Annotated in this window: 438 protein-coding genes, 14 tRNA genes, 2 other RNA genes and 1 pseudogene (2 of these 455 running past the window's edge); 270 read left to right on the plus strand and 185 right to left on the minus strand. The window is 69.6% G+C overall.

The window, feature by feature from the left end:
- On the plus strand, positions 1–605 hold the 3' portion of the coding sequence (gene hflX, locus KYX17_RS03040; protein ID WP_243225062.1) for a GTPase HflX. 907 nt of this gene lie to the left of the window's left edge; only the last 605 of its 1,512 coding nucleotides appear in the window; its start codon lies off the left edge, out of view; it ends in the stop codon at positions 603–605.
- Positions 606–718: 113 nt separating this feature from the next.
- Here hflX and KYX17_RS03045 read toward each other — a convergent pair whose 3' ends face one another.
- Positions 719–1,384 (minus strand): SIMPL domain-containing protein, encoded by a 666-nt coding sequence (locus tag KYX17_RS03045; RefSeq protein WP_243225063.1) that lies wholly within the window; start codon positions 1,382–1,384, stop codon positions 719–721.
- Between the two features lie 163 nt (positions 1,385–1,547).
- Here KYX17_RS03045 and ssrA point away from each other — a divergent pair.
- Positions 1,548–1,917, plus strand: a transfer-messenger RNA (tmRNA) gene (ssrA, locus tag KYX17_RS03050).
- A gap of 71 nt (positions 1,918–1,988) precedes the next feature.
- Here ssrA and KYX17_RS03055 read toward each other — a convergent pair.
- Together KYX17_RS03055 and KYX17_RS03060 are read right to left on the minus strand one after the other, a co-directional pair.
- A complete protein-coding gene (locus tag KYX17_RS03055; protein WP_243225064.1) occupies positions 1,989–2,555 on the minus strand; it encodes a hypothetical protein in 567 nt (188 codons plus the stop codon).
- Positions 2,556–2,578: 23 nt separating this feature from the next.
- Positions 2,579–3,379 carry an inositol monophosphatase family protein gene (locus tag KYX17_RS03060; RefSeq protein ID WP_243225065.1) on the minus strand — a complete coding sequence of 267 codons (801 nt, stop codon included), beginning with the start codon at positions 3,377–3,379 and terminating at the stop codon, positions 2,579–2,581.
- A gap of 140 nt (positions 3,380–3,519) precedes the next feature.
- Here KYX17_RS03060 and KYX17_RS03065 point away from each other — a divergent pair.
- The 3 genes from KYX17_RS03065 (at position 3,520) to KYX17_RS03075 (ending at position 5,364) form a co-directional block, all read left to right on the plus strand.
- Positions 3,520–3,595 (plus strand) — tRNA-Lys (locus KYX17_RS03065).
- Between the two features lie 347 nt (positions 3,596–3,942).
- On the plus strand, positions 3,943–4,257 hold the full coding sequence (locus KYX17_RS03070) for a hypothetical protein (RefSeq protein ID WP_243225066.1): 315 nt from the start codon (positions 3,943–3,945) through the stop codon (positions 4,255–4,257).
- A gap of 18 nt (positions 4,258–4,275) precedes the next feature.
- Positions 4,276–5,364: a sorbosone dehydrogenase family protein gene (locus tag KYX17_RS03075; RefSeq protein WP_243225067.1), complete on the plus strand. Its 1,089-nt coding sequence runs from the start codon at positions 4,276–4,278 to the stop codon at positions 5,362–5,364.
- A 33-nt stretch (positions 5,365–5,397) separates the two neighbouring features.
- Here KYX17_RS03075 and KYX17_RS03080 read toward each other — a convergent pair whose 3' ends face one another.
- The 7 genes from KYX17_RS03080 to KYX17_RS03110 all read right to left on the minus strand — a co-directional run bounded on the left by KYX17_RS03080 (position 5,398) and on the right by KYX17_RS03110 (position 11,181).
- Positions 5,398–5,760: a VOC family protein gene (locus KYX17_RS03080; protein WP_243225068.1), complete on the minus strand. Its 363-nt coding sequence runs from the start codon at positions 5,758–5,760 to the stop codon at positions 5,398–5,400.
- Between the two features lie 66 nt (positions 5,761–5,826).
- The gene (locus KYX17_RS03085; RefSeq protein ID WP_243225069.1) at positions 5,827–7,494 is read right to left on the minus strand and encodes an MDR family MFS transporter; all 1,668 of its coding nucleotides are present in this window, start codon (positions 7,492–7,494) and stop codon (positions 5,827–5,829) included.
- Positions 7,494–8,108, minus strand: coding sequence for a TetR/AcrR family transcriptional regulator (locus tag KYX17_RS03090; protein WP_243225074.1), 615 nt, complete (start codon positions 8,106–8,108; stop codon positions 7,494–7,496). The genes KYX17_RS03085 and KYX17_RS03090 overlap by 1 nt, the downstream gene beginning before the upstream one ends.
- Positions 8,109–8,159: 51 nt before the next feature.
- Positions 8,160–8,648: a YbaK/EbsC family protein gene (locus tag KYX17_RS03095; RefSeq protein ID WP_243225076.1), complete on the minus strand. Its 489-nt coding sequence runs from the start codon at positions 8,646–8,648 to the stop codon at positions 8,160–8,162.
- Between the two features lie 29 nt (positions 8,649–8,677).
- Positions 8,678–9,910: an MFS transporter gene (locus KYX17_RS03100; RefSeq protein WP_243225085.1), complete on the minus strand. Its 1,233-nt coding sequence runs from the start codon at positions 9,908–9,910 to the stop codon at positions 8,678–8,680.
- Positions 9,907–10,353: a MarR family winged helix-turn-helix transcriptional regulator gene (locus KYX17_RS03105; RefSeq protein ID WP_243225096.1), complete on the minus strand. Its 447-nt coding sequence runs from the start codon at positions 10,351–10,353 to the stop codon at positions 9,907–9,909. Before KYX17_RS03105 ends, KYX17_RS03100 begins: the two co-directional genes overlap by 4 nt.
- 39 nt (positions 10,354–10,392) lie before the next feature.
- Positions 10,393–11,181, minus strand: coding sequence for an IclR family transcriptional regulator (locus tag KYX17_RS03110; RefSeq protein ID WP_243225098.1), 789 nt, complete (start codon positions 11,179–11,181; stop codon positions 10,393–10,395).
- A 104-nt stretch (positions 11,182–11,285) separates the two neighbouring features.
- On the opposite strand from KYX17_RS03110, the gene KYX17_RS03115 reads away from it, so the two are divergent.
- Genes KYX17_RS03115 through KYX17_RS03125 form a run of 3 tightly spaced genes read left to right on the plus strand, consistent with a single transcriptional unit; the run spans position 11,286 to position 13,902 of the window.
- Positions 11,286–12,071 (plus strand): CoA transferase subunit A, encoded by a 786-nt coding sequence (locus tag KYX17_RS03115; protein WP_243225100.1) that lies wholly within the window; start codon positions 11,286–11,288, stop codon positions 12,069–12,071.
- Positions 12,072–12,073: 2 nt separating this feature from the next.
- Positions 12,074–12,727 carry a CoA transferase subunit B gene (locus KYX17_RS03120; RefSeq protein ID WP_243225102.1) on the plus strand — a complete coding sequence of 218 codons (654 nt, stop codon included), beginning with the start codon at positions 12,074–12,076 and terminating at the stop codon, positions 12,725–12,727.
- Entirely contained in the window at positions 12,724–13,902 is a 1,179-nt protein-coding gene (locus KYX17_RS03125; RefSeq protein ID WP_243225104.1) for an acetyl-CoA C-acetyltransferase, read from the plus strand. The genes KYX17_RS03120 and KYX17_RS03125 overlap by 4 nt, the downstream gene beginning before the upstream one ends.
- Positions 13,903–13,925: 23 nt before the next feature.
- On the opposite strand, the gene KYX17_RS03130 is transcribed toward KYX17_RS03125, so the two are convergent.
- Positions 13,926–14,222 (minus strand): hypothetical protein, encoded by a 297-nt coding sequence (locus KYX17_RS03130; RefSeq protein ID WP_243225106.1) that lies wholly within the window; start codon positions 14,220–14,222, stop codon positions 13,926–13,928.
- A 172-nt stretch (positions 14,223–14,394) separates the two neighbouring features.
- Between KYX17_RS03130 and KYX17_RS03135 the strand changes: the two genes are divergently transcribed.
- The 7 genes from KYX17_RS03135 to ilvC all read left to right on the plus strand — a co-directional run bounded on the left by KYX17_RS03135 (position 14,395) and on the right by ilvC (position 23,205).
- Entirely contained in the window at positions 14,395–15,651 is a 1,257-nt protein-coding gene (locus KYX17_RS03135; protein WP_243225117.1) for an MFS transporter, read from the plus strand.
- Between the two features lie 68 nt (positions 15,652–15,719).
- Entirely contained in the window at positions 15,720–17,129 is a 1,410-nt protein-coding gene (locus KYX17_RS03140) for a trehalose-6-phosphate synthase (protein ID WP_243225123.1), read from the plus strand.
- A 71-nt stretch (positions 17,130–17,200) separates the two neighbouring features.
- A complete protein-coding gene (gene otsB, locus KYX17_RS03145) occupies positions 17,201–17,998 on the plus strand; it encodes a trehalose-phosphatase (protein ID WP_243225133.1) in 798 nt (265 codons plus the stop codon).
- Between the two features lie 9 nt (positions 17,999–18,007).
- On the plus strand, positions 18,008–19,723 hold the full coding sequence (gene ilvD / locus KYX17_RS03150) for a dihydroxy-acid dehydratase (protein ID WP_243225137.1): 1,716 nt from the start codon (positions 18,008–18,010) through the stop codon (positions 19,721–19,723).
- A gap of 59 nt (positions 19,724–19,782) precedes the next feature.
- Complete coding sequence (locus KYX17_RS03155) at positions 19,783–21,585, plus strand: acetolactate synthase large subunit (protein ID WP_243225149.1); 1,803 nt, start codon at positions 19,783–19,785, stop codon at positions 21,583–21,585.
- A 4-nt stretch (positions 21,586–21,589) separates the two neighbouring features.
- Positions 21,590–22,099, plus strand: coding sequence for an acetolactate synthase small subunit (gene ilvN / locus KYX17_RS03160; RefSeq protein WP_243225157.1), 510 nt, complete (start codon positions 21,590–21,592; stop codon positions 22,097–22,099).
- 77 nt (positions 22,100–22,176) lie between these two features.
- A complete protein-coding gene (gene ilvC, locus KYX17_RS03165; RefSeq protein WP_243225166.1) occupies positions 22,177–23,205 on the plus strand; it encodes a ketol-acid reductoisomerase in 1,029 nt (342 codons plus the stop codon).
- Between the two features lie 52 nt (positions 23,206–23,257).
- Here ilvC and KYX17_RS03170 read toward each other — a convergent pair whose 3' ends face one another.
- On the minus strand, positions 23,258–26,086 hold the full coding sequence (locus KYX17_RS03170) for an FAD-binding and (Fe-S)-binding domain-containing protein (protein WP_243225168.1): 2,829 nt from the start codon (positions 26,084–26,086) through the stop codon (positions 23,258–23,260).
- A 68-nt stretch (positions 26,087–26,154) separates the two neighbouring features.
- On the opposite strand from KYX17_RS03170, the gene KYX17_RS03175 reads away from it, so the two are divergent.
- Positions 26,155–26,814, plus strand: coding sequence for a GntR family transcriptional regulator (locus tag KYX17_RS03175; protein ID WP_243225170.1), 660 nt, complete (start codon positions 26,155–26,157; stop codon positions 26,812–26,814).
- A 74-nt stretch (positions 26,815–26,888) separates the two neighbouring features.
- Here KYX17_RS03175 and KYX17_RS03180 read toward each other — a convergent pair whose 3' ends face one another.
- Positions 26,889–27,833: a hypothetical protein gene (locus tag KYX17_RS03180; RefSeq protein ID WP_243225172.1), complete on the minus strand. Its 945-nt coding sequence runs from the start codon at positions 27,831–27,833 to the stop codon at positions 26,889–26,891.
- A 72-nt stretch (positions 27,834–27,905) separates the two neighbouring features.
- On the opposite strand from KYX17_RS03180, the gene KYX17_RS03185 reads away from it, so the two are divergent.
- The 3 genes from KYX17_RS03185 to serA all read left to right on the plus strand — a co-directional run bounded on the left by KYX17_RS03185 (position 27,906) and on the right by serA (position 30,473).
- The gene (locus tag KYX17_RS03185) at positions 27,906–28,385 is read left to right on the plus strand and encodes a hypothetical protein (protein ID WP_243225174.1); all 480 of its coding nucleotides are present in this window, start codon (positions 27,906–27,908) and stop codon (positions 28,383–28,385) included.
- Positions 28,382–28,744 carry a hypothetical protein gene (locus KYX17_RS03190; RefSeq protein ID WP_243225178.1) on the plus strand — a complete coding sequence of 121 codons (363 nt, stop codon included), beginning with the start codon at positions 28,382–28,384 and terminating at the stop codon, positions 28,742–28,744. Before KYX17_RS03185 ends, KYX17_RS03190 begins: the two co-directional genes overlap by 4 nt.
- Positions 28,745–28,868: 124 nt before the next feature.
- Positions 28,869–30,473, plus strand: coding sequence for a phosphoglycerate dehydrogenase (serA, locus tag KYX17_RS03195; RefSeq protein WP_243225181.1), 1,605 nt, complete (start codon positions 28,869–28,871; stop codon positions 30,471–30,473).
- Here serA and KYX17_RS03200 read toward each other — a convergent pair.
- Entirely contained in the window at positions 30,445–31,014 is a 570-nt protein-coding gene (locus KYX17_RS03200) for a TetR/AcrR family transcriptional regulator (RefSeq protein WP_243225183.1), read from the minus strand. The genes serA and KYX17_RS03200 overlap by 29 nt on opposite strands.
- A gap of 93 nt (positions 31,015–31,107) precedes the next feature.
- Here KYX17_RS03200 and KYX17_RS03205 point away from each other — a divergent pair, with 93 nt between their 5' ends.
- From KYX17_RS03205 to KYX17_RS03255, 11 genes are all read left to right on the plus strand, one after another.
- Positions 31,108–32,643 (plus strand): MFS transporter, encoded by a 1,536-nt coding sequence (locus KYX17_RS03205; RefSeq protein WP_243225184.1) that lies wholly within the window; start codon positions 31,108–31,110, stop codon positions 32,641–32,643.
- A gap of 39 nt (positions 32,644–32,682) precedes the next feature.
- Positions 32,683–33,732: a 3-isopropylmalate dehydrogenase gene (locus tag KYX17_RS03210; RefSeq protein ID WP_243225195.1), complete on the plus strand. Its 1,050-nt coding sequence runs from the start codon at positions 32,683–32,685 to the stop codon at positions 33,730–33,732.
- A gap of 38 nt (positions 33,733–33,770) precedes the next feature.
- Entirely contained in the window at positions 33,771–34,865 is a 1,095-nt protein-coding gene (locus KYX17_RS03215) for a branched-chain amino acid aminotransferase (RefSeq protein ID WP_243225201.1), read from the plus strand.
- 345 nt (positions 34,866–35,210) lie between these two features.
- Complete coding sequence (locus tag KYX17_RS03220) at positions 35,211–36,185, plus strand: hypothetical protein (protein WP_243225203.1); 975 nt, start codon at positions 35,211–35,213, stop codon at positions 36,183–36,185.
- Positions 36,186–36,354: 169 nt separating this feature from the next.
- Positions 36,355–37,134 carry a fumarylacetoacetate hydrolase family protein gene (locus KYX17_RS03225; protein ID WP_243225204.1) on the plus strand — a complete coding sequence of 260 codons (780 nt, stop codon included), beginning with the start codon at positions 36,355–36,357 and terminating at the stop codon, positions 37,132–37,134.
- A complete protein-coding gene (locus tag KYX17_RS03230; protein WP_243225211.1) occupies positions 37,131–38,399 on the plus strand; it encodes an MFS transporter in 1,269 nt (422 codons plus the stop codon). Before KYX17_RS03225 ends, KYX17_RS03230 begins: the two co-directional genes overlap by 4 nt.
- Positions 38,396–39,079 (plus strand): class I SAM-dependent methyltransferase, encoded by a 684-nt coding sequence (locus tag KYX17_RS03235; RefSeq protein WP_243225214.1) that lies wholly within the window; start codon positions 38,396–38,398, stop codon positions 39,077–39,079. Before KYX17_RS03230 ends, KYX17_RS03235 begins: the two co-directional genes overlap by 4 nt.
- 12 nt (positions 39,080–39,091) lie before the next feature.
- Positions 39,092–40,597 (plus strand): glutamate--tRNA ligase, encoded by a 1,506-nt coding sequence (gene gltX, locus KYX17_RS03240; protein WP_243225220.1) that lies wholly within the window; start codon positions 39,092–39,094, stop codon positions 40,595–40,597.
- A 67-nt stretch (positions 40,598–40,664) separates the two neighbouring features.
- Positions 40,665–41,159, plus strand: coding sequence for a lipocalin family protein (locus KYX17_RS03245; RefSeq protein ID WP_243225222.1), 495 nt, complete (start codon positions 40,665–40,667; stop codon positions 41,157–41,159).
- Positions 41,160–41,249: 90 nt separating this feature from the next.
- Positions 41,250–41,321: transfer RNA gene (locus KYX17_RS03250), tRNA-Gln, on the plus strand.
- A gap of 74 nt (positions 41,322–41,395) precedes the next feature.
- On the plus strand, positions 41,396–41,833 hold the full coding sequence (locus KYX17_RS03255) for a VOC family protein (RefSeq protein ID WP_243225224.1): 438 nt from the start codon (positions 41,396–41,398) through the stop codon (positions 41,831–41,833).
- Between the two features lies 1 nt (position 41,834).
- On the opposite strand, the gene KYX17_RS03260 is transcribed toward KYX17_RS03255, so the two are convergent.
- The 4 genes from KYX17_RS03260 to KYX17_RS03275 all read right to left on the minus strand — a co-directional run bounded on the left by KYX17_RS03260 (position 41,835) and on the right by KYX17_RS03275 (position 44,070).
- Positions 41,835–42,038: a hypothetical protein gene (locus KYX17_RS03260; protein WP_243225226.1), complete on the minus strand. Its 204-nt coding sequence runs from the start codon at positions 42,036–42,038 to the stop codon at positions 41,835–41,837.
- 68 nt (positions 42,039–42,106) lie between these two features.
- Positions 42,107–43,111 carry a hypothetical protein gene (locus KYX17_RS03265; protein ID WP_243225227.1) on the minus strand — a complete coding sequence of 335 codons (1,005 nt, stop codon included), beginning with the start codon at positions 43,109–43,111 and terminating at the stop codon, positions 42,107–42,109.
- Between the two features lie 3 nt (positions 43,112–43,114).
- The gene (locus KYX17_RS03270; RefSeq protein WP_243225229.1) at positions 43,115–43,612 is read right to left on the minus strand and encodes a hypothetical protein; all 498 of its coding nucleotides are present in this window, start codon (positions 43,610–43,612) and stop codon (positions 43,115–43,117) included.
- A 254-nt stretch (positions 43,613–43,866) separates the two neighbouring features.
- The gene (locus tag KYX17_RS03275; RefSeq protein ID WP_120228863.1) at positions 43,867–44,070 is read right to left on the minus strand and encodes a cold-shock protein; all 204 of its coding nucleotides are present in this window, start codon (positions 44,068–44,070) and stop codon (positions 43,867–43,869) included.
- A 290-nt stretch (positions 44,071–44,360) separates the two neighbouring features.
- On the opposite strand from KYX17_RS03275, the gene pepN (KYX17_RS03280) reads away from it, so the two are divergent.
- The gene (gene pepN / locus KYX17_RS03280; RefSeq protein ID WP_243225247.1) at positions 44,361–46,844 is read left to right on the plus strand and encodes an aminopeptidase N; all 2,484 of its coding nucleotides are present in this window, start codon (positions 44,361–44,363) and stop codon (positions 46,842–46,844) included.
- Here pepN (KYX17_RS03280) and KYX17_RS03285 read toward each other — a convergent pair whose 3' ends face one another.
- Together KYX17_RS03285 and KYX17_RS03290 are read right to left on the minus strand one after the other, a co-directional pair.
- The gene (locus tag KYX17_RS03285; protein ID WP_243225250.1) at positions 46,845–47,723 is read right to left on the minus strand and encodes an aminoglycoside phosphotransferase family protein; all 879 of its coding nucleotides are present in this window, start codon (positions 47,721–47,723) and stop codon (positions 46,845–46,847) included.
- A 2-nt stretch (positions 47,724–47,725) separates the two neighbouring features.
- A complete protein-coding gene (locus KYX17_RS03290; protein WP_243225252.1) occupies positions 47,726–48,364 on the minus strand; it encodes an MBL fold metallo-hydrolase in 639 nt (212 codons plus the stop codon).
- A gap of 152 nt (positions 48,365–48,516) precedes the next feature.
- Between KYX17_RS03290 and KYX17_RS03295 the strand changes: the two genes are divergently transcribed.
- Positions 48,517–48,589 (plus strand) — tRNA-Glu (locus tag KYX17_RS03295).
- 55 nt (positions 48,590–48,644) lie between these two features.
- On the opposite strand, the gene KYX17_RS03300 is transcribed toward KYX17_RS03295, so the two are convergent.
- The 5 genes from KYX17_RS03300 to KYX17_RS03320 form a co-directional block, all read right to left on the minus strand.
- The gene (locus tag KYX17_RS03300) at positions 48,645–49,937 is read right to left on the minus strand and encodes an MFS transporter (protein ID WP_243225255.1); all 1,293 of its coding nucleotides are present in this window, start codon (positions 49,935–49,937) and stop codon (positions 48,645–48,647) included.
- A gap of 1 nt (position 49,938) precedes the next feature.
- Positions 49,939–50,475 carry a winged helix-turn-helix domain-containing protein gene (locus tag KYX17_RS03305; protein WP_243225258.1) on the minus strand — a complete coding sequence of 179 codons (537 nt, stop codon included), beginning with the start codon at positions 50,473–50,475 and terminating at the stop codon, positions 49,939–49,941.
- 59 nt (positions 50,476–50,534) lie between these two features.
- The gene (locus tag KYX17_RS03310; protein WP_243225260.1) at positions 50,535–51,608 is read right to left on the minus strand and encodes a DUF4349 domain-containing protein; all 1,074 of its coding nucleotides are present in this window, start codon (positions 51,606–51,608) and stop codon (positions 50,535–50,537) included.
- Positions 51,605–52,162 (minus strand): RNA polymerase sigma factor, encoded by a 558-nt coding sequence (locus KYX17_RS03315; protein WP_243225262.1) that lies wholly within the window; start codon positions 52,160–52,162, stop codon positions 51,605–51,607. Before KYX17_RS03315 ends, KYX17_RS03310 begins: the two co-directional genes overlap by 4 nt.
- 72 nt (positions 52,163–52,234) lie before the next feature.
- Complete coding sequence (locus KYX17_RS03320) at positions 52,235–52,876, minus strand: TIGR00645 family protein (protein ID WP_243225264.1); 642 nt, start codon at positions 52,874–52,876, stop codon at positions 52,235–52,237.
- Between the two features lie 193 nt (positions 52,877–53,069).
- On the opposite strand from KYX17_RS03320, the gene KYX17_RS03325 reads away from it, so the two are divergent.
- From KYX17_RS03325 to KYX17_RS03355, 7 genes are all read left to right on the plus strand, one after another.
- Positions 53,070–54,086 carry a TerC family protein gene (locus KYX17_RS03325; RefSeq protein WP_243225266.1) on the plus strand — a complete coding sequence of 339 codons (1,017 nt, stop codon included), beginning with the start codon at positions 53,070–53,072 and terminating at the stop codon, positions 54,084–54,086.
- Between the two features lie 163 nt (positions 54,087–54,249).
- A complete protein-coding gene (gene leuC / locus KYX17_RS03330) occupies positions 54,250–55,707 on the plus strand; it encodes a 3-isopropylmalate dehydratase large subunit (RefSeq protein ID WP_243225281.1) in 1,458 nt (485 codons plus the stop codon).
- Positions 55,708–55,710: 3 nt separating this feature from the next.
- Positions 55,711–56,307 carry a 3-isopropylmalate dehydratase small subunit gene (leuD, locus tag KYX17_RS03335; RefSeq protein ID WP_243225303.1) on the plus strand — a complete coding sequence of 199 codons (597 nt, stop codon included), beginning with the start codon at positions 55,711–55,713 and terminating at the stop codon, positions 56,305–56,307.
- A gap of 74 nt (positions 56,308–56,381) precedes the next feature.
- The gene (gene murA / locus KYX17_RS03340; RefSeq protein ID WP_243225312.1) at positions 56,382–57,746 is read left to right on the plus strand and encodes a UDP-N-acetylglucosamine 1-carboxyvinyltransferase; all 1,365 of its coding nucleotides are present in this window, start codon (positions 56,382–56,384) and stop codon (positions 57,744–57,746) included.
- Between the two features lie 5 nt (positions 57,747–57,751).
- A complete protein-coding gene (locus tag KYX17_RS03345; protein ID WP_243226165.1) occupies positions 57,752–58,507 on the plus strand; it encodes a 1-acyl-sn-glycerol-3-phosphate acyltransferase in 756 nt (251 codons plus the stop codon).
- Complete coding sequence (locus KYX17_RS03350; protein ID WP_243225314.1) at positions 58,497–59,636, plus strand: NAD(P)H-dependent glycerol-3-phosphate dehydrogenase; 1,140 nt, start codon at positions 58,497–58,499, stop codon at positions 59,634–59,636. Before KYX17_RS03345 ends, KYX17_RS03350 begins: the two co-directional genes overlap by 11 nt.
- Entirely contained in the window at positions 59,536–60,618 is a 1,083-nt protein-coding gene (locus KYX17_RS03355) for a D-alanine--D-alanine ligase family protein (protein WP_243225318.1), read from the plus strand. The genes KYX17_RS03350 and KYX17_RS03355 overlap by 101 nt, the downstream gene beginning before the upstream one ends.
- A 6-nt stretch (positions 60,619–60,624) precedes the next feature.
- Here KYX17_RS03355 and KYX17_RS03360 read toward each other — a convergent pair whose 3' ends face one another.
- Complete coding sequence (locus KYX17_RS03360; RefSeq protein ID WP_243225322.1) at positions 60,625–61,134, minus strand: DUF3515 family protein; 510 nt, start codon at positions 61,132–61,134, stop codon at positions 60,625–60,627.
- Between the two features lie 23 nt (positions 61,135–61,157).
- Between KYX17_RS03360 and thiL the strand changes: the two genes are divergently transcribed.
- Positions 61,158–62,153: a thiamine-phosphate kinase gene (gene thiL / locus KYX17_RS03365; RefSeq protein WP_243225325.1), complete on the plus strand. Its 996-nt coding sequence runs from the start codon at positions 61,158–61,160 to the stop codon at positions 62,151–62,153.
- Here the strand turns inward: thiL and rsmD are convergent.
- A complete protein-coding gene (gene rsmD, locus KYX17_RS03370) occupies positions 62,123–62,698 on the minus strand; it encodes a 16S rRNA (guanine(966)-N(2))-methyltransferase RsmD (protein WP_243225328.1) in 576 nt (191 codons plus the stop codon). The two genes, thiL and rsmD, sit on opposite strands and share 31 nt — an antisense overlap.
- Positions 62,699–62,777: 79 nt before the next feature.
- Between rsmD and KYX17_RS03375 the strand changes: the two genes are divergently transcribed.
- The 6 genes from KYX17_RS03375 (at position 62,778) to mutM (ending at position 67,861) form a co-directional block, all read left to right on the plus strand.
- The gene (locus tag KYX17_RS03375) at positions 62,778–64,946 is read left to right on the plus strand and encodes an ATP-dependent DNA helicase RecG (RefSeq protein WP_243225332.1); all 2,169 of its coding nucleotides are present in this window, start codon (positions 62,778–62,780) and stop codon (positions 64,944–64,946) included.
- Positions 64,947–65,004: 58 nt separating this feature from the next.
- Positions 65,005–65,502: a pantetheine-phosphate adenylyltransferase gene (gene coaD / locus KYX17_RS03380; protein ID WP_243225336.1), complete on the plus strand. Its 498-nt coding sequence runs from the start codon at positions 65,005–65,007 to the stop codon at positions 65,500–65,502.
- 83 nt (positions 65,503–65,585) lie between these two features.
- A complete protein-coding gene (locus KYX17_RS03385; RefSeq protein ID WP_243226166.1) occupies positions 65,586–66,083 on the plus strand; it encodes a DUF177 domain-containing protein in 498 nt (165 codons plus the stop codon).
- A 2-nt stretch (positions 66,084–66,085) separates the two neighbouring features.
- Entirely contained in the window at positions 66,086–66,295 is a 210-nt protein-coding gene (rpmF, locus tag KYX17_RS03390) for a 50S ribosomal protein L32 (RefSeq protein WP_243225340.1), read from the plus strand.
- A gap of 17 nt (positions 66,296–66,312) precedes the next feature.
- A complete protein-coding gene (rnc, locus tag KYX17_RS03395; protein WP_243225341.1) occupies positions 66,313–67,005 on the plus strand; it encodes a ribonuclease III in 693 nt (230 codons plus the stop codon).
- On the plus strand, positions 66,998–67,861 hold the full coding sequence (gene mutM, locus KYX17_RS03400) for a bifunctional DNA-formamidopyrimidine glycosylase/DNA-(apurinic or apyrimidinic site) lyase (protein ID WP_243225343.1): 864 nt from the start codon (positions 66,998–67,000) through the stop codon (positions 67,859–67,861). The genes rnc and mutM overlap by 8 nt, the downstream gene beginning before the upstream one ends.
- A 260-nt stretch (positions 67,862–68,121) precedes the next feature.
- Here mutM and KYX17_RS03405 read toward each other — a convergent pair whose 3' ends face one another.
- The 5 genes from KYX17_RS03405 to KYX17_RS03425 all read right to left on the minus strand — a co-directional run bounded on the left by KYX17_RS03405 (position 68,122) and on the right by KYX17_RS03425 (position 72,681).
- Complete coding sequence (locus KYX17_RS03405; RefSeq protein ID WP_243225345.1) at positions 68,122–69,441, minus strand: permease; 1,320 nt, start codon at positions 69,439–69,441, stop codon at positions 68,122–68,124.
- Positions 69,438–70,133, minus strand: a complete 696-nt coding sequence (locus KYX17_RS03410) for an ABC transporter ATP-binding protein (protein WP_243225346.1) — start codon at positions 70,131–70,133, stop codon at positions 69,438–69,440. Before KYX17_RS03410 ends, KYX17_RS03405 begins: the two co-directional genes overlap by 4 nt.
- Positions 70,134–70,223: 90 nt before the next feature.
- On the minus strand, positions 70,224–71,300 hold the full coding sequence (locus tag KYX17_RS03415; RefSeq protein WP_243225347.1) for a GNAT family N-acetyltransferase: 1,077 nt from the start codon (positions 71,298–71,300) through the stop codon (positions 70,224–70,226).
- The gene (locus tag KYX17_RS03420) at positions 71,297–72,391 is read right to left on the minus strand and encodes a GNAT family N-acetyltransferase (RefSeq protein ID WP_243225348.1); all 1,095 of its coding nucleotides are present in this window, start codon (positions 72,389–72,391) and stop codon (positions 71,297–71,299) included. Before KYX17_RS03420 ends, KYX17_RS03415 begins: the two co-directional genes overlap by 4 nt.
- Positions 72,392–72,405: 14 nt before the next feature.
- The gene (locus KYX17_RS03425; protein WP_243225349.1) at positions 72,406–72,681 is read right to left on the minus strand and encodes a hypothetical protein; all 276 of its coding nucleotides are present in this window, start codon (positions 72,679–72,681) and stop codon (positions 72,406–72,408) included.
- 544 nt (positions 72,682–73,225) lie between these two features.
- Here KYX17_RS03425 and smc point away from each other — a divergent pair.
- Entirely contained in the window at positions 73,226–76,792 is a 3,567-nt protein-coding gene (gene smc / locus KYX17_RS03430) for a chromosome segregation protein SMC (RefSeq protein WP_243225351.1), read from the plus strand.
- 36 nt (positions 76,793–76,828) lie between these two features.
- Here the strand turns inward: smc and KYX17_RS03435 are convergent, their stop codons facing one another.
- Complete coding sequence (locus KYX17_RS03435; RefSeq protein ID WP_243225353.1) at positions 76,829–77,476, minus strand: hypothetical protein; 648 nt, start codon at positions 77,474–77,476, stop codon at positions 76,829–76,831.
- Positions 77,477–77,508: 32 nt separating this feature from the next.
- Here KYX17_RS03435 and ftsY point away from each other — a divergent pair, with 32 nt between their 5' ends.
- Positions 77,509–78,384, plus strand: coding sequence for a signal recognition particle-docking protein FtsY (gene ftsY / locus KYX17_RS03440; RefSeq protein ID WP_243225354.1), 876 nt, complete (start codon positions 77,509–77,511; stop codon positions 78,382–78,384).
- A 42-nt stretch (positions 78,385–78,426) separates the two neighbouring features.
- Entirely contained in the window at positions 78,427–78,927 is a 501-nt protein-coding gene (locus tag KYX17_RS03445; protein WP_243225355.1) for a DUF2004 domain-containing protein, read from the plus strand.
- Positions 78,928–79,024: 97 nt separating this feature from the next.
- On the opposite strand, the gene lipA is transcribed toward KYX17_RS03445, so the two are convergent.
- Positions 79,025–80,014 (minus strand): lipoyl synthase, encoded by a 990-nt coding sequence (gene lipA / locus KYX17_RS03450; protein WP_243225357.1) that lies wholly within the window; start codon positions 80,012–80,014, stop codon positions 79,025–79,027.
- Positions 80,011–80,649: a lipoyl(octanoyl) transferase LipB gene (lipB, locus tag KYX17_RS03455; RefSeq protein WP_243225359.1), complete on the minus strand. Its 639-nt coding sequence runs from the start codon at positions 80,647–80,649 to the stop codon at positions 80,011–80,013. Before lipB ends, lipA begins: the two co-directional genes overlap by 4 nt.
- 76 nt (positions 80,650–80,725) lie before the next feature.
- On the opposite strand from lipB, the gene KYX17_RS03460 reads away from it, so the two are divergent.
- Both KYX17_RS03460 and ffh read left to right on the plus strand, forming a co-directional pair.
- A complete protein-coding gene (locus KYX17_RS03460) occupies positions 80,726–81,313 on the plus strand; it encodes a TetR/AcrR family transcriptional regulator (protein WP_243225361.1) in 588 nt (195 codons plus the stop codon).
- Positions 81,314–81,382: 69 nt separating this feature from the next.
- A complete protein-coding gene (ffh, locus tag KYX17_RS03465) occupies positions 81,383–82,939 on the plus strand; it encodes a signal recognition particle protein (protein WP_243225363.1) in 1,557 nt (518 codons plus the stop codon).
- Between the two features lie 183 nt (positions 82,940–83,122).
- Here the strand turns inward: ffh and KYX17_RS03470 are convergent, their stop codons facing one another.
- Positions 83,123–84,823 carry a glycerol-3-phosphate dehydrogenase/oxidase gene (locus tag KYX17_RS03470; RefSeq protein WP_243225364.1) on the minus strand — a complete coding sequence of 567 codons (1,701 nt, stop codon included), beginning with the start codon at positions 84,821–84,823 and terminating at the stop codon, positions 83,123–83,125.
- A gap of 148 nt (positions 84,824–84,971) precedes the next feature.
- Between KYX17_RS03470 and KYX17_RS03475 the strand changes: the two genes are divergently transcribed.
- Both KYX17_RS03475 and glpK read left to right on the plus strand, forming a co-directional pair.
- Entirely contained in the window at positions 84,972–85,880 is a 909-nt protein-coding gene (locus KYX17_RS03475; protein WP_243226167.1) for a sugar-binding transcriptional regulator, read from the plus strand.
- A gap of 96 nt (positions 85,881–85,976) precedes the next feature.
- On the plus strand, positions 85,977–87,473 hold the full coding sequence (gene glpK, locus KYX17_RS03480; protein ID WP_243225366.1) for a glycerol kinase GlpK: 1,497 nt from the start codon (positions 85,977–85,979) through the stop codon (positions 87,471–87,473).
- Positions 87,474–87,477: 4 nt separating this feature from the next.
- On the opposite strand, the gene KYX17_RS03485 is transcribed toward glpK, so the two are convergent.
- Positions 87,478–88,623 carry a glutamate--cysteine ligase gene (locus KYX17_RS03485; protein WP_243225368.1) on the minus strand — a complete coding sequence of 382 codons (1,146 nt, stop codon included), beginning with the start codon at positions 88,621–88,623 and terminating at the stop codon, positions 87,478–87,480.
- A 212-nt stretch (positions 88,624–88,835) separates the two neighbouring features.
- Between KYX17_RS03485 and rpsP the strand changes: the two genes are divergently transcribed.
- The 4 genes from rpsP to trmD are packed head-to-tail and all read left to right on the plus strand — an operon-like array spanning position 88,836 to position 90,873.
- Positions 88,836–89,276: a 30S ribosomal protein S16 gene (rpsP, locus tag KYX17_RS03490; protein WP_243225371.1), complete on the plus strand. Its 441-nt coding sequence runs from the start codon at positions 88,836–88,838 to the stop codon at positions 89,274–89,276.
- 6 nt (positions 89,277–89,282) lie between these two features.
- Positions 89,283–89,513, plus strand: coding sequence for an RNA-binding protein (locus KYX17_RS03495; protein ID WP_243225374.1), 231 nt, complete (start codon positions 89,283–89,285; stop codon positions 89,511–89,513).
- 1 nt (position 89,514) lies between these two features.
- Positions 89,515–90,117 (plus strand): ribosome maturation factor RimM, encoded by a 603-nt coding sequence (gene rimM / locus KYX17_RS03500; RefSeq protein ID WP_243225376.1) that lies wholly within the window; start codon positions 89,515–89,517, stop codon positions 90,115–90,117.
- A gap of 18 nt (positions 90,118–90,135) precedes the next feature.
- Positions 90,136–90,873 carry a tRNA (guanosine(37)-N1)-methyltransferase TrmD gene (gene trmD / locus KYX17_RS03505; RefSeq protein WP_243225379.1) on the plus strand — a complete coding sequence of 246 codons (738 nt, stop codon included), beginning with the start codon at positions 90,136–90,138 and terminating at the stop codon, positions 90,871–90,873.
- 21 nt (positions 90,874–90,894) lie between these two features.
- On the opposite strand, the gene KYX17_RS03510 is transcribed toward trmD, so the two are convergent.
- Positions 90,895–91,488 (minus strand): histidine phosphatase family protein, encoded by a 594-nt coding sequence (locus KYX17_RS03510; RefSeq protein WP_243225381.1) that lies wholly within the window; start codon positions 91,486–91,488, stop codon positions 90,895–90,897.
- A 60-nt stretch (positions 91,489–91,548) separates the two neighbouring features.
- On the opposite strand from KYX17_RS03510, the gene KYX17_RS03515 reads away from it, so the two are divergent.
- Complete coding sequence (locus KYX17_RS03515) at positions 91,549–91,992, plus strand: pyrimidine dimer DNA glycosylase/endonuclease V (RefSeq protein ID WP_243225383.1); 444 nt, start codon at positions 91,549–91,551, stop codon at positions 91,990–91,992.
- A gap of 6 nt (positions 91,993–91,998) precedes the next feature.
- On the opposite strand, the gene map is transcribed toward KYX17_RS03515, so the two are convergent.
- On the minus strand, positions 91,999–92,781 hold the full coding sequence (map, locus tag KYX17_RS03520; protein ID WP_243225387.1) for a type I methionyl aminopeptidase: 783 nt from the start codon (positions 92,779–92,781) through the stop codon (positions 91,999–92,001).
- 109 nt (positions 92,782–92,890) lie between these two features.
- Here map and KYX17_RS03525 point away from each other — a divergent pair, with 109 nt between their 5' ends.
- The 8 genes from KYX17_RS03525 (at position 92,891) to dprA (ending at position 98,975) form a co-directional block, all read left to right on the plus strand.
- Positions 92,891–93,379: an MFS transporter permease gene (locus tag KYX17_RS03525; RefSeq protein WP_243225388.1), complete on the plus strand. Its 489-nt coding sequence runs from the start codon at positions 92,891–92,893 to the stop codon at positions 93,377–93,379.
- A gap of 163 nt (positions 93,380–93,542) precedes the next feature.
- Positions 93,543–93,890: a 50S ribosomal protein L19 gene (gene rplS / locus KYX17_RS03530; protein WP_243225389.1), complete on the plus strand. Its 348-nt coding sequence runs from the start codon at positions 93,543–93,545 to the stop codon at positions 93,888–93,890.
- A 120-nt stretch (positions 93,891–94,010) separates the two neighbouring features.
- Complete coding sequence (gene lepB, locus KYX17_RS03535) at positions 94,011–94,742, plus strand: signal peptidase I (protein ID WP_243225390.1); 732 nt, start codon at positions 94,011–94,013, stop codon at positions 94,740–94,742.
- The gene (locus tag KYX17_RS03540) at positions 94,739–95,398 is read left to right on the plus strand and encodes a ribonuclease HII (RefSeq protein WP_243225391.1); all 660 of its coding nucleotides are present in this window, start codon (positions 94,739–94,741) and stop codon (positions 95,396–95,398) included. Before lepB ends, KYX17_RS03540 begins: the two co-directional genes overlap by 4 nt.
- Positions 95,399–95,447: 49 nt before the next feature.
- Entirely contained in the window at positions 95,448–95,774 is a 327-nt protein-coding gene (locus KYX17_RS03545; RefSeq protein ID WP_243225393.1) for a DUF2469 family protein, read from the plus strand.
- Between the two features lie 104 nt (positions 95,775–95,878).
- Positions 95,879–96,241 (plus strand): YraN family protein, encoded by a 363-nt coding sequence (locus KYX17_RS03550; protein WP_243225398.1) that lies wholly within the window; start codon positions 95,879–95,881, stop codon positions 96,239–96,241.
- The gene (locus KYX17_RS03555) at positions 96,238–97,770 is read left to right on the plus strand and encodes a YifB family Mg chelatase-like AAA ATPase (protein ID WP_243225409.1); all 1,533 of its coding nucleotides are present in this window, start codon (positions 96,238–96,240) and stop codon (positions 97,768–97,770) included. Before KYX17_RS03550 ends, KYX17_RS03555 begins: the two co-directional genes overlap by 4 nt.
- Complete coding sequence (dprA, locus tag KYX17_RS03560) at positions 97,767–98,975, plus strand: DNA-processing protein DprA (protein WP_243225411.1); 1,209 nt, start codon at positions 97,767–97,769, stop codon at positions 98,973–98,975. Before KYX17_RS03555 ends, dprA begins: the two co-directional genes overlap by 4 nt.
- Here the strand turns inward: dprA and KYX17_RS03565 are convergent.
- Both KYX17_RS03565 and KYX17_RS03570 read right to left on the minus strand, forming a co-directional pair.
- Positions 98,960–99,616 (minus strand): response regulator transcription factor, encoded by a 657-nt coding sequence (locus KYX17_RS03565; RefSeq protein ID WP_243225413.1) that lies wholly within the window; start codon positions 99,614–99,616, stop codon positions 98,960–98,962. The genes dprA and KYX17_RS03565 overlap by 16 nt on opposite strands.
- Before the next feature lie 3 nt (positions 99,617–99,619).
- Positions 99,620–101,134: a cell wall metabolism sensor histidine kinase WalK gene (locus KYX17_RS03570; protein WP_243225416.1), complete on the minus strand. Its 1,515-nt coding sequence runs from the start codon at positions 101,132–101,134 to the stop codon at positions 99,620–99,622.
- A 90-nt stretch (positions 101,135–101,224) separates the two neighbouring features.
- Between KYX17_RS03570 and KYX17_RS03575 the strand changes: the two genes are divergently transcribed.
- The 3 genes from KYX17_RS03575 to KYX17_RS03585 all read left to right on the plus strand — a co-directional run bounded on the left by KYX17_RS03575 (position 101,225) and on the right by KYX17_RS03585 (position 103,855).
- On the plus strand, positions 101,225–102,454 hold the full coding sequence (locus KYX17_RS03575; RefSeq protein WP_283818071.1) for a phosphotransferase: 1,230 nt from the start codon (positions 101,225–101,227) through the stop codon (positions 102,452–102,454).
- Positions 102,451–102,849, plus strand: coding sequence for a hypothetical protein (locus KYX17_RS03580; protein WP_243225421.1), 399 nt, complete (start codon positions 102,451–102,453; stop codon positions 102,847–102,849). The genes KYX17_RS03575 and KYX17_RS03580 overlap by 4 nt, the downstream gene beginning before the upstream one ends.
- 103 nt (positions 102,850–102,952) lie before the next feature.
- Positions 102,953–103,855: a tyrosine-type recombinase/integrase gene (locus KYX17_RS03585; protein ID WP_243225422.1), complete on the plus strand. Its 903-nt coding sequence runs from the start codon at positions 102,953–102,955 to the stop codon at positions 103,853–103,855.
- Positions 103,856–103,876: 21 nt separating this feature from the next.
- Here the strand turns inward: KYX17_RS03585 and KYX17_RS03590 are convergent, their stop codons facing one another.
- Positions 103,877–104,470: a murein hydrolase activator EnvC gene (locus tag KYX17_RS03590; protein ID WP_243225423.1), complete on the minus strand. Its 594-nt coding sequence runs from the start codon at positions 104,468–104,470 to the stop codon at positions 103,877–103,879.
- 298 nt (positions 104,471–104,768) lie between these two features.
- On the opposite strand from KYX17_RS03590, the gene rpsB reads away from it, so the two are divergent.
- The 8 genes from rpsB to KYX17_RS03630 all read left to right on the plus strand — a co-directional run bounded on the left by rpsB (position 104,769) and on the right by KYX17_RS03630 (position 110,740).
- On the plus strand, positions 104,769–105,641 hold the full coding sequence (rpsB, locus tag KYX17_RS03595; protein ID WP_243225426.1) for a 30S ribosomal protein S2: 873 nt from the start codon (positions 104,769–104,771) through the stop codon (positions 105,639–105,641).
- 41 nt (positions 105,642–105,682) lie between these two features.
- Positions 105,683–106,510: a translation elongation factor Ts gene (gene tsf / locus KYX17_RS03600; RefSeq protein ID WP_243225429.1), complete on the plus strand. Its 828-nt coding sequence runs from the start codon at positions 105,683–105,685 to the stop codon at positions 106,508–106,510.
- Positions 106,511–106,603: 93 nt separating this feature from the next.
- Complete coding sequence (gene pyrH, locus KYX17_RS03605; protein WP_243225431.1) at positions 106,604–107,320, plus strand: UMP kinase; 717 nt, start codon at positions 106,604–106,606, stop codon at positions 107,318–107,320.
- A gap of 71 nt (positions 107,321–107,391) precedes the next feature.
- Positions 107,392–107,946 (plus strand): ribosome recycling factor, encoded by a 555-nt coding sequence (gene frr / locus KYX17_RS03610; protein ID WP_243225432.1) that lies wholly within the window; start codon positions 107,392–107,394, stop codon positions 107,944–107,946.
- Between the two features lie 6 nt (positions 107,947–107,952).
- Positions 107,953–109,098: a phosphatidate cytidylyltransferase gene (locus tag KYX17_RS03615; RefSeq protein ID WP_243225433.1), complete on the plus strand. Its 1,146-nt coding sequence runs from the start codon at positions 107,953–107,955 to the stop codon at positions 109,096–109,098.
- A 28-nt stretch (positions 109,099–109,126) separates the two neighbouring features.
- Entirely contained in the window at positions 109,127–109,684 is a 558-nt protein-coding gene (locus KYX17_RS03620) for a DivIVA domain-containing protein (RefSeq protein WP_243226168.1), read from the plus strand.
- 48 nt (positions 109,685–109,732) lie between these two features.
- The gene (locus tag KYX17_RS03625; protein ID WP_243225434.1) at positions 109,733–110,440 is read left to right on the plus strand and encodes a transglycosylase SLT domain-containing protein; all 708 of its coding nucleotides are present in this window, start codon (positions 109,733–109,735) and stop codon (positions 110,438–110,440) included.
- A gap of 12 nt (positions 110,441–110,452) precedes the next feature.
- Complete coding sequence (locus KYX17_RS03630; RefSeq protein ID WP_243225435.1) at positions 110,453–110,740, plus strand: hypothetical protein; 288 nt, start codon at positions 110,453–110,455, stop codon at positions 110,738–110,740.
- Positions 110,741–110,796: 56 nt separating this feature from the next.
- Here the strand turns inward: KYX17_RS03630 and KYX17_RS03635 are convergent, their stop codons facing one another.
- Complete coding sequence (locus KYX17_RS03635; protein ID WP_243225438.1) at positions 110,797–111,849, minus strand: AI-2E family transporter; 1,053 nt, start codon at positions 111,847–111,849, stop codon at positions 110,797–110,799.
- 175 nt (positions 111,850–112,024) lie between these two features.
- Here KYX17_RS03635 and KYX17_RS03640 point away from each other — a divergent pair, with 175 nt between their 5' ends.
- Both KYX17_RS03640 and KYX17_RS03645 read left to right on the plus strand, forming a co-directional pair.
- Complete coding sequence (locus tag KYX17_RS03640; RefSeq protein ID WP_243225440.1) at positions 112,025–113,938, plus strand: glycosyl transferase; 1,914 nt, start codon at positions 112,025–112,027, stop codon at positions 113,936–113,938.
- Positions 113,935–114,867 (plus strand): tetratricopeptide repeat protein, encoded by a 933-nt coding sequence (locus KYX17_RS03645; RefSeq protein WP_243225442.1) that lies wholly within the window; start codon positions 113,935–113,937, stop codon positions 114,865–114,867. Before KYX17_RS03640 ends, KYX17_RS03645 begins: the two co-directional genes overlap by 4 nt.
- Before the next feature lie 21 nt (positions 114,868–114,888).
- On the opposite strand, the gene glgB is transcribed toward KYX17_RS03645, so the two are convergent.
- From glgB to glgX, 3 genes are all read right to left on the minus strand, one after another.
- Positions 114,889–117,096: a 1,4-alpha-glucan branching protein GlgB gene (gene glgB / locus KYX17_RS03650; RefSeq protein ID WP_243225445.1), complete on the minus strand. Its 2,208-nt coding sequence runs from the start codon at positions 117,094–117,096 to the stop codon at positions 114,889–114,891.
- Complete coding sequence (locus KYX17_RS03655; protein ID WP_243225454.1) at positions 117,093–119,165, minus strand: maltotransferase domain-containing protein; 2,073 nt, start codon at positions 119,163–119,165, stop codon at positions 117,093–117,095. The genes glgB and KYX17_RS03655 overlap by 4 nt, the downstream gene beginning before the upstream one ends.
- 64 nt (positions 119,166–119,229) lie before the next feature.
- Positions 119,230–121,302 (minus strand): glycogen debranching protein GlgX, encoded by a 2,073-nt coding sequence (gene glgX, locus KYX17_RS03660; RefSeq protein WP_243225458.1) that lies wholly within the window; start codon positions 121,300–121,302, stop codon positions 119,230–119,232.
- 93 nt (positions 121,303–121,395) lie between these two features.
- Here glgX and KYX17_RS03665 point away from each other — a divergent pair, with 93 nt between their 5' ends.
- From KYX17_RS03665 to KYX17_RS03680, 4 genes are all read left to right on the plus strand, one after another.
- The gene (locus KYX17_RS03665; RefSeq protein ID WP_243225459.1) at positions 121,396–122,571 is read left to right on the plus strand and encodes a cysteine desulfurase family protein; all 1,176 of its coding nucleotides are present in this window, start codon (positions 121,396–121,398) and stop codon (positions 122,569–122,571) included.
- A 9-nt stretch (positions 122,572–122,580) separates the two neighbouring features.
- The gene (gene mnmA, locus KYX17_RS03670) at positions 122,581–123,678 is read left to right on the plus strand and encodes a tRNA 2-thiouridine(34) synthase MnmA (protein WP_283818072.1); all 1,098 of its coding nucleotides are present in this window, start codon (positions 122,581–122,583) and stop codon (positions 123,676–123,678) included.
- A 100-nt stretch (positions 123,679–123,778) separates the two neighbouring features.
- Positions 123,779–126,145: an NAD-dependent DNA ligase LigA gene (gene ligA / locus KYX17_RS03675; RefSeq protein ID WP_243225461.1), complete on the plus strand. Its 2,367-nt coding sequence runs from the start codon at positions 123,779–123,781 to the stop codon at positions 126,143–126,145.
- Positions 126,142–126,621 carry a hypothetical protein gene (locus KYX17_RS03680; RefSeq protein WP_243225462.1) on the plus strand — a complete coding sequence of 160 codons (480 nt, stop codon included), beginning with the start codon at positions 126,142–126,144 and terminating at the stop codon, positions 126,619–126,621. Before ligA ends, KYX17_RS03680 begins: the two co-directional genes overlap by 4 nt.
- 39 nt (positions 126,622–126,660) lie before the next feature.
- Here KYX17_RS03680 and KYX17_RS03685 read toward each other — a convergent pair whose 3' ends face one another.
- The 3 genes from KYX17_RS03685 to KYX17_RS03695 all read right to left on the minus strand — a co-directional run bounded on the left by KYX17_RS03685 (position 126,661) and on the right by KYX17_RS03695 (position 130,699).
- Positions 126,661–126,939 carry an acylphosphatase gene (locus KYX17_RS03685; protein WP_243225464.1) on the minus strand — a complete coding sequence of 93 codons (279 nt, stop codon included), beginning with the start codon at positions 126,937–126,939 and terminating at the stop codon, positions 126,661–126,663.
- Between the two features lie 187 nt (positions 126,940–127,126).
- A complete protein-coding gene (locus KYX17_RS03690; RefSeq protein ID WP_374208918.1) occupies positions 127,127–128,950 on the minus strand; it encodes a DEAD/DEAH box helicase in 1,824 nt (607 codons plus the stop codon).
- Positions 128,951–128,998: 48 nt separating this feature from the next.
- The gene (locus tag KYX17_RS03695) at positions 128,999–130,699 is read right to left on the minus strand and encodes a long-chain-fatty-acid--CoA ligase (protein WP_243225467.1); all 1,701 of its coding nucleotides are present in this window, start codon (positions 130,697–130,699) and stop codon (positions 128,999–129,001) included.
- Positions 130,700–130,764: 65 nt separating this feature from the next.
- On the opposite strand from KYX17_RS03695, the gene gatC reads away from it, so the two are divergent.
- The 6 genes from gatC to KYX17_RS03725 all read left to right on the plus strand — a co-directional run bounded on the left by gatC (position 130,765) and on the right by KYX17_RS03725 (position 136,375).
- Entirely contained in the window at positions 130,765–131,064 is a 300-nt protein-coding gene (gene gatC / locus KYX17_RS03700; RefSeq protein WP_243225469.1) for an Asp-tRNA(Asn)/Glu-tRNA(Gln) amidotransferase subunit GatC, read from the plus strand.
- On the plus strand, positions 131,061–132,578 hold the full coding sequence (gatA, locus tag KYX17_RS03705) for an Asp-tRNA(Asn)/Glu-tRNA(Gln) amidotransferase subunit GatA (protein WP_243225471.1): 1,518 nt from the start codon (positions 131,061–131,063) through the stop codon (positions 132,576–132,578). Before gatC ends, gatA begins: the two co-directional genes overlap by 4 nt.
- Positions 132,578–134,092 carry an Asp-tRNA(Asn)/Glu-tRNA(Gln) amidotransferase subunit GatB gene (gene gatB, locus KYX17_RS03710; RefSeq protein WP_243225474.1) on the plus strand — a complete coding sequence of 505 codons (1,515 nt, stop codon included), beginning with the start codon at positions 132,578–132,580 and terminating at the stop codon, positions 134,090–134,092. The genes gatA and gatB overlap by 1 nt, the downstream gene beginning before the upstream one ends.
- A gap of 103 nt (positions 134,093–134,195) precedes the next feature.
- Positions 134,196–135,452, plus strand: a complete 1,257-nt coding sequence (locus KYX17_RS03715; protein WP_243225477.1) for a DNA polymerase IV — start codon at positions 134,196–134,198, stop codon at positions 135,450–135,452.
- A gap of 37 nt (positions 135,453–135,489) precedes the next feature.
- Positions 135,490–135,807, plus strand: a complete 318-nt coding sequence (locus KYX17_RS03720) for a hypothetical protein (RefSeq protein WP_243225478.1) — start codon at positions 135,490–135,492, stop codon at positions 135,805–135,807.
- Positions 135,791–136,375 carry a hypothetical protein gene (locus KYX17_RS03725; protein WP_243225479.1) on the plus strand — a complete coding sequence of 195 codons (585 nt, stop codon included), beginning with the start codon at positions 135,791–135,793 and terminating at the stop codon, positions 136,373–136,375. The genes KYX17_RS03720 and KYX17_RS03725 overlap by 17 nt, the downstream gene beginning before the upstream one ends.
- A gap of 21 nt (positions 136,376–136,396) precedes the next feature.
- On the opposite strand, the gene KYX17_RS03730 is transcribed toward KYX17_RS03725, so the two are convergent.
- From KYX17_RS03730 to orn, 7 genes are all read right to left on the minus strand, one after another.
- Positions 136,397–136,882 (minus strand): DUF2017 family protein, encoded by a 486-nt coding sequence (locus KYX17_RS03730; protein WP_243225480.1) that lies wholly within the window; start codon positions 136,880–136,882, stop codon positions 136,397–136,399.
- Positions 136,879–137,175, minus strand: a complete 297-nt coding sequence (clpS, locus tag KYX17_RS03735) for an ATP-dependent Clp protease adapter ClpS (protein WP_374208919.1) — start codon at positions 137,173–137,175, stop codon at positions 136,879–136,881. Before clpS ends, KYX17_RS03730 begins: the two co-directional genes overlap by 4 nt.
- On the minus strand, positions 137,172–137,519 hold the full coding sequence (locus KYX17_RS03740) for a metallopeptidase family protein (protein ID WP_243225483.1): 348 nt from the start codon (positions 137,517–137,519) through the stop codon (positions 137,172–137,174). The genes clpS and KYX17_RS03740 overlap by 4 nt, the downstream gene beginning before the upstream one ends.
- 29 nt (positions 137,520–137,548) lie before the next feature.
- On the minus strand, positions 137,549–138,175 hold the full coding sequence (locus KYX17_RS03745) for a LysE family transporter (protein WP_243225486.1): 627 nt from the start codon (positions 138,173–138,175) through the stop codon (positions 137,549–137,551).
- Positions 138,176–138,235: 60 nt separating this feature from the next.
- Positions 138,236–139,279: an NAD(P)-dependent alcohol dehydrogenase gene (locus KYX17_RS03750; protein WP_243225487.1), complete on the minus strand. Its 1,044-nt coding sequence runs from the start codon at positions 139,277–139,279 to the stop codon at positions 138,236–138,238.
- A 147-nt stretch (positions 139,280–139,426) separates the two neighbouring features.
- A tRNA-His gene (locus KYX17_RS03755) sits at positions 139,427–139,502 on the minus strand.
- Between the two features lie 36 nt (positions 139,503–139,538).
- Positions 139,539–140,165, minus strand: a complete 627-nt coding sequence (orn, locus tag KYX17_RS03760) for an oligoribonuclease (protein ID WP_243225491.1) — start codon at positions 140,163–140,165, stop codon at positions 139,539–139,541.
- 59 nt (positions 140,166–140,224) lie between these two features.
- Between orn and KYX17_RS03765 the strand changes: the two genes are divergently transcribed.
- Positions 140,225–140,296: transfer RNA gene (locus tag KYX17_RS03765), tRNA-Arg, on the plus strand.
- 12 nt (positions 140,297–140,308) lie between these two features.
- On the opposite strand, the gene KYX17_RS03770 is transcribed toward KYX17_RS03765, so the two are convergent.
- Positions 140,309–140,581, minus strand: a complete 273-nt coding sequence (locus KYX17_RS03770; protein WP_243225493.1) for a hypothetical protein — start codon at positions 140,579–140,581, stop codon at positions 140,309–140,311.
- 205 nt (positions 140,582–140,786) lie between these two features.
- On the opposite strand from KYX17_RS03770, the gene KYX17_RS03775 reads away from it, so the two are divergent.
- From KYX17_RS03775 to KYX17_RS03790, 4 genes are all read left to right on the plus strand, one after another.
- Positions 140,787–141,305, plus strand: coding sequence for a single-stranded DNA-binding protein (locus tag KYX17_RS03775; protein WP_243225494.1), 519 nt, complete (start codon positions 140,787–140,789; stop codon positions 141,303–141,305).
- A 41-nt stretch (positions 141,306–141,346) separates the two neighbouring features.
- Positions 141,347–141,844, plus strand: coding sequence for a hypothetical protein (locus KYX17_RS03780; RefSeq protein WP_243225495.1), 498 nt, complete (start codon positions 141,347–141,349; stop codon positions 141,842–141,844).
- A gap of 73 nt (positions 141,845–141,917) precedes the next feature.
- On the plus strand, positions 141,918–143,597 hold the full coding sequence (gene ettA, locus KYX17_RS03785) for an energy-dependent translational throttle protein EttA (protein WP_243225500.1): 1,680 nt from the start codon (positions 141,918–141,920) through the stop codon (positions 143,595–143,597).
- Positions 143,590–144,069, plus strand: coding sequence for a thioesterase family protein (locus KYX17_RS03790; protein WP_243225501.1), 480 nt, complete (start codon positions 143,590–143,592; stop codon positions 144,067–144,069). The genes ettA and KYX17_RS03790 overlap by 8 nt, the downstream gene beginning before the upstream one ends.
- 12 nt (positions 144,070–144,081) lie before the next feature.
- On the opposite strand, the gene KYX17_RS03795 is transcribed toward KYX17_RS03790, so the two are convergent.
- Positions 144,082–144,978: an acyl-CoA thioesterase II gene (locus tag KYX17_RS03795; protein ID WP_243225502.1), complete on the minus strand. Its 897-nt coding sequence runs from the start codon at positions 144,976–144,978 to the stop codon at positions 144,082–144,084.
- 48 nt (positions 144,979–145,026) lie between these two features.
- On the opposite strand from KYX17_RS03795, the gene KYX17_RS03800 reads away from it, so the two are divergent.
- Positions 145,027–145,692 (plus strand): hypothetical protein, encoded by a 666-nt coding sequence (locus tag KYX17_RS03800; protein ID WP_243225503.1) that lies wholly within the window; start codon positions 145,027–145,029, stop codon positions 145,690–145,692.
- Between the two features lie 15 nt (positions 145,693–145,707).
- Here the strand turns inward: KYX17_RS03800 and KYX17_RS03805 are convergent, their stop codons facing one another.
- From KYX17_RS03805 to pepN (KYX17_RS03820), 4 genes are all read right to left on the minus strand, one after another.
- Positions 145,708–147,366 (minus strand): FAD-binding dehydrogenase, encoded by a 1,659-nt coding sequence (locus tag KYX17_RS03805; protein WP_243225504.1) that lies wholly within the window; start codon positions 147,364–147,366, stop codon positions 145,708–145,710.
- Entirely contained in the window at positions 147,363–147,809 is a 447-nt protein-coding gene (locus KYX17_RS03810) for a globin (protein ID WP_243225506.1), read from the minus strand. Before KYX17_RS03810 ends, KYX17_RS03805 begins: the two co-directional genes overlap by 4 nt.
- The gene (locus KYX17_RS03815; RefSeq protein WP_243225508.1) at positions 147,806–148,891 is read right to left on the minus strand and encodes a mechanosensitive ion channel family protein; all 1,086 of its coding nucleotides are present in this window, start codon (positions 148,889–148,891) and stop codon (positions 147,806–147,808) included. The genes KYX17_RS03810 and KYX17_RS03815 overlap by 4 nt, the downstream gene beginning before the upstream one ends.
- Positions 148,892–148,966: 75 nt before the next feature.
- Positions 148,967–151,519: an aminopeptidase N gene (gene pepN, locus KYX17_RS03820; RefSeq protein WP_243225510.1), complete on the minus strand. Its 2,553-nt coding sequence runs from the start codon at positions 151,517–151,519 to the stop codon at positions 148,967–148,969.
- A 123-nt stretch (positions 151,520–151,642) separates the two neighbouring features.
- Here pepN (KYX17_RS03820) and KYX17_RS03825 point away from each other — a divergent pair, with 123 nt between their 5' ends.
- The 6 genes from KYX17_RS03825 to KYX17_RS03850 all read left to right on the plus strand — a co-directional run bounded on the left by KYX17_RS03825 (position 151,643) and on the right by KYX17_RS03850 (position 158,080).
- Positions 151,643–152,827: a ferrochelatase gene (locus tag KYX17_RS03825; RefSeq protein WP_243225511.1), complete on the plus strand. Its 1,185-nt coding sequence runs from the start codon at positions 151,643–151,645 to the stop codon at positions 152,825–152,827.
- Between the two features lie 40 nt (positions 152,828–152,867).
- Positions 152,868–153,353 carry a ribose-5-phosphate isomerase gene (locus tag KYX17_RS03830; protein WP_243225513.1) on the plus strand — a complete coding sequence of 162 codons (486 nt, stop codon included), beginning with the start codon at positions 152,868–152,870 and terminating at the stop codon, positions 153,351–153,353.
- A gap of 1 nt (position 153,354) precedes the next feature.
- Entirely contained in the window at positions 153,355–154,353 is a 999-nt protein-coding gene (locus tag KYX17_RS03835; RefSeq protein WP_243225514.1) for an Fpg/Nei family DNA glycosylase, read from the plus strand.
- A gap of 93 nt (positions 154,354–154,446) precedes the next feature.
- Positions 154,447–155,925: a sodium:alanine symporter family protein gene (locus KYX17_RS03840; RefSeq protein ID WP_243225515.1), complete on the plus strand. Its 1,479-nt coding sequence runs from the start codon at positions 154,447–154,449 to the stop codon at positions 155,923–155,925.
- 53 nt (positions 155,926–155,978) lie between these two features.
- On the plus strand, positions 155,979–156,623 hold the full coding sequence (locus tag KYX17_RS03845) for an FMN-binding negative transcriptional regulator (protein ID WP_243225517.1): 645 nt from the start codon (positions 155,979–155,981) through the stop codon (positions 156,621–156,623).
- A complete protein-coding gene (locus KYX17_RS03850; protein WP_243225519.1) occupies positions 156,620–158,080 on the plus strand; it encodes an amidohydrolase in 1,461 nt (486 codons plus the stop codon). The genes KYX17_RS03845 and KYX17_RS03850 overlap by 4 nt, the downstream gene beginning before the upstream one ends.
- Positions 158,081–158,139: 59 nt before the next feature.
- On the opposite strand, the gene KYX17_RS03855 is transcribed toward KYX17_RS03850, so the two are convergent.
- Positions 158,140–158,625: a Dps family protein gene (locus KYX17_RS03855; RefSeq protein WP_243225521.1), complete on the minus strand. Its 486-nt coding sequence runs from the start codon at positions 158,623–158,625 to the stop codon at positions 158,140–158,142.
- 142 nt (positions 158,626–158,767) lie between these two features.
- On the opposite strand from KYX17_RS03855, the gene KYX17_RS03860 reads away from it, so the two are divergent.
- From KYX17_RS03860 to KYX17_RS03870, 3 genes are all read left to right on the plus strand, one after another.
- The gene (locus KYX17_RS03860) at positions 158,768–159,304 is read left to right on the plus strand and encodes a gamma carbonic anhydrase family protein (RefSeq protein ID WP_243225523.1); all 537 of its coding nucleotides are present in this window, start codon (positions 158,768–158,770) and stop codon (positions 159,302–159,304) included.
- A 32-nt stretch (positions 159,305–159,336) separates the two neighbouring features.
- A tRNA-Ile gene (locus tag KYX17_RS03865) sits at positions 159,337–159,413 on the plus strand.
- Between the two features lie 36 nt (positions 159,414–159,449).
- A complete protein-coding gene (locus tag KYX17_RS03870; RefSeq protein ID WP_243225525.1) occupies positions 159,450–160,400 on the plus strand; it encodes an L-lactate dehydrogenase in 951 nt (316 codons plus the stop codon).
- Positions 160,401–160,404: 4 nt separating this feature from the next.
- On the opposite strand, the gene KYX17_RS03875 is transcribed toward KYX17_RS03870, so the two are convergent.
- The 3 genes from KYX17_RS03875 to KYX17_RS03885 all read right to left on the minus strand — a co-directional run bounded on the left by KYX17_RS03875 (position 160,405) and on the right by KYX17_RS03885 (position 162,859).
- Entirely contained in the window at positions 160,405–160,599 is a 195-nt protein-coding gene (locus tag KYX17_RS03875; RefSeq protein WP_243226171.1) for a hypothetical protein, read from the minus strand.
- A 2-nt stretch (positions 160,600–160,601) separates the two neighbouring features.
- A complete protein-coding gene (locus KYX17_RS03880; protein WP_243225527.1) occupies positions 160,602–160,781 on the minus strand; it encodes a hypothetical protein in 180 nt (59 codons plus the stop codon).
- A gap of 80 nt (positions 160,782–160,861) precedes the next feature.
- Positions 160,862–162,859 (minus strand): DUF262 domain-containing protein, encoded by a 1,998-nt coding sequence (locus KYX17_RS03885; RefSeq protein ID WP_243225529.1) that lies wholly within the window; start codon positions 162,857–162,859, stop codon positions 160,862–160,864.
- Between the two features lie 173 nt (positions 162,860–163,032).
- On the opposite strand from KYX17_RS03885, the gene KYX17_RS03890 reads away from it, so the two are divergent.
- Together KYX17_RS03890 and KYX17_RS03895 are read left to right on the plus strand one after the other, a co-directional pair.
- Positions 163,033–163,806, plus strand: coding sequence for a hypothetical protein (locus KYX17_RS03890; protein WP_308220846.1), 774 nt, complete (start codon positions 163,033–163,035; stop codon positions 163,804–163,806).
- A gap of 146 nt (positions 163,807–163,952) precedes the next feature.
- Positions 163,953–164,456, plus strand: a complete 504-nt coding sequence (locus KYX17_RS03895) for a DUF3145 domain-containing protein (protein WP_243225532.1) — start codon at positions 163,953–163,955, stop codon at positions 164,454–164,456.
- A gap of 123 nt (positions 164,457–164,579) precedes the next feature.
- Here KYX17_RS03895 and KYX17_RS03900 read toward each other — a convergent pair whose 3' ends face one another.
- From KYX17_RS03900 to KYX17_RS03935, 8 genes are all read right to left on the minus strand, one after another.
- Positions 164,580–165,821, minus strand: a complete 1,242-nt coding sequence (locus tag KYX17_RS03900) for a beta-ketoacyl synthase (protein ID WP_243225534.1) — start codon at positions 165,819–165,821, stop codon at positions 164,580–164,582.
- 93 nt (positions 165,822–165,914) lie between these two features.
- A complete protein-coding gene (locus KYX17_RS03905; RefSeq protein ID WP_243225536.1) occupies positions 165,915–166,163 on the minus strand; it encodes an acyl carrier protein in 249 nt (82 codons plus the stop codon).
- A 68-nt stretch (positions 166,164–166,231) separates the two neighbouring features.
- Entirely contained in the window at positions 166,232–167,233 is a 1,002-nt protein-coding gene (locus KYX17_RS03910) for a beta-ketoacyl-ACP synthase III (RefSeq protein WP_243225538.1), read from the minus strand.
- Positions 167,230–168,153, minus strand: a complete 924-nt coding sequence (locus tag KYX17_RS03915; RefSeq protein WP_243225539.1) for an ACP S-malonyltransferase — start codon at positions 168,151–168,153, stop codon at positions 167,230–167,232. The genes KYX17_RS03910 and KYX17_RS03915 overlap by 4 nt, the downstream gene beginning before the upstream one ends.
- A gap of 85 nt (positions 168,154–168,238) precedes the next feature.
- Positions 168,239–169,432 carry a CdaR family transcriptional regulator gene (locus KYX17_RS03920; RefSeq protein ID WP_243226172.1) on the minus strand — a complete coding sequence of 398 codons (1,194 nt, stop codon included), beginning with the start codon at positions 169,430–169,432 and terminating at the stop codon, positions 168,239–168,241.
- 31 nt (positions 169,433–169,463) lie between these two features.
- Entirely contained in the window at positions 169,464–172,190 is a 2,727-nt protein-coding gene (gene aceE / locus KYX17_RS03925; protein ID WP_243225540.1) for a pyruvate dehydrogenase (acetyl-transferring), homodimeric type, read from the minus strand.
- A 165-nt stretch (positions 172,191–172,355) separates the two neighbouring features.
- A tRNA-Val gene (locus KYX17_RS03930) sits at positions 172,356–172,428 on the minus strand.
- Between the two features lie 33 nt (positions 172,429–172,461).
- A complete protein-coding gene (locus tag KYX17_RS03935) occupies positions 172,462–173,301 on the minus strand; it encodes an aldo/keto reductase (protein WP_243225541.1) in 840 nt (279 codons plus the stop codon).
- Positions 173,302–173,387: 86 nt separating this feature from the next.
- Here KYX17_RS03935 and KYX17_RS03940 point away from each other — a divergent pair, with 86 nt between their 5' ends.
- From KYX17_RS03940 to rnpB, 4 genes are all read left to right on the plus strand, one after another.
- Complete coding sequence (locus KYX17_RS03940) at positions 173,388–173,759, plus strand: YchJ family protein (RefSeq protein ID WP_243225542.1); 372 nt, start codon at positions 173,388–173,390, stop codon at positions 173,757–173,759.
- Between the two features lie 43 nt (positions 173,760–173,802).
- Positions 173,803–174,534 (plus strand): zinc ribbon domain-containing protein, encoded by a 732-nt coding sequence (locus tag KYX17_RS03945; RefSeq protein ID WP_243225543.1) that lies wholly within the window; start codon positions 173,803–173,805, stop codon positions 174,532–174,534.
- 21 nt (positions 174,535–174,555) lie between these two features.
- The gene (locus KYX17_RS03950) at positions 174,556–176,241 is read left to right on the plus strand and encodes a bifunctional 3'-5' exonuclease/DNA polymerase (protein WP_243225544.1); all 1,686 of its coding nucleotides are present in this window, start codon (positions 174,556–174,558) and stop codon (positions 176,239–176,241) included.
- Positions 176,242–176,255: 14 nt separating this feature from the next.
- Positions 176,256–176,616, plus strand: an RNA gene (gene rnpB, locus KYX17_RS03955) — RNase P RNA component class A.
- A 64-nt stretch (positions 176,617–176,680) separates the two neighbouring features.
- Here rnpB and ppgK read toward each other — a convergent pair.
- Positions 176,681–177,427: a polyphosphate--glucose phosphotransferase gene (gene ppgK, locus KYX17_RS03960; RefSeq protein ID WP_243225545.1), complete on the minus strand. Its 747-nt coding sequence runs from the start codon at positions 177,425–177,427 to the stop codon at positions 176,681–176,683.
- Positions 177,428–177,495: 68 nt separating this feature from the next.
- Here ppgK and KYX17_RS03965 point away from each other — a divergent pair, with 68 nt between their 5' ends.
- Genes KYX17_RS03965 through KYX17_RS03980 form a run of 4 tightly spaced genes read left to right on the plus strand, consistent with a single transcriptional unit; the run spans position 177,496 to position 182,965 of the window.
- Positions 177,496–177,687 (plus strand): SPOR domain-containing protein, encoded by a 192-nt coding sequence (locus KYX17_RS03965; protein ID WP_243225546.1) that lies wholly within the window; start codon positions 177,496–177,498, stop codon positions 177,685–177,687.
- An 11-nt stretch (positions 177,688–177,698) separates the two neighbouring features.
- On the plus strand, positions 177,699–179,036 hold the full coding sequence (locus KYX17_RS03970; RefSeq protein WP_243225547.1) for a glutamine synthetase family protein: 1,338 nt from the start codon (positions 177,699–177,701) through the stop codon (positions 179,034–179,036).
- Between the two features lie 3 nt (positions 179,037–179,039).
- Positions 179,040–182,018: a bifunctional [glutamine synthetase] adenylyltransferase/[glutamine synthetase]-adenylyl-L-tyrosine phosphorylase gene (locus tag KYX17_RS03975; RefSeq protein WP_243225549.1), complete on the plus strand. Its 2,979-nt coding sequence runs from the start codon at positions 179,040–179,042 to the stop codon at positions 182,016–182,018.
- 35 nt (positions 182,019–182,053) lie between these two features.
- Complete coding sequence (locus tag KYX17_RS03980) at positions 182,054–182,965, plus strand: diacylglycerol kinase family protein (protein ID WP_243225550.1); 912 nt, start codon at positions 182,054–182,056, stop codon at positions 182,963–182,965.
- Between the two features lie 63 nt (positions 182,966–183,028).
- On the opposite strand, the gene glnA is transcribed toward KYX17_RS03980, so the two are convergent.
- Positions 183,029–184,453 (minus strand): type I glutamate--ammonia ligase, encoded by a 1,425-nt coding sequence (gene glnA, locus KYX17_RS03985; RefSeq protein ID WP_243225551.1) that lies wholly within the window; start codon positions 184,451–184,453, stop codon positions 183,029–183,031.
- A 203-nt stretch (positions 184,454–184,656) separates the two neighbouring features.
- Between glnA and KYX17_RS03990 the strand changes: the two genes are divergently transcribed.
- Positions 184,657–185,019: an RDD family protein gene (locus KYX17_RS03990; protein ID WP_249223261.1), complete on the plus strand. Its 363-nt coding sequence runs from the start codon at positions 184,657–184,659 to the stop codon at positions 185,017–185,019.
- A 4-nt stretch (positions 185,020–185,023) separates the two neighbouring features.
- On the opposite strand, the gene KYX17_RS03995 is transcribed toward KYX17_RS03990, so the two are convergent.
- Positions 185,024–185,503: an ATP-dependent zinc protease gene (locus tag KYX17_RS03995; protein ID WP_243225553.1), complete on the minus strand. Its 480-nt coding sequence runs from the start codon at positions 185,501–185,503 to the stop codon at positions 185,024–185,026.
- 26 nt (positions 185,504–185,529) lie between these two features.
- On the opposite strand from KYX17_RS03995, the gene KYX17_RS04000 reads away from it, so the two are divergent.
- Positions 185,530–186,714, plus strand: a complete 1,185-nt coding sequence (locus KYX17_RS04000; protein ID WP_243225554.1) for a RimK family alpha-L-glutamate ligase — start codon at positions 185,530–185,532, stop codon at positions 186,712–186,714.
- Positions 186,715–186,772: 58 nt separating this feature from the next.
- Here KYX17_RS04000 and KYX17_RS04005 read toward each other — a convergent pair whose 3' ends face one another.
- The gene (locus tag KYX17_RS04005) at positions 186,773–187,483 is read right to left on the minus strand and encodes a DUF4191 domain-containing protein (RefSeq protein ID WP_243225555.1); all 711 of its coding nucleotides are present in this window, start codon (positions 187,481–187,483) and stop codon (positions 186,773–186,775) included.
- A gap of 160 nt (positions 187,484–187,643) precedes the next feature.
- Between KYX17_RS04005 and KYX17_RS04010 the strand changes: the two genes are divergently transcribed.
- A complete protein-coding gene (locus tag KYX17_RS04010; protein WP_243225556.1) occupies positions 187,644–189,059 on the plus strand; it encodes a hypothetical protein in 1,416 nt (471 codons plus the stop codon).
- 3 nt (positions 189,060–189,062) lie between these two features.
- Here KYX17_RS04010 and sucB read toward each other — a convergent pair whose 3' ends face one another.
- The 3 genes from sucB to KYX17_RS04025 form a co-directional block, all read right to left on the minus strand.
- Positions 189,063–190,823, minus strand: coding sequence for a 2-oxoglutarate dehydrogenase, E2 component, dihydrolipoamide succinyltransferase (gene sucB, locus KYX17_RS04015; protein ID WP_243225557.1), 1,761 nt, complete (start codon positions 190,821–190,823; stop codon positions 189,063–189,065).
- Positions 190,824–190,887: 64 nt separating this feature from the next.
- Positions 190,888–192,261, minus strand: coding sequence for a dihydrolipoyl dehydrogenase (gene lpdA, locus KYX17_RS04020; RefSeq protein ID WP_243225558.1), 1,374 nt, complete (start codon positions 192,259–192,261; stop codon positions 190,888–190,890).
- Entirely contained in the window at positions 192,258–193,736 is a 1,479-nt protein-coding gene (locus KYX17_RS04025; protein WP_243225560.1) for a leucyl aminopeptidase, read from the minus strand. The genes lpdA and KYX17_RS04025 overlap by 4 nt, the downstream gene beginning before the upstream one ends.
- A 107-nt stretch (positions 193,737–193,843) precedes the next feature.
- Between KYX17_RS04025 and KYX17_RS04030 the strand changes: the two genes are divergently transcribed.
- The 6 genes from KYX17_RS04030 (at position 193,844) to KYX17_RS04055 (ending at position 200,017) form a co-directional block, all read left to right on the plus strand.
- Positions 193,844–194,788, plus strand: coding sequence for a proteasome assembly chaperone family protein (locus KYX17_RS04030; protein WP_243225561.1), 945 nt, complete (start codon positions 193,844–193,846; stop codon positions 194,786–194,788).
- Between the two features lie 144 nt (positions 194,789–194,932).
- Positions 194,933–196,198 carry an RNA polymerase sigma factor gene (locus KYX17_RS04035; protein ID WP_243225562.1) on the plus strand — a complete coding sequence of 422 codons (1,266 nt, stop codon included), beginning with the start codon at positions 194,933–194,935 and terminating at the stop codon, positions 196,196–196,198.
- Complete coding sequence (locus KYX17_RS04040; RefSeq protein ID WP_243225563.1) at positions 196,198–197,511, plus strand: MurT ligase domain-containing protein; 1,314 nt, start codon at positions 196,198–196,200, stop codon at positions 197,509–197,511. The genes KYX17_RS04035 and KYX17_RS04040 overlap by 1 nt, the downstream gene beginning before the upstream one ends.
- Positions 197,508–198,263 (plus strand): type 1 glutamine amidotransferase, encoded by a 756-nt coding sequence (locus tag KYX17_RS04045; protein ID WP_243225564.1) that lies wholly within the window; start codon positions 197,508–197,510, stop codon positions 198,261–198,263. The genes KYX17_RS04040 and KYX17_RS04045 overlap by 4 nt, the downstream gene beginning before the upstream one ends.
- A 13-nt stretch (positions 198,264–198,276) precedes the next feature.
- The gene (locus tag KYX17_RS04050; protein ID WP_243225565.1) at positions 198,277–198,978 is read left to right on the plus strand and encodes an alanine racemase C-terminal domain-containing protein; all 702 of its coding nucleotides are present in this window, start codon (positions 198,277–198,279) and stop codon (positions 198,976–198,978) included.
- 1 nt (position 198,979) lies between these two features.
- The gene (locus tag KYX17_RS04055; protein WP_243225566.1) at positions 198,980–200,017 is read left to right on the plus strand and encodes an alanine racemase; all 1,038 of its coding nucleotides are present in this window, start codon (positions 198,980–198,982) and stop codon (positions 200,015–200,017) included.
- On the opposite strand, the gene KYX17_RS04060 is transcribed toward KYX17_RS04055, so the two are convergent.
- The gene (locus KYX17_RS04060; RefSeq protein WP_243225567.1) at positions 200,018–200,233 is read right to left on the minus strand and encodes a hypothetical protein; all 216 of its coding nucleotides are present in this window, start codon (positions 200,231–200,233) and stop codon (positions 200,018–200,020) included.
- A 180-nt stretch (positions 200,234–200,413) separates the two neighbouring features.
- Between KYX17_RS04060 and KYX17_RS04065 the strand changes: the two genes are divergently transcribed.
- A complete protein-coding gene (locus KYX17_RS04065) occupies positions 200,414–202,492 on the plus strand; it encodes a type IIA DNA topoisomerase subunit B (RefSeq protein WP_243225568.1) in 2,079 nt (692 codons plus the stop codon).
- A gap of 74 nt (positions 202,493–202,566) precedes the next feature.
- On the opposite strand, the gene KYX17_RS04070 is transcribed toward KYX17_RS04065, so the two are convergent.
- Positions 202,567–205,011, minus strand: a complete 2,445-nt coding sequence (locus KYX17_RS04070; protein WP_243225569.1) for a DNA topoisomerase (ATP-hydrolyzing) subunit A — start codon at positions 205,009–205,011, stop codon at positions 202,567–202,569.
- Between the two features lie 47 nt (positions 205,012–205,058).
- Here KYX17_RS04070 and KYX17_RS04075 point away from each other — a divergent pair, with 47 nt between their 5' ends.
- Positions 205,059–206,180 (plus strand): alkaline phosphatase family protein, encoded by a 1,122-nt coding sequence (locus KYX17_RS04075; protein WP_243225570.1) that lies wholly within the window; start codon positions 205,059–205,061, stop codon positions 206,178–206,180.
- A 152-nt stretch (positions 206,181–206,332) separates the two neighbouring features.
- Here the strand turns inward: KYX17_RS04075 and sepH are convergent, their stop codons facing one another.
- Entirely contained in the window at positions 206,333–207,370 is a 1,038-nt protein-coding gene (gene sepH, locus KYX17_RS04080; RefSeq protein WP_243225571.1) for a septation protein SepH, read from the minus strand.
- A 198-nt stretch (positions 207,371–207,568) separates the two neighbouring features.
- On the opposite strand from sepH, the gene KYX17_RS04085 reads away from it, so the two are divergent.
- Positions 207,569–207,862, plus strand: coding sequence for a DUF4193 domain-containing protein (locus KYX17_RS04085; protein WP_120230320.1), 294 nt, complete (start codon positions 207,569–207,571; stop codon positions 207,860–207,862).
- A 52-nt stretch (positions 207,863–207,914) separates the two neighbouring features.
- Here KYX17_RS04085 and KYX17_RS04090 read toward each other — a convergent pair whose 3' ends face one another.
- On the minus strand, positions 207,915–208,448 hold the full coding sequence (locus KYX17_RS04090; RefSeq protein WP_374208920.1) for a DUF3093 family protein: 534 nt from the start codon (positions 208,446–208,448) through the stop codon (positions 207,915–207,917).
- Here KYX17_RS04090 and dut point away from each other — a divergent pair.
- The 4 genes from dut (at position 208,392) to acnA (ending at position 213,192) form a co-directional block, all read left to right on the plus strand.
- On the plus strand, positions 208,392–208,862 hold the full coding sequence (gene dut, locus KYX17_RS04095) for a dUTP diphosphatase (protein ID WP_243225574.1): 471 nt from the start codon (positions 208,392–208,394) through the stop codon (positions 208,860–208,862). The two genes, KYX17_RS04090 and dut, sit on opposite strands and share 57 nt — an antisense overlap.
- On the plus strand, positions 208,859–209,446 hold the full coding sequence (locus tag KYX17_RS04100; protein WP_243225575.1) for a DUF3710 domain-containing protein: 588 nt from the start codon (positions 208,859–208,861) through the stop codon (positions 209,444–209,446). The genes dut and KYX17_RS04100 overlap by 4 nt, the downstream gene beginning before the upstream one ends.
- Positions 209,443–210,207 carry a DUF3159 domain-containing protein gene (locus KYX17_RS04105; RefSeq protein WP_374208921.1) on the plus strand — a complete coding sequence of 255 codons (765 nt, stop codon included), beginning with the start codon at positions 209,443–209,445 and terminating at the stop codon, positions 210,205–210,207. The genes KYX17_RS04100 and KYX17_RS04105 overlap by 4 nt, the downstream gene beginning before the upstream one ends.
- A gap of 108 nt (positions 210,208–210,315) precedes the next feature.
- Complete coding sequence (gene acnA / locus KYX17_RS04110) at positions 210,316–213,192, plus strand: aconitate hydratase AcnA (protein ID WP_243225576.1); 2,877 nt, start codon at positions 210,316–210,318, stop codon at positions 213,190–213,192.
- A gap of 60 nt (positions 213,193–213,252) precedes the next feature.
- Here acnA and KYX17_RS04115 read toward each other — a convergent pair whose 3' ends face one another.
- Positions 213,253–213,849, minus strand: a complete 597-nt coding sequence (locus KYX17_RS04115; RefSeq protein WP_243225577.1) for a GNAT family N-acetyltransferase — start codon at positions 213,847–213,849, stop codon at positions 213,253–213,255.
- A gap of 195 nt (positions 213,850–214,044) precedes the next feature.
- Here KYX17_RS04115 and dxs point away from each other — a divergent pair, with 195 nt between their 5' ends.
- Positions 214,045–215,985, plus strand: a complete 1,941-nt coding sequence (dxs, locus tag KYX17_RS04120) for a 1-deoxy-D-xylulose-5-phosphate synthase (protein WP_243225578.1) — start codon at positions 214,045–214,047, stop codon at positions 215,983–215,985.
- A 6-nt stretch (positions 215,986–215,991) separates the two neighbouring features.
- Here dxs and KYX17_RS04125 read toward each other — a convergent pair whose 3' ends face one another.
- From KYX17_RS04125 to KYX17_RS04150, 6 genes are all read right to left on the minus strand, one after another.
- On the minus strand, positions 215,992–216,555 hold the full coding sequence (locus tag KYX17_RS04125) for a hypothetical protein (RefSeq protein ID WP_243225579.1): 564 nt from the start codon (positions 216,553–216,555) through the stop codon (positions 215,992–215,994).
- Positions 216,556–216,611: 56 nt separating this feature from the next.
- Complete coding sequence (locus KYX17_RS04130) at positions 216,612–217,295, minus strand: SPFH domain-containing protein (RefSeq protein WP_243225580.1); 684 nt, start codon at positions 217,293–217,295, stop codon at positions 216,612–216,614.
- Between the two features lie 154 nt (positions 217,296–217,449).
- Positions 217,450–219,597 (minus strand): 3-hydroxyacyl-CoA dehydrogenase NAD-binding domain-containing protein, encoded by a 2,148-nt coding sequence (locus KYX17_RS04135; protein WP_243226174.1) that lies wholly within the window; start codon positions 219,595–219,597, stop codon positions 217,450–217,452.
- An 8-nt stretch (positions 219,598–219,605) separates the two neighbouring features.
- Complete coding sequence (locus KYX17_RS04140) at positions 219,606–220,811, minus strand: thiolase family protein (RefSeq protein ID WP_243225581.1); 1,206 nt, start codon at positions 220,809–220,811, stop codon at positions 219,606–219,608.
- Positions 220,812–220,883: 72 nt separating this feature from the next.
- Positions 220,884–222,077 (minus strand): HRDC domain-containing protein, encoded by a 1,194-nt coding sequence (locus KYX17_RS04145; protein WP_243225582.1) that lies wholly within the window; start codon positions 222,075–222,077, stop codon positions 220,884–220,886.
- Positions 222,070–222,651 (minus strand): DUF3000 domain-containing protein, encoded by a 582-nt coding sequence (locus KYX17_RS04150; protein ID WP_243225583.1) that lies wholly within the window; start codon positions 222,649–222,651, stop codon positions 222,070–222,072. Before KYX17_RS04150 ends, KYX17_RS04145 begins: the two co-directional genes overlap by 8 nt.
- Positions 222,652–222,676: 25 nt before the next feature.
- Here KYX17_RS04150 and KYX17_RS04155 point away from each other — a divergent pair, with 25 nt between their 5' ends.
- Positions 222,677–223,846 (plus strand): S9 family peptidase, encoded by a 1,170-nt coding sequence (locus tag KYX17_RS04155; protein ID WP_243225584.1) that lies wholly within the window; start codon positions 222,677–222,679, stop codon positions 223,844–223,846.
- Here KYX17_RS04155 and KYX17_RS04160 read toward each other — a convergent pair.
- Both KYX17_RS04160 and KYX17_RS04165 read right to left on the minus strand, forming a co-directional pair.
- Positions 223,830–224,261 carry a SufE family protein gene (locus tag KYX17_RS04160; protein WP_243225586.1) on the minus strand — a complete coding sequence of 144 codons (432 nt, stop codon included), beginning with the start codon at positions 224,259–224,261 and terminating at the stop codon, positions 223,830–223,832. The genes KYX17_RS04155 and KYX17_RS04160 overlap by 17 nt on opposite strands.
- A gap of 18 nt (positions 224,262–224,279) precedes the next feature.
- The gene (locus tag KYX17_RS04165; RefSeq protein WP_243225588.1) at positions 224,280–225,173 is read right to left on the minus strand and encodes a sulfurtransferase; all 894 of its coding nucleotides are present in this window, start codon (positions 225,171–225,173) and stop codon (positions 224,280–224,282) included.
- A 126-nt stretch (positions 225,174–225,299) separates the two neighbouring features.
- Between KYX17_RS04165 and zapE the strand changes: the two genes are divergently transcribed.
- The 5 genes from zapE (at position 225,300) to KYX17_RS04190 (ending at position 230,469) form a co-directional block, all read left to right on the plus strand.
- Complete coding sequence (zapE, locus tag KYX17_RS04170; protein ID WP_243225589.1) at positions 225,300–226,337, plus strand: cell division protein ZapE; 1,038 nt, start codon at positions 225,300–225,302, stop codon at positions 226,335–226,337.
- Positions 226,338–226,471: 134 nt separating this feature from the next.
- On the plus strand, positions 226,472–227,710 hold the full coding sequence (locus tag KYX17_RS04175) for an ammonium transporter (RefSeq protein ID WP_243225591.1): 1,239 nt from the start codon (positions 226,472–226,474) through the stop codon (positions 227,708–227,710).
- 20 nt (positions 227,711–227,730) lie between these two features.
- Positions 227,731–228,309, plus strand: a complete 579-nt coding sequence (locus KYX17_RS04180) for a type II toxin-antitoxin system PemK/MazF family toxin (protein ID WP_243225592.1) — start codon at positions 227,731–227,733, stop codon at positions 228,307–228,309.
- Positions 228,310–228,397: 88 nt separating this feature from the next.
- Positions 228,398–229,120 (plus strand): SRPBCC family protein, encoded by a 723-nt coding sequence (locus tag KYX17_RS32200; RefSeq protein ID WP_308220835.1) that lies wholly within the window; start codon positions 228,398–228,400, stop codon positions 229,118–229,120.
- Positions 229,117–230,469, plus strand: coding sequence for an APC family permease (locus KYX17_RS04190; protein WP_243225593.1), 1,353 nt, complete (start codon positions 229,117–229,119; stop codon positions 230,467–230,469). Before KYX17_RS32200 ends, KYX17_RS04190 begins: the two co-directional genes overlap by 4 nt.
- A 6-nt stretch (positions 230,470–230,475) precedes the next feature.
- On the opposite strand, the gene KYX17_RS04195 is transcribed toward KYX17_RS04190, so the two are convergent.
- Together KYX17_RS04195 and KYX17_RS32205 are read right to left on the minus strand one after the other, a co-directional pair.
- A complete protein-coding gene (locus KYX17_RS04195; RefSeq protein WP_243225594.1) occupies positions 230,476–231,768 on the minus strand; it encodes a cytochrome P450 in 1,293 nt (430 codons plus the stop codon).
- Positions 231,769–231,869: 101 nt separating this feature from the next.
- Complete coding sequence (locus tag KYX17_RS32205; protein ID WP_243225595.1) at positions 231,870–232,355, minus strand: DUF1269 domain-containing protein; 486 nt, start codon at positions 232,353–232,355, stop codon at positions 231,870–231,872.
- 174 nt (positions 232,356–232,529) lie between these two features.
- On the opposite strand from KYX17_RS32205, the gene KYX17_RS04205 reads away from it, so the two are divergent.
- Both KYX17_RS04205 and KYX17_RS04210 read left to right on the plus strand, forming a co-directional pair.
- Positions 232,530–233,390: a MerR family transcriptional regulator gene (locus KYX17_RS04205; protein WP_243225596.1), complete on the plus strand. Its 861-nt coding sequence runs from the start codon at positions 232,530–232,532 to the stop codon at positions 233,388–233,390.
- A 54-nt stretch (positions 233,391–233,444) separates the two neighbouring features.
- Positions 233,445–234,293, plus strand: a complete 849-nt coding sequence (locus KYX17_RS04210; protein ID WP_243225597.1) for a TrmH family RNA methyltransferase — start codon at positions 233,445–233,447, stop codon at positions 234,291–234,293.
- A 55-nt stretch (positions 234,294–234,348) separates the two neighbouring features.
- On the opposite strand, the gene KYX17_RS04215 is transcribed toward KYX17_RS04210, so the two are convergent.
- A tRNA-Val gene (locus tag KYX17_RS04215) sits at positions 234,349–234,424 on the minus strand.
- Positions 234,425–234,573: 149 nt separating this feature from the next.
- On the opposite strand from KYX17_RS04215, the gene KYX17_RS04220 reads away from it, so the two are divergent.
- The 3 genes from KYX17_RS04220 to KYX17_RS04230 all read left to right on the plus strand — a co-directional run bounded on the left by KYX17_RS04220 (position 234,574) and on the right by KYX17_RS04230 (position 234,873).
- Positions 234,574–234,646: transfer RNA gene (locus KYX17_RS04220), tRNA-Gly, on the plus strand.
- A gap of 54 nt (positions 234,647–234,700) precedes the next feature.
- Positions 234,701–234,771 (plus strand) — tRNA-Cys (locus KYX17_RS04225).
- 27 nt (positions 234,772–234,798) lie between these two features.
- Positions 234,799–234,873 (plus strand) — tRNA-Val (locus KYX17_RS04230).
- 63 nt (positions 234,874–234,936) lie between these two features.
- Here KYX17_RS04230 and KYX17_RS04235 read toward each other — a convergent pair.
- Positions 234,937–235,734, minus strand: a complete 798-nt coding sequence (locus KYX17_RS04235; protein ID WP_243225598.1) for an aminoglycoside N(3)-acetyltransferase — start codon at positions 235,732–235,734, stop codon at positions 234,937–234,939.
- An 87-nt stretch (positions 235,735–235,821) separates the two neighbouring features.
- Between KYX17_RS04235 and KYX17_RS04240 the strand changes: the two genes are divergently transcribed.
- The 3 genes from KYX17_RS04240 (at position 235,822) to KYX17_RS04250 (ending at position 239,310) form a co-directional block, all read left to right on the plus strand.
- The gene (locus KYX17_RS04240; RefSeq protein WP_243225600.1) at positions 235,822–236,652 is read left to right on the plus strand and encodes a transposase; all 831 of its coding nucleotides are present in this window, start codon (positions 235,822–235,824) and stop codon (positions 236,650–236,652) included.
- A gap of 82 nt (positions 236,653–236,734) precedes the next feature.
- Positions 236,735–238,747, plus strand: coding sequence for a threonine--tRNA ligase (thrS, locus tag KYX17_RS04245; protein WP_243226175.1), 2,013 nt, complete (start codon positions 236,735–236,737; stop codon positions 238,745–238,747).
- The gene (locus KYX17_RS04250) at positions 238,744–239,310 is read left to right on the plus strand and encodes an HIT domain-containing protein (protein WP_243225601.1); all 567 of its coding nucleotides are present in this window, start codon (positions 238,744–238,746) and stop codon (positions 239,308–239,310) included. The genes thrS and KYX17_RS04250 overlap by 4 nt, the downstream gene beginning before the upstream one ends.
- 9 nt (positions 239,311–239,319) lie before the next feature.
- Here KYX17_RS04250 and pdxY read toward each other — a convergent pair whose 3' ends face one another.
- Together pdxY and KYX17_RS04260 are read right to left on the minus strand one after the other, a co-directional pair.
- Positions 239,320–240,171, minus strand: coding sequence for a pyridoxal kinase PdxY (pdxY, locus tag KYX17_RS04255; RefSeq protein WP_243225602.1), 852 nt, complete (start codon positions 240,169–240,171; stop codon positions 239,320–239,322).
- 29 nt (positions 240,172–240,200) lie between these two features.
- The gene (locus KYX17_RS04260) at positions 240,201–241,517 is read right to left on the minus strand and encodes an aminotransferase class I/II-fold pyridoxal phosphate-dependent enzyme (RefSeq protein WP_243225603.1); all 1,317 of its coding nucleotides are present in this window, start codon (positions 241,515–241,517) and stop codon (positions 240,201–240,203) included.
- 86 nt (positions 241,518–241,603) lie between these two features.
- Between KYX17_RS04260 and pdxS the strand changes: the two genes are divergently transcribed.
- Positions 241,604–242,497 carry a pyridoxal 5'-phosphate synthase lyase subunit PdxS gene (pdxS, locus tag KYX17_RS04265; RefSeq protein WP_243225604.1) on the plus strand — a complete coding sequence of 298 codons (894 nt, stop codon included), beginning with the start codon at positions 241,604–241,606 and terminating at the stop codon, positions 242,495–242,497.
- A complete protein-coding gene (gene pdxT / locus KYX17_RS04270) occupies positions 242,487–243,077 on the plus strand; it encodes a pyridoxal 5'-phosphate synthase glutaminase subunit PdxT (RefSeq protein ID WP_243225605.1) in 591 nt (196 codons plus the stop codon). The genes pdxS and pdxT overlap by 11 nt, the downstream gene beginning before the upstream one ends.
- Positions 243,078–243,111: 34 nt before the next feature.
- On the opposite strand, the gene KYX17_RS04275 is transcribed toward pdxT, so the two are convergent.
- Positions 243,112–244,035 carry a phosphotransferase gene (locus KYX17_RS04275; RefSeq protein WP_243225606.1) on the minus strand — a complete coding sequence of 308 codons (924 nt, stop codon included), beginning with the start codon at positions 244,033–244,035 and terminating at the stop codon, positions 243,112–243,114.
- Between the two features lie 161 nt (positions 244,036–244,196).
- On the opposite strand from KYX17_RS04275, the gene KYX17_RS04280 reads away from it, so the two are divergent.
- The 8 genes from KYX17_RS04280 to KYX17_RS04315 all read left to right on the plus strand — a co-directional run bounded on the left by KYX17_RS04280 (position 244,197) and on the right by KYX17_RS04315 (position 252,863).
- Positions 244,197–244,955, plus strand: coding sequence for a YebC/PmpR family DNA-binding transcriptional regulator (locus KYX17_RS04280; RefSeq protein WP_243225607.1), 759 nt, complete (start codon positions 244,197–244,199; stop codon positions 244,953–244,955).
- A gap of 98 nt (positions 244,956–245,053) precedes the next feature.
- Positions 245,054–245,620, plus strand: coding sequence for a crossover junction endodeoxyribonuclease RuvC (gene ruvC / locus KYX17_RS04285; protein ID WP_243225608.1), 567 nt, complete (start codon positions 245,054–245,056; stop codon positions 245,618–245,620).
- Positions 245,621–245,647: 27 nt separating this feature from the next.
- Positions 245,648–246,262 (plus strand): Holliday junction branch migration protein RuvA, encoded by a 615-nt coding sequence (gene ruvA, locus KYX17_RS04290; RefSeq protein ID WP_243225609.1) that lies wholly within the window; start codon positions 245,648–245,650, stop codon positions 246,260–246,262.
- A complete protein-coding gene (ruvB, locus tag KYX17_RS04295) occupies positions 246,255–247,283 on the plus strand; it encodes a Holliday junction branch migration DNA helicase RuvB (protein WP_243225611.1) in 1,029 nt (342 codons plus the stop codon). Before ruvA ends, ruvB begins: the two co-directional genes overlap by 8 nt.
- Before the next feature lie 67 nt (positions 247,284–247,350).
- Positions 247,351–247,776 (plus strand): preprotein translocase subunit YajC, encoded by a 426-nt coding sequence (gene yajC, locus KYX17_RS04300; protein WP_243225614.1) that lies wholly within the window; start codon positions 247,351–247,353, stop codon positions 247,774–247,776.
- 56 nt (positions 247,777–247,832) lie between these two features.
- Positions 247,833–249,563, plus strand: coding sequence for a protein translocase subunit SecD (gene secD / locus KYX17_RS04305; RefSeq protein WP_243225616.1), 1,731 nt, complete (start codon positions 247,833–247,835; stop codon positions 249,561–249,563).
- Positions 249,563–250,552: a protein translocase subunit SecF gene (gene secF / locus KYX17_RS04310; protein WP_243225618.1), complete on the plus strand. Its 990-nt coding sequence runs from the start codon at positions 249,563–249,565 to the stop codon at positions 250,550–250,552. The genes secD and secF overlap by 1 nt, the downstream gene beginning before the upstream one ends.
- A gap of 64 nt (positions 250,553–250,616) precedes the next feature.
- Entirely contained in the window at positions 250,617–252,863 is a 2,247-nt protein-coding gene (locus KYX17_RS04315; protein WP_243225620.1) for a bifunctional (p)ppGpp synthetase/guanosine-3',5'-bis(diphosphate) 3'-pyrophosphohydrolase, read from the plus strand.
- On the opposite strand, the gene KYX17_RS04320 is transcribed toward KYX17_RS04315, so the two are convergent.
- A complete protein-coding gene (locus KYX17_RS04320) occupies positions 252,833–253,393 on the minus strand; it encodes a type IV toxin-antitoxin system AbiEi family antitoxin (protein WP_243225621.1) in 561 nt (186 codons plus the stop codon). The two genes, KYX17_RS04315 and KYX17_RS04320, sit on opposite strands and share 31 nt — an antisense overlap.
- Before the next feature lie 70 nt (positions 253,394–253,463).
- Complete coding sequence (locus KYX17_RS04325; protein WP_243225622.1) at positions 253,464–254,804, minus strand: DUF349 domain-containing protein; 1,341 nt, start codon at positions 254,802–254,804, stop codon at positions 253,464–253,466.
- Positions 254,805–255,029: 225 nt separating this feature from the next.
- Here KYX17_RS04325 and nirB point away from each other — a divergent pair, with 225 nt between their 5' ends.
- Genes nirB through KYX17_RS04350 form a run of 5 tightly spaced genes read left to right on the plus strand, consistent with a single transcriptional unit; the run spans position 255,030 to position 260,990 of the window.
- The gene (gene nirB, locus KYX17_RS04330) at positions 255,030–257,597 is read left to right on the plus strand and encodes a nitrite reductase large subunit NirB (RefSeq protein ID WP_243225623.1); all 2,568 of its coding nucleotides are present in this window, start codon (positions 255,030–255,032) and stop codon (positions 257,595–257,597) included.
- A complete protein-coding gene (nirD, locus tag KYX17_RS04335) occupies positions 257,594–257,956 on the plus strand; it encodes a nitrite reductase small subunit NirD (RefSeq protein WP_243225624.1) in 363 nt (120 codons plus the stop codon). Before nirB ends, nirD begins: the two co-directional genes overlap by 4 nt.
- Positions 257,953–259,188 (plus strand): uroporphyrinogen-III C-methyltransferase, encoded by a 1,236-nt coding sequence (gene cobA, locus KYX17_RS04340; RefSeq protein WP_243225625.1) that lies wholly within the window; start codon positions 257,953–257,955, stop codon positions 259,186–259,188. Before nirD ends, cobA begins: the two co-directional genes overlap by 4 nt.
- On the plus strand, positions 259,185–260,309 hold the full coding sequence (locus tag KYX17_RS04345) for a uroporphyrinogen-III synthase (RefSeq protein ID WP_243225626.1): 1,125 nt from the start codon (positions 259,185–259,187) through the stop codon (positions 260,307–260,309). The genes cobA and KYX17_RS04345 overlap by 4 nt, the downstream gene beginning before the upstream one ends.
- Before the next feature lie 3 nt (positions 260,310–260,312).
- Positions 260,313–260,990: a sirohydrochlorin chelatase gene (locus tag KYX17_RS04350; protein ID WP_243225627.1), complete on the plus strand. Its 678-nt coding sequence runs from the start codon at positions 260,313–260,315 to the stop codon at positions 260,988–260,990.
- Between the two features lie 93 nt (positions 260,991–261,083).
- Here the strand turns inward: KYX17_RS04350 and KYX17_RS04355 are convergent, their stop codons facing one another.
- Both KYX17_RS04355 and KYX17_RS04360 read right to left on the minus strand, forming a co-directional pair.
- Entirely contained in the window at positions 261,084–261,995 is a 912-nt protein-coding gene (locus tag KYX17_RS04355) for a formate/nitrite transporter family protein (RefSeq protein ID WP_243225628.1), read from the minus strand.
- 134 nt (positions 261,996–262,129) lie between these two features.
- A complete protein-coding gene (locus KYX17_RS04360; RefSeq protein ID WP_243225629.1) occupies positions 262,130–262,417 on the minus strand; it encodes a hypothetical protein in 288 nt (95 codons plus the stop codon).
- 109 nt (positions 262,418–262,526) lie between these two features.
- Here KYX17_RS04360 and KYX17_RS04365 point away from each other — a divergent pair, with 109 nt between their 5' ends.
- From KYX17_RS04365 to KYX17_RS04605, 49 genes are all read left to right on the plus strand, one after another.
- Positions 262,527–263,876, plus strand: a complete 1,350-nt coding sequence (locus tag KYX17_RS04365) for a replication-associated recombination protein A (RefSeq protein ID WP_243225631.1) — start codon at positions 262,527–262,529, stop codon at positions 263,874–263,876.
- Between the two features lie 168 nt (positions 263,877–264,044).
- Positions 264,045–264,674: a 30S ribosomal protein S4 gene (gene rpsD, locus KYX17_RS04370; RefSeq protein WP_243225632.1), complete on the plus strand. Its 630-nt coding sequence runs from the start codon at positions 264,045–264,047 to the stop codon at positions 264,672–264,674.
- 125 nt (positions 264,675–264,799) lie between these two features.
- Complete coding sequence (locus KYX17_RS04375) at positions 264,800–264,988, plus strand: hypothetical protein (protein ID WP_243225633.1); 189 nt, start codon at positions 264,800–264,802, stop codon at positions 264,986–264,988.
- Positions 264,989–265,052: 64 nt separating this feature from the next.
- Entirely contained in the window at positions 265,053–267,713 is a 2,661-nt protein-coding gene (gene alaS, locus KYX17_RS04380) for an alanine--tRNA ligase (RefSeq protein ID WP_243225634.1), read from the plus strand.
- Positions 267,710–268,183 carry a Holliday junction resolvase RuvX gene (gene ruvX, locus KYX17_RS04385; protein ID WP_243225635.1) on the plus strand — a complete coding sequence of 158 codons (474 nt, stop codon included), beginning with the start codon at positions 267,710–267,712 and terminating at the stop codon, positions 268,181–268,183. The genes alaS and ruvX overlap by 4 nt, the downstream gene beginning before the upstream one ends.
- 1 nt (position 268,184) lies before the next feature.
- Positions 268,185–269,603, plus strand: a complete 1,419-nt coding sequence (mltG, locus tag KYX17_RS04390) for an endolytic transglycosylase MltG (RefSeq protein ID WP_243225636.1) — start codon at positions 268,185–268,187, stop codon at positions 269,601–269,603.
- 51 nt (positions 269,604–269,654) lie between these two features.
- Positions 269,655–270,470 (plus strand): shikimate dehydrogenase, encoded by an 816-nt coding sequence (locus KYX17_RS04395; RefSeq protein ID WP_243225637.1) that lies wholly within the window; start codon positions 269,655–269,657, stop codon positions 270,468–270,470.
- 53 nt (positions 270,471–270,523) lie between these two features.
- Positions 270,524–271,747 (plus strand): chorismate synthase, encoded by a 1,224-nt coding sequence (aroC, locus tag KYX17_RS04400; RefSeq protein WP_243225638.1) that lies wholly within the window; start codon positions 270,524–270,526, stop codon positions 271,745–271,747.
- Positions 271,740–272,258 (plus strand): shikimate kinase, encoded by a 519-nt coding sequence (locus tag KYX17_RS04405; RefSeq protein ID WP_243225639.1) that lies wholly within the window; start codon positions 271,740–271,742, stop codon positions 272,256–272,258. The genes aroC and KYX17_RS04405 overlap by 8 nt, the downstream gene beginning before the upstream one ends.
- Positions 272,255–273,343: a 3-dehydroquinate synthase gene (gene aroB, locus KYX17_RS04410; protein ID WP_243225640.1), complete on the plus strand. Its 1,089-nt coding sequence runs from the start codon at positions 272,255–272,257 to the stop codon at positions 273,341–273,343. The genes KYX17_RS04405 and aroB overlap by 4 nt, the downstream gene beginning before the upstream one ends.
- Entirely contained in the window at positions 273,340–273,888 is a 549-nt protein-coding gene (locus KYX17_RS04415; protein ID WP_243225641.1) for a GNAT family N-acetyltransferase, read from the plus strand. Before aroB ends, KYX17_RS04415 begins: the two co-directional genes overlap by 4 nt.
- The gene (locus KYX17_RS04420) at positions 273,885–274,328 is read left to right on the plus strand and encodes a type II 3-dehydroquinate dehydratase (RefSeq protein WP_243225642.1); all 444 of its coding nucleotides are present in this window, start codon (positions 273,885–273,887) and stop codon (positions 274,326–274,328) included. Before KYX17_RS04415 ends, KYX17_RS04420 begins: the two co-directional genes overlap by 4 nt.
- Positions 274,329–274,392: 64 nt before the next feature.
- Positions 274,393–274,953, plus strand: a complete 561-nt coding sequence (gene efp / locus KYX17_RS04425; protein WP_243225643.1) for an elongation factor P — start codon at positions 274,393–274,395, stop codon at positions 274,951–274,953.
- A gap of 3 nt (positions 274,954–274,956) precedes the next feature.
- Entirely contained in the window at positions 274,957–275,367 is a 411-nt protein-coding gene (gene nusB, locus KYX17_RS04430) for a transcription antitermination factor NusB (protein ID WP_243225644.1), read from the plus strand.
- 55 nt (positions 275,368–275,422) lie between these two features.
- Entirely contained in the window at positions 275,423–278,674 is a 3,252-nt protein-coding gene (locus KYX17_RS04435; protein WP_243225645.1) for an SNF2-related protein, read from the plus strand.
- A gap of 170 nt (positions 278,675–278,844) precedes the next feature.
- Positions 278,845–280,230, plus strand: coding sequence for an MFS transporter (locus KYX17_RS04440; protein WP_243225646.1), 1,386 nt, complete (start codon positions 278,845–278,847; stop codon positions 280,228–280,230).
- Between the two features lies 1 nt (position 280,231).
- On the plus strand, positions 280,232–281,836 hold the full coding sequence (locus KYX17_RS04445; RefSeq protein ID WP_243225647.1) for an FAD-dependent oxidoreductase: 1,605 nt from the start codon (positions 280,232–280,234) through the stop codon (positions 281,834–281,836).
- Between the two features lie 2 nt (positions 281,837–281,838).
- Positions 281,839–283,941: a molybdopterin oxidoreductase family protein gene (locus tag KYX17_RS04450; RefSeq protein ID WP_374208925.1), complete on the plus strand. Its 2,103-nt coding sequence runs from the start codon at positions 281,839–281,841 to the stop codon at positions 283,939–283,941.
- A gap of 84 nt (positions 283,942–284,025) precedes the next feature.
- On the plus strand, positions 284,026–285,603 hold the full coding sequence (locus KYX17_RS04455; RefSeq protein WP_243225651.1) for a Rieske 2Fe-2S domain-containing protein: 1,578 nt from the start codon (positions 284,026–284,028) through the stop codon (positions 285,601–285,603).
- Positions 285,604–285,681: 78 nt separating this feature from the next.
- On the plus strand, positions 285,682–286,212 hold the full coding sequence (pyrR, locus tag KYX17_RS04460; protein WP_243225653.1) for a bifunctional pyr operon transcriptional regulator/uracil phosphoribosyltransferase PyrR: 531 nt from the start codon (positions 285,682–285,684) through the stop codon (positions 286,210–286,212).
- Positions 286,209–287,174, plus strand: coding sequence for an aspartate carbamoyltransferase catalytic subunit (locus tag KYX17_RS04465; protein ID WP_243225655.1), 966 nt, complete (start codon positions 286,209–286,211; stop codon positions 287,172–287,174). Before pyrR ends, KYX17_RS04465 begins: the two co-directional genes overlap by 4 nt.
- A 14-nt stretch (positions 287,175–287,188) precedes the next feature.
- The gene (locus KYX17_RS04470; RefSeq protein ID WP_374208926.1) at positions 287,189–288,472 is read left to right on the plus strand and encodes a dihydroorotase; all 1,284 of its coding nucleotides are present in this window, start codon (positions 287,189–287,191) and stop codon (positions 288,470–288,472) included.
- The gene (locus KYX17_RS04475) at positions 288,469–288,975 is read left to right on the plus strand and encodes a hypothetical protein (RefSeq protein WP_243225657.1); all 507 of its coding nucleotides are present in this window, start codon (positions 288,469–288,471) and stop codon (positions 288,973–288,975) included. Before KYX17_RS04470 ends, KYX17_RS04475 begins: the two co-directional genes overlap by 4 nt.
- Complete coding sequence (carA, locus tag KYX17_RS04480) at positions 288,972–290,117, plus strand: glutamine-hydrolyzing carbamoyl-phosphate synthase small subunit (RefSeq protein WP_243225658.1); 1,146 nt, start codon at positions 288,972–288,974, stop codon at positions 290,115–290,117. Before KYX17_RS04475 ends, carA begins: the two co-directional genes overlap by 4 nt.
- Positions 290,117–293,404: a carbamoyl-phosphate synthase large subunit gene (gene carB, locus KYX17_RS04485; protein WP_243225659.1), complete on the plus strand. Its 3,288-nt coding sequence runs from the start codon at positions 290,117–290,119 to the stop codon at positions 293,402–293,404. The genes carA and carB overlap by 1 nt, the downstream gene beginning before the upstream one ends.
- Entirely contained in the window at positions 293,404–294,246 is an 843-nt protein-coding gene (gene pyrF, locus KYX17_RS04490; RefSeq protein WP_374208927.1) for an orotidine-5'-phosphate decarboxylase, read from the plus strand. Before carB ends, pyrF begins: the two co-directional genes overlap by 1 nt.
- Positions 294,239–295,147, plus strand: coding sequence for a guanylate kinase (gene gmk / locus KYX17_RS04495; RefSeq protein WP_243225661.1), 909 nt, complete (start codon positions 294,239–294,241; stop codon positions 295,145–295,147). The genes pyrF and gmk overlap by 8 nt, the downstream gene beginning before the upstream one ends.
- A 65-nt stretch (positions 295,148–295,212) precedes the next feature.
- The gene (rpoZ, locus tag KYX17_RS04500) at positions 295,213–295,470 is read left to right on the plus strand and encodes a DNA-directed RNA polymerase subunit omega (protein WP_243225662.1); all 258 of its coding nucleotides are present in this window, start codon (positions 295,213–295,215) and stop codon (positions 295,468–295,470) included.
- Between the two features lie 16 nt (positions 295,471–295,486).
- A complete protein-coding gene (metK, locus tag KYX17_RS04505; RefSeq protein WP_243225663.1) occupies positions 295,487–296,683 on the plus strand; it encodes a methionine adenosyltransferase in 1,197 nt (398 codons plus the stop codon).
- Positions 296,683–298,632, plus strand: coding sequence for a primosomal protein N' (locus KYX17_RS04510; RefSeq protein WP_243225664.1), 1,950 nt, complete (start codon positions 296,683–296,685; stop codon positions 298,630–298,632). The genes metK and KYX17_RS04510 overlap by 1 nt, the downstream gene beginning before the upstream one ends.
- Positions 298,633–298,650: 18 nt before the next feature.
- Complete coding sequence (locus KYX17_RS04515; RefSeq protein WP_243225665.1) at positions 298,651–299,571, plus strand: methionyl-tRNA formyltransferase; 921 nt, start codon at positions 298,651–298,653, stop codon at positions 299,569–299,571.
- Positions 299,568–300,992: an RsmB/NOP family class I SAM-dependent RNA methyltransferase gene (locus tag KYX17_RS04520; protein ID WP_243225666.1), complete on the plus strand. Its 1,425-nt coding sequence runs from the start codon at positions 299,568–299,570 to the stop codon at positions 300,990–300,992. The genes KYX17_RS04515 and KYX17_RS04520 overlap by 4 nt, the downstream gene beginning before the upstream one ends.
- Entirely contained in the window at positions 300,989–301,672 is a 684-nt protein-coding gene (gene rpe, locus KYX17_RS04525; protein ID WP_243225667.1) for a ribulose-phosphate 3-epimerase, read from the plus strand. The genes KYX17_RS04520 and rpe overlap by 4 nt, the downstream gene beginning before the upstream one ends.
- A complete protein-coding gene (locus KYX17_RS04530; RefSeq protein ID WP_243225668.1) occupies positions 301,669–301,932 on the plus strand; it encodes a phosphoribosyl-ATP diphosphatase in 264 nt (87 codons plus the stop codon). Before rpe ends, KYX17_RS04530 begins: the two co-directional genes overlap by 4 nt.
- 40 nt (positions 301,933–301,972) lie before the next feature.
- A complete protein-coding gene (gene hisG, locus KYX17_RS04535; RefSeq protein WP_243225669.1) occupies positions 301,973–302,812 on the plus strand; it encodes an ATP phosphoribosyltransferase in 840 nt (279 codons plus the stop codon).
- Positions 302,812–303,603: an imidazole glycerol phosphate synthase subunit HisF gene (gene hisF / locus KYX17_RS04540; protein ID WP_243225670.1), complete on the plus strand. Its 792-nt coding sequence runs from the start codon at positions 302,812–302,814 to the stop codon at positions 303,601–303,603. The genes hisG and hisF overlap by 1 nt, the downstream gene beginning before the upstream one ends.
- Positions 303,600–303,956 carry a phosphoribosyl-AMP cyclohydrolase gene (hisI, locus tag KYX17_RS04545; RefSeq protein ID WP_243225671.1) on the plus strand — a complete coding sequence of 119 codons (357 nt, stop codon included), beginning with the start codon at positions 303,600–303,602 and terminating at the stop codon, positions 303,954–303,956. The genes hisF and hisI overlap by 4 nt, the downstream gene beginning before the upstream one ends.
- The gene (locus tag KYX17_RS04550) at positions 303,953–304,540 is read left to right on the plus strand and encodes a Trp biosynthesis-associated membrane protein (protein ID WP_243225673.1); all 588 of its coding nucleotides are present in this window, start codon (positions 303,953–303,955) and stop codon (positions 304,538–304,540) included. Before hisI ends, KYX17_RS04550 begins: the two co-directional genes overlap by 4 nt.
- Positions 304,541–304,585: 45 nt before the next feature.
- Positions 304,586–304,816, plus strand: a complete 231-nt coding sequence (locus tag KYX17_RS04555) for an HGxxPAAW family protein (RefSeq protein WP_243225676.1) — start codon at positions 304,586–304,588, stop codon at positions 304,814–304,816.
- Positions 304,816–305,592: an indole-3-glycerol phosphate synthase TrpC gene (gene trpC / locus KYX17_RS04560; protein WP_243225679.1), complete on the plus strand. Its 777-nt coding sequence runs from the start codon at positions 304,816–304,818 to the stop codon at positions 305,590–305,592. Before KYX17_RS04555 ends, trpC begins: the two co-directional genes overlap by 1 nt.
- A 1-nt stretch (position 305,593) precedes the next feature.
- On the plus strand, positions 305,594–306,832 hold the full coding sequence (gene trpB / locus KYX17_RS04565; protein WP_243225680.1) for a tryptophan synthase subunit beta: 1,239 nt from the start codon (positions 305,594–305,596) through the stop codon (positions 306,830–306,832).
- Positions 306,829–307,635, plus strand: coding sequence for a tryptophan synthase subunit alpha (gene trpA / locus KYX17_RS04570; protein WP_243225682.1), 807 nt, complete (start codon positions 306,829–306,831; stop codon positions 307,633–307,635). Before trpB ends, trpA begins: the two co-directional genes overlap by 4 nt.
- Before the next feature lie 10 nt (positions 307,636–307,645).
- Positions 307,646–308,671: a prolipoprotein diacylglyceryl transferase gene (gene lgt, locus KYX17_RS04575; RefSeq protein ID WP_243225683.1), complete on the plus strand. Its 1,026-nt coding sequence runs from the start codon at positions 307,646–307,648 to the stop codon at positions 308,669–308,671.
- 143 nt (positions 308,672–308,814) lie between these two features.
- The gene (gene gltB, locus KYX17_RS04580) at positions 308,815–313,335 is read left to right on the plus strand and encodes a glutamate synthase large subunit (RefSeq protein ID WP_243226176.1); all 4,521 of its coding nucleotides are present in this window, start codon (positions 308,815–308,817) and stop codon (positions 313,333–313,335) included.
- Positions 313,328–314,794, plus strand: a complete 1,467-nt coding sequence (locus KYX17_RS04585; RefSeq protein WP_243225684.1) for a glutamate synthase subunit beta — start codon at positions 313,328–313,330, stop codon at positions 314,792–314,794. Before gltB ends, KYX17_RS04585 begins: the two co-directional genes overlap by 8 nt.
- Before the next feature lie 53 nt (positions 314,795–314,847).
- The gene (pyk, locus tag KYX17_RS04590) at positions 314,848–316,296 is read left to right on the plus strand and encodes a pyruvate kinase (protein WP_243225685.1); all 1,449 of its coding nucleotides are present in this window, start codon (positions 314,848–314,850) and stop codon (positions 316,294–316,296) included.
- A 107-nt stretch (positions 316,297–316,403) separates the two neighbouring features.
- A tRNA-Leu gene (locus tag KYX17_RS04595) sits at positions 316,404–316,486 on the plus strand.
- 19 nt (positions 316,487–316,505) lie between these two features.
- Positions 316,506–317,132: an ANTAR domain-containing response regulator gene (locus KYX17_RS04600; protein ID WP_243225686.1), complete on the plus strand. Its 627-nt coding sequence runs from the start codon at positions 316,506–316,508 to the stop codon at positions 317,130–317,132.
- Positions 317,129–317,668: a GNAT family N-acetyltransferase gene (locus tag KYX17_RS04605; RefSeq protein ID WP_243226177.1), complete on the plus strand. Its 540-nt coding sequence runs from the start codon at positions 317,129–317,131 to the stop codon at positions 317,666–317,668. The genes KYX17_RS04600 and KYX17_RS04605 overlap by 4 nt, the downstream gene beginning before the upstream one ends.
- Positions 317,669–317,676: 8 nt before the next feature.
- Here the strand turns inward: KYX17_RS04605 and KYX17_RS04610 are convergent, their stop codons facing one another.
- Complete coding sequence (locus KYX17_RS04610) at positions 317,677–318,048, minus strand: hotdog fold thioesterase (RefSeq protein WP_243226178.1); 372 nt, start codon at positions 318,046–318,048, stop codon at positions 317,677–317,679.
- Between the two features lie 96 nt (positions 318,049–318,144).
- Between KYX17_RS04610 and polA the strand changes: the two genes are divergently transcribed.
- The 8 genes from polA (at position 318,145) to KYX17_RS04650 (ending at position 327,480) form a co-directional block, all read left to right on the plus strand.
- Positions 318,145–320,778, plus strand: a complete 2,634-nt coding sequence (gene polA / locus KYX17_RS04615) for a DNA polymerase I (RefSeq protein WP_243225687.1) — start codon at positions 318,145–318,147, stop codon at positions 320,776–320,778.
- Between the two features lie 31 nt (positions 320,779–320,809).
- Positions 320,810–322,483: a DUF885 domain-containing protein gene (locus tag KYX17_RS04620; protein WP_243225689.1), complete on the plus strand. Its 1,674-nt coding sequence runs from the start codon at positions 320,810–320,812 to the stop codon at positions 322,481–322,483.
- A gap of 66 nt (positions 322,484–322,549) precedes the next feature.
- A complete protein-coding gene (locus tag KYX17_RS04625) occupies positions 322,550–323,581 on the plus strand; it encodes an LLM class flavin-dependent oxidoreductase (protein WP_243225691.1) in 1,032 nt (343 codons plus the stop codon).
- Between the two features lie 39 nt (positions 323,582–323,620).
- Complete coding sequence (locus tag KYX17_RS04630) at positions 323,621–324,970, plus strand: MFS transporter (protein ID WP_243225693.1); 1,350 nt, start codon at positions 323,621–323,623, stop codon at positions 324,968–324,970.
- Between the two features lie 34 nt (positions 324,971–325,004).
- Positions 325,005–325,760, plus strand: coding sequence for an SGNH/GDSL hydrolase family protein (locus KYX17_RS04635; RefSeq protein ID WP_243225694.1), 756 nt, complete (start codon positions 325,005–325,007; stop codon positions 325,758–325,760).
- Positions 325,757–326,380 carry a YitT family protein gene (locus KYX17_RS04640; protein WP_243225696.1) on the plus strand — a complete coding sequence of 208 codons (624 nt, stop codon included), beginning with the start codon at positions 325,757–325,759 and terminating at the stop codon, positions 326,378–326,380. Before KYX17_RS04635 ends, KYX17_RS04640 begins: the two co-directional genes overlap by 4 nt.
- On the plus strand, positions 326,377–327,120 hold the full coding sequence (locus tag KYX17_RS04645) for an SUMF1/EgtB/PvdO family nonheme iron enzyme (RefSeq protein ID WP_243225697.1): 744 nt from the start codon (positions 326,377–326,379) through the stop codon (positions 327,118–327,120). The genes KYX17_RS04640 and KYX17_RS04645 overlap by 4 nt, the downstream gene beginning before the upstream one ends.
- Before the next feature lie 99 nt (positions 327,121–327,219).
- Entirely contained in the window at positions 327,220–327,480 is a 261-nt protein-coding gene (locus tag KYX17_RS04650) for a DUF6458 family protein (protein WP_243225698.1), read from the plus strand.
- A 19-nt stretch (positions 327,481–327,499) separates the two neighbouring features.
- Here the strand turns inward: KYX17_RS04650 and KYX17_RS04655 are convergent, their stop codons facing one another.
- From KYX17_RS04655 to KYX17_RS04670, 4 genes are read right to left on the minus strand one after another with little or no spacing between them, the layout of a single operon-like run.
- Positions 327,500–327,913, minus strand: coding sequence for a GNAT family N-acetyltransferase (locus KYX17_RS04655; protein ID WP_243225699.1), 414 nt, complete (start codon positions 327,911–327,913; stop codon positions 327,500–327,502).
- A complete protein-coding gene (locus KYX17_RS04660) occupies positions 327,910–329,238 on the minus strand; it encodes a nitrate/nitrite transporter (protein ID WP_243225700.1) in 1,329 nt (442 codons plus the stop codon). The genes KYX17_RS04655 and KYX17_RS04660 overlap by 4 nt, the downstream gene beginning before the upstream one ends.
- A gap of 20 nt (positions 329,239–329,258) precedes the next feature.
- Entirely contained in the window at positions 329,259–329,807 is a 549-nt protein-coding gene (locus KYX17_RS04665; RefSeq protein WP_243225701.1) for a GNAT family N-acetyltransferase, read from the minus strand.
- A complete protein-coding gene (locus tag KYX17_RS04670; RefSeq protein WP_243225703.1) occupies positions 329,804–330,379 on the minus strand; it encodes a GNAT family N-acetyltransferase in 576 nt (191 codons plus the stop codon). The genes KYX17_RS04665 and KYX17_RS04670 overlap by 4 nt, the downstream gene beginning before the upstream one ends.
- A 47-nt stretch (positions 330,380–330,426) precedes the next feature.
- On the opposite strand from KYX17_RS04670, the gene KYX17_RS04675 reads away from it, so the two are divergent.
- Positions 330,427–331,203, plus strand: a complete 777-nt coding sequence (locus tag KYX17_RS04675) for a trans-aconitate 2-methyltransferase (RefSeq protein WP_243225704.1) — start codon at positions 330,427–330,429, stop codon at positions 331,201–331,203.
- A gap of 8 nt (positions 331,204–331,211) precedes the next feature.
- Here the strand turns inward: KYX17_RS04675 and KYX17_RS04680 are convergent, their stop codons facing one another.
- Genes KYX17_RS04680 through KYX17_RS04690 form a run of 3 tightly spaced genes read right to left on the minus strand, consistent with a single transcriptional unit; the run spans position 331,212 to position 332,539 of the window.
- Entirely contained in the window at positions 331,212–331,814 is a 603-nt protein-coding gene (locus tag KYX17_RS04680; protein WP_243225706.1) for an AAA family ATPase, read from the minus strand.
- Between the two features lie 36 nt (positions 331,815–331,850).
- Entirely contained in the window at positions 331,851–332,135 is a 285-nt protein-coding gene (locus tag KYX17_RS04685; RefSeq protein WP_243225708.1) for a DUF1905 domain-containing protein, read from the minus strand.
- 23 nt (positions 332,136–332,158) lie between these two features.
- Complete coding sequence (locus KYX17_RS04690; protein ID WP_243225710.1) at positions 332,159–332,539, minus strand: DUF1761 family protein; 381 nt, start codon at positions 332,537–332,539, stop codon at positions 332,159–332,161.
- A 78-nt stretch (positions 332,540–332,617) separates the two neighbouring features.
- Between KYX17_RS04690 and KYX17_RS04695 the strand changes: the two genes are divergently transcribed.
- The 6 genes from KYX17_RS04695 to KYX17_RS04720 all read left to right on the plus strand — a co-directional run bounded on the left by KYX17_RS04695 (position 332,618) and on the right by KYX17_RS04720 (position 336,670).
- On the plus strand, positions 332,618–333,241 hold the full coding sequence (locus KYX17_RS04695; protein ID WP_243225711.1) for a TetR/AcrR family transcriptional regulator: 624 nt from the start codon (positions 332,618–332,620) through the stop codon (positions 333,239–333,241).
- 88 nt (positions 333,242–333,329) lie between these two features.
- Entirely contained in the window at positions 333,330–333,707 is a 378-nt protein-coding gene (locus tag KYX17_RS04700; RefSeq protein WP_243225712.1) for a YciI family protein, read from the plus strand.
- A 58-nt stretch (positions 333,708–333,765) separates the two neighbouring features.
- Positions 333,766–334,296 (plus strand): GNAT family N-acetyltransferase, encoded by a 531-nt coding sequence (locus KYX17_RS04705; RefSeq protein WP_243225714.1) that lies wholly within the window; start codon positions 333,766–333,768, stop codon positions 334,294–334,296.
- 56 nt (positions 334,297–334,352) lie between these two features.
- On the plus strand, positions 334,353–334,613 hold the full coding sequence (locus KYX17_RS04710) for a hypothetical protein (RefSeq protein WP_243225715.1): 261 nt from the start codon (positions 334,353–334,355) through the stop codon (positions 334,611–334,613).
- A gap of 306 nt (positions 334,614–334,919) precedes the next feature.
- Complete coding sequence (locus tag KYX17_RS04715) at positions 334,920–336,014, plus strand: bifunctional 2-polyprenyl-6-hydroxyphenol methylase/3-demethylubiquinol 3-O-methyltransferase UbiG (RefSeq protein WP_243225716.1); 1,095 nt, start codon at positions 334,920–334,922, stop codon at positions 336,012–336,014.
- A gap of 14 nt (positions 336,015–336,028) precedes the next feature.
- Positions 336,029–336,670 carry an HAD family phosphatase gene (locus KYX17_RS04720; protein WP_243225717.1) on the plus strand — a complete coding sequence of 214 codons (642 nt, stop codon included), beginning with the start codon at positions 336,029–336,031 and terminating at the stop codon, positions 336,668–336,670.
- On the opposite strand, the gene KYX17_RS04725 is transcribed toward KYX17_RS04720, so the two are convergent.
- From KYX17_RS04725 to KYX17_RS04735, 3 genes are read right to left on the minus strand one after another with little or no spacing between them, the layout of a single operon-like run.
- On the minus strand, positions 336,671–339,025 hold the full coding sequence (locus KYX17_RS04725) for an excinuclease ABC subunit UvrA (protein WP_243225718.1): 2,355 nt from the start codon (positions 339,023–339,025) through the stop codon (positions 336,671–336,673).
- Positions 339,026–339,039: 14 nt separating this feature from the next.
- A complete protein-coding gene (locus KYX17_RS04730; protein ID WP_243225719.1) occupies positions 339,040–339,450 on the minus strand; it encodes a VOC family protein in 411 nt (136 codons plus the stop codon).
- 4 nt (positions 339,451–339,454) lie between these two features.
- Positions 339,455–339,853 (minus strand): helix-turn-helix transcriptional regulator, encoded by a 399-nt coding sequence (locus KYX17_RS04735; RefSeq protein WP_243226179.1) that lies wholly within the window; start codon positions 339,851–339,853, stop codon positions 339,455–339,457.
- 191 nt (positions 339,854–340,044) lie between these two features.
- On the opposite strand from KYX17_RS04735, the gene KYX17_RS04740 reads away from it, so the two are divergent.
- On the plus strand, positions 340,045–340,638 hold the full coding sequence (locus tag KYX17_RS04740) for an HdeD family acid-resistance protein (protein WP_243225720.1): 594 nt from the start codon (positions 340,045–340,047) through the stop codon (positions 340,636–340,638).
- A 58-nt stretch (positions 340,639–340,696) separates the two neighbouring features.
- On the opposite strand, the gene KYX17_RS04745 is transcribed toward KYX17_RS04740, so the two are convergent.
- A complete protein-coding gene (locus KYX17_RS04745) occupies positions 340,697–341,461 on the minus strand; it encodes an SDR family oxidoreductase (protein WP_243225721.1) in 765 nt (254 codons plus the stop codon).
- Positions 341,462–341,579: 118 nt separating this feature from the next.
- Between KYX17_RS04745 and KYX17_RS04750 the strand changes: the two genes are divergently transcribed.
- The 4 genes from KYX17_RS04750 (at position 341,580) to KYX17_RS04765 (ending at position 344,249) form a co-directional block, all read left to right on the plus strand.
- Positions 341,580–342,056, plus strand: a complete 477-nt coding sequence (locus KYX17_RS04750) for an NfeD family protein (protein ID WP_243225722.1) — start codon at positions 341,580–341,582, stop codon at positions 342,054–342,056.
- An 8-nt stretch (positions 342,057–342,064) separates the two neighbouring features.
- Positions 342,065–342,988, plus strand: coding sequence for an SPFH domain-containing protein (locus KYX17_RS04755; protein WP_243225723.1), 924 nt, complete (start codon positions 342,065–342,067; stop codon positions 342,986–342,988).
- A complete protein-coding gene (locus KYX17_RS04760) occupies positions 342,985–343,758 on the plus strand; it encodes a glycerophosphodiester phosphodiesterase family protein (RefSeq protein WP_243225724.1) in 774 nt (257 codons plus the stop codon). The genes KYX17_RS04755 and KYX17_RS04760 overlap by 4 nt, the downstream gene beginning before the upstream one ends.
- Before the next feature lie 107 nt (positions 343,759–343,865).
- Positions 343,866–344,249, plus strand: coding sequence for an RNA polymerase-binding protein RbpA (locus KYX17_RS04765; RefSeq protein WP_243225725.1), 384 nt, complete (start codon positions 343,866–343,868; stop codon positions 344,247–344,249).
- Here the strand turns inward: KYX17_RS04765 and lnt are convergent.
- From lnt to KYX17_RS04810, 9 genes are all read right to left on the minus strand, one after another.
- Positions 344,246–345,778 (minus strand): apolipoprotein N-acyltransferase, encoded by a 1,533-nt coding sequence (gene lnt, locus KYX17_RS04770; RefSeq protein WP_243225726.1) that lies wholly within the window; start codon positions 345,776–345,778, stop codon positions 344,246–344,248. The genes KYX17_RS04765 and lnt overlap by 4 nt on opposite strands.
- Positions 345,779–345,783: 5 nt before the next feature.
- Complete coding sequence (locus KYX17_RS04775) at positions 345,784–348,258, minus strand: RNA helicase (protein ID WP_243225727.1); 2,475 nt, start codon at positions 348,256–348,258, stop codon at positions 345,784–345,786.
- A complete protein-coding gene (gene tatC / locus KYX17_RS04780) occupies positions 348,255–349,019 on the minus strand; it encodes a twin-arginine translocase subunit TatC (protein WP_243225728.1) in 765 nt (254 codons plus the stop codon). The genes KYX17_RS04775 and tatC overlap by 4 nt, the downstream gene beginning before the upstream one ends.
- Before the next feature lie 62 nt (positions 349,020–349,081).
- Positions 349,082–349,333 (minus strand): twin-arginine translocase TatA/TatE family subunit, encoded by a 252-nt coding sequence (gene tatA, locus KYX17_RS04785; protein WP_243225729.1) that lies wholly within the window; start codon positions 349,331–349,333, stop codon positions 349,082–349,084.
- A 32-nt stretch (positions 349,334–349,365) separates the two neighbouring features.
- Positions 349,366–350,358, minus strand: coding sequence for a YafY family protein (locus tag KYX17_RS04790; RefSeq protein ID WP_243225730.1), 993 nt, complete (start codon positions 350,356–350,358; stop codon positions 349,366–349,368).
- The gene (locus KYX17_RS04795) at positions 350,355–351,341 is read right to left on the minus strand and encodes a YafY family protein (RefSeq protein ID WP_243225731.1); all 987 of its coding nucleotides are present in this window, start codon (positions 351,339–351,341) and stop codon (positions 350,355–350,357) included. Before KYX17_RS04795 ends, KYX17_RS04790 begins: the two co-directional genes overlap by 4 nt.
- Positions 351,341–352,273 (minus strand): hypothetical protein, encoded by a 933-nt coding sequence (locus tag KYX17_RS04800; protein ID WP_243225733.1) that lies wholly within the window; start codon positions 352,271–352,273, stop codon positions 351,341–351,343. The genes KYX17_RS04795 and KYX17_RS04800 overlap by 1 nt, the downstream gene beginning before the upstream one ends.
- A gap of 10 nt (positions 352,274–352,283) precedes the next feature.
- Complete coding sequence (locus tag KYX17_RS04805; protein ID WP_243225734.1) at positions 352,284–353,303, minus strand: tRNA (adenine-N1)-methyltransferase; 1,020 nt, start codon at positions 353,301–353,303, stop codon at positions 352,284–352,286.
- Positions 353,300–353,986: an HAD family phosphatase gene (locus KYX17_RS04810; RefSeq protein WP_308220836.1), complete on the minus strand. Its 687-nt coding sequence runs from the start codon at positions 353,984–353,986 to the stop codon at positions 353,300–353,302. The genes KYX17_RS04805 and KYX17_RS04810 overlap by 4 nt, the downstream gene beginning before the upstream one ends.
- Before the next feature lie 122 nt (positions 353,987–354,108).
- On the opposite strand from KYX17_RS04810, the gene KYX17_RS04815 reads away from it, so the two are divergent.
- Positions 354,109–354,960, plus strand: a complete 852-nt coding sequence (locus tag KYX17_RS04815) for a PAC2 family protein (RefSeq protein WP_243225736.1) — start codon at positions 354,109–354,111, stop codon at positions 354,958–354,960.
- A 10-nt stretch (positions 354,961–354,970) separates the two neighbouring features.
- On the opposite strand, the gene KYX17_RS04820 is transcribed toward KYX17_RS04815, so the two are convergent.
- Positions 354,971–355,798 (minus strand): undecaprenyl-diphosphate phosphatase, encoded by an 828-nt coding sequence (locus tag KYX17_RS04820; protein ID WP_243225737.1) that lies wholly within the window; start codon positions 355,796–355,798, stop codon positions 354,971–354,973.
- 42 nt (positions 355,799–355,840) lie between these two features.
- Positions 355,841–357,136 (minus strand): M20/M25/M40 family metallo-hydrolase, encoded by a 1,296-nt coding sequence (locus KYX17_RS04825; protein ID WP_243225738.1) that lies wholly within the window; start codon positions 357,134–357,136, stop codon positions 355,841–355,843.
- A gap of 111 nt (positions 357,137–357,247) precedes the next feature.
- Between KYX17_RS04825 and KYX17_RS04830 the strand changes: the two genes are divergently transcribed.
- Positions 357,248–357,332, plus strand: a tRNA-Leu gene (locus tag KYX17_RS04830).
- Positions 357,333–357,443: 111 nt separating this feature from the next.
- The gene (locus tag KYX17_RS04835) at positions 357,444–357,608 is read left to right on the plus strand and encodes a hypothetical protein (RefSeq protein ID WP_243225739.1); all 165 of its coding nucleotides are present in this window, start codon (positions 357,444–357,446) and stop codon (positions 357,606–357,608) included.
- On the opposite strand, the gene KYX17_RS04840 is transcribed toward KYX17_RS04835, so the two are convergent.
- From KYX17_RS04840 to KYX17_RS04855, 4 genes are all read right to left on the minus strand, one after another.
- Positions 357,602–358,423 (minus strand): shikimate 5-dehydrogenase, encoded by an 822-nt coding sequence (locus tag KYX17_RS04840; RefSeq protein ID WP_308220837.1) that lies wholly within the window; start codon positions 358,421–358,423, stop codon positions 357,602–357,604. The genes KYX17_RS04835 and KYX17_RS04840 overlap by 7 nt on opposite strands.
- A gap of 32 nt (positions 358,424–358,455) precedes the next feature.
- Complete coding sequence (locus KYX17_RS04845) at positions 358,456–359,550, minus strand: VIT1/CCC1 family protein (protein ID WP_243225740.1); 1,095 nt, start codon at positions 359,548–359,550, stop codon at positions 358,456–358,458.
- 180 nt (positions 359,551–359,730) lie between these two features.
- Positions 359,731–361,590, minus strand: coding sequence for an HNH endonuclease signature motif containing protein (locus KYX17_RS04850; protein ID WP_243225741.1), 1,860 nt, complete (start codon positions 361,588–361,590; stop codon positions 359,731–359,733).
- Between the two features lie 234 nt (positions 361,591–361,824).
- Positions 361,825–363,570: a DEAD/DEAH box helicase gene (locus tag KYX17_RS04855; RefSeq protein ID WP_243225743.1), complete on the minus strand. Its 1,746-nt coding sequence runs from the start codon at positions 363,568–363,570 to the stop codon at positions 361,825–361,827.
- 125 nt (positions 363,571–363,695) lie between these two features.
- Here KYX17_RS04855 and KYX17_RS04860 point away from each other — a divergent pair, with 125 nt between their 5' ends.
- Positions 363,696–364,523: an SGNH/GDSL hydrolase family protein gene (locus KYX17_RS04860; RefSeq protein ID WP_243225744.1), complete on the plus strand. Its 828-nt coding sequence runs from the start codon at positions 363,696–363,698 to the stop codon at positions 364,521–364,523.
- A gap of 11 nt (positions 364,524–364,534) precedes the next feature.
- On the opposite strand, the pseudogene KYX17_RS04865 reads toward KYX17_RS04860, so the two are convergent.
- Positions 364,535–364,978: pseudogene (locus KYX17_RS04865) on the minus strand (TrmH family RNA methyltransferase); the annotation flags it as partial.
- Positions 364,979–365,132: 154 nt separating this feature from the next.
- Here KYX17_RS04865 and KYX17_RS04870 point away from each other — a divergent pair.
- The 3 genes from KYX17_RS04870 to KYX17_RS04880 all read left to right on the plus strand — a co-directional run bounded on the left by KYX17_RS04870 (position 365,133) and on the right by KYX17_RS04880 (position 367,480).
- Positions 365,133–365,699 carry a recombinase family protein gene (locus KYX17_RS04870; RefSeq protein ID WP_243225745.1) on the plus strand — a complete coding sequence of 189 codons (567 nt, stop codon included), beginning with the start codon at positions 365,133–365,135 and terminating at the stop codon, positions 365,697–365,699.
- A gap of 387 nt (positions 365,700–366,086) precedes the next feature.
- Positions 366,087–366,578 (plus strand): TIR domain-containing protein, encoded by a 492-nt coding sequence (locus tag KYX17_RS04875; RefSeq protein WP_243225746.1) that lies wholly within the window; start codon positions 366,087–366,089, stop codon positions 366,576–366,578.
- A complete protein-coding gene (locus tag KYX17_RS04880; RefSeq protein WP_243225747.1) occupies positions 366,572–367,480 on the plus strand; it encodes an HIT family protein in 909 nt (302 codons plus the stop codon). Before KYX17_RS04875 ends, KYX17_RS04880 begins: the two co-directional genes overlap by 7 nt.
- 574 nt (positions 367,481–368,054) lie before the next feature.
- Here the strand turns inward: KYX17_RS04880 and KYX17_RS04885 are convergent.
- Together KYX17_RS04885 and KYX17_RS04890 are read right to left on the minus strand one after the other, a co-directional pair.
- On the minus strand, positions 368,055–369,179 hold the full coding sequence (locus KYX17_RS04885) for an ImmA/IrrE family metallo-endopeptidase (protein ID WP_243225748.1): 1,125 nt from the start codon (positions 369,177–369,179) through the stop codon (positions 368,055–368,057).
- Positions 369,172–369,783: a hypothetical protein gene (locus KYX17_RS04890; protein ID WP_243225749.1), complete on the minus strand. Its 612-nt coding sequence runs from the start codon at positions 369,781–369,783 to the stop codon at positions 369,172–369,174. The genes KYX17_RS04885 and KYX17_RS04890 overlap by 8 nt, the downstream gene beginning before the upstream one ends.
- Between KYX17_RS04890 and KYX17_RS04895 the strand changes: the two genes are divergently transcribed.
- Positions 369,769–369,999 (plus strand): hypothetical protein, encoded by a 231-nt coding sequence (locus KYX17_RS04895; protein ID WP_243225750.1) that lies wholly within the window; start codon positions 369,769–369,771, stop codon positions 369,997–369,999. The two genes, KYX17_RS04890 and KYX17_RS04895, sit on opposite strands and share 15 nt — an antisense overlap.
- Here the strand turns inward: KYX17_RS04895 and KYX17_RS04900 are convergent.
- From KYX17_RS04900 to KYX17_RS04910, 3 genes are all read right to left on the minus strand, one after another.
- Positions 369,996–370,703 (minus strand): HNH endonuclease, encoded by a 708-nt coding sequence (locus KYX17_RS04900; RefSeq protein WP_243225751.1) that lies wholly within the window; start codon positions 370,701–370,703, stop codon positions 369,996–369,998. The two genes, KYX17_RS04895 and KYX17_RS04900, sit on opposite strands and share 4 nt — an antisense overlap.
- A gap of 113 nt (positions 370,704–370,816) precedes the next feature.
- Positions 370,817–372,346 (minus strand): AAA family ATPase, encoded by a 1,530-nt coding sequence (locus KYX17_RS32210; RefSeq protein WP_243225752.1) that lies wholly within the window; start codon positions 372,344–372,346, stop codon positions 370,817–370,819.
- Between the two features lie 90 nt (positions 372,347–372,436).
- Entirely contained in the window at positions 372,437–373,312 is an 876-nt protein-coding gene (locus tag KYX17_RS04910; RefSeq protein ID WP_243225754.1) for an RNA methyltransferase, read from the minus strand.
- Positions 373,313–373,382: 70 nt separating this feature from the next.
- Between KYX17_RS04910 and KYX17_RS04915 the strand changes: the two genes are divergently transcribed.
- Genes KYX17_RS04915 through KYX17_RS04925 form a run of 3 tightly spaced genes read left to right on the plus strand, consistent with a single transcriptional unit; the run spans position 373,383 to position 375,455 of the window.
- Positions 373,383–373,958, plus strand: a complete 576-nt coding sequence (locus KYX17_RS04915; protein WP_243225755.1) for a hypothetical protein — start codon at positions 373,383–373,385, stop codon at positions 373,956–373,958.
- Positions 373,959–374,013: 55 nt separating this feature from the next.
- Positions 374,014–374,874: a Sir2 family NAD-dependent protein deacetylase gene (locus KYX17_RS04920; RefSeq protein WP_243226182.1), complete on the plus strand. Its 861-nt coding sequence runs from the start codon at positions 374,014–374,016 to the stop codon at positions 374,872–374,874.
- The gene (locus KYX17_RS04925; RefSeq protein WP_243225756.1) at positions 374,871–375,455 is read left to right on the plus strand and encodes a histidine phosphatase family protein; all 585 of its coding nucleotides are present in this window, start codon (positions 374,871–374,873) and stop codon (positions 375,453–375,455) included. Before KYX17_RS04920 ends, KYX17_RS04925 begins: the two co-directional genes overlap by 4 nt.
- Before the next feature lie 8 nt (positions 375,456–375,463).
- Here the strand turns inward: KYX17_RS04925 and KYX17_RS04930 are convergent, their stop codons facing one another.
- The 5 genes from KYX17_RS04930 to KYX17_RS04950 are packed head-to-tail and all read right to left on the minus strand — an operon-like array spanning position 375,464 to position 381,429.
- On the minus strand, positions 375,464–376,282 hold the full coding sequence (locus tag KYX17_RS04930) for a CoA ester lyase (protein WP_243225757.1): 819 nt from the start codon (positions 376,280–376,282) through the stop codon (positions 375,464–375,466).
- The gene (locus KYX17_RS04935; protein WP_243225758.1) at positions 376,279–376,755 is read right to left on the minus strand and encodes a MaoC family dehydratase; all 477 of its coding nucleotides are present in this window, start codon (positions 376,753–376,755) and stop codon (positions 376,279–376,281) included. The genes KYX17_RS04930 and KYX17_RS04935 overlap by 4 nt, the downstream gene beginning before the upstream one ends.
- A 9-nt stretch (positions 376,756–376,764) precedes the next feature.
- Complete coding sequence (locus KYX17_RS04940; RefSeq protein WP_243225759.1) at positions 376,765–377,913, minus strand: acyl-CoA dehydrogenase family protein; 1,149 nt, start codon at positions 377,911–377,913, stop codon at positions 376,765–376,767.
- Positions 377,906–379,876, minus strand: coding sequence for a biotin carboxylase N-terminal domain-containing protein (locus KYX17_RS04945; RefSeq protein ID WP_243225760.1), 1,971 nt, complete (start codon positions 379,874–379,876; stop codon positions 377,906–377,908). Before KYX17_RS04945 ends, KYX17_RS04940 begins: the two co-directional genes overlap by 8 nt.
- On the minus strand, positions 379,876–381,429 hold the full coding sequence (locus KYX17_RS04950) for a carboxyl transferase domain-containing protein (RefSeq protein WP_243225761.1): 1,554 nt from the start codon (positions 381,427–381,429) through the stop codon (positions 379,876–379,878). The genes KYX17_RS04945 and KYX17_RS04950 overlap by 1 nt, the downstream gene beginning before the upstream one ends.
- Before the next feature lie 96 nt (positions 381,430–381,525).
- On the opposite strand from KYX17_RS04950, the gene KYX17_RS04955 reads away from it, so the two are divergent.
- Complete coding sequence (locus KYX17_RS04955) at positions 381,526–382,113, plus strand: TetR/AcrR family transcriptional regulator (protein ID WP_243225763.1); 588 nt, start codon at positions 381,526–381,528, stop codon at positions 382,111–382,113.
- Positions 382,114–382,146: 33 nt separating this feature from the next.
- Here the strand turns inward: KYX17_RS04955 and KYX17_RS04960 are convergent, their stop codons facing one another.
- The 3 genes from KYX17_RS04960 to pdhA are packed head-to-tail and all read right to left on the minus strand — an operon-like array spanning position 382,147 to position 385,638.
- A complete protein-coding gene (locus KYX17_RS04960) occupies positions 382,147–383,514 on the minus strand; it encodes a dihydrolipoamide acetyltransferase family protein (protein WP_243225765.1) in 1,368 nt (455 codons plus the stop codon).
- Complete coding sequence (locus tag KYX17_RS04965; protein ID WP_243225767.1) at positions 383,511–384,521, minus strand: alpha-ketoacid dehydrogenase subunit beta; 1,011 nt, start codon at positions 384,519–384,521, stop codon at positions 383,511–383,513. Before KYX17_RS04965 ends, KYX17_RS04960 begins: the two co-directional genes overlap by 4 nt.
- A 1-nt stretch (position 384,522) precedes the next feature.
- Positions 384,523–385,638 (minus strand): pyruvate dehydrogenase (acetyl-transferring) E1 component subunit alpha, encoded by a 1,116-nt coding sequence (gene pdhA, locus KYX17_RS04970; protein WP_243225768.1) that lies wholly within the window; start codon positions 385,636–385,638, stop codon positions 384,523–384,525.
- A gap of 170 nt (positions 385,639–385,808) precedes the next feature.
- Here pdhA and KYX17_RS04975 point away from each other — a divergent pair, with 170 nt between their 5' ends.
- Positions 385,809–386,282, plus strand: a complete 474-nt coding sequence (locus KYX17_RS04975) for an Lrp/AsnC family transcriptional regulator (RefSeq protein WP_243225769.1) — start codon at positions 385,809–385,811, stop codon at positions 386,280–386,282.
- On the opposite strand, the gene KYX17_RS04980 is transcribed toward KYX17_RS04975, so the two are convergent.
- Positions 386,254–387,159, minus strand: a complete 906-nt coding sequence (locus tag KYX17_RS04980; protein ID WP_243225770.1) for an alpha/beta fold hydrolase — start codon at positions 387,157–387,159, stop codon at positions 386,254–386,256. The two genes, KYX17_RS04975 and KYX17_RS04980, sit on opposite strands and share 29 nt — an antisense overlap.
- A gap of 76 nt (positions 387,160–387,235) precedes the next feature.
- Between KYX17_RS04980 and KYX17_RS04985 the strand changes: the two genes are divergently transcribed.
- Both KYX17_RS04985 and KYX17_RS04990 read left to right on the plus strand, forming a co-directional pair.
- The gene (locus tag KYX17_RS04985) at positions 387,236–387,961 is read left to right on the plus strand and encodes a 3'-5' exonuclease (RefSeq protein WP_243225771.1); all 726 of its coding nucleotides are present in this window, start codon (positions 387,236–387,238) and stop codon (positions 387,959–387,961) included.
- A gap of 37 nt (positions 387,962–387,998) precedes the next feature.
- The gene (locus KYX17_RS04990; RefSeq protein ID WP_243225772.1) at positions 387,999–388,295 is read left to right on the plus strand and encodes a hypothetical protein; all 297 of its coding nucleotides are present in this window, start codon (positions 387,999–388,001) and stop codon (positions 388,293–388,295) included.
- A 60-nt stretch (positions 388,296–388,355) separates the two neighbouring features.
- On the opposite strand, the gene KYX17_RS04995 is transcribed toward KYX17_RS04990, so the two are convergent.
- The 3 genes from KYX17_RS04995 to glgA all read right to left on the minus strand — a co-directional run bounded on the left by KYX17_RS04995 (position 388,356) and on the right by glgA (position 390,679).
- Complete coding sequence (locus KYX17_RS04995) at positions 388,356–388,610, minus strand: type B 50S ribosomal protein L31 (protein WP_045258427.1); 255 nt, start codon at positions 388,608–388,610, stop codon at positions 388,356–388,358.
- A gap of 84 nt (positions 388,611–388,694) precedes the next feature.
- Positions 388,695–389,477 (minus strand): ABC transporter ATP-binding protein, encoded by a 783-nt coding sequence (locus tag KYX17_RS05000; RefSeq protein WP_243225773.1) that lies wholly within the window; start codon positions 389,475–389,477, stop codon positions 388,695–388,697.
- 17 nt (positions 389,478–389,494) lie between these two features.
- Complete coding sequence (gene glgA, locus KYX17_RS05005; RefSeq protein ID WP_243225774.1) at positions 389,495–390,679, minus strand: glycogen synthase; 1,185 nt, start codon at positions 390,677–390,679, stop codon at positions 389,495–389,497.
- Positions 390,680–390,725: 46 nt separating this feature from the next.
- Between glgA and KYX17_RS05010 the strand changes: the two genes are divergently transcribed.
- From KYX17_RS05010 to KYX17_RS05020, 3 genes are read left to right on the plus strand one after another with little or no spacing between them, the layout of a single operon-like run.
- Positions 390,726–391,970 (plus strand): glucose-1-phosphate adenylyltransferase, encoded by a 1,245-nt coding sequence (locus KYX17_RS05010; RefSeq protein ID WP_243225775.1) that lies wholly within the window; start codon positions 390,726–390,728, stop codon positions 391,968–391,970.
- Between the two features lie 53 nt (positions 391,971–392,023).
- On the plus strand, positions 392,024–392,659 hold the full coding sequence (gene serB, locus KYX17_RS05015; RefSeq protein ID WP_243225777.1) for a phosphoserine phosphatase SerB: 636 nt from the start codon (positions 392,024–392,026) through the stop codon (positions 392,657–392,659).
- Between the two features lie 47 nt (positions 392,660–392,706).
- Complete coding sequence (locus KYX17_RS05020; protein ID WP_243225778.1) at positions 392,707–393,405, plus strand: alpha/beta fold hydrolase; 699 nt, start codon at positions 392,707–392,709, stop codon at positions 393,403–393,405.
- 46 nt (positions 393,406–393,451) lie between these two features.
- On the opposite strand, the gene fabG is transcribed toward KYX17_RS05020, so the two are convergent.
- On the minus strand, positions 393,452–394,162 hold the full coding sequence (fabG, locus tag KYX17_RS05025; protein WP_243225779.1) for a 3-oxoacyl-ACP reductase FabG: 711 nt from the start codon (positions 394,160–394,162) through the stop codon (positions 393,452–393,454).
- A gap of 143 nt (positions 394,163–394,305) precedes the next feature.
- Between fabG and KYX17_RS32215 the strand changes: the two genes are divergently transcribed.
- The 4 genes from KYX17_RS32215 (at position 394,306) to KYX17_RS05045 (ending at position 396,439) form a co-directional block, all read left to right on the plus strand.
- Positions 394,306–395,022 carry a DUF4190 domain-containing protein gene (locus KYX17_RS32215; RefSeq protein WP_243225780.1) on the plus strand — a complete coding sequence of 239 codons (717 nt, stop codon included), beginning with the start codon at positions 394,306–394,308 and terminating at the stop codon, positions 395,020–395,022.
- 63 nt (positions 395,023–395,085) lie between these two features.
- Complete coding sequence (locus tag KYX17_RS05035) at positions 395,086–395,436, plus strand: DUF3099 domain-containing protein (RefSeq protein WP_243225781.1); 351 nt, start codon at positions 395,086–395,088, stop codon at positions 395,434–395,436.
- Entirely contained in the window at positions 395,433–395,627 is a 195-nt protein-coding gene (locus KYX17_RS05040) for a hypothetical protein (protein ID WP_243225782.1), read from the plus strand. Before KYX17_RS05035 ends, KYX17_RS05040 begins: the two co-directional genes overlap by 4 nt.
- Complete coding sequence (locus KYX17_RS05045) at positions 395,624–396,439, plus strand: SURF1 family protein (protein ID WP_243225783.1); 816 nt, start codon at positions 395,624–395,626, stop codon at positions 396,437–396,439. Before KYX17_RS05040 ends, KYX17_RS05045 begins: the two co-directional genes overlap by 4 nt.
- A gap of 26 nt (positions 396,440–396,465) precedes the next feature.
- On the opposite strand, the gene KYX17_RS31720 is transcribed toward KYX17_RS05045, so the two are convergent.
- From KYX17_RS31720 to KYX17_RS05075, 6 genes are all read right to left on the minus strand, one after another.
- Positions 396,466–396,699, minus strand: a complete 234-nt coding sequence (locus tag KYX17_RS31720) for an HAD hydrolase-like protein (protein WP_243225784.1) — start codon at positions 396,697–396,699, stop codon at positions 396,466–396,468.
- Positions 396,696–397,097 carry an HAD family hydrolase gene (locus KYX17_RS05055; protein WP_243225785.1) on the minus strand — a complete coding sequence of 134 codons (402 nt, stop codon included), beginning with the start codon at positions 397,095–397,097 and terminating at the stop codon, positions 396,696–396,698. The genes KYX17_RS31720 and KYX17_RS05055 overlap by 4 nt, the downstream gene beginning before the upstream one ends.
- 67 nt (positions 397,098–397,164) lie before the next feature.
- Positions 397,165–398,763, minus strand: a complete 1,599-nt coding sequence (locus KYX17_RS05060; RefSeq protein WP_243226183.1) for an ABC-F family ATP-binding cassette domain-containing protein — start codon at positions 398,761–398,763, stop codon at positions 397,165–397,167.
- Between the two features lie 91 nt (positions 398,764–398,854).
- Positions 398,855–399,448 carry an energy-coupling factor transporter transmembrane protein EcfT gene (locus KYX17_RS05065; RefSeq protein ID WP_243225786.1) on the minus strand — a complete coding sequence of 198 codons (594 nt, stop codon included), beginning with the start codon at positions 399,446–399,448 and terminating at the stop codon, positions 398,855–398,857.
- Positions 399,445–400,137: an energy-coupling factor ABC transporter ATP-binding protein gene (locus KYX17_RS05070; protein WP_243225787.1), complete on the minus strand. Its 693-nt coding sequence runs from the start codon at positions 400,135–400,137 to the stop codon at positions 399,445–399,447. Before KYX17_RS05070 ends, KYX17_RS05065 begins: the two co-directional genes overlap by 4 nt.
- Positions 400,127–400,699, minus strand: a complete 573-nt coding sequence (locus KYX17_RS05075; RefSeq protein WP_243225788.1) for a biotin transporter BioY — start codon at positions 400,697–400,699, stop codon at positions 400,127–400,129. The genes KYX17_RS05070 and KYX17_RS05075 overlap by 11 nt, the downstream gene beginning before the upstream one ends.
- Positions 400,700–400,758: 59 nt before the next feature.
- Between KYX17_RS05075 and KYX17_RS05080 the strand changes: the two genes are divergently transcribed.
- The 5 genes from KYX17_RS05080 (at position 400,759) to KYX17_RS05100 (ending at position 405,547) form a co-directional block, all read left to right on the plus strand.
- Positions 400,759–401,394 (plus strand): TetR family transcriptional regulator, encoded by a 636-nt coding sequence (locus tag KYX17_RS05080; protein ID WP_243225789.1) that lies wholly within the window; start codon positions 400,759–400,761, stop codon positions 401,392–401,394.
- A gap of 35 nt (positions 401,395–401,429) precedes the next feature.
- Positions 401,430–402,125, plus strand: a complete 696-nt coding sequence (locus tag KYX17_RS05085) for a DedA family protein (protein WP_243225790.1) — start codon at positions 401,430–401,432, stop codon at positions 402,123–402,125.
- 5 nt (positions 402,126–402,130) lie between these two features.
- A complete protein-coding gene (locus KYX17_RS32220; protein ID WP_243225791.1) occupies positions 402,131–403,465 on the plus strand; it encodes a sensor histidine kinase in 1,335 nt (444 codons plus the stop codon).
- Complete coding sequence (locus KYX17_RS05095) at positions 403,462–404,130, plus strand: response regulator transcription factor (RefSeq protein WP_243225792.1); 669 nt, start codon at positions 403,462–403,464, stop codon at positions 404,128–404,130. The genes KYX17_RS32220 and KYX17_RS05095 overlap by 4 nt, the downstream gene beginning before the upstream one ends.
- A 100-nt stretch (positions 404,131–404,230) precedes the next feature.
- Complete coding sequence (locus tag KYX17_RS05100; RefSeq protein WP_243225793.1) at positions 404,231–405,547, plus strand: acyltransferase; 1,317 nt, start codon at positions 404,231–404,233, stop codon at positions 405,545–405,547.
- Here the strand turns inward: KYX17_RS05100 and KYX17_RS05105 are convergent.
- From KYX17_RS05105 to sufB, 8 genes are all read right to left on the minus strand, one after another.
- Entirely contained in the window at positions 405,501–405,821 is a 321-nt protein-coding gene (locus KYX17_RS05105) for a CHY zinc finger protein (RefSeq protein ID WP_243225794.1), read from the minus strand. The two genes, KYX17_RS05100 and KYX17_RS05105, sit on opposite strands and share 47 nt — an antisense overlap.
- Complete coding sequence (locus tag KYX17_RS05110) at positions 405,818–407,188, minus strand: MFS transporter (RefSeq protein WP_243225795.1); 1,371 nt, start codon at positions 407,186–407,188, stop codon at positions 405,818–405,820. The genes KYX17_RS05105 and KYX17_RS05110 overlap by 4 nt, the downstream gene beginning before the upstream one ends.
- Positions 407,185–408,309: a MalY/PatB family protein gene (locus KYX17_RS05115; RefSeq protein WP_243226185.1), complete on the minus strand. Its 1,125-nt coding sequence runs from the start codon at positions 408,307–408,309 to the stop codon at positions 407,185–407,187. The genes KYX17_RS05110 and KYX17_RS05115 overlap by 4 nt, the downstream gene beginning before the upstream one ends.
- A gap of 103 nt (positions 408,310–408,412) precedes the next feature.
- Positions 408,413–408,742 (minus strand): metal-sulfur cluster assembly factor, encoded by a 330-nt coding sequence (locus KYX17_RS05120; RefSeq protein WP_243225796.1) that lies wholly within the window; start codon positions 408,740–408,742, stop codon positions 408,413–408,415.
- Between the two features lie 9 nt (positions 408,743–408,751).
- The gene (gene sufC, locus KYX17_RS05125; protein ID WP_243225797.1) at positions 408,752–409,522 is read right to left on the minus strand and encodes a Fe-S cluster assembly ATPase SufC; all 771 of its coding nucleotides are present in this window, start codon (positions 409,520–409,522) and stop codon (positions 408,752–408,754) included.
- Entirely contained in the window at positions 409,523–409,849 is a 327-nt protein-coding gene (locus KYX17_RS05130; protein ID WP_243225798.1) for a non-heme iron oxygenase ferredoxin subunit, read from the minus strand.
- Positions 409,846–411,051, minus strand: coding sequence for a Fe-S cluster assembly protein SufD (gene sufD / locus KYX17_RS05135; protein ID WP_243225799.1), 1,206 nt, complete (start codon positions 411,049–411,051; stop codon positions 409,846–409,848). Before sufD ends, KYX17_RS05130 begins: the two co-directional genes overlap by 4 nt.
- Entirely contained in the window at positions 411,052–412,470 is a 1,419-nt protein-coding gene (sufB, locus tag KYX17_RS05140; protein WP_243225801.1) for a Fe-S cluster assembly protein SufB, read from the minus strand.
- Between the two features lie 233 nt (positions 412,471–412,703).
- On the opposite strand from sufB, the gene KYX17_RS05145 reads away from it, so the two are divergent.
- Positions 412,704–413,789: a heme A synthase gene (locus tag KYX17_RS05145; protein ID WP_243225802.1), complete on the plus strand. Its 1,086-nt coding sequence runs from the start codon at positions 412,704–412,706 to the stop codon at positions 413,787–413,789.
- Between the two features lie 70 nt (positions 413,790–413,859).
- A complete protein-coding gene (locus tag KYX17_RS05150; RefSeq protein ID WP_243225803.1) occupies positions 413,860–414,273 on the plus strand; it encodes a hypothetical protein in 414 nt (137 codons plus the stop codon).
- Between the two features lie 128 nt (positions 414,274–414,401).
- Here KYX17_RS05150 and KYX17_RS05155 read toward each other — a convergent pair whose 3' ends face one another.
- Entirely contained in the window at positions 414,402–415,322 is a 921-nt protein-coding gene (locus KYX17_RS05155) for a heme o synthase (RefSeq protein WP_243226186.1), read from the minus strand.
- 220 nt (positions 415,323–415,542) lie between these two features.
- On the opposite strand from KYX17_RS05155, the gene tkt reads away from it, so the two are divergent.
- The 6 genes from tkt to pgl are packed head-to-tail and all read left to right on the plus strand — an operon-like array spanning position 415,543 to position 423,645.
- Positions 415,543–417,645: a transketolase gene (gene tkt / locus KYX17_RS05160; protein ID WP_249223118.1), complete on the plus strand. Its 2,103-nt coding sequence runs from the start codon at positions 415,543–415,545 to the stop codon at positions 417,643–417,645.
- Entirely contained in the window at positions 417,642–418,754 is a 1,113-nt protein-coding gene (tal, locus tag KYX17_RS05165; protein WP_243225804.1) for a transaldolase, read from the plus strand. Before tkt ends, tal begins: the two co-directional genes overlap by 4 nt.
- A complete protein-coding gene (locus tag KYX17_RS05170) occupies positions 418,751–420,358 on the plus strand; it encodes a glucose-6-phosphate isomerase (protein ID WP_243225805.1) in 1,608 nt (535 codons plus the stop codon). The genes tal and KYX17_RS05170 overlap by 4 nt, the downstream gene beginning before the upstream one ends.
- Positions 420,359–420,380: 22 nt before the next feature.
- Complete coding sequence (gene zwf / locus KYX17_RS05175; RefSeq protein ID WP_243225806.1) at positions 420,381–421,928, plus strand: glucose-6-phosphate dehydrogenase; 1,548 nt, start codon at positions 420,381–420,383, stop codon at positions 421,926–421,928.
- Positions 421,925–422,860, plus strand: a complete 936-nt coding sequence (locus KYX17_RS05180) for a glucose-6-phosphate dehydrogenase assembly protein OpcA (protein WP_243225807.1) — start codon at positions 421,925–421,927, stop codon at positions 422,858–422,860. Before zwf ends, KYX17_RS05180 begins: the two co-directional genes overlap by 4 nt.
- On the plus strand, positions 422,857–423,645 hold the full coding sequence (gene pgl, locus KYX17_RS05185) for a 6-phosphogluconolactonase (RefSeq protein ID WP_243225808.1): 789 nt from the start codon (positions 422,857–422,859) through the stop codon (positions 423,643–423,645). The genes KYX17_RS05180 and pgl overlap by 4 nt, the downstream gene beginning before the upstream one ends.
- On the opposite strand, the gene KYX17_RS05190 is transcribed toward pgl, so the two are convergent.
- Entirely contained in the window at positions 423,639–424,736 is a 1,098-nt protein-coding gene (locus KYX17_RS05190; protein ID WP_243226188.1) for a DMT family transporter, read from the minus strand. The two genes, pgl and KYX17_RS05190, sit on opposite strands and share 7 nt — an antisense overlap.
- A gap of 62 nt (positions 424,737–424,798) precedes the next feature.
- On the opposite strand from KYX17_RS05190, the gene def reads away from it, so the two are divergent.
- Both def and KYX17_RS05200 read left to right on the plus strand, forming a co-directional pair.
- On the plus strand, positions 424,799–425,365 hold the full coding sequence (def, locus tag KYX17_RS05195) for a peptide deformylase (RefSeq protein WP_243225809.1): 567 nt from the start codon (positions 424,799–424,801) through the stop codon (positions 425,363–425,365).
- Positions 425,366–425,488: 123 nt separating this feature from the next.
- Entirely contained in the window at positions 425,489–426,004 is a 516-nt protein-coding gene (locus tag KYX17_RS05200; RefSeq protein WP_243225810.1) for a septum formation family protein, read from the plus strand.
- Positions 426,005–426,068: 64 nt separating this feature from the next.
- On the opposite strand, the gene KYX17_RS05205 is transcribed toward KYX17_RS05200, so the two are convergent.
- The 4 genes from KYX17_RS05205 to KYX17_RS05220 all read right to left on the minus strand — a co-directional run bounded on the left by KYX17_RS05205 (position 426,069) and on the right by KYX17_RS05220 (position 436,545).
- Entirely contained in the window at positions 426,069–426,425 is a 357-nt protein-coding gene (locus tag KYX17_RS05205; protein ID WP_243225811.1) for an SHOCT domain-containing protein, read from the minus strand.
- Between the two features lies 1 nt (position 426,426).
- Positions 426,427–426,867 (minus strand): DUF6325 family protein, encoded by a 441-nt coding sequence (locus KYX17_RS05210; RefSeq protein WP_243225812.1) that lies wholly within the window; start codon positions 426,865–426,867, stop codon positions 426,427–426,429.
- A gap of 32 nt (positions 426,868–426,899) precedes the next feature.
- Positions 426,900–428,033 (minus strand): AI-2E family transporter, encoded by a 1,134-nt coding sequence (locus KYX17_RS05215; protein ID WP_243225813.1) that lies wholly within the window; start codon positions 428,031–428,033, stop codon positions 426,900–426,902.
- 88 nt (positions 428,034–428,121) lie between these two features.
- Positions 428,122–436,545: a DUF5979 domain-containing protein gene (locus tag KYX17_RS05220; RefSeq protein WP_243225815.1), complete on the minus strand. Its 8,424-nt coding sequence runs from the start codon at positions 436,543–436,545 to the stop codon at positions 428,122–428,124.
- A 210-nt stretch (positions 436,546–436,755) separates the two neighbouring features.
- Between KYX17_RS05220 and KYX17_RS05225 the strand changes: the two genes are divergently transcribed.
- Positions 436,756–437,589 carry a mechanosensitive ion channel family protein gene (locus KYX17_RS05225; protein ID WP_243225816.1) on the plus strand — a complete coding sequence of 278 codons (834 nt, stop codon included), beginning with the start codon at positions 436,756–436,758 and terminating at the stop codon, positions 437,587–437,589.
- Positions 437,590–437,642: 53 nt separating this feature from the next.
- Here KYX17_RS05225 and KYX17_RS05230 read toward each other — a convergent pair.
- The 5 genes from KYX17_RS05230 to dusB form a co-directional block, all read right to left on the minus strand.
- Positions 437,643–437,715, minus strand: a tRNA-Asn gene (locus KYX17_RS05230).
- Between the two features lie 96 nt (positions 437,716–437,811).
- Positions 437,812–438,585, minus strand: a complete 774-nt coding sequence (locus KYX17_RS05235; RefSeq protein ID WP_243225818.1) for an ATP-binding cassette domain-containing protein — start codon at positions 438,583–438,585, stop codon at positions 437,812–437,814.
- A 36-nt stretch (positions 438,586–438,621) separates the two neighbouring features.
- A complete protein-coding gene (gene dnaG / locus KYX17_RS05240; protein ID WP_243225819.1) occupies positions 438,622–440,478 on the minus strand; it encodes a DNA primase in 1,857 nt (618 codons plus the stop codon).
- Entirely contained in the window at positions 440,478–441,881 is a 1,404-nt protein-coding gene (locus KYX17_RS05245) for a deoxyguanosinetriphosphate triphosphohydrolase (RefSeq protein WP_243225821.1), read from the minus strand. Before KYX17_RS05245 ends, dnaG begins: the two co-directional genes overlap by 1 nt.
- Positions 441,871–443,025: a tRNA dihydrouridine synthase DusB gene (gene dusB, locus KYX17_RS05250; RefSeq protein WP_243225823.1), complete on the minus strand. Its 1,155-nt coding sequence runs from the start codon at positions 443,023–443,025 to the stop codon at positions 441,871–441,873. The genes KYX17_RS05245 and dusB overlap by 11 nt, the downstream gene beginning before the upstream one ends.
- Before the next feature lie 61 nt (positions 443,026–443,086).
- On the opposite strand from dusB, the gene KYX17_RS05255 reads away from it, so the two are divergent.
- Positions 443,087–443,581 carry a glutathione peroxidase gene (locus KYX17_RS05255; protein WP_243225825.1) on the plus strand — a complete coding sequence of 165 codons (495 nt, stop codon included), beginning with the start codon at positions 443,087–443,089 and terminating at the stop codon, positions 443,579–443,581.
- A gap of 2 nt (positions 443,582–443,583) precedes the next feature.
- Here the strand turns inward: KYX17_RS05255 and KYX17_RS05260 are convergent, their stop codons facing one another.
- Complete coding sequence (locus KYX17_RS05260; protein ID WP_243225826.1) at positions 443,584–444,273, minus strand: DsbA family protein; 690 nt, start codon at positions 444,271–444,273, stop codon at positions 443,584–443,586.
- An 86-nt stretch (positions 444,274–444,359) separates the two neighbouring features.
- On the opposite strand from KYX17_RS05260, the gene KYX17_RS05265 reads away from it, so the two are divergent.
- Complete coding sequence (locus KYX17_RS05265) at positions 444,360–444,938, plus strand: AAA family ATPase (protein ID WP_243225827.1); 579 nt, start codon at positions 444,360–444,362, stop codon at positions 444,936–444,938.
- A 78-nt stretch (positions 444,939–445,016) separates the two neighbouring features.
- Here KYX17_RS05265 and KYX17_RS05270 read toward each other — a convergent pair whose 3' ends face one another.
- Together KYX17_RS05270 and recO are read right to left on the minus strand one after the other, a co-directional pair.
- On the minus strand, positions 445,017–445,820 hold the full coding sequence (locus KYX17_RS05270) for an isoprenyl transferase (protein ID WP_243225829.1): 804 nt from the start codon (positions 445,818–445,820) through the stop codon (positions 445,017–445,019).
- Positions 445,817–446,560: a DNA repair protein RecO gene (recO, locus tag KYX17_RS05275; RefSeq protein WP_243225830.1), complete on the minus strand. Its 744-nt coding sequence runs from the start codon at positions 446,558–446,560 to the stop codon at positions 445,817–445,819. The genes KYX17_RS05270 and recO overlap by 4 nt, the downstream gene beginning before the upstream one ends.
- A 36-nt stretch (positions 446,561–446,596) precedes the next feature.
- Between recO and KYX17_RS05280 the strand changes: the two genes are divergently transcribed.
- Positions 446,597–447,283: a trimeric intracellular cation channel family protein gene (locus KYX17_RS05280; protein WP_243225831.1), complete on the plus strand. Its 687-nt coding sequence runs from the start codon at positions 446,597–446,599 to the stop codon at positions 447,281–447,283.
- 6 nt (positions 447,284–447,289) lie between these two features.
- Here KYX17_RS05280 and leuA read toward each other — a convergent pair whose 3' ends face one another.
- From leuA to KYX17_RS05310, 6 genes are all read right to left on the minus strand, one after another.
- On the minus strand, positions 447,290–449,050 hold the full coding sequence (gene leuA, locus KYX17_RS05285; protein WP_243225832.1) for a 2-isopropylmalate synthase: 1,761 nt from the start codon (positions 449,048–449,050) through the stop codon (positions 447,290–447,292).
- Between the two features lie 155 nt (positions 449,051–449,205).
- The gene (locus KYX17_RS05290; protein ID WP_243225833.1) at positions 449,206–449,709 is read right to left on the minus strand and encodes a hypothetical protein; all 504 of its coding nucleotides are present in this window, start codon (positions 449,707–449,709) and stop codon (positions 449,206–449,208) included.
- Positions 449,710–449,726: 17 nt separating this feature from the next.
- Complete coding sequence (locus KYX17_RS05295) at positions 449,727–450,698, minus strand: hypothetical protein (RefSeq protein ID WP_243225834.1); 972 nt, start codon at positions 450,696–450,698, stop codon at positions 449,727–449,729.
- Entirely contained in the window at positions 450,695–451,249 is a 555-nt protein-coding gene (locus KYX17_RS05300; RefSeq protein ID WP_308220838.1) for a sigma-70 family RNA polymerase sigma factor, read from the minus strand. The genes KYX17_RS05295 and KYX17_RS05300 overlap by 4 nt, the downstream gene beginning before the upstream one ends.
- The gene (era, locus tag KYX17_RS05305; RefSeq protein WP_243225836.1) at positions 451,207–452,103 is read right to left on the minus strand and encodes a GTPase Era; all 897 of its coding nucleotides are present in this window, start codon (positions 452,101–452,103) and stop codon (positions 451,207–451,209) included. The genes KYX17_RS05300 and era overlap by 43 nt, the downstream gene beginning before the upstream one ends.
- A protein-coding gene (locus KYX17_RS05310; protein WP_243225837.1) for a hemolysin family protein crosses the window boundary here: on the minus strand, positions 452,096–452,312 show its end. The gene runs 1,061 nt beyond the window's last position; the window shows 217 of its 1,278 coding nt (coding positions 1,062–1,278); the start codon falls outside the window, past its right edge — the gene reads right to left on this strand; the stop codon is at positions 452,096–452,098. The genes era and KYX17_RS05310 overlap by 8 nt, the downstream gene beginning before the upstream one ends.

The following is a 452,312-nucleotide window of genomic DNA, read 5'->3' on the forward strand; positions in this document are numbered from 1 at the left end:
CCAGCGCCGGTGTGCTCGTCGAGAACGCGCTGTTCGCCACCCTGGACGCGACCGTGCGCCGCACCGAAACGGCGGACGGACGCGTGTTCACGCTCACCGACACGGTCGGGTTCGTGCGCAACCTGCCGCATCAGCTCGTCGAGGCGTTCCGGTCCACGCTGGAGGAGGTCGGGGACGCGGACGTCGTGCTGCACGTCGTCGACGGATCGCATCCCGACCCGGCCGGGCAGCTGCAGACCGTCCGCGACGTCCTGGGCGACGTGGGCGTGCGCGACCTGCCGGAGATCGTCGTCTTCAACAAGGCCGATCTGATCGACGAGGACGAGCGGCTCGTGCTGCGGGGCCTCGAGCCGGGCGCGCACTTCGTCTCCTCGCGATCGGGCGAGGGCATCCCGGAGCTGCGGCAGGCCGTCGAGGAGGCGCTGCCGAAGCCCGCGGTCGAGATCCATGCGCTCGTGCCGTACGACCGGGGCGACCTGGTTGCGGCGATCCACGAGACCGGCATGCTGCTGTCCGCGGAGCACACCGAGCACGGCACGGCGGTGCACGCCCGGGTGTCCGAGCGTCTCGCGGCCGACCTCGCGCCGTTCGCGACGGTCGCCTGACCCCGCCGTCCCGAGATCCGGAGCAACGCCCGGGATCCGGACGGATGGCGTTCACGCATCCGGATCTCGGGAGGATCTCCGGATCCGAGCGGCATTGCCGCCCGCGCGACGCGTCAACGCGCCGTGAAGCGCGCCTCGACGGTGGCTGAGACCACGATCTCCTCCGGCTCGTACTCCATCGCCGGGGCGGAGTCGGCTGCGGCGAACGCCGCCTCGCGCGCCTTGAAGGCCGGAGCCGCCGGTCCGGGCTGCCCGGGGGAGATGAGTCCGACGTCGGCGATCTCGCGTGGTCTGATGTCGGCGAGTCCCAGCGCTCCGGCGTACGCCTCGGCGCGGGTGACGGCGACGCCGACGGCGGCGGTCGCGACGTTGCGTTCGATGCGGGCCCGGGTCTGCTCGGTGAGATGCCAGTTCACCCAGCCGATCTCCACGCCGTCCCACGCGGAGACATCGGAGACCCACAGCGACAACTCGGACGCCTCGCCGAACGTGGCCGTGAAATCCACCGTCGCGTAGTACACCGGGGCGAGACGCTTGCCCTCGCTGTTCCAGGGACGTTCGGCCCGCACCGCTAGGCGCTTGCTCGTCCACTCCAGGACCGTTCCGGCATCCTCTCGTTCGGCGAGTCCGGTGCGCACGGGCTCTGCCAGGGCGAGCGCGCGCTCGACCACGGCGGCGCGATCGGGTCCGTCGGTGCGGACGGATGCGTGGATCGTGGCGCGCTCGGGCGCGATCCGCGCCTCGCTCTCGCCGCGGACGGTGATCGTGACCTCGCTCATGAGCTGACTCTACGCGAGCGATGGGCGTAGAGTCCGGAAACATCGCAGCTCCAGCGGAATGGCGGATGGCGCCGAGACGTTGTAAGCTGTAACGCTCGGGTGCTTCGGCATCCGGCCTGGCAATTCCACAGAGTGACAGCGGTCCCTTCGCAAGAAGGAACACGGGGCTGATCGGTTTCGACAGCGCCTGTGAATCCACGAGAAGCGGGCCGAGGATGCAGGGTTATCTCGTGAACGCTCCCTGCAAAACAATAAGTGCCGATGCAAAGCGCACTGACTTCGCCCTCGCTGCCTAAGCGAGCCCGATAGTCCGTCAGACCGTATGTGATTCCGATACGGATCCTGGCGTCATCTAGGAATCTCGCTGTGTGACGGCGTCTGGACGTCACATGGGACTCTTCCCAGACTGGGCCTGTCGACTTGGGTGTCTGTGACAAAGGTCGGGGCCGAGCAGAACGTCTGCACAGACTGCGCCCGGAGAAGGCGTGGAGACTCAGCGTTGGACGGGGGTTCGATTCCCCCCAGCTCCACCGAACCGCTGTCACGGAAGAAGCCCCGCCTTCCCTGCGACGTCAGGGAAGGCGGGGCTTCTTCGTGCCTGTGATCAGGTCCAGGTGATCAGCAGCAGGCTCTGCTTGGTGTCGGCGAACCGCACCCAGCCGTCGCCGAAGAGGTAGGTCATGCCGTAGCCGTTCTCATCGGTCTGGAAGGCGGACTCGGCGGGCTCGGTGAAGTACACCGCGCCGTCCTCGTTCTCCCGGACCCATCCCTGGGACAGCAGGGCGCTCTGCGCCGCCGCGGCCTGGTCCGTCGTCAGCTCGCCCCACGCGAAGAACTGCCCGTGATCGGATGCCTCTTCCCAGTTCGCCCAGGAGCAGTAGATGCCGTCCTCGACGACCAGTTCGCCGATGCGGAACTCGGATTCCTTCGCCGACCACCCGAGGTCCGCGAGACTGCTGACGTACCCGGGCGTGATGATCGTCTCGCAGGTGGGCTCGGCCTCCGGTTCCGGCGTCGTCGTCGGCTCGTCCACCACGGGCACTTCGGTCTCCACGGGGGCGGGCGGCGCCGCGGTCTCCGTCTCGACGGGTTCCGGTGTCTGGGCGCACGAAACGAGCGTCAGGGCGAGCGCGAGTGCGGCGGCTGCGGCGAGGGGGATGCGGGGGATCATCTCGGGCCTTGTCGGGTTCGGCGTCAGTCGGAGGAATGCAGGAGGTCGAGGAATGCGTCGTGCAGCACTCCATTGGTGGCGAGCGTCGACAGAGCCGAGAGCGTCTCGATCCCGTCGAAGGAGGTCATGCGCCCGCCCGCCTCGCGGACGATCGGGACGGCAGCGGCGATGTCGTACTCCTTGACACCGAACTCGGCGACCATGTCGATGCGCCCCTCGGCCAGCAGCATGTACGAATAGATGTCGCCGTAGGCGCGGTCGCGCCACACGCGCGCCGCGAGCGCGACGAGGGCATCGAGCTTCCCGGCATCCGCCCACTGCGCGATGCTCTGGAAGCTGACGCTGGCGTCGTCGAGGTCGGCGACGGCGGACACAGCGAGCCGACGCGGAGCCTCGGCGGTCCCGGTCCAGGCTCCGAGTCCGGTCGCGGCCCACCAGCGGCGGCCCAGGGCAGGCATGCTCACGACGCCCACCTGAGGGACGCCGTCGACCGCGAGGGCGATCATCGTCCCCCACAGCGGCACGCCGCGCAGGAAGTTCGCGGTGCCGTCGATCGGGTCGATGATCCACTGGCGGTGCGTGTCTCCCTCGGTGCCGTATTCCTCGCCGAGGATGCCGTCGGCCGGCCGCTCCTCGGCCAGGATCTCGCGGATCGCGCGTTCGGTGGCCAGGTCGGCATCGGTCACGTGCGATCGGTCCGCCTTGCGGGAGATCTCGAGGTCGGCGGCATCGAACCGGGGCAGCGACTGCGCGTCGGCTGCTTCGGCGAGGCGGAGGGCGAGGTCGAGGTCACCCCGGAAGTCGGCAGCGGGGGAGTCGGTCACCCGTCCAGGATAGCCGCCGGAGCGGGGCGGCCCCGGGCGCGGAGGCCGTCTTCACAGGCGCTCCCCGGCGGAGCCGCCCCGATTTCGTTTGCGGGCCACAAGCTGGTAACGTAATTCCTCGGCCGGGAAGCCCCGGTCATGCGCCTCTAGCTCAATCGGCAGAGCAACTGACTCTTAATCAGTGGGTTCAGGGTTCAAGTCCCTGGGGGCGCACCACAACGAATGAGGGCGGGATCCATCCGGATCCCGCCCTCATTCGTCTTCCGCCGCCTCAGACGGTCGGCAGCCCCCTCGTGGCACGGCGCTCGTCCATGGCACGGTAGCCCTCCGCGGCGTCCTCCAGGGGCAGCTACCGCATTCCCGTGGCAAAGAGCAAGGCCCTCGTCGCTTCGAGCGGAGTCGTCGTACCGTGAACGCGGAGCTGCTCAGACGCCCCCGTTCGGGCGGGAGCACATCTGTCTGAACCTCCGCGCGCCGGTGGCTCATCCGTCGCTCTTGACGGGTGGGCTGCCGGTCACCAGGCTCAGCGGTCGGCAGGGAGCGAAATGGTATACCGTCAGCTCATGGGCACTCTTCACTATGGCGCCTCCAGTGACGCCATCCATATCGAGGACCGTGCCTTGGCGCACCTCAAGGTCGTCATCGCCACCAAACTGCGCCGGCAGGAGTCCTTCACCCTCTCGTGGCAGCATCCGGACGGCGATCCCGTCGGGCGGTCCACGATCTGGATCCACCCTTCGATACCGTTGCGCTTCACCTTCGAATCCCCGGATCCGCCAGATCTGAATCCACGCTGGATCGAGGCTCTGATGCACTCAGCGAACTCGACGGGCGGGATATCGCTCGTCGATGAGGTGCTCGACTCGCCGGAGGACTGACACGGGACGGAGCGCATCATGAACGGGCATCACCGACGTCTCAGCATCCTCGGGGCGGTCGTCGCGGCGATCGTCCTGACGGCGTGCACCACGCAGCCGTCGCCGTCGGTCACACCCTCGCCTCTGGCGACCTCCGGTACCGCCACGCCGGAGAGCCAGGAGGCCGTGACCGTCATCGCAGACGGCCTGGACGCGCCGTGGTCGGTGACCTTCCACGAAGGTGCGGCGCTCGTCAGCGAACGAGACTCGGCGCGCATCCTCGAGATCGGCGATGACGGGGCCGTGCGGGAGGCGGGGATCGTCCCCGGTGTGGTCTCCGGAGGCGAGGGTGGACTGCTCGGCATCGCTGCGCACGACGAGCATCTGTACGTCTACCTCACGGCGGCGGACGAGAACCGAATCGATCGCTATGCGCTGACCGGAGCGCCCGGCTCGCTCGGTCTCGGCGAGGCAGAGACGATCCACGCGGGGATGCCGGCGGCGCGGAACCACAACGGCGGTCGCATCGCCTTCGGCCCGGACGGGATGCTGTATGCGACCGTGGGGGATGCCGGGGACCGCGCCGCCGCGCAGAACCTCGATTCGCTGTCCGGCAAGATTCTGAGGCTGACACCGGAGGGCGACATCCCGCCGGACAACCCGATCCCCGGGTCGCCCGTCTACAGCTACGGGCATCGCAACCCGCAGGGCATCGCGTGGGACGAGGACGGTGTCCTGTACGCGAGCGAGTTCGGGCAGGACACCTGGGATGAGCTCAACGTCGTCGAACCGGGCGGGAATCACGGCTGGCCGGAGGTCGAGGGAGCCGGTGGCGAGCCCGCGATGGTCGACCCGGTGCAGCAGTGGCCGCCGGCCGAAGCGAGCCCGAGTGGCATCGCGATCGCGGGCGGATCGATCTTCATCGCCAATCTGCGCGGCGAGCGGCTGCGCGTGGTGCCTCTGGGGGACCTGGCCGCGTGGACCGAGCTGTTCGTCGGCGAGTACGGGCGTCTCCGAGACGTGGTCGTCGCACCCGACGGTGCACTCTGGCTCCTCACCAACAACACCGACGGCCGCGGCCGGCCGCGCGACGGCGACGATCGCATCATCCGCGTTCCGGCGCCGTGACGCGTCGGTCGCCCCTGCGTCCGCGCGCTGGGCTTACGGGTTGCGTACGCAGGCCATCAGCAGGCTGCCGTCGGGATCGCGGAATTGCACGAACGAGACGCTGCCGATGTTCACGGGGCCCGCGGCGATCGTCACCTCCAGATCCTCGAGATGCTGCACGACCTGTTCGAGATCCTCGGTCCACCAGAAGAATCGCGGCGGTCCATCGGCGGTGAACGGCGCCGTCGCGTCGAGCGCCAGTCGCGGTCCCGACGGCGTCGGGAGGTCGACGATGGTGTCCTCATGCGAGGGCGGGGAGGCCTCGACACCCAGCAGCCGCGCGTACCAAGCGGCGGACACCACGATGTCGCTCACGGGGATGAAGACCTGACCGATGTCCTGAAGAGGATTCCGCATGCGTCGACGATAGCGAACGCACCCGGTCCGCCGCCCGAGGACGGCGGACCGGGTGCGTTCGGCGGATCAGCGCGCGACCGGCATGCTCCCGGTGTCATCGCTCACGGCATCTTGCGGCGAGGAAACCGCGGATGAGCCGTGACGCTGCTCGTGCTCCAGGCGTTCTGCCTCGTCACCACTGATCGCCTCACCGCGGGCGACGAGGCCCGCCTGATCCGACAAGGGGATCTGCTTCAGGAACAGGGAGAGCACGAGCGCGAGCACGACGAACGGAATGAGATACCAGAAGACCGGGGCCAGGGCATCGGCGTAGGCGGTCACGATGCCGTCGCGCACTTCGTCGGGCAGGGCGCTGAGCGTCGCGGGATCGATCGTCGCGGCGGCCTGTGACGCGGCATCCGGAGTCGCCCCCGCGTCGGCGAACACGCCGAGCAGATTCTCTGTGAGTCTAGTGGTGAAGATCGTGCCGAACACCGCCGTGCCCAGCGACGCTCCGACCTCGCGGAAGTAGTTGTTCGTGCTGGTCGCCGTGCCGATCTCGGAGGCCGGAACCGCGTTCTGCACCACGAGCACCACAACCTGCATGATGAGACCGAGGCCCGCGCCGAACACGAACAGGAACACGCAGATCAGCCAGATCGGGGTCGCCGCTGACAGCGTCGTGAACGCGGCCATCGCGAATCCGGTGATGATGGTGCCCAGGATCGGATAGATCTTGTAGGCCCCTGTCTTCGAGATCGCGATGCCCGAGCCGATCGAGGTGCCCATCAGACCCACCATCATCGGGATCATGAGCAGACCGGATGCCGCGGCCGACGTGCCGGAGGACATCTGCAGGAACGTGGGGACGAAGCCGATCGCTGCGAACATCCCGATGCCGAGGACCAGGCCGATCGCCGTGGCGTTCACGAAGATCGGGTTGCGGAACAGGCTGAGCGGGATGATCGGGTCCTGCACACGCGACTCGGTGATGACGAACGCCGTGGCGGCGACCACGAGCCCTGCGCCCCACGCCCACGTCGCGAGCGAGTCCCACCCGAACTCGGCGTCCCCGCCGAAGTCGGTGAAGAAGATCAGACAGGTCGTCGCGATCGACAGGAAGATCACGCCGAAGATGTCGATCGGCTTCTCAGCCTTCTTGCTCGGGAGCTTCAGAGCTACGAGCGCGATGAGGAAGGCGGCGATGCCGACGGGGATGTTGATGTAGAAGGCCCACTGCCAGGTCATGTGGTCGACGAAGAATCCGCCGAGCAGCGGACCGGCGACGGCCGAGAGCCCGAAGACGGCGCCGAGCGGACCCATGTACTTTCCGCGTTCGTTGGCCGGCACGATGTCGGCGATGATCGCCTGGGACAGGATCATGAGACCGCCGCCACCCAGACCCTGCATCGCACGGAACACGACGAACATCCAGAAGTCCGTCGCGAACGCGCAGCCGACGGAGGCCAGGGTGAACAGCGCGATCGCGACGAGGAACAGGTTGCGCCGCCCCAGCACGTCGCCGAACTTGCCGTAGATCGGCATGACGATCGTGGTGGCGAGCAGGTAGGCGGTGGTGATCCAGACCTGGTGGTCGACCCCGCCGAGCTGGCCGACGATGGTCGGCATGGCGGTGGAGACGATCGTCTGGTCGAGGCTGGACAGGAGCATCCCTGCGATCAGGGCGCTGAAGATGATCCAGATGCGGCGTTTGGTGAGCAGGAAGGGCGCATCCGTGGTTGCGGTGGCGGACATCAATCGGCTTTCTGTGACAGGCCCAGCGTGGAGCGGGCGATCTCGAGGCGTCCGAGGAGGAGAGCGTCGAAGGGTTCGGGGGAGTGGTGATGGAGCAGCTCATCCATGCACAGGCGCATGAGCGCACCGAAGACATGGACGACGACCTCGGCCCGGACGCCCGATTCGGCGTCGTCGGCGCCGGCGCGGCGCTGGACGAGCTCGATGTCCCGGCGCTCGTTGTCGGCCAGGTGCTCGAACGCCGCCTTCAGCAGGCGGGGCTCCTGCTCGACGACGGCCAGCACCGCCGGCGCGTCGGCGATCGGGTCGAACAGCGCCCAGCGCCGGATGAGCAGGGCAGCGAAATCGTCGACGATGTCGCCGGAGGACGCGGCGAACTCCTCGGCCAGGGCACGTTCGGCGTCATCGACGAGCGTGAAACCGAAGATCGCGTTCTCTTTGCTCTCGAAGTAGTTGAAGAAGGTGCGGCGGGACACGCCCACCTCTGCGCACAGCTCTTCGATCGTGAAGCCGGAGAACCCGTGGTCCGCTGTCAAACGCCGCGCGGCGTCGGTCAGTGCCCGCGCGGTCTCGCGCTTGCGCTGGTCCCGCAGAGAATCTGCACTCTCGTTCATAGAGTGCAAGTTTGCACTTCTTACCTAAGAGTGCACTGAGAGTGCGAGAAGTCAGTCCCGGGTGACGGCGATGACCTGCGCCGCGGTCACGTCCTTCAGCAGGTCGAAGGTCAGCGGCATCACGGTGTGCGGGTGGCCGGCGGCCGCCCAGATCTCGTGGTGCTCGGCGAGCGCCTCGTCGACGAAGGTGCGCAGCCGGCTCGGGTGCCCGACCGGCGCCACTCCGCCGATCGCTTGACCGGTGGCCTGGCGGACGACGGATGCCGGGGCCATCGCCACCTCCTCGGCTCCGATCTGCTCGGCGAGGACGACGGGATCGGCGCGATGGCCGCCGCTCGTCATCACCAGCACGGGCTCGCCGTCGGCGACGAACACGAGGCTGTTCGCGATCGCTGCCACCGCGCACCCGATGGCCGCCGCCGCCTCGGGCGCGGTGCGGGCGGAGTCCGGAAGGACACGGATGGCGGCCTCGATGCCGGCATCCGCGAGGTGCTGGTGGACGAGGCGCGAGCGTTCTGGCAGGGAATCCGGGGCGGTCATGACGACACCGTAGCGCGTGCGCCGACGCTTCAGGCCGCGTCGCCGATCAGGATCGCCTCGGCGTCCTCCCGGGTCGCGTCCTCCGCCTCGTCGTCGATGTGAGCGAGGATGCGGCGCCCCAGGAACACCGTGAGCGCGGCGATCAGCACCGATGCTGCGGCGAACAGATAGGGCACGGTGGCGTTGAAGTGATGCCAGAGGAGAGCGGCGACCGGCGGGGCGATGGCGCCGCCGATGAAGCGGACCGCCGAGTAGGCGGACGAGGCGACCGACCGCGGCAGATCCGTGGCCTCCATCACGGCCTCGGTCAGCACGGTGTTCATCACGCCGAGCAGCAGACCGCCGACGATGATGCAGGCGACCAGGGCGGGGGCGCTCTCGGCGAGGAACCCGGCGACGGCCAGATCGACGGCGAGGAGCGGCAGGATCGTGAGGATGATCGTCGTTCGGCGCATCCGGCGCATCATCCACGGGGCCACCCACACGCTCGTGATCGCCAGGGCCACGCCCCAGCCGAAGAACGTGAAGCCGATCCCCATGGCGCCGAAGCCGAGGGGGAACGGCGAGAACGCCAGCAGGACGAAGAACCCGATGTTGTAGAACAGGGCCGTCACGGCGAGGACCGCCAGAGCCGGACGTCCCAGAGCGCGGAACGGGGCCGAGAACGGCACGGGCTCGCGCTTCTCGGCTGCCGGGCGCAGCAGCGTGAGCACGGCGATGAACCCGATCGCCATGAGAGCGACCACACCGAAGAACGGGCCGCGCCAGCTCACCTCGCCGAGCAGGCCGCCCAGCAGCGGGCCGATCGCGATGCCGAGTCCCAGCGCCGCCTCGTACAGCACGATGGCCGCGGCGCTGCCGCCGGCGGCCGAGCCGACGATCGTGGCGAGCGCGGTGGAGATGAACAGCGCGTTGCCCAGGCCCCATCCGGCACGGAAGCCGATGATGGCGTCGACGCTGCCGCTCAGTGCGCACGCGAGTGCGAACGCGACGATGAGACCCAGGCCGATGAGCAGGGTCGCCTTCGTACCGATGCGGCTGGAGATCCAGCTGGTGACGAGCATCGCCAACCCGGTGATGAGCAGGTAGCTGGTGAACAGCAGCTCCGTCTCGGTGGGCGTCGCCTTCAGGGACTCGGCGATGGCCGGGAGGATCGGATCCACCAGACCGATGCCCATGAAGGCCACGACGCTCGCGAACGCCACGGCCCAGACCTGTGCCGGCTGCCTCCACACTGATCCGGTCGCTGTCGCGCTGCTCATTCCCTGTCTCCTGTCTCCGTGAGGGGCCTTTCGGCCGAGTGGATCGCGAGGATCTCGGCGGCGCGGGACAGTGCTGCCCAGTCGTCCTCGTCGAGGGCGGCGAACCGCGGCTCGAGGGTGGCGCGGAACTCGGCGCGCCAGGCGTGAAGGGCGTCGACGCCTTCGGCGGTGATGGTCACGACGGTCGCTCGGGAGTCGGCCGGGTCAGCGGAGCGCCGGACGAGGCCGGTCCGCTCGAGGTCGCCGATGAGCCGGGTCATCCCGGGCTGGGTCGTCCTCGCGGCGGTCGCGAGGGCTCCGACGCGGACCCCGCCGTCTCGCTCGAGGATGCTGAGGACGCGCCACTGCGCCGAGGGCGCCTCGTTCCGGGCATCCTGGGCGGCGATACGGGCGAGCGCGTGCGCGGAGAGCACGATCGACGGGACGATGTCGGCTCGATTCATACCGAAGAGTATATATCACTCGGTATACATGGGGCCGGGTCAGCGCCGAGCGCTTGCGATACGCGCCGACAGCTGATGCGCGTGCGCCAGGAGCGTGCGCCCGAGATCCGCGATCCGGTCCGGGCCGAACCGGAACTCGACGCCGGTGAGGCTCAGCGCCCATTCCGGGCGACCCTGCCGATCGAAGACCGCAGCGCCGATTCCCCAGCTGCCCTCCACGATGAGCCCTGGATTGATGGCGAAGCCGCGCTCCTTGGTCTCCGCGAGCCGCGAGCGCAGCGGCTTCTCGGCGTGCGACCGCCCCCAGCGTTCGGGCAGCTCGGGATGCCGCTCGAGATAAGCATCCACATCGTGGGCAGGCAGGAACGACAGGATCGCGAGTCCCGCGCTGGCGACCCCGAGCGGGAACCGCACGCCTTCACTGAGGACGAACGAGCGAATCGGGAAGGATCCCTCCTCGCGCAGCAGGCACACCGTCTCGTCCGCTCGCCGGACGGACAGGAACGCGCTCTCCTCGGTCTTCACCGCCAGGGAGCGCACGATGTCGCGGCCCAGGGCCGTCACGTCGTAGCGCGCCGCGGCGACGGTCCCCATGAGGAACAGCTCGGGACCCGGCATCCAGCGCGCCGTGGCCTCGTCGCGGTCGACGAGTCCTTCCGCGCGCAGTGCCGACAGCAGCCGGTGCGCCGTCGAACGGGACAGATCGGCGGCACGCGCGAGCTCCTGCAGTCCCGCCCCGTCCCCGCCACCGGCGGTCACCAGGCGCAACAGGTGCGCCGCGCGGGCGACGGCCTGCGCTCCGGGCACGCTCGTCGGTGACCGTTCCATATGGTGGACACTAATCGGCCATCCGACCACATGGCAAGATCCGGCTTCGGCTCTGACTGCCACGGGCGGATGCTGGAGGGAGGACTCACACGAAGGAGTGATGCGTGATCGACAAGCAATGGGGCTCTGCGGCCGAGGCCGTGGCCGACATCCCGGACGGCGCCTCCCTCGCCGTGGGCGGCTTCGGGCTCGCCGGAAACCCGATCGCCCTCATCGAGGCGCTGCTCGCACAGGGGACCACGCAGCTCAGCATCGTCAGCAACAACTGCGGCGTGGACGACTGGGGCCTCGGCATCCTGCTCGCCGCCCAGCGCATCCGCAAGATGACGTCGTCGTACGTCGGCGAGAACAAGGAGTTCGAACGGCAGTTCCTCTCCGGCGAACTGGAACTGGAGCTCACCCCGCAGGGGACGCTCGCCGAGAAGCTGCGCGCCGGCGGATCGGGCATCGCCGCGTTCTACACGCAGACCGGGGTCGGCACGCAGGTCGCCGAGGGCGGTCTGCCTCGGCGCTACAACTCCGACGGGACGATCGCCGTCGCCTCGCCGCCGAAGGACGTGCGCTCCTTCGGCGAAGCTGGATCCGAGCGGGAGTACGTCCTGGAGGAGGCGATCACCACGGACTACGCACTGGTCCACGCCGCCGTGGGCGACCGGCACGGGAACCTTGTGTTCAACAAGGCGGCGCGCAACTTCAACCCGCTCGCGGCGATGGCGGGCCGGGTGTGCATCGCCCAGGTCGAGCGGCTCGTCGAGCCGGGCGAGATCGACCCTGACCGGGTGCATCTGCCCGGAGTCTTCGTGCATCGCATCATCGAGGTGGGCGAGGACGCGCCCAAGCGCATCGAGCGCCGCACGGTCTCCGCACCGGCTGCGAAGGAAGGAGCCTGACAATGCCGCTCACCCGCGAGCAGATGGCCGCCAGAGCCGCAGCCGAGCTGCGGGACGGCTCGTACGTCAACCTCGGCATCGGCCTGCCTACCCTCGTGCCGAACTACGTGCCCGAGGGCGTCACGGTCGTGCTGCAGTCCGAGAACGGCATCCTGGGTGTAGGCCCCTACCCGGCGGAGGACGCCGTCGACCCCGACCTCATCAACGCCGGCAAGGAGACGGTCACGGTGCTGGCCGGCTCCGCGTTCTTCGACTCCGCCACGAGCTTCGGCATGATCCGCGGAGGCAAGATCGACGCCGCGATCCTGGGGGCCATGCAGGTGTCGGCATCCGGGGACCTCGCGAACTGGATGATCCCCGGCAAGATGGTCAAGGGTCCGGGCGGTGCCATGGATCTGGTGCACGGCGCGGCGCGCGTCATCGTGCTGATGGAGCACGTCGCCAAGGACGGGTCGCCCAAGATCGTGGACGACTGCTCGCTGCCGTTGACCGGCCGCGGCGTCGTGCACCGCATCATCACGGACCTGGCCGTGATCGACGTCACCGAGGAGGGCCTCGTGCTCGTGGAGACCGCGCCCGGGGTGAGCGTGCAGGATGTGCTCGACGCGACCGAGCCCGAACTGTCCGTCTCCGAGGAGTTGAAGGAGCTCTCATGACCGACATCGTCATCGTCGCAGCCGCCCGCACGCCGCAGGGACGCCTCAAAGGTCAGCTGGCGTCGTTCACAGCCCCGCAACTGGGATCGTTCGCGATCCGCGGCGCGCTCGAGCAGGCCTCGATCGCTCCGGACGCGATCGATGCGGTGATCGTGGGCCAGGTGCTGGCCGCCGGCTCCGGCCAGAACGCCGCACGCCAGGCCGCGATCGGCGCGGGCATCGGCTGGGACGTCCCCTCCCATTCCGTGAACAAGGTCTGCCTCTCCGGGCTCACCGCCGTGATCGACGCGGCACGCATCATCCGCACCGGCGACGCCACCACCGTGGTCGCCGCGGGCATGGAGTCGATGACGCGCGCACCGCACCTTCTCATGGGGTCGCGCGACGGCTGGACCTACGGCACCGTCGAGGTGCTCGACCACATGGCCTACGACGGACTCACGGATGCGTACGACCGGGAGAGCATGGGCGCCTCCACCGAGCGGCACAACGCACGGTACGAGCTCACCCGCGAGGCGCAGGATGTCGTGGCCGCACAGTCCCATCAGCGCGCCGCGGCCGCGCAGGCCTCCGGCGTGTTCGACGAGGAGATCGTGCCCGTCGAGGTGCCGCAGCGCAAGGGCGATCCCGTGCGCGTGACGGCCGACGAGGGCGTGCGGCCGGGGACGACCGTGCAGACGCTGGCGGGGCTGCGCCCCGCCTTCGCCGAGGGCGGGTCCATCACCGCCGGAAACTCGTCGCAGATCTCGGACGGGGCCTCAGCGGTCGTCGTGACGACGCGGGAGAATGCCGACACACAGGGTTGGCCGGTGCTCGCGGTGATCGGGGCGAGCGGGCAGACCGCGGGCCCGGACAACTCACTGCAGGCGCAACCGGCGCGGGCGATCGAGCGCGCCTGCGAGAAGCAGGGGATCACGCCGGCGGATCTGGACCTCGTCGAGATCAACGAGGCGTTCGGAGCGGTCGTGGCGCGCTCGCAGTCCGAGCTCGGGCTGTCCGCCGACATCGTGAACGTGCACGGCGGCGGCATCGCGATCGGCCACCCGATCGGGGCCAGCGGCAATCGGCTCGTCGTGCACATGGCTCACGAGCTGGCCCGGCGGGGGAGCGGCACGGTGGCGGTCGGCCTGTGCGGCGGGGGTGGTCAGGGCGAAGCGCTGATCCTCACGCGCTGAGAGCTGTGCTGCGCGCGTCTGGGTCAGCGCCGCTCTTTGGCGTGGTCCTGCGCGTCGGCGAGCGCCTTCTGGGACCGGAACTGCAGACGCTGCGCCTTCTTCGCCTTCTTGACGGACTGCGGAGAGTCGGCATCGACCGCGATGCCGCGCCGCTCGCGACTCAGATCCACCACCGCGCCGATGGCGAGGGCCATCGTGATGCCCCAGCTGACCCACGAGAGCACCGCGCGCCAGGTCACCGGTTCCGAACGCGTGCCACGCAGCAGTGAGACGCCCGCCGAGATCGCCGCGACAAGTCCGGTGCTGAAAAGGTAACGCATGGCTCAAACGTAGTCGACGCGGTGCGATGGGAGGGGGCCCTGGTTTCGTCCAGGTGGCCGCGGCTAGAATGTGGGCGGCGCTTCGGCGCCCCAGCTGTGTATCTACCGGCCGTCGGCATCCCGGCGGACAGCGGCGGCACCCGATCCCCGCGTCCACGGGCGCGCGAGAGCCATGACCCAGACACACATCCCTGCGGCGGACAGCGCCGCACAGCCCAGCCTGCTGCGCCTGGCGGGACTGCCCTACTTCCTCATCGCCTTCGTCGCGCGGCTCCCGTTCGCGATGATGGTCGTCGGCGTGCTGACCGTGGTGGTCTCGGCCCGCGGTTCGCTGGCGCTCGGCGGACTCACCTCGGCCGCCGTCGGGTTGGGGACGGCCGTCGTCGGACCACTGCTCGGCGCGGCCGCCGATCGGTACGGCCAGCGCATCGTTCTGCTCGTCTCAGCGCTCGTCAACGGCACGATGCTGGCCGTGTTCGCCGCGGTCGTCTACAGCCCCGCCGTCGATGCGGTCGTCCTCCTGACGGCCTTGGCGATCGGTGCCTCCGCGCCCCAGGTGTCACCCATGTCGCGTTCGCGCCTGGTCGCGATCATCACCGAGCGGATGCCGGAGAGGGAACGCACCCGGATCATCTCCGGCACGTTCTCCTATGAGTCGGCGGCCGATGAGACGGTGTTCGTGTTCGGCCCGTTCCTCGTGGGCATCCTGGCGTCGGCGATCGCGCCGTGGGCTCCGCTCGTCGGAGCCGCCGCCCTCACCTTCGTGTTCGTGGTCGCCTTCGCCCTGCACCGCACCGGCCGCCACATCTCGGCCGAGCGCCATGCCGACGGCTCGGCGCCCTCACGCGCCTCCGAACTGTTCCGGCCGGCGCTGCTCGTGGTCGTCGTCGGGATCTTCGGCGTGGGGCTCTTCTTCGGCTCCATGCTCACCTCGCTCACCTCGTTCATGGCCGATCGCGGGGACTCCGAGCAGGCGGGTCTGTTGTACGGGGTCATGGGCATCGGGTCGGCGGCGCTCGCGCTGGGCGTCGCCTGGCTGCCCGCGCGTTTCACGCTGCGGGCGCGGTGGCTCGTGTTCTCCGCCGTCCTGTTCGCCGGGACGCTTGTCGTGGCGACGGCGTCCTCGGTCGGTGCGATGATCCTGGCTCTCGCCGTCATGGGGATCGGCATCGGGCCCACGCTCGTGACCCAGTACAGCTTCGGAGCCGCGCGCAGTCCGCTGGGCCGCTCCGCGACCGTGATGACCATGCTCGGATCCGGCGTCGTGGTCGGCCAGGCGGCGGCCTCGGCGATCACCGGGGAGGTGGCCGAGAGACTCGGCACCCCCGCGGCGCTGCTGCTGCCGGCGGCCGCGGCCGCGATCGTGCTGCTCAGCGGTGTCGTCAACTGGTTCCTCAGCGGCCGGGGCGGCGCTCGCCGCGCTGTGTGACGCCGCGCGGCGGGGCGCCGAGGTCATCGCGGCTACGCTGGAGTCACCGATCCGGGTGAGGAGTCTCCATGGCCGTTGCGGAATTCGTCGTCGTCGCCAACCGTCTGCCGGTGGACAGGGTCCAGGGTCCGGACGGCGAGGAGACGTGGCGGACCTCCCCCGGAGGACTGGTCGCCGCCCTGGAGCCGGTCATGCACTCGGTCGACGGTGCGTGGGTCGGCTGGCCGGGCCAGGCCGACCTCGAGCTCGCACCGTTCGAGGCGAACGGCATCCGGCTCATCCCCATCGCGCTGAGCGAGCAGGAGGTCGAGGAGTACTACGAGGGCTTCGCGAACGACACCATCTGGCCTCTCTACCACGATGTGATCGCGCCGCCGCAGTACCACCGCGAGTGGTGGGAGGCGTACGTCACGGTGAACCGCCGCTTCGCGGAGGCCGCGGCGGACGCCGTGGCACCGGGTGGGACCGTCTGGGTGCACGACTATCAGCTCCAGCTCGTGCCGGAGATGGTGCGGGCTCTGCGGCCGGACGTCACGATCGGCTATTTCCACCACATCCCGTTCCCCGCCCACGGGCTGTACGCGCAGCTGCCGTGGCGCGACCAGGTCCTGCGCGGGCTCCTGGGGGCCGACGTGATCGGCTTCCAGCGCGCACAGGACGCCTCGTACTTCCTCTCGGCCGTGCGGCGCCGGCTGCGCTACGAGGTCAAGGGTGCGTTCGTCACCGTCCCGGAGGAGGACGGGACCCGCACCGTCGTGGCGAAGGCGTTCCCGATCTCGATCGACACCACGCCCTATCGCGAGCTCGCCGGGCGCGCGGACATCCAGGCCAGGGCGGCGGAGATCCGGGAGAGCCTGGGCAACCCGAAGAAGATCCTGCTGGGCGTCGATCGGCTGGACTACACCAAGGGCATCCGGCACCGCATCAAGGCGTACGGAGAGCTCATCGCGCAGGGGACCCTGAGCGTCGAGGACGTGACCCTCGTGCAGGTCGCGAGCCCCAGCCGCGAACGCGTCGACAGCTACGTGCACCTGCGCGACGAGATCGAGCTGTCCGTGGGCCGCCTCAACGGCGACTACGACACCATGGGGCACACGGCCATCCGCTACCTCCACCAGGGATTCCCCCGGGAGGAGATGGTCGCACTGTACCTCGCCGCGGACGTCATGCTCGTCACCGCCCTGCGCGACGGGATGAACCTCGTCGCCAAGGAGTACATCGCCACGCGGCAGGACAACCGCGGCGTGCTCGTGCTGAGCGAGTTCACCGGCGCCGCCGACGAACTGCGTCAGGCCGTGCGCGTCAACCCGCACGACATCGAGGGCCTCAAGGACGCCATCATGACCGCGGTGCAGATGCCCCCCGCCGAGCAGGGCAAGCGGATGCGGGCGCTGCGCAAACGCGTGCTGGAGAACGACGTGAGCGCGTGGTCCTCGTCGTTCCTCGCCGCGCTGGACGGCGCCCGCCGCGACGGTTGACGCGATTCCGGGCGGAGTCGCCGGGCGTGAGAGGCTAGCGGAGAAGCCCGCCTGCTGAAGGAGACACCGCTGTGACCCGCACCTGGACGCCCGGAACCGAGGATGCCGACCTGACCGCCATCGCGACCACGCCGCGCCTCGTGATCGCGCTGGACTTCGACGGGACGGCCTCGCCGCTCGTCGCCGAGCCCATGGCCGCTCGGGCCCTTCCGACGGTCAAGACGCAACTGGATCGACTGGTCGAGCTCCCGGACACGCTGATCGCCTACGTGTCCGGACGCAGCATGCACGACCTGCGCATCATCACGGAGCACGAGGACGACTCCGCCGTCGCGCTCGCCGGATCGCACGGGGCGCAGTACTGGTTCCCGGGCACCGGGCACGCCGAGCCCACCGGCGAGGCCACGGCTGAGGGAGCCCGCGAGGAGCTGTGGGCCGCGGCGCGACCGATCATAGAGCGCTACGAGGGCGCCGAGTTCGAACCCAAGACGTTCGGCATGGGCGTCCACACGCGCCGCGCCACGCCCGAGGTCGAGCGGGCCGTGTTCGCCGAGATCGACGCGCTCGTCGCCGAGCGGTTCCCGCACTGGCGCCGCCGTTCCGGCCATCGCGTGCTGGAGTTCTCCTCGCGGGACGAGGGGAAGGATGCCGCGATGAGCGCGCTGCGCGAGCACTTCGACGCCACCGGCATCCTGTTCGCGGGCGACGACGTGACCGACGAGGACGCCATGCGCGTGCTCCAGCCGGGCGATCTGGGGGTGCGCGTCGGCCCGGGGGAGACCGCCGCGACGCTGCGTGTGGAGAACCCACAGCAGATCGCCGAACTTCTGGCGCAGGTGGCCACCGAGCGGGCCGCCGGACGGGAATAGACTGCCGTCATGGCCCCGCAGGATTCCACGGACGCGTCCGTCGACATCAAGCCCCGAAGCCGCGTCGTCACCGACGGCATCGAAGCCACCACCTCGCGAGGCATGCTGCGCGCCGTCGGCATGGGGGACGCGGACTGGGACAAGCCGCAGATCGGCATCGCATCCAGCTGGAACGAGATCACCCCGTGCAACCTGAGCCTGGATCGCCTCGCGCAGGGCGCCAAGGAGGGCGTGCACTCCGGCGGGGGCTACCCTCTGCAGTTCGGCACGATCTCCGTCTCGGACGGCATCTCGATGGGTCACGAGGGCATGCACTTCTCCCTCGTCTCGCGTGAGGTGATCGCCGACTCCGTCGAGACGGTCATCATGGCGGAGCGCCTGGACGGCACGGTCCTGCTGGCCGGCTGCGACAAGTCCATCCCCGGCATGCTCATGGCGAGCGCCCGTCTCGGGCTCTCGAGCGTCTTCCTCTACGCCGGGTCCATTGCGCCGGGATGGGTCAAGCTGTCCGACGGCACCGAGAAGGACATCACGATCATCGACTCCTTCGAGGGGGTCGGAGCCTGCCGCGCCGGCCGCATGAGCGAGGAGGACCTCAAGCGGATCGAGTGCGCTTTCGCCCCAGGGGAGGGCGCGTGCGGCGGCATGTACACGGCGAACACCATGGCATCCGTCGCCGAGGCGCTCGGACTCAGCCTCCCCGGCTCGGCCGCGCCGCCGTCCGCCGATCGCCGTCGCGACCAGTTCGCGCACCGGTCCGGCGAGGCGGTCGTGAACCTCCTCCGCCAGGGCATCACGACCAAGGACATCCTGACGAAGGAGTCCTTCGAGAACGCGATCGCACTGGCGATGGCACTCGGTGGTTCGACCAACGTCGTGCTCCACCTGCTGGCGATCGCGCGCGAGGCCCAGGTCGAGCTGAACCTGCACGACTTCAACCGCATCGGCGACCGCACGCCGCACATCGCGGACATGAAGCCGTTCGGCCGCTATGTCATGAACGACGTCGACCGCCAGGGCGGCATACCGGTCATCATGAAGGCGATGCTCGACGAGGGTCTGCTGCACGGCGACGCGCTCACCGTCACCGGGAAGACGATCGCGGAGAATCTGCGCGAGCTGGATCCGGACCCCATCGACGGCGACGTCATCCACACCTTCGACGACCCGATCCACGCCTCGGGCGGGATCACCATCCTGCACGGATCGATGGCGCCGGAGGGCGCCGTCGTGAAGTCCGCCGGTTTCGACGCCGACGTCTTCGAGGGCCCTGCGCGCGTGTTCGAGCGCGAGCGCGCCGCCATGGACGCCCTCGCCGAGGGCGGGATCAGGGCCGGCGACGTGGTCGTCATCCGCTACGAGGGTCCGAAGGGCGGACCGGGCATGCGGGAGATGCTCGCGATCACCGGAGCCATCAAGGGCGCGGGACTCGGAAAAGATGTACTACTCTTGACAGACGGACGATTCTCAGGCGGCACAACCGGCCTGTGCATCGGCCACATAGCACCCGAAGCGGTGGACGCCGGTCCCATCGCCTTCGTGCGCGATGGTGATCTGATACGGGTCGATATCGCAGCTCGTTCTCTCGACCTACTCGTCGACGAGGCGGAGCTCGCCTCCCGCCGCTCTGGCTGGGAGCCGCTTCCCCCGCGCTATACCCGTGGCGTTCTTGCCAAGTACGCAGCCCTTGTGCGCTCTGCCGCCGAGGGTGCGACCACCGGTTGAGCCCCGGGCGCCCGAGCCCGCGGCCCCGACGACCGCTCATCAGATCCAAGGAAAGACACATGACTGCTGATTCCGTGTCGGCCGTGCCTCGGCCGCCCGCCCGTCAGACCGCAGCGCCGGAGCTCACCGGCGCCCAGGCGCTGGTGCGTTCGCTCGAGCTGCTCGGCGTCACCGACGTGTTCGGGATCCCCGGCGGCGCGATCATGGAGGTCTACGACCCGCTGCTGGACTCCACCGAGGTGCGTCACATCCTGGTGCGGCACGAGCAGGGCGGCGGCCACGCGGCCGAAGGCTACGCCGCGGCCTCGAACAAGGTGGGCGTCACGATCGCGACATCCGGACCGGGGGCGACGAACCTCGTGACGGCCATCGCGGACGCCTACATGGACTCCGTCCCGATCGTGGCCATCACCGGGCAGGTGTTCTCCACGCTGATGGGCACGGACGCCTTCCAGGAGGCCGACATCGTCGGCATCACGATGCCGGTGACGAAGCACTCGATCCTGGTCAAGGACGTGCACGAGATCCCCGGAGCGGTCGCCGCGGCCTTCGAGATCGCCTCCACCGGCCGTCCCGGGCCCGTGCTCGTGGACATCACGAAGGACGCGCAGCAGGCCAAGGCGCCGTTCATCTGGCCGCCCAAGGTCGACCTGCCGGGATACCGTCCCGTCACGAAGGCGCACGGCAAGCAGATCCAGGCCGCGGCCGCCCTGCTGGCCGAGTCGAAGAAGCCGGTGCTCTACGTCGGCGGCGGCGTGATCCGCGGACGCGCCTCCGAGGAGCTGAAGAGTCTCGCCGAGGCGACCGGGGCGCCGGTCGTGACCACGCTGATGGCGCGGGGCGCCTTCCCGGACTCCCACCCGCAGCACCTCGGCATGCCCGGCATGCACGGCACGGTTCCGGCAGTGCTGGCGCTCCAGGAGTCCGACCTCATCGTCGCCCTCGGCGCGCGGTTCGACGATCGGGTCACGGGGAAGGCGGCGCTGTTCGCCCCGAACGCGAAGGTCGTTCACGTGGACATCGACCCGGCCGAGATCTCCAAGATCCGCACCGCCGACGTCCCGATCGTGGGCGACGTGCGCGACGTGCTGGTGGACCTGGAGACCGCGTTCCGCAGCACGACCAGCAACGCCAAGCCCGACATCGACGAGTGGTGGTCCTACCTGGACGGGCTGCGTGACGAGTTCCCGCTCGGATTCCAGCCCACCAGCGACGGGCTGCTCTCCCCGCAGTACGTCATCCAGCGCATCGGCGAGCTGACCGGCCCCGAGGCCGTGTACGCGGCCGGCGTGGGGCAGCACCAGATGTGGGCCGCGCAGTTCATCAAGTACGAGCGACCGAACAGCTGGCTGAACTCGGGCGGCGCCGGCACCATGGGCTACTCGGTTCCGGCGGCCATGGGTGCCAAGGTCGCCGAGCCCGATCGCGTCGTGTGGGCGATCGACGGAGACGGATGCTTCCAGATGACCAATCAGGAGCTCGCGACGTGCGCGATCAACGGCATCCCGATCAAGGTCGCGATCATCAACAACTCGTCCCTGGGCATGGTGCGCCAGTGGCAGACCCTCTTCTACGACGGCCGCCACTCCAACACCGACCTGAACACCGGGCACGGCACCGTGCGTGTCCCCGACTTCGTCAAGCTCGCCGAGGCCTACGGCTGCCTCGCGATCCGCGTGGAGAAGGAGGAGGACGTGGATGCCGCGATCCAGCAGGCGCTGGAGACGAACGACCGTCCCGTCGTGATCGACTTCGTGGTGTCCGCCGACGCGATGGTGTGGCCGATGGTGCCCCAGGGGGTCAGCAACAGCTACGTCCAGTACGCCATCGACCATGCGCCGTCGTTCGAAGGGGAGGAGTGAGACCATGTCGACTCATGTGCTGAGCCTGCTCGTCGAGGACACCCCCGGCCTGCTGACCCGCGTCGCCGGGCTGTTCGCCCGCCGCGGCTTCAACATCGAATCCCTCGCCGTCGGGGTGACCGAGGTGCCGGGCATCTCCCGGATCACCGTCGTGGTCGACGTCGAGGACCTGCCGCTCGAGCAGGTGACGAAGCAGCTGAACAAGCTCATCAACGTCATCAAGATCGTCGAGCTCGACTTCGCGACCTCCGTCCAGCGCCATCACGTGCTCGTGAAGGTGCGCACCGACAACGCCACCCGCTCGAACGTGCTCGAGATCGTGAACCTGTTCCGCGCCTCGGTCGTCGACTACGCGGCCGACGCGGTCGTGATCGAGGTGACGGGGGACAAGGGCAAGATCGATGCGATCCTCCGCGCGCTGGAGCCCTTCGGCATCAAGGAGCTCGCGCAGTCGGGGCTGCTCGCCATCGGCCGCGGCGGCAAGAGCATCACCGAACGCGTCCTTCGCGGCTGACTCCGTTCCGCTCGTCGAGCGAGCGGAACGAGTCGGAACGCACTCATGACCAGACCACCATCAAGGAGAAACACAAAGTGAGTACTGAGATCTTCTACGACGCCGACGCCGACCTGTCGCTCATCCAGGGCAAGAAGGTCGCGATCGTGGGCTACGGCTCGCAGGGCCACGCCCACGCGATGAACCTGCGCGACTCGGGCGTCGAGGTCGCCATCGCCCTGAAGGACGGCTCGAAGTCCATCGTCAAGGCGGAGGAAGCGGGCTTCCCGGTCAAGAACGTCGCGGACGCGACCGCCTGGGCCGACCTCATCATGATCCTCGCGCCGGACCAGCACCAGCGCACGATCTACTCCGAGTCGATCGCCCCGAACCTGGCAGCGGGCAAGACGCTCGCCTTCGCGCACGGCTTCAACATCCGCTTCGGCTACATCGACGCGCCGGAGGGCGTGGACGTCATCCTGATCGCCCCGAAGGCCCCCGGCCACACGGTGCGGCGCGAGTTCGTCGCCGGCCGCGGCATCCCCGACATCATCGCGGTCGAGCGCGACGCGTCCGGCCAGGCCTGGGACGTCGCCCTCTCGTACGCCAAGGCGATCGGCGGCACCCGTGCGGGCGTCATCAAGACGACCTTCACCGAGGAGACCGAGACCGACCTGTTCGGCGAGCAGGCCGTCCTGTGCGGTGGTATGAGCCACCTCGTCCAGGCCGGGTTCGAGACGCTCGTCGAAGCGGGTTACCAGCCGCAGATCGCCTACTTCGAGGTGCTGCACGAGCTGAAGCTCATCGTCGACCTCATGTGGGAGGGCGGCATCGCCAAGCAGCGCTGGTCGATCTCCGACACGGCCGAGTTCGGCGACTACGTGTCGGGACCGCGCGTGGTCGATGCCCGCGTCAAGGAGAACATGAAGGGCGTGCTCGCCGACATCCAGTCCGGCGCGTTCGCCAAGCGCTTCATCGAGGACCAGGACAACGGTGCGACCGAGTTCCTCGCCCTCCGCGAGAAGGAGCAGGGTCACCCGATCGAGGTCACCGGTCGGGAGCTGCGCTCGCTGTTCTCCTGGAAGCAGACCGACGAGGACTACACGGAGGGCAGCGCCGCGCGCTGATCACCTCCACGACGAGGAACGGGCGTCTCTTTCGGGACGCCCGTTCCTCGTTTCAGCGGGTGAGTTCCTCGAGCACCTCGACGACGTGGCGGTAGGGCTTTCCGGTGGCCCGGGTCATCCCGATCTCGCACGTCCGGTTCGCCGAGACGAACGCGTCGAAGCCGCGTTCCGCGTCGGCGGCCGCGATCTCCGCGGACTCCACGGCCGTCGCACTGGCCGTGAGCTCCGGATGCAGCATGCCCCGGTCCCCGGCGAAGGCGCAGCATCCCCATCCGTCCGGGACGTACACCTCCTCGGCGACCGCTGCCGCCAGCTGCGTCAGGGCGCCGGTGGCTCCGAGAGCGGTCGTGGAGCACGTGGGGTGCACGGCGACGCGGTCGAGCCGGCGCGTGACCTCCAGCCGGGGGAGCGCCTCCCTGGCGAGGTAGGTGGTGGCGTCCTCGATCACCAGTCCCGAGAACTCCGGATGCTTCGCGGCGGCCTTCGCGAGCATCACGTGCAGCCCCTCCGTGCAGGATGCGGCATCGCATACCACCGGGATCTCTCCCTGCCGGCTGGCCTCCCACAGCGAGGCGAGCACGCGGTCGGTCATGCGGTCGTAGCCGGTCAGATGCCCCTTGGACTTCCAGGGGGTTCCGCAGCACAGCCCGCCCGCTTCGTCGGGGATCGCGATCGTGAGCCCGGCCCGCTCGAGCAGGGCCAGCACCGCGTCGCGCGAACCCTCGCCGTGGCCTTCGGCACCGAACATCGTCCCGATGCATGCGCCGAAGAAGACCACCTGTGCGTCGGCCGGCGAGACCGGGCGCGGCGGCGCCGAACCTCCACGCGGCAGGCCGCCGTCGTACAGCGGTACGGTGTCCGTCCCCAGCAGCGCGCGCCCGAGCCGTGTCACGCCGGTCACGAGCGGGGCCGGAAGCGCGTCGGCGACGGTGAGGGCGACGCCGCCGGCCCTCGTGACGACGCCCCAGCTCCGTGCCGCGGCATCCCACAGGCCGTCCTCGACCTTCGACGCCTCTTCGGCCCGCAGCCGGCGCACGAGGTCACCGGTGTTGATGTCGACCGGGCAGGCCACGCCGCACATCCCGTCGACGGCGCACGTCTGGACGCCTTCGTAGTCGTAGTCCGCCCGCAGCTCCGCGAGCAGTTCGTCATCGCCCTGCTCCTCGGCCCAGGCCATGTCGCGCCGCAGCACGATCCTCTGACGGGGCGTGAGGGTGATGCTCTTGCTCGGGCAGGTCGGCTCGCAGTACCCGCACTCGACGCAGCGGTCCACCTCGGCCTCGACCGTGGGAACGCGCTTGAGATCGCGCAGGTAGGACTCCGGGTCCTCGGACAGCACGACCCCGGGGTTCAGGATGCCCGAGGGGTCGATCAGGCGCTTGATCTCCCACATCATGTCGGTCAGCTCGTCGCCGTACTGCCGGCGCACGAAGGGCGCCATGATCCGCCCCGTGCCGTGCTCGGCCTTGAGCGAGCCGCCCTGCCCGAGCACCAGGTCGACGAGGTCGGCGGTGAAGCGGCGATAGCGCGCCAGACTCTCGGCATCGTCGAAGCGTTCGTTGAGCAGGAAGTGCACGTTGCCGTCCTTGGCGTGCCCGAAGATGACCGACCCGTCGTAGTCGTGCTCGGCGAACAGGTCGATCAGGCGCTCGCAGGTGACCAGCAGTCGGTCGACCGGCACGACGATGTCCTCCAGCAGGGCGGTGGTGCCCGAGGGGCGGGCGCCGGCGACCGCTGTGTACAGTCCCTTGCGGACGTGCCACAGGGATGCGCGCTCGGCGGCATCCGTGGTCAGCCTCGGGGCGACGGCGAGTGGCAGTTCAGCGAACCGTGCAAGGGCCGCCTCCGACGCGGTGACCAGTTCGGCGGCATCCGATGCGTGCACCTCGACGAGCAGCGCCGCGTGACCGTCGACGGCGATCTCGGCGATGGATGCCGGAACGTCGCTGAGCCCCTGGGCGACGCGCAGCGACGCGGCGTCCATGAGCTCGATCGTGGCGAGCCCCTGCGCCGCGAGAGCGGGGAGTGCCGCCATGGCGTCCGCCAGCGTCGTGAAGACGAGAAGCCCCGTCGCGATCTGCGGCCGGACGCGGATCGTGCGGAAGCGCGCCTCTGCGACGAAAGCGAGAGTTCCCTCGGAGCCGATCACGAGGTGCTCGAGGATCTTCACCGGATCCTCGAAGTCGAGGAGGGAGTTGAGCCCGTAGCCCATGGTGTTCTTCATCGAGAACTGCTGACGCACGAAGGCGGCGGCCTCGGGGGAGTCGATCAGCCGCCGTCGCAGGGCGAGGAGACCGTCCGCGATCTCCGGCTCGGCGGCGCGCAGCTGCTCCAGGGCATCCGGGGCCCCCGTGTCGAGCACGGTGCCGCTGGGCAGCACGAGAAGGAGCGACTCGATCGTGCGGTACGAGTTCTCCGTGATGCCGCAGGCCATGCCGCTGGAGTTGTTCGCCACGACGCCGCCGATCGTGCACGCGATCTCGCTCGCCGGGTCGGGACCGAGCTTGCGGCCGTACCGTGCGAGGCGGGTGTTGACCTGGCGGACCGTCGCACCGGGGCCGACGCGCACCAGAGCGCCGTCCTCCTCGATGACGATGTGGCGGAACGCCGAGCGGGTGTCGACCAGGATGTCGCCCGTCACTCCCTGTCCGGAGAGGCTCGTGCCGCCCGATCGGAAGGTGAGCGTCCGCCCGGCCGCGCGCACCGCGTCGAACGCGCGCGCGACGCCCTCGGCATCCTGCGGGCAGAGCACGGCGTCGGGCACCAGCAGGTAGTGCGATGCGTCATGGGCGCGGGCGAACCGATCGATCGAGCGCGCCGTCACCGCCGTGCAGGGGCCGAGCAGGTCGACGTCGAGGGGAGTGGCGAGCGCAGTGGACACGGAGCTTCCTCGCTTCAGATTGTCTGACAAGAATACTGAAGCAGTCTAGCGTCGCCTAGGCTGGCGACATGACGATCGCACCGGAACAGGCTCTCGGCGTGGTGGGCGTCGTGGAGGCCGTGACGCGACGGCTCCGTGCCCGCATCCTGGACGGAAGCCTCCGCCCCGGAGAGGCGGTCACCGAGGCGCGGGTCTCCGCGCTCTACGACGTCGCGCGCCCGAGTGCGAAGGCGGCCATCGAACAGCTCGTCGCGTCGGGTCTGCTCGCGCGCACCGCGCATCGCAGCGCCCGCGTGGTCGCGATCGACGCCGGCATGGTGCGCGACGTCTATCGCACCCGCACCCGGCTCGAGAGCGCGGCTCTGCGGGAACTGGCTGCGGTGAGGGAGTCGCCGGCGGCGGCGTCCGAGGCCAACGCCGAGATCCTCGCCCTGCCGGCGGGGCCGGACCCGGCGACCGTGGACCCGGATCTGCGCTTCCACACCGCGATCATCGACGCGCTCGGCAGCGACCGCACGTCGCGCATGTACCGCAGCGTCCTGGACGAGGTGCGGCTGTGCATGGCGCAGGTGCAGGGCCGACGCCTGCTGGACGCGGCCGTGATCGGTGCGCAGCACGCCGCGATCCTGGATGCCGTGGCCGCCGGGGACGGCGACGTCGCCGCAGCACTGCTCGCCGAGCACCTGGCTGCGGCCGAGGACCGACTGGTCGACGCGCTGACCGACTGATACCGTCCGACGCACTGACCGACTGATACCGTCCGACGCGCTGGCCGACCGAGTCCCCGTCGAACGCTGCTCGGCTACTGCTCTGCGGGCGCGTCCTCCACCATGATCGGCGGAGTGACATCGTTCGCCCACACCGGCGCCGGAAGCGGCGTGTCGACCTGACCGGCCTGGATCGCGCGCAGCGCCTCGGTGATCTCGTCGGCGTTCTCCGGCACGGGAAGACCGCAGGTGCGCATCTCGGACTCGAACTTCAGCGTCAGCCGGATCTTCCCCGCCTCGATGGCCTCCGCCGTGGTCCCGGACATGATCTCGCTGCCGGTCTGGATGTCGGACACCTCGTCGCACACGTGGTAGACCTGCCCGCCCTCGACCCAGTACACCTGGTCCTCACCGAGCAGCTGGATGACGGCGGACTGATCCGCGGTGTACTGCTCGACAGAGGGCGGATCGAAGTCGATCCCGAAGAAGACGGCGATCCCCGCCAGGACGATGCCGATGACGCCGGCTGTCGCCTTCTGGCCCTTGTCCATGTCCTTGTTCAGGAAGATCAGGATGATCAGCGGGACGAACGCGATGATGGCGATGATCACGCCCAGCTGGTTCTGGACGAAGAACTTCACCGTCTCCGACTTCTTCGCCGGGTCGAGGCGGTTCGCCTTCTTCCACAGCAGCGAGCCGCCGATCGAGAGCGCGGCGATCACGACGAGCAGCACGATCAGCGCGATGAAGGCCCACTGCGGGAACTGCGCTTCGACGCCCTGTTCCTCGAGCAGTCCGGTGTCCGGATCGCGCACGAGGGTGCCGTCCTCGCCGACGAACACCCGCTGGCGAAGCAGCCAGAAGATCCCGACGGCTTCGGCGGCGATCGCGAGCACCCACAGCCCCACGGCGATCCAGCGGAACGTCAAGGACTTCTGCTTGGCCGCCGGCGTCGGCTTCCACTCGGCGCCGCCGGTCGGTGCGGCTGCCTCTGTCGGATCGCCGGTCCTGTCGACGGCCTCGTTCTTGCCCTCAGCCACGGTGTGCTTCCCCTCGTCGATAGCTGGCCCCGAGCCTACTGGGACGGCTCCCGGCATCGCTACGCTGGAGTCATGACATCGGATGCCGAAGATGCGCTCTCCTGGGAGGGCGACGACGATCGACCTCCCAGGAGAGCCTCGCTGCCGCCCGGCTGGAACGCGGTCGGCAAGGGAAGCGACGGCGTCATCACGGAAGGCGAGTCCGCGGAGGCGGACTCCGACGAGCCGCCTGCGGAATCCGACGTCGAGCCTGCGGGGATGAGCACGGCCATGCTGCTGCTCGTCGGCGTCTTCGGGGGGATCTACCTGCTCTACACGGTGGGCTGGGTGATCGGCGGCATCAATATCAAGCCCCTCGCCAACCTCATCGTCTCCGATGCCATGTATCTGCCGTGGTTCGTGCTGGCGATCGCGGCTCCCGCGCTCTGGATGCTCGTGGCGTGGGTGCTGACGCGGGGCCGAGCGGCCTGGGTGCGCGTGCTCCTTCTGCTCGCCGGGGCCGTGCTGCTCGTGCCGTGGCCCTTCGTGATGATGGGAGCGATCGGATCATGACGGAGAACACCTCGTCCGCCTCCGCCGCCGAGACGCGTGGAGGCCCGCGCTGGCTCACCGCGCTCGTGGTCGGCGTGAGCGGTCTCTTCTACGCGTACGCGGTCTGGAACGCGATCGCGCACCTCATCGCGATGGCTCAGCCGGCGGGCCTCACTCCGACCGGCTGGATCACGCTGGTGTTCGGCGCCGTGTTCCCGGCGATCGTCTTCGCGCTGGCCTACGCGATCGGTCGGCGCCGCAACGTCGGCGAACTGGCGCTGGTGATGCTCGCGGGGCTCTCGGTCGTGGCCGTGTTCTGGCTGAGTCTCGTCGGCTACAGCATCCTGAACATGGACGCACTGGTCGTCCTCGACGCCTGAGTCCGAGCTGTCACACGGCGCGGGGCGGCATCCCTGCTCCGGTACAGTGGAACCGATCGCGCCCCGAAGGCGTGCGGCGCATCGATCCCATCCGCGTCGTGACGCCCACCCCGAAGGATCCGCTGTGCCGAAGCCCGTCGTGCTCATCGCCGAAGTTCTCTCGCCCGCCACGATCGAGGCCCTCGGCCCCGACTTCGACATCCGCCATGTCGACGGGACGGACCGGGAGGCGCTGTTCTCGGCCCTGGCCGATGCGGACGCGGTGCTGATCCGTTCGGCGACGAAGGTCGACGCCGAGGCCCTCGCGCACGCGCCCCGGCTGAAGGTCGTCGCCCGCGCCGGCGTCGGCCTCGACAACGTCGACATCAAGGCCGCGACCGCGGCGGGCGTCATGGTCGTCAACGCGCCCACGTCCAACATCATCTCCGCGGCCGAGTTGACCTGCGCGCACATCCTGAGCCTCGCCCGTCACGTTCCGGCGGCGAAGGCGTCGCTGGCGGCGGGGGAGTGGAAGCGCAGCTCCTACACCGGAACCGAGCTGTTCGAGAAGACGCTCGGGGTGATCGGCCTCGGCCGCATCGGCGCCCTCGTCGCAGCGCGCATGCAGAGCTTCGGGATGAAGGTCGTCGCCTACGACCCGTACGTGACGAGCGCACGCGCACAGCAGCTCGGCGTCGAGCTGCGCACGCTCGACGAGCTCGTGGCCGAGAGCGACTTCATCACCATCCACATGCCCAAGACCCCGGAGACCACCGGGATGATCGGGGCGGCCCAGTTCGCCGCCATGAAGAAGACCGGTTACGTGATCAACGTCGCCCGCGGCGGACTCATCGACGAGGAGGCGCTGCACGACGCGCTCGTCGCCGGTGAGATCGCCGGGGCGGGACTCGATGTGTTCACGTCCGAGCCACCGGTCGAGGGCGGATCCGCCCGTGCCCTGCTGGAGCTGCCGAACGTCGTCGTCACGCCGCATCTCGGGGCCTCCACCGACGAAGCCCAGGAGAAGGCCGGTGTGTCCGTGGCCCGCTCCGTGAAGCTCGCTCTCGAGGGCGACCTGGTTCCGGACGCCGTGAACGTGGCGGGGGGCGTCATCGACCCGTTCGTGCGCCCCGGCATCGACCTCGTCGAGAAGCTGGGCCAGGTGTTCAGCGGGCTGGCGTCCTCGGCGCTGACGAGCCTCGACATCGAGGTGCGCGGAGAGCTGGCCGACTACGACGTGAGCGTCTACAAGCTCGCGGCGCTCAAGGGCATCCTGTCGAACGTCGTGAGCGAGAACGTCTCCTACGTGAACGCCCCCCTGTTCGCCGAGCAGCGCGGCATCGAGGCGCGCCTCGTGGTCGAGAAGGAGAGCCCCGAGTACCGCAACCTCACCACGCTCCGCGGCGCCCTCGCCGACGGGACCGTGCTCACGGTGGCCGGCACGCTGGCCGGCACGCGGATGGTGCAGAAGATCGTGGGGGTCAACGGATACGACATCGAGGTCCCGCTCGAGAAGCACCACATCGTGATGCTCTACACGGACCGTCCCGGGATCGTCGCCGTGTACGGCCAGCGATTCGGCGATGCGGGCATCAACATCGCCGGGATGCAGATCGCACGTCGCGAGGCCGGCGGTCAGGCGCTCTCCATCCTCACGGTCGACTCGCGCGTTCCTGACGAGCTGCTGGCCGAGGTCGGCAAGGACATCGACGCCACCGTGATCAAGCAGATCGAGATCGTCGAGGAGTGATCGCGCTCGCTCTGAGCACGAGGTCGATGAGCGCCTGGAGCTCCGGCCCGTGCGGGACGAGGCGTTCCGGCCCGTTCACGTCGAGCGAGTTGTTGAAGTAGAGACCGTCGCTGACCAGCATCACGAGGTCGAGAGCCGTCTCGTCGCGGACGTGAGGGCGGATCGTCTCCGACCAGCGACGGCGCACCTCGCGCAGGGCATCGGATGCCGCGGCATGGCCGCCCTGGGCCAGCCGGGACACGGCGATCAGGGCGCGGTCGAGGGCGTCGTCCTCCATCACGGAAGTGCGGATGTAGTACGCCACCGGACCCTCCGGCGCCTCGGCCATGCGGGCGAGGTCCAGATCGGTCAGATGCTCGAGGCGCTCCACGAGCCCGGCGGACAGATCGTCCTTGGAGCCGAAGTGGTAGAGCAGTCCGCCCTTGGACACCCCGGCGGCCTTGGCCGTCGCCTCGAGCGTCGCGGTGCGCTCCCCGTCGTCGATGAGGATCGCCTCGAAGGCATCGAGCACGCGTTCGCGGGCCAGGGGAGGACGGGGCATCGGGCACCTCTGCTCAGGGCGTGATCAGGTCGACATCTGTTACTATACCAGCCGGACGGTTAAGTAACGTCCCAGAGAGTGCAGAGGTGGAAGATGACCGCGTCGATCCCGGCGACGGAGACAGAGCTGAACGCGCCCCGAGTCGGCGCTCGTGGATGGTGGGCGCTCATCGTGCTCATGCTCCCCGTGCTGCTGGTGTCGGTCGACAACACCGTGCTCAGCTTCGCTCTGCCGGAGATCGCGATCGCGCTGTCGCCCTCCGGCACGGAGCAGCTGTGGATCATCGATGTCTACCCGCTCGTGCTGGCCGGACTCCTCGTGACCATGGGGACCCTCGGCGACCGATTCGGCCGCCGGCGGATGCTGCTGATCGGTGCCACCGGTTTCGCCGCCGTGTCGGCGCTGGCCGCCTTCGCGCCCACCGCGGGCCTGCTGATCGCGGCCCGCGCACTGCTCGGCTTCTTCGGGGCGATGCTGATGCCGTCGACGCTGTCGCTGCTGCGCTCCATCTTCCGCAATCGTGACCAGCGACGCTTCGCGATCGCGGTGTGGGCGTCCGCGTTCTCGGCCGGATCCGCGCTCGGCCCGATCGTCGGCGGGTTCCTGCTCGAACACTTCTCGTGGGGCTCGGTCTTCCTCATCGCCGTGCCCGTGCTCATCCCGCTGCTCATCGCGGCGCCCCTCCTGGTGCCCGAGAGCCGCGACCCGCACCCTGGCCGGATCGATCCGATCAGCATCCTGCTGTCGATGGCGACGATGATCCCCGTCGTGTACGCGATCAAGTCGCTCGCGGTCGACGGTCCGACGTTCGCCGCCGGGGCCTGGGCGCTGCTCGGCGCGCTGATGGGAACCCTGTTCGTGCGCCGCCAGCTGCGCGCGGAGATCCCGATGCTGGACATGCAGCTGTTCCGCCGCGGCTCGTTCTCCGGTGCGATCCTCGTGAACCTGCTGAGCGTCGTCGCGCTCGTGGGCTTCCTGTACTTCGTGTCGCAGCATGTGCAGCTCGTGCTGGGTCTGTCGCCGATGCAGGCGGGGCTCGCACTGGTCCCCGGAATGGCGGCCATGATCGTGGCAGGGCTCACCGTGGTGCCGATCTCGCGCCGCGTCCCGTCCCACATCGTCGTCCCGTCGGCGCTGGTGTTCTCCGTCGTCGGGTATCTGCTCGTGGCCTTCAGCACGCAGGATCACGGGGTGCTGCCGCTGATCCTCGCGTTCGTGGTCCTGGGCATCGGCATCGGTGCGGCGGAGACGATCTCCAACGAGCTCATCCTCTCCAGCGCGCCGGCGGAGAAGGCGGGCGCAGCGAGCGCCGTGTCCGAGACCGCGTACGAGCTGGGGGCTGTGCTGGGCACCGCCGTTCTGGGAGGTCTCATCACGGCCTTCTACCGCGGAGCGCTCGTGATCCCGGAAGGCATCCCCGCCGGTGCCGCGGAGGCCGCCAGGGAGACCCTCGCCGGCGCGTACACCGAGGCTCACCAGCTGCCCGCGGAACTCGGGGACGCGCTGTGGTCGGCCGCGGCATCCGCCTTCGGCTCGGGGGTGACCGTGACCTCCCTGATCGGAGCCGGCCTCGTCATCGTCGCCGGCGTCATCGCGGCCGTCACACTGCGCACGTCGCGCACGCGCTGACCAGTACGCTGGGGAGGAATCCCCGATGCAAGGAGTGTCATGTCGCGTGTCGTGAAGCTGGCCGTCATCCCCGGTGACGGCATCGGCCCGGAGGTCATCGCCGAGGCGGAGCGCGTGCTCGAGGCCGTGACGGCGTCCAGCGACGTGGTGTTCGAGAGGACGCGCTTCTCGCTCGGCGCCGGCCGCTACCTCGAGACCGGCGACACGCTCACGGATGAGGACCTCGCCGCGATCTCGGCGCACGACGCCATTCTTCTCGGCGCCGTCGGGGGACAGCCGGGCGACGAGCGTCTGAAGGGCGCGAACATCGAGCGCGGCCTGCTGCTGAAGCTCCGTTTCAGCCTCGACCACTACGTGAACCTGCGGCCCTCGAAGCTGTACGCCGGAGCACCGGGACCGCTCGCGGATCCGGGGGAGATCGACTTCGTCGTCGTCCGTGAGGGAACCGAAGGCCCGTACGTCGGAAACGGCGGCGCGATCCGCAAGGGGACGCCGCACGAGGTCGCGAACGAGACAAGCGTGAACACGGCGTTCGGCGTCGAGCGGGTCGTGCGATACGCCTTCGAGCTCGCCGAGCGCCGCAACCGCAGGCTGACGCTCGTGCACAAGACGAACGTGCTCGTGCACGCCGGTTCCATCTGGCAGCGGGTCGTGGACGAGGTGGCGCAGGAGCACCCGGAGGTGGCCGTAGACTATCTGCACGTCGACGCGGCAACCATCTTCCTGGTCACGAACCCGTCCCGCTTCGACGTCATCGTCACCGACAACCTCTTCGGCGACATCCTCACAGACCTGGCCGGCGCCGTCACCGGTGGCATCGGCCTCGCCGCCTCGGGGAACATCAACCCGCGAGGAGACTTCCCCTCGATGTTCGAGCCCGTCCACGGTTCGGCGCCGGACATCGCGGGTCAGCAGAAGGCCGATCCCACCGCCGCGATCCTCTCCGTCTCGCTCCTGCTCGACCACCTCGGGCTGCGCGACGAATCCGCCCGCATCAGCCGCGCGGTCGAGGAGGACATCGCCGCACGCCAGGGATCGCGCACCACCGGCCAGACGGGCGACGCGATCATCGCACGGCTTCAGGCGTAGTCTGAGGGCATCGCCCGCATCGAACGCAGGATGTGAACATGACACTGACCGATACCGGACTCGCCCCGCTCGAGTTCTCCGTGACACGCAATCTCGCCGCCAAGTCCGCGGCTGAGCGTGAAGAGCTGCTCAAGGACCCGGGCTTCGGCACGGTCTTCACCGATCACATGGTCGACATCTGCTGGTCGGCCAAGGGCGGCTGGCATCGCCCGCGCGTCCAGCCGTACGGCCCGATCCCGCTGGACCCTGCCGCGGCCGTCCTGCACTACGGGCAGGAGATCTTCGAAGGGATCAAGGCCTACCGGCACGCGGACGGGTCGGTCTGGACCTTCCGGCCGGAGAAGAACGCCGAGCGCCTGCAGCGCAGTGCCCGCCGCATGGCGCTGCCGGAGCTGCCGACCGAGTACTTCCTGCAGTCGCTGCGCGAGCTGATCGCCGTCGACGGCGCCTGGACGCCGTCCGGGGCCGACCAGAGCCTCTACCTGCGGCCGTTCGAGTTCGCCAAGGAGGCGTTCCTCGGCGTGCGCCCCGCGCAGAAGGTGGCCTATTACCTGATCGCCAGCCCCGCCGGATCGTACTTCAAGGGCGGCGTCAAGCCCGTCCGGATCTGGCTGTCCGAGACGTACGCGCGCGCCGGCAAGGGCGGGACCGGGGCGGCGAAGACCGGTGGCAACTACGCATCGAGCCTCCTTCCGCAGGCCGAAGCGTACGACAAGGGATGCGACCAGGTCGTCTTCCTCGATCAGGACGGCAACGTCGAGGAGCTCGGCGGCATGAACGTCGTGTTCGTGTTCAAGGACGGGCGCGTCGTGACGCCGGAGTCGGACAGCATCCTCGAGGGCATCACGCGGGACTCGATCCTGCAGCTCGCGGAGGACCGCGGTCACACGGTCGAGCGCCGGCCCGTCTCCCTGCAGGAGTGGCGCGACGGCGTGGCGTCCGGCGAGATCGTCGAGGTCTTCGCGTGCGGCACGGCGGCGGTCGTGACGCCGATCGGTGCGCTGGTGACGGCGGAGTTCGAGGAGAGCCAGCCGACCGGCGACCTCGCCCTGTCGCTGCGCGAGGAGCTCACCGACATCCAGTACGGTCGCCGCGAGGACAAGCACGGCTGGCTGCTCCGCCTGGACGCCTGACCGCTCGACACGTCCTCGCGCACGACCCTGGACGCGCGCGCCCGGACGCCCCGGTCTCGGACGTCCCCGTCCGGACCGTGCCCCGGACGCCCCGATCCCGGACGCCGCGATCCCGGACCCACTCCATCCTCCAGACCTCTCCCCATTTCCGGGAGACCTCTCGTTATTGACGAAACCCCGTCGTATTCACGTGACTACGACGGGGTTTCGTTGCTGAGGAGAGGTCTGTCGCGGGTGCGGGACTCGCCCTGCACAGATCGGCGATTCGGATGACTTCGGGATCCGAGCGTGCCGGACCTGTGGATGAGAAACGATCGGCTCTCCCGTTTCACGCACCATGAGGGCATGGGCAAGCGGATCACCGTCGAGGACGCGGGCAACCTGCTGCGCGGTCGCTCCCAGCTGCTGGACACCGGGTTGACCGATCGGATGCTGGAAGGACTCGTGCGCGAGGGGAGGTTGATCCGCGTTCATCGAGGACAGTACGTCGACGGGGCGACCTGGCGGTCGCTCTGGGAGGAGGGAAGGCATCTCCTCCGCGTCTTCGCCTTCGCACGTTCGAGTCCGAGCGCGGTGTTCACCCATGCATCGGCTGCCGCGCTCTGGGGTCTGCCGCTCTACGGAATGCGGGACGACTTCGTGCACGTCCTCATCGCCGGGTCCCGTCACTCACGGCGAGCGCCAGGGGTCATGCGTCACGCGCTCGTCGTCCATGAGGACGACATCACGATCCGGCACGGACTCCGCTGCACATCACTGGTCCGGACAACGTTCGACCTGGCCCGCACCCTTCCGCGCGAGGGCGCACTCGCCGTCGGTGACGCCGCCCTCGGTGCGGCCGCGGTCTCACACCATGTGCAGGATGCCGAGCGGGCCGCGCTCTGGCGGGACGATCTTCTCGCTCGATGCGGCACCGGTGCTCGGGGCGTGCGCCAGGCGCGCTGGGTCGCGCGATTCGCGGATGGACGCGCGGAACTGCCGGGAGAGAGCGTGAGCCGCCTCCGTCTGCATCAGCTCGGCTTCCGCGACGTCGCGCTTCAGGTGCCCGTGACGGGACCCGCGGGTGACGAGTACTTCGTCGATTTCGGGTTTCCGGGTGCGCAGAAGTTCGGCGAGTTCGACGGGGAGGCCAAGTACCTGGAGCCCGACCTGCGCGCTGCGTCGACGACCGCCGAGGCGGTTCTGGCCGAGAAACGTCGCGAGGACGACGTGCGCGGCGTGACCGGCTGGGGTTTCGCGCGATGGGGGCACGCGCACATCCGGACCGTGGAGTCGCTCGGTTCTCGGCTCGCCGCCTTCGGCATCCATCCCTCCCGCTGAACGCTGCCCCGATTGCCCCGACCGCATCCCGACCGCACACAGACCTCTCATTGCCGACGAAACCCCGTCTTGTCGACGTGGATATCGAGAGGTCTCGTGAACCAGGAGAGGTCTCGGAGATGGGGGAGGGGGCCACCACCGGGCGTCGCGGGCTGAGTAGGCTGGTCGGGTGAAGATCGCTCGGTTCAGCCACAACGACGCCATCCGCTACGGCATCCTGGACGAGGGGGAGCTCGTCGTCCTGGCCGGCGACCCCCTGTTCGCCGGCTTCGACACGACGGGTGAGCGTGTTCCGCTCGCCGATGCGGCGCTTCTCGCGCCGGTCATCCCGCGGTCCAAGGTCGTCTGCGTGGGCAAGAACTACCACGATCACGCCAAGGAGATGGGCGGTGAGGCGCCCGAGGAGCCTCTGCTCTTCCTCAAGCCGAACACGTCCGTGATCGGTCCCGGCGACGCCATCGTCCGTCCCGTCGCGCTCTCGGAGCAGACGGACTTCGAGGGCGAGCTCGCTGTCGTGATCGGCCGCATCGCCAAGAACGTGTCCGCTGAGCACGCGCTGGAGTACGTCTTCGGCTACACCGTGGCCAACGACGTCACGGCCCGCGATCTGCAGCGCCGCGACGGGCAGTGGACACGCGGCAAGGGCTTCGACACCTTCTGCCCGCTCGGCCCCGTGATCGAGACCGAGTTCGAGGCGGATGCCGCGACCATCGCCACGCGCGTGAACGGCGAGGTGCGCCAGCAGGCGCCCCTGACGGACATGATCCACTCGGTCTCCGACATCATCGCGTACGCCTCGGCGGTGTTCACGCTGCTTCCCGGCGACGTCATCCTCACCGGAACGCCCGCCGGCGTCGGCCCATTCGCCGCGGGGGACACCGTCGAGGTCGAGGTCTCCGGCATCGGCGTCCTGCGCAATCCCGCGCGCGACGCGGCACCCGCGGCATGACCGTCCTGACGGCGGCCGAGCAGGCGGTCGTCCAGCGCCGCACCGTCCTCATCCTGTCCTTCGGTCAGGTGCTCGGCGGCATCGCCTTCGGTGCGACGGTGTCCCTCGGCGCCCTGCTGGCCGCCGACATCTCCGGAGACGATGCGCTGTCCGGACTCGCGACGGCATCCGTGACGCTGGGAGCGGCACTGTGCGCCATCCCGCTCGCCCGGATGGCCAGCCGCGTGGGCCGTCGACGGGCGCTCACGCTGGGGAACCTCTTCGCGCTCGTCGGGATCGGCATCGTGATCCTGGCAGCGGCCCTGCGGATCTTCCCGCTCCTGCTGGCCGGAATCCTCCTCATCGGCGCGGGCAACGCGGGCAACCTGCAGTCCCGCTTCGCCGCGACGGACCTCGCCGCCCCGCGGCATCGCGGCCGTGACCTGTCGATCGTCGTCTGGGCGACGACCATCGGCGGCGTGGCGGGCCCGCTCCTGCTCGGCCCCGGCGAGATCGTCGGGCAGGCCATCGGGATGCCGCCGCAGACGGGCTCCTATCTGTTCTCGCTCATCGCCCAGTCCGCGGCGTTCGTGCTGTATCTCGTGGCGCTGCGCCCGGACCCGCTGCTCGCAGCGCAGAGGTTGAGCCGGGATGCCGCGGCCACCGCATCCGCGCTCGCGGCCGTCGACCGGCCCGTCGTCGCGCGCTACGCGGTCTTCGCGATCGCGGGGTCGCACGTGGTCATGGCGTCGGTGATGGCGATGACGCCGATCCATCTGTCCCACATGGCCCACGGCATGCACGGCGGTCATGCGACGAGTGCCGACGTCTCGCTGCTGGTGGGCGTGACGATCGCGCTGCACGTCGCCGGGATGTACGCGCTCTCGCCGGTGTTCGGCATCCTGGCCGACCGCTGGGGGCGACTGCGCGTCGTGCTGCTGGGCCAGGCGCTGCTCGCGGCATCCCTCGTCTTCGCGATCGCGTGGAACGACCAGGCCTGGGGCGTCATGACCGCGCTGATCCTCCTCGGGCTCGGCTGGAGCGCCGCGACCGTGGCCGGCGCAGCGCTGCTCACCGAGGCATCCGCTCCGGAGCTGCGCACCCGCCGGCAGGGACGCAGCGATTCCCTGATGAGCCTGTCCGCCGCTGCCGGTGCCGTACTGGCGGGCGTCGTGCTGTCGAACTTCCAGTACGCGGGCCTCGGTGTCGCGGCGTTCGCGCTGGTGATCGCGATCACCGCGCTGTCGCCGTACGGCCGAATGCCCCGCGTGGCCGAGACCCGATGAAGCCGTGGTCCGGCACAGGTGAGGCGTACGCCGCATCCTACGCGGCACTGTGCGCTGGGACGGAGGACTCCGTCCTCGCCGCGGTCGAACCCGAGCCCACGATGCGCGCTGTCGCGGCGCGCATCCATCCCGGCATCCGGATCGTGGACGCCGCCCTGCCGCACCTGCCGTACCCGGACGGCGTCTTCCATGCGGTGACGGCGAACTTCGTGCTCAACCACGTCGCCGATCCGCGCGCGTCGGCGGCGGAGCTCGCGAGGATCGCGGTGCCGGGCGGCATGCTCGTGGCGACCACGTGGGTGCGTTCGCCGTCGTGGTTCTGGCTGGACGTGTGCGAGCGTGCCGGGCTCGAGCCGCCGACGGGGAAGAAGCTGCCTGCCGAGAAGGACTTCGACCGATCCACGACCGGGTTCGCGGCCATGCTGGGAGAGGGGCGCTGGCGCGACGTCTCGACCACCGAGATCACCTGGATCTGGCGGGTGGCGCCCGAGATCCTGTGGGCGTCTGCGGAAGGGGGCGTGGCCTCCGCCGGCGCGTTCTACAGGGCGCTGGACGCAGAAGGCCGTCGCGCCTTCCGCCGGGGATTCGATCTCGTCGCCGCTGAACGCTCCGAGGGCGACACCGTTCCGCTCGAGCACACCGCCGTCGTCGCCGTCGGCGCGGCACCCCCGTCCCCGTAGAATCGAAGGGCTATGGCTACTCCGCACCCCCTCACCACGACCGCCAGTGGTGCCGACGTCCGTGTCCGCTTCTGCCCCTCTCCGACCGGCCTGCCGCACGTCGGCATGGTGCGCACCGCGCTGTACAACTGGGCGTACGCCCGGCACAACGGCGGCAAGCTCGTGTTCCGGATCGAGGACACGGATGCCGCGCGGGACAGCGAGGAGAGCTTCCGCCAGCTCGTCGACGCGCTGACGTGGCTGAAGATCGACTGGGACGAGGGCGTCGAGGTCGGCGGCCCGCACGCGCCGTACCGCCAGTCGCAGCGCCACGAGATCTACCGCGAGGTCATCGACAAGCTGCTCGCCACCGGGGCCCTCTACGAGAGCTACTCGAACGCCGAGGAGATCGACGCCCGCAACGAGGCCAACGGCCGCGCCAAGCAGTTGGGCTACGACAACTTCGACCGCGACCTCACCGAGGAGCAGAAGGCGGCGTTCCGCGCCGAGGGGCGTCAGCCGGCCCTCCGGCTCCGCGTGCCGGACGAGGACCTCACCTACGTGGACCTGATCCGCGGTGAGGTGACGTTCCCGGCGGGCTCGTTCCCGGACTTCGTCGTCGTGCGCCCCAACGGCGTGCCGCTGTACACGTTCGTGAATCCGGTGGACGACGCGCTGATGGGCATCACGCACGTCCTGCGCGGCGAGGATCTCATGCCCTCGACCGCTCGTCAGCTGTCGCTGTACGCGGCGCTCATCGAGGCCGGCGTGACGTCGTTCGTTCCCCGCTTCGCGCACATGCCGCTGGTGCTGGGGGAGACCGGCAACAAGAAGCTCTCCAAGCGCGACCCGCAGGCCGACCTCTTCCTGCACCGCGAGCGCGGGTTCATCCACGAAGGGCTCCTGAACTACCTCGCGCTGCTGGGCTGGTCCATCGGTCCTGACCGCGACGTGTTCTCCCTCGAGGAGTTCATCGCGGCGTTCGACATCGAGAACGTCAACCCGAACCCGGCGCGCTTCGACCAGAAGAAGGCCGAGTCCATCAACGGCGACCACATCCGGATGCTGGACGAGAAGGACTTCGCCGAGCGGATCGTGCCGTATCTCGCCGCTGCGGGCCTCTTCGACGAGCCGACACATGAGCAGCTCGTACTGGCGTTCCGTGCGGCGCCGCTCGTGCAGGAGCGCGTCCAGCTGCTGGGGGACGTGCCCGGAATGCTCGGCTTCCTGTTCGCGGACGAGGTGTCGTACGACGCGGATGCCCTGAAGGGCCTGCCGGCGAACGCGGTCGAGGTGCTGCAGGCGTGCGTCGCGGCGCTCGAACCGCTGACCGAGTTCACGCCCTCGGCGATCCAGGATGCCCTGGCGAAGGCCCTGGTCGAGGATCTCGGGCTGAAGCCGCGTGTCGCGTACGGTCCGCCGCGAGTGGCGATCACCGGTCGCCGGGTGTCGCCCCCGCTGTTCGAGTCGATGGAGCTGCTCGGCAAGGACGCGACGCTCGCACGTCTGCGCGCCTTGTCGCAGATCCTCGCCGCCTGAGCAACCCCCTCGGCGACGCGGTCGCCTCGTCGTAGCCTGATCCTCCCGTCCGAAGGAGGAGATGACCATGGCTGAAGAAGTCCGCTCGGTGGCGACCGTCGAGCTGGGCCGGTATCTCGGACTCTGGTACGAGATCGGCCGGTTGCCGTTGCGGTTCGAGGATGACGAGGCCAGCGACGTGACCGCGGAGTACTCGCTGAACGACGACGGCACGGTGCGTGTCGACAACCGCTGCCTCGACGCGAAGGGCGAGCCGACTCAGGCGGTCGGCGAGGCGGTTCCGGACGGGGAGCATCCGGGAAGGCTGCGGGTGTCGTTCCTCCCGGACGCCCTGCGGTGGATCCCGTTCACCCGTGCGGACTACTGGATCCTGCGGCTGGACGAGGACTACCGCCACGCCCTCGTCGGCACCCCGGATCGGAAGTACCTGTGGTTCCTGTCCCGCCGCCCGGCTGTAGAGCAGAGCGTCGAGGAGGAGTTCCTGCAGGCCGCCAGGGACCAGGGGTTCGACCTCGACGGATGGATCAGGGCGGAGCAGTCCGGGAACGTCGTGCAGATGTGACCGCGCCACGCGCGGCGGATCGGCTCCATTTGGAACCTGTCTCGGCGTCGGGTAAGCTTGAACCTCGGTGCGAGGCTCCGGTTTCGCCCTTGGGGTATGGTGTAATTGGCAACACGGCTGATTCTGGTTCAGTTGTTCTTGGTTCGAGTCCAGGTACCCCAGCACAGTGAGGATCCCCGTTTCGGCGGGGATTTCGTGCTTTCAGATCCCGTCGGCGCAGGCGTAGCATCGCGCGCATGAGCATCAGACTGGAGAACGTCGGCATCGCGGTCCGCGACATCGAGGCAGCGATCGCCTTCTTCACCGACCTCGGTCTCACGGTCCTCGGCCGGGACACGGTCAGCGGAGAGTGGGCGGACACCGCTGTCGGACTCGACGGCAACCATGCCTCGATCGCGATGCTGCAGACTCCGGACGGCAGCGGGCGGCTCGAACTGTTCGAGTACATCCACCCGGAGGCGATCGAGACCGAGCCCACGCGTCCGAACGAGATCGGCATGCACCGCGTCGCCTTCGCGGTGGACGACCTGGATGCGTCTCTCGAGATCGCCGCGCGCCACGGTTGTCATCCGCTGCGCGGCGTCGCGGACTACGAAGGCGTCTACCGGCTCACGTATCTCCGGGGACCCAGCGGCATCCTCGTCATGCTGGCGCAGGATCTGCGGGGCGGGTGACTCAGCGGCCGGATCCGTCTCCGTGCTCGGCGCGCCTGCTCCCGACCCCGGGGATGTCGTTCTGGGGCGAGATGTCGGGGACTTCGCCCTGCTCGTCATCGTCGACCTCGACCGCGTCGACCGCCCCGCTGTCGGCGCCCTCGCCGCCCGGCGGCACGGCCGCGATCCGCTCGTCATCGTCCTCGTGGCGCTGGGTGTCGGTCATCGGCCACCTCCTTCGATGACGAACACGCTACGGATCTCCGGGCGTCGCGCCGAGAGCCTTGACAGCGCCTAATCGGTGAGCCAGACCCAGCCGAGTCCGAGCAGCAGCGGGACCAGTGGTGCGAGCACCGCCGCGACGACCGGGCCGAGGCGTGCCCGCGTGTCGAGCGATCGCGCCGCCGCGGACAGCGAGTCGCCCGCGGTGCGGTGAGCCCCGGCATCCACCACAGGGGCGGCCTCGTCGCGATACAGGGCCGTGCGGCGGCCGAAACGGTCGTGCAGTACGCCGACGACCGTCAGGAAGGCCCGCAACTGTGCCGGGTCGGTCAGATCGACCGGATCCAGGTACACGTGCAGCGTGCCGTCCACGATCTCCAGATCGCAGTCGGCGGCGTGATCGAGCAGGATCGCCATGAGGTCGGGTGTGAGCAGATAGAGCGCGTCGACCTCGTAACCGGTCGGGACCGACACGGCGAACACGTCGCTGAAGCCGCCCTCGAGGGTGAGCTCGTGCCGGCCGCGCGGGACGCGCGGCAACGCGCTCAGAGCACCCCGTGCGTTCCGCGAACGCAGCACGATCCGAGGCGCCTCGGCGGTCAGCGGGATGCGCACCATCTGGGTGGTGTGCACGCTCGCTCCCTCGCCGTCGCCGACGCTGAACACCCGCCGCGCCGTGTCGAAGGGCACGGGGGACGAGGCATCCAGATAGTCCATAGTGGTGCGGGCCGAGCGGTCGATCTGCTCGTCGATCGAACCTCCCCAGATCCGATCGCTCACGTCGGCGACGTACGCCCAGCCTGCATCGTCGGCCAATGACCACAGCAGCGCCCGCTGACGGATGCCGCGGCGCACCGCCGTCGCGACGTACGCGACGGCGGCGGCGCCGACGAACGCGACGACCACCTGCGCCAGCAGCAGCTCCGCGCCCCCCAGGGCGAAGCCGACGGGCAGGAGGTAGAACATCACGGCAGCGGCGACAGCGAGATACGCCACCGCCGTCCCCGTGACGATCACGGCCCACCGCTGCCGAAGCGGTGTCGACTGCGCGCGTTCGTAGGCGTGTATCAGCGACATCGGTCAGGGCTTGTAGACGATGGCGATGTACAGCTGCCCCGCCTCGCGAACCCAGGCGAGCCAACGGGGTTCGCCGAGGCCGCTCAATCGCTGGATCGGGATGACGTAGACGCCCTGTTCGGGGCGGCTGAGAGCACGGAACTGCGGCTTCTTCGAGATCCAGATCTTCCCGCCGCCATCCCACGGCTCGAGGTTCGAGTAGACGTAGCCGTGCTCGCGCAGGTTGGCCGAGTCAGCGAGTGCCTCGGCGCGAGGACGGAGCTCGGCGAGCACGTCCTCCGGCACGGTGCCGTCGAGCGTGAACGCCGCGACATCGTAGACGTTGTCGTCCCCGTAGTCGCGCGTCGCCACGAGGGCGAGCTCGGTGACGCCCTTGTCGGAACTGCCGGTCCACAGGGCGTGCGATTCCTTGGCCCGCTTGTTCATGAGGAATCCGCCGAAGTTCACCTTCTGGAAGGCGAAGTCGTCGAGCTTGGCGGCGATCTCTGCACGTGAGGTCATGGGTTTCCTGTCGTTCGTCTGCCGGGGTCGTCGCCCCGCTTCCTTGTCGAAGCTACGTGACCGTCCGCCATACCGATCACGACTTCGAACGATCCCGAACGGCGCGTGCTGGTCAGGCGGGGATGCCGCTCCCGACCTCGCTCGACGAGCCCTCCGTCGCGCGCCGGGGCTCCGTGCGCACCGCCGGACCCCCTCGTACGCCGAGACGCCGATGGGCCCGGCCGCGCGATGCGACCGGGCCCATCGGGTTCAGATCAGAGGGGGCGGATGTTCGTCGCCTGGGGACCCTTGGGGCCCTGCTCCGTGTCGAACTCGACCTTCTGCGCTTCCTCGAGGTTGCGGTGCCCGGAGCCCTGGATCGCGCTGAAGTGCGCGAAGAGGTCGGCGGAACCGTCATCGGGAGCGATGAAGCCGTAGCCCTTGTCGGAGTTGAACCATTTGACAGTGCCAGTGGCCATGCTGCGTGTTTCCTTTGTGTTCGTGGGCCGATGTTCGGCCCGTCGTGCACTGGCGAACGATTCGACAGTGCAGTCTGTGCGCCCCTCGAATGCGGCGGCGACGATGCCGGGGATGGTGAGGGGGTGAGGCGGAGGATTCGGAGGAAAGCGGCCACCCTGCCGCAGCGCGGCATTCGGGCTGATGCACGGTCGGAGAGCCCGGCCGCCATCGTGAAGGTGTCGGCCCAGCCTAGCCCATCCCGGGCCGTGGTGCGCCCGAGCGCCGGTCACGGTCGTGAAACGATGGACGCATGACCTCAGCGAACCTGACCCGCCAGGAGACCGCCGGGCGATCCGCGTCCGTCACCGTGCGAAGCATCCGAGTCGACCTCGATCTGCGGGAGGCGCAGGATGCCGGCAGGAGCGGCTTCGGGACGACCACGACGCTGGAGTTCGGCGCCACGACGACGCAGACCTGGATCGACTTCATCGGCGAGTCCGTCGACGAGGTCGTCGTGAACGGAGCGGCGCAGGAGGTGGACTACGACGGCGCGCGCATCCGGATCACCGGCCTCGCGGCATCCAACACGGTCGTCGTGCGGGCTCGCGGGGCCTACAGTCGGTCCGGCGAGGGGCTGCATCGGTTCGTGGATCCGGTCGACGGCGCGACGTACCTGTACACGCAGTACGAGCCCGCCGACTCCCGGCGCGTCATGGCGTGCTTCGAGCAGCCGGACATGAAGGCGGAATACACATTCGTGGTGCAGGCACCGGCCGGATGGCAGGTGCTCTCCAACCAGTCCGCCGTGTCGTCGATCGAGGACGGCTCCGCGCAGACCGTCGAATTCGCACCCACCTTGCCGATCTCCAGTTACATCACCGCTGTCGCGGCAGGGCCCTACCATCGGGTCGAGGGGACGTGGCGGCGAGGTGAGCAGGTCGTCGATCTCGGCGTCCTCTGCCGCGCCTCCCTCGCGGAGCACCTCGAGGCCGATGAGATCCTCACCGTCACGCGACAGGGGCTGGACTTCTTCACCGAGGCGTTCGACTCTCCCTACCCGTGGGGCAAGTACGACCAGATCTTCGTCCCCGAGTACAACCTCGGCGCCATGGAGAACCCCGGACTGGTGACCTTCACCGAGGCGTACATCCCGCGTGGCGCGGCGACGGACGCCCAGCGCGCAGGGCGCGCGAACACGATCCTGCACGAGATGGCGCACATGTGGTTCGGCGACCTCGTCACGATGCGGTGGTGGGACGACCTGTGGTTGAAGGAGTCCTTCGCCGACTACATGGGCTCGCACGCCTCGGCGGCCGCGACCCGGTTCACGGACGCGTGGGTGACCTTCGCGAACCGCCGCAAGGCCTGGGCGTATCAGCAGGATCAGCTGCCGACCACGCATCCGATCGTCGCTGACATCCCCGACCTCGAGGCGGCCAAGCTCAACTTCGACGGCATCACCTATGCCAAGGGCGCATCCGTGCTCAAGCAGCTCGTCGCCTTCGTCGGCGAGGAGGCGTTCTTCGAAGGTGCGCGGCGCTACTTCGCCGCGCACGCGTTCGGCAATACGACCCTCGAGGACCTTCTCGCGCAGCTCGAGGAGGTGTCCGGCCGCGATGTGCGCGCCTGGTCGCGCGCCTGGCTCGAGACGACCGGTGTGTCGACGCTCTGGCTGGAGACGGATGCCCGAGGCGAGCGGATGCTGGTGCAGAGCGCGACTCGACCGCATCGTCTGCGCGTCGGGCTGTACGACCTCGTGGACGGGCGTCTCGCGCTGCGCGAGAAGGTGGAGCTCGACATCGCCGACGAGCGCACGCCGGTGGGCTTCGGCGACGCGGATCTCGTGCTGCTCAATGACGACGACCTCACGTACGCCAAGGCGCGGCTGGACGAGCGCTCACTGGTGACCGTGACGGCGGCGCTGTCGAGCCTGGAGGATGCGCTGGCGCGAGGTCTCGTCTGGTCGGCGCTGTGGAACGCGACGCGGGACGGGGAGCTTCCTGCCGCCCGCTACCTGGAGATCGTGCGCGCCCACGCCGCCGCCGAGAGGAACATCTCTCTGCTGGCGGGGGTGCTCGGCAACGCCGCATACACGCTCAGCCACTACGTCCCCGAGGCGGCGCAGGCCGGAGAGCGCTCCGCCTGGCTGTCCGCGGCGCAGCAGGCGCTGTATGCCGCCGAACCGGCCAGTGACTCCCAGCTGTCGTGGGCGAGGGCGTTCGCCACAGCCTCCGCCTATGACGCGGGTGCGGCAGCAGAGGTGCGCAGGATCCTCGCGGGAGAAGGCCCGATCGGGCTCCCCGTCGACCCGGAGCTGCGGTGGCAGTTCGTGACCGCGCTGGCGACCACGGGAAGCATCATGCCTTCCGAGATCGAGGCGGAGCGGCAGCGCGACGACACCGCCGACGGCCGGACGGCGGCGATGAGGGCGCTGGCCGCCCAACCCGATCGGTCGGTGCGGGATGCCGCCTGGCAGTCGGCCTGGACCGATGCCGGTCTGTCCAATGACCATCTCGACGCGACGATCGGAGGATTCCGCGCCGGTGGGCGCCGCGACCTGACCGCTCATCACGATCCGGACTACTTCACCCGGATCCGCCCGGCGTGGGCCGAACGGAGCATCGAGATCGCGAAGCGGCTCGTGACGGGGATGTTCCCGGTGTCCGACTCGATCGCACTCGTCGACGCCTGGCTGGCGGAGAACGAGGACGCCCCCGGCGCGCTGCGCCGGCTCCTGATCGAGCAGCGCGATCATCTGGCGCGGGATCTCCGGGTGCGGTCGTCGCAGTCGTAGTCAGTCCGCGCTGAGTTCGGCGACGGTCTCCTCCCCGATCGCCCGATGATCGGGGCGGTCGTCGCTGAGCGTGAGGAAGACCAGAGCCAGGAAAGCCGCCCACGCTCGCGCGCGCGTCCAGGTCGCCTGGTCGTACCGCCCGTCGGTCGCCTCCTGAAACCTCCGACGGCCGTCCCGATCGAACACCAGCCAGGCCGAAGCGAGATCGTAGGCGGGGTCGCCCGCGGTGACGTCCCCGAAGTCGATGAGCGCGGCGAGGTCCCCGTCGTCCACGAGGATGTTCCCGGGATGCAGGTCGCCGTGGATCCAGACGCGCTCTGCGGCGGCGGGCGCGGCGAGTCCGGCATCCCACGCTTCGCGCAACGCGGGCAGATCGGCGAACTGTTCGAGCCGCGGACGGATGGCCCCGTCGCGCGCGGACAGGGGCACGCCGCGGAACGGATTCTGCGGCGCGTCTTCGCCGGCCGGGCGGTGCAGCGCGACGAGTGCCGTGGCGAGCTGCGGTGCCCACCGACCGTTGTGTGCGCGAGGCCGGCTCATCGCGGCTGTCCCCTCGATCCACGGGACGACGGACCACGGCCAGGGGAAGGCATCACCGGGGGTCCCGGCGACGAGGGGCACCGGGGTGCGGATTCCGAGTGCGGCCAGCCGACGGGCGATGACGGGCAGGACCCGTTGCTCGTGGAGGATGAGCGAGACGGCGAGCTCGCGTCGGGGGATGCGCACGGCGAGATCGTCGCCCAGGCGCCAGATGGCGTTGTCCCACCCCTCGGCGACCAGGACGAGCGGTCGAGCGGCGAGTTCGGGCGCGGCGGAGAGCAGAAGGGTGCGCACTTGGTCCTCGCCGAGGGAGCGCTCGGCGGCGGGCGAGTCGGCCATCCTCAGAGGTCGAGCGAATCGCCGGGATCCAGCCGGAAGAACTCGCCGCCGTTCTGCGCCGTCGCCCATTCCAGCCGGCCGCGGTGCATGTCGCGTCCGATCACGGACAGCGTCATGTCGTGCACGCCGAACGCCCGCCGTGGTGCGACGGCGAGGACGAAGTCCATCGCCTCTCCGATCTTCAGCCAAGGCGCCCCCAGCGGGGCGGCGAGCGTGTCCACCGCGACGCCGTCGGGAACGGCGTAGGAGTCGCCCGGATAGTAGAGCTCCTCGTTCACCAGGACGCCGACGTTCTGGATCGCGGGCAGCGAGGCGTGGATCACGGCGTGCTCGCCGCCGAAGAACCGGAGGGTGAAGTGCCCGGCGGTCACGGTGTCGCCGGGGGAGACGACGGTGATCTCGTGGTCAGGCGCGGCTGCGGCCACCCCTGCCGGCGCGAACACCGGAGTCCCCGGCGCCTCGCGCAGGATCCGGTCCAGCTGCTCGGGCGTCCAATGATCCGGATGCTCGTGGGTGATGACGACCGCCACGGTGCCGCTGAGGTCGTCCAGCGGAGTGGTGAAGCTGCCGGGGTCGATGACGAGGGTGTCCCCGGCCTCGTCGATGCGGAGTGTGGCATGTTCGTACTTCGTGACGCGCATGTGAAGAGTCAACTCCCATCCGACGGTGTCGGCAAACCCCGTACGCGCGCGCCACGCCCGGGATGCGGCAGGCTGCGGCCTCGATTTGGCGGAGCTCGAATGCCCGTGGCATACTTGAACGGTTGTCGCGGGACGGAAACGCTCCGCAAGACGGCCCCATCGTATAGCGGCCTAGTACGCCGCCCTCTCACGGCGGTAACGCGGGTTCGAATCCCGCTGGGGTCACCGCAACACAGAAAACCCCCGGTTCGTCCGGGGGTTTTCGCGTCTCCGCATCCGATCAGGGATTCACCGGCTGCGCGTCCTCGGATTCGGCATCCGAAGTCTCGGCGTCCTCGCGGCGCAACGACATCGTCCGGAACGCGCGGTTGCTGAGCGGCACGGTCATCAGCAGCGCCATGGCCCCGCCGTAGAGCGCGAACGGCACCCACAGCGGCAGCAGTCCCGCGATCGCGCCGAATGCCGCCATGGCCACCGGCATCAGGCAGTCGTCGCCGAGTCTCAGGATCGATCCGAGTCTCCCCAGGAAGTCGGGAGCAGCGGTCGCCGCGAACGTCGCGCCGAGCAGGGCCGAGGCGAAGCCCGCGGTGACGCCGATCACGAAGCTCCCCGCGCCGACGACGAACGGCGATCCGATACCGAGCGCCACGATGCCCGCACCCTGCACGATCAGAGCGAGGAAGGCGCCGCGGGCCTCGTGCCGCGGCCGCCACCGGACGACGATCAGCGCGCCGATCATCGCCCCGCCGCCGACGAGAGCCTCGAAGATGCCGACGGCTCCGGCCCCCCAGCCGCGTTGCGTGGCCTGCAGCGGGATGCCGATCGAGATCGCGGGCCCGACGGCGAGGTTCAGTCCCGACAGCGCGATGACGAGGGTGCGAGTGGCGCGCTCGGTCCGCAGGTGCCGGAATCCGTCCGCGACGCCGCGCAGGACGCTCTGCTCGGACGAGGCGCGAGGAAGCGAGAATCGCGGTCGCAGCCAGAGCACGATGAACACGATCACGACCGTGTAGGTCAGCGTGTTCACGCCGGCGCTGCCGACGATGCCGAACAGGGCGACGAGGAAGCCTCCGGCCGCGGAGCCCGCCATCGTGCCGAGACGGGACAGCGTCTGGCTCAACGCCGAATACGCGGGCAGGTCGGATGGGGCGACGAGCTGACGGGGCATCGTCCCGGCGGCCGGCTCGAAGAACGCGTCGCAGAGTCCGAAGGCGATGCTGGCGATGAGCAGCAGCGCCACGGTCGGTGGCGTCGCGAGGCACCAGATCGCGACGGTCACGAGGACGCCGACGCGGATCGCATTGAAGACGATCATGAGACGCCGGGCGTCGCCGCGATCGGCATAGGCACCCCCGATCAGCAGCACGATCGCGCGGGGGAGCGTGCCGGCGGCGATCACGAGTCCCGCGATCGCCGGGGAGGCGATCTGCACCGCCGTCCAGGCGAAGGCGATCGTGAAGATCGCATCCCCGGCATCGGAGAGAGCTTTCACCAGCAGCCACGCCTGCACCATGCGGTCCCGCGAGAAGGCGGGGGGCCGGTGCAGCATCCGGGGTTCGGCCGTCGTGGTCACGTCACACCTCCGTCGGGAAGCCGTGGGCGAAGAAGAACACCGGAAGCCGGTCCTGTCCGTCCGAGCGGTCGATGTCGGCGCGCCACTCATCCAGCAGAGCGTTCAGGCGCTGTCCGAGGTCGCGCAGCTCATCGGGCGTCGCCCAGCTCAGCGTGTCGGTCGCGAATCCCTCGATCTCGCTGTCGCGCGAGACACGATGCCAGCGCTGCAGCAGCTCGAGCTGATGGCGGACGTTGGCCCGTTGCGCCTCCCGCGCGAGCAGGGCGTCGGCGGGGGAGGAGAAGTCCGCCTCGGACCAGCTGAACTTGCGCCGGGCGAGGCGCCACCAGCTCGTTCGCCGGTCCCCGGTCGGGTCGTCGGCCTGTTCGACGACGCCGGCCTTCTGCAGCATCCGCAGATGATGGCTGATGCTGCCCACCTGCGCGTCCAGTGCATGCGCGAGCGTTCCCACCTGGGTCGCGTCGTGCAGCACGAGGTGATCGATGATGCGCCGGCGCAGCGGATGGTGCACGGCGGTGATGACGGAGATCGGTTCCACGCAGGCAACGCTAAGCGCGGAGACCCATTCTCACAAGACTTCTTGTATATCCCGGAAAATCAGGCTTCTGAGGAGTCAAGACCCGCTCGCCGCCGCCGGCGCGACCGTCGGATCAGCCAGACGATCAGGAGCACGACTGCGGCGACCGCGAGCCAGGGCAGCAGGAAGCCGATGGCGATCACCAGAGCGTTGAGCGAGACGATCAGTCCGTTCCAGCCGGCGAGCAGGCCGTCCGAGAATCCGGCCGGATCGGCCTTCGTCGTGGTCGCCTCGGGCACGAGCTCGATCTGCAGCGACGACATGGCCACCTGATCCTCGAGCGCCGTCAACTGCTGCTGGTAGGACTCCAGCTCCGCTTGCCGATCGGTCAGCGCGACCTCGGCCTCGATCAGCTCCGAGACCGAGCCGGACTGGGACATCAGCTCGGTGAGCCGGGCGACGGACGCCTCGAGGGCGTCGACCCGTGCGCGAAGATCGATGGCCGTCGAGGTGACGTCCTGCTTGGTGATCGACGACGACAGCACCTGGCCCGTATCGCCCAGTTCCGCGATGACGGCTGTGAGCTCGGCGGACGGGACGCGGATGCTGATCCAGCCGTATCCCGGAGCAGGCTGGACGGGCAGGCTCGTGTCCGTCGTCGACGTGTTGCGCGAGACGCTCGTGCTCTCGACGTATCCGCCGTGCTGATCGGCGAGGTCGCCGATCTCGCTCACGGCATCGGACACGTCCTCGACCTCGACGCTCGCGTTCGCGGTGGCGATGATCTCGCGATCCGTCTCGGCGACGGCCGTGTCGGCCCCGGCCGCGTTCTCCTGGGCGACGCCATCCGACTGTCCGGCGCTCTCCGGCACGGCGGCGATCTCCGGCGCAGCGCCGCCCTCATCCGAGCTCGACAGCCCGACGATCGACGTGGCGGTGACCGAGTTCAGGATCGGGGGAGTGACAAGGATGCCGAGGGCGAACGCCGCCGCGATGCCGGCGCCGGTCAGCAAGCGCCGCCGGCGCCTGCCGCGCACGGCCGACGACGGGAGAACTCTCGCCGGCTCGTCTGCGATGCGGTCGAACACGGCGTCCTCGATGCGGGCCACGGCCTCATCGGACAGCTCGGGGAGAGCAGTGCTCTGCTCGTTCATGCGTCTCTCACTTCCTGGACGGTGCCGCGCAATTGCGTGCGCACACGGGAGAGACGATTGCGGACGACGGCGTGGCTGACGCCGAGCTCGTCGGCCGCTGCCTGGTAGGCGTAGCCCTCGGAGGCGCACAGCCGGAAGATCTCGCGGTCCAGTTCGCCGAGCGTTCCGATCTCGGCCGTGATGCGGGCGGCGAGCTCGGCCGAAATGACCTGCTCCTCGACGCTCACCGTGGCCGGGATCGCCTCGTCCGCAGCATCCGTCGTGTTCTCACGGTCGCGGATCCGGCGCCGCAGACGGTTCGCCGCCTGGAACCGGCAGATGGTCGCCAGCCACGGCAGCAGCGAGTCGCCCGCGAGCTCCAGCTTCGGCAGCTTCCGCCAGGCGACGACGAACGTCTCCTGCGTCACGTCCTCCGCATCCGCGGCCGAGCCGAGGATGCCGTGCGCGATCCAGTAGACCGGCCGGACGTGCGCACGGTAGATCGCGCGGAAGGCGCTCTCATCACCCGCCGCGGCCCTGGCCGCCCGTTCCTGGTCTTCCGATCGTTCCGGCATCCTGCCTCCGTTCGGTGTCTCTCACCCGGGAAGTGTCGGAGGATGCCTCATCGTCTCAGAATCGACGCGTGATCAGTGAGTGGCCTCGTGATGCGCCGCGATGGCCGTCTTCTGAGACATCCGGTCGATCAACGCCAGCGCGAGGGCGGAGATGATGAACACCATGTGGATCACGACCTGCCAGAGGACGCCGGTGGGGGTGTAGTTGCCCAGTCCGTCCACCTCGCTCTCCTTGACGCCGTCCGCATCCATGTTCCCGACAGCGATGAAGGTCTTGAGCAGGTGGATCGACGAGATCCCGATGATCGCCATTGCGAGCTTGACCTTGAGCACGTTCGCGTTGACGTGCGAGAGCCACTCCGGCTGGTCCGGGTGACCCTCCGTGTTGATCCGTGACACGAAGGTCTCGTACCCGCCGATGATCACCATGATGAGCAGGTTCGCGATCATGACCACGTCGATGAGCCCGAGCACGCTCAGCATGATGGTTGCTTCGTTGATATGGGTGATGTCGCCGAACACGTCATCGACGATGAGGTGCCACAGCTCGACCATGAAGACGACGACGTACACGACCTGAGCGATGATCAGGCCCAGATACAGGGGCGCCTGCAGCCACCGGCTGACGAAGATCAGGGAGGCGATCGCACGCGCCCAGCCGTTGCGGGGTGTGGTCTCGAGCGGGTCGGCAGAGGTGTCGATCTGAGAAGTCACGGCGACTATTCCATCATGGCCGATCGGGCCCGGGAACCTCCGCTACGATGAATACCTGCGAGAGGGAGTATCCCGTCCTCGCGCCCTCGTCATCACGAGCACCGACAGCGTTGCTCCGGGGGTGCGGCGCACTCGGTGCGTGGGAGAGACTTTCGGTTCTTTCCCGTCCCCTCTCGAAAGGTGCCGTGCGCCCTTGGTAATCCCCGTCTGGTTCGAAGTCACCTCGCTGGTGGTCCTCACCCTCATCCTCATCGGCGACCTGCTTCTCGTGCGCCTGCGGCCGCACATCCCCTCGACCAAGGAGTCCTCCCTGTGGGTGGCCTTCTACGTCGGCCTCGCCCTGGTCTTCGCGGGTCTTCTCTACTTCATCGCCGGAGGCCAGTACGCCGGCGAGTTCCTCACCGGCTGGGCGCTCGAGTACAGCCTGTCGATCGACAACCTGTTCGTGTTCGTGCTGATCATGGCGCAGTTCGCCGTGCCGCGGCGTCTGCAGCAGCAGGTGCTGATGGTCGGCATCATCATCGCGCTCGTGCTGCGCGGCATCTTCATCCTGCTGGGCGTCGCGATCATCGAGAACTTCTCGCCGATCTTCTACATCTTCGGCGCCTTCCTCATCTGGACGGCGATCCGTCAGGCCATGCCCGAGGGCGACCATGAGGGCGAGGCCAAGCGCGAGAACTTCATCGTCCGGATGCTGCGCCGCCGGATCGACATCAGCGACGAGTACGACGAGGGCAAGCTCCGCACGGTCGTCGACGGCAAGCGCATGTGGACGCCGATGATCATGGTGTTCGTCGCGATCGGGGTCACCGACCTGATGTTCGCGATCGACTCGATCCCCGCGATCTTCAGCATCACGCACAACAGCTTCCTGGTCTTCACCGCGAACATCTTCGCGCTCATGGGCCTGCGTCAGCTGTACTTCCTGCTCGGCGATCTGCTGGACCGCCTGCGCTACCTCCACTACGGCATCGCCGTCATTCTCGGCTTCATCGGCGTGAAGCTCATCCTGCACGCGATGCACGTCAACGAGCTGCCGTTCATCAACGGCGGACAGCACATCGAGTGGGCGCCGGACATCCCGATCTGGCTGTCGCTCACCGTCATCCTCGTCTCGATGGGCGTCGCCACGATCGCCAGCCTCATCGCCTCGGCGAAGGACAAGCGTCGCGCTCCGCAGGAGCTGCACCCGGAGCCGCCGACCCACTGACCGTGGTCATGATGGCGAGGACCACCCGTCGCAGCGGTGTAAACTGACCGGCATGCGGCGGGTGGTTCTCCTTCTTAGCAGCCGCGACGAGACCTCGATCTAGGCCTTTCTCGTCGCGGAGTCCCGCGTGGGCCGCCCTGCGATTCCAGGAGACGAAAGACGCATGACCATCGACCCGACCGACATTCCCGCCCGCCCGCGCACCCTCGCCGAGAAGGTGTGGCACGACCATCTCGTCGTGAGAGGCGAGAACGGCGAACCCGACCTCATCTACATCGACCTGCACCTGGTGCACGAGGTCACCAGCCCCCAGGCGTTCGACGGCCTGCGCACCGAGGGCCGTCCGCTGCGCCGGCTCGACCTCACGATCGCGACCGAGGATCACAACACCCCGACCCTCGACATCGACAAGCCGATCGCGGACCTCACCAGTCGAACCCAGATCGACACCCTGCGCCGCAACGCCGAGGAGTTCGGCGTGCGCATCCACTCGCTGGGTGATGCCGAGCAGGGGATCGTGCACGTCGTCGGTCCGCAGCTCGGCCTGACGATGCCCGGGATCACGGTCGTGTGCGGCGACTCGCACACGTCGACGCACGGTGCGTTCGGCGCCATGGCCTTCGGCATCGGCACCAGTGAGGTCGAGCACGTCATGGCGACGCAGACGCTGCCTCTGAAGCCCTTCAAGACCATGGCCATCACGGTCGAGGGCGAGCTGAAGCCCGGCGTCAGCGCCAAGGACATCATCCTCGCAGTGATCGCGAAGATCGGCACCGGCGGCGGCCAGGGCTACGTCCTGGAGTTCCGAGGCAGTGCGATCCGCGCGCTCTCCATGGAAGGGCGCATGACGATCTGCAACATGTCGATCGAAGCCGGTGCCCGGGCCGGCATGGTCGCACCCGACGAGACCACCTTCGCCTACGTCAAGGACAAGCCGCACGCGCCTCAAGGGCAGGACTGGGAGGATGCCGTCGCCTACTGGCGGACGCTGCCCACCGACGAGGGGGCGGTGTTCGACGCCGAGGTGTTCATCGACGCCGATGAACTCGAGCCCTTCGTCACCTGGGGCACCAACCCCGGGCAGGGCAGTTCGCTGTCGGCATCCGTTCCCGACCCGGCGCAGATCTCGGACCCGAACGAGCGCGCCGCGGCGGAGCGCGCGCTGGAGTACATGGACCTGACGCCGGGCACTCCGCTCAAGGACGTCCCGGTGGACGCCGTGTTCATGGGCTCCTGCACGAACAGCCGGATCGAGGACCTGAGGGCCTTCGCGTCGATCGTGAAGGGGCGGAAGAAGGCCGACGGCGTGCGCGTCATGGTCGTCCCCGGCTCCGCTCGCGTGCGCCTGGAGGCCGAGGCCGAGGGCCTGGACAGGATCTTCACCGACTTCGGTGCGGAGTGGCGCTTCGCGGGATGCTCGATGTGCCTGGGCATGAACCCGGATCAGCTCGCACCGGGCGAGCGCTGCGCCTCCACCTCGAACCGCAACTTCGAGGGCCGGCAGGGCAAGGGCGGACGGACGCACCTCGTCTCGCCGCTCGTCGCGGCGGCGACCGCGGTGCGCGGCACGCTGTCCAGCCCGAGCGATCTCGCACCGATCGAAGAGATGGCGGGAGTCTGAGCCATGGAGAAGTTCACCACGCACACCGGCGTCGCAGCCCCGCTGAAGCGATCGAACGTCGACACCGACCAGATCATCCCCGCGGTCTTCCTCAAAAGGGTCACCAAGACCGGATTCGACGATGCGCTGTTCCACGCGTGGCGCCAGGATCCGGACTTCGTGCTCAACCGGGACGCGTTCCAGGGGGCATCCGTCCTCGTCGCCGGACCCGACTTCGGAACCGGATCCAGCCGCGAGCACGCCGTCTGGGCGCTGCGCGACTACGGCTTCAAGGTGGTGCTGAGCCCGCGGTTCGCCGACATCTTCCGCGGCAATTCCGGCAAGCAGGGACTGCTCGCCGCCACGATCTCCGAGCAGGACCTGGAGACGATCTGGACGCTGATCGACGAGGAGCCCGGCCGCTCCATCACGGTCGATCTCGAGGCGCGCACCGCCACGATCGGTCGCTTCCAGGCCACCATCGGGGTGGACGATTACACTAGATGGCGGCTCCTCGAAGGGCTCGATGACATCGGGCTCACGCTGCGCAATGAAGACAAGATCGCGCAGTTCGAGGCCCGCCGCGAATCGTGGCGGCCACGGACCCTTCCCGTTCGCTGAGCGGGGACCGTGAGCCTGGGGCATCCGCCCCGGCGGCTGACGCCGTGATCCGTGGAAGTGAAGTGAGGCCCCGAATGACGACACCCCTGCGCGACGTACTCCAGGACGGCCTTCCCTCGTTGAGCGGGGATGTCATCGCCATCCGCGGAGGGCACCCGCTGCGGGGACGCGTCGATGTGAAGGGCGCGAAGAACCTCGCCACCAAGGCGATGGTCGCCACTCTCCTCGGCGAGACCTCCAGCACGCTGCGCGACGTGCCCGACCTCAGCGACGTCGCCGTGGTGCGCTCGCTCCTCGAGGTCCACGGCGTCCGGGTGGAGGAGGGCGATGAGCCAGGCTCCCTCGTCTTCGACCCCAGCGGCGTCGAATCCGCCCACATGGAGGAGATCGACGCGCACGCCGGCGCATCCCGCATCCCGATCCTGTTCTGCGGCCCGCTGCTGCACCGGCTCGGCCAGGCGTTCATCCCCGACCTCGGCGGCTGCCGCATCGGCGACCGCCCGATCGACTTCCACCTCGACGCGCTGCGCAAGTTCGGTGCGATCGTCGAGAAGCTGCCCAGCGGCATCCGCCTGTCGGCCCCGCAGCGCCTGCACGGTGCCAGCATCCACCTGCCGTATCCGAGCGTCGGGGCGACCGAGCAGGTGCTGCTGACGGCCGTCCGCGCCCAGGGGACCACGGAGCTGCGCAACGCGGCGATCGAGCCCGAGATCATGGACCTGATCGCCGTGCTGCAGAAGATGGGCGCGATCATCTCCTACGAGCCGAACCGCGTGATTCTCATCGAGGGCGTCGACAGCCTGCGCGGCTACGACCACCGCTCGATCTTCGACCGCAACGAGGCAGCCTCCTGGGCGTCCGCCGCACTCGCGACAGATGGCGAGATCTTCGTCGGCGGAGCGAAGCAGCAGGAGATGCTCACGTTCCTCAACGTCTTCCGCAAGGCGGGCGGCTGGTTCGACATCCAGGAGGACGGCATCCTGTTCCGCCGAGGCGGAGATCTCCAGCCCGTGATCGTCGAGACCGACGTGCACCCGGGCTTCATGACCGACTGGCAGCAGCCGCTCATCGTGGCTCTCACGCAGGCCGACGGGCGCTCGATCGTCCACGAGACGGTGTACGAGAACCGGTTCGGATTCACGCAGGCTCTCGTCAAGATGGGCGCCGACATCGTCGTGCACCCGCACGGTCTGCAGGACGGACCGCGCCGCGTGCCGCGTCGTGAGCTCGAGCAGGCCGCCGTCATCACAGGCCCCACGCCGCTGCACGGCGCCGACATCGTCGTTCCGGATCTGCGCGGCGGGTACAGCCACGTGATCGCAGCGCTGACCGCTCAGGGCCAGTCGCAGGTCTCGGGCGTCGACATCCTCAGCCGCGGATACGAGAAGTTCCTGGCCAAGCTCGACGCCCTGGGCGCCGACTTCGACGTCGTCCGGTGAGCGACATGGGCTCCCGGTCACCCGAGAAGTCCCGTCCGAGTCTGTTCTGGCTGCTCGCGATCGTGGTCATCCCGATGGTGTCCTACCTGTCGAAGATGACCTTCATCGGGCGGGAGAAGCTGCCCCGCGAGGGCGCCTACGTGCTCGCCCCGAACCACTACTCGGAGTTCGACCCGCTCATCGTGGCGGCCGCGGTGTGGCGCCTGGGGCGTGCGCCGCGCTTCATGGCGAAGGAGAGCCTGTTCCGGGTTCCGGTCGTCGGGGCGGCGCTGCGGGCGACCGGCATGATCCCGGTTGCGCGCGCCTCGTCCGCGTCGGCGGCGAAGCAGACGATGGCACAGTCCACCGAGCTCGTGGAGCACGGCCGGGGCGTGATCGTGTACCCGGAGGGGACGCTGACGCGCGATCCCGCCCTGTGGCCGATGCGCGGCAAGTCCGGTGCGGTCCGGCTGGCGCTGGCGGGCGACATCCCGCTCATCCCGATGGCGCAGTGGGGCACGCAGGACATCATGGGTCGTTACGAGAAGGGCCTGAAGCTGTGGCCGCCGCGCAAGCCCGTCCGGATCATCATCGGCGACCCGATCGACCTGTCCGATCTGAGGGGGCGCGCCGGCGACGCCACGGCGCTCAACGAGGCCACCGCCCGTCTGATGGACGCGATCACCGCCCTGCTCGAGCAGATCCGCAACGAGAAGGCTCCCGCCGAACGGTGGAACCCGGCCGATCACGGCCAGAAGGAGACCGGACGCCTTGACTCCTAGACGAATCCCCGCCACGGGCCCCAGAGTGGTCGTCGTCGGCGCCGGAAGCTGGGGCACGACTTTCGGAAAGATCCTCGCCGACGGCGGCGCCCGGGTGACGATGTGGGCGCGCCGGCCCGAGCTCGCGCAGGAGATCGCGGAGGCGAAGCGCAACTCGCGATACCTGCCGGGGATCAACCTGCCCCGCTCGATCGATGCGACGCACGACCTCGCGGCTGCGCTCGACGGCGCAGAGCAGATCTACCTCTCGGTGCCCAGCCAGACCTTGCGCGAGAATCTCAAGACGCTGCGCCCCCTGATCGCGGAGGGACCCGCGCCGATCGTCAGCCTGATGAAGGGCGTCGAGCGAGGCACCGGGCAGCGGATGAGTCAGGTCATCGAGCACGAGCTCGACTGCGATCCCGCGCGCATCGCAGTGGCGTCCGGACCCAATCTGGCGCTCGAGATCGCCCGCGAGCAGCCCACGGCAGCGGTGATCTCCTCGCGCAGTCAGGACACCGCCGACACGGTGGCCAGGGCAGCGCGCAACTCCTACTTCCGCACGTTCGTGAACACGGACGTGATCGGGACCGAGTTCGGCGGCGTGCTGAAGAACCTCATCGCCGTGGCGATCGGGATCGTGGACGGCGTCGGATACGGCGAGAACACGAAGGCGTCGATCATCACCCGCGGTCTCGTGGAGATGACGGACTTCGCGGTCGCCTACGGCGCTCAGCCCGGGACCCTGCAGGGACTCGCCGGCCTCGGAGACCTGATCGCCACGTGCCAGTCGCCGCTGAGCCGCAACAACACGGCCGGACGGCTGCTCGGACAGGGATACGGATTCCAGGACGTGGTCGCGCAGATGCAGCAGACCGCCGAGGGGCTCGCCTCGGTGGCGCCCATCCTGCAGCTCGCGCACGAGGCCGACGTGGACATGCCCATCGTGCAGCAGGTGAAGATGGTGCTCGACGGCACCATGAACCCGCGCGACATCGCGCCGCACCTGACGACAGACGACGACACCCCGCAGGGGGAGAGGACCAATCATGGCAAAGCAGACGGTGGTGGTGCTCTTCGGCGGGCGTTCCAGCGAGCACTCGATCAGCTCCGCGACGGCGGGCGGGGTGCTGCAGGCGATCGATCGTGACCGGTACGAGGTGATCCCGGTCGGGATCACCCGCGAGGGCGCGTTCGTCCTCGAAGCGGACGACCCGGAGAAGTTCGCCCTGGACGCGGCGCATCTGCCCGAGGTGGCGGACAACGGCACGCGGATCCTCTGGCCAGAGCCCGGAGGGGACCGCACGCTGCGCGTCGTGGCGCCGGACGGCTCGATCACGGGCCATGGCGAGATCGACGTGGTGCTGCCGATCCTGCACGGCCCGCACGGCGAGGACGGCACGATCCAGGGGTTCTTCGACACGCTGGAGGTGCCGTACGCCGGAGGCGGCGTGCTGGATTCCGCGCTGTGCATGGACAAGCACTTCATGAAGATCGCGCTGCAGGCGGCGGGCATCCAGGTCGCCCCCTGGATGACGATCCGTCGCCGCGACTGGGCGGCGGACACCGAGCTCGTGCGCGCCACCGCCACAGCCTTCGGCCTGCCGCTGTTCGTCAAGCCGGCCAGGGCCGGCTCCAGCGTCGGAGTCTCGAAGGTGTCCGATCCCTCCGAGCTCGATGCCGCGCTGGAGGTTGCCTTCGCCGAGGACGACAAGGTCCTCATCGAGTCGGGTGTCTCCGGCCGCGAGATCGAGGTCGCGATCCTCGACCGCGCCGACGGTCCCCGTGCCTCGGTGCCGGGGGAGATCGTCCTCACCTCGCGCGGCTTCTACGACTTCGAGGGCAAGTACCTGGGCGGCGACGGCGTGGACGTCATCTGCCCGGCGACCCTGACGGATGCTGAGACCGCCGCGATCCAGGAGGTCGGCGTCCGCGCCTTCGAGGCGGTCGACGGCCGCGGCCTCGCCCGCGTCGACATGTTCCTGACACCGGCGGGGGAGCTCGTGGTGAACGAGCTGAACACCATGCCCGGCTTCACGCCGATCTCGATGTTCCCGAAGTGCTGGATCGCGTCCGGGCTGACCTACACCGAGCTCATCACCGAGCTCATCGAAGCCGGGCTGCGCGACTGAGGGGCGTCAGCTCTCGGCATCCGGGTCGTAGTCCTCGGGCAGTTCATCCGGGGCGGTGCACTTGCCGTCCGCGGGGATGGAGGTGACCGCACCCACGATGCCGCGGTTGCTGATCACGTCGTTGGAGCTCACGACGCCGGTGTCGATGTACATCTGCACCGCGGGCTCGCGGCCGTAGGTCGTGAGCCGCACCATCGGCGTCTCGGAGGCGTCGACCAGCCAGTCCACGCCCTCGAGCGTCACGCACTGCAACTCGCTGGTCGGCGCAGGCTTCTCCAGGCCGCAGGTCAGCAGGATGGCGGAGGAAGGTGCGCCCCAGGCCGCGGTCGCCTGGGCATCCGTCCAGCGCCGGTCCTGGCCCGCCAGCGTGTTCGTGTTCTGCAGGCTGACGATCACCTCGGCGCAGAGCGGGTCGTTGGCGGCGGGCGCGGGCTCGAGATGCACGGTGCTCGCGCACCCGCCGAGCAGGGCCGTTCCGAGCAGCAGAACGGCGGCGGCGGCGAGACGGGAACGCATGCTTCCAGGCTACCTTTGACTGCATGCCCTCCCGTTCAGCCGACGATGATCCGCGCCTGTCCGAGCTCTCCGAGGGGCGGATCCTGCAGGCGATCCTGACCAGGACGCCGCCCGCGAGTCACACCCTGCTCGGGCCCGGCGACGACGCGGCCGTCATCGCCGCGCCGAGCGGCTCCGTCGTCGCCACCACCGACACGCTCGTGCACGGGCCGGACTTCCGCCTCGCCTGGTCCAGCGGCCATGACCTCGGATGGAAGGCCGCCGCCGTGAACCTCGCCGACATCGCGGCGATGGGGGCGCGGCCCACGGCGCTGCTCGTCGCGCTGGCTGTTCCCCGCGACATGCGCCTGTCCTTCGTCGAGCGGCTCGCCGACGGCGTCCGAGACGCCTGCGACGCGCTCGCTCCCGGGTGCGCGGTCGTGGGAGGGGACCTGACCACGTCGGACGTGCTGACGATCGCCGTCACGGCGCTCGGCGATCTGGAAGGACGCGCACCGGTCACCCGCTCCGGTGCCAGGCCCGGCGATGTCGTCGCCATCGCCGGCGAGGTCGGCCACGCCGCACGCGGTCTCGCTGTACTGTTCGGACGCTTCCGCGACGGGGATCGTCCCGTCCCCGTGGACCCCGCGCTGCTCGCGGAGGGAGAAGCGGATGCCGTGGCGGCGCAATTGCGCCCGCGCCCGCCGATCGGGCTGGGCGCCGCCGCCGCGACAGCCGGTGCGACCGCCCTGATGGATGTCTCGGACGGGCTGGCGCTGGACGCCGGTCGGTTGGCGGACGCTTCGGAGGTGACGCTGGAACTCCACGGCGACCGACTGGGGGCGGCCCCTCGGCGCGCCCTGGCCGGAGGCGAGGACCACGCGCTGCTGGCGACGTTCCCCCCGGACCGGCTGGCTCCGGGATTCCGAGAGATCGGGATCGTGCGCGAGCGCGGTTCCGCCGCCGTCCTGTGCGACGGCGCTCCGGTCGACGTCTCGGGCTGGGATCCCTACCGTGACTGGGACGCGACCGCGGGCTGAGCCCACCACAGCGCCGTGTCGCCGTAGACCTTTGCACGCACCTGCTCGAGCCCGGCGGCGGCGAGATCCGGCGGCGTGGAGCGCTTCGCGCGTTCGATGACGACCAGGGCGTCGTCGGCCAGCAGAGGAGCGAGCGCAAGGAGGTCAGCGGTCATCGCCGCGTCGTCGAGGTCGTAGGGCGGGTCGGAGAACACCAGGTCGAAGGGTCCGGAAGCACGCAGCAGAAACGCGTGCACGCCGAGATGGTGCACCCGGGCGGGCCTGCCCGTAGCGCGCGAGACCGCGTCCGCGTTGCGCCGGACGATGCCTGCCGCGGCCTTGGACAGTTCGACGAGGTCGGCGGAGGCAGCCCCCCGGCTGAGAGCCTCGAGTCCGAGCGCACCCGAACCCGCGTAGAGGTCCAGCGTCCGCGCGCCGGTCACGGCATCAGCCGACTCCAGCGCACCGAAGAGCGACTCGCGCACGCGGTCGCTCGTGGGACGCGTGCCCGCCGAGGGAACCGCGAGGCGCAGTCCTCCGGCGTCTCCCGCGATGATCCTGGTCACCCGTTCACCCTAAGGCACCGGGGTGACGGCGGCCTCGACGCTGCCGGCGACGTCCCCGGTCCCTTCTAGACTCGAAGCCATGTCCTTGAGTCTCGACGCGCCGCTGACCGTCGCGCTCGGCGACAAGGCGGCGAAGCCGCTCGAGCGCGCCTTCGGCATGACGACGGTGTCCGACCTCGTGACGCACTACCCGCGCCGCTACGCCGACCCGGGTGAGCTCACGCCCATCCTCCAGCTCCCGGTGGGGGAGATGGTCACCATCGTCGCCGAGATCCTCTCCACCAGCGTGCGCGTCATGCGCAACCGACCCGGAGCCATGGTCGAGGTCCGGATCGGTGACGGCATGGGCACGCTGTCGCTGACGTTCTTCGCGAAGAACAAGGGGCAGGCCGACTGGCGTGCGCAGCAGATGACGGCCGGCCGCCGGGGGATCTTCTCGGGCAAGGTCGGCGAGTATCACGGCCAGCAGCAGCTGGCGCATCCGCAGGTCGAGCTCTTCGACGACGAGGAGGAGGCCCGCAAGCGCGCCGACGCCCGCTCCGCCCGCCCGATCCCGATCTACCCGGCGACGGCCGCGGTGGCGAGCATGACGGTGCAGCGGCACATCGAGCGGGTGCTGCCCGAGCTCGGAGCCATCCCGGACCCGCTGCCCGAGGAGGTCCGCCGGAGTGAGGGGCTGCTGGACGCCAGGACGGCGCTCATCCAGATCCACCGGCCCGAGACGCGCAACGACATCGACCCGGCCGTGCGGACTCTGCGGATGCACGAGGCGATCGTCCTGCAGGCGGCGCTGCTGCAGCAGCGCGCGTTCGTGCGGATGCTGAGCGCGACCCGCCGGCCCGCGGAGCCCGGTGGGCTGCTCGAGAGGTTCGATGCGGCGCTGCCCTATGAGCTCACTGCGGATCAGAAGACCGTGGGCGCCGAGGTCGCGGAGGATCTGGTCGGGAACTGGCCGATGAACAGGCTGGTGCAGGGCGAGGTCGGTTCGGGGAAGACACTCGTCGCGCTGCGCGCCATGCTCCAAGTGGCCGAATCCGGCGGGCAGTCCGCCCTGATCGCCCCGACCGAGGTACTCGCAGGACAGCATCTGCGCTCGATCACGAAGATGCTCGGTCCCGAGCTCGCACCGCAGCTGATGCCGACGCTGCTCACGGGGCAGATGTCCGCTCCGGAACGGCGCAGGGCCGCGCTGCGCGTGGCGTCCGGTCAGGCTCTGATCGTGGTGGGCACGCACGCGCTGCTGGGGGAGAAGACGACCTTCGCCGATCTCGGTCTCGTCGTCGTCGACGAGCAGCACCGCTTCGGCGTCGAGCAGCGCGAGGCCCTGCGCGCCAAGGGATCGAGTCCGCACGCGCTGGTGCTCACGGCGACGCCGATTCCGCGGACGGTCGCGATGACGGTCTTCGGCGATCTCGACACGTCCGTCATCCGCACCATGCCGTCCGGTCGCGCCGGAATCGAGAGCTTCGTCGCCCCGCTCGCCGAGCATCCGGGCTGGTTCGCCCGCGTCTTCGAGCGCGCGGCGGAAGAGGTCGATCAGGGGCGCCAGGTCTTCGTCGTGTGCGCCGCGATCGACACCGCCGCGAAGACCGGCGAGGTCGGGGATCAGCCGCCGCCGGAAGGAGCGTCGGGTCCGCGCTGGGGTGTCGTCCAGCTGGACGAGGCGCTCGCAACGCACCCGAGGATCGCGAAGCTGCGCCGCGCGGTGCTCCACGGCCGGATGCCCGCGGAGGAGAAGGATGCCGTGATGCAGGCGTTCGCGCGCGGGGAGATCGACGTGCTCATCGCGACGACGGTGATCGAAGTGGGAGTCGACGTGCCGAACGCTTCCACCATGATCATCCTCGACGCGGATCGCTTCGGGGTCTCCCAGCTGCATCAGCTGCGCGGGCGCGTCGGCCGCGGAGGCGTTCCCGGCCTGTGCCTGCTGGTGACCGAGGCGGAGGAGGGCACGCTCGCCCGGGATCGGGTGGAAGCGGTCGCTGCGACGCTGGACGGGTTCGCCCTCGCCGAGGTCGACCTTGAGCTGCGCGGCGAGGGGGACGTGCTGGGGGCGACCCAGTCCGGCGTGCGCTCCTCGCTCAAGCTGCTGCGGGTGGTGAAGGACACCGCGCTCATCGCCAGGGCGAGGCGGCTCGCCGAGGACATCCTCGAGGAGGATCCGCTGCTGGACCGGCATCCCGGTCTGCACGACGCGATCGCACGGCGCGTGACGGCCGAGGACCGCGCGGCGCTCGCGAAGAACTGAGGGATTCCTGCCCTAGGCTGGGACGCATGCGCCGTACTGAGCGATCGAAGGAGTCGAAGTGAGCAGCCGGATCGCCGTGGTGCCGGGTTCCTTCGACCCGCCGACCCTGGGTCACCTCGATGTCATCCGTCGCGCGGCGAAGCTGTACGACGAGCTCCACGTCCTCGTGGTGCACAACCCGGGCAAGGAGGCGATGCTCCCCATCGCCCAGCGCATGAGCCTGCTGGAGCGATCGATCTCGGACGACGGGATGCCGGGGAACATCATCGTCGGCTCGTGGAGCATGGGCCTGCTGGTCGACTACGCGCGAGACGTGAACGCCGGGGTGCTCGTGAAGGGCATCCGCTCGCAGATCGACGTCGCGTACGAGTCGCCCATGGCGATCGTGAACCGCCACCTCGCGGACATCGAGACGGTGTTCCTGCTGCCCGACCCGTCGCACGCACTCGTCTCGAGTTCTCTGGTCCGGCAGGTCGCGGGTCTGGGCGGGGACGTGTCGCCCTTCGTTCCGCCGGCGGTGGCCGAGTTCCTGGACACCGGAGCGCGCGGCATCTGAGCCGGTAGAATCGAAGCGTGAAATCCCGACTCAACGGCCCCTTCGTGCTGCCCGTCCGCGACATCGTCCGGCATCCGGGCGAGATGCGCGAACACGCCTTCACGGTGACCCTCCCGGAGCAGTGGGGCGAGGGGATCGTCGCCTTGCAGGAGGGTTCCGACCTCGATCTCGACGTGCGTCTGGAGTCCGTCCACGAGGGGATTCTCGTGTCCGGAACGGCCGACGGAACCTATGAAGGCGTGTGCGGACGGTGCCTCACCGACATCGCTGCGCCTGTCGAAGTCGAGTTCCAGGAGCTTTTCGCGTATCCTGGAGAAGAAGAAACTGACTTCGAGGTTCAAGACGACCACGTGGATCTTGAAACTCTTGTCAGGGATGCGACCGTTTTGGCGCTTCCATTTCAGCCGGTGTGTCAGCCGGATTGCCCGGGTCTGGACCCGATCACGGGTGAGCGACTGACCGAGAGCACCGGGGCGGAGACAGCCGCTCCCATCGATCCTCGATGGAGTGCGCTCCAACAGATCGCAGACCAGGGGAGTGCGGAAGACAGCCGCGCGCCCGAGAACACAGAAGAGAGTTAGCCATGGCCGGTAACCCCCCGAAGCGCAAGGTTTCCCGTTCCAACACCCGCTCGCGTCGCGCGCAGTGGAAGGCGGCGCCCGTCGCGCTCGTCAAGACCGTCGAGAACGGCAAGGTCGTCTACAGCCGCCCGCACCAGGCGAAGGTCGTCACCGACTCGCAGGGCACCGAGCTCTTCCTCGAGTACAAGGGCCGCAAGGTCGCAGACGTCTGAATCACGGTCGCAGGATCGTGACGGAGGTCCCCGGGGGGACGGCGCCTCTCGCAGCCAAGCTCAGGGTCGATATCGACCCTGAGCTTCTGGCGTTGGCGCTGACCCACCGTTCGTACGCGTACGAGCACGGCGGGATCCCGCACAACGAGCGACTGGAGTTCCTGGGCGACTCGGTGCTCGGGCAGGCGGTGACCGTCATGCTGTTCACCACGCAGCCCGACCTCGACGAAGGCCAGCTCGCCAAGCGGCGGGCCAGCGTCGTCTCGACCGTCGCGCTGGCCGAGGTCGCGCGCGGCATCGGGCTGGGCGAACATCTTCTGCTCGGCCGCGGCGAGGAGCAGACCGGCGGACGCGACAAGGACTCGATCCTCGCGGACACGATGGAGGCCGTGATCGGCGCCACGTACCTGTCTGCCGGCCCCGAGCACGCCACCAAGCTGGTGCTGCGGCTCACCGAGCCACTGCTCGCCGACCCGGAGCGGTACGGCGCGGCGATGGATCCCAAGACGAGCCTGCAGGAGCTCGCCGCTCGGCTCGGATCTCCGCCGCCGCAGTACTCGGTGCAGTCGGACGGTCCCGATCACGATCGTCGATTCACCGCGACCGTGGTGGTCGGCGACGTCACCACCACCGGAGACGGGACCAGCAAGAAGACCGCCGAGATGGCCGCTGCGCTCACCGCGTGGCGGGTGCTCAGCGATCGTGCCTGAGCTCCCCGAGGTCGAGGTCGTCCGTGCCGGCCTCGCTCCTGCCGTCGTCGGGGCGACGGTCTCGTCGGTGTCGGTCCTCGACGAGCGCGCTCTGACGCGGCATCCCGCCGGGGCCGCCGACTTCGCAGCACAGCTGGAAGGCGCGGGCATCGTCGCGGCCGCGCGCCGCGGCAAGTTCCTCTGGATGCCGTTGACCGGTGCGGAGCGCGCGTTGACGGCCCATCTCGGGATGAGCGGGCAGCTGCTTCTGCGCGCCCCGGATGCTCCGGCGGAGCGGCACGAGCGGATCCGGCTCGGCATCGAGCATCCGCGGCACGGCTCGCTCGCGGTCGTCTTCGCCGACCAGCGGACGTTCGGATCGCTCGCCGTCGACGACCTCGTCGCCGACGGCGAGGACCTCATCCCCACGCAAGTCCGGCACATCGCGCGTGATGCGATGGACCCGCACTTCGACGACGAGGCCTTCGTCGTGGCTGTCCGCCGACGCGCGAGCGCGATCAAGCGCATCCTGCTGGATCAGACGCTCATCAGCGGTGTGGGGAACATCTACGCCGACGAGTCGCTCTGGGCCGCGCGCATCCACCCCGAGACCCAGGGGCGCATGTTGTCGGCGCGCGCGGTGCGGCGTCTGCTCGGCGAGGTGCGCCTCGTCCTCGACAAGGCCCTCGCCGAGGGCGGCACGAGCTTCGATGCGCAGTATGTGAACGTGAACGGTCAGGCCGGTTACTTCGCGCACTCTCTGAACGCCTACGGGCGCACCGGGCAGGCCTGTCCGAGGTGCGGCGGCCCGATCCGGCGTGACGCGTTCATGAACCGCTCCAGTCACTACTGCCCGCGGTGCCAGCGGAGACGCTGACTCTTCCCTGCTTACCAGCACCCGCAGGACGGGCAGGGCGCTTAGCGCGATCGAGTCGATTCAGCTCATCGCGGCGATCACCTGCACAGTCTGACCCACCCGCAGCACGAACGAACACGTCTGCGTCGCTCCTCCACGCGTCTTCGAACGTCCGCGCTCGTCGCCACCACGGGAAGCCGTGCGATTGGTCTTCTCGATCCTGATGGCGACCATGGCGCCGACGGCGGACGCCGCAGAGCGCCCGGCGTCGCGGCCCGCGCTCAGGCCTCCGCGAAGGACCGCGCCAGCAGCGGGCGCGTCACGCGGGTGCTCGCCCACACGACGGCGACACCCGCAGCCACGACGAGCGCGATCGTCGCGAGGGAGATCGGGGCGACGATCATCGCGATTCCGATCAGCGGGAAGATCAGCAGCGCCGCGCACAGAGCGGCGCCGATGGTCGTGAGCAGCAGCGGTGCCATCACCGCGCGGCGACGCGCACTGTCCAGCGTCTGCAGCGGCATCCCGAGGTGATGCAGGCTCCGGTGCAGGTCCCGCTGATCCAGGATCTCGGCGGCCTGGTTCACGCCGACGGACGCGGCGACCATGAGGAACGAGCCGATGAGCGTGATGATGAGGCCGGTGCGGATGTCCGCGGCCAGCGCGATGTCTGCCGGTGCGGAAGATGCGCTCATCACGTCCATGACTGCGACGCCGCTGCCGGCGAAGACGGCCATGAAGCTCGCCATGGTCACTCCGCTCACCTGACGCCATGCGGCCTTCGGCGACTCCAGCACCATGCGTGCCGACAGCAGGCGCTCCGGACGCTCGGCGCGGCGCAACTGCCTCCTGGCCTGCACGGCCACGGCCCACGGACCGATGAGGTTCAGGATGGCGAGGCCGACGGCGAACAGTCCCGCGACGACGAGGATCGTGACGACGATCCCGCCGATGCCGGGGAAGACCTGCATCGCGACGAATGCGGCCGCGACGGCCGTGACGCCGAGCACGGCGCGAAGCCAGTGCGCCTTCGGCACGTCCGTGCGCATGCGCACGCCCAGCGGGGAGACCACGACGCGGCGCAGACCGATCACGGCGCTGATCGCGGCCAGCAGAAGCACTCCGAGGACGACGACGGCGATCAGCCATGCCGGAAGCAGTACACCGGCCCAGCCGAGGGGCTCGCCGCGGAACGGGATGAGTCCGATCGCCGGTGACAAGGCCAGGTAGCCGGCGACGCCGGCCAGCGCGCCGACTGCGGCGACCGCCACGGATTCGACGACGGTGGCGATGACGACGCCGCCCGGAGCGACGCCGAGCAGCCGCAGCGTGGAGAGGCGCTCGTCTCGCCGCCGCGCCGACAGCCGGGCGGCCGCTCCGCCGAGTCCCGCCAGCGGCACGACGAGGAGCACGAGCGCGATCGCGGCGAGTCCCTGGTACAGGACTCCCTCGGGGTCGTTCCAGGTCCAGAAGGTCTGCGCTCCGCCGATCACGGTGAGCACGAGAGCCGTGACGATGCCGAACGCGACGATCGGCAGTGCGACGATCGATCCTGCGCCCGGTGCGGGGCGCAGCAGCAGCGCGAGCACGCGGGGGTTCACGCGGCCACCTCCGTCGGGAGGATCCGCCCGTCGCGGACGAGGACGATGCGCGAGCATCGCTCGGCGATCGAGGCGTCGTGCGTGACCAGCACGAGGGTGCGCCCCTGTCCTGTGGTCGACCACAGCAGCGCGTTCATCACCTCGGAGGAGGTCTGCGAGTCGAGCGCACCGGTCGGCTCGTCGGCGAAGACGACCTGTGCGCCGGTGACCTGAGCGCGCGCGATCGCGACCCGCTGCGCCTGCCCGCCCGAGAGCTCGCCGATCCGACGCTGCTCCATTCCGGCGAGCCCGAGGGCGGCGAGCCACCCGGCCGCATGCTCCTCGGCGGCACGACGCGGCGTGCCGTTGATCATCAGCGCCAGGGCGACGTTCTCGATCGCCGTGAGCTCGGGGATCAGCAGACCCTGCTGGAAGACGAAGCCGAAGGACTCGCGGCGCAGCCGCGAGCGCTCCGACTCGTTCATGCCGGTGACGTCGACGGCGGCGCCGGATGCCGGAGCGAACGTGACGCGCCCGGCATCCGGCGCCGTGATCCCGGCGAGCACGTGCAACAGGGTCGTCTTGCCCGACCCGGACGCGCCCATGATCGCCACGGACTCGCCGCGTGTCACGGCGAGGTCGACCCCCGCCAGAGCGCGAGTGGTGCCGAAGGTCTTCTGAAGGGATTGCGCGGTGAGGACGGGGATGTTCATGCCTTCCAGCCTGATCGACCGTCGGGCGCGGGACATCCGTCCGCGGATGCAGTTGTCGCCGCATCCGTCATCCGTCAGGATGATCCCCGCTCAGCCGAGCTTCTTCTGCCAGGCGCCCGCGTACGAGACGGGAGCGAACCCGATCCGCTCGTTGATGTCGAGCATCGGCCGGTTCTCCTCCGCATTGAACGTGGACACGCGCGGCGAGTCGGGGGCGATCTCGCGCCACCGGAGCAGGTTCGCGCACTTCACGAGCATCCCGAGCCGGTGTCCGCGGTGCTCGCGCAGGACGAGCGTGCAGAACTGGTGCGTGACCTCGCTGCGGTCCGCGCCGATGACGAGCTCGTTGAACGCGGCAAGCCGTCCGGTCGGCACGTGCAGAACGGCGGCGACCGACATCGTCTGTCCGCCCTCGGTCAGCCGTGCCTCACGGCGTTCGACACGTGCCGCGTCCCAGGTCTCCTCATCGATCTCGAGAGCTCCGGCCGGGACATCCGTCGACATGCGCGACAGCGCCCACGCATAGCCCTCCGCCAGGTCCGGAGGGGTCGGGATCGTCCAATCGACGAGCCGGTAGTCCGGCCCGGCCGCGGCGATCGAATCGTCGAGTGCCTGGCGCACATCGTCCATGGGGCCTGCGAGGTCGAAGGCGCTGTTGCGCTCGACCTGCTCCAGGACGAAGCCGTCGTGCGCGAGCAGCCGGGCGAGGGGAGTGTCGGCGACGACGCCCCAGCCCGTGGCCGGAGAGATCGTGGCGCCGGCGGTGGCTCCGGGGTGCAGCGTCCAGGTCTGCATCACCGCGCGTCCGAGCGCATGCGTCTCCTCCTCGGCACGTGCGAGGAGGGCGTCCTCGATGCCGCGCCCCCAGTTCTCCGGGAGCACCATCAGGTCGAACTGCGTGCTCGTCGGTTCGGCCGTCGCGTGACTGACGATCACGCATCCGACGACGGCCCCCTCCTCGCGCACGACGAAGATCCGCTGCACCTCGTCGTCGGTGTCGCGCAATCCGGCCAGCATCTCCGCCGGCGTCTGCGCCAGGTCGTCGGTGCCGGCGTCATTGCGGCACACGGCGTTGTTCAGGGCGACGACGGCGAGGAAGTCCGCGGCGTCCTCGGCATCCGGGGTCTGCGGGAGGACGAGCTCCTCGAGCAGCAGGGTGTCGGTCATGTCAGGTCCTTCTTCCAGGCGCCTTCGTAGGCGAAGGCTTCGAAGCCGATCTCCTCGTTGATCGAGAGCATCGGCCGGTTCTCCTCGGCGTTGTAGGTGATCACCCGCGGCGAGTCGGGATGCGCGTCGCGCCAGGCCAGGAGCCCGGCGGTCTTGACGAGCATGCCCAGGCGATGGCCGCGGTGCTCAGCCAGCACGAGCGTGTCGTACTGATGGGTGACGGATCCCGGGTCCGTGCTCATGGTGAGCTCGTTGAACGCGCACAGCTCACCGGTTTCGATGTGCTGGGCAGCGGTGACCTGCAGCGACCAGCCCTTCTGCGCGGTGCGCTCGTCCTCCCGGGCGACGCGCGCGGCGTCCCAGGTCTCCTCGGGCATCCCGAGCTCGGCGTCCGGGGCGTCCGTGGACATGCGCGACTTCATCCAGGCGTACCCGTCGACGTACTCGACGGGGGTCGGGAGCATCCACCGCACGACCCGGTACTCCGCGGCGTGTGCCGCGGCCTCGTCCCGCAGCGTCGTCAGGCGATCGACGGTGCTGGCGGTCCAGGTCAGCGCGCTGGCGCGCTCGACCTGCTCGAGCCGGAATCCGTTGCGCGCGAGGAATCGCGCGGCCCGGTCCGCGGGCACCGAGCCGAACCCGGTCGGGGATGCGAGTGGCGCGGCATCCGATCCGTCCTCGTGATGCTCGGCCCAGTGCAGGATCTTCTCGGCTCCGGCCTCGCGTGCGACGGACTCGACATGCGCATAGGCCGCGCGACCGATGCCCTGTCCCCACGCGCGCCGCAGCACGGCGAGGCCGATCATCGCGGTGCGGCCGTCGTCGTCCATGAAGCGGTCCAGCGCGCAGCAGCCGACGATCTCGCCGTCCTGCTCGATGTACCACTGACGTCGATCGCGGTCGGGCGTGCCGTAGAGCAGCGGAAGCAGCGTGTCCGCATCGAGAGCGTCGTCGTCGCGCCCCGTCGTCTCCAGGATCGAGGCGTTGCGCACTTCGGCGTACTCCCGCAGAAGCGGGGTGGGGGCTGCACCCGCCCGTGCGGGAAGCACGAGCGGGTGCAGCGTGGCGGTGTCGGTGAGCGGAACGCTCATGTCGTCTCCTTCGGTCAGCGCAGCTGGCGCTGCAGGTCGAACGTCAGCAGGGTGAGGGCCTCGTGCTGGGTGAGGTTCGGCGCGCCGGGGAAGAACGACGGCACGTCGATGGACGCCGACGGAGTCCGACGACGCTGCGTCCTCAGAAGCAGCCAGAGACCGATCCGCAGGGACAGCCGGTCGGCCAGAGCGAGCTCCGTGCGGTCGACCGGGACGGGGATCTCGAGGATTTCCCGGTCCTCGGGACAGGGAGGGTGGGACGTGCTGCGATGCAGCTGTGCGATGGTCACGATGTACTCGTTTCAGTGGTGATGGTGATGGATGCCCGGCGACGAGGTCGGGACGGCGAGGCGTCCGCGGACTGCGGAGCCGGAGACGGCCGAGGAAGCGGATATGCGTGCGCGAAGGCAGCGGATCCGACGGCGGCGGAGAGGGACGGCCGTGACGCGGAAGGTCAGAGGGACGTGGCGCGCGGAATGCGGCGGAGAGGCGCCCACTGAGGACGCGCGATCTCAGGCTGCGGTTCTACGACAGCGCGGTGCGACCGCCGCCGAAGGATGCGGTTACCGAGTGCGCAGGACGCGCCGCCCCGAAGGCGTGCGTATCGAGGCCTGTGGCCTGTGCGTTGAGCTGAATCATCATCGGTAACCTCCTTTCGTGTGGCGATCCGGAGTGCAACGGTAGCGAACCGCGCGGGTCGCGTCAAGGATTCTCACAGGAAGTCGGCGTGTCGCGGCGTGTCGGATCGTTCGCTGTCCCGTGTGGGATGCCGGTCCTGGCGCGGGATTCCGGTAGCGTAGCGGCCGTGATTCTCCCCGGTCGAGTGGTGCCCGCATGCACCTGAAGAGCCTGACGCTGAAGGGCTTCAAGTCGTTCGCGCAGCCGACCTCGTTCGTCTTCGAGCCGGGTGTGACCTGCATCGTCGGCCCCAACGGATCCGGCAAGTCCAATGTCGTCGACGCGCTCGCCTGGGTGATGGGGGAGCAGGGGGCGAAGACGCTGCGTGGCGGGAAGATGGAGGACGTCATCTTCGCCGGCACCTCCACCCGCGGACCGCTGGGCCGTGCCGAGGTGCAGTTGACGATCGACAACAGCGACGGCGCGCTTCCGATCGAGTACGCCGAGGTCACCATCAGCCGCACGCTGTTCCGCAACGGATCGAGCGAGTACGCGATCAATGGGGCGAGCTGCCGGCTGCTGGACGTGCAGGAGCTTCTGAGCGATTCCGGGCTCGGACGCGAGATGCACGTGATCGTCGGTCAGGGCCGGCTCGACACCGTGCTGCAGGCCTCTCCGGAGGATCGTCGCGGGTTCATCGAGGAGGCCGCCGGCATCCTCAAGCATCGCCGCCGCAAGGAGAAGACGCTCCGCAAGCTCGATGCGATGGAGACCAATCTCACGCGTCTCAGCGATCTCGCCGGGGAGATCCGTCGCCAGTTGAAGCCGCTCGGACGGCAGGCCGAGATCGCGCGCGAGGCGCAGACGATCGCCGCAGTCGTTCGGGACGCCAAGGCACGGATCTTCGCCGACGACGTCGTGGCGCTGCGGACAGCTCTGGCCGATCACACGCGCACGGAGCAGGAGCGCCACACCGAACGACTGGTGCTCACCGATCAGGCGGATCAGGTCCGCGCCGAGATCGCGCGGCTGGAGGCCGATCAGAACTCTGCGGCCGTCGACGCGGCTCGGAGCGTCGCGTTCGGGCTCGAGCAGGTGCAGGAGCGCATGCGCGGCCTGTACACGCTGGCGAACCAGCGGCTCGCGCTGCTCGGTTCCGAGGAGGACGACGCCGCCGTGACGACCGTGACGGTCACGCAGGCGACGATCGATGAGGCCAAGGAGGAGGTCACGACGATCTCCGAGGGGCTCGGAGACGCGCAGGACGCCGCGGCCGCCGCCAGCCGCGAGGTGATCCAGGCGCGTGCGGAACTGGACACGCTCGACGTGGACATCGCCGAGCAGAGCGCACTCGTCTCCGAGTACGACATGCGGCTGACGACGCTGCGGGGGAACGCGGAGGCCGCGGCATCCGCCCTCGCCGCCGTCCGTGGCGCCGTGCTGCGGCAGGAGAACGCTCTCGAGGCGGCGCACACGCGCCGACGCGAGGCGGCCGAGGCTCTTGAGGCGATCGAGGATGCCGAGGCCCCGGAAGGCACGGCGGCCGAGCACACCGCGGCCTACGAGGCCGCGCAGGCCGCGGCCACGGCGGCCGAGACCGAACGCGACGGACTGCGTGAGCGTCTGCACGCCGCCGAACGCGAGGTGGACGCGCTGACGGCGAAGACAGCGGCGCTGAGCAGCGCTCTGTCGTTGTCCGGCGGATCCGCCGAGATCGTGAAGGCGGGCGGACCGGGTGTCCGTGGGCTGGTCGGCGATGCCGTCCAGGTGCGTGCCGGGTTCGAGGCCGCGGTCGCGGCCGTGCTCGGTCCCCTCGCCGAGGGAGTGCTCGTCGACAGCGTCGACGATGCGATCGCGCTGATCGACGGGGCGGACCGCGGTGTCGTCGACTTCGTGATCGCCGATGCGCCCGGTCCGGCCGCATCCGAGCTCCGGATCGGCGGGGTGACGGCGGCGACCGAGGTCGTGACGGCCCCTGACGGCGTGCTCGGCGTGCTCTCCCACGTGCTGATCGCCGAGGATCTGTCCGCGGCGCGTAAGGCGCGTGCGGCGCTGGACTCGCTGGCGGACACGACGACCACGGTCGTCACGACCGGTGGCGACGTCTTGACGGCGCACACCCTGCGATCCGGTTCGGGCTCCGAACGATCGCGCCTCGAGCTCGCCGCTGAGCGAGATGCAGCCGCGGAGCGCCTGGACGAGATCCGCGTGATCGTCGATTCGCTGCGCGACGCCCGCGAGGAGGCGTCCGAGCGCGTCGAGAGCGCGCGGCGCCACGCGAAGGAGAGCCTGCGGCTGCTGCGCGAGCACGACGCGGCGCTGGCGACCTATGCCGAGCAGGTCAACCGCGTCACGGTCCAGCACGAGTCCGCCGTGGCGGAGTGCGAGCGCCTCGAAGCGGGGCTCGCCCAGGCGCAGGCGGCCGTCGCGGATGCCGAGGAGGCCGCGGCTTCGGCGAAGGCCGAGGTCGAGGCGGCGGAATCGGCACCGCGCCCCGTTCTGGACGCCTCCGCGCGAGACGGCCTGCTGGAAGCGCTGGAGGCGGCCCGCGAGGGAGAGGTGCGCGCCCGGCTCGAGATCGAGACGCTGCGCGAACGGGTGCGATCCGCACAGGCGCGGGTCGCCGCGCTGGAGCGCCAGCGCGAGCAGGAGAGGGATGCCGCGGCCGAGGCCGCTCGACGTGCCGTGATCCGGCGGGCGCAACGGGAGGCGGCGAGCGGCGTCGCCGAGGAGCTGCCGCGGATCCTGGATTCGCTCGATCGGTCCGTGACGGAGGCGCGGGTGGCCCTCGCCGAGGCGGAAGCCGCACGGTCGGCGCAGAACGAGGAGCTCACGGGTCTCCGCGCCCAGGAGCGCAGCCTGCGCGATCGCCTGGCCGGACTCACTGAGAGCGTGCACGGACTCGAACTGCAGATCCACGAGAAGAAGCTGCACCTGACGAGCCTGCTCGAGCGAGTGGCCAGTGAGCTCGCGCTGGACGAAGATATTCTCGTTGCGGAATATGGGCCGGACCAGCTCGTCCCACGCGACCCGACGGAGCAGCAGTCGGCCGAGGCCGGGACCCTCGTCGAGGACGCCGAAGAGGCTGCGGCCGACGGCGGCGGCGTCCCGTACGACCGTCGTGTGCAGGAGCGTCGACTGCGCGAGGCCGAGCGCAAGCTGACCCAGCTCGGCCGGGTCAACCCGCTCGCTCTCGAGGAGTTCGCCGCCCTGGAGCAGCGCCACGCCTTCCTCACCGAGCAGCTGGCGGATCTCACCCAGACGCGACAGGATCTCCTCACGATCATCGCCGACCTCGATGAGCGCATGCAGACGATCTTCGCGAGTGCCTTCGAGGACACCAAGCAGGCGTTCGGCGAGGTGTTCCCGCTGCTGTTCCCGGGCGGATCGGGGAGCATCTCGCTGACGAACCCCGACGACATGCTCACCACCGGGATCGAGGTCGCGGTGCGTCCGGTGGGCAAGAAGATCGAACGCCTGTCCCTCCTGTCGGGTGGGGAGCGCTCGCTGGCTGCGGTCGCATTGCTCGTCGCGATCTTCAAGGCCCGCCCCAGCCCGTTCTACATCCTCGACGAGGTCGAGGCGGCGCTCGACGACGCGAACCTCGGGCGCCTGCTGACGGTGTTCGAGCAGCTGCGGGAGAGCTCCCAACTGCTCGTCATCACCCATCAGAAGCGCACCATGGAGATCGCGGACGCCCTCTACGGCGTGTCGATGCGCCAGGACGGCGTCTCCGCCGTCGTCGGACAGCGGGTCGGCGATCGCGCCGCCGCGGCCAGCTGATCGCCGCACTCGGAACGGGACGCCTCGGCAGCGCCGCTACAGCGCGGCTTCGAACTCGGCGACCAGCGGCGCGAACTCCGGGACGTCCTGCGGCCGGTGCCGCGCACCGGTCAGCACGACGTGCCGAGCACCGTGTCGCGTGAGCGATCCGGCGATCACCTCGTACTCCTCGTTCCACCCGCCGGTCACCACGAGCGTGGGGATGCCGTCCACCGCCGACGCCCGCACGCCGTGGCCCCAGGGCAGCGTCGTCGTCGCCCACCGTTCGGCGAGGGGCCGCTCGGCCTCCCAGTTGGACGCGTCGAACGGTCCGCCGAACATCAACGGGCGCAGGATGGCCCAGAATCCACGCAGGTTCCCGGCATCCGCCTGCGACCTGGCCTCGTGCACGATGCCGATGTGCCGTTCGATCGCCGGATGTCCGCGGGCGATGTCGTAGAGGGCCGGTTCGACCAGCACGAGGCCCTTCGCCCGATTCCCCCGTGCGGCGAGCACCGCCGGGACTGCTCCGATGGAGTGCGCGAACACCAGCTCGCCGTGGGGACGAGCCGCGAAGACGATGGCCTGTTCAGGGACGGTCCTGGTCCCGAAACTCAGGAACTCGCCGCCTTCCTGTGACGGCCACGCCGACGGCCCCTGTCGACCGCTGCCATGGATGTAGAGCCGCCGAACCGCTTCCTGCATTCTGCAAGGCTAGTGGGCCGTAGGCTGGACGCATGGCGGAGAAGTCCTGGTCCCTCGGCCGCGCGCTGCGCGGCATGTTCGTCAAGCCCACCATCGACGAGACCACGTGGGAGGACCTCGAGACGGCGCTGATCACCGCGGACTTCGGCCCCGACATCACCGAGCGCATCGTCGACGAGCTGCGCGAGAAGGTCGATCGCTTCCGCACCACGGACCCCAAGGACCTGCAGCGGATGCTGCGGGAGACCCTCGAGGAGCACTTCGCGAAGTTCGACACGACGCTGAAGCTGTCCGAGCGCCCGGCGGTCGTGCTCGTCGTCGGCGTCAACGGCGTCGGGAAGACCACGACGATCGGCAAGTTCACGAAGTTCCTGCGCGGCTATCAGCGCTCGGTCGTGGTGGGCGCGGCCGACACGTTCCGGGCGGCCGCGGTCGACCAGCTCGCCACGTGGGCCCAGCGCGCGGGCGCTGCTATCGTGCGGCCGCAGCATGAGGGACAGGACCCGGCATCTGTCGCTTTCCAGACCGTCGAGTACGCCAAGAGCCAGGGCATCGAGATCGCCATCATCGACACCGCCGGGCGCCTGCACACCAAGGGCGGGCTGATGGACGAGCTGTCCAAGATCCGCCGCGTGGTCGAGAAGCAGGCGCCGATCAGCGAGGTGCTGCTGGTGCTGGATGCCACGACCGGGCAGAACGGCGTCATGCAGGCGGAGTCCTTCCTCCAGCACGCCGGCGTGACCGGACTCGTCATCACCAAGCTGGACGGTTCCGCCAAGGGCGGCTTCGTCCTCGCGGTCCAGGAGCGCACCGGCATCCCGGTCAAACTGCTCGGCCAGGGCGAGGGGATCGACGACCTGACCGGCTTCACGCCGCATGCTTTCGTGCAGGCTCTGGTCGGGCAGTGATCAGCACTACCGCGAGCGGGCGGGGACTGGTTTCATAGCGGTATGGCGATCGAACACGACTACTTCGGACTCCTGTCCTCGGGGCCGGACGGATCGATCTTCTGGTCGGAGACCGTGGAGTTCGGCGACCAGTCCGTCACGGTCGATCTGACCGCCCCGGACCAGGACGATGTGTCGCCCGATGCGCTGGACATCGCGGCAGCCCTCATCTCCGGTCTCGAAGACGTCGATGCCACGGCGCGTCGAGGGATGCTGGCCGAGGTCGACGACCGCACGAGCGAGGTGACCGAGTACATCCTGCAGCAGCAGGAGGTCTACGGCGAGGACCTCGTGGACGTCCTGGTCGACGTCTCCGGCGACGCCGCGGTCGACATCATCCGATCGCTGCGCCTGATGAGCATGACGATCCTCGCGGACGAGCACGGGGGGACCGAGCCGTTTGCCGTGCTCGAGTACGCCCTGGATGCCGATGACACCGACGACGTGCTGCTCGTGAATCTCTCGTCGGACGGCTCGGTGCAGTCGGTGATGAGCGCGGACTGAACCGCGCCGCACCGAGGTCCGGAGGAAAGTCCGAGATCCGGAGGAATGCTGACGAACCCTCCGAATCTGGGCGGTTCCTCCGGATCTCGCGTGACGCTCAGACCGCCTGAGCGAACCCCAGGTCCGCGCCCTCGGCGATGTGCGCGAGATGCGGGGGGATCTCCAGGCCCTTCGAGATCATCGACTGCGCCCAGAGGCGGCCTGCGCGGTAGGACGAACGCACCAGGGGGCCCGCGAGCACGCCCAGGAACCCGATGCGCTCGGCCTCCTCCTTGAACTCGACGAACTCGGCCGGCTTCACCCAGCGAGAGACCGGGTGATGCCGCGGCGTGGGACGCAGGTACTGCGTGATCGTGATGATGTCGCATCCCGCGTCGTGCAGGTCCTGCAGCGCCTGGATGACCTCCTCCGGCTCCTCGCCCATGCCGAGGATGAGGTTCGACTTCGTGATGAGCCCGGCATCCCGGCCCTGCGAGAGGACGCTCAGCGATCGCTCATAGGTGAACGCGGGACGGATCCGCTTGAAGATGCGCGGAACGGTCTCGACGTTGTGGGCGAAGACCTCGGGGCGCGCCTCGAAGATCTGCCCCAGGAAGGCGGGGTCGGCATTGTGCTCGTTCGCGAGCAGCTCGACGCCGGTGTTCGGGTTCAGCTGGTGGATCTTCCGGACGGTCTCGGCATTCAGCCAGGCGCCGGTGTCCGGAAGGTCGTCGCGGGCCACCGACGTGACCGTGGCGTAGCGGAGGCCCATCTGCCGCACGCTCTCGGCCACGCGGCGGGGCTCGTCGGTGTCGTAGTCCGCGGGCTTCCCGGTGTCGATCTGACAGAAGTCGCATCGCCGCGTGCACTGCGAACCTCCGATGAGGAAGGTCGCCTCCTTGTCCTCCCAGCACTCGAAGATGTTCGGGCACCCCGCCTCCTGACACACCGTGTGCAGGCCTTCGTCCTTCACGAGCGAGTGCAGCGCCTGGTACTCGGGACCGAGCTTCGCTTTCGTCTTGATCCACTCCGGCTTGCGTTCGATCGGCGTCTCTGCATTGCGGACCTCCAGGCGCAGCAGTCTGCGTCCCTCGGGGGCGGCGCTCATGCGGGCACCCCCGCGTACTCGGCGGCGAAGACCGCGGACACGTGCTCGACGATGTCGGCGGGGGAGACGTCCGCCCCCACCACCTCGCTCACCGTGGTGACTCCGGCATCCGTGATGCCGCAGGGGATGATGCCCCGGAACCCCGCCAGGGTGTTGTCGCAGTTGATGGCGAAGCCGTGCATGGTCACGCCCTGCTGCACGCGGACGCCGATGGCGGCAACCTTGTCCTCGCTGAGCGGGCGCCGCACCCACACGCCGCTGCGTCCCTCGACCTGGTAACCGTCGACGCCGAGCGGCCGCAATACCTCGATGAGCACGCGTTCGAGCCGGCGGACGTGCGCCACGACATCCATGGGCTCGGGCAGCCGCACGATCGGATAGCCGACGAGCTGACCCGGACCGTGCCAGGTGATCTTTCCGCCCCGGTCGACGTCGACGACGGGCGTGCCGTCCGTCGGTCGCTCGTGCGCCTCGGTCCGCTTTCCCGCGGTGTAGACCGCTTCGTGCTCGAGCAGGAGCAGGGTGTCGGGGCGCGAACCGGCGACCACATCGGCATGGGTGCGCCGCTGCAGGTCCCAGCCGTCCAGATAGGGGATGAACTCGGGGTCGAGTCCGGCGATCCGGATGTCGAGCATGGTTGTCCTCCACGGTTGTTGGATGCGGTCCAACAATACGCCTCTTCGGGAGGATGGGAGGCGGTACGGTGAAGGGATGACCACGGACAGTCGCGCAGGACGCCCCCGTGCCTCGTCTCGCGAGACGTTGGCGGAGGCCGCCTGCGAGCTGTTCCTCGAGCAGGGATACGAGTCCACCTCGGTTGCGGACATCACTCGCCGGGCCGGGGTCAGCCGCTCGAGCTTCTTCAACTACTTCTCCTCCAAGAGTGATGTGCTGTGGTCCGGGCTCGACGAGCGCATCGACCGGGCCATCGCCTCGCTGCAGTCGCTGGGGCCGGATGCAACAGGCGACGCCGTCCGCGGCATCCTGCTCCTGGTGGTGCGGGACTTCGCACCGGACCCGCTGGCCCTCGCGCTGCGCAACGCCGCGGCGATGGGCCTGGAGGACGAGCTCGTCCGCGACACGGGTCTGCGGCATGCGCGCCTTTCGGCGGCGATCGCGGAGGCCGCCGTCGAAGGCGGCATCGACGTGATCCGCGCGGACATCCTCGGAGCCGCGCACGCCGCGGCCGTGCTGTCCTCGCTGAGGGTGTGGGCCGAACAGGGCGCCGGCCGGGGGAGCGTGGAAACCGTGCTGCTCGACGCGCTGGGGACGATCCACGACCTCCCCTGGGGGATCTGAGGCGAATGGACCGGCCGGGCCTCTCCGTCGCCGAGCACCGCCGTCCCCTCGCGTAGAATCGGGAGCACCATGGCTACCTTTGGCACGCTCTCCGATCGGCTCACCGAGACCTTCCGCAACCTCCGCACGAAGGGGAAGCTCACCGCGAGCGACGTCGACGGCACCGTCCGCGAGATCCGTCGCGCGCTGCTGGATGCCGATGTCGCGCTCGGAGTCGTGAAGGACTTCACGGCCAAGGTCCGCGAACGCGCCCTCGGTGACGAGGTGAACAAGGCGCTCAACCCGGCGCAGCAGGTCGTGCAGATCGTCAACGAGGAGCTCATCGGCATCCTCGGCGGCGAGCAGCGTCGCCTGGAGTTCGCGAAGACTCCGCCGACCGTGATCATGCTCGCGGGCCTGCAGGGCTCCGGTAAGACCACGTTCGCCGGCAAGCTCGCCAAGCAGCTCGAGAAGGACGGGCACACGCCGCTCCTGGTCGCCGCGGACCTCCAGCGTCCCAACGCCGTGAACCAGCTGCAGGTCGTCGCTCAACAGGCCGGGGCCACGATCTACGCCCCCGAGCCCGGCAACGGGGTCGGCGACCCCGTCAAGGTGTCGCGCGGCGGCGTCGAGCACGCACGCCGTCAGCAGCACGACGTCGTCATCATCGACACCGCGGGTCGTCTCGGCGTCGACGCCGAGCTGATGAAGCAGGCCGCCGACATCCGCCGCGCCGTCGATCCGGATGAGGTCCTGTTCGTCATCGACGCCATGATCGGTCAGGATGCCGTGAACACCGCCAAGGCGTTCCAGGACGGCGTCGACTTCACCGGTGTCGTCCTGTCGAAGCTCGACGGCGACGCGCGAGGCGGTGCGGCACTGTCCGTGGCATCGGTCACGGGTCGCCCGATCATCTTCGCGTCGACGGGTGAGAACCTCGACGATCTCGAGCCGTTCCACCCCGACCGCATGGCGAGCCGCATCCTCGACCTCGGCGACATCCTCACCCTCATCGAGCAGGCGCAGCAGGCCTTCGACGAGGAGGAGGCGCGCAAGGTCGCCGACAAGCTCGCGAACGAGGCCTTCACGCTGGAGGACTTCCTCGACCAGCTTCAGCAGATGAAGAAGATGGGATCGATGAAGAAGATGCTCGGGATGCTCCCGGGCATGGGCCAGATGAAGCAGCAGCTCGACGACTTCGATGAGCGCGAGATCGATCGCACGGAGGCGATCATCCGCTCGATGACCCCGGGGGAGCGGCGCAACCCGAAGATCCTCAACGGTTCGCGTCGGCTGCGCATCGCCCGCGGTTCCGGCATGACCGTGACCGACGTCAACCAGCTCGTGCAGCGCTTCGATCAGGCGGCGAAGATGATGAAGACCGTCGCGCGCGGGGGCACGCCGCAGATCCCGGGGATGGGGCCGGTGCCCGGTATGGGACGCCCCGGCGCCTCGGCCAAGCGCGGGAAGAAGGGCAAGTCGAAGGGCCCGTCGCGGTCGGGGAACCCGGCGAAGCGCGCCGCGGAGAACGCCGGTGCTCCCGTCAGCGCCGCTCCGACGGGATCGGGCTTCGGTCTCGGCGGCGGTCAGGCCGCGCCCAGCGAGGCCGACCTCGCAGAGATCCAGAAGCTGTTCGGCAAGGGCTGAGCGCCCGCTGCCTTTCGTTCGTTGAGCGAGTCACTTCCTTTCGTTCGTTGAGCGGGTCACTTCCTTTCGTGCGTTGAGCGAGCGGAGCGAGTCGAAACGGGGTCGGTGTTGAGTCGCGTTCCGTGCGTTTCGACTCCTCGCTTCGCTCGTCGCTCAACGAACGGATGGGGTGCCGCTGGTCGCTCAACGAACGGAGACGTGATCGAGTGAGACGCCGTGCGCCTCTCGGAGAGTCGCCAGCGTGTCCTCGACCTCGGCGTCCGTCCGCTCGGCATCCCAGTCGAGCAGGGGTGCCAGGGCCGTTGCGATGGTCCGGACCGCCTCGGCATCCGCGTCGCCGGTGAAGGCCAGGCTCGTGCGGCGGAAGACGACGTCGCCCACATGGACGACCTTCTCCCGTTCGACCATCCAGACCAGTTCGCGCGTCGAGAGCGCATCGCCCAGCAGCGGCTCGTCGTGCTCCGACTCGAGGAAGTCCGCGACCTCCGCTGCCCTTGTGCCGTAGCGCGCGAAGAGCACGCGCCCTCGCACCGTGTCGCCCACGTTCTGACGGAGCCATTCGATCCGTCGACGCGGGGTCCTCGGGTACCCGTGACCGCCGCCGATCCGCACGCCTCTGGTCGTCGTGACGCGCTCGCGTCCGAGTTCCGAGAGCACCTGGTCGGCCAGGGTCTCGCCGAGCGCCCGGAACGTCGTCCACTTGCCGCCGACGAGGCTGAGCACGGCGGGCATCCCGTCATCCCGGCGGCGCTCGATCCGGTAGTCGCGCGAGACGAACCCCGGCGCCGTGTCGTCGTGGTGCGGAAGCGGGCGGATCCCCGAGTATCGGTAGACGATCTGCGAGCGGTCGACCGCGATCGCGGGGAAGACGTGCGCGATCAGTGCGAAGAAGTAGTCGACCTCCTCCTCGGTACAGCGCGCGGGCTCGCGGGGATCCGCCTCGAGATCGGTCGTGCCGACCAGGACACGGTCCTTGAGCGGGTAGATCAGCACGATCCTCCCGTCGGAGTGCTCGAAGAAGATCTCCCGCCCGCCCGTGGCGTCCAGCAGTTCGGGATGATCGAGCACGATGTGCGAGCCCTTTGTGCCGCCCATGAACGCGGTCGGAGTGCCGAGAGCGTCGTTCGTGAGGTCCGTCCAGGGGCCTGAGGCGTTGACGACGACGTCGGCGGAGACGCGGAACTCCGTTCCCGTCTCCCGGTCCCGCAGCAGCACGCCCTGTGCGTCCATGCCGACGGCCTCGACGTAGTTCAGTGCAGAGGCGCCCGGATGCGCGTCCTCGCCGTCGCGCAGCACGTCCAGCGCGAGCCGCTCGGGGTCGTGGACAGAGGCGTCGTAGTACGTCGCGGTGTATTTGACGTCCGGATCGAGTTTCGGGAGGTCGGCGAGCGACTTCCTGCGTCCGTGGAACCGGTGCCGGGGGACCGTGCCGCCGTCGCGTGAGAACGTGTCGTAGAGCAGGAGGCCGATCTTGATGAGGAACGCTCCGCGTTCCGTCGGGCGGCCCTGGCGGTGCGTGAGGAACCGCAGGGGCGCGGCGAGAATGCCCGAGAACGTCGAGTAGATCGGGATCGTCGTCTCAAGCGGCTTGACGTAGTGCGGCGCGATCTTCAGCAGGCCGTTGCGCTCCTGCACGGACTCCTTCACGAGACGGAACTCGCCGTTCTCGAGGTAGCGGATGCCGCCGTGGATCATGTGGCTGGATGCCGCCGTCGCTCCGCCGGCGAAGTCGTCGCGTTCGACCAGCAGCACATCGACGCCCTGCATCGCGAGATCCCGGAAGGTCGAGATGCCGTTGATGCCGGCCCCGATGATGAGGACGCTGGCGCGTCCGGCTTCGCGTGCCCGCCGGACCTCGTCGCGTTCGCGTGTCGTGTCACCCATCACGTCTCCCTCCCCGGAGCCTTCACGCTCTATCCTGTGGGGACCGGCACACCTGCGCAAGCGGTGTGCACATACGTGCAAGGAGGCGGACGTGGACACGGCATCCTTCCCCGATCCGCGGGCGGCCTCGGCGCTGCGCGCGGCGCAGATGTACTACCTGCAGGACATGACGATGGACGCGATCGCGCGCGAACTGGGCACCTCGCGGTCGTCGGTCTCACGACTGCTCGGCCACGCTCGGGAGACGGGGCTGGTCGAGATCCAGATCCATCCGCCCCAGGGGCAGCAGATGCGACTCGAGGAGGCGATCCGCGCTCGTTTCGGGATCGCCGCCCACGTCGTCCCGACTCCGCAGAACCTCTCGGATGTGGAGCGTTTCGAACGCGTGGCGATGAGCGCCGCGCGGCTGCTCCCGGTGTACTTCGACTCGAACATGACCCTCGGCATCGCGTGGGGTTCGACGCTGGATGCCATCAGCCGTCACCTGCCGCGCAAGGAGACGCACAACACCACGGTGGTTCAGCTCAACGGCGCAGGGAACACCTTCACCACGGGCGTCGACTACGCGAGCGAGATCCTGCATCGCTTCGGACAGGCCTTCGGATCGTCCGTCCAGCAGTTCCCGGTGCCCGCCTTCTTCGACGATCCGCGCACGAAGGATGCGATGTGGCGCGAGCGCAGCACCCGGCGTGTGCTCGATCTCCAGGCGCGGACGGACGTGATCCTCTTCGGTCTGGGCTCGCCGTTCGCGGAGGTCCCGAGCCGGGTCTACATCGGCGGCTACCTCAGCAGGGACGACTACCGGAGCCTGCGCGAGGAGCAGGTCGTCGGAGACATCGCCACCGTGTTCTACCGGCAGGACGGCACCTGGAAGGACGTCCGGCTCAACGCCCGCGCCACGGGACCGGGATTCGAGGTGCTCGCGCGGGCCGCCCGGCGGATCTGCGTCGTCTCCGGCGTGCAGAAGCTGGCGAGCCTGCGCGGCGCGATCGCCACGAAGCTCGTGACCGATCTGGTGCTCGACGAGCATCTCGCGGAGCAGCTCGTGATGTCCTGATGCACGTTCGTGCACGGCGTCTGCGGGGACGTGCGGGCATCTCCTAGGCTGTCGTCGAGACAGACAGCGCCGTCACGACGGGGGAGAACACGCTTCATGCACATCGTCGCCATCGACCAGGGCACCACCAGCACGCGGGCCATCGTCTTCGACGACCAGGGGCGCATCGTCGGCACGGGGCAGCAGGAGCACGAGCAGATCTTCGCCGGTGCGGGTCTCGTCGAGCATGACGCCTCCGAGATCTGGCAGAACGTGCTGACGGTGATCGACAGCGCGCTCGCGCAGGCAGGGGTCGCTAAGACGGACGTGGCGGGCATCGGCATCACGAACCAGCGCGAGACGGCGATCGTCTGGGACCGCCGCACCGGGGAGCCCGTGCACAACGCCATCGTGTGGCAGGACACGCGGACTCAGGACGTCGTCGACGCCCTCGCAGCGGACGGCGGCGTCCGACGCTTCGCCGAGAAGACGGGTCTGCCGCTGGCAACGTACTTCTCGGCATCCAAGATCTCCTGGATCCTGCGCAACGTGGAGGGCGTTCGCGAGCGGGCCGAAGCGGGCGATCTCCTGTTCGGCACGCCCGACACCTGGGTGCTCTGGAACCTCACCGGGGGAGCGGACGGGGGCGTGCACGCGACGGATGTCACGAACGCGAGCCGGACGCTGCTCATGGACCTGCGCACGCTCGACTGGGACGACGAGCTTCTCGCGGCCTTCGACATCCCGCGCCGTATGCTCCCCGAGATCCGCTCATCCTCCGAGGTCTACGGACATGTCACGGGTACGGCTCTGGACGGCGTCCCGATCGCCGCGATCCTCGGCGATCAGCAGGCGGCGACGTTCGGACAGGCGGCGTTCGACGCGGGCGAGTCCAAGAACACGTACGGCACCGGGAACTTCCTCATCGTGGGCACCGGCGAGCAGATCGTGGAGAGTGAGAACGGGCTCATCACAACGGTCGCCTACCGTCTCGGCGATGACGCGCCGCGCTACGCCCTCGAGGGATCGATCGCGGTGACCGGTTCGCTCGTGCAATGGCTGCGCGACAATCTCGGGATCATCTCGCGGGCGCCCGAGGTGGAGGAGCTGGCGCTCACGGTCGAGGACAACGGGGGCGTGCACATCGTGCCGGCCTTCTCGGGACTGTTCGCGCCGTACTGGCGTCCGGATGCGCGCGGCGCGATCCTCGGGCTGACCCGCTTCGCGAACAAGGGGCACATCGCCAGAGCGGCGCTCGAGGCCGTCGCCTTCCAGACGCGCGAGGTGCTGGACGCCGTGGCGGCCGACACCGGCATGGCGCTCGCGGAGCTGCGGGTGGACGGCGGCATGGCGGCGAACGCCACGCTGCTGCAGATCCAGGCGGACGTGCTGGGCGTGCCCGTGATCCGGCCGGAGGTCATCGAGACCACGGCACTGGGTGCGGCCTATGCTGCGGGTCTCGCGGTCGGCGTGTGGAAGGACCTCGATGAGCTCCGCGCCATGTGGCGCGAGGATGCTCGCTTCGAGCCGGCCGCCCCCGAGGAGGATCGCGAGCGCCGCGTGGCGCGCTGGCGCAAGGCCGTCACGCGCACGTTCGACTGGGTCGACGACTGACGTCTCAGGCGATCGAGCCCTCGGGGCCCGAACGGAACTCCCGGATCAGGTGCTGCACGACCTCGCGGAGGTCGCCGTCGGATGCCTCGGCCACGGCGATCTGTCGTTCGTAGCTCGCCCCGCCGTTCACGATCGATCCCACGCGGGCGAACTCGGCAGCGCACCCGAGATCGACGGCGACCGGTGCGAGGTCGGCGAGCAGAGCGGAGACGTGCTCGCGCACCGGGGTCTGCTCGCCCGCGGCATCCGTGATCAGGCGGGCGTCGAGCCCGTACCGGGCAGCCCGCCACTTGTTCTCGCGATGGAACCACGCGGGCATCGTCGGCAGCGTCTCGCCGGCATCCAGCATCCGGGAGAAGTGCTCGACGAGCACCTGGACGAGCGCAGCGACCGATGCCAGCTCTGCGAGCGTGGACATGCCGTCGCAGGCGCGAACCTCGATCGTGCCCCAGCGCGGTGCGGGGCGGATGTCCCAGCGGACCTCCGTGGCATCGACCAGCACGCCGGTGCGGACCATGTCGTTCAGGTAACCCTCGAACTCCGTCCAGGTGCTCAGCGCCCACGGCAGCCCTGCCGTGGGCAGCTGCTGGAACACCAGGGCCCGGTTGGATGCATAGCCCGTGCGCTCCCCGGCCCAGAACGGGCTTGAGGCGGCCAGAGCCTGAAGATGCGGGAGGAACCCGGTCAGCGCGCCGATGATGGGGAAGACCTTGTCGCGGTCGTCCACGCCGACGTGGACGTGGATGCCCCAGATCATCATGTTCCGGCCCCACCACTGCGTCCGCTCGATGAGCTTGTGGTAGCGCGTCTTGTCGGTGACCCGCTGGTCGTACCACTGCGCGAACGGGTGACTGCCGGCGGAGAGGAGTTCGACGCCGGCCGGGTCTGTCGCCGCGCGCACTGCGGAGATCGCCGCGGCGATGTCGTCGACGGCGTGCGCGACGGTGGCGCCGACGCCGCTGGTGACCTCGATGGTGTTCGTCAGCAGTTCGCCGGTGACGGTGTGGCGCTCGTCGGCGCTCTCCGCCTCCAGCGCGGCGAGCAGTTCAGGGCCGCGCCCGACGAGGTCGCCGGATGCAGGGTCGGCGAGCATGATCTCCCACTCGATGCCCACGGTGGAGCGAGCGGATTCGGCGAACGTCACGGTCACGAGCACAGTCTGACACGACCGCCTGCCGCAGCCGACGCGCGGGGACACATCGCGTTTCGCGCCCGGCGTGGGGATCTGGCAGAATAGAGGGTCGGACGGCTCGCTCGACCCTCTATCCAGCGCGCACGTCCTCCCGCAGAGCTTCCGCCGGGTGTGCACCCCACGCTCCAGGCGATCGGTTCAATATTCCTTCCACACCATTCAGGAGAATCGTGGCTGTCAAGATTCGTCTCAAGCGCCTGGGCAAGATCCGTGCGCCTTATTACCGCATCGTCGTGGCCGACTCGCGCACCAAGCGCGACGGCCGCGTGATCGAGGAGATCGGCAAGTACCACCCCACCGAGGAGCCCTCGTTCATCGAGGTCGACTCCGAGCGTGCGCAGTACTGGCTCTCCGTCGGCGCGCAGCCGACCGAGCAGGTCACCGCCATCCTCAAGATCACGGGCGACTGGGGCACGTTCAAGGGCGAGAAGGACGCGAAGTCCACGCTCAAGGTCGCCGAGGAGAAGGCTGCTTTCGAAGCGGACTCCTCGAAGAAGTCGGTCATCAAGCCGAAGGCGGAGAAGAAGGAGGAGGCTCCTGCTGAGGAGGCTCCCGCCGCTGCCGAGGCCGACGCGGAGGCCGCTGAGGCTCCCGCCGCCGACGCCGAGTAATCCGCCGTGCTGGCCGCCGCGCTCGAGCACGTCGTCAAGGGGATCGTCGATCACCCGGACGACGTCCGCGTCACCGAATCCACGTCGCCGCGAGGCGACCTTCTCGAGGTGCGCGTGCACCCCGATGACCGTGGACGCGTGATCGGGCGCGGCGGTCGCACCGCCAAGGCGCTGCGCACGCTGATCACCGCCCTCGCCGACGGACGTCGCGTTCGTGTCGACGTCGCGGACGACTGACGTGGCGGCGAAGGACCGGGCTCAGGGACGCAATCAGCTACGCGTCGGCCGGCTGGTCAAGGCGCACGGGCTCAAGGGCGCCCTGAAGCTCGAGCTGTACACCGACAACCCCGAGGGGCGTTTCGTCCCCGGCGCCGAGTTCACGTTGCAGGTGCCCGAGGCATCTCCGTGGCACGGCAAGACCATCACCGTCCGGGAGTACCGGGTGATGAACGGCAACTCCGTCGTGTTCTTCGAGGACATCGACGACCGCACCGCCGCTGAGGGCCTCGTGCGTGCGATCCTCTGGATCGATCAGGATGACGCGGAGCCCGAGGACAACGCCTGGTACGACCACCAGCTGACCGGGCTCGACGTCGTCCGCGACGACCAGGTCGTGGGCCGCGTCGTCCGCATCGACCACCTTCCCGCCCAGGATCTCCTCATCGTCCGGCCCGCCGGTGCCGACGCCGAACGGGAGATCATGGTGCCCTTCGTCGAGGCGATCGTGCCGACCGTCGACATCGAAGGCGGACGCGTCGTGGTGACCCCGCCCGCCGGCCTCTTCGAGGAGCTCCCGGACGCAGCGGTCGAAGATGCGCCGTCGGACGACGCCGCGCCCTGATCGTCCTATCCTGATCTCGTGCGCGCCCCGACTCACGACGCCCGTCCGGCACTCCGTTTCGACGTCGTCTCGATCTTCCCGTCGTACTTCGACGGTCTGACGCTCTCCCTGCTCGGCAAAGCGCAGGATGCCGGGATCATCGACCTGCGCGTCCGGGATCTGCGCGACTGGACCAGCGACCGGCATCGCACGGTGGACGACACCCCGTACGGTGGCGGTGCCGGCATGGTCATGAAGCCCGAGCCCTGGGGGCTCGCGCTCGACGAACTCGCGGCCGCGTCGGAGAGTGGCGCGCGACCGACGATCGTGTTCCCTTCTCCGGCGGGAGAGGTCTTCACGCAGGCGACCGCTCGGGACCTCGCCACCCGCGAGCACCTCATCTTCGGGTGCGGCCGCTACGAGGGCATCGACGAGCGGGTGTTCGAGTATGCTGCCGATCTCGGTGAGGTCCGGCTGATCAGCCTCGGCGACTACGTGCTGAACGGGGGAGAGGTCGCCGTCATGGCGATGATCGAGGCGATCGGCCGCCTCATCCCCGGCGTCGTGGGGAACCCCGAGAGCCTCGTCGAGGAATCCCATGAGGACGGGCTGCTCGAATACCCCTCGTACACCAAGCCGGCGCTCTGGCGGGACCGCGAGGTTCCGGGTGTGCTGCTCAGCGGCAATCACGGCGCCATCGCCGCGTGGCGACACGAGCAGCAGCTCGAGCGCACGCGCCTCCGACGCCCGGATCTCCTCGACGGCGACTCTGCCTGAACGCAGCAACGGGCAACGCGGTCAGAGCACGCGCTCGCGGTCGTCGTCGATCTCGATCACGAGTCCGGGTGGATGCCGCAGCGACAGCGCCTGACCTGCATCCAGACCTCGCAGCTCGGCCCGCAGCAGGCGCCCGATCATCTCGTGGGCGACGATGAGCGGCGGTCCGACGGCGGACCAGCCGCATTCGCTCAGCGCACGCCGCGCACGCAGGCGCGCCTGCGCATAGCTCTCGCCCCCGGGGAACGCCCAGCCGTACCGGTTCTCGGCCCGCTCGGCGCGGGCCCCGGGATACCGCTCGTCGATCTCCGCCCAGGTCATGCCAGCCATCTCGCCGTGGTCGATCTCGGCGAGATCGGCGACCTCGACGACATCCGCTCCGAGGTGTTCCGCGATGATGACCGCGGTCGCCATCGCCCGGCCGAGCGGACTGGAGCAGATCGTGCGGATGCCGCAGGGAACGAGCCGATCGGCGGCGGCTCTGGCCTGCGCGATGCCGTCGGCGGTCAGCGGCGAATCGAGTCGGCCGTGCAGCCTGCCCTCGAGATTCCAGACGGTCTGACCATGGCGGGCGAGATATGCCCGCGACGGCACATGACGATCGCGCGGAATCATGCCCTCAGGATGGCACAGCGCACGCTCCGGCGGGAGCATCGGGCACGATAGCGTCGGAGCATGAGGATCTGGTCCGTGCACCCGCGCTATCTCGACAGGCAGGGCCTCGTCGCCTGCTGGCGGGAGACGCTGCTGGCCCAGGCAGTGCTCGGCGGCGCGACCCGCGGGTACACGCGTCACCCGCAACTCGAGCGGTTCCGTGCCACCGACGACCCGGTCGCTGCGATCGGTGCGTATCTCGATGCGCTGGCCGCCGAGGCCGACGAGCGCGGCTACCGCTTCGACCGCGCTCGGATCTCCCGTCCGGGGCGGACCGCGTCCATCGAGGTCACAGACGGTCAGCTGAACCGGGAGTGGGAGCACCTCCTGGCCAAGCTCGCCACCAGGAGCCCTGAGCAGCACGCGCGGTGGCGTTCCGAGCCGAGGCCGGAGCCGCATCCGCTGTTCGCCGTCGTGCCGGGGCCCGTCGCGAGCTGGGAGCGCGCCGCGCCTGCGCGCGGCTGAGTGGACTCAGTCGACGCCGAGGAACGAACGGTCGGTGAGGATGATCGGCCCGTCATCGGTGATCGCGACGGTGTGCTCGGAGTGCGCCCCGCGCGAGCCGTCGGCGCTGCGGAGCGTCCAGCCGTCCGGGTCCGTGATCAGCTCGTCGGTCGTGGCGAGGAACCACGGCTCCAGCGCCAGGACGAGCCCGGAGCGCAGGGGGAATCCGCGGCCGGCCCTGCCGTCGTTCGCCACGTGCGGGTCGCCGTGCATCGTGCGACCGACGCCGTGACCGCCGAAGTCGGTGTTGATGCTGTAGCCCTCTCCGTGAGCGACCTGGGCGATCGCGGCGGAGATGTCCCCGATCCGGTTCCCGACCGAGGCGGCCGCGATCGCGGCATCCAGGGCCCGTTCGCTCGTGTCGATCAGACGGAGGTCCTCGTCACGTGGCGTGCCCACCACGAAGGAGACGGCGGAGTCGGCGACCCAGCCGTCCACGGAGACCGCGAAGTCGAGCGTCACGAGGTCGCCGTCGCGCAGCACGTAATCGTGCGGAAGGCCGTGCAGCACCGCGTCGTTCACCGACGTGCAGATGACCTTGCCGAACGGGCCGCGTCCGAACGACGGGGCGTAGTCGATGTAGCAGGATTCGGCGCCGGCCTTGCGGATCATGTCGTGCGCGCGGCGGTCGATCGACAGCAGGTTCGTGCCGACCTTCGTCTCCGCCCGGAGGGTCGCGAGCGTCTCGGCGACGAATCGCCCCGCTGCCCGCATCTCGTCGATCTCGGACGGAGTGCGCAGTTCGATCATGGTGTTCCTCTCGTGTGGTTCCATTCTCCCGGATGCCGAGGCGCGTCGGCTGCACCCGCTCTCAGCGAACACCTCGAAACGCGGACCTCGGGCGACGTAGCATCGCAGTATGTGGTTGCGTGAGGCGTTCTTCCGGTGGCTCATCCCGGCCGCCTTCGTGCTGCCGCTGTGGCTGCTGGTCGGATGGGGCGTGTTCTCCCGCGGCGGCTGGGCGTTCCTGTTCCTGTTCATCGGCATCCCGTCGGTGTTCCTCGGCCAGCTGATCCTCACGCTGCTCGTTCGGGCTCGGCCGTCGGTGAGGCTCACGCGCGCGGTCTCCTGGTGGGACGTCGCAGGATTCGGGTTGTGGCACGCGTTGACCATCGCGATCGGGTTCTACCCGTCCTGGTTCGCTCCCGCTCTGACCGGGGCGATCATCGTCGGCATCGCACTGGTGTGGCTGTCGCTGTGGCAGCTGTGGAGCGAAGCACGCGGGGCGGGCGGCGTCCGCGTCATCCGCACGACCTGGCAGACGCCGGTCGCCGAGGATCATGCTCGCCGGGACACGACGGACAGCGAGGTCTTCGTGATCAGGGAGAAGCCCGAGACCGACCGCTGACCGCGTTTTGGCGGCGCCGGGGATCCGTGGCAGAATAGGTCCTTGTGCCGTGACCGGCTCTGCCTCAGGGGAGCCCGCGGACATGACGTTCCGTTCAGCACACACCTTACGTATTCCTTCCAGCTTGCACCCGACCTGTGGCGGATGCAGAGAGTAGACGATCATGCAGATCCTCGATGCCGTCGACGCGGCTTCGCTCCGCTCGGACATCCCCGAGTTCTTCCCCGGCGACACCGTCAAGGTGCACGTGAACATCACCGAGGGAAACCGCTCCCGTATCCAGGTCTTCCAGGGTGTCGTCATCGGCCGTTCCGGCGACGGTGTCCGCGAGACCTTCACGGTCCGCAAGATCAGCTTCCAGGTGGGCGTCGAGCGCACCTTCCCGGTGCACTCCCCGGTGATCGACCACATCGAGGTCGTCACCCGCGGTGACGTGCGTCGCGCGAAGCTCTACTACCTGCGCAACCTCCGCGGCAAGAAGGCGAAGATCAAGGAGAAGCGCGAGAACTGATCTCCGCCTCCAATGAAGCACCCCGGGACACTCGCGTCCCGGGGTGCTTTCTTTCGGTCGGGATGTGCGAGCCTTGTAGGGCCGCACCGACGTTCGGCGTGAAACTCGTGAAGGAATGCGATGACGACTGAGTCCACCCCGGCCCCGGAACCGAAGCGGCGGCGTGGCCTCCTGATCTTCCTGCGCGATGTCCTCATCATCGTGCTGATCGCGGCGTTGGTGTCGTTCCTCGTGAAGACCTTCGTGGTCCGCTCGTTCTACATCCCCTCCGGCTCGATGGAGCAGACGCTCCTCGTGAACGACCGCATCCTGGTCGACGAGCTGACACCGCGATGGACGGGATACGAGCGCGGGGACGTCGTCGTGTTCCAGGATCCGGGCGGCTGGCTCCCTCCGGCGGCCCAGGAGCCCGCGCAGCCGCCGTTGCTCGCCTTCTTCGACGGCGTGCTCACGTTCATCGGGATCTCGGCGTCCGACTCCCAGGACCACCTCGTCAAACGGCTCATCGGGCTGCCAGGCGATCACGTGGTGTGCTGCAACTCCCTCGGTCAGATCACCGTCAACGACGCGCCGATCGACGAGCTGTCGTACCTGAACCTGCCGGAGGGCGACACGCTCGCCTCCGAGGAGCCGTTCGACGTGACCGTCCCGGAAGGCCAGCTCTGGCTGCTCGGCGACAACCGCGATCGGTCGCAGGACGCCAGAGCGCACCAGGACCTGCCCAGCGGGGGGTTCGTCCCCCTGGACAACGTCGTGGGCAAGGCGTTCCTGACGACGTGGCCGCTGGATCGCATCGGGCTGATCGACGGCCATCACGAGGTCTTCAACGGCGTGCCGGATCCTGCCTCATGACCGTCGTGGCGCCGTCCCTCCGGCTGGAGCGCTCGCTCCTGAAGGAGCACGAGCTCATCATCGCCCTCGACGAGGTGGGCCGGGGAGCACTCGCGGGTCCGGTCACGATCGGGGCCGCCGTGATGGATGCCGCGGGGGCGCGTCGTCGCATCCCGGAGGGGCTGCGCGACTCCAAGCTCATCACCGAGCGGCGCCGTCCCGACGTGGCGCGGCGTGCGGCGGCTTGGGTGCCGGCATCCGCTCTCGGCTGGGCGAGCGCTGCCGAGGTCGACGAGGTGGGGATCATGCGCGCCCTCGGGCTCGCCGCGTCCCGCGCGCTGCTGGCGATCGCCGAGCAGGGAGTCCCGGTCGACCGCGCCCTCGTCATCCTCGACGGCAACCACGACTACATCTCCCGCGTGCATCCGTCCCGTATCAGGGTGCGCCCGGTGATCAAGGCCGACCGGGACTGCGCCTCGGTCTCGGTGGCCTCTGTGATCGCCAAGGTCGCCCGCGACGCCCTGATGACCGATCTGCATGACGAGCATCCCGTGTATCAGTGGGATCGCAACAAGGGATACGCGAGTCCCGAGCACCGCACCGCCATCGAGGAGCGCGGTCTCTCGCCGCTGCACCGGGCGTCCTGGTCGATCGCCGGTGCTCCGACGCTCTTCTGACGCCGTCGGTGCGCCGCGCAACCGCCCGGCCTCGTAGGATGGACACATCATGGATGAGGAAGCCTTCGACGACTACGACCGCGAACTCGAACTCGCGCTGTTCCGCGAGTACCGGGACGTCGTCTCGCAGTTCCAGTACGTCGTCGAGACGGAGCGGCGCTTCTACCTCGCGAACGAGGTCAACGTCGTGCGCCGCGACACCGAACACGACTTCTACTTCGAGATCTCCATGAGCGACGTCTGGGTGTGGGACATCTACCGCGCGGACCGGTTCGTGAAGGCCGTGCGCGTGCTGACGTTCAAGGACGTCAACGTCGAGGAGCTCCAGCGGCGCGAGTTCGAGCTGCCGGAAGAGCTCTCACTCGACGGCAAGTGACCCGCTCTGCACAGCGCGGCGTCTGAGGGGAATACTCCCCAGGTGCCGTAGGGCGTGCGCTTCGCCGCGCGCGCACGTGCGGTGTGAGCGGCGATGCTGTCCGCATGGCAGCGAAGGACGATCTCGGCAGGTCGGGGGAGGCGCGCGCGGTCGCGCATCTCGGCGACCGCGGCTACTCGATCCTGGACCGCAACTGGCGCTGTCCCGCCGGTGAGGTGGACATCGTCGCCTCGCACCGCGGCATGCTCTGCGTGGTCGAGGTCAAGACGCGCACCTCACTGCGCTACGGGCACCCGTTCGAGGCCCTGGACGAGCGCAAGGTCGGTCGGCTATGGCGACTCGCGCACGCCTGGATCGAAGCGCACCCGGGCCTCGCGGTGCACTCGCGGGTCCGGCTCGAGGCGATCGGGATCGTCGGCGCCGATCCGCGCACGGGGACGCTGGAGCACCTGGTGGATCTGCGATGAGCGCGGTGCGCACGTGGGCGGTCGCGTTGACGGGTGTGGACGGGCACATGGTCGAGGTCGAGGCGGACCTGTCTAACCAGCGCCCGGACTTCCGCATCATCGGCCTCGCCGACCGGTCACTCGGCGAAGCCACGCAGCGCGTGCACAACGCGTGCAAGAACGCGGGGCTGGAACTGTCGTCTCGGCGTCTCACGATCAATCTCTCGCCTGCGAGCCTGCCCAAGCAGGGGTCCGCATTCGACCTCGGCGTCGCCGTGTCGGCCCTGGCGACAAGCGGGTCTCTGGATGCCAGCTCGATCGGCCGGACCGTGCACATCGGCGAACTCGGGCTGGACGGACGGCTGCGCCCTGTCCCCGGCGTGCTTCCGTCGGTCTTCGCGGCGCAGCGGGCCGGCTTCGAGCGCGTGGTCGTCCCGCACGCGAACGCCGACGAAGCCCGCCTCGTCGCGGACATCGAGGTGCGCGCGGCGACGACGCTCGCCGAGGTCGCGGCGTGGCACGGTGCCGACGTCGAGATCCCGGACGTCGATCCGATACCAGGTCCAGTGACTGCCGATCAGAAGGATGCCGCGGCCGTCGACCTGTCCGACGTCATCGGCCAGGAGGAGGCTGTCGACGCGCTGCTGACGGCAGCCGCCGGCGGGCATCACCTCCTGATGAGCGGACCGCCGGGAGCCGGGAAGACGATGCTCGCCAGGCGCCTGCCCGGCATCCTGCCCGAGCTCACCGAGGAGGAAGCGCTCGAAGTCGCCTCGATCCGCTCGCTGGCAGGGCTCCCCGTCGTGGCACTCGATCGTGTGCCGCCGCTGGAGACTCCGCACCACAGCGCCTCGTCGATGGCCCTCGTCAGCGGCGGTTCGCGCGTGCCCCGTCCCGGTGCCATCGTGCGCGCCCACCGCGGTCTGCTCTTCCTCGACGAAGCGGCCGAGTTCAGCAGGCAGGCGCTGGACTCGCTCCGCCAGCCGCTGGAGTCCGGGACGGTCGACATCCAGCGCGCCGGATTCACGGCGCGGTTCCCGGCCCGGTTCCAGCTCGTGCTCGCCATGAACCCGTGCCCGTGCGGCAACTACGGCGTGCGCGGCGCGGAGTGCACGTGTCCGCCGATCGCGATCCGGCGCTACGCGTCCCGGCTGTCCGGTCCGCTGCGCGACCGGATCGACATCGACCTGCAGGTCGCCAGGGTCGCCGCGTCCCGCGCGACGTCCGGGGAGCGCACGGCGCCGACCTCGCAGGTCGCACGGGACCGCGTCGCCGAGGCGCGGGCGCGCGCCGCAGCGCGCTGGCGCGACACGCCGTGGCGCGTGAACGCCGACGTCCCCGGCACCTGGCTGCGCCAGGGCGCGCATCGTCTGGCGGCCGACCACCGTGCGCCCCTGGACCGGGCGCTGGAACGCGGTGCGCTCACCCTGCGCGGCTACGACCGGGTCCTGCGGCTCGCCTGGACGGTCGCCGACCTCGCGGGCCTGGACCGCCCAGGGCGGGAGGAGATCGGACGCGCGCTGTTCCTGAAGAGAGGACTGATCACATGATGGAGGCGCTGAGACGCCGTTCGGACCTGCTGGGGCTCGTACGGCGCCTGCGACGGGATGCGGATGCCGACGAGGTCCTGGCACGGGCGGCGTGGTCCGTGGTCGCCGAGCCCGGAGACGGCACCGCCGGCGCGCTCATCGCGGGCCTCGGTGCGGTGGGCGCTCTGACGGCGGCCCTCGCGGACGTGCGTCGTCCGCGAGCCGAGGCCGCGGCGATCGACGCGCTCGGGGGAGCCGGTGGGGCGAAGCTGCTGCGCGTCGCGCGGGAGCGCTGGCAGCCCCGGGCAGACGTCGAGTCCGTCCGGGCGGCGCTCGGTACGGCCTCCGAGATCGGCGCGCGCCTGCTGATGCCGGACGGGCCGGACTGGCCGTCCGCGCTCGACGATCTCGGCGAGCATGCTCCAGTGCTGCTGTGGGTGCGCGGCGACCCGGCGCATCTCGCGCGACGACCGAGCGTCGCGGTCGTCGGCGCGCGTGCGGCCAGCTCGTACGGCGAATCCGTGACGGCGGAACTGGCCGGCGATCTGGCCGCGGCGGGTGCCCTCGTCGTCTCGGGCGGCGCGTACGGGATCGACGGAGTCGCCCACCGCGCGGCTCTCGGCGTCGGCGGCACGACAGTCGCGTTCCTCGCAGGAGGGATCGATCGCGCGTACCCCGTTGGCCACCACCAGTTGTTCGAGCGGATCATCGAACGCGGAGCGGTCGCGGCCGAGGTGCCCTGCGGGACGGCGCCGACGAAATGGCGCTTCCTGGCGCGCAACCGTTTGATCGCCGCGCTCGGCGGTGCGACCGTGGTCGTCGAAGCGGGCTGGCGCAGCGGGTCGCTGAACACCGCAGGACACGCCGCATCGCTCGGCCGCCCCATCGGCGCCGTCCCCGGCCCGATCACGTCCGCCGCTTCGGCCGGATGCCATCGACTCCTGCGGGAGTACGACGCGATCTGCGTGACGACGGCCGCCGAGGTGCGCGAGCTCTGGGGAGACCATGCTCCGGCCGCACCCGACGCAGCGGTACGGCCGGATCCGGACACGACCCGACTGCTCGACGCCCTCAGCACGCGCACGGCGGTGTCGCCATATGAGATCGCGCGGCGCTCCGGGCTGGCGGTCGACCGCGTCCGTGGTCTGCTGGGGATGCTCGAACTGGACGGGGTGACGTCTCGTCGTGAGAACGGCTGGCTGAAGGAGGTTCAGACCAGCCGGTAGCCGACTCCGCGGACCGTCTCGATGCGGCCGGCGCCGAGCTTCTGGCGCAGGTAGCCGATGTACACGTCCGCGACGTTGGATCCCGGATCGAAGTCGTACCCCCACACCCGACTGAGCAGCTGCTCGCGGCTGAGCACCTGCCCGGCATTGCGCACCAGTTCCTCGGCGAGGGCGAACTCCCTGGCCGAGAGCTCGATCGCGTGATCGCCGACCCGCGCACGGCGGGTGCGGATGTCGAGGTGCAGGTCGCCATGGCTGAGCTCGGGAAGCGCCGCCGTCTCATCGCGGCGCATCCGGAGGCGGATGCGGGCCAGCAACTCGTCGAACCGGAACGGCTTGCCGAGGTAGTCGTCCGCTCCGCCCTCGAGCCCGGCGATCGTGTCGTGCAGCTCCACACGTGCCGTGAGCATGATCACGGGCATCCGCGAGCCCGACCCGCGCAGCTGCTCCAGCACATGGAAGCCGTCGAACCCGGGGAGGTTCACGTCCAGGACCATGAGGTCGAACTCGTCGGTCAACGCGAGCTCCAGTGCCTCCGGCCCGGTCGCGGCGAGGCGGGTCGCGAACCCGGCGGAGCGCAGACCCTTCTCGATGAACCCGGAGATCCGGGCTTCGTCGTCGGCGATGAGGATCGATGCCATCGTTCAGGTCTCCTCGGATGGGTGAGGCCCGGTCTGCGGTGCCGGCGTCTCGTCGGCTCGCTCCGTGCGCACGGGGAATCGGGGAATGCGCAGGGCGAACACGGCACCCGACCCTGCTGCGTCGGCGACGGTCACGCTGCCGCCGTGGGCGTGCGCGATCACCTGGACGATGTTGAGACCGAGTCCGCTGCCCGGAGCGCTCGCGTCCGTGCCGCGGTGGAATCGCTCGAACACGCGCTGCTTGTCCTTGTCGGGGACGCCGGGGCCGAAGTCCCGGACCCAGAACGTGACGGTCTCGGCATCCGCTCTGCTGCCGATCTCGATGCGTTCGCTGCCGTGCGTCACCGCGTTCTGCGCGAGCTGCAGCATCGCCTGGGTGATGCGCGCGGCGTCCAACTCGGCCACCACGTGCGCCGTCGCGACCAGGCTCGGCTCGGCACCCACGATGCCCTGTGCCTTGCGGAAGATCTGCTGGACCAGATCGGCGACGTCGACCGGCGCGGCGTTCACCGGACTCGGACCGTGCAGGGACGCCGCGCTCGCGAGGTCCTGCACCAGCCTGCCCATCCTGTCCAACTCATCCACGACGAGGGACTGCGTCTGCCGGGCGTCGGCCGGGTCGGTCGGGTCCATGACCTCGACGTGTCCGCGCACGATCGTGATCGGCGTCTTCAGCTCGTGCCCCACATCGCTGAGCAGCTCGCGCTGGGACTCCAGCGCGGCGTCCAGGCGGTCCAGCATCGCGTTCATGGTCCGCGCGAGCTCGGCCACGTCGTCGTTCCCGACCAGGGGGATGCGTTCGTCCAGCGATTGGGCCGACACGCGGTTCGCGGTCTCGCGCATCTGCCGCAGCGGGCGCAGCAGACGCGTCGCGACGACGGTCCCGGTCGCCGCGACGATGAGCACGACGATGATCGACGAGACGAGGAACGTCCGGGCGGCGCCGTCGAACTCGGCGAGCTCTGCCTCGACGTCATACGCGAGCACGAACAGGACTTCCTCGGGTGCGGGGGAGTCCGCGACCGAGATGGGTGCCGCGAGATAGCGCCACACCACACCGTCCTCCGCATACGTGCCCATGACGGGCAGGCCGTCCGTGACCTCGCCGTCCACGTAGGCGGCGAAGTCCGTCGCGGCACCGAGATCGATGTCCAGTGCCACTCCGGGCACCATGCCGATCCTGCCGTCGACCATTCCCATCGCGCCGGCGTTGTCGTCGGGACTCATCCGCTGCACGACCGCGCGCAGGGCATCGGTGGACGTCTTCCAGGGCACCGCGTCCACGCCGTCGCCGACCGAGCGGTCCCCGTCCGCGACGATGAAGCGCGCCGAGTCCAGATTCGCGCGCAACCGCGCATCGATCTCATCGAGATTCGACTGACGCTCCTCCAGAGAGACGGCGAGTCCGACCGCGAGCAGGCCCAGAGCCGTCACCGCCGTGATCGCCGCGACGATGCGGGTACGCACCGACACGCCGCGCGAGCGGCGCGGCGGGGAGTCGGCGACGGGTTCGGTCATTGTTCCAGTATCCCGAGCGCCGGGGCGCAGTCCGGTCTGACTAAGAGATGTCTCACCCAACGTCCGCGGGATCCGTGATGCAATCGAACGATGCCGAGGGAACGGACGGCCGTCGTCACGGCGGAGGAGCAGCTGATCCGCGATGCGCTGGGCGACGTGCCCGTATCGCTGATCAGCCGGGAACCGCTCGGGGCGGGGAGCGTCGCGGGCTTCACCGTGGAAGGCGCCGACCCCGCGCAGGTCTACTACGTCGACACGTCCGGCATCACGGTCGACGCCGAGACGGGTATGGCGACGGGGGAGGACCCGGCCCACCCGGAGGCGCGGGTCTGGATGCATCCGGCGGACCCGCACCTGCCGGCGCTCGCGCCGGTCGCCTACGCCCATGCCGCCGAGGTACTGCTCGACAGGCTGGGCATCCGCGCGACGGGCCCTGGTGACCTGATCGCCTACCGTCCCGGTCGCCGGGCGGTCGTGCGCATCCCCGCCGGCGAGGGGACCGTCTGGGTCAAGGTCGTCCGACCGCGTCGCGTGCGGCGCATCGTCGACGCGCACGCGGCGTGCGCGTCCGCAGGACTCCCCGTGCCCCCGGTGCGGGGATGGTCACCCGAAGGGCTGGTGGTGCTCGCCGAGGCCGAGGGGCTTCCGGCACCCATCGCGGACTGGCATCCCGCCGGGCTCATCGACGCCGTCGACCGGCTGAGGCCGCGCATCGCCGCTGTCCGGACCTCGCGCCGACTCACTCCGGTCACGGACCGGCTGGACTGGTATGCGACGCACAGCCAAGGCTCGGCCGACGCGATGGCGCTCGTCGAGCGCATCCGCGCCGGCCTCGCGACGCTCGAGCCGACAGCACCGGTCGTCGTGCACGGAGACCTGCATTTCGGACAGCTGTTCCTCAGCGGCGACACGATCACCGGGCTGATCGACGTCGATACGCTCGGCATCGGTGCTGCGGCCGAGGATCCCGCGGCGTTCGTGGCGCATGCGCTCGCGAGTGCGGAGCAGAGCCCCGCGGAAGGGCGCTCGCGACTCCGGTATCTCGCCGGCGAGGCTCTCGACCGCTGGGGAGCGGACCCTGCGGTACGCATCTACGCCGCGACGCACCTCCTCGGGCACGCCATCGCGGCGCGCGACCTCGGAGACCCGCAGCGCGAGGACGCCATGCTCGCAGGAGCGGATCGGCTGTTGCGCCAAATGAACGCATCGAACACCCGCCTAAGAACGGTCTCACGAGCGCTTTCGATTGCGCTTAGCCCGGGTGGCGACGATGGAGGAAGGACATCGGCTCTCGCCGATCGAGAAGAGGAGTGGACATGAGCAGGAAGAGATGGATCGCCTACGGAGTGACCGGAGTGGTCGGGCTCGGTGTGGTCGCCGGCGGAGCCGTCGCGACTGCCAGCACGATGGATCTGCAGACGACCGAGGGGACGGTCATCCCGGGCGGTGTCGTGACGAACCGCGGTGACGTCCTGGACACCCAGACCGTCCGGCTCCAGCAGACCGACACCTCGGTGACCGTCGTGACCGGCCCCACGGCCGCGACCGCGACGTCCGCCCCGGATCCTGTGACGTCGCCGTCGCCCACGACGCCGCCGTCCCCGCCCACCGCGCCGTCGCCGGTGACTCCGCCCACCCCCGCGACGCCGCCCACCCCGGCGAGCCCGGCGACGCAGGCGTCCCCGGCGTCAGTCGTGTCCGCCGGCACCAACTGAGTACGCGGCGACATCACGGCGATGCCCCGGGAGCGATCCCGGGGCATCGCCGTACCCGGCGGGGCGACGGCGATCGACGGAGCGGACGGGTCATGCTGGAGTCATGGAGCTGTCCGCGGCCGTCGACGCCTTCGCGACGCATCTCGCCCGGGTGCGGCGGCTGTCGCCGGCGACGGTGCGCGCCTATCGCGCGGACCTGAAGGATCTGATCGCATCCGCCGGGGACGTCCGGGTGGCCGACGTCGACCTGGAGACGCTGCGGGACTGGCTCTGGGCGGCGACGCAGCGCGGCGACGCGCGCAGCACGCTGGCGCGCCGTGCCGCGGCCGCGCGGTCGTTCTTCGCCTGGGCGAAGGACGAGGAACTCGTCGCCGTGGACCCCAGCCTCCGCCTGGTCTCGCCGAAGCGGGGACGAACCCTGCCGACCGTCGCCTCGCGGGACGGCATGCGCGCCCTACTGGACGAACAACGTGCGGCGGCGGCAGGCGGCGACCCCGAAGCACTCCGCGACCACGCGATCCTCGAGATGCTTTACGCCTCGGGGATGCGCGTCTCCGAACTCTGCGGACTCGACCTCGACGACCTGGACCAGGATCGTGCGACCGCTCGCGTCCTCGGCAAGGGCGCCAAGGAGCGCGTCGTGCCCTACGGGCGTCCGGCGCGCGACGCGATCGCGGCGTGGTCGACCCGGGGGCGCCCGGCGTTCTCGGCGCGCGCCGAGAACGCACCGCCTGCCGTTTTCCTGGGCGCCCGGGGCGGGCGCATCGGCCCGCGCGCGGTGTACGCCCTCGTCGCCCGGACGCTGGGCCCCGTCGTGGGAGCGGAGAACGTGGGCCCGCACGCCCTGCGCCACTCCGCAGCGACGCACCTGCTGGACGGCGGAGCGGATCTGCGTGCGGTCCAGGAGATCCTGGGTCACGCGAGCCTCGGCACGACGCAGATCTACACGCACGTGTCAGCAGAGCGGCTGACGGCGACCTACCGTCTCGCCCACCCGCGGGCGTAGTGATGCCGCGTGCGCGCGCCGTCACAGCGGTGCGCAGCACGGCAGCAGCACCGCGCGTTCCACCGGCCCGAACATGGCCATCGGATCCACGTACACTCCGTGCAGGCGCAGTCCGACATGCAGTGACCCGGGGGCTGCATGCCCGCCGCCGGCCGTCGTGCCGATCGCGTCGCCGGCACGGACCGTCGCACCGGGAGCGAGGTCCGACGCGACGGGTTCGAAGGTGGTGACCAGCCCGCCGCCGTGGTCGATCGTGATCAGCGGACGGTCCACGACCGTGCCGACGAAGGCGACCACTCCGTCCGCCGGTGCCCGGACCCGGCCGTCGTCGACCGCGATGTCGATGCCGCGGTGTCCCGGTCCATACTCGTGCGCGGGCGCGACGAACGGCTCGAGCACGGACCGAGGACCGGCGGTCGGCCAGAGCCAGTCCGCCGCCGCATCCGGAGCTTCGTCCGTCGCCGTGCCCGGATCCCGGGACCGGGCGGGTGCGTCAGCGCCGCCGGCCGGCCCGCCCGCTGCGGCGGCGGGGGAGGCCGCTCCCAGTGCGAGGACCAGCACGATGGATGCGACGAACACTCTGCGGAGGCGTCGGCGATGCGGTCGCAGTGTCATCACCCCATCGTGGGACACCGGGGCTCGACCGGTCAGCACGATCCCCGCATCGGTGCATGATCCGCAGGAAGAACGCGGCCTGTGCAGGGCGAGTCGTCGCGGCCGGATCGGGTACACTGGAACCCGCACCTCGATTCCGGGGTGACTACGCGTGCCCAGAGCGACTTCGGTCGCGGCATCCACTCCCGCAGGTCCCGTTCGCAGAACGGGTGGGTGTGCGCCGAGCACCAGGATCGACGATCGACCGATCGGCGAAGCAACCTCAACGGCGTGCGAACGCCAGAACAAGGAGACGACCATGGCTGTGGTCACCATCCGCCAGCTGCTCGACAGCGGCGTGCACTTCGGACACCAGACCCGTCGGTGGAACCCGAAGGTCAAGCGCTTCATCCTCACGGAGCGCAGCGGCATCCACATCATCGACCTGCAGCAGTCCCTGTCGTACATCGACAAGGCCTACGACTTCGTCAAGGAGACGGTCGCGCACGGCGGCACGATCCTCTTCGTCGGCACCAAGAAGCAGGCGCAGGAAGTCCTCGCCGAGCAGGCGACGCGCGTCGGCCAGCCGTTCGTCAACCAGCGCTGGCTGGGCGGCCTCCTCACCAACTTCTCCACCATCGCGAAGCGTCTCGCCCGCATGAAGGAGCTCGAGGAGCTCGACTACGAGAACCCGGCCGCGTCGGGCTTCACGAAGAAGGAGCTCCTGCTCAAGAAGCGCGAGCTGGACAAGCTGCACAAGTCGCTGGGCGGAATCCGCAACCTGGCCAAGACCCCCTCCGCTCTGTGGGTCGTCGACGCCAAGCGCGAGCACCTCGCCATCGACGAGGCCAAGAAGCTGGGCATCCCGGTGATCGGCATCCTCGACACCAACGCCGACCCGGACGACTTCCAGTACCCGATCCCCGGCAACGACGACGCGATCCGCTCCGTCTCGCTACTGACCCGCATCATCGCGGATGCCGCGGCCGAGGGCCTGCAGCAGAAGCACAACCCCGAGCAGGGCGACGCCGAGCCGCTGGCCGAATGGGAGCGCGAGCTCCTCGAGGCTCCTGCGGAGAACGCGGACGCCGCCGCCGAGGCTCCCGCCGCTGAGGCCGCCGACGCCGAGGCTCCCGCCGCCGAGTCGACCGAGGCTCCGGCCGAGGACGCCGCGGCCGCAGACGCCAAGTAATCCCGCGAACACACACATCACGAAGCAAGGAGCCACCACACATGGCCAACTTCACCATCGCCGACATCAAGGCGCTGCGTGAGCAGCTCGGCACGGGAATGGTCGACACCAAGAAGGCGCTCGAGGAGGCCGACGGCGACGTCCAGAAGGCCGTCGAGATCCTTCGCCTGAAGGGTGCGAAGGGCAACGCCAAGCGCGCTGACCGTTCCACCAGCGAGGGCCTGGTCGTCGCTCGCGAGCAGGACGGCGCCGTGACGCTCGTCGAGCTCGCCTGCGAGACCGACTTCGTCGCCAAGAACGACCGCTTCATCGCGCTGGCCGACAAGGTCGCCGACGCCGTCTCCGCCGTCAAGGCGAACACGGTCGAGGAGGCGCTCGCGGCCGACGCCGGCGGCCAGACGGTCGACCAGCTGATCTCCGACGAGGCGGCCATCATCGGCGAGAAGGTCGAGCTGCGCCGCGTCCGCACGCTGACCGGCGACCACTTCGAGGTCTACCTGCACCGCACCAGCAAGGACCTGCCGCCGCAGATCGGCGTGGTCGTCGCCTACTCGGGCGACGACGCCGAGACCGCTCGCAGCATCGCCCAGCACATCTCGTTCGCGAACCCGTCGTACCTGTCCCGCGAGGACGTCCCGGCGGCCGACGTCGAGAAGGAGCGCGAGATCGTCACCGAGATCTCCCGCAACGAGGGCAAGCCCGAGGCGGCTCTGCCGAAGATCGTCGAAGGCCGCGTCACCGCGTTCTTCAAGCAGGTCGCTCTGCTCGAGCAGGACTACGCCAAGGACAACAAGCTGTCCGTGGCCAAGGTCGCGCAGGACGCCGGCATCACCGTGACGGACTTCGCGCGCTTCAAGGTCGGAGCGTAACGACGTCGGAGGGGTTCGGATCCGTGAGGGTCCGAACCCCTTCTTCATGCCCGCGAGGCACTATCTTGAATTCGGGACGAGAGGATTTCACCCATGACTGAACGCACCGGACGCCGCCGCGTCCTTCTCAAGCTCTCCGGCGAGGCATTCGGTGCCGGTCAGCTGGGTGTCAACCCCGACGTCGTCAGCCAGATCGCCCGGGAGATCGCCGCGGCAGTGGACGAGGTCGAGATCGCAGTCGTGGTCGGCGGAGGGAACTTCTTCCGCGGAGCGGAGCTCAGCCAGCGCGGCATGGACCGCGGACGCGCGGACTACATGGGGATGCTCGGCACCGTCATGAACGCCCTCGCTCTGCAGGACTTCCTCGAGCAGGCCGGCGCCGCGACGCGCGTGCAGTCCGCCATCTCGATGACCCAGGTCGCTGAGCCGTACATCCCGTTGCGCGCGGAGCGCCACATGGAGAAGGGGCGCGTGGTGATCTTCGGGGCCGGCGCCGGTCTGCCCTACTTCTCGACCGACACGGTCGCCGCTCAGCGCGCCCTCGAGATCGGCGCACAGGAGGTGCTCGTCGCCAAGAACGGCGTCGACGCGATCTACACGGCCGACCCGAACAAGGATGCCTCGGCGACGCGCATCGACCGCGTGACGTATCGGGAGGCGCTGCAGCGCGGACTCAAGGTCGTCGATTCGACGGCGTTCAGCCTCTGCATGGACAACAGCATGGACATGCGGGTGTTCGGCATGGAGCCGTCCGGGAACATCACGCGCGCGCTTCTCGGAGAGACCATCGGAACGCTCGTCACCGCCTGAGCGTCGCACGCGGGTGCCGCGGCATCCGCCCCGATAGAATTGCCAGAACACCCCAGACGATTGGAGTCGCCGTGATCGCGGACGTCCTCGCAGATACCACCACCCGGATGACCAGGGCGGTCGAAGCCGCGAAGGAGGACTTCGCCACGGTGCGCACGGGGCGGGCGAACCCGCAGCTCTTCCAGAAGGTCATGGTCGACTACTACGGGTCGCCGACGCCGCTGGCGCAGCTCGCCTCGCTCGCCAACCCCGAGGCGCGTTCGCTCATCATCACGCCGTACGACAAGTCGGCGCTCAAGGCGATCGAGCAGGCGATCCGGGACATGCCGAACCTCGGCGCGAACCCGTCCAACGACGGCAACATCGTGCGCGTCACGATGCCCGAGCTCACGCAGGAGCGCCGCAAGGAGTACGTCAAGCTCGTCCGTTCCAAGGGCGAGGACGCCAAGGTCCACGTCCGCGGCATCCGTCGCAAGGCCAAGGACGAGCTGGACGCGCTCAAGAGCGATGTCGGCGAGGACGAGATCGCCCGCGGCGAGAAGGAACTGGACGCCCTGACGCGTCAGCACGTCGACCTGATCGATGAGGCGCTGAAGCGCAAAGAGGCCGAGCTGCTCGAGGTGTGAGCGGGAATGACTGACGAATCCGGGGGAACGCCGCCGAACGAGGCGCCGACCAGGCGCAGCGCTCGCAAGCGCGACGCGGCCGCCGTGCCGCTCAGCGACAGCGCGTTCCCCGGGTTCGACGCACAGGCGGTGCCTCCCAAGCCGCCGCTTCCCGTCGAGCCGGACGGCGCGCGGGCGCCCGCGACCGAGCGTGCGTCGACGGGGGAGCACAGCGCGATCCGCGAGCAGTGGCGCGCGGCACGCGGCGAGTTCGAGAACCACGTCTCGCACGCGCGCGACCAGCTGGATCAGGCCAACGAGCGCATCAAGGAGCGCACCGGGCGCGACCTGATCGTGGCGATCCTCATCGGTCTCGCTGCGGGGGCGGTGCTGCTCGGGTCGTTGCTGTTCATCAAGTGGCTGTTCGTGCCGATCGTGCTGGCGATCGCGCTGCTGAGCATCTACGAGCTCGGTCTCGCGCTGCGCGGAGCCGGTCGGCGCGTCGACCTCGTTCCGCAGCTCGTCGTGGGGACACCGCTTGTGCTCGCCGGGTACTTCGCCGAGCCGTGGCTGTGCTGGGTCGCGCTGTTCGCCGCGGTCGCCGTCGTCATCGTCTGGCGCCTCGTGGCGCAGATGATGACGCAGGACGGCCGCACGTACGGAGACGTGCTCGGCGACGTGGTGGTGGCCGGATTCATCCAGGTCTACGTCCCGTTCCTCGCGAGCATCGCGCTCATCCTGCTCTCCCAGGAGGGCGGGGAGCTGTGGGTCCTCGGCTTCATCATCATCGCCGTGGCAGCCGACACGGGCGCCTACGCGTCGGGTCTCGCATTCGGCCGGCACCCGATGGCGCCGCGGATCAGCCCCAAGAAGACCTGGGAGGGCTTCGCGGGTGCCGTCGTCGCCGCCGTCGGCGCGGGCGTGCTGCTGGCGCTGTACCTGCTGGAGATGCCGTGGTGGGCCGGCGTGATCCTGGGAGCGGCCGTCCTGCTCTCCGCGACGCTCGGCGACCTCGCCGAATCGATGCTCAAGCGCGACATCGGGATCAAGGACATGAGCTCGTGGCTGCCCGGCCACGGCGGCCTGCTCGACCGCCTGGACAGCATCCTGCCGTCGACCATCCCGGCGCTGTGCCTGTACTTCCTGCTGTCGCCGTGGGTGAGTCTCGGATGAGCCGGATACGCTGGTGACCGTGACAGACGTGCAGAACAGGCCGGCGCCGTCGGCATTCACCCTGACGACCGGGCGCACCCGCGGGTACCACCCGGCCGCTGTGGACACCTTCCTCGAAGCGGCCAAGGCCAGCTTCGAGCGGGATGACGATGCCCTGTCCGCCGAGGACGTCCGCGTCGCATCGTTCCCGCTGGTGCGCGGCGGCTACGTCGTCGGCGAGGTGGACGCCGCTCTCGGCCGGATCGAGGACGCCTTCGCCGCCCGGGTCCGCGATCGGGCCGTGCGCACCGAAGGGGCGACCGCCTGGGTCGAGCAGGCGAGGGCGGAGGCTCAGGTCATCCTCGACCACCTGGCGCGCCCCAAGCTGCACAAGTTCGCGCGCGTCGGCTGGCTCACCTTCGGCTACCGCGCCGAGGAGGTCGACCACGTCGCGCGCCGCATCGTCCGCTACCTGCGCGACGGAGACGAGCTGTCGGTCGAGCAGCTCCGGTCCGCCGCCTTCCGGATGCAGCGCGGAGGCTACCGCGAGGAGCAGGTGGACGCCCTGCTGGACGCGACGATCGAGGTCATGCTGGCCGTTCGCTGAGCGTTCTCATGGTGTCTCCAGGACGCCCTGGTCTACACTGGGCCTATTGTGACTTCATCCCACGAGTCTGATCAGGTCGTCGCGCGCACCGCTCCGGTTCGCTCCGACGTCGTCGCCCCTTCCTCCCGGCCCGCGCCCGCGCGGGCGCGTTGGTCGCGGCGCCGTGGGGTCGCCGGTGCCCTCGCCTCCGTCGCGGTGGTGGGTTTCGCCGCTGCCATCGTGGCCCCGACCGGTTTCGCGCTGGCCGATCCGTCCGAGTCCGCGCAGGCGCAGACCACAGTGTTCTCGCTGGCCGCGGAGGACTCCCAGGATCTGCGCGTGACCGTGGAGGGATCCACCTTCGCTCCCGTCGAGCGGGGCTCCTACGACGTGTACGTCACCCCGACGCCGACTCCGACGCCCACCCCGGAGACGGCCTCCTCCTCGGGCTCGGGGGATTCCGGCAGCAGCAGCGGGAGCCGTCCGAAGTACACCGGCGGGGGTTCGCCCGCCGAGTGGATGGCCGCGGCGGGAATCGCCGAGAGCGACTGGGGATTCGTCGACTACATCGTCTCCAAAGAGAGCGGCTGGAATCCGAACGCGACGAACTCGTCGTCCGGCGCGTGCGGTCTCGTCCAGGCGCTGCCCTGCAGCAAGGTGCCCGGGAACGGATACGACCCGGTGGACAACCTGCGCTGGGGCAACGGCTACGCCACGGGGCGCTACGGCAGCTGGGAAGGCGCGTACAACTTCTGGCGCAGCAACCACTGGTGGTGACGCCGTCCCGCCATGCCCCGATCCCGTAAGAGGCGCCAGGAGCGCTCCAGCACCGACGACTCCTTCGACCGCCTCCTCGCGGGATGGAAGCGCACCGAGACCCGTCGTGGTCAGGAATGGGTGATCCAGCCCGTCTCGGCGCTGCAGGCGCAGAAGGAGTACGTCTGCCCGGGGTGCGGCCGTCCGATCTCACCGGGGGTGGCGCACCTGGTCGCCTGGCGCGGCGACGGCGTCCTGGGGGACGCGGCCGACCTGGCCGCCCGGAGGCACTGGCACACCCACTGCTGGAGGCTCGGATGACCCTCGGGATCCGAGGGCTGCGTTCCTGACGGGGGAGTCTCGCAGCCCCGCCGGTATCACCGCTCGTTCATGCGCGGGATGACGACCTGCCGGTAGATGATGAGGATGCTGGCGGCCACAGGGATCGCGATCAGTGCGCCCAGCAGGCCGAGCAGCGAGCCGCCGGCGAGAGCCGCGACCACGACCACGGCACCGGGGACGGACACGGCGCGGCTCATGATGCGCGGCGAGATCACGTACGCCTCGATCTGCATGTAGATGAGGTAGTAGATCCCGGCGGCGATCGCCGTGGCGGGGGAGCCGAGACCGGGGATGAGGCAGGTCAGCACGATGATCGTGGACCCGGTCAGGGTCCCGACCAGCGGGATGAGCGAGAAGAAGAACGCGACGACCGCGAGCACGGCGGGGAACGGCGCCTGAATGATCGACAGGTAGACGGCGCTGAGCACGCCGTTGATGACGCCGAGGCTGACCTGACCCATGACGTAGTACCCGACGGAGTCGGTGATCTGGTCGGCGAGGTCGATGAAGCGCGGACGCTTGGACGCCGGGATGAGCTGGTACACCGACCGCTTGAGCGACGGCGTCGACGCCGTCAGGTAGATCGTGAGGATCAGGACGATGAACGCGCCGAAGAGGCCGTTGACGACCGTGAGGCTGGCGTTGATGACCCCGCCGGTGATGCTTCCGACGTTCGCGAGCAGCCAGTTCTGCGCCTCGGTGAGGATGCGGTCGATGTCCAGAGCGGGGAAGACGCTTCCGAGCCAGTCGCGCAGGTCTCCCCAGACGTCGTTGCTTCGCTGCACGAGCTGCGTGATCTGCTCGATCAGCTGGGAGACCTGGGAGATGATGATCGGCAGCACGATGAGCACGATGCCGGCGAACACGCCGAGCACGGCGACGATCGTCGCCAGCACCGCGAGCCACCGGGGGAGCTTGCGCCGCTCCAGCCAGGAGATGACGGGATCGAGCCCGAGGCTGATGAACAACGCGGTCCCGACGTACAGCAGCACCGTCGACAGCGTCTGCACGCTGCCGATGAGCAGGATGCCGAGTCCGACGCCGAGCGTCGCGACCAGCGCCGTGCGGAACGGGTTGTGCAACTTCATGACGGCTCCTCGCAGAACGGGTGAGGCCAGCGTAGTCAGTCGACGACGGACGCCCGCGCAGACCTGCCGGTGAGCCTGCGCGAACGCGCCTGGGACAACACTCAGGTGATTTCGCTAGTCTGAAACGTCGAGCGATGATCCGGCATCGGACCGGATCACGTAAGGAGATCTTTTCGTGCGATTCGTATGGGCCGTCGTGGCCTTCGTCCTGGCCACGCTCCTGATCGGTGCGGGGATCGCTCAGCGCACCCTCTTCATGGGACCATCCAGCGAGGAGCTGGTGCTGGAGACCTCGCAGCCGGAGCCCTACACCCTCATCGACGGCGCCGTGCTGCGCACGCAGGCGGGCCTGCAGACGCTGATCATCCGTGGGGACGGCGAGCTCTTCGCCGCCTACGGCCGCACCACCGACATGGAGGCATGGCTGTCGGACGCGACCTACAACGCGATCACGCTCGGTGAGGACGGCGCTCCGGTGACGACGATCGTCGAGCCGGAGGCCGCCGAGGAGGGCGAGGCGGACGGCGCGACGCCGACCCCGGAGCCGACCGAGAACGCCGCGGCCGAGGAGACGCCGGGGCGGAACCCGGCCGGGTCCGATCTGTGGCTCGACTCCTTCAGCGAGCAGGACCAGATCATCACCGACATGCAGCTGCCCGAGGGGACGAGCATCCTCATCGCACGCGACGGCACCGAGCCGGCACCGGACGACCTCGTCGTCTCGTGGCCGCTGGACAACTCCACCCCGCTGGCGGGGCCCCTGATGGCCGCAGGAGCGGTGGTGCTCGCGGCGGGCATCGTGCTGTACATCCTCGCCATCCGTCACCAGCGTCGCGGCCGAGGGCCGCGACGCAAGGGGCCGGGTCCGCTTCCCGCGACCGAGCCGATCGACGTCGCGATCGACAGGGTCCCGGAGAAGGACGCCATCGAGCAGGCGCCGACCGCCGAGGAGGCGACGACCGAGCCCGACGCGCAGGACGAGCAGCCGGCGAAGGGGGAGGGAACGGCCCGTCGTGTGGCCTCCGCCCGTCGTCGCCGCTTCGCGATCCCCGCCCTGGCGCTGGCCGCCGTGGTCGCGACCGGCTGCTCGGCCGATTCATGGCCGCAGTTCGGTGCCGAGTCAGCGACCCCGTCGCCGACCCCGACCGTGATCGCGCCGGAGAATCAGAAGCCCCCGGCGGTCACCGAGGCTCAGGCGGCGCGGATCCTGCAGAGCATCTCCGACACGGTCGCGACGGCGGACGCCGAGGTCGACATCGACGCGGCGGCGACCCGTCTGGACGGAGCCGCGCTCACCGCGCGCCGCACGGACTACGCCCTCCGCGGCGCCATCGCCGACCGACCCGCTCCGGCGGTGATCCCGACCGACAAGGTGGAGATCCTGCTGCCCCAGGCGACGGACGCCTGGCCGCGCACGGTCCTCATGCTCTCCAAGAGCACCGAGGACGAGGCCGCCGCTCCCGTGATCCTCACCATGACGCAGCAGGATCCGTGGTCGAACTACAAGGTCTCCTACCTCGCCGAGATGCAGGCGTCCGTCGAGCTCCCCGAGCTCGCGCCGGCGTGGGCCGGGACGACTCTGGTGCCGCCGGACATCACGTTCCTCGCGGTCGCGCCGGACGAGCTGGCGACGGCGTTCTCGGATGTCGTCGACCAGGGGGAGAAGAGCGCGTCGTACGACCTCTTCGACGAGGGGGCGCTGACGCTCGCGACCCAGATCCAGGAGAGCCGGAAGACAGTCGTGGACGGCCTCGCGGAGAACGATGCGGCCGAGACGTCCAAGGCTGAGTTCGGGATGGACCCGAGCACGGAGGAGCCCGTCGCGATGGCGACGCTGGACAGCGGCGCGATCGTCGCGGTGTCCGTGCTCGATAGCGAGACGATCACGCCGACCCAACCCGGCGTGGACATCCGGTTCCGCGACGACCCGGTGGCGAAGGCGCTGACCGGCGTCGACCAGTCCGCCAAGGGCGTGAAGACGACCTACAGCATGCAGTTGTTCTTCTCTGTGCCGACGCAGGTCTCGGGTGAGCAGATCCGCCTCCTCGCCGTGCACCAGGACATCCTCGATGTGGAAGTGATCAAGTGAGCGATATCTCTGCGGCCGCGCTGCGCGGCGCCGTCGACCTGTCCGCGCTGCGCAACCGCCCCGCGGCGCCGACTGAAGGCACCGCCGGGGCGCCGGCCCCCGCGGCCGACGGTGCGCTTGTGCGCGACGTCACCGACGAGACGTTCGGTGAGGTCCTCGAGCTTTCCCGCACCGTGCCCGTCGTGGTCGATCTGTGGGCCGAGTGGTGCGGTCCGTGCAAACAGCTGAGCCCGATCCTCGAGCGCGTCACGCAGGAGCTCGCCGGCCGGGTCGTGCTCGCCAAGGTGGACGTCGACGCGAACCCGCAGCTCGCGCAGGGGTTCCGCGCCCAGTCGATCCCGATGGTCGTCGCGCTCGTCGCGGGACAGCCCGTGCCGATGTTCACGGGTGCGGTGCCGGAGGAACAGGTCCGTCAGGTCTTCGATCAGCTCCTCCAGCTCGCCGCCCAGAACGGCGTCACGGGCACGCTGGCCGTGGGGGAGTCCGCCCCTCAGGAGACCGCGGAAGAGCCGCCGCTTCCTCCGTTGCATGCCGAGGCCTTCGCCGCCATCGAGAGCGGCGACTATGCGACGGCCATCCGCGCCTATGAGAAGGCTCTCGCGGAGAATCCGCGTGACGAGGACGCCCGCGCCGGTCTCGGCCAGGTGCGGCTGCTCGATCGCGTGCAGGGTCTGGACCTGCAGCAGGCACGGGATGCCGCAGCCGCCGCTCCGCAGGACGTCGCCGCGCAGTTCGCGGTCGCGGATCTGGACATCGCGGGCGGGCACGTCGAGGACGCGTTCCATCGTCTGCTCGACCTCTTCGCGACCCTTTCCGGCGACGAGCGCGCCGTCGTTCGCGAGCGCCTGGTCGAGCTTTTCGGCCTCGTCGGAGCCGCGGATCCGCGCGTCGTGAACGCGCGCAACCGGCTGTCGTCGCTGCTGTTCTGACCGATCGGGCGCGTGCCAGTGTCAGCCGTGCGACACGGTGGGCACGTGCGGCTCGGGCTGGTGACGCAGCCACAGGGTCGAGAGGGCAGGCAGCGTGATCGCGGCGACCGGGGATCCCCCGTCCTCCGCGGGGTGCGCCACGACCATTCCCAGATTCCCCACGCCGTGGCCGCCGAACTCCGCCGCGTCGGTGTTGAGGACCTCCTGCCAGACGCCCTCCCTGCAGAAGATCAGCGGCAGGGCCGTGCGCGTGACTCCGGCGAAGTTGCTGACGACGACGAGGCGGCCGCCGTGCGCGTCGCGCCGTTCGAACGCGATCACGTTCGGATCCCAGGACGGTCCGCCGAGGCGCGTGAACGAGGAGGCGTCGCCGTCCCTCTCCCATAACGGCGCCTGCGCGCGATACGTCGTGTTCAGGGCGCCGACGAAGCCGAGCAGATCTCGGTGCGCGGGCTGCTCCAGCAGCCACCAGTCCAGCTCCCGCGACTCGGACCATTCCGAGAGCTGACCGAACTCCTGGCCCATGAACAGCAGGTTCTTGCCCGGGTGGCCCCACATGTAGGCCAGGTAGGCGCGGGCGTTCGCGAGACGGCGCGCGTGGTCACCCGGCATCTTGGCCAGCAGACTCCGCTTGCCGTGCACGACCTCGTCGTGACTGATCGGGAGGACGTAGTTCTCGCCGAACGCGTACACGAACGAGAACGTCATCTCGCCCTCGTGATGTGAACGGTGCACCGGATCGCGCTGGATGTACAGCAGCGAGTCGTTCATCCAGCCCATGTTCCACTTGAACCCGAAGCCGAGGCCGGCGTGCTCGGTCGGCGCGGTGACGCCCGGGAAACTGGTGGACTCCTCGGCGATCATGACGATCCCCGGATGGTGGCGGTACGCGGTCGCGTTCGCCTCCTGCAGGAACCGGATGGCTTCGAGGTTCTCCCGTCCGCCGTGGACGTTCGGCTCCCATTCGCCGTCCTTGCGCGAGTAGTCCAGGTAGAGCATGGACGCGACCGCGTCCACACGGAGGCCGTCGACGTGGAACTGCTCGAGCCAGTACAGCGCATTGGCGACCAGGAAGCCGCGGACCTCGGGGCGGCCGTAGTCGAAGATCAGGGTTCCCCAGTCCTGATGCTCACCGCGGCGCGGATCGGGGTGCTCGTACAGCGCTTCGCCGTCGAACCGGGCGAGTGCGAACGCGTCCTTCGGGAAGTGACCGGGCACCCAGTCGAGGATGACGCCGATCCCGGCGCCGTGCAGACGGTCGATGAGGTACCGCAGATCGTCCGGAGATCCGAACCGGCTGGTCGGCGCGTAGTAGCCGCTGACCTGGTACCCCCAGGAACCCCCGAACGGATGCTCGGCCAGCGGCATGAACTCCACGTGCGTGAATCCGGTGGTCTTGACGTGTTCGATCAGGGGGGCGGCGATCTCGCGATATCCGAGCCCTTCCCGCCAGGATCCGAGGTGCACCTCGTAGACCGACATGGGCTGAGCGACGGCATGCGTGGCGGCGCGCCTGGTCATCCACGCGCCGTCCTGCCACACGTGCGCGGATGCCGTGACGACCGACGCGGTCTCGGGAGGTGTCTGCGCCTCCTGTGCCATCGGATCGGCCTTGAGGATCCAGCGGCCGTCCCGGGTGAGGATCTCGTACTTGTACCGCGTCCCGATCGTGACGTCCGGGACGAAGAGCTCCCAGACGCCGCTCGCCCCCAGGGAGCGCATCGGATGACCGGAGCCCTCCCAGCCGTTGTGATCGCCGACGACCCGTACGGCCCTGGCGTTGGGGGCCCACACCGCGAACGCTGTGCCGAGTTCGGATCCGTGCGCCCGCGGGTGCGCACCGAGGACCTCCCAGAGACGCTCGTGCCGGCCCTCGGCGATCAGGTGCAGGTCGAGTTCGCCGACGGTCGGCAGGTGGCGGTACGGATCACCCGTGACGGTCTCCGACTCCCCGGCGTACACGGTGGCGATGCGATAGGCGACCGGAGGTCCCTCGTGCCGCGCCTCCCATATGCCGTGCGCGGCATGGGTCAGCGCGAGCCGCTGACCGTCTGCGAACACGACGCTCACGGTCTCCGCCAGCGGCCGACGGACCCGGATGGTCGTAAGGGTGCGTCCGGCGGCATCTGTCATCGGATGGGCGCCGAGGACGTCATGCGGCGCATGGTGCGCCCCGGCGGCGATCTGGCTCCAGTCCTCGGTGGCTGCGACGTCCTCGACAAAGCTCATGATCGCTCCTTCACTGCCAGGATGTGCACCGGCTCGGCGAAGGCGTCGAGTCGGACGTAATCGTGGTCCGTCCAGGTCCACACCTGACCCGTGATCAGGTCCTCCACATCGAACGCGTCGCCGGGTTCGATGCCCCACACCCGTGTGTCGAGATGGACGGTGGTCTCGCGCACGGAGTGGGGGTCCACGTTGGCGACGACGAGGATGGTGTCCGGCGCGCCCGTGCCCGTGAAGGCGGCGTCCAGATGCTTGGAGTACACCAGCACCGCGTCGTCGTCGCTCCAGTGCACCGATAGGTTCCGCAGCTGCAGGAGCGCGGGGTGCGCCCGCCGGATCTCGTTGAGGCGTCGCAGGAACGGGGCCAGGGAGTCGCCGTCGCGTTCCGCTGCGGCGAAGTCACGCAGCTTGTACTCGTACTTCTCGTTGTCGATGTTCTCCTCGGACCCCGGCCGCGCGATGTTCTCGAAGAGCTCGTACCCCGCGTAGACGCCGTAGACGGGCGCTGCGGTCGCGGCGAGCGCCGCGCGGACGCGGTAGGCCGCCCGGCCGCCGAACTGCAGGTACTCGGTGAGGATGTCCGGGGTGTTGACGAAGAGGTTCGGCCGCAGGTAGTCCGCCGTCTCGGACGCGAGCGACGTGAGGAACTCCTCGAGCTCGGTCTTCGTGTTCCTCCAGGTGAAGTACGTGTAGCTCTGCTGGAAGCCCGCCGCGGCGAGGGCGCGCAGCGGGGCAGGGCGCGTGAACGCCTCGGCGAGGAAGACGACGTCGGGATGCCGGTCGGTCACGCGCGCGATGAGCCATTCCCAGAACCACAGCGGCTTGGTGTGGGGGTTGTCGACGCGGAAGATCCGCACGCCCTGCGCGATCCAGTGCTCGACGATCCGCAGCACCTCGGCGCAGATGCCCTGGGGGTCGTTGTCGAAGTTGATCGGATAGATGTCCTGATACTTCTTCGGCGGATTCTCGGCGTACGCGATGGAACCGTCCGGAAGCGTCGTGAACCACTCCGGATGCTCGGCGACCCACGGATGGTCCGGGGAGGCCTGCAGCGCGAGGTCGAGCGCGACCTCCAGGCCGGCCGTCTGCGCCGAGCGGACGAAGGCACGGAAGTCCGCGAGCGTTCCGAGGTCGGGGTGGACGGCGTCGTGCCCTCCCTCGGCGCCGCCGATCGCCCACGGCGAGCCGGGCTCGTCGTCACCCGCATGCAGCGTGTTGTTCCGGCCCTTGCGGTGCGTGCGTCCGATCGGATGGATCGGCGGCAGGTAGACGACCTCGAAGCCCATGTCCGCGACGGCGGCGAGGCGCTTCGCGGCGGTACGGAACGTGCCCGAGACGATGCGGCTGTCGGCCGCGCGCTTCGCGCCCTCCGAACGCGGGAAGAACTCGTACCACGCACCGACGCCGGCCCGCTCGCGCTCGACGAGCACGCTCTGCAGCTCCGTCGCGGAGATCAGCGAACGCAGCGGGCGCTGCGCGAACAGCCGGGAGAACTCGGGGCTGGTCGCGGTGTCCAGTGCGCCTGCGGCGTCGGCGCGGCCCAGGTCGGAGGCCGCGGCCGCCAGCCGGCGCCGCTCGGCGGCGGGACGGTCCTTCTCGGCGGCGGCGCGGGCGAACAGCTCCGCACCGGCCGCGGTCATCACGGCGACGTCGACACCGGCGGCGATCTTCACGGCGGCGGCGTGAGCCCAGGTCGCGAAATCGTCGCCGAACGCCTCGAAGCGGTAGCGCCAGGTTCCGCGGGCATCCAGGGCGATGAGCACCTGCCACTCGTCGGTACCGTCCTGCAGCGGAGTCAGCCGATGCAGTGACTCGGTGCCGTCCGGTGCGGTGAGGCGGAGGTGAACGCCGATCCGATCATGCCCTTCCCGGAATGCGATGACGCGGAACGGGACGACCTCGCCCGCGAACGCCTTCGCGTGGAATCCGCCGGGCACCGACGGACGCGGGTCCGACAGCGGGATGCGGCCGGTGCGCACTCCTTCGGCGACAGCGGTCGGCCTCGCGTGCCGCAGGGGGATCTGGGCGGGACTCCGGAGAGCCTCGGAACGGGTCACCGTGCGTGCGGCCATAACCCGAATGTACCGCTCCGAGAGCGCGCGTGACAGCCGGTGACGGGCGGGGTCGGGCCCCCGATCATTCCACCCGGAACAGGTGCATCGAGGTGCCCGGTATCGGCAGCACGTCACCGGGCGCGAGGACGCGGGGTTCGGCATCCGGATGCTCGTCGGCGCTGGACCACAGGGACACGAATCGGGTCGCGTCCTCGATGGCGTCCGGGAGGGTCACGTCGATCGGCGCCTCCGTGCCGTGGACGATCAGGAGGATGCGGTTGAACTCCTCCGACTCCGGAGTGGACGCCGCGACGTACTGCAGCGTCCGGTTCCCCGGATCCGTCCACTGCTGCTGCTCCATCGTCTCGCCGTTCTGGTCGTACCAGTCCATGACGCTCGCGTTGGGGATGTGCGCGCCGAGCCGGGCGTAGCGGCTGGGCCGGAGCGCGGGGTTCTCGCGACGCAATCGGGTCAGCGCGGCGACGTGCGCGCGCAGATCCTCCTGCCACGGCTCGTGCTCCCAGGACAGCCAGGTCAGGGCGGAATCGTGGGCGTAGGCGTTGTTGTTGCCGCGCTGGGTGCGGCCGGTCTCGTCCCCGGCGGTGAGCATCGGGATGCCGGCGGAGAGCAGCAGCGTCCCGAGGATGTTCCGCATGGCCTTGCGGCGGGCGGCGAGGATCGCCGGATCGTCGGTCGGCCCCTCGGCGCCGTGATTGAAGGCGCGGTTCATGTCGGCGCCGTCATGGTTGTTCTCGCCGTTGGCCTCGTTGTGCTTGACGTCGTAGGAGACCAGATCGTTCAGGGTGAACCCGTCGTGCGCCGTGACGAAGTTGATGCTCGCGAGCGGGCCCCGTTCCTCCGTGAACGTGTTCGAGGAACCGGCCAGCCGCGTCGCGAACCCGCCGATGCCCACCGGCGCCGAAGCCCGACGGGCGTAGTCGATGTCGCTGAGCCAGAAGTTGCGGACGCGATCGCGGTAGCGGTCGTTCCACTCCAGGAACCCGTCCGGGAAGTTGCCGGTCTGCCAGCCGCCCAGGCCGACGTCCCAGGGCTCGACGATCATCTTCGCGTCCTGCAGCGCCGGATCGTCCAGGATCGCCCGCAGAAGCGGATGCTCCCGGTCGTACTCGTGCCGGGCGTTGCGTCCGAGGGCGGTGGCCAGGTCGAAGCGGAAGCCGTCGATCTGCATGTCGTTCGCCCAGTAGCGCAACGAGTCCAGCACCAGTCGGGCCGCGGCGTCCGTCGCCGTGTTCAGCGTGTTGCCGCAACCGGTCGTGTCGACATAGGCGCCGTCCGGCTGCTGGCGGTAGTACCCGGCGTTGTCGATGCCTCGCAGGCTGGAGCGCGGACCGCCGATGCCCTCTTCCGAGGTGTGGTTGTAGACGACGTCGAGGATGACCTCGAGGCCGGCCTCGTGCAGCAGCCGAACCATGCCCTTGAACTCGGCCAGCACGGCTTCCGGGCCTTCCTTGCGGGCGTCCTCGCTCGCGTACGCGGCATGCGGCGTGAAGAAGTTCAGGGTGTTGTAGCCCCAGTAGTTCGTTAGTCCGCGCTCGAGCAGGCGCGGCTCGGGGACGAACGCGTGGATCGGCAGGAGCTCGACGGACGTGATCCCGATCGACTGCAGGTACTCGATCATGGCGGGATGAGCCAGGCCCGCGTACGTGCCGTGCAGCGCCGGGGTGACACCCGGATGCCGCTTCGTCATGCCCTTGAGGTGCCCCTCGTAGATGACGGTGCGATCCAGGGGCACATGCGGCTTCGCCACCCCGCCCCAGTCGAATCCGTCGGCGATGACGACCGATCGCCACTCCTCGTAGCCGTCGCCCTGCGCGAGTCCGCGGGCATAGGGATCGAGCAGCAGGGTCTCGGGGTTGAACGTGTTGCCCGGACCGTGCGGGCCGCCGACGCGAAGCGCGTAGCGGGTCCCCGGCTGCAGCAGCGACGTGGTGATCTCCCATACTCCGCCGGGACGGCGCTCGAGCGGTGCGGTGTCGGTCACCCAGTCGAGGTCGGACTCGTCGAACACGACCAGCTCGACGGATGACGCGTTCTGCGACCAGATGCGCAGTGTGGCAGTGCCGTCGTGCAGACGGACGCCGAGGTCGTCGAGAGCGGGGCCGCCGGGGGCGGCGAACACACGGGGCGCGGGCATGAATACACCCTAGGCGGGATGTGTTGCCGTCTCATGACGGTCCGGACTCGGTTCCACCGTTCCGTGTGGCGGAATCCGGGGGAGAATCGAAGCATGCGGCACTACCTGGACCACGCGGCGACGACACCGCTGCGCCCCGAGGCGCGCGACGCCTGGATCGATGCCACGTCGGTGATCGGCAACGCCGCGTCGACGCACGGTGCCGGTCAGGACGCCCGCCGGTTGCTGGAGGAATCCCGTGAGCGCATCGCCGCGGTGCTCGGCTGCGACCCGATCGAGGTCGTGCTCACCTCAGGAGGGACGGAATCGATCAACACTGCGCTGCGCGGCCTCTGGCAGTCGCGTCCGGACGGGACCACCGCGATCGTCCTGCCGGATGCCGAGCATCACGCCACGATGGACACGGTGGCGGCGCTCGCGGGTGAGGGAGCCGAGGTGCGGGCCGTACCGGTGACGGCCGAGGCGCGTATCGATCCGGAGGCGTTCACCCAGGCTCTCCCCGGGGCAGCGATGGCCACGGCCCTGGTGGCGAACAACGAGGCGGGGACCGTCAACGATGCCCCGGCGCTGGCACGCGCCGCCGCGAAGGCGCGAGTGCCGCTGCACCTCGACGCCGTTGCCGCCCTGGGCCACGTCGACGTGTCGTTCCGGGGCCTGCGCGGAGGCGCACCGGATGCGTCCGGGCTCGTGGCGATGAGCGTCGCGGGGCACAAGATCGGGGCCCCGGTCGGCGTCGGGGCGCTCGTGGTGGCTCGCACCGCGAGGATGGGTCCGCTGCTGCGCGGAGGCGCCCAGCAACGCGGACTGCGTGCCGGGACGCAGGACATCGCCGGTGCGTCCGCCTTCGCCGTGGCGCTCGAGGCGGCCGAGGCCGAGCGGGCCGGCGAGTCGGAGCGCCTGCGCGTGCTGCGGAATCGCCTGGTGTCGGGCATCCTCGACCGGGTGCCCGAAGCCGTGCTCCTGGGGGACCCCGTCGACCGCCTGCCGGGCAACGCGCACGTGCTCTTTCCCGGGGCGGTGGGGGAGAGCCTGCTGTTCCTCCTGGATGTCGCCGGCATCGCGGCATCCACCGGGTCCGCGTGCCAGGCCGGAGTCGCGGAACCCTCCCACGTCGTGCTGGCGATGGGGCGCGGCGAGCAGGACGCGCGCAGCGCCCTGCGCTTCACGCTCGGGCGGACCTCGACGGATGAGGACGTGGACGCCGTGCTCGCCGTCATCGCGGACACGTATCTTCGGGCATCCGGCTCCGGCTCAGGCATCCGCTCGTAGACTGGGGGCATGCGGATCCTGGCGGCGATGAGCGGTGGTGTGGACTCCGCCGTCGCGGCCGCACGAGCCGTCGAGGCGGGCCACGAGGTGGTGGGCGTGCACCTCGCGCTGTCGCGCGCGGGAGGGACGCTGCGCACCGGCAGCCGCGGCTGCTGCACGATCGAGGACGCCATGGACGCCCGCCGGGCGGCGGATCGCCTCGGGATCCCCTTCTACGTGTGGGACTTCTCCGAGCGCTTCCGCGACGACGTCATCGACGACTTCATCAGCGAGTACCAGGCGGGACGCACACCGAATCCGTGCATGCGCTGCAACGAGAAGATCAAGTTCGCCGCGCTCCTCGAGCGCGCGCTCGAGCTCGGCTTCGACGCGGTCTGCACGGGTCACTACGCCACGCTCGTGGACGGCGAGGGCGGTCTGGAACTGCATCGCGCGTCCGACAACGCGAAGGACCAGTCCTACGTCCTCGGCGTGCTCACCGCCGAGCAGCTCGCACACACCTACTTCCCGCTCGGATCGACGCCGTCCAAGGCGCTCGTGCGCGCCGAGGCGGCCGAGCGCGGCCTCAGCGTCGCGCAGAAGCCCGACAGCCACGACATCTGCTTCATCCCGGACGGCGACACGCGCGGCTGGCTGGCCGAGAAGGTGGGCACGGCCACCGGCGAGATCGTGGATCGCACCGGTGCGGTGGTGGGGACTCACGAGGGCGCGCACGGCTACACGGTCGGTCAGCGGCGGGGCCTGCACCTCGGTGTTCCGGCGCCGGACGGCAAGCCGCGCTTCGTGCTCGAGGTGCGCCCGGTGTCCAACACCGTCGTCGTCGGTCCGAAGGAGGCGCTGGCGATCGCCGAGATCTCGGGGGAGCGTTTCAGCTGGGCAGGTGCCGCGCCGGTGGACGACGCGTTCGCGTGCGAGGTCCAGATCCGTGCGCACGCCGATCCCGTCCCGGCGCAGGCGTTCGCGTCGGAGGCCGGCGTCCGCGTCGTGCCGGAGCATCCGCTGGACGGCGTTGCGCCGGGGCAGACGGCCGTGTTGTACGTCGGCACCCGTGTGCTCGGCCAGTTCACGATCGACACGACGGTGTCGGCGGTCCCGGTCGGGGTGTAGGACCCAGCGCGTGTCGGCTCGGGCGCCGCTCCGCGACATCCGCGCCGTGTTAACCCCGAAGAACCCGGGCGATGTCGGTGCGCGCTCGTAGACTCGACCTGTGCCCGAGAACATCTCGCTGGAAGAAGCCCGTGTCGAGGCCGAGGAGCTGACGACCCGCATCCTCGAGGCGAAGGACGCCTATTACGGTCGTGACACGTCGCTCGTCGACGACGCCACCTACGACGGCTGGATGCACCGCCTTGAGGAGTTGGAGCGCCTGCATCCCGAGCTGCAGGGCCAGGACTCGCCGACGCAGATGGTCGGAGCGGCCGAGGCGACAGGGCTCGCCACGATCGAACACGCCGAACGGATGCTGAGTCTGGACAACGTCTTCTCCGTCGACGAGCTGCGGGAATGGGCCTCGAAGACGCAGAACGCCGCTGGTCGCGAGGTGGCGTGGCTGACGGAGCTCAAGATCGACGGGCTCGCGATCAATCTCCGCTACGAGAAGGGCGTGCTGACCTCGGCGGCGACGCGCGGGGACGGCCGTGTCGGCGAGATCGTCACCGAGAACGCTCTCCGACTGCCGGAGATCCCCGAACGCCTGAGCGGCGAAGGGCATCCGGACATCGTGGAGGTCCGCGGGGAGGTCTTCATCCCGGTCGCCGCGTTCGAGCGGCTCAACGCCGCGCAGGCCGACTTCCGCGAGCGGGCGTACGCGGATTCCCTCGCGCGCTGGGAAGCACGGAGGGGAGCGAAGAGACCGTTCGAGGAGGAGAAGGCGCGCGCGGCGGCGGCACGGCGGTTCCCGGCGTTCGCCAATCCGCGCAACGCTGCCAGCGGTGGTCTGCGCCAGCAGCTGGACAAGAAGGACGGTCTCGAACTCGAAGCGGGACTTCTGCGCATCGAATCCCTGGCGATGTACGTGCACGGCATCGGCGCATGGCAGAACCCGCCAGTGACGGCGCAGAGCGAGGTCTACGAACTGCTGGCCGGATGGGGTCTGCCGACGAGTCCGCACGCGAAGGTGTGCCACGGGATCGATGAGGTGACCGAGTTCGTCGAGTACTTCGGCGAGCATCGGCACGACATCGAGCACGAACTGGACGGCATCGTCGTGAAGGTCGACGAACTCGCCCTGCACGACGAGCTGGGCATGACCAGTCGCGCGCCCCGGTGGGCGATCGCGTACAAGTACCCGCCGGAAGAGGTGCAGACGCGGCTCCTCGACATCGTCGTGTCCGTCGGACGCACCGGACGGGCCACGCCGTACGCGGTCATGGAGCCTGCGCATGTCGCCGGCAGCGTCGTGCGCCAGGCGACGCTGCACAACAAGGACGTCGTGAAGGCCAAGGGCGTGCTGATCGGGGACACGGTCGTGCTGCGCAAGGCCGGCGACGTGATCCCGGAGGTGCTCGGCCCCGTAGCCGACAAGCGCGACGGCACGGAGCGCGAGTTCGTGATGCCGGAGCGCTGTCCGGAGTGCGGCACTCCGCTGCGCCCGATGAAGGAGGGCGACATCGACCTCCGGTGCCCGAACGCGCGCTCCTGCCCGGCGCAGGTGCGGGGACGCGTCGAGCACATCGGGTCCCGTGGCGCGCTCGACATCGAGGTCCTCGGCGAAGTGACCGCCGCGGCGCTCACACAAGCAGAAGCGCCTGCTGTGGCGCCGCTCGACACCGAGGCCGGTCTGTTCTCCCTGGCGCTCGAAGACCTCGTGCCGATCTCGGTGGTGGTGCGCGACGGCGAGACGGGAGAGGCGAAGGTCGACGAGGAGACCGGCGAGTTCGTGCGACGTGCGCCGTTCCAGAAGCTCGGGCCGGCGCAGTATCCTCCCGGGACCGAGACCCTGGACCCCGCGGAGCGTCGACGGCAGGGCATCCGGAAGGATTACCGAGAGGTGCTGCCGTCCGAAGCGGCCGTGAAGCTGATCGCCGAGCTCGAGAAGGCGAAGACCAAAGAGCTCTGGCGCCTGCTCGTCTCGCTGAACATCCGTCACGTCGGTCCCGTCGCCGCCCGCGCGCTCGCGCAGTGGTTCGGGTCGCTGGACGCGATCCGTGCGGCCACGCGTGAGGAACTCGCCGCGGTGGAGGGCGTCGGCGGGATCATCGCGGATTCGCTGCTGGCCTGGTTCGACGTGGACTGGCATCGGGACATCGTCGACAGCTGGAGCGCGGCGGGCGTGCAGTGGACGACACCCGGGCACCCGGGACCGGGAGCGGCCGTGGTCGCGGGCGGAGTCCTGGACGGCCTCACGGTGGTGGCGACGGGCTCTCTCGACGGCTACACGCGAGAGGGTGCCCAGGAGGCGATCATCAAGGCCGGAGGCAAGGCGGCCTCGAGCGTCTCCAAGAAGACCGACTTCGTCGCCGCAGGACCCGGCGCCGGATCGAAGCTCGCGAAGGCCGAGGATCTCGGCATCCGGATCCTGGATGCCGAGCAGTTCCACATCCTCGTCACGGAGGGACCGGACGCACTCGCGTGAAGCGCTACGGCCCGTTGATCGCCGTCTCCGGGGTGCTGGTCATCGGAGATCCCGGACGGCACCATCTGCGGCTCACCCCGGATGCGGTGATTCTGCGAGACGGAACCCAGGGCCGCGGGGTGCACGCGTGGGATCACGTGGAGCGCGTGACGCTCGATGTACCGACCACGCGATTCCGCCTGCCCGGTCTGGTGAGCACGCTCGTACTCGGGGCCGTCACGGTGGTCACCGCCGACATGCTCGATGTCGACCCGGACGACGGGGCTGCCGAGCTCCTCGTGGACGGCGAGTCCACGAGGGTTCCGCTGAGCAGGCACCATGTGGGCGGCTACTGGGCGCCGACCGTCGACGGCGCTCACCGTCTGCTGGATCATCTCATCCGCACGCCCGCCCAGCGGTCGTTGCTTGCGCGCCCGGAATCCGTGATCGACGTCGCGGCGAAGCTCGCCCGATCCGGGGCGGATGTCGGTGGCTGACCGACTCATCGTGCTCAACGGCATGGCAGGAGCTGGAGGTCACTCGGTCGCGCGGATCTCGAAGCCGTCGAGCCCGCGTCGCGCAGTGAGCTCGCGCACCTGGACCGCGTCGACACGCGCGTGCCGGGGACCGGCTCGCATCGCCCCGACGACAGCCTCGACGTCGACCCGGTCGCCGTGCAGCTCCGCCTCCACGGAACCGTCGCGGCGGTTGCGCACCCAGCCCGTGAGACCGTGCTCCGAAGCCAGATCCTGCACGAACCATCGGTAGCCGACGCCCTGCACCCGACCGGTGACGCTCACCTGTACCGAGGTCATGTCAACATGCGCACGTGGCGCAGTTCATGGAGGCCGCTCACCATCACCCCACGCTACTCGACTCGCGAGACTTGTTTTCCGGGGTGAGACAGAGCCACACGGGCCAAGTCTCGCCTCGCAGAGCAAGTCTCGCGGGCGGCGGCGACGGGGCGACGGAGGCGACAGCGGCGAGCGACAGCCTCAGACGCTAGCCCTTGTGCCGCGGCTTGCGGAACGGCTTGCCGTCGCGGTCGTCGCTGCGGGAACCGCGCTCGTCCCGGCGACGATCGAACCGGTCGCTGCCATCGCGCGGTGCACCACGCCGGGCGCTGGGGCCGCGGTCGGGCGCGATCTCGATGAGCCGGCCGGAGATCCGCGTGTCGCGGAGCCTGTCGAGCACGGCAGGGTCCAGGTTCGCCGGGAGCTCGACGATCGAGAAGTCCGGCTTGATGTTGATGGCTCCGAAGTCATCGCGACCCAGGCCGCCCTCGTTCGCGAGCGCGCCCACGATCTGCCGCGGCTCCACGCGATGGCGCCGGCCGACCTCGATGCGGTACGGGGCGTAGTCGCCGCGTCCACGGCGTTCGGTGCGCGCCGGACGCGCTTCGCGGGCGTTCTTCTCGCGCAGCGGACGGTTGTCGCGCTCGACCGAGCGGGCCAGCGGGTCGTCCGCCGGATCGAGCAGCAGCGGCGTCTCGCCTTGGGCGACGACTGCCAGCGCCGCGGCGACATCGGACTCGGGTACATCGTGGTGGCGCACGTAGTGGTCGATGATGTCGCGGAACTTCTCGATCCGGCCCGTCTCGCCGAGCGCCGCCGTGATCGCGTCGTCGAAGCGCGCGAGGCGAGTGCTGTTCACGTCCTCGGTGCTGGGCAGCGACATCTGGGTCGGCTGCTGGCGCGTCGCCTTCTCGATGTGCTTGAGCAGGTAGCGCTCGCGCGGCGTGATGAAGCTGATCGCGTCGCCGGTGCGGCCGGCACGACCGGTGCGACCGATGCGGTGCACGTACGACTCGGTGTCGGTGGGGATGTCGAAATTGACGACGTGGCTGATGCGTTCCACGTCCAGGCCGCGGGCGGCGACATCGGTGGCGACGAGGATGTCGAGCTTGCCGTCCTTGAGCTGGTTCACGCTGCGCTCGCGTTGCACCTGCGGAACGTCGCCGTTGATGGCGGCGGCTGAGTAGCCCCGCGCGCGCAGCTTCTCGGCGAGCGTCTCGGTCTCGTTCTTCGTCCGGACGAACACGATCATCCCGTCGAAGTTCTCGACCTCGAGGATGCGGGTGAGCGCGTCCACCTTCTGCTGGTACGAGACGACGAGGTAGCGCTGGGTGATGTTCGTGTTGGTCGCGGTCTTGGACTTGACCGTGATCTCCTCGGCATCCCGCAGGTACTGCTGCGCCAGCCGCCGGATCTGAGCGGGCATGGTCGCGGAGAACAGCGCGACCTGCTTGTCCTCGGGGGTCTGGGCGAGGATCTGCTCGACGTCCTCGGCGAAGCCCATCTTGAGCATCTCGTCGGCCTCGTCGAGGACGAGATACTTCAGCTCGGACAGGTCGAGCGTGCCCTTCGCCAGGTGGTCCATGATGCGCCCCGGCGTGCCGACGACGACGTGGACGCCCCGGCGCAGCGCCGACAGCTGGACGCCGTAGCCCTGGCCGCCGTAGACCGGCAGCACGTGCACGCCCTTCATGCGGGACGCGTAGGACTCGAACGCCTCGCACACCTGCAGAGCGAGTTCGCGGGTCGGAGCGAGCACGAGCGCCTGCGGGGACTTCTGCGACACGTCCAGCCGCTCCAGCACCGGCAGCGCGAACGCCGCGGTCTTGCCGGTTCCGGTCTGCGCCATGCCGACGACGTCGCGGCCGCCGAGCAGTGTCGGGATCGTCGCGGCCTGGATCGGAGAGGGCGTCTCGTAGCCGAGATCGCGGATGGCCTTCAGGACCGGCCCGGTGATGCCGAGCTCCTCGAATCCGGGGGTCGCGGGGGAGTCCTCGGGGGCGTCGGTCAGCGCTGCGTCTTCAGGGGTCACTTCCTAAAGGTAGCGCCCCGGGGCGGCCTCTGTCTGTGAGGGTGCCCTTCAGGCGCCGGTCGTCAGCGCCAGCAGCTTCTCCTTCACCTGCCGACGCAGCACCTTGCCTATCAGGGATTTCGGCAGCTCGTCGACGAGGAAGATCCGGCGCGGCACCTTGTACGGGGTGAGGATGCCGCGGGCGAAGTCGCGGATCGCCTCGACGTCGATCTCCTCGTCGCCGTCGACGACGACGGCTGCGACGACCTCCTCGCCGGAGTGGTCGCTGGGAAGCCCGACGACCGCGGCGTCGGAGACCTGGGGATGCTGGCGCAGCGCGTTCTCGACCTCGGTCGGGGCCACGTTGAAGCCGCCGGTGATGATGAGCTCCTTGATCCGGTCGACGATGCGCACGAACCCGGCCTCGTCGATCGAGACGATGTCGCCGGTGCGGTACCAGCCGTCGACGAAGACCTCCTCGGTCGCCTCCGGCTTGCCGTAGTAGCCCGAGAACACCTGCGGACCGCGGACGACGAGCTCGCCGGCGGTTCCGGGCTCGACGTCGCGCGTCGGCTCCTCCGGATCGACCACGCGGCATTCGGTGCCCGGAAGCGGGAGACCGACGGTGCCCGGGACACGGTTCTCGGCGACGGGGTTGGCCATCAGGACGGGGGAGCATTCGCTCAGTCCGTAGCCTTCGACGAGGAAGCCGCCGGTGGCTTCCTCGAACGGTACGACGAGCTCATGCGGCAGCGCCATCGCTCCGGAGATGGCGACCTCGATGCCCTCGAGCGACACGCCCTTCGCCTTCGCCGCGGTGAGCAGACGGTCGGCAATGGGCGGCACGAGCGGCAGGAAGGTCGCGGGATGCTTCTTCACCACGTCGAGCACGAGGTCCGGGTCGAACTTCGGGAACAGCACGAGGCGCGCGCCCATCGACATCGCGAAGGTCAGGCACAGAGTGAGTCCGTAGGCGTGGAACATCGGCAGGACCGCATACACGACGCATCCGTCGCCGCGCCGGATCGAGGGGACCCACGACTGCGACTGCGCCGCGTTGGCCAGCAGGTTGCGGTGCGTGAGCGCCGCGCCCTTCGGGGTTCCCGTGGTGCCGGACGTGTACTGGATGATCGCGAGGTCGTCGGTCTCGGGGCGAGGATGCGTCGACGGCAGGGGATCGGAGGAGACCACGCGCTCCCACAGGATGGTCCCGCGCACCTTCTCCGTGAGCGCCGCGCGGGACTCGCGAGCCTTGGCGACGGGCAGCTTCAGGGCGAGCTGCGTGAGCCGCGGCATCCCCTTCGTGACGTCCACGGAGACCAGCGTCGACACGGCGAGGTCGGCAGGGAACTCCTGGACCGTCGCGACGACCTTGTTCCAGACGATGGCGTGCTTCGCGCCGTGGTCCTCGAACTGTTTGCGCAGCTCCCGCGGCGTGTACAACGGGTTGTGCTCGACGACGACAGCGCCCAACCGGAGCACGGCGTAGAACGCCACGATGTGCTGCGGGCAGTTCGGCAGGACGATCGCGACAGGGTCGCCGGCCTTCACACCGAGGTCGCGCAGGCCGGCGGCCGCACGATCGATCGCCTCCTGCAGTTGCGCGTAGGTCGTCTCCCGCCCGAAGAACTGCAGCGCCGGGGCATCCGGATAGTCGCGGGCGGACGCCGCGACGATGTCGATGAGAGAGCCCTGCACCGGTGCGAGGTCCTCGGGAACGCCCGGCGCGTAGCTGGCGACCCAGGGACGAGGGGGATCGAACGTCGTCATGCGCACCAGCCTATTGCGGGCCGGCGGCGTCGCAGGGGATCCGACGCCGCAACTAGACTGGTCGGGTGTCTGAAATCACCCCCGAACTCGTACGCCATCTCGGCGTGCTCGCGCGCATCCAGCTGAACGACGACGAGGTGACGCGGCTGACGGGCCAGCTCGATGCCATCGTCGACAACATCGCGAAGGTCTCCGAGGTCGCCACGGCCGACGTGGTCGCCACGAGCCACCCGATCCCTCTCGCGAACGTCTTCCGGCCCGACGAGGTCGGTCAGACGCTGACGCACGAGCAGGTGCTGCAGAACGCACCGGACGCCGCGGACGGCCGTTTCCGCGTCACCGCGATCCTGGGAGAAGAGCAGTGAGCGACATCATCCGCTGGACCGCCGCAGAGCTCGCGGACAGACTGCAGGCCGGTGAGGTCTCCAGCCGCGAGGCCACCCAGGCGCACCTCGACCGCATCGCCGCCGTTGACGGCGACGTGCACGCGTTCCTGCACGTGAACGACGGAGCCCTGGATGCAGCCGACGCGATCGATGCGGCTCGCGCTTCCGGCGAGCAGCTGCACCCGCTCGCCGGCGTGCCGCTGGCGATCAAGGACGTGCTGGTCACGACCGACCAGCCGACGACGAGCGGGTCGAAGATCCTCGAGGGCTACCTGTCTCCGTACGACGCCACGGTCGTGGCGCGCTCGCGCGCGGCCGGCCTCGTCGCACTGGGCAAGACCAACATGGACGAGTTCGCGATGGGCTCGTCCACCGAGCACTCCGCGTACGGCCCCACCCGCAACCCCTGGGATCTCGACCGCATCCCCGGCGGCTCCGGCGGCGGCTCGGCCGCGGCGGTGGCCGCCTTCGAAGCACCGCTCGCCCTCGGCTCCGACACCGGCGGGTCGATCCGACAGCCGGCGCACGTGACGGGCACGGTCGGCATCAAGCCGACCTACGGCGGGGTCAGCCGATACGGCGCGATCGCGCTGGCGTCCAGCCTCGACCAGGTCGGACCTGTGACGCGCACCGTGCTGGACTCCGGCCTGCTGCACGACGTGATCGGCGGGCACGACCCCAAGGACTCGACCTCGCTCACCGACACCTGGCCCTCGTTCGCCGAGGCCGCCCGCGAAGGGGCCAGGGGCGACGTCCTCAAGGGCCTCAAGGTGGGAGTGCTCAAGGAGCTGCCGGATTCCGGGTTCCAGGCCGGCGTCGCGGCATCCTTCCGCGAGTCCCTGGCACTGCTTGAGGCCAACGGCGCCGAGATCGTGGAGATCTCCGCACCGCACTTCGAGTACGGCGTGGCCGCGTACTACCTGATCCTGCCCGCCGAGGCATCCAGCAACCTCGCGAAGTTCGACTCGGTCCGCTTCGGTCTGCGCGTGACCCCCGAGGGCGGCGCCACCGTCGAGGACGTCATGTCCGCCACCCGGGAGGCCGGGTTCGGCGACGAGGTCAAGCGCCGGATCATCCTGGGCACCTACGCCCTGTCCGCCGGGTACTACGACGCCTACTACGGCAGCGCGCAGAAGGTCCGCACGCTCATCCAGCAGGACTTCGCGAACGCCTTCGCCGAGGTCGACGTGATCGCGACGCCGTCCGCGCCGACGACCGCGTTCAAGATCGGCGAGCGCGTCGACGACCCGCTCCAGATGTACCTGAACGACGTCACCACGATCCCCGCGAACCTCGCCGGGGTTCCCGGCATCTCGATCCCGTCCGGGCTCGCGGCGGAAGACGGATTGCCCGTCGGCATCCAGTTCCTCGCGCCGGCGCACGAGGACGCCCGTCTGTACCGCGTGGGCGCCGCCCTGGAGACGCTCCTCGTCGATTCGTGGGGGGCACCGCTGCTCACCCGCGCCCCGGAGCTCGTGGGAGGGAACCGCTGATGGCCGCCGCCAAGCTGATGGACTTCGACAAGGCGCTCGAACTGTTCGAGCCCGTGCTCGGCTTCGAGGTGCACGTCGAGCTGAACACCGAGACGAAGATGTTCTCCGACGCGCCGAACCCGGCGAACGACCGTTACCACGGTGCAGAGCCCAACACCCTCATCGCTCCGGTCGATCTCGGTCTTCCCGGCTCGCTGCCGGTCGTGAACGCCACGGCGATCCGCTCCTCGATCAGCCTCGGCCTCGCGCTGGGCTGCTCCATCGCAGAGTCGAGCCGGTTCGCGCGGAAGAACTACTTCTACCCGGATCTGGGCAAGAACTATCAGATCTCCCAGTACGACGAGCCGATCGCGTACGAGGGCTCCGTCGAGGTGGAGCTCGAGGACGGCGCGCTGGTGACCGTTCCGATCGAGCGCGCGCACATGGAGGAGGACGCGGGCAAGCTCACGCACATGGGCGGGGCGACCGGACGCATCCAGGGTGCCGAGTACTCGCTGGTCGACTACAACCGTGCCGGAGTGCCGCTCGTCGAGATCGTCACCAAGCCGATCTTCGGCGCCGAGCACCGTGCGCCGGAGATCGCGAAGGCCTACGTCGCCGCGATCCGCGACATCGTCCGCGGCCTCGGCATCTCGGAGGCCCGGCTCGAGCGCGGAAACCTGCGCTGCGACGCCAACGTGTCTCTGCGTCCGCGCGGCCAGGAGAAGCTCGGCACCCGCACCGAGACGAAGAACGTCAACTCGATGCGCTCGGTGGAGCGCGCCGTGCGATACGAGATCCAGCGTCAGGCGGCGATCCTCGCAGACGGCGGGACGATCATCCAGGAGACCCGGCACTGGCATGAGGACACCGGAACGACTTCGCCGGGACGACCGAAGTCGGATGCCGACGACTACCGCTACTTCCCCGAGCCCGACCTGCTGCCCGTGCAGCCGACCGCGGAGCTGATCGAGGAGCTGCGTGCGGCTCTGCCCGAGCAGCCCGTCGCACGTCGCCGCCGTCTCAAGGCGGAATGGGGGTTCACGGACCTGGAGTTCCAGGACGTCCGCAACGGCGGGCTGCTCGACGAGGTCGCGGCGACGATCGCCGCCGGCGCCAGCCCAGCCGCTGCGCGCAAGTGGTGGACCGGGGAGATCACGCGCCTCGCGAACGCAGCCGAGCGGGATGCCGCCGAGCTGATCAGCCCGGCGAACGTCGCCGCCCTGCAGCAGCTGGTGGATGCCGGGACGCTCACCGACAAGCTGGCACGCCAGGTGCTCGAGGGCGTCATCGCCGGCGAGGGCTCCCCACAGGAAGTCGTGGACGCCCGAGGTCTCGCGGTCGTGTCGGACGACGGGGCGCTGATCGCGGCGATCGACGACGCGCTGGCCGCGCAGCCCGATGTCCTTGCGAAGATCAAGGACGGCAAGGTGCAGGCCGCCGGTGCGATCATCGGCGCGGTCATGAAGGCGATGAAGGGCCAGGCCGACGCCGCGCGCGTGCGCGAGCTGATCCTGGAGCGCGCAGCGCAGTAATCGACCCGCCATATGGTGCGAATGCCCGCGACACGCCGATGCGCGCGGGCATTCGCGCCGAACAGACGGGCTCGATGTCGGTGGTCGCGGCGAGAATGGTGCCATGGGGCGCGGTGACGGTTCTGGCCGCATCGTCTCACCCGAGGGTGCAGACGATGCGGGTACGCGCATCCTGCACGTCGACATGGATGCGTTCTATGCGGCGGTCGCGGTCCTCGACGACCCGTCGCTGCGCGGCCTGCCCCTGATCATCGGGGCCCCGGACGGGCGCTCGGTCGTGTCCAGCGCGTCCTACGAGGCGCGCCGATACGGCGTCAGGGCGGCGATGCCGGTGTCGCAGGCGATGCGTCTGTGCCCGACGGCACGCATCGTGCTGCCCGACTTCGCGCGGTACCAGGAGGTCTCGCGCCACGTCATGACGATCTTCGAATCGTTCACGCCGCTCGTGGAGCCGCTGTCGGTCGATGAGGCGTTCCTCGACGTCCACGGCGTGCGCCGGTTGTGGGGGAGTCCGGCGCGGGTCGCGCGGCTGATCCGGGAGCGGGTGCACGCCGAGGTGGGGATCACCTGCAGCGTCGGCGTCGCCGCGACCAAGCACGTCGCCAAGATGGCCTCGACGATGGCGAAGCCCGACGGCATGCTCGTCGTCGCCGCGGCCGACACGCAGGACTTCCTCGCTCCGCGACCGGTGCGGGCGATGTGGGGCGTGGGGCCGAAGGCCGCGGAGGCGCTCGAGGCGCGCGGCATCCGTACGATCGGCGACATCCGCGAGTCGGCGCCGGAGATGCTGGACCGCGCGGTGGGATCCGCGCTCGGGCAGCGCCTGATCGAACTCGCGCGCGGCGAGGATCCTCGCTCGGTCGAGACCACCCGCGTCGAGAAGAGCGTGGGGCACGAGGAGACGTTCGACGTCGACATCACCGATCGCGAGGAGATCCGCTCGGAGCTCCTTCGCCTCGCGGATCGCGTCGCGGCACGTCTGAGACGGGCCGAATGGGAGACGCGCACCGTGGCGATCAAGATCCGGTTCGACGACTTCACCACGGTCAACCGGTCTCAGACGCTGTCCGAGCCGACGGCGGTCGGGCAGCGCATCGGAACAGCCGCACAGGAACTGTTCGCGCACATCGATCGGCGAAGCCCCATCCGTCTCGTCGGGGTGCGCGCCGAGAGGCTGCAGCCGGCCGGCGCCGGCGCCTTCGCACTCTGGGACGACGACGAGGACTGGCGCCGGGTCGAAGGAGCGCTCGACAGCGCCCGGGCGCGCTTCGGGAGCGCCACGATCACCCGCGCCCGTCACCTCGGTCGCGGCGACGGGCGGGGTGCCCCGCAGCATCCGAGGGCGAGCGGGACGGAATGACCTTCGCAGCACGGAACATGTCGGCTAGCGTGGAGCAATGCCCAACATCGCACTGGAACTCGGAAAGCAAGCGGCCGTCTTCGGCGTGAAGAGCGCCTACGGCGAACCGCAGGACGTGGACGGTGTCAGCATCACGCCGGTGGCGCTCACCTGGTCGGGGTTCGGCGGCGGGTCGGATCAGGAACGCGACGGCGGAGGCGGCGGAGGGGTCTCGATCCCGCTCGGCGTCTATGTGCGTCGCGAAGAGGGACTGCGGTTCGAGCCGAACCTGGTGTCGCTGCTCGCCGTCGGGATCCCGTTCGTCTGGGTCGCCGGACGTGCGCTCGCGCGTGTGATCCGTGCGCTCAAGAAGTAGCCAGGACCCGGTCTCAGCAGCACTGGACGTCGCGGCGGACCAGGTGGTCGCCGCGATCGCGGAGGTGTCGGCGGCCAATCCCGTCGTGCTGATCGACGGACGAAGCGGCGCGGGCAAGACCAGCCTGGCTCGGCTCGTCGAGCAGCGCTGGCCTCTGACCGGGCGACCGCAGCGCATCGCGATGGACTCGCTGTACCCCGGGTGGGACGGACTGGATGCCGGGACCGACCGTGCGCTCGACGGCATCCTCCGTCCGCACGGCCGCGGACGGATCGGCACGTGGCACCGCTGGGACTGGGACCACGGGCAGGATGCCGAGAGCCACGCGGTGGATCCCGCGCTGGGCGTCATCCTGGAGGGCTGCGGGACCATCACACCGCGCACGGCGCCGCTCGCAGACGTCCGGGTCTGGGTGGACTCACCGGACGCCGCGCGCAAGGCGCGTGCGCTGCACCGCGACGGTGACGCGTTCCGCCCGCACTGGGAGCGGTGGGCCGCGCAGGAGCAGGCGCACATCGATCGCGACGATCCTCGTCAGCTGGCCACGGTGCTGGTGCGGATCCCGTGACGACGTGACGTCGTCCGGGTGTCAGCTCCGCTCGTCCGCGGCCTGGATGAGCGTCTCGAGCCGATAGCCGAGCCAGTCGTACACGCCGCGGCGCGGGTCCTCCTCGGGAAGGTCGTCCTCGACGATGATGCCCAGGCGCGCGGCGAGCACGAGCCGGAGCGCGGTGAGCGTGCGCAGCCACGCATCGATCTCGGCATCCGGGATCTCGATCTCCTGAGGCGCGTGGGCGCCCCCGCCGTCGGGCTCGACGGTGAATCCGGTCAGGGCGGCGCGCACGACGGCGGCGTCGGACGCCCGCCGGTCCAGCAGGTCGTCCTGCGTCGCGGCGGTGAACGCCAGGGACGCCTCGGCATCCTCGGGGTAGGCGTCCGGTGCGAGGCGCGCCAACGCGGGATCCGCGGCGTCCTCGGTCGCCTCCGCGGAGAGCAGACGCGCGAACTCGTCGACCAGGCGGGCCAGGTGATGGCCCTCGATCGCGGCGAGGGAGATCCGGATGCCGTCGTTCATCGCGGAGCCCGCCGCACGGTCGCCCACAGTCCGTAGTCGTGCATGGCCTGCGCGTGCACCTCCATGGTCTCCCGCGGGCCGGTCGCCACGATCGCGTGGCCCTCGTGGTGAACCGCGAGCATGAGCTGGGTCGCGCGCTCCTGCGAGTAGCCGAAGTAGGTGCGGAAGACGCGCACGACGTAGCTCATCAGGTTCACCGGGTCGTTCCAGACGACGACCTGCCAGGGCTCGAGCGGTGCGGCGGACAGGTGGAGATCCTGTTCCGTGTCCGGGGTCGCGATCGGCGTGCTCATGCCCATCCCAGTTCATGCAGATGCTCGTCGTCGATCCCGTAGAAGTGGGCGATCTCATGCACGAGCGTCGTGTGGATCTCGTCGCGCAGCTCGTCCTCGGTGTCGCACTGGTCGAGATGCGGCTCCCGGTAGACGATGATCCGGTCCGGAAGCTCGCCCAGGCCGTACTGTCCGCGCTCGGTGAGCGCGAGACCGTCGTAGAGGCCGAGCAGGTCGAGACTGCCGTCCTCAGGGCGGTCCTCGACGACGAAGACCACGTTGTCCAGCCCGTCGACCATGTCGTCGGGCAGCAGGTCGAGCTCGTCGACGACGAGCTGCTCGAAGGCCGCGGCATCCATATCCATCGTCCTCCAGCCTATGGGCGCGAGCCGGGTCAGTGCACGAACAGCAGGAGCGCGGCCACCGCGAGGAAGAGCGCTCCGAAGACGGTGTTGAGTGTGCGCTGTCCGCGCGACGTCCGCGTCAGCCGGCGGAAGGGCTTCGCTGCCGCCGCGAAGAAGAACCACATCACGGCGACGTCGACGACCACAACCGTCGTGATGAGGATCAGATACTGCGGGAGGGCGGGCTGGTCGAGGCGGATGAACTGCGGGATGAACGCCAGGAAGAAGACGATGGCCTTCGGGTTCAGCAGGTTGACCCAGAACCCGCGTCGGAGCATGGACCATCGGCTTTCCGCCGGGCGGGGCGCGACCGAGCCGTCCTCGGCGGACGCCGGCTTCGCGAGGATCATCCGGATGCCGAGGTAGACGAGATACGCGGCGCCGGCGTAGCGCACGATGTCGAACAGGAGCGGTGACCGCGACACGAGCAGGCCGACGCCGGCCGCGACGATCACGACGTGGACGATCAGGGCGAGCTGCTGTCCGATGACTCCCCAGATCGCCCGCCGCCATCCCTCGTTGAGCGCGTTGGACATCGTGTTGATCGCCCCGGCTCCCGGGGTGAAGCTGATGACGACGGATGCCGCGAGCAGGGAGAGCCAGACCGTCAGCGACACCAGGAGATTCTACGGCGGGAGCCCGGCTCGATCCGAACCGGGCTCCCGCCGAACGACGTCTCAGGCGTGCGGGGTGACGACCGCGCGCCCGGTGAGCTTCCCGTCATGCAGGTCGTGGTAGGCCTGAAGTGCCTGATCCATGGGGTAGGTCGTCACGGCCGGTGCGATCTTGCCGGCGCGGTACAGTTCGACGACCTCGTACAGCTCCTCGATCGTTCCCCAGTACGTGTTGGTGAGCTCGGCCTCGTACGGGTTCGAGTAGAAGTCCCAATTGGTCGGTCCGCCTGCCACACCGACGACGGTGATGCGCCCGCGGCGGGCGACGACCTGCTGGGCGAGGGCGATCGTGGCGCTGATTCCCACGAAGTCGAAGACGGCGTCCACACCCTGCCCGCCGGTGGCGGCGCGGATCCGATCCGCCTGTCCTTCGCCGCCGTCGATGCGGACGGCTCCGGACTTCTCGGCTTCGGCCATCGCCTCGGGCTTGGTGTCGGTGGCGTAGACGGTGGCGCCGGTGATCGCTGTGAGGATCTGGACGGCGATCTGACCGAGGCCGCCGAGACCGATCACGAGGGCGGACTTGCCGCCGCCCGCGAGCTTCGGCAGAGCGAGCTTGATGGCGTGGTACGGCGTCAGGCCCGCGTCGGCGAGGGGCGCGGCGGTCACGGGGTCCGCATCTCCGAGCGGAACAAGGTTCCGCGCCGGCACCGTCATGTACTCGGCCATGCCACCGTCACGGCCGAGGCCGGTGGCGAGGTAGGGCTGGGTCGCGGCGTTTTGGCAGTAGGTGTCCTGCCCGCGCGAGCAGGCGGGGCAGTGGCCGCAGCCGATGGGCCCGTACGACAGGAACGCATCGCCGACGGACAGGCCCGTGACGCCGTCGCCGAGCTCCTCGATCCATCCGGAGTTCTCGTGTCCGAGCGTGTAGCTGGGGGCGAGCTGGTCGCCCATGCCCTCGTCGAACTGCTCGAAGACGGCGACGTCCGAGTGACACGCTCCCGCACCCGCGATCTTGAGCAGGACCTCGCCGGGCCCCGGGACGGGACGGGGCACGTCCTCGATGGTGGGGAACGTCTTCCATGCGGTGAACCGGACAGCCTTCACTGTGCACTCCTCATCTGTCGTGCTGGGCCGAATCCGGAATTCGGATGACATCGAATCCCAGCGCGAGCGCACCTCGATCCTACCGAGGCACCCCCCCCGGCGGAAACAGAAGAGGGCTCCGACGGAATTCGTCGGAGCCCTCTCGGCTGGGGTGAGTAACGGGGCTTGAACCCGCGACCTCCTGGACCACAACCAGGCGCTCTACCAACTGAGCTATACCCACCATGCGCCCGCGTCAGCGGGCAACCAGACGATTCTATTACACGTCGGAGGGTGCCGATGACACCGTGCGCTCGGCGATGGCGCGGGCCTCCTCGCTGGAGGGCCCGGGCTCCGGCACGAAGACGGCATCGCGGTAGTAGCGGAGCTCCCTGATGGATTCGAGGATGTCGGCCAGGGCGCGGTGACCGCCGTCCTTGGCCGGTGCCTGGAAGAACACCCGGGGGTACCAGCGACGGGACAGCTCCTTGATGCTCGACACGTCGACGTTCCGGTAATGCAGCCACTGATCGATCTGCGGCATGTACTTCGCGAGGAACATGCGGTCGGTTCCGATGGTGTTGCCGGCCAGGGGGGCCTTGCGCTCCAGCGGCACGAAGCGCTTGATGTAGGCGAGGGTCTGTTCCTCCGCCTCGGCGAGCGTCACACCTGAGGGGATCTCGTCGATGAGCCCGGACGAGCGGTGCATCTCGGTGACGAAGTCGTTCATGTTGCCGAGCGCGGCATCGCTCGGCTTGATCACGATCTGGAAGCCCGGATCGACCGGGTTCAGTTCGAAATCGGTGATGACGACGGCGATCTCGACGAGCTCGTCGATTCCGAGATCGAGTCCCGTCATCTCGCAGTCGATCCAGACGAGTCGATCGTTCTCAGACGCAGATGCCATACAGGCATCCTAATGAGCGCACAGACATCGGCCCCTGGCACGGTACCGTTGTGGAGTACGCCTCCGTAGCTCAGCGGAAGAGCAGCGGCCTTCTAATCCGCCGGTCGCAGGTTCGAATCCTGCCGGGGGCACAAACACTCGAATCACCGCAGGTAGCGCAGGGTCTGCACGGCCTCGTCGGCCGTCCAGAAGGCGCCGATGAGGCGGAACGAGCCCGTCGCCAGGTGAAGACGCTCGGCGCGGTAGCGCAGGCCCAAGGGCTCGGCCGCGATGCGCAGATGCCCGAGGATGCGGCCTGCGCGGTCCTGAACGCGCCACAGATGGTCGCCGGCTCTGACGAGTCGCTCTCTGTCGGATGACAGGTCGGGCGTGGCGTAGGGGATGTCGGGAAGGGCGGTGGCCGCTGTGGTGTGCATCGAGGTCTCCTCTCGTCATCGAACATATGACCGACCACCGACATCGCCCCGTGCGCGCTGTTCTCGCACCCGCCCTGCACAGCACGGCCGAAACGCGGCTTCTCCACCGTCGCCGTGGAGATCCGTCCGATCCGACTCCGGCGGTCGGTGCGAAGGGGCACGCTGTTCGACATCCGGGCCAGATCCGGGACGAAGAGGAGAAACGATGAACGACACCATCACGATCATGGGATTCATCGGGAACGACCCGGGCGGCAACACCACCGCGACCGGCGTGCCCGTCGTGAACTTCCGGGTCGGCAGCACGCAGCGCCGGTACGACGCGAAGACCCAGACCTGGATCGACCAGGGCACCAACTGGTACAACGTGTCGGCGTACCGCCAGCTAGCCGTGCAGGCTCGCGCTTCGCTGCAGAAGGGGCATCCCGTCATCGTCACCGGGCGGCTGCGCGTCCGGGACTGGGACAACGGCACGGCGCGGGGCACGAGCGTGGACATCGACGCCGAGGCGATCGGACACGACCTGCGCTGGGGGACGAGCGCCTTCGTCCGGACGAATCGTGCGCACCCGGCGGCCGCCGGCGTCACCGACGGCGTGGCGGAACCGGCGGCGAGAGAGACGTTCCCGACGAACACCTCCGATGTGGAGCTCGACGTTCAGGAGGGCGAACTCGTCCTGGCCGGCGGCGACGCGTGGAGCGTCTCCGAGGGCGACGAGGACTGATGCGGCGCACGGTCGGCGACGGCGCCCCGTAGACTCGAGCCGTGCCTCGCCGACCCGCCGCTCCCGCCCTTCGCGCGCTCGCACTCTCCGCCTCGGTGCTCCTGGCAGTCGGGCTGGTGGCCTGTTCACCAGAGCCGGTGGAGACCACGACGCCGTCACCCGATGCATCGGCTGACGCGACGGCGACTCCGGAGCCGGCCGGTCCCGTGCTGGTCCCGGAGGGGACGGCGGCCGACAACCTGCCGTTGTTCACGGCCGTCACCGAACAGGTCTGGGCATCCGAGCAGCGTGTGCAGGGGCGGGCGTACATCGACGCGCTGGTCGCCGCAGGCTTCGACAAGGCCGCCATGCAGGTCACCGCCGACGAGACGACGGTCGGCAACCCTGTCGAGAGCCTGCTCTTCTCCGTCCGGTGGGGTGAGACGGAATGCCTCGTCGGACAGGTGGGTCCGTCGACGGGCGACCCGGTGACCACGGTCACGGACCAGCTCGCCGAAGGACGGTGCCTGATCGGCGCCACACGGCCCATCGACTGGTGACCGGAATCCGCACAGCGCTCAGCCGGTAGGCTGGAGTGTCGATTCGCGACGCCAACAGAAGGAGCGGTTTTCGGTGGCAGAGTACATCTACTCGATGGTCCGTGCACGCAAGGCGGTGGGCGACAAGCTCATCCTCGACGACGTGACGATGGCGTTCCTCCCCGGCGCGAAGATCGGCATGGTCGGCCCGAACGGCGCGGGAAAGTCGACGATCCTGAAGATCATGGCCGGGCTCGACCAGCCCTCGAACGGCGAGGCCAAGCTGAGCCCCGGGTACTCGGTCGGCATCCTCATGCAGGAGCCCGAGCTCGACGAGGCCAAGACCGTGCTGGAGAACATCCAGGACGGGATCGCGATCAAGGCGAAGGTCGACCGGTTCAACGAGATCTCCGCACAGATGGCGGACCCGGATGCCGACTTCGACACGCTGCTCGCCGAGATGGGCACGCTGCAGGAGGAGATCGACGCGGCGGACGGCTGGGACCTCGACTCCCAGCTCGAGCAGGCCATGGACGCGCTGCGCACGCCGCCCGGCGACGCGTCCGTCCAGCACTTGTCCGGTGGAGAGAAGCGCCGCGTCGCGCTGGCGAAGCTGCTGCTGCAGAAGCCGGACCTGCTGCTGCTCGACGAGCCCACCAACCACCTCGACGCCGAGAGCGTGCTCTGGCTCGAGCAGCACCTCCAGGCCTACAAGGGCGCCGTCATCGCCATCACCCACGACCGGTACTTCCTCGACCACGTCGCCGAGTGGATCGCCGAGGTCGACCGTGGCCGCCTGATCGGTTACGAGGGCAACTACTCGACCTACCTCGAGAAGAAGGCCGAGCGCCTCGACATCCAGGGCAAGAAGGACGCCAAGCTCGCCAAGCGCCTGAAGGACGAGCTCGAGTGGGTCCGCTCCAGCGCGAAGGGGCGGCAGACCAAGTCCAAGGCGCGTCTGGCCCGCTACGAGGAGATGGCGGCCGAGGCGGAGCGCACCAGGAAGCTCGACTTCGAGGAGATCCAGATCCCCGCGGGTCCGCGTCTCGGGAACGTCGTGATCGAGGCGAAGAACCTGCAGAAGGGCTTCGGCGACCGGACCCTCATCGACGGACTGAGCTTCAGCCTGCCGCCGAACGGCATCGTCGGCGTGATCGGCCCCAACGGTGTCGGCAAGACGACGCTGTTCAAGACGATCGTCGGACTCGAGCCGCTGGACGGCGGAGACCTGAAGATCGGCGAGACGGTCAAGATCAGCTACGTCGACCAGTCCCGCGCGAGCATCGACCCCGACAAGACGCTGTGGGAGGTCGTCTCGGACGGCCTGGACATCATCACGGTCGGAAAGACCGAGATCCCGTCCCGCGCGTATGTGTCGAAGTTCGGTTTCAAGGGTCCGGACCAGCAGAAGAAGGCCGGCGTGCTCTCCGGTGGAGAGCGCAACCGACTGAACCTCGCGCTGACACTCAAGGAGGGCGGCAACCTGCTGCTGCTCGACGAGCCGACCAACGACCTCGACGTCGAGACCCTGAGCTCGCTCGAGAACGCGCTGCTCGAGTTCCCCGGCTGCGCCGTGGTGATCACGCACGACCGCTGGTTCCTGGACCGCATCGCCACGCACATCCTCGCGTACGAGGGCACCGACGAGAACCCCGCGCAGTGGCACTGGTTCGAGGGCAACTTCGAGGCGTACGAGGCGAACAAGATCGAGCGGCTCGGACCGGACGCGGCGCGTCCGCACCGCACGACGCACCGCAAGCTCACCCGTGACTGACGGCGCTCGGCTCCACATCCCCATCCAGCTGCGCTGGGGCGATCTGGACGCCTTCAACCACGTCAACAACACCTCGATGCTCAAACTCCTCGAGGAGGCGCGCGTGCGCGCCTTCTGGAAGCCGGGCCCCGGTGAGGACGCGCCGTCCACGGCGGTCCTCGACTCGGGAATCGAGCAGGGCGTCCTGACCCTCATCGCCCGGCAGGAGATCGAATACCTCGCGCCTGTGCCGTACCAGCGCAGGCCGCTCGAGGTGCAGATGTGGTTCGGCCGGCTCGGCGGCTCGAGCGTCGAGGTCTGCTACGAGGTGCACAACGACCCGGCCTCGGACGAGCGCGTCGTGTACGCGCGTTCGACCGCCGTGATCGTGCTCGTCGACGCGGCGACCGGACGCCCCACCCGGCTGACGCCGCAGATGCGCGAGGTCTGGACGCCCTTCGTCGGGGAGTCCATCACCTACGCGCATCGCTGAGCGCGAGCGAGATCAGCTCGACGCGACGCCCTCCGGTACGCGGACCATGATCTCCTGGGCGACGCTCGCGACCAGCACGCCGTCGCGCGTGTAGATGCGCCCCGTGGCGAGGCCGCGGCCGCCGCGGGCGTTGGGGGACTCCTGGACGTACAGCAGCCATTCGTCGGCGCGTGCCGGGCGGTGCCACCACATGGCGTGATCCAGGCTCGCGACCTTGAGCCCCGTCAATGACCAGGCCACGCCGTGCGCGCGCAGGATCGACTCCTGGATGGTCATGTCGCTGAGATACGCGAGTGCGGCGCGATGTAGGCGCGGGTCCTCCGGCATCGTCGACCTGATGCGCATCCACACCGCCTGTCGCGGCCGTTGCTCGCCGTCGACCGCGACGTAGAGCGGGCCCTCGACGTGCCGCACGTCCGCCGGGCGATCGCGCAGCATCCGCATCGAGAGCGGATGAACGCCGGTGACGAGCTCCTCGTCGGGAGCGAGGTCTTCGGGAGCGGGGACGCCCGTCGGCATCGGCTCGGCGTGCTCGACCCCGGGGCTCTCGTCCTGGAAGGATGCGATCATCGAGAAGATCGGCACGCCGTTCTGATACGCCTGTGATCTCCGCGTCGAGAAGGACCGCCCGTCGTGGATCCGGTCCACGGCGATCGTGAGTCCCTGTGCCGCGTCGCCGGGCCGCAGGAAGTAGCCGTGCATCGAGTGCACCGCCCGCTCTGGCGGCATCGTGCGCTCGGCGGCGATCAGCGTCTGGGCGAGCACCTGTCCGCCGTAGATCCGGCCGGTGGGCATGGCATGGGACCGGCCGGTGAAGATGTCCTCCGTCGTGCGCGCCGAGCTCTCATCGAGATCCAGGACGTCCAGCAGCAGCTCGACGGATGCCTCGGCCTGCGCGTCTACGCTCATGACGGTCCCTCCCGCGGCTCGGCACCGCACCTCGGTAGTCTAGAGCGCGTGCCCTCCCGTCTCGTGCTCGCCGACCCCGAAACCGCCAGAGACGTCCTGACCTTCGTCGGCAGGGCCGCGCGCATCTCCGACGAGGGCGTCCGTCTGCAGGCGAAGGCCGGCGTTCTCGCGATCACGGCGGCTGCGCTCGCCCCGCACGGTCTCTTCGACCAGACTCCGACGATCCTCGCGATGCGGATCGTGAACGCCGACCCCGAGCTCGAGTGCGACGTGGTGGTCGCGTCCCTGAGCGCGACCGAGGACGACCGGATGCTGGAGCTGCCGGAGACCGGTCTGTCGCCGTCCTGGGCGGGCATCGCCCCGCCGCGTGGAGAGTGGCAGCGGGAGAGCTCGCTCACGGCCTCCGTCATCGCGCAGCGCGCCCAATGGGGCATCAGCGCGGTCGCACACGGCACGACGTCGGGGTCGGGCGAGGAGGCCGTGCGCGCGCTGCGCGCCGCGATCTGGGGCGAGCCGGACGCGGATCTCGCGGATCTTCCTCGTGGCATGGCCTTCGCCGCTGACGCCCTCGGCTTCATCTCGGGAGAGGAGGACGTACCGGTGATGCGCTCCGGGCGCTGGATGAGACTCGCGTTCCGCCGCGGACACGTCCTCGCGAGGGGACCGGTCGCCTCCGGCCTCACCCCGGTGCGGGGGACCGGCTCGGCGGCGTAGCCGGCGGACCGGGTCTCAGCGGGACGCCGCTCGACCGGCCTGCCGCCCGGAGAAGAGGCAGCCGCCGAGGAACGTCCCTTCGAGCGCGCGATAGCCGTGCATGCCGCCTCCGCCGAAGCCGCTCGCCTCGCCCGCAGCGTACAGCCCAGGGATCGGCGATCCGCTCGCATCGAGCGCCCTGGCGTCGAGGTCCGTCTCGATCCCGCCCAGCGACTTGCGCGTCAGGACGTGCAGCTTCACCGCGACCAGCGGACCGGCGGCCGGGTCCTGCAGACGATGCGGCGCGGCCGTGCGGATGAGCCTGTCGCCGCGGTACGCGCGCATCGACCGCAGCATCCCGATCTGCGCGTCCTTCGTGAAGTCGTTGTCGATCTCGCGATCGCGCGCGACGATCTCGGCGCGAACCCGCTCGATGTCCAGCAGATCTCCGTCGGGTGCTCTCCGGACCTGCTCGAGGAGGGTGTCGAGGTCGTTCTCGACGATGAAGTCCTCGCCCTCGTCCAGGAACGCCTGGACGGGCCCGGTCGGTCCCTTCGCGAGCCGGGACTTGAGCAGCAGTCGGACGTCCTTGCCGGTGAGATCCGGGTTCTGCTCGCTGCCGGAGAGCGCGAACTCCTTCTCGACGATCTGTCGCGACGTGATGAACCACGAGTGGTCGTGGCCGGTGGAACGCAGGTGCGCGAGCGTGCCCAGCGTGTCGAAGCCAGGGAACAGCGGCACGGGCAGTCGCCTGCCCGTCGCGTCCAGCCACAGCGAGGAAGGTCCGGGGAGGATCCGGATGCCGTGAGCCGGCCACACCGGATCCCAGTTCGTGATCCCCTCGACGTAGTGCCACATCCGATCGCCGTTGATCAGATGCGCGCCTGCGGATGCGGACACGGCGTGCATGGACCCGTCGACGTAGGCGGGGACTCCGGAGAGCATGTGCTCCGGCGGCGTCCCGAGAGAGGGCGGCCAGAAGGCGCGGACGAGGTCGTGGTTCCCGCCGATCCCGCCGGACGCGACGACGGTGGCGCCGGCGGAGATCTCGAACGATCCCACGACCTCGCGCGACGTCTCGAGGCCGCGTTCCCGCGCGTCGTCGGCCAGCACGTCGCCTCGGGCCCCGACGACCGCGCCGCCGTCGAGCACCAGCTCGGTGACGCGATGGCGAGGAAGGATCGTGAGCGTCCCGGCATCCTCGGCGGCCTCGACGGCCGCGGCGAACGGCGCGACGACACCGGGCCCCGTGCCCCAGGTGATGTGGAAGCGGGGCACCGAGTTCCCGGGTCCCAGAGCGCCGTATCCGCCGCGCTCGGCCCAGCCGACCACCGGGAAGAACCCGACGTCCCTCTCGCGCAGCCATGCCCGCTTCTCGCCCGAGGCGAACTCGAGGTACGCCTCGGCCCATCTCCGTGGCCACGCGTCCTCCGGACGGTCGAACCCGGCGCCCCCGAACCAGTCCTGCCGCGCGAGTTCGAGGGAGTCGGAGATCCCCATCCGGCGCTGCTCGGGCGAATCGACGAAGAACAGTCCTCCGAACGACCACCAGGCCTGCCCGCCGAGGTTCGTGCGCGGTTCCTGATCGACGAGCACGACGCGTCTTCCGGCCGCCGTCGCCTCCGAGGCGGCGACGAGTCCGGCCAGCCCCCATCCGATCACGAGTACGTCTGCGGACAGGGGCGTGGTCGTCATGTGCTCTCCGTCGAATCCTGACTGCGCGTCTGCAGCGTCGCGCGACCCGCGGCGGCGGGCCCGATGCCGGACGGCTCGAATGTGTTCACCATGGCATAGGCGGCGCGTTCCAGGTAGTCCCAGAGCGTGGATTCGTGCAGAGGCGACAACTGCGCCTCGTCCACGGCCGTGCGCATGCAGCGCAGCCAACGATCCCTGGCGTCCGGGTCGACGTGGAACGGCACGTGGCGCATCCGCAGCCGTGGGTGCCCGCGCGTCTCGCCGTACGTGGTGGGACCGCCCCAGTACTGCACCAGGAACAAGGTCAGCCGCTCGGCGGCGGGCCCCAGGTCCTCTTCGGGATACATCGGCTTGAGGACGGGATCCAGGGCGACCTCGCGATAGAACGTCGCCACCAGCTTCTCGAACGTGGCGTATCCGCCCACCTCGTCGTAGAACGTCACGTCTTCTCATCTCCCCGGGCGGCGGTGCCGTCCCCGGACTTCTTGCGCCGCCAGATGCCCCGCTCCGCGACGGGCGGTACGCCCGTGACCGCATTGGGACGCGTGCGCGGCGGATTCGCCCCGCGGACGCGGCGGGCGCCGTCCAGGCCCGTGGGCGTGACGCTCGTCATGCTCGGCACCCCGATCTCCAGGGCATCGAGCGCCTTCTTCAGCCGCTTGCGCAGCTCCTGGGACACATCGTCCTTGGCGTTCGCGCGCGTCTTCATGACGACACGGACGACGAGTGCGTCGCCCGTGATCGATTCGAGGCCCCAGATCTCGGGGCGCTCGACGATGCGGGTGCGCCACTTCGGGTCCTTGGCGAGTTCCTGGGCCGTTTCCAGCATCGCCTTCTCGACCGTCTCGAGATCCGAATCGGGGGCGACGCCGAGGTCGATGATCGCGCGCGCCCAGCCCTGCGACATGTTGCCGATCCGGGTCACCTCGCCGTTGCGGACGTACCAGAGCGTGCCGTTGACGTCGCGCACCTGCGTTATGCGCACGCTGACGTACTCGACGACGCCGGATGCGAGGCCCAGGTCCACGACGTCACCGATGCCGATCTGGTCCTCGGCGACGATGAACATCCCGTTGAGGACGTCCTTGACGATGTTCTGCGCACCGAAGCCGAGCCCGGCGCCGAGGGCCGCGGTCAAGAGCGTCAGGGAGCCGATGAGGTCCGGCAGCAGGACCGAGATGATCATCATCAGGGCCACGACGGTGACGGCGACGTTGATGATGTTCTGCAGGATCGAACCGAGCGTGCGGGTGCGCTGAACGAGGCGCATGTCCGCCAGCGGAGAGCGTTCGAGCGCCTGTGTGTCGTCGACGTTCGCCTTCGCCTTAGCACTGTCCACGATGCGGCGGACGATGCGGTGCACGATGAAGCGCAGTGCCAGTCCTACGAGGAGCGCGACGACGACGATGATCGCGACGTTGAGGGCGGTCCTGCCGGCTTCGCCGAGGAAGGCTATGAAGTCGGTCCACGCCGTGGTGATCTCCGTGGTGTCGGGAGCAGGCGTGGAATCGGCAGGGATGAACATCCCCCCGATTCTACCGAGCGGGCCTCTGCGTCAGCTGGATCGCCGACGCAGAGGCCCGAAGGTGTCGAAGCGCGTTCAGCGCTCCTCGTCGCGGCTCTGGGCGGCGAGCGAGCGCTCCACGTCGGCGAGGTTCTCACTGACCAGTCGGCGCAGTGCCGGCGCGGCATCCGGGTTCGCCGACAGCCATGCGCGCGTGGCGTCGCGCAGCTCGACGTTGCCCAGCGCCGTCGGGTAGAGACCGGTGATCAGATAGTTCGCGATCTGATAGGTCCGCGACTCCCAGATCGGCAGCAGCATGTCGAAGTACGCCGGGACGAACTCGGCGAGCGCGTCCACGCCGGCCGGGTGGACGAAGCCGAGCGCGGCGGAGCGGACGATCGTGTTCGGCGCGTCGTCCTTCTCGACGAGCGACGCCCAGGCAACCCTCTTGTCCGCGACCGTCGGCAGGGCGGCCCGCGCCTGGGCGGCGAACTCGGCGCCCTTCGCGGTGTTGTCGGCGGCCAGAGCGGCGTCGATGGACGACGCGTCCGTCGCACCGATCGTCGCGAGCCCGACCAGCAGCTGCCACGACAGGTCCGTGTCGATCTCGAGGCCGGGGAGGGTCTCCTCGCCGGAGCGCAGCCGGCCGACGATCCCGGCGTGCTCCGCCGTCACGAGATTGCCGGCGAAGGCGGTGACGAACTGGAGCTGGCTGTCGCTGCCGGCCGCGGCGCCCTGGGCGAGCTCCCACAGGCCGTCGGCGACCTTCTGACGGGCGGCGAGGCGGTCCGACGGTGCGACGTACAGGGTGGCCGCCGTGCGCAGCTGGGCGAGGGTCGTGCGCACGGTCGTCGACTCGGTCTCGCGGCCGATGTTGCCCAGGACCAGGTCGATGTAGTCGGACGCGGCGCTCTCGGCATCGCGGGTCTGATCCCAGGCCGCGCCCCACACGAGCGAACGGGCCAGCGGGTCGGAGATGTCGGCCAGGTGGGCGACTGCGGTGGCGAGTGAGCGGTCGTCGAGTCGGATCTTCGCGTAGGCGAGGTCCTCGTCGTTGAGCAGCACGAGGTCGGGGCGCTTGATGCCCTTGAGCTCGGGCACCTCGGTGCGGTCGCCGTCGACGTCGATCTCCACGTGGTGCGTGCGGGTCAGCGCGCCGTCGACGAGATCGTAGAAGCCGATGCCCAGGCGGTGGGGCCGGATCGTGGGGTAGTCGGCCGGGGCGGTCTGGGTGACCGCGAAGCGCGAGACCTTCCCGTCGGCGTCCTCCTCGACGATGGGGGCGAGCGTGTTGACCCCGGCGGTCTCGAGCCACTTCTTCGACCACGAGGTCAGTTCGCGCCCGCTGGTGGCCTCGAGCTCCGTGAGCAGGTCGCTGAGCTCGGTGTTGCCCCAGGAGTGCTTCTGGAAGTACTGCGAGACGCCGGCGAAGAACTCCTCGATGCCCACCCAGGCGGCCAGCTGCTTGAGGACCGACCCGCCCTTCGCGTAGGTGATGCCGTCGAAGTTGACCTGGACGTCCTCGAGATCGTTGATCTCGGCGACGACCGGATGCGTGGAGGGCAGCTGGTCCTGACGGTACGCCCAGGTCTTCTCCATGGCGTTGAAGGTCGTCCACGCCTCGGTCCACTCGGTGGCCTCGGCGGTGGCGATGGTCGACGCCCACTCGGCGAACGACTCGTTCAGCCAGAGGTCGTTCCACCACTTCATGGTGACGAGGTCGCCGAACCACATGTGCGCGAGCTCGTGCAGGATCGTGACGACGCGACGCTCCTTGACGGCATCCGTCACCTTGCTGCGGAAGACGTAGGTCTCGGTGAAGGTGACCGCTCCGGCGTTCTCCATCGCGCCGGCGTTGAACTCCGGGACGAACAGCTGGTCGTACTTGGCGAACGGATAGGGGACGCCGAACTTCTCCTCGAAGTACGCGAATCCCTGGCGGGTCTTCTCGAAGATGTACTCGGCGTCCAGGTGCTGCCACAGGCTCTTGCGGCCGTAGACGCCGAGCGGGATCACCCGGCCCGAGGCGCTGGTGAGCTCCGAGAACGTGGACTCGTACGGGCCGGCGACGAGGGCGGTGATGTACGACGAGATGCGCGGGGTGGGTTCGAAGCCCCACGTCGCCGTGGCCTTGTCGTCGTGCACGATCGGCTCGGGGGTGGGGGAGTTGGAGACGACCTTCCAGTTCGCCGGCGCCGTCACGGTGAACTGGAACGTGGCCTTGAGGTCGGGCTGCTCGAAGACCGCGAACACGCGGCGGGAGTCGGGCACCTCGAACTGCGAATAGAGGTAGACCTCTCCGTCGACCGGATCGACGAACCGGTGCAGCCCCTCGCCGGTGTTGGTGTAGAGGCAGTCGGCGTCGACGACGAGGACGTTCTCCTCCTGCAGATCCGACAGTGCGATGCGCGAGTCCGCGAAGACCTCGCTGGGGTCGAGCTGCTCGCCGTTCAACGAGATCTCGCGCACCTCGCGCGCGATGAGGTCGATGAAGGTGTAGCTGCCCGGCTGGGCGGTGAACCGCACGACGCTGCGCGATCCGAACACCTCCTCGCCCTTCGTCAGGTCCAGCGAGACCTGGTACGACTGGGTGTCGATGAGGGCTCGGCGCTCCTGCGCTTCGATACGGGTGAGGTTCTCTCCAGGCACAGCTTTTCTCCCAGGGGTGAGGGGTCGTGACCGCTCCAAGACGCTGCTGGCGCCGACGGCAACCATGACAGCCTACGCCAGGTGGCGTTCGTCGCGAGCGAGCAGAGGTGAAAGGATGAAGGGGTGACTGCGAACGCCTCTTCCTCTGTTCCCTTCGCCTCGCCCGCAGCAGCCGGCGGCGCGCCGTTCGTCGAGACGCCCGTCGCCTATGACGGCATCCTGCTTGCAGGATTCGGGGGGCCGGAAGGTCAGGACGACGTCATCCCGTTCCTGCGCAACGTCACCCGGGGACGCGGTATCCCGGACGAGCGTCTCGAGGAGGTCGCGCATCACTATCGCCACTTCGGCGGTGTCAGCCCGATCAATGCCCAGAACCGTGCGCTGAAGGCGGCTCTCGAGGCCGAACTCGACCGACGCGGCATCGACCTGCCCGTGTACTGGGGGAACCGGAACTGGACGCCGTACCTCGAGGACGCCGTCCGCGAAGCGGCGGATGAGGGGGACACGACCCTGCTCGCCTTCGCCACGAGCGCCTACAGCTCCTTCTCGAGCTGCCGTCAGTACCGCGAGGACTTCGCGCGGGTGCTCGAGGAGACGGGTCTCGACGCGACGGTGACGATCGACAAGATCAGGCCCTTCTTCGATCACCCGGGATTCGTGGACGCCTTCCTCGAGGGCGTGCGGGCGGCGGTCGACGGATTCCTCGCCCAGGGAATCGCCGCGGACCAGATCCAGGTGCTCTTCTCGACGCACAGTGTGCCGACGGACGATGCGGTGCGCTCCGGGCCCCGCGATGTGGACTGGGGACCGGGCGGCGCGTATGCGGCCCAGCACGAGGCGGTGGCCGCGTGGGTCATGGACCGCATCTCGACCGAGCTGCCGGTCGCATCGGACGTCGCCTGGGAGCTCGTCTACCAGTCGCGGTCCGGGCCGCCTTCGCAGCCATGGCTCGAACCGGACGTGTGCGACGTGATCGAAGAGCTGCCCCGACGCGGCAGGTCCGCGGTGGTCGTCGTCCCGCTCGGATTCATGAGCGACCACATGGAGGTGCTCTGGGACCTCGACACCGAGGCCGCGGAAGCCGCCGAAGAGGCGGGCCTCGCGTTCGTCCGAACCCCGACACCCGGGGTGTCGAGCGCGTTCGTGGCCGGGATCGTCGACCTCGTGGAAGAACGGCTGCGGGGTCGTCCTGCGGCGGAGCGGGCCCATGTCACCGAACTCGGACCGTGGTTCGACGTGTGCCGACCGGGATGCTGCGAGAACATTCGTGCCGGCTTCAAGCCCGCGGCGGCGGGTCTGGCGCCCTAGGTCAGCTCTCGGCTGCTCGGGCATCAATAGGATGGGTTCCATGCGCATCCACATCGCCACCGATCACGCCGGTCTCGATTTCTCCACCCAGCTTCAGGAGCATCTGCGCGGCGCCGGCCACGAGGTCGTCGATCACGGCCCGGTCGAGTACGACGCGCTCGACGACTATCCCGCGTTCTGCATCCGTGCGGCGCAGGCGGTCGTCGTGGACCAGCGCGACGGTGTCGAGGCGCTCGGAGTCGTGTTCGGCGGATCGGGCAACGGCGAGCAGATCGCCGCGAACAAGGTGGAGGGCATCCGCGCCGCTCTGGTCTGGAACCTGTCGACCGCTGAGCTCGCTCGCGAGCACAACGATGCGAACGTCATCTCGATCGGCGCCCGCCAGCACACGTTCGAGGAGGTCGTGAGCTTCATCGACCGCTTCATCGCGACGCCTTTCTCCGAGGACGAGCGCCACGTGCGCCGGATCGGCCAGATCGCCGACTACGAGCGCGACGGGTCGCTGCTGCCGGACCCTCGGGCCTGACATGCCCGAGGGGCACTCCGTCCACCGCATCGCGCGCCAGTTCGATCGGAACTTCGTCGGGCGTCGCCTGCACGCGTCGAGCCCGCAGGGCCGTTTCTCCGAGGGAGCCGCCGTGCTCGACGGCCGAGAGGCGCTGAGCGTCCAGGCGGTCGGCAAGCAGATGTTCCTCGAAGCCGAGGGCGACCTCTGGCTGCGCGTGCATCTCGGCCTCTACGGTGCGTGGGACTTCGCGGGAGAGATCCTCGTCGATCCGACGATCGCCTCGGCGAACGGCCGCATGGGGCAGACCAATCAACGCGGTACCGCCCTGGACGAGGAGATCCTCGACGACGCCGGGGAGAACTCGCTGTCGTCGATCGGGGCGCCCCGACGGACGCGGGTGCACGTGCGCATGTCGGAGCAGACGAAGAGCCTCGCGGAGGAGGGCTCGGAGTGGCCGCCGCCCGTCGTCGGTCAGGTGCGCCTGCGGCTCATGACCGACGTGACGTGCGCGGATCTGCGAGGCCCCACCGCGTGCGTGCTCCAGACGCCGGAGGAGATGCTGGCCACGGTCGCGAAGCTGGGGCCGGATCCGCTCGTCGGAGACCCGGACGAGGGCGAGGAGCGGTTCGTGCGTTCTGTGCGCCGCAAGCCGACCGCGATCGCGCTGCTGCTCATGGACCAGGCGGTCGTCAGCGGCATCGGCAACGTGTACCGTGCCGAGATGCTGTTCCGGGCGCGTCTGAACCCGCACACGCCCGGCCGCGAGGTCCCCGAGGATGTCGTCCGCGGTCTCTGGCGCGACTGGGTGCGGCTGCTGGCGATCGGCGTCGAGACCGGGCAGATGATGACGATGGACGATCTGTCTCCCGAGCAGTATCGCGCGGCGATGGCGAGTCGTGACGACCGGCACTGGGTGTATCACCGCGCCGGACTCCCATGCCGGATCTGCGGCACCGAGATCGCGCTCGAGGAGATCGGCGCGCGCAAGCTGTACTGGTGCCCGTCCTGTCAGGCGTGAGTTCCCGTCCACCGGCAGGTCGCAGTGGAACCTGAACGCGGGCTGTGAAACGATGTCGAAGTTCCACGCAACGACGCACGATGGGAGCAGCGCATGGATCTTTCCGGAGTCGAAGCCTTTCTGTCCTGGCTCAGCGGCATCATCTGGGGACCGTTCGTCCTCATCCCGCTGCTGCTCGGGACGGGGCTGTACCTGACGATCCGACTCGGGGGACTCCAGATCCTGAAGCTCGGGCCCGCGCTGCGCTTGGGACTCTTCACGCGCAAGGATCCGGGATCGGACGGTGACATCTCGCAGTTCCAGGCGCTGACCACGGCGCTGGCTGCGACGGTCGGCACGGGGAACATCGTCGGCGTGGCCACCGCGATCGGCATCGGCGGCCCCGGGGCGCTGTTCTGGATGTGGATCACGGGCCTTCTCGGCATGGCGTCAAAGTACTCCGAGGCCTTCCTCGGAGTGCGCTTCCGCAAGACCGATGACGCGGGAGAGAAGTCCGGCGGACCGCAGTACTACTTGGAACGGGGTATCCCGAACCGGCTCGGCAAGTTCCTCGCCCTTTTCTTCGCCATCGCCGCCGTGCTCGCCTGTTTCGGGATCGGCAACATGACGCAGGGCAACTCGATCGCGTCGAACATGGAGAACAGCTTCAACGTGCCGACGTGGGTCACCGGACTCGTGCTTACCGCCTTCGCGCTGGTCGTCCTCGTGGGCGGCATTAAGTCGATCGGCCGCGTGACGGCCGGTCTCGTGCCGATCATGATCATCTTCTACGTGCTGGGCGCGCTGTACATCCTCATCGCCAACATCGGGGACGTGCCCGCGGCGTTCGCGCAGATCTTCACGGACGCGTTCACGGGCACCGCGCCGATCGGCGGATTCGCCGGGTCGGCGATCATCATCGCCGTCCAGTTCGGCGTCGCGCGCGGCATCTTCTCCAACGAGTCCGGCATGGGTTCCGCGGCGATCGCGGCGGCGGCCGCCAAGACCAGCCACCCCGTGCGCCAGGGGCTCGTGTCCATGACGCAGACGTTCATCGACACGATCATCGTCGTCACCTGCACCGGGCTCGTCATCATCACGACCGGGGTCTGGGACATGACCGACCCCGAGACCGGCGAGCAGATCAGCCCGGCACTGATGACGGGCGAGGCGTTCTCACACGGCCTGCCGGGGGAGTGGGGGCACTACATCGTGACGATCGGCCTGGTGATGTTCGCCGGCTCCACGATCCTCGGCTGGTCCTACTACGGCGAGCGGTGCATCGAGCGTCTGCTCGGACGCAGGGCCGTCATGCCCTTCCGGGTGGTGTTCTCGCTCGTCGTGTTCATCGGCTGCACGGTCCAGCTGGGCGTGGTGTGGGCGTTCTCCGACGTGATGAACGGGCTCATGGCCCTGCCGAACCTGCTCGGGCTGCTGATCCTCTCCGGCCTCGTCGCGCGGGAGACGAAGAAGTACCTCGACAACGACCCGAAACTGCGCGCGAGCACCGAAGAGGTGAACTCCTTCATGGCCGGGGACAAGGCCTTCGAGGAGTGGAAGACGCAGGCGATTCCGGTCGTCGACCGGACGTGATGCGCACGGCTTCGGGAGCAGACCGGCCCGAAGCCGCGTCGTAGTCTGGTCGTATGCGCCAGAACCCCAGCTTCGCCCTCGCCGACATCGCCGAGATGAGGCGGGTGATCGCACGCAACCCGTGGGCGACCATCATGAGCGCCGCCGAGGACGGCCTGGTGGCCTCGCACTACGTCGTGATGCTCGACGAGGATCGCGACGACCTCACCGTGGTCGGACACGTCGGCCGTCCTGACGACGCGATCCACGGCATGGGCGAGCGCGAGCTGCTCGTCGTGTTCCAGGGCCCGCACGGGTACGTCTCACCGGGATGGTACGACGCCGAGACCCCGAGCGTCCCGACCTGGAACTACACGGCCGTGCATCTCGCCGGTGTCCCCGAGGTGCTGAGCACCGAGGAGAACCTCCGGGTCCTGGACCGCCTGGTGGAGGCCTTCGAGTCGCGGATGCCGGACCCTCGGGGGATGTGGGAGAGGCCGAACGACGAGGCGTTCGTGCGCCGGCTGGAGGCCGGTACGGTCGGGTTCCGGCTGACCCCCACTCGAGTGGTCGCCAAGCGCAAGCTCAGCCAGAACAAGGACGCCGCGACCGTCGAGAACGTCATCGCACACCTGGAGGGTGACGGGGCGTACGCGAATCCGGCGCTGGCTGCGGAGATGCGCCGCGCGCAGGACGCGCGCGTCCGGCCGAACGCATGACCGGGGCGCAGGTCGACGCCCTGCGCGGCGTGCGCGTCACGGGTCCGGGGCAGGAGTTCCTCTTCGACGACGAACCGGTGGACCTCGTCATCCGGGACGGGGTGATCGCGGACATCGCGCCCACCGGAGCACTGGCGCTGGCGGGCAGGGTCGTCGATGCCGAGGGCGCGTGGGTGATCCCGGGGCTCTGGGACAATCACGTGCACGTCGTGCAGTGGGCTCTGGCGTCGGAACGCACGTGGCTGGGCGACGCGGCGTCCGCGAGGGAGGCCGCGGAACTCATGGCCGCCGTCCAGACCCGTCCGGACGATCGACGCATCGGCACGGGCTTCCGGGACGCGCTGTGGCCCGATGCGCCGACGCGGGAGACGCTGGATGCCGCGACCGGTGCCGTGCCGACCTATCTGATCAACGCGGACGTCCACAGCGTCTGGCTGAACTCCGCGGCGCTCGCGCGCGAGGGGTTCGACGCGGCAGACGGCGTGCTGCGCGAAGAGGACGCGTTCGAGATCTCACGCCGTCTCAACGCCGTGGACCCGGTCCATGCCGACCAGGCGGTGCAGCAGGCGGCGTCGCGTGCGGCCGGACGCGGCATCACCGGCGTCGTCGACTTCGAGATGGCGTGGAACGCACAGGCCTGGGAACGGCGCGTCGCGTCCGGCTTCGACCTACACCGCGTCGAGTTCGCGATCTACCCGGCCGATCTCGACCGCGCGATCGCCGAGGGTCTGAGGACGGGGGATGCGCTCGGCAGCAGCGACCTGGTCTCGGTCGGCCGACTCAAGGTCATCAGCGACGGGTCCCTCGGGACCCGCACGGCCGCGTGCTCGCAGGCCTACCCCGGCGACGGTCACGGCGTCATGACGGTCGAGACACCGGAGCTGATCGATCTGCTCACGCGGGCGGCCGGCGCAGGACTTGAGGCGTCGGTCCATGCGATCGGGGACCGTGCGGCCGCCTCGGCGCTGGACGCGTTCGCGCACACAGGGGCCGCGGGCACGATCGAGCACGCGCAGCTCGTCCGTCATGCCGACGTGTCGCGCATCGCCCGGCTCGGCCTGGTCGCGAGTGTCCAGCCGCAGCACGCGCTCGACGACCGCGACATGGCGTCCCGGTACTGGGCGCATCAGACCTCTCTCGCCTACCCGCTCGCGTCGCTGCGGCGGGCGGGCGTCGAGCTGCGCCTCGGCTCGGACGCACCCGTGGCTCCGCTGGACCCCTGGCAGGCGATCGCTGCCGCAGTGACGCGGTCCGACGACGTACGCGAGCCTCTGGACCCAGGAGAGCGGCTGAGCGTCGATGAGGCGATCGCGGCCAGCGTGCGGACCGCCGTCCGGCCCGGAGAACGAGCCGACCTGGTTCTGTGCGACGTCGATCCTCGGACGGCGGATGCCGTCGCCCTGCGAGGGATGCCGGTGCGGATGACTCTGCTGGGAGGCCTCGTCACCCACGGGTGACTCGAGCCCCGGAGACGACGAAGGGCGCCGGGAGACCCGGCGCCCTTCGAAAGCGACGATTACGCCGCGACGTGTGCGACGAGGAACCAGCGGTCCTTCTCGAGACCGCGCATGATCTCGATCGCGACGTCCTGGCTGGTGAGGTCGATCTCGTCCAGGCCCTCGATGGCGGCCTTGGTGTCGACGAGGATCGCATCGATGTCGGCGACGATCGTGCGGATGATCTCGTCGGACTGCGCGAAGCCGGCCGGCACACCCGTCTCCGGGGCCTTTGCGGCGACGGCGCTGACGCGGGCGTCGATCGGCAGCCCGAGGGCGACGATGCGCTCCGCAGCGGTGTCGGCGAAGTCGCCGGCGTGGGCGACGATGGTGTCGAGGAGTTCGTGGACGCCGATGAAGTTCGCGCCGCGCACGTGCCAGTGCGCCTGCTTGCCGTTGATGGTCAGGGCCTGCAGCCCCAGCACGACGGGCGAGAGGAACTGCGCCGCGGCTGCGGCGACCGTGGGGTCGCTGGCGGTGGTGGAGATGGTCTGTGCCTTGCTCATGTCGATTCCTCCCGGGGACGGCTTCTTCGTACCTGTTGTTGACAACCGTACTCGGCCTGAGACATTCCGCAAGGAAGCTGAGGCTCGGCTTATACCCCCGGAAACCCGCGGGATTCCGCGGATCTGAGGGTAGTCTCACCTTATGAGCATCTCGCCTTCGGCATCCGTCATCGCCCTCCCCGGTCGGGTCCCCGAGATCGCCTCCGACGCGTTCGTGGCGGACGGAGCGCGCGTCGTCGGCGACGTCGTCCTCGAGTCCGGATCGAGCGTCTGGTATAACGCGGTCCTGCGCGCCGATTCGGCATCCATCACCGTCGGGGCGGACAGCAACCTTCAGGACAATGTCTCGGTGCACGTCGACAGCGATCACGCCACGGTGATCGGACGGAAGGTCTCGGTGGGCCACAACGCGGTCGTGCACGGCTGCACGATCGGCGACGGATCCCTCGTGGGCATGGGCGCGGTGATCCTCTCGGGCGCCGTCATCGGCACGGGGTGCCTCATCGCCGGAGGCGCCGTCGTGCTCGGCGGCACCGAGGTGCCGGACGGCTCGCTCGTCGCCGGCGTCCCTGCGAAGGTGCGGCGTGCGCTCACCGACGACGAGAAGGCGGGGCTCCTCGCCAATGCCGACATCTATCGGGAGCACGTCCGCACGCACGAGACGGCGCGCACGCGGTGACCCCCGCGCGCACCGGTAGGCTGGTGCTCTGCGGGGCGGTGGCCAAGCTGGTCAAGGCAGCGGGCTCATAACCCGACGATCGTGGGTTCAAGTCCCACCCGCCCCACCACTCGGCTCCGGCCGCGCCACCTGCCAGACTGGGCCAATGGCAGTCATCGAGAACTCGAAGCTCACCGTCGTGGGCGCAGGCAGCGTCGGTTCGAGCGTGGCCTACGCCGCCCTCATCCGAGGATCGGCGCGTCACGTCGCGCTCTACGACATCGCGACCGAGAAGGTCGAGGCCGAGGTGCTCGACCTCGCTCACGGCACCCAGTTCACGGGATCGAGCGACATCATCGGCGGCAGCGACATCTCGGTGGTCGCCGGATCGCACGTCGTCGTCATCACCGCGGGGGCCAAGCAGAACCCCGGCCAGACGCGCATCGAACTCGCGAGCGTCAACGCCGGCATCCTGCGGGACATGATGCCACGGCTGCTCGAGGTCGCCCCCGACGCGATCTACGTCATCGTGACGAATCCCTGCGACGTCCTCACCGTGCTCGCCCGTGAGGCGACCGATCTTCCCGCTGAGCGCATCTTCGCCTCGGGGACGGTCCTGGACACTTCTCGCCTGCGCTGGAAGCTCGCACAGCGTGCCGGCGTGTCGACCTCGAGCGTGCACGCGTACATCGTGGGGGAGCACGGCGACACGGAGTTCCCGCTCTGGTCCAAGGCCACGATCGGAACCGTGCCGATCCTGGACTGGGAGGCGCCGGGGCATCCGCGCATCACCCGCGAGGAGCTGGACGCGATCGCCGTCGACGTGCGGGATGCCGCGTACACGGTCATCCGTGGGAAGGGCGCCACCAACTATGCGATCGGGCTCTCGAGCGCACGGATCGTGGAGGCGATACTCGGTGACGAGCACGCCGTCATGCCGGTGAGCACGGTGCTGGAGGACTTCCACGGCGTCGACGGTGTGGCACTCTCCGTCCCTTCGGTCGTGAGCGCCGCCGGTGCCGTACCGGTGCGCGCCACGACGTTCTCGGCCGAGGAGGCCGACCTGCTCCACCGTTCGGCTGCCGCGCTCGACGAGGTGGCCGCCTCACTGCGCTGAGCAGTCAGTGCTCGGTCGCCTCCGGCTCGACCTGCGGACGACCGACCACGCCGATCCCCACCGCTTCATGGCTCGGTTCCGGTTCCGATCGCTCCGGGGCCGAGGGCTCCTCTGACGGCTCCTTCTCCGTGCTCGGCTCCTGCAGTTCGTCGTCGGAGGGCAGCGCCTCTCCGGACTCCTCCTCCGGGGTCCCCGGCATCGTCACCACTCCTCATCCTCGGAACCGCCGGCGGCGAGACGATCCGCCTCGGCGCTGTCGATCTGATCCGCGTCGAGGTCCTCATCCAGGACCTCTTCGCCGTCCACGTCCCTCGTGACGCGATCCTCGGCATCCGATCCGTCCGGATCGATCGGGAAGGGGGCGGGGTAGGGGTTCGACATGATGCTCTCCTCTCTTCGGCGACCAGGCTACGAGCACGGCGAAGGTCGGGCGAGCGGGTTGACGAGAGCCGGCGGGCGAGCTACATCACGTCCCCGATGTAGGAGTACTTGACGAACACCTCAGCCGCGATCCCGGATTCCTCGAGCACGCCCTGCACCGCGGTCATCATGTAGTTCGAGTCCCAGCCCATGTAGAGGAAGTGCGTCGCGTCCAGCTCGTCCCACTGCCCCTTCCACGCCATGTCGTCGTAGATGGGGCCGCCGTGGGCCGCGCAGTAGGCGAGGGCGGAGGCGCGATCGTCGGTCCAGGCCCGTCGGAACACACGGTTGAACAGGTACTTCACGTCTCGCACGTCCCAGTGCTCACCGCGGTACTCCACGTAGGAGAACTCGCGGTCCCATCCGGCCGGCCAGCCGCGGCGGCGGACGGCGTCGAGGATGGGCGTGAGGCCGTCGTCGTCGATCTCGGGCAGGGCGGGACGGGCCCAGATCCGCAGCAGGTCAGCGCTCAGGCGCTCCGTTCGGCGGGTGATCGCGCCGGTGCCCCAGGCGGGCTCCTCGGCCAGGAGCCGGGTCGAGGACACCCCGCTGCGCGCATAGGCGTCCTTCTGCTTGTCCGGGAACGACGCGCCGAAGACGCGCTCCGCGAGAGCGGGTTCGAGCAGGGTCAGGTTCCCGAGCGTCGGTGCGAGCGCGCGATGGCTGTTCTGCTCGTCGTCGCTCAGCTCGCTCCAGGTGCGCCGGCCGTCAGGGGACCAGGTGTCGCCGGGGGCGGTGGGGACGATGTGCTCGAGGTCAAGGGCCGAGGCGTCCTCGACGTCCTCCAGGCGGCCGAGGACGTACGCGGCGTGGGGGAGCTCCCCGTACTTGAGCACCGCGCCGACGCGCTCGTCCGACGGCGTGATGCGGGCGATCGCGCGCATGAGGGCCTCGCGCCCTTCCGACCTCGCACGGCACAGTCGTGCGATCAGGCGGTCCGTCGGCAGATTGACGATCGCGCGCCGCAGGTACATGGCCTGGATCCACTCGAGGGTCTCGATGAGCTCGTCGCGGGCGATCACGCCGCGCGCGTGATCGCTGTACGCGCTCATGACGAGCGGATAGGGCGCCCGCCCGAACGTGTTCACGAACTGCAGCTGACGGCGGATCCCCGCATCCGGCTCGCGGGTCGGGTCCAGCAGGATGCCGTAGATCTCGGCGAAGTGCCGCCACACCTCGGCATCCGCTTCCAGATGAGCGACGTCCACGCGCGGGAAGGAGTGCCGGAACGCGCTGTATACGCCGTGCTCGCCGTTCGCGGCGAGTTCTCGACCCGTCCGCATGACGAGATAGTGCCGCCAGAAGGCCCCGATCGTCTCGCCGGTATGACGCTCGATCGGCAACCAGAAGTGCTCCTCGACGTCGAGCTGCTCGGAGTGGGTCAGCCCCATGAGGATGTAGTTGTGGATCAGCTCGTGATCGCGCAGCGGCTCGCCCGTGGAGTTGAGGCTCTCGAAGATCTGCTGCGCGTTCGCCTGCTGACCGAGCGTGATGGACACGTGCTCGAGCTTCTTCAGGCCCCGCCAGATGCGCGGCGCCTCATCGGCGTGGACCTGACTGCGGAAGAACGCGTAGTTGTCGTCGAAACGCGATTCGCGCTCCGCGTCGCCGCGCGCATCCAGCACGACCGATTCGTACAGCTCGGCCCACGCATGATGGGGACGCAGCTTGGTCCTCGTCGCGTCGTCGGCGCGGACGAGCACGCGCTCCAGTTCGGCCGCCATGATCGGATCGGATCCGCGCACGGCGTGGTGCAGGGCCGCGACGAGCAGCATCAGCGTGGTGATCCGCTGCTGCCCGTCGATGAGGATGAGGTCGGTCTCCGAGGCGTCCTGGGCCGACAGGATCGACCCGATGAAGTGCCGGTGCGCGTCGTCCTCCCCGGCGACGGCCCTGACGTCCGAGAGCAGCCGTTCGCACGCGCCGATGTCCCAGCGGTACTGCCGCTGGTAGACGGGCACGACGATCGTCGTCCCCGGAGCGGCGAGCCATTCGATCGTGTTAACTGCGGTCGCTTCGACGTTGGTGGCCGTTGCCATGACTGAGTGATGCCTCCGGAAGAGCGGGAGTCCGAGACCCGCCGCATCGAGTCTAGCCCGGGCTTTTTTGCACGGCCGTGCTCCGCGGGCGGCGCAGAGTGCCCTGTTAGGCTTGCCTTATCAGGGCCTGTTAAAACGTGCTGGCCCCCGATGAAAGGAACATGACTCGGATCATGGGATACATCAAGTCGGAAGCGCTGGAGGAGACGGGCTTCGTCGTCCTGGACAGCTACAACCAGGCGCTCGACCCGAAGGAATGGCTCGACGTCGAGTACGTCGACTGGAAGTCCTCGGGTGACACCCGGTTCGCGCCGCTCGCGAGCGCGAAGGGCGAGATCGAGTGCAACGGCTTCTGGAACCACAAGCCGCCGCGCACCGACAAGGACGGGGTCTGGATCGACTCGCAGACCGCCAAGGCGCCGAACCTCACCCGCCGCGCCCAGGAGCCGGGTGCCAACGTCGGACGCTGCCGCATCATCGAGCTGCAGCCGAACACCTACGGCGACTGCCTCTACAACCTGCACCAGGACGACAACAACCGCCTCAACCCGGACGGGACCGGCTGGGTCGTGCGCGGTTTCTTCAACCTGACCGACGACAAGGACAGCTTCTTCGTGCTGCGCGAGAACCGCACGGACCCCGCCGGTGAGGTGCGCATCGCGCTGCCGGCCGGAGCGCAGCTGATCATCGACACGCAGCGCCTGTGGCACGCCGCGACCCACGTCGGATCCGAGCCGCGTTACAACCTCATCACGTCGTGGACGTCCGGGCCCGAGCTCGACGCCTACATCGAGAAGTACCACGGCACCAACCAGCACACCCAGTTCGAGCTTCCGCAGGACGTGCTCGAAGCCGGGTACGCCGAGCAGGCGCGCAAGGACGCGGCCCGCGCCGCGTACTACGCGGCCAAGGGTCAGCAGGTCAAGCAGGCCATGAGCGAGGCCTGAGCCTCCTCTCCAGCCAGGAGGGCGGGAATCACATGCTTGTGATTTCCGCCCTCGTGCAGGAGAATAGCCGCATAACCGCATATTCTCGCCGCTTTCCGTGTGGTTCAGGTCGTTGGGGAAGACGCACCTGATGAAACGGAGAGATCATGGCGACGGCTTACGCACGCGGAGTGGTGTACATCCACTCCGCTCCTCGCGCGCTCTGCCCGCACCTCGAATGGGCGGTGGGACGCGCTATCGGTCGTGCGGTGAACTTCGACTGGGCCGAACAGCCCGTTCTCGAGGGATCTCGCCGTGCGGAGTTCTACTGGGACGGTCCGGTCGGCACCGGCGCAGCCCTCGCGACCGCGATCCGCGGCTGGGAGCACCTGCGCTTCGAGGTGACCGAAGACCCCACACCGCGCAGCGACGGCGGGCGCTGGCTGCACACGCCGGACCTCGGCATCCACTATGCGCAGACGGATGCCGCCGGCAACATCGTCATCGGCGAGGACCGCATCCGCTACGCCATGGAGATCGCGGCGGGAAACGCGGTCGAGCTGCAACGCGAGCTGGATGTCGCCCTGGGCTCCGCCTGGGATGAGGAGCTCGAGCCCTTCCGCCACGCCTCCGACGACGCGCGCGTGGTCTGGCTGCACAAGGTCGGCTGACCGAGACCTGGGTCGGAGGCGTCGGTATCGGATGCCGGTGAGTCATCCCGGTCGCTGAGACAGCGAATCCCGCCCACACGAAAACGGCCCCCGGCATGCCGGGGGCCGTTTCATGCGTGTGCGTCAGCCGCGGTAGTCCGCGAATGCGACGACGGCGTTGTGACCGCCGAAGCCGAACGAGTTGCTGATCGCGAGCTGCGGGCCGTCTCCGAGGGGCTGCGGCTCGCCGGACAGCTTGAAGGGCACGGCCGGGTCCTGCTCGGTCATGTTGATGGTCGGCGGAGCGACGCGGTCGCGCAGAGCGAGGACCGTGTAGACGGCCTCCAGCGCGCCGGTGCCGCCGAGAAGGTGTCCGGTGGACGCCTTGGTGGCCGACACCGGGATCTCGTCGATCCGGTCCCCGAACACGGTCTTCAGCGCCACGTACTCGTTCGGGTCGCCGACCGGCGTCGAGGTGGCGTGCGCGTTGATATGGGTGACCTGATCGGCCGTCGCTCCCGCCTGGGCGAGCGCGAGCTCGACAGCACGCGCTGCTCCGGCGCCCTCGGGGTCGTTGCCGGTGATGTGGTACGAGTCGGCCGTCACGCCGCCGCCGACCACGTACGCGTAGATGCGGGCGCCGCGCGCGAGCGCGTGCTCCTCGGTCTCGAGCACGAGCGCCGCGCCGCCCTCGCCCATGACGAAGCCGTCGCGATCGATCGCGCCGGGGCGCGAGGCATGCTCCGGGTCGTCGTTGCGGCGGGACAGCGCCTGTGCGGAGGCGAAGGATGCCATCGTGATGGGGTGGATCGCGGACTCGGCTCCGCCGGCGATCACGACGTCGGCCAGGCCGTCCTGGAGGTGCTCGTAGGCGTTGGCGATCGACTCAGTGCTCGAGGCGCACGCGCTGACGACGGTGCGCGCGAAGGCCTTGGCGCCGAAGTGCAGCGAGAGGTTGCCCGCGCCGGCGTTCGGCATGAGCATCGGAACGGTCAGCGGCATGACGCGCCGCGGACCCTTCTCCCGCAGCGTGTCCCAGGCGTCCAGCAGCGTCCAGACGCCGCCGATGCCGGTCGCCCAGTCGATGCCGAGCCGCTCGGGTGCCACCTCGGGGGCTCCGGCGTCCTCCCAGGCCTCGCGCGCGACGATCAGCGCGAACTGCGTGGACGGGTCGAGGCGCTTGGCCTCGTGACGAGGCAGCACCTCCTCGGGGCGGACGGTCGCCTCGGCGGCGAAGTGCACCGGCAGCTGGTACTGCTCGACCCATTCGTGGGTGAGCGTGCGCGTGCCGGAGGCGCCGGCCAGCAGGTTGGTCCAGTTCTCCGGGGCGGTCCCGCCGATGGCGGAGCTGGCGCCGATGCCGGTGACGACGATGCGCTTGGTCATGGGGTTGTGGTTCCTTGTCGAGCAGCGGGCGGTAAGGGAGCGAGGCAGAGGATGCCACGACCCGCGAGATGCGGGCGTGGCATCCCTCGGGTCTTACTCCTGGCCGGCGACGATGAAGTTCACCGCGTCGCCGACGGTCTTGAGGTTCTTGACCTCATCGTCCGGGATCGTGACGCCGAACTTCTCCTCCGCGTTGACGACGATCGTCATCATCGAGATGGAGTCGATGTCGAGGTCGTCCGTGAACGACTTCGAGAGCTCCACCTCGCTGGCGTTGATGCCGGTCTCGTCGGTGATGAGCTCGGCGAGGCCCGCGAGGACCTCATCGTTGGTGAAAGCCATTGCTTTTCCTCTTTCTTGCGGGTGATTGGTCGGAACCGTTGAACAGTCTAGGGAACAGGCGGTCGGGATCAGGGGAGGACGACGACCTGGGCGGCGAACACCAGCCCGGCGCCGAAGCCGATCTGGAGGGCCAGACCGCCGGAGAGCTCGGGGTGTTCGGCCATCAGACGGTGACTCGCGAGCGGGATGGATGCCGCCGACGTGTTGCCGGTGGTCTCGATGTCGCGCGCGATGACGGTGGTCTCAGGGAGGCCGAGCTGCTTGGCGAACTCGTCGATGATGCGCATGTTCGCCTGGTGCGGGATGAACGCCGCGAGGTCGGACGCCTCGACACCGGCGACCTCGAGTGCTTCGCGAGCGACCTTGGCCATCTCCCACACGGCCCAGCGGAAGACCGTGGGACCCTCCTGGCGCAGGGTCGGCCACGGCGCGCTGCCGTCGCGGAACTCCGTGAGCGTGTGGTTCATGCCGACGGCGTCCGCCTTGGAGCCGTCCGAGCCCCAGACGGCGGGGGAGATGCCCGGCGTCTCGCTCGGGCCGATGAGGGCCGCGCCGGCGCCGTCCCCGAGCAGAAAGGAGATGCTGCGGTCAGCGGGGTCCACGATGTCCGAGAGCTTCTCGGTGCCGATCACGAGCGCGTAGCGCGCGGCCCCGGCACGGATCAACGCATCCGCCTGTGCGACGGCGTACGCGTAGCCGGCGCACGCGGCGTTGATGTCATAGGCCGCGGCGGGATTCGCGCCGACGCGGTCGGCCACGATCGCCGAGACGGACGGGGACTGCTTGGGATTGCTGATGGTCGCCACGATCACGAGGTCGACCTCCGCGGCGTCGACACCGGCGCGCTCGATGGCCTCGGCGGCAGCGGTGGTCGCGAGATCGATGGCGTCGGTCTCGGCGACCGCACGTGCGCGCGTGACGATGCCGGTGCGCTGGCGGATCCACTCGTCGCTGGAGTTGATCGGCTCGATCAGGTCCTCGTTCGGGACCGCGTTCTCCCCGCGCGCGGCGCCGTAGGCGTAGATGCGCGTATAGGCCGGGCCGGACGCCTGCTTGAGGGTGGCGCTCACTTCGTCTCTGCTCCGTTCAGCAGCTCCACCGCTGCATCGAGGTCTTCGGGTGTCTTGACGGCGACGGTCGGCACGCCGCGGAGTCCGCGCTTGGCGAGGCCCGTCAGCGCTCCGGCCGGTGCGAGCTCGATGAGTCCGGTGATGCCGTTCTCGGCGAACGAGTTCATGCACAGGTCCCAGCGGACGGGTGAGGCGACCTGGCCGACGAGCAGGTCGAGCGCGGCGGTGCCGTCGGTGACGACGGAGCCGTCGCGGTTCGTCCACAGGGTGAGGGAAGGCGCGGATGCCGTCACCTCGCGCACGGCGTCGCGGAGCGTCTCGACGGCCGGCTGCATGTAGGAGGTGTGGAACGCTCCGGCGACCTGGAGCGGGATGACTCGCGTCCCCTTCGGCGGCTCGGAGGCGAGCGTCGAGAGCGCCTCGAGGGCGCCGGCGACGACGATCTGCCCGCCGCCGTTGTAATTGGCGGGGGAGAGATCGAGTTCCGCGAGACGCGCCAGCAGGGCATCCTCATCGCCGCCGAGCACGGCGCTCATACCGGTCGGCACCTGAGCCGCGGCGTCCGCCATGGCGCGTCCGCGGATCCCGACCAGACGCATGCCGGTCTCGTCATCGATGACGTCGCTGGCGACCAGGGCCGCGATCTCACCGACCGAGTGTCCCGCGACGCCGTCCGCACGGCGCTCCGCGCGCCGCTCGAGCTCGTGCTGCGCGATGAGCGAGGCCGCGACGATCAGCGGCTGGGCGACGCGCGTGTCCCGGATGGTCTCGGCATCCGATTCGGTCCCGTGCTGGACGAGGTCCACCTGGGCGGCTTCGGAGTAGGCCGCGAGCCGCTCGGCGACGCCGTCCAGTTCGAGCCAGGGGGAGAGGAAGCCGGGGGTCTGTGAGCCCTGTCCAGGGCAGGCGACGACAATCACCAGTCCAGTCTGCCAACGATCGCGCGCGGAGAGTGGGGGAACTCTCACAAGATTGCCGAGATCCCTTGTGTGTGGCGTACAGCGCTCAGCGCGATCGACGGGGGTTCGGGCGACGCCGGGCGGGCTCCGCGGTCCCGATGGATCCGAGGATGAGCGCGGTCTGCAGGATCAGCGCCTCGCGCGGACCGGTCGCATCCCATCCGATGACCTCGCTCACGCGCTTCAGACGGTACCGCACGGTGTTCGGGTGCACGAACAATTCCCGCGCCGTCGCCTCGAGGGACCGGCCGTTGTCGAGGTAGCTCCACAGCGTGGTGACGAGATCCGTGGAATGGGCCTGCAGCGGCCGGTGGATCCGCTCGATGAGCGTCAGCTTGGCCAGCGGATCGCCGGCGAGGGCGCGTTCGGGCAGGAGGTCGTCCGCATCCACGGGGCGGGGAGCTCCCCGCCACGCCCGCGCGACGGCGAATCCCGCCAGCGCAGCGCGTGCGCTCTGCCCCGCATCCACGAGAGCGGCGACCGCGGGACCGACCACGACGTAGCCGGGCCCGAACGACGGCTCCAGGCGCGCCGCGATCTCGTCGAAGGCGAGTTCGTCCTCGCCGGAATCTCGAGCCGAGTCCTGTGCGCGTCCGACGACGAGGACGAGGCGGGAGCCCTGCACGCCGACCAGGACGTCGACGGCGAGCTTGCGGGCCGTGCGGCGGACCTGGTCGACGTCGAACTGCGCCGGCGTCGTGCCCACGATCACGCAGACCTCGCCGTGACCGTGCCAACCGAGCGCGGCGATGCGACTGGGCAGCTCCTCGTCGGCCTCGCCGGTGAGGATCGAGTCCACGACCAGAGCCTCGAGCCGCGCGTCCCACAGGCCCCGGGCCTCCGCTGCTCTGGCATAGACGTCGGCGGCCGCGAAGGCGACATCCCGTGAGTACAGCAGGATCGCCTCACGCAGATGCTCGCCCTTGCCGGCCACCCGTTCCTCGGTGACCTCGACGGTGACGCGGATGAGCTGCAGCGTCTGCTGCAGGCTCACGCTGCGCAGCAGCTCGCGCGGGGCGGCGGCGAAGATGTCCGCGGCGATCCACGGCGTCGAGGAGGGGTCGTCGTACCACTGGATGAACGAGGTGATGCCCGCCTGCGCCACCAGCCCGACCGCTGAGCGGCGGGCCGGTGGCATGTCGGCGTACCAGGGGAGCGTGTCCTCCAGGCGCTTGATCGTCACCGTGGCGATGTCGCCGGAGATCCGGCGCAGCCACGCGAGTGTCGCGGCCTTGTCCATCGACGCGGGGGACGAGCCTGTCACCTCCGGCTCAGCTCTCGCCGCCGGCGTTCCCGCTCGTGCCGGCGTTGACGTTGAACAGGTCGTACTTCTCGATCGCCTGGGCGATCACCGAGCGGTCGATCCTGCCCTGGTCCGCCAGGCCCTGCAGGGCCCGGACGACCATGGACGGGCCGTCGATCTTGAAGAAGCGACGAGCGGCCGCGCGCGTGTCGGCGAAGCCGAAGCCGTCCGCGCCCAGCGTGTAGTAGTCGCCGGGGACCCACTGGCGGATCTGGTCCTGGACGGCGTGCATGAAGTCGCTCGTCGCCACGAACGGGCCCTCGGCCCCGGTGAGCTTCTGCGTCAGGTACGGGACGCGCGGCTCCTCGGCCGGGTGGAGGAAGTTGTGCTCGTCGGCGGCAAGACCGTCACGGCGCAGCTCGGTCCAGCTGGTGACGGACCAGACGTCGGCGACGACACCCCAGTCCGCGGCCAGCAGCTCCTGCGCCTCGAGCGCCCACGGGACGCCCACGCCCGACGCGAGCAGCTGGACACGCGGTCCGTCGCCCTCGCCGACCGCGATGCGGTGGATGCCCTTGACGATGCCGTCGACGTCGACGCCCTCCGGCTCCGCGGGCTGCTTCATCGGCTCGTTGTACACCGTGAGGTAGTACATGACGTCGGGGTCGGGGTGCGTGCCGCCGTACATGCGCTCGATGCCCGACTGCACGATGTGCGCGACCTCGTATCCGAACGCGGGGTCGTAGGTCACCGTGGCCGGGTTCGTCGAGGCCAGCAGCGGCGAGTGGCCGTCGGCGTGCTGCGTGCCCTCACCCGTCAGGGTCGTGCGACCGGCGGTGGCGCCGATCACGAATCCGCGCGCCATCTGATCGGCGGCGGCCCAGAAGGCGTCGCCCGTGCGCTGGTAGCCGAACATCGAGTAGAAGATGTAGATCGGGATCAGCGGCTCGCCGTGTGTGGAGTACGACGTGCCGGTCGCGGTGAGAGCCGCCGTCGCCCCGGCCTCGTTGATGCCGACGTGCATGATCTGGCCCTGCGGGCTCTCCTTGTACGCCAGGAGCAGCTCGCGGTCGACCGACGTGTAGTTCTGGCCGTTCGGGTTGTAGATCTTCGCCGTGGGGAAGTAGGCGTCCATGCCGAAGGTGCGGGCCTCGTCCGGGATGATCGGGACGATGCGCTGGCCGAAGCCCTTCACGCGCATGAGGTCCTTGAGCATGCGGACGAACGCCATCGTCGTGGCGACCTCCTGGTTGCCCGATCCCTTCTTCAGCAGCGCGTAGTCCTTGTCCTCCGGGAGGGCGAGGTCGACGTGCGTGCTGCGGCGCTCCGGCAGGAAGCCGCCCAGGTCGCGGCGGCGATCCAGCATGTACTGGATCGTCTCGTCCTGTGCACCCGGGTGGTAGTAGGGCGGACGGTACGGGTCGGCCTCGAGCTGCGCATCCGTGATCGGGATCTGCATCGTGTCGCGGAACAGCTTGAGGTCGTCCAGCGTCATCTTCTTCATCTGGTGAGTCGCGTTGCGACCCTCGAAGTGCGGTCCGAGGCCGTAGCCCTTGACCGTCTTGGCCAGGATGACCGTGGGCTGGCCCTTGTGCTCCATGGCCGCCTTGTAGGCCGCATACACCTTGCGGTAGTCGTGACCGCCGCGGCGCAGCTTCCAGATCTGGTCGTCGGTGTATCCCTCGACGAGCTTCAGTGCACGCTCGTCACGGCCGAAGAAGTTCTCCCGCACGAACGCGCCGTTCTCGGCCTTGTAGGTCTGGAAGTCGCCGTCGGGGGTGACGTTCATGAGGTTGAGCAGGGCGCCGTCGGCGTCGCGGGCGAGCAGGTCGTCCCACTCGCGTCCCCACACGACCTTGATGACGTTCCAGCCGGCCCCGCGGAAGTAGCTCTCCAGCTCCTGCATGATCTTGCCGTTGCCGCGGACTGGGCCGTCCAGGCGCTGCAGGTTGCAGTTGATCACGAACGTGAGGTTGTCCAGGCCCTCGTTCGCCGCGACCTGGAGCTGACCGCGGGATTCGACCTCGTCCATCTCGCCGTCGCCCAGGAAGGCCCAGACGTGCGAGTCCGCGACGTCCTTGATGCCCCGGTTGGCGAGGTACTTGTTCGTCATGGCCTGATAGATCGCATTGATCGGGCCGAGACCCATCGACACGGTCGGGAACTGCCAGAACTCCCGCATCATTCGAGGGTGCGGGTAGGACGGCAGGCCGTTCGGCGCGCCGGACTTCTCCTGCCGGAACGCGTCCAGCTGCGCCTCGGTGAGACGGCCCTCGAGGAACGCGCGGGCGTACATGCCGGGCGACGCGTGGCCCTGGTAGAAGATCTGATCGCCGCCGGAGGGGTGGTCCTGACCACGGAAGAAGTGGTTGTGACCGACCTCGTAGAGCGAGGCCGCCGACGCGTAGGTCGAGATGTGGCCGCCGACGCCGATGCCGGGACGCTGCGCACGGTGCACGGTGATCGCCGCGTTCCATCGGATCCAGTGGCGGTAGCGGCGCTCGAGTTCCTCGTCGCCGGGGAACTCCGGCTCGTTCTCCGGCGCAATGGTGTTGATGTAATCCGTCGTCGGGACCATCGGCACGCCGAGGTGCAGCTCCTTGGAGCGCTTGAGCAGGCTGAGCATGATCTCGCGGCCACGGCCGTGGCCCTTGGCGTCGACCAGCCCGTCGAGCGACTGCTGCCACTCACCGGTCTCGTCCGGATCGCTGTCGAGGGGGCCCTGAGAGTACGGATCCTGGTCGTGGACGGTCACGGTGGAGCCTTTCGTCAAGCTGGCGGGTCTCGCCGGGAAAACGGGAAGCGACACGGGGAGCCTTGTCGGCTCGGCACAACGCGCGCCGGATTCAGCCTAGCCCTCTTCCACGACGGCGGCGCACATCGGCGGGCGCGGTGAGCGGGCGATGGACGGATGGGACGGTGGGCCCTGCCGGGATCGAACCGACGACATCCACGGTGTAAACGTGGCGCTCTACCAGCTGAGCTAAAGGCCCTGACCGTCTCAGTCTATCCGTGCCGCCCTCGCGTCAGGATTCCTCGTGCGTGCGGGGATCGGCGTCGAAGAGCCGACCGTCGGGGCGACCGAGGGCGGTGATCGCCTCGAGCTCCGCCGCGTCGAGCCGGACGGATGCCGCGGCGAGATTGCTCTTCTGGTGGTCGAGGGAGGAGGCCTTCGGGATCGAGACGACCTCGCGGGCGACGTGCCAGGCCAGCACGGTCTGCGCTGCCGTGATCCCGTGCGCGGCCGCGACCTCGCCGATCACCGCCTCGTCGAGCAGTTCGCGGGCTCGGCCGAGCGGACTCCAGGCCTCGGTGATGATGCCGCGCTCCCGGTGGTACGCGAGCTGCTCCTCCTGCGGGAAGTACGGGTGCAGCTCGATCTGGTTGACGACCGGACGCACTCCTGTCTCGCGCTCCAGACGCTCGAGGTGCTCGGGGAGGAAGTTCGACACGCCGATCTGGCGCACCACACCGCGCTGCTGGGCATCGACGAGGGCGGCCCACGCCTGCACGTACTCGTCCTGGCTCGGGTTCGGCCAGTGGATGAGGTGCAGGTCGATCGCGTCGACGCCGAGACGGCAGCGGCTCTCCTCGATGCTCCACGACGCCTTGTCGGACGGATGATGCCGGCCGGGCAGCTTGGACGTCACGATGATCTCGGCGCGATCGGTGCCGGCATCCGCGACGCCGCGGCCCACGGCGCCCTCGTTCTCGTAGTTGAAGGCGGAGTCGACCAGACGGTATCCGGCGTCGATCGCTGCGGTGACGGAGGCGGCGCCGGCCTCTCCTCTGAGTCCGTAGGTGCCGAGGCCGATGGCCGGCAGCGCGAAGCCGTTGTGTGCGGTGAACGTGGGCAGCGAGGTCATCGAGTCTCCTTCGTCGAACGCGTCCGTCCAGCCTACGCACGCCGCGTGCGGTCGGGGCGGACGTGACGTCGCGCGACAATGGACCCATGCGCTGTCCCTGTCTGTCCGGAGAGACGTTCGATCATTGCTGCGGGCCGCTGCTCGCGGGCGGGTTCGCGCCGACGGCGGAGCGGCTCATGCGCTCGCGCTTCACGGCTTTCGCGCGGGGCGACGAGGCGCATCTGCTGCGCACCTGGCACCCGTCGACCCGACCGGCGGTCCTGGACCTGGATCCGGCCGTGCGGTGGACGCGCCTGGAGGTGCTCGCCACCGAGCGCGGCGGTCCGTTCGATCGCGACGGCGTCGTGCTCTTCGAAGCCTTCCACCGCGATGCATCGGGGTCGGGATCGATGCGCGAACGCAGCCGTTTCGTCCGGGAGGGACGCGCTTGGCTGTACGTCGACGGCACGCCCGGCTGAGGCGGCGAGAGCGGATGTCGCCCGCAGAGACTAGGTTGGGATCGTGAACGCCAGCCCCGAACAGCAGCGCCTCCTCCTCGACGTCGCCGATCTGGATCGGCGCATCCAGCAGGCCGAGCGCCTGCGCACCCAGCCCGCCGGCGGCGCGCGCATCAACGAGCTCGCCGCGCTCCGGCAGAGCCAGCTGCGTGACCTGACGGCGCTGACCGGGACGCGCGACGACGCGGTGGCGGAGCTTCGTCGCCTGGAAGCGGACGTCGCGGTCGTCGAACAGCGCCGCGCGCGCGACGCCGAGCGGCTCGCCGCCGCCACGAACCCCAAGGACGCCCAGGCGCTGGAGAGCGAGCTGGCGAGCCTCGCCCGGCGCACCAGCGACCTCGAGGATCAGGAGCTCGAGGTCATGGCGCGCGTCGAGGAGGCCGAAGCGGCAGTGGCGGCGCAGCAGGCGCTGATCGACGCCACGACGGCGGAGGGCACCGAGCTCACCGCCCGGGCGAAGGCCGACGTGGCGGCCGCGACGACGGAGGGCGAGCAGCTCTCCCGCGACCGCGCGGCCGTGGTCGCCCGAGTGGATGCCGCGCTGCTGGCGGATTACACCCGTCGCGCGGCGCGCACGACCGGTGCGGCGCTGCTGCGGCAGGGCACCTGCGAGGGCTGCCGCATGGTGCTGTCGGGGATCGATCTGACCACCGTGCGGAACGCGCCGGCCGACGAGGTCGTCTCCTGCCCGGAGTGCGGCTGCATCCTCGTGCGCACCGAGGAATCCGGGCTGTGACGCCCGTGCGCGTCGTGCCCGGTGCCTCGCAGCGCTGAGCGCCGCATCGCGCTCGTCGCGACGGAGGACGGCTACGTCGCGATCGATCTGGATCGGGAGGGCGCCGAGCAGGGACGCCACCGCATCGCGCCCGACGAACTCGCGGGATGGACGGCCGCGACCGAGGCGGAGTCCGCACCGCGATGGGTCATCCGCAGCGCCCGCGAGCTGTACCCCGAGCTGCTCCACGCGGGTGCGCGTCTGACCCGCACGCACGACCTCGTGCTCTGCCACGCCATCCTCCGGGACACCGCACTGCTGGCCGAGCCGCTCCCCGGGGACGAGGCGTGGTCGCCGGTGACGTCCGAGGCCGAGGCGCCCACCCTGTTCGACGCGCTGCACGCCGGTTCGCTCGAGGATCCGGTCGGGCTCCTGCTGGAGCAGTACCGTGCGCAGCTGCAGGCGTTGTCGACCGCGCGCGACGGGCGGCTGGAGCTGCTCTGCGCCGCGGAGTCCGCGGGAGGGCTCGTGGCCGAGGAGATGCGAGCGGCGGGTCTGCCCTGGGACGCCGCCGAGCACGAGCGCATCCTCGTCGACACGCTCGGCGAACGCCGCGCGGGCGGCGTGCCGGCACGGATGGCCGAGCTGGCGTACCGCGTTCGCACCGAACTGGGAGACGCGCGCGTCAACCTGGACAGCCAGCCGAAGCTGCTGCGGGCGCTGCACCGCGTCGGGGTGCTCTCCGAGTCCACGAGCCGCTGGGAGCTCGCCGAGCACGATCACCCCGCGGTGCCGCCGCTGCTCGCCTACAAGAAGCTGTCTCGACTGCTCAGCGCGAACGGCTGGGCATGGCTGGCGGAGTGGGTCCGCGACGGACGGTTCCGTCCGGTGTACATCCCCGGTGGCGTGGTGACAGGGCGGTGGGCCTCGGCGGGCGGAGGAGCCCTCCAGCTGCCGCGCCTTCTCCGTCCCGCCGTGCGCGCCGATCCGGGCTGGATGCTCGTCGTGGCGGACGTGGCGCAGCTCGAACCCCGGATGCTGGCCGCTATGGCTGCGGACCAGGCGATGGCCGAGGCGGCGCGGGGGAACGACCTGTACGCCGGTGTCGTCGAGTCCGGGGCCGTCGATACGCGCGAGGAGGCCAAGTACGCCGTGCTCGGAGCGATGTACGGCGCGACGACGGGAGACAGCGGGCGCCTCGTGCCGCGGTTGCGGCGTGTGTTCCCCCGCGCGATGAGGCTCGTCGACGAAGCGGCCAGGATCGGGGAGGACGGCGGGGTCGTGTCCACGTGGTTGGGCCGTACCTCACCGAGACCTCCGGAGGCCTGGCGGGCGGGACAGGCTGCGGCGAGCGGCGCCGACGCATCGACCGGGGTCGTACGGGAGGCGCAGCGGCGCGCCAGGGAGCGGGGCCGGTTCACCCGCAACTTCGTGGTGCAGGGCACTGCCGCCGAATGGTCGCTTATCTGGCTGGCGGAGATCCGTCACCGCCTCCGTGGGCTGCCTCCCGCCGAGGTTCCGGCCGCGGCCTCCGGTCCGTTCGCGAACGAGGCGCATCTGGCCTTCTTCCTCCACGACGAGGTCATCCTGCACGTCCCGGCCGAATCGGCCGAGCAGGCGGCGGAGGCCGTGCACGAGGCGGCGGTCGTCGCCACGAGGCGTCTGTTCGGCTCCTTCCCGTTGGATGTGCCTCTGGACCTGAGGGTGACGCGAACAGCGGAGAAGTAGACTGGAGGAGTGAATGGGCCGGCCGGACGGTCGCGTGGCGGGAGACCGCACCGAGGAACGTCCGGGCTCCGCAGGGCAGGGCGGTGGGTAACACCCACCCGGAGCGATCCGCGAGACAGTGCCACAGAGAGCAGACCGCCGGGCTTCGGCCCGGTAAGGGTGAAAGGGTGGTGTAAGAGACCACCGGGGGCCGTGGTGACACGGCCCGCCAGGTAAACCTCGCCCGGAGCAAGGCCAGACAGAGGATGATGACGCGGCTCGCCGAGTCCTCGGGTAGGCCGCTGGAGCGCCACGGCAACGTGTCGCCGAGAGAGATGACCGTCGAAGGGGCGAAGGACCCCGGAACAGAACCCGGCGTACAGGCCGACCCATTCACCTCAGACGACGACGGCCCCGGCATCCGAGAGATTCAGGATGCCGGGGCCGTCGCCTGTACGCGCTAGTCGCCGGCGAGCGAGGCCGCGCCGATGATGCCGGAGTTGTTGCGGTGGATCGCTGGGACGATCGGGGTCTTCAGGTCCAGAAGCGGGAGGAAGTCGCTGGCATTCTTCGACACGCCGCCGCCCACCACGAACAGGTCAGGGCTGAAGAGGAACTCGATGTGCGAGTAGAACGCCTGCAGCCGCTCGGCCCATTCGGCCCAGGAGAGTCCCTCGCGCTCGCGCGCGGAGGTGGCCGCCCAATGCTCGACCGACTCGTACTCACGGAAGTTGAGGTGGCCGAGCTCGGAGTTGGGCACGAGGACGCCGTCGTAGAGGAACGCCGAGCCGATGCCCGTCCCGAGCGTCGTCAGGAGGGTCAGGCCGATCACGTCCCTGGCGGCGCCGTGGCGCGCCTCGGCGACTCCGGCGGCATCGGCGTCGTTGACGAACACGATGTTGCGCTGGAGGCCGTCGCGGAAGAACTGCTCCGCCTCGAAGTCCACCCACTGCTTCGACACGTTCGCGGCCGACAGCGTCTTGCCGCGCTTGACGATCGCGGGGAACGCGACGCCGAGCGGGAGTGTCGACTCGTGCACGTCGAGGGTCTTGAGGACCGTCTGGACCGCGATCAGCACGTCCTCCGGCGACGCGCCTTCGGGCGTCGGGACGCGCACCCGATCGGATGCCATGGTGCCGTGCTCGAGGTCGACGATGCCTGCCTTGATACCTGTGCCGCCGATGTCGACGCCGATCGCTTTTGCCATGGCCAATAGCCTAGCGAGAGCACCGGGCGACAGTAGGATCGTGACAGATGCTTACGAAGGGATCCGCCATGCCGGACAACGATCACAAGTACTGGTACAACTCCGTGACCGGTGAGGTCGAGTACGGCATGATCTCGCCGTCCGCCGACCGGGTCGGACCGTTCGACACCGAGGCCGAGGCCGCCGCGGCTCCGGAGCTTCTGAAGAAGCGGGCGGCGGCATGGGCCGAAGAGGAAGCCGCAGAAGAGGGCTGGGACTGACACGCATGGGCATGGACAAGCAGAGGGACTTCGTGCTGCGCACGATCGAGGAGCGCGGCGTCAAGTTCGTCCGGCTCTGGTTCACGGACGTGATCGGCACGCTCAAGTCGGTCGCCATCGCGCCGGCCGAGGTCGAGGGAGCGTTCGCCGAGGGGATCGGCTTCGACGGTTCGGCGATCGAGGGGCTGACGCGCACCTCGGAGTCCGATCTGCTCGCGCAGCCGGATCCGACCACCTTCCAGATCCTGCCGTGGCGCGGGGAGATCGACCCGACCGCCCGCATGTTCTGCGACCTGACAACCCCGGACGGCCAGCCCGCGGTCGCTGATCCGCGCCATGTGCTCAAGCGCGCGCTCGCGAAGGCGGCCGATGCCGGCTTCACGTTCTACACGCATCCGGAGATCGAGTTCTACCTGCTGAAGTCCTCGACCTTCGGCCCGGAGGGACCGGTGCCGGTGGACTCCGCCGGGTACTTCGACAATGTCCCGGGCGGCACGGCGCACGATTTCCGCCGCCGCTCGGTGCGCATGCTCGAGGACCTGGGCATATCGGTGGAGTTCAGCCACCACGAGGGCGGCCCCGGGCAGAACGAGATCGATCTGCGCTATGCCGACGCGCTCACGATGGCCGACAACGTGATGACCTTCCGAACGGTCATCAAGGAGGTCGCGATCGAGCAGGGCGTGTACGCGACCTTCATGCCGAAGCCGCTCAGCGACCAGCCCGGCAGCGGCATGCACACGCACATGTCGCTGTTCGAAGGCGAGCGCAACGCGTTCTACGAGGAGGGGGCGAAGTACCAGCTGTCCCGCACCGGGCGGCAGTTCATCGCAGGACTGCTCCGTCATGCGAACGAGATCGCCGCGGTCACGAACCAGTTCGTGAACTCCTACAAGCGCCTGTGGGGCGGGGACGAGGCGCCCAGCTTCGTGACGTGGGGTCACGCGAACCGCTCCGCCCTGGTCCGGGTGCCGATGTACAAGCCGAACAAGAGCGGCTCGTCGCGCATCGAGTATCGCGGTCTGGACTCGGCCGCCAACCCCTATCTCGCCTACGCGCTGATGCTCGCCGCCGGTCTCAAGGGGATCCAGGAGGGCTATGAGCTCCCGCCGGAGGCCGAGGACAACGTGTGGGCCCTCAGCGACGCCGAGCGACGCGCCCTGGGCTATGCGGCGCTGCCCGCGAGCCTCGACCACGCGCTGGAGTACATGGAGAGCTCCGAGCTCGTCGCCGAGACCCTGGGCGAGCAGGTGTTCAACTACGTCCTGCGCAACAAGCGCAAGGAGTGGGAGGCGTACCGAGGCCAGGTCACGCCGTTCGAACTGAAGAGCAACCTCGAGCTGCTCTGAGTCATGGCGCGGCCGGACGACTCCGTCTCCCTGTCCTCGCTGGCGCGTCTGGGCTTCACCGAGCTCGGCGCGGCGGCCCGCGCGCTCGACGAACTCGCCGAGCTGATCGGGATCGATCGCGCCGTCGTGCTGGACGGGGCCTCCGCTGGCGCCGATCCGGATGCCGCGGTGTCCGGGATCCTGCGGGTCGCGCGCCGTGAGACGGAGCCGATCCGCGCGCTGCTGGCCGAGGGCGCGAGTCGCGGACTCGTCTGGCGGGTGTTCGGCTGCTCGATCGGCCTCGCAGACTTCTTCCTCCGGCATCCGGACGAGCTGGACGTGCTCGGCGAACAGTCCGGTCGGGTGCCGGATGCCACCGAGCTGACACAGCGCCTGCTGGCAGCTGTCGGCGCCGCGGACGGGTTCGCGGATTCCGGCGAGGACGAGGCCTGGGTGCGGCTGCGCGTCGCCTATCGGCGCGAGCTCGCCCGGATCGCGGCGGTGGACGTGTCGGATGCCGACCCGGCGGCCCTGATCCCGGCGGTGAGCGCGGCGCTGGCGGATGCCGCGGGAGCGGCCCTGGAGGCGTCTCTCGCCGTCGCGCGGACGCGGGTCGCCGCGAGCGTCCCGCGCGAGGTCGTCGCGGCCGCGCAGCTCGCGGTGATCGGGATGGGCAAGGCCGGGGCACGCGAGCTCAACTACGTGAGCGACGTGGACGTCATCTTCGTCGGCGGCACGGCGGATGAGGCCGTCGTGGAGGAGAGCCGCGCGATCGATGTCGCGACCCGCCTCGCGCGCGAGACCATGCGCGGGCTGTCCGGCATCGAAGTCGAACCGCCGCTGTGGGAGGTGGACGCTGCGCTGCGTCCCGAGGGCAAGCAGGGGGCGCTGGTGCGCTCCCTGGGATCGCACCTGGCCTACTACGACCGATGGGCCAAGAGCTGGGAGTTCCAGGCGCTGCTGAAGGCGCGTCCGCTGGCCGGCGACCCGCAACTGGGGGCGGCCTACATCGCGGCGGTCCAGCCCAAGATCTGGTCCAGCGCCGCGCGCGAGAACTTCGTGGACAGCGTGCAGCGCATGCGCGAGCGCGTGACGGAGCACATCGACCCCGCCGACGCGCCGTATCAGATCAAGCTCGGCGAGGGCGGGCTCCGGGACATCGAGTTCACGGTGCAGCTGCTCCAGCTGGTCCATGGCCTGACGGACCCCTCCATCCGCACCCGCGGCACGCTGGAGAGCCTGGACGCGCTCGTCTCCGGCGGCTACATCGGCCGGGCCGAGGCCACGGCGTTCGCCCAGCACTACCGCACACTGCGTCTGCTGGAGCATCGGCTCCAGCTGCGGGAGCTGTCGCGCACCCACCTGATGCCGCGCACCGAGGAGGGCAGGCGGGTGCTGGCCAGGGCCACCGGTCTCGCCGACACGGGCGACGGCATCTGGACGCTCTGGGAGCGCGTGCGCCGCGAGGTCCGCGACATCCACACCCGGCTCTTCTACCGGCCGCTGCTCACCGCCGTGGCGTCCCTGCCGGAGGAGGAGCGGAGCCTGTCCACCGAGCAGGCGCACGATCGCCTGGCCGCGATCGGCTTCCGAGATCCGGCGGGAGCACTGCGCCACATCGGCGCGCTCACGAACGGGCTGAGCCGAAAGGCGACGATCCAGCGTCATCTCATGCCGGTGATGGTGCGCTGGTTCGCCGACGGGACCGACCCCGACTACGGGCTGATCGCCTTCCGGCGCATCAGCGAGCGGCTGGGGGACACGCCCTGGTTCCTGCGGATGCTGCGTGACTCCTCCGGCGCGGCCGAGAGCCTCACACGGCTGCTGTCGTCGTCGCGGTACGTCGGCGAGCTGATGGAGTGGATCCCGGAGTCGGTGGCCTGGCTGGATCGCACTGATTCGCTGCGGCCCCGCGGTGAGGCCGCGCTGGACGAGGAGGCGCGGGCGATCCAGACCCGCCACGAGAGCACCGCGGGAGCCCTGCAGGCGGTGCGCAGCCTGCGGCGGCGCGAGCTGCTGCGCACCGCGATGGGCGCCGTGCTCGACGTCCTCACGATCGAGGAGATCGCCACGGCGCTCACCGGGATCACGGATGCCACGATCCAGGCCGGCCTCCGGGCGGTTCGCCGCGAGATCGTGCCTCCCGAGGACGACGGGCTCGACTTCGCGGTGATCGGGATGGGCCGTTTCGGCGGCGCGGAGCTCGGATTCGGGTCCGATGCCGACATCCTGTACGTGTACGAGCCGAACGACGTCGACCCGCAGCGCGCGCAGCAGCTCGCTGTCCGGCTCGTGAACGGTCTCCGCGAGCATCTCGCCGATCAGCGCGTCCCGCTGGATCTGGATGCGGATCTGCGCCCCGAGGGCCGAAACGGCCCCGTGGTGCGGACCTTCGACGCCTACGCCGAGTACTACCGCCGCTGGTCGCTGTCCTGGGAGGCGCAGGCGCTGCTGCGGGCTCGGGGCGTCGCCGGCAGCACGAACCTGATCGACCGCTTCACCCGGCTCGCCGACAGCGTGCGGTATCCCGAGCAGGTCGATCCGCAGGGGCTGCGCGAGATCAAGCGGATCAAGGCGCGCGTCGAGGGGGAGCGGCTGCCGCAGGGCGCGGATCCGCGTCGGCACCTGAAGCTCGGGCCGGGATCGCTGAGCGACGTCGAATGGCTCGTCCAGCTGATCCAGCTCCAGCACGCGGCGGACATCTCCGGCCTGCGCACGACGTCGACGCTGCAGGCGCTGGATGCGGCGGTGGAGGCGGATCTCGTCCCGGCGGACGGTGCGGAGCGCCTGCGCGAGGCCTGGCGCCTCGCGAGCCGGCTGCGGTCGGCGATCACCCTGCTAACGGGACAGACCAGCGACGTGCTGCCGTCGGACCGGCGTCAGCTGGACGGCGTCGGGCGGCTGCTCGGGTATCCGGACCGGTCGGCCAGCGACGTCGAGGAGGACTATCTCGGAGTGACGCGCCGCGCCCGGCGCGTGTTCGAGGAGCTCTTCTACGGATAGTTGCCTTCCGGGCCCGTTCCGCCCAGGCTGGATCCATGAGCACGACGATCGGCATCATCTGGAACCCTTCGAAAGTCGATGAGGCGGAGCTGCGCAGCGCCGTGGAGGACACGCTCTCTGGCGAAATCCGCTGGTGGGAGACGAGCGAGGAGGATCCTGGGCGGGGGATGGCGCAGGACGCGGTGGACGCCGGATGCCGCACGGTGATCGCGGTGGGCGGCGACGGCACGGTCCGCGCCGTCGCCGAGGCGCTCGCGGGCGCGGATGTCTCACTGGGGATCGTCCCGCGGGGCACGGGGAATCTCCTCGCGCGCAACCTCGAGATCCCGTTGGACGACATCCCGGCGGCACTGGAGCGGATCGCCGCGCACACCGCCCGCACCATCGACCTCGGCTGGGTGGACATCGAGGGCGTCGAGTGCGCCTTCGCGGTCATGGTGGGATTCGGCGTCGACGCGCAGATGCTCGTCGAGACCGACGACGATCTCAAGGAACGCGCCGGATGGCTGGCCTATGTCGAGGCGATGGGACGCGCGCTCGGCGGCACGGAGATGACCGGGATCAGCCTGGCACTGGACGACGAGGATCCCGTCGATGTGCGCGCCCACACGATGCTGATCGGCAACTGCGGCATGCTGCAGGGCGGCATCCGGCTGCTGCCCGACGCCCAGCTGGACGACGGCCGGCTCGATCTGCTGCTGGTGAGCTCCGACGGTGCCTTGCAGTGGATGGACACCGTGCGCTCAGTCGTCTGGGACAACGGCATCCGCCGGCTCTTCGATCGCGAACCCGTCGCCGTCAGCACGGACTCGACCGATCACCTCACGGCCGAGCGCATCCGGGTCGAGCTCGAGACCCCGCTGGAGTTCGAGATCGACGGCGAGGAGATCGGCGAGGTGTCGGCCTTCACGGTCCGAGTGCAGCCGGGTGCGCTGACCGTGCTCTGACGCCGGAGACGACGCAAGCCCGCCACAGTGCGTGGCGGGCTTGCGTCGTCCGGCTGCCGAGGGTCAGACCCCGAAGTACAGCTCGTACTCGAACGGGTGCGGGCGCTGTGCGATCGGCAGGATCTCGTTCTCGATCTTGTAGGAGATCCAGGTCTCGATGAGCTCCTCGGTGAACACGCCGCCCTCGAGGAGGAACTGGTGGTCAGCCTTCAGGGCGTCCAGCGAGTCCAGCAGGGAGTTCGGCACCTGCGGGATGTTCTTGGCCTCCTCCGGGGGAAGCTCGTAGAGGTCCTTGTCGACCGGCTCGTGCGGCTCGATGCGGTTCTTGATGCCGTCCAGGCCCGCCATGAGCTGCGCGGCGAACGCGAGGTACGGGTTGCCCGAGGCATCCGGGGCGCGGAACTCGATGCGCTTGGCCTTCGGGTTCGAGCCGGTGATCGGGATGCGGATCGCGGCCGATCGGTTGCCGGCGGAGTACACCAGGTTGACCGGAGCCTCGAAGCCCTTGACCAGGCGGTGGTAGCTGTTCAGCGTCGGGTTCGTGAACGCGAGCAGGGCGGGAGCGTGCGCGAGGATGCCGCCGATGTACCAGCGGGCGATGTCGCTCAGCTGACCGTAGCCGGCCTCGTCGTAGAACAGCGGCTTGCCCTCGCTCCACAGTGACTGGTGCGTGTGCATGCCGGAGCCGTTGTCGCCGAACAGCGGCTTGGGCATGAAGGTGGCGACCTTGCCCCACTCCTCGGCGGTGTTCTTGACGATGTACTTGAACTTCAGGATGTCGTCCGCCGCGTGCACCATGGTGTCGAAGCGGTAGTTGATCTCCTGCTGGCCCGCCGTGCCGACCTCGTGGTGGGAGCGCTCGAGGATGAAGCCCGCGTCGATGAGCTTGAGCGTGATGTCGTCGCGCAGGTCGGCGGTCTTGTCCACGGGGGAGACCGGGAAGTAACCGCCCTTGTACGGCGTCTTGTTGGCGAGGTTGCCGCCCTCCTCCTCGCGACCGGTGTTCCACGCGGCCTCCTCGGAGTCGACCTTGTAGAAGCTCTCCCCGGCGGTGACCGAGTATCGCACGTCGTCGAAGATGTAGAACTCGGCCTCAGGGGCGAAGTAGGCCGTGTCGGCGATGCCGGTCGAGGCCAGGTACTTCTCGGCCTTCTTCGCGACCTGACGCGGGTCCTTGGAGTAGATCTCGCCGGTGCGCGGGTTGTAGATGTCGAAGAGCATCACCAGGGTCTTGGCCTCGCGGAACGGGTCGAGGTAGGCCGTGGAGACATCGGGGATGAGCTGCATGTCCGACTCGTGGATCGACGCGAAGCCGCGGATCGAGGAGCCGTCGAACAGCTGGCCGTTGGTGAAGAAGTCTTCGTCGACCGTCGACGCGGGGATGTTGAAGTGCTGCTGCACGCCGGGCAGATCGGTGAAACGGATGTCAAGGAACTTGACGTCGTTCTCCTTGATGTAGCTCAGCACCTCGGATGAATCGGTGAACATGTATCACTCCTGGATGACGCGGATGGAGGCCGTGGCCTTCGTGAAGGCTAGGGCGGCAGGGTTTCTCTGCCGTGTCCTGAATGTTTCCGGCATGTTACAGGGGCGGCCACCTCGAGGCCGCCCGGTAGGATCAGGGGGTGACGGATGCTGCGAACACCTACCCCGGCGAGCGACTGGGTCTTCCCGAATCCGGATCCGGCAGCATGGGCCGCATCGGGCGCCGCATCGCCGCTCTCGTGATCGACTACGCCGCCGCGACCATCATCGCCACGGCCTTTCTCGGCTACGACCAGTTCGCGCTCCCCGGAGAAGCCGGGATCACGCTGTTCACGCCCATGATCGTCTTCGCCGTGCTGCAGATCGTCTTCATCCCCACGCTGGGCGGAAGCCCGGGGCACCGGATCGTCGGCCTCCGCGTCGTCCGCGCCGGCGGCGGCTGGGTCGGGCTGTGGCGTCCGATCGTCCGCACGCTGCTGCTGGTCGTGGTGATCCCGGCGGTCATCTGGGATCCCGATCAGCGCGGACTGCACGACAAGGCCGCCGGCACCATCCTGCTGCGCGCCTGACGGCTCAGGAGCGCCCGCGATTGCGTCGTCGGGTCTCCTTCGGCGCGCGTCCGCCGAGGAACGAGCGCGCCGGGTCGACGGCGAACCCCTGGCGCAGCGCCTCGCGCCCGATCAGCATGCGGAACCCCATCTCATCGCGGTTGCTCAGGGTCACCTCGGACACCACGAGCCGGTCGACCAGCCGGATCGCCAGGCACACCACCAGGCGCTCCTGCTCGTGTCCGGAGGAGCTGCGCACCCGCCGGCGGTCGTGCACGGGGCACTCGACCACCGTGGTGTCCTTCTGGCTCTCCTGCCAGGGCTTCACGCGGAAGCGCACCCACTGCTCGCCCTCGCGCTCGAACTCCTCGATGTCGAAGGCGTGCAGCGACGACGTACGCGCCCCGGTGTCGATCTTCGCCTTGATCCAGTCCACGCCGGCATCCGGCAGACTGACCCATTCACGCCACCCTGTCAGGGTGTTTGAATGGATTGTCCGACTCATGCTCTACATCCTGGCAGGAAATCCCCGTGAAGCTCGCCGTCCTCTCCCGTGCGCCGCAGGCCTACTCCACCCAGCGACTGCGCGCGGCCGCGGTCCATCGCGGACATGACGTCAAGGTGCTCAACACGCTGAGGTTCGCCATCGACCTGACGGCCGACGAACCGGACCTGCAGTACCGCGGGCGCCCGCTGAGCGACTACGACGCGATCCTCCCGCGCATCGGGAACTCGATCACGTACTTCGGCACGGCCGTGGTCCGCCAGTTCGAGCAGATGGACGTGTACACCCCGAACACGGCGAACGGCATCTCGCAGGCCAGGGACAAGCTGCGGGCGAACCAGATCCTGTCTCGGCACAACATCGCGATGCCGGCCACGGCGTTCGTGCGCAACCGCGCGGACGTCCGTCCGGCGATCGAGCGCGTCGGCGGGGCCCCCGTGGTCATCAAGCTGCTGGAGGGGACGCAGGGCATCGGCGTGATTCTCGCGCCGCAGGTGAAGGTCGCCGAGGCGATCATCGAGACCCTGCACTCGACGAAGCAGAATGTGCTGATCCAGAAGTTCGTCGCCGAGAGCCGGGGGCGCGACATCCGCGCCCTGGTCGTCGGCGACCGCGTCGTCGCCGCGATGCGCCGTGTCGCCGCGGGCGACGAGTTCCGCTCCAACGTGCACCGCGGCGGCACCGTCGAGGCCGTGCAGCTGGATCCGGTGTACGAGCAGACCGCGGTGCGCTCCGCCCAGATCATGGGACTGCGCGTGGCCGGCGTCGACATGCTCGAGGGCGATGACGGGCCGCTGGTCATGGAGGTGAACTCCTCGCCGGGCCTGCAGGGCATCGAGCAGGCCACGAACCTCGACGTGGCCGGCGCGATCATCGACTACATCGCCGGCCAGGTCGCCTTCCCGGAGATCGATGTCCGTCAGCGGCTCAGCGTGTCGACGGGCTACGGCGTCGCCGAGCTCGTCATGCACTCCGGCGCGGAGCAGGTCGGTCGGCAGCTCGGAGACCTCGGGCTGTGGGACCGCGACATCACCGTGCTGACCCTGCATCGGGGCGTCACCGTCATCCCGAACCCCCGCAAGCACGTCGTGCTGGAGGCCGGCGATCGACTGCTCTGCTTCGGAAAGCTCGAGGAGATGCGTTCGATGATCCCTGAGCGCCGTCGCCGGCGAGCCAAGGTGCGGCGGCTGCCGAAGGAAGCGCTGAACTGACGCAGAAGCGCCTCCGGTCCCTCGACGGGAGCGGAGGCGCTTCGGATGGGGGAGCGGGTCAGCGTGGGCGCTGGGCGCGGGCCTTCATCGGGTCGATGCCCTTCGGGATCGGCAGCGACGTCACGGACTGGGACACCGAGTCGATGCGGCGGATGACGGCGGCCATCGTCGCCTTGTCGATCGCCTTGGGGAGCTTCTTGATCGTCTTCGCGAGATCCGCGATGGCCACCTCGTCGTCACCGTGGCCGACGTAGAGGACAGTGACCGGGACGCCGTGGGCGACGCGCTGCGCCTTCGTGCGCTCCTCGTTCACGAGGCGGGTCAGGCGCCCGCGCGCGCCTTCTCCGACCACGACGATCCCGCCGCGGCCGATCGCGCGGTAGACAGCCTCCTGCGTCTTCGGGTTGATGCCGACGGGCGTGTCCGAAGCCTGCCAGTTGCGGCCGAGGCTCGTGCTGAGCACGTGGCCGGAGGCGCCGGGCATCCCGTCGATCTTGGCGTACATCGCCTTCGTCGACAGGCGGGTCATGAGGATCAGGGCGCCGAGGACACCGACCATGAGGCCGGTGATGCCCCAGAGGATGAGCGTCCACACCTGGAACGGCGGGATGAGGTAGCCGACGATGAGGCCGAGCAGCACGCCGCCGACGAGGATCGCGATCTGCGCCCAGGGAAGCCACGAGTACACCTCGCGCGTGAACCGGAAGAGGGACTTGAGCTGGGAGAAGAACCCAGGACGCTTCTCGGGTTCGGAATCGCGCTTTGCCATGCCTACAAGACTACCGAGTCGCCGCCGAGGACAGTGACGCGTTCGCGCCGGGCGCACTCGCCCTGCACAGGAGCGCGTCGTCCACCGGTTGTCCCCGCGACCCGCGCGATCGCGCCGTTCGCGCTGACGGCTCGAGTCGGCCGTGTGGTCTGCTCGGACCATGAGGAAGAGGCAGGACGACGAGGTGCTGGTGCCCGGCGTGCACCGCGCGATCCGTGCGCTGGCCAACGGAGAGGGGCCGTGGCCGGGCACGCTCGTCTCCGACGGGGATGCTGTGGCGGTCTGGTGCGCTCTGAACGAGGAGTCGGAAGCCGCGATCGACTGGCGCTTCGCCGGTGCCGAGCACGTCGCGGCCCCGTTCGACGTTGCGCGATCCGCCGAGGGTCACGGTGCGCTGATGCCCTGGTGCACGGCGCGGGTCCCGGCCTTCCTGGTCCGGCGGACGACGGCTGCGGCGCCGCTCGCAGCGGGGGAGTGCGTGACGCTCGTCATCAGCATGCTGCGCGGTCTCCGCGAGATCGCGGATCGGGCAGGCGCCGACCTGCGCGGTCAGTGGTGGCTGACGCACGAAGGGCGTCCGCTGTGCGTGCCAGGCGGGGCGGCCAATGCCAGGGAGGGCGTCGTGGAGGTGCTCGAGCAGGTGCAGCAGGCGTGCGAGGATCGGGCCCTGCGCCGGATCCTGTCCGGCATCGCGGAAGCGGTCGCCGAGGCGGTGCCCACGAGCGCGCGGGTGCGGGCCTGGGAAGGCGAGCTGCTGGACTACGCGGCTCCGCGCCCGCTGAGGCTCGACGAGCACCCGCCGCAGGCGGTCCGCGGGTCGGCCGCGCAGCAGCTCCGAGTCGTCCCGGTCGAGACGGCGACCCGTCGGAGGCGGCGGGAGGAACGCCATTCGCCTCTCCGGAGGGCGCGGGACTCCGCGGCCGGCATCCTGGCGCGAGTGGCCGGGGCCGTTCCTCGCGCCGCCGGGCGCGGAGGTGAGCGCCACCGGGCCGCGGTGCGCCCCAGGGCCGGGCGCGCCGAGCCGGTGCGCCCGCGATCGCATCGACGCACCGCAGTGGTCGCCGCTGCAGCGGCCGCGGTCGTGCTGGGCGTGGGGACGCTCTGGCCCACGCAGGACGACCCTGCGTCGGAAGCGGCCGAGACCGTCCTCGACGCGTCGGCCGCGCCGACCCCGTCCGAGACGTCAGCCGTACCAGGAGCCGAGGCAGACACGACGCAGCCTCCGGAGCCCGGGACGACGACACCCGAATCGGAGACCGAGCGGTCGGCTCAGAGCGAGGGGGACCGCGACGATCCCGTGGCGGCGGTCCAGAGCATCCTCGCGGCACTCGACGAATGCGCGGCGAACGCGGACGCCGGCTGCTCCCAGAGCATCGCCGCGGGCTCGCACGTGAGCCCTGAGGATGTCCTGCGCTCGGACGCGGCCGAGGATCCTGCGCTCGTGGACGACTACGGCGATCTCGCCGTCATCCGTCTCGGCTCGGCCGACGTCGCCCAGATGCTCGTCCTCGTGCGCCAGGACGGAAAATGGCTGGTCCGCGACGTCTACGACGTCGCGGACCAGCCGAAGGGGTGACGCTCAGATGCCGAGGTTCGCCTCGAACTGCGCGGCCTCGAGGCGCGTCTTGATGGCGCCGAGGAAACGCGCCGCGTCCGCACCGTCGATGATGCGGTGGTCGTACGAGATCGCGAGGTACACGTACGAGCGCACCGCGATCGCGTCGACGCCGTCGACCGTGACCACGCCGGGGCGCTTGAACACGGTGCCGGTGCCGAGGATCGCCGACTGCGGGAGGAACACGAGCGGCGTGTCGAACAGCGCACCGCGCGAACCCGTGTTGGTCACCGTGAAGGTGCCGCCGGCGAGCTCGTCGGGCTTGAGCTTGTTGTCGCGCGTGCGCGCCGCCAGATCCGCGATCTCGTGGGCGAGCTGAGCGAGGTTCTTCGTCGCCGCATCCCGCACCACTGGCGTGAGCAGACCGCGCTCGGTGTCGACCGCGATGGAGATGTTCTCCGACTCGGGGTAGACGATGTTCTCGCCGTCGACGGTCGCGTTGATGATCGGGAACGCCTGCAGCGCCTCGGCGGCGGCCAGCGTGAAGAACGGCAGGAAGGAGAGCTTGTCGCCCGTCTTCTGCTGGAACGACGTCTTCACCGCGTTGCGGTATGCGGCGAGAGCCGTCACATCGACCTCGACGAACGTGGTGAGCTGAGCGGTCTGCTGCATCGACGCGACGGCGCGCTCGGCGACGACCTTGCGCAGGCGCGACATCTTCTGCGTCGTGCCGCGCAGCGGCGACACCTCGAGAGGTGCCGGTGCGGGCGCCGCGGACGCCGCCGGAGCGGACTTCGCGGACTCGGCGGCCTTGAGGACGTCCTCCTTGCGGATGCGTCCGCCGACGCCGCTGCCCGTGACAGTGCTCAGGTCGACGCCCTGCTGGGCGGCGAGCCGGCGCACCAGGGGGGTGACGTAGAGGTTGTCGGAGCCCGTCGACGCCGGAGCGGCGGCCGGAGCAGCCGCCGGAGCGGGCGCCGGAGCCGGAGCTGCCGCGGGGGCCGGAGTCGGAGCTGCAGCAGGAGCCGGGGGCGCTGCGGGCGCGGGTGCCGGAGCCGCAGCCGGCGCTGGAGCGGCCGCAGGCGCAGCGGGTGCCGGAGCAGGCGCTGCCGGAGCGGCCTCCGGGGCCGGTGCGGACGCGGGGGCACCCGAACCGATGCGCGCGAGGACGGCGCCGACGGCGACCGTCTCATCCTCGGCGGCGACGATCTCCTGCACGACGCCGGCGACCGGCGACGGGATCTCGGTGTCGACCTTGTCGGTGGAGATCTCCAGCAGAGCCTCGTCGACCGCGACCTCTTCGCCGACCTGCTTCAGCCAGCGGGTGACGGTGCCCTCGGTGACGCTCTCGCCGAGTTCCGGAAGCACCACGTCCGTGCTGTCGCCGCCCGCGGCGGGAGCTGCGGGAGCCTCTGCTGCGGGGGCGGGCTCGGCGGCGGGGGCGGTCTCGGCGGGCGCGGCCTCGGCGGCCGGAGCGGCCTCCGCAGGAGCGGCCTCGGTCTCGGCGGGGGCCGCGGCCGGGGCGTCGGATGCCGGCGCTGCGCCGGAGCCGTCGCCGATTCGGGCCAGCAGGGCGCCGACCTCGACCGTCTCGTCCTCGGCGACCAGGATCTCCTCGATCACGCCGGTGACCGGCGAGGGGATCTCGGTGTCGACCTTGTCGGTCGAGATCTCGAGCAGGCCTTCGTCAGCCTGAACGGTGTCTCCTACCTGCTTGAGCCAGCGGGTGACCGTACCCTCGGTGACGCTCTCTCCGAGAGCGGGGAGGACCACGGATGTGCTCATGACGGAGTCTCCTTAAGGAAGTATGTGACGCCTCAAGCTTAGTGACCTGGGCGGCGGTTGGTGCTCAGAGCGCGTGCAGGGGTTTTCCGGCGAGTGCGAGGAACGCCTCGCCGAGCGCCTCGCTCTGCGTCGGATGGGCGTGGATCAGGGGTGCGATGTCCTCGGGATGTGCCTCCCACGCGACGGCCAGTTGGCCCTCGGTGATGAGCTCGCCGACACGGTCGCCGAGCAGGTGCACGCCGAGGACGGGACCGTCCTTCTGCCGCACCACCTTGACGAGTCCACCGGTTCCGATGATCTCGCTCTTGCCGTTCCCGGCCAGGTTGTACTCGTGGGTGACGATGCCGTCCGCCCCGTGTTCGGCTGCCGCGGCGGACTCGGTGAGTCCGACGGACGCGACCTCGGGGTTGGAGTACGTGATCTTCGGGATCTGCGTCTCCGGCACCGGCGCGGGCGAGAGGCCCGCGATGCGCTCCGCGACGGCGATGCCCTGCAGGAACCCGCGGTGCGCGAGCTGGAGGCCGGGGACGATGTCTCCGACCGCCCAGAGCCCGGCGACGCCGGTGCGCAGTTCCTCGTCGACGATGACGAAACCGCGATCGAGTGCGACCCCGGCCTCCTCGAAGCCAAGACCGTCGGTCACAGGGCCGCGACCGACGGCGACGAGCAGGTGGTCGGCGGTGAACGTGCGGCCGTCCTCGAGCGTGACGGTCACACTGTCGGCGTCCTGGGCAGCGGACTGGAAGCGCGTGCCCAGCGAGTACTGGATGCCGCGGCGGCGGAACGCGCGCTCCAGGCCCTTGCTGAGCGCGATGTCCTCGTTCGGGACGAGGTGGTCCAGGGCCTCGATGATCGTGACCTCGACGCCGAACGAGCGCCACACGCTGGCGAACTCGACACCGATGACCCCGCCGCCGAGGATCAGGACGCTGCGGGGGATCTCGTCCAGCGCGAGCGCGTGCTCGCTCGTGAGGATCCGGCCGCCGATCTCGAGCCCCGGCAGGCTCCGGCTGTACGACCCGGTGGCCAGCACCACGTCGCCGCCGGTGTAGACGTCGTCGCCCACCGAGACGGTCCGGTCCGTGTTCAGGCGGCCCTCGCCGGCGACGACGGTGATGCCGCGCGCCTTGATGAGACCCTCGAGACCCTTGAACTTCTTGGCGACGATGCCCTCGCGATATGCGCGCACCCCCGCGGGATCGACGCCCTCCAGCGTGGCCGTGACGCCGACGGACGCGGCGTCGCGCACATGATCGGCGACCTCCGCGGCGTGCAGCAGGGCCTTGGTCGGGATGCACCCGCGATGCAGGCAGGTGCCGCCGACCTTGTCCTTCTCGATCAGGGCGACGCTCTTGCCCAGCTCGGCGGCCCGCAGCGCCGCGGCATAGCCGCCGCTGCCCCCGCCGAGGATGACCACGTCGAAGGCGTGCGCGCTCATGCCGCGTCCTCCCGGTCGGCCGACGCTTCCGCGAAGGCGACGATCGACCGCAGCGTCGCGGCAGTCGGCCCCTTGTCCACGAACCCGTACGGGGCACCGCCGTGCTCGCTGGATCCGGCGATGTCGAGATGCACCCACGGGATCCGCGGGGCGTCCTCGGCCTCGCCGGTGCGGCCGACGAAGCGCTGCAGGAAGAGCCCGGCGAACATCGATCCGCCCGCACGGTCGCCCATGTTGGCGTTGACCATATCGGCGATGGGGGATTGGAGGGACTCGTTCATGTACTCGGGCAGCGGGAGCGACCACGCGAGCTCGTCGACGGACGCGGCCGCCGCGAGGTACTCGGCGACGGCGTCCTCCGAGCCCATCACGCCGGTGTGACGGTGTCCCAGTGCGACGAGGATGGCTCCGGTCAGAGTCGCGACGTCGATGATGACGTCCGGGTTCTCCCGGCTGGCGGCGACGAGTCCGTCCGCGAGCACGAGCCGCCCCTCGGCGTCCGTGTTGAGCACCTCCACAGTCGTGCCGTCCAGCAGCCGCAGGACGTCGCCGGGCCGCGTCGCGCGACCGGAGGGCATGTTGTCGGCGATGCACATCCACGCCGTGACCCGCACCGGCAGCCGGAGCGCGGCGATCGCGCGGATTGCGGCCAGCACCGTGGCGGATCCGGCCATGTCGAACTTCATGCCCACCATGCTGGCGGCCGGCTTCAGCGAGAGCCCGCCGGTGTCGAACGTGATGCCCTTGCCGACCAGCGCGATGTGCCGGGTGGCGTCGCTGGGGGAGTAGTCCAGGCGGACCAGTCGCGGCGGCCGGTCGGACCCCTGGCCGACGCCGAGGATCCCGCCGAAGCCCTGTTCGGCCAGCGCCGCCTCGTCGAGGACCTCCACGGTCACGTCGGTGCCGGTGACGCTGTCGACGGCCGAGCGCGCGAGGTCGTCGGGGCTCTGCCACTGCGCGGGCACGGAGATCAGGTCCTTCACGAGCGCCATCGCGTCGCCGAGGGTCTGGGCCCGGGCGACATCGGCATCCGTCAGTACGTTGCCATGCAGGATCACGGCATCCGCACGGCTCTTGCCGGGATCGGACCGGTAGCCGTCGAACCGGTAGCCGCCGAACGCGGCGCCCTCGGCTGCGGCCGCCGCGAAGTCGGCGACGGAATCGTCGAGACCGACGGACACGGTCGAAAAGCCGGTCAGGGTCCGCACGGCGGTGCCGACGGCGTCCCGCACCGAGGCGGCGGTCGGCGGCGAGCCGGCGCTGACGACGGCCAGCGGCACGGGCGAGAGATCGGGGAGATGCACGCGCGCGTAGGCGTTCGCCGATCCGGTGAACCCGACCGCGTCGAGCGCCGCGGCGAGACCAGGGTGGGCGGCGAGGGCGTCGGTGGTGGATTCGGAGATGACGAGCACTGCGGCGTCTGCAGAGCTCCCGGGAAATGCGTCGGTGGTGTGCGAGAGCACGGGAAGCGTCATGCTCCCATCCTAGGGACGCCCGGCGCCCGCGGTCGGAGAGGATTCCCGCCGTGTTCGCTGACAGCGACACCGACCCGCCGGTCGGGGGCGGCTCGTAGCATGGAGACATGCCCCTCTCCGGTGATCTCTTCGAACGCGTCGCCAATGCGCCGGCCGTTCCCTCCGGCCTGCCGCTCGTGATGCTGCTGACCGGCTTCACGGATGCCGGCAGCGCCGTCTCCGGTCTCATCGATCATCTGCGCGAGACCACGGATCCGCAGCCGATCGTGGTGTTCGACAACGACGTGCTGCTGGACTACCGCGCGCGTCGGCCGATCATCGTCTTCGAGCAGGATCATCTGACGCAGTTCCGGCCGTCGCGGCTGGAGCTCTCGCTGGCGCACGATGCGCTCGGTCAGCCTTTCCTCCTGCTTGCGGGGTACGAGCCGGACTTCGCGTGGAACGCCTTCACCCAGGTCGTGCTCGAGCTGGCCGAGGAGTTCCAGGTCTCGGGCGTCAGCTGGGTGCACGCGATCGCGATGCCGGTGCCGCACACCCGCCCCATCGGGACCACGGTGAGCGGCAACCGCACCGAGCTGATCGCGGCTCAGTCGATCTGGCGTCCGCGGACCCAGGTGCCGGCCACGGCAGGGCATCTGCTGGAGTACCGGTTCGTGGAGAACGGGGCCAGGGTCGCCGGTTTCGTGCTGCTCGTGCCGCACTATCTCGCCGAGACCGAGAACCCCGATGCCGTTCTGGCGGCCGCCGATCGGCTCATGAGCGCCACCGGGCTCGTTCTGACCATGGACGAGGTGCACGCCGAACGCGAGGACTTCATCAAGAAGGTCGACGACCAGGTCATCGCCAGCGAGGAGCTCAGTCAGATGCTCACGACGCTCGAGCACCGGTACGACGCCTACATGGCGGGGTACGACCCCACCGACACCGACCGGGTCGACGACGGGGGCTTCAGCGAACGGGATCTCCCGAGCGCGGACGAACTGGCCGCGGAGCTCGAGCGCTACCTCGCCTCGCGACCTCCGGGGGAGGACGACAAACGCGGTCTCGGCTGATCGCGCGCCGCAGCCGCGTACATGTGCGATACTGGTAGTCCGACCCGTTGTCAAGACACGGCCTGAACGCCGCGGACTTGACAAGGGTCTTACTAGTGTCCGAAAAGTTCCGAGCGGGTCGCACCCGCTCGTGAGAGGCGAAACGTGACCGCTGCCACGACCAAGACATCCCGGACGAAGAAGGCCGCCGCCGACGCCGAGGCCGTCGAGCCCGAGGAGACGGCGACGCCCGCCAAGGGCAGGACCGGAGCCAAGGCATCCGCCAAGAAGGCCGAGAAGGCACCCGCCAAGAAGCGCAAGAAGGCCGATGACGAGGACGTCGTCGACGAGGAGGACGTCGAGACGCCCGCCGCCGCGCCCGAGGCCGCCGACGAGACCGAGGATGACGAGGACGGCAAGAAGCCGGCCTTCACCGAGCCTCTTCCCACCGGCGCGATCGTCATCTCGTCGAACGACGACGAGGACGTCCCGGTCTACTCGACCCAGATCACGGGCGCGACGGCCGACCCCGTCAAGGACTACCTCAAGCAGATCGGAAAGGTCGCCCTGCTGAACGCGGCCGAAGAGGTCGAGCTCGCGATGCGCATCGAGGCCGGTCTGTTCGCCGAGGAGAAGCTGTCCGCCATGTCCGCCGCGGAGAAGTCCAGCCAGCTGGGCCTCGACCTGCAGTGGGTGGCCCGCGACGGCCAGCGCGCCAAGAGCCACCTGCTGGGCGCCAACCTGCGACTGGTCGTGTCCCTCGCGAAGCGGTACACCGGCCGCGGCATGCAGTTCCTGGACCTGATCCAGGAGGGCAACCTGGGTCTCATCCGCGCGGTCGAGAAGTTCGACTACACCAAGGGCTTCAAGTTCTCCACGTACGCGACCTGGTGGATCCGTCAGGCGATCACGCGCGCCATGGCGGACCAGGCCCGCACGATCCGCATCCCCGTGCACATGGTCGAGGTCATCAACAAGCTCGCCCGCGTGCAGCGTCAGATGCTGCAGGATCTCGGTCGCGAGCCCACTCCGGAAGAGCTCTCCAAGGAGCTCGACATGACCCCGGAGAAGGTCATCGAGGTGCAGAAGTACGGCCGCGAGCCGATCTCGCTGCACACACCCCTCGGCGAGGACGGCGACAGCGAGTTCGGCGACCTCATCGAGGACACCGAGGCCGTGGTCCCGGCGGACGCCGTGGGCTTCACGATGCTGCAGCGCCAGCTCGAGCAGCTGCTCGACTCGCTGTCCGAGCGCGAGGCGGGGGTCATCCGCATGCGCTTCGGTCTCGGCGACGGTCAGCCCAAGACCCTCGACCAGATCGGCGACACGTTCGGGGTCACGCGCGAGCGGATCCGTCAGATCGAGTCGAAGACGATGGCGAAGCTGCGGCACCCCAGCCGCTCGCAGTCCCTCCGGGACTACCTCGAATGATGGCGGCCGCTCCTCAGGCGCGGTCGGCGGGTCCCCGGTACATCGTCCCGGTTCTGGCGGGCAAGCTCGCGCGCTTCGCGACGCGTCTGCGCGGCGGCGGATCGGCGTTCCCCGGTTATCTCACCAACCGGATGGCGCCGACGCTGCTGCCCACGCTCGCGGGCCAGTTCCGTTACGGCGTGATCTTCGTGCTCGGGTCGAACGGCAAGACCACGACCACGCACATGATCAGCGAGGTGCTCCGCGCGCACGGCCTGCGCGTGTTCACCAACCCCACGGGGGCCAACCTGCCGCAGGGCGTGACGAGCGCGCTGCTCGCCGATGCGACGCCGACCGGCCGGATCTCCGCCGACGTCGCGGTCCTTGAGATCGATGAGGGATACGCCGCCGATCTCGCCGACCGTCTCTCGCCGTCGGTGATCCTGTCGTTGAACGTGCAGGTCGATCAGCTGTTCCGATTCTTCGAGACCGAGCGCGTGGCGGACATGATGCTGGACGCCTCGACGCGGGCGTCCGGTCATGTCGTCGTCAACCGGGACGACCCGTACCTCTCCAAGATCGACGTCGACGCGATGAAGGCCCCGGTGTCGTTCTTCGGGATCTCCGAGGAGATCGTCGCGGCATCCGCGCACGGCCTGTCCAACGCGGCTGACACGCGCAGCGGCACCGCCGGCACGATCGCGCGGGACGCGTTCGCAGAGGTGCGCGAGGTGTCGGGGCGCGAGATCGTCGTGAACGTCGGCGGTGCGGACGCCCGCATCACGCTGCCCGCGCGCGGCCTGCACTACGCGGCCGACGCAGCGGCGGCCCTCACGGTCGCCGCGCGCGTGCTGGGCGACGAGTTCGACGCCGGCCGCGCCGCCGCCGGCTTCGCCACCATGGCACCCGCCTACGGCCGCGGTGAGGTGATCCCCCTGCGAGGGAACCCGGCGGGCGAGCAGGTCGAGTTCGTCATGTTCAAGAACGCGCCGAGCCTGCAGATGAACCTGGATGCCCTCGACGGCACGCCCGAGCGCGCGCTCATCGCGATCGACGACGGAACCCCCGACGTCTCCTGGCTGTACGACGTGGACTTCGCCCCGCTGCCACGTGTGGATGTCGTCACGGGGGAGAAGGCCCACCAGCTCGCCCTCGCCCTCGCCTACGCGGGCGTCGAGATCGGCACGGTCGAGCCCGACATGGAGAAGGCCGTGGAGATCATGCGCTCCTTCCCCGAGACCTCGTCGGGACGCCAGATCTGGTTCGTCAACTATGAGCTCATGATGATCGGCCGCCGCATCCTGGGGCTCGGAGAGCAGGAGACGCGCCGATGATGCAGATCACGATCGCTCAGCTGTACCCGGCCGAGCTCGGCGTCACGGGCGACCGCGGCAACGTCCGCGCGATCGAGCGGCGCTTCGAGGCGCACGGGGTCGACACCGTCACGGTGCTCGTCGCGCCAGGAGAGGAGCTGCCCGCCGATCTCGATGTACTCGTGATCGGGAACGGCCCGCTCTCGGCGTTGCGCGGTGTGCACGCCGACCTGACCGCTCGGAAGGACCGGATCGCGGCGTTCGTCGCGGACGGCGGCGCGCTGCTCTCCGTCGGCGGCTCCGCGGAGCTGCTCGGCGAAGGAGTCTCCGTCTCCGGTGGTGAGGACGTCACCGGGCTCGGCGTCCTGCCGTACCGGGTGGCGCGCGTGCGGGATCGCCGTGTCGGCTACATCATCGTCGACACTCCGGACGGACCCGTCGTCGGCTTCGAGGACCACGCCTCGGAGTGGACGCTCACGGATGCCCAGGCCGCCTACGGCACTGTGCGGGAAGGCCACGGCAGCTACGCGCGCGGCGATCGGCGAGGCGAGTTCGTCCGCCGCGACAACGCGTTCGCGTGCAACGTGCAGGGGCCGCTGCTGCCTCTGAACCCGGCACTCACCGAGCTGATGATCGGCACGGTCGCCCGGCGCCGCGGATTCGAGCTGGCACCGGCCGTCGCCGGCGATCTCGACGAGTACGCCGAGGCCGCGCGCACGAAGATCCTCATGCGCCCGACCCGCGACAAGGGCTTCAAGACCATCCAGGTGTGACGGAGGGGATCCGGTGACATCCGCTGCGAGCCGCGCTCTGCCGCGCGCCGTGCTGTCGCGCAGTGCGCTCGAAGCCGCCGCGGCCGCCGCGGCCGATGCAGGCGGGTCCTGTGCCGACCTGCGTCGCGACGCCTGGGGCCACGGCCTGTCCGAGGTCGCCGCGGCGGTCGCCGCGCACGGCATCCGGGTCCTCGTCGACGATGAGGACGCCGTGCGGGTGCTCCGCCGGCACGACATCGCGGCCGTGACCTCGGGAGAGCCGGATCTCGACCCCTTCCTGCTGTACGGACTGCCGGACGAGCGGGGGATGCTGCGCACCGACCCGGTCATGCGCCTCACCGGACGGGTGATGTCGATCAAGCCGCTGCGTGCCGGCGAGGCGGTGTCGTACGGCTACACCTTCCGCGCGGAGTCGGACACCACCATCGCGCTCGTGACCGGCGGCTACGCGCAGGGCATCGTCCGCGCACTGGGGAATCGCGTCGAGGTCCAGGCCGCCGGCGTGAAACGCCCGATCGTGGGACGCGTCGCGATGGACGTGTGCGTCGTCGACCTGGGCGACGCTCCGGTGGAGCCGGGGGCCGAAGTGACCTTCTTCGGCGGTCGCGGACCGGTGCGCGGTGAACTGGCCCGCTGGGGCAACGCGACCGGGCTCACGATCCCCGAACTTGTCACAGTCGCCGGGCTGCGCGCTCGGCGTGAATGGGAGGCGTGAGATGGGACCCGTGCTGGAGATCTCCCGACCGGCTTTCCTGGCCGATGTCGCCGCAGTGCGCGCCCGGATCACCCCCTCGCAGCTGATGCTCGTGGTGAAGGACGACGCATACGGACACGGCATCTCCTGGTCCGCGGAGGCGGCGGCCGATGCCGGAGTGGAATGGTTCGGGTCCTACGACGTACCGGCAGGTCTGCGCGTCCGCGAGGCGATCGGCGGCCGTGGGCGGGTGTTCGCCTGGGCGACGTCGGAGGACGAGGATGTGGCGGACGCGGTGGCGCACGACATCGACCTGGGCGTCGGCACCCGGGACTACCTCGCGCGCATCCGCTCGGTGGCGGCGCGCCTGAGCCGCACGGCGCGCGTGCATCTCAAGATCGACACCGGCCTGCACCGCAACGGCGTGCGCCCGGAGGAATGGGCGGATGCCGTCGCCGAGGCCCGCGCGGGCGAGGACGAAGGGTCTGTGCGTGTCGTGGGCATCTGGAGCCACATCGCCGAAGCCGGCGACGCCGAGGACGACGCCGCTCAGGAGCGATTCCGCGGAGCCGTTCGACAGGCGCAGGAGGCCGGGCTCGCGCCGGAGGTGCTGCATCTCACGGCCTCCGCGGCGTCCTGGTGGCGCCCAGAGCTGCGGGAATCCGTGTCCCGCATCGGCGCCTTCTGCTACGGCATCCGGTCGGCCGACGGTCCCGATCTCGACGGCATCCGTCCGATCGCGACGCTGTCCGCGCCCGTGGTCGGCGTCGAGGACGGCAGCGTCCGGGTCGGACTCGGTTCCCTCGACGGCTATCCGTCGACGCTGGCCGGGGCGAGCGTCGGTACGCCAGTCGGTCCGGTCACGGTCCGCAGGGTCGACCTCGACACGCTCACGGTCGACGCGTGGCCGGGAGCGGCGATCGGCGACCGCGTCCGGCTGTTCGGACCGGGCGATCAGGGCGAACCCAGCGCGACCGACCTCGCCGAACGGATCGACACCGTCGGCGAGGAGATCCTCACGCGACTGTCGCCGAGGGTTCAGCGGGTCGTGACCGGCTGATCAGGCCTCGATCAGGCGCGCCGTCTCGTCGTGCCAGCTGGTGGCGACGCTGCGCAGCTTCTCTTCGTACTTGCGGCCGTGGTGGGCGCAGAACAGCAGTTCCGAGCCGTTCACGACAGCGGCGATGTACGCCTGAGCGCCGCAGGAGTCGCAACGGTCCATGGCGGTGAGCCGATACTCGACCGCGGAGGTCTCGCGTTCCGTCGTAGCGTTCATCTCGGGGCCTCCTCGTCGTCGGGTTCACTGGGGGACGTGCTCAATACAACCACGCTCCGCCTGGGTGCATGCCCGGATCGCGGCGTGTTTCGCTCAGCGCGTACGCGGGAATGCCGGGCCTGGGCGGCACGGGGAGTGTCGGCGGGGCCGGGGGCGTCGCGACGCGTAGAATCGAAGACTGTGACCGCCGAGTACTCCGCCCATCATCTCCAGGTGCTCGAGGGCCTCGAAGCGGTCCGCAAGCGCCCCGGCATGTACATCGGGTCGAACGGGTCCCCGGGGCTCATGCACTGCCTGTGGGAGATCATCGACAACTCCGTCGACGAGGCGGTCGCGGGCAACGGCTCCCGCATCGACATCATCCTGCACGCCGACGGCAGCGTCGAGGTGCACGACCGAGGACGCGGCATCCCCGTCGACATCGAACCCCGCACGGGGCTCAGCGGCGTCGAGGTCGTGTACACCAAACTGCACGCCGGCGGGAAGTTCGGCGGCGGATCGTACGCGGCATCCGGAGGTCTCCACGGTGTGGGCGCCTCGGTGGTGAACGCCCTGTCCGAGCGGCTCGACGTGGAGGTCGACCGCGGCGGCAAGGTGTACGCGATGTCCTTCCACCGAGGCGAGCCCGGCGTCTTCGCCGACACCGGGGAGAAGCGCCCGGACGCTCCGTTCACCCCGTTCGAGGAGAAGAGCGAGCTGCGCATCGTCGGCAAGGCGCCGCGCGGCGTCACCGGGACGCGCGTGCGCTACTGGGCCGACCGGCAGATCTTCACGAAGGACGCCGCGTTCCAGCTCGCCGAACTCGAGACGCGCGCGCGGCAGACCGCGTTCCTGGTCCCGGGGCTCGAACTGGTCATCCGTGACGAGCGCGGCGAGACGCGCAACGAGACGACGTACCACTACGAGGGCGGGATCTCCGAGTTCGTGGAGTACCTCGCCACCGACGCCCCCGTGACCGACACGTGGCGTCTGCAGGGCGAGGGCAGCTTCACCGAGACCGTCCCAGTGCTGCAGGCGAACGGGTCGATGGCGTCGCAGGAGGTCCGGCGCGACTGCCGCGTCGACATCGCGCTGCGGTGGGGCACCGGCTACGAGACGACGACCAGATCGTTCGTCAACATCATCGCCACGCCCAAGGGCGGCACCCACCAGCAGGGCTTCGAGCAGGAGCTGCTGAAGATCCTGCGGTCGCAGGTCGAGCAGAACGCGCGGCGCCTCAAGGTCGGCAACGACAAGCTGGAGAAGGACGACGTCCTCGCCGGCCTCACGGCGGTGCTCACGGTCGAGGTTCCCGAACCGCAGTTCGAAGGTCAGACCAAGGAGGTCCTCGGAACGCCCGCCGTGCGCCAGATCGTGGCGCAGGTGGTGCGCAAGGAGCTCGGTGCCCGGTTCAGTTCCACGAAGCGGGACGACAAGAACCAGGCCTCCCAGCTGCTGGACAAGATCGTCGCCGAGATGAAGGCCCGCGTCTCGGCGCGCGCGCACAAGGAGACCCAGCGGCGCAAGAACGCCCTGGAGTCCTCGACGCTGCCCGCCAAGCTCGTGGACTGCCGTACGAAGGACGTGGATCGCAGCGAGCTGTTCATCGTCGAGGGGGACTCGGCGCTCGGGACCGCCAAGAACGCACGCAACAGCGAGTTCCAGGCGCTGCTGCCGATCCGGGGCAAGATCCTGAACGTCCAGAAGGCGTCGATCGGCGACATGCTGTCGAACGCGGAATGCGCCTCGATCATCCAGGTGATCGGCGCGGGCTCCGGTCGCACGTTCGACATCGATGCGGCTCGGTACGGCAAGGTGATCCTCATGAGCGACGCCGACGTCGACGGCGCTCACATCCGCACGCTCCTGCTCACCCTCTTCTTCCGCTACATGCGCCCGCTGATCGAGGAGGGGCGCGTGTTCGCCGCCGTCCCGCCGCTTCACCGCGTGATCGTCATCAATCCGGGATCGAAGCCGAACGAGACCATCTACACCTACAGCGAGCAGGAGCTGCACAACCTGCTGACGAAACTGCGAAAGCAGAACAAGCGCTGGCACGAGCCGGTTCAGCGCTACAAGGGGCTCGGCGAGATGGATGCCGAGCAGCTGGCGACCACGACCATGGACCGTTCCGGCCGTCTGCTGCGTCGCGTCCGGATGGAGGATGCCGAGGCCGCAGGGCGCGTGTTCGAACTGCTCATGGGCAACGAGGTCGCGCCGCGTCGGGAGTTCATCATCGACTCCGCGGACCAGCTGTCCCGCGAGTCGATCGACGCCTGAACGTCGTCGCTCGCACACTCAGCCGGGTTGTTCGCCGCCGGCGAGCGGGGCACCGCTCGACGCGAGCGCGCGACTCAGACGACCGGGCGGCCGATCGAGCCGATGACGCCGTCGACGGGCTGCCCCGAGGCATCCCGCTTGGCACCGGGGACGGGCAGCGCGCGCACCGCTCCGTCAGCACCGACCGCGTACGCCGGCTGGTCGCCGACCCACGCCACCGTAAGGCGGTCCTCGCCCTTCAGGAAGGCGTGCGCACGTACTCCGCCGGTGGCGCGACCCTTGCGGGGGTACTCGGAGAAGAACGAGACCTTCGCACGGCCGGCATCCGTTCCGGGGATCATGCCCTCGGCTCCGGAGACCGTAGCGACCACGGCCTCCTCATCGGTCGTCACGACGCCGAAGTGGAGCACCGCGGCCCCGGCGCCGAGCTTGATGCCCGCCATACCGCCTGCGGGCGCACCCTGCGGCCGGACCGCCGAGGCCGCGAAGCGCAGCAGCTGGGCGTCGGTCGTGACGAAGACGAGGTCGGACTCGTCGGCAGCCACGGCGGCACCCACCACGGTGTCCCCGTCCTTCAGGCCGATGATCTCGAGCTCCGGACGCACCGGGAGGGTGGCGGGGACGACGCGCTTGACGGTTCCCTGCGCCGTGCCGATCGCGAACGGTGTCTCGGAGCTCAGCGGTACGAGGGCGACCACGCGCTCGGTGCGCGTCGTGATTCCCAGGTAGTCCCGCAACGGCGTCCCCGCGCCGAGCTGGACGGAACTCGCCGGCACCGACGGAAGGTCGACGGGGGAGAAGCGCAGCAGCCGTCCCGTCGACGTCAGTGCCCCGAGCTCGCCGCGCACGGTCGCCTCGACCGTGGACAGGATGGCGTCGTGCTTGCTGCGTCGCGGCGGGCGGCTGATCTCCTGTCCCTCGACGAGATCGACGCGCACGGCACGACCGGTCGTCGACAGCGCCACGAGGGTCGGCGCATCCGCGATCTGGAGGTCGGCCTCTCCGGCCTTGGCGCGTCGCGCGACTGCCGGCTTGGCGTTCATCAGGAGGGTCCGGCGCGGCGTGCCGTAGGCCTCGGCCGCGGCATCCAGTTCCTTCGCAACCTGAGCGCGCAGCAGCGCGTCGCTCGCGAGCAGCTCTCTGAGCCCGGCGATCTCCGCCTGCAGGGCATCCCGCTCCGACTCCAGCTCGATGCGCGAGAACTTGGTGAGCCGGCGCAGGCGCAGCTCGAGGATGTACTCGGCCTGCGGTTCGGACAGGTCGAAGACCTGACGCAGCCGGCCCCGCGCCTGCTCGGTGTCGTCCGAGGAGCGGATGACCTGGATGACCTCGTCGATGTCGAGGATCGCGATGAGCAGGCCCTCGACGAGGTGCAGGCGCTCCTCACGGCGCGCCAGCCGATAGCGGCTGCGGCGCGTGATGACGTCGATGCGGTGCCCGACGTACACGCTGAGCAGGTCGCGCAGACCGAGCGTGCGCGGCTGACCCTCGACGAGGGCGACGTTGTTGATGCTGAAGGAGTCCTCCAGCGGCGTCAGCCGGTACAGCTGCTCGAGGATGGCGTTCGGGTCGAAGCCCGTCTTCACCGTGATGGCGACCCGGAGCCCGTGGTGGCGGTCGGTCAGGTCGGTGACATCGCTGATGCCCTGCAGCTTCTTGGCCTGCACGGCGTCGCGGATCTTCTCGATGAGCCTCTCCGGCCCGACCATGTACGGCAGCTCCGTCACGACGATGCCGGTGCGCCGTGGCCCGAGGGATTCGATCGACACCTTGCCGCGGACCTTCAGCGCTCCACGACCGTTGGTGTAGGCGTCCTTGATGCCGTCCAGCCCCATGACGATGCCGCCGGACGGGAAGTCGGGACCGGGGACGAACTCCATGAGCTCTTCCGTCGTGGCATCCGGATTCTCGAGGAGGTAGGTGGCGGCGGCGACGACCTCGATGAGGTTGTGCGGGGCCATGTTCGTCGCCATGCCCACGGCGATGCCGCTGGCCCCGTTGACGAGGAGGTTCGGGAAGGCGGCGGGGAGCACCGCGGGCTGCTGGAACTGCCCGTCGTAGTTCGGGATGAAGTCGACGACGTCCTCGTCGAGACTGTCCGTGAGCGCCAGCGCGGCGCCGGCGAGCCGGGCTTCGGTGTACCGCGCCGCGGCGGGACCGTCGTCGAGGGAGCCGAAGTTGCCGTGCCCGTCCACGAGCGGCAGTCGTAGAGCCCACTCCTGCGCGAGGCGGACCAGTGCGTCGTAGATCGCGGAGTCGCCGTGCGGGTGCAGCTTTCCCATCACCTCGCCGACGACGCGGGCGCTCTTCACGTGCCCGCGGTCGGGGCGCAACCCCATCTCGGCCATCTGGAACAGGATGCGCCGCTGCACGGGCTTCAGCCCGTCGCGGGCGTCGGGCAGGGCGCGAGAGTAGATGACGGAGTAGGCGTACTCCAGGAACGACCCCTGCATCTCGCTTTCGAGGTCGATGTCCTGGATGCGTTCCTCGACGGGTTCAGCGGGCGAGGTTCTGGGCATGACGGACCTTCGGGCGTTGCACGGGGCTGTGAAAGACTGGCTCGGATATGCCTCTCATGCTACCGTCCGAGTCCGCCGCAGCCCGGAGCGTCGTCGGGGTGGCGGACGACCTGTTCGCCACCGTGCGCGGCGAGGGCACGACGCGCATCCGCTCGGGTGTGCTCGTCGTCGTCGACGGGCTCGGGGCGATCGGCCTGCGCGCGCATGCCGGGCACGCGCGCTTCCTCACCGGTGCGATGGCGAAGCGGGATGTCGCGGCGTCGGTGTTCCCCTCGACGACGGCGGCAGCGCTGACGAGCATCCTCACCGGATCCTGGCCGGGCGAGCACGGTCTGGTGGGCTACCGCGTGCTGGACCGCGAACGCGATCGGCTGGTCAATCAGCTGACGGACTGGGAGAGCGCCGGCATCGACCCGGGTTCGTGGCAGGCGAGCGAGACGATCTTCGAGCGCGCCGCGGCCGCCGGGCACCCCGCCTTCGCCCTCGGCGTCGCCGCCTACGCCCACAGCGGCTTCACGCACGCCACGCTGCGCGGGGCGCAGTTCCATGCGGTGGCGTCGGCGGCCGATCGCGTCGAGACCGCCTACGAACTGGCTGAACGCCACGACGGCGCGCTGGTCTACTGCTACCTGGCCGACGTGGACAAGGCCGGCCACAAGCACGGGGTCGACTCGCCGGAGTGGATCGCGGCGCTGGAGGACGTGGACGCGGCCCTGTCGCGCCCCGTTCCCGAGGGCGTCGGCGTGCTGGTCACGGCCGACCACGGCATGCTCGACGTCCCGGCCCACCGCCAGGCCGTGTTCGACGAGACGGACCGCGGCATGGCGTACATCCGCCATTTCGGCGGGGAGCCGCGCATGCTCCACCTCTACCTCGAGGTCGGCGCGGACCTCGGCCACGTCGCGGCGCTGTGGCGCCAGGACACGGACGGGATCGCCGACGTCGCGACGCGCGACGAGGCGATCGCGGCCGGACTGTTCGGATCGCGCGTGACGGATGCCGCGGCGTCCCGCATCGGAGACCTCGTCGTCGCCGCGCGCGGCAACCGGGCGCTCTACGACGGGACGGCCGAGGACCAGCGCGGCCGCGGCATGATCGGGCAGCATGGTGCGCTGACCCCTGAGGAGCGTCAGGTCCCGCTCATCCGCCTGGGCGCGCTGGCGCGCTGATCTCTCAAGCGGGGTCCTGCAGCATCCGCGTTTCGACTCGTCGCTTCGCTCCTCGCTCAACGAGCGGGGAGGGGTGAGTCCCGTTCGCGTTTCGACTCGTCGCTTCGCTCCTCGCTCAACGAGCGGGACGGTGTAGCAGCCGCGTTCCGGGCTCACTCGTCGGTGCGCGCTCCGAAGACGATCTCGTCCCAGGACGGCATGGCGTTCCGGCGACGCTTGCGCGAGGAGTTCTCCGACGCACTCGGAACGGGTTCCGGTTCCGGCTGCGGCTCGTCGTCGTAACCCGGCTCGAGCGCATCGAACAGCGCGATCGGGTCCGGGGGAGTGACGTCGTCGTGCTCGTCTGCGACAGCGGGCGCACTCTCGCGCTGGCCGCGCCGGCGGCGCAGTGCCTCGAGCAGGTCGGCGGTCTCGGGACTCGTGCTGGAGTGCTCGGGGGCACGCTTGATCGCGGCGTTCTGCGCGGCGGTCGGTGCCCGGTCTGCGACCGCCGGCTCGGTGACGTCCGCCTCGGGATCGGCGACACCGCGCGGGCCGAACGCTCCGGAATCGAAGCGCGTCTCGTCCTTGTACGGGGAGGCGGGGCGTTCGCTCTCGACGGCGCGCAGCCGCGGGATCAGGCCTTCGGGGAGCGAACCCTGGCGGGAGAGCTGAGTGGCGTCCGCGTTCAGCGGCGCGAGCGTGCTGCGGCGGGGGTCGAAGCTCCAGCGCGCATCGTGGTCGACGTCGTTGGCCGTGAACTCGAGCTTGATGACCCAGCCGGACTCCTCCTTCCAGCTCGCCCAGCGTTCACCGCTCGCCTCGACGTCGGAGAGCTTGGCGCGGATCGCGGTGCCGAAGGTGGGCTGCGCGTCCGGCTCGACCTCGCTGCCGATGAGCACGGGGACGGCGAGCGCCTGCCCGACGACGTGCTCGCGCTCGGCGAGCACGGGGCCTTCGAAGCGCTCCACGTCGGCGCGATCGATGCCGAGCAGTTCGGCGACCTCGGCCGCGGCCAGGCCTGAGCGGATGTGCGCCTGGATCTCGCGCGGACTCGCGGCGAGCTTCGGAGCCGCGGGTGCCGCCTGCGCACGCGCGCGTCGGATCTCGGCGCGGAGGAGGTCGTCGATGGGCAGCGCGAAGCGCTGACCGTTCTCGGTGGCGAGGACGAGGACACCGGCCTCGGTGCCCACGATCGTGACGTTTTCCATGCGAATGCCCCTCTGATGGGTGTGCGTTCATGGTGTCACGCGGGCCCCTCGGATGCCGGGAATACCCTGGGCGCGCCGTGAGTTTGATCGGGTGCGATGACCGGCATTTGCGTATTCCGCTCCGGTCGTGCAAACTATGGCCGCCGATTACCCGACGGCGCCCCGCCCACTAGCACCATGAAAGTGGAGATCTACCGCATGGCAACCGACTACGACGCCCCTCGAAAGAGCGAAGACGACTCCGAGTCGATCGAAGCCCTGAAGGAGCGTGTGCCGGACAAGCTCTCCGGCTCGACCGGTGACGAGGACTCCGACAACCCGTCGAGCTTCGACCTGCCGGGAGCCGACCTGTCCGACCTCGAGCTGGATGTCGTCGTGCTGCCTGCGCAGCAGGACGAGTTCACCTGCATGAGCTGCTTCCTCGTGAAGCACCGCTCGCAGCTCGACCACGAGGGCCCGGACGGCCCCATCTGCAAGGAATGCGCGGCCTGATCGCAGCATCCTCAACGCGCCCCGACCTCTCAGGTCCGGGGCGCGTCGTCGTTCAGCCGCGGGCGCGCCGGATCGCGGCGGCCAGCCGGTCGGGGGTGCGGGTCGAGACGGTCCATGCCGTGACCGGGTCGTCGGGATCCGTGTTGGGCACGACCACGACCCCGTCGATCCCGCCCCGGATGAGGTGCCAGCCCGTCGCCGGCAGGCCCGGCCCGCGCGCGTGCTTCGCCTCCTCGCCGGTGAGCGCCACCGGCTCGCCAAGCCAGCGTGCGTCGATGTGCGCGCGGCCCGCGTGAAGGACTCCGGCGTCGACGGACACGACGGGGGAGGCGGCGATCAGCAGTGCGATGACGGCCACCGCCGCCGCGACGCCGATCACGAGGCCGAACGTGGGCGCCACGGGCACGAGGGTGAGGGCGACCATGGGCGCGAGCACGGCGGCGGACGCCAGCAGCCAGAGGCTGGGTGCCAAGCGCTCCCGGTAGCGCGGACGTGTGGCGGGGACCGTGTTCTGCATTAGCCTCGTGGGGTGAGCGATTCCATCGATCTTCCCATTATCGCCTCCGTGGTCCCGCACTACGCCCATCCCGGTGACGCCGGTGCCGACCTCGTCGCCGCCGAGGCGGTGCATCTGGAGCCGGGCGAGCGCGCGCTGGTGGCGACCGGAGTGCGGATCGCGCTGCCGGAGGGATACGCGGCCTTCGTCGTGCCGCGCAGCGGGCTGGCGGCCAAGCACGGCATCTCGATCGTGAACTCGCCGGGCACCGTCGATGCCGGCTACCGCGGGGAGATCAAGGTGAGCCTGATAAACACGGACACCCGCAGCGCGTACGATGTGGCGATCGGCGATCGCATCGCCCAGTTGATCATCATGCCCGTCACCCGCGCCACCTTCATCCCCGTCGAGGAGCTCCCCGAGAGCGTCCGTGGCGACGGCGGCTTCGGCTCGACGGGATACCAGGCGGCCGGTCCGGCCGCAGCTCCAGGGGAGAAGTCATGACAGAGCAGAACGAGCAGTCGGCCAAGTCGGCTCCGGCGGATCGTGCCGTCGAGGGCCCGTTCGACGAGTCCGAGGTGAACCCGGTCCGCCCGTACATCGACCTCGGCGGCATCAAGATCCTGCCCAGGGACGGACTCAACCTCCGCCTCGAGGTCGAGGAGCAGACCAAGAGGATCGTCGCGGTCGGTCTGGACTACGCGGACTCCTCGCTGCAGGTGCAGCCCTTCGCCGCGCCGCGGTCCGGCGGGCTGTGGGACGAGACCCGGGTGCAGCTCAAGGACCAGGTCCGCTCCCAGGGCGGTCGTGTCGAGGAGCGCGACGGCCCGTTGGGCAAGGAGCTGCTCGCGGAGGTGCCGGCGTCGGCATCCGAGGGATCGGGTCTCCGGCTCGCGCGCTTCATCGGCGTCGACGGCCCGCGATGGTTCCTGCGCGGCGTGATCGGCGGCGCCGCGGCCTCCGACCTGGATGCCGCGGCGAAGGTCGAGGATCTCTTCCGCTCTCTCGTGGTCGTCCGCGGCGGTGCACCCATGCCGCCGCGGGATCTCATCCCGTTGAAGATGCCGGCCACGCCCGGCGCCGCGTGAGCGACCGGGGACCCTCCGCCCAGGACCCGGGGGAGGAGGCGGGGAAGGGCGAGCCCGAGCCCCGTGTATCCGACATCCTCGGCGCCGCGCTCGGCGGGGCGGCCCGCAAGGCGGGCATCGACCCGGAGGAGGGCGGCGCGACCCACCGCGTGGTGTGGTCGGCGATCGGCGGCTGGCGCGGCATCCTCGAATCGGTGCTGCCGAGCCTGGCGTTCGTCGTGCTGTTCACGATCCGCCCGGAGCCGCTCATCCTCTCCCTCGGTGTCTCGGTCGGGCTCGCGGCCGTGTTCACCGTCGTGCGCCTGCTCCAGAAGTCTCCACCGTCCGCGGCGATCGGCGGCCTGGTCGCGGCCGGAGCCGCGGCGGCTCTCGCGCTGTTCACCGGGCGGGGCGAGGATAACTTCGTCCCGGGGTTCCTCACCAACACCCTGTACGGCACCGCCCTTCTCGTGTCGGCGCTCGTCGGGTGGTCCCTGATCGGGCTCGCCGCCGGATTCCTCATGGGGGAGGGCACGGCCTGGCGCGGCGACCGGCGCAAGAAGCGGGCGTTCTTCTGGCTCGCGATCGCGTGGGCGGGTCTGTTCTTCGCGCGGCTCGCGGTCCAGCTTCCGCTCTACTTCGCGGGAGACGTCACGGCGCTGGGCACGCTCAAGCTGATCATGGGGCTGCCGCTGTTCGCCCCGATGATCGCCGTGACGTGGCTGGTCGTGCGGGCGCTGTATCCGCGTGGGTCGGCGCAGCGCGACGCCGCCGATTCGTGATAGATTTATCTCGACATCAAGATAAATTGCAGGCTTTCGCGCACGGCTTCGGCGGAGCAGACTGGTTAGGTCCGCCTTGCTAGCCGCGCGGGCTCGCTGGCGAGCAAGATGGAGTCGCCTGTTGCCTCCATCCGAGAAGAAGGAGACGGATTCGTGTCCACGGTGAACAGCTTCGGTGCGCAGAGCACCCTGACGGTCGGCAGCACCGACTACGAGATCTTCCGCATCGACACCGTCCCCGGTTACGAGAAGCTCCCGTTCAGCCTCAAGGTCCTCCTGGAGAACCTGCTCCGCACGGAGGACGGCGCGAACGTCACCAAGGCGCAGATCGAGGCCCTCGGCTCGTGGGATGCCACCGCAGAGCCGAACACGGAGATCCAGTTCACGCCCGCACGCGTGGTCATGCAGGACTTCACCGGCGTGCCCTGCATCGTCGACCTCGCCACGATGCGCGAGGCCGTGACGGCGCTCGGCGGCGACGCCAACAGGATCAACCCGCTCTCTCCGGCCGAGATGGTCATCGACCACTCGGTCATCGCCGATCTGTTCGGCACCGACAACGCGCTCGAGCGCAACGTCGAGATCGAGTACGAGCGCAACGGCGAGCGGTATCAGTTCCTGCGCTGGGGCCAGACGGCCTTCCAGGACTTCAAGGTCGTCCCTCCGGGCACCGGCATCGTCCACCAGGTGAACATCGAGCACCTGGCCAAGGTCATCTACGACCGCACCGTCGACGGTGTGCTGCGCGCGTACCCGGACACGTGTGTCGGAACCGACTCGCACACCACGATGGTCAACGGGCTCGGCGTGCTGGGCTGGGGCGTCGGCGGCATCGAGGCCGAGGCCGCGATGCTCGGTCAGCCGGTCTCCATGCTCATTCCCCGCGTGGTCGGCTTCAAGCTCACGGGCGAGATCCCGGCAGGGGTCACGGCCACCGACGTGGTGCTGACCATCACCGACATGCTGCGCAAGCACGGCGTGGTCGGCAAGTTCGTCGAGTTCTACGGCGCCGGCGTCGCATCGGTCCCGCTCGCCAACCGCGCGACCATCGGCAACATGTCTCCGGAGTTCGGCTCCACGGCCGCCATCTTCCCGATCGACGACGTCACGACCGAGTACCTGCGCCTGACCGGCCGCGACGAGCAGACGGTCGCGCTGGTCGAGGCCTACGCCAAGCAGCAGCACCTTTGGCACGACCCGGCCAACGAGCCCGTGTTCAGCGAGTACATGGAGCTCGACCTCGGGACGGTCGTGCCCTCGATCGCCGGCCCCAAGCGTCCGCAGGACCGCATCCTGCTCTCCGACGCGAAGAGCCAGTTCGAGCAGGACATCCTGAACTACGCCACCGCGAGCACCTCGGACGACCTCGTGGATCTGGAGTCGAAGCACTCCTTCCCGGCCTCCGACCCCGGCTCGGTCCCCGGAGAGGAGGACGCGCACACGCGTCCCGTCCACATCTCCAGCGGCGTCAAGGGCGCGTCCAAGCCGGTGAAGGTCAAGCCCGCCGCCGGCGAGCCCTACGTCATCGACAACGGGGCGGTCACCCTCGCGGCGATCACGTCGTGCACGAACACCTCCAACCCGTCGGTCATGATCGCGGCCGGTCTCGTCGCGCGCAAGGCGCTCGAGAAGGGGCTCAAGCAGAAGCCGTGGGTCAAGACCACCCTCGGCCCTGGTTCCAAGGTCGTCACGGACTACTACGAGAAGTCCGGGCTCGACAAGGACCTCGAGGGTCTCGGCTTCTACACCGTCGGTTACGGCTGCACGATCTGCATCGGCAACTCCGGTCCGCTGATCGAGGAGGTCTCCGCGGCGATCAACGACAACGACCTCGCCGTCACCGCCGTCCTCTCCGGCAACCGCAACTTCGAGGGCCGCATCAGCCCCGACGTGAAGATGAACTACCTGGCCTCGCCGCCGCTGGTCGTGGCCTACGCGCTGGCCGGATCCATGCACTTCGACTTCGAGAACGACGCGCTGGGCACGGACCAGGACGGCAACGACGTGTTCCTCAAGGACATCTGGCCGGCCCCCGAGGAGGTCCAGGAGATCATCGACTCCTCGATCTCGCGCGAGCAGTTCATCAAGCAGTACGCCACCGTGTTCGACGGCGACGAGCGCTGGACGAGCCTCCCGACGCCGACGGGTCCCGTCTTCGAATGGGACGAGGACTCCACCTACGTGCGCAAAGCGCCGTACTTCGACGGCATGACGATGGAGCTGACCCCGGTCACGGACATCTCGGGCGCCCGCGTGCTGGCCACGCTCGGCGACTCCGTGACCACGGACCACATCAGCCCGGCCGGGAACATCAAGGCGGGCACCCCCGCCGCCCAGTACCTGACCGAGCACGGCGTCGCCCAGAAGGACTTCAACTCCTACGGCTCACGTCGAGGCAACCACGAGGTCATGATCCGCGGCACGTTCGCGAACATCCGCCTGAAGAACCAGCTGGTGCGCGCGGTGAACGACGGCAACGAGGTCGAGGGCGGCTACACCCGCGACTTCACTCAGGCGGACGCCCCGCAGTCGTTCATCTACGACGCCAGCCGGAACTACCAGGACGCGGGCACTCCTCTGGTGATCTTCGGCGGCAAGGAGTACGGCTCCGGTTCGTCGCGCGACTGGGCGGCCAAGGGCACCAGCCTGCTGGGCGTCAAGGCCGTGATCACCGAGAGCTTCGAGCGCATCCACCGTTCGAACCTGATCGGCATGGGCGTGGTCCCGCTGCAGTTCCCCGCCGGGGAGAGCTGGGAGTCGCTCGGCCTGGACGGCACCGAGGTCGTCTCGATCTCGGGCCTCGAAGAGCTCAACAGCGGCGTGACGCCCAAGACGGTGCACGTGACGGCCGCTCCCAGCGAGCACTCGCCCGAGGGCAAGCAGGTCGTCGAGTTCGACGCCGTGGTGCGCATCGACACCCCCGGTGAGGCGGACTACTACCGCAACGGCGGAATCCTGCAGTACGTGCTGCGCTCGCTCGTCTGATCACGCGACCCATCGCATCGCCCCGTTCGGCCCCGGCCGGGCGGGGCGATGCGTTTGCGGCTACGCCGCGCTCCCATCCGGCACGACACGACGCATCACCCATCGCCACTTCGCGATGCGCCGATCCCGCACGAATCCCAGCTCGGTGAACAGCGTCTCCGGCCCGGTGTGGAAGTACGCACCGCGTTGGGGCTTGCGGTCCTCGACCTGCTCGGGATACGCCTCGACGACGCCGCCGCCCGCCTGGGCGATCGCGGACAGGGCGGCGGTCACAGCCGCCCTCGCGACGCCGGCGCCGCGGTGCCTGCTTCCGGTGAAGAGGCACCCGATGCGCCACTCGGGCGGTTCGCCCGCACCCGACGCATAGGCGGCCGGGTTCTTGATGTCCGGCAGCTCCGCCGGCGTGCCGAACTGGCACCAGCCGACGCAGTCGCCGCCGTCGTAGACGAGGACCTGATGCACGGTGCCGCGTCGCACGTGACGTCTCTTCGCATCGCGGTTCTGCAGGGCGGTCTCCCCGAAAGGCTCCGGGTGGAAGCCGATGCACCAGCATCCGCCCCAGACGCCGTTGCTGGCCTCGACGAGGGCCGCGAAGTCGTCCCAGGTGTCGTCCGTGAGCATGCGCGTCGTGAAGACGCGTTCGGTCGTGTCGGACATGCGTTCCGCCTCCTCGTCGGACCCGATGCCCCCAGTGTCGCGGGTCGGACGGGGGAGGGCAACGCCTGTCGCGATCGTCAGACGCACGACGTGCGCGCGTCGCGGCCGCACCGGATACTCAGGACCCGGAGATAGACTTGAGCACGTTCGCACGGCACACCGCCGCGCACGTCGTCGAGTCGCGGAGGAGCGTCCATGCCGATCCTGCCGAGCATCACCGGCCCCCGAGATCTTGATCGGCTCACGCCCGCGCAATTGAGGGAGCTCGCCGACGAGATCCGCGAGTTCCTCGTGGAGAACGTCTCGCGCACCGGAGGGCACCTGGGGCCGAACCTCGGCGTCGTGGAGCTCTCGATCGCGCTGCATCGAGTCTTCCGTTCCCCGGACGACCCCATCATCTTCGACACCGGCCACCAGTCCTACGTGCACAAGCTCCTCACCGGGCGTCAGGACTTCTCGCAGCTCCGGGTGCGCGGCGGCCTCGCCGGCTACCCGCAACGGGCCGAGAGCGCTCACGACGTCGTGGAGTCGTCGCACGCGTCCAGCTCACTGAGCTGGGCCGACGGCGTGTCGCGCGCTCTGACCGCCACCGGTCGCGCTGACCGCCACGTCGTCGCGGTGGTCGGCGACGGCGCGCTGACGGGCGGGATGACCTGGGAGGCGCTGAACAACATCACGGACGACAACGACCGCAACCTGGTGATCGTCGTCAACGACAACGGACGCTCCTACGCGCCGACGATCGGTGGCATGTCGCGCTATCTGAACCGGGTGCGCACGGCCGCCGCGTACAAGGACCTGCACCGCAGGTCCGACCGCTTCTTCCGGGTGTTCGGTGCCTTCGGGCGTGCACTGTTCCGCGGGGTTCGCGGGGGAACCCACGGTTTCCTGTCGCGCTTCACGAACAACGCCGCGCTGTATTCCAATCTCGACATCAAGTATCTGGGGCCCGTCGACGGTCATGACCTCGGCGCGCTCGTGGAGACGCTCGAGCTGGCGAAGTCCTACGGGGCGCCGGTGATCGTGCACGCCATCACCGAGAAGGGACGCGGGTATCAACCCGCACGCGACGACGAGGCCGACCAGTTCCATGCCGTCGGTCGCATCGATCCGGCGACCGGCGAGACGCTGTCCAGCAGCGGTCAGGGCTGGACGGACGTGTTCTCCGAATCGCTCGTGCAGGTGGGGGAGCGCGACCCGAAGGTGATCGCGATGACCGCGGCGATGCTGCGCCCCACCGGTCTCGCACCGTTCGCGGAGCGGTTCCCCGACCGGGTGTACGACGTCGGCATCGCCGAGCAGCATGCGGTGACTGCTGCGGCCGGGCTCGCCTACGGGGGCCTGCACCCTGTCGTAGCCCTGTACGCGACGTTCATGAACCGTGCCTTCGACCAGGTGCTCATGGATGTGGGGCTTCACAAGGCCGGCGTCACATTCGTGCTCGACCGGGCCGGTGTCACCGGCCCCGACGGCCCGAGCCACCACGGAATGTGGGATCTGGCGATGCTGCAGATCGTGCCGCACATCCGGATCGCCGCGCCGCGCGACGCGCCGCGGCTGCGCGAGGCCCTGGACGAGGCCGTCGCCGTGGACGACGCGCCGACCGTGATCCGCTTCCCGAAGGGGGACGTCGCCGCCGAGCTGCCGGCGATCGAGCGTCTGGAGGACGGCGTCGACGTGCTCGCGCGCGGCGAGGCGGAGGACGTCCTGCTGGTCGGCATCGGGCCGTTCGCCGCACTCGCCGTCGACGTGGCGGCGCGTCTGCGTGCCCAGGGGATCGGGGCGACCGTGATCGATCCTCGCTGGGCGATCCCCGTGCAGTCGTCGGTCATCGACCTGGCGCGCCGCCACCGGCTGGTCATCACGTTGGAGGACGGCATCCGCGTCGGCGGGATCGGGACGCGCGTGCGTCAGGTCCTGCGGGAGGCGGGAATCGACACGGCCGTGGACGAGCTGGGCCTCCCTGACGAGTTCATCGATCACGCGTCGCGCGACCAGATCCTCGCCGACGCCGGCCTCACGGCCTCGAAGATCGCCCAGGACGTCGTCTCGCAGGTGCTCGGCATCCGCATCCCTGTGGCGCGCAACGCCGGCGAGACCGGGACGATCGATCTGCCGCTGCACGAGAAGCGCTGAACCGGATCAGTCTGTCGCCGCGTCCTCGGCGATCATGTCGACGTCGATGCGGCCACGCCGCTCGCGGCGGGAAAGGATGCCCCGATCGCGGCGGAGAGCGGCGCGGGCGGTGAGCCACCATCCGAGCGGAACCGCGATCAGGGCGGAGACAGCCGCGATCAGGATGAGGTCGGTCTTTCCGGGAACCATCAGATTGGTCATGACTCCCGCGAGCGCGGCCAGGACGGTGCCGAGAAGCACATACGCGGACGCGTGGACGCCCACGCGGCGCTGTCGGCGGAGTGCGCGAGCGAGGCCCCACACCAGCGGCGTGAACACGGCTGCGGCAAAGGCCGCCACTGCCGCGGCGATCAATATCGAATAGCCGCCGATCCACAGCAGGAAGCCGAACGTGGACAGCGAAGGAGGCGTGCCAAGGCTCAACCAGATGAACAGGAGGGCGATGCCGGCGGCGAACAGGCCGACGAACAGTCCCCACACGCACAATGCGCCCCTCAGCAGTTCATCCCGCGAAACGGCCATCGGCTCAGCGGCCGTTCGCGCTGTGCGGACGGGCTCGTCGTCGGGCATCGCGGGGCCTCCTGAGGCGGTGATCCTCAAAACACTACCGCTGATGCCGGCTTCTCTCAGTTCAGCGCATGCAGTGCGGCGACGGCGGCCTCGGCATCCCGATCGGTGGAGCGCAGCGCCTGCGACATGAGGTACCCGTCGGTCAGCGCGTCGCCGGTGATCATGACCCGGACGATCTCGACGCCGCAGTCGCGCAGCGCGGTCGCCCCGCACGCCGTGAGCACGCGCGCGCCGAGGTCGGCGTTGTCGGGGAGGACATCTCCGGGGATGCCGCGGACGATGTCGCGCATCGCGGAACCGACGATGTTGGCCGCACGCTCCGTGACGTTCACGACGTCCAGCTCGAAGACCCGCAGCGCACGCCCCGTGGCGACGGGACGCCACTCGAAGGACGCGTGCACGAGATGCTGGTGCCCCGAGGCGCCGGTGAGCTGCCGCGCCGGGAGATCCGTCGCACGGCACCGGACGTCGATGAGCTTGTACCAGTAGAACATCGGGAACGCGCCGTGGGTGCCCGGCGGCAGCACGACCACTTCGCCCGCTGCGCCGGGAGCGCCCTTCGGCTTGCGGACGATCGGCTTGCCGTTGCGCGTGCGGATCGCCGCCCACCCCTCGTCGATCGTCACGAGGAAGAGCTTGAGGAGCGCCGGGACCACGAGCAGGACGGTGAGGATGGCAGTGCCGGTCTTCAGGAGGCTGGACATACCGGGGACGCTGAAGAACGAGAGGAACGTGTCCATGCGTCCACTTTCTCCGATGGCCGGCCGCAGGAGCTCCCGTCCGGGCGTCTGGCGGGAGAAGTTCACCCAGGTTTCGCCGTCCGTTCCCGCCCTGGCGGCGAAGACGGCGGAGGGCGGGACGGCTCCCCGGCCGCCCCGCCCTCCGGACAGGACCTCAGCTGTGCGCGATGCCGCGGATCGGCGGCGTGTGGAACGTGCTGCCGAACACGCGCTCGGAGGCACCCTCGCGATCGAGATAGGGCGATGCGCCGCCGTCGATGAACGGCCATCCCGCGCCGAGGATCAGGCACAGATCGATGTCCTCGACCTCGGGGACGACTCCCTCGTCGAGCATGATGCGGATCTCCTGCGCGAGTCCGTCCTGGACGCGGCCGAGGATGGTCGACGCGGAGGCAGGATTCTTGCCGACCGCGCCCTTCAGCGCCTTTTCCGCCGACTTCGTCCAGCCGACGACCCGGCCGCCCTTGTCCTTCTCGACAACCTGCTCCAGCTCCGCGAGCGCATGGAAGTTCTCGTTCGCGTAGAAGCGATCGGGGAAGGCATGCACCATCGTGTCCTGCACATGGGCGGCGACCTTCCATCCGACCAGGTCGATGAGCTGGAAGGGACCCATCGGCAGCCCGAGCGGTGCGAACGCCTTCTCGACCTCGACCAGCGGCGTGCCCTCGTAGACGGCGCGAGCCGCCTCGCCCATCACCTTGGCCAGCAGGCGGTTGACGACGAAGCCGGGAGCGTCGGCCGTGAGAACGGCGTTCTTGCCCAGGCCCTTCGCCACCATGAAGGCGGTGGAGAGCGCGGCGTCGGTGGTCGCCGGCGTCTTCACGATCTCGATCAGCGGCATGACGGCCACCGGGTTGAAGAAGTGGAACCCGACCAGGCGCTCCGGATGCGCGAGCTTCGCACCGATCTCCTCGACCGACAGTGAGGATGTGTTCGTGGCGAGGATCGCGTCCTCGGCGACAATCTTCTCGATCTCGCCGAACACCTGCTGCTTGACCCCGACCTCCTCGAAGACGGCCTCGATGACGAAGTCGGCATCGGCGTACAGGCTCTTGTCGGTCGTGCCGGTCACGAGCGAGCGCAGCTTGTTGGCGGTGTCGGCGTCCAGGCGCCCCTTGGCCTCGAGCTTCCCGATCTCGTCGTGGATGTACGCCACGCCCTTGTCGACGCGCTCCTGGTCGAGGTCGGTGATCAGCACCGGAACCTGCAGCTTGCGTACGAACAGGAGGGCGAACTGGCTCGCCATGAGGCCGGCTCCGATGATCCCGACCTTCGTGACCTTCTTCGCAAGGGCCTTGTCGGGGGCTCCGACCGGTCGTTTGGCCCGCTTCTGGACCAGATCGAACGCGTACATGGATGCTGCGAACTGATCGCCTGTGACGAGCTCCGCGAGAGCCTCGTCCTCACGGGCGAAGCCTTCGGCCTTGGTGCCTCCGCGGGCGTTGTCCAGCAGCTCGAGAGCGGCGTAGGGCGACTTCGGCACCGTGCCGATCTTCGACTCCAGCATTCCGCGGGCCATCTTGATGGCGATCGGCCACTTGGTCAGGCGCTCGATCTTGCCCGGCTCGTTCCTGCGCTCCACCTTCGTGGCACCGGTGAGCACGGCATCCGCCCACGCGAGCGAGTTCTCCAGATAGTTCGCGGCCGGGAAAATCGCGTCGAAGATCCCGTAGTCGAACGCCTGCTGGGGCTTGAGCATACGGTTCTGCTTCAAGGGGTTGGAGATGACCACCTCGAGCGCGTTCTCGATGCCGATCAGGTTCGGCAGGAGGTACGCGCCGCCCCAGCCGGGGATGATTCCGAGGAACACCTCCGGCAGCGCCACCGCGGCGGCTGAGGCGTCCACGGTGCGGTACGTGCTGTTCAGCGCGATCTCGAGGCCGCCGCCGAGGGCGAGGCCGTTCACGAACGCGAACGAGGGGACACCCAGCTCGCCGAGCGATCCGAGGACCTTGTGTCCGAGCTGAGCGATGAGCCGGGCGTTGTCCTTCGAACCGACCTTGCTGATGTCGGACAGGTCGGCGCCGGCGGCGAGGATGTACTGCTTGCCGGTGATGCCGACGGCGTCGATCTCTCCGGACGCGGCACGGGCCCGGAGACCGGCGAGCGTCTCGCCGAGCTCGGTGAGCGTCGCCGGCCCCAGCGTGTTCGGGCGTGTGTGGTCGCGGCCGTTGTCGAGCGTGATGAGGGCCAGGACCTTGCCGGAGGCGAGGCGGATGTCGCGCACGGGGGAGTACGTCACGACCTCGTCATCCGTGAGCGCCTGGATCGGAGCGAAGTCGATCTCGTCGTAGTTCGTCATTCCCGCGCTCACTTCCGCTTCTTGCCGTCGTAGAAGGGGTTCTCCCAGATGACCGATCCGCCCTGACCGAGGCCCACGCACATGGCGGTGAGGCCGTAGCGGACATCGGGGCGCTCCGCGAACTGGGCAGCCAGCTGGATCATCAGTCGAACGCCGGATGCCGCGAGCGGGTGTCCGACGGCGATCGCCCCGCCCCACGGGTTGACCCGGGGGTCGTCGTCGGCGATGCCGAAGTGATCGAGCAGCGAGATCACCTGGATCGCGAAGGCCTCGTTCAGCTCGAACAGCCCGATGTCCGAGATCTGCAGGCCGGCCTTCTTCAGCGCCTTCTCCGTCGAGGGGATCGGTCCGATGCCCATGATCTCCGGCTGCACGCCGGCGAACGCGAACGACACGAGCTTCATCTTCGGCCGCAGGCCGAACTCCTTGACAGCGGCACCGCCGGCGAGCAGCGACATGGTCGCGCCGTCGGTCAGCGGGGAGGAGGTTCCCGCCGTCACCCGGCCGTGCGGGCGGAAGGGGGTCTTGAGTCCGGCCAGGTCCTCCATCGTGGTCTGCGGCCGGCGGCCCTCGTCCTCGGTGGCCAGGCCCCACGCGCCGTCCGCGTCCTTGATGGCGACGGGCACGAGGTCCGGCTGGATCTTGCCGGCGTCGTACGCGGCCTGGACCTTGTGCTGGCTGAGCATGCCGAACCGGTCCGAGCGCTCCTTGGTCAGGTGCGGGAATCGGTCGAAGATGCGCTCGGCGGTGACTCCCATGTTCAGAGCGCCGGGGTCGACCATCTTCTCCGCCACGAACCGGGGATTCGGGTCGGCGTTGCCGCCGATCGGGTGATGGCCCATATGCTCGACCCCGCCGGCGAGGGCGAGGTCGTACATGCCGACGCCGATCGACGCCGCCATCGTCGTCACGCTGGTCATGGCTCCAGCGCACATGCGCTCGATCGCGAGTCCGGGGACGCTCTGCGGGAGGCCCGCGAGGATCGCCACCGACCGGCCCAGCGTCAGGCCCTGGTCGCCGGTCTGCGACGTGGCGGCGATCGCCACGTCATCGATGCGGTCGGCCGGGACGGAGCCGTTGCGCTCCATCAGGCCGATCGTCGCCTTGACGGCGAGGTCGTCCGCGCGGGTGTTCCAGTACATGCCTTTTTCGCCGGCGCGCCCGAACGGGGTGCGCACTCCATCGACGAAGAAGACGTCCGAGATCTCGGCCACTCTGCCTCCTGGGGTTGGGATGATCTCAGCCTAGGAGGGGCGCTCGGGGGCGCGGAATCGGTTGGGTCGATTCTACGAATCGGCCTCGGCGCCCGCTTCCACCGCTTGCGCGGCTTCTACAAAGGCATCCGCGATCCTCTGTGCGGTCTCCTCAATCTGCCACGGCCGCGATCCGAGCTCGGCCAGTCGTACGCGGATGGCGTCGGCCGTGAAAGCCGGCGGTTCCCAGGCCAGACGGCGCAGATGGTCCGGCGTGAGCAGGTTCTCGGTCGGCATGTTCAGCTCGGTCGCCCGCGCCTCGATGACGGGACGCGCCGTCTTCAGCCGGGCGTCCGCCTCGGGATTGCGATCCGCCCAGGCGCGCGGCGGAGGCAGCGCGTCGCTCGGAACCCGCTCCTTGGGGAGATCGGTCGTGGTCCGGCCCTGCTCGATGGCGCTCCACCAGCGATCCAGTTGCGTGCGGCTCGCCCGACCGGTGAAGTCCGAAAGCCCGGCCAGCGCGTGCTTGTTCGGCGGCGCCGCCAGCACAACCGCGACGAGGGAGCGGTCCGGCACGAGTCTGCCGGGGGAGACGTCCTGCTGCTGGGCGTACTCCTCGCGGGCCTGCCACAGCGCCCTGGCCACGGCGAGGTTGCGTGCGCCGCGCACGCGGTGCAGCCCGCTCAGTCGCCGCCAGGGCTCGGTACGGGCCGGCTTGGGGACGCGGGTGAGCGTGGCCGCGAACTCCTCGGCGGCGATCGCGACCTTGTCCTGCTCGATCAGCTCAGCGGCGAGCTCGTCGCGGGCGTCGACGAGATGCAGCACGTCCAGGGCCGCGTACTCGAGCCAGGCCGACGGCAGCGGCCGCGTCGACCAGTCCGCCGCCGAGTGCTCCTTCTTCAACGTGATGCCGAGCGTGTCCTCGACGACGGCGGCGAGTCCGACGTGATCGTGGCCGAGCAGGCGCGACCCCAGCTCCGTGTCGAAGAGGGAGGCCGGCTCGAGCCCCAGCTCGCGCAGCGACGGGAGGTCCTGGCTCGCTGCGTGAAGCACCCATTCCTCGTCGCCGATCGCCGACTGCAGAGCGCCGAAGTCCCCGATCGCCGGCGGATCGAAGAGGAACACTCCGGAACGGCGGCGGAAGACCTGCACGAGATACGCGCGCTGCGAATAGCGGAAGCCGGAGGCCCGCTCCACGTCGACGGCGACGGGTCCCTCGCCTTCGGCGAGCAGCGCGCACGCGCGCAGGAACTCTTCTCGGTCGTCGATCACGGAGTACTCAGTCACGGGCCGCCTTTCGCGCACCGAACACGGCGATGTCCTCCGACCCGGGCGGGAGCCCGGCGAGCATCCCCACCAGCTCAGCCCATGCTTCCACATGCGGGCGCAGCGCGCCCTCCGGAGTCCAGGACGCGCGCAGTTCGATCTGAGCGCCGTCGCCTTCAGCGGCGAGGCCGCCGAAGCCCTTGGACAGCGTCTTGGTCGCCGTTCCGGATGCCGAGTGGTACACCGCCTGGCGCGACTCCAGCGCGTCCACCAGCCACGACCAGGTGACATCCGCCAGAAGCGGATCCGTGCCGATCTCCGGCTCCAGCGGAGCCTGCGCGAACGCCACGATGCGCCACTGTCCGGACCAGGCATCCGGTGCCTCGGGATCGTGCAGCAGCACGAAGCGTGCGGTGCCGTAGATCGAGTCCCCATGATCGTCCGGGCGGATGTCCGCGGCCAGAGCGACGGCGAAGGGCGCGAGGCCCTGCGGAGACGGGATCTCCCTCACCGTGATGTCCGAGCGGAATCGGGTCTCGCGCAGTTCTGCTGCGGCTCGCTCGAAGCGCGCTCCGGCATCGGAATGTGCGTTCACGGTGACAGGCTAGAGTCAGGAGGCGATGAAGAGTATCAGGCACGCCGTCACGGCACTCGTCCTCACGGTGCTCGCGGTCGTCACGGCCGCAGGCCTCCTCGTGCTCGCGGTCGCCCGACGCGTCGTCACCCCGACCGCGCGCGCGACCGACACCGAGATCCTGGCGGTGGACACCGGCGCGCAGACGATCGAGCTCACCCGCACGCCCGACACCGAACTGCCCGGGCGCTACGGTCTCTTCACCACGGGAACGCATGGCTACGTCAAGCTCGGCGCCGTGCTCAGCGCCGACGGTGCACGCGTGCGGCGCAAGCTCCTGACGCAGATCGACCCGGGTGCGCGGATCGATCGAAGCGCAGCGTTCAGCGGGTGGTACTACAGCTCCCCGCGCGAGCTCCACCTGCGCTGGGAGAACGTGCTGATCGGGTCGCCGAGCGGTCCGTGCCCCGCCTGGCTGTTCCCGGCGGCGCCCGACGCCCCGGCATCCGACATCTGGGTCATCCAGATCCACGGCCGGGGCGGGAACCGCGCCGAGTGCCTGCGCGCGGTTCCGGTGTTCCATTCGCTCGGGATGGCGAACCTCGTCGTCTCGTATCGCAACGACGGGGAGGCTCCGCGCACGCGCGGCGGTGCCTACGCCCTCGGCGCGTCGGAGTGGCGCGATGTCGACAGCGCGATCTCGTACGCGCTGCGCCACGGAGCGAAGCGGGTGCTGCTGATGGGCTGGTCGATGGGAGGGGCCATCGCGCTGCAGACGGCCGTTTCCTCAGGGCACCGTTCCGTGATCGCGGGGCTCGTCCTGGAATCCCCGGTCATCGACTGGCGCTCGGTCCTGCGGTTCCAGGCCCGCGAGCAGGGCGTGCGCGATCCGCTGCCCGCTCTGGCGATGACGGTGCTGTCCTCTCCGGTGACGGCGCGATGGGGCGGTGCGGACGACGCGATCCCGTTCGACCGGCTCGACATGCTCGCCCGGGCGCACGAGCTGGACGTGCCGATCCTCATCCTGCACAGCGACGACGACGGCTTCGTCCCCGCTGACGCGTCGCACGCCCTCGCCGACGAACGGCCGGACATCGTCACGATGCCCCATTTCACCGTGGCGCGTCACGCGAAGCTCTGGAACTACGACCAGACCGGATGGACCCGGGCGATCACCGAATGGGCGGCCGCTCAGGATCTCAGCGCTTCTGCCTGACCTGGTTCTTGGCGCGCAGCAGCATCCCGGTCATACCGGCGATGCGCAGCGGCGACACCGCCCGCGTCAGTCCGATCGACTGCGGATAGTCGTCCGGGATCGCCAGGACCTCGTCGGCCGTGAGACCGGTGATCCCCTGGACGAGGATGCTGGCGAAGCCGCGTGTCGTCGGAGCCTCCGGCGGCGCCGTGGCGTGCATCGTGACGACGTCGTCGGTCACGTCGAGGTGGATGTACACGGGGGACTGGCATTCGGCGACGCGCTCGGTCATCTCGGGATGCGCAGCCACCTCTGCGGAGACCTCCGGCAGCTCGTTCGAGAACTCCAGGAGCAGCTGCAGGCGCTCGGACTCGGCGAGCGCCAGGAAGTCCTCGCGGATCTCGGCGAGGGCGTCGGGTACGTGCGTCGTGCTCATCCCCGCCATTGTCCCACTTCAGCGCGTGCCCGGCTCCGTCCCGGTCGCGATCGGCACGCGCACGGCGCTGCCCCATTCTGTCCAGGAGCCGTCGTAGTTGCGCACGTTCTCGAAACCCAACAGGTGCTTGAGGACGAACCAGGTGTGGCTGGAGCGCTCCCCGATGCGGCAGTACGCCACGACCTCGTCGCCGTCGGCGAGCCCGGCGCCGTCACGGTAGATGGCGTCGAGTTCGGCTCGGGTCCTGAATCCGCCGTCCTCGGCGACGGCTTTCGCCCACGGGACGCTCTGGGCCGTGGGGATGTGGCCGGCGCGCAGCGCGCCCTCCTCGGGATACGCCGGGGCGCTGGTGCGCTCTCCGCTGTACTCCTCGGGCGAGCGGACGTCGATGAGCGGCTTGCCGATGTGCGCGAGGACGTCGTCCTTGTAAGCGCGCAGGACGGAGTCGTCGCGCTCCACGACGGGGTACTCGGTCCGTGCCGGGGTCGGCGCCTCGGTGGTGATCTCCCGGCCCTCCGCGATCCAGCGGTCGCGCCCGCCGTCGAGCAGGCGGACGTCTTCGTGTCCGAAGAGCGAGAACACCCACAGCGCGTACGCCGCCCACCAGTTGTTCTTGTCGCCGTAGATCACCACGGTGTCGTCGCGCGAGATGCCCTTGCGGCTGAGCAGCTCCGCGAAACCGGCACCGTCGACGTAGTCGCGCACGACCGGGTCGTTGAGCTCGGTGTGCCAGTCGACCTTCACCGCGCCGGGGATGTGGCCGGTCTCGTACAGGAGGACGTCCTCATCGGACTCGACGACGACCAGCCCGGGGGTCCCGAGGCGATCCGCCAGCCACGAGGTGCTGACGAGCCGACCGGGCTCGGCATACGCGGCGAACTTCTCGGACGTGGTGTCGAACTCGATGGTCACGGACGCTCCTCGGGTCGGGCGAGCGAAGGCTCTTCGGCGACGGCGTAGTGTTGTGCCGTCCCCTTCGACGATAGATCCATTCGGTGCGCTCGGCGCCCGATCCGTAAGACTGCGACACAGGACCCCATGACCGAAACGACGCCCCGCGCCGGCACCGTGCGCCTCTCCGACCGGCAGCCCGTCGTCTCGGGACCCGAGATGCTGGCGGGCCTCGTCCCGCCCCCGCAGTTCGACGAAGCGACCTTCGAGAGCTACCGCGCCGATCCCGCCTACCCCTCGCAGGAGGCCGCGAAGACGCAGCTCATGCGCTTCGCAGGGCGCGGGGGGCCCGCCAAGCGGGGCGGACTGTTCCGCCGCGCGCCCAAGGAGCCGGATCTCAAGCCGGGCGTCTACCTAGACGGCGGGTTCGGCGTCGGGAAGACGCACCTCCTCGCGGCGATCTACCACGCGATGCCCGCCCGCCATAAGTATTTCGGGTCGTTCATCGAGTACACCGCCCTCGTCGGTGCGCTCGGCTACAAGAACACGGTCGACCTGCTCCGTGGCACCGACCTGCTCTGCATCGACGAGTTCGAACTGGACGATCCCGGCGACACGATGGTGATGACCCGGCTGCTGGGCGAGCTCGTCGCCTCGGGGACCCGGCTCGCTGCGACATCGAACACCCCGCCGAATGCGCTGGGGGAGGGGCGCTTCGCCGCCCAGGACTTCCTGCGCGAGATCCACGCCATGTCCGACAGCTTCCAGACCCTGCGCATCGACGGCGTCGACTTCCGCCAGCGTGCGATCGACGGGCACGCGGTCGTGCTCGACGACGACGGCTACGCCCAGCGCGTGGAGGCCGCGGCCACCGCCGGAACGGCGTCCGACGACTCGTTCGACGACCTGATCCGTCATCTCGCCCGGGTGCACCCGTCGCGCTACATCCGTCTGATCGACGGCATCGACCTCGTGGGTCTTCGCGCGGTGCGGGAGCTCACCGACCAGTCCGAGGCTCTGCGGTTCGTGGCGTTCGTCGACCGGGTGTACGACGCGCAGATCCCCATCGCCGCGACCGGGCGCGGGCTGGACGTGGTGTTCTCCGAGGAGATGCTGGCCGGCGGTTACCGCAAGAAGTATCTCCGCGCCATCTCCAGGCTGAACGCGCTGACGCATTCTGCGTGAGGACGCAGGTCTGCGTAACGTGATGTTCACAGGTCACGCTCTGGTGTAACCGCCAGGAAACAAACCGCGCGCATTTCCGAAATCGGGCCTCGCCACACTGAAGCTCTCAATTACTTCGGATGTGAGGTTTTCCTATGGATGCTCCCGGCAACATCTCGTGGGCGATCACCGCGACGGCGCTGGTTCTGCTGATGACGCCCGGCGTCGCGTTCTTCTACGGCGGTCTCGTCAAGGCGAAGAGCGTCGTCAGCATGATGATGATGAGCTTCGGCTCGATCGGACTCGTCGCCGTGCTGTGGATTCTCTTCGGCTTCTCGATGAGCGCCGTCGAGAACCCGACCGCCTTCGCAGGCAACCCGTTCGCCGACTTCGGGCTCGCCTCGCTCGCGAGCGGGGAGGGCTCCAACGTCGCGCTGCTGGGCGTGGCGTACGGCGCGACATTCGCGATCATCACCGTGGCCCTGATCTCAGGTGCGATCGCGGACCGCGCCAAGTTCGGCAGCTGGCTGATCTTCGCGGGAGTCTTCGCGACCGTCGGCTACTTCCCGATCGCGGCGTGGGTGTGGGGCGGCGGCTGGGTCATGAACCTCGGCTCGTGGCTGTTCGGCGAGGACAGCGGCATCGCGGTCATCGACTACGCGGGCGGCACGGCCGTCCACATCAACGCGGGTGCCGCGGCCCTCGCGCTCGCGCTCGTGCTCGGCAAGCGCATCGGCTTCCAGAAGGGCATCCTCAAGCCGCACAACGTGCCGCTGACGCTGCTCGGCGCCGCCCTGCTGTGGTTCGGCTGGTTCGGCTTCAACGCCGGCGCGGAGTGGCTGTCCGAGGACATGGGCGGCGTCGGCCTGATCGGCTTGAACACGCTGGGCGCGACCGCAGCGGCGATCCTCGGATGGATCCTGATCGAGCGCATCAAGGACGGCAAGCCCACCTCGGTCGGTGCGGCGTCGGGCGCGGTCGCCGGTCTCGTAGCGATCACCCCCGCCTGCGCCAACCTGACGCCGGGGTGGTCGCTGCTGCTCGGGGCTCTCTCCGGCATCCTGTGCGCTCTCGCCGTCGAGCTGAAGTTCCGCCTCGGGTTCGACGACTCCCTGGACGTCGTCGGCATCCACCTCGTCGGCGGTCTTCTCGGCACGGTGTACCTGGGCTTCTTCGCCACGGAGCAGGGCCTGTTCGTCGGCGGTGACGCACGACTGCTCGCCGTCCAGGTGATCGCCGCGCTCGGCGTCCTGATCTACTCCTTCGTCGTCGCCTTCGTGATCGGCTTCGCGATCGAGAAGACGATCGGCTTCCGCGTCACGAACGAGGACGAGATCGCCGGCGTCGACTCGGTGGTCCACGGCGAGGAGGGTTACGCGCTCGTCGACGCCTGAGGCGCCGATAGGGTGACGGGGTGACGTCGTCGACCAGCCTCTTCGCCCGGCTCGCGGGAGCCGTGCTCTCCGCTCTCACCAGCCGTACGCCCCGGAGTCCCGAAAGGGAGCCGGGGCGTACGGCTGCTCACGTCGGCACGGCCGCGTCCCGCGGCGACGCCGAGCCCACGCCCGGGCGCGAGCCGGGCAGTGAGACTCTCCGCGTGGATCCGCAGGACGTCCATGACGTCCGGATCGGCTACGCCCCGGCTCGCGACGGCGCGCCGGATGCCGGGGAGATCATCTGGACCTGGGTGCCCTACGAGGAGAACGACGGCCGGGGCAAGGACCGGCCCGTCCTGGTGATCGGGCGGCACGGCCCGGATCGCGCGTACGCGGTGCGGATGACGAGTCGTCCGCACGACGGGGATCGCGACTACCTCGCGATCGGCTCGGGTCGCTGGGATGCTCAGGGCAGGGAGTCCTGGGTGGACATCGAGCAGCTCTACAGCGTGCACGACGACGGGATGCGCCGCGAGGCCGCCGTTCTGGCGCGTGATCGCTACATCGTGATCGCTTCCGCGCTGACGAGAAGGTACGGCTGGCGCAACGGCGGGTGAATACCGGTCCGCACGGCAAAGAGCAACCCCCTGTGCGACGCCTGCGGTGGACCGTAGCGTCTCGTGAGGAGCGACAGGGGGTGCCACGATGGGGCCGGAGCAGCGGGAGGCGTCGACGCGGCGCGGGAATCGTGCACGCAACGTCCGCGTCCTGCACTGCACGGTCGAGGACGTCTTCGACGTGCTGTCGGACGGCTGGCTGTATCCGTCCTGGGTGGTCGGAGCTTCGCGCATGCGCCACGTCGAGAACGGGTGGCCTGCCGGTGGAGCCCGCCTGCACCACTCCTTCGGTGTCTGGCCGCTCCTGATCGACGACACCACACGCTGCCTCGAGTGGGATCCGCCGCGCAAGGCCGTTCTGCGTGCACGCGGCTGGCCGATCGGCGAGGCGGAGATCCTGATCGAGGCGCAGCCCCGGGGCGACGGCTGCGTCGTCCGCATTCAGGAGAGACCCGTGCGCGGACCCGCTGCGGCGCTGCCGGCGGTCGTGTCCGGAGCGCTGCTGCGCTGGCGCAACGCTGAGACGCTGCATCGGCTCGGGTATCTGGCGGAGAGCGGGGCGGGAGCACGGCGCTCGAACCGGGCATGGAACGGACAGGAGGACGGCATGCACGAGGGGATGACACCCGACGAGAAGCGGCACGACCAGCTGACGACCGCACCGGAGGCCACGGAGGAGGATGCCGAGGCTCGCGTGGTGACGACCGAGGAAGACGGTGTCACACGTGTCGACATCGCGCCGGACGCGGCGGTTCGTCCGGGTCCGGGTCCGGGGATGCCCGAGGCCGACGAGCCGCCGGGAACGCGATGACGGAGACGGCTTCCGCACGACCGTCGCCGGCGGACGAACCCGGCCGGAGCGGAGGCCTCCGGCGCGCGATCACGGGGCCGCTGCTGTTCGCCTTCATCCTCGGCGACGTCCTGGGCGCGGGCATCTACGCCCTGATGGGCGTGCTCTCCGAGGACGTCGGGGGAATGCTGTGGGCGCCACTCGTCGTGGCACTGCTGCTGTCGCTTCTCACCGCCGGGTCCTACGCCGAGCTGGTCACCAAGTATCCGCGGGCCGGGGGAGCGGCAGTGTTCGCGGAGCGGGCGTTCCGCAGCCCCACCGTCTCCTTCCTCGTCGGCTTCAGCATGCTCGCCGCTGGCGTCACGAGCGCTGCAGGTCTCGCGATCGCGTTCGCCGGCGACTATCTGCGGACCTTCGTGGATCTGCCGACCCCGCTGGTCGCGGTTCTGTTCCTCGCCGTCGTCGGCGCGCTGAACATGCGCGGCATCCGGGAGTCTCTCGGAGCGAACCTGGTGATGACGGCGATCGAGGTCAGCGGGCTCGTGATCGTCGTCGTGGTGGTCGGCGTGTTCGTCGGCGGCGGAGGAGGGGACCCCTCCCGTGCCCTTGAGGTTCCCGAGGGCACGAACCTCGGTCTCGCGATCCTCGCGGGCGCCATCGTCGCCTACTACTCATTCGTGGGCTTCGAGACCTCGGCCAACGTGATCGAGGAGGTGAAGGACCCGACGCGCACCTACCCTCGGGCCCTGTTCGGCGCCCTGATCGCGGCGGGCGTCGTGTACGTGCTCGTGGGGCTCGCGAGCGCCGCGGCGTTGCCTCCCGAGGAACTGCAGGAATCCAGCGGTCCGCTGCTCGCCGTCGTCGAGGCCACCGGGCTGAGCATCCCGTCCTGGCTGTTCTCGCTCATCGCGTTGATCGCCGTGGCGAACGGGGCGCTGCTGACGATGATCATGGCGAGCCGCCTGGCGTACGGCATGGCGCAGCAGCGTCTGCTGCCGGCGGTGCTCGCCCGTGTGCTGCCGAAGCGCCGGACGCCGTGGGTCGCGATCCTGGCCACGACCGCGGTCGCGATGCTGCTGACGCTGATCGGCGACCTGGCGACACTGGCCGAGACGGTTGTCCTGCTGCTGCTGTTCGTCTTCCTGAGCGCGAACCTGTCGGTGCTCGTCCTCCGGCGCGACGCCGTGGAACACGAGCACTTCCGGGTGTGGACCTGGGTCCCCGTGCTCGGCATCGGCTCCTGCATCCTGCTGCTCACGCAGCAGCGGCCGCTGGTCTGGGCCTTCGGCGGGATCATGCTCGCGGCGGGCGCGCTGCTGTTCCTGGCGGCCCGCTGGGGAAGTCGCTGGCGAGCCCGGTCGCGGAGCTGAGCGTCCTCAACGGTGCATCGGGCACCGTGCGGCGCCGGCGACACGGACGTGCACGCCGGATCGCGGCATCGTGGGCAGGCGCCGGCGGTTGACGTCGAGACCGGTGGACGAGATGTCCAGGCGGCTGTCGCTGAGGGCTGCGACCGCGATGGCGAGTCCCGCCACCGCCAGCTTCTCCCCGGGGCAGCGATGACCCTCCGTGACGGACGCGCCACCGTGCGGGACGAAGGCGCGCAGGGCCTCGTAGTCCGGGCGGTTCAGGAACCGACGGGGATCGAATCGGGCAGGATCGCTCCATGATTGCTCGTCGAGATCCGTGCCGAGGATGTCGAGCAGCACGCGCCGTCCTTTCGCGAGGCGCTGTCCGTCGAACTCGATGTCCGTGAGGGCACGTCCGGGCAGCATGGGAACGAACAGGGCCGTGCGGCGCACCTCTTGAGCGAAGGCCGTGGCGATCGGGCCGTCGGCGAGGGTGCCCCGGAGCGATGCTTCTTCGCGGATGCGCTCCCGCCACTCGGGCTGCTCTCGGAGTTGCCGGCCGGCGAAGGCGACGAAACGTGCGACGGCGATCATCGGACGAAGACAGTTCTGCAGCTCGACGCCGGCACGTCGCGCTGGGAGCAGCCGCCCCTCACGGTCGCGATGGCCCGCCCAGATGGCGAGGGCCTCGCCCTCATCCGGGGAGAGGCGACCGTTGCGCACGGCTTCGATCAGTCGCGCCGCGTGGCGGTCCGACCACCGACGGTTCACGACCGTCGCGACGAAGGCGGGCGAGTAGGGGGCGCCGAACCCGTCGACGATCTTCGCCAGACGATGCGACCATCGGGTCCGGGCTGCGTCGGTGCCGGGGAGCCCCGCCCAGCGCATGACGGCGCGTCCGAAGGCGCCGACTGCCGCGTCGTACGCCGTTCGCCTCTCGCCCGAGACCCACGCGGACAGCTCCGTCTGCCATGCGTGCTCGAGCAGCGGCGTGAGCCGCCGCACCTGGGCATCCTCATAGGCGGCGTGTACGAACGCTGCCTTGCGATGCCGGTGGTCCGCGCCGTCCAGGCTGTGGACCGAGCCGTGACCGAAGAGGGTCTCCTGGACGATCGCGGGCATCGCGGCGTGGCGAGCGATCCGTGATTCGTCGTAGAAGAGATCGACCCCGTCGGGACCCCGCACGAGCAGCGCGTCCTCGCCGAGGAGCCGAAGAGGCGCGGAGCGCGAGCCGGGGGCGACGCGGGCCCATATCCGCTCGGCGAAGTCGTATCCGTGCAGCAGCAGGTGCGGAGCGTCGTCGGTGAGGAGATTGCGCATGTGCCGAACGTGCCACGGCACCGCTGCCGCCGCACGGGGGAGGCGTCAGGCCGCGGACTGTGCTAGACGGCGCGTTCGGCTGCCGGTCGTTCGGTCGGCGCTCAGTCCTCGAAGGCGCGCCGGACGTCGTCCTCTTCACCGGAGACGAGGTTGCTTGCGATGAGCGTGCCGCCCTGTCCGTTGAAACGCTCGGCCAGGCGGTCGCGGTCGCTGTCGTGGTTGACCACGAAGAGCGCCGACGTACCCGGAACGACTGCCTTGCCGATGGTGTCGAGCTGCTCCTTCGTGATGCCGACCGCATCGATCTTCTTCGCGAGCACACCGATCGCGGCACCGGCGGCGGCTCCGATCAGCGGCAGGAAGAAGAGAGCGCCGATGACTACGCCCAGCAGTGCGCCCCACCCGGCGCTGCGCAGTTCGTCGCGGTTCTCGTACTTGACATCCGGGCGATCCGCACCGGGCTGCCACTCGATGACGGCGTAGTCCTCGATCCGGATCAGGCCTTCGCCGGCGGCCTGGCGCAGGACATCGGTCGCTGTCTGTGCTCCGTCGACGGTCTCGAACTTCCAGGCGGTGAATGTGGTCACGATGGTCCCTTCAGCAGATGTGCGCACTGTGGCCCATTATGGTGCGCGCGGCCGAATCGCCGCGCCTCGGCGTGGCGATTCGCCTCAGGCATGGAGCGACGACACGCCGACGCATGACTCGCAGATGAGAAAATGGATGCCGGGCAGCGCCGGTCGCAACGGAAGGGAATCGTCATGGACGTCAACACTCCCGCGTCGATGACTCCCTGGCTGCGTCCTGTCGCCCAGGATCCCGTGCCCCTCTCGGTCGACGAGCACCTGACAGTCGGTGAAGTCGCATCGATGGTCGGGGTCAGTGTTCGAACCCTCCACCATTGGGACAATGTGGGTCTCATGCGCCCGGAATCGCGGACCACGAGTGGCTACCGTGCATACTCCGCAGCGGATGTGGCGCGTGTTCATCGCGTGCTCGTGTATCAGGAGCTCGGGTTCGGTCTCACGCAGATCGCGGCGATCCTCGATGATCCGACGGTCGATGAGAGTGCGCAACTCCGGGAGCAGCGCGGGCTTCTCGAAGACCGAATCCGACGGTTGCGGCAGATGGCTGATGCGATCGACCGGGTCCTCGACTCGCAGGCCGCTGGAATTCGTCTGACGGCGCAACAGCAGGCAGAGATCTTCGGAAGCGGTTGGCGCGAGGACTGGGCGGACGCGGCACGTCAACGGTGGGGCGAGTCCGACGAATGGTTGCAGTTCGAGCGGAACGCGATGTCGTCTTCCGAGTCCGACCGCAAGCGGATGCAGGAGCAGGGCGAAGCTCTCTATGCCGAGATGGCGGAGGCGAAGCGCTCCGGCGTCGAACCCGGGACGGAGTCCGCGAACCTGTTGGCGGAGCAGCACCGCATGATGGTCAGTCAGCTGTTCGATTGCACGCACTCCATGCAGGTCTGCCTTGGGCGGACCTACGCCGGCGACGAGCGGTTCTCAGCATTCTTCGCTGAACGGGAGCCTGGCTTGGCGGCGTGGCTTGCGGAGGTCATCAACGCGAACGCCCGTAGACACGGCGTCGATCCTGACAACGCGGCATGGGAGTGACCTCAGCGCACTCGTCTTGACCTTCACGTCGCGTGAGGCCACACGCTGGTGCACATGGCGGCAGCATCTGTTCCGAGCGAAGCACCTGCGCACCAGAAGGCAGGGGCGATCGAGAGCGTGCGCCATCCAGCCGCCAGGCGCGTCGCCGATGTGCTTCGCAACCGGTCGGGCAGACCGAGGATCATCGTGATCGACGATGCGGAGAACATCGGGCAAGCAACGACATCGGGACTCCGGATCGACAGCGTCTACACCACCAGTTCAGCGGCGTCGGATCAATGTGCGACGCGACCCGTCGACGACGGCGTGCATCACTACCTCCTCGACGATCACGTGGCGAACGCGCTCTTCGGAGGTCAGAAGCACACTCGGATGTTCGCGCTCGCTCGCGCACCGCGAGCCTGGGCGCTGGATGATCTGCGCGGTAGCCGAGGAGACGTCGTCGTGCTCGACGGCGTGCGCATGGTCGGCAACATCGGTGCCATCACGCGCACGGCGTCCGCGCTGGGCGCAGCGGGCGTCATCGTTCTCGACAGCGGTCTGCGCACGACATTCGATCGCAGGCTGATCCGCGCCAGTCGGGGACTGGTCTTCTCCCTCCCCGTCGTCCTCGCCTCGCGAACGGAATGCGCTGGATTCCTGCAACGCGAAAAGGTCCGCATCGCGACGCTGTCCGCGGATGCCGAGAGCCCGCTGCACGCGATCCGTTCGGTCACCGACCGCATCGCCCTCATCCTGGGAAGCGAACGCGATGGCGTTTCTCAGGGCTTCGACGATCTCGCGAACCATCGCTTCTCGATCCCGATGAAGCCAGGGGTCGAATCTCTGAACGTCTCGGTGGCGGCTGGGATCGCCCTCTACGAGCACGCGGCCGGACAGGAAGCCGCATCGCCGTCCGGGTGAGCGATGTTGGGAGGGGATGGAGAGCCTCCTGCCCGGCGGCAGATGCCTCTCCATATGGTGGGCGATACCGGACTCGAACCGATGACCTCTTCCGTGTGAAGGAAGCGCGCTACCAACTGCGCCAATCGCCCCTGACCTGTGGGGTCGAGAACCGATACTACCGGACGCCGCGGGGCGTTCATGACCATTCCCCGGGACACACCCGAGATCCGTGTCCGGTTTTGCGTCGCGCGGATCGTCGGCTATTGTTTTACAAGTGCCCGGTCAGCCGGAACACAACGCGGATGTAGCGCAGTTGGTAGCGCATCACCTTGCCAAGGTGAGGGTCGCGAGTTCGAGTCTCGTCATCCGCTCGAGTGCAGGAGCTCCTTCGGGGGTTTCGGCATGTGGGTTCGAATCCACCTCGCGGTGGCGTGGCCGAGAGGCTAGGCACCGGCCTGCAAAGCCGTTTACACGGGTTCGAATCCCGTCGCCACCTCTCTGCACAACTGAATAGCCCCAACGGGCGCGATTGGCGCAGCGGTAGCGCGCTTCCCTGACACGGAAGAGGTCACTGGTTCGATCCCAGTATCGCGCACCACCCGAAACCCCCGGCCGCGGCCGGGGGTTTCGTCGCCTCCGGGAGGCCGCGCGGGCGGCGAGGTCAGCGGGCCGGCTGACGGTGCTCCGCCATCCAGGCGGCGCCGTACGCCACGGCATCCCGGAGCGGGAAGAGGCGGCTCGTCGAGTCGCCGACCGGCCCTGAGCACACGGCGCCGGTCGTCTCGAAGTCCGCGCCGATGCGTTCGAAGTCCTCCTCGTCGAGGACCACATCGGTCCACGTCCGCCAGACCCGTTCGCCGGCCTCGTCCTGGACGGCGGCGCCGTACTGCTCGACAGGCGCAGCCGGCTGACGGTACTCCGCCAGATGGAATGCCGTGCAGCTGTCGTACCCGACCCCGAGCAGCAGGACGTCCGCATCCAGGCGCTCCAGCGTGCCGAGAGGGGAATCGGGACCCAGCGCGCACGCGAGAGGATGCGTGTCCACGATCTCCCGCGCCCGGGCGCCGATGGCTGCGAACGAGGTCTGCGGATGCGCGCTGCGCACCGCCCCAGGGCTGGTCCGCACCTGCTCGGCGATCGCGCCCATGGCGCGCGTGGGCGTGCGCTGCGGATCGAACGCGGGCATCTCCTCGCGGATGATCGGCCACCAGTGCTCGGGAACCGGCGGGTGCGCCCACTTCGCAGGGTCGGAGTTGTCGCTGGTCTGGGTCGGGACGACGACGGTCCCCTCTGGCCCGACGACGTCCTGCAGCGCTGCGACCACGGCCTGGCTGCCTCCGCACACCCAGCCGAGCGAGCGCAGCGAGCTGTGCACGAGAACCGTGCGTCCCGGCATCAGCCCGAGCCGGCGAAGATCCGCGACGAGCGAGCGGTGGGTCTGCGGGGTGTCCTGATTCACCCCGAGAGTCAACACGGACCGACGGACGCGGGTCAACCCCGGGCGCGGACGCTGGTGCCGCCGTCGAGCGATCGCGAGAATGGGCGCATGGCAGAGCTGGACGACATCGCCGCCGAGCTGTACGCGCTCCCGCTCGGCGATTTCATCTCCGAGCGCAACGCGCGCACGAAAGCCGCGGGGGACGCGGATCTGGCCGATGCACTCAAGTCGCTTCGCAAGCCCGCGACCGCCGCGTGGGTGGTCAACCTGTTCGCCCGGGAGCGTCCCGATCAGCTCGCGCAGGCGCTGCAGTTGGGCGAGGCACTGCGCGAGGCGCAGGAGGAGCTGGACGCTGCGGCCCTGACGGCGCTGACGCGCCAGCGTCGAGCGCTGGTGCGCGAGTTGACGCGCACGGCGGCCGACCTCGCCGCGCATGCGGGGGAGAAGGTCACACCCGCGACCTCGACCGCGGTCGAGCAGACGCTGAACGCGGCGATGCTCGACGCGCGCGCGGCGGACGCCGTCGCTTCGGGTCGCCTGCTGCGAGCGCTCGAGCCCTCCGGCGGCGATGCCGTCGATGTGGACGACGCGGTGGCAGGGACACTGACTCGCCGTGCAGTCCGGGAGACCCCACCGGATGAGCTGGAGGAGCGTCGCGCACGGAAGGCCGCCGAGCAGGCCGTGCGCACCGCCGAGCAGAAGGTGAAGCAGGCCGAACGGGCGCTCGAAGCCGTGCGGCGCGAGGACGAGAGCGCGGCGGTCCGTCTGGGCGGACTGCGCGCTCGAGCATCCGAACTCGCCGCAGAACTCGAGAAGGTGCAGGCGGAGATCGCACAGGCCGAGAAGCGCACCCCGACGCGTGCCGCCGCCGAAGCGGCGAGGGACGCTGCCGTCGCGGAATTGGACGAGGCCCGGGCCAGCGCCGACCTCGCGGACTGAGGTCGCACACGCGGGCGACCGAACGGGCTGTCGTGGCGGACGGCGGCATCCGACGGGGCGAGTAATCTGGGTGATGACCCAGATGGAGTGCTCTGTGCCTGAAAACGCCCAGCCGCAAGACGGCTTCGCCCTGTTCACCGACCGATCCGTCGTCGCGATGCGCGTCGACGGCGTCCTCACGGATCTCGCCGCGACGCTGACCGGGACCGAGACGGTCGAGCCGGTCACGATCGACAGCGAGGACGGGCTGAACATCCTCCGTCACTCCACGGCCCACGTTCTGGCCCAGGCCGTGCAGCGCCTGCACCCCGAGGCGAACCTCGGCATCGGCCCGTTCATCACCGACGGCTTCTACTACGACTTCGGCGTCGAGGAGCCGTTCACCCCGGACGATCTGAAGGCGATCTCGAAGGAGATGCAGCGCATCGTCCGCGAGGGGCAGCGTTTCACGCGTCGTGTGGTCTCGGCCGACGAGGCGCGCGCCGAGCTCTCGGGGGAGCCGTTCAAGCTGGAGCTGATCGATCTGGCCGGCGGCCCCGGCTCCGGTGCGGATGCCGCCGAGGGCGCCTCCGTGGAGGTCGGCGCCGGGGAGCTCACGATCTACGACAACGTCACCCGGGACGGCGAGGTCGCCTGGAAGGACCTCTGCCGCGGACCCCATGTGCCGAGCACCCGGATGGTCGGGAACGGGTGGGATCTCACGCGCGTCGCGGCCGCCTACTGGCGCGGCAGCGAGAAGAACCCGCAGCTGCAGCGCATCTACGGGACCGCGTGGCCGACGAAGGACGAGCTGCGCGCGTACAAGGAGCGCCTGGCGGAGGCGGAGCGCCGCGACCACCGCAAGCTCGGCGCCGAGATGGACCTGTTCTCCTTCCCGGACGAGATCGGCTCGGGCCTCGCGGTGTTCCACCCCAAGGGCGGCATCATCCGGTACGAGATCGAGGAGAATCTGCGACGGCACCTGTTGCGCAACGGTTACGACCTCGTCAACAGCCCGCACATCACGAAGAAGGACCTCTTCGCCACCTCGGGGCACCTGCAGACCTACGCCGACGGGATGTTCCCGGCGATGCACCTGGACGAACTGCGCGACGACGAGGGCAACATCACGCGCCAGGGCCAGGATTACTACCTGAAGCCGATGAACTGCCCGTTCCACAACCTCATCTACCGCTCGCGAGGACGCTCCTACCGTGAGCTGCCCCTTCGCCTCGCCGAGTTCGGCACGGTCTACCGCTACGAGAAGAGCGGCACGCTCTCCGGGCTCACCCGAGTGCGGGGCCTCACCCAGGACGACGCGCACATCTACGTGGCACAGGATCAGGTCAAGCAGGAGCTGACCACGAATCTGAACCTGGTGCTGGATCTGCTGCGCGACTACGGTCTGAACGACTTCTACCTCGAGCTGTCCACGAACGAGGAGGGCAACCCGAAGTTCCTCGGCGAACCCGAGCAGTGGTCGACCGCGATCGAGACCCTGCGCGAGGTCGCCGTGGCCTCGGGACTCGAGCTCGTCGCCGATCCCGGGGGCGCGGCGTTCTACGGACCGAAGATCTCGGTGCAGGCGCGGGACGCGATCGGCCGTACGTGGCAGATGTCGACCATCCAGCTCGATTTCAACCAGCCGGAGCGCTTCGAGCTGGAGTACACCGGCCCGGACGGGCAGAAGCACCGCCCGGTCATGATCCATCGTGCCCTGCTCGGCTCGGTCGAGCGGTTCTTCGCGATCCTCCTCGAGCACTACGCCGGCGATTTCCCGCTGTGGCTGGCGCCTGCCCAGGTGGTCGGCGTCCCGGTGGCCGAGCAGTACGGCCCGTACCTCGATGAGGTCATCGCGCGGCTGCGCAGCGCCGGGGTCCGTGCCGAGGTCGACCACTCGGACGACCGCATGCAGAAGAAGATCCGCAATCACACCACGTCGAAGGTCCCGGTCATCCTCATCGCGGGCGAGCAGGACAGCGCGGCCGGGACCGTCTCGTTCCGGTTCCGCGACGGCACGCAGGAGAACGGCGTCCCGGTGGACGAGGCCGTCACGCGCATCCGCGCCGCGATCGACGCGCACGCCCTCGTGCTGACGGCGGGTGACCTGGCGTGACCGCCGCGGACCCGGCATCCGGTGCGCCGGTGTTCCCCGAGGACGCCGCGCACCTCGCCGGTGTCCCGGATGAGTTCCAGCGGCTGTGGACCCCGCACCGGATGGCGTACATCCAGGCGGGACCCGAGCCGCTGCGCGAGGAATGTCCGTTCTGCGAGGCACCGAAGCATGCCGACGAGGAGCGCCTCATCGTCGCCCGCGGACGCACCGCCTATGTGCTGCTGAACCTGTTCCCGTACAACTCCGGGCACCTGCTCGTCTGCCCGTACCGGCACATCGCCACCTACGATCAGGCCACGCCCGAGGAGGTCGCCGAGATCGGCGCGCTCACCCAGACCGGAATGCGCGTGCTGCGCGACGTGTCGAACTGCGACGGCTTCAACCTCGGTATGAACCAGGGGGCCGTCGCAGGCGCCGGCGTGGACGCGCACCTGCATCAGCACATCGTGCCGCGCTGGTCCTCCGACGCCAACTTCTTCCCGATCATCGCCAAGACGAAGGCGCTGCCGCAGCTGCTCGGCGAGGTGCGGCATGCCGTGGCCGCCGCCTGGCCCGCCGCGTAGGTCTGCAGTTCAGCGCACCTGGCGTGCGCTGAACTGCAGACGCGGGTGCGCGTAGAACTCCTGCGCCTCGATGAGCTGCAGTTCGCGCTCGCCCGACTCGAGCGTGAGCTTCAGCAGGTCGTACACGCTGGATGCCGTGCGCTCCAGAGCCGTCTGAGCGCTGCCCGTCCCCACGTAGTGAGCCGTGAACAGCGCTGCCGTGACGTCGCCGGATCCGTTGGCCTTCATCGGGAGATACGGCGTCTGGACGATCCACGCGCCCTGATCGTCGACGGCGAGCATCTCGATGGTGCCGTCCTCGCGATCCGGGCGTTCGACGCTCGTCACGAGCACAGTGCGCGGTCCCATCGCGCGCGCCGCGTCCGCCGACTCCAGCGTCTCCTCCAGTGTGGACGGCTCCGTTCCGGTGAGGAAGCCGAGCTCGAACTGATTCGGCGTGATGATGTCCGCGACGGGGACGACCTTCTCCCGCAGCAGTTCGGGGATGGCCGGTGCGACGAAGCATCCGCTCTTCGCGTTGCCCATGACCGGATCGCAGGCGTACACGGCGTCCGGGTTCGCCGCCTTGACTCTCTTCACCGCGTCGATGATGACGTCGCCGATGCCCTCGCTGCCCTGGTAGCCGGACAGGACCGCGTCCACCTGCGCGAACGCGCCCCGCTCCTCGACGCCAGTGATGACCTCGCGCACGTCGTCCGGTGCGATGAGCGGTCCGCGCCACGCGCCGTATCCGGTGTGGTTGGAGAAGTTCACCGTGTACACAGGCAGCACCTCGACGCCGATGCGCTGCAGGGGGAACACGGCGGCGGAGTTGCCGACATGTCCGTAGGAGACGGCGGACTGGATCGAGAGGACCTTCATGGGTGCTTCCTTCTTCGGGTGTGCGGAGATCATCGGGTTGCGGAGACGAGATCGGCGAGCAGGGCGTCGCCCTCCTCGTCCGTGAGGTCGTGGACGGTGAGGCGCAGGTGGTGCGAGGGTCCTGCGCCTTCGGTCAGACGGAAGGCGTCGCCGGTGCGGACGAGCCAGCCGCGGCGCATCATGCGCTCCGAGACGACGGCCGCCGCCTCGGGGAGCTGCACCCACAGGTTCATGCCGTCGCCTTGCGTGGCGTGCAGACCGTGTTCTCGCAGCCGGTCGGCGAACGCCTCGTTCCGGCTCGCGTAGTGGCGGCCGGCAGCGGCGATCTGCGCCTGGGCCGTCTCATCGGTCACCAGACCGAGGACGAGGCGCTGCAGCAGGTGACTCACCCAGGTGGTGCCGGGGCTCAGCCGCTCCGCCAGACGAGCGGCGGTCTCAGGATCGGTGGCCGCCACGGCCAGGCACATGTCCGGGCCGAGGAACTTCGAGACGCTGCGGATCAGCGCGAAACGCCGGTGCTCCGGTGTGATGAGCGATTCGTAGCGATGCGGGGACAGCATCGAGAAGTGGTCGTCCTCGATGAGCAGGACGTAGGGATGATCCGCCAGGACGGCCCGCAGCTCCGCGGCCCGTTGCGGACTCAGCCGCGCTCCGGTCGGGTTCTGGGCGCGCGGCGTGCAGATGACCGCGCGCACGCCGGCATCGAGCGCCGCGCGCAGCCCCTCGACGGTCATGCCCTCGGCGTCGACCGAAACCGGCACGGCCCGGTAGCCGCCCAGGCGGACGGTGTGAATGCTGGCGAGGAAGCACGGATCCTCCAGCGCGACGGCGTCGTCCCGGGTCAGCGCCTGGGCGAGCAGCCGCTCCACGGCGTCCACCGCGCCACTGGTGATGGTGATGCGGAAGTCCGCGGACGGCAGGGCATCGGTCATCCACTCCCGCGCCCAGGCCTCCAGACCCGGGTCGATGACGGGCTCTCCGTAGAGCACGGGACGCCCGCGGAATCCGGCCAGCACGGGGGAGGGGTCCGGGATGAGACGCGGGTCGGGATTGCCGGTCCCGACATCGCGCAGCACGGTGTCGGGAGCGTAGCCCTCCTGTGCGGTCGGCGCATTCCCCGTCAGCACCGTGCCCGCGCGCCCTCGTGTGCGGACGAGGCCCGCCTGGGCGAGCTGCCGATAGGCGGCGACGGCGGTGTTGCGGTTCACGCCCAGGCGCTCGGCCAGCTCGCGGACCGGGGGGAGCGGGTCGCCGGGGCGCAGGATGCCGCGGTCGCGGAGTCCGCGCACGCTGCCGGCGATCTCGGCCGCCGTGGTGCCGCTGATCTGCTCGTTCGTCTTAGCCATCGAAACACGAGTCTAGTTCGTCCTGCGACAGTGCTAGGTTTTGGCATAGATCAAATGGATCATTGACCTCGATGAAGGGAAACCCGATGTCCCAGCCAGTCGCCACCGGAACCGGGCGCGTCAAGCGCGGCCTTGCCGAAATGCTGAAGGGCGGCGTCATCATGGACGTCGTCACGGCCGAGCAGGCGAAGATCGCCGAGGACGCCGGAGCCGTCGCGGTCATGGCTCTCGAGCGCGTCCCCGCCGACATCCGCGCGCAGGGCGGCGTGTCGCGGATGAGCGATCCGGACATGATCGACAGCATCATCGACGCCGTCTCGATCCCGGTGATGGCGAAGGCACGCATCGGCCACTTCGTCGAGGCGCAGGTGCTTCAGGAGCTCGGCGTCGACTACATCGACGAATCCGAGGTGCTCTCGCCGGCTGATTACGTGAACCACATCGACAAGTTCGGCTTCACCGTCCCGTTCGTCTGCGGGGCGACGAATTTGGGCGAGGCGCTGCGGCGCATCAACGAGGGGGCGGCCATGATCCGATCCAAGGGCGAGGCCGGCACCGGGGACGTCTCGGAGGCGATGAAGCACATCCGGAAGATCCGAGGCGAGATCGCCGCGCTCACAGCACTGCCCAAGGACGAGCTGTTCGTCGCGGCGAAGGAGCTGCAGGCGCCGTATGATCTGGTCGCCGAGATCGCCGAGACCGGCAAGCTGCCGGTGGTCCTGTTCGTCGCGGGAGGCGTGGCGACACCGGCGGATGCCGCGATGATGATGCAGCTCGGCGCCGACGGCGTGTTCGTCGGGTCCGGGATCTTCAAGTCCGGCAACCCCGCCGAGCGTGCCAAGGCGATCGTGAAGGCCACGACGTTCTTCGACGACCCGAAGGTGATCGCCGAGGTCTCCCGCGGGCTGGGCGAGGCGATGGTCGGCATCAACGTCTCGGACCTCCCCGCCCCGCACCGGCTCGCCGAACGTGGCTGGTAGGCCCCGGGTCGGAGTCCTCGCGCTCCAGGGCGACGTGCGGGAGCATGTCGCCGTGCTCGAGCATCTGGGCGCCGCCGTGACACCGGTGCGGCGTCCGGAGGAGCTCGCGCAGGTCGACGGTCTGGTGCTCCCGGGCGGCGAGTCGACCGTCATCGACAAGCTCGCGCGCGCCTTCGGCCTCGCCGAGCCGCTGCGGGCGCGCATCGCCGACGGGATGCCGGCGTACGGCACCTGCGCGGGACTCATCCTGCTCGCGGATGCCGTCCTCGACGCGGCACCGGGACAACAGAGCTTCGGCGGTCTGGACGTGGTCGTGCGCCGCAACGCCTTCGGAAGGCAGAACGAGTCGTTCGAGACCGAGATCGCCGTCGACGGATTCCGCAGCCCGGTTCAGGCCGCGTTCATCCGCGCTCCGCTGATCGAGAGGGTCGGACCACGCGCCCGTGCGATCGGCGCGCTGCCGGACGGCGGGGTGGTCGCGGTCGAGCAGGGCGCGCTGCTGGGCACATCGTTCCATCCGGAGGTCGCAGGGGAGGACCGCTTCCACCGTCGGCTGCTGGAGCACGTGCGCGGGCGTTGATCGCCTGGCGCTCCCACGGGTCCCGCGCCGACACTCAGACGAGTTCCTCCAGCCATCGGAGGGCCGGGGCGGCCTGGGCGCGCTGGAAGGCGCGCAGCCCGGGCAGCTGCGGGATCTCGGGCCGCGCCTGTTCGAACCAGAAGAACGACGCGATGCCGGCGATCACGGGGAGCATCGACTCCTGGCTCGGAGCTCCGCGCTCCTCGAAGATCGTCCACGCTGCAGCACATGGCGGTCCTCCGGCCGCTTCGACGCTGGGCAGGAACCAGGGCAGATCCACCCAGGCCGCACCTCGTCGGGCGTGCGGCCAGTCCAGGAACTGCGCGCGTTCCCCGGAGATGAGGATGTTGTCGGCGCGAAGATCGCCGTGGATGATCACGTCGCCGTCGATCGCCTCGCCGATCGCGTCGCTCAGGGCGACGAGCTGCGGCATCCGATCCCGGATGCGAATCGGGAGCCCGGCGAGCGACTCGGAGGAGGTCGCGATCTCCGGCCAGCGCACGCAGCCGGGGATCATGCTCTGGGCGGCGGAGGGCAGCGTGGCAGGCGCCGGGGTTACGGAGAGCACGCTCATGCCCTCGGCGACGGCGTGCAGGTGCTCGACGGTCCACGGGGAGCCGGGATGCCTGCCCTCGACGACCGGCAGCACGCACGCCGTGCCCGTCTCGTCGTCGATTCCGGCCTGAAGGGTCGGCGCGATGCCCGGGGCCAGCGCCTCGAGAACGGCGATCTCTTGGCGCAGGAACAACGCCGAGTCGGCGTGGCCGTCGGAGGCGACGGCCTTCACGAACACGTCTCCCGCCGTCGTCCGCACGCGCCCGGCGTACCCGGCGCTGAATCCGCCGTGCGCGGGCTCGTCGGCGACGTACGAGCCGCCGACCTCGGCCAGGATGCGCTCGCGCAGCACGGTAGGCAGCGACCCCCACGCGGGGCGTTCCCGGTCGGCTCCCATGCGCATCCGGTCAGTGTACGGGTCGGCATCGCCAGCGCGGCACCGTGGACGCGGCGAGCATCACGTGGGCGCAGGCAGGACGCACGGCCTCGCGCCGCGGGACCTCCTGATTAGAATGGACGATGCCCTGGAGCAGGTGCCGGGGCGGATTCGACGAGCGGAGTCACATGTCCGGGCATTCCAAATGGGCCACCACGAAGCACAAGAAGGCCGTCATCGACGCCAAGCGCGCGAAGTCGTGGGCCAAGCTCATCAAGAACATCGAGGTCGCCGCCAAGCTGGGCGGACCCGATCTGCAGGGCAACCCGACCCTGTTCGACGCCGTGCTCAAGGCGAAGAAGACCTCCGTCCCCAAGGACAACATCGACCGGGCGATCAAGCGCGGCGCCGGCATCGGCGGCGAGGCCGTCGAGTACACCTCGATCATGTACGAAGGCTACGGACCCAACGGCGTCGCCCTCATGATCGAGTGTCTGACGGACAACAAGAACCGTGCGGCCGCGGAGGTGCGCACCGCGCTCACCCGCAACGGCGGCACGCTCGCCGACCCCGGGAGCGTGGCGTACAACTTCAGCCGCAAGGGCGTCATCGTCGTCAGCGGTGAGAACACCACCGAGGACGATGTGATGATGGTGGCGCTGGAGGCCGGTGCCGAGGAGATCGAGCCGCACGCCGAGGGTTTCGAGATCGTCACCGAGGCGACGGACCTCGTTCCGGTGCGCTCGGCGTTGACGGATGCCGGGATCGAGTACGAGTCCGCGGACGTCGAGTTCGTCCCGAACCTGAAGGTCGAGATCGACGCGGACACCGCACGCAAGATCTTCCGCCTCATCGACGCCCTCGAGGACAGCGACGACGTCCAGAACGTCTTCAGCAACTTCGACCTGACCGCCGAGGTCCAGGCCGAGCTCGAGAACGACGAGTGAGGACCGCGTCCGTCGCATCGTGAAGCGGCCGGGACGGACCGGGGGCGAGTGACGCGCGCCTGCACGCCTGAGAAGACCACCGCGCATAACCTGGGGGAGTGACCTCCTCGACGATCCGCGTGCTCGGAATCGACCCCGGACTCACCCGCTGCGGGGTCGGTGTCGTCGACGTCGACCGATCGCGGCGAGCGCGGCTCGTGCATGTCGGCGTGGTCCGCACTCCGGTGGATGCGGCGATCGGCGACCGTCTCGCGGCCGTCGCCGCGGGCATCCGGCAGGTCGTCACGAACTTCGGACCGGATGCCGTGGCCGTCGAGCGCGTGTTCGCCCAGCACAACAGCCACACCGTGATGGGAACTGCTCAGGCATCGGGCGTGGCCCTTCTCGTCGCGGCGGAGGCAGGGCTTCCTGCCGCGACGCACACGCCGAGCGAAGTGAAGGCCGCCGTCACCGGATACGGATCGGCCGACAAGAGGCAGGTGCAGGCCATGATCGCCCGCATCCTGCGTCTGGACGCACCTCCCCAGCCGGCCGATGCCGCGGACGCGCTCGCGATCGCGCTGTGTCACGCGTGGCGTCGTGGTCCCGCGGCGGGCCCGAGCGCCGAGAACCTGACGCCCGCGCAGCGCGCCTGGGCCGAGGCCGAGCGTGTCGCTCGAACATAACTACGACGGGCATCGTAAGGTGGACGAATGATCTCCTCCCTGCACGGCGTCGTCCTGCACGCCACGAGCGACCAGGTCGTCCTCGAGGTCGGAGGCGTCGGCTTCGCCGTCGCCGTCCCTGCTGACGTGGCGCACACCGCCCGGATCGGGGAGCGGCTGCAGCTGCACACCAGCCTCATCGTCCGCGAGGACGCGCTGAGCCTGTTCGGCTTCGCCGAGCGCGACGAACTGGAGATCTTCGGACTCCTGCTCGGTGTGACGGGCGTGGGACCGAAATCCGCTCTCGGCGTCCTCTCGCACCTCACCGTCGACCAGATCGCCGAGGCCGTGACGGCCGAGGACGATGCCCCCTTCCGGCGCGTGTCGGGCATCGGCCCGAAGACGGCCAAGCTCATCGTGGTCCAGCTGGCGGGAAAGGTCCACGCGACGGCCCCGGCGGCCAGATCCGGCGCCGTGTCTGCGGACATCGCCGATCAGGTCACGGCGGCGCTGGTCGGTCTCGGCTGGTCCGAGCGCGTCGCGGGCGAAGCCGCCGCCCAGACGATCGAGGAGGCGAGCGAGGCCGAGCGTTCCTCGGTGCAGGCGCTGCTGCGCCGGACGCTCGCCCTGCTCGGGCCGGCTCAGGGAGGCAGCCGTGGCTGACGCCCGCGACGCTGCCGAACCCCTCGACGAGACCGAGCTCGCGATCGAGGGCGCACTGCGCCCGTCGAGTCTGGGGGAGTTCGTCGGCCAGCCCAAGGTCCGCGGGCAGCTGCAGCTGCTGCTCGAGGCCGCGAGACTCCAGCAGCGTCCCGCCGACCACATCCTGCTGGCGGGTCCCCCCGGTCTCGGGAAGACGACGCTGGCGATGATCGTCGCGCACGAGAGCGAGCGGCCGCTGCGGCTGTCGAGCGGCCCCGCGATCCAGCACGCCGGCGACCTGGCCGCGCTGCTGTCCAGTCTCGTTCCCGGCGAGGTGCTCTTCATCGACGAGATCCATCGCATGGCGCGCTCAGCCGAGGAGATGCTGTACCTCGCGATGGAGGACTTCCGCATCGACATCATGGTCGGCAAGGGCGCCGGTGCCACCAGCATCCCTCTGGATCTCGCACCCTTCACCCTGGTCGGCGCCACGACGCGTGCCGGGCTGCTGCCGAACCCGCTGCGCGACCGCTTCGGGTTCACGGGTCATCTCGAGTTCTACGACGACTCGGATCTCGAACAGGTCATCGCACGTTCGGCGATCGTGCTCGATGTGGCTCTTCCGATCGACGCGAGGGCCGAGATCGCGCGTCGGTCGCGCGGCACGCCCCGGATCGCGAACCGGCTGCTGCGGCGAGTGCGCGACTACGCGCTCGTCCACGGCGCCGGGCGTGAGGCATCCGTCGCCGACGTGCAGGCGGCCCTCGAGCTGTACGACGTCGATCCGATCGGCCTGGACCGCCTGGACCGCGCGGTGCTCGACACGCTCGTGCGCCGCTTCCGCGGCGGCCCGGTCGGTCTCAGCACGCTCGCGGTCGCCGTCGGGGAGGAAGCCGAGACGGTCGAGAGCGTGGTCGAGCCCTATCTCGTGCGCATCGGCTTCCTGGGGCGCACTCCGCGCGGGCGCGTCGCGATGCCCGACGCCTATGCGCATCTCGGGGTCGCGCACCCCGAAGGGGCAGCATTGTTCGATGACCTATAATCGCTGAAGACTTCACCCGACCCCCTCTTCGCACGCTCTGTCGCGTGCCCCCGGAAAGGTTCCTCCCATGGAAATCATGCTGTTCGGTCTTCTCGCGGTCCTGCTCATCTTCATGGTGATCAACACCCGCAAGCGCAACAAGCAGATGAAGGCCGAGCAGGAGGAGAAGGCGCAGAAGACCGTTCCCGGCGCCAAGGTGCTCCTGCAGGGCGGTCTGTACGGCACGGTGGTCTCCTTCGATCCCGAGAACCTCGACCAGCCCGCCCAGATCGAGCTGGCGCCCGGAGCGGTCGTCGAGGTGCACAGCCAGGCGATCCTGCGCGTGGTCGACCCCACCGATGAGGTGGTCGAGGATGCGGACACCGTCGCGACGGACGAGGACGCCGTCGAGGCGATCGACGAGGCTCCGGCGACCGAGGAGGCCGCCCCGTACAGCGTCGAGACCCCCGAGGAGACCCGCGCGCGTCTCGAGCGCGACGCCGACGGCAAGTAGCATTCCCCCAGCAACCACATCCATCCCCGCCGGTCTTCCCAGAAAGCGCGACCCACGTGGCATCCTCCACTCCGACCCGTCATGCGTGGCGGGTCCTCCTCGGCCTGCTCCTGGTGACGGCCGCCCTGTTCGGCATCAATGCGCTCGGCGTCTACGGCTTCAAGCAGAGCTCGTGGACGCCTGAGCTCGCGCTCGACCTCCAGGGCGGCACGCAGATCATCCTTAGCGCCGTCACGGAGGACGGTTCGGACCCGACGCAGGAGCAGCTCGACCAGGCCGCGGACATCATCCGTCAGCGCGTCGACGCCTCCGGCGTCGCCGAGGCCGACATCACCACCGAGGGCGGACGCAACATCGTCGTCCAGATCCCGGGCGAGGCCGACGAGGAGACGCGAGCGCGCATCCAGGCCGCCGCGCAGCTGGAGTTGCGACCGGTCATCTACAGCACCGCCGCGGCGACGGAGTTCACCGGCGAGGACGGGAACGCGACGCCGTACCCGAGCCCGGATCCCTCTGCGAACGCCGTGCCGAGTCCCGAGCCGACCGACTCCAGCGACCTCGCCTGGGTGACCGAGAAGCTGCAGCAGGAGTTCCTCGCCTACGACTGCGCGAATCCGCAGAACGATCCGTCGAACGCCGACCCCGACCAGCCGCTCATCACGTGCGACGACGCCGGCACCGCGAAGTTCATCCTCGGTCCGCAGGAGCTCGACGGCACCGCGATCGACGACGCCACGTCGGGTCGCGACCCCCAGACCGGAGCGTGGATCGTCCAGCTGGACCTCGACGACGACGGCGCGAGCGTCTTCGGCGAGATCAGCCAGCGGCTGTACCAGAACAAGCTCGACGGGCTCAGCCCGCGCGATCAGTTCGCGTTCGTGCTCGACGGCAAGGTCATCTCCGCGCCGCAGATGAACGGCGTCATCCTGGACGGCCGCCCGAGCATCTCGGGCAGCTTCACGCAGGAGACCTCGCAGACGCTCGCGGACCAGCTCAAGTACGGCGCGCTGCCGCTCAGCTTCACGGTCGAGAGCTCCGACACGGTCTCGGCCACCCTCGGAACGCAGCAGCTCCAGATCGGCCTGATCGCGGGTCTGATCGGTCTCGCCCTGGTCGCCCTGTACTCGCTCTTCAGTTACCGGGCCCTCGGCTGGGTGATCATCGCCTCCATCGCGGTCATGGCGGTGCTGACCTACATCATCATCTGCATCCTCGCCTGGCGGATCGGCTACCGTCTGTCGCTCGCCGGCGTCGCGGGTCTGATCGTCTCGATCGGTTTCACGGCGGACTCGTTCATCGTGTACTTCGAACGCATCAGGGACGAGCTGCGCGACGGCAAGTCGGTCACGGCGGCTGTCGAGGACGGTTGGGGCCGCGCCAAGCGCACCATCTACATCTCGAAGTCGATCAACGTCCTCGCGGCCGTGGTGCTGTACATCCTCGCGGACGCGACCGTGAAGGGCTTCGCGTTCACGCTGGGTCTCACGACCCTCATCGACGTGTTCATCTTCGTGATCTTCACGCACCCGGTGATGCAGCTGCTCGCCCGCACGAAGTTCTTCGGCGAGGGGCACCGGCTCTCCGGCCTCGACCCCGAAAGCCTCGGGGCCGTCTACCGCACCAGGACGCAGTACCGAGAGGTCCAGACCGCTTCGGCCGGGCGCGGCGCCAAGAACGCCCGCTCCCGCGGGGAGGCGGACCGTCGACAGACGATCGCGGAGCGCAAGAGAGCCGAGGCCCTCGCCGCCGAATCCACGAGCACGACCGGAAACGAGGGCGGGCACTGATGTTCTCCATGAATGAGTTCGGCAACAACCTCTACACGGGCAAGACCTCGTTCCCGTTCGTCGGGAAGCGCCGCCTGTGGTTCTGGATCGCGATCGCGCTGGTCGTCGGCTCGATCCTGGTGCTGTTCGTGCGTCCGCCGCAGTTCTCCATCGAGTTCACCGGCGGCTCGCAGTTCACGGTGGCCGCTCCCGAGACGACCGACCAGTCGCTCGCGAGCGAGGCGGTCCGGACGGTCGTTCCCGATGCCGCGACCAAGGTCGCGGTGATCGGCGACACGGACGTCCGGGTCCAGACCGACCAGATGAGCGCGGAGGAGACCCAGCAGGTCGCCGCAGCCCTCGCCGAGGCCTACGGCGTGGACCAGAGCGAGGTCACCTCTTCCTTCATCGGCCCGGCCTGGGGAGAGAACGTTACCCGGCAGTCGCTGTGGGGCCTGGCGATCTTCCTCGCCCTCACCTTCCTGATCCTGGCGATCTACTTCCGCACCTGGAAGATGTCGGCCGCCGCGATCCTCGGTCTGCTCGACGTGCTCGTGATCACGGTCGGGATCTACTCGGTCGCCGGCTTCGAGATCTCCCCGGCAGCCGTGATCGGATTCCTCACGATCCTCGCGTACTCCCTCTACGACACCACCGTCGTGTTCGACAAGATCCGGGAGAACACCACGGAGGACGGGGAGAAGTCCGCGCGCCTGTTCGGCGAGTCCGTCAACCTCGCCGTGAACCAGACGCTCGTCCGCTCGATCAACACGTCGATCGTCGCCGCCCTGCCGGTCGGCGCGATCCTCTTCATCGGCGCGTTCTGGCTCGGTGCCGAGACGCTCACGGACATCTCGCTCTCGATCTTCGTCGGCATCATCGTGGCGACCTACTCGACGCTGTTCGTGGCCGCTCCGCTGTACTCGCTGTTCCGCGAGAAGGAGCCGGCCATCGCCGAGCGCGACGCCCGTATCCGCGAGTCGCGCGAGCGCGCCGTCGCCAGTGCCTGACGCCCCCGGACGGGGCTGCGGCCCCGCCGAGGCGCGTAGGATTGCAGAGCCCAGGAGGTAGCCGATGGCGGAGGCGAACACGCAGACGCAGGGATCCAGTCTCAGACGACTCGTTCCCCGCATCTTCTCGCGCGCGCCTCGCGTCGACGACCTGGACAAGCTGAGCCGGACGGTCAGGGCCAACCACCCCAAGGGCGACCTCGCGATCATCGATCGCGCTTTCGCCGTCGCCAAGGAGAAGCACGCCGGGCAGAAACGGCAGAGCGGCGAGCCGTACATCACGCACCCCCTCGCGGTGGCCCAGATCCTCGCCGAGCTGGGCCTCGGGCCCCGGGCGATCGCGGCCGCGCTGCTGCACGACACGGTCGAGGACACCGGTTACGCGCTGAGCGACCTCACCGCCGAGTTCGGCGACGAGGTCGCCATGCTCGTGGACGGCGTGACCAAGCTCGACAAGGTCAAGTACGGCGAGAGCGCACAGGCCGAGACCGTCCGCAAGATGATCGTGGCGATGTCCAAGGACATCCGCGTGCTGCTCATCAAGCTCGCCGACCGTCTGCACAACGCGCGCACGTGGGGCTTCGTCCCGCCGGAGAAGGCGGCGAAGAAGGCGAAGGAGACCCTCGAGATCTACGCGCCGCTGGCGCACCGTCTCGGCATCCAGGCCATCAAGAGCGAGCTCGAGGACCTGTCCTTCGCCGTGCTCCACCCGAAGATCTACGCCGAGATCAACAGCCTGATCGCCCAGCGCACCCCGCAGCGCGAGAAGTACCTGCAGCAGGTCATCGAGGCCATCGACGAGGACCTGCGCGACCTCCGCATCCGCGGCAAGGTCGTCGGCCGGCCCAAGCAGCTGTACTCGGTGTACCAGAAGATGGTCATCCGCGGCCGTGAGTTCGACGACATCTATGACCTCATCGGCATCCGCGTGCTCGTGAACTCGGTGCGCGACTGCTACGCCGTGCTCGGCGCGATCCACGCCCGCTGGACGCCGCTGCCCGGCCGGTTCAAGGACTACATCGCGACGCCGAAGTTCAACCTCTACCAGTCGCTGCACACCACGGTCATCGGCCCGAGCGGGCGCACGGTGGAGATCCAGATCCGTACGCACGAGATGCACCAGCAGGCCGAGTTCGGCGTCGCCGCGCACTGGATGTACAAGGAGCGCATGAACGGCGGCAAGGCCGAGATGCGGGCCTCGGACACCGACATGGCGTGGCTCGCGCACATCTCCGACTGGCAGGCCGAGACGGCGGACCCCGGCGAGTTCCTGGATTCCCTGCGCTTCGAGATCGGAGCGAAGGAGGTGTACGTCTTCACCCCCAAGGGACGGGTGATCGGTCTGCCCGCCGGCGCGACGCCGGTCGACTTCGCGTACGCCGTGCACACCGAGATCGGCCATCGCACCATGGGGGCGAAGGTGAACGGCCGGCTCGTACCGCTCGAGTCGGTGCTCAAGAGCGGCGACGTCGTCGAGGTCTTCACGTCCAAGAATCCGGATGCCGGCCCCAGCCAGGACTGGCTCGGATTCGTCAAGAGCACCCGAGCGCGCAACAAGATCCGCGGCTGGTTCACCAAGGAGCGCCGTGAGGAGGCGATCGAGCAGGGCAAGGAGGCCATCGCCCGCGCGATGCGCCGCCAGAACCTGCCCCTGCAGCGGCTGATGAGCCAGGAGTCGTTCTCGGAGCTCGCGCGTCAGCTGCACTACGAGGACGTCGCCGCGCTGTACGCGGCCGTCGGCGAGGGGCACATCTCCACGCAGTCCGTGATCGAGAAGGTCACCGCTCTCGTCGCCGCAGAGGACACCAGCACGGGCGCGATCACGCTCCCTGTGACGCCCAGCCGTGAACCGCGCTCCGGGGACTCCGGTGTGCTCGTCCGAGGTGCCTCGGACATCCTGGTCAAGCTTGCGAAGTGCTGCACTCCGGTCCCGGGCGACCAGATCGTCGGTTTCGTCACGCGCGGCAGCGGGGTCTCCGTCCACCGCGCGGACTGCGTCAACGTCAAGGCGCTGGGCGCGGACGAACAGCGTTTCGTCGACGTCGAGTGGGGCCCCACGAGCAAGAGCGTGTTCCGCGTCCAGATCCAAGTGGAGGCGCTGGACCGCTCCGGACTCCTGTCGGACGTCACGCGCGTCCTCAGCGAGCACCACGTGAACATCCTCTCCGCGACCGTGACGACGACGGACGAGCGTCTGGCGCTCAGCCGCTTCGTGTTCGAGATGGGCGACGCGGTGCACCTGGACAGGGTGCTCAACGCGGTGCGTCGCATCGACGCGGTCTACGACGTGTACCGCGTGACCTCTTCGTAGACCGCCTCCAGGACCCGGATAGCCGTCCGCTTGCCTGGCAGGCGCTCGTGCGCCGCGAGCCGGGCCACGGCCTCGCGGACCTCGGCGGGATGCATCGCGGCCAAGACGGACAGCCAGCTGCGCGAGCCCGGGACGTGGTCGGTGCGAGCGAGGTCCACCATGGCCGCGGTCACAGTCAGGACCCGCAGGCCGCCCATGACCTGCAGATCCGTCGGCGGGACGACGCCCTCGTGCAGTACGAGACGTCCGTGCGCGGGTGCCCGGAGGCGCCGGTCGCCGTGCGGACGCACATGGCAGCGCAGCGGCGGGCGATCGCCGGCTCCGTGCACCCACGCCGCTGTCGGCCCGGACACGACGTGTTCGGGGCGCACGAGTGGGGCGAGGGACGCCAGGCGCAGCGCCGGTGTCTCCGGGACGTCGGCCGGAACGAAGGCCTCGCCGACCTCGACGAGCAGACCGTCCAGTCGCAGCGCCGTCAGCTCGGTCGCGGACAGCGGCTCACCGGTGCGATGCAGCAGCGGGGAGGACATGCGTCCAGTGTGGACGAAGCCGCCCTCCGGCGGGACCGGAGGGCGGCTTCTGTGGAGAACCTCTGCGAGCTCAGCCGCCGAGCGCGCTGAGCCATGCCCGACGCGCCTCGAGCGCCTCCGCCGCCTCGGCGGTAGCCTTCGCGTCACCGGCCTTCTCGGCGGCGGCCTTCTCGGCCTCGAGCTTCTCGATGGCGTCGAGCAGCTGCTGGCTCATGTCGTTCGCGCGCGCCTTCGTCTCCGGGTTGTTCTTCTTCCAGTCGACGTCCTCGCGGGCCTTGAGCGCCTGCTCGATGACACGGAGCTTGTCGTCCAGCGCGCGCTCCTTGTCGCGCGGGAAGATGCGGCCGACCTCGTCCCACTGCCGCTGGATGCTCGTCAGGAGGGCACGGGCGCGCTTGATGTTCGGCTCGTCCGCCACGGCCTTCGCCTGCTCGAGCAGCGCGGTGCGCGCTTCGATCCGAGGAGCCGAGTCGGCCTCCTCGGCGGCGCTCTGCTCGGCGCGGGCGGCGTACAGGGCGTCGCCCGCCGCCTTGAAACGGGCCCACAGCGCATCGTCGACCTTGCGACCGGCACGCCCTGCGGCCTTCCACTCGTCCAAGAGAGAACGGTACGAGGGGATGCCGTCGACTCCACGCGGGGCGAGAGCCTCGGCGCGCTCGACGAGACGGGTCTTGACGTCGCGGGCGGCCTTGTGGGTCTCATCGAGTTCGGCGTAGAACGCGCGGCGCTGACGGTCGATCGTCGCGCGTGCGTCCCGGAACCGCTTCCAGAGCTGCTGGGAGACGGATTTCGGAAGGCGCGGTCCGTTCTGCTGCTGGGCCTGCCAGGTCTCGAAGAGCTCGGTGACCTCGGCCGTGACCTGCTTCCAGTGCGCCTTGGACAGATCGCCGGCCGCGATCGCCTCGATCCTCTCGACGAGCACGGTGCGATCGGCGATGGCCTGGTCGAGCAGCTCCTTCGCCTTCTCCGCCTCCTGCGCGCTGGCCTCGGCGAGGGAGGCGGTGAGCGCGTCGAGCCGCTCCCGGAGCCCGGCGAGGTCGCCGACGGCCGCGGCATCCGTCACCTCGTCGACGAGGTGACGCGCCTGGGCGGTCAGCTCGCCCGCGGCGGCACCGCCGCCGGACAGACGCTGCTCGAGGGTGGTCACCTTGAACGCGAGGTCCTCGAACTTGCGGACGAAGTACGCGAGAGCCTCCTCGCCCGTGGCATCCGGGTACTGGCCCACGACACGCCAGGTGTCGCCCTCGCGCACCTCGACGGTGCCGTCCTCCGTGACTCGTCCCCAGTCGGCTGCACCGGCGATGGTGGGAGCCACCGGGGCGGCTGCGGCGACGGGAACGCGGGGCGGACCGGGCACGCGCGGCGGGGAGGGGACAGGGGGAGTCGGCTTCGGCGATTCGGTGGCAGACACGATGTTCTCCTTGCGCGGTCATCCCGCGGGAGGGGGAAAGGACGGTGATCAGCCTAGTATGCGCGGCGTCGCCGGACGGTCTCAGGGTGATGGCTGCCACTCACATCTTCGTTACCGATTTGTGAGCAGATCGTTCGACGCGCGTAACGGCCACCGGACGTTGCGCGAAACACCGCGGACCTACCTTCGGGAGCACCGAACAGAGGAGGCGCCGTGGGAGACGGAATGGCGACATCGTCCGATGTGCTCGTGGTGGGTGCCGGCATGGTGGCGCACCGGTTCGTGGAGAGCCTGGTCACGCGCACCGACGACGATCTCCGCATCACGGTGATCGGCGAGGAGGGACGTGCGCCGTACGACCGGGTCGGGCTCACATCCTTCTTCAGCGGCGCGACTCCGGAGGAGCTCACTCTGGACGCGCAGGTGCTTCACGACCCCCGTGTCCGACTCATCGCGGGCGACCGCGTCACCGCGATCGACCGCGTCGGACGCACGGTCCGCACCCGGTCCGGCCTCGACTACGGCTACGGCACCCTGGTGCTGGCGACGGGGTCGTATGCGGCGCGCGTGGCGGTGGACGGCTCGGATCTGCCCGGATGCTTCGTCTACCGGACCCTGGACGACGTCACGCGGATGCGGGAGTACGTCGAGCGCCGCAGCGCTCAGCTCGGCCGGCCTCTGCGCGGAGCAGTGATCGGAGGCGGCCTGCTGGGCCTGGAGGCTGCCGGAGCTCTGCAGGGACTGGATGTCGAGTGCACGGTCGTGCAGTCCTCCGACCGGCTCATGTCCGCGCAGCTCGACCTCGCCGGTGGAACCATGCTGCGGCGTCTGATCGAATCCCGGGGGATCTCGGTGCGCACCCAGAGCCGCACCACCCGGCTGGATCCCGACCCTTCCGGCGCCGTGGCCGCGCTGCAGTTCCAGGACGGCAGCATGCACGCCGCGGACATCGTCATCTTCACGGTGGGCGTGCGTCCGCGGGACGAACTGGCCAGGCACGCCCAGCTGGCGGTCCACCCGACCGGCGGCGTCCTCATCGACGACCGCTGCCGCACCGCCGACGAGCACATCCTCGCGATCGGGGAGGTGGCGAACTACGACGGCCGCTCGGTCGGCCTGGTGGCGCCCGGTTACGCCATGGCCGAGGTGGCCGCGACCCGGCTGCTGGGCGGAGACGCCACGTTCCCCGGCTACGACGAGTCCGCCAAGCTCAAGCTCTCGGGCGTCGACGTCGCCAGTTTCGGGGACGCCATGGCGACGACCCCGAACGCGCTCGACGTCGTCTACGCGGATCCCGTCGCGGGGGTGTACAAGAAGCTCGTGCTGTCGGACGACGCGAAGACGCTGCTGGGCGGCATCCTCGTGGGAGACGCGTCCGCCTACGGCTCGCTGCGTCCCCTGGTCGGCGCTCCGCTCGGCGGCGACCCCGCCGCCTACCTGATGCCCGCGGGCGGCGTCGAGGCGCCGACAGGGGAGCTGCCGGACGCCGCCGTGGTGTGCTCCTGCTCGAACGTCTCCGCGGGACGCATCCGCCAGGCCGTGCACGAGGAGGGCTGCACCGACGCCGGCGCGGTCAAGGCGTGCACCAAGGCGGGCGCCACGTGCGGATCCTGCATCTTCACGGTGAAGAAGATCGTCGGGCAGGAGCTGTCGAAGCTCGGCCAGACCGCGTCCAACGCGCTCTGCGAGCACTTCGACCTCTCCCGCCGTCAGCTCTTCGACGCCGTGCGCGTGTCCGGACTCACCACGTTCAGCGCCGTCATCGCGCGGTTCGGCCGCGGGCGCGGCTGCGACGTCTGCAAGCCGGCCCTCGCCAGCATCCTCGCCGTCCTGGTCGGCGAGCACGTGCTCGCCGGCGAGAACGCCGCACTGCAGGACACAAACGACCACGTGATGGCGAACATGCAGAAGGACGGGACCTATTCGGTCGTACCGCGCATGCCCGGCGGAGAGGTCACGCCTCAGGGGCTCATCGCCATCGGACGCATCGCCGACGACTACGGGCTCTACACGAAGATCACCGGCGGTCAGCGCATCGACATGTTCGGGGCGCGGCTCGAACAGCTGCCGGAGATCTGGCAGCGCCTCGTGGATGCCGGGTTCGAATCCGGGCAGGCCTACGGCAAGGCGCTGCGCACCGTGAAATCGTGCGTGGGGTCCACCTGGTGCCGCTACGGCGTGCTCGACTCGGTGGGCATGGCCGTTCGTCTCGAGCTGCGCTATCGCGGCCTGCGGTCGCCTCACAAGCTGAAGGTCGGCGTCTCCGGCTGCGCTCGGGAGTGCGCGGAGGCGCGCGGCAAGGACGTCGGCGTGATCGCGACGGAGACGGGATGGAACATGTACGTCGGCGGCAACGGCGGGTTCTCGCCCCGCCACGCCGAGCTGCTGGCCTCCGATCTGGATGACGAGGGACTCATCCGAGCGATCGACCGGTTCTTCATGTACTACATCCGCACGGCGGATCGGCTGCAACGTACCGCGGGCTGGTGCGAGGAGCTCGAGGGCGGTCTCGAAGGCCTCAAGCAGGTGATCTTCGAGGACAGCCTGGGCATCTGCGCCGACCTGGATGCCGCTATGGCCGCGCACGTGGACCGCTACGAGGACGAATGGGCCGCGACCCTGCGCGACCCGGAGAAGCTGCGCCGCTTCGAGTCCTTCGTCAACGCGTCCGACACTCCCGACCCGTCGCTCGCCTACGTTCCCGAACGCGGCCAGGTGCGCCCGGCCACGGCCGGCGAGCGCGCCGCCGGCGGCGTGCTGATCGCAGGAACCACTCTGGAGGTGCGCCGATGACCATCGCGACAGACCCGCAGACGCTCGTCCGCGTGTGCGCCGTGACCGACCTCGAAGTGGAGCGCGGCAGAGCCGCTCTGTTCGGCGCCACGCAGATCGCGCTGTTCCTCCTCGTCGACGGCAGCGTCCACGCCGTGGACAATCTCGACCCGTACAGTGGAGCGAACGTCCTCTCCCGCGGCATCGTGGGAACGCGGGGCGAGGCGCCCACCGTGGCCTCGCCGATGCACAAGCAGGTCTTCGACCTGCGCACCGGCGAGTGCCTGGATCCGCAGGGGAAGGAACCGGTGGCCCTGCGCGTGTGGCCGGTGACGGTGATCGACGGCATCGTGCATATCGACGGTGAGGGCCTGCGATGACCCTGCTGCTCGGGGTCTCGCTCGCCGGCCGCGACGTGCTGCTCGTCGGCGGGGGATCGGTGGCGGCCCGCCGACTGCGCCGGTTCCTGGCGGAAGGCGCGCGCGTGCGCCTGGTCGCCCCGGAGGTGCACCCGGAAACGGCGTTGCTGATCCGTCGCCACGATCTCCCGTGGCACCCGCGGCGATTCCGCCCATCCGACGTCACCGGCGCCTGGCTCGTGCACACCGCCACCGGAGACCCGCGCGTGGATCGCGGTATCGCGGCGCGCTGCGAGCGACGTCGCGTGCTCTGCATCAACGCCTCCGACGGCTCGCACGGCTCGGCCCGCCTGACCGCGCAGCTGGACGCCGGGGATGTCACGGTCGCGGTCGCCAGCACGAGCGGAGCGGATCCTCGCCGTTCCGCAGCGCTGCGCGACGCGATCGGCGATCTCCTCGCCTCCGGCAGGCTGCCGCTGCGGCGTCGCCGAGCCGCGCGCTCCGGGCGCGTCGATCTCGTGGGCGGAGGGCCGGGACCGGCCGATCTCATGACCGTGCGCGCCCGACGGGTCATCGCCGAGGCCGATGTCATCGTGGCGGACCGGCTGGGGCCGAGCGCGGAGGTGCTGCAGGATCTCGACCCCGACGTGCGGGTCATCGACGTCGGCAAGCGCCCCGGCAGCCACCCGGTGCCTCAGGAGGAGATCAACCGCATCATCGTCGAGCACGCTGCGGCAGGGCGCCGGGTGGTGCGCCTGAAGGGCGGTGATCCCTTCGTCTTCGGACGTGGCGGAGAGGAGATCCAGGCGTGCCTCGCCGCGGGGATCCCGGTCGACGTCGTCCCCGCACCGTCGAGCGCGATCGCGGTGCCCCAGGCCGCCGGCATCCCCGTGACGCACCGGGGCACGGCGTCCGCGTTCCACGTCGTCAACGGACAAGGGGAGATCACGGCCAGTACGCTGGAGGCGATGGCGGATGACGCGGTGACCACGGTCGTGCTGATGGGCGTGGCGGCCCTCGGCAGGATCGTCCGCGCGGCCGAGCACCACGGCATCGCGGCCGATCGACCGGTGGCGTTCATCGAGAGCGGACACACGCCCCGGCAGCGGACCACGCGCACGACGCTGGGCCGGGCCGTCGCGGACGCTGAGGACATCGGGCTCCGCAACCCCGCGGTCATCGTCATCGGCGACGTCGCCAGGGCCGATCTGCTCCTGCCGTCGCCCGAGCGGATCGGGGCATTCCTGGCGTGACCGGACGACCCCTGCTGGATGCCGTACTGACCGGCTGCACCATCGTGATCGCTGCCGATCGCCGCGCCGGCGACCTCGTCACGGCGCTCGAGCGCCGCGGCGCCCAGGCCTACCGTGCTCCGGCACTGAGCATCCTGCCCAACGCCGACGATGACCTGCTGCTCCAGCGCACGCGGGAGCTCATCGCCGACCCGCCCGACATCGTCATCGTCACGACCGGGGTCGGGTTCCGGGGATGGATGGACGCCGCTCACGAGAACGGTCTCGCCGAGGAGCTCGCCCACGCGTTCCGCGACACGCAGTTCGTCGCTCGCGGCCCGAAGGCCCACGGAGCGATCCAGCAGGCCGGCTTCACGGCGGACTGGGTCGCGGAGTCCGAGACCGCCGCCGAAGTGGGGGAGTACCTCACGGTCGGCGGGGTGTCCGGTCGGCGCGTCGCCGTCCAGCACCACGGCGCCGGTTCCGACGGGCTGGACGAGCTGCTGACCGCGCACGGCGCAGAAGTCGTCAGCATCACGGTGTACCGATGGGGTCCGCCGCCGGACCCCAAGATCGTGAGCCGATCCGTCATGCAGGCCGCCACCGGTGAAGCCGATGCGGTCCTGTTCACGTCGGCTCCGGGGGCCGCGGAGTGGATCCGGACGGCCGAGCGGGCGGGCCGGCTCGATGCGATCCGCCGCCGCGCGGCCTCGGGCCGACTGCTGCTCGCTTCGGTGGGCCCGGTGACGGCTGCACCCCTCGAGCAGTCCGGTCTGCGCACCACGCTGGCCGTCCGCGGACGGCTGGGGTCCCTCGTGCGCTGCGTCGTCGACCACTACGCCACCGGAGCCGCGCCGCGTGAGGAGACCGCCGCGGGAACGATCGAGGTGCGCAGCGGCGGAGCGCTGGTGGACGGCCGCTTCGTCCCGCTGTCACGGGCGTCTGCAAGCGTGCTCGGCGCGCTGTTCGACGCCGGCGGACGCGTGCTGTCGCGCGAGGAGCTCGGGCGCGTGCTGCCCCGCGGAGGGGAGAACGCGCACGCCGTCGAGATGGCGATCGCGCGCCTCCGGGAGGCGCTCGGCTGCTCGGACGCCGTGAAGACCGTGATCAAACGGGGCTATCGTCTTTCCGTCAAGGAGTAAGTCATGACCACTCTCGTCGCGTGTTCGCACGGCACGGATTCGGCGGACGGCCGGCGCGTCGTCGCGGACCTCGTCTCCCTGGTGCGCGACCGGATGCCCGGCGTCCGCGTCGTCCAGGCGTTCGTCGACGTCCAGGAGCCGGACATCGCGTCGGTCGTCGAGCAGGAGCGGACAGCGGACGACGTCGTCGTCGTTCCCCTGCTGCTGTCGGTCGGCTTCCACACCGCCGTCGACATCGCCAAGGCGGTGCGTCCGCACGCCGATGTCCGTCAGGCGGATCCCCTGGGCACGCATCCTCTTGTGGCCCAGGTCCTCGCGACGCGGCTGCGCGCGGCCATCGGCGGCACCTGGCTCGACGGCGACGCGGTCGTGCTCGCCGCGGCCGGATCGAGCAATCCCGCCGCCGTGGCAGACGTCGAAGCCGCAGCAGCGGCGCTGGCGGCCCTGATCCCGGCGCCGGTCACGATCGGGTACGCCTCGGCGATCGAGCCGCGGATCGCCGACGCGGTCCGAGCCGCCAGAGAAGCCGGCGCGACCCGCGTCATCGCCGCGAGCCACGTTCTCGCCCCTGGCTACTTCGCCGGTCTCGTGCGGGGTGCGGGAGCGGACGTCGTCTCGGCGCCGCTGGGCGCGGACCCCCGCATGGCCGATGTCGTGATCGACCGGTTCCGCTCGGCCTGACGCTTCGCCGCCGTCCGCTGACATCTCTGCTGCCGACGGCAGAAGGACGGGGCGGAGCGCTCTGCGCGCCCCGCCCCGTCTCAGCTCCCGGATTCAGGACACGCCGGCGGGCTCGCGCTCGCGGGCGGGCTCCGTGGAGACGCTGCTCGGCGTCCCGTTCGCGGTGGAGAGCGCCGTCCGTGCGGTGCGCTTCGCCGCGCGGGCCCTGCGCGCCTTCGGCCGCCCGTGCGTGAAGTACAGCGGCAGTCCGACGAACACGAGGCCGCCGACGAGGTTCCCGATGACCGTGGGGATCTCGTTCCAGAGCAGGTAGTCCCACAGTGTGAAGTCCGCGCCCAGCAGCAGCCCGGACGGGAACAGGAACATGTTGACGATCGAGTGCTCGAAGCCCATGTAGAAGAACAGCATGATCGGCAGCCACATGGCCGCGATCTTGCCGATGACGTTGTCCGAGACCATCGACAGCACGACGCCCGTCGAGACGAGCCAGTTGCACAGCACCCCGCGGATGAACAGGGTCAGCATCCCGGCCGCGCCGTGATCCGCGTAGCCGACCGTCCGGCCGTGACCGATCTCGCCGATGGCCTGGCCGACCGCGCTCGGTTCCGTGGAGAAGCCGTAGGTGAAGTAGATCGCCATCAGCACCGCGACGAGGAAGGCGCCGCCGAAGTTGCCGAGGAACACCAGGCCCCAGTTGCGGAACATGGCGCCGAGCGTCGCGCCGGGGCGCCGGTCCATCACGGCGAGCGGGCCGAGCGTGAAGACGCCGGTGAGCAGGTCGTAGCCGAACAGGTAGAGGATCACGAAGCCGACGGGGAACAGCAGGGCACCCAGCAGCGGCTGACCCGTGTTCGTCGAGACGGTGACGGCGAACGCCGCTCCCATCGTCAGGAACGCGGCCCCCATGAAGGAGCGGATCAGCGTGTCACGGGTGGACAGCTGCATCTTGTACGCGCCGGCGTCGACCATTCGGGTGACGAGTTCGGCAGGTTTGATGTACGACACGGGACCTCCACGGGGGACGGGAGCACTCGGGCTCGGCTGCGTCCAGCGTGACGGACCGGCGTTTCGACCGCCGACCGGGCAGGTTACGAATGTGGAGCGAACCCCTCACAACCTCCCGACGGTCACGGTGAGGCTCACTCGGCCGGTGTGTCGGAGGGGACCGGGGTGGTGCTCGGCAGCAGCGGCTCGAGCGGCGGAACGGTCTCGGTCGGGGTCGGCGTCGGAGTCGGCTCGGGCGCGGTGACGGCGGCGTGCACGAACTGGCTCGCGACGGCGCCCGCCACGATCAGTCCGCCGACGATGCCGATGACGGTGTTGTCGCGCACGCGCCGAGCGATGCGCCCCTCGTGCCACGCCGTGCGGGCAGCGTAGAGCCTGGCGCGCTCCTGTTCGGTGCGCTGAGCGCTCTTGCGTCCGGCCATCCCTCCACCCTTCTCCGTCGTCGTGGCAGCATCTGCGAGCCTACCGTCCGCGGGGCGGCGGCACGTCCGGCCGGTGCTGCGTGTCCGCGGGCCGCATTAGCCTGGAGTCATGACCGCCTCCGCGCCTCTCCTGTCGGGACAGACCCCGCTCGCGGTGCGGATGCGTCCCGTCTCGCTGGACGAGGTGGCGGGGCAGAAGCATCTGCTGCGCGCCGGTTCGCCGATCCTGGCGCTGGCGGATCCGGAGGCGAGCTCGCCCGGCGCGGTGTCGATCATCCTGTGGGGTCCGCCGGGGACGGGCAAGACCACCCTCGCACAGGCGATCGCCCGCTCGTCCGGACGGCGCTTCGTCGAGCTCTCCGCGATCACGGCGGGTGTGAAGGACGTCCGCGAGGTGATGCAGGAGGCCGTCACGCAGCGCGATCTGTACGGCCAGACGACCATCCTGTTCCTCGACGAGATCCACCGATTCACCAAGGCCCAGCAGGACGCCTTGCTGCCCGGCGTCGAGAACGGCTGGGTCATCCTGATCGCGGCGACCACTGAGAACCCGTCCTTCTCCGTGATCTCCCCGCTGCTGTCGCGCTCGCTCCTGCTGACCCTGCAGCCGCTCACGGACGATGACATCGGCGAGCTCGTCGACCGCGCGGTGGACGACGCCCGAGGACTCGACGGCGCCGTCGCGCTGAGCCCGCCCGCCCGTGCTGCACTCATCCGTCTCGCCTCCGGCGACGCCCGGCGTGCGCTCACCGGGCTCGAAGCCGCGGCGGCCGTAGCCCTGTCCGTCGGCGACGGGGACGAGGACGCCTCGGCGTCCGGCGTCCCGACGATCACCGACGACGACGTCGCCCAGGCCGTCGACAGGGCGCTGCTGCGCTACGACCGGCAGGGCGACGAGCACTACGACGTGATCAGCGCGTTCATCAAGTCCATCAGGGGCTCCGATCCGGATGCCGCGCTGCACTACCTGGCCCGCATGATCGAAGCGGGGGAGGACCCGCGTTTCATCGCGCGCCGTCTCGTGATCTCGGCCGCCGAGGACATCGGTCTCGCGGATCCGCAGGGTCTCGTGATCGCGACGGCTGCAGCCGACGCCGTCGCGTTCATCGGCATGCCCGAAGGGCGCATCCCGCTCGCCGAGGCGACGGTATACCTCGCGACGACCGCGAAGTCCAACGCCGCCTACCTGGGCATCGACGCGGCGATCGCCGACGTGCGCGCCGGTGGTTTCGGTCGCGTGCCGGTGCATCTGCGCGACGCGCACTATCCGGGCGCCAAGCGGCTGGGCCACGGGAAGGGATACCGCTACCCGCACGACAGCGAGCACGGTGTCCTTCCGCAGCAGTACCTGCCCGACGAGCTCGACGGGCGGCGCTACTACAACCCCAAGACGCTCGGTGCGGAGCGCGATGTGGCGGCCCGCCTGGAGCGCATCCGGCGCATCCTCGGCGATCGCTGAGGCCTCCCGTCCGGTCTGTTAGACTTGATCGGCTCGAAACCGTGTTTTCGGGCATCCCCGCGTTCCTCACACCTTCTCCGCGCCCCGGCGTGCGCGCGAAGGCAGAGCGCGGGAGATACGCCCGTGAGACGTGAAAGACACGTCCACGTCATCGGAAGGAAGAACTTCGTGGTCACGAAGTCCCAGGACCGCCGCAAGGTCCGTCTGTCCCGCGCCCTCGGCGTGGCACTCACCCCGAAGGCCGCCCGCTACCTCGAGAAGCGTCCCTACGCTCCGGGCGAGCACGGCCGCACCAAGCGCAAGGCCGACAGCGACTACGCCGTCCGCCTCCGCGAGAAGCAGCGTCTGCGCGAGCAGTACGGCATCCGCGAGAAGCAGCTGCGCATCCAGTTCGAGGAGGCCCGCCGCAAGGACGGCCTGACCGGTGAGAACCTGGTCGAGCAGCTCGAGATGCGTCTGGACGCCCTCGTGCTCCGCTCCGGTTTCGCCCGCACGACCGCGCAGGCCCGCCAGCTCGTCGTGCACCGTCACATCCTCGTCGACGGCCAGCTCGTCGACCGCCCGTCGTTCCGCGTGAAACCGGGTCAGCTCATCCACGTCAAGGCCAAGAGCGAGGGCCTCGAGCCCTTCCAGGTGGCGGCAGCCGGCGGTCACGCCGAGGTGCTCCCCCCGGTTCCGGGCTACCTCGAGGTCGAGCTCGACAAGCTGCAGGCACGTCTGGTCCGTCGCCCGAAGCGCGCCGAGGTCCCCGTGACCTGTGAAGTGCAGCTCGTCGTCGAGTACTACGCGGCTCGCTGAGCGAGACGCGCTGACACAGCGTTGCGAGAGGCGTCGGGTTTCCCGGCGCCTCTCGTCGTCTGCCGGGTCGAATGCGCATACGATGGAACGACCGCGTCTGGGCGGAGCGAGGCAAGGACATCGACATGAAGAAGCTGCTGTGGTTCCTCATCGGAGTGATCGGCGGATTCGTCGCCGCGCACTTCATGAACAAGGACCCTCGCGGTCACGACATGCTCGCCGAGGTGGATGCCCGCATCAGCGGGTTCACCGCGATCCTCGGCGAGGCGTACCGCGCCCAGGAAGCCCGCCTCGCCCAGCCCGACGAGAACTGATCTCCCTATCGGCGCCATCGCACCGGCGCCGGTCTCCATCCCACACGAGGACAGCCGTACCCCTATGAACACTGCGGACATCGCGCAGCGCTATCTCGCCTTCTTCGAGAAGAACGACCACACCATCGTCCCGTCCGCGTCTCTGGTCTCCGACGACCCGACCGTGATGTTCACGATCGCCGGCATGGTCCCCTTCGTGCCCTATCTCACCGGTGTGGTCCCGGCGCCGTATCCTCGCGCGGCGGACCTGCAGAAGTGCATCCGCACGAACGACATCGAAGAGGTCGGCAAGACCGCCCGCCACGGCACGTTCTTCCAGATGCTCGGCAACTGGTCTTTCGGCGACTACTTCAAGGAAGGCGCGATCCGCTACGCGTGGGAGCTGCTGACCACCTCCGAGTCCGACGGCGGACTCGGATTCGCCGAGAAGGACATCTGGGTCACGGTCTACGAGACCGATGACGAGGCCGAGGCCCTCTGGCGGAAGATCGCCGGACTCCCCGCCGAGCGCATCCAGCGCATGGGCAAGGAGGACAACTACTGGCACACCGGCCAGCCCGGTCCCGGCGGCCCCTGCTCCGAGATCTACATCGATCGCGGTCCCGCCTACGGACGCGACGGCGGCCCGATCGTCGACGACAACCGGTTCACCGAGATCTGGAACCTCGTCTTCATGCAGGAGCTGCTCAGCGACGTCCGCAGCAAGGTCGACTTCGACATCGCGGGACCCCTGCCGAAGAAGAACATCGACACCGGAATGGGCCTGGAGCGCGTCGCCATGTTCAAGCAGGGCGTCGACAACATGTACGAGACCGACCAGGTGCGTCCGGTGCTCGACCGTGCCGAGGCGATCTCGGGCCGCACCTACGGGAAGGTCCACGAGGACGATGTCCGTTTCCGCGTCATCGCCGACCACGTGCGCTCCTCGCTGATGCTGCTCTCGGACGGCGTGAAGCCGTCCAACGAGGGCCGCGGATACATCCTGCGCCGGCTCATGCGCCGCACCGTCCGCGCCATGCGCCTGCTCGGTGTGGACGCTCCGACGTTCCCCGAGCTCTTCAGCGCCTCGCGTGACGCCATGAAGAGCGCGTACCCGGTGCTGGAGACCGAGTGGGATCGCCTGTCCGCGACCGCCGTGGCCGAGGAGGAGACGTTCCTGCGCACTCTCGCCCAGGGCTCGACCATCCTCGATCTCGCGCTGGACGAGACGAAGAAGTCCGGCGCCGCCACGCTCGCGGGATCCCAGGCGTTCCTGCTGCACGACACCTACGGCTTCCCGATCGACCTCACCCTCGAGGTCGCCGAGGAGGCAGGGCTGACCGTCGACCGGGGCGCGTTCGACGAACTCATGCGCGAGCAGAAGTCGCGCGCCAAGGCGGACGCCAAGAACCGCCGGCGCCAGCTCGCCGACGTGTCCGTCTACCGCGAACTGCGCGGACTCGGCGAGACGGTGTTCGACGGCTACTCCGAGCTCGAGACCGAGTCGACGGTGCTCGGCATCCTCGTGGACGGCCAGCCCGTGACGAGCGCCACCGAGGGTCAGGTCGCCGAAGTGATCCTCGCCGAGACGACGCTGTACGCCGAGTCCGGTGGCCAGGTCGCCGACAAGGGCGCGATCACGGGACCGGGCTTCTCGCTCGAGGTGCTCGACGTCCAGAAGCCCGTCCCGGGCCTCATCAGCCACACGGTCGAGGTGACCACCGGGACCGTGGCGGTCGACGACCGCGCCACGACCGTCGTGGACGCCGCGAACCGGCGCGCCGCACGGCAGGCGCACTCCGCGACCCACCTCGTCCATGCCGCTCTGCGCGACACCCTCGGCCAGGGCGCGACGCAGGCCGGATCGCTGAACCGCGCGGGCTACCTGCGCTTCGACTTCGCCTGGAACCAGGCGCTCTCCGCGGCGACGCGCACCGAGATCGAGGAGATCACGAATCGCGCCGTGCACGACGCCCTGGAGGTGACCACGCGCGTGGTCACCCTCGACGAGGCGAAGGAAGCCGGCGCCATGGCGCTGTTCGGCGAGAAGTACGGCGACGTCGTGCGCATGGTCGACATCGGCGGACCGTGGTCGCGCGAGCTCTGCGCGGGCACGCACGTGTCCACCAGCGCCGAGGTCGGACTGGTCAGCATCACCGCTGAGTCGTCCGTCGGCGCGTCGAACCGCCGGATCGAGGCGCTCGTCGGACAGGACGCCTTCCGCGAGCTCGCCGCCGAGCGCACGCTCGTGTCGCAGCTCACCGCGAGCCTGAAGACCCCGCGCGACCAGCTGGCCGAGCGCATCGCCGAACTCGCCGCGAACCTGAAGACCGCCGAGAAGCGGATCGCGCAGTTCGAGGCGAAGGAGCGCGAGGGGCGCGTCCCGGCGATCGCCGAGGCTGCCGAGCGCGTCGGCGCCTACCGCGTCGCCGCGCAGTCCCTCGGTGAGGTCGGGTCGGCCGACGACATCCGCGGGGTCGCGCTCAGCGTGCGCGACCGTCTGGGTGCGGATGCCGCGGTCGTCGCTCTCGGCGGCGTCGTGTCCGGACGGCCGATCGTCGTCGTGGCCACGAACGACGCGGCCCGCGCGGCCGGTGCCAAGGCCGGAGCACTGGCCAAGCGCGCCGCCGGTGCCCTCGGCGGCGGAGGAGGAGGCCGCGACGACGTGGCGCAGGGCGGCGGCGCGGACGCCGCGGCGCTTCCGAGCGCTCTGGACGGCATCGTCGCGGAGCTGCGCGGCGCGTGAGCGGCTTCCGTCGCGGCGTCCGGCTCGGCATCGACGTCGGCAGAGCCAGAGTCGGCGTCTCCCGCTGCGACCCCGACGGCCTCCTGGCCGTTCCGGTCGAGACCGTGCGTCGTGACGACGCGTCGATCGAGCGCCTCGCGGCACTCGCGCTGGAGCACGAGCCGCTGGAGTTCGTCGTCGGTCTTCCCGTGAACATGCAGGGCACCGACACGGCCTCGACGGCGGACGCGCGGGAATTCGCCCTGGCGCTGGCGCGCAGGACCGGCATCGCCGTGCGCCTCGTCGACGAGCGACTGAGTACGGTGTCGGCGCACCACGCGCTCCGCGCCTCGGGCAGAACCCAGAAGAACTCTCGTAGCATTGTGGATCAGGTTGCGGCAGTGGTCCTGTTGCAGCAGGCGATCGACACCGAGAAGAGCACCGGTACCCCGGCCGGCGCCCCGGTCGATCTCGACGAGGAGACCAGCTGACATGTCCCAGGGAGATCTGTTCGACAACCTCCCGGATCCGTCGACCGCGCATCCCACGGTCGACCAGACCCCTCCGGCGCCCGGATCGCGGCGCGCCGCACGGGAGGCCGCGCAGCGCGCGGGAGCCGCGGACACGGCGTCCGGCGCGGAGCGGACGAGCGAGCCGGTCGGGACGGCACCGCAGCAGGCGACCGCCGCCGGCCCCGAGCAGGCACCCGAGGCACCCGTGACCGCCACGCTCTCGTCGCCGTCCCCCGAACCCACCGTAGGCGGTTCGCTCGAGGATCTGTTCGCCCCGAACGCGGAGGACCACGGCACCGAGCCGAAGCGCCGGCGCCGCACGGGCTGCCTCGTCGCCCTCATCATCGTGCTCGTCCTGATCGGCGGATTGGCCGCCGGCGGAGTGTGGGTGTGGAACACCTATGGCGACCGGATCAGCGACGCCATGGGCTGGGGCGAGCCGAAGGACTACGCCGCCGGGGAAGCCACCGGCGAGGTGTTCGTCACGATCGAGGAGGGCTTCACCGGACAGCCGATCTCGCATGCGCTCTACGAGGCCGGCGTCACGAAGACCGAGGACGTCTTCTACGACATGCTCATCGCCGAGGGACTGAACCCGAACTTCATGCCGGGTGTGTACCGGCTGCAGGAGCGGATGACCGCGGCCGCCGCACTCGAGGCCATCGAGAACCCGGAGAACCGGATGGAGCATTCGGTCGGGGTCGTGGAGGGAACGACCCTCAAGACGATCGTGCCGACCATCGCCGAGAGCCTGCAGCTGCCACTGGAGGACGTCCAGGCCGCCACCGCCGACCCGTCCGCCTACGGCGTCGAGGCCGACACTCTGGAAGGCTGGTTGTTCCCCGCCGTCTACACGTTCGATCCCGGCGTGACGGCGACCCAGGTCGTCCAGGCCATGGTCGACCGCACGCGCGAGTCGCTCGCCGAGGTGGGCGTGCCGGATGCCGACGCGCAGCGCATCCTGACCATCGCCTCGATCATCCAGCGCGAGGGGCTCACGGCCGACTTCCCCAAGGTGTCCCGCGTGATCCAGAACCGTCTCCAGGAGGACAACCAGGAGACGCACGGGCTGCTGCAGATGGATTCGACGGCGCAGTACGGCTACGGCCTCACGCACGACGGTCCTGTTTCGGAGTGGGCCTGGAAGGACGTCGTCGGCGACCAGAACCCGTGGAACACGTATGCCCACCCGGGCCTTCCCGCCGGCCCGATCGCGACGGCCAGCCATGCGGCGATCGACGCCGCCATGAACCCGGTTGACGGTCCGTGGTACTACTTCGTGGCCGTGAACCTCGACACCGGGGAGACGGTGTTCTCCACCACCTACGAGGAGCAGCAGCAGGCCGAGCGGCAGTATCAGCAGTGGTGCGAGGACAACCCCGACAGCGGCTGCTACTGACACCCGGTGCCCGGTGACGAGACCCGACGCTCCCGAGAGGACGGTGCCCGCGTGACCCGAGGTTCGCGCCTGGCGGTGTGGGGCGATCCCATCGCGCACTCGCGCTCGCCCGCGCTGCACGCGGCCGCCTACGCGGTACTCGGCCTCGAGTGGTCGTATGAGCGCCTGCGCGTCGCGGAAGCCGCCTTCGCCGAGACCGTCGCCTCGCTGGACGACACCTGGCGCGGGCTCTCGCTGACGATGCCACTGAAGGAGGAGGCGTTCCGCGTCGCGGAATCGCACGATCGGCACGCCGAGCTGACCGGCGTCGTCAACACGCTGCTGCTCGGCGAGCGGATCGCGGGGTTCAACACGGACGTCGGCGGGATCGTCGACGCGCTCGTCGAGCACGGCGTCCACGAAGTCGAGAACGTGCGGCTGCTCGGTGCGGGAGCCACAGCGGCGTCCGCGCTGGTGGCGATGGCCGACCTCGGCGCCCGGCGCGTGGAGGTCCGCGCCCGGCGGCCGGAGCGGGCGGAGCACCTTCGCGCCCTCGCCGCACGGCTGGACCTCGACCTCTCCGTCACGGCGTTCGCAGCGCCCGCCGGGCAGACCGATCTCACGATCGCCTCGCTGCCCGGCGGCACGGTCCTGCCGGAGGACGTCGTGGCGCCGCTCGCCCGGACAGGGGGAGCGCTCTTCGACGTCGCCTACGCGCCCTGGCCGTCCGCTCTGGCGGCAGCGTGGGGCGAGGCCCCGGCCATCTCCGGCCTGGGCATGCTGCTGCACCAGGCCGTCCGGCAGATCCGGATCTTCCTGCATGCCGACCCCGCTGCGCTCCTGCCCGATGAGCCGGCGGTGCTCTCCGCCATGCGCGCGGCGTTGTAGCGTCATGCGTCACGCCGCACATCGCGGCCCGCAACCCGTGGGAGACTGGAGCAATGCTCCGCGTGCTGACGGCCGGCGAATCGCACGGCCCCGAACTCATCGCCGTCATGGAGGGCCTGCCCTCCGGTGTCCCCATCTCGCCTGAGCAGATCCAGGCGGATCTCGCTCGCCGCAAGCTCGGGTACGGCCGCGGCTCGCGGATGAAGTTCGAGCAGGACGAGCTGACGCTGTCCTCCGGCATCCGGCACGGCAAGACGCTCGGCAGCCCGATCGCGCTGCGCATCGGCAACACCGAGTGGCCGAAGTGGACCGAGGTCATGAGCCCCGAGCCCGTGGAGCTCACGGACCGGTCCCGCGGCCGCGGCGCTCCGCTCACCCGTCCGCGCCCCGGGCACGCCGACCTCGTCGGCATGCAGAAGTACGACTTCGACGAGGCCCGGCCGATCCTCGAGCGCGCCAGTGCCCGTGAGACCGCCGCCCGGGTCGCCCTTGGCGCCGTGGCGCGCGCGTTCCTCGCCGAGCTCGGCATCCGCCTCGTCAGCCACACGCTGTCGATCGGCCCCGTGCAGGTCCCTGAGGGCGCTGTCCTGCCGACGCCCGACGATGTCGCCGCGCTGGACGCCGATCCGCTGCGATGCTTCGACCCCGAGACCTCGGCCCGTATGGTCGCCGAGGTCGACGATGCCAAGAAGGACGGGGACACCCTCGGCGGCATCGTCGAGGTCCTCGCGTACGGTCTGCCTCCAGGCCTCGGCTCCCACGTGCAGTGGGATCGCCGCCTGGACGCACGGCTCGCGCAGGCGCTGATGAGCATCCAGGCGATCAAGGGCGTCGAGGTCGGCGACGGCTTCGAGACGACGCGTCGGCGCGGCTCGGCGGCGCACGACGAGCTCTTCGCCGCCGACGACGGCATCACGCGCTCCTCGGACAAGGCGGGCGGCACCGAGGGCGGCATGTCCACCGGCACCGTGCTGCGGGTGCGCGCCGGGATGAAGCCGATCGCGACCGTCCCGCACGCACTGCGCACGATCGACGTGTCCACGGGCGAGGCCGCCACGGCGCATCATCAGCGCTCGGACGTCTGCGCCGTTCCCGCGGCGGGGGTCGTGGCCGAGGCGATGGTCGCGATCGAGCTGGCCGGTGCCGTGCTGGAGAAGTTCGGCGGCGACAGCGTGGGAGAGACCCGCCGCAACCTCGCGGGCTACCTCGACGCGATCCCCGCCGAGCTGCGGACCGCTGCTTCCTCGGAGTCGGGCCTCGCCGTCGGCGATGAGTGACGTCCATCCGCCGACCGTCGTGCTCGTCGGCCCGATGGGATCGGGCAAGACGAGCGTCGGGCGGCGTGTCGCGAAGCGCCTCGGCGTCGCCTTCATCGACACCGATCGCCGTGTCGTGGCGGAGCACGGCCGGATCGAGGACATCTTCGCGACGCACGGCGAGGAGCGCTTCCGCGAGCTGGAGCGCGCGGCCGTCCGCGCGGCTCTCGCCGAGGGCGGGGTCGTCTCGCTCGGGGGAGGCGCGATCACCGATGCCGGAACGCGGGAACTGCTGCGCGACCACCCCGTCGTCCTCCTCACGGTGAGCCGCGAAGCGGTCGCCGAGCGCATCCGCGGCTCCGCGCGACCGCTGCTGGGCGGCGACGAGGACCCCGTCGAGCGCTGGGCGCGCATCCTGGAGGAGCGGCGGGACTGGTACGAGGAGGTCGCGACGGTCGTGTTCGACACCTCGCGGCGCCCGATGTCGCGCATCGCGGACGAGATCGCCGACTGGCGGAGAGGACTGTCATGACCGACACGACCATCAGCGTCACGGGGCAGAACCCCTACGACATCACCGTGGGGCGGGGCATCCTGGATCGGGTGTCCGGCGCCCTGGATCCTGCGGTGCGCAAGGTCCTCGTGGTGCACCCGCCGACCCTCGCGAGCCGTGCCGCGGAGCTGCGCGACCGGCTGCTCTCCGATGCGGCCGAGGGCCCGCGCGAGGTTCTGCTCGCCGAGATCCCGGACGCCGAGCAGGGCAAGCGCATCGAGGTCGCCGCGTTCTGCTGGCAGATCATGGGCCAGGCCGACTTCGCCCGGACGGACGCCGTGATCGGCTACGGCGGGGGAGCGGTGACCGACCTCGCGGGCTTCGTCGCCGCCACCTGGCTGCGGGGCGTGCAGGTCGTCCAGGTCCCCACCACCGTGCTCGGACTCGTCGACGCCTCCGTGGGCGGCAAGACCGGCGTCAACACCGCGGAGGGCAAGAACCTCGTCGGCGCCTTCTGGGCGCCCAGGGCCGTGATCGGCGATCTGGACGAGCTCGGCAGCCTGAGCGCGCACGAGGCCACCGCCGGGTACACCGAAGTCGTCAAGGCCGGGTTCATCTGGGCTCCGGAGATCCTGGACATCATCGAGGCGGATCCGGCGCGTGCGGTCGACACCTCGACGGACGAGTTCCGGCGCGCCGTGGAGCTCGCGATCGACATGAAGGCGAGGGTCGTCTCGGACGACTTCCGCGAGGCCGGTCAGCGGGAGATCCTCAACTACGGCCACACGCTCGGCCACGCCATCGAGCACGCCGAGAGGTACCGCTGGCGCCATGGGGCCGCGATCTCGGTCGGGATGCTCTTCGCCGCCGAGCTGTCGCGCCTCGCGGGAAGGCTGCCGGATGCCGCGGCCGAACGACACCGCACCATCCTGGAGTCCCTCGGCCTGCCGACGGGTTACCGGGCGGGAGCCTGGCCTCAGCTTCTGGCGACCATGCAGCGCGACAAGAAGACCCGGGGCGGGATGCTGCGGTTCATCGTGCTCGACGAGATCGCCAAGCCGACCGTGCTGCAGGCACCGGACGAGTCCCTGCTGTTCGCCGCGTACCAGGAGGTCGGCGAGTGACCCACGCCATCCGGCGGGTCCGCGAGCACGAATGGCGCGAGGTGCGGGACCTGCGTCTCGAGGCCCTGCGCGATCCGGCGGCGCCGATCGCGTTCCTCGACACCGCCGACGCCGCGCTGCTGCGCCCCGACGGCTTCTGGCAGGAGCGTGCGGCGGGCGCCGCGTCGACGGACACCGCCGCACAGTTCGTCGCGATCGATGAAGGCGCCTGGGTCGGCTCGGTCTCCGTGCTGCGCCGACGGCCCGGAGACCGCGACGCACACGGCCGGATCCTCGACGAGCCGCGCAGCGACGTCGTCGGGGTCTACGTGCGCCCCGACCACCGCGGCCGAGGGATCATCGACGACCTGCTCGCGGCCGCGGCGGGCTGGGCCGGCTCCCACGGCGACGCCTCGTTGGCGTTGGAGGTCCATGCCGACAACGAGCGCGCGCAGGCCGCGTATCGGCGCGCCGGCTTCCGCCCGACCGGGCTCCGATTCGAGGGTCCCATCGGACCCGAACTCGAGATGGCGCGGTCTCTGGGCGGGGATAGGCTGTCGGCGTGACCGCCCCCCGACGCCTGCTCCTCGTGAACGGCCCGAACCTGAACCTGCTCGGCACCCGCGAGCCCGCCGTCTACGGGGCGCAGACGCTGGCGGACGCCGAACGGATCGCCCGCGATGCGGCCGCCGCCGCCGGCTTCGAGATCCGCGCTATCCAGAGCAACCACGAGGGTGTGCTCATCGACGCGATCCACGCGGCTCGTGAGGACTGTGCGGGGATCGTCATCAACCCCGGCGGACTCACGCACACCTCCGTCTCGCTGCGAGACGCCCTCACCGGCGTCGCGCTCCCGTTCGCGGAGGTCCACGTCTCGGACGTCCACGCCCGTGAACGATTCCGTCACTTCTCCTACCTCGAGGACGTCGCAGCCGTTCGCGTGATCGGGGAGGGCGTCGACGGCTACGCGAACGCCGTGCGGCAGCTGGCCGCGCTGATCCCTTAGAATCGACTGTCGGCCGCGTGAGCGCGGCCCCGCACACCTCGACACGAAACGGAACCCGCTTCTCATGGCATCCACCGCAGACATCAAGAACGGCGTCGTCATCAACATCGATGGCCAGCTCTGGAGCGTGGTGGAGTTCCAGCACGTCAAGCCCGGCAAGGGCGGCGCGTTCGTGCGCACCAAGCTGAAGAACGTCGTCACCGGCAAGGTCGTCGACAAGACCTACAACGCGGGCACGAAGATCGAGCTCGAGAACGTCGACCGCCGCGACTTCACGTACTTGTACACCGACGGCGACGGGTTCGTCTTCATGGACACGAGCGACTACGACCAGATCACGGTGGGCGCCGCGACCGTCGGCGACGCGAAGAACTTCCTGCTGGAGAACCAGCAGGTCACGATCGCCACCAACAACGGCAACCCGCTCTACATCGACCTGCCGGCATCCGTCATCCTCGAGGTGACCTACACCGAGCCCGGCCTGCAGGGCGACCGTTCCTCGGCCGGCACCAAGCCGGCCACGGTCGAGACCGGATACGAGATGCAGGTCCCGCTCTTCGTCGAGACCGGAACGAAGATCAAGGTCGACACCCGCACGGGTGAGTACCTCGGTCGCGAGAAGTAAGGCGTGAGCGCCCGGACGAAGGCGCGCAAGCGCGCACTCGACATCCTGTTCTCCTCGGACGTCCGCGGAGACGCGATCCCGGTGACCCTGGCGGCGGAGGCCAAGCGGGCCGCCAGCGAGCCTGCCCGCGAGGCGAGCTGGCTGTACGCCCGCGAGATCGCCGACGGGATCGTCGACCACCAGGACGAAATCGACGAGCAGATCACCACGCACAGCCGCGACTGGAAGCTCGAGCGGATGCCCGCCGTCGACCGCGCTCTGCTGCGCATCGCGGTGTGGGAGATCCTCTACAACGACGAGGTCCCCACCGCTGTCGCGATCGATGAGGCCGTGGAACTCGCCAAGGAGTTCTCCACCGACGAGTCCGGCGCCTTCGTGCACGGCGTGCTCGCCCGCATCGCGCGCGCGGGCTGACGTCGTCGGCCGGCATCCGGTGTCGATGTCGGATGCCGCGGGAAGGATGGTGCCCATGACCGCGCCGTTCGTCCCTGAGCACGACATCCTCGCGCACACGGACCGCGGCAGTTTCGACCGAGGTCACGCCTATGCGCGCACGGGTCGTGTGCTCTACGCGATCTGGGATGACGCGCGCCGGCGGATCAACGGGCAGGTGTCCGGCTCTCGGGGCATGCCCTACAGCTGCGCGATCGAGTTCGCCGACGACGACCGGATCGCCTCCAGCCGGTGCGCGTGCCCCGTGCGCACCGCGTGCAAGCACGTCGTGGCGGTGCTGCTGGCCAGCAACGACAAGGTCGCACTCCCGACGGACACGGCGCCGCCGGTCCGGGCCCGCCCGCCCGTCTGGCGGACCCTACTGGCAGGGGTGCCCCAGACGCCGCCTGCCGGACCCCTGGCTCTCGGGATCGAACTCCGGCGCCGCCCGGCCCAGGGCGTGCACCAGTGGGCACCTCGTCCCGTGGTGGCCGCCCACCCGCGTGACCTCGTGAAGGACCCGGGCGAGGCGCTCCTCGCCGTCCGGCCGCTCATGCGCAGCGCGTCGACCGGGAACTGGATCCAGGGCGATGCGGGATGGGACACGCTCCGTCGCTCCGTCGGACGCTTCGCACCGGATCAGGTGCGCTGGTTCACCGATCTGCTGAGCCTCGCCCGCGAGTCGCTGCTGTCCGGGACCGCAGGGGACTGGATCCTTCTGGACCACGTCGCGTCGCGCCTGCTCTGGGCGCATCTCGCCGAGGCGTCCGAGCTCGGCATCGATCTCGTCGCGACGCAGAAGCACACCGATGTCCGCATGTCCTCACACGCCGAGGTCGGCGCAGAGATCCACGGCGACGAGGAGGCGCTGCTGCTCGACAGCCGCGTGTACATCGACGGTGTGCCGCAGGATTCCCGCCAGGTCCGCCCGATCGGTCGATCCGGGGTGTACGCATGGGAGGTCGTCGGCGCGCGCATCCGGCTGACTCTTGCTCCGGTGGAACTCACGCCCATGATGCACACGCTGCTGACCCGACCGGGGAGCATCGAGGTGCCCGCCGAGGAGCGCGACGACTTCCTGGCCGAGGCGTACCCGCACCTCGTGCGGCAGGTCCCGCTGCAGGCGAGCGACGAGATCGCGCTGCCGTCGCCCCCGGAGCCGCGCGCGGTGATCTCGGTCGACTACCAGGCGGGGCACGTGCTCACGCACTCCCTGCAGTGGGACTACGAGGGCTTCGGTCGTTTCGCCCCGGAGCCTTCGCCCGACGCGGTGCGCGACGCCGCGGGCGAGGCACGCCTGCTCGAGGCGCTGCGCGAGGCGTGGGAACCGCTCACCGAGATGCCGTTCGCTGTGCGGGCGGAACGGCGCGATGCGGATGCCGCCGAATTCGTGTCGCGGATCGTTCCCGCTCTCGAGGCGGCCGGGGCGGTCATCGAGACCCGCGGCAAACCGCAGGCCTATCGGGAGCTCACGGGCGACCCGCTGATCACGGTCTCCACCGTCGAGACGACATCGACCGACTGGTTCGACCTGGGCATCCTGGTGTCCATCGACGGGCGAACGATCCCCTTCGAACCGCTGTTCACGGCTCTCGCGCTGCGCCGGTCCAAGCTCCTGCTCGTGGACGGCAGCTACTTCTCGCTCGCGCACCCCGCGCTGCAGCGGCTGCGGGACCTGCTCGACGAGGCAGCCGAGCTCGCCGAGTGGGAGAGCGGCCCCCGGATCAGCCGTCACCAGATCGCGCTGTGGGAGGAGTTCGAAGATCTCGCGGACGAGGCTCAGCCCGCCGTGAGCTGGCGGGCCACCGCCGAGGGGCTCCGGTCCGCCGACAGCGTGCCGGCGACCGAGACCCCTGCCGGTCTCCGCGCGCTGCTGCGGCCGTACCAGCAGGCTGGTTTCGACTGGCTCGCGTTCCTGTGGCGTCACCGGCTCGGCGGAATCCTGGCCGACGACATGGGCCTGGGCAAGACGCTCCAGCTGCTGACGCTCATCCTGCACATGCGGGAGCAGGGGGAGGAGCGCCCTGTCCTCGTCGTGGCACCGACCTCGGTGCTCGGCACCTGGCAGGACGAGGCGACCCGGTTCGCGCCCGACCTGACAGTCCGGCTCCTCGACGGCACGAGCGCGAAACGCGGGCAGAGCGTCGCAGAGGCGGCGGCTTCGGCGGACGTCGTGGTGACCTCCTACACCGTGACGCGGCTCGACCAGGACGAGTACGCCGCAGTGGAGTGGGCCGCGCTGATCCTCGACGAGGCGCAGTTCGTCAAGAACCCCGCCACACAGCAGCATCGTGCCGTCGCCGCCCTCCGTGCGGATGTGACGTTCGTCGTGACGGGCACTCCGCTGGAGAACAGCCTGTCCGAGCTGTGGGCGCTGCTGCGGCTGGCCGCGCCGGGCCTGTTCCCGTCGGCTCGCCGGTTCCGGCAGGAATACATCCAGCCGATCGAACAGGGCAAGGTCCCCGAGAACGAGGAGGGTGCGCCCTACCGCCGGCGCCGGCTGGAGCGACTGCGCCGCCGCATCCGTCCGCTGCTGCTGCGACGCACGAAGGAGCTCGTCGCGGACGATCTGCCGCCCAAGCAGGAGCAGGTGCTGCATGTCGACCTGAGTCCCCAGCACCGCGCCCTGTACGACACCGTGCTCCAGCGCGAGCGGCAGAAGGTCCTCGGCCTGCTCCAGGATCTCGACCGCAACCGGTTCATCGTCTTCCGCTCCCTCACCATGCTGCGGATGCTGAGCCTGGCACCGGCGCTCATCGATCCGGAGGACGCGGCGATCGGCTCCGCGAAGCTCGACGTCCTGCTCGAACGCGTCCAGGAGCTGCAGGCGGAGGGGCACCGGGCCCTCGTGTTCAGCCAGTTCACGTCGTTCCTCGGACTGGCCGCCGAGCGCCTGGCGGAGGCGGGCGTCCCCGCCGTCTACCTGGACGGTTCGACGCGTGACCGGCGCGCCGTGATCGAGGACTTCCGCTCCGGCGATCAGCCGGTGTTCCTGATCAGCCTGAAGGCCGGCGGGTTCGGCCTCACGCTCACCGAGGCCGACTACGTCTTCCTGCTGGACCCGTGGTGGAATCCCGCCGCCGAGGCGCAGGCGGTCGACCGCGCCCACCGCATCGGCCAGCGCGAGCAGGTCTTCGTGTACCGCATGATCGCGACGGGGACGGTCGAGGAGAAGGTCCTCGCGCTGCAGCAGCGCAAGGCACGTCTGTTCACGGCCGTGATGGACGACGAGCAGCTGTTCGCGCAGTCCCTGAGCGCTGAGGACATCCGCGGCCTCTTCGAAGACTGATCCGGGGCGTGTTACGGGGGTGTGACGACGCCCTCACCGCAGAGGCGTCCCCGGGTGACGCAGAAGTGATCGGGCGGTAATCGGCCACGCGTCCGGCCGAAACACCACACTCCTATCGTCGGTCGCGTACCGTCCGGACGACCGGACCCACCGGACCCAGGAGAGCAGTCATGACCGCACCCGTCGTCTCCGCCTCGATCGACACCGGGGTCGTCCTCACCCGACGACCCGGCCGATGGATCGACGGCTTCGATCCCGAGGACACCGCGTTCTGGCAGGCCGAGGGTCGCGGCATCGCGCGACGCAACCTCGGGTGGTCGATCTTCGCCGAGTTCCTCGGTTTCATCGTGTGGCAGCTGTGGAGCATCGTCGTGGTGCTCCTGCCGTCGGCGGGATTCGCCTTCACGAGCGCGGAGACGTTCTGGCTCATCTCCCTGCCGAGCCTCGTCGGCGCGACCCTGCGGTTCCCCTACACGTTCATGGTGCCGCGGTTCGGCGGGCGCAACTGGACCATCGTGTCGGCGCTGCTGCTGCTGATCCCGTCCGTCCTGCTCGCCGTCGCGGTCGGCGACCCGCAGACGCCGTTCTGGATGATGCTCGTCATCGCCGCTCTCGCCGGATTCGGAGGCGGCAACTTCGCCAGCTCCATGGCGAACATCACCTACTTCTTCCCGCAGCACGAGAAGGGCTGGGCGCTCGGCCTCAACGCGGCCGGCGGCAACCTCGGCACCTCGGTCGCGCAGTTCCTTGTGCCCGTCGTCGTGTCGCTCACGGCCGGCATCGGGCTCGGCCTTCCCCTGGCCGGATGGATGTGGGTGCCGTTCATCCTCGTCGCGGCCTGGGGCGCGTGGCGGTACATGGACAACCTCTCGTCGGCGAAGGCCGACTTCGCCGGTTCGGCCGCGGCGTTGCGCGAGGGGCACCTGTGGCTGCTGGCGCTGCTCTACATCGGCACGTTCGGCTCGTTCATCGGATTCTCCAGCGTGTTCCCGAAGCTGATCGCGGATCAGTTCCCCGAGTTCTCGTCGCTGCACATCGGCACCGCGGCGGTCTCCCTCGCCTTCCTCGGCGCGCTCGTGGGCTCGTTGTTCCGGCCGTTCGGCGGGCGGCTGGCCGACCGTTTCGGCGGGGCACGCGTGACGATCGGGGCCTTCGCGGTCATGGCGCTTGGCGCCTTCGGCATCCTCGGCGTGCTGGCGCTCGGGAGCTTCTGGCTGTTCCTCCTCGGATTCCTCGTCCTGTTCGCCGCCACCGGGATCGGCAACGGCTCCACCTACCGCATGATCCCGATCGTGTTCACGGCGCGTGCGGTGGCACGGAAGGAAGCGGACGCCGCCGCCGTCGCGCGCCGAGCGGCCGCTGCCCTCGGCCTCATCTCGGGCATCGGGGCCTACGGAGGATTCCTCGTCCCGCAGGTCCTGAACGCGTCGCAGCTGGCGACCGGCGGCTACCAGGGCGCGTTCATCGGCTTCGGCATCGGCTACGTGGTGCTGCTGGTCGTCACGCTCCTCGTCTACGGCGTCCCGCGGTCGTTCCTCGACGGACGGCGGATCTGACGTGTCCTCCGGGCGCCTGCGCGTCGTGGTGGTGGGCTTCGGCCCCGTCGGCGCGCGCCTGTGCGAAGAGCTGCTTCCCGCGGTGCGCTCGGGCACGGTCGAGCTGACCGTCATCGGCGCTGAATCGGATGCCCCGTACAACCGCGTGCTGATCGCGGAGCTGGCTGCGGGCAGGGCCGACCGCGACGCGCTCCTGCTGCACGACCCGGCGGATGCTCGGGCGGCGGGAGCGCGGGTCGTGCTGGGCACGCGCGTCGTCGCGCTCGACCGCGATGCCCGGTGCGCCGAGCTCGAGACGGGGGAGCGGATCCCCTACGACCGCGTGGTCCTCGCGACGGGAGCCAGGGCGAACGTGCCGACCCTGGCCGGGCTGGACAGGCCGCGATACGACGAGGCGGCGCTCCGGCGGACCGGACCCGCGGCGATCGGATCGGACGCCCTGCTTCCCACGGGGGTCACGGTGCTGCGCGACATCGCCGACGCGGAGCGCGTGCACCGGGCGGTACGGGCCGGTGCACGCATCACCGTGCTCGGCGCCGGAGTGCTCGGGCTCGAGTTCGCCCTGCTCGCGGCGGATGCCGGGGCACAGGTGAGCGTGCTGCATCATGGTCCGACGCCGATGCCCCGCAACCTCGATCGCGGTGCCGGGACGGTGCTCGCCAGGGCGCTGAAGGACCGGGGCATCACCGTGTTCGCGCACAGCCGGGCCGAGGCGGTCGCGTTCCGTGAGAACGGCGGCAGCCGAGCCTTCGACGCCGTCGTCACGGCGGACGGGAACTACCTGCGCGGTGATCTCCTCGTGCTGTCGTGCGGGATCGGCGCCCGTACCGAGCTCGCGACCCTGGCCGGGCTCCGCACGGCGGCCGGCGTCGTCGTCGACGAGCAGCTCCGCTCCTGGAGCGACGAGGCCGTGTACGCGATCGGCGACTGCGCGCACGTCGTGCCCCGCACGGCCGAGAACGAGGCGCTCTCCCGGCTGCCGGGGGCGCCCTCCGGGCTCATCGGACCGGGATGGCGACAGGCGGCCTGGCTCGCCGCACGGCTCGCTGCCGAGGCTGCACGCATCCGGCACGACGACCCCGCCCCGATCGAGTCGGACGCCGTGGTCATGCTGAAGGACGACGACATCGACGTCGTCGCGGTCGGGGACGTCGACATCGAGCTCTGGGACCAGCCGCTCAGCGAAACGGAGCCGCTCCGGCACGTCGCGCAGTGGGCGGATCCGATGCACGGGCGCTACGTCAAGATGGTGACCCACGACGGTGTCCTCGACGCCTTCGCGTGCGTCGGGATGCCGCGCACGGCCGCAGAGCTCACCTTGCTGTACGACCGGCGCGGCGAGTTGCCGTCGGACCGCTCGCTGCTTCTGCGCCTGGACGGCGCCGACGAGATCTCCTCCGCCGCCGACGCGTTCGCCCCGACCGCCACGGTGTGCTCGTGCAACGGCGTGAGAGTGCAGCGCATCGCCGATTCGATCGCCGCGGGCAATGACACCGTGGCATGCCTCGGCCGCGACACCCGGGCCGGCACCGGATGCGGCGGCTGCAAGGGCCGTCTCGTCGACCTCATCGAGCGGTTCGCCGTGGCGGAGGCGGCGTCGGCATGAGCATCACGCCAAGCACGGACACGCACTGCCCGTACTGCGCTCTGCAGTGCGCCATGACGCTCTCCGCGCGAGCGGCGGACGCGCCCACCTCCGATCCGTCGACGACGGTGTCGGGGCGCGACTTCCCGACGAACCGCGGTGGTCTGTGCACGAAGGGCTGGACCTCCGCCTCGCTGCTGGACGCGCCGGACCGGTTGACGCACCCCCTCGTGCGCGGAGCGGACGGGACGCTCGCGGCGGCGTCGTGGGACGAGGCGCTCGATCTGGTCTCCACTCGGATCCGGTCGTTGCAGGCGGAGTCGGGCGCGGACGCGATCGGGGTGTTCGGCGGCGGCGGGCTGACCAACGAGAAGGCCTATCAGCTCGGCAAGTTCGCGCGCATCGCACTCGGCACGTCTCGCATCGACTACAACGGGCGCTTCTGCATGTCCTCCGCCGCAGCTGCTGCCAACCGCGCCTTCGGGATCGATCGCGGCCTGCCGTTCCCGCTCACGGACCTGGACGACGCATACACGGTGCTCCTGCTGGGATCGAACGTCGCCGACACCATGCCGCCGTTCCTGTCGCATCTGGCGGGGGTGCGCGCCGCCGGCGGACTGATCGTCGTCGATCCTCGGCGCAGCTCGACCGCGCGCCTCGCCGAGGGGGACCAGGGGATCCACGTCGCCCCTGCGCCGGGTACCGACCTGGAGCTGCTGCTGGGACTCACCCATATCGTCATCGCCGAGGGCCGGCACGACGCCGAGGCCGTCGCCCGATGGACCACCGGGTTCGACGAGCTGCGCCGCAGCGTGGCCGCATGGTGGCCGGCGCGGGTCCAGCAGGCGACGGGCGTGCCGGTGACCGTCCTCCGGCGGGTGGCGCGCCGCCTCGCATCCGGGCGCGAGACGTTCATCCTCACCGGACGCGGTGTCGAGCAGCACGCGGACGGCACGGACACCGCGACCGCCGCCATCAACCTGGCGCTGATCCTGGGTCTTCCTACCCGGCGGGGCAGCGGGTACGGCACCCTGACCGGTCAGGGCAACGGACAGGGCGGCCGCGAGCACGGGCAGAAGTGCGACCAGCTTCCCGGTTACCGCAGGATCACCGACCCCGACGCGCGTGCGCATGTCGCGGCGGTCTGGGGCGTCCCGGCCGACGCGATTCCCGGCCCAGGCCTGCCCGCCGTGCAGCTGCTCTCATCGATCGGGCGGCCCGACGGCATCCGGGCCCTCCTCGTCCACGGATCCAATCCCGTGATCTCAGCACCGGATGCCGGAGCAGTACGACAGCGTCTGTCAGCGCTCGACCTCCTCGTCGTGTGCGACATCTTCCGGTCCGAGACGGCGGAGCTCGCTGATGTCGTCCTCCCCGTCACGCAGTGGGCCGAGGAGGAGGGAACCATGACGAATCTGGAGGGCCGGGTGATCCGGCGCCGGAGAGCGGTGGAGCCGCCCGACGGCGTGCGCAGCGAGCTGTGGATCCTCGCCGAGCTGGCACGCCGTCTGGACGCGCCCGGCCGGTTCGACACCGACCCGGCGACGGTCTTCGACGAGCTCGCGCGTGCCTCGGCCGGCGGCATCGCGGACTACTCGGGACTCGACCACGCGGTCCTGGATGCCGGGACCGAGGCGTACTGGCCCTACCCGGCCGGCAGCCGTGGCACGCCGCGCCCGCTGCTGGACGGCTACCGCCACCCGGACGGTCGCGCACGCATCGTGGCCGTGACCGTGCGGAGGCGGCCGGAGGAGCCGGCCTCCGGCGACCGGCTCACGCTCATCACGGGACGACTGCTGGAGCACTACCAGTCGGGTGCGCAGACGCGTCGAGTGCCGGAGCTGATCGCCGCGCGTCCGGTCCTCGAGGCGACGGTGCATCCGTCCACCGCGGCCGACCGCGGACTGCGCGACGGGGACGAGGTCCTGCTCGAGAACGCCCGAGGCACGGTGACCGCGCGCGTGGCGACGAGTGCGGGGATCCGCCCGGACACCGTCTTCCTGCCGTTCCACTTTCCCGAGGACCGATCGGCCAACCTGCTGACCACATCGGCGACAGACCCGATCTCGGCCATGCCCGAGTTCAAGACCGCCGTCGTGCGGCTGCGGCCCGCGCAAGCACGCTGAGAGAGCGGATATCCCCGGCCCGTCTCGGCGTCCGGTCAGGACCCGCCGGGTAGACTCGATCGGTCCAGGTCAGGAGGAATCAGCATGCGGATCACGGGACTCGGCCACGCCGGGATGTTCATCGAGACGGTCGGCGGGAACATCATCTGCGACCCCGTACTCGGTCCCTCCTTCTTCGGATCCTGGTTCCCGTTCCCCGACAATCGCGGCCTCGACTGGGAACGGTACGGCCGCGACGCCGACTTCCTCTACATCTCGCACCGTCACCGCGACCACTTCGACCCGCGACTGCTCGAGCGCTACATCCGCAAGGACATCGAGGTGCTGCTGCCCGAGTACCCGACCGACGAGCTCGAGCAGGACATCCGTGCGCTCGGGTACACGAACATCACGTACGCGCCGGCGGGCCAGGTCATCGAGCGCGGTGGGACGAAGATCATGATCACGCCGCTGCGCGCTCCGAGCGACGGACCGATCGGCGACTCGTCGCTGAGCGTCGACGACGGCACCGGGTCGGTCCTGAACCAGAACGACTCCCACCCGCTGGATCTGGAGAAGCTGCTCGGCTTCGGCAAGCCGGACGCCTACTTCACGCAGGTCTCCGGCGCCATCTGGTGGCCGATGGTCTACGACCTGCCGCTGGACGCGAAGCAGAACTTCGCGCAGCTCAAGCGCGACGCGCAGAACAAGCGCGCGATGTACTACATCGAGAAGGTCGACGCCCCGCACGTGTTCCCGATGGCGGGTCCGCCCATGTTCCTGCGCGACGACCTGTTCGACTTCAACGGGTTCGGCCGCAACGGCGAGTCGATCTTCACCGACCAGAAGCAGTTCCTCGCCCACATGCGGGAGCTCGCCCCGCAGTACGACGGGCAGCTGTTCATCCCCGGTACCGTCGTGACAGTGGAGGCCGGCGAGGTCACGACCGAGCAGACCCTGTACACGGATGCCGAGATCGCGCACATCTTCGACGAGAAGTGGGATTACCTCGAGTCCCAGCGCGCGACGCGCCAGCAGGAGATCCAGGACGAGATCGCCACGCGCGCCGAGGTCATCCCGCCCGCCGAGATGCTCCAGGAGATCAAGGAGTGGTGGGAGCCGCTGCTGAAGAAGTCGCGCACGATCCGTCTCGGAGTCGGCGGCTGCGTCCGGTTCCGCATCGGTGAGCTGGACATGGTCGTCGACTTCCCGAAGGCGAAGGTGCGGGAGTACGCGGGGGAGGAGTGCATCTACTGGTACACGATCCCCGCCGACCTCGTGTCGACGAACATCCGCGACCACGAGATCGACTGGTCGAACTCGATCTTCCTGTCGATGCAGTTCTCGGTCGGCCGAAGCGGAAAGTTCAACGAGTTCCTCACGACGTTCCTCAAGTGCCTGTCGGTCGACCGCATCGAGTACGTCGAGAACTGGTATCAGGAGCAGACGGACCAGACCGAGGATGCCGAGATCGGCGACTGGGTCGTGCAGCGCCGCTGCCCGCACCTGCGCGCGGACCTCACGCGCACGGGGAAGATCGACGAGGACGGCGTGCTGACCTGCTCGATGCACGACTGGAAGTGGGATCTGAAGACCGGGCGATGCCTGTCCACGAGCGGTCACCCGATCCGCGCCGCCAGGATCGACGAGGTGACGGACGAGGCGCTGCGCCTGGGCGCGTAGCGTCCGCGTCATACCCGCTAGACTGAGATCACGAGCAACCTTTAACACCGTCCTGTGAGGCGGAGAAGGGAGCGGCGGATGAGCACGCGCACCGTGCTGCAGCAAGCCGATATCTCGCGGGCTCTGACCCGCATCGCGCACGAGATCCTGGAATCCAATCGCGGAGCGACCGATCTGGTCCTGCTGGGGATCCCCACCCGCGGTGTCGCCCTGGCCGAGCGCCTCGGAGCACTGATCCGCGACATCAGCCAGCAGCCGATCGCCGTCGGCGCGCTCGATGTCACGCTCTTCCGGGACGACCTCTCCCGCAACCCCACCCGGTCTCCGCATCCGACGGAGATCCCCGCGGGGGGCATCGACGGCAAGACCGTCGTGCTGGTCGACGACGTCCTCTTCTCCGGACGCAGCATCCGCGCCGCCCTGGACGCCATCCAGTCGATCGGCCGTCCCGCGGTCGTCCGGCTCGCGATCCTTGTGGACCGCGGTCACCGCGAGCTCCCGATCCGCCCGGACTTCGTCGGCAAGAACATCCCCTCTTCGCGGCAGGAGCGCGTCAACGTGCGCCTGTTCGAGTACGACGGCGCAGAGGAGGTGACGATCGAGGCATGAGGCACCTGCTCGACACCCAGACCCTGGACCGCGCCTCGGCGCTGAGGATCCTCGACGTCGCCGAGGACATGTCCGACACCCAGTCCCGCGAGGTCAAGAAGCTCCCGACTCTGCGCGGCAAGACGGTCGTGAACCTCTTCTTCGAGGACTCGACCCGCACGCGCATCTCGTTCGAGGCGGCCGCGAAGCGCCTGTCAGCCGACGTCATCAACTTCGCCGCCAAGGGGTCGAGCGTCTCGAAGGGCGAGAGCCTGAAGGACACCGCGCAGACCCTGCAGGCCATGGGCGCCGACGCCGTCGTCATCCGGCACGGCGCGTCCGGAGCCCCGCGGACGCTCGCCACGAGCGGCTGGATCACCGCCGGTGTGGTCAACGCCGGGGACGGGACGCACGAGCATCCCACGCAGGCGCTGCTGGACGCCTTCACGATCCGCAAGCGCCGGCACGGCGCGGACAGCCGGGGACGCGATCTCTCCGGCATCCGCGTGGTCATCGTCGGCGACGTGCTGCACTCGCGCGTGGCGCGATCGAACGTCTGGCTGCTGACGACGCTCGGCGCCGACGTGACGCTGGTGACCCCGCCGACGCTGATCCCGCAGAACGTGACGCAGTGGCCGGTGCGGGTGCGCTACGACCTCGACGAAGCCCTCGCCGAGGGACCGGATGCCGTCATGATGCTGCGCATCCAGCTGGAGCGCATGAACGCGGCGTATTTCCCGAGTGAGCGGGAGTATTCCCGTCGGTGGGGACTGGACGCCGTGCGTTCGGCAGGGCTGCCGGACGGTAGCATTGTGATGCACCCGGGACCCATGAACCGGGGCCTCGAGATCTCTTCCGAGGCCGCCGATTCCCCCCGCTCCACTGTGCTCGAGCAGGTCGCGAACGGCGTCTCGGTGCGAATGGCGGTGCTCTACCTGCTGCTGGCCGGAGAGCGCGAAGACGAACGAGGGGAAGTGAAGTGAGCCAGACCCTCGTCATCGCAGGCGTCCAGCTGCTCGGGCGCGAAAGCGCCGACATCGTGATCGAGGACGGCGTGATCGCCGAGATCGGCAGCGGCCTGAGCCGCGCCGGCGCCCGCACGATCGATGCAGAAGGACTCGTCGCGCTGCCCGGGCTCGTCGATCTGCACACACACCTGCGCGAACCCGGCTACGAGGCGTCCGAGACCGTCCTCACCGGCACACGTGCCGCCGCGGCCGGCGGCTTCACGGCCGTGTTCGCGATGCCGAACACCTCACCGGTCGCCGACTCGGCGGGCGTCGTCGAGCAGGAGCTGGCGCTGGGCGAGGCCGCGGGCTACGCGACCGTGCAGCCGATCGGCGCCGTCACCGTCGGGCAGAAGGGCGAACGTCTCGCCGAGCTTGGTGCGATGGCGTCCTCGCGCGCCCAGGTGCGCGTCTTCAGCGACGACGGGTTCTGCGTGTGGGACTCGTTGATCATGCGCCGAGCGCTGGAATACGTGAAGAGCTTCGACGGCGTGATCGCTCAGCACGCGCAGGACCCCCGCCTCACCGAAGGCGCGCAGATGAACGAGGGCTCCGTGTCAGCGGAGCTCGGTCTCGCAGGCTGGCCCGCGGTCGCCGAGGAGTCGATCATCGCGCGCGACGTGCTGCTCGCCGAGCACGTCGGCTCGCGCCTGCATGTCTGCCACCTCTCCACGGCCGGCTCCGTGGACATCATCCGCTGGGCCAAGAAGCGCGGCATCGCCGTCACCGCCGAGGTCACGCCGCACCACCTGCTGTTGACCGACGAGCTCGTGCGCGGCTACGACGCCCGGTACAAGGTCAACCCGCCGCTGCGGCGTGAGGAGGACGTGCTCGCGGTCCGCGAGGGCCTCGCGGACGGCACGATCGACATCGTCGCCACCGACCACGCTCCGCACCCGAGCGAGAACAAGGCCTGCGAGTGGCAGGCTGCAGCCAACGGCATGGTGGGACTGGAGAGCGCGCTGCGGGTCGTCCACCAGTCGATGGTCGACACCGGCCTGCTGGACTGGTCCGACGTGGCGCGCGTCCTGAGCACGGCGCCGGCGCGTATCGGCAGGCTCGACGGATTCGGCGCGCTCGAAGCGGGCGCCCCGGCGAACGTGACACTGTACGACCCGTCCGTCCCCGGCGTCTTCACCGAGGCCGACCTGCACGGGCGCAGCGTCAACTCGCCATACCTGGGGCGCGAGCTGCCCGGACGCGTGCAGTGGACGATCCACCGCGGCGTCCCCACGGTCGCCGACGGGACGCTGGTCGAGGAGCTGGCCCGGTGACGCGGGAGATCCTGTTCCTGGTCACGGGACTCATCGCGCTCGGCATCCTGCTCGTCATGTTCTTCGCCTGGCGACGACGACTGCGCCGCGACGCCGGCCTGTCGGCGCCGCTGGGCGTCCCCGAGCACGCCGAGGTCCGCGCGCGCCACGAGGTGCTCTACGTCTCGACCACCCGGCACGACGAGCCGCTCGAGAGGCTGGCGATCACGCCACTGGCGTACCGCGCCCGCGGAGAGCTCGCCGTGACCGACCGCGGTGTCGCGCTGTGCCTGGACGGGGCACCGACCGTGTTCCTCGCGAAGGACCGCCTCCAGGCCGTCGACCGCGCTACCGTCACGATCGATCGGGTGGTCGAACCCGGCGGCCTCGTCAAGCTCGTGTGGGACGTCGCCGACGCCCACCCGGTCGACTCCTACCTCCGCCTCACCGAAGGCGACCCTCAGAACCTCATCTCCGAACTGCGGCCGCTCATCGCGGCCCCCAAGACGGGAGCCTCGTCATGACCCATCTTCCCGATCCCGCCGTCCTCGTCCTCGAGGACGGCTCCCGCCACCCGGGACGCGCATACGGCGCCCGCGGCACCACTCTGGGCGAGGTCGTCTTCGCCACCGGCATGTCCGGATACCAGGAGACGCTCACCGACCCGTCGTACGCCGGTCAGATCGTCCTGCAGACCGCGCCGCACATCGGCAACACCGGCATGAACGACGAGGACCCCGAGTCGCGTCGCATCTGGGTGTCCGGGTACATCGTCCGCGACCCCTCGCGGGTCGTGTCGAACTGGCGCGCGACCTCCTCGCTCGACGACACCCTGGAGCGCGACGGCATCGTCGGCATCAGCGGCATCGACACCCGCGCGATCACCCGCGTGCTGCGCTCGGCCGGATCCATGCGCGGCGGCATCTTCTCCGGCGACGCGGCGTCGCTGGACGCCGACGAGCAGCTGCGCATCGTCCGCGAGGCGCCGCAGATGGCCGGTCAGAACCTGTCGGCCGAGGTGTCGGTCGCGGTCGCGGCGGTGACGCCCGCGGTGGGGGAGAAGATCGGCAACCTCGCCGTCCTCGATCTCGGCGTCAAGCAGGCCACCCTGAACAACCTCGCCGAACGCGGTTTCGAGGTCCACGTGCTGCCGCAGAACTCGTCGTTCGCGGACATCACGGCCATCGACCCGGTCGCCGTCTTCTACTCCAACGGCCCAGGGGATCCTTCGGCCTCCGACGCTCAGGTCGCCGTCTTGCGCGAGGTGCTGGACGCCAAGCTGCCCTACTTCGGCATCTGCTTCGGCAACCAGCTCTTCGGGCGGGCGCTCGGTCTCGGCACCTACAAGCTGACGTTCGGCCACCGCGGAATCAACCAGCCGGTGCGCGACAAGGCGACCGGGCGCGTCGAGATCACCGCGCACAACCACGGCTTCGCCGTCGACGCCCCGATCGAGGGCGTCTTCGACAGCCCGGCCGGATACGGCCAGGTCGAGGTCAGCCATGTCGGTCTCAACGACGACGTCGTCGAGGGTCTGCGCGCCCTCGACATCCCGGCGTTCTCCGTGCAGTACCACCCCGAGGCCGCCGCAGGCCCGCACGACGCCAACTATCTCTTCGATCGCTTCCGCGACCTGGTCGTCGCCAACCAGAAGGACTCCGAGTAATGCCCAAGCGCGACGACATCTCCTCCGTTCTCGTCATCGGATCCGGCCCGATCGTCATCGGCCAGGCCTGCGAGTTCGACTACTCCGGAACCCAGGCCTGCCGCGTGCTGCGCGAGGAGGGCGTCCGGGTGATCCTGGTCAACTCCAATCCGGCCACGATCATGACGGACCCCGACTTCGCCGACGCGACCTACATCGAGCCGATCACCCCCGAGGTCATCGAGACGATCATCGCCAAGGAGCGGCCGGACGCCATCCTGCCGACGCTCGGCGGCCAGACCGCGCTGAACGCGGCCATGGCGCTGGACAAGGCCGGCATCCTCGAGAAGTACGACGTCGAGCTCATCGGGGCCAAGGTCGAGGCCATCGAGAAGGGCGAGGACCGCCAGATCTTCAAGCAGCTCGTCCTGGACGCCGGCGCGGACGTCGCCGCCTCCGTCATCTGCCACAGCATGGACGAGCTGCTGGCGGGCGCCGAGAAGCTGGGCTATCCGCTCGTCGTCCGGCCCAGCTTCACGATGGGCGGACTCGGATCCGGGTTCGCGTACGACGAGGAGGACCTGCGCCGCATCGGCGGGGCCGGCCTGCACGACTCGCCGACCAACGAGGTGCTCCTGGAAGAGTCCATCCTGGGCTGGAAGGAGTACGAGCTCGAGCTCATGCGCGACACGGCCGACAACACGGTCGTCGTCTGCTCGATCGAGAACGTGGACCCCGTCGGCGTGCACACCGGCGACTCCATCACGGTCGCCCCGGCGCTGACGCTCACGGACCGCGAGTACCAGAAGCTGCGCGACATCGGCATCGACATCATCCGCGCGGTGGGCGTGGACACCGGCGGCTGCAACATCCAGTTCGCGGTGAACCCCGAGAACGGCCGGATCATCGTGATCGAGATGAACCCGCGCGTCTCGCGCTCCAGCGCCCTGGCGTCCAAGGCGACCGGATTCCCGATCGCGAAGCTGGCCGCCAAGCTCGCACTCGGCTACCGCCTGGACGAGATCCCCAACGACATCACGGGCGTGACGCCCGCGAGCTTCGAGCCGACGCTCGACTACGTGGTCGTCAAGGTGCCGCGCTTCGCGTTCGAGAAGTTCCCTGCCGCGGATCCGACGCTGACGACGACCATGAAGTCGGTCGGCGAGGCCATGGCCATCGGGCGCAACTACGCCACGGCCCTGCAGAAGGCCCTGCGCTCCCTCGAGAAGCGCGGCTCCAGCTTCCACTGGGGCGCCGAGGACCGGACCGTCGAAGAGCTCCTGGAGATCGCGAAGACGCCGACCGACGGCCGCATCGTGGTGCTGCAGCAGGCGCTGCGCAAGGGCGCCACGATCGAGCAGGCCTTCGAGGCCACCGCGATCGATCCGTGGTTCCTCGACCAGATCGTGCTGATCAACGAGGTCGCCGAGATCGTCCGCACCGCGCCCGAGCTGGACGCCGCGACGCTGCGCTACGCCAAGGAGCACGGCTTCTCCGACGCCCAGCTCGCCGAGCTCCGCGGCGTCGCGGAGGCCGAGATCCGGGGCGTGCGCCACGGCCTGGGCATCCGTCCGGTCTACAAGACGGTCGACACCTGCGCCGGCGAGTTCCCGGCGCTGACGCCGTACCACTACTCGAGCTATGACTCCGAGACCGAGGTCGCTCCGTCCGAGCGCACCAAGGTCGTCATCATCGGGTCCGGCCCGAACCGGATCGGCCAGGGCGTCGAATTCGACTACTCGTGCGTGCACGCGTCCTTCGCGCTGTCGGATGCCGGGTACGAGACCGTCATGGTCAACTGCAACCCGGAGACCGTCTCCACCGACTACGACACCAGCGACCGGCTCTACTTCGAGCCGCTGACCCTCGAGGACGTCCTCGAGGTGCTGGATGCCGAGGCCGCCAGCGGAACCATCCTGGGCGTCGTCTGCCAGCTGGGCGGCCAGACGCCGCTCGGACTCGCTAAGGGCATCGAGGCCGCCGGCTACACCGTGCTCGGCACGAGCCCCGCCGCGATCGACATCGCCGAGGAGCGCGAGCTGTTCTCGCGGCTGCTCGACGACGCCGGCCTCGTGGCACCGCGGCACGGCACGGCCACCGACGTGGACGGCGCGGTCGCGATCGCCGAGGAGATCGGTTACCCGGTCCTGGTGCGTCCGAGCTTCGTGCTGGGCGGACGCGGCATGGAGATCGTGTACGACACCGCGAGCCTGCGCGACTACTTCGTCCGCACGGCGGGCGAGGTCGTGATCGAGCCGGGCAAGCCGCTGCTCGTCGACCGGTTCCTCGACGATGCGATCGAGCTCGACGTGGACGCGCTGTACGACGGCCACGAGCTGTACATCGGCGGCGTCATGGAGCACCTCGAGGAGGCCGGCATCCACTCCGGGGACTCGAGCTGCACCCTGCCGCCCGTCTCCCTCGGCCGCAGCGACATCGACCGCGTCCGCAAGGCCACGCTCGCGATCGCCGAGGGCGTCGGAGTGCGCGGTCTGCTGAACGTTCAGTTCGCCATCAGCGCCGGTGTCCTTTACGTCATCGAAGCCAACCCGCGTGCCAGCCGGACCGTCCCGTTCGTCTCCAAGGCGCTCGGCATCCCGCTCGCCAAGGCGGCCAGCCGCATCATGGCCGGCGCCACGATCGCCGAGCTGAAGGGCGAGCAGCTGCTCCCCGCCGAGGACGGCTCGCAGGTCCCGCTCGACGCGCCGGTCGCCGTCAAGGAGGCTGTGCTGCCGTTCAAGCGGTTCCGGACGCGCGACGGCAAGACCGTCGACTCGGTGCTCGGTCCGGAGATGCGCTCGACCGGCGAGGTCATGGGGATCGACAAGGACTTCCCGACGGCGTTCGCGAAGAGCCAGGCGGCGGCATACGGCGGCCTGCCGACCTCGGGGACCGTGTTCATCTCCGTCGCGGACGCCGACAAGCGCGCCGTGATCCTGCCCGCACACCGGCTGCGCCAGCTCGGCTTCACGCTCGTCGCGACCGAGGGGACCGCCGAGATCCTGTCGCGCAACGGCATCCCCGTGACGGTCGTGGCGAAGTACAGCGAGACCCAGGACAGCGGGGAGCGCAACATCGTCGACCTGATCAATGACGGCGAGATCGACATCGTCGTGAACACGCCCTCGGGAGGTGCGGCCCGGGCTGACGGCTACGAGATCCGCGCCGCGGCCGTCGCGGCGGACAAGGCCCTGTTCACGACCATGGCCGTGCTCGGCGCGGCCGTCAGCGGCATGGATGCCCTCGGCGAGGGCTTCGCGGTCCGAAGCCTCCAGGAGTACGCCCTCGATCGGAAGCAGGGCCTGTGATCACGAGCTTCGGGGAGCGCGCCAGAGCGGCGCTGGCCGAGTACGGTCCGCTGTGCGTGGGCATCGACCCGCATGCGGCACTGCTCGACGCGTGGGCCCTGCCGCAGAGCGCACGCGGCGCTCGGGAGTTCGGTCTGCGCACGGTCGCGGCCGCCGCCGGACTGGTCGGCGTCGTGAAGCCGCAGGTGTCGTTCTTCGAGCGCTTCGGATCCGCCGGATTCGCGGCCCTCGAGGACGTGCTCTCCGAGGCGCGCTCGGCCGGGCTGATCACGATCGCCGACGCCAAGCGCGGAGACATCGGAACGACCATGGACGCGTACGCCGCCGCGTGGTTCACCCCCGGGTCCCCGCTCGAGGCCGATGCGCTCACGGTCAACCCGTACCTCGGCGTGGGCGCGCTGGACAGCACGTTCGCCCTGGCCGCGCGCCACGGCAAGGGCACGTTCGTGCTCGCCGCGACGAGCAATCCGGATGCCGCGCCCGTGCAGCGGGCGACGGGCGCCGAGAGCCGGACCGTGTCCGCAGCTGTCGTCGCGGCGGTGTCCGAGCGGAACGCCGCGGAGGCGCGGGACGGCGAATGGGGGAGCAACGGTTTCGTCGTCGGCGCCACCGTCGACTGGCAGTCCGCGGGACTGGCACCGTTCACTCCGCCCGCGCCGATCCTCGGCCCCGGTTTCGGTGCGCAGGGTGCGGGTCCCGCCGATCTGCTCGCCCGCTACGGCGCCGCCGCGGGACAGGTGATCGCGAGCGAGAGCCGCAGCATCCTCTCGGCCGGCCCCGACGGACTCGCCCAGGCGATCTCGGCGGCCGCCGAGCGCTACCGGGAGGTGCTCCGTGGCTGACAAGCGCGCCGTTCCCGAGGTCGATCGCGTCGCTGCCGCTCACCGTGCGGTGGAGCGCCGCCGCGCCAGGGCAGCCATGAAGCGCGACCTGACCACGCGCGTCGTCGCTCCGCAGTCCGTCCTGGCGGAGGCGATCGCGGATCCGGACTCCGTGGCGGGATCGTTCCGCGTCACCGACTTCCTCCTCGCCCTCCCGGCGATCGGGGTCGGAAAGCGCGACCGGATCCTCGAGGAGCTGCACATCTCGCCCGTGAAGCGGCTCGGCGGTCTCGGCATCCGTCAGCGCGACGTGCTCGCCGCCTGGCTCGACCGCCGCTTCCCGCCGCACCGCCCGCGCGCCGGGCGCAGCAGGCTGCTCGTGCTCGCCGGTCCCACCGCGGTCGGCAAGGGGACCGTCGCGGCGCACATCCGGGAAGCGCATCCCGAGATCCACCTGTCGGTGTCCGCGACGACACGCGCTCCGCGCCCCGGCGAGGTCGACGGCGTGCACTACTACTTTGTCTCCGACGACGAGTTCGATCGGCTCATCGCCGACGGCGAGCTCCTGGAGTACGCCGTAGTGCACAACCGCAGCCGGTACGGGACACCGCGCAGGCCGATCGACGAGGCTCTCGCGGCCGGAAAGACGGTTCTTCTCGAGATCGATCTGCAGGGCGCACGGCAGGTGCGCGCGGCCGAGCCGTCCGCCACGCTGATCTTCCTGCTGCCGCCCTCCTGGGACGAGCTGGTGCACAGACTGGTCGGTCGCGGCACGGAGGACGAGGAGGAGCGGACACGCCGCCTGCGCACCGCGAAGGTCGAACTGGCGGCCCAGAGCGAGTTCGATTACCTCATTGTGAACGAGGATGTCTCCTCGGCGGCCCGCGAGGTCGTAGAATTGTCCGAGGCGACTGCGCGCTGAGCATCGTCGCGCGCCCGCCGATTCGACTTCGCGACGAACCCGTCGCCTGATCTGGAGGTCCCACCATGGCCGGACACCACACCAACGGCATCATCGATCCGCCCATCGACAACCTGCTCGACCGCGTCGAGTCGAAGTACGAACTGGTCATCTACGCGGCCAAGCGCGCGCGCCAGATCAACGACTACTACTCCGACCTGCACGAGGGCAACCTCTTCGACAACGTCGGTCCGCTCGTGGACTCGTCGGTCGAGGACAAGCCGCTCACGATCGCGCTCCACGAGATCAACGAGGACAAGCTGCGCATCCGTCACGCCGAGTAAGAGCGCGACAGCCTTCATGACCGCTCTGCGCCTGTTCACGTCCGAATCCGTCACCGAGGGCCACCCGGACAAGATCTGCGACCAGATCTCCGACAGCATCCTCGACGGCCTCATCGCCAAGGACCCCGGCTCGCGCGTCGCGGTGGAGACCCTCGTCACCACCGGCCTCGTGCACGTCGCGGGAGAGATCCGCACCGAGGCGTACGTCGACATCCCCACGATCGTCCGCCAGGTCGTCAACGGGATCGGCTACACCTCCAGCGACACCGGATTCGACGGCGACTCGTGCGGCGTCAGCGTGTCTGTGGGGGAGCAGTCCACCGACATCGCGCACGGCGTCGACCAGGCGCAGGAGCACCGCGACGGCAGCTCCACCGAGGAGCGCGACGGTCTGGGCGCGGGGGACCAGGGCATCATGTTCGGGTTCGCCACGAACGAGACCCCGCAGCTCATGCCGATGGCGGGCTGGACCGCGCACCGCATCGCGGAGCGCCTCACCGAGGTGCGCCGGTCGGGTCTCCTGCCGTACCTGCGGCCGGACGGCAAGACGCAGGTCACCCTCGGCTACGACGGCTTCACCCCGAAGACGGTCGACGCCGTCGTCCTGTCCACACAGCACCACCCGGACATCTCGCAGGAGGAGCTGAAGGCGCAGGTGCGCGAGCACGTCATCGACCCGGTCCTCGCCTCCACCGGGCTCGACATCCCGGCGGAGCTCACGTACTACATCAACCCGGCGGGCCCGTTCGTCACAGGCGGACCCAAGGGGGATGCGGGCCTCACCGGCCGCAAGATCATCATCGACACCTACGGCGGTGCGGCACGCCATGGGGGCGGCGCGTTCAGCGGCAAGGACCCCTCGAAGGTCGACCGCTCCGGCGCCTACGCCATGCGCTGGGTGGCCAAGAACGCGATCGCCGCGGGACTGGCCGACCGCATCGAGGTGCAGGTGGCCTATGCGATCGGCGTCGCGCGTCCGGTCGGACTGTACGTTGAGACCTTCGGAACCGGCACCGTGGACGACGAGGTGATCACGAAGGCGATCACCGACGTCTTCGACCTGCGCCCGCAGGCCATCATCGAGGAGCTCGATCTGCTGCGCCCGATCTACGCGCAGACCGCCGCCTATGGCCACTTCGGTCGTGAGCTGCCGGACTTCACCTGGGAGCGAACCGACCGCGCCGATCAGCTGCGCCGCGCCGCCGGGCTCTGATGGCCCGCGAGAGCCGGCGCATCGCGCGCGTGCTCCTGGACTCGCCGCTGCCCCAGCTGGACCGGCTCTTCGACTACGCCCTGCCGGAGGAGCTGGGGGAGGTCTCGCCCGGAGTGCGCGTCAAGGTACCGCTTCGCACCGCGGGCCGCGTCGTCGACGGCTTCATCGTCGAGATCGCCGCCGAGGACGATGCGGACAGGCCGCTGTCCGAGGTCGACGGCGTCGTCTCGGATGTCCCGGTGCTCACGGACGCGCTGTACCGGCTCGCTCGACGCACGGCCGATCGCGCGGCCGGATCTGCCTCCGACATCCTGCGGCTGGCGATCCCGAAACGCCAGGTCCGCGTCGAGAAGGCCTGGGCGCAGGATGCCGCGACCCCAGTGCCGAAGCCCGAGGCCCTCGAAGCGGCCGGTGTCGTGATAGACGGCTACGCCGGTCTCGCCGAGGTCCTCGCCGACGGCGGCCGCGCCGCAATCGAGGCGATCCCAGCCCTGGACGACGGAGTGCCGGCCTGGACGACGCTCGTCGCGGCGGCCGCAGTGCGCACCCTCGCGGCCGGCCGCTCCAGCGTGATCGTCGTACCCGACCACCGCGACCTGGATCGCGCGGTCGCCGCCCTGGAGAAGATGCTTCCCGACGGCGCACTCGTGCGCCACGACGCGAGGCAGGCCAATCCGGATCGCTACCGTGCGTTCCTGCGCACGCTCGAGGACGCTCCGTGCGTCGTCATCGGCAATCGCTCCGCCGTGTACGCGCCGGTGCGCGCCGGCCTCGTCGTGATCTGGGACGACGGAGATCCGCTGCTGTCCGAGCCGCTGGCACCCTACGTGCACGCGCGCGACGCCGCACTGCTGCGGCAGGAGCAGGAGGGCAGTGCGCTGCTGTTCGCCGGGCACACGCGCACGAGCGACGTGGAGCGCCTCGTCCAACTCGGCTGGCTGCAGGACGTCCGTGCGGTCCGACGCGTCCTGCCTCGTGTCCAGCTGAGCACGCCCCAGGAACTCGAGCAGGGCGGCGCACGGATGCCGTCGAGTGCCTTCCGCTCCGCTCGCTCCGCAGCCGCCGAAGGACCCGTCCTCGTGCAGGTGGCCCGCCCCGGGTTCGCGCCGTCGCTCGTCTGCGCCGACTGCCGACGGCCCGCCCGCTGCCCCCAGTGCGCGGGGCCGCTCGGCGCACGGAACCGGGGCGCGGTGCCCGTGTGCGGCTGGTGCGGCCGCTCCGCGCGCACCTGGACGTGCCCGGAGTGCTCCTCGACGCGGCTGCGGCTGGCGTCCTCGGGAAGCGAGCGCACGGCTGACGAACTGGGACGCGCATTCCCCGGCATCCGCGTCATCGTGGCGGACGGCGCGCACCCCGTCGAGCGGGTCGACGACAAGCCGTGCCTGGTCGTCGCCACCCGCGGAGCCGAGCCCCTCGCTGAGGGGGGATACCGTGCGGTCGTGCTGCTGGACGGACCGCGGATGCTTCAGGCCCCGGATCTGCGCATCGGCGAGTCCTGCCTGCGCTGGTGGTCGAACGCCGCGGCTCTCGCGGCGCCGGGGGCGCCGGTGCACCTCGTCGGCATCTCGGGTCCCGCTGCCCTCGCCCTCGCGACCTGGACGCAGCCGGGATACGCCCGCGGCGAGCTGGAGACGCGCGCGCCGCTGCACATGCCGCCGACCGTCCGCGTCGCACAGGTCGAGGGGACCTCGGCCTCGGTGCGCGCAGCGGTCGAGTCGCTGCGCGCGATCGGCCTGCCGCCCGACGCCGTCCTCGGCCCCGTCCCGGTCGCGGACGGCGAGGGTCGCGTCCGCGCGCTGGTGCGTTTCGAATACGGCGCCGGGCCCGCGGTGGCGAGCACGCTGCGGGCGCAGGTCATCGCCGACGCCGTGCAGCGCCGACGCGGCCGGGGACGCCCGGCGAAGGCCACGCTCGGCGTGCGTCTCGATATCCTCGAACCTGAGATCTGATCCCCCCGGAGAACCTTCATGCGCCTCGTCTTCGCCGGCACGCCCGCCGTCGCCGTCCCCACCCTGCGGCTGCTCGCATCCCAGCACGAGGTCGCGGCCGTCATCACGCGCCCGGACGCTCCGCTCGGGCGCAAGCGCGTCCTGACCCCCTCGCCGGTCGCCGCGGCAGCTGAGGAACGGGGTCTCGAGGTCATCAAGGCCGCCCGCCTGGACGCCGACGTCACGGAGCGCATCTCCGCACTGGCGCCGGAGCTGGGCGTGATCGTCGCCTATGGCGGACTGGTGCGCGAACCCCTGCTCTCCACCCCGGAGCACGGATGGATCAACCTGCACTTCTCCCTGTTGCCCGCGTGGCGCGGCGCCGCGCCGGTCCAGCGTGCTCTCATCGCCGGGGACGACGTCCTCGGGGCGAGCGTGTTCCAGCTCGTCCCGGAGCTCGATGCCGGCGATGTGTACGACTCCCGCGTGATCGACGTCCCGCACGACGCCACCGCGGACGTCGCCCTCGACGCCCTCGCCGAGTCCGGCGCGCCGCTCACCGCGGAGGTCGTGGCCTCGATCGCCGCGGGGTCCGCGTCCCCGCAGCCGCAGTCCGGCACCGTCACGCTCGCCCCGAAGCTCTCTCTCTCCGACGGGCTGCTCGACTTCACCCGCCCGTTCACGGAGGTCTACGCCCGGTTGCGCGGTGTCACCCCTGAACCGGGGGCGCACACGACCGTCGACGGCGCCCGGTTGAAGATCCTCGCGGCGGAGCCGGCATCCGGTGACGAGAGACCCGCGCCCGGGGTCATGACGGGGACGAAGCACGCCGTCCTCATCGGCACGGCCACGGACCCCCTGGCGGTGACCAGGGTCCAGCCTGCGGGAAAGCCGGGCATGGCCGCGGCCGACTGGTGGCGGGGACGGCGCGAGGGCGAGAGCACGGTGGCGGGATCATGAATGACCGGCGCTCCTCCCGACGGCCCACCCGGCCAGGCGGGCGCCCGCAGCCGGACCGCTCAGTGCAACCGGCGAGGCGGGTCGCGTACGACGTGATCCGCGCCGTGTCCGAATCGGATGCCTACGCGAATCTCCTCCTTCCCGCCGCGATCGCCGAGGCCGGTCTCGGCCCGCAGGACGCGAGCCTCGCCACGGAGCTCACCTACGGAACGCTCCGCCGTCGCGGCACGTACGACGCGATCATCGCGGAAGCGGCCGGACGCGACACGGCGGACATCGACCCGGGCGTGCTCGACGCCCTGCGGCTCGGTGCCCACCAGCTGCTCGCCACCCGGGTGGCCTCTCATGCCGCGGTGAACGAGTCCGTGAACCTCGCCGCGTCCGGCAGCAGGGGCGCCGCGGGCTTCGCCAACGCCGTGCTGCGCCGCATCGCTCGCGACACTCCGGGGGAGTGGGACGAGCGGATCGCGCGCCAGGCGCGGTCGGACGACGAACGCCTCGGGCTGCGCGCGGCGCACCCGGTATGGGTCATCCGTGCCCTGCGTCGGGCACTCGCGGCCGAAGACCGGATCGACGAGCTGGACGCGCTGCTGGAGGCGGACAACGCCTCTCCTGAGGTGACGCTCGCGGCGCTCCCCGGCCTCGCCGAACCGGCGGAGCCGCGGCGCCCGTACGCTCCGACGGCCTTCGGCGCCCCGGGCGGCGATCCGCGCGCCTACCTGGCGGAGTCGGGCGGCACCGTCCGCGTGCAGGACGAGGGCTCCCAGCTCGTCGCCCTGGCGCTCACCGCGGCGACTCCGGTCGACGAGGGGGAGCAGTGGCTCGACCTGTGCGCCGGACCGGGAGGCAAGACCGCACTGCTGGCGGCGATCGCCCACGCGCACGGCGCACGGCTGGAGGCGAACGAAGTCGTCCCTGCCAGGGCCGGCCTCGTCCGCAACGCCCTGCGGCCCCTGCCGATCGACGTGCCGGTCCACGAGGAGGACGGCCGCCTCTTCGCGGCCGCGCGTCCCTCGACGTTCGACCGCATCCTCGTCGACGCCCCGTGTACGGGTCTCGGAGCTCTCCGCCGACGTCCCGAGGCGCGCTGGCGCAAGACCCCGACGGACATCGCCGAGCTGACAGCGCTGCAGGAGGAGTTGCTGCTCGCCGCCGTGGAGGCGCTGCGCCCCGGGGGCGTCGTCGCCTATGCGACATGCTCCCCGCACCTCGCCGAGACCACCGGAGTGGTGTCCGAGGTGCTCCGCGTGCGGGACGACCTCGTCGAGCTCGACGCCAGGGCCGTGATGTCCGGGCTCAGCCGCTCGCCGATCGACCTCGCCTCCGACGGCACCGGTCGCGTGCAGCTGTGGCCGCACCGGCACGGTACCGACGCCATGTTCCTCGCGCTACTGCAGCGCACCGAGAAGGGATCCCGATGACCGAGCTGCCCCGCGCCCCGCGCATCAACCCGAGCATCCTCGCCGCCGACTTCGTCAACATGCAGGCGGAGCTGGCCCGGATCGCCACGGCCGACTTCGTGCACGTCGACGTCATGGACAATCACTTCGTCCCGAACCTCACGTTCGGGCCGCAGATGGTCGAGCGCATCCAGGCGACGAGTCCCGTGCCGCTCGATGTGCATCTGATGATCAGCGACCCGGACCGCTGGGCGCCCGGATACGCCGAGCTCGGCGCGGCGAGCGTCACCTTCCACCTCGAGGCCGCTGCGGACCCGATCGCCCTCGCACGCCGGCTGCGCGCGATCGGCGCACGTGCCGGGGTCGCGATCAAGCCGGGGACGGCGGGGGAGCGGCTGTACGACGTGCTCGACGAGTTCGATCAGATCCTCGTCATGACCGTCGAGCCGGGATTCGGCGGACAGGGGTTCCTTCCCGAGACGATGCCCAAGCTGCGCTCTCTCGTCGACGAGGCCCGCAGGCGCGGCTCCGACGTGTGGTTCCAGGTGGACGGAGGGATCTCCGCCGCCACGATCGATCAGGCCGCCGCGGCCGGGGCCGACACCTTCGTCGCGGGCTCCGCCGTGTACGGCGCCGAGAACGTCGAGGCGGCGATCAGCGGGCTCAGGGACCTCGCGCGAGCCGCTAGCCTGGAATCGTGAAGACTTTCGACGAGCTGTTCGCCGAGCTCCGCGTCAAGGCCGAGACCCGCCCAGAGGGATCCGGCACCGTCGCCGAGCTCGACGGGGGCGTGCACACGATCGGCAAGAAGATCGTCGAGGAGGCCGCCGAGGTCTGGATGGCGTCGGAGTACGAGTCCGACGAGGCGGCGGCGGAGGAGATCTCCCAGCTGCTCTACCACGTGCAGGTGATGATGATCGCGAAGGGGCTCAGCCTTCAGGACGTGTACCGACATCTCTGATGCGCCCCGTCCCACCGCTCTCCTGAACCGAAAGACCCCCATGCTGCGCATCGCTGTTCCCAACAAGGGCTCGCTGTCCGAGACCGCCGCCGAGATGCTCGCGGAGGCCGGCTACGCCGGTCGGCGCGACTCCAAGACCCTGCACGTGATCGACGCCGAGAACGACGTCGAGTTCTTCTTCCTCCGCCCCCGCGACATCGCGACCTACGTCGCATCCGGCGCGCTGGACGTCGGCATCACCGGACGCGACCTGCTCAAGGACGTGCCCCAGCAGGCGCGCGAGATCCAGGCCCTCGGCTTCGCCCACTCCACGTTCCGCTTCGCTGCCCCGCCGGGTGCGTTCCGCGGCATCGAGGACCTCGCGGGCGTCCGCGTGGCCTCGGCGTATCCGGGACTCGTCGACGCATTCCTCCGCGAGCACGGCGTCGAGGCGGAGCTCGTCCCGCTGGACGGCGCGGTCGAGTCCGCCGTGCGCCTGGGCGTCGCCGACGCCATCGCCGACGTCGTCGAGACCGGGACCACGCTGCGGCAGGCGGGCCTGGAGATCTTCGGCCCGGTCATCATCGAGTCCGAGGCCGTTCTCATCAGCCGCCCAGGGGATGCCGAGGGCACCGAGACGCTCCTCCGTCGTCTGCGCGGCGTCATCGTGGCCCGCCGCTACGTGCTGCTGGACTACGACCTGCCGGCGGACCTCGTCGACCAGGCCGTCGCGATCACGCCCGGCCGCGAGTCCCCGACGATCTCGCCCCTCAAGGATCCGAGCTGGGTCGCGGTGCGCGTGATGATCCCCCGCAAGGGCGTCAACCAGGTCATGGATGCCCTGTACGCGCTCGGAGCGCGGGCGCTGCTGGTCACAGCGATCCACGCGGCGAGGCTCTGATGACGCTCGCGAGCCGCGTCATCCCGTGCCTCGACGTCGCCGCCGGCCGCGTCGTCAAGGGCGTCAACTTCCAGAACCTCCGCGACATGGGAGATCCCGTCGAGCTGGCGGCGCACTACGCGGCCCAGGGCGCCGACGAGATCACGTTCCTCGACGTCACCGCGACCGTGGACGACCGCGCGACCACCTACGACGTCGTCCAGCGCACCGCGGAGCAGGTCTTCGTCCCTTTGACCGTGGGCGGGGGAGTGCGCAGCGTCGACGACGTCGCGCGACTGCTCTCAGTCGGTGCCGACAAGGTCGGCGTCAACTCGGCGGCCATCGCGCGTCCTGATCTGATCGGCGAGATCGCCGACCGCTTCGGCGCCCAGGTGCTGGTGCTCTCCCTCGACGTCAAGCGCGCCCCCAGCACGGTCTCCGGCTTCGTCGTCACCACGCACGGCGGCCGCACCGAGACGGCGCTCGACGCGCTGGACTGGGCGCGTGAGGCCACCGAGCGCGGCGCGGGGGAGCTGCTGGTGAACTCGATCGATGCCGACGGCACCCGCGACGGGTTCGATCTGGAACTCGTCCGCCTGATGCGCGAAGTCGCCTCGGTGCCGGTGATCGCGTCCGGAGGTGCGGGGAAGGCCGCGGACTTCGCACCCGCGATCAAGGCCGGAGCGGATGCCGTGCTCGCTGCGAGCGTGTTCCACACCGGCGCTCTGACGGTCGGCCAGGTGAAGGACGCGCTGCGTGCGGAGGGCGTGACCGTGCGCGGCGCCCTGGGCGAGCAGGAGGAGGCGACGTGACCGGAATCGAGGCCCGGATCGAGCAGGTCGCGTGGAACTCCGACGGCCTGGCCCCGGTGATCGTCCAGCAGTGGGACACGCGCGAGGTGCTCATGCTCGCATGGATGGACGCCGAGGCGCTGCGGCGCACGCTCACCGAGGGACGAGCGACCTACTGGTCCCGCTCGCGCCAGGAGTACTGGCGCAAGGGCGACACCTCGGGCAACACGCAACTGGTGCACGCCGCCCGGCTCGACTGCGACGGCGACGCGATCCTGCTCCAGGTGCATCAGAACGGTCCCGCGTGCCACACCGGCACGCGCACGTGCTTCGACGCGACGGATCTCGAGGCCGCTGCGGCGGTGGACGCATGAGCATCGCACGACGCGGACGCTCGATCACGGTCCTCGGCTTCCTGGCCGCGGGAGGCGTCGGAGTGCTGTCCGCGACGCAGACCTGGCTCGTCGCGTCGCGCCACGACGCGGCCGAGCCGATCCTCGTGACGGGCGCTCAGGCGCAGCCCCTGCTCACCCCGCTGAGCCTCGCCGTGCTGGCGCTGGCGGCCGTGCTCGCCATCGTGGGCCCGGTGCTGCGCCACATCCTCGCTGCCCTCGGCGGACTGATCGCCGTCCTGCTCGGATGGTCGACGCTCGACCTCCTGCTGACGACGCCGCTGTCCGCGGTGTCATCGACCGTCACCGAGGTGACTGGCTTGGCAGGGGAGTCCGCGATCGCCGACCTGGTGGATGCGGTCACGCCGACCGCCTGGCCCGCGGTCGCGCTGGGCGGCTGGGTGCTGCTGCTGGTCGTCGCGGTCTTCGCGCTCTTCACCGCGCGAGGCTGGCGCTCCGGCGGGCGCCGGTTCCGCACCGACGCCCCGGGGTCGACGTCCGAGGGTCCCGTCGACGCGATCGATTCCTGGGACGAGCTGTCGCGCGGCACCGACCCGACGCGCTGAGACCGATAGACTGACGACGCCCGCAACCCATTCGGAGGAATCCCCATGAGCAACCCCATCGCAGACCCCGGCCACGGACACTCGCCTGCCGCCTGGACCGCTGTGGTGGTCATGCTGTTCGGCGTCGCTGCGGGTACCGTCGCGTTCTGCCTTGAGCAGCCGCTGTTCGTGTGGATCTCGGTCGGGATCATCGTGATCGGCGCACTGCTGGGCTGGATCCTCGCGAAGGCCGGCTACGGCGTGAAGGGCCCCAAGTACTCGCCGAAGGCGCACTAGTGGTCCTCGCCGACCTCACGGCCGGCGCTGTCGAGGACGCCGAGCGTCGCGCGCTGTCGCGACCGCTCGCCGACGTCGAGAAAGCGGCCCTGGCCCGTCCCGCTGCGAAGGATGCCCGTGCAGCACTGGCTCCGGCATCCCGCGTCAAGATCATCGCCGAGGTCAAGCGCGCGAGTCCGTCCCGCGGCGCCCTGGCGGAGATCCCCGACCCCGCCCACCAGGCGACCCTGTACGAGCAGGGCGGAGCCTCCGCGATCAGCGTGCTGACCGAGGAGCGCCGTTTCGGGGGCAGCCTCGCCGATCTCGAGGCCGTTACCGACCGCGTGTCGGTCCCCGTGCTGCGCAAGGACTTCATCGCGACGCCGTACCAGGTGTTCGAGGCACGCGCCGCCGGCGCCGACCTCGCACTGCTGATCGTCGCCGGTCTCGAGCAGCACGTGTTGACCGAGTTGTTCTCGCTCATCACCGAGCTCGGCATGACTCCGCTCGTGGAGACCCACTCCGCCGACGAGATCCGCATCGCAGCCGACCTCGGAGCCCCGCTCATCGGCGTGAACGCGCGGGACCTGAAGACCCTCGAACTCGACCGCGACCTGTTCGGTCGGATCGCCGACCTGATCCCCGCGGGAACGACGCGGATCGCCGAGTCCGCGGTGCTCGCCCCCTCGGACGTCGCGCGGTATCGCGAGGCGGGCGCCGACGTGGTGCTCATCGGGGAGGCGCTCGTGACGGGCGACCCCGTCGCCACGCTGCGCGGTTTCCTGGAGGTGGGATGAGATGAGCGGCTCCGAGTCGACGGGCGCGCACGACGCCTCCCTGCGCGATCAGCCAGGTCCTTTCTTCGGCGAGTTCGGGGGGCGGTACATGCCGGAATCGCTCATCGCCGCGATCGACGAGCTCACGCTCGCCTACGAAGAGGCGATCGCGGACCCCGCCTTCCGCGCCGAGCTCGCGCACCTGCTCGGCACCTACGCCGGACGGCCCTCCGCCCTCACCGAGGTGCCACGGTTCGCCGAGCACGCCGGCGGTGCACGGATCTTCCTCAAGCGGGAGGACCTCAACCACACCGGCAGCCACAAGATCAACAACGTCCTCGGCCAGGCGCTGCTGACCAGGCGCCTGGGCAAGACGCGCGTGATCGCCGAGACCGGCGCAGGCCAGCACGGCGTCGCCACCGCCACGGCCGCGGCGTTGTTCGGCCTGGACTGCACCATCTACATGGGCGAGGTCGACACCGAGCGCCAGGCCCTCAACGTCGCGCGCATGCGCCTTCTCGGCGCCGAGGTCGTCGCCGTCAGGACCGGCTCGCGCACCCTCAAGGACGCGATCAACGATGCGTACCGGGACTGGGTCGCGACCGTGGAGACGACGAACTACATCTTCGGGACCGCGGCGGGTCCGCATCCCTTCCCGGCGATGGTGCGCGACTTCCAGAAGATCATCGGGGAAGAGGCGCGCGAGCAGCTGCTCTCGACCGCGGGCCGGCTCCCGGACGCCGTCGTGGCGTGCGTGGGCGGCGGCTCCAACGCGATCGGCATGTTCGACGCGTTCCTGGACGACGCCGACGTGAAGCTGTACGGCGTCGAGGCGGCGGGGGACGGCGTGGACACGCCGCAGCACGCGGCGTCGATCGAGCGCGGTCGCCCGGGCATCCTGCACGGCGCGCGCACCTACGTGCTCCAGGACGAGGACGGCCAGACCGTCGAATCGCACTCGATCTCGGCGGGACTCGACTATCCCGGTGTGGGGCCGGAGCACTCCTGGCTCGCCGACATCGGGCGCGCCTCGTACATCCCGGCGACCGATGACGAGGCCATGCAGGCGCTGCGCCTGCTCAGCCGCACCGAGGGCATCATCCCGGCCATCGAGTCCGCGCACGCCCTCGCGGGTGCTCTCCGGATCGGCCGGCAGCTGGGCCAGGACGGCCTCATCGCCGTCTGCCTGTCCGGACGAGGCGACAAGGACATGGACACCGCCGCACGCTACTTCCACCTGTACGACGAGGAGCGCGCATGAGCCGGGTCGAAGACGCCATCGGGCGGGCGCACGACGCCGGACGCGGTGCCTTCGTGGGATACCTGCCGGTCGGATACCCCGACCTGGACACGAGCATCCGTGCGGCGATCACGCTGGCCGAGAACGGCGTCGACGTCATCGAACTCGGGCCGCCCTACAGCGACCCTGTCATGGACGGGCCGCTGATCCAGGAGGCGACGCAGGCGGCGCTCGCTGCCGGCTACCGCACGAAGGACCTCTTCACCGCGCTGCGCGCCATCACCGCGGCCACGGACGTGCCCGTGGTCGTGATGACGTACTGGAACCCGGTCGTGCAGTACGGCGTCGACCGCTACGCCGACGACCTGCTCGCGGCCGGCGGGGCGGGCCTCATCACCCCGGACATCACCCCTGAGGCCGCGGCGGAATGGATCGCGGCGAGCGAGCGGACCGGTCTGGACCGCATCTTCCTCGCAGCCCCGACCTCCACCGACGAGCGGCTGGACCTGGTCACCTCGTCGTCGACCGGTTTCGTCTATACCGTGTCCACCATGGGCATCACGGGGGAGAGGGCCGAGCTCGACAAGGCGGCCCGCACCCTCGTCGCCCGCCTGCGGACGCACGGCGCCGGCCGCGCCTGCGTCGGCATCGGGATCTCGACGCCCCAGCAGATCGCGGCCGTCCTCGAGTACGCCGACGGCGCGATCGTGGGCACGGCTCTCGTCCGCGCTCTGCGCGATGGCGGCCTCGACGGCCTCGCCGAGACCACGCGTGCGCTGGCAGCCGGCACGCCGCTGTCCGTCCCCTCCGACCAGAGAAACTAGAATCGCACTCATGTCCCTCGCGCTCTCCAGCACCCTGACCGGCGTGCTCACCAGCATCCCGAGCCCGCCCAGCAACACCTTCTCGCTCGGGCCGCTGACGATCCACTACTACGCGCTCTGCATCATCGCCGGCATCATCGTCGCCGTGCTGATGACGAACCACCGCCTGACCAAGCGCGGCGCGGAGCCGTGGATCGTGATCGACATCGCGATCCTCGCCGTCCCGCTCGCGATCATCGCGGCGCGGTTCTATCACGTGTTCACGCACCCGAACGACTACTTCGGCGAGGGCATCAACACCTGGAACCCGTTCCAGCCCGGGTCTATCTGGGCGATCTGGGAGGGCGGCATCGCCATCTACGGCGCCCTCATCGGCGGGGCCGTCGGCGCCTGGCTCGGCTGCCGCTGGACGAAGATCCGGTTCTGGAGCTTCGCCGACGCGCTGGCTCCAGGGCTCCTGCTCGCGCAGGCGCTCGGCCGCTTCGGGAACTGGTTCAACCACGAGCTCTTCGGCCTGCCGACCGATCTGCCCTGGGGGCTGGAGATCGAGTCCGACAACCCTGCCTTCCCGCCGGGGCTCGCCGAGGGCACCCTGTTCCACCCGACGTTCCTCTACGAGATCATCTGGAACGGGCTGGGCGTCGTCGTGCTCCTGTGGCTGGGGCGCAAGCTGTTCTTCCAGTGGGGCAAGCTCTTCGCGATGTATCTCATCTGGTACAGCGCCGGACGCATCGTGTGGGAGTCGATCCGCATCGACCCGAGCGAGATCATCCTGGGTCTGCGCAGCAACGTCTGGGCGGCGATCATCGGCGTCGTCGTCGGCATCGTCATCATCATCGTCCAGACCCGCCGTCACCCGGGTCTGGAGCCCTCGGTGTACCTCCCCGGCCACAGCCGGAAGGACGTCGACGCTGATGTACAATCGCAGGACAATCCCTCTGACTTCGTGGACGTGAGCGAGCCTCCGGCAGACGAAGTCACCGCAGGAGCCACCGCCACAAGCACCGCTCCCACGAGCGAGGACGGCACCCGATAAGCCGCCTCGCGGCGGGAGATCCATAGCACTGAACGAGCGGGCCGACGTCGTCCCCGGTGTCACTTTGAACTATCTGAGGACGGTAACTGGTGTACTTCCAGCCTCCCTACGGCGCCTCCGGCGCCTACCCCCCGAAGCAGGGCATGTACAACCCGGCGTTCGAGAAGGACGCCTGTGGCCTCGCCATGGTCGCCACGCTCCGCGGCACGGCAGGTCACGACATCATCCAGCAGGCCCTCGAGGCTCTGCGCAACCTGGAGCACCGCGGTGCGATCGGCTCTGACGCCGGCACCGGAGACGGAGCCGGCATCCTGACTCAGATGCCGGACGAATTCCTCCGCGCCGTGACCGAGTTCGACCTCCCTCCGGTCGGCGAGTACGCCGCCGGACTCGCGTTCCTCCCGCTGCACGCTGGGGAGCGCCGCACGCAGAAGGCGGGCGTCGAGAAGATCGCCCGCGAAGAGGGCCTCACGGTCCTCGGCTGGCGCGTGGTCCCCACGGCCAACGAGCACCTCGGCAAGCTCGCCGACGAGGCGCGCCCCGCCTTCGAGCAGCTCTTCGTGTCCCGTCCGGCGACCGTCGACGCCCCCGCGCTGTCGGGGATCGAGCTCGACCGCCTCGCCTACCGGCTCCGCAAGCGCGCCGGACACGAGATCGGCGCCTACTTCGTCTCGCTCTCCAGCCGTACGCTCGGCTACAAGGGCATGGTGACGACGCTGCAGCTCGAGCCGTTCTACCCGGACCTGCAGGACGAGCGTTTCGCGAGCGAGCTCGCCGTCGTCCACTCGCGCTACTCCACCAACACCTTCCCGTCGTGGCCGCTCGCGCAGCCGCTGCGGATGCTCGCCCACAACGGCGAGATCAACACCGTCGGCGGCAACCGCAACTGGATGCGGGCACGCCAGTCGCAGCTCGAATCCGAGCTCCTCGGCGATGTGCGTCCGCTCCTGCCCATCTGCACGGACGGCGCCAGCGACTCGGCATCGTTCGACGAGGTCCTCGAGCTGCTCACGCTCACCGGCCGCAGCCTGCCGCACGCCATCCTGATGATGGTCCCCGAGGCCTACGAGAAGCAGACCGACATCACGCCGGAGCTGCGCGCGTTCTACGAGTACCACGCCAACCAGATGGAGCCGTGGGACGGCCCGGCGGCCCTGATCTTCACCGACGGCACGCTCGTCGGCGCCACGCTCGACCGCAACGGCCTGCGCCCGGGGCGCTGGACGGAGACCACCGACGGCCTGGTCGTCATCGGGTCCGAGACCGGAGTGCTCGAGTTCGAGCCCGAGCGCATCAAGCGCCGCGGCCGGCTGCAGCCCGGCAAGATGTTCGTCGTCGACACGGCCGCGGGACGCATCGTCGAGGACGCCGAGATCAAGGAGCGCCTCGCGAACCTGCACCCGTGGCAGGAATGGCTGGACGCGGGAGCCGTGCGCCTCGCCGATCTGCCCGAGCGCGAGCACATCGTGCATCCCCCGGCCTCCATCACGCGCCGCCAGCGCACGTTCGGGTACACCGAGGAGGAGGTGCGGATCCTTCTGACCCCGATGGGTCAGAACGGCGTGGAGCCGCTCGGCGCCATGGGCTCCGACACCCCGATCGCCGTGCTCAGCGAGCGTCCGCGCCTGCTCTTCGACTACTTCACCCAGCAGTTCGCGCAGGTGACCAACCCGCCGCTGGACTCGATCCGCGAGGAGGTCGTGACGAGTCTCAGGCTCGGCATCGGCCCGGAGCGCAATCTCCTGGACTGGGGTCCGGAGCACGCCAGGACCGTCACCCTCGACTTCCCGGTGATCGACAATGACGAGCTGGCCAAGATCCGCCACATTGACAAGGCCATGCCCGGCCGGTCCTCCGTGACCATCCGCGGCCTGTACCACTTCGACGCCGGACCCCAGTCGCTGCCGGACCGCATCGGGGAGATGTGCGCCGAGGTGGACGCCGCGATCGAGGAGGGCGCGGAGTTCGTCATCCTGTCCGACCGCGACTCGAACAAGGACCTCGTCCCGATCCCGTCGCTGCTCATGGTCTCGGCCATCCACCACCACCTCATCCGGCGCGAGAACCGCATGAAGGTGGGGCTCATCGTCGAGGCCGGCGACGTCCGCGAGGTGCACCACGTCGCCACCCTCATCGGCTACGGCGCGTCCGCGGTCAACCCGTACCTCGCCATGGAGACGGTCGAGCACCTCGTCCGCACCGGTTTCATCACGGGCATCTCGCCCGAGAAGGCGGTGAAGAACCTCATCTACGCGCTCGGCAAGGGCGTACTGAAGATCATGTCCAAGATGGGCATCTCCACGGTGTCGTCCTACGCGGGCGCCCAGGTGTTCGAGGCCGTCGGGCTCAGCCAGGAGTTCGTGGACGCCTACTTCACCGGAACCGAGACCAAGCTCGGCGGGATCGGCATCGACGAGGTCTACACCGAGAACCAGGCGCGTCACGATTACGCCTACCCCGAGGACGCCGCGGCCCGCGCCCACGAGCGCCTCTGGACCGGTGGCGAGTACCAGTGGCGTCGCGACGGATCTCCCCACCTGTTCAACCCGGAGACGGTGTTCCGCCTGCAGCACTCGACGCGCACGCGGCGGTACGACATCTTCCGCGAGTACACCAAGCTCGTCGACGACCAGGCCGCGGAGCTGAAGACCCTGCGCGGGCTCTTCTCGCTGCGCACGGGCCTGCGTCCCGCGGTGCCGCTGGACGAGGTCGAGCCGGTCAGCGAGATCGTCAAGCGCTTCTCGACCGGGGCCATGAGCTACGGCTCGATCTCCCGGGAGGCGCACGAGACGCTCGCCATCGCGATGAACCGCATCGGCGGCAAGTCGAATACCGGCGAGGGCGGCGAGGATCCGGATCGCCTCGTCGACCCGGAACGGCGCAGCGCCATCAAGCAGGTCGCGTCCGGCCGCTTCGGCGTCACGAGCCAGTACCTCACCGAGTCCGACGACATCCAGATCAAGCTGGCCCAGGGCGCGAAGCCCGGTGAGGGCGGCCAGCTGCCCCCGGGCAAGGTGTACCCGTGGGTGGCGCGCACACGCCACGCGACCGCCGGCGTCGGGCTCATCTCGCCGCCGCCGCACCACGACATCTACTCGATCGAGGACCTCAAGCAGCTGATCTTCGATCTGAAGCGCGCGAACCCGGATGCTCGCATCCACACCAAGCTCGTCAGCCAGTCCGGCATCGGCGCGGTCTCCGCAGGCGTCGCGAAGGCGCTCAGCGACGTGATCCTCGTCTCCGGACACGACGGGGGGACGGGTGCGAGCCCCCTGAACTCGCTCAAGCACGCCGGCACGCCGTGGGAGCTGGGCCTCGCGGAGACGCAGCAGACGCTCATGCTCAACGGCATGCGCGACCGCGTCGTGGTGCAGGTCGACGGGCAGCTCAAGACCGGCCGCGACGTGATCATCGGCGCACTGCTGGGCGCCGAGGAGTTCGGGTTCGCGACCGCCCCGCTCGTCGTGAGCGGATGCATCATGATGCGCGTGTGCCACCTGGACACCTGTCCGGTCGGCGTCGCGACGCAGAACCCCGTTCTGCGCGAGCGCTTCACCGGCAAGCCCGAGTTCGTCGTGAACTTCATGGAGTTCATCGCCGAGGAGGTGCGCGAGATCCTCGCCGAGCTGGGCTTCCGCTCGCTCGACGAGATCATCGGGCGCAGCGACCTCATCGAGACGAACGCCGCGATCGAGCACTGGAAGGCCGACGGGCTCGATCTGTCGTCGGTGCTGGACGGCCCGGTGTTCCCGGCATCCGAACCGCGTCGCAGCGGGCGGGAGCAGGACCACGAGCTCGACGAGCACTTCGACGTCCAGCTCATCGAGATGGCGCAGGACGCTCTTCGTGACGGCTCTCCCGTCCTCATCGAGCTGCCGATCCGCAACACGGAGCGCGCGGTCGGCACCATGCTGGGCCACGAGGTCACCTCGCGCTACGGCGCCGCAGGCCTCGCCCGCGAGACCATCGACGTCACCCTGACCGGCACCGCCGGCCAGTCGCTGGGCGCTTTCCTGCCGGCGGGCATCGCGCTCCACCTCGAGGGGGACGCCAACGACTACGTCGGCAAGGGGCTCTCCGGCGGCGACATCACGATCCGTCCGTCTCGCGGCGCGACGATCCTGCCGCAGGAGAACGTGATCGCCGGCAACGTGATCGGCTACGGCGCCACCAGCGGGACGATGTTCATCTCGGGCGTGGTCGGGGAGCGGTTCCTGGTGCGCAACTCGGGAGCGACGGCGGTGGTCGAGGGCGTGGGCGACCACGCCCTGGAGTACATGACCGGCGGTCTCGCCGTGATCCTCGGCACCACGGGCCGCAATCTCGGAGCCGGCATGTCCGGCGGCATCGCGTACGTGCACGCGCTGCGCACAGACAAGGTGAACGCGCAGTCGCGCGAGAGCGGAGAGCTGCGGCTGGAGCCGCTCGACCGCGCCGACCTCGAGGTGCTCAGGAGCCTGCTCACCGAGCACCACGAGCGCACGGCATCCCCCCTGGCGGCAGAGATGCTCGCCGACTTCGACACCGTGGCGGGCGAGTTCGTCAAGGTACTTCCGCGGGACTTCGCCGCGGTTCAGAACATGCGCCAGGAGGCGGAGGAGGCCGGGCTCGACCCGGACGGCGACGTCATCTGGAACCGGATCCTGGAGGTGACCGGTGGCTGACCCCAAGGGCTTTCTGAAGGTGACGGAGCGCGAGCTTCCCGCTCGTCGCCCCGTCCCGGTCCGGATCATGGACTGGAAAGAGGTCTACGAGCCCGGCGACCAGGCCGTGCTGCGCCGTCAGGCCGGCCGGTGCATGGACTGCGGCGTGCCGTTCTGCCACTCCGGATGCCCGCTGGGCAACCTGATCCCGGAGTGGAACGACCTCACGTGGCGCGGCGAGGGCAGATCGGCGATCGAGCGGCTGCACGCCACGAACAACTTCCCGGAGTTCACCGGGCGGCTGTGCCCGGCGCCCTGCGAGAGCTCGTGCGTGCTCGGCATCAACCAGCCGGCCGTGACGATCAAGCAGATCGAGGTCTCGATCGCGGATGAGGCCTTCGCCCACGGATGGGTCGAGGCCGAGCCGCCGGAGCGCCTCACCGGCAAGACGGTCGCGGTCGTCGGATCGGGCCCCGCCGGCCTCGCTGCCGCTCAGCAGCTGACGCGCGCCGGTCACACGGTCGCCGTGTTCGAGCGGGACGACCGCATCGGAGGACTCCTGCGCTACGGCATCCCCGACTTCAAGATGGAGAAGAGCCACGTCGAGGCCCGTCTCCGTCAGATGCAGGAGGAGGGCACCCGGTTCCGCGCCGGCGTCGAGATCGGCAAGGACATCAGCTGGGCGGATCTGCGCGCCCGCTATGACGCCGTCGTCGTCGCGACGGGCGCGACCGTGCCGCGCGATCTGCCGATCCCCGGGCGCGACCTGGACGGCGTGCACTTCGCGATGGAGTACCTCGTCGAGTCCAACCGCGCCGTCGCCGGCGACAAGGTCCCCAACCAGATCACCGCCGAGGGCAAGCACGTCGTCGTCATCGGCGGAGGCGACACCGGCGCCGACTGCATCGGCACGGCGCACCGCCAGGGCGCGCTCAGCGTCACGAACCTCGCGATCGGCCGCCAGCCGGGCGCGGGACGCCCCGACCACCAGCCGTGGCCGATGATGCCGACCGTGTTCGAGGTCTCGTCCGCGCACGAGGAGGGCGGCGAGCGGGTCTACCTCGCCTCGACCGTCGAGTTCCTCTCCAACGACGCCGGAGAGGTCCGCGCCCTGCGCGTGGCGGAGACCGAGTTCGTGGACGGACGCCGCGTGCCCAAGAGCGGCACCGAGCGGGAGATCCCCGCCGACCTCGTCCTCATCGCGATGGGCTTCACCGGCCCCGAGCAGGACGGATTCGACGAGGAGACGCGTCCGCAGGTCACCGACCGCGGCGCCTTCCAGCGCGACGACTCCTACGAGTCGACCGTTCCCGGCGTGTTCGTGGCCGGTGACGCGGGCCGCGGCCAGTCGCTCATCGTGTGGGCGATCGCCGAGGGCCGGGCGGCCGCAGCGAGCGTCGACCGCTTCCTGATGGGCGAGACGGTGCTGCCCGCGCCGGTGCGTCCCACGGATGTCGCGATCGGCCTGCAGCCCGCGTAGGCTGACGGGGGCACCGTCGCCAGTTCCGTTCCTCTCTACCCTGGAGATTTCTGTTGAGACGCGCGAAAATCGTCGCCACACTCGGCCCCGCCACCAGTTCCTATGAGAACGTGCGAGCCATCATCGAAGCCGGCGTGGACGTCGCCCGGCTGAACCTCAGCCATGGCGACTACTCCGTTCACGACGCCAACTACGCGAACGTGCGCCGTGCGGCGGACGACGCGGGGCGCGCCGTGGCCGTGCTGGTCGATCTGCAGGGTCCGAAGATCCGCCTGGGCAGGTTCGAGGCCGGTCCCTACGAGCTCGAGGTCGGTGACATCTTCAAGATCACCACCGAGGACATCATCGGCAACCGCGAGATCTGCGGCACCACGTTCAAGGGCCTGCCCCAGGACGTCAAGCCCGGCGACTTCCTGCTGATCGACGACGGCAAGGTGCGCGTCGAGGTCGTCGAGACCGACGGGACCGTCGTCACGACCAAGGTGATCGTCGCCGGCGCCGTGTCGAACAACAAGGGGATCAACCTTCCCGGTGTGGCCGTCAACGTCCCCGCCCTCAGCGAGAAGGACGAGGCGGATCTCCGCTGGGGCCTGCGCACCGGCGCCGACCTCATCGCTCTGTCGTTCGTGCGCAACGCGGCCGACGTGGAGCGCGTGCACGAGATCATGGCCGAAGAGGGTGTGAGGGTCCCGGTCATCGCCAAGATCGAGAAGCCGCAGGCCGTCGATGCGCTCGAGGAGATCGTCGACGCGTTCGACGGCATCATGGTCGCCCGCGGCGACCTGGGTGTCGAGTTGCCGCTCGAGGCCGTGCCGATCGTGCAGAAGCGCGCCGTGGAGCTCGCGCGCCGCAACGCCAAGCCGGTCATCGTGGCGACGCAGATGCTCGAGTCGATGATCTCGAGCCCCGTTCCGACCCGCGCCGAGACGAGCGACGTCGCCAACGCCGTCCTCGACGGCGCCGACGCGGTCATGCTGTCCGGCGAGACGAGCGTGGGGGAGTACCCGATCGTCGTCGTCGAGACGATGGCGCGCATCATCGCGTCGACGGAGGAGCACGGGCTCGAACGCATCGCGCCGCTGACGACCAAGCCCAAGACGCAGGGCGGGGCGATCACGCTCGCCGCCCTCGAGGTCGCCGACTTCGTCGAGGCCAAGTACCTGTGCGTGTTCACGCAGTCCGGGGACTCCGCGCGCCGCCTTTCGCGGCTGCGCTCGCGCATCCCGATGATCGCGTTCACGCCGGAGCCCGGCATCCGTCGCCGCATGGCGCTGACCTGGGGCCTGCGCTCGACGCTCGTCGACGTCGTCCAGCACACCGACCTGATGTTCCACCAGGTCGACGACTACCTGCTCACGAACGGCCTGGCCGTCGAGGGCGACAAGGTCGTGGTGATCTCCGGATCCCCTCCCGGGATCGTCGGCTCCACCAACGATATCCGCGTCCACAAGGTCGGGGATGCCGTCGGCGGCGCGGCTCCGATCTACAAGAACGGGGCCTGAGGCTCCGTAACCGATGATGCGCGCCGCAGCGCCCGAGGGGGCTCCGGCGCGCATCATCGCGTTCCGCGCGCGTGGGTTCCGAGGCGCGTGCGCTAAAGTCGATCCGGGCCGGCGTGGCGGAATGGCAGACGCGGAGCACTCAAAATGCTTTGTCCGAAAGGGCGTGTGGGTTCAAGTCCCACCGCCGGCACAGAAGGACCCCTACTAGAATGGGAATCGTGACCGAAGAACAGGCTGAACAGTCCACGGCATCCGCTCCGCGACGCGTCGTCGTCGCGGAAGACGAATCGCTGATCCGTCTCGACATCGTGGAGATCCTCCGCGACAACGGATTCGACGTCGTGGGCGAGGCCGGAGACGGCGAGACGGCGGTCGCACTCGCGACCGAGCTGCGTCCGGATCTGGTCATCATGGACGTCAAGATGCCGCAGCTGGACGGCATCAGCGCCGCCGAGAAGCTGCACAAGGGCAACATCGCCCCGGTCGTCCTCCTGACCGCGTTCAGCCAGAAGGAGCTCGTCGAGCGCGCGAGCGAAGCGGGCGCCCTGGCGTACGTCGTGAAGCCGTTCACGCCGAACGACCTGCTGCCGGCCATCGAGATCGCGCTGGCTCGTCACGAGCAGATCATCACGCTCGAGGCCGAGGTCGCCGACATGGTCGAGCGCTTCGAGACCCGCAAGCTCGTCGACCGCGCCAAGGGGCTGCTCAACGAGAAGATGGGGCTGTCCGAGCCCGAGGCGTTCCGCTGGATCCAGAAGGCGTCCATGGACCGTCGCCTGACGATGCAGGACGTCGCGAAGGCGATCATCGAGCAGCTCGCCCCGAAGAAGTCCTGATCGACCTCGGAGGCGGCATCCTGCTGCGGCCGCTCGAGCCGGGCGACGCCGCGGCTCTGGCGGAGGCCTTCGCGCGCAACCGCGCGCACCTGGCCCCCTGGGATCCCGAGCGCACCGAGGACTTCTTCACCTCAGCGGAGCAGGCGCGGCTGATCGAGCTGCTGCTCGCCGAGCGGGATGCCGGGCGCAGCGCCCCGTTCGTACTGGCTCGTCCGGAGGACGGGGCGGTCGTCGGCCGTGCGAACCTGAGCAACATCGTGCGCGGAGCGTTCCACAGCGCCGACCTGGGGTACTGGATCGACGCCTCACTGGCCGGTCGAGGACTGATGACCCGCGCGGTCACCGAGATGCGCCGTCATGCGGCGAGGGAACTGAAGCTGCACCGGCTGCAGGCCTCCACGCTGCTGCACAATCACGCCTCGCAGCGGGTGCTCGCCGCCAACGGCTTCGAGCGCATCGGCATGGCGCCGAAGTACCTGCACATCGCGGGGGAGTGGCAGGACCACTACCTGTTCCAGCGGATCCTCTCCGACTGATCGTCGCGTCAGTCGGGCAGGTCCTTGATCATGTTCGTGATCCGGATGGTCGAGCAGCGCCGGCCGCGGTCGTCCGAGACGACGATCTCGTGGACCGTGATGCTGCGCCCCAGATGGATCGGCGTGCACACTCCCGTGACGACCCCGGAGGTCGCCGAACGGGTGTGGGTGGCGTTGATGTCGACGCCGACCGCGAGCCGTCCAGGACCCGCGTGGAGGTTGGCGGCCATCGACCCGAGCGACTCGCCGAGCACGACGTAGGCGCCGCCGTGCACGAGTCCCACCGGCTGCGTGTTGCCCTCGACGGGCATCGTCGCGACCGCGCGGTCGATCCCGAACTCGGTGAACTCGATCCCCATCTTCTCGGCCAGGGCGCCCATGCCTCGCGCCGTCGCCCACTCGAGGCCGTTCGTCTGGATGCTGTCGCTCACCGATCCTCCTCAGCACGTGTCTGTCGTCCTCGTTAGGCTGACAGGGTGACGGACTCCGCAAAGCCTACCCTCATGGTCGTCGACGGCCATTCGCTCGCCTACCGCGCCTTCTTCGCCCTCCCCGTGGAGAACTTCACCACGAAGGACAACCAGCACACGAACGCGATCTACGGCTTCCTGTCGATGTTCGTGAACCTCATCAAGGCCGAGCGTCCGACGCATCTGGCGGTCGCCTTCGACACCTCTCGGCATTCGTTCCGCACGGACGAGTACCCCGAGTACAAGGCGACCCGCTCCGAGACGCCGCAGGAGTTCCGCGGCCAGATCCCGCTGCTGCAGGACTGCCTCGCCGCGATGTCGGTGCCCGTGCTGACGCAGGAGGGCATCGAGGCGGACGACATCCTCGCCACGCTGGCGGCGCAGGGCTCCGTGGACGGCTACGACGTCCTGGTCGTCTCCGGCGACCGCGACACGATCCAGCTCGTGAACGACGAGGTGACCCTGCTCTACCCGTCGGTGCAGGGCGTGTCGCAGCTCAAGCGCTACGACCCGGCCACGGTGCAGGAGCGCTACGGCGTCCGCCCCGAGCAGTATCCCGACATCGCCGCGCTCGTCGGCGAGACGAGCGACAATCTCCCCGGTGTTCCGAAGGTCGGAGAGAAGACCGCCGTGAAGTGGCTCACCCAGTTCGGCTCGCTCGACGCTCTGCTGGAGCGCGCCGACGAGATCAAGGGCGTCGTCGGCGGCAACCTCCGCGATCACATCGAGGATGTCCGCCGCAACCGGAAGCTCAACCGGCTGCTCACCGACGTCGCGCTGCCCGTCGCACCCTCCGACCTCGCCGTGCGCCCCATCGACGCGCAGGCGGTGCGCGACATCTTCGCCCGACTCGAGTTCCGCACCCTGCTGCCGCGCGTGTTCGAGGCGGCGGGCAGCGACGCCCCGGTCGAGGATCCAGCGAACGCCGTCGAGCTGCCGTCCCCCCTCGAGGCGACCGCGGCCGACCTCGCCGCGTGGCTTCAGGCCGGCGCGGACGAGACGGCGCTGACGCTCGTCGTCGCGGGCGGGCACGCGACCCGGCTCGGCGTCGCGCGCGGGGACGAGCTGCGCGAGACCGACTGGAACGAGGGCGCAGCCGAGGCTCTCCGAGGCTGGCTGGAATCCGAAGCGCCGAAGGTGCTCCACGATGCGAAGCCCCAGGTCAAGGCTCTGCTGCGCTCCGGCATCCGGCTGGGCGGGCTGGCCTACGACACGAGCCTGGCCGGCTGGCTGCTGCGCCCGAGCTTCCCCGACAAGACCCTCGGCAACCTCGTCGAGCGATACCTCGGCGAGAAGCTTCCCGAGGCCGACCCCACGCAGCTCGTCCCCGAGACCGACGGCGCGACACCCTCCCAGGAGGCGTGGTTCACACTCCGCACGACCGCCGCGCTGCGCGCCGACCTGCCTGAGGCGGTGGGATCCGTGCTCACCGACATCGAGCTGCCGACCCTGCTGACTCTCGCCGACATGGAGCTCGCCGGCGTCGCGGTTTCGCACGACGTGCTGTCCACGTTCTCCGCCGAGCTCGGCGCGCGGGCCGACGCGATCGCCCAGCAGGCCTTCACGACGATCGGGCACGAGGTCAACCTGGGCTCTCCCAAGCAGCTCCAGGAGGTGCTGTTCGAGGAGCTCCAGCTGCCGAAGACCCGCAAGACGAAGACCGGCTACTCCACGGATGCCGCGTCGCTGGCGGACATCCAGGAGAAGAGTCCCCATCCGTTCCTCGAGCAGCTGTCGCAGCACCGGGAGGCGACGAAGCTGCGTCAGATCATCGAGTCGCTGGACACCGCGATCAAGGACGACCATCGCATCCACACCACCTACGTGCAGACCGGCAGCCAGACCGGACGGCTCTCCAGCACGGACCCGAATCTGCAGAACATCCCGGTGCGCACTGAGGAGTCACGGCGCATCCGCAGCGCCTTCGAGGTGGGCGAGGGCTACGAGACGCTCCTGACGGCGGACTATTCGCAGATCGAGATGCGCATCATGGCGCACCTGTCGGGTGACGAGGGGCTCATCGAGGCCTTCAACAGCGGCGAGGATCTGCACCGGTTCGTCGGCGCGCGCGTTTTCGGCGTCGACCCCTCGGACGTCACGGCCGCGATGCGCACCAAGGTCAAGGCGATGTCCTACGGTCTCGTGTACGGGCTGAGCGCCTTCGGCCTGTCCAAGCAGCTGCGGATCGAGCAGACCGAGGCCAAGCAGCTCATGCTGGAGTACTTCGCTCGCTTCGGCGCGGTGCGCGACTATCTGCGGGCATCCGTGCTCGCGGCCAAGGAGGTCGGGTACACCGAGACGATCTTCGGCCGTCGCCGCCCGTTCCCCGACCTCACGAGCCCGAATCGCGTGCTGCGCGAGAACGCGGAGCGAGCGGCGCTCAACGCGTCGATCCAGGGCAGTGCGGCCGACATCATGAAGATCGCGCTGTTCCGCATCCACGACGATCTCGTCGCCGCCGGTCTGCGCTCACGGGTCCTCCTCCAGATCCACGACGAGCTCGTGGTCGAGGTCGGCCCGGGGGAGTGGGATGCCGCGGAGGAGATCGTGCGCACCCGGATGGCCGGGGCCGCCGAGCTGTCGGTGCCCCTTGACGTGCAGGTGGGGCGCGGCCGGGACTGGAACGAGGCGGCGCACTAGGCAGCAGGCGGCGCCCCAGTACCCTGGAGCGATGACCAACTCTGCGCGCACACCCACCGCGATCGACCAGGTCGCCGAGGAATGGGTCGACGACCTCGTCCGTCTGGCTCCGACGCTGGGGACCTACATCGGCCGTAACGACGCGAACGACCGTTTCGCCGACCTCAGTCCCGACGGCCAGGAGCAGTACGCCTCGGAGGTCCGGCGCACGCTTGCGAAGCTCGACGCGATCGAGCCCGTGGATGAGGTCGACGCCGTCACGAAGGCCGATCTGGGCAGTGAACTGCGCCTCGAGCTGGAGCTGCACGATGCCCGATGGCATCTGCGCGACCTCAACGTCATCGCCTCGGCGCCGCAGGACATCCGCTCGGTCTTCGATCTGATGCCCACCGCGACTGCCGAGGACTGGGAGGTCATCGCCACGCGTCTCGCCGCGATCCCCGCGGCCCTGCAGGGATACACCGCCACGCTGCGCGAAGGGATCGGACGCGGTACGGTGCCCGCCCGCCGCCAGGCCGTCGAGGTCGCGACGCAGATCGAGCGCTACACGGCCGACGACGGCTTCTTCGCGGCCTTCGTCGCGGATGCCGCCCCTGCCGAGGGCGAGCTGCCGGCCTCGCTCGCGCGCACCCTCGCCGACAACGCCTCGGCAGCGCGCGTCGCCTACGACGAACTGCGCTCCTTCCTGGCCGGCACTCTGGCGGCCTCCGCGACGGACACCGACGCCGTGGGCCGCGAACTGTACGCGCTGAACTCCCGACGCTTCCTCGGCGCCACGATCGACCTCGACGAGACGTACGAGTGGGGGATCGAAGAACTGCGCCGCATGGTCGACGAGCAGACCGCGATCGCGAACGAGATCCTTCCCGGTGCCACGGTCGAGGAGGCCGTGTCGCATCTCGAGGCGGACCCCGCCCGCAAACTCCACGGCACCGATGCGCTGCAGCGGTGGATGCAGGAGACCAGCGACCGTGCCGTGTCCGAGCTCGGAGCCACGCACTTCGACATCCCCGAGGAGATCCGCACCCTGGAGTGCATGATCGCTCCCACCCAGGAGGGCGGCATCTACTACACCGGCCCCACCGACGACTTCTCGCGTCCGGGCCGGATGTGGTGGTCCGTACCCGAGGGCGTCACCGAGTTCGACACCTGGCGCGAGCTCACCACGGTGTACCACGAGGGCGTCCCTGGACACCATCTGCAGATCGCGCAGGCCGTGTACAACCGCGAGCAGCTCAATTCCTGGCGGCGGCTGCTGGCGGGGACCTCGGGTCACGCGGAGGGCTGGGCGCTGTACGCCGAGCGGCTCATGCAGCAGCTCGGCTACCTCGACGATCCCGCCGACCGACTCGGGATGCTGGACGGGCAGCGCATGCGCGCCGCGCGGGTCGTCCTGGACATCGGCGTGCACCTGCAGAAGCCCCGCCTGGACGGTTCGGGCGTCTGGGACGCCGATCACGCACTCGAGTTCATGCGGCGCAACGTGAACATGTCCGACGAGTTCGTGCAGTTCGAGGTCAACCGCTATCTCGGCTGGCCAGGGCAGGCACCCTCGTACAAGGTCGGTCAGCGCATCTGGGAGCAGGTGCGCGACGCCTGTCGGGTCCGCGAGGGCGACGGGTTCGACATCAAGCGGTTCCACAAGCGCGCTCTCGACCTGGGCGGCGTCGGTCTCGACACCCTGCGGACGGCGCTGCTGGGCTGACGCGGCCGGTGCCGGGAATGCGGCGAACGTCGGCATGGTTCATTCACCTGAATACGAAAGGCTGACATGAACATCGAATTCGGGCTGGACACCTTCGGCGACATCACCCGCGACGCGGACGGAAACCTCGTCTCCGCGGCGCAGACCATCCGCGACATCGTGACGCAGGCCGAGCTCGCCGATCGCGTCGGCGTGGACTTCTTCGGCGTGGGCGAGCACCATCGCAAGGAGTTCGCGGTCTCCGCTCCCGAGATGGTGCTCGCCGCGATCGCCTCGCGGACCGAGCGGATCCGCCTCGGCACGGCGGTCACGGTCCTGTCCTCCGACGACCCGGTGCGCGTGTACGAACGGTTCGCGACGCTGGATGCGGTGTCCGGTGGGCGTGCCGAGGTCGTGCTCGGCCGCGGGTCCTTCATCGAGTCCTTCCCGCTGTTCGGCTTCGATCTGCGCGACTACGAAGCACTCTTCGAGGAGAAGCTCGAGCTGTTCGTGGAGCTTCTCAAGGAGCAGCCCGTGACGTGGTCCGGCACCATGCGTCCCGCGCTCGAGAACGCCGACGTCTTCCCGAAGACCGAGGCGGGTCTGCGCACCTGGGTCGGTGTGGGCGGCAGCCCGGAGTCGGTCGTGCGCGTGGCGCGCCACGGACTCGGGCTCATGCTCGCGATCATCGGCGGTCCCGCGGCGCGCTTCCGCCCGTTCGTCGATCTCTATCACCGCTCGACCGCGAGCTTCGGGACGACCGCGCATCCGATCGCCGTGCACTCACCAGGGCATGTCGCGCCCACCGACGAGGAGGCCTGGGACGCCGCGTACGAGGGTTTCGAGGCGATGAACAACACCATCGGGGCGGAACGCGGCTGGCCGCCGTACAGCCGAGCGCGCTTCCAGAACGACGTCGGTCCCGCCGGCGCGATCTATGCGGGCTCGCCCGAGCGCGTCGCGCGGAAGATCGCCGACACCGTCCGCACCCTCGGACTCGGCCGGTTCGACCTGAAGTACGCCACGGGGACACTGGCACACGAGCAGATGATGCGCAGCATCGAGCTGTACGGGACCGTGGTGATCCCTCGGGTGCGCGAGCTGCTCGCCGAGGACTGATGCGGGATCCCGTGTCGGAGCGGCCCTACGATGAAGGACATGGCTGACACGCTGCCGAGTCGCGCCTCCCTCGCGGATCGCCTCGATCATCTCCCGTTCACCCGACGTCATCTCAAGGTGCTGACGGGTTCCGGTGCGGGCTGGGCGCTGGACGCCATGGACGTCGGACTGATCTCGTTCATCATCGCAGCGCTCGCGCAGCAGTGGGATCTCAGCAAGACCGAGACAGGCTGGATCGCCTCCGTCGGCTTCATCGGCATGGCGCTCGGAGCGAGCCTGGGCGGCCTGCTCGCGGATCGGTTCGGCCGACGGCAGGTGTTCGCCCTGACGCTGCTCGTCTACGGCGCAGCCACGGGGGCGAGCGCCCTGGTCGGCGGAGTCGCGGCTCTGCTGGTGCTGCGCTTCTTCGTCGGACTCGGCCTGGGCGCCGAGCTGCCGGTCGCTTCCACGTACGTGAGCGAGTTCGCACCGAGTCGTATCCGGGGCCGGCTGATCGTGATCCTGGAGGCGTTCTGGGCCGTGGGGTGGACCGCGGCGGCGCTGATCGGGTACTTCGTCATCCCGGCATCCGAGGACGGTTGGCGATGGGCGTTCGCCATCGGCGCGATCCCCGCCGTGTACGCGCTCCTCGTGCGCTGGGGCCTGCCGGAGTCGCCCCGATGGCTCGCCGGTCACGGCCGCATCGCCGAGGCCGAACGCGTCGTCGCGGCGTTCGAGACGGACGCCGGCATCATCACGCCGCCGGCCATTCGCAAAGAGCCTCCGTCGCGTGCGCTGGCCGTGACCGCGCGGGCTCGGTTGAGCACGCTCTGGAACACGGAGTTCCGCGTGCGCACCGTGTGCATCTGGCTCGTCTGGTTCTGTGTCAACTTCGCGTACTACGGCGCCTTCATCTGGATTCCCAGCATCCTGGTCGACGCGGGGTACGACCTCGTGCGCTCGTTCGGCTTCACGCTGTTGATCACGCTCGCCCAGCTTCCCGGCTACGCGGTCGCCGCGTGGCTGATCGAGGTCTGGGGCCGGCGCATCACGCTGTCCGTGTTCCTCGCGGGCTCCGCCGTCTCCGCCGTGCTCTTCGGCACCGCGACAGGGGACGGGGCGATCATCGCCACGGGGATGGCACTGTCCTTCTTCAACCTCGGCGCGTGGGGCGCGCTGTACGCCGTGACGCCGGAGATCTATCCCACCTCCTTGCGCGGCACGGGCTCGGGTTGGGCTGCCGGCGTGGGGCGGATCGCCTCGATCATCGCGCCGCTGCTGGTCCCGGTCCTGCTCGTCGCCGGCGGAGCATCCCTGCTGTTCGTGGTGTTCGCCGCGGTCTTCGTCGTGGCAGCCGTCGCCGTGTGGGGGCTGGTCGATCGCCGCGGGCAGGCGCTCGACGACCGCTGACCTCCGCCGACCCGGCGAGCAATAGGCTGGTGCGGTGAGTGCAGTGAGATTCGTGGCGATCGGCGACTCGTTCACCGAGGGAGTCGGAGACGAGCTTCCGGACGGGCGCGTGCGCGGCTGGGCGGACATCGCGGCGCAGGGCTGGGCGGATGCCTCCGGTCAGCCGATCCAGTACGCGAACCTGGCGATCCGCGGCAAGCTCGCCTGGCCCATCGTCGAGCAGCAGCTCGAGCCGGCACTGGCGCTGCGACCGACGCACCTCTCCTTCAACGGCGGCGGCAACGACATGCTCCGTCCTCGCACCGACGTCGAGCACATCGCGGACGCGTTCTCGCGCGTGCTGCGACGCTGCGACGAAGAGGGCGTCACGCTCATCCTGCTGTCCGGCGCGAATCCCTCCGGACAGCTTCCGATGGGATCCCTCGTGCAGCGCCGCGGCGATGAGCTCTCCGCGGCGGTGCTGCGACGCGTCCAGGACCGCCCGGACGTCGTCCGCGCGCTCAACTGGCCCGACCGCGAGCTCTCCACACCGCCGTACTGGTCGGCCGACCGGCTCCACATGAATGCGGCAGGGCATCACCGCGTGGCCGCCCGCGTGCTGCACGGGCTGGGCTTCGAGCCTCCGTCCGCGTGGTGGTCGCCGACGGCGTTCCCACCGGCCGGGCCCTCCGGCTTCGCGTATTACCGGGAGCACGTCGGGCCGTGGGTCAAGCGCCGCGTCACCCGGACGTCGTCGGGAGACGGGCGGGAGCCGAAGCATCCCGCCTGGATCGAGCTGGTGCCGCGATGAGGCCGCTGCGCGGCCGGCGCCTGCCGCGCAGGGTCGGCCAGCTGCTCGTCGGCCTGTTCCTGTACGGCATCGGAATCGCGTTCATCGTGCGCGGCGAGATCGGCGCGGCGCCATGGGACGTCCTCACACAGGGCATCGCGAACCACGTGCCGCTCAGCTTCGGCGTCATCACGATCCTCACGAGCATCGTGGTGCTGCTGCTGTGGATCCCGCTCCGTCAGAAGCCGGGCATCGGAACGGTTCTGAATGCACTGCTCGTCGGTCCCGCCGCGGATGTCGGCCTGGCCCTGATCCCGGCCGGACAGGACCTGTGGCTTCGCATCGTGTTCTTCGCGGCCGGGCTCGTCCTGCTCGCGGCGGCCACCGGCCTGTACATCGGGGCGCGATTCGGTCCGGGGCCGCGGGACGGTCTGATGACGGGACTGCATCGCGTCACGGGCTGGCGCATCTGGATCGTCCGCACGGCGATCGAGGTGACGGTCGTGGCGATCGGATGGCTCCTCGGCGGGAACGTCGGAGTCGGAACTCTCGCCTTCGCTCTGCTGGTGGGACCGCTCTGCCAGTACTTCATGCGGGTGTTCGCCGTCCGGATGCCGGAGCGCACGGCGGCCTCGACGTGACCGACTTCGAGCTCGCCCGCATCCCGGCGGGCACCGTCACCCTGCACGATGCCCGCCGCGGGGAACGGCGGCAGGTCGTGCTCGAGGAGTTCGAGATCGGCGTCTTCGCCGTGACCGAGGAGCAGTTCGCCGAGGTCCTCGGCATCGCCGCCCAGCATCCACGCCGTCCTGCCGCGGACCTCAGCTGGCTGCGCGCGGTGCGGTTCCGCAATGCGGCCTCCGAATGGGAGGGACTCGACCCCGCATACTCCTTCGAGGGCGAAGAGGTGACCTGGCACGTCGACAGCGACGGGTACCGGCTGCCGACCGAAGCCGAGTGGGAGCACGCGTGCCGTGCCGGCTCGACCGGTCCGCAGTACGGACCGCTCGCCGACGTGGCCTGGACGAGTGCCGACGGCCTCCGCCATCCCCAGGACGTCGGAGGCAGGCTGCCGAACCTGAACGGTATGTTCGACACGCTCGGAAACGTATGGGAATGGTGCTGGGACCTGCTCGATCCCGCTCGCTACGACGACTACCGCGTGTTCCGCGGCGGCGGGTTCGACGACGACGCGTGGAGCGTCCGCGCCTCGGTGCGTCGTGGGGGAGCGCCCCGCATGCATCATGCCGATGTCGGCATGCGTCTGGCGCGTGGCGGGTTCGACGCCGTGGGCGAGGCGCAGGGCTGGTCCGCGCGCGCGGATCGGGAGCGCGCCGCGGTCGAGGGGGCACGACCGGTCGGCTGGACGCCGCGGCGCTGACGATCTGCGCTCGTGTCAACCCCCTGGCGCCGCACTCCGCGGCCGGGGACTCTGGGCATCCGACGCAACCGCGTCGAAACAGGCCCGGAAGGAGTCCTCATGAGCATCGGAACCGGAGTCGTGCTGTTCGTCATCGGCGCGATCCTCGCCTTCGCGATCAACGTCGAGGTCGAGTGGGCAGACCTCGACATGATCGGCTACATCCTGATGGGAGCGGGAGCCATCCTGTTCGTCGTCGGACTGATCCTGATGGCTCGGCGCCGTCGCACGGACGTCGTGACGCGCACCGAGACCGACCCCGTTGCGGGGGAGCACGTGTCGCGCCGTTCGACGCGTTCGGACGACGCGGGAACGCTCTGATCTCGGGACGGCGGGGAGCTCAGGACATCGCGCGCACCATGTAGCGCTTCGGGTCGTCCGGGTTCTCGAATCCGTATTGGGCGTACAGCCCGTGCGCGTCCGCAGTGGCGAGCAGCATCCGTCTCAGACCGAGGGGCTCGAGGTCCGCGATGATGCCCGCGACGAGCATCTTCCCGATGCCCGCTCCGCGCGCGGAACCGTCCACGAAGACGTCGCACAGCCATGCGAAGGTGACGCCATCCGTCACCACGCGCGCGTAAGCGACCTGTGCGCCGCTCTCGTCGTCCCAGACGCCGTAGTTGCGTGACGCATCGATCGCGGCGTCCTGGGTCGCGCGGGCTCGGCCGGTCGCCCAGTATGACTGTTCGCTCAGCCAGGAGTGCACCCGGGCTCGGTCGATGCGCGCGTCGTCCTGCGCGAACGTGTAGGTCATGGGCGTCTCCGTTCCGGGTCGAGGCCGATGCGGATGCGCGTGCGCTTCCGCTCGATGACGATGAAGGTCGCGCCGATCAGCCACAGCGGCACCTGCGCGAGGAAGGCGATCCGGAAGGCGTCGAGCGAGTACGTGTCCGGCGTGCCCGCACCCTGCAGGTCGAGGGCGAGCCCGATCAGGAAGATCGCGATGAGGGCGGCGATGAAGCCGCCCGCGTTCGTGACGCCGGTCGCCGTGCTCAGCCGGTGCGACGGGTTGTGGGTGCGGGCGTGGTCGAACGCGATCATCGAGGCGGGGCCGCCCGTAGCGAGCGCGATCGCGAGCACATAGAGCAGCCAGGCCGGCGCCGGACCCGGCAACAGGATCACGACGATCCAGGCCAGCATCTGGGCGGCGACGGCGGGGATCACGAGCGCCAGCGAGCGATGGTTCGGGATCCGTCTCGACAACTCGCCGATGAGCGGGCCGAGGATCATGCCGGCGACGACATAGACCGAGATGATCGTCGCGGCCTGTGCGGTGGAGAGTCCCTCTCCCGCGGTGAGGAACGGCATCCCCCACAGGATCACGAACGCGGTTCCCGCGAACGGGGTCGTGAAGTGCGACCAGAACGCCAGCCGGGTGCCCGGATGCGCCCAGGCCGCGCGGATGCCGACGCCGGTGTCGATGGCACTTGTGACGACCCTGATCACGCCGGTGTCAGTGTCCACGCTGACGTCAGCGTCGCGCTCGGGCGGGTGGTTCCGGATAACCACGAACACGAGGACGGCGAAGAGGATGCCGAGTCCGGCGATGCTGCCGAAAGTGATCGACCACGTCGTCGCATGCAGCAGCGCGGCGAGCGGGATGAGGGCGATCAGCTGCCCGGCCTGCCCGATGAGTCCGGTGAACTGGACCATCACCGGCCCGCGCTGGGCCGGGAACCAGGTCGCCACGAGACGCAGCACGGCCGGGAACACGGCCGCGTCTCCTGCGCCCAACAGGATGCGCGCGATCAAGGCGATGCCGATGCTCGGGGAGATCGCCATGACGAGCTGACCTGCAGCCATCAGCACCATGCCGATCGTGATGATCGGGCGGGATCCGTACCGGTCGAGCAGCAGGCCGATGGGGATCTGCATCCCGCCGTAGACGGCGAGCTGGACGACGGCGAACAGCGAGAGTGTCGATGCGTCGGCCTGGAAGCGCTCGGCCGCGTCGACCCCGACCGCGCCGAGGGAGGTGCGGTTGGTGATCGCGAGCACGTAGGCGGCGACGCCGACCGACCAGATCAGCCAGGCCCGCCACCCCGGCGTGGAAGCGGGGGAGACGGGGATCGAGCGCACTCTCCTACGCTACTCCTCGGTCACGGGAGTTCCCGCGCGAGCAGGCAGACCGGCGGGGCGGTGCCGATGCGCACGTCAACGGCGATCTCGCGCCATCCGAGCGAGCCGTAGAAGCGCCGCGCCGCCGTCGCGTCGGCATAGCAGCCGAGCACGGCCGTCTCGTACGGGAGATCGACCAGGATCGCCGCCATGAGGCGCCCCGCGACACCTCCGCGCCGATGCGCAGCGGCGACGGCCAGCTCCGCGACGGAGAAGCAGGCATTGCCCAGCCAGCGCCGCTGCGTCTCGGGAGGCAGCACGCCGACGATGCGGTCGCGCCACCAATCGCCGGCCGCGATGCCGGTTCCCAGGGCCAGCCCCACGATCCCGTCGTCGTCACGGGCGAGGAGCAGGCGGAAGTCCGGTTTGGTCTCGGCGTAGCGGTGGACGCGCTCCGCGAACGAGACTCGGCCCGCCGCAGCGTCCTCGTGGTACGGCGGCTCGGCGAAGACCTGTCCGTAGAGCTCGGCGGCTCGCGCGACTTCCCCGGCGTCCCCGCTCCACACGGACACGCGGACCTCGTCGTTCATGCCACGTCCGCCGGGATCAGGGAGTGGGTCACGAGGTCGACGCGTCCGGCATCCGTGAATCCCGCGTTGCGAGCGATCCCCTCCCGGAGGAAGCCGGCACGCGCGGCGGTGCGCAGAGAGGCCGCGTTCTCGGGTGCGATGCGCAACTCGATCCGTTCGAAGCCGAGATCGCGCATCAGCGCCTCGGCGACGGTGCGCACTGCCGCAGCCATGATCCCTCGACCGCGATGCCCCGGGGCGGTCCAGTAGCTCAGCTCGAGCGTGCGCGCGCGCCAGTCGACGCGCTTCGCGTCGATGCCGGCGACCAGCCTCTCCGCTTCGCGCACTGCGAGCACGAGCCCGCGACCGGACCTGCGGAGCTCTTCCGACGTGGCCACCCAGCTCATCGCATGATCACGTGTGTAGGGGTGCGGCACGGGAAGCCAGCGCCGCAGTTCCGGGTCGGTCATCGCCTCCGTCAGCGCGGCGATGTCCGCAGCGGTCAGGACCCCGACGGTGCGCTCGTCATCGAGCGGCAGCGAGATCGGCGGGAACGACGGGGCCGGCCGGGGCGGTAGCAGGGGTGGTCTCACCGCGCCAGACTACGTCACCGGCCGCACGGGTCCGGTAGCGTCGGTCCGTGAGCCTGTTCGCGTCCACCGCCGAGTACTATCGCCGCCACCGCTCCGGTGTTCCCGAGGACATCGCGCGGCTTCTCAGCGACGCTGCCCCCAGCGGGTCTCCTCGGCGCCTGCTCGATGTCGGCACGGGGACCGGCTTCGTCATCCGCGCCCTCCTGCCGTATTTCGACGAGGCGGTCGGGGTCGACCCGGACCACGACCTGCTCGCCGTCGCGCGGGAGGAGCACGACGGTGAGCCGGTGCGATTCCTCGAAGCGTTCGCCGAGGACATTCCGCTGGAGGCGGAGTGGACGGCTCATCTCGTGACCGTCTGCCGGGCATTCCACTGGTTCGATCGACCGGTGTTCCTGTCGCGGATCATCGCCCATATGGACCCGGGCGCGACGCTGGCGGTGTTCGGCGACCAGAGCATCTGGGCGGGCGGGGACGAGTGGAAGGATCGCACGAGGGAAGTGGTGCAGGACATGCTGGGGGAGCAGCGCCGCGCCGGCACCGGGACGTACCGTCGACCCGAGCGCGGGTACGACGAGGATCTCCGGGATGCCGGATTCACAGGCATCACGGTGCAGACGCTGCCGATCCGCCGCACGCGCACCGTCGACAGTGCGATCGGGCTGATGCATTCGATGTCGTTCGCGTCGCCGGCGGTCCTGGGGGAGCGGATCGGTGAATTCGACGAACGCCTCCGTGCCGAACTCGCTGCGCTGGTCGATCGCGACGGGCTGCTCATGGATCACAACGCCTTCCACGTGTGCGCGGGCGTCAGGCCGGTCTGATCGCGTCCTCACCGGATGTGCTGGATGCCGACGCCCAGCCGCCGAAACTGGTATCGCCACCGGCTCAGCCGCGGCCGTTCGAGCACGAGACCGGCATCCCGAGCGATCCATTCGACGACCTGATCCGTGGTCCGGTCATCGGTCGGAACGTGCGTGGCGAAGGACTCCTGCCGCAGAGCGGCCACGCAGCGCGGGATCTGCTGCATGGCCCAGGTCTCGCGTCTCGCTCCGGTGCGGAGGAAGGCGATGCGCGTGCTGAGGCGTTCCCGAAGCGTGTCGGGCCGGGCCTGCAGCGCGTAGTGACGGACATCGACCCCACGTACGCGCAGACCGCCGATCATCTCCTCGAAGTAGTCGGTCTCGACGATGGTCATGGGCACGATCACCGGGCCCGGATGCGCGCGCTCGACCTGATGCAGCGTCTCCACGACCGACGAACGCCATTGCGGAAGATCCTGGAAGTCACGCCGTGACGCGGGCGGCTGCATCCGGTGCAGCGCGAAGCCGATCAGCTCCGGGTCCGCGACGTGCGCACCGGGAATGCGTCGCAGGAGTTCGAAGGCGGTGTGCGTCTTTCCTGCACCGAACGCGCCGTTGATCCAGATCAGCACGTCCTCAGCCTACGGGCGCACGCTGGGCCGCGACGATCAGTTCAGGCGCTGCGTGAGGTGCACGGTCACCTCGTCGCCATCGGTGCGACCGATCCGCTTGCGGACGGCTGCGGCGATGGGGAGCTTGTGCGTTCCGTCACCGAGTGCCATAAAGGCGCCACGGAACGGCTCGCCGTCGACGGTGCCGGCCACCTTCACCAGCCCGCGTGTGCCGAAGATGCGTGCTGATTCGGGGAGTTGGACGCAGGTCCAGGTGTCGCCTTCGCGCACCTTTCCCAGCGTCGCGGTGAAGGTGATGTCGAGGGGAGTGGGAGTGCTCATCTCAGTTCTCCTGTTCGTTCTCGCTAGACGAAGATTCCGATGATGGTCCCGATCAGGACGAGCTTGACGACCCAGTCGAGCAGGTGGATGCCCGCCACGTCCAGACCGGTGTTCTCATGCACGACACCGCCCATCAGCAGGATCAACGGCAGAGCCGAAAGGCTGAGGCCGAGCAGGGCACCGGAGGCGGGACCGTGCCACGGTGCGGCCAGCATCAGGCCGGCGACGAGGCAGGCTGCGATCAGGCTGCGCACTGCGACCGAGCCGATCTGGACGGCGGTCGAGAGCCCGGGCCGCGGAGTGCTTCCGCGCGAGATGGTCGCCGACACGGCAGGTACGGCGTACAGCAGCGCCGAGACGACGAACGAGACGAGTGTGGCGATCGCGATTCCGAGGAAGACCATGAGAACTCTCCTTTAAGTACCCTGCGGTACTCAAAGTACATACCTGATTGAGAACTGTCAAGTACTAAAGTGGTGATCATGATGACTGCACGACGGAGCCGGGGACGTCCGAGCGGCCTCACCGGCGCAGACCTGCTGGCCGAGGCGCGCGAGGTCTTCTTGGAGAAGGGGTATGCCGGCGCGTCCATGGAGGAGATCGCCACGCGCGCCAGGATCTCGAAAGCGTCGCTCTATCGCGAGCACTCGTCCAAGAGCGCGTTGTACGCGGCCGTCGTCGAGAACTGGGCGGCCGCTGGACGGGATGCGATGCGTCCCGCGCTAGACGAGCTGCGGGGGAGTGCGGACACGAGGTCCGGCCTCATCGACTTGGCGCAGACGATGCGTCGCGGCATCCTGAGCCCGCCGGTCATGGCCATGCGGAAGCTGGTGACGGCCGAAGCCGACAGTCACCCCGACGTCGCCGGAATGTACCTGGATCAGAGCTGGCGGAGCAACATCCGCAACCTCGCGCACGCGTTGGGGGATCTCGCGGACGCCGGGCGTCTGCGGCTCGACGATCCCGAAGAGGCGGCCGAGCAGTTCACCTGGCTCGTGATCGGCGCGCCGTTGAACGCCCGGATGCTGGGCACGGAGGACGACGACACCCCGAGTGTCGACGGCGCCGTCGACCTGTTCCTGGCCCGCTACAGAGCGGATTCGTGATCGATTCGGGTCCGGTGTCGATATCCGGTTCGATCGTTCGACGTAGAGGTGAGAGGGGACATCGGGTCCCCGGACGAAAGGATCGATCATGACTCAGTACTTCCTGACCGTGCCACACGACACCGCCACCGAGCCGACGATGGAATCGATGCAGGAGTTCGACCCGGCCGAGTTCGCGGCCGTGATCACCGCCGTCGACGCGTTCAACACCGCCCTGAAGGACGCCGGCGCTTTCCTGTTCGCCGGCGGCCTCAACCCGCCCTCCACCGCGAAGACGGTCGACGCGTCATCCGGGCAGACGACCGTGCTCGAGGATCCGTTCGTCGCCGCGGAGTCGTACGTCGGAGGCTTCTGGGTGATCGAGGCGGCCGATGACGCGGCAGCCGTCGACTGGGCGACGCAGGCGTCGACCGCGCTGCAGTGCCGCATCGAGGTCCGCGCCCTGCAGGAAGCTCCCGAGCAGTAGGCCTCCGCGAGGGAGGATCACCGGCCGTTCTCCTGGCTCGTCGTGCCAGAATCGGCCCATGCTCTCGGATGCTGCGCTCGACGCCATGGACACGGAGCGTCTGCTGCTGCGACGTCAGCATGAGTCCGACGCTGCCGTGTTCCGCCAATTGTGGACGGAGCGGGATGAACGCGTTCCGCCTCACCGGCGCATCGCCCCCTCCGGCCACCCGACCGTCGATGACATCGTCCGGCAGATCCGCGACCGCGGCAGCGGTCCCGGGCCGGGCCTGCTCACCATGGAGCGACGAGAGACATCCGCCGTGATCGGATACTGCGGCCTGGTCGTCGCGGGGAAGGGGAATCCCGAGGAACCCGAACTGGCGTTCGAGATCCTCCGGGCCGAGCACAACCGCGGTTACGCGACCGAGGCCGGCGCGGCAGTTCTGGGGTGGGCGCGTCAGGCCGGCTACCACCGGATCCGGGCGAGTGTCTGGGACTGGAACGCCGCGTCTCTCCGGGTGCTGGAGAAGCTCGGATTCGAAGACAGCGGGGTCGTCGTCGGCGAGAGCGTCCATGGTCGCTCGCTGATGATGGTTCGCCGGCTCTGAGCGAGAGGCAGGGGAGGAGAACCTATGGTTGTGGAGTGAGAGCCGCAGCTTGCGACGTGAGCACGTCGTCCTTCCCGATCGAGCGTCCTCTATATCGAGTGAACATCTGGCACGAACCTGCCCCGGGCTATGCCTGGAACTTGGAAGCGTGGCATCTCTACGATGCGCGCGACATCTTCGAGGTCATCGAGTGGGTTGCTGACCATAACAAGGGCCGTCCGTATGAGGTGTTCGTCACCAACGATGACGAAGCAGAGACGGAGTTCGCGATCAGGCTGATCGGGGCCGATCCCAACTCGCGAACGTCTGACAGGTAGCCAGCACGCGGAACCACAGCGACAGTCAAGTCCGCGATGCAGGACGGCGCCGGAATCCTGATGGGACGGCGGGGCGGCCTCCTGAGGCCGTCCGTGCCAGGGGAGCAGCCGGGCGCACAAACGCGTTTTCATCTGACATAATGTGCATTATCGGATATCAGTACATTCCACTGAGCACGCGCATCTCCGCCAGGCCGGCCGGCTCATCAGCACCGCCCATCCACCTGGCATGATCGAGGAATGCCCCGTTCTCGCGCCGTGTCACTCTGTTGTCTGCTCTGGGCGCGCGACGGCCGGGTCGCCGACATGAAGACTTACGAGGATGCCGTGATCGGACTGCTCGGCTCGCACGGCGCCGAACTCGTGCAGCGTGCGTTCGGCGACGGCGGTTCGGACAGTCCGCACGAAGTCCAGATCTATACGTTTCCCGACCAGGACGCTCTCGACGCCTTCCTCGCGGATCCGCGCCGCCAGGAGCTGGCCGACGAGCGTGACCGGGTCATCGCGCGCACGGAGCTCTTTCCCGTCGACCTCGACGATCGTTCGGCGACCGCGAACGGCGTGAACGTCGAGATCGACTGGGAGGCCGCGCGCCAGGCCAATCTGGAGAACTGGGAGGATCGCGTCGCGCTGCACGAGAAGTCGTATGGCCTCGAACGTTTCGACGACCCTGACCACCTCAGCGACGTCGTCCGGCACGATCTTCCGGTCCTCCGCTCGTTCCTTGAGCAGGATGACCTCGCGGGCCTGGACGTCTGCCATCTGCAGTGCCACATCGGGACGGACACCGTGTCGCTCGCGCGCGCCGGAGCGCGCGTCACGGGTGTCGACTTCTCGCGCTCCGCGCTGGAGACGGCGGCGCGTTTCGCCGAGCGATCCGGCGCGGACGTGACGTGGATCGAGAGCGACGTCCTCGACGCACGTGCCGCGGTCCCCGGCGACTTCGACGTCGTCTACACCAGCATCGGCACGATCACCTGGCTCGACGACCTCGACCGCTGGGCCGCACAGGTCCATGCCCTGCTGCGGCCGGGCGGAACCTTCTTCATCCGGGACGGACATCCCGCACTGTACGCGTTGGACGAGAACGCCGCGGAGCTGACGACCCGGTACCCCTACTTCGGCGACGGCCGGGCGCAACGCTGGGACGACGAGTCCACGTACGCCGGACCAGGGACCGTCGCGCATCCCCGCACGTACGAGTGGCCGCATCCCCTGTCGGAGATCCTGGGCGCGCTCCTGCGCTCCGGTCTGCGCCTGCTCCACTTCGACGAGGGCCGGGTGCTCCCCTGGCGCTTCAGCTCCCGCATGGTCGAGGTCGAGGGCGGCTTTGCCTGGCCGGAGGCCGAACGCGATCTCGTGCCCTGCACGTACACGATCGTCGCGCGTCGCGACGGGTAGAGCGACCGGATCGGATGAAGAAGTACATCCTCTTCGACCACGACGGCGTCCTCGTCGACACCGAGTACTGGTACTACCGTGCGGGCGAACGCGCCCTGGCCGAGATCGGGGTGCGGTTGGATCTCGATCAGTATCTTCGCGACATGGCGCACGGGCTCGGCACCTGGCACCAGGCGAAGGCCGCCGGTGTCGACGAGCAGACCATCGCGCGTCAGCGGCGCATGCGTGATGCGCTCTACGAGGAGTATCTGCGCACCGAGAGCATCGCGATCGATGGGGTCGTCGACGCCCTCGCCGACCTGGTGAAGGTCGCACGCCTGGCCATCGTCACGACGTCGAGACGCAGTGACTTCGACCTCATCCACTCCGAGGACGCGATCACACGCTTCATGGACTTCATCCTGGTCCGCGACGACTACGTGCACGCCAAACCCCACCCCGAACCGTACCTGACTGCTCTCGCACGGTTCGGGGCCAGCCCGACGGAGGCGCTCGTGGTCGAGGATTCCGCGCGCGGTCTGCGTTCCGCCGTCGCCGCCGGAATCGACTGCGCCGTCGTCGACAACGCCTTCACCGCGACACAGGACTTCTCGCAGGCGACCTATCGGATCGGCGCGTTGCGGGATCTGAAGAACCTCATTCTCGGCTCCAGCTGATCAGGCGACGTACTCCGCCAGGTGCTGGCCGGTGAGCGTCGACCTGTCGGCAACGAGATCGGCGGGTGTCCCCTCGTACACCACTCGGCCGCCGTCGTGCCCGGCGCCGGGGCCTATGTCGATGATCCAGTCGGCGTGAGCCATCACCGCCTGGTGATGCTCGATCACGATCACGGTCTTCCCGGCATCCACCAGCCGGTCCAGCAGCCCGAGGATCGTCTGCACATCGGCCAGATGAAGACCCGTGGTCGGCTCGTCGAGGACGTACACGTCCCCCTTCTCCCCCATCTGGATCGCCAGCTTGACGCGCTGCCGCTCCCCGCCGGACAGCGTCGACAGCGGCTGCCCGAGCGAGAGATAGCCGAGGCCGACGTCCTCGAGACGACCGAGGATCGCCATGGCGGCCGGGATCTTCGCCTCCCCCGATGAGAAGAACTCCCGCGCCTCGGCCACCGGAAGGTCGAGTACCTCGGTGATGTCCTTGCCGCCGAGCTTGTAGTCCAGCACCGCGGCCTGGAACCGCTTTCCCCCGCAGTCCTCGCACGGCGTCTCGATCGTGTCCATGAAGCCGAGCTCGGTGATGATGACACCCGAGCCCTTGCACGTCGGACACGCACCTTCGGAGTTCGCGCTGAACAGGGCGGGCTTGACGCCGTTGGCCTTTGCGAACGCCTTGCGGATCGGCTCCAGCAGTCCGGTGTAGGTCGCGGGGTTGCTGCGGCGCGATCCCTTGATCGCGCCCTGGTCGATCGCGATGACGCCCTCACGCGGCGTGACCGATCCGTGGATCAGCGAGCTCTTCCCGGAACCCGCCACGCCGGTCACGACCGTGAGCACGCCGGTCGGGATGTCGACATCCACGTTCTGCAGGTTGTTGGCGTCGGCACCGCGGACCTCGATCACCCCGGTGCGCTCGCGCACGGCATCCTTCAGGGCTGCGCGGTCGTCGAGATGAGTGCCGGTCAGCGTGCCGCTCGCGCGCAACCCCTCGATCGTGCCCTCGAAGCAGATGGTCCCGCCGGCATGCCCGGCTCCGGGCCCGAGGTCCACCACGTGATCCGCGATCGCGATCGTCTCCGGCTTGTGCTCGACCACGAGCACTGTGTTCCCCTTGTCGCGCAGCTGCAGCAGCAGCGAGTTCATGCGCTGGATGTCATGCGGATGCAGACCGATCGTGGGCTCGTCGAACACGTACGTGACGTCCGTCAGCGAGGAGCCGAGGTGGCGGAGCATCTTGATCCGCTGCGCCTCTCCCCCGCTCAGAGTGCCGCTCGGCCGCTCCAGGCTCAGGTAGCCGAGGCCGAGCGTCACGAAGGCATCGAGGTTCGCGCGCAGGGCCCCGAGCAGCGGGCCGGCCTCGGGAAGATCCAGTCCGCGGATCCACGCCGCCAGGTCGGTGACCTGCATACGACACGCGTCGGCGATGCTGATCCCGTCGATCAGGGACGATCGGGCGCCCTCCGTCAGACGCGTGCCGTCGCATTCCGGACAGGTCTTGAACGTCGCGACCCGCTCGACGAACGCGCGGATGTGGGGCTGCAGCGCGTCGAGGTCCTTGGAGAGCATGGCCTTCGTGATCTTCGGGATGAGCCCCTCGTAGGTCATGTTGATCCCGCTGATCTTGACCTTGGTCACCTCCCCGTAGAGGAACAGGTGACGCTGCTTCTCGCTGAACTCCGCGATCGGCTTGTCCGCCGGGTAGAAGCCGGACTGCGAGAAGCCCTTCACCATCCAGCCGTCGGCCGTGTACCCCGGCACCATGATCGCGCCCTCGTCGAGCGACTTCGACTCGTCGACGATCTGCGCGAGGTCCAGATCGGACACCGCTCCCCTGCCCTCGCAACGGGGGCACATGCCGCCGAGGTAGATCGCGTCCTTGACGATCTTCTTCTCGCCGCCGGGGCCGGTCATGACGCCGCTGGCCTTCTGGGTCGGGATGTTGAACGAGAAGGCCGTCGGACCGCCGATGTGCGGCCGGCCCAGTTTGCTGAACAGGATCCGCAGCATGGCGTTCGCATCCGTGACGGTCCCGACGGTCGAACGCGGGTTCGCACCCAGGCGCTCCTGGTCCACGATGATCGCGGTCGTCAGCCCCTCCAGCACATCCACGTCGGGCCGCGGAACCGAGGGCATGAACCCCTGGACGAAGGCGCTGTACGTCTCGTCGATCAGGCGGCGCGATTCAGCGGCGATCGTGTCGAACACCAGCGAGCTCTTGCCGGATCCGGACACGCCGGTGAACACACTGAGCCGGCGCTTCGGGATGTCGACGCTGACGTCCCTGAGGTTGTTCTCGCGTGCACCCCGCACGCGGATCAGGTCGTGCGCGTCTGCGGCATGGAGCTGGTCGGTCATCGATGTCCTTCTGGTCAGGCGGCCTGATTGATACGGAGGAGGTTGCCCGCAGGATCGCGGAAGGCGCAGTCCCGCACGCCATAGGGCTGGTCCATGGGCTCCTGCACGACGTCCGCTCCGGTTCCGGCGAGATGTTCGAACAGCGCGTCGACGTCGTCGACGGCGAGCGTGAGCGCCGCATAGCTGCCCTTGGCGATCAGCCCGAGGATCGTCTGACGCTCCTCCTCGGTGATGCCGGGGTCGGTCGCGGGCGGATGCAGCACGACAGACGTCTCCGGCTGTCCGACCGGTCCGACGGTGAGCCAGCGCAGGCCCTCGTAGCCGACGTCGTTGCGCACCTCGAATCCGAGGGCGTCGCGATAGAAGCCGAGGGCTGCCTCGGCGTCCGTGTGCGGCAGGAACGCGTAATGGATCGTGATGTTCATGGCTTCACCCTAGAAGCACCGGACGGCGCGCCGCTTCTTGATTCCTGATGGGTCTGGCGACCTGCTTGAGATGGAAGTTCGGGATGCCGGAGACATCCGGCGCCTCGGCCGCATACCGGCTCGGCGGCACACCGACGAGCTCGGTGAAGCGCGTGCTGAAGGTGCCCAGCGACGAGCAGCCCACCGCGAAGCAGACCTCGGTCACGGTGAGGTCTCCGCGTCGTAGCAGCGCCATGGCGCGCTCGATGCGGCGCGTCATGAGATACGAGTACGGCGATTCGCCGTAGGTCTGCTTGAACAGCCGGCTCACATGCCCCGAGGACATGTGGACGCCGCGCGCCAGCGACTCGACATCCAGCGGCCGCGCGTACTCGCGATCGATCCGGTCGCGCACACGGCGCATCAGGACGAGCTCTCGCCGTCGTCGTTCCTCTGCGTCGTCCACGACACGATCCTTCCACGAGCCGCCGACACCGTGCCATGACCTCGCGTGAAGGAAGATGACGGCACAGGCGTGCGCCTCTCCCCCGTGCCGCGTGGGAGCGCTACGCTGAGGCACGACCTTCACAGGTTCTTCTCAGAAAGGCACACATCATGTCGGACGCAACATCCGAAGCAAAATCCGCCTTCACGTCCCTCCGCGTCGCCCTCGCCGTCTCCGGCGTGATCGCGCTCGTCGTCGGCATCCTTCTGCTGGTCTGGCCGGGCAAGTCCGCCGGCGTCCTCACCTGGATCCTCGCCCTCTACCTCGTGATCGCCGGTCTGGTGTACATCGGACTCGGTCTGTTCTCCGCGACGAAGGGCGGATGGGCGCGAGTCGGCCACGTCGTGCTCGGACTGCTCTACATCGTCGCGGGCGTCGTCGCGTTCGCGAACATCGCGGCGACGACAGCGGTCCTCGCGGTCATCGTCGTGATCTTCATCGGCGTCAGCTGGATCGTCGACGGCATCGTCTCGCTCACGCTGCTCAATCAGGCAGCATCCAAGGGCTGGACGATCACCTACGCGATCATCAGCATCATCGGCGGTCTGGTCGTGATCTTCTCGCCGCTGTTCGCCGCACTCGTGCTGTGGTGGATCCTCGGCATCACGCTCATCGTCATCGGCATCGTCCAGATCATCCGCGCCATCACGATCGGCAAGGACGCCACGGAGATCACCGAGGAGCTGAGGACCGAGCTCAGCTGAGTCGCCCGCTCGCCCGAAGGGCCCCGTCTGCGTTGCAGGCGGGGCCCTTCGTTGATCCTCACTCCGCGATGAAAGAGGATGTGTCGCCGACGAGGCGAGTGTTGTCGGCGGGCACCGGGTCCAGGGCCGCGCGAGCGACCTCCGCCGCGAACTCGGCGACGTTGTAGAGCTTGCCGGCGTCCTCACGACGCGCCGAGATGGCGCCGGGGTTCGCGCGTTCGAGCAGCGTCGCCGTGATGGTGCCCTCGATCATGTCGCCGGAGACGATCGTGAACCCGATCCCCTTCTCGGCGAGCGACGGGATGAGCTCGCGCAGCGCATCTTCACCCGCGCGCTTGGAGAGCGCGACGGGCTCGTACTCCGGCATCGTCGGGGTGGTGCGGATGAAGTGGGCCTGATGGCTCGTCACGAACACGACGCGCGATCCCTCGCCCAGCAGCGGCAGCGCGGCGTTCAGCACGCTCAGCTGCGCGTCCCGGTTCAGCAGCAGCGCGTAGTCCTCGGCCATGCCCGACTCCATCCCGCCCGAGGCGTTCAGGACGAGGATGTCGAGGCGGCCGAACTCGGCGCGGACCTTCTCGAACATGTCGGCGACGGATGCCGGGTCCGTGAGGTCCGCCCCCACTACCAGCGCACGCCTGCCGAGTTCGCGCAGCGAGGCCGCGAGCTTCTCGGCGCGGGGCGCCTTGTTGCGGAAGTTGATGACGACATCGGCCCCTGCCTCGGCGAAGTAGCGGACGGTGTCTGCGCCGATGCCGCGCGACGAGCCGGTCACGAGCGCGACCTTGCCGGTGAGAGAACCTGCGGGCAGAACGTCGGTCACGATGACTCCTTGTGATGCGAGGGCAGCCGCGTTCGCGCGGCCGGTCCAGCCTACCAATCGCGCCCTCCCCTCCCCCGTCACCTCGCGTGATAGGTTGACGGCGAAGGAGGGTGGGCGCATGGACGGTTTCTCCACGTTCGTCGAACTGGTGGACCAGTGGGCCTGGATCGGCTGGCTGGTCCTGATCGCGACCTTCCTCGTGATCGAGATGCTCTCGCTCGACTTCACCTTCCTGATGCTCGCGCTCGGAAGCACGGTCGGTCTGGTCACCGACCTCGTGGGAGTGCCCGTGTGGGTCCAGGTGCTGGCGGCCGCTCTCGCCGCAGCCCTGTTCATCCTCTTCCTGCGCCCGCCGCTGCTCAGACGACTGCATCGCGGCGAGGACCCCGTGAAATCCAACGTCGAGGCGTTGATCGACCTGCGCGGCGTCGCGCTGTCGGACATCACGCAGATCACCGGACAGGCGAAGCTCGCCAACGGTGACACCTGGACGGCCCGGAGCGCGAGCACGACGCCGATCCCGCAGGGATCCCCCGTGATCGTGAGTGCCATCAACGGTGCGATCGCCGTCGTACGTCCCGCAATCGAACAGTAGGAGTGACAGTGGACGACTCGTTCATCCCGGCCGCGATCGGATGGATCCTCGCGATCGCCGTCATCATCTTCGTGGTGGTGACGGTCGCGCGATCGATCCGGATCATCCCGCAGGCCACCGCCGGCATCGTCGAACGACTCGGCCGGTACCACAAGACGCTCACTCCCGGTCTGAACATCCTGGTTCCGTTCATCGACCGTCTCCGGCCACTGATCGACATGCGCGAGCAGGTCGTCTCGTTCCCGCCGCAGCCCGTGATCACGGAGGACAACCTCGTCGTCTCGATCGACACGGTCGTGTACTTCCAGGTCACGGACGCCCGCGCGGCGACCTACGAGATCGCGAACTACCTCGGCGCCGTCGAGCAGCTGACCACGACGACGCTGCGAAACGTCGTCGGTGGACTGAACCTCGAGGAGGCGCTGACCAGCCGCGACAACATCAACGGCCAGCTCCGCGTCGTCCTCGACGAGGCGACCGGAAAGTGGGGCATCCGCGTCGGCCGCGTCGAACTGAAGGCGATTGACCCGCCCATCTCGATCCAGGACTCGATGGAGAAGCAGATGCGCGCCGAGCGGGATCGGCGCGCCGCGATCCTCACCGCCGAGGGATCCAAGCAGTCCCAGATCCTCGAGGCCGAGGGTCAGCGTCAGGCCGCGATCCTCCAGGCCGAGGGTGACAAGCAGGCCGCGGTGCTGCGCGCCCAGGGTGAGGCGGAGGCCATTCAGAACGTCTTCGACGCCATCCACCAGGGCCGCCCGGACGACAAGCTCCTCGCTTACCAGTACCTCCAGATGCTGCCGAAGATCAGCGAGAGCCCGTCGAGCAAGCTGTGGATCGTCCCGAGCGAGCTCACCGAGGCGCTCAAGGGAATCGGCAGCGCGTTCACTCCGCGCCAGGGCCCGCCGCCGTCGAGCACGCCCGGCGCGTGACCCACCCGTACTTCATCGGCACGCCTCACCCGCGAGTCCTCGCTCATCGCGGTCTGCCGTCGGCGGACGAGGACTCGGCCGTGTGGGAGAACACGGCGGCCGCGTTCGCCGCGGCGCGCGCGGCCGGCGCTGCCTACATCGAGACGGACTGCCGGGTCACCTCCGACGGCGACGCGGTGCTGTTCCACGACGAGACTCTCGAGCGGCTTTTCGGCGACCCGCGCCCCGTCGCCGAAGTGCGCACGCGGGAGCTCGCGGAGCTCCTCGCGCCGCACGGAGGACTGATGACAGTCGCCGAGGCTCTCACCGGGTTCCCCGAATCGCGGTTCAACATCGACGTCAAGACGGACGCGGCGGCGAAGCCGCTCGGCGCCGTCATCGCCGCGCACGCGCATCGGGTGCTGCTCACGAGCTTCTCGGACGCGCGTCGGCGGCGTGCCGTGGAGGCGGCCATCGCCGCCGGAGCCGAGCTGCGTCCGGCGGTGTCCGCGGGGCGCGGTACGATCATCGCGCTGCGCCTGCTCGCCGCAGTCCGCTTCCTTCCCCGCCGTCTCCTGGACGGCGTCGACGCGGTGCAGATCCCGGAGCGGCAGGGCCCTATCCGGGTCTTCGTCCCGTCCCTCGTCCGCGCCGCGCACCGGGCCGGTGTCGAGGTCCACGTCTGGACCGTGAACGATGCGGCGGACATGCGGCGGTTGGTCGACGCAGGCGCCGACGGCATCGTCACCGACAGGGCAGATGTCGCCGTCAGAGCCCTGAGCTCCGCGTGAAGCACGGACGGCTGGGATTCCACTGTGAAAAGCGCCGAGAAATCACCGCCGTGGAGTAAGCGCACAGGTCCGAGCGTTATACCTGAGAGCGACGAGAGGACCACACAATGGCAGATCGCAGCCTGCGCGGCATCCGACTCGGCGCCCAGAGCCTACAGAGCGAAGAGGGCGTCGTGTTCATGGAGCGCCGTGAGACCACCTACACCTGTGACGCGTGCGGACACGTCACGACCCTGATGTTCGCGGCGGATGCCGAGCCCCCGCAGACGTGGGAGTGCCGCTCCTGCGGCGCCGACGCCCTGCTGCAGGTCGACGGCAAGTCCGTCACGCTCGAGGAGAACGACGAGAAGGCCGCACGCACCCACTGGGACATGCTGATGGAGCGCCGTACGCGCGCCGAACTCGAGGAGCTCCTGGAGGAGCGCCTCGCATTCCTCCGGGCCCGTCGCGGCGCCGGTGAGGACCCCACCCGCGAGAAGATCGGCGCCTAAGCGCGTCGGCGTGCGCTCCACCACCCGAACACGAGCGCCGCGAGCCCACCCCACAGCAGCACCTGCTGCACCCAGGGACCCAGGACGACCCCTGCCGTGAGGCCGGAGCGCAGCTCGACATCCTCGAGCATGGCTCCGGCCTCATCGGCGTCCAGGAACGAGACGGTGGAACCGTCCGGCCGGATGATCTGGCTCGTCCCGACCGTGGAGATGTTCACCACGGAGCGCCCCGTCTCGATCGCCCGCATCCGGGCGAACGCCAGCTGCTGGAGGTTCTCGTCGGTCCCGCGGAAGTCGGCGTTGTTGGTCTGGAAGACGAGCACCTGCGCTCCCCCGGTCACTCCTTCACGGATCACGTCGTCGTAGATCACGTCGAAGCAGATCGCCAGTCCGATCGCGACGCCGTCGACGTCCATGATCGGCGGGTTCGTTCCCGGCGTGTACTCGCGTTGCAGCAGGCCGATCAGATCCGGCACGATCGCGTTGTAGAAGGCGCGGTCCGGCACGTACTCGCCGAAGGGCACCGGATGCCGCTTGTCGTGGGTCTGCGCGGCAGTGCCGTCCTGCTGCCACAGCATCGAGGTGTTGAAGTACTGCCCGTCGCGCTCGGTGGCGGCGTTCGCGAGCAGCGGTGCGTCGGCGCGGTTTGCCACGAGGGTCATCCGCCGGGCGAGATTCGCGCTCTGGAAGGGGTCGCCGTCGACCGATCCCTCCGGCCACACGAGCAGGTCGATGTCCTCGCCGTACAGCGGTCGTGATGCATCGGTCTGAGCGTCGATCACCGAATACGGCTCGCGCATATCGAAGTATCCGGTGGGGCCGTTGCCCTGGACGGCGCCGATCCTCAGGTCGCCGGCTGCCGTCGTGGGGAACGCCGGGACCAGGAGCAGCACCGCGATCAGTGCGACCGGAGCCAGGAGCCGCACGGGCCTGCGCCACAGACGCAGCCGGATGACCTCGACGAGCATCGCCACGACGAAGACGATGAGGAAGCTCAGTCCGCTCACGCCGACCCACGAGGCGAGCGGCGCCAGCGGGCTCTCGGACTGGCTCATGCCGATCCGCGCCCAGGGGAAGCCGCCGTACGGCCAGGTGCCCAGCAGCAGCTCTCGACCGACCCAGAGCGCCCCCACGGTGGCCGGCAGCGCCACCAGGCGTGCGACCGTGCCGGGGAAGGCGCGCGGCATCCAGCGGTAGGCCAGCGCGATCGGGATCGCCGCGATGGCGGTCAGCAGCGCCTCGAGCCCTGAGAGGGCGACCCACGGGATCGGTCCCAGGTAGCGCGAGGTCCAGGACACGAGCAGGAGGAAGAACACCGCGCCGTACACCAGGCCGACCAGCAGCGCGCCGCCGGCGCGACGTCCGATCAGCGCGACGAGCAGCAGCCCGACGGCCGGGAAGGCGAGGATCCATGCTCCCACCTCCGGGTAGGACAGATCCATGAGCCATCCGGCCGCGGCGGCGACCGGGACGGCCAGCCACAGCGGCAGGAGCGCGCGCGGGCGCGTCGGCGGGGCGGGATGCGGCATCCTGCTCAGACCCCGGAGTAGGCGACGATGCCGCGTCGGACGCCCTCCAGGGCGCGCCGCGCGGTCCGGGCGATCTCGGCGTCATCCGCCACGATGGAGAGCTGGTCGAGCAGGTCGATCGTCTGCTTCGCCCACCGGACGAAGTCGCCGGCCGCCATGTCGGCGTCGACGAGCACGCGGTCGAGCATCCCGCCGCGGGCCCACGCGTGCATCGCTCCTGCGAGTCCCGCGGCCAGCGGCTCGGTGCCGGGGAGGTGGTGATCCTGCTCCAGATCGTCCAGTTGCGCCCACAGGGCCGTGGTCTTCTCGTACGCCGCACGGAATGCACCGCGAGGGAGGCCCCGCTCCCCCGTGTTCGCCTCGTCGCGACGCGGTTCATACACCAGGCAGCACGCCATCGCCGCCAGGGCGGGTGCGTCGAGCCCCTTCCACAGTCCCTGACGCAGGCTCTCGGCGACCAGCAGGTCGCGCTCTCCGTAGATGCGGCGCATCGTGCGTCCGGCATCCGTGAGCGCCAGTTCGTCGCCCGCGCCCGTGACGTAGTCCAGGGCGGCCAGCACTTCGAGGACGCGGTCGAAGATCCGCGCCACGGTTCCGGTGCGCGTCTCGATCTGGCGGCGCTTGCGATCGGTCTCGCGCTTGAGCTTGAAGTAGCGCTCACCCCATCGGGCGTGCTTCTCGCGGTCCGGGCAGGTGTTGCAGCCGTGCCGCTGCATCCGGCGCCTCAGGCTCTCGATCTTCTTGATGCGCTTCTCGCGCACACTTCGCGGACCATGCGCGTCCTGGCGGTTCTTCTTCTCCAGGTCGCTGAGCTCGCGACGGATGGCGGCGTAATCGGCGAAGTCGCCGTGCTCGCACTGCATGGCCGTGAGGTAGCCCTCGAGAGAGGACTCCGCCTCGCGGACCTGCCGTGCGAGGCCCACGACGGCACGGTCGGCCTGGAACTGCGCGAACGAGCTCTCCAGGATCTCGCGCGCCCGCGCCCGCCCGAAGCGGTCGACGAGGTTGACCGCCATGTTGTAGGTCGGTCGGAAGCTGGAGTTGAGCGGATAGGTGCGGCGGGATGCGAGGGCGGCGACGGCCTGCGGGTCCATGCCCTCGGTCCACTGGACGACGGCGTGTCCCTCGACGTCGATGCCGCGGCGTCCGGCCCGCCCGGTGAGCTGGGTGTACTCCCCCGACGTGATCGCGACGCGGGCCTCGCCGTTGAACTTCTCCATCTTCTCCAGCACGACCGTGCGCGCCGGCATGTTGATGCCGAGAGCGAGAGTCTCGGTGGCGAAGACGACCTTGACGAGTTTGAGCCGGAACAGCTCCTCCACGATCTCCTTGAACGCCGGCAGGAGCCCCGCGTGGTGGGCGGCGACGCCGCGCTCGAGGTTCTCGCGCCATTCCCAGAAGCCCAGGACGCCCAGGTCCTCGTCCTGCAACGCGCGGGTGCGCTCCTCGACGATCGCGCGGATCTCCGCTCGTTCCTCGGCCGTCGTGAGGCGCAGGCCCGATCGGCTCACCTGCTGGACGGCGGCATCGCACCCGATGCGGCTGAAGATGAAGAAGATCGCCGGCAGCAGGTTCGAGCGCTCCAGGAGAGCCACGACCTCGGGACGGTCCATCCGCTCGATGCGACGCGCGTTCGCCGCCCGGACGGGGCGTCGCCCTCCGCGCGGCGGGCGCTGCGCCTGCCGGCCGGCGTGCCGATTGCTGACGTAGCCCTGCGCCTGACGATTGCTCTCGTAGCGCGATCCGGTGAAGGACCGGATGCGCAGCAGTTCCTGGTTCACCTGCGCGGTCGCGATACCGGCTCTGTCGTCGAAGAGCGGGAGCAGGTCGTCGCGCACCAGCACGTGCTGCTCGAGCGGGACGGGCCGGATCTCCGACACGATGACCTCGGTGTCCCCGCGCACGGTGTCCAGCCAGTCGCCGAACTCCTCGGCGTTCGACACCGTGGCGCTCAAGGACACCAGGCGCACCGAGGACGGCAGGTGGAGGATGACCTCTTCCCACACCGGACCCCGGAAACGGTCGGCGAGGTAGTGCACCTCGTCCATCACGACGTACCGGAGATCGGTGAGAGCTGCGGAATCCGCGTACAGCATGTTGCGCAGCACCTCGGTCGTCATGACCACGATGCGCGCATTGCCGTTGATGTTCGTGTCACCCGTGAGCAGACCGACCTGATCGGCGCCGTACACCTCGGTGAGCTCGCGGAACTTCTGGTTCGACAGCGCCTTCATGGGCGTCGTGTAGAAGGCCTTCTCGTTCGGGGTCCGCATCGCCAGGTGGATCGCGAACTCGCCCACGATGGTCTTTCCGGCGCCGGTGGGGGCGGCGACGAGCACGCTGCGCCCGCGTTCGAGCGCATGACAGCCCGCCAGCTGGAACGGATCGAGATCGAACGCCTGCCGCGCCGCGAATGCCGCTGTCTCCGGAGAATCCGCGGCGGCCCGCGCGGCCGCGTAGCGATCGGCCGGGCTGCTCATGCTCCCTGCCCGGGCAGAAGACCGGCGGCGGCGTCCTTCTTGCGCTTGCGCCGGTCGAACAGCATCGACAGCAGCGCCGCCGCGAAGAACAGCACGATGAGGATGCCACCGAGGATCAGCATGCTGACGACGTCCGCCGCCGGGGTGGTCAGCGCGGCGAAGATCGTGGCGAGGAGGATCGCGACCCGCCAGCCCTTGAGGATCGCCTTGCCGGACATGATGCCGGCGAGGTTCAGCGCCACCAGGAAGACCGGCAGCACGAACGCGATTCCCACGACGATCATCAGCTTGAAGACGAAGTCGTAGTACTTGGACGCGTCGTAGAGGTTGTTCCCGCCCTCGGGCGTGAATGTGGCCATGAGCTCGATCACGTGCGGGACGAGGAACGTGGCGACGTAGCATCCCGCGAAGAACAGCGGAACGGCCGCAGCGACGAAACCGAGCGTGTACTTGATCTCCTTGCGGGTGAGGCCCGGCATCAAGAACGCCCACAGCTCCCAGAGCCAGACGGGAGCCGCCAAGAAGATGCCGATCGAGAAGGCGATCCGCATCCGGAGGTCGAACGGCGACGTCACCGACGAGAAGGTCAGGCCGGTCAGCCCGCCCCCGTTCTTCGCGTCCTCTACCGTCGTCAACGGCTGCTCGATGTAATCGATGATCGGGTCCGAGATGAAGAACGCGATGATCATCGCGACGATCAGGGCCGCAGCCGAGATCAGCAGGCGCTTGCGCAGCTCGACGAGATGGGCTCCCAGCGACATCCTGCGGTCACGCCGACCGGAGTCCCCGCCCTGCGGGGACGTCACACCTTCCGACACCGCTGTCAGGTGGTGCGATCAGTGCCGGGCGCGGCTCCGTTGTCGGTTGCCGTGGATGCCGAGGGCGTCTCGGCGTCCGCCGCGGTCGTCTCTGTCTTGCGCGCCGCGTCCTCTTCCTTCATCGCGCTCATCTCGCCTTTGAAGACGCGCGCGGACTGTCCCATGCTCTTCGCGAGCGCGGGCAGCTTCGCAGCGCCGAAAAGAAGCAGGATGACAGCGAGGATGATGAGCAGGTGCCATCCGGTCAAGCCGGCCATGTTGTCTCCTCGGTTCGGGGGTTCGTCATAGTCTAACCGGCGACGTCGTCGTCCGGTCGATGGTAGAGCGCGAGTCCGGCCGCAGCCCATTCGCGGGTCGCAGTCCGAGCGACGACGGGGCTGAGCACTTCCATGCGTCCGCCGAAGCGGCCGGCCAGGCGACGGATCCCGCGGGGATCGGCCAGACGGATCCGTGCGAGGGCCACATCGCCCGATGCGGGCTCGTCCGCCTGAAATCCAGCCAGCAGCGGCAGGAGGGCTGTCGGCACCCGCACCGTGACGTTCCCGTCGGCGCCGGTGCCTCCGACGAACGGCTCGGGGGCGGCGTCGTCCTGGTGGGTGCTGACGATGTCCGTCAGCCGCGGTGCGCTGACGCGGTCGAGGTGGAAAGTCCGCATCGCCTCGCGCGTGTGGCACCATCCCTGCAGATACCACTGCCCGTTCGTGATCAGTACCTGAACCGGGTCGACCGTGCGGATCGTGGCATCGGCGTCCGGTGCCTGGTACGTGAACGACACGGCCACTCCGTCGCGCAGCGCGCGGGAGACGACCTCTCGTACCTCGTCGACGGCGTCCGTCGCGACCACGACGGCCGCCGGTGCATCCGCGGCACCGCGGGACAGCTTCGCGATGAGTCCGGAGACCAGCCCGGATCCGGCCACCTCGGGGACGGCGGCGACCATCTGCAGACCGGCCAGCAGCGCGGCGGCCTCCCGCGCCGTGAAGCGCGGCACGCGGCGCAGCGCGACGTCGTTGGTGATCTCGATGACGTCCTGCTCGTCGAGAAGGTCCCAGTCGATGTCGAACATCTCGTGCGGCTGCTGCCAATAGCCGGAGTCCCCGGGCAGACCGATGACCGTGAGCTTCTCCACCATGGCGCGCATCTCGTCCGGGGTGACCTGGAACTCGGCGGCGGCCTCGGCGAGCGAGACCTGACCGCGTTCGAGCAGATACGGCACGAGAGTCAAATAGAGCCGGACCCGTTCGGATGCGAGCAGCGGCTTCGGCTTGGGCCGGGCGCTCATGAGGCGACCTCGTCGTGAGCCTCGACGAGCGCACGCAGCCGGGCGATCACCTCGTCGCGCAGATCGTCGGGCTCCACGACGCGCACCTCAGGCCCGTAGGACGCGAGCTCGTCCGCGAGGATGTGCCGATCGACGTAGTGCACGTGGATGCCCTGCGCGGCCGGAACCGCTCGGCGACCGAGACGCAGCGACGCCTCGGTGCCCGGCGTCACCTCGAGCAGGGCTCGATTGCGGCGGGCGACCTCCTCGAGCCCGGCCATCGCGCGTTCCCCGGCACCGTCGCGCAGCCCGGCATCGAAGCGTTCGGTCGTGAGCTTCACGTCGCCCACGATGCGGCTGAGCAGGAACGTCCGCTCCTCCTCGGCATCCGCGTCGATGCCGTAGACGTGCCAGCGCGCCTCGTAGTCCACCAGGGCGAGAGGACGGACCCGGCGGCGCCGGGCGGACTCCTCCCCCGGTTTCAGGTAGTCGAAGCGCACCACGCGGCCCGCCTCGATCGCGTCCTGGAGCGGTCCGAAGGCGGGATCGCGCGTCGTGATGCGCGGCGCGAAGCCGATGATCGGCGCGTCGCCGTCGATACCCAGCGCGCGGATCTTGCGCACACCGGCCTGCGCGTCCCCCGACATCGACTCCGCGCTCCAGACGCTGCCGGCCAGCTGCAGCACGGCCAGCTCCGCGGGAGTGAAGGCGATGTCGCCGGGAAGGTCGTATTCCGCCTGCGGAATACGGTACCGGGCTTCGCGCAGATCATTGGGGTCGGAGGGGTCGCCGATCGTCTCGACCGGGACGCCGAGCGAACGCAGTTCGTCCTTGTCGCGCTCGAACATCTTCTCCAGCGCGTCGGCGCGGGTTCCGGCATCCGCGCGCTGTCGATACCCCGAGACGTTGTCGAGGATCTGCTGCTTGGTGAGTCCGATCTCCGTGGCCATGAGCGCCACGACGAGGTTCGTCAGGCGCTCCTCCGCGGGGATCTGGACCGCCATCACTGCTCCGGCGTGGGACTGGTGCCCAGGATGTCGACGACGTACGCCGTCGCTTCCGCGCCCTCGGCCGCCGGCACGACGACCAGGAGCTGAGATCCGACCGTCTGACCGATCAGGGCCTCGGCCACCGTGGGGGCGGCCTGAGCGAGGCCGGCGGTGGGGTTCGAGTCCCACGTCGTGCTGCTGACCGTCTTGGAGTCCCACGACACGGCGGTGTAGTTCACCCAGACGTTCGTGTCCTCGTCGATGCGCTCGCCGTCGCCCTTGATCAGGAGCTGCTCGACCTGCTCGGTCGGCGCGGCGTCGTCCGGGACGATGATCCCGGGTCGACCGTCCGCCGCGCGCACGACGGTGGGGAGATTGCGGGCGTTGTTGAACTGCTTCGCCCCGGTGGCGCGGGCGAGCTGCGTGTCGAGCACGTCGATGACGGCCACGACCGTGGTGTCCTCGTCCAGCTGGAAACCGCTCAGCGCCGCCTCCCCGAAGTCGGCCGGGGCGATCGCCGCGACCATCCGCGTGCCGGGCGTCGCGCACTCGAGCACCTCGCCGATACCGGGGATCTGCTGCGTCCAGGACGCGATGTTCGACAGCCGCGAGAGGTCGCCGTCGAACTCGGTCTGCACGACCTGATCGCCGGTGGTCCCGTTGTACAGCGCGATGTCGAGGACCGTGAGCTGCTGCGGCGAGGTGAGCGGCGTCCCCTCGCCCGTGACGACGTCCGTGTACGAGGTCGTCTCGACGTGCAGCGGCGAGAAGAGTTCGACATCGGGGGCGACGCCGACCTCGCCGGTCACCGTGACGGCGTCGTCGATGCCGCTCGTCGAGGAGGCGCGGTCGCAGGTCTCCCCGGCGAAGGTCGGGGCTGCGGTGCACCCCGTCAGGGCGACGGCGGCGAGACTGAGGCTGGCAATGGCAGCGGACGTTTTACGCACGCGCTCCAGTCTATTCCGTCGCCCGGTCTGTTTCGCGCGCCGCGGCGGCGATGCGCGCCCCTGCGGCGGCCTTCTCGGCCTCGCGGACGCGCTTGCGCAGGTTCTTGTCGGTGATCTCGCGGTCGCCGACGGCACCGGGGGTCCAGAGTTCCACGTCTTCGTCCCCGTAGCTGCTCTTCGACGCGCGGCGCTTGACCTCGGGAGGGATCGCACCGGGCGCCAGCCGGCGCGCCGTGATGAGGAATCCGGTGTGCGCGACCATCCGGTGATCGGGACGGACCGCGAGTCCCTCGACGTGCCAGCCGCGCACCATGGTCTCCGAGGCGTCCGGCTCGGTGAACAGGCCGGTGCCGCGGAGGTACTCGGCGACGCGGGACAGCTGGGTCGCCGTCGCGACATAGCAGAGCACGACACCGCCCGGGGTCAGTGCCTCGGCGACGACGTCGATGCACTCCCACGGCGCCAGCATGTCGAGGACCACGCGGTCGACGCCGCCGGCAGGCAGTTCCGCGGGCAGGGCATCGACGAGGTCGCCGACCACGACGCGCCAGGTGTCCGGGATGCCGCCGAAGAACGTCTCGACGTTCGCCGAGGCCACTTCCGCGAAGTCCTCCCGGCGTTCGAAGGACACCAGTGTGCCCGCCGGGCCGATCGCGCGCAGCAGCGAGAGCGACAGCGCACCGGAGCCGACGCCGGCCTCCACGACGACCGCGCCCGGGAAGATGTCCGCCTGCATGACGATCTGCGCGGCGTCCTTGGGGTACACGATCGCCGCTCCACGGGGCATCGACATCGCGAAGTCGCGCAGCAGCGGCCGCAACGCCAGATATTCGTGTCCCGAGCTGTTCGCGATGACCGTGCCGTCCGGCTGACCGATGAGGTCGGCGTGGCGCAGCACCCCGTGGTGCGTGTGCAGTTCGCCGTCCGCGCGCAGCGTGATGGTGTGCAGACGCCCCTTCGGGCCGGTCAGCTGCACGCGGTCGCCCGCGCGGAACGGTCCGCTCGGGCGGGTGGTGGGCGCATCGGTCATGAAGGGGTCTCCGTCGGGGTGGTGCGATGCGCCCGGTAGAGCGCGATGATGTCCTGCGCGGAGCGTCCGTGCAGGGTCGGCCAGAGCTCGTGCGCGCCCGCATCGTCGAGCGGCAGGATGTGCGGGACGCCGAGGGCGACGGCTCCGGAGGCCACGCCGGCACGCAGGCCCGTCGGCGAGTCCTCGATCACCACGGCGTGCTCGATGTCGATGCCGAGCAGCGCCGCCCCGAGGAGGTACGGCTCGGGATGCGGCTTCGGGTTCTCGACGTCGTCTCCCGCGACGATCAGTTCGAACGCGTCGAACTCGATGAACTCGGCGACGCCCTCGGCCATGCGGCGCAGCGACATCGTCACGAGTGCCGTGGGGATGCCGGCATCCTTGAGGTCCCTCAGCAGCTCCTGCGCACCGGGACGGAACGGGACGCCGTGCGTGCCGAGCGATTCGCGCACCCGATCCGTGAGGTGCTGGACGATGGCCTCGCCGTCCATGTCGACGCCGGCGCCCTGCAGGACGGCAGCGCTGTCCAGCAGGCCCTTGCCCACCAGCTGCAGGGCGTCCTGATGTGTCCACGTGCCGCCGAAGGACTCCACCAGGTGGGTCTCGGCCGTCATCCAGTACGGCTCGGTGTCGACGAGGGTTCCGTCCATGTCCCACAGGACTGCGCTCGGCGTCTCACTCACCGGACCATGCTATCCGGCGTGACGTCGGACATCGGCCCGCCCCCGCGCGCCTGCCCTCGCCCGCTCTTCGAGGACTAGCCTGGGAAGGACACCGGACGATTCGGACGAGGAGGGAGGCCGGGATGGATGCACTGGGTCCCCGCATCATCGTCGCCGCGTTCGACGGATGGAACGACGCGGGCGAGGCCGCCAGCGGCGCCATCGAGGCGATCCGCCAGTCCGGCGACTACGAACTCGTCCACGCGGTCGACCCCGAGCTGTATTTCGACTATCAGTACACGCGCCCCTCCACCCGCATGGACGCCCAGGGGCATCGCGAACTGCAGTGGCCCGGCGCGGCACTCTGGCGCCCTGTCCCGGCCGCGCAGCTCGGTCCGGAGTTCTGGCTGCTCACCGGTTCGGAACCGGCCCGCACCTGGCAGGCGTTCGCGACGGAGTTCATCGACGTCGCGCTGCGTGACGATGTCACGGGCTTCCTGACGCTCGGGGCGATGCTGTCGGACGTCCCGCACACGCGGCCGATCTCGATCTTCGCGTCCAGCCCGAATGAGCAGGTCCGGGAGGCCCACGGGCTGGAGCGCTCGCTCTACGAGGGCCCCGTGGGGATCCTCAGCGTCCTGGAGCACTTCGCCGAGCGCGCCGGCATCCCCACTGCCGGCCTCTGGGCGAGCGTGCCGCACTACGTCGCATCCGCCGCGCCCTCACCGAAGGCGACGCTCGCGCTACTGGACCGTCTCGAGGAGCTCACCGGCGTGGACGTGCCGCGCACGCATCTGCGGACCGAGGCGGCAGCATGGGAGGCGTCGATCGACGCGGCCGCCGCCGACGACGAGGACATGACCGAGTACATCCGCCAGCTCGAGCGCACGCGGGACACCTGGGATTCGCCCGAGGCTTCCGGGGACGCGATCGCCCAGGCCTTCGAGCGGTACCTGCGCCGCCGCGGCGAGGGCCCCGGCGACCACAAGCGCTGACGCGTGCCGGTCAGGCCGCGATGACGCCCGTGCCGAGGAGGACGAGCAGCGTGGTCCCCAGAAGGATGCGGTAGATCACGAAGGGCAGGAAGCTGCGCTTGGAGATCCAGTTCATGAAGAACGCGATCACTCCGAGGGCCACGACGAAGGCGATCCCGGTGGCCGCGAGCGTCTCGCCCAGGGAGAAGTACTGGTCCGGCTCGTCCCAGCTCTTGAAGAGCTGGAAGAACCCGCTTCCGAAGACGGCGGGGATGGCGAGCAGGAACGCGTAGCGCGCCGCGGCAGCCCGCTCGTACCCGAGGAACAGCCCCATCGTGATGGTGCCTCCGGAGCGCGAGACGCCTGGCACCAGCGCGAGCGCCTGTGCGAGCCCGAACAGGACGCCGTGCGGATAGGTGAGGTCGTCGAGCTTGCGGCGCTTGGCGCCGACGTAGTCGGCGACGCCGAGCAGGATGCCGAAGAGGATCAGCATGATCGCGACCACCCACATCGAGCGCAGGACCGTCTCGATCTGATCCTGGAACAGCAGCCCGAGGACCACGATCGGAATGCTGCCGATGATGATCAGCCAGCCCATGCGCGCGTCCGGGTCGTTGCGCGGCAGCTTGCCGGTCAGCGACCGGAACCAGTGCCCGATGATGCGCACGATGTCGCGCCAGAAGAAGACCACGACGGCGGCTTCCGTCCCGATCTGGGTGATCGCGGTGAACGCGGCACCCGGATCCTCCCCGGATCCCGTGAAGGTGCCCACGATGCGCAGGTGCGCGCTGGAGGAGATCGGGAGGAACTCGGTCAGTCCCTGGATGATGCCGAGGAACAGCGCTTCGAGCAGGTGCATGGGGGGACTTCCTTGATCGGACAGGCTCAGTCGGCGCGGCGCTCAGTAGGAGCGCAGCAGGTCGGTCAGAACCCGCTGACCGAAGACAAGAGATTCTACGGGGACGCGTTCGTCCACTCCGTGGAACATTCCTGTGAAGTCCAGGTCGGCAGGGAGTTTCAGCGGCGCGAATCCGTAGCCGGTGATTCCGATCGTGGACAGCGCCTTGTTGTCCGTTCCCGCACCGAGCAGATACGGGATGACCGGGACGCCGGGGTCGTGCCTGCCGAGCGAGGCGACCATCGCCTCGACCAGGTCCCCGTCGAACGCGGTCTCCATGCCGATGTCGCGCACCACCGTCTCGATGACGATGTCATCCCCGACGATCTCCTGCAGCTCGGCGAGCACGTCGTCCTCGGTGCCCGGAAGGACCCGTACGTCGATGAGCGCCTCGGCGCGCTCCGGGATCACGTTGTGCTTGTACCCGGCGGTGAGGACGGTCGGGTTGGTGGTGGTGCGGAACGTGGAGCGCAGGAAGGCCTCGGCCGGTCCGGATGCCGCGGCCAGCGCATCCGGGTCGTCCACGGGGATTCCGCTGATCGTGCTGAGTCCCTGCAGCAGCGCCTCGGTCGTGGGGGTGAGGCGGATCGGCCAGCGGGTGCGTCCGATCTTCGCGACGGCCTCGGCGAGGCGGGTGATGGCGTTGTCGTCGTGCAGTCGGCTGCCGTGGCCGGCCCGGCCCCTGGCGACGAGTCGGATCCAGAGGAGAGCCTTCTCCCCCACCTGGAGCAGATACGCGCGCCGGTCGCCGACGCTGATCGAGTAACCGCCGACTTCGCTGATGGCCTCGGTGGCGCCGTCGAACCACTCCGGGCGGTCCTTGACCACCAGGGCCGAGCCTTCGACGCCGCCGTTCTCCTCGTCCGCGAAGAACGCCAGGATCAGGTCGCGCTCGGGCTGCTCCCCCGCACGCAGCATGTCGGCGACCGACGTCAGGATCATCGCGTCCATGTTCTTCATGTCCACGGCCCCACGGCCCCACAGCATCCCGTCCTGCACGACGCCGGCGAAGGGGTCGACGCTCCAGTCGTCGGCCATGGCCGGCACCACGTCGAGGTGACCGTGCACCACGAGTGCGGGCTTGGTCCGATCCCGTCCCTCCACGCGGGCCATCACGTTCGTGCGTCGAGGGATCGGCTCGTAGAAGCGCGGTTCGAGTCCGAGCCGCTCGAGATAGGCGCCGACGTACTCGGCCGCCTCGCGCTCGCCTCGAGCCTCTCCGCCGCCGAAGTTCGAGGTGTCGAAGCGGATCAGGTCCTGCGCGACGCGGACGACCTCGGGAAGCTGCGGATCGGACATGCCCTCCAGGCTATCGAACCCTCACGGCGCGCCCGGCATGCGCCCTGGTTCGAAGCGGCACCCAGAACGTGCTAATCTCATTCTTCGGTCGGCAACGACTTTTCATCACCTGCGCGGGTGGCGGAATAGGTAGACGCGCTAGCTTGAGGTGCTAGTGCCCGCATAGGGCGTGGGGGTTCAAGTCCCCCCTCGCGCACGGAATGGCCCCGGATCTTCGGATCCGGGGCCTTCGTCGTTCCCTCGTCAAGGGGGTGGGAGGGATCCGAGGGTCTGCCTAGTCTGACGGGACGAACGGAAGGACGATCGCATGAGTGATCCGCAGAACACGCGCGGTGTGCCCGGTGAGGCCGAAGAGGCGGACAACGCCTCGGGTGGGCCGGCTGAGCGCATGGACGGGACGCCTCCGGAGCCCGAGGCTGCCGAGGGGACAGCCGAGGACGACGACGAGGAAACCGCCGATCGCGATCAGTGACCGGCGCGCATGAACCGTTCGGCGGACTGCACCTGCTCGGCTGACGGCCGGATGCCGGTGTAGAGCACGAACTGCTCCAGAGCCTGCAGCGTCGCGACCTCCGCTCCCGTGATCACCGCCTTGCCGAGGGCGCGAGCGTACGCGATCAGCGGCGTCTCCGCGGGAAGCGCGACGACGTCGAAGACCACGGATGCCGAGGCCACCGCGTCATCGGAGAAGGCTCTCGCTTCCGCGTCCGGTCCCCCGGCCATTCCGATCGGCGTCACGTTCACCAGGATGTCCGCCGTGAGGTCCCCGGGCTCCGGAGCCCAGGCGAAGCCATACAGATCGGCCAGTCCACGTCCCGCCGTCTCGTTGCGCGCCACGATCGTCACATCATGGAAGCCGGCGTCCCGGAAGGCGGCCGCCGTCGCCTTCGCCATGCCTCCCGATCCGCGCAGCAGCACGGAGGACGCCGGATCCAGCCCGTTGCGTGCGATCAACTGGGCGATGGCCGAATAGTCGGTGTTGTACGCGGTGAGCACGCCGTCGTCGTTCACGATCGTGTTCACCGATTCGATGGCTGATGCGGATGGCGCCATGTGATCGACCAGAGCGATGACGGCTTCCTTGTAGGGCATCGAGATCGCGCAGCCGCGGATGCCGAGCCCGCGCACGCCGACGATGGCCTGCTCGAGGTCCGTAGGCGCGAAGGCCTTGTAGATCCAATTGAGGCCGAGCGCCTCGTAGAGGTGGTTGTGGAAGCGCGTGCCGTTGTTGCTCGGGCGACCGGACAGCGAGATGCAGAGCGTCATGTCCTTGTTCAGCATGGTCACCGCTCCAGGCTACGCGGAGGTGGCGGGGCAGCTCAGACCGCGCCGACCCCGAAGACGAGACCGAGGGCGTAGGTGATCGCGGCGGCACCGAATCCGATGGCCAGCTGACGCAGGGCTCGACGCAGCGGCGGCCCGCCGGAGAGGATGCCGACCATGGCACCGGTGGACAGGAGTGCGACGCCGACGAGCACGAGGGCGAGCACGATCGCCGCTGTCCCCTCCAGACCGAAGATCCAGGGCAGGACGGGCACGATGGCCCCGGATGCGAAGAGCAGGAAGCTCGACAGCGCGGCCGTCCAGTCGCTGCCGACGATCTCGTGGTCGTCGCCTGCGGTGCGGATCGGACCAGTGGCCGCCGCGCGCACTCCGGCCTGGGCGGCGGTCACGATGCGTCGGGCGCGCGCGAGCGCCTCTGTCTCATCCATCCCTCGCGCCCGGTAGACCAGCGCGAGTTCGTTCTCGTCGATGTCGAGATCGGCCGCGGAGTCGTGCGCATCGTCGTTGGCCTCGGTGGAGGCGAGCAACTCGCGCTGCGAGCGGACGGAGACGAACTCTCCGGCCCCCATGGACAAGGCACCAGCCAGCAGCCCCGCGATTCCGCTGAACAGCACGAAGGCCGAACTGACCCCCGTCGCGCCGATGCCCAGCACGAGCGCGAGGTTGCTGACCAGTCCGTCGTTGGCGCCGAACACCGCGGCACGGAACGATCCCGACAGGCGGCGTCGTCCGCGGGCCGCGAGTCCGCGGACGACCTCGTAGTGGATCTTCTCGTCGGCGCGCATCGCCGGAGTCGCGTACTGCTCGCTGTCGTACGGGGATCGCGCCTCCGCGCTCTGCGCCAGGGCGAGCACGAAGATCGAGCCGAACCGCCCGGCCATCCAGCCGAGCAGGCGGGAGCGGACACCGGCACGGGGCAGCTTCGCAGGTTCTTCGCCGAGGAGGTCGAGCCAGTGCTGTTCATGGCGGCGCTCGGCGTCGGCCAGGCTCAAGAGGATCTCCCGCTCCTCCCCCGTCCTGCGGGCGGCGAGCTTCTGATAGACGAGGCCTTCGGCCCGTTCCTCGACGAGATATCGAGCCCAGCGGCGTCGGTCTGCGGGTGTCGGTTCCGCGGGGGCGGGCGCGCTCAAGGGACCTCCTGAAGGTGCGGTGGGATGCTTCCACGCTAGCCACGCGTCGGGTCGGAGACCGCGGAAAACGAGGGATTGACAGCATTTCGGGGAGCCGAACGGGTGCGAGTGCTCAGGGTCCGGCGGAGGGATTCCTCTGGGGACGGGACCCGACAGCGGGCCGGCCCTTCCGGCGGACCGTCAGGTGAAGAGCACGCGACGGGTGGGGTGATCCGTGTACGTCCGTCCGAGCGGGCTGTTCCACTCGAGCAGCCCCTCGGCCAGCTGACGCACGGTCCAGCGATCCTCATCGGCGAGGTCGGGATGCTTGATCGGATGATGCCCCGTGCAGAACAGACTCAGATTGCTCACCTGCGTGCGGCCGCCTTTGGCGTGATCGTGGTTGTGATCGATCTGACAGTGCGCCGCCGGTGCGCGGCAGCCCGGGAAGCGGCAGTGCTGGTCACGGGCCCGCAGGAAGCGCTTCATCGCTGCGGTCGGGGTGTATCCGTCGGTCTCGGTCACGAGTCCCTGCGGATCGACGAACAGCCGCGTCCAGGACGGAGAATGCCCGGCGAGCAGCCGCACCGTGTCGGGGAGGACGGGGCCGTGCGCGTCGTGCTCCGCGAACCGGTCGTCGACGCCGATGAGCGTCTCGGCCGCGATGGACACCTGAACCGTGGCCTGGACCGATCCGATGCCGGTCTGCGTGAGCGTGCTCGGATCCGACGCCAGCAGCAGATCCGCGAGGATGTCGGCCCGCAGCTGATCCATCGTGCGCGTGTCCGTCTCGAGCACACCGACGAGATCGTCATCGAGCAAGGTGCCGGCTCGGCAACCGCCCGGATCGGCGCCTTTGGGCGCGGGGTCGATCGGAGGCGCGCTCGTGAAGAGCTCCTCTTCGAACGAGGCGACCAGCTCATCGAACACCTCGTCGAGCCACGGGGGACGGACAGTGTCGGACATCCACGGATCGCCGGGTGGATGAGTCTGATCGTCGCGCGGATGCGACTGCCCGTCGAACGAATGCTCTGACCCTGTGGAGAGGTCGCCGTCCAGGCCCGGTGGTCCGCCCGCGGGCTCGTTGACCACGTCATCGTGCACGGGGCTCCAGATCGGGAAGTCGCGCTCGGAGATCACGACCGTAGTCACGGACGCCGCCGACGGGTCTTCGATGTCCCGGGCCGCCGTCGCGCCTGAACCGCCTTCATCAGCAACGACCGCGCCGTCGCCATCGGCGTCAGACGAACTGTCCCCCTCAGCGCCTTCCGCTTCGTCGCGCTCTGAACGCTCCCAGCCAGGAACGTCGTCCAGGATCCGGCGCAGTTCCGCATCGAGATCGAGCGGCTCCTCGGGGAGCATCGGCTCGTACTCCGGAACCGGGCGCACCCCGTTCACCCGGCGGCGCGCGGCGCGCACGCTCCGCGCCTGCCCGGTCAACCGATCCTTGATCGCGAACGCGAGGATCTCCGGCAGGATCGCGGTCAGCACGGCCATCCCATCACCATCGGGGCGTACGGTGACCGAACGCTCCTTGCGCGCCCGCCGGTGCGCCTCGGCTGTCGACTGCGGGCACAGATGCGCCGCCACGGCCCGCGCGCAGGCGCGCGTCCCGGCCGCTGTGTCGTGCCGGGCGAACGCGAGGACTTCCGCCTCATAAGCGGCACGCAGCCGTTCGCCCTCGGCATCCTGCGCCAACTGCGGAGCCTCGTTCACGATGGCGTCCGCATGCCGCCGGCTGATGACGCCTTCGGCCATCGCCGCGAGCACGGCCGGGAAGCGCCTCACGAGCACCCAGGCGTCGGTCAACCGGATCGATGCCGTCGACGGCGGGATGTGCGCCGCGGCCGCATACTCCGCGGCAAGCGATCGCAGGGACACCTCGCCGGCATCCAGATCCGCGTCGGGATCGGTCATCGCCGACTCGAGACGTTCTGCGAGCAGCACGGCCTGCCGGGCGTGCAGGCGGGACACTTCGCGCTCGGCATCCACCCACTCGTCCAGAAGCGCGCGACGATATGCGAGAGAGTCCTCGCTCGGTCCGCGCCTCTTCGCTGCCATAGTCCAAGTATCGTTGCTATCTTCGAATCAGTCAAGAGCTTCAGTGAACTCAGCTCCAAACGTCAGTGCGCTCGGATTCATGCGCACGGCACGCGACACATGCCTCGTTCGCGCCGCATTGGGCGAAGGTATTTGCCCGACCGCGGCGCGCGCGACCTCACTGACCCTCGTCGCGACACGCCCACGGCATCGTACCTATGTTCTATGCACAACCCTCACGGACGAGCCGCGGTATCAGTGCGACCTGACGCGCTTGCGCAGCACGTCGATGCGCGACTGCAGCTGCGTCACGGTCGCCTGCGCGACGGCGGGACCCCCGCAGATCCGGCGGAGCTCGGCGTGCACGGCACCGTGCGGCTCTCCGGCCTGACGCGCGTACAGTCCCACGAGACTGTTGAGCAGCTGTCGCTGTTCGCGCAAAGTCCGGTGCAGCGGCGCGGGAAGAGTCGTTACGGCTTCCGGGCCCTCCGCGGCCTCACGCGCCTCGCGCAGGCGCGACTGCTTGGCGCTGCGCTGCATGAGAAGCTCGTGCACATGCTCGGGTTCGAGCAGACCTGGCAGGCCGATGAACTCCTCTTCTTCGGGCGTACCCGGTTCGGCGAGCTGCCCGAAGTCCTTCCCCTCGAAGACCACGCGGTCGAAGTGCGCGAGCGACGAGATCGCCTGATAGCTGAACTCCTGGGTCAGTGCGTCCGAGGCGTCGTCCTCGCGGTTCGCGCTCTCCAGCAGCGAATCGTCCAGACCGTCCTCGTCCTTCGACTGCCGGTCCAGCGCGTGGTCACGCTGCTTCTCCAGCTCGTTCGCGAGCCCCATGAGCACCGGCACGTTCGGCAGGAAAACGCTGGCCGCTTCGCCCCGGCGCCGGGCGCGCACGAAGCGGCCGATCGCCTGAGCGAAGAACAACGGCGTGGAGGACGACGTCGCGTACACGCCGACCGCGAGGCGGGGGACGTCGACGCCCTCCGACACCATGCGGACGGCGACCATCCATCGCGCATCGCTCGCACTGAACTTCTCGATCCGCTCCGAGGCGGTCGCGTCGTCGGAGAGCACGATGGTCGGCTGCTGCCGCGTGATGCTGTGCAGGATCTTGGCGTAGGCCCGTGCCACGGTCTGGTCCGTCGCGAGCACCAGCCCCCCGGCATCCGGCACGTGATGGCGGATCTCGGTGAGGCGCCGATCCGCGGCCGAAAGGACCGCGGGCATCCACTCCCCCTCCGGATCCAGCGCCGTGCGCCACGCCTGGGAGTTGACGTCCTTGGTGTTGTCCTGCCCGAGATGCGCCTCCAGCTCGTCGCCCGCGCTCGTGCGCCAGCGCATCTTCCCGGAGTACATGTGGAACAGGACGGGGCGGACGACGCCGTCCGACAGCGCCCTGCCGTAGCCGTAGGCGTAGTCCGTGCTCGACACCCGCGCTCCGGACTCGTCCGGCAGGTACTCGACGAACGGGATCGGCGCCGTGTCGCTGCGGAACGGGGTGCCGGACAGCAGCAGGCGGCGCTTCGCCGGCCCGTACGCGTCCCGGATCGCATCCCCCCAACTGAGGGCGTCGCCGCCGTGGTGGACCTCATCGAGGATCACGAGGGTCTTGGCGTCCTCGGTCAGGTGCCGGTGCACGGAGGACTTCGCCGCCACCTGCGCATACGTCACCACGACGCCGTGGTAGTGCGACGCCGGAGCCCAGTGACTGTTCTTGAAGCGCGGGTCCAGCCGGATGTGCACGCGCGCCGCGGCATCCGCCCACTGCGTCTTGAGGTGCTCGGTCGGCGCGACCACGATCACCCGGTTGACCTCGCCCATGCGCAGCAGTTCCACGGCGAGCGTCAGCGCGAACGTGGTCTTTCCCGCGCCGGGTGTCGCGGCGACGAGGAAGTCCCGCTTGTCGCCCCGGAAGTACTGTTCCAGCGCCTCCTGCTGCCATGCCCTGAGCTTGTTCGCGGTGCCCCAGGGAGCGCGCTGAGGGAAGGACGGAGAGAGCATCGCATCCACGATAATCGGTCCTGCGGACACCGGATGCCCGTCGCCCCCGCGACGTCGCCGCGGCCGGTAGGCTCGATCCCTGCGAGGCCGCGATCCCTGGCTTCGCACCTGCGAAGGAGAGCGCGATGACCGATCAGGAATCATCCCGGACCCCGTACGTCCCCAACGAGGGCCCGCACCCGTGGCACCGCTTCGTGGCCGTCGGCGACTCGTTCACCGAGGGCATCGGCGACCCCGATCCCGCAGCTCCCGGCGGACATCGCGGGTGGGCGGACCGCGTCGCCGAGGTGCTGGGGCGCCAGGTGGAGGACTTCGCCTACGCCAATCTCGCCGTGCGCGGGAAGCTCATCGCCCAGATCGTGGCCGACCAGATCGAACCGGCCGTCGCGCTGCATCCGGACCTCGTGTCGATCTGCGCCGGCGGCAACGACGTCATCCGGCCCGGCACCGACCCCGATGCGATCGCCGCTCAGCTCGAGGATGCCGTGGCACGCCTTTCCTCCACCGGAGCCGCTGTGGTGCTCTTCACCGGCATCGACACCGGGTTCACGCCGGTCTTCCGGCCGTTCCGCGGCAAGGTCGCGATCTACAACGAGAACGTCCGTGCCATCGCGGACCGGCACGACTGCATCGTCGCCGACCAGTGGGCGCTGAAGACCGTGCAGGATCCGCGCTTCTTCGACGACGACCGGCTGCACTACAACGCTCTCGGGCACCACGAGGTGGCCCGCATGGTGCTGCGCGCCCTGAACGTCCCGAACGACCTCCAGGCCATGCAGCCCGACCCGCTTCCGGCCCGCACGTGGCGCGAGGCGCGCTCGGAGGACCTCGGCTGGGCACGCGAGCATCTCGTTCCCTGGGTGCTGCGTCGACTCCGGCATCAGTCCTCCGGCGATCACGTCGCGGCCAAGCGCCCCGATGCCGTCCCGATCCGCTTCCCCGAGGCAGAATAGGGCCACAGCGGTCAGCGCGAGAGCCCCCAGAGCGCCACGGCAGCGGCGGATGCGACGTTGAGAGAGTCGACGCCTCCGGCCATCGGGATCGTCACCACGGCATCCGCGCTGTCGAGCGCGGCACGGGAAAGCCCATCGCCCTCGGTGCCCAGCAGGAGGGCGACCTTGTCCGGACGTTCCGCCGCGTAGGAGCGGAGATCCACGGCCTGGTCGTCGAGTGCGAGCGCCGCGATCTCGAATCCGGCCGCGTGCAGGTCGCCGGCCGCGTTCTCCCAGTCGTCGACGCGCGTCCACGGCACCTGGAACACGGTTCCCATGCTCACGCGCACGCTGCGGCGGTAGAGCGGATCCGCGCATCGTGCCGTGACCAGCACGGCGTCCGCGCCGAGACCGGCAGCCGCCCGGAAGGCGGCCCCCACATTGAGAAGGGTCGTAATTCGTTCTAATTCGAATATTGGTGAATCGACTCGGGGTCGAAGCGCTGGCAGGACCACCGTTCGTCGGTCGTTCCCCAGGTCAGCGGCCCGTTTCGAATGACTGTGATCGGGATGCCGGAGAAGACGTGTTCAATAAGGGTATGCCGTCGGCGACCTCTTCAAGTTGTTCTCGATGGTGAGGTTCGTCGGCCTGGTTCGAGTGACGCAGGTCGCGGATGAGGTCGAGCATCAGCGGACCACGCTGCACTCCGTCTGCGCGCAGGTCTTCGAGGAAGAGGCGAGCAGGCGGTTGCTGATCCGCTCGCGCCCTGCGCTTCAAGCTGCTGTCGGCGCGCTCGAGATGGACGACGTGCTCGTGATCGTGCGTGTCAGGCACCTCGCGCAGAACGTCGTCGATGGGTGGCGCGTCCTGCTCGACCTGCTTCGGCAGGGTACGCCAGTCCAAGTGCTGGAGGGAAGTGACGCAGGCAGTTACCGGGTTGAGTCGGAGTTCAACGCCAATGTGCGAGAGATCACACGGATGGAGGCGAAGATGCGAAGCGACGAGATCAAGAGGGGGATGGAAGCCGCTCGACGGCGCGGTTCCGTGATCGGCCGTCCGCGTGTGGTGGACGAGCAGATTCGGCTGGCGATCCTGTCCCAACGACACGAAGGAACCTCACTTCGCTCGATCGCGGGGAGCGTGGGCGTTTCTGTCGGGACCGTTCACGCCGTAATTGCCCCTGGACCCGGAATATGAGCATTGAGGAGATCGAGGCTAGGGCGGTCTTACTGCTCGTCGCGATCACCGGCGACCACTGGAAAGCTCTTGCTGCACCTGTTTGCCGGAACTTGTGGTGACTATTCGCGCTTCATCGACAAACCGATAGGCCTGCGCAAGCAATTCCGGCCGCGACTGACTCAGCTTCCTTGGTCACAGAGTCGATGGCTTGGCGCGAAACAGCGATGGCGCTCGCCCCCGGACTGCTTCAGTAAGAACGGTTCAACGAAGACATCGCAGTAGAGCCTGTTCGCGATGAGTTGCACAGGCAAGCCCGGTTAGTCCCGCTAGGAATGTCGGCGGTCACGCTTACTCTCGGAGTAGGGTCGAGACCCGCTCGCCCCACCTGACAGCAAGGAGCCAAGTGTGGCGACCAAGACAGTGTTCTACTCCTTCCACTACGAGCGGGACGTGAACCGCGTGCAGCTCGTCCGCAATATCAAGGCACTGGAGGGTCAGCCCCTCCTCAACGCGCAGGACTGGGAGGCCGTGCGCAGGCGCGGCCAGCAGGCGATCGTCGACTGGATTGACGAGCAGATGAAGTACAAGCGCGCCGTCGTCGTGCTGATCGGTCAGGAGACGGCGAGCAGGCCCTGGGTGATCTACGAGATCGAGAAAGCATGGAAGGACAAGAAGCCGCTCGTAGGCATCCGCATCCACGGCCTCGCGGACTTCGGCAACGGTGCGGATCGACAGGGGCCGAACCCGTTCGACAAGGCGGCGGGGGTGAGTGGCATCCCGATTTTCGATCCGACGAGGACCGACTGGCGCGGCAATATCGACACCAAGGCAACCTACGCCAACCTCGCGGATAATCTGGAGCACTGGGTCGCACAGGCGAAGGTCCGCATGTGGTGAGCGAGGAATGCGAGTTCTGCGAGATCGTCGACCGCGACGACCCCGAGGTCCGCGAGGTCTATCGGGACGAGCACGTTGTGGCGTTCTTCCCCACCGAGCCCGCCGCGCTCGGGCACGTGCTTGTCGTCCCGCGTCGGCACGTGCCGGACATCTGGGCTCTGAATGCCGACGAGGCGGCACAGCTCGCCCGGGCGACCCTCCTGCTGGCCGATGCCATACGCGACGCGGTCCGTCCCGAAGGACTCAACGTCATCCAGTCCAACGGCGAGGCGGCGACCCAGAGCGTCCGACACCTCCACGTCCACGTCGTCCCACGTCGGACGGGAGACGCCATGGGACCGATCTGGCCGGAGGAGACGGACTATTCAGAGCCAGAGAAGGAGCGCGCGATGCTCGAGGTCCGCGGTGCCGTCCGGTTGCGGGCCGTCTCCGCCGATCCCCCGATCGCTCCGGAAGACCGGCGCAAGCACCTCGACTACATCCAGTCCGTGGTTACGAGGCAGTCCGCCGCGTCCTCCTCGGCGAAGGCTTGGTTGCTGCCCATCGTGACCGCGACGTTCGGGTTCGCTCTCACGCAGGAGTCGTGGCCGCTAGCGGCTCTCGGTTTGGTCGCCATCGTCCTGTTCGCCTACCTTGACGCGAACTACCTGAGGAGCGAAAAGCAGTTTCGCCGGCTCTACAACACAGTCGCGCGATCCAGCCGGAAGGTGCCGCTCTATACCCTCGATCCTGTCGACGCCGACGATCCAATGCTCGCAGATACGCCGGCGAAGTCGAGATGGAAGACGTTCGTCGAAAAGTACCTGCCTGAGCGGGCGATCTGGACGTCATGGTCGATCGCCCCGTTCTATATCGCGCTGATGCTCCTCGGCATCGGCGTGCTCGCCGTCTCGATCTGTTGAGCTCGCATCACCGATCCCATCGAGGACGCCTCAGGGATTCGGGCTCGTGGAACCAGCGGGCGGGTTCAGCGCGTAAGCAACATCCTTGACGCGCCCGGGTAGTTCCGCGGCGCTGATGCCGGCGCGCCGCTTGGCCTTCTCACGTGGGAGGATCGCGAAGTAGGTTCTTGCCACGGCGTCGCCGACCTCGACTGGGATGTCACTGCAGATGTCGTCACTTGAGTTCGCGTGGAACAATTCGAGTGCCTTCAGCGACGGGCTGCGGACATTCGCGTCCTCCTGCGTGTGGTGCCATGCTTGGGGCGGCGCGCACGAGGAAGTTTCGAGGAGGATCTTGCTCAGGCCTTGCCGACCTAGCGAAGTCTGTTGTCGCCCGACGCTCTTTGTCGAGGTATGCCACCCGGATCTGCATGGAGCCTGAAATGCCGTTGAACCTGCCCGAGTTTCTCTCCGAATATCCAGTGGATCGAACGCGAGTTGACGCGCATAAGCAACGTCTACTCACTGAGGTTGCGAGACTCGCCGCGGATAGCGCACGAAAAGATGACCAGCCGAACAACTACTCACCCGCACGTCAGCCCTCATCGCCAACGAGGCGCAGCACCGGGCGCTGATCGGGCTCGCTGAGCAGGTCGCGGACCTGTGCCGGAGCCAGCCGCAGGATCTCAGCAAGCGCCGGCACCGTCGCCCCCTGCTCAGCGGCGAGCTCCGCCGCCTTGCGCAGCAGCGTCGGCATCTCCCCTGGGTAAGCACTCGTCGGGTCCGCGGACGGATCATCAACCATGGCGAGGCGCTGATAGGCGCGTCGTGCCGAGGAGTCGGTGGTCCGGCCGCGTTCCACCATTCGCCGGATGAGCGAGTGCGGCGACACGCCCCATGTCCGTCCGAGTCGATCGAGGACCGCGAGGTCGAGACGCTGCGGCAGGGCAGCGTCCATCGATGCCGCCGGTGTGAGGAATGCCGCCGCGAATTCGTCGGCTTCCCGTTCGATGGCGGTGCTCTGCTCCCCCGACTCGGCGTGCAGCAGGAGGTGGCCGATCTCGTGGGCGATCGAGAACCGGTGCCGGAAGACGTTCTCGCTGCGGCGAGGCGTGGTGACCACGATCGGTCGGGCAACGATCACCGACGAGAACGCGTCCACCGCATCGATCTCCCCCAGCGGACGCACGACGACCACGATCCCCCGCGACTCCGCCGTGGCGACCAGATGTCGCACCGGCCCGTCCGGGAGACCCCAGTGCCGGCGCAGCGCCGCCGCCGCTTCGCCCGGGCTCGTCCCCTGAGGCAGCTTCGGAAGATCCGCCTCGGGGAGCTTGACGTACCGCTCGAGCGCGAACGTCAGCTCCCACACCAGCGTCGCGGTCGCCAGCGCTCGCTGGCGGTCGCCGACCCGCGCCGAGCGCAGGCTGCGGAAGTGCGCGTGCACGGTGTCGATGCGCGCGAGCGGCCTGCCCACGCTGAAGAATCCGGGACGCACCTTCAACGTCGTCGCCATCCGCTCGACCACATCTGCGCGAGGAGAGTTCACCCCTGCCTCGTATTGGCCGATCGCGGCAGCGGAGACCCCGACCGCGGCCGCGAGTTCCGTCTTACTCAAGCTCTGGCGCACGCGAGCCTGGGTCAGCCGCGCAGGCTCGAACCTCCCCTGGCCATCCGAGGAACCTGGGAGATCGAACAGCCCAGGGTGTTTGTCACGCATCCGACGACCGTTCCTGCTTCTGCGGCTCGAGCGAAGGCACGACCGGGGTGCCACTGTCGAACGACTCGACCTCGGCCGTCGCGTCGCCGCCCTCGGCCGGGTGCTCCCAGATGGTCTCCAGACCGAGCGGGCGTACCGTGCCGTTGACGTACTCGGCGACGGCCCACTCGATCGAGGTGAGCTGACGCGGGGTGGAGTGGACCATGACGAGCACCACGGGCATGACCTCGCCCGCCGCGCGCACGGCACGCTCGAACTCCGCCTGCTCGCTCGCGTTCCGGACTTCGTCGCCGCCCTCGACGAAGCTTCTGCCGAACAGCCCCACCGGCTCCTGCGCGAAGAACCCGTTCATGCGCGTCTTGCTCGACGCGAACCCGCCCACCGCATCCGGCGTCGCCGGCACCCGCCAGACGAACAGCAGGCACCCGTTGACGATCGGCAGCCGGTATCCGGCAGGCTTGAGCTTGTACGGCAGGTAGCCGCGCTCCTTGAACGCGTCGACCGTGTCCTCCTGGAGATCCCGCCACTGCCCGCCGAAGCCGATCGTGTAACGCGTCGCCGCCGCCTGGTGCGCATCAGCCGCCAGCGCATGACGCGACTGCACGACCTCGACGACGAGATCACGCGCATCCGCAGCATGAGAGCCAAGCGCTTCGAAGGGAGAATTCGGGACCATCACGACCTCCAGAAAAGTCAAACCCCGGAGCGCACGGTCACCCACCGGATCGACTTTATTCTGACACACCGATCGCGCATCTATGCTTTAGCCAGCTCCGGCGTGTCGCATTCGTCGGCGCGGGTCACCATCAAGCGCGTCTAGAGGTATCTGAATCCGCCGGAGCAGAAGTCGGGCGACGCTGCGGCCGCGGCGAGGATCGTGGGTCGCCAGTGGTTCACTCCGACACGCCGCGCCGCGCTTCTTGCGTCTCGGTCCAAGTACTTCATCACGTCGGCCGCCCCACCATCGCCGAAGTACTCTTCAAGAGCTTCGCGGCGCTCAAGAAGGAGCTCAACTGACGCCCCAGAGTAGGCGGTGTCCAGTTCGAAGAGCTCGAACTGTTGCGCAATGACGGTGAACAGCGATGCCGACATTCCTGCGGGTTGGACTACGTGAAACGACGGGGTCACTGTTGGCGCATCACTGAGTGACGCGCGGAGGAAGGGAAGCGAGTCCGGGAGGTCATCGAGATAGGCATGAATGAACGCCTGCTCCCCCCTCTCGTTGCGAAAGTCCTGTCGTTTCTTGTTGTTGCACACTGAGCAAGCAGGGACGAGGTTTAAGCTGAGGGCCGCAAACTCGGGGAAGTCCTCCTTCGGCAAGTAGTGATCGAGTTCACTCGAATCCCGGAGGGCGCAAAGACAGCAGAGACTGCTGCGCGCGAGGAGTTCCGACCCTATCTCCTTGAGCGCGCCAGACCGCAGGACCCCGTAATTGGACCGAAGCACCTCCGCGACCGGCTTGTCCCCGAACGACGAATCAAGTTTCCACACCTCGCCGTCGACGTAGTTGTCGTACGCCTCCATCACCTCTCGTCGTGCCGCCTCGAGCAGTGCCCTTCCCGTAGAGTTGCGACGTTGCGACAGTTGATCGTAGAGCTCAGGTTCGTCCGTCGAAGGCAGGTCTATTGTGCGCATTCCTAGTCGGACTCTCGACTCATTCTCAAGGCGAGGGCTCGGGCCTGGCTGCTTGCCCCATCGACGAAGAGTCGCTCGAATTCTTCAACCTCCATGCGGGAGATCAAGTCGCGAATGACGCCCCTGTGGCCCGAGATCGAGTTGTCCAGTCCGAAGGCTTCGGTCGTGAGCTCTCCCAAGCCTGCTGCGAACGTCTCGAGCTTCGTGGGCGAGGCTTGCACAATATCGCCGAATCGCTCGACCACCAGCACGTCCTTGGCGGCCACCTCTTGAAGCACGACGGGGCTGTGGGTGGCGACAACTGCGAACGAATCGAAGGCGTCGAGCAACTGATGGACGCCGCGAAGGAGCGCCGCGAGCAGTGGCGGATGAAGATGCGTCTCGGGTTCATCGAGCAGCACGAGCGAGCGCTTCCGCAAATGCGCCGCGAGTTGGACAAGGATGTTCATCACGATTTTCTGTCCCGAACTCAGGCGGGAAGGATACTCGGCAGGGATCCCCGCGGACGCCACCCACGTCGACAAGCTAATTCCAGATCGACCAAAGGAAGGATCGGACTCGATCGTCTCCATAACCTGGGTAAGCAGTGCCGAATCTCTCGTGCATGCTTTGGCGAATGCGGTAACCAGCTCATCGTCGAGCTCTCGAATCGACTTGAGACGCGTGGTTTGGGGATCTGCCTGCACCTGGCGAAGGCCGCAATAGGTGTATCCGAAGCGCGTCGTTGACGAAGCCTCCTCTAGCTTGAGGTCATCCTCGCTCGCGTTAAGGATCGGCGGCAGTTCAAAGTGATCGAAGGCGCTGTAGGAGACAGCCACCACGGAACTGAACGATCGGCTGGCTCCAGATTTCGGATCTGCAGCGGCCAGTCCCACCCGGCTGACATCGCGCGCCATCTCTGCGAGCAATCTGGTCTTGCCGACGCCGTTGTAGCCGATCAGGACCTTGCACCTCCCCGGAAGCGCACGGGTGTCGTCGAAGCGGAACTCAAGGTTGAGCCCGAGCTCGCGGCTCTGGTGGGAAAGCGTCGCAACTCCACCCGCGTTTGTTGCGGGCTCGAAGAGGGCGCTTGCCATGGCGAGCGTGTGCTCAGCCTGTCCGAACCTTGTAAGTGAGGTCGTCCACCCCTCCTCGTGCTCGAACTCACGGGCGATGGTGCTGTCTACTGCAGCATCTCGCATAGCCACAAGAAAGGCATCTCTGACCCTAGGAGGAAGCTGTGCCAGCTTCTCGTAATACTCGATGTCCTGCCCTAGCGAGCAGTAGCTCTCGTCGAGCGAGCGGAAGACAGGCTTGTCGAACTGAGTTCGACCTCCCGTCTGTCCAGCCTTCAGGATTTTCACCAATCCGAGGTCGATGGTCTCTCCACGCGCAGGAGTGAACTCGGCGTGGAAGAGAGTTTTGAACCCGAAATCGTCCCACCCGTCACGACGCAACACCACCAGGTCCTCGCGACCTCCCGTGTGCGAAGCAAACCTCTCGACGACCCGTATCTTCACTTGCTCTCTCCCAACGAAGGGCCTGGCAGCCACCCATGACGCGAATCGTGCGGACTACGCGTCAGCAGCCCCTTGTAACTAAGCGCAGTTTGCCACGCCCAGGGCGTAGTCCCCGAACAGATCTCACTTCGTCGCATAGAACGTGACAGCCGAAGCCGCTGCGACATTGAGTGAATCCACGCCACTCATCATCGGGATCGTCACTCGGCGATCGAGCAGCGCGTCGGTGCGAGCCGTGATACCGAAGCCCTCGGAGCCGAAGACAAGAGCGAGCTTCTCATGGTCCTCAGCGACGAGCTCGTCGAGCGTGATCGCACCCTCCCCCAGCGTCATCCCGGCGACGACGTAGCCGGCGTCTTTGAGGACGTCCATGCCCGCGGGCCATTCCGGGATGCGCGTCCATGGCACCTGGAACACGGTGCCCATCGATACCCGGACGGAGCGGCGATAGAGCGGGTCGGCGCAGTCGGGCGTCACCAGAACGGCATCAACGCCCAGCGCGGCGGCAGATCTGAACAGAGCCCCGACGTTCGTATGATCGGTCACCCCTTCCAAGATCGCGATGCGAGATCGATTCTTGGCCTTCGGTGTTTTGGAACACCACACGTTGGTGTGGTCCAGCAGATCCTCCAGGACCAGCACGAGTGAGGCATTCTCGACCACCTCCGCGACGGACGGCAGCGCGGGCCGGTGCATGGACGCGAGCGCCCCGCGATGCACCGCGTATCCGGTGGCGCTCTCGGCGACCTCGTCGGGGACCAGGTACACGGGAACGTCGGCACCGCCGAGGATCGCCTCGATCCCGGCGACCCAGCGCTGCTGCGTCAGCACCGAGCGCGGCACATGGCCGGCGGCGCAGGCCCGCTCGATCACCTTGGCGGACTCCGCGATGTACAGTCCGCCCGCGGGCTCCTGCACGCGGCGCAGCGCGGTGTCGGTGAGGTCCCGATAGTCGTCGAGCCGGGGATCGGAGGCATCGGTCACGCGCTGGAGGTCCACCCGTCCACTCTGCCACCGCCGGAAGATCCCCTTGTCCTGCGCTGCAGGGGCCCTTACCGTATGGCGGGTGATGAGCGACGGGACGGATGCCGCGGGACCCCGCGACCGGATGCTGCGCGTCTGGCCGGCCGTCGTCGGCGTCGTTTTCGCCGCGGGGATGATCGCGCTGCTGTCCGTCGGGATCGCCGACACCACGACCGCGACCGAGATCCTCACTGCGGCAGCCTTCGTCTATCTCGGTTCGGCGGCGCTCGGTCATCGCACGGCCGCGTGGCCGCTGTTCGGCCTGACGTTCCTCCTGATCGGCGCGGGACTCGTCGTCCGCGGGTTCTCGCCGATGTGGGCCATGGTCGTCCTCGTCGGCGCTCTCTTCGCGTTCGGGCTCGTCCGCGGACGCGTGCGACCCCGCTGGGGAATTCCGTTGCAGGCCGCCGCGATGCTCGCGGTCCTCCTCCTCGCGCTCATCATCCCCGCGCTGCCGTCGCCCTGGGGAGCCGTCCTCGTCGGCATCGGTCTCGTCCTGCACGCCGGGTGGGATGTGCATCATCTGCGCACCCGGCGCGTGGTCGCGTCGTCGATGGCCGAGTTCTGCGCCGCGCTCGACGTCGTGCTCGCCGCCGGCGTCATCCTCGTGGCGGCCGCGTGAGCCCCACCCCCGAGCACGCCGTAGACTCGCTCGGGGAGGTTCCGTGAGCGTGACGATGACTGCCGATCTGGCCGACGGCGTCGCGCGCACCGCGGAACTGCTGCAGGGAAAGCGGATCGCCCTGCTCACCGGGGCCGGCATCTCGACCGATTCGGGCATCCCCGCCTATCGCGGCGAGGGCGCCCGCGTGCGCGCGGATCCCATGACCGCACAGCGCTATCTCGCCGACGAGGCGGCGCGCCGGCGCTACTGGATCGGCGGGCATCTCGGCTGGCGCGCCTTCGCCGAAGCCGCACCCAACGCGGCGCACGTCGCCCTCGCCGAGATGGAGCGCGACGGGCTGGTCAGCGGCATCATCACGCAGAACGTCGACGGACTGCACCTGCGCGCCGGGAGCTCGCACGTCATCGAGGTGCACGGCACCATGCGCCGCGTGCTGTGCCTGGAGTGCGGCCAGGTCTTCGACCGGCGCGACATCGCGACGCAGATCGACGAACGCAACCCGTGGATCACCGTCCCCGACAGCATCCCCCTCAACCCGGACGGCGACGTCACCCCGGACACCGCCGACGGCTTCGTCGTGCCGGAATGCACGGTCTGCGGCGGGATGCTCAAGCCGGACGTCGTCTTCTTCGGCGAGTTCGTTCCGGCAGACCGCTTCCGCGCGGCCGAATCGCTTCTGCGCGCGAGCTCGGCGATGATCGTCGCCGGTTCGTCGCTGGTGGTGAACTCGGGTGTGCGCCTGGTCGAGCGCGCCCGGCGCCGCGGCATCCCGCTCGTCATCATCAACCGGGAACCGACCAGAGCCGACGCCTGGGCCGATATGACCCTCACCGGCGGCACGGGCGAGATCATCCCCGCCCTCCAGGAACTGCTGAAGAGCACAGACGCGCGCGAACGGAGCAGAACCCCGTGACCCTCATCACCCTCGTCCGACACGGCCAGACAGACTGGAACCTGGAACGGCGCATCCAGGGCTCGACCGACATCCCGCTGAACGCGACGGGACGCGGACACGCGCTCGAGGCCGCCGCCGCGCTCGCCGGCGGGACGCACCATGCGATCTACGCCAGCCCGCTCGTGCGCGCGCGGGAGACCGCGCAGATCATCGCCCGGGAGCTCGGGCTCGACGAGCCCGGCCTGGTGCACGACCTGCGCGAACGCGAGTTCGGCGACGGCGAGGGCATGCTCGTCACCGACTACATCGAGCAGTACGGCGACTGGCACGCCGACGTCCCGGGGGCCGAGACCTTCGATCAGGTGCGCGACCGCGCGCTCGGTGCCCTGGACGTCATCGCGCGGGATGCGCGTCGCCGCTCGGCGCCGGTGGCCGAATCCGTCATCGTGGTGGCGCACGGCGGCGTGATCCGCGCTCTGCTGGACCACGCCTCCGGCGGGACCATGCCGTTGATGGGCGTGCCCCTGGCCAACGGGTCGGTGCACCGCTTCGAGGCCTCCCCCGGAGTGCTGCGGCTGCTCGAGACCGTCGAGGTCTGAAGGATCCGTCAGCGACCGGTGTCCGCCGCGCGACGCCGAACGCTGCGAGCATGCCGGAGCACCGGTTCGTCGACCATCCGCCCCTCGAAGCGGAACACCCCGCCCTCGCGGTCCGCCGCAGCCAGCACGCGCTGCGCCCAATCCACCGTCGCGGCATCCGGCCGATACGCGTCGCGGATCACCGCCACCTGACCCGGGTGGATGCACGCGGTGGCTGAGAACCCGCTGGCCGCGGCATCCGATGCCTCCGAAGCGAGCCCGTCGAGATCGTCGATGGCGATGTGCACCGCGTCGATCGCGGCCTTGCCGCGTGCACCGGCCTCGAGAAGAACGCGCGAGCGCGCGTACCGCGCGACATCGCGATACCCGCCGTCAGCGCGGCGGCTGCTCGTCCCGCCCAGCGACGCGATGAGATCCTCCGCCCCCCACATCAGCCCGACGACCCGCTCGTGCTCGGCCAGCCGGTCGGCCGCGGCGACGCCGCGTGCCGTCTCGCACAGCGCGATGAGCGAGAAGCGCTCGTCGAACGCGTCCAGCGCCGCGGGGTCCTCGGCCTTCGCCAGCATCACGGTCCGGAAGTCTGTCTGCGACAGCGTCGCCAGGTCGCTCGCGAACTCGGCCGAGTCCGCGGCGTTCACCCGCACGATCACGCGGCCGGGGTCCAGGTGCGCGTCGATCAGGTTGCCGCGAGCCTTCGCCTTGTCCGCCGGCGCGACGGCGTCCTCGAGATCGAGGATCACGGCATCCGCCCGCTCCAGCGCCTTGCCGAACCGCTCCGGGCGATCCGCCGGACAGAACAGCAGAGCGGGACCGAGATCGAAGGTCATCGCTCGTCCTCCGGGCGGCAGCGCACGAGCACCGTTCGGCTCGCCGTCGCGACGATCACGCCGTCCTGGTTGCGTCCGGTGTGCGCGATCGTGCAGATGCCCTGGCCGGGGCGCGAGGACGACAGGCGCTTGTCCGTGACCACGCTCTCGGTGTACAGCGTGTCGCCCGCGAAGAGCGGATGCGGGAACGCGACGTCCCCGAGGGCGAGCTGCGCCACCAGCGTCCCCTGGGTGAGCTGAGCGACCGAGGAGCCCACCATGGTCGACAGCGTCCACATCGAGTTGATCAGCGGGCGGCCGAACTCCTGGGATGCGGCGAACGCAGCATCCAGATGCAGCGCCTGCGTGTTCATCGTGAGCGTCGTGAAGAGCACGTTGTCGGCCTCGGTCGCCGTGCGCCCCGGTCGATGCAGGTATGTCGCCCCCAGGTCGAACTCCTCGTAGTAGAGCCCCCGCTGCACGATCGCCGTCATGATGCCACGCTACCCCGCCACGCCCAGGGCACGCGCGATGACGAGCAGCTGCACCTCGGTCGTCCCCTCGCCGATCTCGAGGATCTTCGAGTCCCGGTAGTGCCGCGCCACCGGGAACTCGTCCATGAAGCCGTTCCCGCCGAAGATCTGGGTCGCGTCGCGGGCGTTGTCCATCGCCGCCTCTCCCGCCACGAGCTTCGCGATCGCGGCTTCCTCGCCGAACGGCCGCCCCGCGTCCCGCAGGCGCGCGGCGTGGTGCCAGGCGAGTCGAGCGGTGTGCACGCGAGCCCGCATGCGCGCGAGCGTGAACTGCGCGTTCTGCCGCGTGCTGAGCGCCGCGCCGAACACGGTGCGGCTGCGGGCGTACGCCGTCGCCTCCTCGAGGCAGCCTTCCGCCGCCCCGGTCGACAGCGCCGCGATCGCGACCCGCCCCTCGTCCAGGATGCTGAGGAAGCCCGCGAATCCGCGCCCCTCCTCGCCCAGGAGGTTCTCCTGCGGGACGCGGGCATCGGAGAACGTCAGCGGATGCGTGTCGGATGCACGCCAGCCGAGCTTGTCGTAGGCGGGCTCGACCGTGAATCCCGGTGTCCCGTTCGGCACGATGATCGTCGAGATCTCCTTGCGCCCGTCGCGCTCCCCCGTGACGGCGGTCACGGTGACGAACCGGGTGATCGGCGTTCCGGAGTTGGTGATGAACTGCTTCGAGCCGTTGATGACCCACTCGTCGCCGTCCCGCCGCGCCGTCGTGCGCGTCGCCCCGGCGTCGCTGCCCGCCTCCGGCTCTGTGAGGCCGAACCCCGCGAGGGCGCGCCCGGCCAGCAGATCGGGCAGCAGCTCGGCGCGCTGCGCGTCCGTGCCGAACCGGAACACCGGCATCGCCCCCAGACTCACCCCCGCCTCGAGGGTGATGGCGATCGACTGGTCCACGCGCGCGAGTGCTTCGATCGCGATCCCCAGCGCCATGAGATCACCGCCCTGACCGCCGATCTCCTCGGGAAACGGCAGCCCGAACAGGCCGAGCTCCCCCATCTGCCGGACGACGTCCATGTTCAGCGTGTGCGTGCGATCCGCCTCGTACGCCTGCGGCGCGACGACGGTCTCGGCGAACTCGCGCACCATCGCCGCGAGCTCGCGCTCCTCTTCGGTCAGGTCAGTCATGGCTCTCCTCGGCCTCGACGCGGGCGACCGGTTGGTCGCGCCGCACCTGGTCGCCCTGTGCGACCAGGAGGTGCACCGCGCCGTCGTGCGGTGCGGTCACCGGGTGCTCCATCTTCATCGCCTCGATCGAGACGAGCACGTCCCCCGCGTTCACGCGGTCGCCTTCCGCGACGTGCACGGCCACGACGGATCCGGGCATCGGAGCGCGCGCCTCGGGGTGGGTCGCGGCCTGCTCGGGATGCCGGGCGGCGAGGCGGTGCTCCATGGCCTGGCGCCGTGTCAGGGGGCGAAGGCGCACGGAACGCCCGGACTCGGCGACCCACACGTCGCCGTCGGGGGCGAGGGCTGCTTCCAGGGGGACGCGTTTCGACTCCTCGCTGCGCTCGTCGCTCAACGAACGAGAGGGGGCGGGGGAGGGAGCCACGACCTCGCCGTCGTCGGTCAGGAACGCGACGCGCGGCTCGCCGGAATCCTCCCCGCCCAGTCGCCACCCGCCCAGCGCAGCCCACGCCGCCCCCGCGCGAGCAACCGAATGCCGTGTGAGAAGCTCCTGCTCGCCTGGTCTCTCGCGCCGCACGTGGTCTCTCGCGGCGTCCAGCATGGCCTCGGACGGCGGCGCCGGCCTGACGGGCAGCAGCGTCTCGATCAGCCCGGTGTCCATATCGCCCGCCACCACGCGCTCGTTCCGGCACAGCGTCCGCAGGAACGCGATGTTCGTGTCCACGCCGAGCACGACGGTCTGCGCCAGCGCGGCGTCCAGCCGTTCCAGCGCGGTCGCGCGATCCGGGCCGTGCGCGACGACCTTCGCGATCATGGGGTCGTAGAAACCCGAGATCTCGGACCCCGTCTCGATGGCGGCGTCCGTCCGGACGCCGGGTGCGGCGGCGAACCGCAGCACGGTGCCGGTGGAGGGCAGGAACCCGCGCTCCGGCGATTCCGCGTACACGCGCGCCTCGACGGCGTGCCCATGCGCGGTCTGGATCGGTCCGAGACGCTCCCCGGCGGCGACGCGCAGCTGCAGCTCGACGAGGTCGAGGCCGGTGACCTCCTCGGTGACCGGATGCTCGACCTGCAGCCGCGTGTTCATCTCGATGAAGAAGACATCCTCCGGGGAGTCGGCGTCGACGAGGAACTCGACCGTGCCCGCGCCGAGGTAGTCCACGCTGGCCGCCACGCGCACCGCCTCGGTCCACAGCCGCTCGCGCAGAGTGTCCGGGATGCCGGCCGCAGGCGCCTCCTCGATCACCTTCTGGTGCCGGCGCTGCAGGGTGCATTCGCGCTCGCCGACGGCGACGACCGAGCCGTGCGCATCGCCGAACACCTGCACCTCGATGTGCCGGGGCCGGCGGATGAGCCGCTCCAGGATGAGGGCGTCATCGCCGAAGGATGCGGCCGCGACCCGGCGGGCGGAGGACAGCGCCGAGGACAGTCCCGCGGCATCCCGCACGGCCTCCATGCCCTTGCCTCCCCCGCCGGCGCTGGGCTTCACGAGAAGGGGGTATCCCACCTCCTCGGCGCGAGCGGCGATCTCGGCATCCGTCGCGCCTGCGGCGTCGAAGCCGGGGACCACGGGAACACCGTGCCGCACCACGTGGGCGCGCGAGCGCGACTTGTCCCCCATGATCTCCAGCGCCTCGACGCCGGGACCGATGAACGCCACACCGGCCTGCGCACACGCGCGGGCGAGAGCCGCGCTCTCGGAGAGGAAGCCGTAGCCGGGGTGGACGGCCTCCGCTCCGCTCGCGCGCGCTGCCGAGATGACCGCGGTGACGTCGAGGTAGGAGTCGGCGGCGGGCGCGGGGCCGATCCGCACCGCTTCGTCGGCCTCGCGCACGTGAGGAGATTGCACGTCGGCATCGGAGTAGACGGCGATGCTGCGGATGCCGAGGCGGCGCAGAGTCCGGATGATCCGGCGTGCGATCTCGCCGCGGTTGGCGATCAGGACTGAGGTGTACACGGGCATCACATCCGGAAGACGCCGAAGCCCGGCGCGGGCAGAGGGGTACGGGAGACGACGTCGAGAGCGAGACCGAGCAGATCCCTGGTGCGGTCCGGGTCGACGATGCCGTCGTCCCAGAGCCGGGCGGTGGCGTAGTACGGCTCGCCCTGCTCCTCGTACTGCGCGCGCACGGGCTCCTCGAACGCCGCGCGTTCCTCGGCGCTCCAGGACTCGCCCCGGGCGGCCAGCTGGTCCTCCTTGACGGTCGCGAGGACGGAAGCCGCCTGGTTCCCGCCCATGACCGAGATCCGGCTGGCCGGCCAGGTCCACAGGAAACGCGGCGAGTACGCCCGACCGCACATCGAGTAGTTCCCGGCGCCGAACGATCCGCCGATGATCACGGTCAGCTTGGGGACCCTGGTCGTGGCGACCGCCGTGACCATCTTGGCGCCGTCCTTGGCGATGCCGCCGGCCTCGGCATCCGATCCGACCATGAAACCCGTGATGTTCTGCAGGAACAGCAGCGGGATGCCGCGCTGGTCGCACAGTTCGATGAAGTGCGCCCCCTTCACCGCCGACTCGCTGAACAGGACGCCGTTGTTCGCGACGATCCCGACCGGGTGCCCGTGCAGGCGGGCGAACCCGGTGACGAGCGTCGCGCCGTAGTCGGGCTTGAACTCGAGCCAGGACCCGCCGTCGATGAGCCGCACGATGACCTCGTGCACGTCGTAGCCCGCGTTCACGTCGACGGGGACCACGTCGTACAGCGAGGACTGCTCGGCGGGCGCGACGCCGTCCGCGACGGGCCAGGCCGGATCCGCCGGCGGGGGCAGTGTCGCGACGATGTCGCGGAGGATCTCCAGGGCGTGCTCGTCGTCCTCGGCGAGGTGGTCCACGACTCCGGAACGTCGCGCGTGCAGTTCGCCCCCGCCGAGCTCCTCGGCCGTGACGACCTCGCCGATGGCCGCCTTCACGAGCGGCGGGCCGCCGAGGAAGATGGTGCCCTGCCCGCGGACGATCACGGTCTCATCGCTCATCGCCGGTACGTACGCGCCGCCCGCGGTGCACGAGCCGAGCACCGCTGCGAGCTGAGGGATGCCCGCTGCCGACAGACGCGCCTGATTGAAGAAGATGCGGCCGAAGTGGTCCCGATCGGGGAAGACCTCGTCCTGCTTGGGCAGGAACGCGCCGCCCGAGTCCACCAGATACAGGCAGGGCAGGCGGTTCTCCAGAGCGATCTCCTGAGCGCGCAGATGCTTCTTCACCGTCAGCGGCAGGTAACTCCCGCCTTTCACCGTCGCGTCGTTGCAGACGACCATGACGTGCCGGCCGTGGACCAGTCCGATGCCAGCGATGACACCGGCTCCGGGTACCTCTCCCCCGTACAGCCCTTCCGCGGCGAGCGGAGCGACCTCGAGGAACGCGCTCCCCTCGTCCAGCAGCCGCGTGACGCGCTCGCGGGGCAGGAGCTTTCCCCGCTCAACGTGGCGGCGGCGCGCGGCCTCGGATCCGCCCTCGGCGCTGCGTGCGAGTCGGTCGCGCAGCTGATCGGCGAGCTCGCGCTGGGTATATGACATCGTGATGTCCTCCTCGACTCACGAACTGGTGCCCGACCGGGCCGGTCGGTTAGTGTTCACTAACCCGTTCATTTAGGTTAGCGAGCATTAACTGAGATGACAACCCCCGTCACGGCGCGCGATCGCGCCAAGGCCGAACGCTCCGGGGCCCTGCTGGCCGCCGCCGCCACCCTCTTCGCCGAGCGCGGGTTCTCGGGCGTGAGTCTGGAGGACATCGGAGCCGCCGTCGGCGTCTCGGGTCCCGCCGTGTACCGGCACTTCGACGGCAAGCAGGCCCTGCTGGGCGCCCTGCTCATCGGCGTCAGCCGCGATCTCGTCACAGGGGGCACCGCGGTGTCGGATGCCGCGGTCGCCGGCGAGGAGCGCATGCGCGCCCTCGTCCGCTTCCATGTGGACTTCGCCCTCGGTCACGCCGACGTGATCCGCGTGCAGGATCGCGACCTGCCGCACCTCTCGGACGACGACCGCGCACAGGTGCGCCGACTGCAGCGCACCTACATCGATCTCTGGATGGCGGCGCTCTCGACGCTGCGCGACGTGCCGGCGGACGAGCTGCGCCTGCGGGTGCAGGGCGGCTTCGGACTCATCAACTCGACCCCGCACAGCACCCGCTCGGCGGCGCGCTCCCAGTCCGCGACGGCCGCCGTCCTCGCCGACATGGCGTACGCCGCACTGACCGCGTGATCGGCGCGGCCGACGCATCCTGAGCGAGCGGAATCAGGCCATCAGCATCGCGCGCCCCGGTTCCTCGAGGACATCCGCGACGTCCTTGAGGAACCGCGCCCCTTCGGCACCGTCCACGACCCGGTGGTCGAAGGACAGGCTCAGCGTCATGACCTGGCGCACCGCGAGCTCGCCCCGATGGACCCACGGCTGCGGCCGGACGGCGCCGACGGCCAGGATGCCGGACTGCCCCGGCGGGAGGATCGGCGTTCCGGCATCGATGCCGAACACGCCGATGTTCGTGATCGAGAAGGTCCCTCCGGCGAGCTCCGCCGGCGACGTCCGCCCTGATCTCGCCGTCTCGGTCAGTGCCGAGAGCGCATCGGCGAGGCCCACCAGCGAGAGCCGTTCGGCGTCGCGGATGTTCGGCACGATCAGACCGCGATCGGTGGCCGCGGCGATGCCGAGATCCACGAAATGATGCTGCACGATATGCCCGGACTCGTCGTCCCAGCGCGCGTTGAGGCCCGGCGTGCGGGCGAGCGCGAGGCAGACGGCCTTGGCGACGACCGCGAGGGGACCGATCCGGTGCCCCGCGAGAGCCCGGTCCGCCTTCAGAGTCGCGATGAGCTCCATCGTCGCCGTGACGTCCACCGTGTGGAAGCAGGTCACGTGCGGCGCCGTGAACGCGCTCGACACCATCGCCTCCGCGGTGTGCTTGCGCACGCCGCGGATCGGGATCCTCGTCTCCCGCTCCGTCGGGGCGGACGCCGACTCGGGTGGCCGGACCGGCGTCCCGACGGGCGCGACCCGCTCCGCGTACGCGTCCACGTCGGCGCGCGTGATCGGCCGATCGCCGACCTCGGCGGCGACGAGCACGAGGTCGACGCCGAGCCGCTTGGCGTGGGCGCGCACCGGCGGCGTCGAACGAGGGCGCTCCCCCGGCACGGTCTCGACGGGCCCGGTCGGCAGCGCGTCGTGCGGCGCAGCCTCCAGCACGGCCGTGTCGACGGCGGATGCTGCGGCTGCCGCCGTGCGCCGTGCACGCCGAGCGGGGCGCGATCCGCCCGCGGGCGCCGCCCCGTAGCCGACGAGGTTCGCCTGGGCCGCCGGAGTGTCCCCAGGAGCGGCGGCCGCGGCGCTCGCGGTCTCCTCCGCGTCGGAGGCGGGGCCGCCGTCCTGGCCCTCGACGTCGAAGGCGATCAGCGCGGCGCCGACCGCGACGGTCTCCCCCGCGTCCGCATGCAGCGCCGTCACGACGCCGTCGTACGGGGACGGGAGCTCCACGATCGCCTTGGCCGTCTCCACCTCCGCGAGAGTCTGGTTCAGTGCGACCGTGTCGCCGGGGGCGACCAGCCACTGCACGATCTCGGCCTCGGTCAGGCCCTCACCGAGATCGGGGAGTCGGAACTCGACGGTCATGCTCCGGCCTCCGTCATGCTGTGCGGTCGATCGAGGACCCGGTCGACCGCGTCCAGGATGCGGTCGAGATCGGGCAGATGGTGCTTCTCGAGTTTGGCCGGCGGATAGGGGATGTCGTGTCCCGTGACGCGCAGCGGCGGCGCCTCGAGATACTCGAAGCAGAGCTCGGTGATGCTCGCGATCACCTCGGCGGCGACGCCGGCCTCCCGCGACGCCTCGTGCGCGACGACGACCCGGCCGGTGCGCCGCACGGACGCGGCGACCGTGTCATAGTCCACGGGAGACAGCGAGCGCAGGTCGATCACCTCCAGGTCGATGCTGTCGTCCTCGGCGGCGGCCGCGGCATCCAGAGCCGTCGACACCATCGCACCGTACGTCAGCACCGTCGCATCGCGGCCCGGCCGCACCACCTGGGCCAGGCCCATCGGCACGGCGTCCGCGAGGGGGCCATCGAGGTCGACCTCGCCCTTGTGGTGGTACAGCCGCTTCGGCTCGAAGAAGATCACCGGGTCGTCGCTGGCGATCGCCTGTCGCAGGCACCGGTAGGCGTCCTGCGGATTCGACACGGCGATCACGCGGAGCCCCGCGGTGTGCACGAAGTACGCCTCCGGGGACTCGGAGTGATGCTCGGCAGCACCGATCCCGCCCGCCCACGGGATGCGGATCGTGATCGGCATCTTCACCCGGCCCTGGGTGCGGTAGTGCAGCTTCGCGACCTGCGAGACGATCTGATCGAACGCGGGGTACACGAACCCGTCGAACTGGATCTCGACCACCGGCCGGTATCCCCGGAACGCCAGCCCCACCGCCGTGCCGACGATGCCGGACTCCGCCAACGGAGTGTCGATGACGCGCGCGGCGCCGAACTCGTCGATCAGTCCGTCCGTGATGCGGAAGACGCCGCCCAGGCGACCGATGTCCTCGCCCAGGATCACGACCCTGTCGTCGTCGCGCATCGCCTGCGCGAGTCCGGCTCCGAGCGCCTTGCCGAGTGTCATCTCGGTCATCTCAGGCCTCCTCGTCGAAAGAGCGGAGGTAGGCCGCGTACGCGTCCCGCTCGCGCTCGATTCCGGTGTGCGGCTCGGCGTACACGCCGTCGAACACCGCCAACGGCTTCCGCGTCACCAGGCCGATGCAGGCCGCGCGCATGGCGCGCGCCGCCTGATCGGCGTCGGAGCGGGCCGCGTCGATCTGCGCCTCGTCCAGCTCTCCGCGAGCCATGAGGAAGGCCTCCAGCCGGGCGATCGGATCCCGTGTCCGCCAGGCCTCGAGCTCGGCCGGGTCGCGGTAGCGCGTCGGATCGTCGGCCGTGGTGTGCGGCCCCATGCGATAGGTGACGGCCTCGATGAAGACGGGTCCCTTGCCACTGCGCGCGTGGTCGAGGGCCCAGCGCATCGCCGCGAGGCACGCCAGGACGTCGTTGCCGTCGACGCGCATGCTGGGGATGCCGAAGGCCGGGGCGCGGCCCGCGATCGGATACCTCGACTGCACCGCGACCGGCTCGGAGATCGCCCAGTGGTTGTTCTGGCAGACGAACACCACCGGGGCCGCGTATGAGGACGCGAAGACCATCGCCTCGCTGACGTCGCCCTGGCTGGTCGCTCCGTCGCCGAAGTACGCGACCGACACCTCGTCGGTCCCGTCGCGCTGGATCCCCATGGCGTAGCCGACCGCGTGCAGGCTCTGAGCGCCGATGATGATCTGCATGGGCGCGCAGCGCAGGCGATCGGGGTCGTAGGCCGCGCCCTCCTCGCCGCGCCATGTGCGCACGAAGTCGGCCGGCTCCGCGCCGCGCGCATAGATGACGCCGGTCTCCCGGTAGCTCGGGAACACGAAATCCTGCGGAGCGAGAGAGCGGGCCGTGCCGATCTGCGCGGCCTCCTGCCCCTGGCACGGCGCCCACAGCCCGAGCTGGCCCTGGCGCTGCAGCGCGAAGCCCTCGGCGTCGATGCGGCGGAGCACGACCATGTCGCGGTGCAGGTCGCGCAGCTGCGCGGCATCCACATCGGCGACATGGCGGTCCAGTTCCGGATGCGGCAGGCGCGATCCGTCCGGCGCGATGAGGCGCCCGACGAGGTCGATGTCCTGAGGGGTGTCGGTGATCGGAGTGGTCTGCGGTGACATCTTCGTCCTCCTGTTCGCGCGGCTCCTCGTGAGAGCCCTGCTGCACGGCGCCGACATCGTCATCGGCTTCTTCGAGGCTACGTCCGATGATCACCTCGCTCAAGCATCTCGGCGGTCGTTGAGCATGTTGCCCAGATCCGCCCGGACGCACCCTGCTAGGGTTTGGCACTATGCCAACGCTGGACCGCATCGACCTCGAGTTGCTCACCTCCCTCGCCGAGGACCCGCGCGCCACCATCGTCGCCCTCGCCGAACGCCTCGGACTCTCCCGCAACACCATCCAGGCACGGATGGCGCGGCTGGAGCAGAGCGGCGTGCTCCTGTCGTACGAGCGGTCCTTCTCCCCCGAGGTGCTGGGCTTCCCGCTGCAGGCCTTCATCAGCATCGGACTGCGTCAGACCGAGCTGCCGCGCATCACCGGTGAGCTCGCGCGCATCCCCGAGATCCTGCAGGTGCACGGGCTGAGCGGCTCGATCGACCTGCTGGCACGTGTGGCGTGCCGCGATGCCCGGCATCTGTTCGACACCGATGCCCGCATCCTCGCCATCGACGGCGTCGAGCGCACCGAGACGTCGCTCGCGATGGGAGAGGTGATCCCCTATCGGGTCGCCGGCCTCATCGGGCTGGCACGACGGGAAGCCTGAGGAAGCGCCGGATCGCCCCGGCCGCCTCGGCCGGAGTCTCGTAGTGGATGAGGTGCCCGACGTCGGCGATCTCGACCAGCTCTGCACGAGGGAACAGCGTGGCCAGATGCCGTTCGTCCTCGATCGGGGTGATGTCGTCCTGCTGCGCCGCGACGAGCAGGGTCGGGACGTCGATGAGCGGCGCGAACGCGCGCACGTCGTGCGAGACGCTCGCGACGAAGGCATCCCGCAGCACGTCCCGATCCGCGAAGCGCGAGAAGTACGTGTCGTGCTGCTCATGGATGAACCGGCGCAGCTGAGGGTCGCGCGTCTTGGCCATCGTGATGCTCATGACGCGCACGATGAGCGGATTGCGCAGCAGCGCGGTGCCCAGCCGCTCGGGCAGTCTCGCCCCCAGCGCGTAGTAGAGCACGGCCAGTCGCGTCATCAGCCCTTTGGGCCCCTCCAGGGCGGGGGCGCCGATCGGGTTGACGAGGATCAGCCGCTCGGTCGCGAGGCCGCGGGCGACCGCCGCTGAAGCGACGATGGAGCCGAAGGAATGGCCGAGGATCACGGCTCCGGGCGCCACGGCTCCTGCGAAGGCCGTGAGCCAGTCCGCGTAGCGCTCGAGGTCGTGCTGTCCGCCCGGAAGGGGCGCCGTCTCCCCGAACCCCGGCAGGTCCGGGGCGAGCACCCGCAGGTCGGGGAGGTACGCCAGCACCGGTTCGAGCCCGTGGTGCTCGCCGCGGAAGCCGTGCACCACGATCACGGTGGGCCGGTCATCGGAGCCCTCCGTCTGCGCCCCGTACTCCCAGTACGCCGTGACGCCGCCGTCGACCTCGACCTCGAGACGTTCGACAGGCAGGTCCTTGAGGCGGTCGGCGTACGGCGATGGCATGCTCCGAGTCTACGGGCGCACAGCCGGCCGGAGAGTCGCCGCGACGATGTCCGAGCCTCGTCCTACCGTGTGGATCATGACCGACGCGACCGCGCTCCCCGACTGGCTCACCCGCATCGGCGTGTTCGACCTCGAGACCACCGGAGTGGACGTCTCCCGCGATCGGATCGTCACCGCCCACGTCGGCGTCCTCGACGCCCACGGCCGCCAGATCGCGGCCCGGTCGTGGATCGCGGATCCGGTCATCCCGGTGCCCGACGGCGCCGCCGCGATCCACGGTTTCACGACCGAGCGCGTGCGCCGCGAGGGGCGTCCGGCGGCCGACGTCGTCCGCGAGGTGACGGGCTCGCTGCGGGCCCTGCTCGATCAGGGCATGCCCGTCGTGGCGTACAACGCGTCCTACGACTTCTCGCTGCTGTTCCATGAATGCCTTCGGCACGGCATCGCACCGCTCGAGGATCCCTCTCCCGTGATCGATCCCCTCGTGATCGACAAGGCCGTCGATCGTTACCGCCGGGGAAAGCGGACTCTCGAGATCGTCGCGGAGCACTACGCCGTCCCGCTGGACGGCGCGCACGAGGCCTCCGCCGACGCGATCGCCGCCGGGCGGGTCGCTCAGGAACTCGGGCGCCGCTTCGAGCTGCCGGTGTCGGCGACCGAGCTGCACACCCGTCAGATCGGCTGGGCGCGCACGCAGGCCGAGAGTCTCACCGAGTACTTCATCCGCATCGGGCGCATCGATCCCGACGACAGCATCGACGGGGCCTGGCCCATCCGCGACGGCGCTGAGTCCGCCGGATAGCGGCGCCGAGGCCGGCCCGCGGGCCTAGACTCGGGGCATGAGCGACGTCCTGGGCTGGACGACCATCGCCGTCGTGGTCGGCATGATCCCCGTCCTGCTGTTCACCGGATTGCGGCACGTCTTCTCGCGGCGCCCGATCGAGGAGAAGTACTCGGGATTCTCCGCCGGCGGGCTCGTCGGCGTCTTCGATGCCGTGTGGTCGCCGTCGGCCCATGAGGCGAGCCAGGAGCGCGACCGGCAGCAGCGCGCCTCGGTCCCGGCGCCGACGCCCGACAAGGGTCCAGGAGTCATGGGTGCCGAGGGGCGCATCGTCATCGAGGTCGACGAGCACTGAGCACCCGACGACGAAGGTCCCGGCTCCGTCGCGGAGCCGGGACCTTCTCGTGCGAGATGCTTACTTGCTGCCGCCGAAGCCCTTGAAGCGCTGGTTGAACTTCTCGACGCGACCGGCCGAGTCCATGATGCGCTGCTTGCCCGTGTAGAACGGGTGCGAGGCCGAGGAGATCTCGACGTCGATGACGGGGTACTCCACGCCGTCCAGCTCGATGGTCTTGTCGCTGGTGACGGTGGAGCGGGTGAGGAACGTCTCACCCGAGCCGAGGTCGCGGAACACGACGGCCTGGTAGTCGGGGTGAATGTCAGTCTTCATGGGATTCCTTACGTTTGCCCTGGATTCTGCCAGGAGCGAGGGAAGTCTGCGGTGCCGAATGCACCAAAGAGCGATTCTAGCAGATCAGGCGGCGCGGGCCGCATAGCGGCCGCTGTCCGTCGTGAGCGCGATCGGCAGGCCGAACGTCTCGGTGAGCGACTCCGCGGTGAGCGCCTCGGCGATCGGGCCCTGGGCGACGACACCGCCGTCACGCAGCAGCAGCACGTGCGTGAATCCGACCGGGATCTCCTCGACGTGGTGGGTGACCATGACCATGGCGGGCGTCGTCGGAGAGGACGCGTAGCCGCTGAGGAGGGCGAGCAGCTCTTCGCGGGAGCCGAGGTCGAGCGAGGCGGTGGGCTCGTCCAGAAGCAGCAGTTCGGGGTCGGTCATGACCGCGCGGGCGATCTGCACGCGCTTCTGCTCGCCGTCGCTGAGCGAGCCGAACAGCCGGTCCGCCAGGTGATCGAGCTTCCAGTCCCCCAGCACGCGCAGGGCGCGGCGCTCGTCGATGTTCTCGTACTCCTCGTTCCAGCGCCCCATCACCGAGTACGCCGCCGTGAGCACCGCGTTGACCACGGTCTCGTCCCGAGGGATGCGCTTGGCCATCGCCGAGGACGCGAAGCCGATCCGCGGTCGCACCTCGAACAGGTCCGTCCGGCCGAGGGCCTCCCCCAGCACCGTCACCGAGCCCGACGTGGGGTGCAGCAGCGTGTCGGCCAGCTGCAGCAGGGTGGTCTTCCCCGCACCGTTCGGGCCGAGGACGGCCCAGCGTTCGTCATCCGCGACCCGCCAGGTCACATGATCGACGATGTTGCGCCCGTCACGGCGCACGACGACATCGGTGAGGTCCAGGGCACTCGGCATGCCCTCAGCCTATCGGCTCAGCCGACGAGCTCCCGGTAGAGCGCCCGCGTGGTGTCCGCGATCGATGTCCAGCTGAACCGCGTCGCGGCGCGCTCGCGTCCGGCCGCGCCGAATGCCCGTGCGCGCTCCGGATCGGCGACGACCTCGGCGAGAACCGCGGCGAGATCAGCGACGTAGCGATCGGGGTCCACCGGGGTCCCCGTGCCGTCCTGCACCTGCTCGATGGGCACCAGACGACCCGTCACGCCGTCCTCGACGACCTCGGGGATGCCGCCCGTCGCCGTACCCACCACCGCGGCTCCGCAGGCCATCGCCTCGAGGTTCACGATGCCGAGGGGCTCGTACACCGAGGGGCACACGAAGGCGGTGGCCGCCGTGAGGATCGCAGAGAGCTCGGGCCTCGGCAGCATCCGCTCGATCCAGATGACGCCTTCGCGCGTGCGCTGCAGTCGCCGGACGCCCTCCTGGACCTCGGTCATGATCTCCGGCGTGTCCGGTGCCCCGGCGCACAGGACGATCTGCACCTCGGGCGGGAGCTCGGCGGCGGCGCGCAGCAGGTACGGCAGGCCCTTCTGCCGCGTGATCCGCCCGACGAAGACGATGGAGGGCTGCGCAGGGTCGAGGCCGATGTCGGCCAGGAACGCCGCGTCGTCGACGGGGTGCCACTGCGCGACGTCGATTCCGTTGTGGATCACTCGGACGCGCGCGGGGTCGACCTGGGGATAGCTGCGCAGGATGTCCTCGCGCATGCCGGCGCTGACTGCGATGATCGCTGCGGCGTTCTCGTAGGCGAGGCGCTCGATCCCGCTGGAGACCGCGTAGCCGCCGCCGAGCTGCTCGGCCTTCCAGGGGCGAAGCGGCTCGAGGCTGTGCGCGGTGAGGACGTGCGGGATGCCGTGCAGCTGGGCGGCGAGGTGCCCGGCGAAGTTCGCGTACCAGGTGTGCGAGTGGACGAGGTCGGCGCCGGCGATGTCGCCGACCATCACGAGATCGGTGCCGAGCGTCTGCAGCGCAGGGTTCGCCGAGGCCAGTTCGGCGGGCGTCCGGTACGAGCTCACCCCGGGTGCGGATCGTTCGGCGCCGAACGCGCGCACCCGCACGTCGATGCCCTGACGGAGCGCGGAGACGAGCTCCGTCACGTGCACGCCGGCGCCGCCGTAGATCTCCGGCGGGTATTCCTTCGTGATCATGTCGACGCGCATGTCTGAACGCTAGTACAGCGGGGTGTCGGCCATCTATGGTGGAGCCATGGCGGCACCGCGGAAGGTCTTCGGCATCATCCTCGCCGGCGGCGAGGGGAAGCGGCTCATGCCGCTCACGGCGGATCGGGCCAAACCGGCGGTGCCCTTCGGGGGCCAGTACCGGCTCATCGACTTCGCCATCTCGAACCTGATCAATTCCGGCCTGCGACAGGTCGTCGTGCTCACCCAGTACAAGTCGCACAGCCTCGACCGGCACATCTCGCAGATCTGGCGGATGTCCGCCCTGCTGGACTCGTACGTCACGTCCGTCCCCGCGCAGCAGCGCCTCGGGAAGCGCTGGTTCTCCGGCTCCGCCGACGCGATCCTGCAGAGCCTGAACCTCATCAACGACGAGAAGCCGGACATCGTCGTCGTCATCGGCGCCGACCACGTCTACCGGATGGACTTCCGTCAGATGCTCGAGGCGCACATCGCCTCCGGCGCCAAGGCGACGGTCGCCGGGATCCGCCAGCCGCTCGCGCTCGCGAACCAGTTCGGCGTGATCGATGCCGACCCGGACGGCTCCGGTCTGATCCGGGACTTCCTGGAGAAGCCCGTGGACGCCGTGGGACTCGCGGATTCCCCGCACGAGGTGCTGGTGTCGATGGGCAATTACATCTTCGATGCCGACGCGCTCATCGCAGCGGTCGAGGCCGACGGCGAGCTTCCGACATCGGGCCACGACATGGGCGGCGACATCATCCCCTACTTCGTCGAGCGCGGCGAGGCGGGCTATTACGACATGAAGCAGAACGACGTCCCCGGATCGTCTCCGCGTGATCGCGCGTACTGGCGCGACGTCGGGACGATCGACTCGTTCTTCGATGCGCACATGGACCTCATCGCCACGCTCCCGGTGTTCAACCTCTACAACACGCTGTGGCCGATCCGGTCGCAGAGCGTCAACGCCCCGCCGGCCAAGTTCGTGCGGGACGCCGTGGGCCGGATCGGCAACGCGATCGATTCGATCGTGTCCCTCGGCTCGGTGCTGTCGGGAACGCATCTGGAACGCAGCGTGGTCGGACCCGGCACGCTGGCGGGCGGCGGATCGACGATCACGGATTCGGTGCTGTTCGATCAGGTCCGGGTCGGTCAAGGCGCTCGCGTGCATCGCGCCGTCCTCGACAAGAACGTGTTCCTCGAGGACGGAGCGACCGTCGGGGTGGATCGCGAACGCGACCTCGAGCGCGGCTTCACCGTCACCGAATCCGGGATCACGATCGTCGGCAAGGGCGTGCGGATCGATCGCTGACGGCGTCCGTCCCGCGGCAGGATGGCCCTCGGCGGTGCCCTAGGCTTTCACGCGTGATCCCTGCGCGCTTCCTCGTCGTCCTCGATGCCGATTCCACGCTGATCCAGGACGAGGTGATCGAGCTCCTCGCGGACGAGGCCGGACGACGCGCCGAGGTGCAGGCCGCGACCGAGGCCGCGATGCGCGGCGAGGTCGACTTCGCTGCCAGCCTGCGCTCGCGGGTCGAGGAGCTCAGGGGCGTGCCGACGGATGCCTTCGCCCGCGTGCGCGCGCGGATCCGTCCCACCCCCGGCGTCCGCGAGCTCACTGCCGCCGTGCACGAGCGCGGGGGTGTCGTCGGCGTGGTGTCCGGGGGCTTCCACGAGATCCTCGACCACGTCGCGCCCGGACTCGGCGTCGACCGCTGGCGGGCGAACCGCCTCGAGGTCGCCGAGGACGCGCTCACCGGAAGGGTGGACGGCGACATCGTCGATGCCGCCGTGAAGGCCGCGTCCCTTCAGGAATGGGCTGCCGAGCTCGGAGTCGCCCGCGCGGCGACCATCGCGATCGGCGACGGCGCGAACGACCTGCGCATGATGTCCGTCGCCGGCCTCGGACTCGCGTTCAACGCCAAGCCGGCTGTGCGCGAGCAGGCGAACGTGGTCATCGGGGCGGCCGACCTGCGCCAGGTGATCCCTCTGCTGCCCTAGCCGTTCCGGCCTGGCGCGATGTCGGACGTCGCGCGTAGCGTCGTCTCATGGACATCATCCTGGTACCCGGACTGTGGTTGGACGCCTCCTCGTGGGACGACGTCGCCCCCGCGCTCACGGCCGCCGGCCATCGTGTGCACGCTTTGACCATGCCCGGCCTCGGCGCGCGGGCCGAGGAGTCGAAGGACATCGGGCTCGCCGACTGGGTGAGCGCCGTGGTCGAGCGCATCGACGAGCTCAACGGTCCCGTCGTCCTCGTGGGGCACTCCGGCGGCGGCAATGTCGTGTGGGGTGCGGCGGACGCCAGGCCCGACCACGTCGTCCGCGTCCTGTTCGTCGATTCCGCTCCGCCCGCCCCCGGGCACGCGATCTCGGAGTTCGACGTCGTCGACGGCGTCATCCCCTTCCCCGGGTGGGACTTCTTCCCGGACGAGGACGTGGCGGATCTCACCCCCGAGGTGCGCGCCCGGACCGCGCCGACGACCCGGAGCGTTCCCGAGCGCGTGCCGACGGACCCGATCTCGCTCACCGGCGGACGCCACCGGGTGCCGGTCACGATGCTGATGGGCGGCATGGATCAGCAGGCCTTCGAGGCCGAGGTCGCGAACTGGCCGCCGTTCGCCGACGAGTACCGCGCCATCGACGACGCGACCGTCGTCCGCATCGGTTCCGGTCACTGGCCGCAGTTCAGCGTGCCCGACCGGCTCGCGCAGCTGATCCTGGACGCCGTGGCCGAGACCTCCTGAACGGATCGCGCAGACGGAACGCGCCTCGGCGTCCCGCCGATGCGGGTCAGTGCCCCATGCCGAGACCGCCGTCGACCGGGATGACCGCGCCGGAGATGTAGGCGGCGTCGTCGCCGGCGAGCCACGTCACGACGCCCGCGACCTCGTCCGCGGTCGCGAAGCGACCGGCCGGGATGCTGGCCCGGTACTGCTTCTGAGTCTCCTCCGGGAGCTCGGCGGTCATGTCCGTCTCGATGAAACCCGGAGCGACCACGTTGGCGGTGATCCCGCGGCCGCCGAGCTCGCGCGTCAGGGAACGTGCGAAGCCGACAAGAGCGCTCTTGGAGGCCGCATAGTTGATCTGGCCCGCCGAGCCGTACAGCCCCACCACGCTGGAGATCAGGATGACGCGCCCGAAGCGCGCACGCAGCATGCCCTTCGACGCGCGCTTGACCACGCGGAACGAACCGCCGAGGTTCGTCGACACGACGCTGTCGAAGTCCTCCTCGGTCATGCGCAGCAGGAGGGTGTCCTTCGTGATGCCGGCGTTGGCGACCACGATCTCGACCGGGCCGAGGGCGTTCTCCACCTCGGTGAACGCGGCGTCCACAGCTGCCGCATCCGTCACGTCGGCCCGCACGGTGAGCGTGCCCTCGGGCCCTTCGCCGCTGCGCGCCGTCACGGCGACGCGATAGCCGTCGCGGACGAACCGCTCGGCGATGGCGCGGCCGATGCCGCGGTTGCCTCCGGTGACCAGGACGACGCGTCCTTCGCTCATGTGACACTCCAGCTCGTCGGAAATCGGGCCTGGCAATCCTATCGGGACGCATGACACGTCCCCGCGGTGCCGGGAGCCTGTCGATGACGTGTTTGACACGTTCCCGCGAGGCTGGGAGCCTGTCGGATGACGAAAGGGACTTCGTGAACGACCACAGCCTGCCGGGCGGCGACCCGAGCGCCGTGCCCCCGACCCCGCCTCCGGCCCCCGCCGCCCCGCAGGCACCGGTTCCGCCGTACGCCGCATCCGTGCAGCCGTCGACGCCGTCGTCCGCGCAGCCCGACGCGACGGCGCACGCGCAGCCCTACGGGCAGTCCGGGCCGGCCACGCCGTCCGGCGGACAACCGTACCCCGGACCGTCGTACCCAGGGCAGCCGAATGCCGGACCCCCGTACGCGCAGCCGTCGTCGGCTCAGCCATACGCCGTCCAGCCGTACGCCCAGCCGCCCTCCGGACACCCGCACGCCGTGCAGACCTACTCCCAGCCGGGTGCCATGCAGCCGTACGCCCAGCCCGCGGCTCCCGGCGTCGCATACCCCGCCGGCGGATACCCGACGGCACCCTACGTCCCGCGTCCGAACAGCGGCCTGGCGATCGCCTCGCTGATCTGCGGCATCGCGGGCCTCGTGCTCGCCGCGTTCCTCGTTCCTCTGATCGCCTCGGTCGTGGCGATCATCACCGGCCACATGGGCCTCAACCAGATCAAGCGGAACCCCGCTCTGGGCGGCAAGGGTCTCGCGATCACAGGTCTCGTCCTCGGATACATCGGCGTCGCCTTCCTGGTGCTCTTCGTGGGCATCATGCTCTTCTCCCTGCTGTTCGTCGGCGGCCTCGGTCTCCTTCCCCTGTTCTGGCTCTGAACACCCTGCCCCGTCGCATCCGGCGCATCCGGAACGCCCGGCGCGGCGTAGGCTTGATGCATCGTGAAACACACCCGTGACGCCGCATCCGTCACCTCGCTTCCGCAGTCGCCGAAGGCCGAGGCGGACTCGCGCACGCGCCGGTACCTGATCTCGATGTCGATCCGGATGGTGTGCTTCGCACTGGCCCTGTTCGTCACGCCCTACGGCTGGTACACGTGGGTGTTCGCGATCGCGGCCGGCGTGCTGCCCTACATCGCCGTCGTAGCAGCCAACGCGGGCAGCGACAGCACCGTGACGCGCGCGGAATCGCCCCAGCAGGCGCTGGAGGCACCCACAGGGAAGCCGTCCTCCGCGCCGGTCGAGCCGCCGGTGATCCGCATCTCCGAGAAGGGTCGGGACGCCGCCCCGTGACCGACCTGGAATGCTCCCGCGCCGGCTGCCGCTCCGCCGCGACCCACCGCATCGTCTGGCGCAACCCCCGCATCCACGCGGCGGACCGCGAGAAGATCTGGCTCGCGTGCGACGAGCACCTCGTCTTCCTGAGCGACTATCTGCGTGCTCGCGACTTCCCTGTCTCCGTGCGCGCGGGGGTGACCGGATGAGCAATCGGCACCTGCGGTGGGGCGCCTATGTCCTCGTCGCGATCGGCTTCGCCGTCGCGTGCGCCTTCCTGTCGCACTGGCAGTTCGACCGCAGCGAGAGCCGCAGCGCGCAGCTGGCGCTCATCGAGCAGAACCACGACGCGGATCCGGTTCCGCTCGCCGACCTCCTCGGGCCCGACGGCGTTCTCGATCCGCAGGACGAGTGGCGTCCCGTCGTGCTGACCGGCGAATACCTCGCCGACGAGCAGGTCCTGGTGCGCAACCGCCCCCATGGCGGCACGAGCGCGTTCGAGGTGCTGGTGCCGTTCCAGGACAGCGAAGGCCGCGTCTTCCTCGTCGATCGCGGCTGGGTGCCGCCGGGCGAGGGCGAATCGCCGGACGCCGTGCCCGCGGCGCCGTCCGGCGAGGTCGAGGTGGTGGTGCGCCTGCGGCCCACCGAGGAGCTGCCCGCCTCGGGGCGCAGCGCACCGGAGGGACAGGTCCCCACCATCCACGTGCCCACGGTCGCTGCGGCGCTGCCGCAGCACGACGTCGTGACCGGCGCGTACGGACAGCTCGTGAGCGAGGACCCGGCCCCCGACGAAGCCCTGGGCGGCTTCGACAGGCCCACCGCGGACCCCGGGATGAACCTCTCCTACGCGATCCAGTGGATCCTGTTCGCGATCATGGGGTTCGTCTTCATCGTCTACATCATCCGCACCGAGATCACGAAGCACCGCGAAGAGGTCGAGGGCCGTCCGTCCGCACCGAAGAAGGTCCGGCGCGATCGCGATGCGCAGGCCGAGGACGAGCTGCTCGACGCCGCGACCTGAATCCGGGATCTCTCCGACGTCCGGTCTCAGATCAGGGAGAGCAGCTCCTCGAGTGCGTCGACGCTGGTCGTCGGCGCGGGCAGATGCTGGTGCCCGCCGGCGAAGTGCACGAAACGGGCGCCCAGTCGCGTGGCGATCTCCTGATCGTGATTGGTGTCGCCGATCAGGAGGATCCGCTCCGGAGGGATCCCGGTGCTGTGCACCCACTCGGCGATGACCGCGTCCTTCGACGCCGCATAGGCGTCGCTGATGCCCCTCACCTCTTCGAACTGGCCGGCGCGAGGTCGTGCCGACGCATCTGCTCCGCCAGAACGTCGGACAGGGTGGCCGAGGCGAGCACCTGACGCACGCCCCTGCGGGCGAAGGCGTCGATCGTCGACCTCGCGTCGCTGTGGAGGAGCGCCGAAGAGATGCGCTCGGGAAGCAATGCCAGATACTCGTCCGCAGCCTCGGGGAACTCGTCGCCGTCGATGCCGACCGAGGCGTAGAAGTCCCGCACCGGGAACCGGAAGCGCGCCCGATAGTCCGACAGCGTGGGAATCGGTTCGCGACCGCGACCGACCAGGACGTCGTTCATGGTGCGATGGCAGATGGCCACGTCGTCGAGGAGTGTGCCGTTCCAGTCCCAGCAGATCGCCTCGATCTCGTCTTCCCTCATCCGTCGACCGTAGCTCAGGCATCCGACAGCCTCGGCGTCCGAGAGGTCTCAGGACGAGGCGACGTCCCTACGCCAGCTCGATGAGCTCCTGATACTCCTGGTTCCAGATGTCCTCGACGCCGTCGGGCAGGATGAGGACGCGTTCCGGGTTCAGCGACTGCACGGCACCGGGATCGTGGGAGACGAGCACCACGGCGCCCTCATAGTGCGCCAGGGCGCCGAGGATCTCTTCGCGCGAGGCCGGATCGAGGTTGTTGGTCGGCTCGTCGAGCAGCAGCAGATTGGCGGAGGACACGACGAGGGTGGCGAGCGACAGACGGGTCTTCTCTCCACCCGACAGGACGCCGGCGGGCTTGAGCACGTCGTCACCGGTGAACAGGAAGGAGCCGAGCACCTTGCGCGCTTCGGTCTCGGTGATGTGCGGAGCCGCGGAGACCATGTTCTCGAGCACCGAACGGTTCACGTCGAGGTTCTCGTGCTCCTGCGCGTAGTACCCGACCTTGAGTCCGTGGCCGGGCTCGAGGCGCCCGGTGTCGGGCTGGTCGACACCGGCCAGCATCCGCAGCAGCGTGGTCTTGCCCGCGCCGTTGAGTCCCAGCACGACGACCTTCGATCCGCGGTCGATCGCCAGGTCGACGTCCGTGAAGATCTCGAGCGACCCGTACGACTTCGACAGGCCGGAAGCCATCAGCGGGGTCTTCCCGCACGGAGCGGGCTTCGGGAACCGCAGCTTCGCGACGCGGTCCTCCTGACGGACCTCGTCGAGTCCGGCCAGGAGCTTCTCGGCGCGCGCCATCATCTGATGAGCCGCGGCGGCCTTGGAGGCCTTCGCGCCGAAGCGCGCTGCCTGCTGCTGCAGCGTCGTCGCCTTCTTCTCGGCGTTGGCGCGCTCCTTCTTGCGGCGCTCCTCGTCCGCGACGCGCTGGCGCAGGTAGTTCTTCCAGTTCATGTTGTACGTGTCGATGACCTGGCGGTTCGCGTCCAGGTAGAATACCCGGTTCACGGTCTCCCCCACGAGCTCCTCGTCGTGGCTGATGACCACGAGCCCGCCCTTGTAGTTCTTCAGGAACTCGCGCAGCCACACGACGCTGTCGGCGTCGAGGTGGTTGGTGGGCTCGTCGAGGATCATCGTGTCGGCGTCCGAGAACAGGATGCGGGCCAGTTCGATGCGCCGGCGCTGACCGCCCGAGAGCGTCTTGAGCGGCTGATCGAGGATCCGGTCGGGCAGAGACAGGTTGTTCGCGATCGAGGCGGCCTCGGCCTCGGCCGCGTACCCGCCCTGCCCCTCGAACTGCTCCGTCAGCCGCGCGTACCGCTTCATGGCCTTGTCCGCGACGGCCGGGTCGTTCGACCCCATCGCGACGGTCGCCTCGGCCATGCCGAGCGCCAGCGTGCCGAGCCCGCGCGCGTCCAGGATGCGCGTGCGCGCCAGCATCTCCGGGTCGCCGGACCGCGGATCCTGCGGCAGATAGCCGAGCTCACCGGAGCGCGTGACCTGGCCGCCCGACGGGAGGACGTCCCCCGCGAGCACCTTGGTCAGCGTCGTCTTGCCCGCCCCGTTGCGGCCGACCAGGCCGATCTTGTCGCCGTCGGACACGCGGAACGACACGTTCTCCATCAGCAGGCGCGCGCCAACGCGGATCTCGAGTTCGTGCACGGCAAGCACAGCGGACGTCCGTTTCATCAGGGGGTGGATGCGGCCAAGGGGCCAGCCTCCCAGTATAGGTCGGCTGTGCTGTGCACTCCCCCGGCACGGCTCACACCAGGCCGCGCGCGGCCAGTGCGTCCCCGACGTCGTCGGCGTGACGCAGCGCCATCACGAACAGCGGAACGGCCGATCGGATGCCGAGCCGCACGCCCCTCGCCTGCTGCGCTTCGCGCACGCGCCCCGCGAAGCCGGCCACGACCGGGATCATCGTGATCGTCAGCGACACCGTCATCGCCACCGCGTCGGCGTCGATCCCGACGCGGCGCAGTGGCCGCAGCATCCGATGCAGCACGTCCAGGAGCGCACCCATCGTCGTGGTCAGGGTGAGGAGCCCTGCCAGCAGCACGAGCGCCACCACCCGGCCCGTGCTGATCAGCGCGTTCTGCGGGGAGGTGAAGACGAACAGCAGGCCGCCGAGGACGAGGATCATCCAGCGCAGCTGCCACAGCTGCGCTGCGAGGACCCGCACCGGCATGCGCGCCAGCGCGTACAGCGTCGCGACGGCGCCCAGCGCGATCGCGATGCTCACCGGATCATGGGGATGCAGCGAGAGCACGAGCGCGCACACCGCGAGTCCGGCGAGCTTCGCGCCGGCCGGCATGCGGTGCAACGGGCTGGAGCCGGCGCGGTACAGGGATCTCATGCGCGCCGTCTCCGGTACCAGGCGATGAGGTCGGCGGGGTCGCCGACGTCGGCGAGGCGGCCGCCGTCGAACAGCGCGGCCGTGTCGCAGCGACCGGCGAGCTCCAGGTCGTGCGTCACCAGCACCACGGGCGCGTCCTGCTGCAGCAGCAGGTCTCCGATGCGCCGCGCGTTGTGCAGGTCCAGCAGCGTGGTGGGTTCGTCCGCGACGATCAGGTCGGGTTCCGTGATGAGCACGGACGCCAGCGCCAGCATCTGTCTCTGCCCGCCCGACAGAGCGGATGAAGGGACGTCGGCGTGTCCGGAGAGGCCGTGCTCGGCGAGTGCCAGGGCCACGCGACGGTCGATCTCGTCCCGGCCGCGACCGCGCAGCGACAGGGCGAGATCCTCGGCAGGTGTGGGCATGAGGATCTGCGCGTCGGGGTTCGTGAACACGAATCCCACGCGACGGCGCAGCGCCACGCGGTCTGCCACCGCGTCGAGGCCGAGCACCCGGACGCTCCCGCTCGTCGGCGCGATGAGGCCGTTGAGCAGGCGAGCGAAGGTCGATTTGCCCGACCCGTTGGCCCCGATGACGGCGATGCGCCGCTCGCTCAGGGACACGTCGACGTCGGTCAGCACCGCCCTCCCGTCGATCTCCACCTGGACCGCGCGCAGATCGACCGTGGCCAGAGCCGTGTCAGGCCGCATGCGCGCGGGCCATGGCGCCGAACGCCGGCGGATAGGCGCGGCGCAGCGCCAGCGCGAGCACGGTCGCCGCGATCGCCTTCAGCACGTCGCCGGGGAGGAAGCCCAGGCTGGCCAGCGCGGTCGGTCCCAGTCCCAGGCCCATCACGGCCGCCTGCACCGGGATGCCGATGAGGTAGACGACGCCGATGCCGCCGACCACGGTGGCGAGGCCCGTCCGCCACCAGGTCATCCGGCCGCTGTGCGCGATCAGTCCCGTCACGAAAGCCCCGGCGACCCAGCCCACCAGATATCCCGCGCTCGGCCCGGTGAACGAGGCGATCCCCCCGTGTCCACCGGCCAGCACCGGCAATCCGATCGCGGCGAGCACCAGCACGAGAAGGACGGTGAGCGGCCCGCGTCGCGGTCCCAGGACCGTGCCGGCGAGCATCACGCCCAGCGTCTGACCCGTGATCGGCACCCCGGTGGGCAGCGGCACCGTCACCATGCCGAGCACGATGATGAGCGCCGCGAAGATCGCGATGCGCGCCAGCTCGCGACCGAGGTCGCCTCTTCTCTCGGACATGCGTCTCCTCGTAGTTCCTGAACGGTGTTCACCTGAACGGCGTTCAGTATAGTGAGAGCATGATGGTCCCGCGCAACTCCGACCCTCAGGCACGTCACGACCGCGACAGCGTGGCAGATACCGCCCTGCGTCTGCTCGACGAGGTGGGTCTGCCCGACCTGAGCATGCGGCGGCTGGCCGGCGAGCTCGGGATCCAGCCCAGCGCGCTGTACTGGCACTTCGACAGCAAGCAGGAGCTGTTCGGCGCGATCGCCGAGCGCATCCTCGCGCGCATACCGCCTCTCGCGGCCTCCTCGGGTTCGGATGCCGAGGTGCTGGCCTGCGCCCGCGGCATCCGGGACGCGCTGCTCGCCTACCGCGACGGCGCCGAGGTCGTGCTGAGCTCCTATGCGCTCGGATTCGGCGTGGGACGCGCCGAGACGGAGCTGCGCCGCGTCCTCGGCGCCCGCACGACGCGCTCCCCCGAGACGGCCGCGGCGACGCTGTTGCAGTTCGTCATCGGGCACGCGCTGCTCGTCCAGCAGCGCCTCCACGCCGAGAGCCACGGGGCCTCGCGAGCAGGCCAGGATGACGCCACCGCCGAGGTCTCGGCGGTGTTCGACGACGGCGTGAGGCTGTTCCTGCAGGGCGTCGACGGCCCCGGCGCCGGCGCGAAGACCACTCCGAGGTATGACACGGTCGATACCAGCGAGTGATGTGCCCTGGGGCACCCGCTTCCTACCGTCGAGGCATGGACGTCGTCAACGATCTCATCCTCGCCGCAGCCGCCTCCCCGTGGCTCCTGCTCGTCATGTTCGCCGTCGCGATCATCGACGGGTTCTTCCCGCCCGTCCCCAGCGAGACGGTGCTGGTGGCCGCTGCCGCGGCCGCGGCGTCCACCGGCGGGACGAACATCGTCCTGCTCGCCGCGGTCGCGGCGACGGGAGCGATGATCGGCGACAACATCGCGTACGCGATCGGTCGCGGCCTGGGCACGCGGCGCTTCGGGTGGATGCGCCGCCCTCGCGTCGCGGCCGCGTTCGACCGCGCCGAACGCACGCTGGCACGCAACGGCGCCGGCCTCATCCTCGGCGCGCGGTACATCCCCGTCGGCCGGGTCGCCGTGAACATGACCGCCGGCGCCCTGCGCTACCCGTGGCGGCGCTTCCTCCCGCTGAGCGCGCTCGCCGGACTCAGCTGGGCCGTGTACAGCGCCGGCATCGGGATGCTCGCCGGGCACTGGATCGAGGACCAGCCGCTGCTGAGCGCCGTGTTCGGCATCGCCGTCGCCCTGATCCTGGGCTTCGCCATCGATCGCGTCGCGGCGATCCGCCGTCGTCGCGCCGCGGAGACCCCGGCCGGCACCGAGGCCGGCCACCCCGCGGACGCGGTTGAGGTCGTCCCGGCCGGGGCTGGCCGCGGCGGGACGGCCGAGATGCGAGGATGACTCCCATGACGGCGAGACGGACGACGCGCAGCCGGTCGCCGAAGCGTCTCAGCCGCGCGGAGCGGCGTGAGACGCGCGCTCAGGCCGCGCAGGCGAGGGCACAGGAGAAGAAGGCGGAACGCGCGCGCAGGCGCGCAGAGCGCCTCGCGCGCCTTCCTGCCTGGATGCGCGATCGCGCACGAGTGATGATCGTGCTGCTGTCGCTGATCGCCATCACGCTGTACGCCGTCATGGTCCCGCTGCACGCCGCCGAGTACGGCAGTCCCGTCGCGTTCACGATGCTTCTCGCGGCCCCGGCCGTCGCCGCTCCGCTCGTGTCCCTGCGCCACCCCAACCTCGCGATCCTCCTGTTCACGGGCGCCGCGCTGCTGATGGCCCTGATGGTGCCGCGCGACGTCTCGCCGCAGCTGCCGTGGCCCTGGTCGGTGCCGATGCTCCTCGCCTTCGCGGTCGCGGTCATCGCGGTCACCTTCCAGCACGGGTGGCGCACCGGCCTCGTGATGTACGCCGCCGCCACGGCGGCCGGGTTCAGCGCCGCCCTCATGCTCCCGGGGTTCGCGAGCGGCAACTCGCTCATCGTCACGACGTGCGTCGTGGGCGGGGTGTATCTCGTGACGGTGCTGATCATGGGTCGTCTGCGGGTCGGGGTCGAGCTGACTCGCGAGCGGGCGTTGACCGCCCAGGAGCAGGCCAGGCGCGAGCTCGTCGAGGAGCGTACGCGCATCGCGCGCGAACTGCACGACGTCGTGGCGCACGGCATGTCGCTCATCCAGGTCCAGGCGTCGACCGCGCGCTACCGCGTTCCAGACCTCGCTCCCGACGCGGCGGCGGAGTTCGACGACATCGCCGCTTCCGCCCGGTCCGCGCTGACCGAGATGAGGCGCATCCTCGGCGTGCTGCGTACCGAGGACCACGCGGCCGAGCTCGCACCGCAGCGCGGCATCGACGACATCCCCGCCCTCATCGAGACGACCCGTCGCGCCGGGGCCGACGTCGCGCTGTCGACAGCCGTCGCCGGGGAGATCTCCCCCGCGACGCAGATCGCCGCGTACCGCATCGTGCAGGAGGCGCTGAGCAACGCCGTGCGCCACGCACCGGGCGCGGCGATCACGGTGTCCGTCTCGACGCACGACGACGTCGTGGCTCTTGCGATCCGCAATGTCCCAGCCGCTGCGGCGGGTCCGGTGACGCCGGGCGGCCACGGGCTGCGCGGGATGACGGAGCGCGCAGCTCTGCTCGGCGGTAGCGTGGAGGCAGGGCGCGACCCGGACGGCGGCTGGACCGTCTCAGCGACACTCCCCCGACACCCGTCCGATCCTGCTCAGGAAGGCCCCGCGTGACGATCGACGTCCTCATCGCCGACGACCAGGCCATGGTGCGCGCCGGCTTCGCCGCGCTCCTCGACGCCCACGAGGGCATCCGCGTGACCGGGCAGGCCGCGGACGGGGCCGAGGCCGTCACGCTCTCGGCCCGGCTGGACCCCGACGTGATCCTCATGGACGTGCGGATGCCCGAGCTCGACGGAATCCAGGCCACGCGTCGGATCCTCGGCTCGTCCTATCCCGCCGCGAAGGTGCCGAGGATCATCATGCTCACCACCTTCGACATCGACGACTACGTCTACGACGCACTGCAGGCCGGGGCGAGCGGATTCCTGCTCAAGGACGCCTTGCCCGAGGATCTGGTGCAGGCCGTCCGCGTCGTCGCCGCGGGAGACGCGCTGCTGGCTCCGAGCGTGACCCGACGCATGATCGCGCAGTTCGCCGCTCAGAAGCCGCGCGCCTCGCGCGCCTCAGCGCAGCTGGCAGAGCTCACCGACCGGGAGCGCGAGGTGCTGGCGCTCATCGGTCAGGGCCGATCGAACGCCGAGATCGGGCGGGAGCTGTTCATCGCCGAGCAGACCGTCAAGACGCACGTCGGCAAGGTGCTCGCCAAGATCGGCGCCCGCGACCGCGTCCACGCCGTCATCTTCGCCTACGACGCCGGGCTCGTCGAACCCGCCTGACGATCTCACCCCGCGGTACGGGGCGCGACGACACCGTGGGGTGATGCGCCGCCTCCCACCGTCTCCATAGCCTCCTCGGACAGAACCGAGGAGGAACCCTGTGACCATCGTCGAGCGGCCCGTCGCCGCAGCTCCCCCGTCGCCCCGAGCCGACCTGCGCGACACCGGCATCGATCTCGTCCGCGCCCTGTGCATCATCGCCGTGGTCGTCCTGCACGCCCTCATGGTCGGCGTGACGGTCGCCGACACGGGACCGGTGTTCGCCAACGCGTCCGAGGGCTCGTGGTGGATCACCCCGCTGAGCTGGATGCTGCAGGTGATGCCGCTGTTCTTCGTCATCGGCGGTTTCGCCGGGTGGACGGCTCTGCGGCGCTCGCAGCGCCGCGGCGGGACGGCGGCCGCGTTCGTGTCCGGGCGCCTGCACCGGCTGCTTCTGCCGGCCCTCGCGGTGATCGCGACGGTCGGCACCGCGCTGCTGCTCCTCGCCGTCACCGGCGTCCCTGCCGACCTGCTCCACATCGCCGGCTACCGATACGCGCAGCCGCTGTGGTTCCTCGGGACGTTCCTCCTCTGCCAGGCGCTGCTGCCCGTGCTGGCGCGCGCCCACGATCGCGCTCCGCTCGGCTCGCTCGCCGTCCTCGCCGCCCTGGCTGCGGGCATCGACGTCCTCCGCCTCCTTACCGGCGTCGAAGCGCTCGGGTTCGCGAACCTCGCCTTCGTGTGGCTGACCCTCCAGCAGCTCGGCTTCCATCTCGCCGACGGCCGCATCGACGCACTCTCCCGCCGCGCGCGCGTGCGGATCGCGCTCGGCGCCGTTGCGGTGCTCGTGATCAGCATGCTGTGCGGCATCCACTCGCCCGACCTCATCGCGAACCTGAACCCGCCGACCACCGCCCTGATCCTGGTCGGGCTCGCGCACACGATGGTGCTCTCGCTCCTGCGGGAGCGACTGTCGGTGTGGAGCAGGCGCCCAGCGCTCACCGCCCTGCACACGTTCGTCAACAGGCGCGCGATGACGATCTACCTCTGGCACATGCCGGTGCTGCTGGCGACGGCCGGCGTGCTCGCCCTGTGGGCACTCGGCGCGGGCACGCCGCTTCCGGCCCCCGGCTCAGCGGAGTGGTGGCTGACGCGACCGATCTGGCTCATCGCGACCCTCGTGCTCACAGCGGCCGTGGCCGTGCCCCTCGCTCGGCTCGAATCCCGTCGGGCTCCCGCCGCGCACGCCACAGGCGCCCGCCTGGTGCTCGGAACCCTGTGCGGTCTCGTCGCCGTCGTGCTGCTGCTGGTGGCGGGTACGGACCCGGCGACCGCGCTCGCCGCGTCGGCGCTGATCGTGGCCGCCCTGCAGCTGGCACGGGCTCCGCGGGTCAGGTCCCGAAGTACACCGGATGATGCAGAGCGCATCCGGGGTTGAAGCCGGCAGCGCACTGCGGGCACGCGTGCGCGTCGAGGTAGGACTCGATCGTCATCGTGTGCCCGCAGACGCCGCACAGCACCGCCCGCTCGCTGCGGGCGGAGACCGGCCAGGCGCGGATGCCGTGATCGGCCTCCTCCTCGTGGCAGCGCAGACACGGATACCACCGGTCGCAGCAGGCGAAGCGGATCGCGATCACATCCAGCGCCCCGCGGTAGTGCACGCACCGGGTCTGAGCGTCCACGACGGCCCCGCGGACGACCGGCGCGGTCACGGACGCTCCGCCCCGTGGCCGAGGCGGAATCCGGGGATCGTGCCGATCAGCGTCAGCCCGATCGCGAACGCGAAGACGACCCCGAACGCGGCGGCCCCGCCTCCCAGCGTCGCGACGCCGAGGCCCGCGACGGCGATCGCCACGGCCGAGCCGCCGGAATCCGAGATCGACAGGGCCGAGGAGTTGAATCCCTGGTTCGAGGCGTCCGAGTACGCCAGTGTCAGCACGGTGAGCCTCGGGTAGACCAGACCCATGCCTCCACCCGCGAAGGCCCAGCCGATCACGACGATGGCGGGCGAGGCGCCGAGCACCGCCGTGGCGAGCACGGCGAGCAGGGCGATGAGGATCAGTCCGAGGCTGAGGGCTGTGATGCGCCGGTTGCCGAGGCGCTCGCCGTAGCGCCCCTGAAGCGCCGAGGCGCCTGCCCAGGCGAAGGCCGAGAAGGTCAACGCGATCCCCGAGAGCGTGGCCGTGAACCCGAACCGCTCCATCAGGAGATACGGGATGTAGGCCTCCGCCGCGAAGAACGCGCCGGCGACGATCCCCCTCATGAGCACGACGCTCGGCAGTCCTCGCGCCGCCCGCAGCGTCCCCGCAGGCAGGAGCGGGCGGATCGCCAGGGCGATGACGACCACTGCAGCGCCGGCGACCGGCCAGCCGATGCCGGGAGGAGCGTCGGCCGAGAAGCCGACGACCACGGCCGCGACGGCCACGAGGACGGCGAGCACCAGGCGGGAGACGACGACGCGCCGGGAGGACGGCTCTCCGCCGCCCAGGTCCACTCCGCGCAGTCGGACGGCGATGAGGGCGAAGGCGGCCGCTGTGAGGACCGCGACCCCGAGAAACGCCCATCGCCAGTCCAGGTAGTCCGCGATCGCGCCGGCGAGGAACGGACCGACCATCGAGGGGACGACCCAGGCCGCGGCGAAGGCGGCGAACACGCGTCCGTGCAGGTGCGGCGGGTAGAGGCGGGCGACGACGACGTACAGGGCGACGGTCTGGCCGCCCGCGCCGAGCCCCTGAATCAGACGGCCGAGGAGGAACTGCTGCATCGAGAACGCGGCGCCGGACACGACGAGTCCCACGAGGAACAGGGTCACGGCAACGTAGAGCGCTCCGCGGGGGCCTCGCGCGTCGGATGCCGCACCGCTGGCGACCATGCCGATCACGCTGGTCGCCAGGGTCCCGGCGAAGGCCGCAGCATACAGCGCGTCGCCGTCGAGCGCCGCGCTGACCACCGGCATGACGGTCGTCACGGCCAGTGCCTCGATGGCGGCCAGGAAGATCAGGGCGATCGCGCCGAGCGTCACCCAGCGGCGTTCGCGATCCCAGATCCCGGCCTCGACGCCGGTCTCCGACCCGCTCATGACAGGGCCGCGATGCGCTCGATCGCCTCGGTGATGATGGCGGGGCTCGTCCCGAAGTTCAGTCGGACGTGTCCTGCCCCCTCCGCACCGAAGGCGGGACCGAAGTGCAGCGCCACCCTGGCCTCGCGCAGGATGCGCCGCGACGGGTTGTCGCCCCAGCCGAGATCGGTGAGATCGATCCAGGCCAGATAACCGGCGTCGGGGATCCGGTACCGGGCCGCGGGCAGACGCGCGGTCAGCAGGTCGGCGAGCAGCCGGCGGTTCTCGTCCAGGGTCGCCAGCAGCCCGTCGAGCCAGGGGTCGCTCTGGGGCGAGAACGCGGCCACGGCGGCGAGCAGACCGAACTGACCGGTGCGCCACTCGACCTCGACGGGGAGCCCGCGCACCACGCGGGTCGTGTCCTCGGACGCCGTGACCATCAGCGCGCACTTGAGACCGGCGAGGTTGAACGCCTTGCTGCCGCTCACCACGGCGTACCCCACGGCGCGCGCCGTGTCCGAGACGGCCAGGAACGGCGTGAAGCCCGTTCCTGGTTGCGCGAGCGGAGCATGGATCTCGTCCGAGACGACGACGGCGCCGTGGCTCGCCGCGAGTTCGGCGAGTGCCGCGAGCGAGGCGGACGTGTGCACGGTCCCGGTGGGGTTGTGCGGGTTGCAGAGCAGTATCGCGCGCGCCCCGGCATCCAGAGCCCGCCCGATGCCCTCGAGGTCGAGCTCCCACCCGGAGCCCGTGTCGCGCAGCGGGACGCGCTCGACGACGGCTCCGGCTTCGGCCACCAGCTCGTAGAACGGCGGGTAGACCGGCGGCGTGACGATCACCCGGTCGCCGGGTGAGGTCACGCGGCGGAGGATCTCGACGATCCCCATGCTGACGTCGGCGGTCGGACGCATGCGCGCCGGATCCGGCGACCAGCCGAAGCGGCGCGCGGCGAAGCCCGCGTACGCCTCGGGCAGCGGCGTCCGAGAGGCGATGTACCCGGTGTCGCCGATCGCTACCGCTCGTTCCAGCACCCGCGTGATCTCAGGAGCGAGGGGGAAGTCCGTCTCCGCGACGAACAGCGGCAGCACATCCGCGGGATACTCCCGCCACTTCTCGCTGCTGCGCTCGCGGAGCCGCTCCATCGGCAGCGCTTCGACCTTCTCCGGGGGATTCGGCTCGCTGCGCTCGCTCGACCGTGACAAGTTCACGCGTCACCTCCGCTTCGCGGCCGTGACCTGTGACATGTCAGATGGCGAAGCCGAGGGCGCGCATCATGTCGCGCCCGTCGTCGGTGATGCGCTCCGGACCCCACGGCGGCATCCAGACCCAGTTGATCCGGAACCGCTCCACGACGTCGTCCAACGCCTGGGCGGTCTGCTCCTCGAGCACATCGGTCAGCGGGCAGCCGGCGCTCGTGAGGGTCATGTGGATCACGAGGGCGTCGTTCTCCTCGTCCCAGGCGAGATCGTAGATCAGGCCCAGGTCGACGACGTTGATCCCGAGCTCGGGGTCCATGACGTCCTTGAGAGCCTCGGTGACCTCGTCGTACTTCTCGGGGGCAAGCGTCGCGGTCATGCCCTCAGCCTACGCCTCGATGGGCGCCGAGGGGTCGAGGAACCGGTCATAGCCCTCGTCCTCGAGCCGGTCGGCGAGCTCGGGGCCGCCCTCTTCCACGATCTTGCCGGCGACGACGACGTGCACGTAGTCCGGGCGGATGTAGCGCAGGATCCGGGTGTAGTGCGTGATGAGCAGCACGCCGAGGCCGGTGGCCTCCTTGGCGCGGTTGACGCCCTCGGACACGATCTTCAGAGCGTCGACGTCCAGACCGGAGTCGGTCTCGTCGAGGACGGCGAACTTCGGCTTGAGCACCTCGAGCTGCAGGATCTCGTGACGCTTCTTCTCACCGCCGGAGAAGCCCTCGTTCACATTGCGCTGTGCGAACTTCGGGTCCATCCGCAGGTTCGTCATCGCCTGCTTGACGTCCTTGGTCCAGGAGCGGATGGAGGGCGCCTCGCCGTCCAGGGCCGTCTTGGCCGTGCGCAGGAAGTTCGTCACGGTCACACCCGGGATCTCCACCGGGTACTGCATCGCGAGGAAGAGTCCGGCGCGAGCGCGCTCGTCGACGCTCATCTCCAGGACGTCCTCGCCGTCGAAGGTGATCGAGCCACCCGTGACGGTGTACTTCGGGTGACCGGCGATCGTGTACGCGAGGGTGGACTTGCCGGAGCCGTTCGGCCCCATGATGGCGTGCGTCTCGCCGGTGCGCATCGTGAGGGTGATCCCGTTGAGGATCGGGGTGGTCCCGGCATCGGTCTCGACCGTCACGTGCAGGTCGCGGATCTCGAGAACAGACATTCAGACTTCCTTAATGACAGTGGGGTCGATGAGCACGTCGTCTCCGTCGATCTCGACGATGTAGACCGGGACGGGCTCGAAGGCGGGGAGGTTCAGGGGCTTGCCGGTGCACAGCGAGAACGCCGAGCCGTGCGCCCAGCATTCCAGCGTGTCGCCCTCGACGAAGCCCTCGGAGAGGGAGATGTCGCCGTGCGTGCAGGTGTCACCGATCGCGTGGACGGTGCCCTCGGAGTCCAGCACGATGGCGATGGGGACGCCGTCCAGCTCGACCCGCCGGGGCGTGTCGGGCTCGAGCTCGCTCAGTCCGCACGCTCGCTGGGCGCTCACGCGTTCACCGCCGCGAGCTCCGTCTCGACGGCGGCCAGCAGCTCCGCCTCGAGCGCGGGGATGCCCAGACGCTGCACGATGTCGCTGAGGAAGCCGAGGACGACGAGACGGCGCGCCTCGTCCTCGGTGATCCCCCGGGCCTGCAGGTAGAACAGCTGCTCGTCGTCGAATCGGCCCGTCGCGCTGGCGTGACCGGCGCCCAGGATGTCGCCCGTCTGGATCTCGAGGTTCGGGATCGAGTCGGCGCGCGCTCCCTCGGTGAGCACCAGGTTGCGGTTGGCCTCGTAGGAGTCGGTCCCGGTCGCGTCCGGGCCGATGAGCACGTCGCCGATCCACACGCTGTGCGCGCTCTCGCCCTGCAGCGCGCCCTTGTACAGCACGTCGCCGACGGTGTGCGCGCCCTTGTGGAACAGGTACACCTGACTCTCCAGGTGCTGACCGGCATCCGCGTAGGACAGGCCGTACAGGCGCCCCTGCGCTCCGTTGCCGTGCAGTTCGACGTTCGGGTTCACCCGCACCACGCCGCCGCCGAAGCTCACGACGAAGTGTTTGAGGTCCGCGTCCGCGTCGACCCGCGCCTGGTGGGATGCCGCGTGCACGGCGTCGTCCTCCCACTGCTGCACCGAGACCACCGACAGGCGGGAGCCTGCGCGGGCGATGATCTCGACGTTCTGCGCGTACTGCGCCGAGCCGGTGTGGCGCAGCACGACGGTCGCAGCGCTGTGCTCCAGCGCCTCGATGACGATGTGCGCGTCGGCGCGGCGCTCCGCGCCCTGGCCAGCGACGTGGATGATGACCGGCTCGCTCAGCTCCTGCTCGCGCGGGATCCGCACGTGCATCGCCTCGGCGGCCCCCTGCCACGCGACGGCGGAGACGACGTCCTCCGGGACGAAGAACTCGCCACGGGGCGCGGTCCCCGCGGGCAGCGTCGTCGTGACGTACTCGGCGCCGCTGACGGTCTCGTACGTGACGCCGTCGTTGTGCTCGGCCGCCGTGAACAGGGGCGCCAGCTGCGCCACCGGGGTGTGCTTCCAGTTGACCTCGCGGCCGTTCGGGGTCCCGAAATCCGCCGGTTCGAAGGACCGGGGACGCTCCGAGCGGGTCTGGACGGGGACGAATCCGGCGTCCGCGACCTGAGCGGCCGGGTCGATGTGCGCGTTCGTGTGCTGCGTCTCAGCGGACGCTGTCGCCTGGGGCGCCATTCAGCCGACCGATCCTTCCATGCCCATCTCGATGAGCTTGTTGAGTTCCATGGCGTACTCCATCGGCAGCTCGCGCGCGATCGGCTCGATGAAGCCGCGCACGATCATGGCCATCGCCTCGTCCTCGGGCATGCCACGGGACTGCAGGTAGAACAGCTGCTCCTCGCTGACCTTCGAGACCGTGGCCTCGTGACCGAGCTGCACGTCGTCGACGCGGATGTCGATCGCGGGATACGTGTCGGAGCGCGACTTCGTGTCCACCAGCAGCGCGTCGCAGCGCACGGTGTTCGCCGAGTGGTGGGCGTTGGCGTCAACGCGGACCTCACCGCGGTAGCCGGCGCGACCGCCGCCCCGGGCGATCGACTTCGAGACGATCGAGGACTGCGTGTACGGCGCCATGTGAATCATCTTCGCGCCGGCGTCCTGGTGCTGGCCGGGGCCCGCGAAGGCGACCGACAGCGTCTCGCCCTTGGCGTGCTCGCCCATCAGGTAGATCGACGGGTACTTCATCGTCACCTTGGAGCCGATGTTGCCGTCGACCCACTCCATGGTCGCGCCCTCGTGAGCGACGGCGCGCTTGGTGACGAGGTTGTAGACGTTGTTCGACCAGTTCTGGATCGTCGTGTAGCGCACGCGGGCGTTCTTCTTCACGATGATCTCGACCACGGCCGAGTGCAGCGAGTCGGACTTGTAGATCGGAGCGGTGCAGCCCTCGATGTAGTGGACGTAGCTGTCCTCGTCCGCGATGATCAGCGTCCGCTCGAACTGGCCCATGTTCTCGGTGTTGATGCGGAAGTAGGCCTGCAACGGGATCTCGACGTGCACGCCCTTCGGGACGTAGACGAAGGAACCGCCCGACCACACGGCCGTGTTCAGCGCGGCGAACTTGTTGTCGCCGGCGGGGATGACGGTGCCGAAGTACTCCTCGAAGAACTCGGGGTGCTCGCGCAGCGCGGTGTCGGTGTCCATGAAGATGACGCCCTGCGCCTCCAGATCCTCGCGGATCTGGTGGTAGACGACCTCGGACTCGTACTGCGCGGCCACACCGGCCACCAGCCGCTGACGCTCGGCCTCGGGGATCCCCAGGCGCTCGTACGTCTCGCGGATGTCCTCGGGCAGGTCCTCCCAGGACTGGGCCTGCTTCTCGGTGGAGCGCACGAAGTACTTGATGTTGTCGAAGTCGATGTCGCTGAGGTCGGCGCCCCACGTCGGCATCGGCTTGCGGCCGAACAGGCTCAGACCCTTGAGGCGGGTCTTGAGCATCCACTCCGGCTCGCCCTTCAGGGCCGAGATGTCGCGGACGACGGCCTCGCTGAGCCCGCGTTTCGCGCTCGCTCCGGCGGCATCGGGGTCGTGCCAGCCGAACTCGTACACCCCCAGACCGTCGAGCTCCGGGCGGTCGATCAGCACATCCGACATCACACACTCTCCTTGTCGGGCCCTGGCGGTGTCATCCGCTCCGGCATGCCGTAGCCCCGTCGAGTGACCGGGGTGGGGATGCCGCTGTGGGGCCCTCATCACGACGCGATCATCGCGCCTAAACTGTTGTTGATGCATCCCGCGCTTCTCGCGCGCATCGCAACAATCCGATTCTACAGGTTCCCCTGACATCCGGGCCGCTCCCGGAGCGGACGGCGCGAACCGGAGGCCCCATGCTCACGAGTTCCGCCACGCCCGCCGTCGACAACCGGATCGTGATCGGCCGTCCGCTGCGCATCCTCGCATGGCTCTCGTTCCTCGCCGAGGTGATCATCATCGGCACGGGCGGGGCGGTCCGACTCACCGGTTCGGGGCTCGGATGCTCGGAGTGGCCGCTGTGCACCCCGGAGTCGTTGGTGCCGCTGCCCGAGCAGGGCATCCACGGGATCATCGAGTTCGGCAACCGCACCATGACCGGCGTCGTCGGCATCCTGGCGCTCGCGGTGCTGCTGCTCACGCTCGCCGCGATCGGCGGGGCCCCGCTCGTCAAGCGAGCCGTCTGGTTCGCCGTGGGCGGGATCGTCGCCGGCGTGATCGCCTACGCCGTCACCGCACCCTTCGGGCTTCCCGCGTTCGGCTTCTTCTCCGGAGCGCTGCTGCTGGCGGTCGTCGTCGCGATGGTGGATTCGCTGCGGCGCACGACCCGGCGTCGCGACCTGGCCGTACTGGCGTGGATCGTTCTGGCCGGCGTCATGGCGCAGGCCGTCGTGGGCGGGCTCGCCGTCATCACCGATCTGAACGCCCTCGTCGTCGGCTTCCACTACGTCTCCTCCCTGCTGCTGGTCTGCGTCACAGCGGCTTATCTCGTGCGCCTGAACGCCGTCCCTGGCGCCCGCGAACGGGCGGTGCCGCGCTGGTTCGGCGTCCTCGTGCACGTCACCGGCCTGGCCCTCGCCGCCACGATCTTCTTCGGCGTGCTGACGACCGGATCGGGTCCGCACTCCGGGGACGCGAACATCATCCGCACCGGATTCGATGCGACGATCCTCGCGCACGTGCACTCCTGGCCCGGGTACATCCTCGCCGCGCTCGTGGTCGTGCTCGCGGTGTCCTCCTGGATCCTCCGCCTGCCCGTGCGCACGTGGATGCTCGTGCTGGCAGCGGCGATCCTCGTGCAGATCGCGGTGGGCGTCTGGCAGGCGCGCGAGGGCCTGCCGGAGATCCTCGTCGGCATCCACATGGTGCTCGCGTCGCTGTCGGCCGCGGCCTACACCGTCGTGGTGCTGAACCTGAAGCGTCCGGTCACCGCGACCGCCTGAGCCAGGGCGCACACCTCGCGCACAGTCCGCGCATAGGCGACTCATCAGCAGGCCGCGCAGAGTGGGCGGCATGAAGAACACCGCACTCGTCCGCAGCATCCCGTACTGGCTCCTGCTGGTCCTGTCGCTCGCCGCGCTCGGCCTGGGAGGCTGGATCACGACCGAGCAGATCGGCGTCATGACCGCGACGCTCCTGGACGGCACCGCCACCGGCGTCGAGGTCTACGCCGGACAGGCCTGGGTCGTCTTCAGCGGAGCGCTCGTCGCCGGCGGCATCGTCGGGCTGTTCCTCGCACTGGCGATCGCCGCCGCGAAGACGCTCGTACCGCGTCCGGCCGTCGAGGTCGTCGAGGCGATCGACTGGAGCGCGCAGGAGACGCAGCCCGAATCGGCCTCGACGGACGCTCAGCGCGACGAGTCCAACGAGACCGACGAGCCCGAGTCCGAGCCCGCCGAGGACCAGCCGACCGTCACTGCGCGCTGACGCGGGGATCTCGCACGACAGCACGGATCTCGCAGGATGCCTCGGCAATTCTGCGAGATCCGTGTCGTTCTGCGAATCCGTGCCGCGGGGCCTCCGACGCGCGGATGACCCGCGAATCCGTGCTCGGGTCAGAACGGGAGCAGCGGGTCGACCGCGACAGCCAGGAAGATCAGCGTCAGATACGTGATCGAGGCGTGGAAGACACGCATCGGGCGCGGCTCGGTCCCGCGCACCGCACGGCTGTACAACCGGTGCGACTCGTAGATGAACCAGCCGCCGAACACCGTCGCGGAGACCGAGTACACCAGGCCCATGCCGGCCACCGGGATCAGAAGCAGCGAGCAGGCGACCGTGGCCCATGCGTACAGGATGACCTGCAGGCCGACCTGCGATGCGCGCCGTGTGACGCCCAGCATCGGCACGTCCACGTCGTCGTAGTCGTCCTTGTACTTCATCGACAGCGGCCAATAGTGCGGCGGCGTCCACAGGAACACCAGCACGAAGAGGATGAACGCCGGCCAGTCCAGCGAGCCGGTCACGGCCGCCCAGCCGATGAGCACGGGGAAGCATCCCGCGATGCCGCCCCAGATGATGTTCTGCTCGGTGCGGCGCTTGAGGATCATCGTGTAGATGACGACGTAGAAGAAGATCGCGACCGCCGACAGCGTGGCGGCCAGCCAGTTCGTCGTGAACCACAGCCACACGGTCGAGACGATCGCGAGCGTCCACGAGAAGATGAGCGCTCCGCGGGGGGTCACCTCGCCCGTCACGAGCGGACGGTTCTCGGTGCGATGCATGTGAGCGTCGATGTCGCGGTCGAGATACATGTTGAACGCCGCGGCGGACCCCGCGCTCATCGCACCGCCGACCACCGTGGCGAGTACCAGTCCCAGGTGGGGCAGACCGCCCTGCGCCAGGAACATCACCGGGACGGTGGAGACCAGAAGGAGCTCCAGGACGCGCGGCTTCGTGAGTGCGACATAGGCCTTCACCGTGCGTCCGAGCGAGTGCTTCGGTGCGACCGACCGCGTCTGCGTCGAGATCTCGATCCCCTCCTCCGCGCCGTAGCGCCATACCGGATCCAGTCTATGCCACGCGCATCGCCGCGCATGCCGGGCGGGCATTGTTACCTCACTCCGTAAGAGACGCGATGTGAACAAATCAACCGGGCTATGCTGAAAACCACTCGCGCGCCCGGCGCTGTGCTCTCCTCCGTGACGATGCGGAGCGCCAGGGAATTCGGGCGCCCTCGAAATTGTCGGAAAGGGCATGACCGTGTCGCATTTGCAGTGGGAAGAGATCGATCGACGCGCGGTGGACACCGCGCGGATTCTGGCGGCGGATGCCGTCCAGAAGGTCGGCAACGGTCACCCCGGCACCGCCATGAGCCTCGCCCCCGTGGCCTACCTCCTGTACCAGCGCGTGCTGCGCCACGACCCGACCGACACCGACTGGCTCGGTCGCGACCGCTTCATCCTCTCGGTGGGCCACTCGTCGCTCACCCAGTACGTCCAGCTCTACCTGGGCGGGTTCGGCCTCGAACTCAGCGACCTCGAGGCTCTGCGCACGTGGGGTTCGCTCACTCCGGGCCACCCCGAGTACGGCCACACCAAGGGCATCGAGATCACGACAGGCCCGCTCGGTCAGGGACTCGCGTCCGCCGTCGGCTTCGCGTACGCCGCGCGCTACGAGCGCGGACTGTTCGACCCGGAAGCGGCGCCGGGCTCGAGCCCGTTCGACCATTACGTGTACGTCATCGCCGGGGACGGCGACCTGCAGGAGGGCGTGACCAGCGAGGCCTCCTCGCTCGCGGGCCACCAGCAGCTCGGCAACCTCATCGCGATCTACGACTCGAACCAGATCTCGATCGAGGGCGACACGAACGTCGCGTTCACCGAGGACGTGGCAGCCCGGTACCGCTCCTACGGGTGGCAGGTGCTCGAGGTCGACTGGACCCGCACCGGCGAGTACGTCGAGGACGTCCAGGAGCTGCTCGGTGCGATCGAGGAGGGCAAGGCCGAGACGGCCAAGCCCACGCTGATCGTGCTCAAGACGGTCATCGGCTACCCAGCGCCCAACAAGAAGGGCACCGAGTCCGTGCACGGCAACGCGCTCGGCGCGGACGAGGTCGCCGCGACGAAGGAGGTCCTCGGGTTCGACCCGGAGAAGAGTTTCGTCGTCGAGGACGCCGTCATCGCGCACACCCGCGAGCTCGTGGGCCGTTCCGCCGAGGCGCGCGCCGCCTGGCAGGCCGACTTCGACGCCTGGGCCGCCGCCAACCCCGAGCGCAAGGCGCTGCTGGACCGTCTCGAGGCGCACGCGCTGCCCGAGGGCATCGAGAAGGCCCTCCCCGTGTTCGAGGCGGGCACCGAGGTGTCGACCCGCGCTGCGTCCGGCAAGGTCATCAACGCGCTGGCGCCCGAGCTGCCCGAGCTGTGGGGCGGCTCCGCCGACCTCGCCGGTTCCAACAACACGACGATCTCGTCGGCCGCATCGTTCATCCCCGCCGAGTGGTCGACGCACGACTGGTCCGGCAGCCCGTACGGACGCGTGCTCCACTTCGGCATCCGCGAGCACGCCATGGGGTCGATCCTCAACGGCATCACGCTGCACGGGCCGACCCGGTCCTTCGGCGGCACGTTCCTCATCTTCAGCGACTACATGCGCCCCGCGGTGCGCCTGGCCGCACTGATGGACATCCCGAGCATCTTCGTCTGGACGCACGACTCGGTCGCCCTCGGCGAGGACGGACCCACGCACCAGCCGATCGAGCAGCTGGCGACGCTGCGGGCGATCCCGAACTTCACCGTCGTGCGTCCCGCGGACGGCAACGAGACCGCAGCCGCCTGGCTCGAGATCCTGCGCCGCCACGGCGGCCCCACCGGCATCGCGCTGACCCGTCAGAACATCCCGGTGTTCGCGCGCGGTGAAGGCGAGGCATCTGGCGAGGTCTTCGCCTCCGCGGCGAACACCGCCAAGGGCGCCTACGTCCTGGCCGAGGCGCCGAACGGCACGCCGGACGTCATCCTCATCGCCACCGGCTCCGAGGTGCAGCTCGCCGTCGCCGCACGCGAGACCCTCGCAGCGGAGGGCGTGAACGCCCGCGTCGTCTCCGCTCCCTCGCTGGAGTGGTTCGCCGAGCAGGACGCCGACTACCGCGAGTCGGTGCTCCCGGCGTCCGTCACGGCGCGCGTCTCGGTCGAGGCGGGCTCCGTGCTCACCTGGCGCGGCGTGGTCGGCGACCGGGGCCGTTCGGTCGGGATCGACCACTTCGGCGCCTCCGCCGACTACAAGACCCTGTTCCAGAAGTTCGGCATCACCGCCGAAGCCGTCGTCGAGGCGGCACGCGAGACCATCAAGGAGAACGCATGAGCACCCCCACCGCCCAGCTCCACGACGCCGGCGTCAGCATCTGGCTGGACGACCTCTCGCGCACCCGCATCAGCTCGGGCAATCTCGCCGAGCTCATCGAGTCCCGCAACGTCACCGGTGTGACGACGAACCCGACGATCTTCGCCAACGCGATCACGAACCCGGACGACACGTCGTACGACGCGCAGGTCACCGAGCTCGCCGCGTCCGGAGCCACCGCCGAGGAGGCCGTGTTCGCGGCCACCACGCAGGACGTCGCCGCCGCGCTGGACGTCTTCCGTCCGGTGTGGGAGGCATCCGGTCACGTCGACGGCCGCGTCTCGATCGAGGTCTCCCCCGACCTCGCGCACGACACCGACGGCACGGTCGCGCAGGCGAAGCAGCTGTGGGCGAAGATCGACCGCCCGAACCTGCTCGTGAAGATCCCCGCGACGAAGGCGGGTCTTCCCGCCATCGCGCAGGCGATCGGCGCGGGCATCAGCGTGAACGTCACCCTGATCTTCAGCCTGGAGCGCTACGCCGAGGTCATCGACGCCTACCTGACCGGTCTCGAGACCGCGAAGGCCGCGGGCATCGACCTCTCGACGATCCAGTCGGTCGCCTCGTTCTTCGTGTCGCGCGTCGACACCGAGACCGACAAGCGTCTCGCCTCGATCGGAACGGATGCCGCCCTCGCGCTCAAGAGCAAGGCCGGACTCGCCAACGCCCGCCTCGCCTACGAGCTGTACGAGAAGACCTTCGCGGGCGACCGCGCCAAGGCCCTGCTGGACGCCGGCGCGAACCGGCAGCGCCCGCTGTGGGCGTCCACCGGTGTCAAGGACCCGGCCCTCCCCGACACGCTCTACGTCACGGAGCTCGTCGCCCAGGGCGTCGTCAACACGATGCCCGAGAAGACCCTGGAGGCGACCTTCGATCACGGCGTCGTCACCGGCGACACGATCACCGGCGGCTACGACGAGGCGCGCGAGGTCTTCGCGGGACTCGCCGAGGTCGGCGTCGACTTCGCCGACGTCACCCAGGTGCTGGAGGACGAGGGCGTGGCGAAGTTCATCGACTCCTGGCACGACCTGCTCACACAGGTCGCCTCCGGCCTGGAGGCCCAGCGATGACGTTCTCGCTGCACGCCTCCGGTGCGGCCAAGGCGGCCATCGACGAGGTCGTCCCCCGCCTCGTTGGCGATCTCATCGCATCGCGCATCACGGCGGGCGACGCCACGATCTGGGGCGCGGAGGCCGAAGCAGAGGCGTCCGTCCGGCTGGGCTGGGTCGAGGCCGTGTCGGTCTCGCGTCCGCTCATCGCCGAGATCGTCGCGCTGCGCGCCGAGCTGAACGCCCGGGGCGTCGATCGCGTCGTGCTCGCCGGCATGGGCGGGTCGTCCCTCGCCCCCGAGGTCATCTCGCAGACCGCCGGTGCGGCGCTCACGATCCTCGACTCGACCGCGCCGGGACAGGTGCTCGCCGCTCTCGACGACGGGCTGGAGCGCACCGTGCTCGTGGTCTCGTCGAAGTCCGGCTCCACCGTCGAGACCGACTCGCAGCGCCGGACGTTCGAGGCCGCGTTCCGCGACCTCGGCATCGACCCCGCCGAGCGCATCGTCGTCGTGACCGATCCGGGTTCGCCTCTGGACGCCTCGGCGCGCGAGGCCGGATACCGGGTCTTCAACGCCGACCCGAACGTGGGGGGTCGCTATTCGGCGCTCACGGCGTTCGGCCTCGTCCCCTCCGGGCTGGCCGGCGTCGACATCGCCGAGCTCCTCGACGAGGCCGAGGCGTCGCTGCTCGAGGTGGCCGTCGACGAGGCATCCAACCCCGCGCTGCGGCTCGGCGCTGCGATCGCTGCGACGTCCCCGCGCCGCGACAAGCTGGGCCTCATCACCGACGGCACCCACATCAACGGCCTGCCGGACTGGATCGAGCAGCTCATCGCGGAGTCGACCGGCAAGGAGGGCACCGGCATCCTCCCGGTCGTCCTGCTGCCCGTGTCCCCCGAGCTGGACCCGGTCCCGGCGGACCTGCAGATCGTCCGCCTGGTCGACGACGCGAACGAGTTCCACCTGCACGAGCGCCACCCCGGCGAGATCCTCGTCAGCGGCACGCTGGGCGCGAACTTCATCGTCTGGGAGTACGCCACCGCGATCGCCGGTCACCTGCTCGGCATCAACCCGTTCGACCAGCCCGACGTCGAGTCGGCCAAGGTCGCCGCACGCGGACTGCTGGACGCACGCCCCGAACCGGCCGCACCGGCGTTCGTCGAGAACGGCATCGAGGTTCGCGTGACCGATGCGGCCCTCGCGGCCCCCGGGACGATCGAAGGCGTCCTGGACGCGCTCTGGGCGCAGCTGGCCGAGGACGGCTACGTGTCCATCCAGGCCTACGTGAACCGTCTGGAGCTCCCGCAGCTGCAGGGTCTCCGCGAGCTCGTCGCCGCCGATTCCGGCCGGCCGACGACGTTCGGATGGGGTCCGCGCTTCCTGCACTCCACGGGTCAGTACCACAAAGGCGGACCCGCGCAGGGCGTGTTCCTGCAGATCCTGGAGCGCACCGACGTGGATCTGGAGATCCCCGAGCGTCCGTTCACGTTCGGTCAGCTCATCGAGGCCCAGGCCGCCGGTGACGCGGCCGTCCTCGCCGAGCACGGCCGCCCCGTGGTGTCGCTGACGATCACGGACTCCTCCGCCGACGTGCTCTCCCTTTTCGAAGCCGCTCAGAAGTAGCTCCCAGGAGAATCCCCCACCGATGTCTGTTCCTGTCTCACGCGGGCACAACCCGTTGCGCGATCCCGACGATCGCCGTCTGAACCGGATCGCGGGGCCCAGCGCCCTCGTGATCTTCGGGGTCACCGGCGACCTGTCGCGCAAGAAGCTCATGCCGGCGGTCTACGACCTCGCCAATCGCGGTCTGCTGCCGCCGGGGTTCGCCCTGGTCGGTTTCGCCCGCCGCGACTGGGAGGACCAGGACTTCGCCCAGGTCGTCTACGACGCCGTCAAGAAGCACGCCCGCACGCCGTTCCGCGAGGAGACCTGGCAGCAGCTGCTGCAGGGCATCCGCTTCGTGTCCGGTGAGTTCGACGACCCCGACGCGTTCGCGCGGCTGCGCGACACGGTCCAGAAGCTGGACGTCGAACGCGGCACCATGGGCAACCACGCGTTCTACCTCTCGATCCCGCCGAAGGCCTTCCCGGTCGTCGCCCGTCAGCTGAAGGACTCCGGCCTCGTCGGCGACGAGGAGACCGAGGACCACTGGCGGCGCGTCGTGATCGAGAAGCCGTTCGGGCACGATCTCGAGTCCGCACGCGAGCTGAACGGCGCGCTCGAGGTGGCCTTCTCGGCCGACTCGATCTTCCGCATCGACCACTACCTCGGCAAGGAGACGGTGCAGAACATCCTCGCACTGCGCTTCGCGAACGAGCTGTACGAACCGATCTGGAACCGCAACTACGTGGACCACGTGCAGATCACGATGGCCGAGGACATCGGCGTCGGCGGTCGCGCCGGGTACTACGACGGCGTGGGGGCGGCGCGAGACGTCATCCAGAACCACCTGCTGCAGCTGCTCGCACTCACCGCGATGGAGGAGCCGATCAGCCTCTCCGCCGAGCACCTGCGTGCGGAGAAGGAGAAGGTCCTCGCCGCGGTGCACCTGCCGGAGGACCTCTCGCTCGCCCAGGCCCGGGGGCAGTACGACGGCGGATGGCAGGGCGGCGAGCAGGTGAACTCCTTCCTCGGCGAAGACGGCATGGACCCGCAGTCAACCACCGAGACGTATGCCGCCATCAAGCTCGAGATCGCCACCCGCCGCTGGGCCGGAGTGCCGTTCTACCTGCGCACCGGCAAGCGTCTCGGCCGTCGCGTGACCGAGGTCGCGGTCGTCTTCAAGCGCGCCCCCGAGCATCTGTTCGGCCGCTCCAACGCCGCTGAGCTCGGACAGAACGCGCTGGTCATCCGCGTCCAGCCCGACGAGGGCGTGACGATCCGCTTCGGCTCCAAGGTGCCGGGCAACGGCACGAACGTCCGCGACGTGACGATGGACTTCGGCTACGGCCACGCGTTCACCGAGGCGAGCCCTGAGGCGTACGAACGCCTGATCCTCGACGTGCTGCTCGGCGACCCGCCGCTGTTCCCGCGGCACGAGGAGGTCGAGCTCAGCTGGAAGATCCTCGACCCGTTCGAGGAGTACTGGGCCGCCGAAGGCGGGCCGCTGGAGCAGTACGCTCCCGGCTCGTGGGGTCCGGCATCCGCCGATGCCCTGCTGGAACGCGACGGACGAGTCTGGAGACGACCGTGATCATCGACCTTCCCGACACGACCGTCAGCCAGGTCGCGAAGCAGCTCGTGAGCGTGCGCGAGGAAGGCGGCGCCGTGGCGCTCGGCCGGGTGCTCACGCTCGTCATCGCGGCGCGCAACGGCGTGGCCGAAGCCGCGATCGACGCGGCGAACGACGCCTCGCGTGAACACCCGATGCGCGTCATCGTCCTCACCACGGGCGAGGGCGAGGCGCACCTGGACGCCCAGATCCGCGTCGGCGGCGATGCCGGCGCGAGCGAGGTCGTCGTGCTGCGCGCCTACGGGGACGCCGCCAGCAACGCCGAGAGCCTCGTGACGGGGCTGCTCCTGCCCGACGCCCCCGTGGTCGCCTGGTGGCCGGAGGAGGCGCCGACGGACCCGGCGTCCTCGCCGCTCGGGCGCATCGCCCAGCGCCGCATCACCGACGCCGCGACCTCGCCGGACGTCCGTGACCGCCTGGCTCTCCTGGGCCGGACGCACTCCCCCGGAGACACGGATCTCGCCTGGACCCGTCTGACCCATTGGCGCGAGCAGCTCGCCGCCGTGCTCGACCAGCCGCCGTACGAGCCGGTCACGCGCGTCGAGGTGCGCGGGGCGGCCGCTTCCCCGTCCACGGCGCTCCTGGCGGGCTGGCTCGGCCTCGCTCTCGACGTCCCGGTGCACTGGGCCTACGAGGATCCCGCCCACTGGTCGGAGGGCATCAAGTCGGTGCGTCTCACGCGCCCGTCCGGCGACATCCTGCTCGAGCGGCCGGTTCCCGGAAGCGCGGTCCTCACTCAGCCCGGACAGCCCGACCACGACCTTCACCTGCCCCGGCGCACGCTGCGCGAGTGCCTGGCCGAGGAGCTGCGTCGTCTGGACGCCGACGTGCTGTACGGTCGAGTCATCACCGAGGGGTGGGAGAAGCTGGGTCCGCCCGAGACCGCAGCATGAGCGACAGGGAGGCTGCTGCCGTGGAGAAGACCGTCGTCGTCGAGACGAATCCGCAGGCACTGGCCGAACGCGTCGCCGACCGCTTCCTCGCCCGCGTCCGTGCTCGCACCCGAAACGGCCGGACCGCGCACATCGCGCTGACCGGCGGGTCGATGGGCGGTGCGGTGCTCGCCGCGGTGCGCGTGCATCCGCGTGTGGCGGAGATCGACTGGTCGCTCGTGCACTTCTGGTGGGGCGACGAGCGCTTCGTCCCCCGCGCGGATGCCGACCGCAACGCGCTGCAGTCGCGCAACGCCCTGCTCGACCACCTTCCTGTGCCGGCGGAGAACATCCACGAGATCGCGGCCTCCGACAGCGGCCTGAGCCTCGACGAGGCGGCCGCCGCCTACGCCGCGGAGCTGGCCCGTTTCGGCTCGGAGGACCAGCCCTGGCCCTCGTTCGCGGTGTGCTTCCTCGGGGTCGGCCCCGACGGGCACATCGCCTCGCTCTTCCCCGACCGCTCCGAGGTCACGGTGACGGATGCCGCGGCACTGCCGGTGCGCGACTCCCCGAAGCCCCCGCCGGAGCGCGTCACCCTCACCCGTCCGGTGCTGAACGCGTCGAAGCGGGTGTGGCTGGTGCTGACCGGCGCGGACAAGGCCTCGGCTCTCGGCCTCGCGCTGGCCGGCGCCAGTTACGCAGGCGTGCCGGTGGCCGGTGCGAAGGGCCGCAAGCGCACCGTCTTCTTCGTCGACGAGGCAGCGGCCTCCGAGGTCTCTCCCGACCTCATCGACCAGAGCTACTGATCCCGCTCCCGGCGGGCGCTCGGGTCTTCGTCCGCCGGTCCGGAACGCCCGCCCGCGGGGTCCTGATCCCGCGGGCGCACCGTGCCCGATGCATCGGCGACCTGGCCGTCCGCCACGGAGCCCCTGACGGCATCACCCCCGCTGCCGCGGGTGATTCCGAGCTCCTGGCTCTCACTGAGCACCTGCGGGTGGTAGCGCGCGAGTCCCACGACCCCCCAGACGGCGATGGCGCCCGAGACGAGGAACGCGAACATGACCCACGTCGGCGCAGCATCCGCCTCTCCCAGCACCGCGATGCCGATCAGCACGGCGACGAGCGGGTCGACGACCGTGAGACCAGCAATCACGAGGTCGGGCGGACCGGAGCTGTAGGCCGTCTGCACGAAGTAGGCGCCGACGCCGGCCGCGGCGATGAGCGCGATGACGCAGACGAGGGTGATCCAGTCGAACTCCCCGGCCTGCAACCGCGAGATCACGGCCTTCGCGAGCGTCGCGACGAATCCGTACAGGATGCCGGCGCCGATCACGTAGAACAGCGCGCGCATGCGGTGGCGCAGGATCAGCCAGCAGGCGCCGAGCAGGATGATCACCACGAGAAGGATCGCGAGGATCGTGAACAGCTCGGTGGTGGTGATCTCCTTCTCCACCGCATAGATGGCCGCGAAGAACACGAAGATGAAGATGCCACCCACGCAGGCGAAGATCGCCGTGAGCGACTGCCGCGTCGGGGAGTGTCCGGAAACGCGCGCGTTCAGCAGCGTCGTGATGACGAGGGCGATCGCACCGAGCGGTTGGACGACGATGAGGGGCGCGACCGCGAGGGCGGCCAGCTGGCACACCACCGCCAGTCCGAGCATCAGCGTGCCGATGATCCACGAGGGCCTGGTCAGCAGGCGACGGATCTGATCGAGGCTCAGGCCGGTCGCACCGTCTGAGCCGCTGAGGCGCTCGACCTTCTCGACTCCCCTGTGCTGGTACTGCGCGCCCAGCGACATGAAGACGGCCCCGGCGAGGGCGAGGGGGATGCCGAGCAGGAGTCCGGGATTCTCGAACACGCCGACCAGCTGATCGCTGACGTCGACCTCCGCCATCCACACCCCTGCGCTCACGCTATCGACCTTACCCGGCGGGCCGAGCGCATTAGTGTTGTGGCGTGGCTGTTCTTCCGATTCGCATCATGGGCGACCCCGTCCTGCACTCTCCCGCCGCCGAGGTCGAGGAGATCACCGATGAGATCCGCACGCTCGTCGCCGACATGTTCGAGACGATGGACGCGGCACCGGGCGTCGGGCTCGCCGCACCGCAGGTCGGCGTACCCCTGCGCATCTACACGTACAGCTACGTCGACGACGAGGACCGTCCGTGGCGAGGCGCGATCCTGAATCCGGTGCTCTGGATGAGTCCGCCCGAGCCCGGATCCCCCGACCCGGACGAGGAGTCCGAGGGGTGCCTGTCGTTCCCCGGGGAGCGCTTCCCGCTGCGCCGCGCTGACCGTGTGCTCGTCACGGGCATCGATCTGGACGGCGCCGACGTCCGCATCGAGGTGGACGGCTGGCGAGCCCGGATCATGCAGCACGAGTTCGACCATCTCGACGGCATCCTGTACGTGGACCGACTGTCGGACGGGGACTGGAAGACCGTGCAGAAGATCGCCCGTAAGCGCGGATGGGGAAGGCCGGGGCGCAGCTGGACGCCCGGGGTGGACGACCTCGACGCCTGAGGCACCCGCGTACAGCATTTTCATCAGGTCCTCAAAGTTGCATCCCAGATTCGGCCCCGACTACCGTCGTCTGGTGGGGCGATCCGCCCCACTGACACAGCAGGTTCTCGGAGGGGGAACGAAATGATGAAGATGCGTACGCGCCGTGCGCTCGCGCTGGCCGGTTCCGCGGTCGCGCTGAGCATCGCGCTGAGCGGTTGCAGTGCGATCACGAGCGTGTTCTCGGGGGACGCGCCGCGTGACGAGGAGACCGGCGAGGTCACAGAAGAGTCGAACATCAGCATCTTCCAGCTCAAGCTCGGCGACTGCCTGCCGGCGGATGCGATGTCGGGCGCCGAGCAGACGGACGCGGATGTCGTCCCCTGCGACGAGCCGCACGGCTACGAGGTCTATCACGAGTTCGAGCTCGCCGACGGCGAGTTCCCCGGCAGCGACGCGATCCAGACCGAGGTCGAGGCGCAGTGCCTCCCGGCGTTCGGCGAGTTCGTCGGACTCTCGTACGACGAGTCCACGCTGGACATCACCTGGTACGAGCCGACGGAGTCGAGCTGGACCGAGGGCAACGACCGCCTCGTCCAGTGCCTGATCCTCGACCCGGCAGGGGACGTCGAAGGCAGCCTGAAGGGTGCGGCACGCTGAGTCGCTGACTTCTTGCGGAGAACGCCCCGCCGATCTGTCGGCGGGGCGTTCTCGTGTCCCGGCTTCAGGCGAGCAGCTTGGCCTTCGCCGCGGCGAACTCCTCGTCGGAGAGCACGCCGGACTGCTTGAGCGCGGCAAGCTGCTGAAGCTGCGCCAGCATGTCGTTGCCGCCCGCGGGCGCCGCCGCAGGAGCCGCCGCCGGAGCGGCAGGCGCGTACTGCGCCGCGGCGGCCTGCGCGGCCGCGTCGATCTGCGCCTGCTGCTGTGCGGCCTCGTACTGCTGCTGCTCGTACTGGGCCTGAGCCCGCTGCTGCTGGTTGCGCGCGATCCCGCCGGAGACCGCCGAGGCGGTGCCGGCGACGACCGCGGTGCGGGCGGCGAGGCCGATCAGGCCGGGGCGCCCCATTCTGCGAAGCGGCATGTCACTCTCCTTCTTCGTCGTTCTCGAGGATGTCGACCATCGCGTTGACGATGGGGGCGGGGACGCGCTCGCTGCGCAGCAGCACTCCGCCGCTGGCATCGAAGCGCTCGGCAAGGGTCCGGGCGTAGGCCAGTTCCAGGACGACGAGGGCGGCGGATCCGCCTGGCGGGATCTGCTCGCCGAACTCCTCGATGTCCTCACCACCGGCGATGCCGGCCGCGTGCAGCTCGACCCCGCCGAGTCCGAGTGCATCCGCCTCGGCGTCGATCTCGATGGTCGCAAGCTCCCCGTCTTCGGACTTCGAGACGAGCACGAAGTCCAGCAGGCGCACGAGCCCGCTCGCGAGGAGGTCGGTGAGGGCTCCGAGCGTCGCCGGATCGGGACGCTCGCCCTCGAACCCGACGAGATAGATCTCGACGGGACCGAATCGGAAGTCAGTCATGTTTTCCTTTCTGAGGGTCGGATCATTCGGTCTCAGGCATCCGGCGCGATGGTGAGCGCGTTCTGACGGGGCACGACCACCTGGCGGATGATGATCAGGATCGAGGCCGTGATCGGGATGGCCACGAGCGCCCCGAGCAGCCCCATGAGCGTGGCTCCGACCATCGCGCCGATGATGACGAGCACGGCGGGCACGGCGACGGCCCTGCCCATGACGCGCGGGGTCACGAAGTACGCCTCGACCTGGATGTAGAGGAAGTACAGCACCAGGAACGCCAGTGCCGCCCACGGGCTGATGAACAGCGCGCCGATGGAGCCGATCAGCAGGAAGATCAGTGAACCGATCAGCGGCACGAGCGTGATGAAGAACGCGGCGATCGCCATGAGCGCGGGAACCGAGGATCCGATCACGATCTGCAGCACGAGCACCACGAGCGCGTTGATAGTGGACAGGGTGATCCCGCCCGCGACGACCGCGCCGACCGATCCGGTGATCTGCTCCACGAGATCCGAGAACCGGCGACGGCGGTACGCGGGGACGAGGTTCGCGAGCGCGGTCTTCATCACAGCGAGCGACGAGACGAAATAGAGCGTCAGCACCACGACCATCACGAAACTGGAGATCGCGCCCACGATGCCGAAGCCCGCGCGCAGCACTCCGCCGGAGATGGCCAGGAAGGAGGACAGATCCGTGGCGGAGCGGATGCTCTCCTCGATCACCACACCCAGGTCGATCCCCAGGCTCGCCTCCAGCGAGCGATACCAGTCGCTGGACTGCATCGCGGCGATCGCGTCCGGCGCGGCCTGCAGCGCCGTCACGAACTGGCGGACGGTGGCCGGCACGACCACGAGCAGGATCACGATCATCAGGACCAGGAAGGCCACGGCCACGATCGCGATGCCCAGGCTGCGCCGGATGCCGCGGCGCTCCAGGGCGCGCACGGCCGGGTCCAGTCCGAGCGCGAGGAACAGGCCGAGGAAGATCGAGATGAGCACCGTCGACAGCGACGCCACGGTCGCCGACAGCGCGACGGCGAGGATCACCCCGAGCGCGACCGTGAAGCCCGAGATCAGCGGATGCCCCGGCACGAAGCGGAGCAGCGCCGAACGGCGGGGCGACGGCGCGACGCCCCCGTTCGTCGGCTGCTCGGATTCGAGATCGCTCACGCTGTGAACGGTACCCGCGCTCCGCGACGCCGCCTGGCCGGCTCACCCCGGGAAGATGAGCCGGTCCGGTGGCGGGACGCGCGCGCCGTCACGACCGACGGCGAACCAGGAACACCATCAGCGCTCCCCCGCCGAGGAGCAGGATGCCGAGCGCGACGACGCCCAGCGTCGCCATCGGATCCATGCCGGTCGCCGGCAGCGGCGGGTCGGCATCGAACGTGTTCACGAGCTCGAACCCGCGCTCGACGTCGGCGCGCACGAGGAAGAAGCCGGCCCGGCTGCCGCTGTCGAGCGTGATGAGCCCGATCTCCTCGCCGTTCTCGTCGAGCAGCTGCTTGTCGTCCGCACCGCCGTCATCGGTCTCGGCGATTCCGCACAGCGCACCCGCCGGCAGAACCTCGTAGACGGTCCGGTATCCGTTGCCCTCGTTCAGCTCGCGGGCGGCTCCGCCGGGGATGTCGACGAGCTCGCGCCCGTTCGCCGGATCGATGCACTGCACCGTCACCTCGAACGGCCCCGTGCCCCGTTCGGCGGCTCCTTCGCCGGTGATCGTCTTCTCCACCACGACGCTGCCGGTGAGGAACGTGTTCGTCGCGGTGACCGTGACCGTGTCCCCGTCGCCGATCGTCGCCGGGGAACCGTCGATCTGCTGAGCATCCGCCACGGAATCGTCGGTCTCGACGACTCCGCAGACCGAGCCGGTCGGGATGCCGTCGATCGTCGCCTGCAGGGGCTCGCCGCCCCCGAGGATCACGTCCTGCTCGTACACCGTGCGCGGCGTCGCGGTGCCGTCCTCGAGCTCGCACGTGACGTGCAGGGTGAACGGACCCGAACCGAAGTACTCGGCACCCGAGCCCTCGAGCACTTTGAGCAGTTCGAGCGATCCTGCGTCGAAGTGGTTGACGACCTCGATCCGCACCGCCGTGTTCTCCTCCACCGTGACGACGCCGTCCGCCGGGACGAGCGTCGTCGCCCCCGCTCCACCGTCGTAGGTCTCGGTGAGCGTGCACTCCGCCCCGTTCGGCAACCCCTCGTACACCGTGCGGTAGTCATTGCGCTCGTTCAGAAGCCGCACGGCCGTGCCGGGGACGTCGAGCGCGACGAGCTCGCCCTGCAGCATCCACACGCAGCTCAGGCTGACCCGGAACGTCGTGTCGTCGCCGAGATCGGCTCCGTCGCCCGTCACGACCTTGTCGACGACGATGGACCCGACGTCGTAGCGATTCTCGACCTGGACGGCGACGGACGCACCGGGTTCGACGACGACGGCCCCGTCGGCCGGAGTGATCGTGACCTCGGAGGCGTTCGCGGCGTCGGTCTCGCTCACCTGGCACTGCGCGCCGTCGGGGAGGTCCTCGTAGGTGGTCGCCAGCCCGCTCTCGGCGGAGAGCGTGCGGACGGCCCCTCCGGGGATCTCGATGCTCTCGCCGTTCCAGGTGCAGGCCAGCGAGATCTCGAACTCGCCCGTCGCCCACTGAGCGCCGTCTCCGGTGATGTCCTTGGTGACGACGATCTCCCCCACGTCGAAGGCGTTGTCGATCGACACCTGCACGGGCTCGTCGGCTCCGCCGACGGTGACCAGGCCGTCTTCCGGAGTGATCGTCGTCGCGCTCGCTCCGGCGTCGTCGGTCTCGCTCACCTGGCATTCGGCTCCGGGCGGCAGCCCGTCGTAGACGGCGGTCGCCGTCGCCGGGTCGTCCGTCACCTGCAGGGTCCGATCGGCTCCGCCCGGGATCTCGATGGTCGTCTCGACCCCGTCCACGACGGCCGTGCACTCCAGCGAGACCGTGAACTCTCCGGTGCCCCACAGCTCGGCGCCCTCACCTGAGGTCGTCTTGGTGACCTCCAGGCTGCCCACCTCGTAGGTGTTGACGACCGTGAACTGCAGTTCCGTGTCGGCCTGGACGCGCCAGAACCCGACGGGCTCGCCGTTCGCGTCGAGGATCTGGGTGCTGGCCGCGGATCCCGGATCGGTCTCGCTGAGGATGCAGAGCGCGCCGGCGGGCAGCGGATCGTAGGTCGTCGTCCAGTTCCCCGCGGCGTCCAAGGTGCGGTCGGCGCCGCCGGGGATGTCGACGTTCAGAGAGACGCCGGTCGTGTCGATGCAGAACAGCGACACCTGGAACGACGTGTCCGCCCACTGGGTGTCACCCGTGATCTGCTTGGTCACGGTGGCGCTGCCCTCCGCGAACGTGTTCGTCACCGTCACCTCGACGACGTCGTCGAGGGGAACGGTCACCGATTCGGGCGACACGGATGTGCTCGTGGCGAAGCCGCCGTCCGTCTCCGTGACGGTGCAGACGCTGCCGGCCGCGATGTTCTCGATGCTCGCCTCGAGGTCCGTGTCGTCGTCCGGGGTCGCCGGGTCGTCGGTCTCCGCATCAAAGACGAACTCCCCCGACCACGTCGTCACCTCCCCCAGGACGCATTCGACCTGGACCGTGTAGGGGCCGCCGGCGAAGGGCGAATCGGCCGGGTCCACCACTTTGAGCAGTTGCAGGCCTCCGACGCCGAAGGCGTTGTCCACCGCCGCGTCGTTGGTGGCGCTGCCGTCCTCGTCCGGGGTCAGGATCACCGTGACACCGGATTCGTCGCCGTCCGACACCGGACCGTCCGCCGTGGATCCGCTGGTCGTGACGGTGACCGCCCCGGCGGTGTCGGTCTCGGAGACGACGCATTCGGCGCCCGCCGGGAGCCCGGTCAACTCGACGGTCTCGCCGTCGGAGATCTCGAACACCATCGGCTCATCGGGTCCGTAGCCTTCCGCGTACACGTCCTCGCCCAGGAAGGTGCAGGCGACAGTGACCTCGAACGGGCCGTACGGCACCGGGTCGCCGTTCGCGTCGACCGCGTCGGAGGTCACGGTCTTGGTGATCTCCATCGAGGCCAGCTCGTACACGTTGTCGAGCGTCGCGGTGTCGTACGGCTCGACGTCCGTGACGACGCCGCCCGTCCCGGACGCGTCGACCTGGCCGTTCTCCCCCTCCTGGAGCGAGCACTCTGCACCCCACGGGAGACCCTCGACGGTCTGCGGCTCCCCGGCCGTCAGAGTGAGGTCGATCGGCGGCAGTGAGGTCTCCACCGGCGTGCCGACGGCGGACACGCACAGGAGCTGCACGTCGAACGTGTCCGGTGCGAAGTCGCTTCCCGCGCCACTGACGGTCTTCTCCACCACCAGCGCCCCGGTCGCCAGGGAGACGCCGACGCGAACTCCCTCGGTCGGGATCATGTCGGATGTCCCGCTGGACTGCTCCTCGGTCAGATGCGCTCCGGCAGCCACCGTGTTCCACGCGATCGGGCGGTCCTCGAGAAGCGCCGGTCCCTCACCCGGCGCGTAGGGCGCGGCGATCGTGTCGAAGTCGGCGAGCAGGACACCGAGCGGCTCGAGCGGCGTCGGCAGGTCGATCGTGAGCTGCACGCCGGTGACGTCCGCCAGGTCGACGGTCGACGGGTCCACCCAGTCGCCCTCCGCGCATACCGGGGTGAGCGTGGTCGTGAGATCGTCGGCGCAGACCTCGCCGGTGGTGACCTCCCACGTCATCGTGGCTCCGGCGGGAGCCTCGACGAGCTCGACCCCGCCGTCGAAGATCGGACGCCACTGGCTGCCGCGATCGAGGTCGCTGATCACGCCGGTGTCACCGGGCACGGGCAGCCGGTCGGTGAGCACGATGCGGTCCATCGGGATGTTCCCGGTGTTGACGATGGTGTAGCGCCATTCGACCTCGCCACCGGGCTTGGCGACGGGCACGCACGGCGCGATGTAGAAGCCCTCGTCGTCGGGGTCGAACGCGGGTGGCACGTTGGGTGTGCAGTTCTCCCCTGTCGTGGTGTTGAATGCCCCGAGCTCGGTGTCGATCGGACGCACCCCCTTGCCGGAGCGCACCGCGCCGGCAGCGAGCACCGTGACGAAAGTGTCCGCAGAGCATTCGTCGACGGGGCCCGCCGCCCCGTTGCACTCGTCCAGCGGGCGGTCACCGCTCACGCTGGCCGTGTTCGCGATCTGCGTTCCGCCGGCCACTCCGGGGGCGATCACGAGGTCGATCGTGATCGTGTAGCTCTGCCCCGGGTCGATGCGACTGCCCTCGGGGAACGTGAACGTCCACGCCCCGTCCGCCTCGACGACGGTCACGTCGGCAGGGTCGGTCGGCATCGCGTCGTTCGTCGACGCGTAGGAGTAGGGCCCTTCCTCACCGGCCTCGGGATCCAGGATCAGCTCGCCGTCGCTTACGGGATCGTCCACGATGACGGGGTTCTCGATCGGCCAGGCCCCGGTGTTGGTCACGGTGATCGTGTACGGGATCACCTCGTCCGGAGCGAACTGGCTTCCTTCGGTCGGCGTCTTGGTGATCTCGACGGCCGACTCGGCGTGCAGATACCCGATCAGGTCCTCGGCCATGTCGCTGACGACACCGGCCTGACCCTCTTCACAGGTGGACTGCAGGTTGGCGCACGCGGTCACCGTGGTCTGGTTGGTGAACTGCCCCGCCGCGGTCTCTCCGGGCGCCGGTTCGAGGTCGGAGCGGTCGCTGGGGACCTCGCCGCCGCTGCGCAGATCTGTGCGCCGCTGGACCGTGATCGGCACCTCCTGCAGCGGTGTGATGGGGTTCTCCCACTGCTGGAACTCGCCGTCCACGATGTTCGCGAAGGTGAAGCGGACTCCCTGGACTTCGGCGGGCGTGACACCCGCGGGCAGCGGCTGCGCGAGGAAGTCTGCCTGACTGAGGTACTCCCCCTCCACCCAGGACGCTCCGTCGTTGACCACCACGGCGCCGTCGGCGAGCGACGTGAACGTGCCGCCGGTCAGCACGTCCATCTTCACGACGTTGATGGGGGTCGCGAGCGCGAACGACGCGTCGATGCCCACGTAGTCGAAGGCATTCCAGAACGTCGCCTCGTCGTCGAGGATCTGCATCCCCTGGACGCGCGCCGAGCCGGTCGGCTGGCCGGTGAGCGTCATCGTGACCGGGGCGTCATCGGGTTCGGTCTGGGAGTCGACCGAGAAGGACTTGCCGGCCTCGACCTCGAGCGAGAGCTCCTCGAACACGACCGTCGCCTGGTCCTGAGCAGTCGGCGTGTTCTCGTCCGTGCCGCCTCCGGCATCGGTGACCGCAGCCTCCGCGACGTTCGTCACGGGGCTCTCGTTGCTCGCCTCGTCGTCGTCGACGCGGTTGCCCGGCTCTCCGCGCACGAACTCGCGCATCCGCAGGTCCATCTCGATCGTCCCGACCGCGTTCGGCTCGATGCGCCCTTCATACAGGACGACGATGCCCACCACGTCGAGCAGCTCCGAGGACGACATCGCCAGCACCTCGTCGATCGTGTGCGTCGTGTCGCCGTCCGCGAGACCGTCCCCGTCTGAGTCGTGCGACAGGGTCACCTCGGCGGACTCGGCGCCCGCAGGCATCGTGATCGAGCGGATGTCGTCCAGGTCGAAGTACAGGAACGGGTTCTGCGCGCTGCCCGGCGCCGGGTCGGTGATCGACACCGTGTCGACGCGCGTCGCCGTGAGGTTGGTCGCCTGGAGCGTGACCCGGCCGGTCGGGAACTCGTCGGCGGGGGTGCCGTCCGGCGGGATGCCGAAGGGACTGTTCGTCCATGTCTTCGCGATGTCGACGTTCAGCGGCACGTCGACGATCCCGATCGTGTCGGAGTCCTCGGTGTGGATGACCTCCTCGCCGCCGGTGGTGCCGGTGACGCCGGCGAGGTCGAGCACCGTGCCCACCTCAGGGTCGTCCGGGTCCTCGACGGCGTTGTAGTCGAGGTCGCCCATCGCCGGCTCACCGTCCGAGCGCCGATCGTCGCGCAGTTCGAACAGCAGCTCGATCTGGCGGTCGTTCCCCGAGGAACGCGCCACGCCGCTGCCGACGGGCGGCGCGGTCGGATCGCCGGCCGCCGCGCTCGCGCGATCGCGGCTCTCCTGCACGACGATCCGGATCCCCAGGGCCGCGTCCCGATCCTCGTCGGTCAGCGTGACGCCGGGGAATCCCCCCACGCAGACGTCCGCGCACGGATCGTTCTGGAGCGTCTCCCACGAGTCGCCGTCCCACAGTTCGACGGCGGTGATCTCGTCGTATTGCAGATAGGGGTCCATGGCGGACGTGATCTCGGCGATGCCCGCCAGGTCGAAGGCATCGTAGAACGAACCCGCGAGAGAGGCGGCGTCGGTCGACGGCGGATCCGCCTCGTCCTGGATCACGACCTCGTCGAGTCCGCTGTACCCGCCGGTCGACCAGTGCAGCGTCGCGGTCACCTCGGCGCCTGAGCGCGAGGTCACGATGTTCGGATCGAGCTCCTTGTCGAGGACGTCCGGACCTTCGTCCGGGTCGAAGGGATCGAGATGCACCTGGGCGCATCCCACCGAGTCCGCGCTCGGCGTGGCCTGCAGGGCGTCCGCACCTTCGGCATCCGTCACCCCGCAGTTCGCCACATCCACGGGGGCGGTCGTCTCGGACGCGGGGTCGCGCTCGGCGTCGCGGATCGCGGCCGTGAAATGCGGGGCCACGGTCGTCCCTGGCGGGAAGCTCGTACCGTCGTCCGCGGTGTACACGAATTGGAGCCCGAGGATGTCCTCCTGCTCGGAGTCGGGGATGTCCATGCTGAACACCGTGGGTCCTTCGACCACCACGGGCTCGCCGTCCGCGTCGAGCAGCGGCACCCACTCGGTGCCGTTCCAGTAGTTGATCGCGAGCGTCGCGTTCGCGGGGACGGCGGTCTCGGTGATGTCGGTCGCGTCGAACACGTCCCAGAACGAGCCGTCCACGGTGTACGGGACGACGGAGGGCTCCTGGACGACGATCTCGGTCGCGTCCGTCGTCGACTGCGGGAACGGATCGATCGAGCCGTTGAGCGTGACCATCACCCACTCCCCCGGACGATCGATGATCGTGCCCGGGTAGATCGACTTGGTCGTCGTCGTCTCGAGATGCTTCTCATAGACGAGAAGGTCCGCCGTAGCGTCCTCACGGACAACGCCGCCGGCGGGCCCCACGCCCGTCGTCGTCGCGACGTTCGTGAGCGTCGCGGGATAGCCCGCCTGATCCGCGTCGGTCTGCACGTCGAACGGGATGCTGGTGCCCGCCTCCGGCGCGATCTCCCCGGTGAACGTGATCTGGAACCGCACCGGATCGCCGGAGGGATCCGGTGGGATCTCCCCGTCGGCGAACGCGGTCGGGCCCTCGGCCGCCCCGTCGGCGTAGTAGTAGGTGATCGTCGCTCCCGTCGCACCGGCGGGATAGGACACCGGACCCGAGAAACCGTCGAACTGCATCGATGCGTCGAAACCGCCCTCGGACGGGTCGTCGCCGGTGAGGGCGGGCTCGGTGATCGACATCTCGGTCAGCGCGAAGTCGCTGTCGTTGGTCGAGGAGATCGTCGCGGTGCTCGTGTCACCCGCGGCGACCTCGGCGGGATCGAAGGACTTCGTCGTGCCGATCTCGATGTCCTCCGCCACGATCTGATGCGTGGCGGAGTCCTCGGCCGCCTCCGTCGTGCCGTCTCGGGTGATCGCGCCGTCGACCGTGTTCGTGACGGTCACGTCCCCGAGCTCGGACACGTCCTCGGGCTGCTCCATGCCGATATCGGCACTCGCGGATGCACCGACCGGAATGCGTTCACCGTCGGTGTCCGTGAACGTGATGCGGACGCCGAGGACCTCATCGTCCGGCACGGAGGCGGGGGTCGTGGGCTGCTCCGGCGCGGTCGTGACCGGACCCTCGACCCAGTCGGTGCCGTTCCACACCTCGACCTGCGCCTGCTCAGCGCCCTCGGGGTACGTGACGGTCCCCAGACCCGTGAACGGCAGCGTCTCGAAAGGATTGCCCGCCGCGGCGGGGTCGGCAGGGTCGGTGATCACGATCTGATCGAGCTGGGCGTTGGACGCGTTCTCCGTACTGACCGTGGCCGTCACCGGCGTGCCCGCGGCGGCGACGGCGCTCGCCGGATCCATCGACTTCGCCACCACGGGCTCGAGCTCGAGCGGGATGACCGGCGTCACGACGTCCGAGGCGTCGAGGGGCCCCGAGGTCTGCGTGTCCGCGTTCGTGATCGCCGTGTTCGTGATCGGCACGCCGTTGAGCTCGTACGGCGCGTCCTCGGGCAGGCGCACCTGGATCGTCACCGTGCCGGTCGTCCCGCCGGGAAGCCCCTGTCCGCCCGCGAGGATGGGCATCGTGAAGTCCACGTGGACGGACTGCCCGTCGATCGTGAGGTCGCCCTCCAGCCCCGTGCCGACGGCGGCGCTGAGGACCTCGAGCTCGCTCGGGACGACGTCGTCCAGCACCGCGTTGACGCAGCCGGTCGTGATCGAGGTGCAGGCGACCGTGATCGTGTAACTGAACGACTCGCCGGGAGCGACGGTCTCGACGCTCGCGATCTTGTCCACCTCGACGTCGCCGTCCGCCGCGTAGGCCGCCGGCGCGAAGCCCGCGAGAACGGTGCTGATCCCCAGTACGACCGCCGTCGCCCCCGCCGCGATCCGGCGCCGCCATCCGTGAGGTCTGCTCGTCGTGCTCATCCCACCCGCTCCGATCCCTGCGGCCACCAGAGCGCGCGGCCGCATGACCGCGAGTCTTGCAGAGGCTCCGTCCCGTCGGAAGAGGGTCACCCGAAGCGGGTGAATCGGCGGATCGGGTGCGCCGCGGATGCGGTGCAGGAGGAGCGCGCACTACCATCGTCGGAGCGAGACGGGCGTGCGGACGAGGCCACGCCCAGAATCGGAGCGGCCGTGGACTTGACGCAGTTCATCCCGACGAACGTCACGGTGTGGCAGCTCGTGTTCGCCGCGCTGTCGGTGATCGCCGGCTGGATCGGTTCCCGGTACGCGCGCAAGGGCATCCTGGCCCTCGGACGAAGGGCGCCGGGGGTCTCCGACACGATGGTCGACGTCGCCGCGCGGCTCGTGCAGTACGTCCTGATCTTCCTCGGGATCGGCATCGGCCTCGGCTTCCTCGGCGCCAGCATCCAGCCCCTGCTGGCCGTGACGATCATCGCGGTCGTCGTCGTGGTCCTCGTGCTGCGCGGCGTCGCGGACAACTTCGCCGCGGGTGTCCTCGTGCAGTCCCGCCAGCCGGTCAGGCTCGGCGAGGAGATCCTGTTCGAGGGGCCGGACGGGCCTCTGACGGGCGTGGTCAAGGAGCTCAACGGACGCTCCGTGATCGTCGTGACGGCGGATGGCCGCACGGCGCACGTGCCGAACGCGCGCCTGCTGTCCGACATCCTCGTGAACGATTCGCGCCATGGCGCGAGGCGCAGCGAGGTGCAGGTGCGCGTGGCACGGACGGGCTCCGGCGACCTGGAAGCGCTCACCGGCATCCTCGCCGACGCGGCCGCGGGGACGGAGGGCGTCCACGCACGGGAGCCCGTCGGCGTCCTCGTCCAGGAGGTCTCCGACGGCCGATGGATCCTCCGTCTGCAGTTCTGGCATCATCCGCTGCACGCCGCGACGGTCACGTCCGCCGTCGTCGTCGGCGTCGCCGCGGCACTGGAACGCGCCGGAATCGCCGGAGTCGTGACGGATGCCGCGGCTGCGCCGCCGCTGATCGCGCCCGAGGCGCCCTGAGCTCCGAGGGAACGAAGAACCCCCATCCGACGAATCGGATGGGGGTCATGTCGCTCCCCGAGTTGGACTCGAACCAACAACCTGCCGGTTAACAGCCGGCTGCTCTGCCAATTGAGCTATCGAGGATCAGGCTCGCTGCCGAAGCAACTCCCCAAGCTTAGCAAACGTCCAGGGGTGCGAATGACATCGGCGGGTGTTTCCGCACCGCCGGGTGTGTCGCGCTCAGCGCTTCGAGTCGGCCTCGGCATTCGGCACCCACAGCAGGTCGTCCCCGACGCCGCGCGCGACGACGTGCCCGGCGCGCAGCATCAGCGTCTCGGCCTTCAGCTCCCGGATGAATGCGGCGTCGTTGGTGACCAGCAGGGCCCCCATGCCCTGCTCGGTGCGACGGCGCGTGATGGCGTCGAACACGACGGGACGGACCTCGAGGTCGAGGTTGGCGAGCACCTCGTCGGCGATGAGCACCTTCGGTTCGAGCACGAAGGCGCGCGCGATCGCGACCCGCTGGCGCATGCCGGCGCTGAGCTCGTACGGGAACTTCGCCGCGGTGCCCAGCGGGAGGTGGAGCTCATCCAGCAGCGTGGCGATCCGGATCGACAGCGCCTTGGCGTTGACGCGCTTCTCACGAATGAGGATCGGCTCCGCGATCACCTCGTTCACGGTGAGGCTCGGGGGCAGGTCGGCGCCCGCGCCCTGGGGCACGAAGCCGCTCTGGTAGGTCAGCTCGCGGTGTCGCCGCCCGGGCTTTCGGACGTTCACGCCGCAGACCTCGGCGCTGCCGCCGACGATCTTCACGGACGGGTCGGTCGAACCCGCGAGCGCGGCGACCAGCGTCGACTTGCCCGACCCCGTCGGGCCGGCGACGCACAGCAGTCCTCCGGGAGGGATCTGGAAGGTCACGCCGTCCACGGCGCGGGTGGCCCCGCCGTGTCCGATCCGGTCGATCACCAGGTCCGAGCAGTCGATCACGTTCGGAGAAGGCGGCCTGCGAGACATGCTCCCATCCTCTCCCGGTTTCGGTATACCGCGCCGTTACGACTCGGTGAAACGCTGACGTTCCAGATCCAGGTCGCGCAGCCGTACGCGCAGTGCGCGACCGCCGTCGGAATCGGCCGGCACCCGCTGGACTGCTCCGAGCAGTTCCTGCTTCTCGTGCTCGATCCCCCGGACGATCAGGCGCCGGGCGAGATCGGTCGTGGACGCCACCGCCCCCTCTTCGTCCTTCGCCGGGAACGCGGTCATCAGCAGCTCCCCGGCCAGGGAACGATACGGCTCTCGGACGGCGTTCACCGCCTCCATCGACCAGCCGGGGCGGCCCCAGTCTGCCTCGGCGGTGGCCTCCCGGACGGCTTCCAGCGCCGGATGCCGGAACGGCTGCTGCAGAGCGCGGCGCAGCAGCTCCCCGTCGACCCGATGGCCGTACTGCAGAGCGCCGATCAGCGCGTCGCGCTCCAGGGATACCTCGGCGCTGCGCGGCAGGCTCGCGATCGTCACAGCGGAGACGACGGGTGCTCCGGGGGTCTCGGACACCGCGGGCGCTGCCTCGCGCCGCTGGGGCGGGTGGGAGTTCCCCCGCGCGGCCCGTTCGACCTCGGCGTGCACCTCGGTGGGATCCATGCCGAGCCGCCGCGCCAGGACGCGCTCGTAGCCCGGGCGCAGCAGGCGGTCGCGGATCTCGGCGACGATCGGCGACGCCGCCCGCAGCGCCCCCACCTGTCCCTCGACGGTCGCGAGATCGAAGCCCGCGAGCTTGCGGTCGATCGCGAACTCGAACATGGGCTGCTTGGCGTCCATGAGGCCGCGCACCGCGGCGTCCCCGCGCTGCAGGCGCAGATCGCACGGGTCGAGGCCATCCGGCGCGACCGCCACGAAGGTCTGTGCGTTGAACCGGTCGTCCTCGCTGAACGCGCGCAGCGCGGCCTTCTGACCGGCCTCGTCGCCGTCGAACGTGAAGACGACCTCACCGGAGGCCGAGTCGTCCCCCATGACGCGGCGCAGCACCTTGATGTGCTCGGTGCCGAACGCCGTGCCGCACGTCGCGATCGCGGTCGTGAGCCCGGCGAGATGGCACGCCATGACGTCGGTGTAGCCTTCGACGACCACGACGCGACGCGGATCGCCGCGGGAGATGTCGCGCTTGGCGAGGTCGAGGCCGTACAGCACCTGCGCCTTCTTGTAGATCGGTGTCTCCGGGGTGTTCAGGTACTTCGGTCCCTGGTCGTCGTCGAAGAGCTTGCGGGCGCCGAACCCGATCGTCTGACCCGTGACGTCGCGGATCGGCCAGACCAGGCGGCCACGGAAACGGTCGTAGACGCCCCGCTGTCCCTGCGAGACGAGCCCGGCGGCCAGCAGTTCCTCGCGCGTGAACCCCTGTGCGGTCAGGGCCTTCAGCATCCCGTCCCACCCGCGCGGCGCGAAGCCGACACCGAAGTGGGCCGCTGCGCCGGCGTCGAAGCCGCGCTCGCCGAGGAAGCGTCGACCGGTCTCCGCGTCGGGGCTGAGCAGCTGCGCGCGGAAGAACTCCGCGGCCGCCGTGTTCGCGGCGTACAGCCGGCTGCGGCCGCTCGTCTCCGGTGCTGCTCCGCCGTCCTCGTAGTGCAGCGTGTATCCCACCCGACCGGCGAGGCGCTCCACGGCCTCGGTGAAGCTGACGTGGTCCATCTCGCGCAGGAACGAGTACACGTCCCCGGACGCGCCGCAGCCGAAGCAGTGGTAGTAGCCCACCTGCGGGCGGACATGGAAGCTCGGGCTCTTCTCGTCATGGAAGGGGCACAGGCCCTTGAGCGATCCGACGCCGGCGGACTTCAGGGAGACCCGCTCGCCCACGATGTCCGCGATGTTCGTGCGCGCCTTGACCTCGTCGACGTCGGCCTGACGGATCCGCGGCATCAGCGCGCCCCTTCGGCGACCGGTGATGCCTCGGAACGCCCGTGCGACCGCGGGCGCGCATGACGCGGCGTCCAGATCCCGACCTCGGCGGGGTCGATGTCGCCCACCAGACGGGAATGCCAGTCCAGCGCGGTCTGATCCGTGAGGCTCGCGATCTGGTCGACGACGACCCTGGCGCGCGCGGCATCCGTGTCGGCGTCCAGGAAGTCCGCGGCGAAGGCGGGCTCGAGCACATCGGCGCCGGCCGTCCACAGCGCATGGGTCGACCACAGCGCGTCGGCGAGGCGCTTGAGAACGCGGCGCTGCTCCTTGTAGACACCGCGCCGGGCGTCGATCGTGACGATCGCCTGCCCCATGATGCCCTTGAGCACGGCGATCTCGACCTCGATCACTCGGGGCACCACGACGTGGGCGTTGTACCGCGCGAGGGCAGGACCGGCGTAGGCCTCTCTCGTCGCCGCCACGGCGGCGCGGGCGAACCGGCCGATCAGGTCGCTCGTGAGGTTCTTCAACCGCGCCAGATCGCGCCGCGAACGGTCGAAGGAGCGCAGCCACATCGGCTGCCGCGTCAGGCGGTACAGCCCGTCGGCGAGCTCCTCGCGCGTGTAGTCGTACCCCACCCACTGCTGGATGCGACCGATGAGCGCGTGGTGCTCGGCGGGGTCGGACAGCCGCGCCACGTCCAGGTAGCCGTTCACGATCGCGTCCTCGAAATCGTGCACCGAGTATCCGATGTCGTCGGACAGATCCATGATCTCGGCTTCGATGCAGCGCAGGCGCCCCGGCGCCCCCTCGCGCATCCAGCGGAACACGGCTTCGTCCTCCGGGTAGACACCGAACTTCAGCCGCCCGCCCGGGTCCGGCAGCGGATTGTCGACCGTCCACGGGTACTTGCAGGTGGCGTCGAGGCTCGCTCTGGTCAGGTTGAGTCCGACCGAGCGGTCGTCGTCGTCGAGCACCTTGGCTTCGAGCCGGGTGAGGATGCGCAGCGACTGGGCGTTCCCCTCGAAGCCTCCGATGGGCTCGGCCCATTCGTTCAGCGCCCGCTCGCCGTTGTGCCCGAACGGCGGGTGGCCGAGGTCGTGGCTGAGGCAGGCGGTGTCGACCACGTCGGCCGAGACGCCGAGGGCGATCGCGAGTTCACGGCCCACCTGCGCGACCTCGAGCGAGTGCGTGAGCCGATTGCGGGCGAAGTCGGCCGTGCTGGCCGGACTCAGCACCTGCGTCTTCGCAGCGAGTCGGCGCAGCGCGGCGGAGTGCAGCACCCGGGCGCGGTCGCGGGCGAAGTCATCGCGTTCCGAACGGTGCGTCTCGGCGAAGAAGCGCTCGGTGTCGTGCGCGTCGTAGCCGGCGACGAGGCCGAGACGATCGGGGCTCGCCGCTTCCCGCGGGTCAGCCGCCACTGTTCTCGATCTCCGCTCCCCGCAGCATCTCCTGCGTGTCGCCGGCGACGTCGCGGGAGTCCAGCCACTTCTCCGGAAGCGCCGGGCGCTTCGGGTGTCCGGCCCGGCCGCGCTGCCCCTCGGCATCCGCCCCGGGGTAGGGAGCGTCGCGGTCGAGCTGCCCGAGCAGGTCGTCCATCTGAGCCAGGCTCTCGACCTTGGCCAGCGCCGTGCGCAGCTCGCCCCCGACCGGGTAGCCCTTGAAGTACCAGGACACGTGCTTGCGGATGTCGCGGCATCCGCGGTCCTCGTCCTCGAAGAACTCCACGAGCAGGTCGGCGTGGCGGCGGAAGGCGTCCGAGACGAAGCCCAGCGTGGCGTCGACGGGGCGGGATTCCGCGCCGAAGGCGGCTGCGAGGTCTCCGAAGAGCCAGGGTCGTCCGAGGCAGCCGCGCCCGACGACCACTCCGTCGCAGTCGGTCTCGGCCATCATCCGCACGGCGTCGTCGGCCGACCAGATGTCGCCGTTCCCGAGGACCGGGATGCTCGTGACGGCCTGCTTCAGCTCGCCGATGGCGTTCCAGTCGGCGTGGCCGGAGTAGAACTCGCTCGCCGTCCGCGCGTGCAGCGCGACCGCGGCCGCTCCGGCGTCCTCTGCGGCGCGGCCGGCCTCCAGGAACGTGAGGTGGTCGCGGTCGATGCCCTTGCGCATCTTCACGGTCAGCGGGATGGGTCCCGCGGCCTTCACCGCCTGGTCCACGATGTCGGCGAACAGCTTCGTCTTCCACGGCAGCGCCGCTCCCCCGCCCTTGCGGGTCACCTTGGGGACGGGGCATCCGAAGTTCAGATCGATGTGGTCCGCGTGGTCCTCCGCGACGATGATGCGCACGGCCTCGGCGATCGTCGCCGGATCCACGCCGTACAGCTGGATCGACCGCGGCGTCTCGGACTCGTGGTGACGGATGAGTCGCATCGTGACGTCGTTGCGCTCGACGAGCGCGCGCGAGGTGATCATCTCGCTCACGTACAGTCCCGCACCGTACTCGCGGCACAGTCGACGGAAGGCCGTGTTCGTGATCCCTGCCATGGGGGCGAGGACGACGGGCACGTCGATGTCGAGCGGACCGATGCGCAGCGGGCGCGCGGGGGCAGTGGCGAGAGTCATATCCCCTCCATTCTCCCATCCTCCCGGCCCGGCACGGCGCAGGGCGGCCTAGGCTGTGGATATGACCGACGAGAACCTGCGCCAGATCCCCTTCACGGATGCTCAGGGGGCCACGAAGACACTCGACGACTACGACGCGGACGTCCTGCTCGTGGTCAACGTCGCCTCCAAGTGCGGCCTCACGCCGCAGTACGAGCAGCTCGAGCAGCTGCAGCGCACCTATGGGGAGCGCGGGTTCAGCGTGGTCGGATTCCCCTGCAACCAGTTCATGGGGCAGGAACCAGGGTCGATCGAGAAGATCCTGGAGTTCTGCTCCACCACCTACGGCATCAGCTTCCCGATCAACGACAAGATCAAGGTCAACGGCCGTGGCGCTGCCGATCTGTACAAGCAACTGAAGCAGACGCAGGATGCCGGCGGCAAGGCCGGCCGCGTGGAGTGGAACTTCGAGAAGTTCCTGGTCCGCGCTGACGGATCGGTCCAGCGCTTCCGTCCGAAGCAGAAGCCGGACGATCCCGAGATCGTCGGGGCGATCGAGGCCGCCCTCACCCGCTGAGCTCAGGCGGCGGGCTCGGCCTCCGGCTCGGTCTGCGCGCGCTTCGCCCACAGATCCCGCAGCACGCTTTCGAAGGTGCTCGGGGGCTGGGCCCCGGAGATCCCGTACTGCCCGTCGATCACGAAGAACGGCACGCCCTGGATGCCGTAGGCCTGCGCCTGCGCCTGGTCCTGGCGGACCGCGGGCAGATGCCTCTCGCTCGTGAGGGCATCCCGTGTCTCGTCGGCGTCCAGGCCGACCTCTACCGCGAGCTCGACGAGGTCGTCGATGCGTCCGACGTGCTTGCCCTCGGTGAAGTACGCAGACATCAGCCGCTCCTCCATCTCGTGCTGCAGCCCGTTCTCCTTCGCGTGATGGAGCAGCTCGTGCGCCTTGACGGTGTTGGTGTGCTGCAGCAGGTCGAAGCGGTACTCCAGACCGGCCTCCTTCGCGACTCCCGTCACGCGGGTGAGCATCTGCTCGACCTGCTCGCGCGGCATGCCCTTGTGACCGGAGAGGAAGTCGATCTCGTCACCGTCGAAGTCGACAGGCGTGTCCGGCGACAGCTCGAAGGAGTGGAAGGTGATGCGCACCTCGGGGGCGTCCTCATCGCCGGCGACGGCCGCGAGGCCCGTCTCGAGATTGCGCTTGCCGATATAGCACCAGGGGCAGGCGATGTCGGACCAGATGTCGATGGCGATGGGTTCAGTCACACTGCATGCAACCGCCCGTCCGCGCCGGATATTCCTGCGACGGTATGGACGATCGGCGGAGGCAGGCGCGTTGCTAAGATCTTCGGATGCTCTCGTACGACGACCCGGTGCCCGACGGCGTCGAACGGGTGCTGATCGCCGGAGTGACCGGGTCGGGGAAGACCACGTTCGCCGCGCGTCTGGCGACGGCGTGGGGACTGCGTCACGTCGAGATCGATGCGCTGTTCCACGGGCCGGATTGGACGCCGAGGCCGGAGTTCCTCGATGACGTGCGCGCCTTCGCCGCCGAGGAGCGCTGGGTCACCGAGTGGCAGTACACGAGCAAAGGCACGGACGAGGTCCTTGCTCCGCGCGCCGAGCTGCTGATCTGGCTCGACTATCCGTGGTCGCTCGTGCGCAGGCGACTGCTGCGTCGGACGATGAGGCGCCGCATCCTGCGCACCCGGCTCTGGAACGGGAACGTCGAGCCGGCGATCTGGACCCGCGGCGCCTGGACCGGCGAGAACGACATCCTGCGCTGGCAGACGAACACGCGCTACAAGTGGGACGAGCGGATGCCGGGGATCGCCGAACGCTTCCCGCATCTGACGATCGTGCGATTGCGGCATCCGCGGGAGGCGGAAGCCTGGTTGGCATCACGTCGGGGGCCGACCCACCAGAAGTAGGACGGTCTCGGCGGATCGGTCCGACATCTGGCGCGTCAGCCCCCGAACTGCGGACATCGGCGCGCTTCGGCCAGCGCGCTAACCCGAGGCATCCGGCGCGTCCACCGCACCGCCGAAGCGGCGGTCGCGCGAGACGTAGACGCCGATCGCCCGCCACAGCTCCTCGCGCGAGAAGTCCGGCCACAGCGTGTCGAGGAAGACCATCTCGGCGTAGGCCGACTGCCACAAGAGAAAGTTCGACGTGCGCTGCTCCCCCGAGCTGCGCAGGAACAGGTCGACGTCCGGCATGTCCGGAACGTACAGATGGCGGCGGATCGTCTTCTCGCTGATCGCCGACGCCTTCACCCGTCCGGCGGCGACGTCGGCGGCGATCTCGCGCATGGCGTCCACGAGCTCCACGCGTCCGCCGTAGTTGACGCACATCGTCAGGGTCAGCACGTCGTTGCCGCGCGTCAGCTGCTCGGCGTACTGCAGCTCCTTGATCACGGAACCCCACAGGCGCGGCTTCCGACCGGCCCAGCGGACGCGCACGCCCCATTCGTTGAGCTGATCCCTACGACGGTGCAGGACGTCACGGTTGTAGCCCATCAGGAAGCGGACCTCCTCGGGCGAGCGGGCCCAGTTCTCGGTCGAGAACGCGTAGACGGAGAGATGCTTCACACCGGCCTGGATCGCTCCGGCGACGACGTCGAGCAGCACCTCCTCGCCCGCCTTGTGCCCCTCGATGCGGTTGAGACCCCGGCGATTGGCCCAGCGGCCGTTGCCGTCCATGACGATCGCGACGTGCTCGGGGACCTTCGCGAAGACCGGCGGGTGCTTCCCGGTCCAGTCCAGCGGGCGGTACGCGACCGCATCCTTGTGCGTGTACGGCTTCGGACTCACCGTGCTCCTTCCGAAGGCGTCGAGCTGACGTGGGCGAGCGAGCGGATTCCGCGCTCGAGATGCCATTGGGCATAGGCCGCGATGACGCCCGACGCGGCAGCGCCGTCGGCAGCGGGGGCGGCGTCGATGACGTCCCACTCCCCCGCCAGAAGCGCCCGCAGCAGACGAAGCGTGGAATCGGCGATGCGGGGGCTTCCCGCCGGCGCGCAATCGACGCAGATCGTGCCGCCCAGCTGCGCCACGAACGAGGAGTGCGGTCCCGGCTTCGCGCATCGGGCGCAGTCCGACAGCGACGGCGCCCAGCCGGACAGCGCCATCACGCGCAGCAGGTACGAGTCCAGGATGCTGCGGGGCTGGTGCTCGCCCCGGGACAGGGCGCGCAGCCCGCCGACGAGCAGGAGGTACTGATCGGGGGTCGCCTCGGCGTCGCTCAGCCGGTCCGCTGTCTCGACCATGGCGCTCGCCGAGGTGAACCGGTCGTAGTGGACCGCGATGTCGGCGCCGTAGTGGCCGAGGGATTCCGCCTGCTGCACGATGTCGAGCGAGCGTCCCTCGTAGAGCTGGACGTCGGCGACCATGAACGGCTCGAGCCGTGCTCCGAACTTCGACGACGTGCGCCGCACGCCTTTCGCGACCGCCCGGATCTTGCCATGCCGACGGGACAGCATGGTGACGATGCGATCCGCCTCCCCGAGCTTGTGGGTGCGCAGGATCACCGCTTCGTCTCGATAGGTGGGCACTGTCCGATTATCCTCCGCTCACGCGAGAATGGATGCGTGACCGAACCGCTCTTCACCATTCCGCTCTGGGCCGATCTGCTCGGCGTAGGGCTCGGCGGCATCCAGGGAGCCATGTTCGCCTCGGGCTTCCAGGGACAGCGGCGGCTCGACCTGCTCGGGGTCACGATCATCGGCATCCTCATCGGGATGGGCGGCGGACTCATCCGCGATCTGCTGCTGGGGCAGCCCCCGGCGACGCTCCAGAACAACTGGTATCTGGTCACCGCCGCCGGGGCCGCCATCATCGGCATGCTCTTGGCAGGCCTGCTGAGCCGGGCGAACGCGGTCATCGTGGGTCTCGACGCCGTGGTCATCGGCATGTTCGGTGCTTTTGGCACGAGCAAGGCACTGGGGCTGGGGGTTCCCCCGGTGCCCGCGGTCTTCATCGGGGTGTGCGCCGCCGTCGGCGGCAGCATCCTGCGTGACGTGATCATGGGCCTGCCGGTCGCGATCATGCACGTCGGCTCGCTGTACGCGGTCGCCGCGGGCGTCGGATGCACCGTGATCGTCGTCCTGCACGCCCTCGGTGTCGGCATCGTCACGGCCGGCGTGATCGGGATCGTCGTCACGGCGATCATCCGCGTGCTCGCGGTGATCTTCGATCTCTCGCTGCCGGAGCAGCGCCGTCTCTACCGTCGCAAGGTGGCGGCGGAGACCGGCACGATCCCGATCGTCAAACCCTGACGCCCGTCACACCGCCGCGAGTTCGGACACCGACTCCCGCGCGCGGATCGAACGGTTCACGGCCGACACGATCGCCTTGAGGGATGCGGTGGAGATGTCGCCGTCGATGCCGACGCCCCACAGGCGATCGCCCTCGACCTGCAGCTCGACGTACGCGGCCGCCTGCGCGTCGCCGCCCGTCGACAGCGTGTGCTCGACGTAGTCGTACAGCGAGATGTCGAACCCGCGCGCCCGGATGATCTCGAGGAATGCGGCGATCGGGCCGTTCCCGTGCCCGATCTCGTCGCTGGCCGCCTCGCCGTCGCGCAGTCGCACGCTGAGCTCGACGTCGCCGGTCATCTCGCTCGCGGTCCGCGTCGCGAGCAGCTCGAACCGGCCCCACTTGTCGGCGACGTCGGCCGACGGAAGGTACTCGTCGCTGAAGATCGACCAGATCGCGTCGCTGGTGACCTCACCGCCCTCGGCATCCGTCTTGGCCTGCACGACGCCCGAGAACTCGATCTGCAGCTTGCGCGGCAGGTCCAGGGAGTGATCCGCCTTGAGGAGGTAGGCGACGCCGCCCTTTCCGGACTGGGAGTTCACCCGGATCACGGCCTCGTAGGAACGGCCCAGGTCCTTGGGGTCGACGGGCAGATAGGGCACGGCCCATTCGATCTCGTCGACGGAGACGCCCTGCTCCGCGGCCTTCGCGGCCATGGCCTCGAAGCCCTTCTTGATGGCGTCCTGGTGCGAACCGCTGAACGCCGTGAAGACCAGGTCTCCGGCCCACGGGCTGCGCTCGGGCACGGGCAGCTGGTTGCAGTACTCGACGGTGCGCTTGACCTGGTCGATGTCGCTGAAGTCGATCTGCGGGTCGATCCCCTGGGTGAACAGGTTGATCCCCAGCGCCACGAGGTCGACGTTGCCGGTGCGCTCGCCGTTGCCGAAAAGGCATCCCTCGATGCGGTCGGCACCGGCCATGTATCCGAGCTCGGCCGCGGCCACCGCCGTGCCGCGGTCGTTGTGCGGGTGCAGCGACAGGATGACGTTCTCCCGCTGCGCGAGGTGACGGTTCATCCACTCGATGGAGTCGGCGTACACGTTGGGCGTCGCCATCTCGACCGTGGCGGGCAGGTTGATGATCACCTTGCGCTCGGGCGTGGGCTGGAGCACCTCGATGACGGCGTTGCAGACGTCGACGGCGTACTCGAGCTCGGTGCCGGTGTAGCTCTCCGGGGAGTACTCGTAGTAGACCTGCGTCTCGGGGATGCGCTTCTCGAACTCGCGGCACAGGCGCGCGCCCTCGAGAGCGATCTGCTTGACACCCTCGCGGTCGGAGCGGAAGACGACCTCGCGCTGGAGCACGCTCGTCGAGTTGTAGAAGTGCACGATGGCCTGCTTCGCACCGGCGATCGCCTCGTAGGTGCGCTCGATGAGGTGCTCACGGCACTGCGTCAGGACCTGGATCGTGACGTCGTCCGGGATCAGGTCCTCTTCGATCAGCTGACGGACGAAGTCGAAGTCCGTCTGGCTGGCCGAGGGGAACCCGACCTCGATCTCCTTGTAACCCATGTTCACGAGCAGCTCGAACATGATGCGCTTGCGCTCGGGGGACATCGGGTCGATCAGCGCCTGGTTGCCGTCGCGGAGATCGACGGCGCACCAGCGCGGTGCGCGGGTGATGCGGGCGTCCGGCCAGGTCCGGTCCGGGAGATCGACCCGGATCTGCTCGTGGAACGGCCGGTACTTGTGGACCGGCATCGAGGTGGAGCGCTGAGTGTTCTGCATGATGGGCTTCTTCTCTTCGTCGATGTGATCGGGCCAACACAAGCGCCGCGACGAGGAAGGCCCTAGCTTCAGGACTCGTCGCGGCAGCTAAGAAGAAGCAGACCGCCGAAAGGCATGCTGCCATGGTAGCAGGGCGGTATGCCTGCCACGACCGTTCAGGAGACGCACGTGATGCGGCTCACCGAGCCGTACACGTTCTTCCAGCCTCCGGCATATGCGGTGGCGCGTACCGTCGTGCCGTACTTGGCCTGCGCGTAGCCGCTGGAACGCGCATCCGCGATCGAGCGGACCGTGAACGTGCCCACTGGGAACGAGGTGTTGCAGGTCCCCCAGCTCAGCTTCGAGCCGTTCGTGCCCGAGAGCGAGAACGCGCAGACCTTGCCGCTCGCGCAGGCGCCGACCGATGACAGCGCCGTCACAGACGAGCGCTCCGCGAGACCGCTCGGTCGCGCAGGCTCGACCGTCATCTCCATGTCGAGCTCCGGCCACACGGCGTTGTACGCATCCAGGACCACCCCGCCGGGGACGGCTTCGAGCATGGCGGCGATCTGGGGGTCCGGTTCGATCCTGTCGTCGGCAGCTGCCGCCATCGGCGCGGCGACGGCGCCGGCCATGAGCAGCGCGGCGCCAACGAGGACGGTCGTGATCGATCGCTTCATCGGGAAATCCTCCAGTGTCAGAACCACAGGTTGTACATGACGACAGCGCCCTCCGGGATGATGCCGTCCTTCGCGCCCTGTTCGGACTCGACCCCCACGATCCGTCCCGTCTCCGTGCTGATCAGGACGGTCTCCTCCGTCCCGTCGCCCGAATCCGGCACGTTCAGAGCGTACACCGGTCGTCCCAGGCGGTCGGTGCTCGCCCCGAGCCCGCGCACGCCGTCCTCGTCTCGGAGCATCTCCAGCATCGCCGCGTGCTGCGCGTCGGTCAGCGTCCACTGGTCGAGCGCCGTGACCATCGCGCCGACGAGCTCGGACGCGTTCGGGTCCTCCGGCATCCCGTACGCCGTGAGCATGTCCCGGACCCCGGTCTCGTCGTCACCCGGCGGTGCGACCACAGGAGTGTTGAACTCCCCCGGCGCCATCTCGAGGTCGACGAGCACCTCTTCGCCGCGCACGATCTCAGCGGAGTCGTCCGGCGCGCCATCCGGCCAGTAGGGCTCGGCGCCGACGATCAACAGGCTCCCGGACAGGTCCTCGTTCCACGTCAGCGTCGAGATCTGCGGGGTCACCGCCATCTGCTGTTCGTCGACGTCCACCGACAGCGCCCAGATCGCGGACTCGACCTCGCGCTGCGGAAGATCCGGGCCCGTGCCTTCGGCGAGGAGGGCACGTGATCGCTCGATGATCTGCTGGGTGCTTCCCGCGTCCGTGAACGTCAGCGGCTGCGGGGTCACGGCGACGGCCTGGCCCGCAGGCGTCACCAGCCCGAAGACGACCACGCCCGCAGCGACTGCGGCGGCCGCCGCGGACGCCCACGCCACGCGAACCGGACGCCGCGTGACCGCACGCTCCGGCTTCACCGCACCCGAGATGATGCGTTCGCGCATGCGCAGCGCCGCGGCGTCGGGTTCAGCGCCCTGCGGCGTCCTCGCCGGGTTCGCCTCGATCAGCAGACGCGTCAGCGCGTCGTCGTCCAGCACCGTCACCACTGCGATCCACCCTCCAGTGCATCACGCAGCTTCTCTCGCGCCCGTCGCAACGTGGCACGTACCGCCCCCGGTCTGCTGCGCATGACCTCTGCGGCCTCCCCCGTCGAGAGACCGTCCCAATACGTCAAGACGACGACCCTGCGCTCGCGCTCGTTCAGCCGCGCCATCGCCTGGAGGACGTCCCGCCGATCGAGAGTACTCGCTTCGGCGGGATTGGTCACGACATTCTTGTGGACGGCATCCAGCACGGGCTCCCGGAGCCCGCCGCGGCGCCGTCGATCGCGCAGCACGCCCTCGGCGATCCGCAGCAACCAGGTCAGTCCGCCGGGCCGCGCAGGACGCAGACGTTCCCAGGCGATCTGGAAGACCTGCGCCACGACCTCGTACACCTCGGCATCCACGTCGAGATAGCACTCGACGTGGCGGGTGACGGGCAGCCAGTAGCGGGAGAAGAGCGGGTCGAAGACGCGCCGTTTCTCCGCTTGACGCTGCTCCGACCGGGTGTTCAGAATCCCAGTCGTCCCAGCTGTTTCGGATCGCGCTGCCACTCCTTCGCGACCTTCACGTGCAGTCCGAGGAAGATCCTGGTCCCCAGGAGCTCCTCGATCCCGGCGCGTGCTCTGGCCCCGACGTCCTTGAGTCGTGAGCCCTTGCGCCCGATGATGATGGCCTTCTGGCTGTCGCGCTCCACGACGATCTGCGCGTGCACGTCAGTGAGATCGCCGCTCTCGCGCTCGGAGATGTCGTCGACGACCACGGCGATCGAATGCGGCAGTTCGTCGCGGACCCCCTCCAGGGCGGCCTCGCGGATGATCTCGGCGATGCGGTCCTCGACGGACTCGTCGGTCGTGACACCTTCGGGATACAGCGCCGGGCCCTTCGGCATCAGCAGCAGGATCTCGTCGGCGAGCACGTCGAGCTGCTCGCGTGTGAAGGCGGACAGCGGGATGACGGCCGCCCAGTCCTCGCGCAGCGCGTCGACCTCCATGAGGCGCTCCGTGATCTCGTCGCGCGTCGCGGCATCCGTCTTGGTGACGATCGCGATCTTCTGCGCCCGCGGGTACCCGTCCAGCCAGGCGGCGATGCGCCGGTCGCCAGGGCCGACCTTCTCGGTGGCCGGCACGCAGAACCCGATCACATCGACGTCGCCGAGAACCTGCTCGACCAGGTCGTTGAGGCGCTCTCCGAGAAGGGTGCGCGGCTTGTGGATCCCCGGGGTGTCCACGATCACGAGCTGGCCGTCCGGTCGGTTCAGGATGCCGCGGATCGCGCGTCGCGTGGTCTGGGGCTTCTCGCTGGTGATGGCGATCTTCTCGCCCACGAGTGCGTTGGTGAGCGTGGACTTTCCGACGTTCGGGCGTCCGACGAAGGTGGCGAAACCGCTGCGGGACGTGTCAGTCATCGTCTTCTCCTTGCTCCGATTCCTCAGCGCGCTCCACGAACACCGTCGCGATCCCGCGCCCGCGGCCTCGGGAGGCGCCGCCGGTCAGGACCAGGCCTTTCAGCACCGCCGTCGCGCCCGGCTGCGGGATCTGCCCGAGCGCCTTGCCGAGCAGACCGCCGATCGAGTCGACGTCCTCGTCTTCGAGTTCGAGGCCGAACAGATCGCCG

It is taken from the genome of Microbacterium sp. CIAB417 (assembly GCF_022788845.1).

What these genes read in the sequence shown, in the direction of transcription:
- KYX17_RS03045 (WP_243225063.1), bottom strand. Translation starts at nt 1,384, where the DNA reads ATGAGCGAGGTCACGATCACCGTCCGCGGCGAGAGCGAGGCGCGGATC.
- KYX17_RS03055 (WP_243225064.1), bottom strand. Translation starts at nt 2,555, where the DNA reads ATGATCCCCCGCATCCCCCTCGCCGCAGCCGCCGCACTCGCGCTCGCC.
- KYX17_RS03070 (WP_243225066.1), top strand. Translation starts at nt 3,943, where the DNA reads ATGGGCACTCTTCACTATGGCGCCTCCAGTGACGCCATCCATATCGAG.
- KYX17_RS03075 (WP_243225067.1), top strand. Translation starts at nt 4,276, where the DNA reads ATGAACGGGCATCACCGACGTCTCAGCATCCTCGGGGCGGTCGTCGCG.
- KYX17_RS03080 (WP_243225068.1), bottom strand. Translation starts at nt 5,760, where the DNA reads ATGCGGAATCCTCTTCAGGACATCGGTCAGGTCTTCATCCCCGTGAGC.
- KYX17_RS03085 (WP_243225069.1), bottom strand. Translation starts at nt 7,494, where the DNA reads ATGTCCGCCACCGCAACCACGGATGCGCCCTTCCTGCTCACCAAACGC.
- KYX17_RS03090 (WP_243225074.1), bottom strand. Translation starts at nt 8,108, where the DNA reads ATGAACGAGAGTGCAGATTCTCTGCGGGACCAGCGCAAGCGCGAGACC.
- KYX17_RS03095 (WP_243225076.1), bottom strand. Translation starts at nt 8,648, where the DNA reads ATGACCGCCCCGGATTCCCTGCCAGAACGCTCGCGCCTCGTCCACCAG.
- KYX17_RS03100 (WP_243225085.1), bottom strand. Translation starts at nt 9,910, where the DNA reads ATGAGCAGCGCGACAGCGACCGGATCAGTGTGGAGGCAGCCGGCACAG.
- KYX17_RS03105 (WP_243225096.1), bottom strand. Translation starts at nt 10,353, where the DNA reads ATGAATCGAGCCGACATCGTCCCGTCGATCGTGCTCTCCGCGCACGCG.
- KYX17_RS03110 (WP_243225098.1), bottom strand. Translation starts at nt 11,181, where the DNA reads ATGGAACGGTCACCGACGAGCGTGCCCGGAGCGCAGGCCGTCGCCCGC.
- KYX17_RS03120 (WP_243225102.1), top strand. Translation starts at nt 12,074, where the DNA reads ATGCCGCTCACCCGCGAGCAGATGGCCGCCAGAGCCGCAGCCGAGCTG.
- KYX17_RS03125 (WP_243225104.1), top strand. Translation starts at nt 12,724, where the DNA reads ATGACCGACATCGTCATCGTCGCAGCCGCCCGCACGCCGCAGGGACGC.
- KYX17_RS03130 (WP_243225106.1), bottom strand. Translation starts at nt 14,222, where the DNA reads ATGCGTTACCTTTTCAGCACCGGACTTGTCGCGGCGATCTCGGCGGGC.
- KYX17_RS03135 (WP_243225117.1), top strand. Translation starts at nt 14,395, where the DNA reads ATGACCCAGACACACATCCCTGCGGCGGACAGCGCCGCACAGCCCAGC.
- KYX17_RS03140 (WP_243225123.1), top strand. Translation starts at nt 15,720, where the DNA reads ATGGCCGTTGCGGAATTCGTCGTCGTCGCCAACCGTCTGCCGGTGGAC.
- ilvD (WP_243225137.1), top strand. Translation starts at nt 18,008, where the DNA reads ATGGCCCCGCAGGATTCCACGGACGCGTCCGTCGACATCAAGCCCCGA.
- KYX17_RS03155 (WP_243225149.1), top strand. Translation starts at nt 19,783, where the DNA reads ATGACTGCTGATTCCGTGTCGGCCGTGCCTCGGCCGCCCGCCCGTCAG.
- ilvN (WP_243225157.1), top strand. Translation starts at nt 21,590, where the DNA reads ATGTCGACTCATGTGCTGAGCCTGCTCGTCGAGGACACCCCCGGCCTG.
- KYX17_RS03175 (WP_243225170.1), top strand. Translation starts at nt 26,155, where the DNA reads ATGACGATCGCACCGGAACAGGCTCTCGGCGTGGTGGGCGTCGTGGAG.
- KYX17_RS03185 (WP_243225174.1), top strand. Translation starts at nt 27,906, where the DNA reads ATGACATCGGATGCCGAAGATGCGCTCTCCTGGGAGGGCGACGACGAT.
- KYX17_RS03190 (WP_243225178.1), top strand. Translation starts at nt 28,382, where the DNA reads ATGACGGAGAACACCTCGTCCGCCTCCGCCGCCGAGACGCGTGGAGGC.
- KYX17_RS03200 (WP_243225183.1), bottom strand. Translation starts at nt 31,014, where the DNA reads ATGCCCCGTCCTCCCCTGGCCCGCGAACGCGTGCTCGATGCCTTCGAG.
- KYX17_RS03205 (WP_243225184.1), top strand. Translation starts at nt 31,108, where the DNA reads ATGACCGCGTCGATCCCGGCGACGGAGACAGAGCTGAACGCGCCCCGA.
- KYX17_RS03210 (WP_243225195.1), top strand. Translation starts at nt 32,683, where the DNA reads ATGTCGCGTGTCGTGAAGCTGGCCGTCATCCCCGGTGACGGCATCGGC.
- KYX17_RS03215 (WP_243225201.1), top strand. Translation starts at nt 33,771, where the DNA reads ATGACACTGACCGATACCGGACTCGCCCCGCTCGAGTTCTCCGTGACA.
- KYX17_RS03220 (WP_243225203.1), top strand. Translation starts at nt 35,211, where the DNA reads ATGGGCAAGCGGATCACCGTCGAGGACGCGGGCAACCTGCTGCGCGGT.
- KYX17_RS03230 (WP_243225211.1), top strand. Translation starts at nt 37,131, where the DNA reads ATGACCGTCCTGACGGCGGCCGAGCAGGCGGTCGTCCAGCGCCGCACC.
- KYX17_RS03235 (WP_243225214.1), top strand. Translation starts at nt 38,396, where the DNA reads ATGAAGCCGTGGTCCGGCACAGGTGAGGCGTACGCCGCATCCTACGCG.
- gltX (WP_243225220.1), top strand. Translation starts at nt 39,092, where the DNA reads ATGGCTACTCCGCACCCCCTCACCACGACCGCCAGTGGTGCCGACGTC.
- KYX17_RS03245 (WP_243225222.1), top strand. Translation starts at nt 40,665, where the DNA reads ATGGCTGAAGAAGTCCGCTCGGTGGCGACCGTCGAGCTGGGCCGGTAT.
- KYX17_RS03255 (WP_243225224.1), top strand. Translation starts at nt 41,396, where the DNA reads ATGAGCATCAGACTGGAGAACGTCGGCATCGCGGTCCGCGACATCGAG.
- KYX17_RS03260 (WP_243225226.1), bottom strand. Translation starts at nt 42,038, where the DNA reads ATGACCGACACCCAGCGCCACGAGGACGATGACGAGCGGATCGCGGCC.
- KYX17_RS03265 (WP_243225227.1), bottom strand. Translation starts at nt 43,111, where the DNA reads ATGTCGCTGATACACGCCTACGAACGCGCGCAGTCGACACCGCTTCGG.
- KYX17_RS03270 (WP_243225229.1), bottom strand. Translation starts at nt 43,612, where the DNA reads ATGACCTCACGTGCAGAGATCGCCGCCAAGCTCGACGACTTCGCCTTC.
- KYX17_RS03275 (WP_120228863.1), bottom strand. Translation starts at nt 44,070, where the DNA reads ATGGCCACTGGCACTGTCAAATGGTTCAACTCCGACAAGGGCTACGGC.
- pepN (WP_243225247.1), top strand. Translation starts at nt 44,361, where the DNA reads ATGACCTCAGCGAACCTGACCCGCCAGGAGACCGCCGGGCGATCCGCG.
- KYX17_RS03285 (WP_243225250.1), bottom strand. Translation starts at nt 47,723, where the DNA reads ATGGCCGACTCGCCCGCCGCCGAGCGCTCCCTCGGCGAGGACCAAGTG.
- KYX17_RS03290 (WP_243225252.1), bottom strand. Translation starts at nt 48,364, where the DNA reads ATGCGCGTCACGAAGTACGAACATGCCACACTCCGCATCGACGAGGCC.
- KYX17_RS03310 (WP_243225260.1), bottom strand. Translation starts at nt 51,608, where the DNA reads ATGAACGAGCAGAGCACTGCTCTCCCCGAGCTGTCCGATGAGGCCGTG.
- KYX17_RS03315 (WP_243225262.1), bottom strand. Translation starts at nt 52,162, where the DNA reads ATGCCGGAACGATCGGAAGACCAGGAACGGGCGGCCAGGGCCGCGGCG.
- leuC (WP_243225281.1), top strand. Translation starts at nt 54,250, where the DNA reads ATGACCATCGACCCGACCGACATTCCCGCCCGCCCGCGCACCCTCGCC.
- leuD (WP_243225303.1), top strand. Translation starts at nt 55,711, where the DNA reads ATGGAGAAGTTCACCACGCACACCGGCGTCGCAGCCCCGCTGAAGCGA.
- murA (WP_243225312.1), top strand. Translation starts at nt 56,382, where the DNA reads ATGACGACACCCCTGCGCGACGTACTCCAGGACGGCCTTCCCTCGTTG.
- KYX17_RS03345 (WP_243226165.1), top strand. Translation starts at nt 57,752, where the DNA reads ATGGGCTCCCGGTCACCCGAGAAGTCCCGTCCGAGTCTGTTCTGGCTG.
- KYX17_RS03355 (WP_243225318.1), top strand. Translation starts at nt 59,536, where the DNA reads ATGGCAAAGCAGACGGTGGTGGTGCTCTTCGGCGGGCGTTCCAGCGAG.
- KYX17_RS03360 (WP_243225322.1), bottom strand. Translation starts at nt 61,134, where the DNA reads ATGCGTTCCCGTCTCGCCGCCGCCGCCGTTCTGCTGCTCGGAACGGCC.
- thiL (WP_243225325.1), top strand. Translation starts at nt 61,158, where the DNA reads ATGCCCTCCCGTTCAGCCGACGATGATCCGCGCCTGTCCGAGCTCTCC.
- KYX17_RS03375 (WP_243225332.1), top strand. Translation starts at nt 62,778, where the DNA reads ATGTCCTTGAGTCTCGACGCGCCGCTGACCGTCGCGCTCGGCGACAAG.
- KYX17_RS03385 (WP_243226166.1), top strand. Translation starts at nt 65,586, where the DNA reads ATGCGCGAACACGCCTTCACGGTGACCCTCCCGGAGCAGTGGGGCGAG.
- rpmF (WP_243225340.1), top strand. Translation starts at nt 66,086, where the DNA reads ATGGCCGGTAACCCCCCGAAGCGCAAGGTTTCCCGTTCCAACACCCGC.
- KYX17_RS03410 (WP_243225346.1), bottom strand. Translation starts at nt 70,133, where the DNA reads ATGAACATCCCCGTCCTCACCGCGCAATCCCTTCAGAAGACCTTCGGC.
- KYX17_RS03415 (WP_243225347.1), bottom strand. Translation starts at nt 71,300, where the DNA reads ATGACCGACACCCTGCTGCTCGAGGAGCTCGTCCTCCCGCAGACCCCG.
- KYX17_RS03420 (WP_243225348.1), bottom strand. Translation starts at nt 72,391, where the DNA reads ATGAGCGTTCCGCTCACCGACACCGCCACGCTGCACCCGCTCGTGCTT.
- smc (WP_243225351.1), top strand. Translation starts at nt 73,226, where the DNA reads ATGCACCTGAAGAGCCTGACGCTGAAGGGCTTCAAGTCGTTCGCGCAG.
- KYX17_RS03435 (WP_243225353.1), bottom strand. Translation starts at nt 77,476, where the DNA reads ATGCAGGAAGCGGTTCGGCGGCTCTACATCCATGGCAGCGGTCGACAG.
- ftsY (WP_243225354.1), top strand. Translation starts at nt 77,509, where the DNA reads ATGGCGGAGAAGTCCTGGTCCCTCGGCCGCGCGCTGCGCGGCATGTTC.
- KYX17_RS03445 (WP_243225355.1), top strand. Translation starts at nt 78,427, where the DNA reads ATGGCGATCGAACACGACTACTTCGGACTCCTGTCCTCGGGGCCGGAC.
- lipA (WP_243225357.1), bottom strand. Translation starts at nt 80,014, where the DNA reads ATGAGCGCCGCCCCCGAGGGACGCAGACTGCTGCGCCTGGAGGTCCGC.
- lipB (WP_243225359.1), bottom strand. Translation starts at nt 80,649, where the DNA reads ATGCTCGACATCCGGATCGCCGGACTCGACCCCGAGTTCATCCCCTAT.
- KYX17_RS03460 (WP_243225361.1), top strand. Translation starts at nt 80,726, where the DNA reads ATGACCACGGACAGTCGCGCAGGACGCCCCCGTGCCTCGTCTCGCGAG.
- ffh (WP_243225363.1), top strand. Translation starts at nt 81,383, where the DNA reads ATGGCTACCTTTGGCACGCTCTCCGATCGGCTCACCGAGACCTTCCGC.
- KYX17_RS03470 (WP_243225364.1), bottom strand. Translation starts at nt 84,823, where the DNA reads ATGGGTGACACGACACGCGAACGCGACGAGGTCCGGCGGGCACGCGAA.
- KYX17_RS03475 (WP_243226167.1), top strand. Translation starts at nt 84,972, where the DNA reads ATGTACTACCTGCAGGACATGACGATGGACGCGATCGCGCGCGAACTG.
- glpK (WP_243225366.1), top strand. Translation starts at nt 85,977, where the DNA reads ATGCACATCGTCGCCATCGACCAGGGCACCACCAGCACGCGGGCCATC.
- KYX17_RS03510 (WP_243225381.1), bottom strand. Translation starts at nt 91,488, where the DNA reads ATGATTCCGCGCGATCGTCATGTGCCGTCGCGGGCATATCTCGCCCGC.
- KYX17_RS03515 (WP_243225383.1), top strand. Translation starts at nt 91,549, where the DNA reads ATGAGGATCTGGTCCGTGCACCCGCGCTATCTCGACAGGCAGGGCCTC.
- map (WP_243225387.1), bottom strand. Translation starts at nt 92,781, where the DNA reads ATGATCGAACTGCGCACTCCGTCCGAGATCGACGAGATGCGGGCAGCG.
- KYX17_RS03525 (WP_243225388.1), top strand. Translation starts at nt 92,891, where the DNA reads ATGTGGTTGCGTGAGGCGTTCTTCCGGTGGCTCATCCCGGCCGCCTTC.
- rplS (WP_243225389.1), top strand. Translation starts at nt 93,543, where the DNA reads ATGCAGATCCTCGATGCCGTCGACGCGGCTTCGCTCCGCTCGGACATC.
- lepB (WP_243225390.1), top strand. Translation starts at nt 94,011, where the DNA reads ATGACGACTGAGTCCACCCCGGCCCCGGAACCGAAGCGGCGGCGTGGC.
- KYX17_RS03540 (WP_243225391.1), top strand. Translation starts at nt 94,739, where the DNA reads ATGACCGTCGTGGCGCCGTCCCTCCGGCTGGAGCGCTCGCTCCTGAAG.
- KYX17_RS03545 (WP_243225393.1), top strand. Translation starts at nt 95,448, where the DNA reads ATGGATGAGGAAGCCTTCGACGACTACGACCGCGAACTCGAACTCGCG.
- KYX17_RS03550 (WP_243225398.1), top strand. Translation starts at nt 95,879, where the DNA reads ATGGCAGCGAAGGACGATCTCGGCAGGTCGGGGGAGGCGCGCGCGGTC.
- KYX17_RS03555 (WP_243225409.1), top strand. Translation starts at nt 96,238, where the DNA reads ATGAGCGCGGTGCGCACGTGGGCGGTCGCGTTGACGGGTGTGGACGGG.
- dprA (WP_243225411.1), top strand. Translation starts at nt 97,767, where the DNA reads ATGATGGAGGCGCTGAGACGCCGTTCGGACCTGCTGGGGCTCGTACGG.
- KYX17_RS03565 (WP_243225413.1), bottom strand. Translation starts at nt 99,616, where the DNA reads ATGGCATCGATCCTCATCGCCGACGACGAAGCCCGGATCTCCGGGTTC.
- KYX17_RS03570 (WP_243225416.1), bottom strand. Translation starts at nt 101,134, where the DNA reads ATGACCGAACCCGTCGCCGACTCCCCGCCGCGCCGCTCGCGCGGCGTG.
- KYX17_RS03575 (WP_283818071.1), top strand. Translation starts at nt 101,225, where the DNA reads ATGCCGAGGGAACGGACGGCCGTCGTCACGGCGGAGGAGCAGCTGATC.
- KYX17_RS03580 (WP_243225421.1), top strand. Translation starts at nt 102,451, where the DNA reads ATGAGCAGGAAGAGATGGATCGCCTACGGAGTGACCGGAGTGGTCGGG.
- KYX17_RS03585 (WP_243225422.1), top strand. Translation starts at nt 102,953, where the DNA reads ATGGAGCTGTCCGCGGCCGTCGACGCCTTCGCGACGCATCTCGCCCGG.
- KYX17_RS03590 (WP_243225423.1), bottom strand. Translation starts at nt 104,470, where the DNA reads ATGACACTGCGACCGCATCGCCGACGCCTCCGCAGAGTGTTCGTCGCA.
- rpsB (WP_243225426.1), top strand. Translation starts at nt 104,769, where the DNA reads ATGGCTGTGGTCACCATCCGCCAGCTGCTCGACAGCGGCGTGCACTTC.
- tsf (WP_243225429.1), top strand. Translation starts at nt 105,683, where the DNA reads ATGGCCAACTTCACCATCGCCGACATCAAGGCGCTGCGTGAGCAGCTC.
- pyrH (WP_243225431.1), top strand. Translation starts at nt 106,604, where the DNA reads ATGACTGAACGCACCGGACGCCGCCGCGTCCTTCTCAAGCTCTCCGGC.
- KYX17_RS03615 (WP_243225433.1), top strand. Translation starts at nt 107,953, where the DNA reads ATGACTGACGAATCCGGGGGAACGCCGCCGAACGAGGCGCCGACCAGG.
- KYX17_RS03630 (WP_243225435.1), top strand. Translation starts at nt 110,453, where the DNA reads ATGCCCCGATCCCGTAAGAGGCGCCAGGAGCGCTCCAGCACCGACGAC.
- KYX17_RS03635 (WP_243225438.1), bottom strand. Translation starts at nt 111,849, where the DNA reads ATGAAGTTGCACAACCCGTTCCGCACGGCGCTGGTCGCGACGCTCGGC.
- glgB (WP_243225445.1), bottom strand. Translation starts at nt 117,096, where the DNA reads ATGAGCTTTGTCGAGGACGTCGCAGCCACCGAGGACTGGAGCCAGATC.
- KYX17_RS03655 (WP_243225454.1), bottom strand. Translation starts at nt 119,165, where the DNA reads ATGGCCGCACGCACGGTGACCCGTTCCGAGGCTCTCCGGAGTCCCGCC.
- glgX (WP_243225458.1), bottom strand. Translation starts at nt 121,302, where the DNA reads ATGCCCGCGCCCCGTGTGTTCGCCGCCCCCGGCGGCCCCGCTCTCGAC.
- KYX17_RS03665 (WP_243225459.1), top strand. Translation starts at nt 121,396, where the DNA reads ATGCGGCACTACCTGGACCACGCGGCGACGACACCGCTGCGCCCCGAG.
- mnmA (WP_283818072.1), top strand. Translation starts at nt 122,581, where the DNA reads ATGCGGATCCTGGCGGCGATGAGCGGTGGTGTGGACTCCGCCGTCGCG.
- KYX17_RS03685 (WP_243225464.1), bottom strand. Translation starts at nt 126,939, where the DNA reads ATGACCTCGGTACAGGTGAGCGTCACCGGTCGGGTGCAGGGCGTCGGC.
- KYX17_RS03695 (WP_243225467.1), bottom strand. Translation starts at nt 130,699, where the DNA reads ATGACGACGTTCGATCCCCCTCGTCCCTGGGTCGCCAGCTACGCGCCG.
- gatB (WP_243225474.1), top strand. Translation starts at nt 132,578, where the DNA reads ATGGCCGCCGCCAAGCTGATGGACTTCGACAAGGCGCTCGAACTGTTC.
- KYX17_RS03715 (WP_243225477.1), top strand. Translation starts at nt 134,196, where the DNA reads ATGGGGCGCGGTGACGGTTCTGGCCGCATCGTCTCACCCGAGGGTGCA.
- KYX17_RS03720 (WP_243225478.1), top strand. Translation starts at nt 135,490, where the DNA reads ATGCCCAACATCGCACTGGAACTCGGAAAGCAAGCGGCCGTCTTCGGC.
- KYX17_RS03730 (WP_243225480.1), bottom strand. Translation starts at nt 136,882, where the DNA reads ATGAACGACGGCATCCGGATCTCCCTCGCCGCGATCGAGGGCCATCAC.
- clpS (WP_374208919.1), bottom strand. Translation starts at nt 137,175, where the DNA reads ATGAGCACGCCGATCGCGACCCCGGACACGGAACAGGATCTCCACCTG.
- KYX17_RS03740 (WP_243225483.1), bottom strand. Translation starts at nt 137,519, where the DNA reads ATGGATATGGATGCCGCGGCCTTCGAGCAGCTCGTCGTCGACGAGCTC.
- orn (WP_243225491.1), bottom strand. Translation starts at nt 140,165, where the DNA reads ATGGCATCTGCGTCTGAGAACGATCGACTCGTCTGGATCGACTGCGAG.
- KYX17_RS03770 (WP_243225493.1), bottom strand. Translation starts at nt 140,581, where the DNA reads ATGCACACCACAGCGGCCACCGCCCTTCCCGACATCCCCTACGCCACG.
- KYX17_RS03775 (WP_243225494.1), top strand. Translation starts at nt 140,787, where the DNA reads ATGAACGACACCATCACGATCATGGGATTCATCGGGAACGACCCGGGC.
- KYX17_RS03795 (WP_243225502.1), bottom strand. Translation starts at nt 144,978, where the DNA reads ATGAGCGTAGACGCGCAGGCCGAGGCATCCGTCGAGCTGCTGCTGGAC.
- KYX17_RS03805 (WP_243225504.1), bottom strand. Translation starts at nt 147,366, where the DNA reads ATGACGACCACGCCCCTGTCCGCAGACGTACTCGTGATCGGATGGGGG.
- KYX17_RS03815 (WP_243225508.1), bottom strand. Translation starts at nt 148,891, where the DNA reads ATGTTCATCCCTGCCGATTCCACGCCTGCTCCCGACACCACGGAGATC.
- KYX17_RS03830 (WP_243225513.1), top strand. Translation starts at nt 152,868, where the DNA reads ATGCGCATCCACATCGCCACCGATCACGCCGGTCTCGATTTCTCCACC.
- KYX17_RS03835 (WP_243225514.1), top strand. Translation starts at nt 153,355, where the DNA reads ATGCCCGAGGGGCACTCCGTCCACCGCATCGCGCGCCAGTTCGATCGG.
- KYX17_RS03840 (WP_243225515.1), top strand. Translation starts at nt 154,447, where the DNA reads ATGGATCTTTCCGGAGTCGAAGCCTTTCTGTCCTGGCTCAGCGGCATC.
- KYX17_RS03845 (WP_243225517.1), top strand. Translation starts at nt 155,979, where the DNA reads ATGCGCCAGAACCCCAGCTTCGCCCTCGCCGACATCGCCGAGATGAGG.
- KYX17_RS03850 (WP_243225519.1), top strand. Translation starts at nt 156,620, where the DNA reads ATGACCGGGGCGCAGGTCGACGCCCTGCGCGGCGTGCGCGTCACGGGT.
- KYX17_RS03855 (WP_243225521.1), bottom strand. Translation starts at nt 158,625, where the DNA reads ATGAGCAAGGCACAGACCATCTCCACCACCGCCAGCGACCCCACGGTC.
- KYX17_RS03860 (WP_243225523.1), top strand. Translation starts at nt 158,768, where the DNA reads ATGAGCATCTCGCCTTCGGCATCCGTCATCGCCCTCCCCGGTCGGGTC.
- KYX17_RS03870 (WP_243225525.1), top strand. Translation starts at nt 159,450, where the DNA reads ATGGCAGTCATCGAGAACTCGAAGCTCACCGTCGTGGGCGCAGGCAGC.
- KYX17_RS03875 (WP_243226171.1), bottom strand. Translation starts at nt 160,599, where the DNA reads ATGCCGGGGACCCCGGAGGAGGAGTCCGGAGAGGCGCTGCCCTCCGAC.
- KYX17_RS03880 (WP_243225527.1), bottom strand. Translation starts at nt 160,781, where the DNA reads ATGTCGAACCCCTACCCCGCCCCCTTCCCGATCGATCCGGACGGATCG.
- KYX17_RS03885 (WP_243225529.1), bottom strand. Translation starts at nt 162,859, where the DNA reads ATGGCAACGGCCACCAACGTCGAAGCGACCGCAGTTAACACGATCGAA.
- KYX17_RS03890 (WP_308220846.1), top strand. Translation starts at nt 163,033, where the DNA reads ATGGGATACATCAAGTCGGAAGCGCTGGAGGAGACGGGCTTCGTCGTC.
- KYX17_RS03895 (WP_243225532.1), top strand. Translation starts at nt 163,953, where the DNA reads ATGGCGACGGCTTACGCACGCGGAGTGGTGTACATCCACTCCGCTCCT.
- KYX17_RS03900 (WP_243225534.1), bottom strand. Translation starts at nt 165,821, where the DNA reads ATGACCAAGCGCATCGTCGTCACCGGCATCGGCGCCAGCTCCGCCATC.
- KYX17_RS03905 (WP_243225536.1), bottom strand. Translation starts at nt 166,163, where the DNA reads ATGGCTTTCACCAACGATGAGGTCCTCGCGGGCCTCGCCGAGCTCATC.
- KYX17_RS03920 (WP_243226172.1), bottom strand. Translation starts at nt 169,432, where the DNA reads ATGGACAAGGCCGCGACACTCGCGTGGCTGCGCCGGATCTCCGGCGAC.
- KYX17_RS03935 (WP_243225541.1), bottom strand. Translation starts at nt 173,301, where the DNA reads ATGACCTCGCTGCCCACGTTCACCGCACACAACGGCTTCGCGCTGCCG.
- KYX17_RS03940 (WP_243225542.1), top strand. Translation starts at nt 173,388, where the DNA reads ATGCGCTGTCCCTGTCTGTCCGGAGAGACGTTCGATCATTGCTGCGGG.
- ppgK (WP_243225545.1), bottom strand. Translation starts at nt 177,427, where the DNA reads ATGGCAAAAGCGATCGGCGTCGACATCGGCGGCACAGGTATCAAGGCA.
- KYX17_RS03965 (WP_243225546.1), top strand. Translation starts at nt 177,496, where the DNA reads ATGCCGGACAACGATCACAAGTACTGGTACAACTCCGTGACCGGTGAG.
- KYX17_RS03970 (WP_243225547.1), top strand. Translation starts at nt 177,699, where the DNA reads ATGGACAAGCAGAGGGACTTCGTGCTGCGCACGATCGAGGAGCGCGGC.
- KYX17_RS03975 (WP_243225549.1), top strand. Translation starts at nt 179,040, where the DNA reads ATGGCGCGGCCGGACGACTCCGTCTCCCTGTCCTCGCTGGCGCGTCTG.
- KYX17_RS03980 (WP_243225550.1), top strand. Translation starts at nt 182,054, where the DNA reads ATGAGCACGACGATCGGCATCATCTGGAACCCTTCGAAAGTCGATGAG.
- glnA (WP_243225551.1), bottom strand. Translation starts at nt 184,453, where the DNA reads ATGTTCACCGATTCATCCGAGGTGCTGAGCTACATCAAGGAGAACGAC.
- KYX17_RS03990 (WP_249223261.1), top strand. Translation starts at nt 184,657, where the DNA reads ATGGGCCGCATCGGGCGCCGCATCGCCGCTCTCGTGATCGACTACGCC.
- KYX17_RS03995 (WP_243225553.1), bottom strand. Translation starts at nt 185,503, where the DNA reads ATGAGTCGGACAATCCATTCAAACACCCTGACAGGGTGGCGTGAATGG.
- KYX17_RS04005 (WP_243225555.1), bottom strand. Translation starts at nt 187,483, where the DNA reads ATGGCAAAGCGCGATTCCGAACCCGAGAAGCGTCCTGGGTTCTTCTCC.
- KYX17_RS04010 (WP_243225556.1), top strand. Translation starts at nt 187,644, where the DNA reads ATGAGGAAGAGGCAGGACGACGAGGTGCTGGTGCCCGGCGTGCACCGC.
- sucB (WP_243225557.1), bottom strand. Translation starts at nt 190,823, where the DNA reads ATGAGCACATCCGTGGTCCTCCCCGCTCTCGGAGAGAGCGTCACCGAG.
- lpdA (WP_243225558.1), bottom strand. Translation starts at nt 192,261, where the DNA reads ATGAGCGCGCACGCCTTCGACGTGGTCATCCTCGGCGGGGGCAGCGGC.
- KYX17_RS04025 (WP_243225560.1), bottom strand. Translation starts at nt 193,736, where the DNA reads ATGACGCTTCCCGTGCTCTCGCACACCACCGACGCATTTCCCGGGAGC.
- KYX17_RS04030 (WP_243225561.1), top strand. Translation starts at nt 193,844, where the DNA reads ATGCCCCTCTCCGGTGATCTCTTCGAACGCGTCGCCAATGCGCCGGCC.
- KYX17_RS04040 (WP_243225563.1), top strand. Translation starts at nt 196,198, where the DNA reads ATGGCGGCCGCTCCTCAGGCGCGGTCGGCGGGTCCCCGGTACATCGTC.
- KYX17_RS04045 (WP_243225564.1), top strand. Translation starts at nt 197,508, where the DNA reads ATGATGCAGATCACGATCGCTCAGCTGTACCCGGCCGAGCTCGGCGTC.
- KYX17_RS04055 (WP_243225566.1), top strand. Translation starts at nt 198,980, where the DNA reads ATGGGACCCGTGCTGGAGATCTCCCGACCGGCTTTCCTGGCCGATGTC.
- KYX17_RS04060 (WP_243225567.1), bottom strand. Translation starts at nt 200,233, where the DNA reads ATGAACGCTACGACGGAACGCGAGACCTCCGCGGTCGAGTATCGGCTC.
- KYX17_RS04070 (WP_243225569.1), bottom strand. Translation starts at nt 205,011, where the DNA reads ATGCCCAGAACCTCGCCCGCTGAACCCGTCGAGGAACGCATCCAGGAC.
- KYX17_RS04075 (WP_243225570.1), top strand. Translation starts at nt 205,059, where the DNA reads ATGCCTCTCATGCTACCGTCCGAGTCCGCCGCAGCCCGGAGCGTCGTC.
- sepH (WP_243225571.1), bottom strand. Translation starts at nt 207,370, where the DNA reads ATGGAAAACGTCACGATCGTGGGCACCGAGGCCGGTGTCCTCGTCCTC.
- KYX17_RS04085 (WP_120230320.1), top strand. Translation starts at nt 207,569, where the DNA reads ATGGCAACCGACTACGACGCCCCTCGAAAGAGCGAAGACGACTCCGAG.
- KYX17_RS04090 (WP_374208920.1), bottom strand. Translation starts at nt 208,448, where the DNA reads ATGGGCGTAGTGCGGGACCACGGAGGCGATAATGGGAAGATCGATGGA.
- KYX17_RS04100 (WP_243225575.1), top strand. Translation starts at nt 208,859, where the DNA reads ATGACAGAGCAGAACGAGCAGTCGGCCAAGTCGGCTCCGGCGGATCGT.
- acnA (WP_243225576.1), top strand. Translation starts at nt 210,316, where the DNA reads ATGGAGTCGCCTGTTGCCTCCATCCGAGAAGAAGGAGACGGATTCGTG.
- KYX17_RS04115 (WP_243225577.1), bottom strand. Translation starts at nt 213,849, where the DNA reads ATGTCCGACACGACCGAACGCGTCTTCACGACGCGCATGCTCACGGAC.
- dxs (WP_243225578.1), top strand. Translation starts at nt 214,045, where the DNA reads ATGCCGATCCTGCCGAGCATCACCGGCCCCCGAGATCTTGATCGGCTC.
- KYX17_RS04125 (WP_243225579.1), bottom strand. Translation starts at nt 216,555, where the DNA reads ATGCCCGACGACGAGCCCGTCCGCACAGCGCGAACGGCCGCTGAGCCG.
- KYX17_RS04130 (WP_243225580.1), bottom strand. Translation starts at nt 217,295, where the DNA reads ATGGACACGTTCCTCTCGTTCTTCAGCGTCCCCGGTATGTCCAGCCTC.
- KYX17_RS04135 (WP_243226174.1), bottom strand. Translation starts at nt 219,597, where the DNA reads ATGACGAACTACGACGAGATCGACTTCGCTCCGATCCAGGCGCTCACG.
- KYX17_RS04155 (WP_243225584.1), top strand. Translation starts at nt 222,677, where the DNA reads ATGAAGAGTATCAGGCACGCCGTCACGGCACTCGTCCTCACGGTGCTC.
- KYX17_RS04160 (WP_243225586.1), bottom strand. Translation starts at nt 224,261, where the DNA reads ATGAGCACGACGCACGTACCCGACGCCCTCGCCGAGATCCGCGAGGAC.
- zapE (WP_243225589.1), top strand. Translation starts at nt 225,300, where the DNA reads ATGACCGAAACGACGCCCCGCGCCGGCACCGTGCGCCTCTCCGACCGG.
- KYX17_RS04175 (WP_243225591.1), top strand. Translation starts at nt 226,472, where the DNA reads ATGGATGCTCCCGGCAACATCTCGTGGGCGATCACCGCGACGGCGCTG.
- KYX17_RS32200 (WP_308220835.1), top strand. Translation starts at nt 228,398, where the DNA reads ATGGGGCCGGAGCAGCGGGAGGCGTCGACGCGGCGCGGGAATCGTGCA.
- KYX17_RS04190 (WP_243225593.1), top strand. Translation starts at nt 229,117, where the DNA reads ATGACGGAGACGGCTTCCGCACGACCGTCGCCGGCGGACGAACCCGGC.
- KYX17_RS04195 (WP_243225594.1), bottom strand. Translation starts at nt 231,768, where the DNA reads ATGCGCAATCTCCTCACCGACGACGCTCCGCACCTGCTGCTGCACGGA.
- KYX17_RS04205 (WP_243225596.1), top strand. Translation starts at nt 232,530, where the DNA reads ATGGACGTCAACACTCCCGCGTCGATGACTCCCTGGCTGCGTCCTGTC.
- KYX17_RS04210 (WP_243225597.1), top strand. Translation starts at nt 233,445, where the DNA reads ATGGCGGCAGCATCTGTTCCGAGCGAAGCACCTGCGCACCAGAAGGCA.
- KYX17_RS04240 (WP_243225600.1), top strand. Translation starts at nt 235,822, where the DNA reads ATGGCAGAGCTGGACGACATCGCCGCCGAGCTGTACGCGCTCCCGCTC.
- thrS (WP_243226175.1), top strand. Translation starts at nt 236,735, where the DNA reads ATGGAGTGCTCTGTGCCTGAAAACGCCCAGCCGCAAGACGGCTTCGCC.
- pdxY (WP_243225602.1), bottom strand. Translation starts at nt 240,171, where the DNA reads ATGAAGGTCCTCTCGATCCAGTCCGCCGTCTCCTACGGACATGTCGGC.
- KYX17_RS04260 (WP_243225603.1), bottom strand. Translation starts at nt 241,517, where the DNA reads ATGGCTAAGACGAACGAGCAGATCAGCGGCACCACGGCGGCCGAGATC.
- pdxS (WP_243225604.1), top strand. Translation starts at nt 241,604, where the DNA reads ATGTCCCAGCCAGTCGCCACCGGAACCGGGCGCGTCAAGCGCGGCCTT.
- KYX17_RS04275 (WP_243225606.1), bottom strand. Translation starts at nt 244,035, where the DNA reads ATGCGCATGGGAGCCGACCGGGAACGCCCCGCGTGGGGGTCGCTGCCT.
- KYX17_RS04280 (WP_243225607.1), top strand. Translation starts at nt 244,197, where the DNA reads ATGTCCGGGCATTCCAAATGGGCCACCACGAAGCACAAGAAGGCCGTC.
- ruvA (WP_243225609.1), top strand. Translation starts at nt 245,648, where the DNA reads ATGATCTCCTCCCTGCACGGCGTCGTCCTGCACGCCACGAGCGACCAG.
- yajC (WP_243225614.1), top strand. Translation starts at nt 247,351, where the DNA reads ATGGAAATCATGCTGTTCGGTCTTCTCGCGGTCCTGCTCATCTTCATG.
- secF (WP_243225618.1), top strand. Translation starts at nt 249,563, where the DNA reads ATGTTCTCCATGAATGAGTTCGGCAACAACCTCTACACGGGCAAGACC.
- KYX17_RS04315 (WP_243225620.1), top strand. Translation starts at nt 250,617, where the DNA reads ATGGCGGAGGCGAACACGCAGACGCAGGGATCCAGTCTCAGACGACTC.
- KYX17_RS04320 (WP_243225621.1), bottom strand. Translation starts at nt 253,393, where the DNA reads ATGTCCTCCCCGCTGCTGCATCGCACCGGTGAGCCGCTGTCCGCGACC.
- nirB (WP_243225623.1), top strand. Translation starts at nt 255,030, where the DNA reads ATGGCGACATCGTCCGATGTGCTCGTGGTGGGTGCCGGCATGGTGGCG.
- nirD (WP_243225624.1), top strand. Translation starts at nt 257,594, where the DNA reads ATGACCATCGCGACAGACCCGCAGACGCTCGTCCGCGTGTGCGCCGTG.
- cobA (WP_243225625.1), top strand. Translation starts at nt 257,953, where the DNA reads ATGACCCTGCTGCTCGGGGTCTCGCTCGCCGGCCGCGACGTGCTGCTC.
- KYX17_RS04350 (WP_243225627.1), top strand. Translation starts at nt 260,313, where the DNA reads ATGACCACTCTCGTCGCGTGTTCGCACGGCACGGATTCGGCGGACGGC.
- KYX17_RS04360 (WP_243225629.1), bottom strand. Translation starts at nt 262,417, where the DNA reads ATGGCCGGACGCAAGAGCGCTCAGCGCACCGAACAGGAGCGCGCCAGG.
- KYX17_RS04365 (WP_243225631.1), top strand. Translation starts at nt 262,527, where the DNA reads ATGACCGCCTCCGCGCCTCTCCTGTCGGGACAGACCCCGCTCGCGGTG.
- KYX17_RS04375 (WP_243225633.1), top strand. Translation starts at nt 264,800, where the DNA reads ATGAAGAAGCTGCTGTGGTTCCTCATCGGAGTGATCGGCGGATTCGTC.
- alaS (WP_243225634.1), top strand. Translation starts at nt 265,053, where the DNA reads ATGAACACTGCGGACATCGCGCAGCGCTATCTCGCCTTCTTCGAGAAG.
- mltG (WP_243225636.1), top strand. Translation starts at nt 268,185, where the DNA reads ATGTCCCAGGGAGATCTGTTCGACAACCTCCCGGATCCGTCGACCGCG.
- aroC (WP_243225638.1), top strand. Translation starts at nt 270,524, where the DNA reads ATGCTCCGCGTGCTGACGGCCGGCGAATCGCACGGCCCCGAACTCATC.
- KYX17_RS04405 (WP_243225639.1), top strand. Translation starts at nt 271,740, where the DNA reads ATGAGTGACGTCCATCCGCCGACCGTCGTGCTCGTCGGCCCGATGGGA.
- aroB (WP_243225640.1), top strand. Translation starts at nt 272,255, where the DNA reads ATGACCGACACGACCATCAGCGTCACGGGGCAGAACCCCTACGACATC.
- efp (WP_243225643.1), top strand. Translation starts at nt 274,393, where the DNA reads ATGGCATCCACCGCAGACATCAAGAACGGCGTCGTCATCAACATCGAT.
- KYX17_RS04435 (WP_243225645.1), top strand. Translation starts at nt 275,423, where the DNA reads ATGACCGCGCCGTTCGTCCCTGAGCACGACATCCTCGCGCACACGGAC.
- KYX17_RS04440 (WP_243225646.1), top strand. Translation starts at nt 278,845, where the DNA reads ATGACCGCACCCGTCGTCTCCGCCTCGATCGACACCGGGGTCGTCCTC.
- KYX17_RS04455 (WP_243225651.1), top strand. Translation starts at nt 284,026, where the DNA reads ATGCGGATCACGGGACTCGGCCACGCCGGGATGTTCATCGAGACGGTC.
- pyrR (WP_243225653.1), top strand. Translation starts at nt 285,682, where the DNA reads ATGAGCACGCGCACCGTGCTGCAGCAAGCCGATATCTCGCGGGCTCTG.
- KYX17_RS04465 (WP_243225655.1), top strand. Translation starts at nt 286,209, where the DNA reads ATGAGGCACCTGCTCGACACCCAGACCCTGGACCGCGCCTCGGCGCTG.
- carA (WP_243225658.1), top strand. Translation starts at nt 288,972, where the DNA reads ATGACCCATCTTCCCGATCCCGCCGTCCTCGTCCTCGAGGACGGCTCC.
- carB (WP_243225659.1), top strand. Translation starts at nt 290,117, where the DNA reads ATGCCCAAGCGCGACGACATCTCCTCCGTTCTCGTCATCGGATCCGGC.
- rpoZ (WP_243225662.1), top strand. Translation starts at nt 295,213, where the DNA reads ATGGCCGGACACCACACCAACGGCATCATCGATCCGCCCATCGACAAC.
- metK (WP_243225663.1), top strand. Translation starts at nt 295,487, where the DNA reads ATGACCGCTCTGCGCCTGTTCACGTCCGAATCCGTCACCGAGGGCCAC.
- KYX17_RS04510 (WP_243225664.1), top strand. Translation starts at nt 296,683, where the DNA reads ATGGCCCGCGAGAGCCGGCGCATCGCGCGCGTGCTCCTGGACTCGCCG.
- KYX17_RS04515 (WP_243225665.1), top strand. Translation starts at nt 298,651, where the DNA reads ATGCGCCTCGTCTTCGCCGGCACGCCCGCCGTCGCCGTCCCCACCCTG.
- KYX17_RS04520 (WP_243225666.1), top strand. Translation starts at nt 299,568, where the DNA reads ATGAATGACCGGCGCTCCTCCCGACGGCCCACCCGGCCAGGCGGGCGC.
- rpe (WP_243225667.1), top strand. Translation starts at nt 300,989, where the DNA reads ATGACCGAGCTGCCCCGCGCCCCGCGCATCAACCCGAGCATCCTCGCC.
- hisG (WP_243225669.1), top strand. Translation starts at nt 301,973, where the DNA reads ATGCTGCGCATCGCTGTTCCCAACAAGGGCTCGCTGTCCGAGACCGCC.
- hisF (WP_243225670.1), top strand. Translation starts at nt 302,812, where the DNA reads ATGACGCTCGCGAGCCGCGTCATCCCGTGCCTCGACGTCGCCGCCGGC.
- KYX17_RS04550 (WP_243225673.1), top strand. Translation starts at nt 303,953, where the DNA reads ATGAGCATCGCACGACGCGGACGCTCGATCACGGTCCTCGGCTTCCTG.
- KYX17_RS04555 (WP_243225676.1), top strand. Translation starts at nt 304,586, where the DNA reads ATGAGCAACCCCATCGCAGACCCCGGCCACGGACACTCGCCTGCCGCC.
- trpB (WP_243225680.1), top strand. Translation starts at nt 305,594, where the DNA reads ATGAGCGGCTCCGAGTCGACGGGCGCGCACGACGCCTCCCTGCGCGAT.
- trpA (WP_243225682.1), top strand. Translation starts at nt 306,829, where the DNA reads ATGAGCCGGGTCGAAGACGCCATCGGGCGGGCGCACGACGCCGGACGC.
- lgt (WP_243225683.1), top strand. Translation starts at nt 307,646, where the DNA reads ATGTCCCTCGCGCTCTCCAGCACCCTGACCGGCGTGCTCACCAGCATC.
- gltB (WP_243226176.1), top strand. Translation starts at nt 308,815, where the DNA reads ATGTACAACCCGGCGTTCGAGAAGGACGCCTGTGGCCTCGCCATGGTC.
- KYX17_RS04600 (WP_243225686.1), top strand. Translation starts at nt 316,506, where the DNA reads ATGGGAATCGTGACCGAAGAACAGGCTGAACAGTCCACGGCATCCGCT.
- KYX17_RS04610 (WP_243226178.1), bottom strand. Translation starts at nt 318,048, where the DNA reads ATGGGCGCCCTGGCCGAGAAGATGGGGATCGAGTTCACCGAGTTCGGG.
- KYX17_RS04620 (WP_243225689.1), top strand. Translation starts at nt 320,810, where the DNA reads ATGACCAACTCTGCGCGCACACCCACCGCGATCGACCAGGTCGCCGAG.
- KYX17_RS04625 (WP_243225691.1), top strand. Translation starts at nt 322,550, where the DNA reads ATGAACATCGAATTCGGGCTGGACACCTTCGGCGACATCACCCGCGAC.
- KYX17_RS04630 (WP_243225693.1), top strand. Translation starts at nt 323,621, where the DNA reads ATGGCTGACACGCTGCCGAGTCGCGCCTCCCTCGCGGATCGCCTCGAT.
- KYX17_RS04640 (WP_243225696.1), top strand. Translation starts at nt 325,757, where the DNA reads ATGAGGCCGCTGCGCGGCCGGCGCCTGCCGCGCAGGGTCGGCCAGCTG.
- KYX17_RS04650 (WP_243225698.1), top strand. Translation starts at nt 327,220, where the DNA reads ATGAGCATCGGAACCGGAGTCGTGCTGTTCGTCATCGGCGCGATCCTC.
- KYX17_RS04655 (WP_243225699.1), bottom strand. Translation starts at nt 327,913, where the DNA reads ATGACCTACACGTTCGCGCAGGACGACGCGCGCATCGACCGAGCCCGG.
- KYX17_RS04665 (WP_243225701.1), bottom strand. Translation starts at nt 329,807, where the DNA reads ATGAACGACGAGGTCCGCGTGTCCGTGTGGAGCGGGGACGCCGGGGAA.
- KYX17_RS04685 (WP_243225708.1), bottom strand. Translation starts at nt 332,135, where the DNA reads ATGAGCACTCCCACTCCCCTCGACATCACCTTCACCGCGACGCTGGGA.
- KYX17_RS04690 (WP_243225710.1), bottom strand. Translation starts at nt 332,539, where the DNA reads ATGGTCTTCCTCGGAATCGCGATCGCCACACTCGTCTCGTTCGTCGTC.
- KYX17_RS04695 (WP_243225711.1), top strand. Translation starts at nt 332,618, where the DNA reads ATGATGACTGCACGACGGAGCCGGGGACGTCCGAGCGGCCTCACCGGC.
- KYX17_RS04700 (WP_243225712.1), top strand. Translation starts at nt 333,330, where the DNA reads ATGACTCAGTACTTCCTGACCGTGCCACACGACACCGCCACCGAGCCG.
- KYX17_RS04705 (WP_243225714.1), top strand. Translation starts at nt 333,766, where the DNA reads ATGCTCTCGGATGCTGCGCTCGACGCCATGGACACGGAGCGTCTGCTG.
- KYX17_RS04715 (WP_243225716.1), top strand. Translation starts at nt 334,920, where the DNA reads ATGAAGACTTACGAGGATGCCGTGATCGGACTGCTCGGCTCGCACGGC.
- KYX17_RS04720 (WP_243225717.1), top strand. Translation starts at nt 336,029, where the DNA reads ATGAAGAAGTACATCCTCTTCGACCACGACGGCGTCCTCGTCGACACC.
- KYX17_RS04725 (WP_243225718.1), bottom strand. Translation starts at nt 339,025, where the DNA reads ATGACCGACCAGCTCCATGCCGCAGACGCGCACGACCTGATCCGCGTG.
- KYX17_RS04730 (WP_243225719.1), bottom strand. Translation starts at nt 339,450, where the DNA reads ATGAACATCACGATCCATTACGCGTTCCTGCCGCACACGGACGCCGAG.
- KYX17_RS04735 (WP_243226179.1), bottom strand. Translation starts at nt 339,853, where the DNA reads ATGCGCCGTGTGCGCGACCGGATCGATCGCGAGTACGCGCGGCCGCTG.
- KYX17_RS04740 (WP_243225720.1), top strand. Translation starts at nt 340,045, where the DNA reads ATGTCGGACGCAACATCCGAAGCAAAATCCGCCTTCACGTCCCTCCGC.
- KYX17_RS04750 (WP_243225722.1), top strand. Translation starts at nt 341,580, where the DNA reads ATGGACGGTTTCTCCACGTTCGTCGAACTGGTGGACCAGTGGGCCTGG.
- KYX17_RS04765 (WP_243225725.1), top strand. Translation starts at nt 343,866, where the DNA reads ATGGCAGATCGCAGCCTGCGCGGCATCCGACTCGGCGCCCAGAGCCTA.
- lnt (WP_243225726.1), bottom strand. Translation starts at nt 345,778, where the DNA reads ATGCCGCATCCCGCCCCGCCGACGCGCCCGCGCGCGCTCCTGCCGCTG.
- KYX17_RS04775 (WP_243225727.1), bottom strand. Translation starts at nt 348,258, where the DNA reads ATGAGCAGCCCGGCCGATCGCTACGCGGCCGCGCGGGCCGCCGCGGAT.
- tatC (WP_243225728.1), bottom strand. Translation starts at nt 349,019, where the DNA reads ATGTCGCTGGGAGCCCATCTCGTCGAGCTGCGCAAGCGCCTGCTGATC.
- tatA (WP_243225729.1), bottom strand. Translation starts at nt 349,333, where the DNA reads ATGGCCGGCTTGACCGGATGGCACCTGCTCATCATCCTCGCTGTCATC.
- KYX17_RS04790 (WP_243225730.1), bottom strand. Translation starts at nt 350,358, where the DNA reads ATGAGCGCCCGGCCCAAGCCGAAGCCGCTGCTCGCATCCGAACGGGTC.
- KYX17_RS04795 (WP_243225731.1), bottom strand. Translation starts at nt 351,341, where the DNA reads ATGGCGGTCCAGATCCCCGCGGAGGAGCGCCTGACGAACCTCGTCGTG.
- KYX17_RS04805 (WP_243225734.1), bottom strand. Translation starts at nt 353,303, where the DNA reads ATGACCGATGCGCCCACCACCCGCCCGAGCGGACCGTTCCGCGCGGGC.
- KYX17_RS04815 (WP_243225736.1), top strand. Translation starts at nt 354,109, where the DNA reads ATGGATGCACTGGGTCCCCGCATCATCGTCGCCGCGTTCGACGGATGG.
- KYX17_RS04820 (WP_243225737.1), bottom strand. Translation starts at nt 355,798, where the DNA reads ATGCACCTGCTCGAAGCGCTGTTCCTCGGCATCATCCAGGGACTGACC.
- KYX17_RS04825 (WP_243225738.1), bottom strand. Translation starts at nt 357,136, where the DNA reads ATGTCCGATCCGCAGCTTCCCGAGGTCGTCCGCGTCGCGCAGGACCTG.
- KYX17_RS04835 (WP_243225739.1), top strand. Translation starts at nt 357,444, where the DNA reads ATGAGTGATCCGCAGAACACGCGCGGTGTGCCCGGTGAGGCCGAAGAG.
- KYX17_RS04850 (WP_243225741.1), bottom strand. Translation starts at nt 361,590, where the DNA reads ATGGCAGCGAAGAGGCGCGGACCGAGCGAGGACTCTCTCGCATATCGT.
- KYX17_RS04855 (WP_243225743.1), bottom strand. Translation starts at nt 363,570, where the DNA reads ATGCTCTCTCCGTCCTTCCCTCAGCGCGCTCCCTGGGGCACCGCGAAC.
- KYX17_RS04860 (WP_243225744.1), top strand. Translation starts at nt 363,696, where the DNA reads ATGACCGATCAGGAATCATCCCGGACCCCGTACGTCCCCAACGAGGGC.
- KYX17_RS04870 (WP_243225745.1), top strand. Translation starts at nt 365,133, where the DNA reads ATGGTGAGGTTCGTCGGCCTGGTTCGAGTGACGCAGGTCGCGGATGAG.
- KYX17_RS04885 (WP_243225748.1), bottom strand. Translation starts at nt 369,179, where the DNA reads ATGCGTGACAAACACCCTGGGCTGTTCGATCTCCCAGGTTCCTCGGAT.
- KYX17_RS04895 (WP_243225750.1), top strand. Translation starts at nt 369,769, where the DNA reads ATGACGCGACTGCACGACCTCGACGACGAGATCACGCGCATCCGCAGC.
- KYX17_RS04900 (WP_243225751.1), bottom strand. Translation starts at nt 370,703, where the DNA reads ATGGAGGCGTACGACAACTACGTCGACGGCGAGGTGTGGAAACTTGAT.
- KYX17_RS04915 (WP_243225755.1), top strand. Translation starts at nt 373,383, where the DNA reads ATGAGCGACGGGACGGATGCCGCGGGACCCCGCGACCGGATGCTGCGC.
- KYX17_RS04920 (WP_243226182.1), top strand. Translation starts at nt 374,014, where the DNA reads ATGACTGCCGATCTGGCCGACGGCGTCGCGCGCACCGCGGAACTGCTG.
- KYX17_RS04930 (WP_243225757.1), bottom strand. Translation starts at nt 376,282, where the DNA reads ATGACCTTCGATCTCGGTCCCGCTCTGCTGTTCTGTCCGGCGGATCGC.
- KYX17_RS04935 (WP_243225758.1), bottom strand. Translation starts at nt 376,755, where the DNA reads ATGACGGCGATCGTGCAGCGGGGGCTCTACTACGAGGAGTTCGACCTG.
- KYX17_RS04940 (WP_243225759.1), bottom strand. Translation starts at nt 377,913, where the DNA reads ATGACTGACCTGACCGAAGAGGAGCGCGAGCTCGCGGCGATGGTGCGC.
- KYX17_RS04945 (WP_243225760.1), bottom strand. Translation starts at nt 379,876, where the DNA reads ATGCCCGTGTACACCTCAGTCCTGATCGCCAACCGCGGCGAGATCGCA.
- KYX17_RS04950 (WP_243225761.1), bottom strand. Translation starts at nt 381,429, where the DNA reads ATGTCATATACCCAGCGCGAGCTCGCCGATCAGCTGCGCGACCGACTC.
- KYX17_RS04955 (WP_243225763.1), top strand. Translation starts at nt 381,526, where the DNA reads ATGACAACCCCCGTCACGGCGCGCGATCGCGCCAAGGCCGAACGCTCC.
- KYX17_RS04960 (WP_243225765.1), bottom strand. Translation starts at nt 383,514, where the DNA reads ATGACCGTCGAGTTCCGACTCCCCGATCTCGGTGAGGGCCTGACCGAG.
- KYX17_RS04965 (WP_243225767.1), bottom strand. Translation starts at nt 384,521, where the DNA reads ATGACCGAGATGACACTCGGCAAGGCGCTCGGAGCCGGACTCGCGCAG.
- pdhA (WP_243225768.1), bottom strand. Translation starts at nt 385,638, where the DNA reads ATGTCACCGCAGACCACTCCGATCACCGACACCCCTCAGGACATCGAC.
- KYX17_RS04975 (WP_243225769.1), top strand. Translation starts at nt 385,809, where the DNA reads ATGCCAACGCTGGACCGCATCGACCTCGAGTTGCTCACCTCCCTCGCC.
- KYX17_RS04980 (WP_243225770.1), bottom strand. Translation starts at nt 387,159, where the DNA reads ATGCCATCGCCGTACGCCGACCGCCTCAAGGACCTGCCTGTCGAACGT.
- KYX17_RS04985 (WP_243225771.1), top strand. Translation starts at nt 387,236, where the DNA reads ATGACCGACGCGACCGCGCTCCCCGACTGGCTCACCCGCATCGGCGTG.
- KYX17_RS04990 (WP_243225772.1), top strand. Translation starts at nt 387,999, where the DNA reads ATGAGCGACGTCCTGGGCTGGACGACCATCGCCGTCGTGGTCGGCATG.
- KYX17_RS04995 (WP_045258427.1), bottom strand. Translation starts at nt 388,610, where the DNA reads ATGAAGACTGACATTCACCCCGACTACCAGGCCGTCGTGTTCCGCGAC.
- KYX17_RS05000 (WP_243225773.1), bottom strand. Translation starts at nt 389,477, where the DNA reads ATGCCGAGTGCCCTGGACCTCACCGATGTCGTCGTGCGCCGTGACGGG.
- glgA (WP_243225774.1), bottom strand. Translation starts at nt 390,679, where the DNA reads ATGCGCGTCGACATGATCACGAAGGAATACCCGCCGGAGATCTACGGC.
- KYX17_RS05010 (WP_243225775.1), top strand. Translation starts at nt 390,726, where the DNA reads ATGGCGGCACCGCGGAAGGTCTTCGGCATCATCCTCGCCGGCGGCGAG.
- KYX17_RS05020 (WP_243225778.1), top strand. Translation starts at nt 392,707, where the DNA reads ATGGACATCATCCTGGTACCCGGACTGTGGTTGGACGCCTCCTCGTGG.
- fabG (WP_243225779.1), bottom strand. Translation starts at nt 394,162, where the DNA reads ATGAGCGAAGGACGCGTCGTCCTGGTCACCGGAGGCAACCGCGGCATC.
- KYX17_RS05045 (WP_243225783.1), top strand. Translation starts at nt 395,624, where the DNA reads ATGAGCAATCGGCACCTGCGGTGGGGCGCCTATGTCCTCGTCGCGATC.
- KYX17_RS05055 (WP_243225785.1), bottom strand. Translation starts at nt 397,097, where the DNA reads ATGAGGGAAGACGAGATCGAGGCGATCTGCTGGGACTGGAACGGCACA.
- KYX17_RS05065 (WP_243225786.1), bottom strand. Translation starts at nt 399,448, where the DNA reads ATGAGATCCCTGTACCGCGCCGGCTCCAGCCCGTTGCACCGCATGCCG.
- KYX17_RS05070 (WP_243225787.1), bottom strand. Translation starts at nt 400,137, where the DNA reads ATGCGGCCTGACACGGCTCTGGCCACGGTCGATCTGCGCGCGGTCCAG.
- KYX17_RS05075 (WP_243225788.1), bottom strand. Translation starts at nt 400,699, where the DNA reads ATGTCCGAGAGAAGAGGCGACCTCGGTCGCGAGCTGGCGCGCATCGCG.
- KYX17_RS05080 (WP_243225789.1), top strand. Translation starts at nt 400,759, where the DNA reads ATGATGGTCCCGCGCAACTCCGACCCTCAGGCACGTCACGACCGCGAC.
- KYX17_RS05085 (WP_243225790.1), top strand. Translation starts at nt 401,430, where the DNA reads ATGGACGTCGTCAACGATCTCATCCTCGCCGCAGCCGCCTCCCCGTGG.
- KYX17_RS32220 (WP_243225791.1), top strand. Translation starts at nt 402,131, where the DNA reads ATGACGGCGAGACGGACGACGCGCAGCCGGTCGCCGAAGCGTCTCAGC.
- KYX17_RS05110 (WP_243225795.1), bottom strand. Translation starts at nt 407,188, where the DNA reads ATGAGCGGGTCGGAGACCGGCGTCGAGGCCGGGATCTGGGATCGCGAA.
- KYX17_RS05115 (WP_243226185.1), bottom strand. Translation starts at nt 408,309, where the DNA reads ATGGAGCGGCTCCGCGAGCGCAGCAGCGAGAAGTGGCGGGAGTATCCC.
- KYX17_RS05120 (WP_243225796.1), bottom strand. Translation starts at nt 408,742, where the DNA reads ATGACCGCGACGCTTGCCCCCGAGAAGTACGACGAGGTCACCGAGGCT.
- sufC (WP_243225797.1), bottom strand. Translation starts at nt 409,522, where the DNA reads ATGTCTGTTCTCGAGATCCGCGACCTGCACGTGACGGTCGAGACCGAT.
- sufD (WP_243225799.1), bottom strand. Translation starts at nt 411,051, where the DNA reads ATGGCGCCCCAGGCGACAGCGTCCGCTGAGACGCAGCACACGAACGCG.
- sufB (WP_243225801.1), bottom strand. Translation starts at nt 412,470, where the DNA reads ATGTCGGATGTGCTGATCGACCGCCCGGAGCTCGACGGTCTGGGGGTG.
- KYX17_RS05145 (WP_243225802.1), top strand. Translation starts at nt 412,704, where the DNA reads ATGCTCACGAGTTCCGCCACGCCCGCCGTCGACAACCGGATCGTGATC.
- KYX17_RS05150 (WP_243225803.1), top strand. Translation starts at nt 413,860, where the DNA reads ATGAAGAACACCGCACTCGTCCGCAGCATCCCGTACTGGCTCCTGCTG.
- tkt (WP_249223118.1), top strand. Translation starts at nt 415,543, where the DNA reads ATGACCGTGTCGCATTTGCAGTGGGAAGAGATCGATCGACGCGCGGTG.
- tal (WP_243225804.1), top strand. Translation starts at nt 417,642, where the DNA reads ATGAGCACCCCCACCGCCCAGCTCCACGACGCCGGCGTCAGCATCTGG.
- KYX17_RS05170 (WP_243225805.1), top strand. Translation starts at nt 418,751, where the DNA reads ATGACGTTCTCGCTGCACGCCTCCGGTGCGGCCAAGGCGGCCATCGAC.
- zwf (WP_243225806.1), top strand. Translation starts at nt 420,381, where the DNA reads ATGTCTGTTCCTGTCTCACGCGGGCACAACCCGTTGCGCGATCCCGAC.
- pgl (WP_243225808.1), top strand. Translation starts at nt 422,857, where the DNA reads ATGAGCGACAGGGAGGCTGCTGCCGTGGAGAAGACCGTCGTCGTCGAG.
- KYX17_RS05190 (WP_243226188.1), bottom strand. Translation starts at nt 424,736, where the DNA reads ATGGCGGAGGTCGACGTCAGCGATCAGCTGGTCGGCGTGTTCGAGAAT.
- KYX17_RS05200 (WP_243225810.1), top strand. Translation starts at nt 425,489, where the DNA reads ATGATGAAGATGCGTACGCGCCGTGCGCTCGCGCTGGCCGGTTCCGCG.
- KYX17_RS05205 (WP_243225811.1), bottom strand. Translation starts at nt 426,425, where the DNA reads ATGCCGCTTCGCAGAATGGGGCGCCCCGGCCTGATCGGCCTCGCCGCC.
- KYX17_RS05210 (WP_243225812.1), bottom strand. Translation starts at nt 426,867, where the DNA reads ATGACTGACTTCCGATTCGGTCCCGTCGAGATCTATCTCGTCGGGTTC.
- KYX17_RS05220 (WP_243225815.1), bottom strand. Translation starts at nt 436,545, where the DNA reads ATGAGCACGACGAGCAGACCTCACGGATGGCGGCGCCGGATCGCGGCG.
- KYX17_RS05235 (WP_243225818.1), bottom strand. Translation starts at nt 438,585, where the DNA reads ATGTCTCGCAGGCCGCCTTCTCCGAACGTGATCGACTGCTCGGACCTG.
- dnaG (WP_243225819.1), bottom strand. Translation starts at nt 440,478, where the DNA reads ATGCCGCGGATCCGTCAGGCCGACGTCGACGAGGTCAAGGCGCGCACG.
- dusB (WP_243225823.1), bottom strand. Translation starts at nt 443,025, where the DNA reads ATGACTCTCGCCACTGCCCCCGCGCGCCCGCTGCGCATCGGTCCGCTC.
- KYX17_RS05255 (WP_243225825.1), top strand. Translation starts at nt 443,087, where the DNA reads ATGACCGACGAGAACCTGCGCCAGATCCCCTTCACGGATGCTCAGGGG.
- KYX17_RS05265 (WP_243225827.1), top strand. Translation starts at nt 444,360, where the DNA reads ATGCTCTCGTACGACGACCCGGTGCCCGACGGCGTCGAACGGGTGCTG.
- leuA (WP_243225832.1), bottom strand. Translation starts at nt 449,050, where the DNA reads ATGCAGAACACTCAGCGCTCCACCTCGATGCCGGTCCACAAGTACCGG.
- KYX17_RS05290 (WP_243225833.1), bottom strand. Translation starts at nt 449,709, where the DNA reads ATGAAGCGATCGATCACGACCGTCCTCGTTGGCGCCGCGCTGCTCATG.
- era (WP_243225836.1), bottom strand. Translation starts at nt 452,103, where the DNA reads ATGACTGACACGTCCCGCAGCGGTTTCGCCACCTTCGTCGGACGCCCG.